Here is a 447686-nt window from a genome sequence, read left to right on the forward strand (position 1 = left end):
ACTCGGTCTGGAGGGCGAGAAGGTCAGGAACTTCGAGGGGCTCCTGGATACGCGCGAAAGAGACGCGACGGGGACCAGCGGGTACGGCGGAGGCGGCGGGAACACTACGCGAGGCTGCCAACAGTTGTCCTTCCGGAGGGCACGGACGGGATCGAACTGCGCGCACGCCAAACGCCCGGATCGAAATCCGGGGCGTCGAAAGGCAGCGCGAGGAAGCAGCATAACCCAACTGAGAAACGAGTGTCCACACTTACTATGAGTGTCAACCTCGGTGCCGCCTTCAGCGTTTCACAGCAGGGTCGGCTCGTCAACTCCCCGAGCCGGATTCCCGCCTGAGACGTCCGATCGGCGCCGGCGACCCACGGTGGACGCGCGGGATGCTCGCCACATGAACATGACGAGGACGTCCGACGCGTGGCCGGTCATGGAGAGGTTCTACGCGGCCGAGGCGGCGTACGTGGCCGCGGGCGGTCACGGCAGGGCGGACTACGCACCCGTCGCCGGCCCTGCTGGACCCGGCGACTGACGGGCGAGCGGGGTGCGGGCCCGCGCGGTCGGCGCGGGCCCGGAGGCGCGGTCAGCGTTCGCTGGAGGCCGCGCGGTAGTGCAGGTCCTGCACGTACGGCGTCGCGGTGATCGGGTACGGCGAGACCACCTTGGCCGCCGTCGCCGACTCCCTGGTGACGGTCGCCGACGCGGTCCCCGCCTTGAGCGGGAACGTCCTGGCCGACACACCGGCGGGCGCGTCGTAGCTCTGCGTCGTGCCGCCGACGGTCACCGACACCTTGCCCGGCGCCGTCAGCATGGTGAGCACCTCGACCGTGTCACGCGCGGCGGTGCTGCCGCCGCGCAGCTTCATCAGCTTGGTCTGCGCGAAGGACGGCTGGGCCGCCACCGGCTGGACCCGGTGGGTCAGGTACGCCGCGTCGTTCGTGATCTTCGGGCAGCCGAGCTTGTGGCAGGTCAGGTAGTAGGCGTTGATGTCCAGGTACGTCCAGCCCGCGTTCCTGGACGGCGCGAACTGCGTGTTCTCCGAGTAGTCGTTCCAGGTCGTGAGCTGGACCCAGTCGGCCTTGCCGTCGATCGCGCCCTTCCACGTCGCCCGCAGGTTCTCGGTGTTGCCCGCCTCGTCGAAGACGCCCTGGTTGGGGCGTTCATCCTGGACCGACACCGGCTGCATCCAGATCTTGCCCATGCCGTGGGCGCGGTCGATGTTGCCGCCCAGGGCGGCGTTGGCGGCGGGGTTGCGGTTGCCCCAGTTGGAGAAGCCGTAGCTGATCGAGGCGAACGCGTCCCGGTACTTGCCGAAGTCGAGGAAGCAGGGCACCAGGGCCACCTTGACGCCGTGCTCGGTCTCCATCGTCTTCATCCAGGCCGCCCACCAGGCGGGGGTACGCCCCTCGGCCTTGAACGGCGCCACCACCAGCCGGTCGTCGGCGAGCCGGTAGACCGACTTCGAGGCGGCCAGCTTGGCCATCGCCGTGGCGAACGCGGCGCTGTCCACCGAGGCCAGGCCGTTCGTGTCCGGCATCAGCACGATCTTGAACCCGGGGTCCACGGCCTCGGCCGCCTTGATCAGGTTCTGCACCCGCGTCCAGTGGGCGCTGGTGATCGACAGGATGTCGACGGTGAACCCGTCCAGGCCGGCCGCGACGGCCTGCTTGACCTCGGTCTTGAAGTCGGCCACCGCGTAGTCGCCGCTGATCGGGTCGCGTCCGAGCGGGCGGTCGCGCAGCAGTCCGCCGTAGGCGGCGTGCTTGCCGCTCTCGCCGTCCGGCTTGAGGTAGTTCCTGGCGTAGTAGTCACTCGCCGGGGCCTGGTTGTCCAGCGACACCGGGTACGGGGTGAAGTAGTGCGCGAACACCTTCTTGGCCGAGCCGCGCAGGGCCGCCGTCCCCGGCAGGACGAACGGCAGCGGCCCGTCGGTCTGCCGGCCGCTTCCCTCGGTGTAGGTGACCGTGAGCTTGGGGCCGCGGTTCCCGGTCTCGCGCGAGGACATCAGCACGGTCGCGGTGGAGTCGGTGCCGGTGAGCGCGAAGGCGTACGTGCCGTCGCCCTTGACCGCGGCGGAGACGTCCAGCTTGGCCGTCGTCCCGGCGGTGAAGCCGGTGTGCGAGGCCACGGCCGCGGCGCCGAACTCGGGACGGGTGTTCCAGGTCGTGGCGGCCTCGGTCCAGGAGCCCGTGACGGGGCGGGCCGACACGGTGGTGTCCGTCGTCCTGGCGGAGACGACGTCCAGCGTGACCTTGACGTCCTCGGCGTCCTCCGGGATGCCGGTGACCTTGAAGCGGGCCAGGCCGACCCGCTGGCCCGCGGCGGCGCTGCCGCACGCGGCGCCGCAGACGCTCACCCAGGTCGCGGTCGCGAAGTTCTTCGCCGGCTCGGCCTGGCTGATGAACACGTCCTCCGTGGCGGCGAACGTCACGGTGAGGGGTGCGACGGCGGACGCCTGCGCGGGCGCGGCGACGGCCGCGCCCGCCAGCGCGGCGAGCATCGCCACCGCGGCCGGCAGGGCCCGATATCGGTTGAGCATGGAACTCCCTTGGCTCTCGGTGCGCCTCCGCCGCAGCGGAGCCGCGTTGCATCGCCAACGATGGAGCACGCTCGGGCAACCGGACCGGGTTTTCGGATAAATCCCCCATTTGGAACGTTGCCAATTTTCGGGTCCCTCGCCCCGGGATTAAGGCCGATGGCCGGTTCCGGGGCACTTCCCCGGCCGGGCATGGCGCGGAAGCCGCGACTCGGGCAGGATGGACCGGCCCTGTCTGTCTCCGCTCGGCCTGCACGCACGACCGGGTCGGTGTCATCATGGGCACACGGCGTGTGTTCTCGGGTAGGAGCGACCGATGTCCGAGCCTTCCCCCGATGCTGCGGCGAGCTGGCCGATCAGCCGCGATCTCGCGGAGTTGCGCGAGCTCGTCCGCCTTCACGCGCTCCAGGCCGGGCTCGCCTCCCAGTGCGGCGAAGACCTCGCGCTCGCCGTCAACGAGGCCGTCACCAACGTCCTCGACCACGCGGGCGGGGCCGGGTGGGTGCGCATCTGGACCGACGACGATTTCCTCACCGTCGACGTCGACGACCAGGCGGGCCGCCTCCGGCCCGACGCCTGCCCCGACGTCCGTCCCCAGGTGGGGCCGGGCGGTTACGGCCTGTGGGTGATGCGCCGGCTCTGCGACGAGTTCCTCATCACCCAGACGCGCGCCTCCTCCCAGGTCCGCCTGCGCATGAAGCGCGCCCGCGTCACCGGCCGGGCCCCCACGCCCTGACCGCGTCAGGACTCCCGGCGGGCCCGTCCGAGGGCGTGGACCAGCTCGCCGAGCGTGCGCTCGTCCGCGCCGAACGTGATGCGGACGTGGGTGTCGGGGGCGTGCATGTCGGCGCCGCGCACCGTCGCGACGCCGTTGCGCAGGAGCACGCGGTCGATGGCCGCCGGGCTGTCGCCCAGGCGCGAGCAGTCGGTGAGCAGGAAGGCGCCGCCCGTGGGCCGTACGGGCCGGGGCAGGCCGCTGGCGGCGATGCCGTCGCAGACGAGGTCGCGCTTGGCCTGGTAGGTGGAGAGCGCCTCGTCGAGCCAGTCGCGCGGGCCGGTGAGGGCGGCCACCGCGGCCCGCTGCGGAACCACTCCGCAACAGACCGCCTCCCACTCGAAGCGGCGGTTGAGCGCGTCGACGATCCGCGGCGGCGCCAGGACGTAGCCGAGCCGCCAGCTCGCCAGCGCGTAGTACTTGCTGAGGCTGGTGACGGTCACCAGATGCGGCCAGCGGTCGGCGAACGCCTCCACCGGGTGGTACCGGCGGCCGTCGTAGGCGAAGTGCTGCCACGAGTCGTCGGAGACGACCAGGAGCCCGTGGCGCGCGGCCAGGTCGACCACGGCCGCCAGGGTCGCGGCGTCGGGGAGGTAGCCCGTCGGGTTGGTCGGGTTGCACAGCAGCACGGCCCGGCTGCGGCTGGTGACGGCGGCCTCCAGCCCGGCCAGGTCGAGCGCCCAGCCGTCGCTCTCCCGGGACGGGACGCGGACGGGGGTCGCGCCGGCCTCGCGGACCGCGCCGTCGAAGAAGTAGGTGGGGGTCGGCACGATCACCTCGTCGCCGGGGGCGAGCACCGTGCGCAGCACGAGGGAGAGCCCCTGCATCGCCCCGTGGGTGATCAGCAGGCGACGCTCGGGATCGACGCGCAGGCCGTGCTCGCGCTCCAGTTCGGCGGCGATCGCGGCGCGCAGTTCCGGCAGGCCGCGGGTGTCGCGCGGGTCGGGCCGGTCCATCGCTCCGGCGACCGCACGCCGTACGTGCTCGGGCATGGGCAGGATCGGGGCGCCTGCGAGCGGGAGCATCCGCACGCCGTCGCGGGCGCGCCGGTCCGCGCGGGCGCGCGTGCTCATCGCACCCAACGCCGGGAAGTCGCTCGTGGCGGGAAGGACCCAGGGATTCGAGCTGCGTCGCTGCATGGACAAAGCATGACATATTGAGATATCAGCAACAAGAATTAATATCTCTTCTCATGACATGTCGGACGAGCTGCTGTATCAACACTCCGAGTTGATATCCTGACGTGATGTCCGACATCCATGGCGTGGTCAGCGGAACGCCGCACATCCCCGCGCTGCTGCTGGTCGGCAGGGACGAGACCGGCCTCGACCGCACAGGCCAGGCCTATCGGGCGATCAGACGCCAGATCATCGACCTGACGCTCCCGCCTGGCAGCAGCTTCACCGAGACGTCGCTCGCCGAGCAGTGGCGCATCAGCAAGACCCCGGTGCGCGAGGCACTCGCCCGGTTGAGGCGCGACGGGCTCGTGACCGCGCTCCCGCGCGCGGGCTACGTCGTCAGCCCGATCACGCTCCAGGACACCGACGCCCTGTGCGCCCTGCGCACGCTGCTGTCCGGCGAGGCGGCCGCCTCCGCGGCGCGTCTCGGCGTCACGGCGCCCGCGCTCGAACGGCTCGAGGCGCTGTCGCAGGTGCCCATGGCGCTCGCGGCGGGCGAGGTGGAGCAGGAGGAGTCGCTCCAGGCCGGCATCGAGTTCGAGGGCATCATCGCCAACTTCAGCGGCAACCCCCGTCTCGGCAAGTCGATCGTCGACGTGCTCGACGAGCTGGAACGGGTGCTGCGGATGGCCGCGTTGATCGATCCCGGCATCGCCAGCCCGCCCGGAGAGCTGGCGGCCGTCTTCGAGGGGCTGCGCGCGCGCGACGCGGACACCGCCCGTGAGGCGATGCGCGCCCGGTGCGAACGCGTGCGCCGGGACCTGCTCCAGGTTCTGGCGAAGAGCACGTCCGTGAGCAGGGCGCACATCGAGCTGCCCGCCGCGCGCCCACCGGCCTAGCCCGTACGGGCCCCCGGGCTGGTCGGGGGCCCGTATCGCCAGGTCAGACCGCCGTGGGGAAGGAGAGGTCGCCGCGGGTGCGCGGGCCGTCCTCCCTGTCCTCCGGCCAGCGGGTGGTGACGGCCTTGGCCCGCGTGTAGAACGCGACGCCCTCCGGGCCGTGCATGTGGTGGGCGCCGAACAGCGACTGCTTCCAGCCGCCGAACGAGTGGAACGCCATGGGCACCGGGATCGGCACGTTGACGCCGATCATCCCGACCTGCACGGATCGCTGGAACAGGCGGGCCGCGTGGCCGCTCGTGGTGAAGATCGCCGTGCCGTTGGCCAGGTTGCCGGTGTTGATCAGGTCGATCGCCTCCGCGAGCGAGCCGACGCGCACGACGACGAGCACGGGGCCGAAGATCTCGTCGCGGTAGACGTCCATGTCGGGTGTGACGTGGTCGAACAGCGTCGGGCCGACGAAGAAGCCGTCGCCGCCGATGTCGAGCGCGCGCCCGTCGAGCACTAGGTCGGCGCCCGCGGCGACGCCGGAGCCGATGTAGCCCCTGATCCGTTCGAGCGCCTCCGCCGACACGACCGGGCCCATCTCGGACCCGGCGTCCAGTCCCGGCCCCACCTTGATCGCCTGCGCCTTCTCGCGCAGCAGCTCGACGAGCGGCTCGGCCACGTCGCCCACCGCGACGGCGACCGAGACGGCCATGCAGCGCTGGCCCGCCGAGCCGTACGCGGCCGCGACCAGATGGTCGGCGGCGTGGTCGAGGTCGGCGTCCGGCAGCACGACGGCGTGGTTCTTGGCGCCGCCGAGCGCCTGCACGCGCTTGCCGCCGGCGGTCGCGCGCTCGTGGACGTACCGCGCGACCGGCGTCGAGCCGACGAACGACACCGCGGCGACGTCCGGGTGGTCGAGGATCGCGTCGACCGCCACCTTGTCGCCGTGGACGACGTTGAAGACCCCGTCGGGCAGACCGGCCTCGGCGTAGAGGGCGGCGACGAGGTTGGCGGTCGACGGGTCGCGTTCGGAGGGCTTGAGCACGAACGTGTTGCCGGTCGCGATCGCGATCGGATGCATCCACAGCGGGACCATCGCGGGGAAGTTGAACGGCGTGATCCCGGCGCAGACGCCGAGCGGCTGCCGGAACGAGAAGAGGTCGACGTCGGTCGAGACCTGGTCGGAGTACTCCCCCTTGAGCAGCTGCGGGATCCCGCAGGCGAAGTCGATCACCTCCAGGCCGCGGACGAGCTCGCCCCTGGCGTCGTCGAGGACCTTGCCGTGCTCGGCCGAGACCAGCCGCGCGAGGTCGTCGAGGTGCTTCTCGACCAGGTTGCGGAAGGCGAACATCAACCGCGACCGCCGCATGACGGAGGTGTCGGCCCAGCCCGGCAGGGCGGCCCGCGCCGCCCGCACCGCGGCATCGACGTCGGCGGGCTCGGCCAGCAGCACGTCGGCCTGACGCTCGCCGGTCGCGGGGTTCCACACCGGGGCGGTGCGGACCGACTCTCCGGCGGTCTCTCGGCCGCCGATCCGGTGCTGGATCATCCTGACTGTCCCTGTGCTCACAGAAAGTTCACCTTCTCGTGGAAGTGCGGGTTGCGGGTGGTCGGCGGCGCCGCGTCAGACGATCAGGTCGCCGCCGTTGATGTCGATGGCCGCCCCGGTGATGTACGCCGCGCGGTCCGAGGCGAGGAACGCGACGAGCTCGGCGACCTCCCAGGGCTGCCCGACGCGGGGCACCGGGAAGGACCGGGTGGCCTGTTCGAGCGCCCCTTCGGGCAGCAGGGCGCGTGCCATCGGGGTGTCGATGAGCCCGGGGCAGACGGCGTTCACGGTGATCCCGTCTCCGCCGTAGTCCTTCGCCAGGTGCCGGGTGAGCCCGAGGACGCCGTGCTTGGCCGTCGTGTAGTGCGCGCCGCCCGCGGTGCTCACGGTCTTGCCGGCGGTGGAGGAGAAGGTGACGATCCGGCCCCAGCCTCGGCCCCGCATCGCGGGCAGCGCCTGCCGGCAGCACAGGAACGTCCCGAGCACGTTGACCGCGAGCACCCGTTCCCACTCGGCCGGGGTGATGTCCTCGAACGCGGTCGCCGGCGCGACGCCCGCGGCGTTGACCAGGATGTCCAGCCGCGACCGCTCCGCCAGCAGCGCGGCGAACGCACGCCGGACCTGGTCGTCGTCCGTGACGTCCACGGCGGCCGACCGGACGCGGTCGGCCGGCACCTCCAGCGTCGACGCCAGCTCGCCGGGGGCGGGCGCGGCGAGGTCGAACACCGCGACGGTCGCGCCGCGGCGGGCCAGCGCGTGCGCCGCCGCGAGGCCCATGCCGCTCGCCCCGCCGGTCACGACCGCGACCCGGCCCGCCAGTTCGCGGCCGTCGGCGCTGGTCGGCGCCCGCAACCCCGCGGCGCTCATGACCCCGCCAGGACGGCACGCGCGCGGCCGAACGCGGCGGCCGCCCGTTCGAGCTGGCCGGCCGTGTGCGAGGCCGACACCTGCACCCGGATGCGCTCCTCGCCCGCCGGGACGACCGGATGGGAGAGCGCGAAGACCAGGACGCCGTCGCGGCGCAGCGCCGCCGCCACGTCGGCGGCGAGCGTGCCGCCGCGCAGCATCACGGGGATGATGGCGTGCTCCCCCGGCGGCACCTCGTAGCCGAGATCGCGCAACGTCCCGCGCAGCCAGGCGGTGTTGGCGGCCAGGCGTGCCCGCAGGTCGGGACGCCTTCGTGCGACGCGGATCGCCGTCAGCGCGGCCACGGCCAGCGCGGGGGCCATGGCATTGGTGAAGATGTAGGGCCGCGAGAGCTGGCGCAACGTCTCGACCACCGCGCGGTCGCCGGCGACGAAGCCTCCCGCCCCGCCGCCCAGCGCCTTGCCGAGCGTCCCCGTCACCACGTCGACGCGGCCCCGCAGGCCGAAGTGCTCGGCGGTGCCGGCGCCGGTCGCGCCCAGGACGCCCGTGGCGTGCGAGTCGTCGACCACGAGCACCGCGTCGTGGCGCTCGGCCAGTTCGGCGAGCCGGGGCAGCGCGGCGAGGTCGCCGTCCATGCTGAAGACGCCGTCGGTGACGATGAGCCGGTGGCGCGCGTCGGCGGACGCGGTGAGGAGGCGTTCGAGTTCGTCGAGGTCGGCGTGGGGGTAGACGTGCCGGCGGGCGCGGGTGAGGCGGATGCCGTCGATCAGACTGGCGTGGTTGAGCGCGTCGCTGAGGACGACGTCCTGCGGGCCGACCAGGGCGTCGAAGAGGCCGAGGTTCGCGTCGAAGCACGAGTGGTGGAGCACGGCGTCCTCGGCGCCGACCAGCTCGGCGATGCGCGCCTCCAGCTCGCCGTGGACCGCCCGGGTGCCGCAGAGCACCCGTCCCGCCGCCACCCCGAGGCCCGTCTCGCGCAGCGCCTGCCGGGCCGCGTCGAGGACCTCCGGGTCGCCGGCGAGGCCGAGGTAGTCGTTGGAGGCGAGGTTCACCAGCCGCTCGCCGCCCACGTCGAGCGTCGGGCCCTGGGCGCCGGAGACCACGAGGTCGCGGCGCAGCCCGGTGGTCACCCGGCGTTCGTCCAGCTCGGTCCGGAGGCGCTCCAGCAGCGCGGCGTTCACGACAGGCCCCCGTCCAGCCGCTCCATCCGGCGTCCCACGGTGAGCAGGACGGCCAGCCCGGCGGCCATGATGATCGCGATGGCCAGCAGCGCGTACGTGAAGCTGCCCGTCGCCGACGCGATGGACCCGGTGAAGTAGGGACCGACGAATCCGCTGACGTTGCTGACCGAGTTGATCAGCGCGATGCCGGAGGCGGCGGCCGCCTCGGTCAGGCCGATCGCCGGGATGCGCCAGAACTGCGGCATCGCGGTGATGATCCCGGCGACGCTCAGGCAGACGGCGAGCACGAACAGCGTGCCGCTGCTGGTGAAGGTCGCCAGGACCAGCCCCACCGCGCCGAGGGCCATCGGCACGGCCGTGGCCGTCACCGCCGTCAGGCGGGCGGCGACGCGGGCCCAGACGAGGAGGGCGAGCGCGGCCACCACGTAGGGGATCGCGGACAGCAGCACGCTGCTGACGTCGGCGGACTGACCGACGCTCCGCGTGATGGACTTGATCATCGTGGGCAGGAAGAACTGCAGCGGATAGAGCCCGAACGCGATCGCGAACCACGTCACGGCCATCGCCCAGACCCGGCCGCTGGTCAGCGCCTGGCGCAGCCCGGTGAGCGCTCCGTGGGCACGCTGTTCGGCGGCCTCGGCGGCCAGGATGTGGCCGATGGCGGCCTTCTCCTCGTCGTCGAGCCAGCGCGCGTCGGCCGGCCGGTCGGGCAGGAAGACGAAGATCAGCACGCTGACGACGACCGTCAGGACGCCCTCGACGAGGAACAGCGCCCGCCAGCCCGCGATGCCGAACACGCCCTGCCCCCACTCCAGCAGCGCGGCGGCCAGCGGAGAGCCGATGATCGAGGACAGCGGGATCATCAGGATGAACGTCGACAACGCCCAGGAACGCTGGCGGCGCGGGAACCAGAACGTCAGGTAGAGCAGGATCCCGGCGGCCAGGCCCGCTTCGGCGAACCCGAGCAGGAGCCGCGCGACGAACAGCGCGGCCGGGGAGCTCACGGCCGAGGTCGCCGCCGTGACCAGACCCCACGTGATCATGATCCGGGCGATCCATTTCCGCGCGCCGAACCGGCTGAGCATCATGTTGCTCGGCACCTCGAACAGCACGTAGCCGATGAAGAACAGCCCGGCGGCGAGGCCGATCTGGCTGCTGTCGAGGCCCATGTCGCGGGACATGGGGGCGGCGATGTAGCCGACGTTGGCGCGGTCGATGTAGCTCGCCACGTAGGCGAGGCCGACCAGCGGCATGATCCGGATGCCCACCTTGCGCCAGGTGCCGGGTGGGACGGTGCTCGCAGGGGGTGCGACGTTCGTGCTCATGGGGGGTTCCAATCGATCCGGGGGGTGGGGAGGCGGCCTTCAGCGCGCGTGGCGTCGCAGGCCGGCTGTGGCGTCCGCGTCGATCACGCCGTCCGCGGAGATCACGACGCCGTAGTCGCGTTCGGCTCCCTCGCGGGTGACCTTGCCGTCGAGGACGTCTTCGAGGACCAGGTCCGGGAGGCGTTCGAAGGGGTGGCCGTGCCCGCCGCCGCCGGCGGTCACGTGCCGGTGGCGGGTTCCGGCGGTCATCACGAAGTGCGGCTTGGACTCCAGCAGGCGTTCCTCGGGCCCGCCGGGGTCGAGCACGTTCAGCGAGGGGGTGCCCTGCGCGCCGCCGGCCAGCCCGTACGGCAGGAACGTGCGCCGGTCGGACCTGATCTGCACCCTGGCCTCGGGCGCCAGGAGCGTCATGTCGCGGAAGGTCGCCAGGCCGCCGCGCCAGCGGCCCGCGCCGCCGCTGTCGGGCAGGTAGCCGTAACCGTCGATGCGGATGTGGCCGGAGCGTTCCAGCTCCTCGACCGGCGTGTTGGTCAGGTTCGCGCCCAGGGAGCTGATGCCGTCCACGCCGTCGCGGTCGGGACGGGCGCCCCACGCCCCGGCCAGGGGGTCCCACAGCACCATGGACTCCCCGTCCGGGCCGACGAGGCCGATCGCGATCCCGTCCGGCCCGCCTTCCCCGGCGGCCGGAACCCGGGCGGGGAACACCGGGGCGAGCGCCCCGAGCACCGCGTCGATGATCCGGAAGCCGACCAGCCCGCGGGCGCCGCGCGCGGACGGCCGCTGCCCATCGAGGATGGAGGCCCGCGGGATGACGAAGGTGAACGGCCGGTAGAAGCCGCTGTTGGCCGGGATGTCGGAGGCGAGCACCCCCTGCAGGGCGGCGTAGGCGGCGGAACGGGTGAAGGAGGCCGTCGCGTTGAGCGCGGAGCCGACCTGCGGCGAGGAGCCGGTGAAGTCGAGCTCGATCCCGACCCCGGACAGCGTGACCTTCACGCGGATCGGGATCGGCCCGGAGCCGAGGCCGTCGTCGTCGATGTGGTCGAGGAACTCGTAGGCGCCGGGGACGGCCTCGGCGAGCGCGGCGCGCAGCAGGGTCTCGGAGTAGTCGAGCAGCTCGTCGACGAGGGTGGCGAGCCGTTCGACGCCGTGCCGCGCCGCGAGGGCGCGCAGCCCTTCGGCCCCCGTGTGGCAGGCCGCGAGCTGGGATTCCAGGTCGCCGCGCAGCAGCTCGGGTTCGCGGACGTTGCGCAGGATCAGCCGTAGGAACGTCTCGTTCACGGTCCCGGCCTCGACCAGGCAGGACGGCGGGATCTGCACCCCTTCGGCGAAGATGCTCGTCGACTGCACGGCCATCGACCCGGCCGCCCAGCCGCCGACGTCGGTGTGGTTGACGACCGTGACCGCGAAGCCCAGGAGGGTGTCCCCGGTGAACACCGGGGCGACCGCGAAGATGTCGGGCAGGTGCATGCCGCCCAGGGACGGGTCGTTGAGCAGGTAGACGTCTCCCGGGCGGATCCGGTCGCCGAACTCGTCGAGGATCGCCTCCATCGCGTCCGGGATGGAGCCCAGGTGCACCGGCAGGGTGTTGGCCTGGGCGATCACCCGGCCGCGGGCGTCGCACAGAGCGGCGGAGAAGTCCATGCTGGACGCGACGAGCTGCGAGTGCGCGGTGCGCAGGATCGTGATCGCCATCTCGTCGGCGATCCCGGTGACGGCGTTGCGGAAGACCTCGAAGGTCACGGCGTCGCGGATCATGAGGCGCTCCAGGTGATGACGATGTTGTTGAGCCGGTCGCGGTGCACCAGCGCGCCCGGCGGGACGAGGGTGGTGGCGTCCATGTCCTCGATGACCATCGGTCCCTCGACCGGGTCGGGGCCGAGGTCGGACCGTCCCACGACGAGCGTCGTCACGGTCTCGGCGAACCGGCACTCGCGGGTGGTGGGCTCGTCTGCGGCGGCGAGCGGGAGGCTCAGCACGTCGGCGATGGACACCGGAGTGGGGAGCCGGCCGCGTACCCGGAGGTTGACCAGCTCCACCAGCTCGTCCGTGCCGGCCCGGCCGTAGGTGCGCCGGTGCTCGGCGTGGAAGCGGGCCCGCGTCTCGGCGAGCAGGTCCTCGGTGAACTCGCCGTCGGGCACCCGGATGCGCAGCTCGAACCGCTGGCCGCGGTAGCGCATGTCCAGGAGCCGGTCCACGACGGCGTCCGCGCCCAGCTCCGCGCGCACCTGGGCGGACAGCCGGGCGAACTCGTCGGCGAGCGCGCCCACGTCTGCGAACCCGGGCCGGTACGGGGTGAGCTCCTGGCGTTCGGTGTCGGCCACGAGCAGGCCCAGACTGCTGAACAGGCCCGGATGCACGGGCACGATGACGGTCGAGATGCCCAGCTCGCGGGCCAGGGCGGCGGCGTAGAGCGGGCCCGCGCCGCCGAAGGCGACCATGGTGGCCTCGCGCGGGTCACGGCCCCGTTCGCTGGTCACCGCCTTGACCGCGGTCGTCATGCTCGACACCGCCACCTGGTACGCGCCGCGCGCGGCGCCCGCCACGTCGTCGCCGAGCCGCTCGGCCACCGGCGACAGGGCCTTCACGGCGAGCTGCGGGTGGATCGCCACGCGGCCGCCGGCGAGCGCGTCCGGGCTGAGGTAGCCGAGCGTCACGTTGGCGTCGGTCAGGGTCGGCAGCTCGCCGCCCTGGCCGTAGCAGGCGGGGCCGGGACGCGAGCCCGCGCTGACGGGCCCCACGTGGAGCGCGCCCGCCGCGTCGACGGAGATGATGCTGCCGCCCCCGGAGCCGACCTCGGCGATGTCGATCGACGGCGCCCGCACCGGGTACCCGGCGCCGGAGCTGAGGCCGCGGGCGACGTTCATGCCGCCGCCGACCTCGTAGTCGGCCGAGACGAACGGTTCGCCGTGCTCGATCAGGGACGCCTTCGCCGTGGTCCCTCCCATGTCGAACGCCACCACCGTGGACAGGCCGATCAGCTGGGCGAGCTTCTGCACGGCGGTGACGCCGGCCGCGGGGCCGGACTCGATGATCTGCACCGGCCGCCGCGCGACGGAGGCCGCGTCGAGCAGCCCGCCGCTGGACTGCATGACCAGCAGGGGCGCGCTCACCTGCTCGGCCTGCAACCCCGCCTCCAGGCGGGTGAGGTAGCCGTGCACGGTGGGGCCGACGTAGGCGTTGACCGTCGCGGTGCTCATGCGCTCGAACTCGTGCGGCTGCGGCGAGACGTCGACCGAGGCCGTGACGTACACGCCGGGCAGTTCGGCCCGCAGTAGGTCGGCGACCCGCCGCTCCTCGTCGGGACGGACGTAGGAGTTGAGCAGGCACACGGCCACCGCTTCGATCCCGTCGGCGCGCAGGCGTGCGGCCAGCGTGCGGACCTCGTCCTCGGCGGCGGGCGGGTCGAGGCGTGCGTCGGCGGTGATCCGCTGGCCGAGTTCGTACCGGTGCCGGCGTCGGGCCAGGGGCTGGGGCTTGGACCAGGACAGGTCGTAGAGCACCGGCCGGCGCAGCCGCCCGATCTCCAGCACGTCGCGGAAGCCGCGGGTGGTGACCACCGCCGTGCGGACGCCGCTCATCGACAGGATCGCGTTGGTGGCCACGGTCGTGCCGTGCAGCATGGCGACCACGTCCGCCGGGCGGGCCCCGGCCAGGGAGAGCACGCCGGTGGTCGCCGCCACCACGCCGGCGCCGTAGTCGGGCGGGGTGGAGAGGACCTTCATCGGTACGACCTCGCCGCCCGGGCCCAGCGCGATGACATCGGTGAAGGTGCCACCGATGTCGGCGCCGACTCGCCAGCCGGCCGGTCGAGGATCGTGACTGGGGGGCACTGGATCTCCTTCGTTCAACGAGCGACTGGGATCACAGTACGAGCGAGCTAAGATATCAGCAATGGTCCGTTGTCATTTTTATCAAGTCAGGTGATATGACTACGCCTCGTGCACCCGCTCGGACGGCTCGCGCAGCCACAGTCCGTCCCGATCTGGACGCCTTCGAGCTCATACGCGGCGTGCGCAACCTGTGCATCGAGGCCGAGGCCGACCCCCGCTACGACGCCCGCCGCCTGGTCGGGCTGCTCGTCGCGGGCCTGCGCTCGTGAGCCCCCGAGAAGCACATCGTCGCTGGAGATCTTCGGGGGCGACGCCAACCGGTTGATGACCGGAGTTCCACCATTGTGTGATGGTTTGATGACGACCACACTGACCAGGAGTTTTCCGCTGGTTGGGTGAAGTCATGCACAACAACAGCCTTCCTGCGCGACGCCGTCCGATCAAGAGAACCGCACTGGCCCTGACCGCGGTAAGCCTGAGCGCCACCCTCGCCGCCTGCGGCGACGGTGTCGGCGGCGGCAACGATGCCAGGACCACGGCGGCGACCTCCGGCACGTCCGAATCGACCGGGAAGAAGGTTCTGTGGCTCGGCGACTCCATCGCCGGAGCCGAGGCCCCTGCGCTGGGCGCGGCGTTGAAGGCCGGCGGCGTGGCGTTCAAGAACGCTACCTCCAGCGGTGGCGGCAACGTCGTCGCCGGTGAGCACCCGGTGACGAAGATGGGCGCCAAGGACACCTGGCAGCAACTGGGCAAGAACCTCGCCGAGTTCAAGCCCGACGTCGTCGCCTACCAGATCACCACCTACGACTGGGGAACCCGGCAGCAGCAACTCGCCGCCTACCGGAAACTCGCGGCCACCGTCCAGAAGGCGGGTGGGGAGCTGGTGATCGTCTCGGCGCCGCCGTTCAAGCTGGACGACTTCTACAAGCAGTACGCCTCGGCGATCAAGAGCGCCCCCGAGACCGCCCGGCAGGCCGCCCAGGACGGCAAAGCGCAGTTCCTGGACGCCTCCGAGCTGTGGGGCACCGACGCGTCGGCGTCCAAGGCGCAGCGCTCCAAGGACGGCATCCACTCCTGCCAGCAGGGCTCGGCCGCGTTCGCCAAATGGTTCACCGGCAAGCTGGGCGAGCAGCTCGGCTTCACCCCTGCCGCGCCCGAGGCGTGGGCCAACGGCTCGTGGGTCGGCGACGAGCGCTTCTCCAAGCTGGGCTGCGCCTGATCCCCACCCGGACGGGAGTCGTTGACATGCTTTCTTTCGCCGGGACCCATCGGCGGCAGAGCCCGGGGCGTGCGCACATCGGGCCGCTGGACGGGCTGCGCGGCCTGGCCGTCGCGGCAGTACTGCTGTTCCACGCCGGATACCTGTCCGGCGGGTTCCTCGGTGTGGACCTGTTCTTCGTGCTGTCCGGCTTCCTGATTACCGGGCTGCTGCTGGCCGAGCTCGACCGGAGCGGCCGCCTGGACCTGCCCGGTTTCTGGGCGCGCCGGGCGCGGCGGCTGCTGCCCGCCCTGGCCTTCGTGGGCGTGGCGACGCTGCTGCTGGCCTGGGCGTTCGCCACGCCACCGATGCTGCGGGCGGTGTTGCAGGACGCGCCGTGGTCGGCGGCCCAGGCCGCCAACTGGCACTACATCGCCGAGCAGATCGGCTACTGGAACGCCGCCGGTACCCGCCTGTTCGCGCACCTGTGGAGCATCGGCGTCGAGTGGCAGTTCTACCTGCTCTGGCCGCTGGTCGTGCTGGCCGTGGGGCGCGGGGGCGCCGGCGGGCATCGGCGGGTCGCCGCCGTCGCAGCGGTCGGGGCGCTGGTCTCGCTCGTCCTGATGGTCAGGTACGGCGACGCCGTGGACACCACCCGCGCCTACGAGGGCACCGACACACGTGCGTTCTCGCTGCTGCTGGGCGCGGTCGCGGCGACCGCACCCGCACGGGACCTGGCCGGACGCGTGCCCAGGGCGGCTGCGGACGCGGTGTGCGCGGTCCTGCTGGGCGGCCTGGTGCTCTCCTGGACGCTGACCGCGGGCGAGAAGGCCCCCGGCCTGTTCCAGGGCGGGATGTTCGCGCATTCGCTGGCCTCGGCCGTGCTGATCGCGCTGCTGGCCGCCGTGCCCGGCGGGCTCGTGGGGCGGGCCGTCGGCGCCGTCCTGCCGCGCCGGCTGGGCGAGGTCTCCTACAGCCTGTACCTGTGGCATTGGCCGATATTTCTGCTGTTGCCCCAGAAGGTGCTCGGGGTGGGGGGTTGGGGGCGCGACGCTCTGGCGATCGGGCTGTCGCTGCTGGCTGCGATACTGTCGAAGCTGCTGGTGGAGGACCCGGTACGGTCGCGGGCCCGATGGGCGACCGGCCGCCCGGGGCTGGCCGCGCTGGCCGTCGCGATCACCGTGGCCGTGGGCACCTGGGTGGCGATTCCTCAGCCGAGTCCGGGAGCGGGCACCGTCGACGTGAGCCGGCTGGGCTCACCATGACGACACGCGCGGGCAGGAGGAGAGTGGGAGGCACGCAGCTGATCCGGCTGGTCGCGATGCTGGCTGCCGTCCTGGCGGTCGCGGCCTGCGGGACCGAGGTGAGGGCGACCGGGCCGATGGCGGCCGGTGCGCCCGCCACGGGCGGTCTGACCACCGACCGGTCACGTCAGCTGCGGGTGTACTTCCGCACGCCGTACGGCTCCTGGCCGGCCGCCCGTCCGGCCAGGCCCGGCGCCGGGCCGCAGCAGGCGCTGGACGCGCTGCTGGCCGGGCCCACCGCCGCCGAACGGACGCGCGGCCTGACCACCGCCCTTCCGGGCGGGTCGCGGCAGGTCCGGGCGCGGGCCGCGCGCGGCGCGGTGGACCTGTACCTGCCGTGGGTGGTGTCCGAGCTCGACCACACGGCGGTGAGCCAGCTGGTGTGCACCGCCGCCGCGGCGCCGGGCGTGCCGGGCGGACGCGCGCAGGCCGATGTGGTCGTGCGGGTCTTCGAGTCGGGGATCGCGGGCCCGGCCTGGCCGGTCACCTGCGACGAGACCGGCTCGGCCGTTCCGCTCGACGTTGCCACCCCGTCCCGGTGACGGGGACGGTCGATGGAGGGATCATGACGCGGATTCTGTTGATCGAGGACGACGAGGCCGTTCGCCGGGGTGTCTCGCTGGGGCTGCGCAGGCGCGGGCACGAGACCGTGGCGGTCGGCACCGGCGAGCAGGGGCTGGCGGAGGTCTCGGCGTCGCTTCCCGACCTGGTGCTGCTGGACCTGATGTTGCCGGGCATGAGCGGGCTGGAGGTCTGCCGCCGGATCCGCGCGTTCAGCCAGGTCCTCCCGATCGTGATCCTGTCGGCGCGCGGCGACGACGTGGACGTCGTGGTGGGCCTGGAGTCGGGCGCCGACGACTACGTCGTCAAGCCGGCCAGCGCCGAGGTCATCGAGGCCCGGATGCGCGCGGTGCTGCGCCGCGTCGCGCTCGCGCAGCCGGAGGCCGCCGACGACCGCGCCTCCTTCGGCGACCTGGAGATCGACCGGACGGCGCTGCGCGTGCTCAAGCACGGCACGGAGGTCGCCCTCGCACCCTCGGAACGCAAGCTGCTGCTGTTCCTGTCGGCCTCCCCCGAACGCACCTACAGCCGTCAGCAGCTCCTGGAGCAGGTGTGGGAGCACACCTTCCACGGTGACTACCGGCTGGTCGACGCCGGGGTGATGCGGCTGCGGGCCAAGATCGAGGACGATCCGCGCCGTCCCCGCTACGTTCAGACCGTACGCGGCTTCGGCTACCGGTTCGGACCGCTGTGAGAGTGCCGCGGGTGAAAGTGCCGCGCGGGCTGCGTACCCGCCTGGTGGTCGGGTTCGTGCTGGTCACCGCGCTCGGCGCGCTCACCACCGCCGCGCTGACCTTCCACCAGGCCCGCTCGGCGATCCTGGAACGCGTCCAGAGCGGCGCGGTGCACGACCTGCGCACGCAGATCGACTCGCTGGCACCGGACCTGCCGTCCGATCCGGCCCCTGCCGACCTGCGCGCCCTGACCCTCCAGTTGGACCGCGCGGGCGGCTCCCGCGACTGGCGCACCGCCGCGTCGTTCCAGGACGGGCCGCTGGTCGTCGCCGCCTCGACCGCTCCAGCGCTGCCCTCTCAGCTGAAGAGCGCGGCGGCCGCGGCGACGACGTCCCTGGTCCAGCGCTTCCAACGGGACGGCCGCCCCTGGCTGGCGATCGCCGTCCCGGTGCAGGACGCCGCGCGGCCCGCGGCCCGGCCGCCACTGGTGGTGTTCGCCTCCTTCTCGCTGGCCGCCCAGCAACGTGACGTGGACTCGCTGGTCACCGCCGCGCGCGCCGGAGCGCTGCCGGTCGTCCTGGCCGCGATCCTGCCCGCGCTGCTGGCGGCGGGCAGCGTGCTGCGCCCGGTGCGGCGGCTGCGCTCGGCCACCGAGAGCATGGCGGCGGGCGAACTGGACACCCGGATCACCGTCACCGGCGACGACGAACTGGCCGATCTCGGCCGCACCTTCAACACCATGGCCGCGACCCTGCAACGCGACACGGCCGTCCTGCGCGACATGGAGTCCCGTGCCCGCCGGTTCGCCGCCGACGTCTCCCACGAGCTGCGCACGCCGCTGGCCGCGATGACCGCCGTGACCGGCCTGCTGGACGAGGACGTCGCGGCGGGCCGGATGCCGCCCGAGACCGCCGAGGCCGTGGGGCTGGTCGCCGACGAGACGCGCAGGCTCGCCCGGCTCGTGGACGACCTGATGGAGGTGTCGCGGTTCGACGCCGGGGCCGCCGTCCTCACCCTCGACGAGGTCGACCTGGCCCAGCTGGTGCGCAAGACGCTCGCGCTGCGGCACTGGCAGGCCCGCGTCCCCGTGGACGTCCCGGAGGGGCTGCGCGTGCGGCTCGACCCCCGCCGCATGGACGTGATCCTGGCCAACCTCGTCGGCAACGCGCTGCGCCACGGCGGACCTGCGGCCACGGTACGGCTGCGGGCCCGGGCGGTCCCCGGCGGCGTCGCCCTCACCGTGACCGACGACGGACCGGGCATCGCCGCCGGCCTGCTGCCCTACGTCTTCGACCGGTTCACCAAGGGCGACGCCGCTCGTACCCGCAGCGAGGGCAGCGGTCTCGGCCTGGCCATCGCCTACGAGAACGCCCGCCTGCACGGCGGCACGCTGAGCGCCGCCAACGCCCCGGACGGCGGAGCGGTCTTCACCCTCACCCTGCCCTGGAACGGGCCGTGAGCCGCCTCCTGGCACCGGTTCTGCTGGCAGTGACGCTGACGGCGGCCTGCGCGATCATCGACACCGGTCCGACGCCCGCCGGTCCCGCGGCCACCGCGCTGGAGGGCGCGACCAGCCGGTCTGCCACCGTGCACGTGTACTTCTCCTCCGCGCTCGGACTGGAACGGGTGTCACGCCTCCACCGGGGCACCGACACGCTGCACGCCGCGCTCGAAGCGCTGGTGCAGGGCCCGGACGCCGCCGAACGCGCGCGTGGCCTGGTGAGCTTCGTCCCACCGGGCGCTCCGCTCCCGCCCGTCCGCATCGGCCCGCGCGGGCCGGTGGACGTCCGGCTGTCCTTCGGCTGGGGCATCGACCGTACCGCCGAACGGCAACTGGTGTGCACGGTGGCCGACACGGTCAGCACGACGACGCGCGCCGCCCTGGGCTCCGTCCGGGTCAAGATCCATCGGGTCGACGGCTCGACCGGCACCCGCACCTGCACGCCATGACCGCATCTCGGAGATGTGCACGGTGTCGCGCGGCCGCGCGTAGGTGAGCAGTTCGCGGAACATCGGCGATTTCGGCGAGGTCTTTCGTAGGCGTGGCAACTCACGATGTCGGTGATGCGATGCCGTGGCCGGTTGCGGTTCTGGTGAATCGGCGGGCCAGGTGTTCGAAGGCGTCGGTGAGTTCGTCGGGGCCGATGACGTCGATGTCGGCGTCGAAGCGGGCGATGGCGGCGGCGAGGCTGGGCCAGGACCAGGATCCGAGGGTGAGCCGGCAGCGGTGGGGGCCGGTCTCCTCGACGATTCCCTCGCGGGTGTAGAGGGCCACGGTGGCGGCGGGCAGGTCGAGGATCACCGTGCCTTGGCAGGGCCAGTTGCCCGAGGCGTCGCCAGAGCCGCGGAACGTGCTGGTGACGAAGGTGGCGGCGTCTCCTCCGGGCAGTACGCGTGGAGTGAACCGGGGCCCGTTGGGGGTGCGCGGAGTGATCCGGTCGGCGCGGAAGGTGCGCCAGTCGTCGCGGTCGAGGTCCCAGGCGATGAGGTACCAGCGCCCGTCCCAAGTGATGACGTGGTGGGGTTCGACGCGGCGCGGGGGTTTGTCCGTGACCTCGGCGCCATAGTCGAAGCGCAAGATCTCGTGGGCGTGGACGGCGGCGCTGATGGTCAGGAGCACGTCGCCGTCGACCGGGGTGGCCGGCCGGGTGACAGGTCGTTCAACGGCGGTGACGCGCAGCGCGTCGATGCGGTGCCGGAGTCGGGAGGGCATGATCTGCCGGATGGTGTTCAGTGCCCGTTCGGCGGGTTCGGCGAGGCCGTTGCCGGGGTTGGTGGCGACGATCTGCAAGGCGATGGTGAGGGCGACGGCCTGTTCGTCGTCGAACAGCAGCGGGGGTAGTTCGGTGCCGGCGCTGAGCCGGTAGCCGCCGTCAGGGCCTTTGACGGCTGCGATGGGGTAGCCGAGCTCGCGGAGCCGGTCGACATCGCGGCGCACAGTGCGCAGGCTGATGTCCAGGCGATCGGCCAGCACCGTGCCGGGCCAGTCCCGGCGGGTCTGCAGCAGCGACAGCAGAGCCAGCAGGCGGGCAGAAGTTTTCTGCATGAACCTCATTCTGCCGGGAGTAGGTGCCACATCCTGTCACCTACCCCTGCGAACCTTCGTATCGAGCCGGTCAGCCCCGCGCCCCGGACGGCCCCCTTCAACAGCCCCGGGGGGACTCGCCTATTCGGCCGCCCGACGCTGACGAGACTTACCAGCCCATATCGGGCGTACCGCGCCCGGAGAATCAACAAGGAGTCACCGGCATGGCCATCTCCACCACCACCCACCTGAACTTCCGCGGCGACGCTCGCGCAGCGCTGGAGTTCTACCAGACCGTGTTCGGCGGCCACCTCACCACCATCGCGTACGGCGACTTCGGCATGCCGAAGGAACTGCCAGACGCCGACAAGATCGTCTTCGGCCAGGTCACGGCCGACAACGGCTTCAGCATCATGGCCTACGACGTGCCCGGCCAGGCACCGGCCGCCGCCGCGCCCGCCGCCACCACTCGCGAGCACGGCATGACGCTGACCGGCGAGCGGTTCTTCGTGTCCGTCCGCGGCGAAACCACCGAGGAAGTCGGGGCGCTGTGGGACAAGCTCACCGACGGCGCCGACATCATCGAGAAGTACGGCCCGTCGCAGTGGGCCCCGGGCTTCGGGATGCTGACCGACCGCTTCGGCGTCACCTGGATCCTCGACGTCGCCGCCCCGTACACCGGCTGACCACCGACGCACTCATCCGGTCCGAGGCGGCCGCCCCGGCCGCCTCGGACCACCCGGCCCGCCGCCTTTGGAAGGAACAGATCATGCGCACTCGCCCGCTGGGCCGTACCGGCATCCAGGTCAGTCCCTACTGCCTCGGCACCATGATGTTCGGCCCGTTCGGCAACCCCGACCCCGACGACTGCGTCGCCATCATCCACCGGGCCCTCGACGCCGGCATCAACTTCATCGACACCGCCGACGTCTACGGCGGTGACGGCGAAACCGAACGGATCGTGGGCAGGGCGCTGCGCGGCCGACGCGACGACGTGGTGCTCGCTACCAAGGTCAACGGCGCCATGGGCACCGACCCCAACCATCGCGGCAGCTCCCGCCGCTGGATCGTCACCGCGGTCGAGAACTCGCTGCGGCGTCTCGGCGTCGACCACATCGACCTCTACCAGGTCCACCACCCCGAGCCCGGCACCGATATCGAGGAAGCCCTCGCCGCCCTGACCGACCTGATGCAGGCGGGCAAGGTACGCGCGATCGGCCATTCCAGCCTGCCGGCCGCGGAGATCGTCGAGGCCCAATGGGTTTCCGAACGGCGCAGACTGGCCCGCTTCCGCACCGAACAGCCGCCGTACTCGATCCTGAACCGCGGTATCGAGCGCGACGTCCTCCCGGTCTGCGAGCGTTACGGGCTGGGCACGCTGGTCTGGAGCCCTCTGGCCTCGGGTCTGCTCACCGGCCGCTACCGCAAGGGCGGCAACGAACAAGTCTCGAGCGCCCGCATGCACTGGGTGCCCAAGCACATGACCGACAAGCGCAACCACGATGCCGTCGAAGAACTCGTCCCGATCGCCGAGCAGGCCGGTCTGTCGCTCACCCATCTGGCCCTGGCCTTCGTCATCAGCCATCCCGCGGTCACCTCGGCGATCATCGGCCCCCGCACCATGGCGCAGCTCGGCGACCTGCTCGCCGGCGCCGGCACCACCCTCGACGACGACACCCTCGACCAGATCGACAAGGTGGTCCCGCCCGGGGTGAACCCGGGCACGCTCGACATCGCCTACGTACCACCCGCACTCGAGCAAGCCGACCTGCGCCGCCGCCGCACCGGCGACCGCGCCGCCGCCTGACGTACCTGTCCACGACCACTGGTAGGCCCAGTGCTCCCGAATCCACGGCGAGGGGCAAAGTAACTCGCCGGGCAACTCAGGGGCTCCGGCTCCCCCTTCACGCCTTCGCCTTCAGAAGACCTTCTTGGGCTCGGCCGATGACGACCGGGGAGCAGGCGTGCTCGCGCCCGCCGACCGGCGGGAAGGGTGGTCAGCGGGACGGAGGGTCAGCGGGGGCGGCTGAGGGCGGCCTCGGCCAGGTCCGTCCACTGCTCGGCCGAGGAGTGGGGCACGACGACCCAGTCCTTGACCACTCTGCCCTGTCCTGAGGGGTCGAACAGGCACGCGCCGGGCAGCTCAAGCGCGGACGCGTGCTCGGGGGTGTCCCTGACCAGCCGGAACACCATCGCGCCGTCACGCTGCAGGCTCGCGAACACCTTGCCCGCCTGGTCCTTGAGGGCGGGCCTGCCCATCATCCTGGAGATCAGCACGCCCAGGTCGGCCAGCTCGGCGCCGACCTGCTTGAAGTCCTCTTCCGCGCTCATCCTCAGTCGCCCCCCGACTCCATGGCGGCGTGGGTCGAGCGGCTCACGGCGGCCGGGGTTCCTCCCAGGCCACACGCTCGTCCCGGCCCCGCCTTCCGGCCCGAACGGCGATCAGGGTAGCAGGACCGCCCCGATCCGAAGAACTCCCCCAGTCCGGCCACGAACCAGGGGTCCGTGGCCGAGGAGCCGCGGGGGTGCCGGAGTCGGTGGGGGTGGGTGTTGCTGGTTATTCTGTGGCACGTCGAGCCGGGTACGGCTCCCCGCCACGAGCCCCCACCGGAAGGCGACGACCGTGACAGCCTCCCCGCGCCGGAGCACGTGGCCGGCGACGACGGTGGCGGCGCACGCGGTCCTGGCCCTGCTGACGGTGCTCGTCCTGGCGGCTGTGCGGCACCTCGGGGCGGATCTGTGGCAGGTCGCCGCCGCGGCGGGCGCGGTCGTCCTGCTCCACGCGGGAGCGGCGGTGGTCCGTCGACGGCCGTGGCCGGGGTACATGATCGGCGCGCTGGCGATGCTCGTCCTGGTGCTGACGCCCGCCCTGAGCTGGTCGCCGAGCCTGCTGCCCTCGGCCGTCTGCTTCCCCTTCGCGTTGTGGCGGCTGACCGGCCTGGTCCCGGTCAGGTCGTCGGTGGTCGCGCTGGCCGTCGCCGTGCTCGGGATCGTCCTCACGGAGGTGGTGGCGTGGGCCCGGCTGCCGCCTGACACCCCTGTGTGGACCCGCCTGGTCGAAGGCGGGCTGCTGATGCTCGTGGTCGGTGGGGTGTGGCTCGCCGCCCTGCTGGTACGTCGCAGGCACGAGGCCGACCGGCGAGCCGAGGGCGAACGGCTGGCCGCGGCGGTCGCGACCGAACGGGCCGGCATCCGCCGCGACCTGCACGACGTGATCGCCCACACGGTCACCGTCATGGTGGCCCGGATCGAGGCAGCGGCGGTGACGACGGCGGATCCGGCGACCCGCCGCGAACTCGGCGACATCGCCGAGGCCGGCCGGGACGCCCACCAAGGTCTGCGCGCGATGCTGGCCACCCTGGGCCCGGCCACCGCGGCGCCGCGCGCCGCCTCCCGGCCCGCGGCGGTCCCGATCTCGCTCGACGCCCTCCCCGGCCTCGTGGCGTCGGCGGCGAGCCCGCTCCACGCGGTGACGTACGCCGAGGTGGGCGAGCGGCGGCCGCTGAGCCTGAGCGCCGAGGTCGCGGTGGTCCGGACCGTGCAGGAGGGCATCACCAACGCGCTGCGCCACCTCGAACCCCCCGTCGAGGTGGCCGCCCGCCTGTGCTGGAGCCCGTCCGAGGTGGTCGTGGAGGTGCGCGACGACGGCGGCAAGGCGCCGCGCGACGCCGGCAGCACGGGAACCGGCCTGATGGGGATCGAGGAACGGGTGCGTACGGCGGGCGGCACCCTGTCGATCGACGACAGGGACGACGGATGGGTGCTGCGGGCGCGGCTCCCCACGAAGGAGGGCGCGTGACCGGCATCCACGTCATGCTCGTCGACGATCAGGAGCTGCTGCGGGCCTCGCTCCGCACGGTGTTGTCGGCCGACGAGCGCATCGAGGTCACCCACGACGTCGGCGACGGCGGCGACGCCGTCGAGGTCGTCCGGCGGCACCGCCTCGACGTGGTGCTGATGGACATCCGCATGCCGCGCATGGACGGGGTCGCCGCCACGGCGGAGATCGTCCGGATCGCGCCGGCGACCCGGGTGCTCATGCTGACGACGTTCGACGACGACGAACTGGTCGTGGCCGCCATCCGGGCGGGTGCGAGCGGCTACCTGACCAAGGACGTCCGGCCCGCCGCGCTGGCCCAGGCCGTGTGCGACGTCGCCGCCGGCACGTCGGCGCTGGCTCCGGGCGTGGCCGCGACGATCCTCGATCTCGTCCGTCAGGTGCCGACGCGGCGGACGGCGGCCCTGGACGGCCTCACCCCGCGCGAGGTCGAGGTCTTCGGCCTGCTCGCCCGCGGCAGGTCCAACGCCGAGATCCGCGCGGAGCTGGTGCTGAGCGAGAACACGGTGAAGTCGCACGTCCGGGCCATCCTGCAGAAGCTGGGCCTGCGCGACCGCGTGCACGTGGTGATCCACGCCTACGAGAACGGGCTCGTGGCGCGCGACGACCTGGCCGGCCGGATTCCATCCCATCGAGTGGCGCCGCCTCACCCTTTGGTGTGATGTCGCCCGAGGACGCCCGGCCTAGGTTCGACGTCGTGCTTTTTCCACGTCTGCCGCGCCTGTCCCGGGTGGCCTCCCTCCTCGTTCTCACCGCCGTCCTGCTCGGCTGGACGGCACCGGCGCACGCCGCCGGCGATCGGCTCGTCGACGACTACCGTTCCGTCTACGGCACGCCGGGCGTCGCGGCGGCCGTGATCGACGGGTCGTCGGTCGAGACGATCGTCCGCGGCCGGGACGGGGACGGCGAGGCGGTGACGTCGCGGACCCGGTTCCGGATCGCGTCGATGAGCAAGTCGATGACGGCGGCGGCGGTCATGCTGCTGGTCGACCGTGGCCGCCTCTCCCTGGACGACCCGGTCGTCAAGGTCCTGCCCGGCTTCAGGATGGCCGACCCGCGCTTCACCCGGATCACCGTGCGCCAGGTCCTCAGCCACACCTCGGGCCTGTCGAACAGCACCGACAGCGAGTACGTGTTCCCGCCCGCGCGCGACGCGCGGGAGATCGTGGCCGGGCTGGCCGGCAAGGTCCTGGCCGCCGATCCGGGCACCCGCTGGGAGTACCACAACACCAACTACTCGATCGCGGCGAGGATCGTCGAACTGCTGTCGGGGACGTCCTTCGACGCCTTCCTCCGCGCCGAGCTGTTCACGCCGCTGGGCATGACCGCCACCAGCTCGACGCCGGGCTGTTCCGATCGCGCCGAGGGCCTGCCGTCCGGGTACGAGGTCGTTCTCGGGGTCGCCGTCGCGGCGCCGGAGATGCCGGGGATGTGCTTCGGCAACGGCGGGGTGGTCTCGACGCTGGACGACATGGTGCGGTGGCTGCGGTTCAACCAGGGGACCTTCGGGGCGGGCCTGCTGAGTGCCGGCTCGCTGGCCGAGCTGCACACCGGCCGGCCGAAGGCCGGCGGCTACGCCCTGGGCTGGCGGTCCCGTCCCGTCACGGCGGGCGGTCCGCCGTCGCTGGTCGGCCACGGCGGGACGCTGGCGACGTGGACCGGGGACATGGTCTTCTCGCCCGGGACCGGCGTGGCCGCGCTCGTCCTGACCAACAGCGGCGGCGACCCCGGCCTGCTCTCGGCCAACCTCCTCGCCGAGCGGCTCGGGGCGCCGGCGACGCCGATGAGCAACCCGCTCACCGTCGTGAACGCGGTCCTGCTCGGGCTCACTGTGGGGATGACCGCGCTGCTGGTCACCGCGACCGTCCGGGCGCGCCGCTGGGCCGCGCGACGCCGTGCGGCGCGCCGGCCGCGGCTGGTTCCGCGGCTGCTGCCCCTCGCCGTGGTGACGGTGCTGGGCGCGCTGTTGCCGGCGCTGGTCTGGGGGCCGTTCGACATCCAGTACTGGATCGTCACCGTCTGGCTGCTGCCGCTGCTGGCGATCTTCTCCCTCGTCTGCTGCGCGCTCGGGGCGGTCGCGTTCGGCCGTCGGCTGCGGTGCTTGCGCCGCATGGCGAAGGAGTCTGCCTGAACGCGTCTCACAGGCCGTCCAGGAACTCGCGGACGACCTCGGCGAACCCCACGGGATCGTCGTCGTGCACCCAGTGACCGCAACCCGCGAACTCGCGCAGCACGGTGCCGGGCCGACGCGCGGCCATCCGCCTGGCCAGGGCCGTGGGCAGGACGAAGCTGTCCAGTCCGTGGACGAACAGCGCCGGGCAGTCCGAGCCGAGCCAGTCGGCCCACCAGTCGCCCACCAGCGCCCGCTGCGAGGCCATCATGTCGTCGTGGTCGAACAGCAGCTCCCACCCGTCGCCGCGCTCGACGGCGCTGTCCAGGAAGTAGCCGGCGTCGGGAATGCCGCGCGCCTCGATGGCGCGGCGCAGCTCGTCCAGGGTGGCGGCGCGGCGGGGCCACCCGCTCACGTCCAGCACGGGATGCGGCACCTCCGGCGGACGGTTGTCCGCCCCGCCCTCCTCCACGACCAGCGCCCGGACCAGCTCCGGGTGCCGGGCGGCCAGCCGGAACGCGACCACGCCGCCCATGGAGTGGCCCAGCACGACCACCGGCCCCAGGCCGAGACCGCGCAGGAACGCGGCGGCGTCGGCCACGTACGCGTCCGGCTCGAAATCGCCGTCGCCGCGGGCGGAGTGCCCGTGCCCGCGCTGTTCCAGGGCGATCACGCGGTAGCGCGGGGCCAGCGCGCCGGCCAGGGACGCGAACATGCGCGCCCGCCCGAAATGCCCGTGCAGCGCCAGCACCACCCCGTCCCCCGAGGGCCGCCCCTCACCCGCGTCCAGCCAGGCCAGACGCAGCCCGCGGACGGTCGCGTACCTCTGCGTCGTGAACGCCATCGACCCGCTCCTCCCCCGGACGGGCCCGACCCGTCCAAAAGATGATCATGGCAGACCGCGGACAGCGCTCCGCCCGCAGGATGACGGCTGATCATCCATCCGGCGGACGACGCCCCGGACGCCGCCTCCCTACCGTGTTCCACGCGATGGGGCGCATTCGGCTCCCCATGCAGACAAAAGGGCGGGAATGATCATGGGGAAGACGCGTACCAGCATCGACGACATCGCCGCGTACGGCGCTGAGCTCGACGAGGGCCAGCTGCTCCAGGTGAGCGGCGGCGCCAAGAGCCAGGTCATCGTGATCCACGGCGGCCACTCGCACACCTCCGGCGACAGCAACTAGTACGCCGCGGGGGCGCGGCCCGGGTCGCGCCCCCGACCGGAACCACGCTGATGATCCTCGTACTGACCTGCGACGGAGACGAGCACGCCGAGCGCGTCGTGGGCACGCTCGCCGCGGCGGACGTCACCGTCTTCGACCCCGCGCGCTTCCCCGCCGACGCCACCTTGCAGATCGGCCATCCGGGAGACGGCTCGACCGTCCGCGCCCTCGTCCAGGACGGACGACGTCTCGTCCTCGACGAGCTGACCGCGATCTGGTACCGCCGCCCGGGCAACCCGGTGGCCCATCCTCGGACCGTCGCCGGCGACCACGTCGAGGAGGAGTGCCGCGTCCTGGCCGAGAGCCTGTGGGACGGCCTGGGGTGCCTCAAGGTCCCGGCCTCCAGGCCGGTCATCGACCGTGCGGGGCGCAAGCCGTACCAGCTGGAGGTGGCCAGGCGGCTGGGCTTCGACCTGCCCGCGACGCTGATCACCAACGATCCCGACTGCTTCCTCGACTTCTACGACCGGCACGAGGGCCGGGTGATCACCAAGCCCGTGCACGGCAATCAGCCGGAGGCGGGCGGTGAGCGGTTCGGGCGGTTCGCGGCGCCCGTGACCCCGGCCGACCTCGGTCACGCCGACGCCCTGCGCCTGTGCCCGGTCATCGTCCAGGCGTACGTTCCCAAGCGGGTCGAGGTGCGGGTGACGGTGGTGGGCGGCGAGCTCTTCGCCGCGGAGATCCACTCCCAGGTCAGCAACCACACCCGCTACGACTGGCGGCACTACGACCCCGGGGCCACCCCCGTCCTGCCGCACGACCTGCCCGGCGACGTCGCCGGACGCTGCCTGGAGCTGGTCGAGCGGCTCGGGCTGACGTACGGCGCGATCGACCTGATCCTCACGCCGGACGGCCGCCACGTCTTCCTGGAGATCAACCCGAACGGCCAGTTCCTGTGGATCGAGGACGCGACCGGGCTGCCGATCAGCACGGCGATCGGCGAACTGCTCAAGAACGGAGTGCGGCGATGACGTACGGGCCGATGCTCGCCGACGCGGTGGGCCTGCTCAGCTCGGGCGCGCCCGAGGGCGGCCTGGAGGGGTTCCGCGCGGCGTACCCGCACACCCGGACGCGACTGGTCGCCCAGCGCGAGGAGTTCGACGGGTCACTGCACCACGCCCTGCTCATCAAGGACGGCGACGGCGCCACGATCTCGCTGTCCTGGTGCTCCGACCGGGCCCTGCCGTGGCCGTTGCGCGGCGTGCACCGCGCGGGCGAGCACCTGCTGCTCCGGGTCAACGGCATCGAGACCCCCGTGGCCAGGGCGATCGCCTGCCTGGACTTCATCTGGGACGAGTCCACGCTGGCCGACCGGCTCATCGCCGACAGCCTCGTACGCGAGAAGCTGGCGGAGGCGCGGGAACCGCTGAGCGACGCCGCGCTGCAGCAGGCGATGGACGCCTTCCGCCGCGCACGCGGCCTGCTGACCGGGGCGGCGACCCGGGCCTGGATGGACCGCAACCGCATCTCCCACCGGGAGCTGGAGGAGCTGGTCGCGGTCGAGGCCGCCGTCGCCGCGCTGCGCTCGCGGGTGGCCGCGGGACGGGTGGAGGACTGGTTCGCCGAACACGGCGGGGAGTTCGACGTCGTCCGGGTCGCGCGCGTGGTGTTCGCCGACGTACCGGCCGTGCCCGACGCGGCCGCGTTCCTTCAGATGGTCGAGCGGGCCTTCGCCGACGGCAGCGCCCGGCCGGGCGAGGTGTTCGCCACCCTCCGTCGGGGCGACCTCGACGCGGAGACGGCCGAGCGGATCTTCGGGGCGCCTCCCGGGACGGTCGCCGGGCCGTTCCCCGTGGAGGGCGGGCACCTGCTGGTCAAGGTCCTGGCGGTGGAGCCGGCCGTGCTCGACGGGACGGTCCGCGACCTCGTCGAGCGCCGGATCTTCGGCGAATGGATCGAGGAGCGCAGGCACGCGGCCAAGATCGAGTGGTTCTGGGGGGTCGCGGAACGGACGTCGGGCAGGTGACGCCGCTTCCGTACCAGGGAAAGGCGGTTCGTCCCCATCGGGGTGCCCCGGCGGCCGCCCTCGCCCTGGCCACCACCGCCGCCGGCCTGGCCCTGCTGACGGCCGCCCCCGCCGTCGCCGCCCCCGCCGCGCGTATCCAGGCCGGCACGGCTCAGGCGAGCACAGCGCGAGAGGATCGCCAAGTCCGGCACGTGGCCCTGTAACGGCAAGTACGGCATCGTCCGCCAGGGTCGGCAGCGGTCAGCCCGGCACGTCGGTGGGGAAACGTTCGTAGCCCAGCACCGCGAGGAGTTCCAGCTTCTCGCGGGCCTCGGTGCGCGGCGGAGCGGTGAGCACCAGGAGCGCCTGTGACTGATCCTCGGTGAACAGTGCCTGGCAGTCGAGCTCGATCGGCCCGAGCCGGGGATGGACGATGATCTTGTGGTCCGCGAAGCGGGCGGCGACCTCGTGCCGGTCCCACAGCGCGACGAACTCCGTGCTCGCCTTGCACAGCGTCCGCACGAGCTCGCCGGCCCGCGAGCGCGGCCCCATCGTGCCGTACGCGGCCCGCAGGTTCGCGACCAGGGCCCGGCTCTGCCGGTCGCGGTCGTCCTCGGGGTAGACGAGCCGCTCGCCGGGGTCGGTGAACCAGCGGTAGATGTCGCTCCTGGCAAGCCCGGTGTGGGCGGACCTGTCGCCGAACAGCGCCTCGGCCATGCGGTTCTGCACGAGCGTCTCGCACAGGTTGGACATGATGAGCGCGGGGGTGTCGCTGAGCCGGTCGAGGACGCGCAGCAGCGCGGGGGCGACGTGCGTGGCCGCCGTGACGGCGGCCGGGGCGTTCTGGCCCGCCACCCGGAACAGGTAGTCGCGCTCGTCGGTGGTCAGCCGCAGCGCGCGGGCCAGCGCGGCGAGCATCTGGAGGCTGGGCTGCGGGCCGCGCCGCTGTTCGAGCCGGGTGTAGTAGTCGGTCGACATCATGGCGAGGGCGGCGACCTCCTCGCGCCGCAGCCCCGGGGCGCGGCGGCGGGCACCCGTGGGCAGTCCGACGTCCTCGGGCTGCAGCGACTCGCGGCGGCGTCGGAGGAAGTCGGCGAGCGATGCGCGGTCCATGCCTCCCAGTATCGTGCCGCCTCACCAGGGCTGATGACCGTCAGCCAGGGATCGCCGATCCCCCGATGAGCGCTCTCTGCACCCGCTGCGCCCGGAGGGGGAACCTGGACGGCATGAACATCTCAGGCAACACCGTCTTCATCCCCGGTTCCACGAGCGGGATCGGGCTCGCCCTCGCCCTCGCGCTGCATGCCAGGGGGAACACCGTCATCGTCGGCGGGCGGCGCGCCGACCTGCTGGAGCGGATCGCGGCCGAGCACCCGGGCCTCGACACCGTGCGGATCGACACCGCGGACGCCGCGAGCGTCGAGTCGGCCGCGAAGGAGGTCCTGGCCAGGCACCCCGATCTCAACGTGCTGGTCACGATGGCGGGGATCATGCGCGTCGAGGACTGGCACGACCCCGCGACGTTCCTCGCCACGGCCGAGGAGACCGTGACGACCAACGTGCTGGGCCCGATCCGGCTCATCGCCGCGTTCATCGAGCACCTGCGGTCCCGGCCGGACGCGACGATCGTCACCGTCTCCTCGGGGCTGGCGTTCGCGCCGCTGAGGATCACGCCGAGCTACAACGCCTCGAAGGCGGCCGTCCACATGCTCAGCGAGTCGATCCGGCTGCAACTGGCCGACACGTCGGTGAAGATCGTGGAGCTCGAACCGCCGGCCGTGCGCACCGCGCTGCTGCCCGGCGAGGAGTTCGTCGAGCACGCGATGCCTCTGGAGGAGTTCGTGGCAGAGGTCATGGAGCTGCTGGAGACCCGGCCGGACGCGAAGGAGATCCAGGTCGAGCGGGTGAAGTTCCTGCGGTACGGCGAGGCGCGCGGCGACTACGACCAGGTCGTGGCCACCCTGAACGCCTAGCGCGACGTCCCCTGCCTCGCCGGACGCGAGCTCCTCTGGCAGGGTTCGGCCATGCACGATCACGAACTGGACGACGGGGTGGTACGGCTCCGCGCGTGGACCGACGAGGACGCCGGCTGGTACGCCGAGAGCGTGCGCGACCCGCTCATCCAGCGGTTCACGACCGACTCGCCGACCCTGGACGCCGCGCAGGTGCTGGCCGCGATCGTCCGGCTGCGCGAGTCAGAGGCCGACGAGGGCTTCCTCGTCTGCGACTCGGTCACCGGGCGGCGGCTGGGCAACATCGCGCTGCGGCATGACGGCCGGTTCGGTGAGATCTCCTACTGGGTGGCCGCCGAGGCGCGCGGGCGCGGGGCGGCGACCAGGGCCGTGGCCCTGTTCAGCGCCTGGGCCTTCCGGAACGTCGGCCTGGGCGAGCTGTGGCTGCGTGCTCATCGCGACAACGTCGCCTCGCGGCTGGTGGCATCGCGCACGGGGTTCCGTCGTGATCCACGGCGGGACGAGACGCAGGAGGTCAAGGGCGAGGTGTGGCCGATGCTCGGTTATACGCTCGCCCGGCCCGCGTCCTGACCGGGGACGGCGTACTGCGCCATTCCAGGCCGGCGGCAGTCTCCATTCGAGTATGCGGGTCTGCGCCATTCTCAAGTTCAGGCCGGCGACATTCTTGCTGTGCGACCATGGGCGGGTGTCCCCCGTTTCCGGTGCCGTCACGTGGACCGCCGTTGCCGCCGCGCTCATCCAGGCGGTCGCAACAATGCATGACGTTCGTCACGGCCGGAATTCCGATTCACCCATGGCCGCGGCGAACACCCTGGTGATCAGGATGTGCCTGGTCGCCACGGTGTTCGCGGCCGTGTGGGTGGCAATGGTGAGCTACGCGCAGGAACGCCGGCAGTTCGCCACACTTTCCTACATCGCGATCCGCGACGACCTGGACACCCCGTTCATCCAATTGGCGCTCTTCGTCGGCGACGTGGTCGCCGAGATGCTCTTTCCCATTCTGGCGGCGGGGATACTCGGCGCGGCCATCAACATTCTGCTCACCGAACGCCCGAGCAGGCCCGAGACGTTTGTCCATGTCGCGACGCTGGTCACGATCACGGCAGCCGGCGTGTCGGTCATCGCCACCAAGTTCAGCATTTCCCATGACTTTCACATTCCCTGGCTGATCATCGTCATCGCCACCGTCAACAACCTTCTGGCGACCGCCATCGGCCCCCTCAGACGACCACGTGACGACGGCGGCCACATTGACGGCCGGGCCGTTCAAAGCCCCGCCCGAGGACGGGTGTTGACCGTTCTGGGATGGACACTGGGCGCCCTGGCATTGTTGGTGCCCCTCGTCGGCAGCTCGCTGTACAAGGAGCTGGTGTCCAACGCGGATCTTCCCTTGTGGGCGCCGCCGCTGATCGCGGTCGCGATCGTGGTGCCTCCGATGCTGCTCTACGGTGTCAGCGCCGATCTCCTGAAACGGGGAAGGCGGCACCGCCACCGGATCATCCCGTCGTTCGAGGAGCTCGCCGGGAAGCGGTATCTGCTCTATCTGCGCCCCTTCGCCGTCGACCCCGCGATGGCCCTGCCCCCGGACCAGGCTCCGGGCTGGACCACCCGTTCGCCCTTCGAGCTGCCCGGGACGCAGGAGGAGTTCCTGGTGCGTCAGTTCCGCGGGCTGGGTCGCGTCGTCGCGATCGGGCAACCCGGCGAACGCCTGCCGGAGCTGGGGGCCGAACGCGGATATCTGCCGGTCGACGACTGGCAGCGCACGGTGAGCGGGCTGATCCGGGGCGCGCACGCGGTGATCATGACAGCGGCCCCCGGTCCCGGGACGATGTGGGAGTTCACCGAGGCGCTCCGCACCACCACGCCCGCCCGGCTGCTGCTGCTCGTCTATGACGACGAGATCTACCACGCCTTCCGGGAGAGCGCCGCCCAGGAGTACGCGACGAGGTCGTCCGCCGAGCCGGACGTCGACTGGCCGCCCCTACCGCTGCTGCCGGACATCCCGCCGCCCGACCCGCACGCCAAGGGCCTCCGCTGGGACTTCCCGCTCCAGGGAATCCTGTCCTTCGACCACGCGTGGCGTCCGCGGTTCACCCCGTTCCCGCCGACCGTGCCGCGACTGAGGCATGTGTGGACCATCCGCCGGCTGGTGCGGCGCAAACTGAGGCCCGTACTGCACCCGGTGTCCCAGTTGCCCCCGGCGCCGCCCCGGTGATGAGTACGGACACGCGGCTGGACGGGGTCGACGAGCTCACGTTCTCGGGGATGGCGGAGCGGCACCGGCGGGAGCTGCACGTGCACTGCTACCGCATGCTCGGGTCGTTCGAGGACGCCGAGGACACCGTCCAGGAGACGTTCCTGCGTGCCCGACGGCGAGGTGCTGTGGTTGCAGCCCTACCCGGACCGGCTGCTCGACGAGCTGCCCGCGGGCGACGCGGACGAGCCCGAGACCGTCGCGGTCGCGCGGAGACGATCGAGCTGGCCTACCTGGTCGCGGTCCAGCACCTCGCGCCGCGCCCGCGGGCTCACCGCGCTGCTGCGGGACGACGTCCGCTGCTCGATGCCGCCCACGCCGGGTATGTGCGTCGGCCGCGACATGGTGGTGAGCGACTGGGTCGAGAGCGGTTTCGTGGACCTGAGGGGCCTGCGCGCCGTCCCCACGGCCGTGAACCGGCAACCCGCCGTCGCCTTCCACCTCTGGCGGCAGGCGGAGGGCGCGTACCTGCCGCTGACGATCGACGTCCTGCGCGTCACCGGCGGAGCGATCACCGAGGTCGTCATCTTCCACGACGACCAGTTCCCGCGGCTCGGCCTGCCGGAGCGCCTGCCCGCGGACGGCACGTCATCGAACGACGGAGGAACGCCATGAACACCGGGAACGACACCGAAGGCGTCGCAGGCCGGGTGGTTCCGGTGGACGGCGGGGTCGCTGACCGCGATCTCGCTGGTCCCCTCCTGTCCGGGGCGGACACCGCCACCGTCACCGCCCTCCTCGGGCTCCACCTGTCCCGGCGACGGTGGTGATCCCCGTCCTGGCGCGCAGCCTGCGCGCCAGGACCGGCTGACGGTCCCGCTACGGGTGTCCGTCGTGCTCGCCGGCGAAGGCCGGGGGCCGGTCAGGCGGTCTCGCCGACGATGCGCTGGTGCCATTCCGCCAGCTCGACGAGCAGCCCGTCGGCCGCGCCGCCGAACATCGCCGTCAGTTCCTCCGCGTCGTCCACCACCACCACGTGATCCAGCAGGTCCGCGCGCAGCCGGGCCGCCCTCGGGTCGCCGGCGCCGTCCGGGTCGAAGGCGGTGGCGGCCAGGAACAGGCCGCCGACCCCGGCCAGCGCCGCGGTCTGCCGGGCCTGCGTGCCGAGCACGGTCGCCGCGTCCGCCGGTACGACCGGCAGCGCCGGCCGCCCGTCGCGGAGCAGCAGCGTCAGCGGGCGAGCGGGCACCTGCTCCCCCGCCTCGCCCGCCGGCACGTGGGTGCTCCCGTCGGCGTGCCGGGCGGTGTGCCGGGGACGCCCCCACGGCACACCGTCCGCCTGGTCCTGCGCACTCGCGCGCGTGAACAGGCCGCCGTCGGCGTCGACGACGAGATCCCCGGGCTGCCACTGCTCGCCATCAAGCGGAATGTGCGCATTCGTCATGCCTGAACGCTACGCCCTGGTTGCGACAAATCTTCGTGGCGTGCGGACGCCTGTGGTGGGCATCTGTCAGGACATGGTGGAGGCGCACGGTTGGGGCAGGCCGCGGGTGGCGGTGTCGAGCTGCCTGCTCGGCGAGCCCGTACGGCACAACGGCGGGCACAGCCGCGCCCGATTCTTGACGCAGGAGCTGGCGCCGTTCGTGGACTGGGTGCCGATCTGCCCCGAGATGGAGATCGGCCTCGGCGCGCCCCGCGAGACGCTGCGTCTGGAACGTTCCCCCGCCGGCCCCCGCCTGATGACCCGGCAGAGCCGCCGCGACCTCACCGCCGCCATGGACGACCTGGCCGCCGAACGCTCCCCGCGCCTGGCGGCCGACGGTTACGTGTTCAAGGCCAAGAGCCCGAGCTGCGGCATCCACGGCATCCCGCTCTACGCCGGGGACAACGCGGTGACCAGGAACAACCGGGGCCTGTTCGCCGACGCGGTGATCGAGGGCCACCCGCTGCTGCCCGTCGAGGACGAGGGCCGGCTCAACGACGCGGTCCTGCGAGAGGCGTTCGTCGAGCGCATCTTCGCCCACGCGCGGCTGCGCGAGCTGCTGGAGGGCGACTGGCGGCCGCGCGACCTGGTCGCCTTCCAGGCCCGGCACAAGATGCAACTGCTGGCCCACTCCCCCGACGGCTACCGCGAGACCGGCCGCCTGGTGGCCGCCGCGGGCGTCCGGCCGCGCGAGGAGCTCGCCGAGGAGTACGGCAGGGCGTTCCGGGAGGCGATGGCGGTCAAGGCGTCGATCGGGCGCAACGTCAACGTGCTGCAACACTGCCTCGGCATGGTCGGGGACGAGCTGGACCCGGTGCGCCGCGCCGACCTCGTCGAGGTCATCGGCTCGTACGCGGCGCACCGGGTGGCGCTGAGCGTGCCGCTCACGTTGCTGCGCCACCATGCCCGGGGCGAGGCGGCCACGTACGTCCAGGACCAGACGTACTTCTCGCCCTATCCGGAGGAGCTGGGCCTGCGCAACCACGTCGTGTGACCCCGCCGCGCCGGGCGGACCGGCGCGGCGGGCACGCGCCTACAGGGGGGTGGGCTCGGTCGGCAGCTGGCCGCCGGACTCCGGGGTTTCGGGGGTGCGCGGCGGCACGTGGTGCACCCGCGCCGAACCGATCTCGAAGTACAGGCCGACCAGCGTCAGCTGCCCCGCTCTGACCTGCTCGTCGACCTTGCGGTAGGTCCGCAGGTTCTCCAGCTGCTGCTGGATGTTGAGCCGGCACAGCGCGTCGAGCGAGGCGTCCTCGGCGGAGGTGTCGTGGCCGTCCTCGCCGAGCCGGTCGATGCTGGGACGGCCGTGCCGGAGCCAGCGGCTGAGCTGCGGCAGGCCCTCGATGGTCGCCGGGCCCTTCAGCAGCGCCGCCATCGCGCCGCAGCCGGAGTGCCCGCAGACGGTGATGGTGTGCACGTTCAGGACGCCGGTGGCGTACTCGATGGCGGCGGCCACCGAGTCGTCGTGCGGCTCGGAGCCGGCGCACGGCACCAGGTTGCCGATGTTGCGGACCGTGAACAGGTCGCCGGGCCCGCTGGAGGTGATCAGGCTGGGCACGACCCGGGAGTCGGCGCAGGTGATGAACAGGTGGGAGGGACGCTGCTGGGTGGCGAGCTGGGTGAAGATGGGCCGCAGCAGCGGGGCCGTGCGCTTGTGGAACTCGTCCGCGCCCTGGGCGAGCCGGCACTCGATCGCCGCCGTGGCCGACAGCGGACGGCCGCGGTGGGTCCACGGCAGCCACCAGCGGCCGGGCGCCTTGGGCGGGCTCTTGGCCGGGAACATTCGCCCGCCGCTGGCCGCCATCGTGTACCACTCGTCGTGCAGCTCGTCGATGGTGACCGTACCGCCCAGGCGTTCGTGGTCGAGCCGCCAGGAGTGGATCGCGTCGAAGGCGGCGTTGTCCATGAAGTCGATGTTCAGGTCGAGGTCGACGGCGACGCCGGGCGGGATGGCGCGCAGCTCCTGGGTCAGCCGGGGCACGCCCAGGAAGGTGAGCGAGCCGGAGACCGTCGCGTGCATGACCCCGCCGGGTTCCTGCCGCTTGTCCACCGTCACCCGGGTCAGCCGCCGCAACGCCAGCAGCGCGGCCAGCGCCAGCCCGGCCAGGACGCCCTCGGCGAGCCCGACCAGGATCACGCCCGACATGGTCATGACGTAGACGGGCACCTCGTTGTGGCCGTGGACCTTCCTGAGGTGGCCGAGGCTGATGGTCTTGATGCCGATGAAGACCAGCAGCGCGGCCAGCGCCTCCATCGGGATCAGCTTGATCGTCCAGCCCAGGCAGAGGGCGAACAGCAGGACCCAGACGCCGTGCAGGATCGCCGCCCAGCGGGTGCGGGCGCCCGCCTGGATGTTGGTGGTGCTGCGCACGATCACGCCGGCGACCGGGAGCCCGCCGAGGAAGCCGCTCACCATGTTGGCCACACCCTGGCCGGTCAGCTCGCGGTCGAGGTCGGAGCGGGGGCCGGTGTGCATGCTGTCGGTGGCCACGCAGCACAGCAGCGACTCCGCCCCGGCCACCAGCGCCACCAGCAGCACGCCCATGGCGATGTGCTGCCAGTCGCCGACCGGCAGCACCGGAGGCGCCCACGCGGTGATCGCGCCGGACAGGTCGATGCGGGTGACGTTCCAGCCGAACACCGCGGCGGTGACGGCGGCGGCGAGCAGCGCGGCCAGCGGCGCGGGGATCGCCCGGACGGGCTTGGGCATCCGGCTCCAGGCCAGCAGGACCGTGATGGTGAGGATGCCGACCATCACCTTGTGGCCGTGCAGGTCCATGATCTGGCTGGGCAGCTCGGCCAGGTTGGCCCACGGCGACTGCTCGGGGCTGCCGCCGAGGACGACGTGCAGCTGGGCGAGCGCGATGATGATGCCGACCCCGGCGAGCATGCCGTGCACGACCGCGGGCGAGACCGCGAGCGCGGCCCGGGCCGCCTTGAACGCGCCGAGCAGCACCTGAAGGGCGCCGGCCACGATCGTGATCAGGCAGGTGGCGCGCCAGCCGTAGGTCTGCACCAGACCGGCGATCACCACCGTCAGGCTCGCGGTCGGGCCGCTGACCTGCACCACCGAGCCGCCCAGGCGCCCGGCGACGATGCCGCCCACGGCGGCGGCGACGAGCCCGGCGGCCAGCGGCGCCCCCGCGGCCAGGGCCACGCCGAGCGAGAGGGGCACCGCGACGAGGAACACCACCAGCGATGCCGGCACATCGTGTCTGAGAGTACGCATGACGCTACTCTCCGTAGTTATATTCATGCGGCACACCTTAGTGCCAGATCAACCCCACGTCGGACGACGGTAAAACGCGCCGGACTTGTCCGGTTGCCCGGCGCGCCGCGCCCACCGTGACGCCCTACAGGGCGGCGTCCTCGCAACTCACCGTGACCAGGGCGGAGAACACGTGCGTACGCGCGTCCTGGGAGGTCACCGACTCGAACACCTGGCACGTCGTGAACCCGTGACGCAGCGCGTTCGAGCGGGCGTCGGACTCGGCGTCGGCGAGCGCGACGTTCTCGGCGAGGTTCCGGCCGAAGCCGTCGAACAGCGTGCCCGTCCGCGCGGCGGCGGGCGTCGCGACGACCGCCGCGAGGGCGGCGCCGGCCAGTACCGCCGCCGGCACCTTTCTCCTCAGGTACGTCATGGTCTCCTCCTGGATCGGGATGGATCGGCCTGCACCTGTTGGGGCGTTCCAAGCCGTTCCATCCCGCGCCGCGCCTAGGAGGAGGCGCTGGGGATCTTCAGGGGGTCGCGGGGGGCCTCGGCCTTCGCCTTGTCCATCTCCTCACCCAGCTCCCGCAGGCGGTTGCGGCCCATGGACTCGCGCACCTGCGGGAACCACTCCTTCTCCTCCTCCTCGACGTGATGGCGGACGTTCTCCATGAGCACCGTCATCTTGGCGTCGTAGCGCTCGTCGGCCGGGTCGAGGTCCTTCAGCTCCGCCAGCATCCAGACGACGACGTGGTGTTCCTCGACGCTCTCCAGGATGTGGTCGGTGGTGTCCGGGGTGTCCGCGCGGGCGGCCGGGTAGAAGATCGTCTCCTCGATGTAGGTGTGCGCGGTCAGCTCCTCGATGACCTGCGCGACGATCTTCTGCTTGGTCTTGTGGGCGCCGGAGCCCGCCTTCTCGAACTCCTTGAACAGCTTCTCCACTGTCTTGTGGTCCTCTTTGAGCAGCACGATCGCGTCCATGGACGGCCTCCCTGGGGTCGGGGCGCCCGGCGGGGGACGAAGATTGCCGGGCGTCGGGTCCGGCCCAGGTACCCCGAGGTCAGGCGCTCACACCCGCGTCCTCAGTGACGTTCCTGACGGGGCAGCACCACGTGGTTGACGATCACCTGGACGGCGGCGGCGACCGGGATGGCCAGCAGGGCCCCCACCACGCCGAGCAGGGCGCCGCCGATGAGGGCGGCCACGATGGTGGCGGCGGCCGGCACGTCCACGGACGACTTCATCACCTTGGGCGCGATCAGGTAGTTCTCGATCTGCTGGTAGACGATGAAGAAGATGAGCGTGGCGATGGCCACCGGGAGCGAGGCGAACAGCGCGACCAGCGTGGCGATGCCCGCGCCGATGAACGCGCCGATGAGCGGGATGAGGTCGGTGAGGGCCACGATGATCGCCAGCGCGAGCGCGTACGGCACGCCCGCGATCGACAGGAAGACGAACGTGGTGACGCCCGCGATCAGGGAGATGATCAGGTTGCCGGCCACGTAGCCGCCGACCCGGGCGAGGATCTCGTCGCCGAGCAGCCGGGCCCGGTCCCTGCGGCTGCGCGGGATCAGCCGGTAGCCGGTGCGCGTGATCGAGCGCAGCGCGCCCAGGAAGTACAGGGTGAGGATGAGCACGGTCAGCGTGGAGAACACGGCGCTGACCACGATCGAGGCGATGCCGAGCAGCCCGCCGAACACCTGCCGGCCGAGGTCGCCGCTGGTCAGGTACGCCTGCAGCCGTTCCAGGAGCTGGTAGCGCTGGTCCAGGTCGCGGATCTGGGGGTTGTTCTGCAACTGCTGGATGTAGGTGGGCAACTGGTCGGCGAACTGGCCCGCCTGCTCCGACAGCGCCGGGATGACCGCCATGGCGAACCCGGCGAACAGCACGATCACCGCCGCGAACACCGCGGTGATCGCGGCCCAGCGGGGCAGGCCGTGCTCCTCCAGCCACCGCACGGCGGGGTCCAGGCCGACGGCCAGGAACAACGACACGACGATCAGCATGAGCATCGAGGCGCTGGCGGTGAGCGCCTGGACCAGCAGCCAGGCGGTCAGCACACCGAGCGCGGCGGTGAACCCGAAGACGAAGGGCGTGCTGCCGAACGGCCGTCCGGGCCTGCCGAAGGGCAGGCCCGGCGCGTCCGGTCGCGGGCCGGACGCGTGGCCGTCCCGGCCGGCCGTGCCGGGTTCGCCCGGCGGGGCGGAGGGCGTGAACTGATCACCAGACATGGGGGCTCCTGAACCTGAGAAACCCCCTTCTCTGCCCGGCCGGGACGCGGTCTATCGTCACCGCCGCCGCCGGTGATCCGCCCGGTGGCCGAGGCGGGGACGCCGTGCCGCGCCCGCCGCACGATCAGGGCTCTGACCTGCGCCGTTTCGCCGGACCGGGCAGGGGGTAGGCCGCTCATCCCGGGGTGGGCGGGGAGCGGGCAGGACACGAGCCAAGGAAGAACGGCATGGGGGAACCGCAGCAGGTGCAGGTCGAGATCCTCGACCAGGTCGCCATCGAGGACCTGATCGGGAAAGTGGAGGACGTCGCCCGGCAGCCCGGCGCGGCCGACCGGGTGGCCAGCTGGCGTGCCGAGCACGGCTCCGAGCACGCCACGCCCCAGGCCCGTTCGTTCGTCGTCGTGGGGCCGACGCTGATGTTCCTGCACCCGTGCCCGGACGGCGTCGTCCTGCCGTTCGCCGCGTACCCGGACGGGACGGTGAAGGTCTACACCGATCCCGAGCACGCCGGGCTGAGCTTCTACCGCGACTCCGGCGGGTAGGCGCGTCCGGCATGGTGCCCGGTCAAGGGGGTACATCGTGGTTGCGGTCAACCCCCCGCAGGCGGCGCTCGTGCGAGCGGGCCCGCGCTGTGGCCTCGTCACCGGCCTCACACCACACGAAGGCACGAACATGAGGACATCACCACGGGGCCCGCGAGCGCTGCTGCCCTTCCTGTCGGCCCTCTGCGTGCTGGCGCTCCTGCCGGCCTGCAACCCGGGGCAGCGGGAGTCGCCCCTCCCCCAGGGCACGTCCAGGGAGGGGCTGGTCGACGGGCAGGTGGGCGCGATGCGGCTGCTGCACGTGCACATCCTGGCCCCGCCCATGGACCGGCAGAAGGCGGGCGACGACCTGGGCCTCTACCTGACGCTGGTCAACGAGAGCGACCAGCCCCAGAAGCTCGACGGCGTCACCACCGTGCACGCCAGGAAGGTCGTCTACCGCGCGGGGCCGGGCGCGCCGCAGCAGGACGTCAACGTGACGGTGCCGGCTCGCTCGACCGTCTCGCTCCAGGAGGGGCAGAACCGTCCGCACCTGGAGGTCCTGGACATCGACCGTCCGCTCGGCGCCACGCCGATCGACGTCACCTTCCGCCTGACCACCGGCACGACCACCCTGCGCATCCCGGTGCTGCCGCTGGAACCGGGGAGCACGCCCGCCCCGGGCCACAGCTGACCCGGTCGCGAGGCTTCTGCCATTCTGTGGAGCCATGTATCCCGGGTCCGCGCTTGGTGAGTTCCTTCGTTCCCGTCGTGCCCGGCTCAGCCCCGAGGAGCTGGGGCTGAGCCACGGCGTCCGCCACCGCCGGGTGGCGGGGCTGCGCAGGGAGGAGGTGGCCCCGCTGGCCGGGGTCAGCGTCGGCTACTACACGCGTCTGGAGCAGGGGCAGAGCCCGAACGTCTCCGACGACGTGCTGGACGCGCTCGCCCGCGTGCTGCGCCTGGACGAGGACGAGGTCAAGCACCTGCACCGGCTGGCCAGGGTCGCGCGGGCCAGGGAACGGGTCCGGCCCGAGCGGCTGCGTCCCGGCATCAGGCTCATGGTCGACTCCTTCGCCGGGGCGCCGGCGATCGCGGTGGGCCGGCGGGGCGACATCCTGGCCTGGAACCGGCCTGCGCACGCCCTGCTGGCCCCCCACTGGGCCTTCGACGCCGAGGAGCGACCCAACTTCATCCTCATGGACTTCCTGGAGCTGGACTTCGCCCGCCGCCTGTACGTGGACTGGCCGGGCAAGGCCCGGGACGACATCGCGTACCTGCAGGGGTCGCTGTCCAGGTTCCCCGGCGACGAGGGCGTGACCGGCCTGGTCGAGGAGCTGCTGGTGCGCAGCCCGGAGTTCCGGGAGATGTGGTCGGAGCATCCGGTCAGCAACTGCGCCTCCATCTCCCGCGACTACCGGCATCCGGAGGTGGGCGTCATGACCCTCACCGCCGAGCTGCTGCGCACGCCCGACGACGAGGGCCAGGGGGTGACGGTGTTCCAGGCCGAGCCCGGATCGCCGTCGGCGGAGCGACTGGGCCGCCTGATCGAACTCGTCGCCGCCCGACCCGTCCCGTCGCACCGGCTCGCCGGCGCCTGACCGGTCGCGTCGCCCGTCAGGCGGCGAGGCGGCGGGCGGCGGGGGCGCGGCGCGGGAGCAGCGCGGCGGCCGCCGCGCCGAGCAGGGCGACCGCCCCCGCCACGACGAAGGCGGCGTGCAGCCCGCCCAGCGTCGCCAGCACGCGGGTGGTGACCGGGACGAGGGCCTCGGTGCGCGCGGCCACGACGGCGGTCAGCCCCGCCACGCCCACGGCTCCGACGAACGTGGGCAGCTGCGCGAGGCTGCCGGCCACGCCCTGGTCGGCCTCGTCCAGGCCGGAGGTGATCGTGGTGATGGCGGCCACCACGGTCAGCACGTGCCCGAAGCCCATGGCCGCCGAGGTGGCCAGCAGCACCGGCAGCCCGCCCTGGGCCGGCAGCAGCACCATCGCCGCCGTGCCGGCGGCCTGCACGACCAGGCCGAGCACGATGGTCGCGGCGGTGCCCCTGGCGCCGATCAGCCGGGCCGCGACGGTGCCGGCGAGCAGCGCGGCGACGCCCTCGCCCAGGAAGCCGAGCCCCGTCCGCAACGGCGACCAGCCGAGCACGTCCTGCATGTAGATGCTGAGCAGCAGCGTCGCCCCGCCGCACATGCCGAACGTCACCAGCCCGATCGTCATCCCCCACGTGACGGTCCGGCGGCGCAGCAGGCGCAGGGGCACCAGGGGGGCGGGGTGCCGGGACTCGACGACGAGGAACGCGCCCAGCAGGGCCGCCGCGGCGAGCAGGATCACCGGCGTCACGAAGCCGTCCCCGTCGCCGGCGGAGATGCCGTAGACCAGGGCGAACAGGCCGGCGGCGGCCAGCAGTGCGCCCGGCACGTCCAGCCGGGTCCGCTGCCTGGCGGCGCTCTCGCGGACCACGGCGAACGCGCCCGCCACCACGAGGACGCCGATGCCGAACAGGATGAGCATCGTCCAGCGCCAGTTCAGTCCGCTGGTGATGAGCCCGCCACCGATCGTGCCGATGACGAACCCCAGCGAGAGCAGGGCGCCGTTGACGCCCAGCGCCCGCGTCCGCCGCGGCCCTTCGGGGAAGGCGGCGGTCATCAGGGCCAGCGCGGTCGGGCCGATCATGGCCGCCGCCACGCCCTGCCCGGCCCGCGCCGCGACCAGCAGGCCGGGGGTCGGCGCGAGGCCCGCCAGCAGCGAGAACGCCGCGAACGTCAGCACTCCGGCGATGAACAGGCGGCGCCGGCCCAGCGTGTCGGAGGCCCGCCCGAACAGGGGCATCAACGCGGCCGTGGGCAGCAGGCAGGCGGTGGCCACCCACTGCAGGCCGGAAGCGCTGGCGAAGCCCAGGTCCCGGCCGATCTCCGGCAACGCCACCGTGATGATCGAATAGTCGAGGCCGGTCATGAACGTCGCACCGCACAAGGTGATCAGGATGAGCCGGCCGCGCAGCCCCAGCCGCGCGTCGCTCCGCAAGGTCTCTGTCATGCCGGCAAGCCTGCGGCTCCGCCAGGAGTCCAGCCAGCGCCCTGTTGAAGGTACCTCTGCCAGATGCAGGCTGAGCGGCGGCCGGACGGCGGTCAGGAACGGAGAAGCGCCGCCGGGCGGGGCGCGGCTAGCGTGACCGGCATGGACATCACCATCCACTCCAGCTACCTCCCCCACGACGACCCGGACGCCTCCCTGGCCTTCTACCGCGACGCGCTCGGCTTCGAGGTGCGCGGCGACGTCGGCTACGACGGGATGCGCTGGATCACCGTCGGCCCCGCAGGCCAGCCCGGCACGTCGATCGTGCTGCAGCCGCCGGTCCCCGACGGCTGCGGGATCACCGAGGACGAGCGCCGCACCATCGTCGAGATGATGGCCAAGGGCACCTTCGCCGGCATCAACCTGTCCACGGACGACCTCGACGCCGTCTTCGACCGGCTGGCGGCCAACGGCGCGGAGATCGTCCAGGAGCCGGCCGAGCAGCCGTACGGGGTGCGCGACTGCGCCGTACGCGACCCGGCGGGCAACCTGATCCGCATCAACCAGCGGCTCTGAGGCGGCGAGGTCAGGGGCGGGCCGCGTCGAGGAACCGTCGCGCGCCGCGCAGCTCGGTCCGCAGCGCCCGCCGGGTGGCGGCGCAGTCGAGGCGCACGTCCAGCGGGCCGGGCACGCCCGACCCAGCGCGCAGGCCCGCCGGGATCCGGTCCGGGTCGAGGCCGTCGCGGCGGGCGACGAGCAGGCCCAGTTCGTACCGGCTCAGCGCGTCGGCCCCGGCGACGTGGTGGACGCCGGACCGGCCGGAGGCGGCCAGTTCCAGGAGGGCCGCCGCGAGGTCGGCGACGTGCACCGGGCATCGCACGTCGTCGGTGAACAGCGCGCCCTTCGTCCGGCCGGTGGCCAGGGCGTGCACCAGCGCCTCGTGCGGCGAGCCGGCGCCGACGATCAGCGACGTCCTGGCGATCACCGCGTCCGGCGCGACCGCGGCCACGGCCGTCTCGGCGGCCGCCTTGGCCGCGCCGTACGGGCTGATCGGGTCGGGGAGGCACGTCTCGTCGTAGCGGGTCGCGGCCCCGGAGAAGACGGCGTCGCTGGAGACGTGGACCAGGTGACCGCCCGCCGCGGCGGCGGCCAGGGCGACGTTCGCCGCCCCGGTGGCCATGGTCGCCCAGTCGTGCTGCCGGGAGGTGGCGTTGACGACCGCGTCCGGCCGGACCTCGGCGACCAGCGCCTCGACGTCGGCGCGCCGGCGCACGTCGAGCGGCGACCACGCGACGCCGGACGCCTCCCCGGGACGGGTGTGGCAGGTCGCGGCCACCTCGTGCCCGGCCGCCACGCCCTGCCGGACGAGTTCGCCGCCCAGGAAGCCGCTGCCGCCGACGACGAGCAGCCTCACGGGTTCGTGGCCCCGACGTAGGCCGCCAGGTGCTCGCCGGTCAGCGTGGAACGGGCGGCGACGAGGTCGGCGGGGGTGCCCTCGAAGACGACCCGGCCGCCGTCGTGGCCGGCTCCGGGGCCGAGGTCGATGATCCAGTCGGCGTGCGCCATGACCGCCTGGTGGTGCTCGATGACGATCACCGACTTGCCGCCGTCGACGAGCCGGTCGAGCAGGCCGAGAAGCTGCTCGACGTCGGCGAGGTGCAGGCCGGTGGTGGGCTCGTCGAGCACGTAGACGCTGCCGCTCTTGTCGGCCATCTGGGTGGCCAGCTTGAGCCGCTGCCGCTCGCCGCCGGACAGCGTGGTGAGCGGCTGGCCGAGGCTCAGGTAGCCGAGCCCGACGTCGGCGAGCCGGCCGAGGATGGCGTGCGCGGCCGGGGTGCGCGCCTCGCCCGCGCCGAAGAATGCCTCGGCCTCGGTCACCGGCATCGCCAGCACCTCGCTGATGTCCCGGCCGCCGAAGCGGTACTCCAGCACCTCGGCCTGGAAGCGCCTGCCCTCGCACTCGTCGCACACGGTGGCGACGCCGGCCATCACGCCCAGGTCGGTGTAGATGACGCCGGCGCCGTTGCAGTTGGGGCAGGCGCCCTCGGAGTTGGCGCTGAACAGGGCCGGCTTGACGCCGTTGGCCTTGGCGAACGCCTTGCGGATCGGGTCGAGCAGGCCGGTATAGGTGGCCGGGTTGCTGCGCCGCGAGCCGCGGATCGGGCTCTGGTCGATCGACACCACGCCCGCGCCCGCCGGGACGGACCCGTGCACGAGCGAGCTCTTGCCGGAACCGGCCACGCCGGTGACGACGACCAGCACCCCGAGCGGGATGTCGACGTCGACGTCGCGCAGGTTGTGCTTGTCCGCGCCGCGGATCTCCAGCGCCCCGGCGGGCTTGCGCACCTCCTCCTTCAGGCGGGCGCGGTCGTCGAGGTGGCGGCCGGTGACCGTGCCGCTGGCCCGCAGCCCCTCGACGGTGCCCTCGAAGCAGACGGTGCCGCCCTCGGTGCCGGCGCCGGGGCCGAGGTCGACGACGTGGTCGGCGACGGCGATGGCCTCCGGCTTGTGCTCGACGACGAGCACGGTGTTGCCCTTGTCGCGCAGCCTGGCCAGCAGGCCGTTCATCCGCTGGATGTCGTGGGGGTGCAGGCCGATGGTGGGCTCGTCGAAGACGTACGTGGTGTCGGTGAGGGAGGAGCCGAGATGCCGGATCATCTTGACGCGCTGGGCCTCGCCGCCCGACAGCGTGCCGGCCGGCCGGTCGAGGGACAGGTAGCCGAGCCCGATCTCGACGAAGGAGTCGAGCGTACGGCCCAGGGTGGCCAGCAGCGGCGCCACGGACGGCCGATCGAGGCCGCGGATCCACGCGGCCAGGTCGGTGATCTGCATCCGGCAGGCGTCGGCGATGCTGACGCCGTCGATCTTCGAGGACCGGGCCTCGGCGCTGAGCCGGGTGCCGTCGCACTCGGGGCAGGTGGTGAAGGTGACCGCCCGTTCGACGAAGGCGCGGATGTGCGGCTGCATGCCCTCCTTGTCCTTGGACAGGAACGTCTTCTGGATCTTCGGGATGAGCCCTTCGTAGGTGAGGTTGACGCCCTCGACCTTGACCTTGGTCGGCTCCCGGTAGAGGAAGTCCTGCATCTCCCGCTTGGTGAAGTCGCGGATCGGCTTGTCGGGGTCGAGCAGCCCCGACTCGGCGTAGACGCGTACGGTCCAGAAGCTGTCGGACTTCCAGCCCGGGATGGTGAAGGCGCCGCCGGCCAGCGACTTGGAGTCGTCGTAGAGCTGGGTGAGGTCGATGTCGGAGACCGTGCCGCGGCCTTCGCAACGGGGGCACATGCCGCCCAGGCGGGTGAAGCTCTGCCGGACCGTCTTGCTGGAGCCGCGCTCGACAGTGATCGCGCCGGTCGCGCGGACCGAGGGCACGTTGAAGGAGTAGGCGTTGGGCGAGCCGATGTGCGGCTGCCCGAGCCGGCTGAACAGGATGCGCAGCATCGCGTTGGCGTCGGTGGCGGTGCCGACGGTGGAGCGGGGGTCGGCGCCCATGCGCTGCTGGTCGACGATGATCGCGGTGGTCAGCCCTTCGAGCACGTCCACCTCGGGCCGGGCCAGCGTCGGCATGAAGCCCTGGACGAACGTGCTGTAGGTCTCGTTGATCAGCCGCTGCGACTCGGCGGCGATCGTGGCGAACACCAGGGAGCTCTTGCCCGAGCCGGACACGCCGGTGAACACCGTGAGCCGGCGCTTGGGGATCTCGACGCTGATGTCCTTGAGGTTGTTCTCGCGCGCGCCGTGGACCCGGATCAGATCGTGGCTGTCGGCGACCTGCCGCTCGGGCGGCGTGTGCGTGCTCATCGTTTCTCCATCTCTCGCGCGGGGCCCCCGCCTGCGTCGCCTGGGCGGATCCGACCAGCTACGAGGGTATGACCTCACGGTAGCGGGGGTTCGGGGACGGGTGCTTCTCCGTTCCTGACCGGTGCGCCCGCCCTCCCGCGGAGACGGCGTTCAGCGGCCGGTGCCGGCGATGAAGTCGAGCACGTCCTGGTTGAGCCGGTCGGCGTGGGTGATGAAGATGCCGTGCCCGGCCCCGGCGTACTCGTGGTAGACGTTGCCCGGCACCAGTTTCGCCAGCCGCCGCCCGCACAGCCAGACGGGGGCCGAGGCGTCGGCGTCGCCGTGGATGATCAGGGTCGGCACGCGGACGGCGGCGCTCTCCTCGCGCAGGTCGGTGCAGACGCCGGTCCTGACGACCTCGTGGGCGGCTCTGGCCGAGCAGTCGAGGCAGCGCTGCACGGTCCACTCGACGAGCTCGGAGGAGATCTTGTTGCCCAGGTGCGTGGCGAAGAACGCCTGGGCGTTCTTCGCCAGCCACCTCGGGCGGTCCTTGGCGCGGTCGGCCGCGACGGCGTCGAAGCGGGCCTGGTCGACGCCGTCGGGGTTGTCGGGCGTCCTGACGGCCAGGGGCGCGGTGGGCGAGATCAGCACGATCCGGCTCACCCGGTCGTCCCCGTGGCGGGACAGATAGCGGATCACCTCGCCGCAGCCCATCGAGTGCGCCACCAGCGTCACGCCGCGCAGGTCGAGGTGGTCCAGCAGCGCCGCCAGGTCGTCGGCGAGGTTGTCGTAGTCGTATCCGTGGCCGGGCCAGTCGGAGCGGCCGTGGCCGCGCTTGTCGAAGGCGACGCAGCGCAGGCCGCTCTCCGACATCGGCATCATCTGGAACTCCCATGAGCTGCTGCTGAGCCAGGCCCCGGCCACGAACACGACAGGCTCGCCCTGCCCCCAGTCGGTGTAGAACAGGCTGGTCCCGTCGTGGCTGTCGAAGTACGGCATGTGATCCTCCCGCAAAGTCCTCGCGCTTACGGAAGAACTCTCGCGCGGGGCAGGTCATGCCGTCGATTACGTGCCAGGTAATGCCGTCGCCTACGTACCGGCCAGCCCCCGTTCCAGCACCTCGAACGCCAGGTCCACGGCGGCGACGTGGTCGGCGAGCACGCCGGCGGCCCTCTCCCCGGCCAGCTGGCGGGCCGCGGCGGTCAGGTAGGCCGAGCGGAACGCGCCGACGAGCATGGCCGCGGTCAACCGGCCGGGCAGCCCCTCGCCGGACTCGTCGATCAGGGCCGCGAGCACGGCCTCCAGCTCGTCGGCGATCTCCCTGGCGCGGGCCCGCAACGCCGCGGAGCCGATCACCACCCGGAAGAAGTGCACGAACCGGTCGTCGATCCCGCCGAGCGGGTGGCCCTCGCGCGCGTGCCGGACGAGCATGTCCCGCAGCGCGGACAGCACCGGCTCGCCCGGCCGGCGGCCCCGGACGGTCTCGGTGACCAGGTCGACCAGCTCGGGGATGCGGTCGAAGAAGATGTCCTCCTTGCGGGGGAAGTAGTTGAACACCGTCACCTTGGAGACGTCCGCCGCCTCGGCGATCTCGCCGATGGTCACCTCGTCGAAGCCGCGTTCGTAGAAGAGCATCGAGCCGTGGTCGGAGATGCGCTTGCGGGTCTCGGCCTTCTTGCGTTCGCGGAGCGATGGGGTCTCTTTCACAGAAAAAGTGTATCGCACTCAAAATTTAGTCGGGTATAGTTTTCGCCATGGACTACGACGTGATCATTTCCGGTGGCGGTCCCGTGGGGCTGATGCTCGCCTGTGAGCTGCGGTTGCACGGCGTCCGCGTGGCGGTGCTGGAGCGGCTGACCGACATCGACCAGACGGTCAAGGCGGGCTCGGTCAACACGCCCACGGCGGAGGCGTTCTACCGGCGCGGGCTGTTCCCCGTGCTGGAGGAGGCGCAGGCCGAGACCATGAAGGCGATCCAGGCGTTCATGGCGCAGCGGGGCGGGGCGGCGGCGGCCGAGCAGCCCAAGGTGTCCTCCTTCGCCGGGCACTTCGCCGGGCTGTGGCTGCTCAGCGAGCTGGTGGACGAGAGCGACCCCGACTTCGCCGACCGCGGGCCGGCCACCCGCCTCACCGGCATCCGGCAGCAGGACATCGAGCGGGTGCTCGGCGAACGGGCCGCCGAACTCGGCGTGGACGTGCTGCGCGGCGTGGAGCTGACCGGCTTCGAGGCCGCCGCCGACGGCGTCGTCGTGCGGGCGGGCGAGCGGGAGTTCCGCTGCGGGTGGCTGGTGGGCTGCGACGGCGGCCGCAGCACGGTGCGCCGCCTGGCCGGCTTCGACTTCCCCGGCACGCCCCCGCTGATCACCGGCCACCAGGCCGTCGTGACGATGGAGGGCGCCGAAGGGCTGGCCGCGGGCTGGAACCACACCGACACCGGCACCTACGCCAACGGGCCGACCCCCGGCCGCATCCTCACCGTCGAGTTCGACGGACCGCCCGAGGACCGCACCACGCCGGTCACCGCCGAGGAGCTCCAGGCCAGCCTGCGGGCCGTCTCCGGCGTGGACGTCACCGTCACCGGCGTCAGGACGGCCACCCGCTTCACCGACAACGCCCGCCAGGCCACCACCTACCGGCTCGGCCGGGTCCTGCTGGCCGGCGACGCGGCGCACGTCCACTCGCCCTTCGGCGGTCAGGGGCTCAACCTGGGCATCGGCGACGCCGTCAACCTCGGATGGAAGCTCGCCGCCGTGGTCCGGGGCCGCTCGCCCGAGGCGCTGCTCGACACCTACACCGCCGAACGCCACCCCATCGGCGCGTGGGTGCTCGACTGGACCCGCGCCCAGGTGCAGCTCATGCGGCCCGAGGCCGGTCCCCGGGCGCTGCGGGCCGTCGTGTCCGACCTGATCGGCACGACCGAGGGCACCACGTACTTCGTCAAGCGGCTCTCGGGCGTCTGGCAGCGCTACGAGCTGCCCGGCGACCATCCGCTGGTCGGCCGGAGCGTCCCCGACCTGGAGCTGGCCGACGGCAGCCGGGTCGGCGACCATCTCCACGACGGGCGGGGGCTGCTGCTGGACCTCGGGGCCGGCCTGGCCGCCGACCCGCGCGTGCCGCTGCTGGCGGCCAAGCCGGTGGACGTCCGCGACTTCGCCGGCCTGCTGGTCCGGCCCGACGGCGTCGTCGCCTGGGCGGGCGACGCACCGGACGCGGCGCTGGAGGAGGCCCTGGCCACCTGGTTCTGACCGCGCTGTTCTGACCGCGCTCCGGGCGGCGCTCAGCCCTGGACGCGGCGGGCGGCGCGCGGATCCGGCACGAACCCGAACGCCGGACGGACCTCCTGCAGCACGGTCAGCGCCGTCCGCCGGGCCGTCGAACGCGGCCTCCCCGGTACGTCCTGGGACATGCGGGCCCTCCTTCCCAGCCGCCGGCGGCCTACTGGGCGACGGCCCAGTCCTGGTACGTGGTCCGCCCCAGGACGGCGTCGTCGCCGGGCACCAGCGAGCGCTCGCTCAGCTCGCTGCCGAAGTAGCGGGCGTGTACGTCCCTGACCACCTCGCGCGGGTCACCGAGACCGGCCAGGGCGTTGCGGAAGAACTCGTCCATGCGGTACTGCTCGGGGCCGGCGATCTCGATCCGGCCGTTCAGCGGCGTCCCGGTCGCGACCCGGCCGACGGCCGCCGCGACGTCGTCGCCCGCGATCGGCCGGAACAGCACGGGCGCGATGTGCACCTCGCCGTCCACGGTGGACGCGCCGGCGATGGCGCGCACGAACTCGAAGAACTGCGTCGCGTGCACCAGCGAGTACGGGATCCCCGACTTCTCGATCAGCCGCTCCTGGGCGATCTTCGCGGCGAAGTAGCCGTTGTCGGGCATGCGCTCGGCGCCCACGACCGACAGCGCGACGTGGTGGCCGACGCCCGCCGCGGCCTCGGCCGCCATCAGGTTGCCCGTGGAGCTCTCGAAGAACTCCAGGGCCGCCGCGCGCTCGAACGACGGCGAGTTGGAGACGTCCACGACGACCGACGCGTCCTCCAGGACCTCGGCCAGCCCCTCCCCCGTGACGGCGTCGACGCCCGTCCTCGGGGACGCGGCGACCGCCTCGTGCCCCTCCCCGGCCAGCTTGTTCACGAGCTTCGACCCGATCAGACCGGTCCCGCCGATCACGACGATCTTCATGACGACCTTCCTTTCGCCCGGGGCACCCCCTCTGGTGACATGTCCAGTCCGCGGCCCGGCGGCACCGGCCATGACGCGTCCATTACCCGTCGATGTCCTGTCCGGACGACCCGGGAGATGATCGGGACGAGAGATCCCCGCCCTGGAAGGACCCCCGCCTTGAGCGACGCGTACGCGACCCGGAGCCGGCTCAGCCCGAGCGCCTTGGCCCGGCCCTCCGCGATCCACGGCACCGGCCTGTTCGCCGTCCGCCCGATCACCCGGTGCGTTTCGGCAACCACTCCTGCGACCCCACCCTGTGGCACCTCGACGCGACCACGGTGGCCGCGCGCCGCGACCTCGATCCCGGCGAGGAGCTGACGATCGACTACGCCACCCACAGCGGGGTCGGGACGTGGGCGATGCCCTGCCGGTGCGGCACGTCCCTGTGCCGCGGACGCGTGACCGGCGGCGACTGGCGGCTGCCCCGGCTGCGGGCCGCATACGGCGACCATTGGACCCCGCCCCTGCTCGCCCGCATCGCGGCCGACCGCGCGGAAGGTTAGCCCGCGCCGCGGTCAGTCGCGCGCGGGGGCAGGAGTGCGGCGACCAGGGCGCGGAGGGCGGCCAGGGCCTCGGCGTGGTCGACGCGTTCCGGGGCGAGCAGCCACTGCTGGTGGACGCCGATGCCGGCGCCGACGAGCGCGACGGCCAGGGCCTCCGCCGGCAGGCCAGGCGGCAGCGGGAGGCGTTCGAGCCAGCGCCGGCAGTGGTCGCGCAGCGCCTCGTGGATCTCGACGTAGCGGTCGCGGACGGGCGAGCCGGGCTCCAGCGCCTCGACCAGCAGGGTGACGAAGAGCTTGGTGGTCGGAAGGGCGAACAGCGCGCCGACCCCCTGGTCGAACGGCTCGAACCCCGGATCGCCGGTCTCGGGGACGGCGGCCAGGCCGTCGCGCACCCTGGCCACCGAACGTTCGAGCACGGCCAGCAGCAGGCCCTCCTTGCCGCCGAAGTGCCATGGGATGGAGCCGCGGCTGATGCCCGAGCGCCGGGCCACGTCGTGGAACGTGGTCTGCCGGTAGCCCTTCTCGGCGAACAGCTCGGCCGCCGCGTTGAGGATCAGCTCGCGGCTCTCGTTGCTGGTCTGTTCCCGTCGCGTTGTCATGCCACCTCCTCTGTGCTAACAATCATATTCTATGTTGACCAACACAGAGGAGAATTCCATGAACGTCGCGATGATCGCCAAGCACTACCCGCAGGCCGCGTACCGGGAGGAGTTCGTCGGGCGGGTGCGCAAGGTGGCCGAGGCGTTCCGGGGCATGCCCGGCTGCCTGTCGGCCGAGTGCTGGCTGTCGGAGGACGCGGTGGTCTCCATCGTGCGCTGGGAGTCCGACGAGGCGTTCGCCGCGTCGCTGGCCGCGCTCGGGACCGCCGGCGTCGACGTGGCCTTCGACGAGCGCGAGGCCCGGCCGCGCGAGATCGTCCGGCTGGTCGCCGCCTGAGGCTAGTAGCCCGAGGGGCGGACGAGCCCCGTCTCGTACGCGAAGACCGCCGCCTGCGTACGGTCACGCAGCCCGAGCTTGACCAGGATCCGGCTCACATGGGTCTTGACCGTCTGCTCGGCGACCACCAGGCGCTCGGCGATCTCGGCGTTCGACAGGCCCTGCGCGATCAGCGACAGCACCTCGGTCTCGCGCTCGGTCAGGTCGCCCACGCGCTCCTTCAGCGGCGCGCGCCGCGCGCCGCTGACCCGGGTGAACTCGGCGATCAGGCGCTTGGTGAGGTTCGGGGCCAGCAGCGCGTCGCCGGCCGCCACCACCCGCACCGCGTGGGCCAGCTCGGCCGCCGAGGCGTCCTTGAGCAGGAAACCGGACGCCCCGGCGCGCAGGGCCTCATAGACGTAGTCGTCGAGGTCGAACGTGGTCAGGACCAGCACCTTCGCCGACGCGTCCGGACGGGCGGCGATCCGGCGGGTGGCCTCGATGCCGCCGAGCTCGGGCATGCGCACGTCCATGAGGACGACGTCGGGGTCCAGCTCGGCGACCTGGGCGACGGCGTCGAGCCCGTTGACGGCCTGACCCACGACCTCGATCCCGGGCTCGGCGTTGAGCAGCACGGTGAAGCCCTGACGGACCATGACCTGGTCGTCGGCGATGACCACGCGGATGCTCGTCATGAGGTGGCCTGGATGCCTTTCTCCTGGTCGACCGGCAGGAACACGCTGACCTCGTAACCGCCCGCAGGCGTGGGCCCGGCGACCAGGTCGCCGCCCAGCATGGCGGCGCGCTCGCGCATGCCGAGCAGCCCGTGCCCGGCGCCGGGCGAGGGCCGCGCCGGCCTGCCGGGCGGACCGTTGACGACCCTGATCGCGAGCGAGCCCGGCCGGTACTCCAGCCGGACCGTCACCGCCGCGCCGGGCGCGTGCCGCATGGCGTTGCTGAGCGCCTCCTGCACGATCCGGTACGCCGACAGCTCCACGCCCGGCGACAGCGGACGCGCCCGCCCGGCGATCTCGGCGGTGAGCGTGACGCCCGCGCCGCGCACGTTCCCCAGCAGCTCGTCCAGCCGGTCGAGCGTGGGCTGCGGCGCGTCGCCCGGCTGGTCCTGCGCGCGCAGCACGCCCAGGACCCGGCGCAGCTCGGTCAGCGCCTCGACGGCGTTCTGGCGGATGCCCGCCAGGTTCTCCCTCAGCTCCTGCGGCGGGTCGTTCACCAGGTGCGGCGCGACCTGCGCCTGGATGGAGATCACCGACATGTGGTGGGCGACCACGTCGTGCAGTTCGCGGGCGATCCTGCTGCGCTCCTCCAGCAGCGTGCGGCGGGCCCGTTCCTCGGCGGTCAGCCCCTCCTGGGCCTCCAGCCGGGTACGGGTCGTCCTGAGCTGGCGCACCCCGGCCCCGACGGCGACCGCGACCGCGTCGGCCATCAGGGCCGTCACCCCCAGCCCGCCCCCGTTGGCCTCCGGCATGAGCGCCACGATCGCCACCCCGGTCAGCGCGGTGATCGCCAGCGCCTTGACGGCGACGCGGGGGCGTACCCGCAGCGCCAGCAGGAACAGCACGCCGGCCTGCAGGGCGACGCCGGAGCCCGTCCACGGGAAGGCGAGCGGTCTGGCCTGCGAGAAGGGCAGCCCCTCGTACGCGTCGGGATGCACCGTCCAGGGGAAGCTCAGATCATTCGCCACGTAGACCATGCCCGACCGCGCCCCGGCGACCATGAGCACGATCGTCGCCCACCAGGCGGGCACCGGCCGCCACATCGCCAGCACCATGGCCGCCGCCATGGCCATGGCCAGCAGCGGGACGGTCGGGTCGATGCCCTCTCCGCCGGGGTACAGGCCCATGGCCGTCGCGTACAGGACGACGACGGCGTGCGGCAGCCGGGACAGGGCGCGCGGGCCGCCCATGCGGGGCAGGGGGTCAAGGGCCGTCGTCCACAGATCCGCGCGCAGGGTCGCGAGGGCCTTCCGCAGCCTGCTCATCCGCACTCGCCCATGTTCCTTACGTCCCGGCTTGCACCCTTGGTCCAGCTTATTGGTGAGCCGGTCACGATCCGCGCGAGGTTCGCCGGCGCCACCCCCGACACGCACGCCGCCGGGCCCGCCACCAGCGCGGCGACGGACGTGGCGAGCAGAATGCGGCGGCCACGGGTGCCCATGGGATCCTTCCGGTGCGGGGGGCGGTCCCCCTCGACGCTACGGATCCCCCGGCTCGCGGGCCTCCCGCTGCGGAGCTCACTTCCCGCGTAGCTCTCGGGTACTACGGGATGTACCTCAGCCGTCCACGGGCAGGCGCAGGCGGCGGCCCCGCCAGCGGTCGCGCAACCAGCGGTCGTGGCTCGCCACCACGACCGCGCCCGGACCGTCCTCGGCCATGGCCGCCTCCAGCTCGTCGGCGAGGCCGGGTGACAGGTGGTTGGTGGGCTCGTCGAGCAGCAGGACGTCGGGCGGATCGGCGATCAGCAGCGCCAGCGCGAGGCGGCGGCGCTGGCCGACCGACAGCTCGCCCACGCGCAGGCCGTGGTCGCGCGGGCGGATCAGGCCGAGCGAGCGCAGCGGCACGGCCTCGGCCCGCTCCGGCCCCAGGGCTCGTTCGTACGTCTCCCGGACCGTGCGGGCGGGGTGCTCGAACGTCGTGTCCTGGGGCAGCAGGCCGACGGTCAGCCCCGGCCGCCGCCGTACCCGCCCGGCCGGTTCCAGGTCGCCGGCCAGGATCGCGAGGAGGGTGGACTTGCCCGCGCCGTTCGGGCCGGTCACCAGCAACCGGTCCCCCGGGCTCAGGTCGAGCCGGTCGAGCGAGAGCCGCCCCGCCACCTCGACGCCCCGCACCGACAGCAGCGGCTCGCCGCCACGGCCCTCCCAAGGAGCAACCGGGTCTTCCCGGGTGGCGACGAGGTCTTCCCGGGTGGCGACGGGCTCTTCCCGGGTGGCGAGGGAGGCTTCCCGGGTGGCGAGGGGGGCTTCCCGGGGAGCGGCGGGGTCCTTCTTCGGGGGGAGGAGGGGGGCGGTGAGGCGGAGTGGGGGTGGCGGGGCGGGGACCTGATCGCGTTCCAGCTCGGCGAGCCGGCGGGCGGCCTCGCGCACCCGCCGGGAGATCTGCTGCTGCACGCGTCCGGCGCGGTGGCCGTAGCCCATCTTCTCGTTGTCGCGGCGCAGCCCGTCCTGGGCCACCCGCCGCGCGGTCACGGCGACGGCGCGGCGCAGTTCGTCCAGTTCCTCCTGCTCGGCCGCGTGACGCCGCTCCCAGCGTTCGCGCTCGGCGCGTCTCCCCGTCAGGTACGCGCTGTAGCCGCCGCCGTACCGGACGGGGCCGTCCACGGCGGGGTCGAGGTCGAGCAGGTCCGTGCAGACGGCGTCGAGGAAGGCCCGGTCGTGGCTGGCCACGACCACCACGCCGGTCATGCCGCGCAGCTCCTCCTCCACGAAGACGGCGGCGTCGTCGTCGAGGTGGTTGGTGGGCTCGTCCAGCAGGAGCGCGGCGGGCCGCCTGATCAGCAGCGCCGCCAGCGCGAGGCGACCGCGCTGCCCGCCGGACAACGACCCGAGCGCGCGCGGACGCGGCACGCCGCCCAGCCCCAGCCGGTCGAGGACGATCTCCGCGCGCCGGTCGGCGTCCCAGGACTCGCGCTGCTGAGCCTGGTCGAGCCGGGCCCCGTACGCTTCGAGCAGCGCGACGTCGTCCGGCGACCCCGCCAGCTCGCGGGTGAGCCGGTCGAGCTCGGCCAGGTCCGTCCGCGCCTCCCGCAGGGCGTCGTCGAGCACGTCGGCGAGCGTGTCACCGGCCGCGAACGGCAGCTCCTGGTGCAGGAAGCCCAGGTCGGCGGGGCGTACGACGGTGCCGGAGTCGGGCTCGTCCGCACCGGCCAGCAGCCGCAGCAGGGTGGACTTGCCCGCGCCGTTCTCGCCGATGAGCCCGATCCGGCGGCCGGGGGCGGCGGTGAGGGACAGGCCGTCGAGCACGCGCCGCGTGCCGAGCGTCCGGACGAGATCGTGGGCCAGCAGCGCGTCACTGACCGGCGGGAAGGGGTGGGAGACCATGTGAACCTCGGAGGAGGACGCGGGCGCGCCGAAGCCGCCCGGTGAGAAGGACAGGGATTCGGGGACGACGAAACAGGGCCTCGCCGGCGGCGCTCACGCGCTCACGCCGGGGCCGATCAACCTCCGGTGTCACCCGGAGATGTCGTCGTCACCTGCCATGTCCGGTCTCCTGTTCGTGGATCACAAGCGTTTCCCGACGTAGCCTACGCGGCCCCGGCAGGCGACGCACCCGTGGGGACGGCGGGCGGCCTGCCGTACCGCCCGTCGCCCGATCTAGGGCCGGAGCACGATCTTGCCGTGGGCGTGGCGGCGTTCCAGCTCGCCGAAGGCGTCCCGCACCCGCTCCAGCGGGTACACGCGGGCGATCGGCACCTCCAGCTCACCCCGCGCGGCGAGCCGGGCCAGCTCCCCCACCACGACGGCGCAGGCGGCCGCCCCCTCCCCGTACGTCCGCGCGCCGACCCTGGCCGCGCCCGCCCAGTCGCAGATGGTGTCGATGCGCTCGGGCCGCACGCCCAGCTCGACCGCGAGCTCCACGTAGCCGTCCCCGTAGGTGTCGATGAAGGCGTCCGCGTTCCCGCCGGAGGCCGCCCGGATCCGCTCGGCCACGCACTCCCCGTACGCCACCGGCACGACGCCGTGCCCCTTCAGCCAGGCGTGGTTCGCCTCGCTCGCCAGCCCGATCACCCTCGCCCCCCGGCGCCGCGCGAGCTGCACGGCGATGGACCCGACACCGCCCGCCGCCCCGGACACCACCACCGTCTCCCCCGGCCCGGGATCGACCGCGAACACCGTGGCGTACGCCGTCGTGCCGGCCACGTACAACGACCCGGCGACCTCCCACGGCAGTCCCGCCGGGCGCAGGGTCAGCGCCACGTCGTCCACCACCGCCGGGCTGGATCCCGGCCGCGCGCACCTCGACCAGCACCTGACCCGGTCCCGGCACCGGACGCCCGACCTCCTCCACCCGCAGGACGTCGATCCCGCCGTACTCGTGGAACCGCACAGCCTTCATCGCCTGATCACCGCTCTTCCTCCTCAGGGCCGGTCCTCGGATCGGCCGCGCCCCACCATGCCCGCACCCGGCCGCCGGAGTAACGGAGCGCTCTTCCCAGGACCGGCGATCCCAGGGAGGGCCACTTGACTTCAAGTGGACTTGAAGCCGCAGGATCCCGCACATGACCAAGAACCAGACGACAGGCCGTACCGGCGAAGAGACCGACGCGCTCATCGCCCTGCTGGACATGGCGGACAACATGCCCGGGGCGGGCGAGCTGCGTGCGCGCTCCTACGAGTTGCTCGACCTCGTCCCGGAGGCGGCGGTGGCCGACGTCGGCTGCGGATCGGGCCGCGCGGTGGCGGAGATGGCCGAGCGGGGCGCGCGGGCGATCGGCGTCGACCCCGACGAGCGGATGATCAGCGTGGCGGGCGGGCGCTGGCCGGCCGGTGAGTTCCGGGTGGCGCAGGCGTACGAGCTGCCCTTCGCCGACGGCGAGCTGCGCGGCTACCGGGCCGAGAAGGTGTTCCACGTCCTGGACGATCCCGCCCGTGCCGTCGCCGAGGCGCGGCGCGTGCTCGCCCCCGGCGGACGGATCGTGCTGCTCGGACAGGACTGGGACACCTTCGTCATCGACTCCGGCGACGCCGCGCTCACCCGCCGGATCGTGCACGCCCGCGCCGACCTCGTCAGGGCCCCGCGCGTGGTCCGCCGCAGCCGCAACCTCCTGCTGGACGCGGGCTTCACCGACGTCACCGTCGAGGTGCGCACCACGGTGTGCACCGACGCGACGATGGTGCCCGCGCTGGCCGATCTGGCCGGGAAGGCACGCGCGGCCGGGGCCGTCACCGACGAGCAGGCCGAGACCTGGCTCGCCGAGCAGCGCGAGCGCGGCCGGACCGGGCGGTTGTTCCTCGCCCTGCCGATGTTCGTGACCGCGGCGACACGCTAGCCCGCCGGCGCCCGGGTCAACGGCGGGGCGGGGCGAGGTCGGCGAGGTCGGCGAGCTCGCCGCTCTGGTGCCGTTCGAGCAGAGCCTCGGCGCCGTGCTCAAGGGCCCGGGCCGCCTCCGCCGCGCGCGGGAGCATGGTCGTCTCGTACGCGGCCACGGCCTCGGCCACCGTGGCGGAGCCGGCCAGCGCGAGGGCGAGCTCGCAGGCGTCGAGCATGGCCAGGTTGGCGCCGGCGCCGAGCGGCGGCATCAGGTGGGCGGCGTCGCCGAGCAGGGTCACGGACGGCGACCGCTCCCACGCGTGCGGGACGGGCAGCGCGAACAGCGGACGGTCGACGTACGGCCCGTCGTTGCCGCTGATCATCCGCAGCAGCGACGGCGACCAGCCGGAGAAGGCGTCGAGCAGCCAGGAGCGGATTCCGGCGGTGTCGCCGGCGTTCAGGCCGTTCGCGGCGATCCAGTCGGCGGGCAGGCGCTGGATGACGTAGACGCGGATGTGGTCGCCGCCGTTGCGCTGGGCGAACAGGGCGCGGTCGCCGTCGGCCGCGGTGGCGCCGCCCTGGCCGACGAGCTCGGCGAGGTCGGGGTGCGCGTTCCCGACGTCCTGGAACCACGCCTCCAGGAAGGTGACCCCGGTGTAGCGCGGCACGGCGGCCGACACCGCCGGCCGCACGCGGGAGAACGCGCCGTCGGCCCCGACGACGAGGTCCGCCTCGACGGACGTGCCGTCGGTGAAACGCACCCGCCGCGGGCCGCCGGCCGGGCCGGTGACCTGCTCGACGGCCTGGCCCCACCGCACGGTCCCCGGTTCCAGCGAGCCGAGCAGCAGGTCGCGCAGCGCGCCCCGGTCGATCTCCGGCTTGAACAGCTCGTCCTCGGCCGGGACGTGGTGGTCCAGCAGCCGTCCGGCCGGGTCGAGCAGGCGCATCTCCTGCCCTTCCGGGCGGGCCAGCCGGAAGAAGCCGTCGAGCAGGCCGGCCTCGCGCAGGGCGACCTGGCCGTCGTCGGCGTGCAGGTCGAGCGTGCCGCCCTGGTCGCGCGCCCGCGGGTGAGGGTCGCGTTCGTGCACGGTCACGGGGATGCCGTGCCGCTGCAGGACGCGGGCGCAGGTGAGCCCGCCGGGGCCTGCCCCGATGACGTGGATCCGCGCGGCGGCGGGTGCGGGTGAGCGCATGGCTGAACCTCTCGTTCAGGGGTCCGGGTGGGTACGGTCCCAGAGAAGCAGAACGAGTACAAAAGTGCAACCGGTCCACTTATTGTCTCATGCCACCTTTTGCTAGGGTGGGCGGCATGGACACGCCACCCGTCACCGGCCGCCGCGAACGCAAGAAGGCCGCCACCCGCAAGGCCATCGCCGACGCCGCCCTGCGGCTGTTCCTGGAGCGCGGCTACGACCGGGTGAGCGTCCGGGACGTCGCCGAGGCGGCCGACGTGTCGACCACCACGCTGTTCAAGCACTTCCCGAGCAAGGAGGCGCTGGTCTTCGACGAGGAGGAGGACCGGGAGGCGGAGCTGGTCGCGGCGGTGCGCGGGCGCCCCGAGGGGCAGAGCGTCGTCGAGGCGCTGCGCGGGCACGTACTGGCGTCCTGGCCACCGCTCGCCGCCCATCCGCTGCGGGCCGAGTTCACCGCGCTGGTGGAGTCCACGCCGGCGCTGCTGGAGTACTACGAACGGATGTGGACCCGGCACACCGCCGCCCTCGGCGCGGCCGTCGCCGAGGACGCGGGCGTGGCGCCCGACGACGTCGCCTGCCACGCGCTGGCCCGGTTCGTCCTGGAGACGCCGGCGCTCACCCGGGGGCGGAAGGATCTTCGCGGGGCCGTCGAGCAGGTCTTCGACCTCCTCGCGCACGGCTGGCGTCCGCCGAGCTGACGGCCGGACGCCGGCCCGCGCCCCTCAGACGATCCGCGACGACCGCCCTCCGTCGATCCCCCACGAGACGATCCTGGTGGGCGTGATCGTGATGACCTCCCGCGAGAAGTACGGCACCGGCGGCTCATGGTCGGTCGAGGCCACCGCCGTGCCCCGGATCTCGATGCCGCGCACCACCCACGGGTCGACCGAGGCCAGGTCGTCCACGACGAGGGCGACCGTGCTGCCCCGCTGGACGTTCCTGAACTTCTTGGAGGCGCCCATCGCGTGCCCGCCGATGGTGATCGTGCCCGAGGCGGCGTCCACGAAGAAGCCCACGGGGTTGTTCTGCACGTCTCCGGAGGGGGAGACGGTGGCCAGGCGGCCGAGGTGCTGTCCGGCCAGGTAGTCGAGCTCTGGCTGCGTGAAAATCATGCGGGAAGTATGCAACGTTGACACCGGCGTCATCCCAAATCACCTCATGTGGCGCGGATCACTGTCACAGGCGCCCGGTGGCCGGCATCTCCTGTGCGACCGGCCACGACGGCGGCGGACGACGACCGTCCGGCGCCGGCGGCCGGCCACGACCAGCCGTCCACGAGTGAGGACCACGATCATGGAACCCCGTTTCGACCTGATGAGCAACGCGCTCGGCGCCAAGATCGCGGCCGCCGCCGGGGAGAGCGCGGTGCGGGTCAACCTGGTGGCCGCCTGGCGCGAGTCCACGGTGTACACCGACGCCGAACGCGCCGCGCTGGCCCTGGCCGAGGAGGGCACCCGGCTCGCCGACAGCCACCACGGCGTGTCCGACGAGACCTGGGCCCGGGTTCGCGAGCACTACGACGACGACCAGGTCGTCGCGCTGGTCTCCCTGATCGCCGTGATCAACGCCAACAACCGGCTCAACGTGATCGTCCGCAACCCGGGCGGCTCCTACGAGCCCGGCATGTTCACCGGCCTGGCGAACTGACGCCGGCACGTCGCCCCGGACGGGGGCCGGGCGATGTGTCAGCATGCGGCCATGAGCGACGACGATCTGATCGAGTTACGCCGCGAGATCCACCGCCACCCCGAACCGGCCGGCCAGGAGCGGTGCACCGCGGCCCTGGTCGCGGACGCGCTGCGGGCGGCGGGCCTGGAGGTTCGGACGGGCGTGGGCGGCCACGGCGTGGTGGCCGTCCTGGACGCGGGCGACCGTCACGGCGTCGAGCCCTGACGGCCCGCGGGGGCTCCGACCCAGTTCTCAGTGATCCCCAAGGGGTCGCTCGCACGCTGAGGCCATGAGAGGCATCCGGTTACTCATCGCCCTGACAGCCTGCTCGGTCCTGCTGCCGGCCGTACCCCCGCCCAGGCGGCCGCCGCGGCGCGCTTCCGGCCCGGTCAGTGGCGGGACACCCGCAGCGGGAAGGTGCCAGCGCCGACGCCGCCGAGGGTGGTGGTGTAGGCCGCGAGGTACCGGTCCAGGTACGGCGAGCGGTCGCCCTGGGTGGCCACGTCGGACCGCGCCGACAGCAGGTCGAGGCCGAGCCGCGCGCCGGAGACCCTGATCGTGTTGCCCGAGGGCACGTCCAGCCAGCCGTCGGACTCGATGGTGCCGATCTGGACGCCCAGCCGGTGCCCCCGCTCGAACGTCCAGTCGGGCGACTTCAGGTCGAACGCGACCGGGCCGGCGCGCTCCAGCAGGGCGACGTTCTCGTCGAACATGGTGGCCCGGCCGTCGGGGGCGACGTCCCACAGGCGGACCATCACGTTCCCGCTCGTGCTCGCGTCGAGCCTGATCCTCGGCGTGCCGGTGAGCCTGAGCTTCTCGGCGGCGGGCGTGGACCAGGTCCAGAAGCTGCTCGAAGGGGCCGCGCTCTGCCTGGCCGAGTTCTTCTCGGCGGTGGTGAGCGGTTCGAGGGGCGGCGCGTGCTCCATGTCCCAGCGGCCCGAGGGGGTCGAGGTCGCCGTCGCGGCGCCGCCGCCGTCGTCCAGGTACGCGCCGGCCGACAGCCGGGCCTCGTACGACGTCGTGGCCACCGGCCAGGTCGGCTGGGCGCGCCACAGGCCGAGGCTGTCCTCGATCGCGTACGCCGGGTCGGCCACCGAGGGCCGCACGCCGCGCAGGTACTGGTCGTAGAACCGCATCACCTCGTCGAACCAGCCCGCGCGCCCTTGCAGCAGCCGTCCCTGGGCGTCGGTGTCGTTGCCGCGCACGTGCTCCCACTGGCCGAGCCAGCCGCGTTCGCGGCCCCGGTGGTTGGCGAGGTAGACCTCCATGTCCTCGGGCTTGGTGTTGGGCTCGATGAAGCCCTGGGTGACCAGCAGCGGCGTGCTGGTGCCGGCCGCCCGGTCGGCCAGGTTGCGCGCCCGCCAGTAGGCCGAGCGCAGGTCGGGATTGTTGTTGTTGGTGACGTTGTCGGTCAGGCAGGCGGGATGGGCGGTCTCGTACTGGGCGTTCGCCTTGTACCGGTCGCTGTCGTCGGCCATCGGCGGCATCGTCGCGATCGAGTTGTACGCCTCCGGCGTGCCCGTGACGTTGGGCCGCGGGACCTTGTTGCTGAACAGGTAGTTGTACATGTTCCAGACCGGCTCCTGGGCGACGACCGCCTTCAGGCTCGGCAGCCTGAGATTGTTGCCGACCAGGCCGGTGACCGCGTCGTAGGACTTGCCGTACATGCCGACCTTGCCGGACGACCAGGGCTGGGCCGCCGACCACTCGACGGCGGCCCGCACGTCGGCCTGCTCACCGGGGCCGACCCAGTCCAGGCAGCCGGTGCTGCCGCCGAAGCCGCGCAGGTCGACCATCACGAAGGTGTAGCCGCGGGCCATCAGCCCGGCGCCGTCGACGAAGTCCTGGAAGCGCGCCGACGGGCCGACCCGGTCCCAGCCTTCGGGGCCGGTCTGCCCGGCGTGGGCGAAGTAGGGGCCGACCGAGACGATCACCGGCGTCCGCGCGGCGGCCGGCAGGTGCGCCGGGCGCAGCACGTCGGCGTGGAGCTCGACGCCGCTGCCATCGGAGGAGGGGAAATACGCCTCGGTCCAGGCGGCGCCCACGGGGACCCGGGGGTTCTCCTCGTGCGTCACCCCCGGGGCGGCGGTCCGGGCCGAGGCGGGCGGGCCGCCGGCGGTGAGGGCGGTGAGGGTGACCAGGGCGCCGGCCGCCACAGTGGCCGTCGCCTTTCCGCGGATGTTCATCGACTCTCCCGTGCATGGGCGGCGTCCGAACGAGCGTGCATCACTCATATGCCAGCGCGCACGCCGAGGCAAGCCCCGCCACACCCGTCCGGCACGTCAGCGGGGGCGGCGGCCGGTCAGGCGCATGCGGATGTCGTGCTCGGCCCAGAGCACGAAGCGTTCGACGGGCGTCACCGGATGGTCCTCGACCGGCTCGAAGGCGAACCTCCTGAGCAGCACGGCGAGCACCAGCTCGGCCTCGACCATGGCCAGGCTCGCGCCCTCGCAGCCGCGCGGCCCGAGGCCGAAGGGGAGGTAGGCGTAGCGGTGGCGGGCGGCCTGCGCCTCGGGGGTGAACCTGTCGGGTCTGAACGCGTGCGGGTCCGGCCAGTGGCGCGGATCGAGGTGGACGGCCCAGAAGGGGTAGAAGATCGTGGTGCCCGCCGGGACGTGGTGGCCGCCCAGGGTGAGGTCCTCGGTGGTCTCGCGGGCGCCGTACGGGCCGGGCGGGTAGAGGCGCATCGACTCCTTGAGCGCCATCTCCAGGTACGGCAGCCGTCGCAGGTCGCCGTAGTCGGGGGCGGCGCGCTCGCCCAGCACGTCGTCCAGCTCGGCGGTCACCAGCGCGGCCGGTCCGGGGTTGCGCGCGAGCAGGTGCAGGGTCCAGGAGACGGCCACGCCGGTGGTGTGGTGGGCCGCGAGCATGATCATGAGCACCGTGTCCCTGATCCGGGCGGGCGACATGTCCGCCTTCGCCAGGGCGGTCACCAGTTCGCTGCCGCCGCGGGCCAGGACCCCGTCCACGACCTCGCGCAGGTACGCCAGCGCCCGCTCGCCGCGCGCCCGGTCGTCATCGCGCTCGTACAGGCGGCCCAGGTGCACGGTCAGCACGGTCTCGAACGCGCTCACCACCCGGGCCGGGTCGGCGAGGCCGCCGCCCAGGGCGTACTGGGCGATCATGCGCAGGGACAGCTCGCTCAGGTCCTGCTGGAGCGCCACCGGGCCGTCGGCGGCGCGGCGTTCCCAGCGGTCGGCCAGCTCGGTGGCCAGGGTGACGAAGCCGGCGAAGTGCGCCTCGTGCGACCGGCGGCCGGCGAGGACCGAGAGCAGGACCCGGCGGAAGGGGCCGTGCTCGTCGGCGGGCAGCGTCTGCAGGTTGCCGGCCTCGCACAGGGGGGCCAGGAACTCGAAGAGCTCGTCGGGGCGCTCGTCGATCGCGGCCGTCGCCTCCAGCAGCACCGGGTCGGCCACCGAGATCGCCGCCGGCGCGCCGGGAAGCTGGAAGCGCACCAGCGGGCCGTACCGCTCGTGCAGCCGGAGCTGGTAGGTGTGCAGGCCGCCGGCGGCCGCGACGGCACTCAGCCCGCCGTCCGGCGCGGGAGGGGGACCGGGGATGTCAGGCACCTGGCCACCGTCTCGCGTACGCGCCCGCCCGGCAAGTACGCCACCCGGACCGAGAATTGACGGAGGTCGTCCCGTGCTGGACGATCGGTTGGAAGATCTCCGGCCTACCTTCGGTGCGCGGGCCGGCCGAGGCGCTGGAGGCCGTCCTGCCCATGCCGGTGCTGCCGGAGAACGACGTCGACCTGGCCGCGGTCGCCGAGCCGCACGAGCCTCCACCTACGAAGGGTTCCCTGATGACGCTCGCCTCCCGGCTCGGCCACGCCCCCGACGACCGGCTGCTCATCGTCAACGCCGACGACTACGGCATGAGCCGGTCGGCCAACCTCGGCATCACCTCCCTGTTGCGGGCCGGGGCGATCAGCTCGGCCACGGTGATGACGCCCTGCCCGTGGGCGCCGCAGGCCGTCGCCGAGGCCGCGGGCTTCGACGTCGGGGTGCACCTGACGCTGACCAGCGAGTGGGAGGGCTACCGCTGGGGCCCGGTCACCCGCGACCGGCCCGTCCCCACGCTGGTGGACGAGACCGGCTACTTCTTCCGCGACTGCGCCTCCTTCGAGCGGTCCGCCGACCCCGACGAGGTCCGCGTCGAGATCGTCAACCAGATCCGCAAGGCCGTCGCGCTCGGCCTGGACCCCTCGCACGCCGACAACCACATGGGCAGCCTGTACGGCCTGGCCACCGGCCGCCACTTCCTCGACGTCGTCCTGTCGGTGTGCGCCGAGTTCGGCCTGCCCTTCCGCCTGCCGCGCTCGCTGGAGGGCACCGGCGCGCCGGAGGAGCTGGAGCCCGTGGCGCAGGCCCTGGCCGCGATGGCCGACGAGGCCGGGGTGGTCATCCTCGACCGCCTGTGGTCGCTGCCCTTCCAGCAGGCCGACGGCGAGGACTACGAGTCGCTCAAGAAGGACATGATCGGCCTGCTGCGCTCGTTGCGGCCGGGCGTGACGGAGATCTACATCCACCCCTTCGAGGACACCGACGAGCTGCGCGCGATCATGCCGGGCGCGGCCAAGCGCGGCTGGGAGCTGGCCCTGTTCACCGACCCCGACGTCCGGGAGGTCCTGGACGGCGAGGACGTCAAGCTGATCGGCTGGCTCGACCTGCGGGCCGCGCAGCGCGGAGAACGCCCCTGACCTCGGGCGTGGCGGCGGCGTACGAGGGCCGGGCTGCAGGTTGAGTGGCGGCGGGCCGCGTGGGGGACACGCCGGGAGCCGGGCGGTGCCGTTGTTGTCCCGGTACACGCCATCGCACGATGGCCGGCCGTCCTCGTCATCGCCGCCGCCATCCTGGCGGGAACGGGCGCATCAACCGCGGACGTTGGTGGCGCCGAAGCCCTCCTGCCCGGTCGACCAGCCGCTGTCGTCGAAGTTCGGCTCGTAGAAGAACGGAGCGTTGGCCGCGGGCGGCACCTGGAGGTATTTCCAGTCGGTGCTGTCGTGGCCGAGTACGGTGACGACCTTCTGCCGCCTCCTGGCCCGTGTGGCCTTCGTCGGCTACATGCTGCTGCTCGGCCTGATGTCCGCCGATCCGCCCCTCCCCCGCCGGACGGCGGCGGCCCTTCTCCTGTGGACCGTCGTGGCGGCCGCGGCTGCGCTCGCCCACCGGATCACGTCCAGGGGGCACTGGCCGTTCAGACGCGGGCCCGGCGTCTGGATCAGCGCCTTCCTCGCCTCCTGTACAGCGCTCCTTATGATCCTTTAACATCGGGGGACTCTAAAGTGCTAGCAGGCTAGATAAATGGAGAAGCCGGTGATCGAGTTCCACCTGGACAGCAGGTCGGGTGTTTCGCCGTACCTGCAGCTGGTCCAGCAGGTACGGCAGGCGCTGCGGCTCGGCGTGCTGCGCGAGGGCGACCAGATGCCGACCGTCAAGGAGGTCGTGGCCCATCTGGCGATCAACGCCAACACCGTCCTGAAGGCCTACCGCGAACTGGAGCACGAGGGCCTGGTCGCCGCCCGGCCGGGAGTGGGGACGTTCGTGACGGCGACGCTCACCAACGCCTCGCTGGCCGCGCACGGCCCGCTCCGGCTGGAACTGCGGCGCTGGCTGGCCAAGGCCCGCCGGGCCGGCCTCGACGACGAGAGCATCGAGGCCCTCTTCATGACCACCTTTCGGACCACCTCTCAGGAGGACATAGCGTGAACGCGGTCCTGCAGGCCCAGGGACTGGGCAGGAAGTACGGCAAGCGCTGGGCGCTGCGCGAGTGCACCATCGACGTCCCGGCAGGGCACGTCGTGGGGCTGGTGGGGCCCAACGGAGCCGGCAAGACGACGCTGCTGAAGCTGGCCAGTGGCCAGTTGGAGCCGTCGGCGGGCGGCATCACCGTGCTGGACGGCCGGCCCGCGGGCGGTCCGGCGCAGCTGGCCAAGGTCGGCTTCGTGGCCCAGGACACCCCCGTCTACGCCGGGCTGAGCGTCGCCGATCATCTGCGGCTGGGCGCGCGGCTCAACCCCCGCTGGGACGCCGCCATGGCGCGCGAACGAATCGCGCGGCTCGGTCTCGATCCCGCCCACCGGGCGGGCAGGCTGTCGGGCGGCCAGCGCGCCCAGCTCGCCCTCACTGTGGGCCTGGCCAAGCGGCCCGAGCTGCTGATCCTGGACGAGCCGGTCGCCTCGCTCGACCCGCTGGCCCGCCGCGAGTTCCTGCAGGGCCTGATGGAGGCCACGGTCGAGCACGAGTTCAGCGTGGTGCTCTCCTCCCACCTGGTCTCCGACCTGGAACGCGTGTGCGACTTCCTGATCGTGCTCGTCGACTCCCGCGTCCAGGTGTCCGGGGAGGTCGAGCACCTGCTGGCCACCCATCACCGGCTCACCGGCCCGCGCCGCGATCCCGACCGGCTCCCTGCCGACCAGCACGTGATCTCCGCCAGCCACACCGACCGGCAGAGCACGTACGTGATCCGCACCGAGGCCCCCATCCACGACCCCGCCTGGACGGTCACCCCACTGGGCCTGGAAGACCTCGTCCTGGCCTACCTGGACAAGCACAGCGCGGACCGGCGAGTCGCCCTGGAGGTGCGCCGATGATCTGGCTGACCTGGCGCCAGTTCCGCGGCTCGGCCGCGGCGACGGCCGCCCTGCTCGTCGTCCTCGCCGTCGTCCTGGCCCTGACCGGCCCCGGTTTGGCCTCCGACTACTCCGCCGGGATCGCGGCCTGCGTCCAGGACGACACCTGCGACCGCTTCTACAACCGTTTCTTCGGCGGGCACGAGACCTCGTTCATGGGCCTGACCCTCGTCGTGCTGCTCCTGCCCGCCCTCGCCGGGGTCTTCTGGGGAGCACCGTTGATCACCCGCGAGCTGGAGGCGGGCACGCACCTGATGGTGTGGAACCAGAGCATCACCCGCGGCCGCTGGCTGGCGGTCAAGCTCGGGCTCATGGGCCTGACCGCCGTGGCCGTCGCCGGTCTGTGCGGTCTCATGGTGACCTGGTGGTCCAGCCCTCTGGACAGGTCAGCCTCCGAGAGCCTGGCCCTGATGGCTCCTCTGGTGTTCGGCGCGCGCGGCCTCGCCCCGCTGGGGTACGCGGCCTTCACCTTCGTCCTTGGCGTGACCGTGGGCATGCTGGTACGCCGCACGCTGCCCGCCATGGCGCTGACGCTGGCCGTCTTCGCCGCCTTCCAGTTCGCCATGCCGCTGCTGGTCCGGCCGCACCTGATGCCCCCGATCACCGCGACCTTCGAACTCGGCAAGGCGAACGTGGACGGCATCGGCATCGACCGGGAGCGAGGCGGATATGTGGAGATCCGTCTGAGGTCGGCGGTTCCCGGTGACGCGGGAGCCTGGGTGCTGTCCACGGACCTGCTCGATCCGTCCGGGCGCGTGCTCGGCGGCGAGGGCGGCGACGGCGGCTACGGCACCGCCCGGGTGTCCACCACGTCGGGGCCCTGCTCGCCGTCGGCGGGGGCCGGGGACGGCTGCATGGTCGAGATCAACCGGCTCGGCTATCGGCAGCGGGCCACCTACCAGCCCCTTGAGCGCTTCTGGCCCTTCCAGTGGATCGAGACCGGGATCTACGCCGTGCTCGCCCTCGGCCTGTCATGGTTCTGCTTCTGGTGGATCCGCAGGCGCCTGTCATGACCATCACCAGGATCGCATCCGCCGGGCTCGTCCTCCTCCTGGCGGCGGCCTGCACGGCCCCGACGCCGCCGCGTGGCCAGGCGAGCACGGCAGCCCGCCGCCCCAGGGAGCTCCCGGCCCGAGACGGCCACCACGATCGACGTCATCGAACAGGCCTACTTTGCATCCTCGGCACCTACTACAGCGGTGCCACACTGGACGCCCGCGCGCTGCTGAGCGCCGGATTCGCCGCCCTGATCCGGGAGCTCAACCGCAACGGACGCGACCTGCCCGAGGCCACCATGCCGGCGCTGACCGGCGACCGCAGGACCGACTGGGCCGCCTTCGAGGCCGCCTACCGCAGGATCACCGATCAGGTCCCCGACCTTCGCGACAAGCTGGCCGTCGTCACCCTTGAGACCATCGTGGCCGGCCTCGGCGACGACCACGCCCGCTGGGCGCACGACATCAAGCAGCCCCCCGACCACTACGACGTCGCCTACGTACGGCTGCGCGGGTTCGCCCCCGACTCCGCGGACCGGGTACTGAAGGCGATCGCCGGAATGCGCACCGGCCGTCCCCTGTCCGGCGTCGTGCTGGATCTGCGCGGCAACGGCGGCGGCAGTCCTGTGGAGGCGACCCGGCTGGTCAGCGGGTTCGGCCACGGCAAGGTCACCGCCTACCAGTGCACCGTGGACGGCAGGTGCGAGACCTCGCGCACCGACGACACCACTCTGAGCCTTCCCGTCAGGCACCACCTCGGGCCCGATCGCGAGGTGATCGACCGGATCGGCGTGCCGCCCGACCACCACGTGCCGCCGACCCCGCGGGACGCGGCCGCCGGGCGCGACCCCGCGCTGGCCAAGGCCCTCACCTTGCTGGAGGAGTGAATGGACCTCTCGGTGAGACGGCTCCCGGCGGTCGCCGCGGGACTGGTCGTCCTGGCCGCGTCCGCCTGTTCCGCGCCCATGCCGCCCCGGTCCGCCGCGCTGTCGGCCGCGCCGGCCGGGCCCGCCACGCTGCCCGCCCCCACCGGCGCCCATCCGGTCGGCACCACCGCCCTCTACCTGAAGGACGCCTCCCGCCCCGACCCCTGGAACCTCGACGTCGACGCCAGGGAGCTCAAGGTCACCCTGTGGTATCCGGCCGAGCGGCGAGACGGGCGGCGGGCGGCGTACATGACACCGCAGGAGGCGGAGCTCGGCCTGCGGCGCCTGGGGGTCGGGGGCGTGCCGGACGGCACGCTCAGCGGGACGCGCACCAACGCCGTCGCCGACGCCGAACCCGCGGGCCGGAACCTGCCGCTGGTGGTGTTGTCCCCCGGCTTCACCAATCCGATGAACACGCTCACGTCCCTGGCCGAGGACCTGGCCAGCCGCGGGTACGTGGTGGCCGGGATCGACCACACCTACGAGAGCTACGCCACGACCTTCCCCGGCAGGCGGGTCGCCGAATGCCTGGCCTGCGACAGCGACACCGACCCGGGCTTCGGCACGGGGGTGGTCGCGGGACGGGCGGCCGACGTCTCCTTCGTGCTCGACCAGCTTCCGGCGAAATGGCGTGGGTCCGACCTGATCGACCGATCCACGATCGCGATGGTCGGCCAGTCGATCGGCGGGGCGAGCGCCATGGCGACCATGGTGCGGGACTCCCGCGTGCGCGCCGGGCGTCGACATGGACGGCACCACCTACGCCCGCATCCCCAAGAACGGGTTCTCCCGGCCGTTCCTGTTCCTGGGGTCGCCGCAGCACGTCCCCGGCGGTCGCGACACCTCGTGGGAGCGTGACTGGAAGCTGCTGACCGGGTGGAAGCGCTGGCTCGTGTTGTCGGGGGCGGAACATCAGTCCTTCACCGACGGGCCGCTGATGGCCGGCGCCCTCGGGATCAGGCCCGCCTCCGGCGTCCTGCCCGCGGCGCGCGCGGCCGAGCTCACCCGCACGTACGTGGCCGCCTTCCTCGACCTGCACCTGAAGTCGAAGCGGCAGCCCCTCCTGGACGAGCCGTCCTCGCGCTACCCCGAGGTCAGATTCTGCCCCGCGGCGTGCGGGCCGCGGTGACGTCGAGCTCCAGCACCACCTTCCGGCCGACCAGGACGGCGGTGACGGCGGCGGCCGGCCTGACGATCCTGGAGCGCACGGTCAACGGCCGGCCCGGCCTGGTGGCCCAGCAGGACGGTGTGACCGTGGCGGTGATGGCCTTCAAGGTGGCGAACGACCGGATCAGCCACTGCTGGGCCGTACGCAACCCCGACAAGCTCCGCGCCTGGACGGCGGGCTGCCCCCCGGTCAGGGGGCGGACATCGCCTCGACCGGCCTGACCCGCAGCGCCCCCGCGGCCGTGGGGATCGAGGCCGCCAGCACGAGCAGCAGCGCGCCCCCGGCGACGGCCGCGTACGTCCAGCCGGGCCCGGCCGCCATCGGCGAGCCGGTCCTGACCAGGTTGTACGGCACGGTGGTCGCCGCGGCGGCGACCGTGCCGAGCACGACGGCCAGGAGCGCGGTCACCACGCCCTCGGCCACGACCGTCACCATCACCTGCCCTCGGGTGGCGGCCGACAGCCGCAGCAGCCCGAACTCGCGGCTCCGGCGGCGGGTGGCGGCGATCAGCGTGTTGACCACGACGATCGCCGTGAACGTGATGATCATGGTGACGACCAGGTAGTTCACCGGGGCGAGCCGCGCGCTGACGTCGGCGGCGCCCCGGTGGAGGCCGTCCTCGGTGCTCTGCATGGACAGCGTGCCGCCGGCGATGCCGACCAGGAGGATCAGCGGCCCGGCCACGCTGCCGGTGTGCTGGGCACGGGCGTGCAGGTTGCGGACGGCCAGCCGCCCGGACGCGCCCAGCCTGGCCTCGGCCAGCCGGCCGACGGGCCGTACGGCGACCGGGCTGAGCAGGGCCAGGCCGACCGCGACGGCGACGCCCGCCGGGCCCGCGGTGCTGGACAGCAGGGGGCCGTCGTCCATGAACAGGGTCGTCACCGACAGGCTCAGGCCCAGTGCCAGCAGCAGCGCGCCGACGACGACGCGGCCCCGGCCGAGTGACCGGCCGGGCGCGGCGGCGGCGAGCGCCCGCACCGGCGGGATGGACGCGGCGCGCCGGCTGGAGATCATCGCGGCGGCCAGGGCGGCGGCCAGGGACGTGCCCGCGCCGATCGCGACGCTCGGCCAGCCCGCCACCGGCTCGACGCCCGCCTCGACGAGGCCGCCGTCCGCCAGCCGGGCCAGCACGACCGCCCCGAGCCCGGCGCCCGGCGGCAGCCCGGCGGCGATCGCGGGGACGGCCACGAGGAGCGTCTCCAGCACGACGTTCTGCCGGATCTGGCGCGGGGTGGCCGCGATGGAGCGCAGCAGGGCCAGCTCGCGCTCGCGGTGCCCGATGGTCAGCGACACGGTGGACACGACGCCGAAGGCCACGATCGCCAGGGTCCAGCCGCCCAGGATGGCCGGCAGCATGACGAGGAAGCCCTGGTCGCGGCCCGTGGCCAGGCCGGTCTCCAGCAGGCTCGCGAACGCCGTGAGCAGCGCGGTGCCGGCCGCCATGACGGCGGCCGAGGCCAGGTAGGACGCCCGGTGGGCGCCGATCGTGCCGAAAGCCAGCCGCCACCTCATCGCACGCCTCCCGCGTGGACGGGCGCCGACAGGCGGGCCATGCGGGCCGCGACCGTGGCGGCGTCGGGGCGTGTCAGGTGGTCCACGACGCGGCCGTCGGCGAAGAACACCACGGCGTCGGCGTACGAGGCGGCCACCGGGTCGTGGGTCACCATCACGATCGTCCGTCCCTCCTGGGCGGCGGCCTGGCGCAGGAGGCCCAGCACCTCGCGGGCGGCCTGCGTGTCGAGCGCGCCGGTCGGCTCGTCGGCGAACACGACGGCCGGTTCGCCGAGCATCGCGCGGGCGATGGCCACCCGCTGCTGCTGGCCGCCGGACAGCTCGCCGGGCCGGTGTCCCGTCCGCTCCCCCAGGCCGAGCCGGGTGAGCAGCGCCCGTACCCGCCGCCCGTCGGCGCGGCGGCCGGCGAACTCCATGGGCAGCGTCACGTTCTGCGCCACCGTCAGTGTGGGCACCAGGTTGAAGGACTGGAAGACGAACCCCATCCGCTCGCGCCGCAACCGGGTCAGCGCCGCCTCGTCGAGGCCGTCCAGGCGGTGGCCGTCGAGGACGACCGATCCGGAGTCGGGCCGGTCCAGGCCCGCCGCGCAGTGCAGCAGCGTGCTCTTGCCCGAGCCCGACGGGCCCATCACGGCGGTGAAGGTGCCGTGCGGGATCGCCAGGGACACGTCGTCGAGCGCGGTCACGGCGGTGGCGCCGCCACCGTGACGTTTCGTCACATGGTGGAGTTCAAGAGCCATTTTCGTCACAGAATTGGCGTACGGTGCACGAGTCATAAATACACCGTACATCAATTGCCGATTAATGCGACTTTAAAGGGATGAAGTATAATTTCGTCACAGAATTCGGTGGTGACGAAAAGGGGCGCTACGTGGCGGTGTGCGAGGTGTGCGGGCGGGAGCTCCGGACGGCGGAGCGGGGGCGGCCCCGGCGCTACTGCTCGCGCGCCTGCCGGACGAGGGCCTACCGGGCGCGGCTCGCCGAGCCCCCGCCCGCCGAGGAGCCCGCGGCCCCGGCCGGACGGGCCGGGGCCGAGGCGGCGCTCGACCAGGGCCGGGTCGTACGGGCCGCCGTCGCGCTCGCCGACCGGGAGGGGGTCGCCGCGGTGTCGATGCGCCGGATCGCGACGGACCTGGGCGTCGGCGTGATGTCCCTCTACCGGTACGTCCCGAGCCGGGAGGAGCTCAACGACCTCATGGTGGACGCCGTCTTCGCCGCCCGCCCGCTGCCCGAGCCGGGGCCGGACGGCTGGCGGGCCAGGCTGGAGCTGTCCGCGCGGCTGGAGTGGGAGCTCTACCGGCGGCACCCGTGGATGTCGCACCTGGTCGCGGTCACCACCCGGCCGCCGGTCGCGCCCGCGCTGATGGCCTACACCGACTGGCGCATGCGCGCGCTCGACGGCCACGGGCTCGACTTCGCCACGCTCGTCCAGGTCGCCATCCTGATCGGCACGTACGTGCAGAGCGCCGCCGTGCCGCTCGCCCACGAGGCGCAGGCCGCACGTACCAGCCGGCACTCGCGGCGGGAGTGGGCGCGGGCCCGCAAGGAGGCGTTCGCGCGCAGTATCGGGGCGGAGCGGCTGCCGATGGTGTCGGAGTTCGGGGACGAGGCGTTCGAGGCGTCGGAGCCGGAGAACATCTTCGAGTTCGGCATCCACCGCCTGCTCGACGGCATCGAGCTGCTGCTGCGGCGCGGGTGAGCGGCTATTCGGGGCCGGTGGGCACCCGGTAGCGGCGTTTGCGCTCGGTGAGGTCGAGGAGCCGGCCGCCGTTGGCCTCGATGACCCGCCGGGAGGCGGTGTTCGTCCGGTCGCACAGGACCAGGGCGTGGGCGATGCCCAGCCGTCGCGCGATCGGCAGCGCCGCGGCGAGCATCGCCGTCGCGTGCCCCAGCCGCCGGGCGCCGGGGCGCACGTCGTAGCCGATGTGGCCGCCGAGCCTCTCCAGCTCAGGGGTGAGCCGGTGGCGGACGGCCAGCCTGCCGAGGAAGCGGTCGCCGTCGGCCCACCACAGCGTGGTCATCGGCACGAAACCCGCGCGCGTGCCCGCCTCGGTGCGTTCGCCGAGCAGCCGGTCGGCGTACGCGGCGAAGGCCGCCGGGCCGGTCAGGGCCTCGGGATCGACGTCCTGGACGAACCACGGGACCGGGAAGTCCCGGTCGGCGCGGAACTCGGCCACCGCCTCCAGGAAGGACGTCCGCAGCCCGGCCGTGGGGTCGATGAGATCCGGCATGCCGGCCATCATGCCCGACGGCCGGTCAGGACGGGCGGGGTGTTCCGGCGGTGGCGCGGTCGAAGAGGTCGACGAGCTCGTCCGCGCAGTGGCCGGGGTCGAGGCCGCCGGCGACGCGGTCGGCCACGGCGTCGATGCAGGCGCGCAGGGACGTGGCCATCAGCACGCTGTCGAACGCCCGGAACGCGCCGGTGCTCTGGCCGTCCTCGAACAGGGCGGCCAGCCTGGCGACGGCGGCGTCCTGCTCGCCGTCCCCCACGTGCGCGCGGCCGAACGCGATCTGCTGGACCGCGCGCACGTGGGCGGGGTGGGCGGCGATGAAGGCGATGTTCGCCCTGATGAACGCCTCAAGCCGGGCACGGGCTCCGGACGCGGCCTCGATCGCCGGCCGCATGAAGGCGGCCGCGTCGGTGACGACCTGCCGGACGACGGCCTCGAAGAGCTGCTCCTTGGTGGAGAAGTGGTAGGAGATCAGCCGTTTGCTGCTCAGCCCGGCATGACCGCAGATGGCCTCGAACGTGGTCTCCGCGTAACCCCGTTCGGCCAGCACGGCGATCGCGGCGGAGGCGATCTGGGCCTTGCGGGCCTCGGTGGCCGCCTGACGGGTTCCGGAGCTCTCCATGTCAGCCCAGCTTGCCACGCTTCGGGAACGCGGCGCGCACGGCACGGCGGTTGACGACGACCGCGACGGCGGCGACCAGGACGCCGACCACGGCCTGCTCGGCCTTCATCCACGCCGGGTAGCCGCTGTCCGGCGCGAGGAGGATGACGACGACGCCGATCGGCGCGGCGAAGGAGACGAAGCGGATGCGCACGTAGGCGGCCCGCCTGCCCTGGGCGGCCTGCCCGGCCAGGGAGACGAGCCAGGCGGAGGCCGCGGCGACGGCGGCGGCGCGCAGCCACACCACCCAGTTGCCGCCGACGACGGCGGCCACGCCCAGCGTGGCGATCGAGAGGACGAGCACGACGGCGAAGAGGATCCGGACGAGCCGCCAGACCTGAGAGTTATCCATAGGGATAAATTTACACGCCCGGATAAAGAAGTGCGCAGTCCTTCGCGGTGGAGTGATAATCCGTTGCCGCCCGCGCGGCCGTACGGTCACGATCGACGATGACCGTGACACGAGAGGTGCTGGCCTACTACGCACAGGGCCTGGAGCACGACCGGCTGCGCCAGGGGCGCGGCCGCCTGGAGTTCTGGCGCACCCAGGACGTGCTGCGCCGCACGCTGCCGCCGCCCCCGGCCCGGGTCCTCGACGTGGGCGGCGGCACCGGCGTGCACGCCGAATGGCTGCTGGCCGACGGATACGAGGTGGAGCTGCTGGACCCCGTGCCGCTGCACGTGGAGCGGGCGGCGCTGGTGCCGGGGCTACGCGCCGCGACGGGCGACGCGCGGCGGCTGCCCGTTCCCGACGGCGGCGTGGACGCCGTCCTCCTGCTGGGCCCGCTCTACCACCTGTCCGAGCGGGCCGACCGGGTGCGGGCGCTGAGCGAGGCCCGGCGTGCCGTCCGGCCCGGCGGCGTGGTGGCCGCGGCCACCATCAACCGGTACGCGGCCGTGCTCGACACCGTGAACCTGGGCACCTACCTGGAGGAACGGCAGCGGGAGGCGGCCCACGCCGCCGCAGCGCACGGCGTGATGCTCTCACCCCGGCGCGGCTTCCCGGCCTACTTCCACCACCCGGACGAGGTTCCCGCCGAGTTCGCCGACGCCGCTCTGCCCGAGGCCGCCCGGTACGGCCTGGAGGGCACGTTCTGGCTGCACGGCGACGTGAACGACTGGCTCGACGACCCCGGACGCCGGGCCCTGCTCCTGGACGCCCAGCGCTCGATGGAGTCGGAGCCCTCGCTGCTGGGCGTCAGCGGACACCTGCTGACCGTCGCCCACCGGCCCGGCTGAGCCCGGACCGCTCCTGGACGACCGGGCCGCCACGCGTCCCTGGCGCCGGGGCGCCCGCGGTCAGGTGAGGCGGTCGAGCAGGTCGTCGAGCGTCTCGGCGAGGGCCTCGGACCTGGCCGGGGTGAACCAGGTGGTGCGGACGCGTTCGTTGCTGCCGTTCGGGGTCTCGTGGTCGGCCGCGAGCCGGGCCAGGGAACGGCTCTCGTCGCCCAGCGCCCGCCCCAGCTCCTGGAAGAGTCCGCGGACGTAGCCCTCGGCTACCTCGGGCGGGACGCCGTGGCCGGTGGCCCACGTGCTGAGCGTGGCCAGGTAGGACAGCTGGGTGGTGAGCGTGGCCGTCAGCGCGGAGAAGACGTTGAAGGCCGCCTCGTCCTCGGCCGCGAGCACGCCGCCCAGCCGTCCGAAGAGGGCGTCGGTCGCCGGGTGCGCCGGCCAGGTCACCGTGACGGAGTCGCGTTCGCGGACGGCGGGCAGAGGGATGGCGCGCACCAGGGGGGCGCCGGTGTCCAGGATCTTGCGCAGCTCCTCGACGGACACGCCGGCCATCACGTTGACCACGATCGTGTCGTCGTCCACGCGCAGGCCGGCCAGCGCCTCGTGCCGGTCAGGGGGGCGCACGGCGATGACGACCAGTTCGGAGCGGTCCACGACCTCCTGGTTGGAGGCGCACACGTGCACGTCCTCGTAGCGCTTCGACAGCTCCGCCGCCGCGCGCGCTCCCCGTGGCGAGAGGTACACCTCGGGACGCTCGCCGGGGCCCTCGCACAGGCCCGTCACGATGGCCCGGCCGATCTCGCCCACCCCGATGACGCCGATCCGCTTCACAGTGTCTTCCTCCGAGATGCATGGTCTTGTGCCTGACGTACTACAGCAGTCTGTACCGTCCTTTCGGTTGCTGGCGGGATTCATCGCGGCGGCCGATGTCCGTAGCGTCGTCTTCATGAGCGATCCGTACAGAATTGACACATATGACCGTTCGGAGCGCCGCCCTCGGACCCGGACTCGGCGACCGGTGTCGCGTGCCCTGCTGTGGGTGCTGGCGGTATGCGGAGCCTCGGTGAACGTGGTGGCCAACATCGTCACTCGGGGCGATCTGAACCCCGTCGGGCTGGTGGCGGGCGTGGTGGGCGTGGGCGCCATCGCCGGGCTCATCGTCCTGCACCTCGCCGGGCGCCGATCATGAGCGCGGGCACGGGCACGGGCATGGGCGCGGTCGTCATGCTGGAGCGGGTCAGCAAGACCTACGGGGACGTGGTCGCCCTCGACGACGTCTCGCTGGCCTTCCCGCGCGGCCGGTTCGTGGCCGTGATGGGGCCGTCCGGCTCGGGCAAGAGCACCTTGTTGCAGGCCGCCGCCGCCCTGGAGCCGCCGACCTCCGGCGAGATCACCATCTGCGGCGTCGAGGTCACCCGCATGTCGGAGACCCGCCGCACGGAGTGGCGCAGGAAGCACCTCGGTTACGTGTTCCAGTCCTACAACCTGCTGCCGACCGTCACCGTCGAGGACAACATCACGTTGCCGCTGCGGATGGCCGGCGTGCGCCCGGACCGGGCCTGGCTCGGCGAGCTGATCGACCGGATGGGCCTGCGCGACCGGCTGCGTCACCGGCCCACGGAGTTGTCGGGCGGGCAGCAGCAGCGCGCGGCGATCGTCCGGGCCCTGGCCGCGCGCCCGGACGTGGTGTTCGCCGACGAGCCCACCGGGGCGCTGGACCTGCGCAGCGCCGCCCACGTGCTGGACCTCCTGCGCGAGCTGGTCGACGACCTGGGCCAGACCGTCGTCATGGTCACCCACGACCCGGCCGCCGCGGCCCGCGCGCACGACACCGTGGTCATGGCCGACGGGCGGGTCCTCGACGTCCTGCCCGCCCCGAGCGCCGAGGACCTGGCCGTCCGGCTGGCCCGGCTGAGCGCGGAGCGGGTCGCGTGATCAGGCTCGCGCTGGCGCTCGCCAAGGCGGGCGGCCTGGTCGTGGTGTTCGCGGCGGTGCTGGGCGGGATGGCGCTGGTGACGGCGACCGGCGTGCTGGTGGACTCGGCCTTCCGCGCTCAGCCGCCCCTGCGGCTGTCGGGCGCGGACGTGGTGGTCTCGGCGCGGCAGTCGATCCCCCTCAAGGAGGAGCCGGACATCGCGCTGCCCGAACGCGCCCGGCTCCCCCGCTCGCTGGTCGCCTCGGCCGCCGGGGTGCCGGGGGCGGCGGCCGTGGCCGGCGACGTCGGCTTCCCCGCCGCCGTCGTCGGGACAACGGAACACCCGGCCGGTGACGCCGGGCGTACCGCCGATCCCGCGACCGCCGGGCACGGATGGTCGTCGCTCGCGCTGAGCGGCCGGGTCACGGCGGGTCGCGCGCCGCGCGCCGCCGACGAGATCGCCGTGAGCGGCGGCCGGGTCGGGGACCGGCTGCGGGTGACGGCGGCCGGCACGCCCGCCACCTACCGGGTGACGGCCGTGGTGGACACCCCGGGCGTGTACTTCCCCGACGACGTGGCCGCCACGCTGGCCGCCCGGACGGCAGGCAGGCCGGGGACGGTGGACCTCGTCGCGGTCCGGGCGACGCCCGGCGTCTCCCCCGAGACGCTGGCCGCCCGGCTGAAGACCCGGCTGGGCGACGGCTACGAGTACGCCACGGGCCGCGACCGGGCCGACGCGGAGTCGCCGGGCGCGGCGGCGGGCCGCGGGCTCCTGCTGGTCCTGCCCTCCTCGATCGGCGGCATCAGCCTGCTGGTGGTCGGGTTCGTGGTGGGTGGCGGCCTGGCGCTCTCGGTCAACCGGCAGCGCCGCGACCTCGCCCTGCTGCGCGCGGCCGGCGCCACCCCGCGCCAGGTGCGCCGGCTGGTGGCCGTCCAGGCCGTGGCGGCGGCGCTGCCGGCCGTGCCGCCCGGGGCCGCGCTCGGCTACTTCCTGGCCGCCCGCTTCGGCGAGCTGCTGGCCGGGATCGGGCTGGTGCGCGCGGACCAGCCGCTGGTCCACGGGCCGCTGCCGGCCGTGGCGGCGACCCTGCTGCTGCTCGGCGTCACGCGGGTGGCGGCCTGGGCGGGCTCGCTGCGGGTCTCGCGCATGCCGGTCGTCTCCGGGCTGCCCGAGCCGCGCACGCCGTCGCCGGCGCGGACCCGCGCGGGGCTGCTGCTCATGCTCGCCGCCCTGGTGCTGTCCGCGATGCCGCTGGTCGTGCGGAGCGAGGCGGCCGTGATCGGCCCGAGCACCGCCGCGATCGTGGCGGTGATCGGCCTGGCCCTGGCCGGGCCGCGGCTGGTGCAGGGGGCGGCGCGGGCGGTGTCCGGCTCGCGGCTCATGACGCGGCTGCCCGGCCCGCTCTGGCTGGCGGTGCACAACTGCCACGGGTACGCGCTGCGCACCGCCGGAGCCGTGGCCGCCCTCGGCATGGTCGTCACGCTCGGCCTCAGCGTGGTGCTCACCCAGACCACGATGGCCAGGGCGCAGTCCGACGAGGCCGCCCTGGGCCTGCGCGGGCTCGTCACGATCAGCGCTCCCGGCCTCGGCGGCGTCCCGCGCGACCTGCTGGCCGACGTGCGTTCGCGGACGAAGGCGGCGGGCATGGCGATGACGACCGTGGTGACCGGGCCGCTCCTGGCCGGTGACAGCCCCGCCCTGATGGCCAGACCGGCCATGGCGCTCGGCCCGGACGCCGAGGGCCTGGTCGACCTCGACCTCGCGGACGGCCGGCTGTCCGGGCTCAAGGGCGAGACCGTCGCGGTGGACGAGCACCTGGGCCGGGTCGGCCAGACCATGGACGTGATCATGGGCGACGGCGCGCGGGTGCGGGCGCGGGTGGCCGCCACCTACTGTCGGGCCCTCGGGTTCGGCCCGATCGTGGTCTCCCGCGACCTGGCCACCGCGCACACGACGACCGGCCTGGACAGCGCCGTGCTGGCCCGTCCCGCCGACTTCGGCGACCTCGCGCGCCGCGCCGAGCTGCGCTTCGACAGCCGCGCCGCGGGACCGCAGGCCGCCATGGCCTCGGCGCAGACGCTGGTGAACGTCGCCGTGCTCGCCGTGCTGCTGGCCTACGTGCTGGTGGCGGTCGCCAACCGGCTGGTGGCGACGACGACCGCGCGCCGCGAGGAGTTCGCCGGTCTGCGCGCGATCGGCCTGACCCCGCGTCAGCTCAGGCGCGTGGTGCGCTGGGAGGCGCTGCTCGTGGGAGCCGGGGCGTCGGCGTCGGGGCTGGTGCTGGCCGCCGTGCCGCTGGTGCTGCTGAGCGTGGGCTTCCTGGCCCGTCCGCTGCCGGCGGGGCCGTTGTGGCTGGTACCGGCCTCTATTCTGGGGGCGATGACGATTGTGTCCCTGGCCATGGAGCTACCCGCCCGGAAGATCATGAATTGATGTGAAGAATCTGTGGCGGTTTGTTCGCTATCACCTGATCGTGTTCGCGTCGGCCCTGGCGGCCATGGTCGCGCTGGCGGTGCTCGTCGCGGGCGTCCTGCTCGTCCCGGTGGGCGGGGTGGGGCTCGTCCTGGTGCCGCGCATGATGGCGGTGCTGCACAGGTGGACCGAATGGCAGCGCGTGCAGGCCGGCGCGGTGCTGGAGGTCGACGTCCCGCCGCGCCCGGCCCCGCCCGCCGCGGCCGGGGTGCGTGACCGGTGGCGGCAGCTCCTCCTGGGCACGCGGTCCCGGCGCGACCTGCGCTGGACGGCGCTGCACGTCGCCGTGGGCCTGCCCGTCGCGCTGGTCGCGCTCGGGGTGGCCGGGCTGCTGGTGAACCCCGTCCTGGAGGCCCCGCTGTGGTGGCTGTTCCCGGCCGACGAGCCGCTGCGGCTGCTGCTGGCCTTCCCGGTGACCGGGTGGGAGCGGGCGATCGGCATGGGCGTCGCGCAGGTCGTCCTGGCCGCGCCGCTGGCCTGGTGGGCGCTGCCGAGGCTGGCCCGTCTGCACGCCCGCGCCTGCCTGGCCGCGCTCGCCCCGTCGGAGGCCGACCGGCTGGCCGAGCGCGTCGGGGAGCTGACCGAGAGCAGGTCGAACGTCCTCGACGCGCACGCCGCCGAGCTGCGCCGCATCGAGCGCGACCTGCACGACGGCACGCAGGCGCGGCTGGTCGCCATCGCGATGCGGCTGGCGATGGCCCGCGAGGCGCTCGACGACGACGGCGGGCCCGTCGGCCGGCTGCTGAAGGACGCGCATGAGGGAACCGAGGAGGCGATGACCGAGTTGCGCCAGGTGATCCGCACGATGTATCCGCCGATCCTGGCCGACAGGGGGCTGGCCGGCGCGGTGTCCGCCGTGACGGCGCAGGCCGGCCTGCCCGTCGAGACGGACGTGAGCGGCCTCGGTGCCGTGCCCGCCGCGGTCGAGACGGCGGCCTACTTCATCGTCGCCGAGGCGGTCACGAACGCCACCAAGCACAGCGGCGCCGCCCGCGTCGCCGTACGGCTGGCGTCGGGACGCGTGCTACGCATCGAGATCAGCGACGACGGCAAGGGCGGCGTGGACGAGAGCCGCGGCACCGGCGTCACCGGCATCCGCAGAAGGGCCGCCGCGCTCGACGGTACGGTGAGCATCGACAGCCCCTCCGGAGGGCCCACCCGTCTCGTCGTGGAGTTGCCGTGCGCGTCGTGATCGCCGAGGACAACGTCCTGCTCTCCACCGGGCTGGAACTGCTCCTGACCAGCAAGGACATCGAGGTGGCCGCGGTCGTGCCGGACGCCGACGGCCTGCTGGACGCCGTCACCGAGCACCGCCCCGACCTGGTGATCGCCGACGTGCGGCTGCCGCCGTCGTTCCGCGACGAGGGCATCAGGGCCGCCGTCGCCCTCCGGCGCGCCGACCCCACTCTGCCCATCCTGGTCCTGTCCCAGTACGTCGAGCGCGTCTATGCCCGCGAGCTGCTGGCGCACGGCTCCGGCGGCGTCGGCTACCTGCTGAAGGACCGGGTCAGCCGGGTGGGCCAGTTCGTCGAGGACGTCCGCCGGGTCGCCGCGGGCGGCACGGTCATGGACCCCGAGGTCATCGCCCAGCTCATGGTCGGACGCGGCGACGGCCTGGACAGCCTCACGGGCCGGGAACGCGAGGTGTTGTCGTGGATGGCCCAGGGCCTGAGCAACACCGAGATCGGCGAACGGCTGACGATCACCGACAACGCGGTGCACAAGCACATCGGCAGCATCTTCGCCAAGCTCGGCCTGGCCGTCTCCGACGGCGGCCACCGCCGCGTCCTGGCCGTGCTGACCTTCCTCGACGACCGCTGACGGGCCCCGGCTGGACGTCCGCCTACGCGTGCGGGTTGGGCCGTACTGTGGCCTCGGGCACGTGTCGCCGCGCCAGTTCGGCGTGGACCGGGCAGGCCGGTCGCCCCGCCGGGCCGCCGGGCAGGTCGACCAGCAGGCCGTGCAGGTTCGCCGGGTCGCACGGCTGACCGTCCTCGATCTTCCCGGCCCAGGCGTCGTCGTGGTCCGCGCCGCGGACGAGTTCGCACACGTTGCCGAAGCGGGTGGCCTCGTTCACCGCGGCGCGCGCCGCCTTCAGGGCTTCGACGGCCGAGGCCAGGTGGCGGCGCGCCGCCGGGTGCAGGAGGCGGTCGCGGTCGGCGGCCACGCCGTCGGTCTCGTCCCGCAGGTTCTCGACCGCTTCCAGCACTTCCATCAGGTACAGGGTCGCGTCGCCGTCGCGCTCGATGCGCTCGTAGGCGTCGTCGCGGCGCAGGCAGGGGTCGGCGGCGCGGGCCGTGGGCCCCAACCGGCCGGGCGTGGCGAGCTTGCGCGACTGCAGGACGAGCACGGGCGTGAACAGCAACGGGCGGTTGCCGTCGGCGTCGGCCTCTCCGGTGGCGATCGGCTCGCCCGGCGCGGCGAGGCCGCCGCGCTCGCCGACCGGCAGCAGCTCGGCTCTGGCCACGACCGCCCATCCCGCCGAGTTGCCCGGCTCGTGGCCCGGCTCGATCTCCTCGGCGTCGATCTGGACGGGAGTCCCCGTGGGGAACCTCCCGGCGAGGTCGGCGAGGTCGTCGGTGGTGCCTACGATGCGCACCCGCTCCTGTTCCATAGTCATTTCTCCTTGCCCGGCGAGGAAACCCGTACGCGCCGGCCCCGGTTCACGTCGCGTCCTGATCGTCGGCGACCACTCGCCTGAGCAGGTCGAGCATCATCTTCGATTCCGCCGGGGAGAGGGCGCGCAGCAGTTCGTCTTGGGCGTCGGCGATCAGGGCGCCGAGCCGCTCCAGATGTTCCTTCCCCTCGGGGGTGAGCGTGACGATGTTGCGCCGGCCGTCGGCCGCGTCGGGACGCTGCCGCAGGAATCCCCGCTCGACCATCGTGGTGACGCCCGTCACCACGTCGCTGCGGTCGATCCCGGTGCATCTGCCCAGATCGGCCTGGCTGGACGGGCCGTACTCGTCGAGGGCCGACAGGATCGCGAACTGGCGCCGGGAACTCGTGCCGGCCAGCGCGCGGTCGGTCAGCCGGTTGGCGGCCGTCGCCGTCTGGTTGATCACCCAGCTCGGCAGGGCGCGCAGCCGGGCGGGGGTCGGGTGCGGGGCGCGGTTCACGTCGCCAGGCTAGTCGATTGTTGGTGGGGCCATCAAATGTGTGTATTGTTGGCGCCACCATCATTGGTGACACCAACAGAAGGTGCCGCCGGTCACGAAGGAGACCCCCATGACCGTGAACCCCGGACCGCGTCCCAGCCTCGGCCGCGCGCTCGGCGAGACCGCACGCCTGATCGGCAGGCTGCACCGTCGCGCCCTCGCGGACTTCGACGCGGACTTCCCCACCTGGATGCTGCTGACCCTGCTCAAGGAGGCGGCCGCCCCCCTGCCCGCGGACGAGGTGGTGAGGGAACTCGACCGCCGTCTCGACCTGGCCGGGCCGGACGCCGTACGGGTGCTCGAACGCGCCGCGGCGGCGGGGCATGTCGCGTACCGGCCGGGGAACGCCCCCGCCACGGCAGAGCTGACCGAGGCGGGCGCGGCCTACTTCGCGGCCCTGTACGTGCATGCGCGCGAGATCACGGACGCCGCCTTCGAGGGCATCGATCCGGCCGAGCTGGACACCGCCCTCACGGTGGTGCTCACGGCCGGAGAACGCGCCGCCGCACTGTGACGCCCCCGGCCCACGCGCAGAAATCAGGCGCTTGACTTAAGGCGGCCCGCGTTGGTTGTCTGGATCTGACAAAGGAGAGTGCTGGTGCGTCACGCCGGAAGTCGATGAGCGCCGAGCGGGCCCACCCCACCCGCGCGCCCTGGCCGGCCCTGACGGCCCCCGCCACCACCGGCCCGGCCGGCCGGACCCATCGAGCGGAAGGAACACCGTCATGACGGCACTCCCGGACCAGGACACCTCCGGCACGTTGCCCGAGTTCCCCGGCGTCAGGGCGGCGGCGTGCCCGTTCGACCCGCCGCCCGCCTTGCAGGCGCTCCAGCGGGACACGCCGCTGACCCGGGTACGGCTGCGCGACGGCGGCACCGTATGGCTGGTCACCGGGTACGCCGAGCAGAAGGCGGTGCTGAGCCATCCGCAGGTCAGCTCCGACATCACCCGGCCCGGCTACCCGCTGCCGACGCTGTTCCCCAGACGCCCCGACAGCTCGATCAGCTTCATCCTCATGGACGACCCCGAGCACCACCGGTTGCGCCGCATGGTGCAAGGGGCGTTCACCGTCAAACGGGTCGAGACCATGCGCCCGGCCGTCCAGCGCATCGTCGACGACCTCATCGACGACCTGCTGGCCGGGCCGAAGCCGGTCGACCTGGTGGAGGCGTTCGCGCTGCCGGTGCCGTCGCTGGTGATCTGCGAGCTGCTCGGCGTCCCGTACGCCGACCACGGCTTCTTCCAGGACAACAGCAAGATCATCGTCAAGCGGGACGTGTCGGTCGAGGACAGGGCCGCCGCGGGCGGGCGGCTGAGGCAGTATTTGGACGGGCTCGTCGGCGACAAGCTCGACCACCCGGGCGACGACCTGCTGTCGCAGGTGGCCGCCCGGGTCACGGCGGGCGAGCTGACCAGGCAGGAGGCGGCCCAGATGGGCGTGCTGCTGCTCGTGGCCGGCCACGAGACCACCGCGAACATGATCGCGCTCGGCACCCTCGCGCTGCTCCGCCACCCCGGGCAGCTCGCCCGGCTGCGCGAGGGCGACGACCCCGCGCTGATCGCGGGCGCGGTGGAGGAGCTGCTGCGTTACCTGAATATCACCCACGGCGGACGCCGCCGGGTGGCCAAGGAGGACATCGAGGTCGGCGGCCAGGTCATCCGCGCGGGCGAGGGCATCATCGTGGCCAACGACATCGGCAACCGCGACCCCGAGGTCTTCCCCGCGCCGGACGAGCTGGACGTGCGCCGCGACGCCCGCCGGCACGTGGCCTTCGGCTTCGGCGTCCACCAGTGCCTCGGCCAGCCCCTGGCCCGGATGGAGTTGCAGGTCGCCTACGGCACCCTCTACAAGCGCGTCCCCACCCTCGCCCTGGCCACCGACTTCGAGAAGATCCCCTTCAAGCACGACGGCCAGGTGTACGGGGTGTACGAACTGCCCGTGACCTGGTGACGACGACGCCGGCCCGGGTGTCGAGCCGGCCGCCGGAGCCCCCCTGGCGTCTCAGCTCAGGAACGCGGGCCGGAGCAGGGTGAAGATCCGGTCCGCCAGGGCTTGCCGGTCGGCGGAGCCGTCCGCGCGCAGCCATTCGCGGGCCACCGCGTCGAGTGCCGCACCGGCGGCCGTCGCGGCCAGGTCCGCCTCCAGCGTGGACAACCCGCGCTCGGCCAGCGCCTGGATGATCCGGGTGCGGGCGTGGTCGCGTTTCTGCAGGAGCCTGGCGCGCAGCGCGGGGGTGGACTCGATGAGCCGCATCACCTCGACCTGACTGTTGATCCGCGTTTCCCAGTCGCGCAGCACCGCGTGCAGGCACTCCCAGGGCCCTTCCCCCGGCGGCCGGGCCGAGATCTCCTCGGCGACCTGCTCCGCCATCGTCTCGACCTCGCCGAAGACGACGTCCTCCTTGCTCGGGAAGTAGCGGAAGAAGCTGCGCTTCGAGATGCCGGCTGCCTGGGCGATGTCGTCGACGGTCGTCTCGTCGAACCCGCGCTCGGCGAACAGCTCCAGCGCCCGGGTGGCCAGTTCGACGCGTACGGCGCGCCTCGTGCGATCCCGCAGACCTTCCATGGACGGCTACTCTACACCCATTGCCGTATGTGGCACTCGATGTCATATTGAGTGCAACGCTCTAACAGGAGGGTCTCATGCGAGGAAAGACCGCGCTGATCACCGGCAGCACCGGGGGCATCGGCAAGGAGACGGCGCGCGGGCTGGCCGCGCTCGGCGCCCGGGTGATCCTGGTGGGCCGCGACCCCGAACGCGTCCGACAGGCGGTGGACGAACTGCGCGCGTCCGGCGGCCAGGCCGAGGGCGTCGCGGCGGACGTGACCCGCCGCCGTGACGTGGCCGCGCTCGCCGCCCAGGTGGCCGAGCGCTGCGACCGGCTGGACGTGCTGGTCAACAACGTCGGCGCGAGCCCGCCCCGCCGTGCGCTGACCGAGGACGGCGTGGAGGTCACCTTCGCCGCCCACGTGCTGGCGCCGTTCACGCTCACCCGCCTGCTGCTGCCGCTGCTCGGCGGCCGGGTCGTCAACATCACCGGCGGCATCCCCGGCGGGCCGATCGAACCGGACAACCTGCAGGCCGAACGGCGCTATCTGGGGTGGACGTTCAGCCAGTACAACCACACCAAGACGATGCTGATGGCGATGAGCCTGCGCTTCGCCGAGAAGGTCGCCGGCACCGGCGTCACGGTCAACGTGGCCTACCCGGGGCACGGGCACACGCCGATGAACCGGTCGATGACGGCTGCCGGGTTCCCCTACCTGTACCGGCCGGTCGTCCCGCTGCTGCGGGTGGCCGCGCCGCGGCTCTTCGGCGACCTGAGCAAGCCGGCCCGCTCCAGCATCCACCTGGCCTCCAGCGCCGAGGTGGAGGGGGTGAACGGCGCCTACTTCAGCATGAAGTGCCGCCGCGTGGAGTGGCCGGCCAGTGTCCTGGATCGGGGCAACCAGGACAGGGTGTGGGCGTTGTGCGAGAGCCTGATGCGAGAGACGGTCTGAGACCCGGCGGGAAGCGACCGCCTCCCGGCCCCTTCACCCACCTGCCGTGCCCGCCTGAGTGAGGCCGGCGGCGACGATGTCGATGAGCAGGTCGAGGATCTTGGGGTGGTGGGCGGGGTCGCCGAGCCGTTCGCCGAACATCGGCACCAGGAGCACGCACTGCAGGACGCCGATGATGACGGCGGGTTCGACGGCGACCAGTTCGCCCTCGGCCCGGTGGGCGGCGACGTACTCCACCAGGGCGGTGGCGGGGCTGTCGGACATGGCGGCGATCCGCTCGGGCTCCAGCTTGCGGGCCACGGCCTGCATCTCCTCCGGATGGGTCATCAGGCGGCGCCACAGCGGGTTGACGGCCAGCTCGTCGATGGTGGCGTGCAGGAAGCGGCGCAGCCCCTCGCGGGGGTCGTCGGTGCTCAGCAGCGCGCCGTCGATGACCCGGCGTCTGACCTCGCCCGCCTGCTGGAGCATCAGCTCCAGATACAGTGCCTCCTTGGAGTCGAAGAACACGTAGAAGCTGCTCTTGGCCACTCCGGTGGGGGCCATCAGCTCCTCCAGGGACGTCTTGCGCAGCCCCTGGCTGGTGAACAGCTTCCGGCCGGTCGCCAGCAGCAGGGCGCTGATGCGGGTCTTCTCCTCGGCGGTGAACGCGGGCGGCATCGAAGACGGTCCTTCCTCCAGGCGAACAGATCGTTCATATGGTTTCACGGGCGCCATGGCTGGTCTCTCATCTTCTTTCGGGCGCGGCCTTCCGGTCAGGGGCGGGGAGTCACTCGGCGGCGCCGCGCCGCAGTCCTTCTTCGTAGATGGCGACGAAGCGGTCGATCTGCCACAGCTGGGAGACGAAGATCAGCGCCCAGCCGAAGACGGCCGGCCAGGCCTCGACGCGGACCAGGCCGTACACCATGATCGCGGCGCCGACGGCGGCCATGGCGATCAGCCACCGGATGGCCGGCCGGTGCGCCTCCGCCGCCAGGGAGTGGTCGGCGGCGTACATCTTCTCGCCGTAGATGCCCTTCGACGCCCAGCTGCGCGGCTCGTGGACCGGCTTGAACGCGTGCGGGTTGAGCCACATCCAGATCACGCCCACCGCGACCGGGGCCAGGGCCCACCAACCGAGCTCGTCGCGGAAGTAGATCGGCAGCAGGATCGGCGCCAGGCCGGCCATCCGGGTCCACACGCTCCAGGCGTTGGCGTGCCGCTTCCAGGAGTCGTCGTCGAGACCGAACGTCGCCGCGGCGGCCTGGGTGAGCTTCATGGTTGCTCCTTCAGAGGGGGTTCGCCGGGAACCTCCCGGCCATGCATCCATAAAACCAGTTGGGCGATTTGTTTTCAACTCGCCCTGTGACCTCAGGTTTCGGCGGGAGCCGGCGACTTCTCGACGGCTTCGAGGAACCGGGTGCCCCAGTCCCTCAGGTGAGCGACGAACTCCGGCGGCTGGAGCACCTCGAACGCGGCGCCGACGTTGCCCAGCGCCTGCGTGGGCCAGTCCAGGCTGGTGGAGATCATCGTGAGCCGGCATCGATCCCGGCCGACCGGTTCGATCTCACCCCATTGGCCGACCATCCGGCGTACGTGCTCGGCGGGTGCGTGAACCAGCGCGACGACCGTGCGGGCGGCCGGAACCTGGGCCGCGGTGCGTACGAACGCGGCGGCGTCCCCGCCGGGCAGCGGCCGCGGCAGGAAGGGGGCGCCGGTGTTGCGCGGCTCCGCCAGCCGGTCGAGGCGGAAGCTGCGCCAGTCGTGCCTGGTCAGGTCGTAGGCCACCAGGTACCAGCGGCCCCCGAGCGCGACGAGGCGATGGGGTTCCACCTCACGTTCGGTCTGCGCGCCGCCGCGTATGGTGTAGCGGAAGCCCAGCCGTTCCTGGTCCCGGCACGCCTGGGCGATCAGCGTCAGCACCTCCGCCGGGATCACCGGCCCGGCGGACGCCGCCGAGACGGTCATCGCGCGCAGCGCGTTCACCCTGGCCCGCAGGCGAGGCGGCAGGACCTGCACGACCTTGGTCAACGCGCGCACCGCAGCCTCGTCCAGCCCCGCGATCCCGCTCTGCGCCGCGTCTCCCATGCCGACCGCCAGCGCGACCCCCTCCTCGTCGTCGAGCAGCAACGGCGGCAACACGGCCCCGGGCTCCAGTTGGTAGCCGCCGTCGGTGCCCCGGGAGGCGCGTACCGGATATCCCAGCTCACGCAGGCGATCGACGTCCCGGCGCAGCGTGCGTTCCGACACCCCCAGCCGATCGGCGAGGTCCGCCCCCGGCCAGTGGCGGTGCGTCTGGAGCAAGGACAGGAGCGTGAGCGTGCGGGAGCTGGTGTTGGCCATAGGTCCATTGTCCGGGCACTTCCGGTCAAAAACTGACCGGAAGCCTCTCTACGGTGGACACCATGATGAACCACGAGATCCAGTTGACCGCCCAGATCGCCGGCGTCCCCGGCCCCGAGCACTTCACCGTCGCCCGGACGGAGATCGAGAGCGACGTCGTGGTCCGCACCGACCACCTGGGGCTGGCCGCCACCTACCTCGAACTCATGCGGGCCGACTGCCACCTGCCGATCCCGGCCTGGCAGCCCGGCCGGCGGGTGGGCGTGACGGCGATCGGCACCGTGCTGAGCTCGGCCGACCCCGCACTGAAGGAGGGCGATCTGGTCCAGTCGATGAGCGGCTGGAGCACGTACTCGGCGGGACCGGCGGCCTCGTACGTCAAGCTGGACCCGGCCGCCTATCCCGACCCGAGCTACCACCTGGGCCAGGGCCCCACCGCCTACCACGGCATCGCGGACGTGGCCGAGGTCGGCGAGGACGACGTCGTGTTCGTCTCCGGCGCGGCCGGCGGCGTCGGCTCGCTGGCCGGGCAGATCGCCCGCAACCTGGGCGCCAGGAAGGTGATCGGCAGCGCGGGCAGCCAGGCCAAGGCCGACTACCTCGTGGACGAGCTCGGTTTCGACGCCGCCTTCGACTACCACCACGACCCGGCCGCCGCCCTCAGGGAACTGGCCCCGGAGGGCGTCACCGTCTTCTTCGACACCGTGGGCGGCGCGCTGTACGACGCCGCGCTGGAGACCGCCGCGCCGGGCGCCAGGTTCGCCCTCTGCGGATCGTTGTCCACGCAGCTCGGCGCCGCGACCGACCGCTTCCCCGAGCCCGACCGCGACGCCGCCCTGGCCAGAGGGGTCGAGCTGCTGCCGTTCTCCTGCCATCACACGCCCGACCAGGTCGCCGCCTGGCACCGCCACTTCCGCGCGGCGCTCGACCAGGGCCGTTTCGTCTACCCGCGGACCGTGGTCGAGACCGGCATCGACGGCGTGCCCGGCGCGTTCCTGGCCATGCTGCGCGGCGAGTACCGGGGCAACGTGTCGGTACGGCTGGCATGACCGCCCTGTCCCGCCGGGCGCTCAACCGGGCCCTGCTCCAGCGGCAGTTCCTGCTGGAGCGGTCCGGCCTGCCGGCCCTGGAGGTGATCGGCACCTGGTCGCCATGCAGGCGCAGGAGCCGAACTGGCCCTATGTCGGCCTGTGGACCCGGCTCCGCCGCTTCACCCACGCCGACCTCACCACGCTGCTCACCGAGGGGCGGGTGGTGCGTTCCGGCTTCCTGCGCAGCACGATGCACCTCACCGCGGCCGACGACTTCCGCCGGCTGCGGCCGGTGTTGCAGCCCGTCCTGAACCGGACCGCCGGCTCGGCGCACTTCCGGCGCAACAACGCCGGGCTCGACGCCGGCACGCTGGTGGCCGACGGACGCGCCCTGCTGCGGACCGGGCCGCTGCCCAGAAAGGAGCTGGCCAGGCGCCTCGCGGCGCTCCACCCGGGCCGCGACAGCCGGGTCCTGGCCGGTGAGATCGAGCTGCGGACACCGCTCGTCCACGATCCGGCCACCGCGTCGTGGGGCGGCTGGGGCACCCGTTCGTCGGTCACGGTCGGCGCCGCCCCGGTCGACGCCGTCCGCCCCGCCGCCGTCCGCGACCTGATCCGCCGCTACCTGGCCGCCTTCGGCCCGGCCACCGTGGCGGACGTCCAGGCGTGGTCCGGGTTGACCCGGCTGGAGCAGATCGTCGCGGAGATGGGCCCGGAGCTGCGCCGTCACACCGGCCCCGACGGCCGGCGACTGCTCGACCTGCCCGACGCGCCGCTCCCCGCCCCCGACACCCCTGCCCCGGTGCGGCTGCTGCCCGCCTACGACAACGCCCTCCTGGGCCACGCCGACCGCGGCCGCATCGTCGCCGACGCCGACCGCAGGCACGTCGCCCCCGGCCAGGCCAGGGTGCTGCCCACGGTGCTCGTCGACGGCTTCGTCCGCGGCACCTGGTCCTGGACCGCGGGCGAGGTACGGGTGACGCCGTTCCGTCCCCTCTCGCCGGAGGAGCGGCAGGCGGTCGACGACGAGGTCGGCCGGCTGCTGCCGTTCCTGTCACAGCGCTGAACCCGGCGTTGAGGTGCGGATGTCCTTCGGCGGGAAGGGAGTGCGCCGAGTGATCCGGGTGATGCCGTCGGACGGCCGGCGAACCTGCGGCGCGGGATCGCCGCCGAGGTGGCGGGGTTCACGCTCAAGGACGCGGCCCCGGACGAGCTCGCGTCGGCCACCGTCAGCCGAGCGAACTGACCCGCAGGCTCCCTCCTCGCCGGGCGGGCGGTGGCCGACGTTGGCGACCCGCAGCCGCACCCGTCCGTCCCGGACGTGCGCCTCCACGTGGCAGGTACGCGCCGCGAAGTGGCGTACGACGTTGGTGGCGGCCTGGCGCAGGACGGTGGCGCCGTCGACCGGTGGATCCGCGACGGCGGCGAGTACGACGCCGTGGTCGACTTCGAGCGGGTGCTCGCCGATCCGCGTGACCCCGACCGGAGCTGCGCCCCGGGTACAACACCCGCGACGGGCAGGAGGGCGACTGGCTGCACCCCCAATGACGCCGGACTCGACGCCATGGCCGGGGCGGTCGACCTCGGCACGCCCCGAATCAGCAAAACTTCCAGTTGCTGGAAGTTTCTAGCGAGAGTATATTTACCCGCATGCAGGAGTCGCGGCGGGAGCGGAAGAAACGGGAGACCCGGCAGCGCATCGTGTCGGCGGCCATCGCCCTGTTCGAGGAGCAGGGCTACGAGCAGACCACCGTGACGCAGATCGCCGCGGCGGCCGACGTCGACCCCAAGACCTTCTTCAACTACTTCCGCACCAAGGACGAAGTGCTCTTCGTCGACCTGGAACGCGACTTCGACGTGCTGGCCGGGGCCATCGCGGACCGCCGCCCGGCGGAGGGCCCCGGCGAGGTGCTGGCCAGGGCGGTCGAGCTGTACGCCGCCCACCGCCGGCCCAAGGTCCCCGTCAAGGAGGCCGAGGAGCTGGCCGGCGTGACCCGGCTGGCCCTGACCACGCCGGCGCTCCAGGCCAAGGGGCTCTACCTGCTGCTCGACCTTCAGCAGCGCGTCACGGACGAGCTGCTGAAGGCGTTCCCCGGCCTCGACCCGGTCACCGCGGCCGCGATGACCGGGGCCCTGATGGGCGCCATTCAGCAGGCGGGCCTGGCCAGCGTCCGGCTCGGCCGGTCGCAGGAGGAGTTGTGGGCGGCCGCCAGGCACGGCGTCGAGGTCGCCATGCGCGGCCTGCTCTCGGTGCCGTCGCCCACCCCTGGCCCTTGACGCATCACCGGAGACAGGAGCGACGATCATGGGGGAAAGCGTCCGGCGGCTCGCCCGCGACATGCGGCGCGCCGTACGGGAAGGCCCTGAGGCGATCGCGCGGCGGCGGCGGGCCCGGCTGGCCGAGTTGGTGGCCCACGCCCGCGCCCACTCGCCCTTCTACCGCGAGCTCTACCACGACCTGCCGCCGGGGGTCGACGATCCGGAACTGCTCCCGGTCACCGGCAAGAAGACGCTGATGGCCCGCTTCGACGACTGGGCCACCGACCGTGAGGTGACCCGTGAGCGGGTCGAGGCGTTCGTGGCCGACCCCGATCTCGTGGGCCACCGGTTCCTCGGCCGTTACCTGGTCACCACGACCACCGGCACCAGCGGGCAGCGCGGCCTGTTCGTGCAGGACGACCACTGCCTGGCCGTCCACACCGCCACCGGGCTGCGCACCGGCGCCGGGTTGTCGGCCCACGACGTGCTGCGCACCCTCGCCCGCGCCGGCCGTACCGCCGTCGTCACGGCTCCGCGGGGCCACTTCGCCACCCTCGCCGGGCCGGCACGGGCGGCCCTGGACCGGCCGTGGCTCGGCCGGTTGATGCGGGTCGTCCCGACCGACCAGTCGATGGAGAGCATGGTCGACGAGCTCAACCGGTTCGATCCGGCGAGCGTCGCGGGGTTCGTGGGGCTGCTCACGCTGCTGGCGGGGGAACAGGAGGCCGGGCGGTTGCGCATCCGTCCGGCGCTCGTCATCCCCGGCGGCGAGACGCTGAGCCCGCAGGCCCGGGAACGCCTGGCCACCGCGTTCGGCGCGCAGGTCCGCGCAGCCTATGCCTGCGGCGAGTGCGGTTTCCTCACGTCCGGCTGCCGGGAGGGCTGGTACCACGTCAACAGCGACTGGGTCGTCCTGGAGCCGGTCGACGCCGACCACCGGCCGGTGCCGCCCGGGCAGCTCTCGCACACCGTCCTGATCAGCAACCTCGCCAACCGGGTCCAGCCGATCCTGCGCTACGACCTCGGCGACAGCGTCCTGATGCGGCCGGACCCCTGCCCGTGCGGCAACCCGCTGCCGGCCGTACAGGTGCAGGGGCGCGCGGCCGATCTGCTCACCTTCCCCGCCGAGGACGGCGAGCGGGTCGGCATCTCGCCCATGTCCTTCAGCACCGCGCTGGCCGTGCCCGGCATGGACCAGTTCCAGCTCGTCCAGACCGCGCCCACCGTCCTGCGGGTACGCCTGCGGGCCGCCGGCGGCGCCGACGCGGACCGGGTGTGGCAGGCCGCCCGTGACCGGGTCGTCCACCTGCTCACCGAGCACAGAGCCGGTCACGTCACGATCGAGCGCGCCGGGGAGCCGCCGGAGCAGTCGGCCGGCGGGAAGTACCGCAAGATCATCCCGCTGCCGGGTCCCTGACGGCGTCCGGGGGCCTCTCAGGCTTTGTCCGTGGCCTGCCAGATGCGGCTGCGCAGGTCCATGCCCCGGATGACCTGGACGCGCCAGGTGTCCAGGCGCAGCACGTGCAGCTTCGGATCGGCGGGCGAGCGCCAGAAGTCGCCCAGGTCGTAGCCGGCCCCGGGCGGGCTGGTCCGCCGGTAGAGGTCCCACACGTGACGTTTGACGTCCAGGTCGTCCACCCACTCGGCCACGGTGTCGACGGCGACGGAGTCGTTGCCGGGCATCCAGTACGAGAAGTTCGTGTGCGGGTTCCCGGCGATGTGCGCCGCCTTGACCGGGGTCCTGTACGTGGCGAGCCAGCCGAGCGGCCGGCCGTCGACGTTCTCCCAGACGGGGATCAGCACCCTGGTCCTCGGCCGTCCCTTGGCGTCCACCGTGACCATGGTGGCGTACCCGATCCGGCCGATGGAGGCGTTGAACTCGTTCTCGATCTCGGCGAACGATCGTACCCGCACGGTCATGAACGGCTCCCGAGGTCGGCGGCCGGCCGGGTGCGGCGCAGCCCGAAGGCGGTGACCAGCACGCCCAGCGCGGCGGCGGTGATCGGCACGTACAGCGCGGTGTGGAAGCCGTCGAGCATCCCCTGCGGCGAGGTACGGCCGGCGGTCGCGGCCGTGGCGACGGCGGTGACCACCGCGAGCCCCAGACCCGCGCCGAACTGGAAGGACGTGTTGAGCAGGCCGCCCGCCAGGCCCTGCTCCTCCTCGGCGATCCCGTCGGTGGCGGCGATCGTCAGCGGCCCGTAGACCAGCGCGAACGCCAGCCCGAGCAGGATCATGGTCGGGAACATGGCGGCGTACGTCCAGTCCAGGGCGATCGGCTGGAACAGCGCGTAGGCCGCCGCGGCCAGCAGCAACCCCCCGAAGATCACCCGGACGTTGCCGAAGCGGTTGACCAGCCAGGGAGTGAGCGTCGGCGCCAGGACGGCGTCCACGCCGATGGCGAGCAGGGCCAGCCCGGTCTCCAACGGCGACCAGCCGCGCAACTGCTGCAGGTAGAGCACCGCGATGAACTGGAAGGCGAAGAACGAGCCGGAGAACAGGACGGCGCCCAGGTTCGCGCGGACGAGCGGGCCGGACCGGAAGATGCCCAGCCGCACGAGCGGAGAACGTGACCTGCGCTCGATGAGCACGAACGCGGCCAGCGACGCCAGGCTCGCGGCCAGCAGGAGCGCCGTCGTGACCCATCCGGTGTGCGCGGCCCGTTCGACGGCGAGGACGAGCAGCAACACCGAGGCGGTGACGCTGATCGCGCCCGCGAGGTCGAACCCGGACCGGGAACGGGCCGAACGGTCGTCCTTCGGCACCAGGACGAACGCCCCGGCGAGGATCGCGGCGGTCAGCAGGACCGGCGCGAAGAACACCCAGCGCCAGCTGATCGCGGTCAGCAGGCCGCCGACGACCAGGCCGAGGGAGAACCCGGCGGCGGCCGTGCCCGCGTAGACGAGCAGCGCCTTGTTGCGCAGCCGGCCCTCGGGGAAGCCGGTGGTGATGACGGACAGGCCGGCGGGGGTGAGGAAGGCCGCGGCGATGCCCTTGACCAGGCGGGACAGGATCAGCGCCCAGCCCTCGGTGGCGAACCCGCCCACCCCGGAGAAGACGAGGAAGACCGCCAGCCAGAACAGGAACATGCGACGGCGGCCGAGCAGGTCGGCGGCGCGGCCGCCCATGAGCATGAAACCGCCGTAGCCGAGCACGTACGCGCTGACCACCCACTGCAGTTCGCCGGTGGTCATGCCCAGCTCGGCCTGGATCGACGGCAGGGCGACGCCCATCATCGAGACGTCCACGCCTTCGAGGAAGATGGCGCCGCACAGGACGAGCAACATCGCCCAGGCTCGCCCGCTCATTCGGTCGGGCACGGTGTGGGCGCCCGGTCGTTGCAACAACATGACTTGCTCCTTGATCGGTCGATTGGTGCGGCCGGGGTTATGCCGGGTCCGGGGCCGGCCCGGTGAGGGCGGGGATGATCCCGAGGTCGCTCTGGAAGACGAGGTTGTGCAGGTCTGCGGAGGCGATGGCCCGCAGTGTGGGCAGTTCCGCCGCGGCGTCGTCCTCGGTCGTGACGTTCAGCGGCCACTGGCCGACGGTGCCGCCCTGCAGGTGCGGGAGGTGGAATCCGGCGCCGTGGAAGGCGTGCAGGCGGACGGGGTTCACGCCGGCGGCCCGCTGCGCCGGCCAGGACAGCTCCCACAGGGCGTCCAGGCCGCGTTCGAGGGTCCGGCGCACGCCGGTGGCGCTGGTCAGCCCGGTTTCGAGGAGCAGGTGGGTGTTCAGCTCCTCCAGGGCCCGGCGGGCGTGCGGATCGATGAGCGGCACCGCTCGCAGGAACAGCAGATCCTGGTCCTGCCGGGTCCGGGCCGGGCGGCCCGGTGGCCGGTCATGGAGGTGGTCGCGCAGGTCGGCGAAATGCCGTCGCAGCGCGGTCAGATGGGGAGGAGATGTGACGGAGAGGGTCATACGATTCCTGTCCGGTGGCAGTGCTCCGCGAGGGACGCACGCGAAAGGGGATCGGGCCGGACGTGTCGACGTCGTTCCGGCATATCCACAATCGAAGATTCCGCTGTCCGGAACAAGGACGATCTGCGGCAGAATCGGTGATGCAAACTTATCGATCGAGGTAAAGGCGATGGAACGGCAAGAGATCGAGGCATTCCTGACGCTGGCCGAGGAGCTGCACTTCGGGCGTACGGCCGAACGGCTCGGGCTGGCCCAGGGCCGCATCAGCCAGATCATCAAGAAGGTGGAGCGGACCATCGGCGCCCCGCTGTTCGAACGCACCAGCCGCCGCGTCACGCTCACCCCGATCGGCCGGCAACTGCGCGACGGACTGCTCCCCGGCCACCGGCAGATCCAGCGGGCCGTCGCCGAGGCCCGCGTCGCCGCGCGCGGCCTGACCGGCACGCTCCGCACCGGCTACTCCGCCCCCTGGTGCGCCGAGATCCTCATCGCCGCCGCCGACCTGCTCCACGTCCGCAACCCGGCCGCCCAGGTGCAGGTCACCGAGGTCCAGCTCTACGATCCCCTCGGCCCGCTGCGCGCCGGCGCCCTCGATCTCCAGCTCACCGAGCTCCCGATCGACGAACCCGACGTCACGGTCGGCCCCGTCGTCTTCAGCGCGCCCCGCGCGCTCATCGTCCCGGTCGGGCACCCCTTCGCCGAGCGTGCCTCGGTCTCGTTGGAGGACTACGCGGCCGAGCCGATGATCACCGTGGGCGGCGGCGCCGTCCCGGCCTACTGGCACGAGCACCACTACCCGTCCGCGACCCCGTCCGGCCGGGCCGTACCGAGGGGGCCCGTCGCCACCTACTGGCACGAGATCCTGCCGCTGGTCAGCAGCGGCAAGGGCGTCTCACCCACCTGCCTGTGGGCCGCCCCCTACTTCGCCCACCCGGGCATCGTCCACGTCCCCCTCGACGACGCCCCGCCGATCGAGTACGGCATCCTTTGGCCGACCGCCCGCGACACACCCGCCGTCCGCGCCTTCGCCGACCTCATCCGCCAGGCCGCCGCCCGACGCACGGACCACTCGACCGGCCAGTAGGCCGCAAGCGGGTCGTACGGAGGCGGGCGAGTGGGGCGGGCGCGGTGGGCCGGGCGGTCCGAGGGCCGCCCGGCCCACCGGTTCAGCCTCCGACCACCGGCAGGCTCTCGGGTACGGGCTCCGTCGCCGGGGCCGGTTCGAGGGTCGCGAGAAGCGTCACCAGGTGGTCCGCGATCGCGGAGATGGTGGGCTGCTGCCACAGCAGCGTCGCGGGGAGACGGCAGCCGAAGCGCTTCTCCAGACGCCGCCGGACCATGACGGTCATCACCGAGTCCAGCCCCTGCTCGACCAGGGGACGACGGATCGCCAGGTCCTCGGCGGACAGCCGCATCACGGCCGCGATCTCCGCGCGGACCTCGGGCAGGACGCGGTCGCGCAGAACCTCCGGCGCCAGGCCGGCGAACGACTCCCCGGCCCCCCGGAGATCCTCCTCGGCCGGGACGGGCGCGTCGATCACCGGGTAGCGCAGCCCCCTGAGGTGCCCCACCACCCGGCCGTCCACGTCGGCCAGCAGCGCCCGGACGGTGTCCTCGGCGGCCGGGTCCATCTCCGCGTCGATGACCACCGTCGAGGGCGGCGCGCCGGTCAGCACCACCTCGTCGATGTGCACGACCATGCGCAGCACCGGATCGCCGGGGAACACGCAGGGCGCCACGGACATCGCGGCGTCCAGCGCGGCGGCCCAGCTCTCCGTCTCGCCGGTGCGGACCGTCGCCCGCAGCGCGCCGTGCGCGGCCAGCAGCCTCCCGATCGTCCAGTCGAAGCCCGTCGAGGGCACGCCGACGGCGGCCAGCCGCTGCTGCACGAACCCGGGGTCGACCGGGGCGAGCGCGCCGGCGTCCGGCAGTACGTCGGGCTTGACCTGGCCGGGGGCGGCCACGTCCGCGGTGACGTGCACCAGCCAGGCCGGTTCGGGCTCGTCGGGGTCGGCCGGCGTGCGGGCCGCGAGCCGTACCGCCGGGGGTTCGTGCACGACCTGGATCTGCCGGCGTTCCGCGGTCATCAGCGGATGCGTCATCTCCACGTCGGTGAGCGTGACGTCCTCGTCCTCGACCGCGTGCAGGAACGTGTTGACCAGCACGGCGGCGGGCACGATCTCGACGCCGTTGAGGGTGTGGCTGCCCGGGTAGGGCCGGTTGGCGTCCTCCAGGCTGGTCCGCCACACGCGGGTCCGGCTGCCCGCGAGGCCGGTCCCGGCGCCGAGCAGGGTGTGGGAGTGCACGTCGTGCCCTCGGTTGTCGTCGTCGCCGGAGGCCTCGCGCCAGTGGCGGCGGTGCTGCCAGGCGTACGGCGGCAGGTCGGCCAGGCCGCCGTCCGGTTGCAGCCGGTGCCAGTCCACCTCGACGCCGTGACAGTGCGCCGTGCCCACCGCGACGAGGAAGGCCGTCTGCTCCGGCTGGTTCCGGCGCAGCGAGATGCCGACGTACACGTCCTCGAAGCCGTTCTCCGAGAGCGTCTCGGTGACGGAGTGCGCGACCACGGGGTGCGGGGAGATCTCCAGGAAGACGCGGTGGCCGTCCTGGGCGGCGGCCGTCGTCGCGGCGGTCAGCCGTACGGGCTCCCTGAGGTTCGCCGCCCAGTACGCGCCGTCCAGGACGGGTGTCGCCCGGGGGTCGGCCAGCGCGGTCGTGTACATGGGGATGCGGGGCGCGCCGAACGACAGGTCGGCGGTGGCGGCGGCCAGTTCGACGGCCAGCGGGTCCATGTGCGGGCTGTGGAAGGCGACGTCCGAGGCCACCCGACGCACCACGATGCCCTCGGCCGGCCACTCGTTCACCACCTCCTCGACCGCGGCGACGTCGCCGGACAGCACGGTGGAGCCGGGCGCCGACGAGATCGCGGCCACCAGGTCGGCCCGGCCGGCCAGCCGCTCGGCCGCCTCCTCGAAGGACAGGTCGACCATCACCATGGCGCCCTTGCCCTCGGCCTGCCGCAGCAGCCGGGAGCGGCGGCAGATCAGGCGGGCGCCGTCGGCGACGCTCATCGCGCCGGCCGTCACCGCCGCCGCGATCTCGCCGACGGAGTGGCCGATGACGGCCTTGGGCGCGACCCCGTACGCCTTCCAGAGCCTGGCCAGGCCCAGCTGCATCACGAAGATCATGGTCTGCACGCGGTCGATCGTGTCGAGGTCGCCGTCGGCCAGGACCTGCCGGGGCGAGAAGCCGATCTCCGCGGCGAAGATCGGCTCCACCTCGTCCACGACGGACGCGAACTCCGGCACGGCCAGCAGTTCCCGGCCCATCCCGCGCCACTGGCAGCCCTGCCCGGAGAAGATCCAGACCGGCCCGGGGCCGAGGTCGGGCAGCACGTCCCCGGTGAGGACCGCCTCGGCCGGCGCGTCGTCGGCGAGCCGGCGCAGGTGGGCCGCCAGTTCGTCCTGGTCCGTCCCGATCACGACGGCGCGACGGGCCAGGTGGGTGCGCCGGAGCGCCAGCGTGTGCCCGGCCGACGCCAGGTCGGGCCCGTCGCCGAGGTGGTCGGCGAGCCTGCCCGCGTACTGCCGCAGAGCCTGCTCCGAGGCGGCCGACAGCGGGAACAGCCGCTCCGACCGGGCGGGCGCACCCTCGGCCTTGGGAGCGGGCGGGGCCTGCTCAAGCAGGATGTGCGCGACCGTGCCGCCGTACCCGAAGCTGGAGACGCCCGCCCGGCGGGGGTGGTGACGCTCCGGCCAGGCCGATCGTTCGGTCACCACGCGCAGGCCCGAGGTTTCCCACGCGACGGCCGGGTTCAGGGTGTCCAGCACGCTCGGCGGGATCTCGCCGCGGTGGAGGGCGAGCACCGCCTTGATGACGCCGGCGATGCCGGCGGCGCCTTCGAGATGGCCGATGTTGGACTTGACCGAGCCGATGAGACACGGGTCGCCGGGCGGCCGCCCGGCGCCGTACACCGCGGAGAGCGCGCCCGCCTCCAGCGGGTCGCCCAGCCGGGTACCGGTGCCGTGCGCCTCGACGTAGTCGACGGTGGACGGCGCGACGCCCGCCTGCTTGCAGGCCCGGGCCATCACATGTTCCTGGGCCTCCCCGCACGGCGCCATGATGCCGTTGGTGTGCCCGTCCTGGTTCACGGCGCTGCCGGCGACGAGCGCGAGGATCCGGTCACCGTCGCGCTGCGCGTCCGACAGCCGCTTGAGCACGACCACGCCGCAGCCCTCGCCGCGGCCGTAGCCGTCGGCCGAGGCGTCGAACGACTTGGACCGCCCGTCGGGGGCCAGCGCTCCGGCGGTGCCGAGCGTGAGGGTCTGGCCGGGGGTGACCAGCAGGTTGACGCCGCCGGCCAGGGCGACGTCGCTCTCCCCGAGCCGCAGGCTCTGCGCGGCCAGGTGCAGCGCGACCAGCGACGCCGAGCAGGCGGTGTCGATCGCCATGCTGGGGCCGCGCAGGTCGAGGGAGTAGGAGACGCGGTTGGCGACGGCGCAGGTGGCGGCGCCGATCCCGGTCCACGCCTCGATCTGGGGCAGATCCTCCAGCAGCCGGCCGCCGTAGTCGGCCGTGCAGACGCCGACGAACACCCCGGCGTCGGTCCCGGCCAGCTCGTGCGGCGGCAGGCCGGCGTGCTCAAGGGCCTCCCACGCGGTCTCCATCAGGATGCGCTGCTGCGGGTCCATCAGCTCGGCCTCGCGGGGCGACAGGCCGAAGAACTCCGCGTCGAAGCCCTCGATGTCGCTCAGGAAGCTGCCGTGCCGTACGGCGTCGCGCAGCGCGGCGGCGTGTTCGGGGCTCCGGGTCTCGTAGCGGCGCCAGCGTTCGGCGGGCAGCGGCCGGGTCGTGTTCCGTCCGGCGCAGAGCAGGTCCCAGAACTCGTCCGGCGAGTGGACGTCGCCGGGAAGACGGCATCCGATCCCGACCACCGCGACTGGTTCCACCCGGGCTCCGCGCGGAGTGTCGACCATCTGTGTTCGTTTCCCTTCGATGTCAGATCCACTGGGGAGTGTCGATGATGTTGATCACGGCGCCGGAGACGGTCACTCCCGGCCCGGTGCCGAGCATCAGCAGGTGGTCGCCCGGGCCCAGCTGCCCGGTCGTGAGCAGGTGGTCGAGGGAGAGGACCTGGTCGCTGGCCCCGCAGTGGCCGATGGTGCGGCCGTAGTGCCAGGTCGAGCGGGACATGGGCAGGTCGAGCAGGGCCATGCACCGCTGTTCGACGATCTCCTCGGAGTAGTTCATGAACGCCACGCGGGTGAGGTCGCGGGCCTCGATCCCGCTCTCGTCCAGCACGCGCTCGACGATCTCCATGAGCGCCCGCTGGATGTTGAACAGCGCGGCGGTGGCCTCGCCCTTGGGCATGACCTGCTGCCGGAACTGCTCGTTGCGGGCCGCGAAGCTCATCCGGCGCCCGACCGTGACCCCCGGGGGGAACAGGGGCTCGCTGCCCCGGTGCAGTTCCTCGGCCTCGGCCACCGTCGTCGTGCACACCGACTTCAGACGCGCGAAGCCGCCGTCCTTGGAGAGCACGAGCGCGCTGCCGGCGTCCCCGCCGATGTATCCGGGGCCCATCCGCCACCGGTCCATCAGCGGAGTGCCGTAGTTGTCGGCGGCGACCAGCAGGGCCGCCTGCCGGCCGGGGGCGGCGTCCAGGTGGCCGGCCGCGAGCTCCAGGGCGATGAACATGCCGTTGCAGCCCTGCCGGATCTCGGTGGCCAGGACGTCCCCGCCGACGAGGTGCCGTTGCAGGTAGGAGTGCGGGGGCCAGCCGTCCGGTCCCTGGTGCCAGGTCGAGGCGTACAGCAGGAGGTCCAGGTCGGCGGGGGCCCGGCCGCTGCGCTTGATCGCGCTGCGCGCCGCGTGCAGGGCCATCTCCGGCGCCGGCACGTCCCCGGCCACCACCGTCCCCGCCAGGTTGTGCAGCTCGGCCTCTTCGGCCGGGTACCAGCCCTTGGCGACGGCCTTCTCGACGCTGACGGCGGTCCGGGGAAGGTAGGCTCCCACGCCGCTGATGTACGTGTCCGCGTACCGCATGACTTCGTCCTCGTCCCGGTTATGCGGATCGGAGTTCTCTGACCATCGTCACGATGGTCGCGACGTCCCTGAAGTTCTCGGGGTCGAGCCTGGCCGCGCTGATCGTGACGCCGAGGTCCTTGCGGAGGAAGTTCAGCAGGCGCGCCGTGCGCAGGGAGTCCAGGAGACCGGACACGAGGAGCGGGGTCGTCTCGTCGACCTTGACGTCGTCGCCGTCCAGGACGAGGTGCTCCTGGATGAAGTCGACCAGCCTCTGCGTGATGTCGCTCATGCGCGCGCTCCTCGCGTGACGGGAGAGGTGGACAGGACCCTGAACGCGGCCGCGGCGACCGACGTCCCCGAGCCGAACCCGACCATGAGCAGGTGGTCGCCCGCGACGAGCCCGCCGGTCGCGAGCAGGTGCTCGAAGGCGATGAACTGGTCCACCGCGCCGCAGTGGCCGACGCGCCGCCCGTAGTCCCAGGTCGTCTGGTCCTCGTCGATGCCCAGCCAGGACATCTGCCCGTCCAGGTCCTCGCGGCGGCCGTGCGGGAAGGCCACCTTCGTGATGTCGGAGAGCCCGATCCCGGCCTCCTCCAGGGTCTGCTCGACCTGCTGCATCATCGTCTTCTGGATCGTCAGGTGGATCCCGGTCCCCTGCGCCTTGAGCAGCCGCTGGCGGAACTCCTCGTGCCGGTCGCCGAAGCTCAGCCCGATGCCGACGGTGGCGTCCGGGGGGAACAGGGGGTAGGCGCCGTCGTTGACCGCGTCGGCCTCCGGGATCACCGTCACGTTCACCGACAGGAGCTCGGCCATGCCGTAGTCCTTGCCGAGCACCATCGCCGCCGCGGCGTCGCCGATCAGCGCCCCGGGGGTCATCCGCCAGCGGTCCACCAGCGGTGTGCCGTGATTGTCGGAGGAGACGACCACGGCCGTGTCCCGGCCCGCGTCGGCCTGGAGGTAGCTCGCCGCCAGTTCGAGCGAGCTGATCATCCCTACGCAGCCGCTCCGGATCTCGTGCGCCGGCACGCCTCCGCCGAGCAGGTGCATCTGCAGGTAGTGCTGAGGCTGCCAGCCGTTCGGTCCCTGGTGCCAGACCGACGGGTAGAGCAGCAGGTCCAGATCGCGCGGGGACGACTCGCCCCAGCGGTCGTACGCGTCCAGGACCGCGAGCCGCGCCATCTCCGGCGCCGGCATGTCCCCGGCCACCGCCGCGCCGATCTGCCGGAATTCCTCGGCCTCCGCGGCCGGGTACCAGCCCTCGCGAACCGCCTGCTCGACGCTCACGCTGTCAGGCACATAAACGCCTAAGCTCCTGACGAACATGTTGGATGTACGCACACGTCCCCTTACTCATCGACGAATCCCGGGCAACGGCCTCCGGCAGGGGAAGGCGGCTTATCCGATTCAATTCGGCTCCGGGAATCACACGGCCACGGCCGGACAGGGAAAACAACTGAAATGGGCCGGCGGGCCGTCCGGGGTAAGGATAGGGGCGGCCCGTCGGATAAAGCAATAACTTGGTCCGCGACCTTCCGTGACCGCGGATCGACGGAACGTGGCGCATTCAGGAAATGCGCATTTCCGCTTCACTCCATGGATTCTCGAATGCAATTCCGGAATCCGCGCCCTCAGGAGAGGGCGCGTCGGGCCGTCGTCATTCGGCTCCGCCCCGGCGCGCGTCGTCTCAGGGCACCCGCGTGCAGGGGATGTCGTTGAGTTTGAACTGGGCGGGAATGGCGTTCGTCCCGGTGACAGTCGCCGAGAAGCCGAGGCTCTGACTGGAGCCGGGGCCGATGTAGGTGTTGCTGCCGTCGTCGCGGGCGGTCACCTGCGTGCCGGTCTGGGTCGTCGTGGAGTTCCAGGCGTACGTGATCTGCTGGTTGCCCGCCCAGGTCCAGTTCAGGGTCCAGCCGCTGATGGGGGTCGTGCCGGTGTTCTTGACGACCACAGTGCCGTTGAAGGCGCCGTTCCAGACCTCGGTGAGGTAGGTGACCTCGCAGGAGGTGCCCATCTTGAGCCCGCCGCGCAGGAAGGTCGCGAAGTTGGCCCAGGTGGGGTTCAGCGTGCCGGTGCCGACGGTCTCGGCGCAGTTCTTGGTGGTGGAGACGGTCTGCGAGCCGAAATGAGCGGGGTCCATGATCTGGGGGACCATGTGGTCCGCGCCGGGCACCGAGATGAACGTGGCGTCACCGCACTGGGCCTTGATCCTGTTGTAGAGCAGGACGCTCTGCCCGTGCGGCACCAGGAAGTCGGCCTGGCCGTGCATGAACATCAACGGCGGGTCGTTGCTGTCGACGTACGTCATCGGATTGGCCTGGGCCACGGTGGCCGGGCAGGTCTGGATCGGGCAGCCGACCAGGAGGGACTCCGGGGAGGCGGGCGAGTCGTGGTCGAGCCCGCCGGTCGGCAGGTTCTGGGAGTTCATCTGCAGGAAGTTGGTCGGGCTGAAGAACGCGACCCCCACCTGCACCGCACTGGAGACGCCGGTCGTGCCGACGGTGCCCTCCAGCGCCGACACGCCGCCGGACAGGGTGGCCATCTCCGTCAGCCAGCCGCCCGAGGAGTCGCCCATGATCGCGAAGCGGTTGGGGTCGAGCTGGTACGTGGCGGCGTTCGCGCGCAGCCAGCGGATGGCCGCCTTGATGTCGTGGACCTGGGCCGGGAAGATCCCTTGGGAGCTGGACCGGACGCTGACGCCGGCCACGGCGAAGCCCAGCGGGTTGTAGATCGCCGCGATGGCGTCCGCGCCGGCCTTGCCGTCGTCGCTGCTCCACGCCGAGCCGGTGTGCCAGATCAGCAGCGGCCGGGGGGTGAGGCCGGCGGACGGCAGGTAGAGGTCCAGAAGGTGCCCCTTGCTGCCGGCCGGTTGTGCGGGCGCGTACGCGATGTTGGTGATCGTCTGCGCGGCTTGAGCCGGCGGCGCGAAGGCCGCCGGCACACCGACGGCGGCCAGCACGGTCATCATCAGGCCGACGAGCCAGGCCGTGCGGATGCGAGCTTGCATGGTGCGACTCCGGTTGGTCGGATGGTCGCCGCTTCCCGGTGGCCGTGCGCGTCTCGTCCGGGGCAGCCGTGATCAGCACGCCGACGGTGGTGCCTGCGAGAACAACGTCGTGCTCGAGTGTCGCGGCTCACATCGATATGGGCGGGGAGACGATATGACACGTCCGCGACGATGGTCAAAGTTTTCTTGGTTTCGTTTCCCTTCAAACGAAAAAGCGGCATAAATCGTACTTTGGGGGCGTAAGGCGCGGAGACGGCCCCAGAGCATCCATGCCACGCCCAGGCGGCCCGATACGCACCGACGAGGCCTTTCACGGCCGTCCGGCTCCGCAATTGACAGCAGCCCCAACTCTGTGCGTCGTTCCATGGCAACGCCGATGAAAGTTTCATGGCCGCCCTCGGCCGATTCCGTCGGGACAATCCCTCCGGCGCGGTGGGTGATAATGTCCTGCGTCATGATCTCCCCAGCCGCAGGAGGACGAATGCGAAAGGCACGCGCTGTTCTCGTCTCAGCCGTCATGGCCCTTGGAGTGACGCTGACGATCGGGGCCGCCCCGGCGCACGCCGAAAGACTGGCCGGCGTCTTCAGGGAGCACGCGGAGTGCGAGCGGACCGGAACCTACGGCGTCACCCAGGAATGGTGGGACGACTATTCATGCCAGTGGGAGGACCGGTACCTGTACTACTTCCTCTACGCCTGATCCCGTGAGACGCACGCGCCCCCGGCCCTGAGGGTCGGACCGGGGGCGCGTGCGTCATCGGCATGTCCGGGGGCATTCCCGCGCCCGCCGTCGACGCCCCCGCGCCCCCGAGGAAAACTCCCGCCCGGCGATGCAACATCTTGATCCCTTCGGCCGTCTGGGATGTGACTACCGAAGGGACTGCACGTGGATGACGAACCCGGCTTCGACGACTTCGTGGCGGAGCAGACGGACGCGCTGCTCCGCTACGGGTACGTCCTGACCGGAAACCCTCATGACGCGGCCGACCTGGTCCAGGAGGCTCTGGTACGGCTGTGCGGCGCCTGGCCGAGGGTGAGACGCAAGGACAGCCCGCACAGCTACGTCCGGACCACGATGGCGCGGCTGCACATCAGCGTCTGGCGGCGGCACAGGCGGGAGCAGCTCATCGGAGAGCCGCCGGAACGGGGGCACCACGATCTCCTCCCTCCCGACGAGGACCAGGGCCTCTGGGAAGAGCTGGCCGGGCTGCCCCGCAGACAGCGCGCCGTGCTGGTGTTGCGCTACTACGAACAGCTCGCCGACAGCGAGATCGCCAAGGTGCTCGGCATCTCCCCCGGAACCGTGCGCAGCCAGGCCTTCCGCGGCCTGGACAAGCTGCGTTCCGCCCTCTCCCCCGCGCCGGCGTCCCACAGGAGCATGCGATGACCGATCTGGAAGACCAGCTGAACCGCGTCCTGTCCGGGGCGGCGCAGCGTGCCCCGCAGGCGCCGGCCGGGCTGCTCGCGACGGTCAAGACGCGCCATCGCCGACGGCGGGCGCGATCCGCCGCCATGCACGCGGCCGCGGCCGTGGTCCTGGTGGCGGGCGGGGTGGGCGTGGCGGTGAGCGCCATGGGCGCGTCGGCCGAGCCGGCGCCCGCAGTCGGCGCGACCGGCACGGCCAGCCGCCCCGCCGACCGGATTCCGCCGCCCGTCGAGAAGGTGTGGCCGCAGGCGGTGCACAAGATCCCGGTCAGATTGCCCGACGGGCGCGCGTACTACCCGCAGTTGCTCCTCGACGATCGGACGCTGCTGGTCATGACGGGCGTCAGCGATGGGAGGCGTCAGTTCCTGTGGGCCTTCGACCTGGGCACCGGCCGGGCCAGGCGGATCGCCGAGATCCCCCCGACGAAGGGATCGGCGATCTTCGCCGACGGCGTCGCCGCGGGTGGCGGCGACATCGTCTGGTGGGCGTCCTACAAGGAGGCGGGCGGCCCGCGGGTCGCCCGGATCTGGACGGTCCCCGCCACCGGCGGCCGGCCCCGGCCGGTGACCGACGTCCCTCTCGGAGACGTCATGAAGCAGGGGCACATCAACGGGCTGGCAGTGACGGGCTCGGACGTGGTCTTCGCCTACGAGAAGGGCGGGGTCTACCGGGTGCCCCTGAGCGGTGGCTCGCCGCAGCGGGTGGAGGGCACCGAGGGGTATCACGTCCTGCGATGGCCGTGGGTGGGCCGCCACCAGGGGAAGGCGGTCTTCCGCGACCTGCTCAACGTCGAGACCGGTGAGCGGCGCGACGCCGTCGTCAAGGCCGACGAGGAGGTCAGGTGCGGCGTCGAGCGGTGCGCGGGCGTGGCCGTGCGCTACGAGACCGTCAAGGTCGAACGCCCCCGCGACCGCTCCGGCAAGGAGATCAGGTGCGGTGCTCGCCGGTGCCCGGACACGACGCGGGTGCAGACGATCCTGCGCAGGTTCGTCCGCGACCGGGACGGCTCCCACGAGCGTGAGCTGCCGCGCAACTTCCAGCAGGGCGACGACGCGCCCCTGGAGCGCTTCTTCAAGGTCGACCTGATGGCACCGGGGAACCAGTCCGTCCTGACGCTGTACGACGCCGACACCGGCACCTCCGCCGACCTCGGCGTGCGGCCGGACGCGCAAGGAGGCATGGCCTACCCCGACGGCGGCCTCGACCGGCTGATGACCTACCCGATCAAGAACGAGATGTACGTCCTGGACCTGGCCGCGATCAAGTAGTGGCACGCCCCGGGCGGCGGCGGGCCGGGAGGTCGGGGCCGCCCTTGTTCAGCCGGGCGTTGATCTGGCCGGCCTCCACCTCCGTGATCACGCCGTGCGGCAGCTCCACGCCCAGCGCCGTGGCCAGTTCGCGCTGGCGGACGTCCACCAGGCTCTCCACCAGGGTCGCGTACGCGTGGGCGTGGCGTCGCGCCGCCGACCGGCCGGCGGTCAGCAGGCCGGCCGCCACCACCGCCCCCGGCCACCACAGGCAGCCCAGGAGCGCGTACAGCAGCCCCCAACCGGCGGTGAGCGCGGCGGTGTCGAGTGCCGCGCGGGCCTCCCGTACGGGCACCCGCTGGTGGTCCTCCAGCAGCGCCCACAACCGGGGCCACACCAGGGACACCCGCAGTCCGTGGTACTCCGCCCGCACCCGCTCCTCCAGCAGCGCGAGCCGCCGCCCCGGCCAGGTGAGCCTGCGCCCGCGCCGTTCCAGCAGCCACAACCGCTCCACCGCCCCGACCGCGAGCCGGGCCAGCCCCGCGGCCGCGACGGCGGCCGCCACGGCGAGCACGCCCACGGTCACCAGCGCCACCGGGTCGACGCCGATCCGGGTCAGGCCGTCGCGGGTGCGGCGGACGAGCAGGCCCAGGTCCAGCGCGTGGGCGTGGCCGAGGGTGATCGCGCACCAGGAGGCCGCCGCGAAGCACAGGCCGAGCGGCCAGGCCGGGGACAGCCAGCGTTCGGTGGCCTTCTTGCCCACCTCGGTGAGCAGCCCGTCGAGCACGGCGGTCACGACTCCGTGAAGCGCATGGGCCGGCGGCGCAGGCCGCAGACGGGGGGCCGGTTCCTGGCGTCGCGGCCGGCCCGGCGGCCGCACCAGCCGTCGGGGCAGACGTACACGCCGTGCAGCTCGGGCCCGGCGGCGCCGAACAGCAGGTACGGCTGGAGGTCACCGCGCACCTCCTCGTCGGCGTCGTCCGCCGGGGCGGGATCGAGCAGGGCCAGCACGTCGAGGGCGGTGCCGCCCTCGTCGAGCACGGTCAGCGCATCGGCCAGGGCCGCCGTCCAGCCGCCGGCGGCGGCCTCCTGGCGCAGGGAGGGAAGTTCGGCGCACAGGAACGCCCGCGCCTCGTCCTCGGTCATGCCCCACATCGTCCACGACGACGGGCGTCCCCGGTATCCCTTGACGGCCCCGCCCGCTCTGGGAGGACATGGACTCCGACGCGGCCGAGCTGCTGGCCCGCTACGAGCGCGAGGACGACCGGGACGCCCTCGACCGGGCCGTCGATCTGTACGCCGGTGAAGGCGGCGCGGCGTACGCCAGGGCGCTGCTGATGCGCCACTCCCGCACCGGCGCGCGGGAGGACCTGGACCGGGCCGTCGCCGTGTGCGGGGCGGCGCTGGAGAACCCCTCCGCGGTCCCCCGGGAACGCCTCAAGGAGCTGGTCGTCGCGGCCGACGCGCTGGTCGCGACCTGGGACGTCACCGGCGCCCCGGCCGACGTGGACGCCGCGATCGCCTGGTACCGCCAGGCGGTGGAGCTCGAACCCGGCTCGGCCGTGGCGCTGTCGAAGCTGGGGCTGGCCGTCGCCAGACGCCGTCTGATGGGCGGAGGAGGGCCCGGGGACCTGGCCGAGGCGCTGGAGCTGTGCCGCCGGGCCGTCACCCTGGGCCGCCCGGACGGTGACACCGACCTGGACCGGGCGGCCGATCTGAGCAGGCTGTCCCTGGCGATGAGCGGGCGGGCGACGGAGGCCGAGGACCCCGCGCTCGCCGAGGCGGCGGTGGAGACGATGGACGACGCGCTCGCGCTGCTCCCGGCGACCGGCCCGCAGCGCTGGGGGTACGAGATCGGGCGGTTGACGGTCATCGGCAACCGGTACGCCCTGCTGGAACGCCCCGAGGACCTCGACACGCTGCTCACCGGCCTGCCCGCCCTGGCCGGCACGCTGCCCGAGGACCTGCCCGGCCGCCGTATCGTCCTGCTCCAACACGGTCTGATGCTGTACGCCCGGTTCAGCCGTACCAAGCTGCCCGGCCACCGGGACGACGCGATCAGCGTCCTGCTCCGGACGCTCGGCGACCCGCGGCCGGGCCTGTCGGCGATCGAAGGGCTCGCCGACCGGGTTCTCCGCAACCTGCTGTGGAACCGCATCGCCCGGGGGCCGCGGCTGGAGGACGTCGACGAGCTCATCGCCCGCGTCCGCGCCCTCCTCCAGGACCGGCCGGGCGACCAGGAGCTGCGCGAGGAGCTGCACTCGGCGGCCACCGCCCGTTTCTCGGTCACCGGCGACCAGGCCGACCTGCCGACGGGCGAGGACCTGCGGGACGAGGTGAGCCGGACCGAGGCCAGGATGATGCGGGCCATCGCCGCGGGCCGGGAGGAGCTGGACGCGGCCATCGCCCAGGCCGACCGGGTCCTGGCCGCGCCCGGCCACGACGAGGACCGGCTCCTCCCCCTGCGCTTCACCCTCACCGGAGCCCTGTACGCCCGTTACGCGGTCCGCGGCGACCGCGACGACCTCGACCGCGCCACCGACATCCTCACCGACCAGCTCGGAAGCGACGGCCCGATCACCGGCCACGTGCACGTGCAGCTCGCCCTCACCCGGTGCGCCCTCCACGACGTGACCGGCGAACCGGCCGTCCTCGACGAGGCCCTGGCGCACGTCGCCGACGCCGGCCGGCTCATCCCGCCCGGCCACTCCGACCGCAGGCTCGTCGAGCACGTCCGCGGCATGGCCTTCACCCGCCTCCACCGGCGGGACGGCGACCCGGCCCACCTGGACACGGCCGCCGACGCCTACCGGGCGGCGCTCGCCACCATGCCCGCGAACCACCCCCACCGCGCCCTGTTCGAGTCGGAGCTCAGCCTGGTCCTGCAGGAGCGCGCCGCGCAGTCGGGTGGCGTCGGTGCCGGCGTCGATGCCGCCCTCGACCTGGCCCGCCGGGCCGGGCGCGCGGCCCTGCCCGGCGAGCAGCGCTTCACCGCGTACTTCGCGCTCGGCCAGGCCCTGTCCCAGCGCTTCCGGCTGACCGGCGACACCCGCGCGGTCGGCGAGGCGATCACCGCCTTCCGGCGCGCCCTGCCGGAGTTGCCGGACGGCCACCCGAACCGGGCCTTCGTCCTGAGCGGGCTGTCGCACGCCCTGGCGGCGCACGCCGAGTGGACCGGGTCCCCGGCCGCCCTGGACGAGGCGATCGCGGCGGGGCAGGAGACACTGCGGCTGCCGGTGCACGGAGCCGTGCGGGTGAACGCCGTGCTCGGCCTGGCCGAGGCGCTGCGGCTGCGCGGCCAGCGCACCGGCGGGCGGGCCGACGTCGAGGCCGCCGTCACGACCGTCACCGCGGCGCTCGCCGACCTCCCCGAAAGCCATCCGCAACGGCCGGCCTGCCAGGTGCAGCTCGCCGTCGCGCTGTCGCAGCGCTACACGATGAGCGGCGACGTCGGCGACCTCGACCGGTGCGTCGACGTCGCCCGCTCCGCGCTGGGCGCGCTGCCGCCGCACTCCCCGCTGCGGGGGCCCGCGCTCCACGCACTCAGCGGCGGCCTGTGGAAGCGCGCCGACCATCGCGGCGACCTGGAGGACCTTGACGAGGCGGTCGAGACGATCGAGCAGGCCCTGGCCGCTCCCACCGGCGACCACCGGCATCGGGCGCCGATGCTCTACCACAAGGCGGGCGTGCTGCGCCGCCGCGCCGACGCGCGCGGGCGGCCCGGCGACCTCGACGCCGCGATCGAGGCCGGCCGCGAGGCCCTGGAGGCGCTCCCGCCGGGCCACTCCTACCGGCCGGTCCTCACGAAGGGCCTGTCGCTGCTGTACGTCAGCCGCTACGACGACGACAACCCCGGCGACCTGGAGGAGATCGTCCGCCTGGGGCGCGAGGGGCTCGCCGCCACGCCTGAGGACGACCCGTCGTGGGCCAGCCAGCAGCACGTGGTGGGCCACGGCAGCCTGCTGCGCTTCTGGCGTACGGACCGGATGCGCGACCTGCGCGCCGCGATCCGCCACCTTGAGCTGTCCGTGGCCGCCACCGCACCCGACGACCCCCTCCTGGCCGCCCGCGCCGCCCAGCTCGGCCTGGCCGTGAACATCAGGTACGAACGCCGCCACCGCCGTCGCGACCGCGACCGCGCCATGGCCGCGCTCAGGCTCTCGGCCGGCGTCACCTCGGGCGACGTCCTGTCCCGCCTGGCGAACACCCGCATCTACGCCGGCTACAACCTGCACCACGACCGCCCGGCCGAGGCGCTGGAGCAGTACCGGGTGTGCGTGCAGGAGCTGCTGCCGCTCGCTGCCTGGCGCGGCCTCGACCGCGGCTCCCAGGAGAACCAGCTCAGGCAGGCGACCGGGCTCGCCACGGAGGCGGCCGCCGCCGCGCTGGTGGCCGGCTCGCCGAGGTCCGCCGTCCAGCTGCTCGAACAGGGCCGCAGCGTGTTGTGGGCCCAGCTCCTGCAGACCAGGAGCGACCGCAGCGAGCTGCGTGCCCGCCATCCCGGGCCGGCCGCCGAGTTCGACGAGGTGAGCGCCGTCCTGGACAGGCCGCCGGCCGGCGAGCCGCTCCAGCCGGACGAGCTGGGCTCGGCCGGACGTCCCGCCCGGCGGGCCGAGGCCGACCTGCGGCGCGAGGCCACGGCCCGTTTCGCCGAGCTGTGCGATCAGATCAGGCAGTTGCCCGGTTTCGCGTCGTTCCTGCGGCCCCCCGACTTCGCGGCCCTGAGCGCGGCGGCCGACCGCGGGCCGGTCGTCATGGTCAACGTGGACCGGCGGCGCTGCGACGCGTTGCTCCTCACCTCCGGCGGGCTGCGCGTGCTGCCGCTGCCGCGGCTGAGCCACCAGGAGGCCGCCGGGCGGGCCGAGGGGGTGCGCCGCACGCTCGGCGCGGCGCACGGCGGCAGGGCGGCGCGCATCTCCGCGAACCAGACCGTGCTGGCCACCCTCGAATGGCTGTGGGAGGCCGTCACCCGCCCGGTGCTCCACGAGCTCGGCCTGCTCGCGGCCCCGGGCGGCGACCCGCCCAGGCTGTGGTGGTGCCCGACCGGCCCGCTGGCGGCCCTGCCGCTGCACGCCGCCGGACGCCACCGTGACGGCGGGCCCTGGGTGGGCGACCACGTCGTGTCCTCCTACACGCCCACCCTCCAGGCCCTGCTGCGGGCCAGGTCCACACCGGCCGCGCCGCCGTCCGCGCCGGTGCTGGTGGCCGCGCTGGCCGCGACCGCGCGCCCCGGCGGGGGGTACGCGGACCTGCCGCAGGTCCCCGCGGAGGTGCGTGCCGTCCGCGACGCCCTGGGACCGCGGGCCGTCGTGTTCGAGGGTCCGGCCGCCACCCGCCGCGCCGTCCTGGACGCCATCCCGGCCTACCCGTGGGTCCACTTCGCCTGCCACGGCGACCAGGACGACGCCGAACCGTCCGCCAGCCGCCTCGTGCTGCACGACGCCGACCTGACCGTGCTCGACCTGACCAGCGTCGGCGTGGACGGCGGCGACCTCGCCTTCCTGTCGGCCTGCGAGACCGCTCAGGGCGACACCGCGCTCACCGACGAGGCCATCCACCTGGCGGCGGCGTTCCAGCTCGCCGGCTACCGCAACGTGATCGGCACCCTCTGGTCGATGTACGACGCCTCGGCCGCCGAGGTGGCCGCGGACGTGTACGCCGTCCTCGCCGCGGGCGCGGCCGATCCCGCGGTGGCGCTGCACCGGGCCGTCACCCGGCTGCGCGGGACACCCCGTTTCGGCAGCCCGCTGTTCTGGGCGCCCTACGTCCACCTCGGCGTGTGATCGCGGGCGGCTCGACGGCGTCGAAAACGCGTCTGGCCACGGCCGTCGAGGCCGACGTGAAAGGTAGGGCGTACGGGGTTCGCCCGGAGCCCGGCCACTATGGCGGCGCTCACATTTGTCCAAGTTCTGGCGTAATGTCCACCGGCGCGGCCTTCGCCTGTTAGATTCCGTACTGATGATCAAGGAAAGGCGCGACGGCGGCCCCGCCATGGGCCGCTGAGGCGTGAAGGGGTGCTTCACGGTCCGGGGACCTTCGACGGGGGTCTGATCCTGTCCCCGCGCGGCCGTCCGGTACGGCGAGCCCAGGACCCGATCGTGTGCCGTGCGAGCAGCCCTGCCGATCAACGTGCCGATCGACGATAGGAGCAATGTGCTGAGAAGAACTCCCCTGCTCGCCGCCGCCCTCATGATGGTGACGACGCTGTTAACCGTCCCGATGGCGGGGACGGCCGGCGCGGTGGTGACCGGGCAGGACGTCACGGATGCCGTCGGCAAGCGCGGCATCACCTGGGGGCCGTGCGAGGAGGAACCAACCGTCGAGTGCGGCACGCTGGCCGTGCCCATCGACTGGTCCAGGCCCGACGGCCCCACCGTCGACCTGGCCCTGGCCCGCCGCAAGGCCACCGACCCGGCCGCCCGGATCGGTTCCCTGCTGAGCAACCCCGGCGGGCCCGGCAACTCCGGCGTGAACGACATCCTTCGCCCCTCCGGCTTCAGCCAGGAGATCCAGCGACGGTTCGACATCGTCGGCTACGACCCCCGCGGCGTCGCCCGCAGCGGCTCGGTGACCTGCTCGGCCTCGGTGTACAACCAGATGCCGAACCCGGTCATGACCAGCCAGGCCGACTACCTCAAGTGGGTCGCCTACGACGCGAGGCTTCGCGCCGACTGCCGCAAGCTCACCGGCCCGCTGTACGACCGCCTCGACTCGGCCAACGTGGCCCGCGACATGGACGCCATCCGTGCCGCGCTCGGCGACGACAAGCTGACCTCCTACGGCGTCTCCTACGGCACGCTCGCCCAGCAGATGTACGCCGAGCTGTTCCCCGGCCGCATCCGCGCCATGGTGCTGGACAGCAACATGGACCACAGCCTGGACGTCAAGGCGTTCCAGGTCACCGAGGCGGCCGCCGTCCAGGACAGCTTCCAGGAGTTCATCGCCTGGTGCGAACGCGACAGCGAGTGCGTCCTGAACGGTCGCGACATCCGGGCGCTGTGGAAGGGCCTGCTGGAGAAGGCGGACCGGGGCGAGCTGCTGTGGCCGGGCGACGGCCGTCCGGTGAGCGCGCACAACCTGATGTGGCTGGGCGTCGTGCTCAACGAGGCGCCCTCCTGGCGGCAGGAGGCCGCGGTGCTGCGCGCGCTGGACGGCGGTCCGGTGCCGGACGACATGCCCGGCCCTCCCGGCAACTGGCCCGTGAACGGCCAGTACGCCGAGCTGCCCACAGCGATCCTGTGCCAGGACTGGAACCTGTCCCTGCGGGGCTACGACCAGTACGCCGAGGTGATGCGCGCCTCCAACGCGGTCGCCCCGGACATGCGGTACAACCCGATGCCGATGGGCGACATGCCGATCTGCCAGGGCCACCCGGTCAACAACCCCCAGCACCCGCTGCGGTACCGGGGCACCACGCAGCTGCTGGTGGCCAACACCAGGCACGACCCGGAGACGCCGTACGAGTGGTCGGCCAACGTGGCCCGGCAGCTCGGCTCCAAGGCCACCCTGCTCACCTACGAGGGCTGGGGCCACGGCGTCTATGGCATGACCGAGTGCACCACGGTCGCCATGGACAACTACCTGATCTCGCCGACCGTACCCGTCAAGGGCAACCGCTGCCCGGCGGAAGAGCCCCAGGGCTAGGCGGAACAGCAGTGTGAAGGTGCCGGGCCGACACGATTCGGCCCGGCACCCAGGCATCCTTGACGAACTGCCGCTGGGGTGGCGTGCGCACCACGATCCCGTATGGTGTACGGTACGTCGTACGATACGAGTGGAGGGGCAGCATGCACCAGCCGAGCGCCGAGGAACTGAAGAGCGTCGAGAACTGGTTCGCCGACTACGACGCACGCGCCGAGCAGGGCGAGATCGAGAAGTTGGCCGACCTGGCGGTCTTCCCCATGAACGTGGCCACCGACGTGCCGGACGGCCACGCCAGCGTCCGCCAATGGACCCGGGACGAGTACGTCGAGGCGATGAAGGAGTCGATGGGGGGCGGCACCGCCGGGCTCGGCCTGCGCTCGACGCGCACCCCGCGCTTCCTCAGCCCCAACCTGGTCGTCGTGGAGACCGAGGCGACGATGACGATCGAGGGGCAGGAGCACCACATGCACTACGCCGACCTGCTGGTGCGCACCGAGGAAGGCTGGGCGTTCCAGACCATGGTCCAGGGTGGCTGGGGCCACGGCTGGCCGTCCGCCAAGCGCGGCTGACCTCGCCGCCCCGGCCAGGACATGCCCGGGTGAGGAGCCGGCAGGCAGGCGGCCGGCTCGTCACCGTCCGAACGTCCCCTACTCCGGGCCGAGGCGGTCGAGTACGGCGGCGTGCACGTCCGGGGGGAGGGGGCCCTTGCGGGCGGCGGTGATGTTGGCCCGCAGGTGTTCCGGGCGGGCCGAGCCGACGATCACCGAGTGCAGGTCCGGATGCCCGAGGATGAACCGGAGCAGGATCTCGGTCACCGGCGCGCCGTCCGCCAGTTCGTCCAGGCGGGCGGCGGCGAGCCGGGCGTGGCGCTCGGCCAACGGCCGGCGCACCGGCTCGGGCACGGCCTCGGGCGGCGGCGCGAGCGAGCGGGCCACCGAGCCGCGGGCCACCGTCCCGGCCCCGGTCGCCGCGGCGGCCCCGACCAGCCGCTCGTGGGAACGGTCGAGTGCCGAGTACGGCAGCAGGAACACGTCGAACGCCCCCGTCGCGATGTGGTCGGGAAGGTGGGGCAACTCCCCCGACATGCCGGTGAAGCGGATCTTGCCCTCGTCCTGGAGCGCCCGCATCTCGGCGACGGTGTCCTCGGCCTCCATCACGGCGACGCTCGGGCTGAGGTGCACCATCAGGATGTCGAGACGGTCGGTGCGCATCCGGCGCAGGCTCCGCTCGACCCCCGCGCGGACGTTCGCCCTCGTGTAGACGTGCGCCGGGTCGCCGCCCGGAGGCGGGCAACCGCACTTGCTCGCCAGGACGAACTCGTCGCGGCGATGCGCGATCCAGCGGCCGATCTGCTCCTCGGCGTCGCCGTAGTCGGGTGAGGTGTCGATGAGGTCGACCCCGGAGTCGAGGGCCTCGTTCAGCACGGTACGGGCGGCGTCGTCGGTCACCTGCGGGCCCCAGGCGCCGGGGCCGCGCAGTTCCATGGCTCCGTAGCCGAGGCGGCTCACGCGCAGGCCGGTGCGGCCGAGGATCGCGGTCGGGAGGGTCACGTCACCGTCCTCAAGATCGATGGGTGGTGCATCTGCCAAGCCTTTCCACGGGGTGATCGAACCGGAAGGTGAGGTCAGTGTTCGCCGTAGTGGCCCGCGACGGCGGCGAAGACGGCCTTGGGGTCCCAGGGCAGGCCGGGGTAGGCGGTCCCGAGGCGGTCCTCGTACACCTTGACGATGCCGTAGGAGGCCAGGTCCAGGTCGTCACGCGGGTCGCCGTCGGGGCGGTGCGGGTGGTCGCGCAGCGCGAAGGTGAACACGAAGGCGCCGTCCACGCCGGCGGCGTCGAAGATCTCCAGGAGCTCGCGCACGTACGCGGCCTGGCCGTCCTCGTCCCGGACGTGTTCGCCGGTCAGCCGGAGGGGTGCGCGGGTGCCCTTCTCGTACTCGACGATCTCCAGGCCGAGCGCGCCCCGGTCACCCGCGCCCCGGTACGTCGCCGAGCCGAACTCGGTGATCGCGACCGGCCTGCCCTGCGCGACGAGGGTGTGCACGCCCTGCTCGAACACGCCGGCGATCTCGGCCGACCGGTAGAGGTCCACGGAGACGAGGTCGAAGGGCGTCCAGTCGACGGCTTCGAGCGGCACGGAGGCGTAGGTCACCCGGCCGCCGAACCGCTCGCGCACCACGGCCACGGCCCGGCCGAGGAAGTCGTTGACCCGCGCGCCGACCCCGCCGACCAGCTCGCGCACCCGTTCCGGACGGCTCAGCAGGGCGACCCGTTCGTCGATGTCGTCGCCGGGCAGGAAGTCCTTGTTCATCAGGCACAGCTCGGCCCCGGTGACGAAGACGACCTCGGCGCCGCGCCGCCTGATCCGTTCCGCACGTTCGGCGCAGTCGGCGAACAGCGCCAGCATCTCCTCCTCGGTCAGCTCCAGCGGGTAGGGCGAGAACCAGACCTCCAGGCCGAGGTCGGCGGCATGGCCGGCGGCGATCTCCAGGCGTTCGGGGTCACCGCCCATGACGCGGACGGCCGTGCAGTGCAGGTCGTCCCGGATGACGCGCATCTCGCGCGCCACCACGTCGGGGTCGAACCCGGGGTGGCCGATCGATCCGTTGACGACGAAGCCGGTGTCGTAGCTGATGCCTTTGGCTCGCATGATCGCGTCCTCTCCATTTACGGTACTGAACGTACCTTAACCGACTTGCGGTACGGTCAGTACCCTCAGGCCGAGGAGGGCGGGCGATGACCGAGGCGAGCGGGCGGACGCGGCGGCGCGGCGCCGCACTGGAGGAGGCGATCCTCGGCGCGGCGGCCGACGAGCTGACCGCGTCCGGGTACGCCGGGCTGACCATGGACAAGGTCGCCGCCCGCGCCGGTACCAACAAGAACGCCATCTACCGCCGCTGGCCCAACCGCCTGGCCCTCGGCGTCGCCGCCTACAAACGGCTGGCCACGACGGTCTCGCCGCCCGACACCGGGGAGCTGCGCGGCGACGTCCTGGAGCTGCTGCGCCGGGCCAACCGCTACTGGAGCTCGCCCCTCGGCGCGATCCTGCGCGACCTGATCGCCGCCGCCGGCGGCGCCGCCGAGCTCCTGGCCCAGCTTCAGGAGCAGTCGGACGACGCGATGGCCGCGCCCTGGCTGGCCGTCCTCGAACGGGCGGTGGCCCGCGGCGAGGCCGCCCCCGAGGCGCTGCGCCCGCGGGTCGCCACGGTGGCCATCGTGCTGCTGCGCAACGAGTTCGTGGTGCGGGGAGCGCCCAGCGCGCCGGACGACGTGCTCGTGGAGATCGTGGACCAGGTCTTCCTGCCGCTGGTCCGGCGGCGTCAGGGCGCGTGAGGAAGGCTCACCAGAGCCGGTCGATCTCTCCCGGGTGGAGGCCGATGCGCGCGTGGTGGAACGACAGCCGGCGCGCCCGCCCCTCGGACGAGAGGAAGTCGCCCATGGTGACCTTGTCGAACCCGGGCTGGTCGCTGGGGAACGGCGCCTGCGGGGTGCCGCCGACCAGGACCGCGCCGGGGATCATCGACCAGCCGGCGCTCTCGTAGAAGCCCTGGAGCGGGCGGTCGCAGGTGAACAGGGCCAGGTCGAAGCCCGCGTCGGCGATGGCCTCGTGCGCGGCGGTCACCAGGTGGCGGCCGTGTCCCCGGCCGCGGGCCGCCTTCCTGGTCACCACGGTGCTCAGACCGGCGGCGCGGAACCGGTGGCCGGCGTGGGTGAGGGGTTTGGACAGGATGTCCAGGGCGGCCACGACCGTGTCCCCGTCGAGAAGGATCATGGACCGGGGGGCGAGGGCCGGGTCGTGGGAGGGGCCCCCGCCGTCGGGCGCGGGGAAGGAGTGGCCGGGCCAGGCCTCCCGTTGCAGGTCGCGCACCTGGGCCAGCAGCTCCAGGGGGATGTCGGGCTCGGGGAACGACCTGATGACCATGGCTCCCGAGTGTGCCGGGCGACGGACGCGCGAGGCAAACCGATTCCCGGAGGACGGCGGTGGTCAGAGGTTGGGTGGGGGTGTGGCAGGAGGCTTGCCGGGGGTGTCCGCCAGGACGGAGGTCAGGATCGCCAGGATGCGTTCGGCGTCGGTGAGCAGGCTGCCGCTCAGGGCCCAGCCCGCCGGATGGACGACCTCGCCCTTCTGGATCTCCGTCGTCATCTGCTCGTGGATGCGGCCCGCCTGCGCCTCCGCCCGGCCGAGCAGGGTGCGCGCCCTGGACGGGTCCGGGTCCCGGCGTACGGTGGCGGTCAGGGCGTCGCCCAGCAGATCGAGCAGGTCGGCGTAGTCGCGGGCGTAGTCGGGGCTGACGTCGGTCGAGGGCCCGTCGTGGTGTTCGAGGTGGGACAGCGCGTGCACGATCGTGTGCGCGTGCGCGGCCAGCGTGGTCAACCGGCGCAGGATATGGTCGTGGTCCTGCGCGGCGGCGGCCGGATGAAGGCTGTGGCGCAGGTTGTAGCGGCGGCTCTCGGCGCCGTCGGCCACGGCGGCGGCCGCGTCGGCCAGGCGCTCGTCCAGCCGGACGGCCTGGCGTTCCCAGTCGGGCAGCGCCGAGAGGTTCCATTCGTCCCGTAACCCCTCGGCGACGGAGGTCAGCAGGGCGGCCGTCTCGCGGGCCAGGCGGCGGACGGCGGCGCCGGGCCGGTCGCGGTACAGCGGCGGCCACAACACACTGTTGACCAACGCCCCGCTCAGCGCCCCGATGGCCGTGGCCAGCACGTACGCCAGCAGGTAGCGCTCCTGGGAGGCGGCGGCGAAGGAGAGCAGCAGCACGGCCGTGGTGGCGACGTCCGAGCCGTGGTTGCCCATGCGGTGCCAGCGGGCGGCGACCAGGGCGGGCGGCACGACCAGGACCAGGCTGAGCACGCCCAGGCCGAGCAGGTGCCCGATGCCGCCGGCCAGGATGACCCCGGCGCCGACCGCGGCCACGCGGCGCAGGCCGTTGGTGAGGGTGCGGTACACGGTGGCGTGGACCATGATCACCGCGGTGGCCGGGGCGATCCAGGTGGCGCCGAGCGCCAGCAGCCTGCTGGCCGTCAGCCAGGCCAGCACCGCCGCCAGCGTCGCCTTGGCGATCTGGAGCGCCTGCAGCCGCTGGTACGACCCGGGCTTGGCCAGCCCGGCGGCCTGCCCCCGGACGTACGACACCTCACGCCTGACAGCCGCGGACATCCGGTCACCCCAGCCACCCCACATGACGTGACATTTACTCACATTTAGGACGAGCCGCAAGCACTCCCCCGCGCGAGTCCGGGCACGCGGCGACATGAGAGGATCACGGGCCATGGAGATCATCGACAGCGGCCGGTTCGCGCCCGCCCCGGACGGTTCCGCCCACTTCGCCGAACACCTGAGCGTGCCCGCGCTCAGCTTCGGCACCTACTCCATCCCGGCCGGCGCGACCGACGGCCAGTCGCCGCACGCCGAGGACGAGATCTACGTCGTCACCGGCGGGCGCGCCTCCTTCACCTCGGGCGGCGTCACGGTCGAGGTCGGCCCCGGCACCACGCTGTTCGTCCCGGCCCGCGAGGAGCACCGCTTCCACGACGTCACCGAGGACCTGGTGACGCTGGTGTTCTTCGGCCCCGCCTACAGCGGCGTCCCGGAGTCCTAGCCCCCGCGGGCGACGGACGGAGAGGACGGTCCGTCCCCGGAGGCGCGAACTCGTGGGCCGCGACCGCGCCACGCGGGCGGAAGGCTGACGAGACTGGAGGACGGGAGCGGCGCGAGCGGCCGTCCCCGTGCGTGTAACCGTTGCCGCCCGGCCCTGACGAGATGAGAGCCCTCATGACTGTCACCCCCGCCCAGCTGCGCGACCTCGCGCGCCGCGCCCAGGACCTCGCCGCCGAGGTCCGCTCCCTGTGTGACGCCGAGCCCGCCGGATCTCCCGAGGGGGACCAGCTCAGGGCGGCGCGGCACGCCGCCGACTGGCTGGACCGGGGCGGGGAGGACCTGCAACGGTCGGCGGGCGACCTGGCCAGGCTCCGTGCCCAGCGCGAGCAGGTCTGCGGCATGCCGTGGGGCGTCTGCCCCGAACACGGCAACACCCTGTCCTACCGGGCGAACATCACCGAGTGCCGCGTCTGCCACCGCACCTGGCCGCAGGACCGGCTCGGCAGGCCCTGCCAGGAGCTGGTCCGGTGGAAGGTGACCGACCAGGCCGGGACGGTGACCAGGATGTGCGACGGGCACGTGCTCGGCGCCCGCGCCGTCCTTCAGGGCGCCACGTTCACCCGGCTTGATGCCGAGGGCGCCCAGGCCTGAACCGGCCCGACAGCACCGTCGCGGTGTTGATCACCGACACGTGGCTGAAGGCCTGCGGGAAGTTGCCGACCTGCCGGTCGTTGACGGTGTCGTACTCCTCCGACAGCAGGCCGACGTCGTTGCGCAGGCTGAGCAGCCGTTCGAACAGCTCGACGGCGTGGCGCCGGCGGCCGGTCGCGGCCAGGGCGTCGGCCAGCCAGAACGAGCAGGCCAGGAAGGTGCCCTCGCCGCCGGGCAGGCCGTCGACGTCCCCGGCCGCGGACCGGTAGCGCAGGACCAGCCCGTCGTGCACGAGCTCTCGGGCGACCGCGTCCACGGTGCCGACGACGCGCGGGTCGTCCGGGGGCAGGAAGCCGAGGCGCGGGATGAGGAGCAGGGCGGCGTCCAGGGCGGTCGAGCCGTAGTACTGGGTGAAGGTGTTGCGTTCGGCGTCGTAGCCGTGGGCGCAGACGTCGTGGTGGATGCGTTCGCGCAGGTCGCGCCAGCGCCCGGCGGGGCCGTCGCGGCCGAACGCCTCGACGGCCTGGATCATGCGGTCGGCCGCGACCCAGGCCAGCACCTTGGAGTGCACGAACTGGCGGCGCGGCCCCCGGGTCTCCCACAGCCCGTTGTCGGGCTGGTCCCAGATGCCTTCGAGGTAGTTCATCAGGGTGGTCTGGAGGTCCCAGGCCTGGTCGTCGATCGCCAGGCCGGACCGGCGGGCCAGGTGCAGGCAGTCGAGGGTCTCGCCGTAGACGTCGAGCTGGAGCTGGCCGGAGGCGGCGTTGCCGACGCGTACGGGCTCGGACCCCTCGTAGCCCGACAGCCAGTCCGCGGTCCACTCGGGGATGCGCCTGCCGCCCTCGACGGTGTACATGATCTGCAGGTCGGCGGGGTGCCCGGCCACGGCCCGCAGCAGCCATTCGCGCCAGGCGCGCGCCTCGGCGTCGTAGCCCGCGGTCATCATGGCCTGGAGGGTGAAGCTGGCGTCGCGCAACCAGCAGTAGCGGTAGTCCCAGTTGCGCGGGCCGCCCAGTTGTTCGGGCAGCGAGGTGGTGGCGGCGGCGACGAGCCCGCCGGTGGGGGCGTAGGTGAGGGCCTTGAGGGTGAGCAGGCTCGTGCGGACGGCCTCGTCGTAGTCGCCGCGGTAGCCGCAGCGGCGGGCCCACTCACGCCACAGCCGCTCGGTGTCGGCCAGGGCCTCGGGCGGGTCGACCGGCTCGGGGCGCGGCAGCCACGACTGCTGCCAGGTCAGCGCGAACGGCACCCGCTGCCCCTCCCCGACGGTGAACGAGGCGGTGGTGCGGTGCTCGTCGTCGTCCGGGCACAGCTCGACGGGGGTGCGCAGCCAGGTGGCGTCGCCGCCGGCGACCGCGGCCAGGACGCCGGGCTCGTACCGCAGCCAGGGGATGTCGTTGCCGTAGTCGAAGCGCAGCACCAGTTCCATGGTCATCTCGACGCTGCCGCGCACACCCTCGACGATCCGCACGACGTCGGGGGCCTCGCCCCGGGGCGGCATGAAGTCCACCACCCGGACGCTGCCGTCGGGGCCGTCCCAGGTGGTCTCCAGGATGAGGGTGCCCTGGCGGTAGCCGCGCGAGGTGGCCCGGCCGCCGCCGGCGGGGGCCAGCAGCCAGCGTCCGGCGCGCGGGCCGTCGAGCAGCGCGGCGAAGCAGGCGGGCGAGTCGAAGCGGGGCAGGCACAGCCAGTCGATCGAGCCGTCGCGGCCGACGAGCGCGGCGGTGTGCATGTCGCCGATCAGGGCGTAGTCCTCGATCCGCATCGGCGCCCGCTCCTTCCGTCAGGCCACGCGGTGGGGTTCGGCGGCGGCGGCGCGCAGTTCGAGGCCGTGGCCGGGGGCGTCGGGCCGGGGGCGGGCCAGGCCGCCGGAGGGGTCGGCGGCGCCGTCGAACAGCTCGGACTCGATGCGCTGGTGGTCGTGGAACCATTCGACGTGGCGCAGGTTGGCGGTGCTCGCGGCGGCCGGGAGGTGCAGGTTGGGCGCGCAGTGGGCGGACACCTGGAGGTTGTGGCCGGCGGCGATCGCGGCGGCGGCGAACCAGCCGGTGTAGCCGCCGCAGCGGGTGGCGTCGATCTGCAGGCAGTCGACGGCCTGGGCCTGGCACATGCGGGTGAAGTAGGCGGGGTCGCAGCCGTACTCGCCGGCGGTGACGTCGGGGACGGCCCGCTCGCGTACGAGGCGCAGGCCCGGCAGGTCGTCGGAGGAGACGGGCTCCTCGAACCAGGTCACGTCGTGCTCGCGCATGCGGCCGGCCAGGCGGATCGCCTGTTTGGCGGTGTAGCCGCCGTTGGCGTCGACGTACAGCTCGGCCCGGTCGCCGATGACGCGGCGGGCCAGGGCCACGCGGTGCAGGTCGCGGTCGGGGCGGGTGCCGGACGACTCGCCGATCTTGATCTTGACGCGGCCGATGCCCTGCTCGTGGACCCAGTGCGCGAGCTGGGCCGTGGTGGCCTCGTCGTCGTAGGTGGTGAAGCCGCCCGAGCCGTACAGGGGGACCTCGGGCCCGGCGGCGCCGAACAGGCGGGTCAGCGGCAGGCCGAGCAGCCGCGCCTTGAGGTCCCACAGCGCCACGTCGGCGGCCGAGACGGCGTAGCCGGCGACGCCGGGACGGCCCGCGTTGCGCACCTGCCGGACCATCTCGCCGTGCAGGGCGGGGATGTCGGCGGCGTCCGCGCCGGTCAGGACGCCGGCCAGGATCTCGGTGACGACCGCGACCGCGGCGGCGGGGGCGTACGTCCAGCCGGTGCCGGTGAGGCCCGCCGCCGTCAGGGTGACGACGACCATGGTGGTGGACCGCCAGGCCAGCGTCCCGTCGGCCTCGGGCCGGTCGGTGGGGACGCGGTAGGCGGCGGCCCCCACGTTCTCGATCGTGCTCATGACACCCCTGGCCCTACCCGGTGGATCCCGCATGACGCCTCGCCCCCTTTAGGCAACCTGGATTGCCTGATCCCGCGACGGACGCCTAGGGTGGCTGGAATGTCAGTCAAGGAGCCCGCGGACGCGCTCGCGGCCGTGGTCGCGCTGCGCCGCCTGGCCGACCAGCTGGAGGACGCCGCCGTCGAGCAGGCGATGCGGGCGGGCTGGAGCTGGCCGCAGGTGGCCGAGGCGCTGGGCATCACCCGCCAGGCGGTCCACAAGAAGCACGCCAAGCGGCTCATCGCGGCCGGGGTCGAGCTGAGGAGGCGGGCGTGAGCGGCGCGTTCGACACCTACCTGCACGAGGTGCTGATGCGGGGGCAGGCCGAGGCGCGGGCGGAGAGCTCGGCCACGATCGAGGCCCACCACCTGCTGCTGGCCATGGCGGCGCCGGAGGACACCGGGGCGCGGGCGATCCTGGCCGCCGCCGGGCTCGACCAGGCGGGGGTGCGGGCGGCGCTGCGCCGGGAGTTCGAGCACAGCCTCGCGGCGGCGGGGGTGTCGGCGGCCGCCTTCGACCTGCGTTCGACGCCCGATCCCGAACGCCGTCCGCAGGTGGGGGCGTCGGTCAAGCTGGCGCTTGAGCGGCTGGCCTCCACGCATCGCAAGAAGGACCTGCGGCCGATTCACGTACTGCTCGGCGTCCTTCAGGCCGAGGTGGGCACGGTGCCGCGGGCGCTGGCCCTGGCGGGCGTCGACCGCGCCGCGCTGGCCGACCGCGCCCGCGAACTTCTGTGACCCGGTGATGTCGATCCGGCCCCCCGCCGTTCGTGTAGGGGGCAAAGGAGGCATGACGACATGATCGAGACGAAGACACTGGTGACCGGACTGTGCGTGGCCGAGTCGCCGCGCTGGCACGAGGGCAGGCTGTGGTTCTCCCACTGGGGAGAGCAGGAGATCCTCGCCGTCACCCCGGACGGCGACCGCGAGGTGATCGCCCGCGGCCCGAAACCTGCCGGTTTCTGCCTCGCCTGGCTGCCCGACGGCCGCCTGCTGGTGACCGGCGAGCGCGAGCTGCTGCGCCTGGACCCCGACGGGACGACGGCCGTCCACGCCGACCTGGGCAAGCTGCCGGCCGGGCCGAACGAGGTCGTCGTGGACGGCCGCGGCCGCGTCTACGTGAACTGCGTCGGCTTCGCCTTCGGCCGGGAGGACTTCGCGCCCGGCGTGATCGCCCTGGTCGGCCCGGACGGCGAGACCCGGGTGGTCGCCGAGGACCTGCACTTCCCCAACGGGATGGCGGTGACCCCGGACGGCTCCACGCTGGTCGTCGCCGAGTCCTGGACGCGGCGGCTGACGGCGTTCGACATCGGCGCGGACGGCGGCCTGTCCGGCCGCCGGGTGTGGGCCCCCGTCGGCGGCGACGGCATCTGCGTGGACGCCGAGGGCGCGATCTGGACCCAGGTGGACGACGAGGACGGGGCCGCCTGCGTACGGGTGCGCGAGGGCGGCGAGGTGACCGACCGGATCGACCTCGACCGGGCCTGCTTCGCCGGCGCCCTCGGCGGCCCGGACGGCCGGACGCTGTTCATGACGGTCGCGGTGTTCCCGGGCGTCGAGCGGATGGCGGAGATGTTCGCCGGCCGCACGGGCGAGGTCCGGACCGCCTCGGTGACCGTCCCGGGGCTCGTCTGAGCCGGTTCCCCGGCGGGGCCGCGCCGGCCGGTCAATGGAACTCGGCCTGGAACAGGTCGGCGCAGGTCCCCAGGAAGTCGCCCCAGTCGCCGTTCACGTTGGCGGTCAGCGTGTGCGTGCCCCGGCGGTCGCCCATCGCGTACGTCATCGACCCCTGGATGAACCCGCCGCCGCCCCAGAGCGTGACCCCTGACGGAAAGCGCTGGGAGTAGACGCCGAGCCCGTAGCGGGCGTCGGGCACCCAGCCGGCGCCTTCGGTGGACACGGTGGTGAACATCTCCTCCTGCTGCGCCGGCGGGAGGAGGTGCCCGCCCAGCAGGGCGGACAGGAAGCGGTGCAGGTCGGCCGTGGTCGAGACCATGCCGCCGGCGGCCCAGGCCCAGGACAGGTCGGCGTCGGTCACGTCGTGGCGGCCGACGTCCTGGCCCGTCTCGTCCTGGCCGGAGTAGTGGCGGGCGTGCGGGTCGCGCAGCCCCTCGCCGGCTCCGGGCAGGTACGTCCCGGTCAGCCCCAGCGGGCCGGCGACGCGGCGGTCGATCTCCGCGGCGAGCGTCGAACCGGACACCGCCTCGACGATCATCCCGGCGAGGTTGTAGTTGACCTTGGAGTAGACGAACCGCCCGCCGGGCTCCTCCGCGGGCGGGGTCTCCTGGCCGGGGATCGCGTCCGGCAGGCCGCTGGTGTGGTTGAGCAGCAGCCGCGGGGTGATGCGGCCGGCGTCGGCGTCGGGGAAGTACTGCTCGACGACGCCGGGCAGCCAGGTGGTCACCGGGGCGTCCAGGTCCAGTTCGCCGTCGGCCGCCAGGCCGAGCACGACCGTCCCGACGAACGCCTTGGTGAAGCTGCCGATGCGGAAGTGCTCCCCGGGCCTGCGGGGGCGGCCGGTCTCCAGGTCGGCCACGCCCGCGGCGCTCGACCACGGCGGCTCGTGGCCGTTCCGGACCTCGACCACGATGCCGGGGCCGCGGTCGTCGGCCACCAGCCGGTCGATCACCCGCCGCAGCCTCGGACGATCGGCGTGAATCATGGACACGTTGCCTCCAGCGACAGGAAGGGGATCGGCGAACGCGAGCAACCGTAGTTGACTATTCGGCAGACAGTCAACCACGGTTGCTTGTCGCGGGCACGGAAGGCCCTGGAGGCCGCAGAGGGTCAGGCGTCGCGGCGGCGGAGGCGATCAGCCGCATCAGCGCGGCGTGCAGGTCCTGGAGCTCGTCGAGGTCCATGCCGAGCCGGGCGACGATGGCCGGCGGGATCTTCTCCGCCTCGGCCCTGAGCTGCCGGCCGGCGGGCGTCAGGGTGACGGCCAGGGCGCGCTCGTCCTTGCTGTTGCGCTCGCGGTGGACGTAGCCCAGCGCCTCCAGCCGCTTGAGCAGCGGGGACAGCGTGCCGGGGTCGAGCTGCAGCAGCTCGCCCAGCTCCTTGACCGACAGCGGCTCGTGCTGCCAGAGCGCCAGCATCACCAGGTACTGCGGATGGGTGAGCCCGAAGGGCTGCAGGAGCGGCCGGTAGAGTCCGATCACGCTGCGCGAGGCGATGCTGAGCGCGAAGCACACCTGCCGGTCGAGCGCCAGCAGGTCTGTCGCCTCTGTCACAGGCTCCATGCGTGTCCGCCTCCGATGCCGTCTGGTAACTTACTTTGTGTACAAACTAATAGCCTGCAAATCGATGCCACACAAATCGTACCCGTGGCCGGGCCGCCGAAAGAGGGACGCCTCATGTTTCACCGCAAGCCCCTGGAGGAGCGCATCGCCGAGCGCCAGGCCAAGCTGCCTCCGTTGAAGGAGGGCAAGCACTTCGAGCACGGCCCGGCCAAGTTCGTGTTCGTCACGCTGCTCGTCGTGGTGGTGGTCACGCACCTCGTCGGCCTGGCCATCGTCATGCACTTCGCCTGATCTGCCGGGAACATCCCGGAAGCGGGTGCCGTTACATCCATCGTGGCCGGTGTGCCCAGTGTCCCCGGGCCTCACCTATCGCCTTCGCGGACTACCGTTCGGCTGGAGCCGCGTTGTGCCCTTCGCCGAGAGGCGACACGCACACCGGTACGCACGCGTTGAGGGCCCCCGCCCGTCCCGGCGGGGGCCCTCGCGCGTCCCGGGCCCCGGCGGGGCGACCGGGTCAGGAACGGGGCCAGGGGCGGCCGGCCAGGCGTTCGATGTCGGTGTTGAAGCGCCGGAGGTAGTCGGCGAAGGCGGTGACGTCCTCCGGCGACCAGTCGGCCATCACCTTCTCCAGCCCGCGCACGTTCTTCGCCCGCTCCTCGACAAGGCTCTGCTCGCCCTCCGGCGTGAGCCGGAACTTGCGGGCGATGCCGCCCTCGGGGTCGGGGATGCGTTCGACCAGGCCGGCGCGCAGGAGGGCGGAGGTGTGCCGGTTGAGGGTGGAGGCGTCCAGGCCGAAGGCCTCGCTGAGCTGCCCGATGGACATCGGGCCCGAGCTGTGCAGCCGCCTGAGCAGGAGGTGGGCACTGCGGTCGTAGTGCCGGTGCCGGCCGAGCAGCATCGTCTCGAACTCGATGAGATGTGTGGGCTTTTCCATCCCAATCCCCCCTTTCGCGAGGTATGTGCACCTTACATGAATTGTGTACGTAACACATGATGTGTAGCGTGCACATCCTTCGACGACGGGAGAACAACGTGGGGGGCTCCACATCCACCGCCCGCCCCGGCGGCATCGTCAGCGTGATGGCGGTGGCCGGCATCGTCGCCTCGCTCATGCAGACCCTGGTCGTGCCGCTGGTCGGCGAGCTGCCGCGGCTGCTGCACAGCACCGCCTCCGACGCCTCCTGGGTGATCACCGCCACCCTGCTGGCCGGCGCCGTCACCACGCCGGTCACCGGACGCCTCGGCGACCTGTACGGCAAGCGCCGCATGATGCTCGTCTGCACGGCGCCGCTGATCGCGGGGTCGGTGATCTGCTCGCTGGCCGGGTCGCTCACGCCGATGATCGTCGGCCGCGGGTTACAGGGCATGGGCATGGGCCTGATCCCGCTCGGCATCAGCGCGCTGCGCGATCTGCTGCCGCCCGACCGGCTCGGCCCCTCGATCGCGTTGATGAGCTCGTCCATGGGCATCGGCGGGGCGCTGGGCCTGCCGGTCTCGGCCGCGGTCGCCGAGTACGCGAGCTGGCGGGTGCTGTTCTGGGGCTCGGCCGTGCTGAGCGTGCTGATCGCCGTGCTGATCCGGCTGCTGGTCCCGCCCACTCCCCCGCTGCCCCGCGAGGGCGCGGCCGGGCGGCTCGACGTGCCGGGCGCGCTCGGCCTGGGCGCGGGGCTGGTGTGCCTGCTGCTGGGGGTGTCCAAGGGCGCCGACTGGGGCTGGGCCGGTGGCACCACGCTCGGGCTGCTCGGCGCGGCCGTGCTGGTCCTGCTGGTGTGGGGCCGGTGGGAGCTGCGGGTCCGGGAACCGCTGGTGGACCTGCGGGTGACCGCCCGGCGTCAGGTGCTGCTGACCAACCTGGCCTCGATCGTGGTCGGCTTCTCGATGTACGCCCAGGCGCTGATCGTCATGCAGATCCTCCAGCTCCCGGCGGCCACCGGCTACGGGCTGGGCCAGTCGATGCTGGCCGCCGGGCTGTGGATGGCCCCCTCCGGCCTGATGATGATGGCGGTCTCGCCGCTCGGCGCGCGGCTGTCGGCCGCCCGCGGCCCCAAGGTCACCCTGATCGCCGGAAGCCTGGTCATGGCGCTCGGGTACGGCTCCTCGATGGCCCTGCTGGGCTCGGCCTGGGGCATGCTGGTCGTCACCTGCGTGTGCAGCCTCGGCGTCGGCCTGGCCTACGGGGCGATGCCCGCCCTGATCATGGGCGCGGTGCCCCGGTCGGAGACCGCCGCGGCCAACAGCTTCAACACGCTGATGCGCTCGATCGGGACGACGGTCTCGGCCGCGGTCGTCGGCGTGATCCTGTCACAGATGACGATCCGGCTGGGCGCGCACACGCTGCCGTCGGAGGCCGGGTTCCGCGTCGGGATGCTGGTCGGCTGCGGGGCGGCGCTGGCCGCGGCGGCCGTCACCATGGCACTGCCCGCCCGTCCCGGCGACCACGCGGCCGGGGACGAGGCCGCCGCACCCGTCTCGCCCGCCCGCCGCTGACGGCGGGACGGGCCGGTCGCCGCGGCCGGCTGTCGGGGCCGCGGCGGTTCGGACGGCTCAGCCGGTGAGGTCGCTCTTGTAGAAGACGGTCGCCCGGAACTCGTCGGGACTGCCGCTGATCTTGCTGGAGAAGCCGAACGCCAGACGCGGCCCGTCCGACGATCGCCAGATCGCCATTCCCTGAGGCTCACGACCGGGCAGGGACTCGCCCGCCCTCGTCCGGTAGACCTCCTCCACCGAAGCCCCGGCCTTGTTCATGTCGAGACGGACCAGATAGGAGGGCTTGGCAGGGTCCGAGGGCTTGGCGGGCGGGCCGCCGTAGGAGAGGTACACGTACTGGCCGTACGAGGTCACGCCCTGGAAGTGGTCGGATTCGGAGAGGCCGAGCTCGGCGTTGGTCGGGAGAGCGCGCTTGGCGAGGACGGGAGTGGTGTCGCCGATGCCCTTGCCGATGACGGCGGGAAGGTCGAACAGCGCCAGGCGCCACGGGCTCGTCGTCCCCATGTACCGAACGAGCAACCGGTTGGTGTAGGGATCGATCGAGGGCCTCGGACAGTCCCGGAAGTCGGAGAGGCCGATCGGGAAGTTCCGAACCCCCGCGTCCTTGTAGCCGAGCGCGCCCCCGTCCCTGTACTTGACGCGGCAGATCGTGTGGCTGTTCGGGGCCGTGCCGGCGGACAGGCTCCTCCAGTCGCCCGCGAGCCAGATGTAGGGGGATTCGGCGGTGTCCGGCTGGATCGCCATCGACGAGCCGTGATCGAACCCGTGCAGCGCCATGGCGCCCAGCACCTTGCCGTGCAGGTCGGTCCTGGTCACCCAGAGGTCGCCGTTCGTGCTGCCGACCTTGGTCTGCACGAAGTAGATGTGCCCGTGGACGTGGTCGAAGGCGAAGGACTGCATCGCCCAGTAGGGCTGGTGGAGTGTGGCCCGTACGACGGGGTCGCCGCCGGCCCCCTCGAAGACGAAACGCTGCGACGCCGGGACGGTCGCGTACGCCGGTTCGGCCGCGAAGAGCGCCAGGCCGCCGCCCGCGGCGGCGGCCGCCATCCCCGCCCCGGTCCTGAGGAGCGCGCGACGGCTCACGGCAGATGTTCCGCTGATGTGTGGATTTTCACGCAAGTGCATCACCCTGCTGGTCGTTCGGCCGTTGTGGTGGATCATGATCAACCTAGCGGTCGGGCCGAGGGCGTCGAAGACGGAGACGGCAATCGGACGAGCGGAGCGGCTCCGACCTCTTGAATTTCCGACACTGTTGGTAGGAAAGTTAGGCAATAGCGGTTCTCGTCACTGGGAGGAAAACGGTGCCCTTGCCTGATTTCCTGATCGCGGGAGTGCCCAAAGCGGGGACGACGGCGCTGCACACCGCGCTGCACCCGCACCCCGACCTGTTCCTGTCGCCCATCAAGGAGCCGAAGTTCTTCCTCACCGACGGGCCACCGCCCGGCCGGGGCGGACCGGGCGACGCCGAGACCTACCGGGAACACGTCTGGCGGCGCGCGGACTACGAAGCGCTGTTCGCCACCGCTCCCCCCGGCACGCTCGCCGGCGAGTCCACCCCCTTCTACCTGTACGACCTGGACGCCCAGCGGCGCATCCGCGAGACGATCCCGCACGTCCGGCTCATCGTGAGCCTGCGCGACCCGGTCGAGCGCGCCCACTCCAACTGGACCCACCTGTGGTCGGCCGGCCTGGAGCCGATCGGCGACCTGGTCCGCGCCTGCGAGGCCGAGCCGGACCGGGTCGCGGCCGGATGGGCGCACTTCTGGCACTACACCGGCCTCGGCCGGTACGGCGGGCAGCTCGCCCACCTGTTCACCCTGTTCCCGCGCGACCAGGTGCTGATCTTCCGCTACCGGGACATCGTGGACCGGCCGGCCGAGACCCTGGACCGCATCTGCGGCTTCCTCGGCGTACGGCAGGGCCTGCTCGACGGCGTCCCCAGGGAGAACGTGACCGCGCACCCGGCCCCCGGCGCGCGGCACGCGCTGCTGTCCATCCTGCGCCGCACCCTCCCCGCGCCCCTGTCCGGGCCGCTGGAGCGGCTGCTCCAGCGCAGCGGCCGGGCCCGCCGGCCGCTGGAGTGGGAGCAGCGGCAGCGGCTGATCCGCTACTTCGCCGCGGACGTCGAGCTGCTCCAGCAGGTCACCGGCGAGGACTTCAGCGACTGGCTGCGGCCCCGGGAACGTTCGGGCGGCCTGGTCGGCAGCCGGCCACCCGGCCAGCGCCAGGCCAGAAACGGCCGCGCCCACTGACCGGGTGCCGGGGGCCGGGGCCAGAGGGTCGGGGTCGGCGGACTCCGGCCCGGCCCGAGGCCGGGGCCGGGCGGGTCGCGGTCAGGGGGCCGGGCGTAGTTCCGTGCGCAGGTCGTGGGCGCCGTCGGCGCGGGTGTACTCGTAGTAGAGGCGCAGGCGGCCGTCGGGCAGGTCGACGAAGTGGAGGTAGCGCAGGCCCCCGCCGTGGTGCGGCGACATCGCGGCGGGCCGGTCGCCCAGGGCGGTCAGCGCGTCGGGGTCGGCGCCCACGGCGACGCCGGTGCGCTCCTCGTAGTTCTCCTCGGCGCTGGCCCGGCCGTCGTAGAAGGCCACGACCCGGTCGCCGTCGAAGCGCACCGCGCTGATCCGGACGCCGCGCGCGTCCCACAGGCCGGGGCGGCCGGTCAGGGCGGTGCCGTGCCAGGTCCAGTCCAGGCCGTCGGCGCTGGTGGCGTAGTCGGTCACCATCTGGTCGGCCTCGTCGGGGTCGGCCAGCGGGTGGCAGGAGGCCCACAGGTGCCACACGTCGCCGCGCCGCACGATCACGGTGTCCTTGACCCCGGTCTTGGGGTCGCCGGGCAGCACGGTCGTCCGGGTGCGCGGGTCGAACGCGGCGGGGTCGCCGGCCTCCACGACCTCCACCCGCCAGTGCTTGGTGCCCGGCGTGGCACAGCTCAGGTACAGCCGCCAGCGCCCCTCGGGGGTGCGGACCAGGGCGGGCCGTTCCAGCGACTCGGCGTGCATCTCCTCGCGGGTGATCGTCGTCAGCGGCTCGAAACGTTCGCCGTCGGCGGAGCGGGCGACCACGACCGCGTACCCGCGGCCCTCGCCGACCGGACGGCGCAGGCGGTAGGCGAGGTAGATCAGGCCGTCGGCGGCGACGGCGCTCGGCGCCCCGGCCCAATGGCCGTGCGCCGGGACCGGCGGCTCGACCGCCACGACGGCGCGGCCGGGATCGGGCAGCAGGGCGTTCTCGTCGATCGGCATGGAACCGAGGCTAGGCCAGGACGTGGAGCCGGACATGGCTGCTTACCTCTCCTTGGGATTATCCTTATTACCTATAGACTTTATGGGGTTATGGCGTCCCGCCGCATGCCCGGCACGCCGGAAGGCCCCGGCTTCTCAGCCCTCCCGCCCGCCACCGGGGTCTCCTCGGGGGCCGGGCTCGGGTGATCAATGACGAATATGCTGGGCGGATGCCAACCCCTGAGTTCGTCCTCGCGTTGCGCGAGAAGATCGGCACCGAGCCGCTGTGGTTGTCCGGGGTGACCGCGGTCGTGCTGCGCGAGGACCAGGTGCTGCTGGTCCGCCGTGCCGACACCGGCGCCTGGACCCCAGTCACCGGCATCATCGACCCGGGCGAGCAGCCGGCCGACGCCGCGTTGCGCGAGGTCGCCGAGGAGACCGGCGTACGGGCCGTCGCGGAACGGCTGGCCCTGGTGGACGTCACGCGCGAGGTCACCTACCCCAACGGCGACCGGGCCCGCTACCTCGACCTGGTGTTCCGCTGCGCCTGGCGGTCGGGCGACCCGTACCCGGCGGACGGCGAGAACAGCGAGGCCCGCTGGTTCCCGTTGCGAGCCCTGCCGGACCTGACCGCCGAGATGCGCGCCCGCCTCGACGCCGCCCTCACCGACGAGCCGGCCGCCCGCTTCCGCACCACCGGTCCATGACCCCGCGCCGGACGGATCCCTTCGGCGACGCACCGGGCGGTGGCGTGGCGGGGGCGCCGTCGAGCGATCTATGGTGGTGGGCGGATGCGGAAGGATCGGGCCCATGGCGGGAAAGACCATCATCCTGACCGGCGCGAGCGACGGCATCGGCCGCGCCGCGGCACGCGCCCTGCGGGAGCGGGGCGACGAGGTCGTCGTCGTCGGCCGCTCGGCAGGCAAGACCGAGGCGCTGGCCAAGGAGCTGGAGGCCGACCACCACGTGGCCGACTTCGCGCGCCTGTCGCAGGTACGCGCCCTGGCGGCCACCCTGCTCGACCGCCATCCGGCCATCGACGTGCTGGTCAACAACGCCGGGGCCATCATGGGCTCACGCACCACGACGCCCGACGGCCACGAGGCGACCTTCCAGGTCAACCATCTGGCGCCGTTCCTGCTGACCACGTCGCTGCTGCCCCGCTTGCTGGCCTCCGGCGGCACGGTCATCACGACCTCCAGCCTGGTCAACACCCGTGCCCGTCTCGACCTCGACGACCTCGACGCCGTCCGCCGCTACTCGGGCAGCCGGGCCTACGCCAACTCCAAGCTGGCCAACATCCTGTTCACCCGGGAGCTGCAGCGCCGCCACGGCGCGGACGGCCTGGCCGCGGCCTCCTTCCACCCCGGCGTGGTGGCCACCAACTTCTCCGGCGGCGGCGACAGCACGGCGCGCCTGCTCTACCACACGCCCCTGAAGCGGCTCCTGCTCACGCCCGAGCAGGGCGCCGACACCCTGGTCTGGCTGGCCACCGCGCGGCCGGGCGCCGACTGGACCCCCGGCGGTCACTACGAGAAGCGCCGCCCCTCGGCCGTTCACCGCCTGGCGGACGACGCCGACCTGGCACGCCGCCTCTGGGACCGCAGCCAGGCCCTCGTCGAGACCGCCTGACCACTCCTCGCTCCTCTTCGTCGGCGCCAAGAGCTGAACTTCCTGCCCCGTCATGCCGGTGTTAGGTCAGGCACGGCATCCTGGAGGCCCCGGAAGGAGAGAGATGCCGCCACGTCCCAGGTTGCCCGCCCGCACGGCACGGCTGCGCTTCACCGTCCTGTACGGCGGGCTGTTCCTGGCCTCCGGCGCGGCCCTGCTGGTCCTGGTCAACCTCGTCGGCCTGCCGATGTCGCGGACCGAGCCCGCGCCGGGTCCCTCCGGCGGCGGGACGGCCCTCGACCAGGCCCAGGAGCACGTCGCCCTGCTCCAGGCCCAGCTCGCCGACGTGCACGCGACCCAGTCGCGGCAGCTGCTGGCCGGGTCGGTGCTCGCGCTGGCCGTCATGGCCGTGGTGTCGATCGTGCTCGGCCGGGTGGTGGCGGGCCGGGTGCTGCGGCCGCTGCGGACGATCACCGCCGCCACCCGCCGCATCTCCGCCGACAACCTGCACGAGCGCCTGGCCGTGCCGGGCCCGGCCGACGAGGTCAAGGATCTCGCCGACACCATCGACGGGCTGCTCGCCCGGCTGGAGGGCGCCTTCGCCGCGCAACGCCGGTTCGTCGCCGACGCCTCGCACGAACTGCGCACGCCGCTGGCCACGATGCGGGCCCGGCTGGACGTGGCCGTGGCCAAGCCGGAGCCCGTACCGGCGCAGACGTTGACGCTGGCCGACCGGCTGCGCACCGACCTCGACCAGGTCGACCGGCTCCTGGAGGGCCTGCTCGCGCTGGCCCGCGCCCAGCACGGCAGCCTGCCCGACGCCGCCGCGATCGCGCTCGGCGACCTGGTGACGCGGACCCTCGACGCCCGCGCCGCCGACCTCGCGGCCCGGCGGCTCGTCGTGGACGACGAGGGCGTCCAGGACGGGGTCCGGACGGTGGGAAGCGTGGCGCTGGTCACCCGCCTGGTGCACAACCTCATCGACAACGCGATCGTGCACAACCGGGACGGCGGCTGGATCAGGGTCGCGGCCGCGGCCGACGGCCGGTGGGCGCGGCTGGTCGTGGAGTCCGGCGGCGACCTGCTGGACCCGGCGCAGGTGGCCCGGCTGGGGCGGCCGTTCCAGCGGCTCGGCGCGGACCGTACCGGATCGGGGGACGGCTCGGGGCTCGGCCTGTCGATCGTCGCGGCCGTCGCGCAGGCGCACGGCGGCGGCCTCGACCTGGCCGCCCGCCCCGAGGGCGGGCTGCGCGCCACCGTGCGGCTGCCGGCATGAGGGTGCTGGTGGTGGAGGACGCGCGGCCGCTGGCCGCCGTGCTCGCCGAGGGCCTGCGCGACCAGGGCATGGCCGTGGACGTCGCCCACGACGGGCTGGAGGCGGCGGCCAAGCTCGACCTCAACCCCTACGACGTGGTGCTGCTCGACCGCGACCTGCCGGGCATCCACGGCGACACGCTCTGCCAGATGCTGACCGACCAGGACGAACGTCCCATGGTCCTGATGCTGACCGCGGCCGGCTCGCCCGGCGACCGGGTGAGCGGCCTGACCCTGGGCGCCGACGACTATCTGGCCAAGCCCTTCCACTTCCCCGAGCTGGTCCTGCGGGTACGGGCGCTGGCACGCCGCCGTCCCGCCGCCCGGCCGCGTACGCTGCGCGCGGCCGGGATCGAGCTCGACCCGCTGCGGCACACCGTCACCCGGGACGGCCGCCTGCTGGAGCTGTCGGTCAAGGAGTTCGCCGTGCTGGCGGCGCTGCTGCGCGTCTCGCCCGGCTTCCTGAGCACCGAGTCCCTGCTCGAACAGGTCTGGGACGAGCACGCCGACCCGTTCACCAACACCGTGACCGTCACCGTCGGCCGTCTGCGCCGCAAACTGGGCGATCCACCGGTGATCGCCACCAGGCCGGGCGTCGGTTACCGGATCGGCTGACGGGGTCGTGCGGCGCGTCCCGGATGCTCCGGCTCGACGTCAGACCACGGGCTGATGCGCGGCGGCGTCCCGTCTGCGATCGTGAGGGCGTGAGATCGGCCGGCGATCGCCCTGTCAGGGGGCCGGAGGAGACGCCATGATCAGATTCGGCTACGCCGACACCCCGCTCGGCCAGATCCACCACGCCTCGTGCGGCACGGGCGACCCGGTGCTCCTGCTGCACCAGACCCCCCGCTCGTGGGACGAGTACCGCGAGGTGCTCCCCCTGCTCGGCCGCACCCGGCGGGCCGTCGCCATGGACACGCTCGGCTTCGGCAACTCCGCCCGCCCGCCCGAGCACTCGATCGAGACCTACGCCGACGGGGTGCTGGCCCTGATGGACGCCCTCGACCTGCCACGAGCCGCCCTGGCCGGGCACCACACGGGCGGCGTCATCGCGGTCGAGACGGCGGCGCGCGCCCCAGAACGCGTCACCGCCCTGGTGTTGTCGTCCACGCCGATGATCGACCCCGAGGGGCGGCAGCGTCGTGCGGGCCGTCCCTCCATCGACGCCGTGCGCGAACAGGCCGACGGCTCCCATCTGGGCGAGCTGTGGAGCCGGCGGGCCCCCTACTATCCGTGGCCGCTGCTGACCCGGTTCGTGCGCGACGCGCTGACCGTGCTGCCGGAGGTGGAGAGCGGGCACGAGGCGGTGGCCGCGTACCGGATGGAGGACCGGGTCGGGCTGGTGCGCTGCCCCGTGCTGGTCGTGGGCGCCACCGACGACCCCTTCGCCTTCCCCGAGCTGGAACGGCTGGCCGCCGCCCTTCCGCACAGCACCAGGGCCGTGGTGAAGGGCGGCGTGATCCCGCTGGAGCACCAGGCGGCGGAGTTCGCGGCGCTCGTCCAGGAGTTTCTCGACGGCCAGGCCGCAGAGGCCGGCTGACGGGGGCTCGGGCCGGGCCGTCCGACGTCAGTGAGGGAGGTGGGAGGGGGCCAGGGGCGGGCCGGGCGGGGTCTGCCAGGTCGCCAGGAAGTCCTCGGCCAGCGCGCACGCCCCGGCGTACGGGCCTTGCGGATGGTCCAGAGCGGTGGCGGTGAGCTCGGCGACGCGGCGCTCGACCAGGGCACGGGCGGCGTCCGCGTCGGCGACCGTCCCGGCCCGCTCGGCGAGGTAACCGATCGTGGCGCCCGCGCCGCAGACGAAGTCCGCCAGCGTCACCACGCCCCGCTCCCCCAGCGTCCGCAGCCCCTCCCCGGTGTAGGGCACGTTCGCGGCGGGCGCGACCAGGCCGGCCCGCACCGCCGCCGCCCGCCGCGCCGACAGGGCGCCCGTGCGCGCCCCGGGCACCAGCACGTCGGCGGCCACCTCGTACAACGCCTCCGGCGGCAGCACGGGCAGGCCGAGCCGGGTCACGCACGCGTCCCCGTGCCCGGCGCGCAGCTCCTCCAGGGCGTCGACGTCCAGCCCGGCCGGGTCGCGCACGCACCCGTGCAGCGTGGACAGGGCCACCAGGCGGGCACCGCGCCGCGCGGCCTCCCGCACCACGGCGCTGCCCACCTTGCCGAAGCCCTCCACCGCCACCGTCCGCCCGGCCAGCCCGCCGAGCGCCGTCTCGGCGGCGACGACCACGCCCAGCCCCGTCACGACGGTGTCCACCAGCTCGCCGCCGACCTGCCCGTGCATGATCGAGTCGGTCCGGTACCCGGGCAGCGGCGCGAAGTCCTGCGTCCGCGTGCCCAGGTCCGAGGAGGTGAGGAAGGCGCCCTTCTCCACCAGCGGCGCGATCTCCCGGCAGAAACGGGCCACGGTGCCCGCCCGGTCGCCGGACGAGGCCCGCAACACCGCCTTGGCCCCGCCGATCCGCTCGCCGAGCACGGCCAGCTTGTACGTCATCGCCCGCGCCAGCAGCCCCGCCTCCTCGCGGGTGACGTCCGGCGCCAGCCGGGTGCCACCCGCGCTGACCTGGCAGTCCAGGTCGAAGGCGATGCAGCCGTCCACCGAGACGAGCTCCATGATCCTCATCCACGCTCCCCGCGTCCGTGCGAACCGGGCCCGCCGCCCGGACTCGACGCCGCCCGGCCGCCGGTCCGGCCGGGCCTACCGTCCAATCTCGACGCGGCCCGGCCGGCTGTCCATGGGTCAGGGAGCGTTGTAGCCCAAGGTGTACGAACCAGACCCGGAGTAGGAGTGCACCCGATAGCGGTAGTACCCGGCCGCGCCGGTGTAGGTGAGCGTCTCGTCGGCTCCCGCCCCGGTGCTCTGGGCGACCGTGGCCCATGACGACCCGTTCCAGCGCTGCAGGTACAGGTCGTAGTCGGCGCCGGACGGCCCGTCCAGGCACGCCTGGTGCGGGCCGGTGACGGTGGTCTGGAGATACCCGCCGTCAGGCTGGTACTGCTCCGCCCCGGAGGCCAGCGTCCCCGTCTTGGTGGTCTCGTAGCCCGAGCAGCCGCCGGCGACGGCCACGGAGAGAACGAAGGCGACCGTGTGGGTGGCCGAGCCGGTCGCGGTCACCGTGATCGTGTACACGCCCCCGGGCGTCTGCGCGGAGGTGGAGACCGTCATGACGGACGTGCCGCCCGACGGGACGGAGGGCGGCGCGAACGTCGCGGCGGCTCCCGCCGGCAGCCCGGAGGCCGCGAACTGCATCTGCTGGGGCCCGCCGCGCGTGACGGCGGTGCTGATGGTGCTCGTGGTCGACCCGCCCGGCGTGACGCCGCCGCTCGTGGGCGAGAGCGAGATCGCGAAGTCGTCGTCGCCGCCGTTCGGCGGGGTGTTGTCGATCATGCCGGAGATCTCGTTGTACACCTCGGTGATCCGCGTCCCCCAGTTGGGGCAGCCGCCGAGGTGGTGCAGCGCGATCACCTTGTGGCTGGAGGCGGCGATCACCGGGGAGCCGGAGCTGCCGCCCGAGGTGTCGCAGCGGTAGCCGGTGTTGACGCCCGACGACACCACGTCGATCTTGCAGGCCGCGCCGCCCTGCGTGTCCTCGTACAGGGACAGGCGTTTGGGCAGGGTGTCGCCGTGGCCGGGGATGTAGATGCGCTCGCCCGCCACGGGGGTGCGCGGATCGAGGTACAGGGTGCCGAACGCCTGGATCGCGGCGAAGTCGGCGACGCTGAAGAGCGTGTAGTCGAGCGCTTCGAGTGCGCTGGTCTTCAGGAACTGCCCGCCGCCGACCTTCGTCCCCGCGCCCGGGTTGTCGCCGCCGCAGGTCGCGCAGTCGTAGTCGAACTGGAACTCGCTGGCGCTCAGGTCGGCGGCGCTCTCCATGCAGTGGTTGTTGGTCAGCATGCGGTTGGTGTTGCCGACCCGCCACGCGGTGCAGTAGCCGAGGCCGTTGAGGAGCTGGCGGGCCACGGCGCGGCTGCGGGCGTACTCGGTGGGGTTGCTGTCCTTGTAGCAGACGACGTCCCGGCGGGCGTCGGTGCCGCACACGCTGAACGTCCTGGGCGTCAGGGCCGCGGCCTCCTGGGTGGTGTAGCCACGGAAGTACCGGTCGACGCGTACGCCGAAGCCCTGCCTGGCCAGCCGGACGGCGTTGCGCGGCCCGGAGGCGTGCAGGGTGACCACCGCCGTGTCGCCGTCCACGGAGAGCGCGGCGAAGCCGGGCACGCCGTGCAGCGTGTAGCCGGAGTTGGCGGGGTAGCGCCCGCGGGTGGGGTCGCCGTAGTAGGTGTGGATCTCGCGGCCGTCCGGCGCGGCGACGGTGACGTAGTCGCCCGGGACGAGGGTGAGCGCGGCGAAGTGCACCTTGACGTAGCGGGAGCCGGGCCGGGTGACGCGCGTGCTCCAGCTCCGTCCGGCGCCGCCGTAGGGCAGGGACAAGTCGGCGAGAACCTCCTCGCCGGCCGGGGAGACCCGGCTGTCGATCTGCGCCTTCAGGGGTACGGCGGCGGGGGCCTGAGCGAGGGCGGAGGCCGGGGTCGCCGGCGCGACGACGGCCAGTGCGGCGATCAACGCCGTGGCCGCCGCTCTCCATCGGGAAGGACTCATGCGGGGGACACCTCCACGTGAGGGGTGACCGAAGCAGGCCGCCGGTCGCCGGGTGCCGGGCCCGGTCCGGGCGTGTAGGCCGCGCCGGCGGAGGGCCGGCGATTCCGGCGAACAGGCGGCCCGCCGTGGTGGGGGGTGGCCAGAGGGTAACTCCGTCCCCCATCCGTACCGTTATCGGTAGCGATACCGATATTTCGCGTTATCGACCCAAATCACCGACACTTCGCTCCCCCATCGCGGCGATGTCCAAAATACTTGACATCATGTCGGCCTTCTTTTACGTTCGTCATGTCTACTTTCTTTGACATGGAGACCTGTCTTGAAGGCCATCACCCGGCACGTCTACGGCCCCCCGGCCCTCACCGACCTCGACCGTCCCGCCCCGGGCCCCGGCGAAGCGCTCCTGCGCGTGCACGCCGCCTGCCTCGACCACGGCGTCTGGCATCTCGGCGCCGGGCTGCCCTACCCCGTCCGCCTCGCCACCGGGCTGCGCCGCCCCCGTTCCCCCCTCCTCGGCCGCGACGTCGCCGGGTCCGTCGAGGCCGTCGGCCCCGGCGTCACCGGCCTCGCGGTCGGCGACGAGGTCTTCGGCGTCTGCGACGGCGCGCTGGCCGAGCACGCGGTCGCGCGCGAGGACCGCCTCGTCCGCAAACCGGCCGGTCTGTCGTTCGAGGCCGCCGCCGCCGTCCCGACCAGCGGCCTGACCGCGCTCCAGGCGCTGCGCGACCACGCCCGCGTCCGGCCGGGACAGCGCGTCCTGGTCATCGGCGCGGGCGGCGGGGTGGGGACGTTCGCCGTCCAGCTCGCCAAGGCGTACGGCGCGCACGTCACCGGCGTCTGCGGCCCCGGCAAGGGCGACCTCGTCCGCTCACTCGGCGCTGACGAGGTCCTCGACTACACCCGCCAGGACCCGACCACCGGGCCCGGCCGCTACGACGTCGTCCTGGACACCGCGGGCAACCGTTCCCTGCCGGGCCTGCGGCGCGTGCTCACCCGCCGGGGCACCCTCGTGATCGTCGGCGGCGAGAACGCCTCCGGCCGCTGGCTGTACGGCACCGGCCGCCAGCTCAGAGCGACGGCGATGTCCCCGTTCGTCCGGCACACCCTGCGCGCCCCGATCGCCAGGACCGACCCGCGGGACCTGCGCCACCTGGCCGGCCTCGCCGCGTCCGGCGAGCTCACCCCCGTCGTCGGCAGGGCCTTCCCACTCGCCGGCTTCCCCGACGCGATGGCCCACCTCCGGTCGGGGCACGTGACGGGCAAGATCATCATGGTCATGCCCGTCACGGAGTAGATCACCAGTCGCCGGCGGGCACGCGGGTGTTGCGCAGCGGTTCGCCCGCGCCCTCGGCGGGCGCCGCCCACACCACCGCGTTGGCCAGGATCCGCCGCACGCCCGGCTGGTGGAAGACCGGGTAGTTCTGGTCGCCGGGGCTGAAGTAGAAGACGCGGCCCTTGCCGCGCCGGTAGCAGCAGCCGCTGCGGAACACCTCGCCCCCGGAGAAGGAGCTGACGAACACCAGCTCGTCGGGCGCCGGGACGCCGAACGGCTCGCCGTAGGTCTCCTGCTCGGGGATGACCAGCGGCTGGGGCACGCCCGCGGCGATCGGATGGGCCGGCTCCACCGTCCAGACCAGCTCGCGGTCGGCGGTGTCGCGCCAGTTGACCGTGCAGGTGGTGCCCATGAGGGCGCGGAAGACCTTGGAGTAGTGGCCCGAGTGCAGCACCAGCAGGCCCATCCCGGCCCAGACGCGCTCGCACACCCGCGCCACGACCTCGTCGCCGACCTCCTCGTGCGCCGCGTGCCCCCACCAGGTGAGCACGTCGGTGCCGGACAACGTCGCGGCGTCGAGGCCGTGCTCGGGGTCCTGCAGGGTCGCGGTGCGCACGCGCACCCGCTCCCCCAGGTGCTCGCGCAGGCCGTCGGCGACCGCGCCGTGCATGCCGCCGGGGTAGCGGCGGCGCACCTCCTCCTCCCGCTGCTCGTGTACGTTCTCGCCCCAGACGGTCACGTTGATGCTCACGCGCGATGCTCTCCCTCCGGACCTGCCGCACCTACCGTCCGGTCCTTACCCGCCAGGCACTCGGGTCACAGCCCCGCGCCGCCGACGGGCGAGGCCGGCGGACGGGCGGAAAATGTCTCGCGGAAGGCAGGAGCGTTTGGGTAGGTTCGCCAGTGACCATGGAAGTCATGCCACGCCCCGCGCAGGCCGCCCTCGTACCGGACGGCCGTCCTGTCGAGATCGCCTGCGACGAGTCCGGCGCGGAGGGCGAGAAGCTCGTCGGCGGCAACACCGACGTGTTCGCCCATGCCGGCGTCTCCCTCGACGCGGCCGCCGCGGCCGACTGCGTACGGGAGCTGCGGCTGCGGGCGCCCTCGCCGGTCACCGAGTACAAGGCCGAGCACGTGCTGCGCGAGAAGAACCGGGCCACCCTGGTCTGGCTGCTCGGCCCGTCGGGCCCGATCCTCGGCCATGCGCGCGTGCACCTGACCGACAAGGCGTACTTCGCCGTGAGCAAGGTGACCGACCTGCTGACCGGCCACCATTCCGTCCTCGGTGGCCTCGACCAGGACGAACGGTCGGCGGCCATGGCGGTCACCCTCTACCAGGAGGGCCGCCGCGCCTTCGGCCCCGCACGCTGGACGGCCTTCCTCGACGCCTTCAACCACCTGCTCAGAGCCAGGAACGGCCGGGGCCCCGAGATCTCCGCCGACTCGGTCTTCGAGCTGGTCGCCGACCTGCGCACGACGCCCGGCCCGGCCGGCGAGATCATGGACGAGCTGTGGGCCGCCAGGCCGCTCGTGGACGCCTTCACCGCGCGCCTGCTCGACGACCCGCACCTCTTCCCCGCGCTCGACCCGCTGATCCCGGGCATCGCGCACGCGGTCGCCCACTGGGGCGCGGGCGGCCGGCCCGTCTCCGTCGTGCACGACCGGCAGACGACGCTGACCGAGGAGCGCATCGAACGGCTCCGGCTGCTGCTGGCCCGCCCGGACGCACCCGGAGGCCCGCTGGTGCTGACGAGCCTGACGCTGGTCGCCTCCCACCTGGACCCCCGCGTCCAGGTGGCCGACATCGTGGCGGGGGTGGCGCGCAAGATCGCGTCCAAGGAGCTCAACGGCCGCGGCGACCCGGAGCTGACCGGCCTGCTGCGCCCGTACGTGGACGTGTCCTCGGTCTGGCCGGACGAGCGCAGCCGGGCCGCGCTGATCCCGGCTCAGCCGAGCCAGGCGCGGGCCTCGGCGGCGGCCTCCGGACCGAGCACCGGCTGGGAGTAGACCTCGACCAGCGTGCGCATCAGCAGGCGCTCGCCCTCCGGCGTGGACAGGTCGGCGTCCATGCCGCGGCAGACGTGCGGGTACAGGACCGTGACCGACAGCGCCATCGCGGCCATCACGGCCGCCCGCGCCCGCGGCGGCACGTCCGGCGGGTCGGCCCGGTCCCGGTCGGCCGCGGCCAGCCAGCGTTCCCCGATCCGGGTCATCTCGTCGAACAGCGGCGCCGCCCAGCCCTCGGTCAGGGCCCGCGCCAGGTAGGCGCGGTAGGGGCCGAGGGCGGCCACCGGGTTGAACCCGGCCGGCGGGCTGCCGGCGGCCTCGGCGTTGAGGCGGCGCACCGTCTTCATCAGGTGCTCGTCGCACGCCTCGCGCAGTGCCTGCTTGGAGCCGAAGTGGTGGCGTACCAGGCCGAGTGAGACCCCCGCCGACTCGGCGATGTCGCGGATCGTGGCCCGCTCGAACCCGTGCTCGCCGATGTGCCGGATCGCGGCGTCGCGGATGCGGGCCCGCGCGGTGAGGTCCTCCGGGTCCTGGACGGTTGTCATCGCACCACCGATTCGTACAGCGAACTGTTCACGAAAAAAGCATCCTATACCGGCGTACAGCACCGACCGGCCCGAACCACGCGGGACCGGCCGCTCGGGACCGGCCGCGTACGTGCAGCACCGAGCGGCCCCGACCATGCGGGACCGGCCGCGGGCGGGCGGTGTCGTTCGGCCCCGGGCGCGCAAGGCCGGCCGTCGGCGACTACGCTCCTGCCCTGTGCCGACGTTCGAACTGCCCCTGCGCCTGGACACCACGATCCGCCCCTACGACTGGGGTTCCGTCACCGCCATGCCCGAGCTGTTCGGCACCGAGCCGACCGGCCGCCCGCAGGCCGAGCTCTGGATGGGCGCCCATCCCGCCGACCCGTCGATCGCCGGCGGGGTGCCCCTCGACCGGCTCATCGCGGGCGACCCCGTCGCCGCCCTCGGCTCCCCGGCCGTCGAGAGGTTCGGGCCCGCGCTGCCGTACCTGCTGAAGGTGCTCGCGGTCGCCCGGCCGCTGTCGCTCCAGGTCCACCCCACGATCGCGCAGGCCGAGGCCGGGTTCGCCGCCGAGGAGGCGCGCGGCGTCCCGATCGGCGACCCGGCCCGCACCTACAAGGACCGCTCGCACAAGCCCGAGATGGTCTGCGCGATCACGCCCTTCCACGGGCTGTGCGGCTTCCGCTCCCCCGTCGTCACCGCCGGGCTGCTCGCCCGGCTAGGCCTGCCCGCCCTCCAGCCGTGGATCGACGTGCTCGCCGTCCGGCCCGCCGGCGAGGCCCTGCGCACGGTCTTCGCGCAGATGCTCGACGACGCCGCCGCGCCGCTGCGCGCCGAGGTCGAACGCGCCCTCGCCGGCGGCTCCGACCCCGACCTGGCGCCGTACGCCGAGATCGCCGCGGCCTGCCCCGGCGACCCCGGAGTGGTGGCCGCCCTCCTGCTCAACCACGTCGACCTGCTGCCCGGCCAGGCCCTCTACCTCGGCGCCGGCGTGCCGCACGCCTACCTGGGCGGCGTCGGCGTGGAGATCATGGCCAGCTCCGACAACGTCCTGCGCTGCGGGCTGACCATCAAGCACGTCGACGCGCCCGAGCTGATGCAGGTGGTCGACTTCACACCCGCCGAGCCGCACCTGGTCGAGCCCGAGCGTCCCGCCCGCGGCGAGCGGCGCTACGTGCCTCCGGCCCCCGAGTTCGCCCTCACGCGGTACGACCTGACCGGGGCCGACGCCTTCGAGCTGCCCGCCGGGCCGCCCAGGATCGTGTTGTGCCTGGAGGGCGAGGCCCGGCTCGGCGAGCTGACGCTGCGGCCGGGCGAGTCGGCGTTCGTCCCGGCCGTGGCGGGTACGGGCCTGTCGGGCAAGGGCGTGGCGTACGTGGCCGAGCCGGGCGCCTTTACGGTGTAGATCAGCACAACAGCGACATTTCGGCCGCCGGTTGAACGTCGCCTTCCTAGGCTCCCCCCATGAACACGGCAACCCTCGGCCACGTCGCCATCGAACCCAGCATCCTCTACTTCGGCACCCCGGTCGTGCTGCTGACCACGGAGAACCCGGACGGCTCGACCAACCTGGCCCCGATGTCGTCGGCCTGGGCGCTCGGCCGCACCGTCGTGCTCGGCCTCGGCTCCGAGGGGCAGACCGCGCGCAACCTGGCCGAGCGGCCCGACCTGGTGATCAACCTGCCGGCCCCGCACCTGTGGCCGCAGGTGGAACGCCTGGCGCCGCTCACCGGACGCGACCCGGTGCCCGCCACCAAGGCGGCCGGCTGCCGGTTCGAGCCCGACAAGTTCGGCGCGGCGGGCCTGCGGCCGGAGCCGTCGGAGACCGTACGTCCGCCGCGCGTGGCCGAGTGCCCCCTCCAGTTCGAGGCCGTGGCCGCGCAGATCCGGCCGAACGAGTCCGACGACTTCGTCATCATCGAGGCCGTCGTGCGCAAGGTGCACGCCGACCCGCGCATCGTCGTCCCCGGCACCCAGCACGTGGACCCGTCCGCGTGGAGCCCGCTGCTGTACAACTTCCGCCACTACTTCGGCCTCGGCCCGGAGCTCGGCCACTCCTACCGCTCGCAGACGCCGCACCCGGCCTGACGACCCGCGCCGGATCAGCCGGCCGACGAGGCGCATCCGGCGTAAGCCGACCGTACCGCCGCCTGAACGGGAGACTGGGCCGCCGACAGCGCCGACGGCTCCTCCAGCCCGCGCGGCGGCGGCGTGGGACGGTCGGCCGCCACGGTCAGCACGAGATGGCCGAACCGGCGCCACCACCCGTGCGTCACCCCGCGCCCGCCCGCCCGAACGGTCACCCTGCTCCATCCGTCGGAGGGCCGGCCGCAGCCGAGGGAGACCTCCAGCGCCCGGCTGTCGGCGCGGCGCAGCACCTTCGCCGCGCTCTCCTTGGCCGACCACAGCAGGCTGCCCAGCAGCGGATCGTTGCCGATGATCCGCTGCTCCTGGCGGGTGAACCGGTCGGCGACGAACCCCGGGCCGCGCGGCTCGACCACCTGCAGGTCGCAGCCGACGGTCCCGGGCTCCAGTCCGAGCAGGCACACCGCCCATCCGTCGCGGCTGGTGAGCGAGATGCCCACCGGCAGCGGGCGGCCGTCCCGCCACGCCTCGGCCGCGCCGTCGGGACGCCGCCGCAGCTCCGGGTCGCCGGCGGGGCCGGGACAGACCAGGTGCAGCGCCTGACTGACGGTCCAGCGGGTGAGCGGGTGCTCGGCGGGCCGCCCGTCGCCCGCCCGGCCCTCTCCCGCCGGGAGTTGCCCCTCCCCGCGAGCCAGCCACCTCATCGAGCCTCCATTCCGCGCTCCAGCGCTAGGGATGACCTCCGGCCGCGGCACGGCGGCCGGGATCGCGTGATCGACCGACCCGGCCGCCACGCCCGGGCGGCCGTCTCGCGCAGCTTCCCCGCCCGCACCTCCTCGAACGCCTCGAACGCCTTGTACGGCGGCGGTCGCGCCCGGCGCCGCCCCGCGTGCGTGCTTCCCCGTACGTGCCCGCGCTCCGCCGCCGGACACCCGCGGGACCTCTCGACTAATGTGATCTTGTGACCGGAATTTTCACAGTGTTCCCAGCCTCGCCGGGCGACGGTGAGACGCTGGGAGAGATCCACGCCGAATCCTGGAAGGCCGCCTACGCCGGCCTCTTCGCCACGGAGTTCTTCGACCAGGCCGTCAGCCACCGGCGCGGCAAATGGCACGACGTGCTCGCCGAGACGCCGGGCGGCCTGGTGCTCGCCGCGCTCGACGGACGCCGGCTGGCCTTCTGCTCCTTCGGGCCCTCGCCGTCCCGGGCGGGCGCGGCGGAGATCTTCGGCTTCTACGGCCATCCCGACGGCTGGGGCACCGGCGTGGCCGCCGCCCTCATGACCGACACCCTGCGCCGCATCCGCGACGAGGGCTTCACCCGGGTGCACCTGTGGACGCCGCGCGACACGCCGCAGTCACGCCGTTTCTACGCCAAGAGCGGCTTCACCGAGTCGGGCGCCACCCGCGCGTACGACTACGGCGACGGCAACCCGGTCGAGCAGGTGGAGTACGAGCTGTCCTTCCCCTGACCCGCCGGCCCTCCTCCCACGCGCGCCGACTTGACAGAGTTCCCCGGCGTATTTCGCGGTGCACAGCCCGGCGCGGGCTCTTTCGTTGACCGTCCCCATGGCCCATGACAACCATTCTTGAGTATGGCCAAGCGGACACGAGAAACGGTCGAGTGATCGCGTGAGAGGAATGGCATGAGCGCGAATGCTTTGTACGCCGGTCGAGACTGGAAACTCGACCACGACAAGCGAGTCAAGGTCAGCAACGCGGAACTTCGTTACACGGTCGTGGGCCGCGGCGAGCCGGTCCTGTGCATTCACTGCACCTCCATTTCGGACGGCCTCATCACGCCGCTCCTGAAGTACAACCCGGAGCTGCTGGACAAGTACCAGTTCATCAGCTATTACCGTGCCGGTTACAACGGCAGCACGCTGGAGAAGGACAGCCTCAGCATCGAGGAGGGCGCCGAGCACGCCAAGCAGCTCCTCGACCACCTCGGCATCGACAAGGCGCACGTCATGTCGTACTCCTTCGGCGGGGTGATCGGCTTCCAGTTCATGCTCTCCTACCCCGAGCGCACGCACTCGGCGGTGCTGCTGGAGCCGTACCTGCCGCGTGAGGGCGCCGAGGCCGAGAAGGCCAACAACGACGCCGTGATGACGGCCATCGAGCTGGTGCACAAGGGCGACAAGCTCACCGCCGCCTGCGACTTCATGGCCGCCGTCTGCGGCCCGAGCTACCTCGGCTCCGTCGACATGAGCTGCCCCCTCGACGTGTGGGAGCGGGTCGAGGAGTGCGCGGACGTCACGTTCAAGGTGGACTTCCCGGCGCTGGGCGGCTGGGGCTTCCGCATGTCCAAGGCCGACCAGCTCGTGCCGGACAAGCCGCAGATGCCGGTGCTGGCCGTGATGGGCCTGGACAGCGAGGCGGCCATGCCCGGTTTCCGCGAGGCGCAGCACTTCCTCATGAACTGGCTGCCCCAGGCCGAGCGCTGCGGCATCGTCGGCGCCACCCACGGCCTGCAGATCATGAACCCGAGAGCGGTCGGCGAAGGCGTCTCGGCCTTCCTCGCCAAGCACCCGATGCAGTAGCACCCGACGCAGTGAGAGGAGAGCGATGTCGGATCTGACGGCTGAGCGACTGGCGGCGGCACACCAGGCGTTGCGCTCCGGCGACCGCGAGCGCGCGCTGGAGTACTGGCACCCCGACGTGCGGTTCCAGTCCCCCGGCAACCACCCGTACGCCGGATGGCACGACGGCCTCGACGCCTTCATGGGCTTCATCAAGACCTGGCAGCGGCTGGCCGGCGGCACCCTGCGCATGGAGCAGATCGCCTGCCTGGTCAACCCGGTGGACGGCTACACCATCGACGTCAACCGGTGCACCGCCGTGCGCAAGCGCACCGGCTCGGACGGCACCTCCTTCTACGAGCACCTGCAGATGGAGGGGGTGGACCTGATGCGGTGGGAGAACGGCCGCGTCGTGGAGGGCCGCGGCGGCATCTTCGGCGACGGGACCGCCAACTTCAGCTCCTTCTTCGGCCCGATCGGCCCCGACGGGCGCAGATCCGACGACTGAGCGGGCAATCCGGGCGGGCCGGTGACGACCGGCCCGCTTTCTCATGCCCGCGGTCGGCCCTCGCCGCCTTTGTGCCCTTTTCCACAGGAACGCGCCCACAGGAGAAGACATGACCCGTTTCCGTGGCGTCCTCCGCGCCTCCGCCGCCGCCCTGGCCGTCACCGCCGCGCTGGCGGCGGCCGCACCGGCCCAGGCCCTCCTGGCCCCCGCCGTCCGGGCGGTGGACCCGCCCGGCGACCCCACCACCCTCTGGAACGTGGACGTGCTGGACGCCACCCACGCCTACGCCGTCGGCTGGCGCGGCTACGACGGCTCGCCGGACACCTCCGTGCTGCGCTGGGACGGCTCGGCCTGGAGCAGGCTGCCGCTCACCGCCGGGTACGACGTGCCCAGCCCGTGCTGCGTCGCGGCCGTCGCGCCGGACCAGGTGTACGTGACCGGCAGCCGGAGCATCGCCGACGTCTCCTGGCCGCGCTCGGCGTACTGGAACGGCTCGGCCTGGTCGGAGATCCCGCCGCCGCCCGGCTGGACGCCCCCGCTGCCCGGCGACGAGTGGACCGGCCCGATCGCCGCCACCAGGGACGGCTCGCTCTGGTCGATCAGGTTCAGGAACACCGGCGGCACCGACATCCTGCGCCTGCGCCAGGGCGTCTGGACCGTCTACCCGCGCACCGAGAACCTGGGCCTGCTGCGCGCCGTCGACGGCGGCGACCAGATCGTCTTCGCCGCCGAGAACGGCGTCGTCCTGTGGGACGGCACGGCCCTGCGCTCCCTGGGCAGGCCGGGCCTCAGCCCCAGAGGCGTGTACGTCGAGGGCCCCGGCCGGATCTGGGTCAGCGGCTACCAGCCCCGCCCCAACCGGCCCGCCACCCCCGCGATCGCCCGCTACGACGGGGCCCGCTGGACCGTCTCGGCGCTGCCCGGCGACCCCGGCAACGGCTCGGCGAGCATCAGCGGCGACGGCGAGGGCCACCTCGTCGTCCCCACCGGCGGCGGCACCACCGCCCCCGCCTACCTGTACTTCGACGGCACCTCGTGGACCCGGGTCAGCGGCCCGGCCCGCCCGTCGGCCGGGTACGCGGGCGCGTACGCGGTGGACCGCGTCCCCGGCACGTCCACGATCCTGTCGGTGGGCGGCGCCAACGTGACCAACCTGACCGGGTTCGCGATCAGTGAGCTGATCAGCCCCCACTGAGCGGGCCGGCGCAGACCCCCGGGCGGGGAGGGGCGGCAGGCCCCTCCCCGCTCACGCGCGCCCTGACGCCGCCGGGGTACGGCCCGCGCGGACCGCCGCGAGCAGCGTGCCGGCCAGCAGCAGCGCCGAGGCGGCCGTCAGGACGACGCCCAGCCGGTGCAGGCCCTCGTCGGTGGCGCGCTCACCGTAGGTCACGCTGATGAGCAGCGCCGAGCAGATGGCCCCGGCGTACTGCGAGGTGCGCAGCAGGCCGGCGGCCATGCCGATCTGGCCCGGCGGCGCCTGGGCGTACATGGCGGCCTGGTTGCCCACGATGTTCAGCCCGTTCTGCACCCCGAAGACCATGCTGAGCAGGCACAACGACAGGACGGACGCCTCGCCGTCGAGCGCCGGCAGCCAGGCGCAACCCGCCAGCAGGAACGCCGCGCCGGCCGGCAGCATCCAGCGCGCCCGGCCCGAGGCGCCGTCGGCCCGCGCGGCCAGCCCCGAGACCACCGCGCCCACGGCCGAGGTGGGCATGAGCAGCAGCCCGGCGACCGCCGCCGTCAGCCCCCTGCCCTGCTCCAGCCACTGCGTCCAGCCGTACAGGAAGCCGTAGGTGGCCATGAACGTCACCGCGTTGCGCAGGTAGGTCACCAGCAGCGGCCGGTTGCGGGCCAGGTCGCGCAGGCTGCCGCCGCCGCCCGTACGGGCGCGCTCGTACGGCTCGTCGCGCGGCAGCCACACCAGCGCCGAGACCACCCCGGCCGCGGCCATCGGCAGGTTGACCAGGAAGATCCAGCGCCAGCCGCCGAGCGCGTCGAGCAGCCCGCCCAGCGGCGGCCCGAGCACCATGCTGACCTGCCCGGCCATGGCCAGCGCGCCCATCACCGAGGCGGGCGCGGCCCCGCCGGACCGCTCGGACCTGCGGCGGACCATGCTCATGGCGGCCGGATAGGCGGCCGAGGTGCCGAGGCCGATCACCACGCGGGCGGCCACGAGCAGGCCGAGGGTCGGCGCCCAGTAGCCGAGCAGCCCGCCGGCCGCGACCGTGACCAGCCCGGCCAGGTAGACGCGGCGCGGGCCGAGCCGGTCGGCCAGCCGGCCCAGCACCGGCTGGCCGATCGCGGTGGCCAGGTACAGGCCCGACACCAGCCAGGACGTGGCGTCCGCGCCCACGCCGAAGTGGTGGGCGATGGGCCCGAGCGCGATGGCGATGATCGAGGAGTTGATCGGGTTCAGCAGCGAGCCGACCGAGACCGCCGTGACGAAGCGGGGGCCGAAGGGTGCCTGGCCGGGCTCGCTGTCCGGCCGGGGCGGCGCGGTCACAGCTGGTACTTCTCCTCAAGCTTCTCGTAGATCTCGATCTTGTAGTCGATGGCGGCCAGGTCGTCCTTGAGCTGGGAGATGCGCTTGGCCACCTCCTCGCGGTGGGTGAGCAGGATCTGCTTGCGCTCGGCCGCGGTGCTCTCGCCCGCGCGGACGAGTTCGGCGTAGCGGCGGACGTCGGCGATGGACATCCCGGTGCCCCGCAGCCTGGTCAGGAACCGGATCCAGGCCAGATCACGTTCGGTGTAGCGGCGGTGCCCGTTCCCGCCGCGCGGCGGCGTCTCCCGCATCAGGCCGGCCTTCTCGTAATAGCGCAGCGCGTGGGCGCTGAGGCCGGTCTCGGCTGCGACTTCCGCGATCGTCAGGCTCTGACTCATACCGATCATTGTCGCCCTTCGAGCGCGATCCAAGTCAAGTGCATTCGGCCGAATTCCGGTGAATGCGAGCCCGGACTTGACGGAATGGGATCGGCTACCTCCATACCGCCCGGTCACCGCCGGGCGGCGCGTTGACGCGTTTTCCGGCGGCTGGACATGATTTCCCCGTAGCGCCGGACGAAATGGTGGTGCCAATGGCGAAGAGCGAATTCGTGAGATTCCTCGGCGACCTCCGGGAGAATCCGCAAAGACGCGCTGAGTATAGCGCGAGAAATCTCAGTCAATTGTTGTTCCACGCCTCCGACGAGGGCTTCCGGTTCACCGCCGAGGAGCTGGTGTCGGTGGTCGGGGCCCTGGAGATCGAGGTCATCGTCGCCAAGGACGGCGAGCCCGTCGACGGCGGCAGCACGCTCTGGCGGCACATGTGGGGCAGGCGGTACCTGGACTACCTCCTCGATCACGTGGTGGCCAGGTTCGGCGAGGAGGAGCTGCGCGGGTTCGCGGCCGACGAGAGGCGGCCGGTGGCATGAGCGGGACGAACCTGATCGCGTTCCTGCGCCTGGCGGGCTCGCGTCCCGACGTGCTGGAGTCGCTGAAGGCCAAGAGCAAGGCGGAGGTCGTCGCGGCCGCGGCCGGGCACGGGCTGCCGTTCACCGAGGCCGACTTCGACGGCGTGGTGTGGGAGCTGGAGGAGCGCCTGGCCGACCTGCGCGGGGAGCCCTTCGACGCCACTTTCCCGCTCTGGCGGACGATGTGGGGCCGGCACTACCTGGAGTTCCTGGTCGGCGACCTGCTGCCCGCCCTGGAGCGGGCCCGGCTGCTGGAGTCGTCGTGAGCGCCTATGACTACATCGTGGTGGGCGCGGGCAGCGCCGGCTGCGTCCTGGCCAGGCGGCTGCTGGACGCGCTGGGCTGCCGGGTGCTGCTGCTGGAGGCCGGCGGCCCGGACGTCGCCGAGTCCGTGCACCGTACCGACGTGCCGTCGATGACCTCGATGTGGGGCTCGCCGGAGTTCGTGTGGGACTACGCGACCACCCCGCAGCCGGAGCTGGGCGGCCGGGTCGTGCCGATCCCGCAGGGCCGCGTGGTGGGCGGCGGCAGCTCGGTCAACGCCATGATGTACGTGCGGGGCAACCGCCGCGACTTCGACGGCTGGGCCGCGCTGGGCAACGACGGCTGGTCCTACGACGAGGTGCTGCCCTACTTCAGGCGTTCGGAGGACTACCCGGGCGGTTCGCCGGAGTACCGGGGCAGTGGCGGGCCGCTGAAGGTCGTCGACTACGGCTCGCCGTCGGACGCCTCGCGGGCCTTCGTCCGGGCGGCGATCGCCCGCGGCCGCGCCGACGGCACCGGCGACTACAACGGCCCCCGGCAGGAGGGCCTGGCCTTCTTCTACCAGTCCACCCGGGACAAGGACGACCGCCGGTCCAGCACGTCGGAGGCGTTCCTGGCGCCGGTGCTGGGCGAGCCCGGTCTGACGCTGGAGACCGGCGCCGTGGTCACCCGCCTCACCGTCGAGGGTGGCCGGGCCGGCGGCGTGGAGTACGTCAAGGACGGGCGTACGCACCGGGCCACCGCCGGGCAGGAGGTCATCGTGTCCTGCGGCGCGCTGGGCTCGCCCGCGCTGCTGCTGCGCTCGGGCCTCGGCCCGGCCGCCCACCTGCGCGAGCACGGCGTCGAGGTGGTCGCCGACCTGCCGGGCGTGGGCCGCAACCTGCAGGACCACGTGCTGTTCGGCATCGGCTACGAGAGCCTGCGCGAGCTGCCCTTCCCCGAGCTGCTGGCCGAGGCGGGGCTGTTCACCAACGTCCTGGGCGGCGACGGGCCGGACCTGCAGTTCTTCTTCGGCCCGGTGCAGTTCATCGACGACCGGTACAGGACGGACGGCCCGGGGTTCACCTTCGCGCCGATCCTGCTGCAGCCCGACAGCAGGGGCGAGGTGCGGCTGCGCCCCGGCGACCCGCTGCGTCCCCTCGTCGACCCGCACTACCTGGAGGCCGCCGCCGACCTGCGGCTGCTGACCGAGGCCGTCGTCCTGGCCAGGGAGCTGGTCTCGGACGCGGCCTTCGACTCCCTGCGCGGCCGGGAGCTGGCCCCGGGGCCCGGCGTGACGAGCCCGGCGGCCCTGGCCGCGTACGTGCGGGCCAGCGCCTCGACCGTGTGGCACCCGGCCGGCACCTGCCGGATGGGCCGCGACGGCGAGGCGGTCGTCGAGCCCGACCTGCGGGTGCGCGGCGTGGACGGGCTGCGCGTGGCCGACGCCTCGGTCATGCCGGTCATCACCCGGGGCAACACCAACGCGGCCACGATCATGATCGCCGAGAAGGCCGCCGATCTGGTCGCCGCATCGGCACGGAGGTGAGCTGAGATGACACAGACCTTCGACTTCATCGTCGTCGGCGGCGGCACGGCCGGATCGGTCGTCGCCGCCCGGCTGAGCGAGCTGCCCGGGGCCCGCGTGCTGGTCCTGGAGGCGGGCGACACGAAGATCACCGACGCGGTCGAGGACCCCGCCCGGTGGAACGAGGTGCTGCTGACCGAGCTGGACTGGGCGTACATGAGCGAGCCTCAGCCGGGGCTCGGCGGGCGCCAGGTCTATTCGGCGGCGGGCCGCGGCCTGGGCGGGACCTCGAACGTCTACCACATGATCCACACGCGCGGCCGTCCGGCGGACTTCGACGCCTGGGCCTACGACGGCTGCCCCGGCTGGTCCTTCGCCGACGTCCTGCCCTACTTCCAGCGCCTGGAGGGACAGCGGGACGCCACCAACCCCACGGCCGGCCACGAGGGCCCGATCAGGATCGTCAACGCCCGGGACATGGGCAACCCGGTCTCCCGGACGTTCGTCGAGGCCTGCGTGGAGCTGGGTTACCCGCAGGTCGAGGACTTCAACGCCGACAGCTTCGGCGTGAGCTGGCACCACGTCGACATCGACGTCGAGACGGGCACCCGCTGCGGCGTGCGCGCCGCCTACCTGGAGCCCGCGCTGGAGCGGCTCAGCGTCGAGGTGGGCGCACTGGCCACCCGGCTGCTGTTCGACGGCGAGCGCTGCGTGGGCGTGGAGTACCTCAAGGACGGCGAGCTGCGGACCGTCAGGGCCGAGCACGAGGTGATCGTCACCGCGGGCGCGATCCAGTCGCCCAAGCTGTTGCAGCTGTCCGGCATCGGCCAGGCCGGGGAGCTGGCCGCGCTCGGCATCCCGGTGGTCGCCGACCTGCCCGGCGTGGGCGCCAACTTCCACGACCACCCGCTGGTCATCGGCCCGATCGGGTACATGGACAAGGCGGCGCCCGACCCGCGCGGCCAGGTGACCGAGGTCGGGCTGTTCTGGGGGTCGGAGCCGGGGCTGCCGGTGCCCGACATGGAGATCTGCCTGGTGCACCGGGCGCCGTTCGGCGACCAGTTCTTCGCCAACGTCATCAAGCGGGTGGAGACCGGGCAGCCGCTCACGCCGGTGCGCGAGCTGGTCGACCCGAAGATCGTGCTCACCCTGCCGGGGCTGGTCCGGCCGCTGTCGCGGGGCAGCGTACGGCTGGCCGGCACCGACCCGACGGCCTACCCGAGGGTCAGCGCGAACTACTTCGGCGAGCGCTCGGACCTGGAGCGCACGGTGACGATGGTGGAGATCGCCCGCGAGATCTACGCCAGCTCCGCCTTCCGGCGCGACTGGGGGCTGACCGAGGTCGCGCCCGGCCCGGACGTGCGCACCCGCGAGCAGCTCAGCGCGTGGGTGACGGAGAACGTCGGCTCGTACTACCACTTCGCCGGCTCCTGCAAGATGGGCTCCGACAGCCTCGCGGTGGTGGACACCCGGCTGCGGGTCCGCGGCGTCGAGGGGCTCCGCGTCGCCGACGCCTCGATCATGCCGACGATCGTCTCGGCCAACCCCCACACGACCACCGTGATGATCGGCGAGCGCGCCGCCGAGTTCGTCGCGGCGGACTTCCGCCCGGCCCGACAGGAGGCTACGCGATGATCCACCAGTTCATCTTCGGCGCTCCCAAGCCCGGCTTCACCGCCCAGCAGTTCCAGGACTACTGGGTCAACGTGCACGCGGTGAAGTTCGCCGGCAAGATCAAGCAGATCAGGCAGTACCTGGTCGACACCCGCATCCCCTTCGACGGCGACGTCGGCCGGCCGGCGCTGCCGCACCAGGGCATCGCCGAGATCTGGCTGCGGAACGCCGAGGAGCAGCTCGCCTCGCTGCAGAGCGAGGAGTTCCTCCAGGGCGCCCGGCTGGACGAGCCCAACTGGGCGGCGTTCTGGTCCACGATCGTGGTCGACACCGTCGCCCACGAGCTGGTGCCCGGCCCCAAGCCCCGGCCGGAGAGCTGGGTGAAGGTCACCACGCTGATCAAGCGGCGGCCCGGCCTGCCGCTGGACACCTACCGCAAGCAGTCCCTGGAGTCCTACGCCGCCGCGGTGGCCGGGCTGCCGGGCCTGCGCAGGCACCTGCACTGCCACACCGTGGACGGCGCGTACACCTTCGGCGAGGCCGGCTTCGACGCCGTGGACCAGCTCTGGTTCGACGACGTGGACGCGCTGCGCGCCGCACTGGCCTCGGCCCACCACGCCCGCCGGGTCAAGCCGGAGCTGGAGGCGATCGCCGACCCGGCCCACCTGTTCTCCATGACCTGCAAGGAAAACTGGATCATCCCCGGGGAGTCGGCATGACCAAGCGCGTTCTCGTGATCCTCTCGGAGTTCGGCTACTGGGGGGAGGAGCTCGTCGGCCCGCTGTCGGCCTTCGACGAGCGCGGCTACGACGTCGTGTTCGCCACGCCGACCGGCAAGCAGCCGCACGCCCTGCCGCCCAGCATGGACAGCGACTACGTCGACCCGCCGCTCGGCCGCTCGGTCACCACGCCCGAGGTGGCCAAGCTGACCCGCGACCTGGACGAGTCCGGCCGCCTGGCCAACCCGCTCAACCTGTCGGCGTGGGCGCCCGAGCGTCCCTACACCAGCAGCCCCGACTACCTGCGCCGGCTGGAGGCCTACCACCGGGCGGTGGCCAAGCTGGAGGCCGAGCTGGTGCCCTACGACGCGGTGCTGATCGTCGGCGGCAGCGGGCCGATCGTGGACCTGGCCAACAACGAGCGGGTGCACGAGATCGTGCTCGCGTTCGTCCGGGCGGGCAAGCCGGTGGCCGCCGAGTGCTACGGCGTGGCCTGCCTGGCCTTCGCCCGCGACTGGGAGGACCGCAAGAGCATCATCTGGGGCAAGCGCGTCACCGGTCACTGCAAGGAGTACGACTACAAGGACGGCACCGGGTTCCTCGGCGTGCCCGACTTCAACATGGGGCCGCCGCCGTACCCGCTGGAGTACATCCTGCGGGACGCCACCGGGCCCGAGGGGCGCTACGTCGGCAACTTCGGCCGGGAGACCTCGGTCATCGTGGACTTCCCGTTCGTCACCGGCCGGTCCACGCCCGACTCGTTCCTGACCGGGCAGAAGATCGTCGAAGTGCTAGAGGGCGGCCTGCGCCGCTTCGGCTGGTGATGGCGGGCCATGGCCAGGGACGGCAACACCGCGATCATCGAGCAGTTCCTCAGCGACGGCATCACGTACATGTTCGGCAACCCGGGGACGGTCGAGCAGGGCTTCCTCGACGCGCTGGAGGGCTTCGAGGACTTCCACTACATCCTCACCCTCCAGGAGACGGTGGCGGCCGGCATCGCCGACGGCTACGCCCGTGCCACGGGCGGTCCGGCGCTCCTGCAGCTCCACAGCGGCGTGGGGCTGGGCAACGCGATCGGCATGCTGTACCAGGCCAAGCGGGGGCACTCCCCGCTGGTGGTCGTCGCGGGTGAGGCCGGTGTCGGCTACGACGCGATGGACGCCCAGATGGCCGCCGACCTCGTGGCCATGGCCCGGCCCGTCACCAAGCACGCGATGCGCGTGATCGACCCGGGCTCGGTGCTGCGGGTGCTGCGGCGGGCGGTGAAGATGGCGATGACGCCGCCGCGCGGCCCGGTCTTCGTGGCGCTCCCGCTCGACGTGCTGGACCAGCCCAACCACGAGCCGGTCGAGCCGTCGGTGCTGCCGCACTCGGCCGTGCTGCCCGCCCCCGAGCTGGTACGCCGGGCCGCCGGGCTGCTGTCCGGCGCCCGGTCCCCGATCATCCTGGCCGGCGACGGCGTGTCGGTCTCCGGCGCGCAGGCGGAGCTGACCCGGGTGGCCGAGCAGCTCGGCGCGGACGTGTGGGGCGTGGAGTTCTCCGAGGCGAACATGGACGGCCGCCACCCGCTCTTCCGGGGCCAGCTCGGCCACATGTTCGGCCAGGTCAGCGCGGACGCGGTCAAGGACGCCGACGCCGTGCTGGTGGTGGGCACGTACCTGTTCCCCGAGGTGTTCCCCTCGCTGAGCAGCCCGTTCGGCAAGGACGCGCGGATCGTGCACATCGATCTGGACTCGTACGAGATCGCCAAGAACCACCCGGTCACGCTGGGCCTGGTGGCCGACCCGCGGCTCACGCTGGCGGCGCTGTCGGCGGAGCTAGAGGGCGCGCTGAGCGGAGCCGACCGGCAGGCGGCGGCGGCGCGGCTGGCCCGGCGGACGGCCGCGCCGCGCCCGGCGCCGGCCGAGGACTCCATCCTCAACGCGTTCATGCGCGAGCTGGCCGCGCGGGCCCCCGAGGACGTGATCGTCTTCGACGAGGGGCTGACGGCCTCCGGCGTGATCGGCTCCTACTTCCCGCCGCGCGGGCCGGGGAGCTGGTTCCTGACCCGCGGGGGCTCGCTGGGCGTGGGCATCCCGGGCGCGATCGGGGCCAAGCTCGCCCACCCGGACCGCACGGTGATCGGCTTCACCGGCGACGGCGGCAGCATGTACACCTTCCAGGCCCTGGCCACCGCCGTCCGGTACGACGTCGCCGCCAAGTTCGTGATCTGCAACAACCACAGCTACCGGCTGCTGGACAACAACATCGAGGAGTACTGGCGCGGCCGGGGCATCCCCGGTCACCGTTTCCCTCGCTCCTTCGACCTCTCCTATCCCGATCTCCAGTTCACCGACCTGGCCAGGGGCTGCGGCGTGGACGGGCTGCGGGTGGAGAAGGCCGACCAGATCGAGGAGGCCGTCGAGCGGCTGCTCGGCCACGACGGCCCCTTCCTCATCGACCTCGTCACCGAACCGGGGAGGCCATTGTGAGCGGCATCGAGCCACGGGCCGGCGCGGCGCTGAACGGCCGCAAGGTCGCCGTCCTGATGGAGAGCGACTATGTCGAGCCGGAGATCTTCTACTACGAGCGGCGCTTCGCCGAGGCCGGCGCCGAGGTGCACTTCATGACGCGCCTGTGGGGGCAGCCGTCGATCACCTTCACCGGCCACGAGTGGCGGGTGCCGTTCACCGTGGACCGCGGGTTCGAGAACCTCACGGACCGGGAGCTGCGCTCCTACGCCGCGGTGATCGTCCCCTCCGGCATCGTCTCGGACCGGCTGCGCTTCACCGACGACGTCAACCGGCTGGCGCCGGCCACCGCGTTCGTGCGGCGGGCGCTGGAGGAGCCGTCGATCATCACCGGCGTGATCTGCCACGGCCTGTGGCTGATGGCGGCCGCCCCCGAGACGATGCGCGGGCGCAAGGTCGTCGCGCACAACAACCTCGTGGGCGACGTGCGCAACATGGGCGCCGAGTACGTGGACCAGGACGTGGTCATCGACGGGAACCTGATCACCGGGCGCAGCGTGTACCACTGCCATCTGTTCGCCCACACCATCATCGGCCAGCTCGCCGAGACGCTGTAGGAGCAACGATGAACTTCACCTTCATGGACACCGTGGCCGGGCGGGTCGAACGGTTCGACGCCGGCTCCGGCTCCTTCCGGCTGGCGACCATCGACGGCCGCGTGGTCGAGGTGCGCCTGGACGGCGAGGTCTCGGCCGAGGTGCTGCGCAACCTGGGCGAGCCGTACGTGGACGCGGGCGACCACGTACGCGACATGCTGACGCCGGGCCGGCACCTGTTCGTCTACGGGATCTTCTACCCCGAAGGCGATGAGCCGGTCTTCTCGGCCAAGCGGCTGATCTTCCTGGGCCGCGGCCCGGGCGAGTACCGGTTCGAGCAGCCGGACTGGTGGATCAACCAGCTCGACGAGATCGCCGCGTTCTACCGCCGCGCCCAGTTCGGGCAGGGGCCGGTCGACTTCCGCGACTACCGGACGATCCTGCGCCTGGGCGGCGACAAGACCGCCAGCCACGTGCAGGAGACCGACACGATCTCGCGGCTGGTGTACGGCATGGCCTCGGCGTACCTGCTGACCGGCGACGACGCCTACCTGGAGGTGGCCGAGCGCGGCACCCGCTACCTGCGCGAGCACATGCGCTTCGTGGACCCCGAGAACGACGTCGTGTACTGGTACCACGGCATCAAGGTGGACGGCGAGCACGAGAAGAAGCTGTTCACCTCGGAGTTCGGCGACGACTACGACGCCATCCCGATGTACGAGCAGATCTACGCCCTGGCCGGCCCGACGCAGACCTACCGGGTGACCGGCGACAAGCGCATCGCCTCCGACGTCGACGCGACGCTGCGGCTGTTCGAGAAGTTCTTCCGCGACCACCGGCACGGCGGCTACTACTCGCACGTCGACCCGATCCTGCTCAACCCGCACCACGAGTCGCTCGGGCCGAACCAGTCGCGCAAGAACTGGAACTCCATCGGCGACCACGCCCCGGCCTACCTGATCAACTACTACCTGGCCACCGGCGACGAGCGTCACCTGGAGATGCTGGAGCGCACCTTCGACACCATCGTCGAGCACTTCCCCGAGCCGTCGAGCCCGTTCGTCAACGAGCGCTTCCACGACGACTGGAGCCACGACCTGACCCACAGCTGGCAGCAGGACCGCGCGGTCGTCGGGCACAACCTGAAGATCGCCTGGAACCTCCTGCGCATGAACGGCGCCCGCCCCAAGGACGCCTACCGGGACCTGGCCGAGCACCTGGCCCGCACGATGCCGGCGGTCGGCAGCGACCAGCAGCGCGGCGGCTGGTACGACGTCGTCGAGCGGCACCGGGCCGAGGGCCAGCGGTGGCACCGCTTCGCCTGGCACGACCGCAAGGCGTGGTGGCAGCAGGAGCAGGCGATCCTGGCCTACCTGATCGTCGCCGGCGAGCTGGGCGGCGACGACCACCTGGAGCAGGCCCGCCAGGCGGCGGGCTTCTACAACGCCTTCTTCCTCGACCACGACGAGGGCGCGGTCTACTTCAACGTGCTGGCCAACGGCCTGCCGTACCTGCTCGGGACCGAGCGGTTCAAGGGCAGCCACTCGATGAGCATGTACCACTCCTCCGAGCTGTGCTATCTGGCGACCGTCTACACGCGGCTGCTGGTCAACCGGCAGCCGCTCACGCTGCACTTCAAGCCGGGCCCGGACGCCGAGCGCATCCTGCGCGTCGCGCCCGACCTGCTGCCGGCCGGGCGGGTGCTGCTCACCGAGGCCGAGGTGGACGGCAAGCCGTACGAGGTGCTGGACCCGGTGGCGATGACCGTGGAGCTGCCGGACTCCACCGAGGCCCTGCGCGTCAAGGTGACGCTGACCCCGGTGCAGGAGTGAGCGTGCCGACCATGGAGATCACGACGGACACGATCGGCCCGGTCACCGTGATCGGGCTCACCGGCCAGCTCGACAGCAGGTCGGCGCCGGCCGCACAGGAGCGCATCCTGTCGCTGCTGCCGGCCGGCCGCCCGGTGCTGCTGGACCTGACCGGCGTCGGCTACCTGTCCAGCGCGGGCCTGCGCACGATGCTGCTGGTCTACCGGCGGGCGCGGACCGTGGACAGCTTCATCGCCCTGGTGGGCCTGTCGGCCGAGCTGCGCGGGGTGATGGCGGCGACCGGGTTCCTGCGCTTCTTCGTCGTCGCCGACTGCGTGGCGGACGCGCTGGAGATCGTCCGGGCCGCCGAGCCGCGGGAGGAGGCCACATGAGCGTCGAGGCGCAGGGCGTGCCCGGCAGGATCGACTCCTTCCCGACGGCCGAGCTGGCCGGGTTCGGGGTGCGGGCGGGCCATCCGATGCCGTTCGGCGCCACGCTGGTGCCCGGCGGGGTGAACTTCTCGGTCTACTCCAGCGGCGCGAGCGCGGTCTCGCTGGTGCTGTTCCGGCACGGCGAGCGGGAGCCGTTCGCCGAGCTGCCCTTCCCCGGCGAGTACCGGATCGGCGGCGTGTGGGCCATGACGGTGTTCGGCCTCGACCACGAAGGCGTCGAGTACGGCTACCGCGTCACCGGCCCGGACACCCCGTCGCCGGGCGACCGGTTCGACCCGGCCAAAATTCTGGCCGACCCGTACGCCAGGACCATGTCGGGCCGGGACGTGTGGGGCGCCGAGGTGGACTGGGACGACCCCTACCCCTACCGGTCGGTGCTGGCCTCCGACGACTTCGACTGGGAGGACGACCGGCCGCTGCGCGTCGCTCCGGAGGACCTGGTCGTCTACGAGCTGCACGTGCGCGGCTTCACGGCGGACCCGTCCTCGGGGGTGTCGGCGCCGGGCACGTACGCGGGGCTGATCGAGAAGATCCCCTACCTCAAGGCGCTCGGCGTCAACTGCGTGGAGCTCATGCCGGTCTTCGAGTTCGACGAGTTCGACATGAGCCGGGTCAACCCGGTCACCGGCGAGCGCCTGTACAACTACTGGGGCTACTCGACGCTGGGCTTCTTCGCGCCCAAGGCGGGCTTCGCGGCCACCGGCAGGTACGGGATGCAGGCCGACGAGTTCAAGAACCTGGTCAAGGAGCTGCACCGGGCCGGGATCGCGGTGGTGCTGGACGTGGTCTTCAACCACACGGCCGAGGGCAACGAGAACGGCCCGACCATCCACTTCCGCGGCCTGGACAACGGCACGTACTACATGCTCACCCCGGAGGGTTACTACTACAACTTCAGCGGCACCGGGAACACCTTCAACTGCAACCACCCGGTGGTGCGCGACTACGTGCTCGACTGCCTGCGCTACTGGGCCGGCGAGTACCACATCGACGGCTTCCGCTTCGACCTGGCCGCGATCCTCGACCGCGGCCAGGACGGCGCGCCGCTGGCCGACCCGCCGCTGATCGAGACGCTGGCCCACGACCCGCTGCTGCGCGACTGCCTGCTGATCGCCGAGGCGTGGGACGCCGGCGGCCTGTACCAGGTGGGCTCCTTCCCCGGCTACCAGCGCTGGTCGGAGTGGAACGGCCGCTACCGCGACGCGCTGCGCCGCTTCCTGAAGGCCGATCCCGGCTCGGCCGGCGAGCTGGCCACCCGGCTGGTCGGCTCGCCCGACCTGTACGCCTCCCGCGGCACGCTCGCCTCGGTCAACTTCGTCACCTGCCACGACGGGTTCACGCTGGCGGACCTGTTCGCGTACGACGGCAAGCACAACGAGGCCAACGGCGAGGACAACCGCGACGGCAACGACGACAACCTGAGCTGGAACTGCGGCGCCGAGGGCCCGACGCGGGACCCGGAGGTGCTGGCGCTGCGCGGGCGGCAGGCCAAGAACGCGATGCTGCTGCTCCTGCTCAGCCAGGGCATCCCGATGATCCTGGCCGGCGACGAGGTCGGCCGCACCCAGCACGGCAACAACAACGCCTACTGCCACGACGGGCCGCTGTCGTGGTTCGACTGGGGCCTGGCCGAGCGCAACGGCGAGCTGCTGCGGTTCGTCCGCGAGTGCGTGGCCTTCCGCGCCGCGCACCCGATGGTGCGCGACCGCCGTCACCCGTGCGGCGACGAGGGCGCCGGCGGGCTGCCGCAGGTGTCCTGGCACGGCGAGCGGGCCGGCGAGCCCGACTGGTCGGAGGGCAGCGCGCTGGTGGCGATGCTGCGCAGCGGCACGGCGGCCGGCGGCGGCGGCGAGCACCTCTACCTGGCCGCCAACGCCCACTGGGAGGCGCGGGAGCTGGAGCTGCCCGCCCTGCCGGACGGCGCGGTGTGGCACCTGTTCGCCGACACCGGCGCGGCCGCCCCCGAGGACGTCCACACACCGGGCCAGGAGCCGCCGCTGGCCGACCAGCGGCGGATCGTCGTCGGCCCGCGGGCCGCGGTCGCGTTGGTCGGCCGCGCCCATCACTGAGATCCATGGAGGAGATCCCATGTCGTTCAACGCGATCCTGACCCACGACGGCAGCACCGCACTGATCACGCTGGAGGGCGAGCTGGACGCCCTGACCGCCGAGACCTTCAGGAGGGAGGTGGAGCGCGCGGCCGAGGCCGCCGCCGAGCTGCTGGTGCTGGAGATGTCGCAGCTCAGCTACATGTCCTCGGCGGGGCTGCGCGGGCTGGTGTTCGCCCGGCAGAAGCTGGCCGACGACGTGCGCATCGTGCTGGTCGGCGCCAACGACGCCATCGAGCAGACCATCCGGCTGGTCGGCTTCCATCACAGCGTGGACTTCAGCGATGCGATCCCAGAGTAGGCAGGCGATGGAGCGGCTCAGGCTCCCCGCCGAGCCCGAGTCGCTGGACGAGCTGATGGCCTACGTGCAGACGTTGAGCGCGCTCGGCGGGCTGACCCGCACGCGCGCCCACTGGCTGCGGCTGGCCGCCGAGGAGCTCATCGTCAACATCATCACCCACGGCCACCGCGACCGGCCGGGCGAGCTGGAGCTGACCGGCGGGGTCGAGCCGCGCCGGGTGTGGCTGCGCCTGTCCGACGCGGCGCCGCCGTTCGACCCGACCGCCTATGAGGCCGTTCCCGACCTGGAGCGGCCGCTGGGCGAGCGCCGGCCGGGCGGGCTGGGCGTCTACCTGGCCCGTACGGTCGCCGACGAGGTCCGCTACGAGTACAGCTCGGGTCGTAACGAGACGACCATCATCATGAACCGCGTCTAGGAGGTGCCGATGGATGCGGAGGCGACCCTCGTCGTCAGCGGCCCCTCACCAGCCGCGGAAGAGCTGTGCCTGCTGCTGGCCGCGGACGGCGCCCCGGTGGCCCGGCGCACTCCCGAGCAACTGCTGGCCGAGGCGCCTCCGCCCGCCGACCTGCTGCTGGTGAACGCGAGCCTCGACGTGGAGGTGGTGCGGGAGGTGACGCGGGTCGTCCAGGCGGGCGCGCGGCCTCCGGTCGTGGTCGCGTTCTCCGACGGCGACCTGCGCCAGCTCGCGCCGCATGTGTTGGCCGGGCTGGACTACGTCGTCCCGCCCTTCGTGCCGGAGCTGCTGCATCGCAGGCTGCGGGCGGGACAGGTGTTCGGCCGCCACCCCGGCGCCGAGGAGGAGGCGCTGCTGAAGTACGAGCGCGAGCTGCAGATCGGACGGGAGATCCAGGCGGGCTTCCTGCCCGACGCGCTGCCGGCCCGCGCCGGTTGGCAGCTCACCGTCCGGTTCCAGCCGGCCAGGGAGGTCGCGGGGGACTTCTACGACGCCCTGGAGCTGCTGGGCGGGGCGCGGATCGGGCTGGTGGTGGCCGACGTGTGCGACAAGGGCGTCGGCGCCGCCCTGTTCATGGCCCTGATCAGGACCCTGCTGCGGCACACCGCCGCCCATGTGGAGACCGGCGAGGCCGAGCCCGTCCAGGACGACGTCACGCCGCTGCTGCGCGCGGTGATCGCGACCAACGACTACCTGACCGCCAACCACCTGCGCCAGGGCTACTTCGCCACGCTGTTCTTCGGCGTGCTCGACCCGGTCACCGGCGCGCTCGTCTACATCAACTGCGGGCACAACCCGCCCATCATCCGCCACGCGGGCGGCGGCCACACCCTGCTGCGTCCCACCGGACCGGCGCTGGGGCTGGTGCCCGACTCCGTCTTCGAGGTCGGCAGGGCCCACCTGGACCAGGGGGACCTGCTGTTCGCCTACACCGACGGCGTGCCCGAGGCCAGGGACGAGTCCGGCCGCTTCTTCAGCGAGGAGCTCATGCTGACCCTCGTCTCGCAGCCCGCCACCGGGGCGGACGACCTGCTGGACAGGCTCGAACGGGAGATCAGCGCGCACATCGGGTCCGCCGAGCAGTTCGACGACATCACCATGATCGCTCTACGTAGGACACCCACGGGGAAGTACGGACAATGAACGAGATCGCCGGAATCGCACTGGCGGGCGGACAGGGCCTCCGGGCCCGGCCGCTCACCCTGGAGGCCCCCGGCCACCTGCGGAGCAAGGCCACGGTCTGCTTCGCCGGACGGCCGGTCATCGAATGGCAGATCATGGCCCTGCGCGACCAGGGGGTCAGCGACTTCTACTTGATCGCCAACGGCCGGGAGAACCGCTACCAGGCCAAGGACGTGCTCGGACACGGCGAGGGGCTGGGCGTGCGGGTGCGCTACTCGCGGCCCCGGATGGACTGGACCAACACCGGTTCCGGCGAGGCGACGCTGAGCAGTCTGGACTACTGGGAGCTCGACGGGCTGGCGCTGGTCTTCCCGACCGACTCGCTGTTCGAGTTCGACCTGGCCGAGCTGGTACGCCGCCACCGCGACAGCGACGCGGTGGTCACCGTGGCCGTGGTCGAGCGCCCGGCCGAGGAGGTGGCGGGCAAGTACGGGACGATGGTCACCGACGCCTCCGGGCGTATCCGCCGTTTCGTGGAGAAACCGCCGCTGGCCGAGGTGCACGCCCTGGCCGCCGACCCGGCCCGGGTGCCCGTCAACGCCGGGCTCTACCTGGTCGACTGCGGGCGGCTGCGGAAGCTGGCCGGGGAGCCGGCGCTGGCCGAGCTGGCCCGCGACCGGCTCGACTGGGGGCACGACCTGCTCCCGTGGCTGGTGGGCGCCGGGCACCGGGTCGGCATCGCGCCCATCGCCAAGCTGGGCGACCTGGGCAACCTGCGCGACTACCTCGACACGCTGACCGACGCGCTGAGCGGCGGCTACCCGCACGTGCTCAAGGGCATGCTGCGGGCCTACCCGGGCAACGTGCGCATCCACGAGTCCTCCCTGCGCCAGCGGGACGCGACGTCGGGCATGACGCTGGCCGAGAAGATGAGCGCGGGGCTGGTCAGGATCGGCCCGAACGTGCACATCGGCCGGGACGTCGAGATCGGCCCCGGCGTGGTCGTCTCCGACTCCGCGATCGGCGACGGCGTGGACCTGCACACCGGGTGCCGGCTGCAACGGGTGGCCTGCCTGGACGGCGCGATCATCGGGCCGTGGGCCCGGCTCACCGACACCCACGTGGGGACGATGGCCACGGTGGAGTCGTTCGTGGACTGCGTGACCGTGCTGAGCGGCTACAGCGCGCTGGGCAACGGGGTGACGGTCCAGGCCGGCGTGCGGCTGTCCGGGGTGACGGTGTACCCGGGGCTGACCGTGCCGGCGCACTGCGAGGCCGCCGCCGGCACCTCGATCGAGACGCTCGCCGACCTCCAGGACGCGTGACACATGACTGAGACGCTGGTGCTGACCGAGATCTCCGAGATCGTCGCGGGCCGCGTGCCCGTCGTGGGGGTCCGTCCCGTCGTGGCGGGCGGGTGCCGGCCCGCGCGCGCGGTGCCGGGCGAGCCGTTCGAGGTGTCGGCGACGCTGTTCAGGGAGGGGCACGGCGTGGTGGGCGCGAACGTCGTGCTCACCGACCCCGACGGCAAGCAGGCCGCCTGGATCCCGATGGCGGCCCTGTCCCAGGGCTCCGACCGGTACGCGGCCGAGGTGGCGGCGCACCGGGAGGGCGAGTGGACGTTCCGGGTGGAGGCGTGGAGCGACCCGGTCGCGACCTGGCTGCACGTGGCCGAGGTGAAGATCCCCGCCGCGATCGACGTGGCCGTGACGATGGAGGCCGGCGCCCGGCTGCTGACCAGGGCCGCCGCCCAGCCCGAGGTGCCGCCCGCCGACGCCCGGCTGCTGCGCGTGGCCGCCGCGACGCTGCGCGACGGCGAGCTGGACCCCGAGGCGCGGCTGGCGATCGCGCTGGCCGAGCCGGTGCTGCGGACGCTGGCCCGCCGGCCGCTGCGCGACCACGTGACCGCCGGGGAGGAGCTGCCGCTGCTGGTGGAGCGCGAGCGGGCGCTGTTCGGGGCCTGGTACGAGTTCTTCCCCCGCTCCGAGGGCGCCGTGGTCGACCCCACGGGGTGTCACCCGCCGCGCTCGGGCACCTTCCGGACCGCGGCCGCGCGGCTGCCCGCCGTCGCGGCGATGGGCTTCGACGTCGTCTACCTGCCGCCGATCCACCCGATCGGCCTGACCAACCGCAAGGGGCCGGGCAACTCGCCGATCGCCGGGCCGCACGACCCCGGCTCGCCGTGGGCGATCGGCTCGGCCGCAGGCGGGCACGACGCCGTCCACCCCGACCTGGGGACGATCGACGACTTCGACTTCTTCGTCGCCAGGGCCGGCGAGCTGGGCCTTGAGGTGGCGCTGGACTTCGCGTTGCAGTGCTCGCCCGACCACCCGTGGGTACGGGAGCACCCGCGGTGGTTCGAGCACCGGCCCGACGGCAGCATCGCCTACGCCGAGAACCCGCCCAAGAAGTACCAGGACATCTACCCCGTCTCCTTCGACGCCGACCCCGGCGGCATCCTGGCCGAGTCGCTGCGGGTGCTGCGGCACTGGATGGGCCACGGAGTGCGGATCTTCCGGGTGGACAACCCGCACACCAAGCCGGTGTTCTTCTGGGAACGCCTGATCGCCGAGGTCAACCGCACCGACCCGGACGTGCTCTTCCTGGCCGAGGCGTTCACCCGCCCGGCGATCATGCACACGCTGGCCGCCGTCGGCTTCCAGCAGTCCTACACCTACTTCACCTGGCGCAACGCCAAGCCGGAGCTGGAGAGCTACCTGGGCGAGCTGGCCGGGGAGGCGGCGGCGTACATGCGGCCGAACCTGTTCGTCAACACGCCCGACATCCTGCACGCCTACCTCCAGGAGGGCGGGCCGGCCGCGTTCCGGGTGCGGGCCGCGCTGGCCGCGACGGCCTCCCCCACCTGGGGCGTGTACGCCGGGTTCGAGCTGTGCGAGCGCGAGCCGGCCGCGCCGGGCAGCGAGGAGTACAAGGACTCGGAGAAGTACCAGTACCGGCCGCGCGACTGGTCGGCGGACGGCACGCTGGCGCCCTTCCTGACCGCGCTGAACCGGGTCCGGCGCCGCCATCCGGCCCTGCGCCTGCTGCGCAACCTGCGTTTCCAGCACGCCGACGACGACGCCGTGCTGTGCTTCGCCAAGCAGGCCGGGGAGGACACCGTGATCGTGGTGGTCAACCTCGACCCGCACCACGTGCGGCAGGCCACGGTGACGCTGGACCTGCCCGACCTCGGGCCCTCCTTCCGGGTGCGCGACGAGCTGACCGGCGAGGTCTACCAGTGGGGGGCGCGCAACTACGTGCGGCTGGACCCGTCCCGGCAGCCCGCCCACATCCTGACGGTGGAGAGGTGATGGACGTGCTGACCGGCGGGGGCCCGTCCGTGCTGGGCGAGCTGGACCTGCACCTCATCGGCGAGGGCAGGCACGAGGAGCTGTGGCGGGCGCTGGGCGGGCGCGTCCGCACCGTGGGCGGCGTGGCGGGCGTGTCGTTCGCCGTGTGGGCGCCGGGCGCGCGCGAGGTGCGCCTCGTGGGCGACCTGAACGGCTGGGACGGCGCCGGGCACGCGCTGCGCCGGGCGCCCGGCGGCGGCCTGTGGGAGCTGTTCGTGCCGGGGGCCGGCGACGGCTGCCGGTACATGTACGAGATCACCGGCGCGGACGGCCGTACCCGGCGCAAGGCCGACCCGCTGGCCCTGGCGGCCGAGCACCCGCCGCGCACCGCGTCGGTGGTGTTCACCTCCCGGCACCGCTGGCGCGACGGCGCGTGGCTGGCGGCCCGCGGCGACGGCCCGGCCCGCGAGGCGCCCATGAGCGTGTACGAGCTGCACCTCGGCTCCTGGCGGCGCGGCCTGACCTACCGCGACCTGGCCGAGCAGCTCCCCGGGTACGTGCGCGGCATGGGTTTCACGCACGTGGAGCTCATGCCGGTGGCCGAGCACCCGTTCGGCGGCTCGTGGGGCTACCAGATCTCCTCCTACTACGCGCCGAGCTCCCGCTACGGCACCCCGGACGACTTCCGCGCCCTGGTCGAGGCGCTGCACCTGGCCGGGATCGGGGTGATACTCGACTGGGTGCCCGCGCACTTCCCCCGCGACGACTGGGCGCTGGCCCGCTTCGACGGCGGCCCGCTGTACGAGCACCCCGACCCGCTGCGCGGCGAGCACCCCGACTGGGGCACGCTCACCTTCGACCTCGGCCGCCCGGAGGTGCGCAACTTCCTCATCGCCAACGCCCTGTACTGGTGCGCGGAGTTCCACGTCGACGCCCTGCGCGTGGACGCCGTCGCCTCGATGTTGTACCTGGACTACTCCCGCCCGGACGGCGCCTGGCGGCCCAACGCCCACGGTGGCAGGGAGCATCTGGAGGCGATCGCGTTCCTGCGGGAGCTGAACGACACCGTCCACCGGCTCTGCCCCGGCGTGCTGACGATCGCCGAGGAGTCCACGGCGTGGGAGGGGGTGACCCGGCCGACGTCCGCCGGCGGGCTGGGGTTCGACTTCAAGTGGAACATGGGCTGGATGCACGACACGCTCGGCTACATGCGGCGTGACCCGGTGCACCGGCCGTACCACCATCACGCGCTGACGTTCGGGTTGACGTACGCGTACGCGGAGGACTTCCTGCTGCCGCTCAGCCATGACGAGCTGGTGCACGGCAAGGGGTCGCTGGCCGGGAAGATGCCGGGCGACGAGTGGCAGCGGCTGGCGAACCTGCGCGCGTACCTGGCCTTCATGTGGGCGCATCCGGGCAAGAAGCTGCTGTTCATGGGCCAGGAGTTCGCGCAGCACAGCGAGTGGTCCCACGATCGCGAGCTGGACTGGGCGCTGCTGCGCGACCCCCGGCACAAGGGCGTGCGCGACCTGGTCAGGGACCTGAACCGGCACTACGCCGCCACCCCCGCGCTGTGGCGGCAGGACTGCTCCCCCGACGGGTTCACCTGGATCGACGCCGACGACGCCGGTTCCAGCGTCTACTCCTTCGTCCGCTGGGACCGGCAGGGGGCGCCGCTGGTGTGTGTGAGCAACCTGTCGCCGGTGCCGCGGCACGGGCACCGGCTGGCGCTGCCGTCCGGCGGGCGCTGGCACGAGGTGCTCAACACCGACGCCGCCTGTTACGGCGGGGGGAACCTCGGCAACCTGGGCTCGGTCACGTGCACGGAGGGGGGTGCGGTCGCCGAGGTGCTGCTGCCGCCGCTGGCGACGCTCTGGCTGGCCCCCGGAAAGGAGGCGTCAGAGCGTCAGCAGTGAGGCGGCCATGGCCTTGTTCACCGCGTCGAGGCGGGAGGTGGCGTCGAGCTTGGTGAAGATGTTGCGCAGGTGACGCTTGACCGTGCCTTCGGCGATCATCAGCCGGGTGCCGATCTGGGCGTTGCTGAGGCCCTGGGCGGCCAGGGACAGCACGCTCAGCTCCCGCTCGGAGAGCTTGCCGGCGCGCGGCCGGCGGGACATCATCAGGCTCTCCCGCGACACCGACAGGACCACGCGCTCGGCGTCCGCGCAGACGCCGCGGATGGCCTGCACCAGTTCCTCCCGGCCGACGCTCTTGAGCAGGTAGCCGCGCACGCCGTGGGCGATGAGCTCCTGCACGAGCACCGGGTCGTCGTACATGCTCAGCACGATGACGCGGGACCGGGGCGAGACCCGGTGGATGTGCGTGGTGGTGCGCACGACGCCGTCCCCCGGCATCTCCACGTCGAGCACCACGACGTCCGGCCGCAGCGCCTCGGCCGACTTCACCGCCGCGCGCGCGTCCCCCACCGTGGCGACGACACGAAGGTCGGGTTCGAGCTCCAGCGTCTGCTTGAGCGTCTCCCGCAGGATCGTGTGGTCGTCGGCGATGAGGACGTCAATGCTGCCTTCTCTTTGCATCCGATGTTTCCTTCGGCCGCTCGTCCCGGACAGCCCGGACAGGGGCACGGAAGACGACCTCGGTGCCCTTCCCGGGGGTGCTCTCTATCGTCACCAGGCCGCCCAGAGCGACCCCGCGCTCGCGCATGGAGGTCAGGCCGTTCCCATGTTTCGCGCGCCAGCCCGAGAACCCCCGGCCGTTGTCACGCACAATTGCTGTGATCCGGTCGTGCGCAATCTTGACGCACACTTCGAGCAGGTCGGCGCCCGCGTGGGAGATGCTGTTGGTAATGGCTTCGCGTAATATGAGGAATAACTCGTCCCGAATGTGCGGAGGCAGGCCGTCGACATCGCCGATAAGGGTGATCCGATGCTCCAGCCGAGGGTCCACGACAGTTGTCATGAGCCGCACAAGCGCTTGCTCCATTCCCGGCCAATGGGCATGAACGCGCAGGTCGGATAAGACGTCGCGGATTTCCTGGTGAGCCCGGAGCAGCGCCGCCTTCGCTTCTCTCACATGCACCGGGAAACTTCCCCTGCCACGTGCGTGCCCGATTTCGGCGAGCTCCAGCTGCCGGCTCGCCACGCTGATCTCGTGGCCCACCCGGTCGTGCAGGTCGCGGGAAATTCGCCGCCATTCCCGCGCGTCTGCGCGGCCGCCGTCCATTAGCGCGGTCAAGGCCCCGCCGGAAGGCTCCGTAGCGGCCTTGAGCCGGGCCACGATCAGGTCGAGGAGCTCTTCCGCCAACTCCGTGAACTCGTCCGGAGCGGCGCCGGAAGTTGATTCTTCAATTTCGCCGCACAGCTGTGCCAAGATCTCAGCCTTATGAGCTTCGATCCGTTCGGCTATCACAACCGTGGGCTGGATGTTGCATTGCACTGGTCATCCCCCGTAGTGTGTGTCGCCTTACCCAGTCACCGGCGCAGATCCCCGCATCATATGATCACATGATTCCGGCGGATGCAAGAGTGCACTCCAGACTCATCGGGCCTCCGATCCATTACCCGCACGCCTGACTGAGGCCGCGTGTGACGTAATACCGGGTTATCGAAGAGCACTCCGGAGATGTCTCTCGGAGTACTCCCTTTAATACGCCTGGACAGCTCCGCTGCCACCTTGGTGTTACTCTCTTGTGCGCACTCGAACTTAACTGCGATCCTGACCGCGTTCGCCATTACGGATCTTCTCTAATGCAGGTGAGGGGCGGTCATGAGAGAACTCGCGGTGAACGAACGCGAAGAGTTCGCGGAATTCTTCGTCACGATATTCGGCTCGCTGCCGCGCTCCGACCAGCGTAGCGCGGCGGAGTCCTACGTGCTCGGCCTGCTGCACGCGGGCGGACGCAAGTCCATCCAGCGCATCGCCGACGAGGTGGGCGGCCCGCACAACGGCCAGTCGCTGCAGCAGTTCGTCAACCAGAGCCGCTGGGACCCGCGGCCGGTCCGCCGTACCGTCGCCGACGTGCTGTCGGCCGGCGCGCCCCCGGCCGCGTGGCTGGTGGAGGAGGTGGCCTTCGCCAAGCACGGCCGCTGGTCGGCGGGCGTGGAGCGCCAGTACGTGCGCGGCCTCGGCCGTACGGTCAACTGCCAGGTGGGGGCGGCGGTGCTGATGAACTCCGGCGAGGCGTCCGTGCCGGTCAACTGGCGGCTGTGCCTGCCGCAGTCGTGGGAGGCCGACCACGACCGGCGGGCCAAGGCGCACGTGCCCGACCAGGAGCGCCACCGGCCCTTCGGCGAGCACGTGATCGACCTGGTCGACGACCTGACGCTCGACTGGGGCACGCCCGTCGCGCCGCTGGTGGCCGACTTCACCCACGTCCGGGGCGCCGCCGACCTGGTGCGCGGCCTGGAGGACCGGGGCCTGGACTACGTGGTCGAGATCGACGCCCGCCACCGGGTCAGGGCCTCGATGAGCGTGGTGCGCGGGGGCGGCCCGCGGGCCCGCGTCACGCTGGCCGAGGCGGCGCAGGCCGCGGCCGGGCTGGAGCGGCGCACGGTGGCCTGGTGGGAGGGGCCGCGGGGGCGGTCGCTGCGCTCGCAGTTCGTCCTCCTGCCGGTCTCCGACGAGCAGGCGCGCTCACGCCGGCTGCTGATCGAGTGGCCGCTCGGCCGCCCCCGGCCGCGCACGTTCTGGCTGACGAACATGTCCCCGCCGGCGCAGGAGCTGGTCGCGCTGGCCAAGTCCCGCTGGCGGGCCGCCCACGCCATCGCCGAGCTGGCCGACGGCTTCGGGCTGTTCGACTACGAGGGCCGTTCCTTCCACGGCTGGCACCACCACGTCACGCTGGCCTCGGCCGCCTACGCCTTCGACGTGCGCTGGCGGCTGGCGGCCGGCGCCGAGCCCGCGCTGCTGCCCGCGTGAGCACCCGTACGACGCACGAGGAGTCACACCGCTCGATGAAGCCGAAAGCAGACAAGCAAGTCACCTGGGTCGAGCTCTTCTTCGACCTGGTGTTCGTGTTCGCCGTCACCCAGCTGTCCGACCTGCTCCACCGCGGCCACGGCTGGGGCAGCGTCGGGCAGGCCGTCGTCGTGCTGGTGCCGACGTACTGGGCCTGGGTGGGCATGGCGGTGCACGCCAACACCCGCGACGTCAACAACACCCCCGACCGGCTGGGCATCCTGGCGCTCAGCCTGTGCGGCCTGTTCATGGCGCTGGCCACTCCCCTGGCCTACGAGGAGCGCGGCCTGATGTTCGGCGCCGCCTACTTCGCCCAGCGCTCGCTGCTGGCCGTCCTGTACTTCCGCGGGCGGCCGTTCGAGCTGGTCAACCCCTTCACGCTCTCGGTGTGCGTGACCGGGCCGCTGCTGCTGGCCGGGGGCCTGCTCGACAGCGGCACCCGGGTGTGGGTCTGGGCCGCGGCCGCCGCCATCGACCTGGCCGCGCCGGTGCTGACCCGCAGCCACCTGGTACGCGTCACCTTCCACCCCCATCACTTACCCGAGCGGTTCGGCCTGTTGCTGATCATCGCGATGGGCGAGCCGATCCTGGCCATCGGCGCGCAGGCGTCGGCGGCGCGCCCGCTCGCCGTCGGCTCGATCACCGCGGTCGCCGCGACGTTCGTGCTGGCCTGCGCCCTGTGGTGGGTGTACTTCATCTTCGCCGCCGAGTCGCTGCCCAAGGCCCTGGACGAGGCCGTGATCCGCACCGACCTGATCCGGCGCGTCTTCTCCTACGGCCACCTGTCCTTCATCGGGTCGATCATGGCGATGGCGGTGGGCATGGCCGAGGTCGTCTCCCATCCCGGCCAGGTCTTCACCGCCCCCGTGACCGCGCTGCTGTTCGGCGGCTGCGCCCTGTACTTCGCGACGTTCTGCTACGCCCGCTGGCACATCTTCGGCAGATGGTCGGGACCGCAACTGGCCATGCCGGTGGCCATCCTGGCCGTCATCCCGATCGCGTTGCAGGCGCCGGCGCTGCTGTCCGTGGTCGTGCTGGCGCTCGTGGTGATGACGTTCAACTTCCTGGAACATTCGCGGGCCAGATCCGAGAGCGACGCCTTGACTTAGCGCGCGCTCTAACCGGCAGGGTATGGGCGGCGGCGCCCGTCGTACGGGCGCCCGCAGGACCGGAGCCGAGGTGGAGAACTGAGGAGCGTCATGAAGAATCCCGCTGTTCGAGTCGCGGTCGCCTACCTGGTGTCCGCGGTCGTCGGCGCCGTGATCATCGGCTCGTTCGTCGGCGCGCTGCACCACCCGGTTCCGCACGGGGTGCCGCTCGCCGTGGTGGGCCCCGACGCCGCCCGGCTGGAGCAGGCCGCGGGCGGGGCCGTCGACACGCGCCCGTACGCCGACGCGGCGGCCGCGCGGACGGCGGTGCTCCGGCGCGAGGTCGAGGCCGCCTACCTGGGCGGCGAGGGCCGCCTGCTGGTCGCGAGCGCCGGCGGCGACACCGCGGCCCCGCACTTCACCGCCCTGATGCAGCGCGCCGCTGGACGGCAGCTCGCCGTCGAGGACGTGCGCCCGCTGGCCGAGGGCGACTCCTCCGGCGTGTCCGGCATGTTCTACGTGCTGGGCCTGCTGCTGACGGCGCTGGCCACGACCGTGCTCACCATGCGCATGCAGCCGATGCTCAACCGGGGGCTGCGCCTGGCGGTGCTCGCGCTCGGCGCGGTGACCGGCGGCCTGGCGCTCACCTGGGTCGTGAACGGCCTGCTCGGCGCGCTCACCGGCGCCCCGCTCGGGCTCCTGGCCGTCTCCGGCGCGGTGATCTTCCTGGTCTCGGTCGCGGTGAACGGGCTGATGCGCCGCTTCGGGCCGCGCGGCGTGATCGCGGCGGCGGTGCTGTTCATCCCCATCGGCCTGCCGGCCAGCGGCGGCCCGTTCGGCGCCGCGTTCATCGAGCCCTGGTACGCCGCCCTCGGGTACGTGCTGCCCACCCGGTCGGCGCTCGAACTGGTGCGCAGCGTGGTCTACTTCGACGGCGCCGCCCTGGCCGTCCCGCTGACGGTGCTCGGTGTGTGGGCGGTGCTCGGCCTGGTCCTGATGGCTCTGCCGCCACGGCCGATGCCCCGCCCGGCCGCGCCCGCCGCGCCGGCGGTGCCCGCCGCCGGGGCCGCGCCCGCAGCCCACTGACCGGCGTCTCCTGGACCGGCGCGGCTGCGGGTGCGGGAGTCCGCGTCCGTGGTCGCGCCCTCATCGGGGTGTCAGCTGGCCGCCGGAAGCGCGAGGACCAGCCGTACACCGGGCCGCAGCGGCTCGGCGCGGACCGATCCGGCGTGCGCCTCGGCGATCTGCCGGACGATGGCCAGGCCGAGCCCCGAACCCGGCAGGGAACGGGCCGACTCGGCGCGGTAGAACCGGTCGAACACGAACGGCAGGTCGTCGGGCGCGATGCCGGGCCCCTGGTCGGCCACCGACAACACGCCCGCCGCGTCCACCCGGACGAGCACCACGCCCCCGGGCGGGCTCCACTTGATCGCGTTGTCCACCAGGTTGGAGACCGCCCGCTCGATCGCGTCGGCGTCGGCCGTCACCAGGCACTCGGCCAGCTCGGCGCGCAGCCGTACGTGCGGGGCGCGGGCCGCGGCCCTGGCCAGCACGCGATCGGCCACCAGGTCGAGCCGCACGTCCTCCAGGTGCAGTTCGGCGTCGCCGTGCCTGGCCAGCTCGACCAGGTCGTTGACCAGCACCCGCAGCTCCTCGGCCTGCACGCGGGCCTCGTGCACCAGGGCCGGGGCCTGCGGGTCGGCCGTGCCGCGTCCCTCCTCCAGCAGTTCCAGGTTCGTGGTGAGGCTGGTCAGCGGCGTGCGCAGCTCGTGGGAGGCGTCGGCGACCAGGCGGCGCTGGGCCAGCACCGACTCGCGCAGCGCGTGCGTCATCGTGGTGAACGAGCCGGCCAGGCGGGCCACCTCGTCCCGTCCCGCGCCCATGCCGTCCAGGCCGTCGGCGGTGAGGGTGCCGGTGGCGGTGACCCGCTCGACCACCGCCGTCAGCCGGGCGACGGGCCGCAACGCCCGGCCGGCGAGCCAGCGCGCGCCCGCCGCCGCCACCAGCGCGCCGCCCAGGGTCAGCGCCGCCAGCAGCAGCTTCAGCCCGTTCAGGGTCTGCTCGTCCAGGTTCAGCGGGAACGCCGTCCGCACCAGGACGCCCTTGCCCAGGTTGAGCGGCGCGGTGTAGAGCCGGTAGCGCATGCCCTCGTACGTCACGTCCCGGAAATAGGGGGGCAGCTTGCCGTACGCGACCGCCGCGTCCTGCTCGTCCAGCGGCACGAAGCCCTTGGTCGGGCCGGTCAGCAGCGGGTCGGGGCAGAACTGCAGCAGCGTGTTGCCCAGCGGGAGCGGCGTGGCCGGCAGCGGCGAGTCGGCGGTCTTCAGGGACTCCAGCAGCCGCGGCGCCTGCCCGGCCGCCAGCACCAGCTCGCCGTCGTGCTGCCCGGCCAGCCCCGCCGCGGTCGCCGGGTAGACCACCAGCGAGACCGCCACCAGCGCCGCGGCCACCACGGCGGCGACCGTCAGCGCGACCCTGGTACGCAGCCTCACGGCTCCTCCCGCAGCACGTACCCCAGGCCGCGGACGGTCTGGATCAGCCGCGGCTCTCCTCCGGCCTCCAGCTTGGCCCGCAGATAGCTGATGTAGACCCACAACGCGTTCGAGGACGGCCCGAAGTCGTACCCCCAGACCGAGTTGAAGATGACCTCGCGGCTGAGCACCCGGCCGGGGTTGCGCAGGAACACCTTCAGCAGCGTGTACTCGGTCCTGGTCAGGTCGAGCGGGCGGCCGCCGCGCGTGGCCCGGCAGGCGGCCGGGTCCAGCTCCAGGTCGGCGTGGCGGAGCAGCCCCTGCGCGGGCGCGCTGCGACGCAGCAGCGCGCGCAGCCGGGCCCGCAGTTCCTCCAGCGCGAACGGCTTGACCAGGTAGTCGTCGGCACCCGCGTCCAGCCCCGCGACCCGGTCGCCGACCAGGTCGCGGGCGGTGAGCATCAGGATCGGGGTGCGATCGCCGACGGCCCGCAGGCGGCGGCACACCTCCAGGCCGTCCAGGCCGGGCATCATGATGTCCAGCACGACCGCGTCCTGGCGGCCGCCGGTCGCCGCCTCCAGCGCGCGCAGGCCGTCGGCGGCGACGCTGACGTCGTAGCCCTCGCGGGTGAGCGCGTGGGTCAGGGAGCGGCGGACCGCCTCGTCGTCATCGGCAACAAGGACGTGCATGGTGCCACTCTCCCCTCCGCACCCCCGGCTGAGGAAGATCGATGGCGGTCTCTATGCGGGCCCGGACTTGGCCAGCGAGCGCTTGACGTTCCGCAGCGCCCGCTCCAGCCGGTCCGGCGTGACGCCGAGGTGCTCGGCCACCGCGCGGAACCCGGCCGAGCCCGGGTCCACCCGGCCCTTCTCCGACAGCGCGTCCAGTTCCTTGACGGCTCGCAGGGCGCGGTCGTGGGCGACGCCCAGCTCGGCCGCGAGAGCCTTGGCGATCGCCTCCTGGGAGATGCCGCGGTCCTTCTTGTCCCCCTTTCCCGGCTTACCCGACTTGTCGGGCTTTCCGGGCTTGTCCGGGCCGCAGCCGGGCTTGCCGTCCCGGTGGCGGTCCTCGCGGCCGGGCTTGCCGTCGCCGGGGTCCTTCCGCACGTCTCCGGACTTCTCGTCCGCGGGGTCCTTCCGCACGTCCACGACCTTCTCGCCCGCGTGGGCCTCGGCCACGTCGGCGGGCGAGCAGGTCGCCGAGACCTGGGCACACGGGCCGGCCGCCGCGGCCGGCAGCGCTCCGGAACCGGTCAGCGTCAGCGCCGCCGCCGTCCCGAGGGCCAGCGCGGTCTTTCGTGCGTTCATGTCGGTCGCCCTTCTGGCGGCCGGTCCCCAGTGGCCCGGCCCGCTGCGGGCAACTCAACCGCGACGACCTTCACCCCACCGTCGGGGAACCTTAGAAACGCCATAGAAGCGTCGCGGCTCCACCACGAACGCCCCCGGCGGCGGGGAATTGTGCCGGGCCCCTGGGGAAGAGACCCATCCGCCCAGCGGAAGGGAAGGCGAGGACCCGTGAGACTTCTGGTGATCTGCAACCGGCAGGCCGGCGGCGTCGGCGAGGACGGCACCCGGGAGGTGCTGCGGCTGCTGCGGACGGAGGCCGACGTGCGGGTCTGCGACGGCGGCGCGGAGGAGGCCGCGCGCTCGCACGACGACCGGGTCCCGGTGGTGATGGGCGGCGACGGGAGCGTGCACGCGCTGGTCGCCGCGCTGCTGGAGCACGGTCGCCTGGACGCCGGCCCGATCGGCCTGATCCCCATGGGCACCGGCAACGACCTGGCCCGCACCCTGGGCATCCCGCTCGACCCGGCCGAGGCGGCCCGCGTCGTGCTGGCGGGGCACGAGCGGCCCGTCGACCTGCTGATCGACGACGACGGCGGGATCGTGGTCAACGCGGCCCACCTCGGCGTGGGCGCGCACGCCGCCGAGCGGGCCGCGCCGCTCAAACCGCTGCTGAGCCGGGCCGCGTACGCGGTGGGCGCGGTGCTGGCGGGCGCGGGGACGGGCGGCTGGCGGCTGCGGATCAGGGTGGACGGCGCCCAGGTGTGCACCGGCCGCCGCCGCGTGCTCATGGCCGGCGTCGGGAACGGCGCCACGATCGGCGGCGGCACCCCGCTGGCCCCGGCGGCCCGGCCCGACGACGGACTCGCCGACGTGGTGGTGTCCTACGCCACCGGACCGCTGGCGCGGCTGGCCTTCGCCACCGGCCTGCGCCGCGGCAAGCACCCCGACCGGCCCGACGTGCGCACCTACCGGGGCAGGCGGATCACCGTCGCGGGCGGTCCCGTCCCGGCCAGCGTGGACGGCGAGCTGGAGCAGGTGGCGGACCGGCGTACCTGGATCGTGCGGCCGGCCGCCTGGCGGGTCCTGGCGCCGCCCGCGGCCTGACCCGGTCAGTGCTCGGGGTGCAGGGACTGGCCCAGGTACATGGCGGTGAGCATGGTGAACAGGTACGCCTGCAGGAACATGACGAAGATCTCGAACGCGGTCAGCAGGCACGTCATGAACACGCCCAGCACGCCCACCGCCACGCCGCCCACGGTCGGCCGCTCCACCAGGAACCAGTAGCCGACCGCGCTGAAGAAGGCCAGCAGCGTGTGCCCGGCGAACATGTTCGCGAACAGCCGCACGGCGTGGGTGAACGGCGCGGTGACGAAGATGTAGAACAGTTCGAGCGGCGCGTACAGGGTGATCGCCAGGGCCTTGGGCAGGCCCTCGGGGAACATGGCGTTCCTGAGGTAGCCGGCCAGGCCCTGGTGCCGGAAGCCCAGGTAGAGCTTGAGCACGTAGACCGCGCCGGCCAGCACCCAGGGGAAGGCGACGTGCGCGGTGACCGGGAACTGGAGCAGCGGGATCACCCCCATCACGTTCCAGAGCAGGATCAGCAGGAAGAGCGTGAGCAGCAACGGCATCCAGCGGTCGGCGTCCGCGCCCAGCGAGGGGCGGGCGATCTGGTCGCGGACGAACAGGTAGGCGTACTCGCCGGCGTTCTGCAGGCCGCGCGGCACCAGCCTGGGACGGGAGAAGGCGCCCCAGGCCAGCGCGCACACCACGAGCACGCCGGCGACGGCCAGCAGCACCGGCTTGGTGAGCCAGAGCGGCGCGCCGTCCCACAGCGCGGGGTAGTCGAACAACTCCGGTCCGGGCGGGCGGAAGTCGTCGGAGGGCATGGCGAAGCTCCTCTGAGAGGTTGCGGGATCGTTCGGGGGTTTCCCGAGGGGTGCGGATTCAGAGCCAGCCGCGGGACTCGGCCACGCGGACGGCCTCGGCTCGGTTGCGGGCGCCGGTCTTGGTGATCGCCGAGGACAGGTAGTTGCGGACGGTGCCCTCGGTGAGGAACAGCGTCCGGGCGATGTCGGCCACGGTGGCGCCACCGGAGGCGGTCCGCAGCACCTCGGCCTCGCGCTGGGTCAGCGGGCTCGGCCCGACGGTCAGGGCGGACACCGCCAGCTTGGGGTCGATCACCGTCTCCCCCGCCATCACCCGGCGCACGGCCGCGGTCAGCTCGGCCACCGGCGCGTCCTTGACGACGAACCCGGACACGCCCGCGTCGAGGGCGCGGCTGAGATAGCCGGGCCTGCCGAACGTGGTGACGATGACCACCCGATGGCCGCGCAGCCGTTCGGCGACCTCCAGGCCGGACATGCCGGGCATCTCGATGTCGAGCAGGACCACGTCGGGGCGGTGCTCGGCCACCGCTCGCTCGACCAGGTCGCCCCGGCCGACCTCGGCCACCACCTCGATGCCGTCCTCCAGGGCGAGCAACGCGGCCAGGCCGCCCCGGACGAGGTCCTGGTCGTCGGCGATGAGGACGCGGATCACGGACCCTCCAAGGGAACTCGGGCGAGCAGACGGTATCCGCCGCCGGGCAGCGGCCCGGCCTCCAACCGACCACCGACGGCGGCGATCCGCTCGGCGAGCCCGGTCAGCCCATTGCCTCCGACGGCCCCCGCAAGCCCGGCACTGCCGGCCCCGGCAGCCTCAGCCCTGGTGGCTTCGGGGGCGGGGGTGGTGGCTGTGCCGTCGTCGCGGATCTCGACGGTGGCGGTGTGGCCGTCCACGCCGAGGTCGATGTGGCAGCGGTGGGCGCGGCTGTGGCGCACGACGTTCGTGGCGGCCTCCCTTACGGTCCAGGCGAGCAGCGTCTCGGCGGCCGCCGGGACGGGGCCGCCCGCGGGCGAGATCTCCAGCCGGATCCCGGCCAGGTTCAGGCTGTGGGCGGCCGCGCGCAGTTCGCCCGACAAGGAGGGGACACGACAGCCCGCCACGGCGTGGCGCACCTCGTCGAGCGCCTGGCGGGCGGCGCGTTCCACGTCGGCCATCTCGCGGGCGGCCCGTTCCGGGTCGGTACGGGCCAGCCGGGCGGCGAGCTGGCTCCTGATGGTGATCGAGGTCAGCGTGTGGCCGAGCGTGTCGTGCAGGTCGCGGGCGAAGCGCAGGCGTTCGTTGTCCACGGCGAGCCGGGCGACGTGGGCGCGGGCCGCGTCGAGCCGGGCGACCAACTCGCCCAGGTGCTTGATGCTCGCCACCGTCACCGCCTCGACCACGATCGCCAGGGGCACCCACCAGACCTGCCCGAACGGCCGGCCGTACGCCGTCAGCGAGACCACCACGACGACGATCGTCACCGCCGCCGACGCGGCGAAGGCGGCCCGCCCGAGGTAGGCCGACAGGGCGCTGACCACGAACACGAACGCGACGTAGGCCCACGGCGCCCGCAGCACCGGCAGCAGCGCCAGCGCCGCGGCCACCAGCCCCACCACCGGCCGGGTCAGCGTCGCCGCCCCCAGGGGGCTGAACACCCGCCACATGACCCGCAGCCAGCACGCCGCGAAGACCGCGACGCCGGCGACCACCCACACCGCCGCGAGCACGCCGGGACGCGAGGAGAGGAACGACCACAGCGGCCACCCCAACAGCAGCAGCCACACGCACGACCCGGCGCGCGCCGCCACCCGTCCCCGGACGAACTCCAGCTCCCGCACCGCAGCGTCACCCGTCACAGGGCCCGACGGTAACGCCCGGCGGCCGGCGCGGCGACTGTCGGGGGCCGCCGTCCTTGATTCTCAGCATGGGAACAGCCTGCTGGGAGGGGCCGGGCCGGGTGTAGTGCCAGGCGTCAGAGACACCGACATGACAAACGTCATGGAACGCAAGGGGGGCTCGGTGGTGGTGACGGAAAGGCGGAGTCAGGTGGACGTGCGGCGGGTCAGGACGAGCAGGCCCGCGGTGACGAGCCCGGCGGCGTGCAGGCACAACGCCGGGACGATGCCCACGACCTCCCCCAGCACCCCGGCCGCCGCCATGCCGAGCAGCGAGGTCACGGCCTGGGCACTGCCGAGCAGCCCGATGACGCCGCCCCGGCGATCGTCGGTGGTGGCCGTCTGGGCCAGCGTCGTGAACCCGGCCATCGCGGCCGCCGCGGGCAGCCCGGCCAGCGCGATCAGCAGCAGGGCGGGCCACAACGCGTCCAGCGCGAGGGGGTAGGCGAACAGCGCGAGGTCCAGCAGCCCGAACGCGACCGTCCCCCAGCCGAGGAGCGTGCGCGGCGCCGGGTCGCGCCGGGGTAAGGCCACGGCCAGCGCGCCGGCCAGGCCGCCGACCGCCTGCACCGACAGGAACAGACCGTACGCGTCGCCCTGGCCGCCCAGGACGTCCGCCACGAAGGGGGCGGCGAGCGTGGCGAAGATCCCTTCACCCAGCCCCGTGATCACCATGTACGCGACCAGCAGCCGGATGCCGGCGTTCCCCATGGCCAGCCGCAGCCCGGAGGCCCACCGGGCGCGGACGGACGGCGCCCGCGTGCCGGACGGCGGCCGGGCCGGGACACGCAGGGTCGCCTGCAGTGCCGCGGAGATCATGAAGCTGGCCGCGTCGAGCAGGACGATCGCGGGCAGCCCACCCGCCGTGACGGCTACGCCGCCCAGCATCGCGCCGAGCAGGCGGGCGAGCTGGCCGCTCTGGCCGTGCAGGGCGTTGGCCCGGACGAGCCCGGAGGCGGGCACGAGCTGCGGGACGAGCGCCCGTTGCGCAGGGGCGAGCAGGGTGCCGAGCACGCCGGTCCACAGGGCGACCGCGTAGACGATCCAGACCTGGGCCGGGTCGCGTACCGCCAGCAGGGGCAGCAGCCCCAGCCCGAGCAGCACGTCGGTGACGACCAGCAACCGGCGGCGGTCCCAGCGGTCGGCCAGCACCCCGGCGACGGACCCGAGCAGGACGTGGGGCATCCGGGAGACCAGCAGCATGATCGCGGTGGACAAGGTGGAGCCCGTCAGGCGGTAGACGTGGAACGCCAGCCCGGTGCTGATCACCCAGTCGCCCGTCTGGGACACGACGGACGCGACCAGCAACCGCCCGAACCCGCGCCCTCCACCCACCAGCGCCCGCACCCCACCATCCGGCCCCGACGGCTCCGCGACGGGCCGCCCACCGGCACGGTCGGCGAGCGATTCCACGGCCGGCCGCTCACCGGCGCGGTCGGCAAGCGGCTCCGGGCCGGGTCTTTCGCCCGCTTGACCGGCCGCCCCGGTGAGGCTGCGGCGCTCAGTCACCGGAGGCCGTCGGAGCGAGGGGGATCAGCAGTTGGGTCATCAGCACGGGCCGGGCTCCTTCGGGGCGGGCCGCCGTGTCGTCCACGCGGGCCATCAACGGCCGCAGCAGGTCCGCGACGGCGTCGCTGAGCGCCGTGACCTCCGCCGGGGTGACGTAGAGGTAGCTGTTGCCGATGCCGCCGACGCCCCGCCAGGGCTCCTCCTCGTCGCGCCGCGCCTGCTGCCATTCCACCAGCCGCGACAACGCCCGCTCGGCCATGACCTGCTCCAGCAGGCTCCGGGCGGCCGACTGCTCCGCCCCCGCCACGTCGTCGTCCCACACCTGGACGCTGACGGTGACCTTCCAGGGCCGCTCCCGCTCGTCGCGCGCCTCGGCCTGCTCCACCAGGCCGTACTTGGCCAGTTGCCGCAGGTGGTAGGAGGCCAGCGCCTGGCTGATGCCGACCTCGCGGGCGGCGTCGGCGGCGGTGGTGGCCCCCGCCCGCAACAACAGCTCGTGCAACGCCAGCCGGACCGGATGGGCGAACGCCCGCATCGCGGCCGGATCGTTGAGCACCAGCCGCCGCCCCGAGGATTCCAAAGACATGCTTGGAATGTTCCGCCACCCAGGCGACCGATGTCAAGGATTCCTTTGGAATCCGCCTGGCAGGCGCGGGAGCCACATCCGGTCGTGTACGGATCGCATTAGCTGCGGAGTGATCGACGGCATACAGGCGCGCCGAAAGACTGGGGGCATGACGACGGACACACGGGACATCGTGGAAGAGTTGCTGCGGCGGGTCGGCGCGGGCGATCCCGGGCGGACGCGGGATTGTTCGCCGAGCCGGTCGACTGGCAGCTCAGCCGGCCCGACGAGGGGCATCCGGCGGTGCCGTGGATCCGGCCCCGGTCCGGCCGGGACGAGGTGGCCGATCACTACCGGGCGCTGGGCACGCATCACGTGCCGGAGCTGAACGCCACCACGGTGCGGCAGATTCTGGTGGACGGGCCGGACGCCGTGGTGCTGGGACGGATCGTGCAGACCGTGCGCGCCCACGGGGTTTCCTACACGTCGCCGTTCGCGCTGCATCTGACCGTCGAGGACGGGCTGATCACCCGTTGCCACATCTACGAGGACAGCCTGACGGTCGCGGAGGCCGTGAGCGCCAAGGGGTGAGCGGGCGGCGCGCCACCGGCGGGACCGGTGGCGCGCCGGGTCAGCGCTGGATCAGCGGTGGATCAGTGGTGGTAGGCGTGGACGACGGCGTGGCCCTTGCCGCGTCCGATGATCCACTTGTTGATCGGGGTCGTGACGAGGAACGCCACCACCAGCGAGATCGCCAGGGCCGCCCAGAACAGGACGGACGCGAGCCCGGCGTCCATCGCGCCCGGGATGATCAGCATGACGCCGTTGTCGACGATCTCCATGACGAGGATGGACAGCGTGTCGGCGGCCAGGGCGAGGCGCAGCGCGTTGCGCCAGTCCACGCCGGCCCTGAACAGCCCGCGCAGGGTGAGCGCGTAACCGAAGAAGAACGCCAGGACGATGGCCAGGACGACGCTGGGCAGGTTGTGCCAGCCCAGAGCGGTGGCGATCACCATGCCGAGCACCTCGCCGATGGCACACCCGGTGAGGCAGTGCAGCGTCGCGGAGGCGGCCACCCCCCAGGTCGCCTGCATCGTGTGCCCGTGGCCTCCGCCGTCATGCTGCGCGTGGTCGCCGTGGGCGGATTCCTGGTGGTGGGCGTGTGGGGCGTGGTGGGCGTGGTCGCCGCGGGCGGAGTCCTGACCGTGGTGGGCGTGCGCGCCGGGGGCGGCGGTGTGGGGGTGGGGGTGGGGGTCGGGGGCAGCGTCCTGGTCGTGGGGGTGGGGGTCGTGGTGACCGGAGTCGCGCCGACCGTGCCTCATAGATTCCGACATTTGCTACCTTCTACCTCGAACAGCCACATCTCAACCCGCGCAAACCTATACCCCCCATCTGTATTCGGCAATGTTCGGTACCGTTTTGCCCCTCGACCAGGTCAGAGACCCCCGCCGCCCCACCCGGCCCGGGTTACGGTGATCACCACAGTCCGTACGGTCGGAGGGATGGGATGGACGGCCGTGCCCCGCTCCGGCTGCGCGTCAACGGGCAGCCGCACGAGCCGCCGGCGGACCCGCGCGTGTCACTGCTCGACTTCCTGCGCGACCACCTCCGCCTGACCGGCACGAAGAAGGGCTGCGACCAGGGAGCCTGCGGCACGTGCACCGTCCTGGCCGACGGCCTGCGGGTCTACGCGTGCCTGCTGCTCGCCGTCCAGTGCGTGGGGATGGAGATCGTCACCGTCGAGGGCCTGGCCGACGACGAGCTGGGGGCGCGGGTGCAGGAGGCGTTCGTCCGGCACGACGCGCTGCAGTGCGGATACTGCACACCCGGCCAGGTCTGCTCGGCCGTCGGCCTGCTGGCCGAGCTCCGGGACGGCGTGCCCAGCGCCGCGACGCCCGACCTGACCGCTCCCCCGGGCGAGCTGACCGACGCCGAGCTCGGCGAGCGCATGGCGGGCAACGTGTGCCGGTGCGGGACGTACCACCACATCGCCGCCGCCATCAGGGAGGTGGCCGCGACGTGAGGGAGTTCGTCTACCTGCGGGCGGCGAGCGTGGCGGAGGCCGTCACGATGGCCTCGGACGACGGCCCGGCCCGCTACCTGGCCGGCGGGACGAACCTGGTCGACCTCCTGCGGGAGGAGGTCGAGCGTCCGGCCCGGGTCGTGGACATCTCGGGCCTGCCGCTGTCGGCCGTCGAGGACCTGCCCGGCGGCGGCCTGCGGCTCGGCGCGCTGGCCGGCAACACCCAGGTGGCGGCCGACGCGCGGGTGCGGCGGCGGTATCCGGTGCTCGCCCGCGCCATCCTGGCGGGCGCCTCGCCGCAGCTGCGCAACCGGGCGACCGTCGGCGGCAACCTGCTGCAACGTACGCGCTGCCGCTACTTCTACGACACCGGCGCCGCCTGCAACAAGCGCGCGCCCGGCGCGGGCTGCGACGCGCTGGAGGGCTTCAACCGCGCGCACGCCGTCCTGGGGGCGAGCCCGAGCTGCGTGGCCGTCCACCCGTCGGACATGTGCGTGGCGCTGGCCGTCCTCGACGCGACCGTCAACCTGACGGGGCCCGAAGGGGAGCGGAGCGTCCCGTTCACCGGCTTCCACGTCCTGCCCGGCCTGACGCCGCAGGTGGAGACCGTGCTGCGGGACGGCGAACTGGTCACCAGCGTGGACCTGCCGCCCGCGCCGCCGGGACACGGGACGTACGCCAAGGTCAGGGACCGGGCCGGGTTCGCGTTCGCGCTGGTGAGCACGGCGCTGCTGCTGCACGTCGAGGACGGCCGGATCGTGTTCGCCCGGGTCGCGCTCGGCGGGGTGGCGCACAAGCCGTGGCGCGCCCGCGCGGCCGAGGACCTGCTGGAAGGAGCGACGGCGGACGCGGCCTCCTTCGAGCGGGCCGCGAGCCTGGCCCTGGCCGACGCCCGCCCGCTGCGGCACAACGGCTTCAAGCCGATCCTGGCCGCCCGCCTGGTCCGCCGCACCCTCACCGAACTCGCCGCCATCACGCCGTAGATCCGCCGCGCGCCCGGCGTCCCGGGCGAGTAGGTCTGGTAGCCATGACGCTGATGACGTTCTACCCGCCCGTCGAGCCCTACGAGAGCGGCCTGCTCGACGTCGGCGACGGCGCCGAGATCTACTGGGAGACCTGCGGCAACCCCGACGGCAAGCCGGTCGTCGTCCTCCACGGCGGCCCCGGCGGCGGCCTGCTGCCGGTTCAGCGCCGCTTCTTCGACCCGGCCGCCTACCGGATCGTCCTGTTCGACCAGCGCAACTGCGGACGCAGCCGCCCGCACGCGGGCGACCCCGGCGTGTCGCTGGCGGCCAACACGACCTGGCACCTGGTCGCGGACATGGAGCTGCTCAGACGGCGGCTCGGGATCGACCGCTGGCAGGTGTTCGGCGGCTCGTGGGGGACGACCCTGGCCCTGGCGTACGCGCGCCGGCACCCCGGCCGGGTGACCGAGCTGGTGCTGCGCGGCGTCTACCTGGCGAGCGCGGCCGACGAGGAGTGGGCGTTCACCGGCTCGGGGGCGGCCCGGCTGTTCCCCGCGGAGTGGACGGCCTTCCGCGACGCGATCCCGGAGCCCGAGCGGGACGACCTGCTCGCCGCCTACCACCGCCGCCTGTTCGACCCGGACCCGGAGGTGCACCTGCCGGCGGCGCGGGCGTGGGCGGCGTGGGAGCTGGCGGCCAACACGCTGCTGCCCGTCCCTCCCCCGCCCCTGGAGGACCGGGAGGTGCTGGGCTTCGCCCGGATCGAGGCGCACTACTTCACCCGGCGCTGCTTCCTGGAGGAGGGCGAGCTGCTCGACGTGGCGGCGATCCGGCACGTCCCCTGCGTCATCGTCAACGGCCGCTACGACATGAAGACGCCGCCCGACGCCGCCTGGGAGCTGCACCGCGCCTGGCCGGAGGCCGAGCTGCGGATCGTCGAGGACGCCGGCCACGGCGGCGCCGAACCGGGCACCCTGCACGAGCTCGTCAGGGCCACCGACGGCTACCGCCGGAAGGCCCGTGCACCACACGATTCGTGATCTACACTACGAATTTGTAGTGGTTTTGCGGGACTTGCTGGTTCCGTGCACCTCTGCTCACCGTTGTTGACATGTCACCACGTTCGCAGCCTGCCGCGGAGCAAGACGTGATCCGGATCGCCGTGATCGACGACCACGAGCTGATCCGCCATGGGCTGGAGTACCTCCTTCACCGGCACGAGGACCTGAAGGTGGTGCTGCGGGGCTCGTCCGTCGGGGACCTGCGCGGCTTCGACGCCGGGTACGACGTGCTGATCCTCGACCTCTACCTGGCCGAGGACCGGCCGTGCCTGGCCGCGGTCAAGGAGCTGGCCGCCGTCACGCGGGTCCTCATCGTGTCGGCCTCGGGACGGCCCGCCGACGTACTGGCGGCGATCCGCGGCGGAGCCAACGGCTACGTCACCAAGGACGCCCCCTCCGAGCTCATCGTCGCCGCCGTGCGCACGGTGGCCACGGGCGGCTTCTACCTGTCGGCGGGCCTGGCCGACATCCTGCAGAGCGAGCTGGACGACACCACCCGTCCGCCCGTCGGGGACGGTGGCGGCGAGGACGCCGAGGCGAGGCCCCGGCTGTCGGCCCGGGAGGAGGAGACCCTGTCCTACATCGCCCAGGGCTTCACCCACGCCCAGGTGGGCCGCCGGATGGGTGTCAGCAAGGCCACGGTCGACACCTACGTCGAGCGCATCAGGGCCAAGCTCCAGGTCGGCAACAAGGCCGAGCTCACGCGCGCGGCGCTCAACCGGCTCGAACGCCGCGACCGGCCGTGAGCCCCCCGCGCCCGCCGGGGACGGCGGTCGCCGGCATCGAGCGCAGCCGGGCCATCACCATGGTGGTCGTCCGGGTGGGCGCGCTGGTGCTGTGCGGGTCGCTGGAGGTCCTGGGCGACGGGCGGTGGCTGACGCTTGGGCCGCTGCCGTACCTGCTGGGCGTGATGGGGGCCGTCAGCCTGCTGGTGTGCGTGGTCACGACCGTCCGCGCCGCGCTCGCGCCGCGCGCGCTGCTCGCCGCGGACCTGGGCCTGGTGACCGTGGCGGTGCTGGCCGCCGGTCACTACGCGGGCTCGCGGGTGACCGACGGCTGGCCGGGCACGGTCCTGCCGTACGTGCTGCTCGTCGGCATCATGGCCGGGATCTCCTTCCGCACGTTCCCGGTCGTGCTGGCGTGGACGGCGGCGCTGGGCGGCGCGCTGGTCCTCGGTTACGTCCAGGCGGATCTGGCGTGGTGGGCCGGCCTGCCGCACGTCGCCGGGCTGACGACGAACGCCACGATGGCCGCGTACGTCATGCGCATCCTGTTCAGGACCGCCCGCGACCTGGACGAGGCCAGGGCCGGAGAGCTGCGCCGCTCGGCGCAGCTGTCGCAGGAGCGCGAGCGCGGCCGGACGGCCCGCGTGCTGCACGACCGGATCCTGCAGACCATGGAGGCGCTGACCCGCGACGGCTGGATCGCCGACGCCTCGGTCAGGGCGCGGGTGGCGGAGGAGTCGCAGTGGCTGCGCGCCTTCCTGCGCGGCGACGACGGTGACCCGGCCGAGGACGTCGTGGCCGCTCTGGAGGAGGTGGTGCGGCAGGCCGTCGGCAGCGGGTTGCGGGTGGAGTTCAACGCGGGACGGCTGCGTTCCGCGCCGGAACGCGAGGGCATGCCCGCCGAGGTCGTCGAGGCGCTGAGCGGCATCCTGCGCGAGGCGCTGACGAACGTGCGCAAGCACGCGGGCGTGCGGCACGCCGTGGTGCGGGCGGAGTGCCGGTCCGGGACGCTGGCGCTGAGCGTGCTCGACCACGGCAGCGGCTTCGACCCGGACGCGCCCACGACCGGCCTCGGCATCGCCCGGTCCATCCGGGAGAGCGCCCGCGCGGTGGGCGGCAGCGCCGACGTCGAGGCCGCGCCCGGCGAGGGGACGCTGGTGTCGGTGCGCATCCCGCTGCCGTCCGGCGAATGACGTCCTGTCAACGCACCACGAGCCGCACGACAGATCCGGACCCGCCGCCCGGTCCCCGATCGTGCCGACGAACCCGAACTCTCCCTGGAGGTGGCCGAAGCTGCTCCGGACCGGCCTTCGACGCCTGCCTCGAACTGCGGCGGGCGGCGACGGCACGCGGGGGGTCAGCCGAAGCCCTGGGGGCACAGGAAGCTCTTGATCGAGGCGGGGGCGTTCGCCAGCAACGCCGGGCGGTCCTGCTGGGAGCAGAAGTTGCTGCCGATGTCGGCGTCGAGGAACCGTGTGGCGTTCCGCCGGGCGATGAGGTCGATGCCGCCGACGCTCGGCGAGCTGAGCTCCGCGGCGACCCAGGAGCCGACGCAGCGTTTGCGGGCGACCACGGCGTCCTGGGGAAGGCTGCCGCCGTTCAGCGCGGCGGCCTCGCGCAGGATCGAGCCCGAGGACGCGCACGGCAGCGCGCGGGGCCTGTGCGTGGTGGGCGTGTCCTCGGGCGTGTCCTCGGGCGTCTTCTCGGGGGTCTCCTCCGGGGTGCCGGTCTCGGTCGGGGTGTCCTCCGGGGTGTGCGTCTCCTCGGGGGTCTCGCTCTCCTCGGGGGTGTCCGTCGGGTCCGGGTCGGCGGAGGTGGCGGGCGGGTCGGTGTAGGCGGAGGTGGTGGGGCCGTCGTCCGGGGACTGCAGCGCCTCCGGCGTCCCGGCCGCGTTCAGCGCGAACGCCGCGCCGACCCCCACGACCGCGACGACCGCCACGGCGGCGACCGCCACCGGCCACAGCGGCGCCCGCCTCCCGGACGGGGACGGCGCCGGCGGCCCCTGCCCGCCAGACGGGGGCGGCGGCGTCAGGGAGAGCGTGCCGGGTGAAGGTGGCGGCGGCGTCAGACTGAGCGTGCCGGACGGCGGCCGCGGCAGAAGCACGGTGCCCGACCCCGAGCGGAGTGCGGCGAGCAGGTCGCCGGACCCCGGACGCGCCGCCCGGTCCTTGGCGAGCGCCCCCCGGACCAGGTCGCGCACGCCCTCGGGCACCTCGGACAGGTCGGGATCGACGCTCATGACCCGGTAGGCGAGCACGTCCGGCGCCCCGATCCCGAACGGCGGCCGCCCGGTCGCGGCGTAGACCATCAGCGCGCCCCAGGCGAAGACGTCGGCGGCGGCGTCGGCCTGGTCACCCCGGTACTGCTCGGGGCTGATCCAGCCGGGCGAGCCGATGAGCGCGCCGGTGCCGGTCAGCCCGCTCTCGTCGAGGGCCCGCGCGATGCCGAAGTCCAGCACCTTCGCCCCGGACGCGGCCACGATCACGTTGCCCGGCTTGAGGTCGCGGTGGACGATCCCGGCCCGGTGGATGTCGGTGAGCGCCTCGGCGATGTCCACCCCGAACGCGCCCAGCTCGTCCGGCGGCAGCGGCCCGTGGTCGCGTACGTGATCGGTCAGCGTCTGGCCGGGCACGAACTCGGTGGCCAGCCACGGCGGCGAGGCGGCGGTGTCGGCGGACAGGACCGCGACCGTGCATCGCCCGCGCACCCGCGACAGCACCTCCACCTCGCGGACGAACCGGTCGTGGAAGTGCGGGTCGGCCGCCAGCCCCGGATGGATGACCTTGACCGCGACCCGGGCCCCGTCGGGCGCGACCCCGGCGTAGACGACGCCCATGCCGCCCGCGCCCATCCGGCCCACGATCCGGTAGGGACCGATCCGCTCGTGCTCGTCCATCTCCAGGGGGCCGAAACCGCCGGGGTCGCTCATCGTGCTCCCGATCGCCGGATCTTCGCAACAGCGACGATCTTATTGACCATCGGTGTAAAGCGCGCCCCCCTCAGGCGGTTGCTTCGTCGAGGAGCTCCAGGAGATGCCGGTAGGTCTGGCCGGTGGCGCGGGTCAGGCCCAGCTCGCAGGTGCGGTTGACCGAGGCGTGGGCGGCGCAGCCCGCCTCGGCCACGGAGGCGGCCTCGGCGCGGGTGGCCGAGGCGGTCAGCTCGGGGTGCAGCAGGCCGCGGTCGCCGGCGAAGGCGCAGCACTGCCAGCCGTCCGGGATCACCACCTGCTCGGCGACCGCCTCGGCGACGCGGGCGACGGCGGCGTCCAGGCCGAGGCGGGTGGAGGAGCAGGTCGGGTGGAGCGCCAGCGACGGCAGGCGGCGCGCCTCGGGCAGGCGGGGCAGGATGTGCTCGGCGGTGAAGGCGACCGCGTCGACCACCTGGAGGCCGGGCACCAGGTGGGCGTAGCCCTCGGTGCAGGAGGCGGCGTCGCTGACCACGGGCAGGCGGCCGCCGTCGGTGGCCCGCGCGAGCACGTCGCCGACGCGCTCGCCCATGGCCTCCTGGCCTCCGGCGAAGCCCTTGGACGACCACGGGGTGCCGCAGCACAGGCTGGCGATCTTCTCGGGGACGTGCAGCGTCACCCCCGCGCGGGCGGCCAGGCGCTGGAAGGCGGTCATCACGCCGGGGCCGCCGTCGGCGGGGGCGAACAGGGTGTTCAGGCAGGACGGCAGGTAGACGGCGTCGGCGCCCCCGGCCGGGGACGGGCGGCGCCTGGTCCCGCCGCGCGGCAGGTCGCGGCTCCAGCTCGGGACGTCGTCCGCGCCGGCCAGGGCGCGGGCGGCGCGGGAGGCGGCCTCCGGGAGCGCGGGCGGGACGGCGGCGGCGGCGTCGAGGGCCAGGTTCATGGCGCGGGTGACGCCGTCCCAGTGGCGGGCGGCGCTCGTCCAGGCCCGGCGGGCGGACCGGCCGTGGCGCTCGGCGCGCAGGCGTTTGGTCAGGTCGCCGGTGTTGATGAGGACGGGGCAGGCGGTGGCGCACATGCCGTCCACGGCGCAGGTGTCCACGGCGTCGTAGGCGTAGGCGTCCTCCAGCTCGCGGGCCAGGGCGTCGTCGCCGGCCGCCCGGGCCGCGGCCAGCTCGCGGCGCAGCACGATGCGCTGGCGCGGGGTGGTGGTCAGGTCGCGGCTGGGGCAGACCGGCTCGCAGTAGCCGCACTCGACGCAGCGGTCGACCTCGGGTTCGACGGTCACGACGGTCTTGAGGTCGCGCAGGTGGGCCTCGGGGTCGTCGGTGAGGACGACGCCGGGGTTGAGCGTTCCGGCCGGGTCGCACAGGCGTTTGACCTCGCGCATCACCTCGTACAGCTCGTCGCCGTACTGGCGGCGCACGAACGGGGCCATGACGCGGCCGGTGCCGTGCTCGGCCTTCAGCGTGCCGCCCCTGGCCAGGACGGCCTCGACCATGTCCTCGGTGAACTCGGCGTAGCGGTCGAGGTCGGTGGCGAAGCGCTCGTTGAGCATGAAGTGCAGGTTGCCGTCCTTGGCGTGGCCGAAGACGACGCTGCGCTCGTAGCGGTGCTCGGCGAACAGGCGGGTCAGGTCGTCGCACAGGTCGGCCAGGGCGGGCACGGGGACGGCGACGTCCTCCAGCAGGGCGGTCGTGCCGCTGGGGCGGGCGCCGGCGACGGTGGCGTACAGGCCCTTGCGGATGTGCCACAGCGCGGCCCGGCCGCCGGCCTCCCTGCTCAGCCGGGCGGGGGCGGCCAGGCGCAGCCCGGCGAAGAGCCGCTCGGCGGCCTGTTCGCGCTCGGTGAGCAGCTCGGCGTCGGTCTCCTGCCATTCGATCAGCAGCGCAGCGTGCTCGGCGACGGCCAGCGCGCGCAGCGCGTCGTCGGCCTTGGGGTCGGTCTGCGCGACGCGCAGCGACTCGGCGTCCAGCAGCTCGACGGCGGCGGGCCCGGCGGCCACCAGCTCCGGCATCGTGGCCATCGCCGCCCGCAGCGTCGGGAAGACGAGCAGGCCGGTGGCGGCCAGCCGATGGGCGGGGACGGTGCGGAAGACGGCCTCGGCGACGAAGCCGAGGGTGCCCTCGCTGCCGATGACCAGGTGGGCGAGGATCTGCGCCGGGCCGTCGTGGTCGAGGAAGCTGTTCAGGCCGTAGCCCATGGTGTTCTTCAGCGAGAACTGGGCCTGGACGCGGCGCACCGAGTCGGGGTTGCCGCGCACGCGGTCGCGCAGCCGTTCGAGGCCGGCCGCGAGGTCGGGCTCCAGGGCGCGCAGCCGCTCGTCGGCGTCGGGGGCGCCGGTGTCGACGACGGTGCCGCTCGGCAGCACCAGCGTCATCGACTCCAGCGTCTGGTAGGTGTTGGCGTGCGTGCCGCAGGTCATGCCGCTGGAGTTGTTGGCCACGACGCCGCCGATCGTGCAGGCCGACTCGCTGGCCGGGTCGGGGCCCAGCTTGCGCCCGTACGGGGCCAGGCGGGCGTTGACCTGCCGCAGCACCGCGCCGGGCTGGACCCGTACCCGGGCGCCGCCGTCGAGGACCTCGATCGAGCGGAAGTGCCGGCGGGTGTCCACGAGCAGGTGCTCGCTGACGCCCTGGCCGCTCAGGCTGGTGCCCCCGGAGCGGAACGTCAGCGGCAGGCCGGTGCGCAGCAGCGCGGCGACCTGGCCGGCGCTCTCGGCCACCAGCACGGCCTGCGGGGTCAGCAGGTAGTGGGAGGCGTCGTGGGCCATGCCGAGCCGGTCGCTCGCGCGGGCGCGGGTGATCCCCGGGACGGCCGTCTCGACCGCCGCCAGGACGGCGGCGTCCGGCGCGTTCAGCCGTCGCGGTTCACGGTGGGTCATGCTCGTGCTCACTTCCGAGTTCATTGCCGGGGGTCGATGTGGATCTTGGGCCCCGGGCCGGCGCCGGACGGTCGCCGTCCGGCCAGGACGCCGGCCGTGTCCGCCAGCCCGACCGTGGCGGCCACCAGCGGACGGGCGTCCACCGAGCCGCCGGCGTAGGCGTCGATGGCCCCGGCCAGCCCCGCCGAGCCACCCAGGACGCCGACCGCGGTGACGTCCTTGAGCACCAGGTCGCGGGTGTCGAGCGTGGACGGCGTGCCGGCCAGGCCGATGTAGACGACGCGGCGGGCGGGTTCGGCCAGGCCGAGGGCGAACGCGGGCAGCTCGGCGGCGTTGGTGGCGTCGAGGACGGCGTGCCAGGGCAGGCCGGGCAGGGTCGCCCGCGTCCAGGCGTGCCGGAAGCCGAGGTCGGCGGCCAGGCGCAGGTCGGCCTCGGCGCGGCCCATGAGGTGCACGTCGGCGCCGCCGGCGCGCGCGAACAGCGCGGCCAGCAGGCCGATCGTGCCCGTGCCCAGAACCAGCAACCGCTCCCCCGCCTCCAGCCCCGCCGCGCGGACGGCGCGTAAGGCGTTGCCACCGGGCTCGACCAGCGCGCCCAAGGTCTCGTCCACCGTATCGGGCAGCGCGTGGAGCGCCGCGACCGGGACGGCCAGCCGCTCGGCCAGCGCCCCCGCGGCGCCCCGGCTGATGCCGAGCTCGGCCAGGTCGGGGCACACGTGGTGGCGGCCCTGGCGGCAGCGGTCGCAGCGTCCGCAGCCGAGCATGGTGTCGCCGACGACCCGCCGCCCCAGCCACGACGGGTCCACGCCCTCGCCCACCTCGGCGACGCGCCCGCACCACTCGTGGCCGGGGCGCAGCGGGTAGCGGGAGCGGCCGGTGCGCAGGTAGCTCATCTCGCCGCTGAACAGCTCCATGTCGGTGCCGCACACACCGGCGCGCTCGACGTCCACGACGACCTGGCCGGGCCCGGCGGACGGGGGCTCGACCTCCTGGACCTCGGCCGCGCCCGGCCCGGTCAGGACGAGCGCCCGCACTACCGGGGCTCCACGACCCGCTGGCGCTGGCTGCCGAGCCCGTCGATGCCGAGCTCCATCACGTCGCCGGGCCGCAGCCAGATCTGCGGGTCGTGGCCCATGCCGACGCCGGGCGGGGTGCCGGTGTTGATCAGGTCGCCGGGCTCCAGCACCATGAACTGGCTCAGGTGGTGGACGATGACGTACGGGTCGAAGATCATCGTTTTGGTGTTGCCGGTCTGGCGGCGTACGCCGTTGACGTCCAGCCACATGCCCAGGTCGCGGACGTCGCCGAGCTCGTCGGGGGTGACCAGCCAGGGGCCGGCCGGGTTGAACGTCTCGGCCGACTTGCCCTTGCTCCACTGGCCGCCGCGTTCCATCTGGAAGGCGCGCTCGCTGACGTCGTTGACCACGCAGTAGCCGGCGATCGCGGCCGCGGCCTCCGCCGGTGAGTCGAGGTAGGAGGTGCGCCTGCCGATCACGATGCCGAGCTCCACCTCCCAGTCGGTCTTGGTGGCGCCGCGCGGGATGCGCACGTCGTCGTCCGGGCCGACCAGGGTGTTGGGCGACTTGGTGAACAGGATCGGCTCGGCGGGGACGGCCTGACCGGTCTCGGCGGCGTGGTCGCTGTAGTTGAGGCCGATGCACAGGATCTGGTGCGGGCGGGCGATCGGCGCGCCGATCCGCTCGCCGGCGAACGCCTGCCGGGGGCCGTCGGCGACCCGTCCGGCGAGCAGGGCGGGGCCGCCCGCGGCGAAGAAGCGCTCGTCGAAGTCGGGGGTGAGGTCGGAGACGTCGACGTAGTGGTCGTCGTCCACGCGGACGACCGGCTTCTCGGCGCCGGGCGCGCCGATGCGCATGAGGTACAAGGGAATCTCTCCAGTTCTGCGGGGGTCAGGGAAGGTCTTGTCCGGCGGCGAGCGCGCGGATGGCCGGCACATCCTCCACGAGCGCCCGCAGGGGCGTGCGGTAGGCCAGGCCGCTGATGCTGATCGCGCCGCTCGGCACGGTGGGCGAGGTCAGGTACGCCGGGACCGCCACGCAGTTGACGCCCGGCTCGTTCTCCTGGTCGTCGGCCGCGTAGCCCTGCTCGCGGACGCGCACCAGCTCGGCGTGCAGCTCCTCGGCGGTGCCGATCGAGCGTTCGGTGGGCCGTTCCAGCCGCCGGCCCCCCACCCAGGCGCGCACGGCGGCCTCGTCGCGCAGCGTCTCGGCCAGCAGCACCTTGCCGACACCGGTGCAGTGGGCCGGGTTGCGCCCGCCGACGACCGAGGTCAGCCGCACCGCGCCGGACGGCGGGTCGAGCTTGGACCGGTAGACCACCGACGCGCCCTCCAGCACCGCGTAGTGGACGGTCTCGCCGTAGCGGTCGCACAGCGCCTGGAGGATCGGGGTGACGCGGACGTGGTCGGGCCGGGCCTCGTGATGGGCGAAGGCCATGCGCAGGAACTCGTCGCCGAGCACGTAACGGCCGTGGCCGTTGCGGACGGCGAACCCGGCGCGGCGCAGCGCGGCCAGGGCGCGGTGGGCGGTCGGCTTCGGGCTGGACACCGCGCGGGCCATCTCCTCCAGCCCGATGCCGTCGGGATGCCGGGCTAGCTCGGCCAGCACGGCCAGCACGCGGTCGGCTCCCACGAGCTTGGCGTCGCTGTCGGACATGTTCCGAAGGTTAGACCACCGTTCCGGAAAACGGAAGTTCGCCCCCTCCGCGTCCTCCGTTGACGCAACCGAATGGTTGCCATAATGTGGCAACCGTTCGGTTGCTACTAGTTGGAGGCCGCAATGAGTGTTCCTGTCGCGACCGTTGAGGCCGCCCCGCCGCGCCTCGACGGCAGACAACGATTGATCGCGTTCGTCCTGCTCGGCGCCGGTTTCATGCTGGCGGTCGACTTCTCGATCCTGAACGTCGCCCTTCCCCAGGCCGGCGCGGGCGTCGGGCTGAGCCCGGCCCAGTGGCCCTGGATCACCTCGGCGTACGCGCTGCCGGCGGCCGGGTTCACCCTCGTGTTCGGCCGGACGGCGGACCTGTTCGGCCGCCGCAAGCTGTTCCTGGCCGGCATGGTCGTCCTGGCCGGGGCCTCCCTCCTCGGCGGCTTCGCCGACGGGCCCGGGACGCTGCTGACCGCCCGCGTGCTGCAGGGCCTGGCCACGGCGATGACGATCCCCGCCGCGCTGTCGCTGCTCACCACCACCTTCAAGGAGGGCCCGCTGCGCGCCCGCGTCCTCGGGCTGAACGGCGCCCTGCTGTCGGGCGGGTTCACCGTCGGCGCGCTGCTCGGCGGCGCCCTGGTCAGCCTGCTGAGCTGGCGGGCGGCGTTCCTGTTCAACGTGCCGGTCGCGGTGGCGATCGTGGTGCTGACGCCGTTCCTGATCCGCGAGAGCGTGCTGCCGGGGCGGGTGCGGCTGGACCTGCCCGGCGCGGTCACCGTGACCGGCGGCCTGCTGGCCGTGATCTACGCGGCCGTCGAGACCGACCTGGTGGCGGCCGTCGTCGGCGTGGTGCTGCTGGGCGCGTTCTGGCGGATCGAGCTGCGCGCGCCGGCGCCGCTCGCGCCGGTGCGCATCCTGCGGCGGCCCACGGTGAAGTGGGGCAACTTCGCCGGCTTCGTGATCTTCACGATGGAGCCCGCCATGATCTTCCTGGTGACGCTGTACCTGCAACGCGTCCTGGGGCTGTCACCGCTGGCCACGGGCCTGGTGTTCGGGATACCCGGGCTGGCGTCGGTGGTCGCCGGCGTGATCGCGGGGCGGTTCGTCGGGCGCTACGGCAGCCGTCTGGTGCTGGTCGTGGGCATGACGGTCCAGGCCCTGGCGACCCTGCCCACCGTCCTGCTCGGGACCGGCTGGACGGCGCTCGCGGTGCTGGTCCCCGCGTTGTTCGTCGGCTTCTTCGGGCATGTCACCGCGATCGTCGCCTACACCGTCACCGGGACCTCGGGCCTGCCGGACGAGGAACAGGGGCTGGCGACCGGGCTGACGTCCATGACGCAGCAGGTGGCGATCACCGTCGGCGTCCCGCTCCTCGGCGCCGTCGCCGCCACGCGCGGCGGGGAGCTGGCCGGCATCCGCCTGGCCCTGCTGGTGGACGTCGCGATGACGCTCGCCGCCGTCGCCCTCATCTCCTACGGCCTGCGCCGGCACCCACGGCCGGAGCAGTGACCGTCCACCGGTCGCCACAAGATGTGGCAACCTTTTCCCTGCTGCATATGGAGGTCGTCATGGGATTCCCCGATCGAGTCGAGCGCACCGTCGAGCTGGCGCACCCGCCCGGCAAGGTGTGGGCCGCGCTCACCACCCCCGAGGGGCTGGCCGCCTGGTTCGGCCAGGAGGCGGCGATCGAGCTGCGTCCCGGCGGGCCGGCGCGGATGAGCTGGAGCCACGGGCACACGGTCGACATGCGCGTGGAGCGCGTGGAGGAGCCGTCGGTGTTCGGCTTCACCTGGCCGGTCTTCGGCATGCCGGAGGACGACCTGCGCCGCACGTACGTCGAGTTCACCCTCGAACCGGCCGGCACGGGCACGCGGCTGACCGTCGTCGAGACCGGCTTCGCCCAGCTCCCCGACGACCACCACCGCAAGGCGTACGACGCCCACACCGAGGGGTGGGCGAGCGAGCTGGGCGAGCTGGTCGAGCACCTTGACGCCGCCTGACATCGAGGCGGTGGCCGAGCAGGTCTTCGTCGCCCTGGCCGACCCGAGCCGGCGCGCCATCCTGGCCGAGCTGGCCTCCCGGGGCCCGGCCACGGCGACCGACCTGGCCGCCCGCCTGCCGATCACCCGGCAGGCGATCGCCAAGCACCTGACACTGCTGGCCGAGGCCGGGCTGGTGACGGCCGAGCCGGGCGAGCGCCGCCGCGTCCGCTACCGGCTGCGCTCGGCCCCGATGCGGGTGGCCCAGCAGTTCCTGGCGGCGCTGGCGAGCGACTGGGACGGCCGCCTCGACGCGCTGAGGAACCACCTCGACGGCTGACCGCCCGTCCCCGCCCCGCTCACGCGGCCCGGCGGGGACGGGCGAGCCAGGAGAAGGACCCGGCCATCAGCAGCGCGACCAGCCCGCCGGCGACCATCACGGCCGACACCGAGTAGGCGTCGACGATCACGCCGCCCAGCAGCGCGCCGAGGGCGAAGGTCGCCTGGAACGAAGAGGTGAAGATGACGGTCGCCGCCTCCGGCGTGCCGGGCGCGGCCCGCAGGAACCACGCCTGGGAGCAGACCGGCACTCCCCCGTAGGCCAGCCCCCACAGCACCAGCAGCACGACGGCCCCGGCCTGGGACGTGCCGGCCAGGGGCAGCAGCGCGGTGGCGGCCGCGATCAGGCCGCCGCAGACGACGAACGTCGCGCGCGGCGCGGTGGCCACGGCCCGGCCAGCCAGGAAGTTGCCCGCGATCCCCGCCACGCCGTACGCCAGCAGGACGGCGCTGACGGCGGCCGGGGACAGCCGGGTGACGTGCTCCAGGAACGGGGTGACGTAGGTGTAGGTGCCGAAGTGCGCCAGCACGACGAGGAACGTGGCCAGCAGCGCGATTCTGGTGCCGTGCAGGCGCAGCAGGTCCAGCAGCACGCGCGAGCCGGTGGCCTGACGGGCGGGCAGCGGCGGCAGCAGGGTCAGCAGCGCGAGCAGCACGAGCACGGCCAGCCCGGCCAGCACCAGGAACGCCGTCCGCCAGCCCGCCAGGTGGCCGATGAGGGTTCCGGCCGGCACCCCGAGCACCGAGCCCAGCGGCACGGCCGAGAAGATCAGGGCCGTGGCGGCGCCCACGGCGGACGGCGGCACCAGCCGGGAGGCCAGCCCCGCCGCGATCGACCAGAAGCCGCCGATGGTGAGGCCGACGAGCACCCGCGAGACCAGCACGACCCAGTAGGCCCCGGCCACGGCCGCCAGGACGTCGGCGGCGGCCAGCACGGCCATCATGACGCAGAGCATCACGCGGCGGTCCAGGCGGCCGGTGGCCACGGTCAGGACGGGGGCCGCGACGGCGGCGACGAACCCGGGCAGCGTCATGGTGAGCCCGGCGGTGCCGTCGGTGACGCGGAAGTCGGCGCCGATGGTGGTCAGCAGGCCGATGGGCAGGATCTCGCTGGTGACGATGGCGAAGATGCCCAGGGTGATCGAGGTGACCGCGAGCCAGGAGATCAGCGGCGGGCGCGGCGGGGCGAGGGTGGTGGTGGTTGCCATGGTTCCGTTCCGGACAAGGAATGATCTACGGCGAACCAGCCAACCAGCCACGACGTCCCTGACACCGGCCGATTTCGGACCACACCATCACCCGCCTCCCGCTCCCCGGGAGGCGCTGTCAGTCGGCGTGGAGCGCGGTCCGGAGTCCGGCGAGCAGGTCGGGCGCGGCGGCGCCCGGCGTCCGGAGCCGGACCGACAGCAGCCGCCCGTTCCACCGGGCCGGGACGCGGTAGCGGTCGGAGACGGGCAGGCCGAGGTCGTGGCCGAGCCGCAACCCGGCCCCGCCGTGCTGGAGCGCGACCGGCAGCAGGCCGTCGAACGCCAGGGCGCCCACCACGACGTCCTCCTGCGTCAGGTGAAACGCCGATCCTCCGGGACCCGTCGTGTGGACGACGCCCACGGACCGGCGGCCGGCGGGAAGTGGACGGTCGGCGGTGAGCTCCAGCAGTTCCCCGGCCCGCGAGAAGGTGAAGGCCAGGCGGCCTTCCGTGACGTACAGGGCGAAGCCGCCGTTCCAGTCGCCCAGCGCGAACAGCACCCCTTCGGGCTCCGCCGCCGCCTCGATCTCGGCCGTCCAGCGGAAGCCGCCGAACAGCAGCGGCAGCGACTCGTCGCACACGGGCGAGGCCCCCGGCCGGAACGTGCGGTCGTCGCCGGGCGGCCAGGCCGGGCCGATGAGGGCGCCGAAGCGCGCCACGAGGTTGTCGAACAGCGGCAGGACGTTGTTGCGCCCGGCCTCCCGCTCCCACAGCCGCCGCAGCCCGGCGACCACCTCCGGATGGTCGGCGGACACGTCGGCGGCCTCGGAGAAGTCGGCCGCCAGGTCGAACAGCGCCCAGTGGTCGCCGTCGAGGTCCCGGCTGCCGGTCAGGAGCTCCTCCTCGTCCAGGACGCCCGTGGACACGTGGTCGGTGGTGACCTTCCAGCGTCCGTGGATGAGGGAACGTGAGCCCAGCATCTCGAAGTACTGGGTCTCGCGCGGCGCGGGCGCGGCGGCGTCGCCGAACGTGGCCAGGAAGCTGGCTCCGTCGACCGGCTGCTGCTCGATCCCGTCCACGACGGCCGGCGGCTCGATGCCGACGGCGTCCAGGAGCGTCGGGAACAGGTCGTTGACGTGCACGATCTGGTCGCGCACCGCGCCTCCGCCGGTGATCCCGGCCGGCCAGTGCACGATGAGCGGCGTACGGGTGCCGCCGAGCCAGGTGTAGCGCTTCCACAGCCGGAACGGCGTGTTCCCGGCCCACGCCCAGCCCCACGCGTAGTGGTTGTAGGTGCGCGGGCCGCCCCAGTCGTCGTGGTGGGCGAGGTTGTCCTCCAGGGACTCGCGGATGCCGGCGGAGAAGCGGTGCTCGTTGACGCTGCCGTCCACGCCGCCCTCGGCGCTGGCGCCGTTGTCGGAGAAGAGCACGACGATGGTGTCGTCGAGCCGCCCGGTCTCCTCCAGGTGGGCGAGCAGGCGGCCGAGCTGGGCGTCGGCGTGGGTCAGGAAGCCCGCGAAGACCTCCTGCTGGCGGGCGTACAGGCGGCGCCGGTCGGCGGTGAGGTCGTCCCAGGCGGGCACCCAGTCCGGGCGCGGGGTGAGCACGGTGCCGGGCGGGACGACGCCGGTCTCCACCTGGCGCCGGAAGATCTCCTCCCGCCAGGCGTCCCATCCCCGGTCGAAGCGGCCGCGGTAGGGCTCGCTCCACTCGGGCCCGACGTGGTGCGGCGAGTGCGTGGCGCCGAGGCCGAGATAGAGGAGGAAGGGCTTGCCGGGGGCGGCGTGGCGCTGGTCGTCGAGGTAACGGACGGCCTGGTCGACGAGGTCTTCGGTGAGGTGGTAGCCCTCCTCGGGGGTGGCGGGCGGGTCCACGTGGTGGTTGTCCCGGACGAGGTTGGGCGCGTAGTGGTTGGTGTCGCCCTGCAGGAAGCCGTAGTGGCGCTCGAAGCCCAGGCCGAGCGGCCAGTGGCCGAACGGGCCCGCGGCCGAGCGCTCGTAGCGCGGCGTGAGGTGCCACTTGCCGACGGCCAGGGTGGAGTAGCCGTGGTCGCGCAGGATCCGCGGCAGGGTCGCGGCCGAGCGCGGGATGCGGGCGGTGTAGCCGGGGTGGTCGAGCGGGAGGTCGGCGAGGAAGCCCATGCCGACCGCGTGGTGGTTGCGCCCGGTGAGGAAGCAGGCGCGCGACGGCGAGCACAGGGCCGTGACGTGGAACCGGTTGTAGCGCAGGCCGCCCGCCGCGAGCCGGTCGATGTGCGGGGTGGCGATGTCGGAGCCGAAGCAGCCGAGCTGGGCGAAGCCGGTGTCGTCCAGGACGACGGCGAGCACGTTCGGGGCACGGTCCGGGGCACCGTTGGAGGCACGGGGGGTCGGTTCTGCGGTCACGGCGAGGCTCCTGCGAGGAGAGGCGTACGGTCTTGGACAGCAGACGGCAGCAGAGTAAGACAGGGTGTCTTAATCCGCGACGATACCTCGGCGATCCGGAAAAGGTGGGAATGCAGGCCAAAGAGAAGATCCTCCTGGCGGCCGAACGGCTCTACGCCGAGCGCGGTCTCGACGTCTCGCTCCGGGAGATCGCCCTCGCGGCCGGGCAGGGCAACCATTCGGCGGTCCAGTACCACTTCGACGGCAAGGCCGGCCTGATCGACGCCCTGTACGCCCACCGCATGACCCCCCTCAACCACCGCCGCCGCGAGCTGATCGACGACCTGCGCGCCCACGGCCTGGAGCAGGACCTTCCCGCCCTGGTCGAGGCCTACCTCGCCCCGCTGGCCGAGCACGTGCTCACCCACCGGGGCGCGAGCTGGTACCTGCGCTTCACCAGCCGGTACGTGCTGTCCGGCGCCTACCGGTCCTGGCCCTGCTCCAGCGACCACCACCCCGGCGTCGGCGAGCTGGCGGGCCTGCTGCGGCGGCGGCTGCCCGGCCTGACGCAGGAGCGCCTGCGAGTGCTCAACCTGCACGTCGTCGTGGTGCTGGCCGACCTGGAGCAGCGATTGGGCGACCCGGCCTTCGACGCCGCGCGGGCGGCGGCGGCCGTGGCCGACCTGCGCGTCACCGCCCACGCCCTGCTCACCGCCTAGCGTCCGGGCGCGAGGGCCACCGACGGCGTGCGGGCCAGGCGGGGCAGCACGTACTCGCCGACCCGGTAGGCCTCCTCCAGGTGCGGCCAGCCCGACAGGACGAACTCCGCCACCCCCGTGGCGGCGTACTCGCGCAGCAGCGCGGCGACCTCGTCGTACGAGCCGACCAGGGCGGTGCCCGCGCCCTCGCGCACCAGCCCGACCCCGGCCCACAGCCCCGGATGGATCTCCAGGTCGTGGGTGCCGCCGGCGTGCAGGTCCACCATGCGCCGCTGGCCGACGGAGTCGTAGCGGGCGAAGCGGCGCTGGGCGGCGGCCACGCGGACGGGGTCCATGCCCGCCAGCAGCCGGTCGGCCTCGGCCCAGGCGGCGGCCGAGGTGTCGCGGGCGATGACGTGCACGCGCAGGCCGTACCGGAGCTCGCGGCCCAGCGGCTCGGCCAGGGCGCGCAGCCGGGCGACGCGCTCGGCGACGGCCGCCGGCGGCTCGCCCCACATGAGCACCACGTCGGCGTGGCGGGCGGCGACCCGCTCGGCCGCCGGGGAGGCGCCGCCGAAGTAGAGCGGCGGGCGCGGGTCGAGCGGCGCGGCCAGCCCGCCGCCCTCCACGCGGTAGTGCTCGCCGTGGTGGTCGAACGGCACGCCGTCCCAGGCGCGGCGGAGCACGTGCAGGAACTCGGCGGTCCTGGCGTAGCGGGCGTCGTGGTCGAGGAAGTCGCCGTAGGCGCGCTGCTCGACGGGGTCGCCGCCGGTGACGACGTTGAGCAGCAGCCTTCCTCCGGAGATCTCCTGGAAGGACTGGGCCTGCTGGGCGAGCAGGGTGGGCAGCGCGTAGCCGGTGCGGAAGGCGACCAGCGTCCTGAGCCGGTCGGTGTGCTGGGCCAGGGCCGCGCACACGATCCACGGGTCGGGGCAGCCCGCGCCGACCGGGGTGAGCGCGCCCTCGAACCCGGCCTGCTCGGCGGCCCTGGCGACCTGTGTCAGGTAGCCGAGCGTGGCGGGGCGGGCGGCCGGGCGGAAGGCGTCGGTGGTGGTGATGGCCGAGCGCACGTCGTGGCCGTCGCCGGTCGTGGGCAGGAACCAGTGAAAGCGCATCAGGGCTCCTCGGGACACCGGGTCATTGTCCTACAAAAACGACTCGTTTAGTATGACCTCCGTCGCCGCGCAAGCCTCCGGGCACGCGGAACGCCCGGGGCAACCGCCCCGGGCGTTCCGGTCACGCTCAGGCCAGGTCGAACCGGTCGAGGTTCATGACCTTGTCCCACGCCGCGACGAAGTCACGGACGAACTTCTCCTTCGCGTCGTCGCTCGCGTAGACCTCCGCGACCGCGCGCAGCTCGGAGTTCGCGCCGAAGACGAGGTCGGCGCGGGTGCCGGTCCAGCGAACCTCGCCCGTGACGGCGTCGCGGCCCTCGAAGACGTTGGCGTCCTCGGTCGAGTGCCACGTCGTGCCCAGGTCGAGCAGGTTGGCGAAGAAGTCGTTGGTCAGCGTCCCCGGGGTCGTGGTGAGGACGCCGAGCGTCGACTGCCGGTGGTTGGCGCCCAGCACGCGCAGGCCGCCCACCAGGACGGTCATCTCCGGCGCGCTCAGCGTCAGCAGGTTGGCCCGGTCGAGCAGCAGGTACTCGGCCGGCAGGCGGTTGCCCTTGCCGAGGTAGTTGCGGAACCCGTCGGCGGTCGGCTCCAGCGCGGCGAACGACTCCACGTCCGTCTGCTCCTGCGTCGCGTCGGCCCGTCCCGGCGTGAAGGGCACCTGGACGTCGTAGCCGGCCTCCTTGGCGGCCCGCTCGACACCCGCGCACCCGGCGAGCACGATCAGGTCGGCCAGCGAGACCTGCTTGCCGCCGGTCTGAGCGCCGTTGAACGTCTTCTGGACGCCCTCCAGGGTGCCCAGCACGGTCGCCAGGCGGTCGGGGTCGTTGACCTCCCACGCGCTCTGCGGCTGCAGGCGGATGCGCCCGCCGTCGGCGCCGCCGCGCTTGTCGCTGCCGCGGAAGGAGGAGGCCGAGGCCCACGCGGTGGACACCAGCTCCGCCACCGACAGCCCCGAGGCGAGGATCTGCTCCTTGAGGGCGGCGACGTCGGCCGCGTCGACGAGCTCGTGCGTCACCGCGGGCAGCGGGTCCTGCCACAGCAGCGTCTCGGACGGGACCTCCGGGCCGAGGTAGCGGGCGACCGGGCCCATGTCGCGGTGGGTCAGCTTGAACCACGCGCGGGCGAAGGCGTCGGCGAGCTCGTCGGGGTGCTCCAGCCAGCGGCGGGTGATCTGCTCGTAGACCGGGTCCACGCGCAGCGACAGGTCCGTCGTCAGCATCGTCGGGGCGTGCCGCCTGGCCGGGTCGTGGGCGTCGGGGACGGTGCCGGCCCCGGCGCCGTCCTTCGGCCGCCACTGGTTGGCGCCCGCGGGGCTCTGGAACAGCTCCCACTCGTAGCCGTACAGGATCTCCAGGAAGCTGTTGTCCCAGGTCGTGGGGGTGTTCGTCCAGATGCCCTCAAGGCCGCTGGTGATCGCGTCGGCGCCCTTGCCGGTGCCGTGGCTGTTGCGCCAGCCGAGGCCCATCTGCTCGATCGGGGCGGCCTCGGGGTCGGGGCCGACGCTGTCGGCCGGGCCCGCGCCGTGGGTCTTGCCGAAGGTGTGACCGCCCACGATCAGGGCGGCGGTCTCCTCGTCGTTCATCGCCATGCGGCGGAAGGTCTCGCGGATGTCGCGGGCCGCGGCGAGCGGGTCGGGGTTGCCGTTGGGGCCCTCGGGGTTGACGTAGATGAGGCCCATCTGGACCGCGGCCAGCGGGTTCTCCAGCTCGCGGTCGCCGGTGTAGCGCTGGTCGCCGAGCCAGATGGACTCGGGGCCCCAGTAGACGTCCTCGTCGGGCTCCCAGGCGTCCTCGCGGCCGCCGGCGTAGCCGAAGGTCGTGAAGCCCATCGACTCCAGGGCCACGTTGCCGGTGAGGATCAGCAGGTCGGCCCAGGAGATCTTGCGGCCGTACTTCTTCTTGACCGGCCACAGCAGGCGGCGGGCCTTGTCGAGGTTGCCGTTGTCCGGCCAGCTGTTGAGCGGCGCGAAGCGCTGCTGCCCGGCCCCGGCGCCGCCACGTCCGTCACTGATCCGGTACGTGCCCGCGCTGTGCCAGGCCATCCGGATCATGAACGGGCCGTAGTGGCCGAAGTCGGCCGGCCACCAGTCCTGCGAGGTCGTCAGCACCTCGGCGATGTCCCGCTTGACGGCCGCGAGATCGAGGGTCTTGAACTCGGCGGCGTAGTCGAAGTCCGCGCCGAACGGGTTCGCCACGGCCGGGTTCTTGGCCAGGATCTTCAGGTTGAGCCGCTCCGGCCACCACTGGCGGTTGCCGCCGCCCTGGGTCGGGTGAGGGGCGCGCTCGTGCGCGACCGGGCAGCCGCCGCCGTCCTCCGGCTTGGCGTCTGTGACGATCGCATCATGGTTCTCAGACATGGGAATCCTTCCGGACTAGGCGGATCGGGTGCTCAGGCACTGCTGCCGGTGGAACAGGCGGGACACAGGCCCCAATAGATGACCTCGGCCTCGTCGACGGCGAAGCCGCGGTCGTCGGAGGCGGTCAGGCAGGGCGCGTGGCCGACGGCGCAGTCGACGTCGGCCACGGCGCCGCACGACCGGCACACGAGATGGTGGTGGTTGTCCCCGACGCGGCCCTCGTACAGGGCCGAGCTGCCGGGAGGGTCGATGCGGCGGACGAGCCCCGCGGCGGCGAGCGCGTGGAGGGCGTCGTACACGGCCTGCAACGAGATATGACCCACGCGCTCGCGCACCCCGGAGGCGATCGCCTCGACCCCGAGATGGTCGCCGTCCCGGACGGTTTCGAGCAGCGCGACCCGGGCGGCGGTCACCCGCAGCCCGGCGCCACGCAGCTCCTCGGCGGTCGTCGGAGCGTTCGATGCGGTCATAGCCGCCAAACCTACCCACATAAACCTGAATGACACAAGAGAACGAATCATCCAAGTTTAGTAAGATGTCCGGAAATGTTCCCCCAGAAGGGGCATCACGCCGGGGCCGGACCCCCTTCCAGCAGCCGCCCGCCGGACAGCTCCAGCCTGCGGTCCACCCCGATCTCCGCCAGGAACCTCTCGTCGTGACTGACCACCACGAACGCCCCCTCGTACGCGCCGAGCGCGCTCTCCAACTGGCCCACGCTGACCAGGTCGAGGTTGTTGGTCGGCTCGTCCAGCAGCAGCAGCTGGGGCGCCGGCTCGGCGCACAACACGCAGGCCAGCGTGGCGCGCAGCCGTTCGCCGCCCGACAGCACGGCGACCCGCAGGTGGGCCCGCGCGCCCCGGAACAGGAAGCGGGCCAGTAGGTTCATCCGCTCGGCGGCCGGCATCGCGGGGGCGAAGGCGGCCAGGTTCTCGGCGACGGTGAGCTCGTCGTCGAGCAGGTCGAGCCGCTGCGACAGGTAGGCCACCCGGCCGTCGACCCGCCTGGTCGTGCCGCTGTCGGGTTCGAGCTCGCCGGTGATCAGGCGCAGCAGCGTGGACTTGCCGACGCCGTTGGAACCGGTCAGCGCGATCCGCTCGGGCCCGCGGACGACCAGGTCGAGGCCCGGCTCGGCGAACAGCCCGCGGGCCATGAGGTGCTCGCCCTGGAAGACCGTGCGCCCGGCGGGCACGTTGGTGCCGGGCAGTTGCAGGGAGATCCGCTGGTCGTCGCGCAGGGCGCGGCCCGCCTCGTCCAGCCGGGCCTTGGCGTCGCTGACGCGGGCGGCGTGCGTCTGGCTCGCCCGGCCGGCCGACTCCTGGGCGCCGCGCTTCATGTTCCCGGCGAAGATGCGCGGCAGGCCGGCGTTCTTGAGGTTGCGGGCGGCGTTGCCGGCCCTGCGCTCGGCGCGCTCGCGAGCCTGCTGCATCTCCCGCTTCTCGCGCTTGAGCTCCTGTTCGGCCGTGCGCACGTTGCGCTCGGCGGCCTCCTGCTCGGTGCGTACGGCCTCCTCGTAGGCGGTGAAGTCACCGCCGTAGAAGCGCACCTCGCCCCGATCCAGCTCGGCGATGCGGTCCATGCGGTCGAGCAGGGCGCGGTCGTGGCTCACCACGAGCAGGCAGCCCTTCCAATCGCCGAGCACGGTGTGCAGCCGGTCGCGGGCGTCGAGGTCGAGGTTGTTGGTGGGCTCGTCGAGCAGCAGGACGTCGGGCCGCCTGAGCAGCTGCGCGGCCAGGCCGAGCGAGACGATCTGCCCGCCGCTCAGCGTGCGCAGCGTGCGGCCGAAGTCGAGGTGGCCGAGGCCGAGCCGGTCGAGCTGGGCGCGGGTGCGCTCCTCGATGTCCCAGTCGTTGCCGATGGTGGTGAAGTGCTCCTCGGCGGTGTCGCCCGCCTCGATGGCGTTGAGCGCGGCGATCACCGGGGCGATGCCCAGGACCTCGGCCACGCTCAGGTCGCCGGCCAGCGGCAGGCTCTGCGGCAGGTAGCCGAGCACGCCGGCGACGGACACGCTGCCGGCGCGCGGCCGGTACTCCCCGGCGATGAGCTTGAGCAGCGTGCTCTTGCCCGCGCCGTTGGGGGCGACCAGGCCCGTACGGCCGCCGGGCACGCTGAAGGACAGGTCGCTGAAGACCGGGGTGTCGTCAGGCCAGGAGAAGGACAGGTTGGAGCAGACGATGAACGCGTCGGACATGTGAAGAAGACCTCAACGGAGAACGCGGGCATGCCGAAGCCGCCCGGTGAAAGGACAGGGATTCGGGAAACGACGAAGCCACACCGGCGGCGCACACGCGCTCACGCCGGGGCCGATCAACCTCCGGTATCACCCGGAGATGTCGTCGTCACCTGCCATGTCTGGTCTCCTAGCTGAGAATCACAAGCATTTCACACCTTAGCAGGCGGCCCGTCGTGCTCCGGCCGCCTGCTTCCCGGGTGAGGTGTCAGTGGGCTCCGGCGGCGCGGAGCAGGGCGGCCACCTGCCTCTGGCCCTTGGCCACGGCGTGCGCGAGCGGGGTGACGCCGTCGCGGTCGGCCAGGTCGACGTCGGCGCCCGCGGCGATCAGCAGCCGGACGATCTCCTGGTGACGCTCACCGCCGTCGCCCAGGATGACCGCCTCCAGCAGGCCCGTCCAGCCCAGGTCGTTGACGTGGTCGACGTCGATGCCGGTCTTCAGCACCTCGCGGACGTACTCGACGTGCCCGCGTTCGCAGGCGGGGATGAGGGAGACGCCGCCGTAGCGGTTGCGCTTGGTCAGGTCGGGCCCGGCGGGCAGCAGCGCCCTGAGCATCGCGACGCTTCCGGTGACGCCGGTGACCAGCCAGGGGGTGTCCTTCCTGAAGTCCTGGGCGTCGGGGTCGGCGCCCGCCGCGACCAGCAGCCTGGCCACCTCGACGTGGTCGGCCGCCGCCGCGAGCAGCAGGGCCGTACGGCGTTGCGCGTCGCGGGCCTCGACGTCGGCCCCCGCCCCGAGCGCGTCCCGGACGGCGGCGGCGTCACCGCGCGCGGCCCCCGCCAGCAGTTCCTCGTCGGCCATTCCCGCTCCTTTCACCTCGCGCCCGCCGCAGGCCGCGAGCATCAGACCGAGCCCCCAGGTCAGGACGGCTCGGCGCTTCATCCCTTCATCCTTCCGCCTTCCCGCCCCCGGCCGCGCGCCGGGGGCCGGGCACGGCCGGTCAGCGCAGCTGCCCGGCGACCGCCTTGAGGCCCGCCTGGGCGATGGACTCGTCGATGTCGCCGCTGGGGGCGCCGCCGACGCCGATGCCCGCGACGGGGGCGCCGCCCGAGGCGACGGGCACGCCGCCGCCGAGGAAGAGGGTGCCCGGGATGTCGGCGATGGACGGTCCGCCGCCGGTGATGCCCTTGCCGAGCTCGCTGGTCGTCCGGCCGAAGGAGACCGCGGTGAACGCCTTGCGCCTGGCCGACTCCTCGGTCTGCGGGCCCGCGCCGTCGCCCTTGAGCACCAGGCGGGTCGCGCCGGACCGGTCGACGATCACGACGGAGACGCGCTGCTTCTGCTTGACGGCCTCCTTCAGCACGGCGTCGGCGATCTTCAGGGCGGCGTCGGCGGAGAGCGTCCCGGTCTGCACGACGGGCTCGGCGGCGGCCACGCGGGCACTGTGGGCGCTGCGGGCGCTGTGGGCGGCGTCGGCGGCCTGGGCGGGCGAGGTGGCGGCGACGGCGCCGGCCAGCACGGCCAGCCCCGACAGCGAGCCGGCGACCAGGCGAGTACGGATGTTCATGGTTTCTCCAGTTCGGCAGGGCGAAGTCGGACACCTCAAGGTTTCCCGGCGGACCGCGCCGGGCCATCGGGAGCACGGGCGATCCCCGCGCGCCGGCCGGTCGAGCGCCGGGTCAACCGATCGGTTGATGCGCTCCCGTGCTGGTGGGGGCCACCATCGGGCAGGGGATAGTGTCGGAGGGCATGGCGACGGGGAGGGCGATGAGGGAGCGCACCTGGCTCAACTGGGCCATGCACGTGGGGTTCTACCTGCTGCTCGCCGCCTCGGCCCTGCGGCTGGTGTCCCGGCACGGCATGGTCCCGCAGACGGTGACGTCGCTGGCCGTCTGCGCCCTGCTCGCGCTCGCGTACGCGGCCGGGATCGTGGGGTGGAACCGGCTGGGGCGGCGGGGGCGGCTCGTCTGGCTGGGCGGCGTGGCGGCGGTGTGGCTGGCGCTGGTGATGCTGGCGCCGTCGTTCAGCTGGTGCGCGGTGCCCCTGCTCTTCCTGTGCCTGCGGCTGCTCGACGCCCGCGGTTTCGCGGTGGCCGCCGCGGCGCTGACCCTGGTGGTGATCGTGGCCCAGCTGGAGATCGCCCGGGAGCTCGACGTCAGCCTGATCCTCGCGCCGGTCGGCATCGCGGCCATGACGGCGGTCATCTTCGGGGAGCTGCAACGCGAGAGCGCCGCCCGGCAACTGCTCATCGACGACCTGATCAGCACCCGCGGCACGCTGGCCGACTCCCGCCACCGCACGGGCGTGCTGGAGGAGCGCGAGCGGCTGGCCAGGGAGATCCACGACACGCTCGCCCAGGGCCTGACCAGCATGGGCATCCTGCTCCAGGCCGCCGACCGCATGTGGGCCACCGACCCCACCCAGGCCCGCGCCCACGTACGGCGGGCCGCCGCGGCCGCCGCCGACAACCTCGACGAGGCGCGCCGGTTCGTCCGCGACCTCCAGCCGCCCGGCCTGGTGGACGTCTCGCTGCCCGAGGCGCTGGCCCGGCTCTGCGCCGACGCCGACGGCACCGGGCCACGGGTGCGCTTCCGGCTGGCGGGCGAGGAGTACCCGCTGGCTCCGGAGGTGCAGGCGGCGCTGCTGCGGGTGGCGCAGGCGGCGCTGGCCAACGTACGCGACCACGCCGGACCGGCGGCGGGCACAGCGGCGGGCACAGCGGCGGGCACAGCGGCAGGAACAGCGGCAGGGACAGCGGCGGCCACGGTGACGGCCACGGTGACGCTGTCCTACCTCGACGGCGAGGTCACGCTCGACGTGTTCGACGACGGCGTGGGCTTCGCCTCGCCCGCCCCCGCTCCCGGCCGCGGCTACGGGCTGCGGGCGATGCGCGACCGGCTGGCGGAGGTGCACGGCGTCCTGGTGGTCGAGAGCGCGCCGGGCGAGGGCACGGCGGTCGCGGCCCGGGTACCCGCCGCATGGCCCCCGCGCGTCCTGGACGGCGGTGGCCCGGCATGAGGCTGTTCCTGGTCGACGACCATCCGGTGGTCCGGGCGGGGCTGGTGGCCCTGCTCGGCGGCGAGGACGACATGGAGGTCGTCGGCGAGGCCGCCGACGGGGCCGAGGCGCTGCGCGGCATCGCCGCCCGCTCCCCCGACGTCGTGCTCATGGACCTGCAGCTCGGCGACGGCATCGACGGCGTGGAGGTCACCCGGCGGGTCCGCGAGCTGCCCGCGCCGCCGCAGGTGCTGGTGCTGACGACGTACGAGAGCGATGCCGACATCATGCGGGCCGTCGACGCCGGGGCCATCGGCTACCTGCTCAAGGCGTGCCCGCCGGAGGAGCTGTTCCAGGGCATCCGGGCCGCGGCCAGGGGCGAGAGCGTGCTGTCGGCCAAGGTGGCGACCCGGATGATGCGGCGCATGCGCGAGCCCGGCCCGGCGCTGAGCGCCCGCGAGGTCGAGCTGCTGGAGCTGCTGGCCAGCGGGGCGAGCAACCGGGAGATCGCCCGGCGGCTCTTCATCACCGAGGCGACGGTCAAGACCCACCTGGTGCACATCTACGACAAGCTCGGCGTGGACACGCGCACGGCCGCCGTCACGGCCGCCGTCGAGCGCCGCCTCATCCGGCTCCCCTGAACACCGGCCGACCGTCAGAGGTCGCTCGGCCGGCGTCAGCGGATGGCGGCGGGGGAGGTCGCGTCGGGGATGAGCCGGTGCGGCGGGCCGCCGGTGACGTCGGCCGCCCACACGTCGCCGTCCTTGGCGTACATGACCGTGCGGTCGTCCAGCCAGGCGGCCTGGTCGTCGATGCTGGCCCGCTCCCCCAGCGGGCTCTCCCGCATCGTGGCCAGGTCCAGCAGGTGCAGCCGCCACGGGCCGGGTGAGACGCGTTTCTTGAACACCAGCCGGGTCCCGTCGGGCGACAGGGACGGGCACTCGGCGTTCTCCCTGAGCACGCGGGCCCGCCAGGCCCCGAAGTCGCCTTCCACCAGGTACGTCCGGCCCTTGGTCCCGACGGTCGCGTAGAAGCGGTTGTCGTCGGCGGCGAACGTGACCCCCCAGTAGTTGACGTCGGCGGAGTGGTAGCGGCGGCCGTCGAGGTAGAGCGGGATGTCCTCCATGTTCGTGATGAGGTAGCCGGTCCGGGTGTCGAGGATGCCGGTCCAGGTGGAGAAGCCGCCGGTGCTGTAGGAGTCGCCGGTGACGAACACCGTCCAGGAGGCCATCCGGCCGCTGGCGGACACGCGGGCCCGGCTCGGCACCCCGGCCAGGTTGACCCGGCGGGTCTCCTTCAGCGACCGGTCCAGGACGAGCGCCTCGGTCTTCGGCAGCGGGCCGGGGCGGGTGGCCAGGCACAGGGTGGTGCCGTTCGCCGTGTAGAAGCGGTCGCAGGCCCGGGAGCTGACCCGCGGCGGCGCGCCCGGGTCGGCGAGGGGCACGGACGCGACGCGTCCGCCGCTGCGCACCAGCACCCGGCCGGGCTCGGCGGCGTCGAACCCCGCGACGGCGGGCGCGACCTGGCGCGAGGACGCCGCCCAGGTGGCGTACGCGGTCGCGCCGCCGGCCAGCAGCACCACCGCGGCCAGGAGTACGAGCACCCGTCTCATTGACGACCTCCTTGTCATCGCAGCGTCCGCCAGGCGATCACGGACGCCGTCACCAGCCCCGCGGCCATCACCGCCAGCGCCGGCCCCTCCCCCGTCCCCGCCCACAACAGGCCGAACAGGATGGACGACACCATCCGGGCCGTGGCCTGCCCGGTCTGGAGCAGCGCCAGGCCGCCGGTCCGCGCGCTCTCGGGCAACATCGGCCCGGTCAGCGCCATGAGCACGCCGTCGGTGGCGGCGTAGAACAGGCCGTGCAGCAGCAGCGCGGGCACCAGCCAGGCCGGGCCCAGCAGCACCAGGTACACCGCGAGCAGCGCCACGTGCCCGGCGACGAACACCGCCGCGCGCCCGAACCGGTCCGACAGCCTGCCGAGCGGCACCGCCAGCAGCAGGTACGCGCCCGCCGTGCCGAGCGGCAGCAGCGGGAACAGCTCGGGCGCGATCGCCAGCCGCCGTTGCAGCACCAGGTAGACGAACGAGTCGCTGACCGTCACCAGGCCGAGCGCCACCGCCACCAGGCAGGCCCGGCGGAACCCGGGCTCCCGCGTCACCGCCGCCCGCAGCCGTACGCGGACGGTCAGGGGGCCGCGCCGGTCCCGTACGTACAGAACGAGCAGGAGCACGCCCAGGGCGGCCACGCAGAAGCTCGTCACGAACACCGCGTCGTAGGCGCCCGCCGTCGCCGTCAGCACCGCGAACGCGGCCAGCGGCCCGAGGAAGGCGCCCACGGTGTCCATCGCCCGGTGCACCCCGAACGCGCCGCCCAGCCGTTCGGGCGGGGCGCTCAGCGTGATGAGCGCGTCCCTGGGCGCGGTGCGCAGCCCCTTGCCGGTGCGGTCGGCGGCCACCACCAGGCCGAGCGCCGCGGCCGACCCGCCGGCCGCGAGCAGGCCCAGCTTGCAGACGGCCGAGAGCCCGTACCCGAGCCCGGCGACCAGCTTGCGGCGGCTCCACCGGTCGGCGGCGTGCCCGCCGGCCAGCCTGACCAGCGCGGTGACGCCGAAGTACAGGCCGTCCAGCAGCCCGAACTGCACGAGGCTGAGCCCGAGCGCGCCCACCAGGTACAGCGGCAGCACCGCGGTGACCATCTCCGACGAGATGTCCGTGACCAGGCTGACCAGGCCGAGCGCCACCACGTTGGCGGGCACCGCCCTGGTCAGCCGGGTGCCGAGAAGCGAGATGTACATCTAGTGGCAGGAGTAGGTCGGGCTGCTGTCCTTGACCGAGCCGTCGGTCCCGACCAGCTGCCAGCCGAACGTGCTCCCGGCGAACGTCAGCTTCAGCACGCCGAAGGTGTCGGTCAGCCGCTTCTGGCTGTTCGGCTGCACGTTCTCGATCTGGTACGGCGATGCGCCGCCCATCCCGCCGAGCACCTCGACGATGCCCTTCGCGGTGTCGGCCTGGGCGCTGGGGTTCTGCGGCCCGAACCGCTCGTAGTGGTGGTCGTGCCCGTTGAGCACCAGCTCGGCGCCGGCCGCGTACAGCGCCTGCCAGACGGGCTTGGAGACGGGGTCGTTGCCGTGCTCGCCGGAGCTGAACAGCGGGTGGTGCCAGTACGCGGCCACGCACGGCTTGGTGGTGGCGGCGAGGTCGTTCTTGAGCCAGGTGAGCTGGGCCGACTGGTCGAAGTGGTTGGAGTCGAGCGCGACGAAGTGCCAGTTGCCGCGGTCGTAGCTGTAGTAGCTCTTGCCCTGTGGGAAGGCGATGGCGCCGAAGTAGGACTTGTACCCGGCCTCGGACCCGGCCGGGTCGTAGGTCTCGTGGTTGCCGGGGACCGGGCGGGTCTTGGCCTTGAACCTGCCCCACGTCTTGTCGTAGTAGTTGCGGAAGTCGGACAGGAGGGCGTCGTCGTACTGGTTGTCGCCCATGGTGATGACGAACTCCGGGTTCATCGACTCGACCAGGGCGGCCGTCTTGGGGTGCACGCAGGAGGAGGAGCTCGCGGTGCACTGCTCGGCGATGTCACCGGCGGCGGCCACCACGAACGTGTCGCCCGGCGGGTCGGTGGGCGGGTCGGTCGGCTGGGTGCCGCCGCCGTAGACCTGCATCTCCCACAGGGAGTAGCCGTAGGAGGTGCCGCGCGCGGTCCCGTACATGCGGACGTAGCGGCCGGTGGCGGTCAGGGCGAGGTCGTCCACGCCGCCGTCGCCGGTGGTGGTGGAGTAGACGTCGGTCCAGGCGCTGCCGTCGGCGGAGGTCTGGATCTTGTACGACTTGCCGTAGGCGTCCTCCCAGGTCAGCTTGACCCGGCTGATCTGCTGGGAGGCGCCGAGGTCCACCCGCAGCCATTCGGGGTCGTGGCCTTCGGCCGAGGCCCACCGGGTGGCGGCGAGGTCGCCGTCGAAGGCCTTCGCGGCGGCGTAGGAGGAGGCTTCCTTGGAGGAGGAGGTGGCGGGTCTGCCCTGCGAGAGGAGCGTCTCGGCGGTGCCGGCCGAGGCGGTGGCGGCCACGAGCAGGCCGGCCACCAGGCCGATCACGGCCATGACGGCCAGGCGGACTCTGGACATGGCGATTCTCCTGGGGGTGAGAGATCGGAGCACGGTCCGGTGGGCGGCCGGGGCAGGAGTCTTTCGCTGAGCGCGTCACCTCCTCGTGGGAGGCCGCGCCGAGCCGCTTACCGGGATCGTGGCCCAGCGCGCGGAGGGCTGTCAATAAAGTTAGGAAGCTTTCTTAACCCTGTTGGGCGGGGTTCACCCGGCCGCCGCGCGGCACGCCGAGGCCGCCGCCCGGAGACCGGGCGGCGGGTCCGCGCCGCCGGTCAGCCCGGGGTCACCGGGACGTTCGTCAGGCCCCGGGTCGCGCCCGTGACGGTGTTGGAGGAGTGCACGACGTTCGGGTCGGCCACGCACTTCGAGGTCGAGGTGATCTTGATGGCGTACGCGCCGACGCCGCCGAGGTCGGAGCGGTTGCCGCGCCAGACGTTCCCGCAGCCGTTGAGGAAGGACGGCGTCGTGGCCGGATTGTGCGTCTCGTAGCCGTTGGCGAAGGTGCCGGGCGGGGCGAACGTGCCCGTGTTGTTCTCGATCGTGTAGCGGGAGCCCTTGACGTCCACCCAGGAGTCGGCGGAGTTCTGGCCGCTGACGCCGGTGCCGTCGAAGGTGTTGCCGCTGATCAGGCCGCCGCTCGTGCCCTCCTTGACGTCGATGTGCTCGGCGGCGACGTACGGGCCGATCGTGTTGCCGGTGACCTGGACGCGGTCCGACCGGTCCACGCCGCCGGTGTTGCCGTGGCAGCCCCAGTTCGAGCCGGCTGAGCCGAGGTAGACGCCCTCGCCGTAGCCGGGCTGGACGAGGCCCGTGTAGGCGACGCGGGAGTTCCTCAGGACGCCGTCGGAGGAACTGCGCCGGAAGTGCACGCCCTCGTCCTCGACGTGGTGGACGTACACGCCGTCGATCACCACGTGGGCGGAGGCGTCCAGGACGATGCCCTTCTTGGAGTCCTTGACGGTGAACCCGGTGAGCCGCCAGTAGGGAGCCGCGTACAGCCAGAGCCCGTAACCGGAGTCCCAGCCGCCGCCGGGCGCGGGACAGGACGGCGCGACGCCCGAGGGACCGTCGTTGACCAGGACGGCGTTCGCCGGGCCGGTCAGCGTGATGGGCGCGGCGGCCGTACCGGGGCGCTGGGCGACGAAGACGCCGTGGTACTCGCCGGGCGCGAGCCTGATGGTCTGCCCGGGAACCGCCCCGGCCAGCGCGCTCACGAGCTGAGCCGCCGTGGACACGTCGACCACCTCACCCACCTCACCCACAGCGGCGCCGGGCGGAGAGGTGAGCAGGAAGGGCAGCAGGCCGGCCAGCAGGGTCCGTCTCATGGGGGTTCCTCCCTTCGGTGGGCCGTGCCCGCGAACGCCGTCCGCGGGCACGGCCGAGGGTTCCGCCGCCGGTCAGGGCACCCAGTGGTTGCCGGTCACCGTGATCATGACCTGGAGCTGGATGCTGGCCGAGTAGTAGCTGCTCGCGTCGATCGGCGTGCCGAGCATCTTGTTCCACAGCGCGTCCAGCCACGCCTGGCTGCCGGAGTCCGTCATCGCCGCCACCGCGAACGGCGCGAAGAAGGCGGCCTCGCTGCCGCTGGAGATCTGCGTGCCGTTCAGCTTGTAGCCGATCGCGATCTTGCTCGGGTCGCCGCCGGTCTTGCCCTTGATCCAGGAGTTGAGCTTCCTGGCCGAGGCGAGCGACTTGGCGTCCCCGCTCGTCACGGCGTCGTCGCCGATGCGCCACGGGGTACGGCAGGCGTTCCACCAGTACTGGCCGTCGTTCGGGTCCTCCAGGACCTGGCCGGGGGCCGGCTTGGCGGTGGTGTTGGTGTTGACCACGAAGTCCGGCAGCAGGCCGGTGGCGGAGGCGTAGGTGGCCTGGAGCGTGGTGATCAGGTTCTGGTGGGCGGTCCTGATCGTGTCCCAGGCGCTGTTCCCGGTCGCCTTCCTGAAGGCCCTGAAGTGGTCGATCATCCAGTCCGAGGTACGGGTGATGTAGTAGTACTGGTCGCCCGAGCTGCTCCAGTCGCCCAGCTTGAGCAGGTTCGTGGACGGGTTGATCTCGTCCTTCTTGATGGCGTTGATGTGCTTGACCGCCAGGTCGAGGTAGTTGTACGTGCCGGAGCTGCCCCACTGCCGGTGGGCCAGGAGCAGGCCGTAGGCGACGTCCATGTCGCCGTCGGTGGCGCCGTCGCTCCCGTCGACGCTCTTGCAGGCGGTGTCCTGCTCGGCGGCCAGCAGGTCGGGGTTGATGGACGACGGGTGGTCGATCATCCACTTGACCATGCCGTCGAAGATCTTCTTGGCGTCGGGGTCGGCCCCGGCCATGGTCGCGACGATCGCCATGCCGTATCCCTGGGCCTCGGCCACGTACGGGTGGTCGGCGTCGGGCGAGATCACCTCGTACCAGCCGTTCCCGCAGTTCTGCCGGACGAAGGCGGCCTTCCACCGCTTGTAGTAGTCGACCACCCGCGCGTCCAGCGTGGCCTGGTCGCCCGTGGGACGCAGCATGCCCGCGGCGTACGGGATGGTGTGGCTGCCGAAGGGCACCGCGGGACCGCTGCCGCCGGGCTGCGTGGTCGCCGTGACGCCGCCACTGGCCGCCGACTGGTTGCCCGCGGCGTCGCGCGCCTTGACGGTGTAGCCGTAGGCGGTGGCCGGGGTCAGGCCGGTGTCGGTGTACGTGGTGCCCGCCACGGTGGTCACCAGGGTCGAGCCCCGGTAGACGAGGTAGCCGGTGACGCCCACGTCGTCGGTGGCGGCGTCCCAGGCCAGGGACACGCTGGTGGAGGTGGTGCCGGTCGCGCGCAGGTTGCCCGGGACGGATGGCGGGGTGGTGTCGGTGCCTCCGCCGCCGCCGCTGCCGTAGACCTCCAGCTCGTACAGCGAGTAGCCGTACGTCGTGCCGCGGGCGGTGCCGTACATGCGCACGTACCGGCCGCTGCCGCTGACCGTCAGGTCGTCGGTCGCGCCGTTGCCGGAGGTGGTGGAGTAGACGTCGGTCCAGGTGCCGCCGTCGGGAGAGGTCTGGATCTTGTACGACTTGCCGTACGCCGCCTCCCAGGTCAGCTTCACCCTGGAGACGGTGTACGTGTCGCCGAGGTCGACCCGGATCCATTCGGGATCGTGGCCTTCGACGCTGGCCCAGCGGGTGGAGGCGTTGCCGTCCACCGCCTTGGCCGCCTCGAAGCCGCTGCCCTCGACCGAGGACGAGGTGACCGGCCTGCCACGGGACAGCAGCGTGTCGGCGCTGACGGAACCGGCCGCGGCCGTGGCCGGTGGCGCCAAGGGCGTCGCCGCCATCAGCGCCGCGACCAGGGCCGTGACGAGAAGCGACGACCGCCGGGGGCGCCGCTCAGGACGTCTGATCATGCGTTGATCCTTCGGATAGGGGGTGCCATGGGGCCATCCGCAGGTGGACCGTGATCGAAATGCGGGCGTTAGGAAACTTTCCTAACCCTCACAGCGGACGCTAAACAAGAACACCCTCTTCCGCAACCCTTCCCCCCAAACCAACCGCCCCCGTTCACCTCCCCGCCACCCCACCCCCTCCCCAAACCACCCCAAACCCACCCGAGCCCACCCGACAGCGGGCACCCCCAACGGCGCCAGGAGATGGGACGTGACGGCGGGTCGCCCTCAGTGACGTCAGGAGGCAGGGTGTGACGGCGGGTCGATCTCGCCGGGCGGTGCCGTGACGTACCGGTCGCGGCGCCTGCGGGGGGCGCGTTCGCGCCTGATGAGCGCCTGCCGTTCCCGCTCTCACGGCGGCGGCCATGGCGGCGATCGTCGTCACCGCCAGGCGCGCCACCCCAGAACCGGGCGGCCGCCCCGAGCCCCTGGCCCGGCACGGCCGCCCCTGACCCTGCCCTCGCCGAGCAGGGGGCACGTCTACCCCGGCCAGGGGGCCGGTGCCGCCGGGAACGTCCCGGCGGCAGGTGGGATCAGAGGCGTTCGAGGAGCTTGCGGAGCTGGGCCACCTCGGCCTGCTGCGCGCTCTCGATGCCCTTGGCCAGCTCCTTGGCCCGCGGGTCGGCCCCGCTCGCCTGCTCGGTACGCGCCATCTCGATCGCGCCCTCATGGTGGGCGATCATCTGCTCCGCGAACAGCTTGTCGAAGGCGGTCCCCTTGGAGCCTTCGAGCTTCTTCATGTCCTCGGCGGACATGATCCCGGGCATGTCGTGCCCCATCCCGCCGGACGGGACGGGCTTGCCCCACTCGGCCAGCCAGCCCTTCATGGTCTGGATCTCCGGGTCCTGGGCGGCCTTGATCTTGGCGGCGAGCTCCTTGATCTCCGGGTCCTTCGCCCGCTGCGGGGCCAGCTCGGCCATCTCGACCGCCTGCTGGTGGTGCGGGATCATCATCTGGGCGAACATGACGTCCGCGTCGTTGAACGACGCCTGCGACGGCTGGGCACCAGCGGTGGTGGCGGCCGCGTCGGGCGTGGCCGTGGAGGCGGTGTCGGTGCCGCCGCACGCGGTGAGCAGGGCGAGCGCCCCTGCGGCGACGACGACGGCGATCTTACGGTTGCTGGACATGCTGAGGTGATCTCTCGATTCGCTGGGACGGTCGGCAGGTTCTCGCGGATCGCCGTGGAGGGCGTCCGCGCCGGCCGCCGGCCTATATGCGCAGGATCGAGAGGTGGGCCAGCCGTAGGGACGTGGGCCGTGGCGGCGGCCTGGCGACCGGCCGGAGAGACGACCCAGCGCCGGTGCCACCGAAGGCACGCCGCCGCGCGCCGACCCAGAAGGCCAGCAGCGCCACGACGAGCAGCGAGCTCAGCACGGCCAGGCAGACCCCGGCCGGATCGAGCCCCGGCATCTCGTGGCCCGATTGGAGCCCCGCGTGGCCGGACTGAAGCCCCGCATGGGCGGCGGGGGCCTCGTGGGCGAGCGCCATGTCGTGCCGGGCGTTCACGTGCCCGAGAGTGTGCATCCCGCACACGCCGAGAGCGAGGACGACGAGCAGGAGGGCACGCGCACCCCGCCGCAGGATCCCCACCGGCCCTCCCCCGTAGCTCCGGCTCTGACGAACGAGCACGATACGGGAGCCGCCCACCTTGAGCAACCTGGACCCGGTACGGGTATATGAGACCTGAATCACGATGGTGACCCGGAGCCTTCCTCCTACATTCCCGGTTTGACCAGCGCGCCGCTCTCCCCGATTCTCGGCAGGCAGGCGGAGATCTCCCCTTCGTCGACGAGATCCCGTATCACCTCGACCATCCCGGCGACGCCCGCCTCCCGCACGAGAACCAGGTCGGGGGTGCAACAGTACCGACCGCCCAGGCTCTCCCCGGACCGGGCGTGCCGGTCCATGATGCGCCCCGCCTCCTCCAGGGTGAGCATGAGAGCGCTGTATCGCTCGCCGGACGGCAACGTGACGATCGCGTCGCCCGCCTCCAGCCGCGAGGGGTCGGCCTCGCCGTCGAGCAGGATGTCCAGGGTGAAGCCGTCTTCGGCCCAGGTGAAGTAAGGGCTGTCGTCCAAGGGAGTCGCTCCGAGGGCGGCGGGGTCGTGGGACGCCTGAGTGTGTCAGAAGAACTGGGCGAGGCGGAACGGACGCACCACCAGCGGGACCTCCGAACGGCTGAGGACCTTGACCTTCCTGAAGCCGGTCCGCCAGTCCGCCGTCACCTTGACGCACTTCAGTCGCACCTCGTGCTCCCCCGGCGGCGCGAACCGCGAGATGACGACGCCCTTCTTGCCGAACCCCATCCCGCCCAGCCCGATGCCCACCTCGCGGAACATCCGCCACGACCCCTTGACGGGGAACGCGGTGGACCCGACGACGGCGTGGTTGGCCTGGGTGGGGCAGTGGATGAGCAGCCGGATGGCGTCGTTCTGGTGCGGCGCCGCCGGCGAGACGCGGAAGGACGTGAGCTTCTTCCAGGACGTGTCCCCGTCCTGGCCGGAGGCCACCTCGGCGAGGACGGCGGGCCCCACGGGGACGCCCGCGAGGGCGACCGCCGCCAGCACAGTGATCGACAGCATCTTTCCCCTCACGCATTGTGACCAGATGGTTCCATTCTGGCCACTTCGCCCCGGCGAAGGACGACGCCACGCCGGACCAGCCGCGCGGATGAGGCCGCACGTCCCCCCGGGGCGAGGGGACGTGCGCGGTCAGGAACCCTGGTGCAGCCGGGCGATGCCGCGTTCGACGGCCTCGATGATCCGCGGACGCAGCTCGGCGGCGCTGACGATCGCGTCGACCGAGCCGACCTCGACCGCGCGCTGGATGTTGTGCACCCGGTCGAACTCCGCGGCCACCTCGCCGAGCTTCTCCGCCCGTACGGCCGGCTGGACCTCGGCCAGGCGGGCGTTGAGCGCGGCCCGTTCGGCGCCGCTCGCCGCCGCGACCTGCCGTTGCAGCTCGCTCACGCGCGGGTCGGTCGCGGTGCGGTTGTTCACCTCGCCGGAGAAGACCACCGCCGCCGCCGGGGCGCCGCCGAGCACCGAGGCGAACGAGCCCTCCAGCGCCAGCACGGTCATGTTCGGGTTGAGTGCCTTGGAGAACACCACGAACGCGCCACCGTGGTAGCGGGAGATGACGCAGAACACGATCGGGCCCTCGAAGTTGACGATCGCCCGGCCGATCTCCGCGCCGTACTCCAGCTGGAGCTTGCGCATCGACTCGGGTGAGCCGTCGAAGCCGGACAGGTTCGCCAGCACCACCAGCGGCCGGTTGCCGGAGGCCGCGTTGATCGCCCGCGCGGTCTTCTTCGACGAGCGCGGGAACAACGTGCCGGCCGTGTACGCGTCGGGCCCGTCGGCGGGCGGGAAGCCGCGCCGCGGCACCGGCCGGGACTCGATGCCGATCAGGCAGACCGGCCGGCCGCCGATGTGCACGTCCTGGACGGCCGAGGTGTCGGCGTCGGCCATGCCCGCCCAGCGTTCCAGCACCGGGTGGTCCTGGTCGGACAGGGCGCGCATCACCGTGCGGATGTCGAAGGGCTTCTTGCGGTCGGGGTTGTGCTCGGCGGAGAAGATCTGGCCGACGGTGGTGAAGTCGCTGCCCGCCACGGTGTGCGGGTAGTCGCGGACGTCCCGGTCGGCCGGGTCGGCGGTGGGGGCCTGCCGGGGGCCGCTCTCGCCGGGCACGACGTAGGTGTGGTCGTAGTGGGCCATCAGCACGTCGCGGGCGGCCGGCAGGTTGGGCGCCCAGTACTGGGCCTGGCCGTTGGGGCCCATCACGCGGTCGTAGCCGCCGATGCCGAAGTTGTCCTCGGCCGACACGCCGCCGGAGAAGTCGAGCGACTGCTTGCCGGTGAGCACCATCGCCGAGTCGGGGGTCATGACCAGGATGCCCTTGGTGTGCATGAGCATCGTCGCCTCGGCGTTCCAGTACGGCTGCGCCCCCACGGTGATGCCCGCGACCACGATGTTGATCTCGCCGCCGGCCTGGGTGAAGGTGACGATGCGCTTGAGCGCCGCCGCCACCCAGTCCATGTTCTCGGTGCCCGAGGTCATCGAGATCCGGGCGCCGGCCGACAGCGCGAACCACTCCAGGGGCACGCGCATGCGCTCGGCCAGGTCGAGCGCCGCGATCACCCGCGAGCACTCCGGCTCCGACAGCGCGCCCAGTGCCTTGGTCGGGTCGCCGAGCAGCACCACCCGGGTGACGCCTTCGGGATGGCGGGCGGTCGGCGTGGTGACCACGCCGGCCACGATCGCCGCGGAGTTGTTGCCCTTGGGCCGCTCGACCGGGACGAGCACGCCGTCGGCGTCGAGGTCGTGCTCGACGAAGCCGCCCTGCGGGCCGGTGAGCAGGCCGGTCAGCTCGTAGGGGTAGGCGTTGCCGCGCCGGGCGGCGCGCAGCACCTTCTGGCGGTAGTCGTCGAGTGGCTGGACCGGCTCGTCCGACGGCTTGCCGACCTGGAGGCTGGCGCCGTGGCCGGGGTCGAGGGTGATGCGCACGGCGACCTCGCTCAGCTCGCCCGAGGGGGTGCGCTGGCGGGCCACGAACTGGACCTCCTCCAGCCCGGCGCCCGCCGTGGTCGGCAGGATGCGCTGGACCAGCATGTTGAGCTCGTCGGTGGTCAGCTCGGTCGAGGGCCAGACGTACATCATGATGCGGTTGGTGTCGAACCGCTTGTTCTGGGGGCGCTGGGCCTGGATGTTGCGGATCGCGTCGAGGCCGGCGTTGAGGGCGTCCTCGACGGCGGGCAGCGCGACCAGGCGGCCGTCGGCCTCGCGCAGCGGCGTCAGGTCGCGGACCTGGCCCATGGCGATGAGCCGCTCGTCGGCCGGGTTGCTCTTGGCGACGGCCTTGAACAGGTAGAGCTCCTCGTCGACCGAGGGCAGCCGGGTGAGGTCGAACTCCTGGAGCCGGTGCAGTTGCAGGCGCTGGGCGATCTGCGGGTGCAGGCCGCGGATCAGGCGGTCCTCGGCGAAGCCGGCGCCGTCGGGGCGGAAGGTGAAGTGGTGGTGCATCACCGCGCCGCTGGTGCCCACGACGGTGGTGGTGATCCGCCGGATGCCCGCGGGCTGCGGGCGCTCGGCCAGGACCCGCCCGAGCCGTACGGCCATCTCCTCGGCGTCGGGCTGGTCGTCCCAGGTGAGGTAGAGGTCGGCGACGAGCCCGCGCCCGCCGACCCCGTCGGCCAGCGCGCCGACGGCGTCGATGACGTCGGGCAGGGCGGCGATGTCGGCGGCGGTGGTGACCAGGCGGGTCACGCCGCGCGGGCCGGTGTGCTCGGCGGTGACGAACCGGCAGCCCGCGCTGTCGCTGGTGGCGACCTGCGACAACCCGCGGTTGCCGTAGTAGCGGCGGGTCAGGACCTCCAGCAGGGGGGCGAGGTCGCGTTCGGGCCGGCCGATGCGCTGGCCGAGCAGCCGGACGAGCGGCTCGGAGCTGGCCACCATGGCCTGGATGCGCTCGGCGCGGTCGGGCGCGTCGGGGTCGCGGTCGAGGTGCCGCAGCTCGTCGCGGACGGCGGCGTAGACCTTGGCGCGGTTGCGGCGCAGCAGCGGCTGGGCGAACCAGCGGAACACCACGCCGCGGGCCAGGTCGGCGACCACCGGGAAGCGCACCTGCGTGGCCTCGACCAGGTGTTCCAGGGCGAGCCCGGCCCGCTCGCCGAGCGGCTCGCGCGGGGGCGAGCCGGCCAGCCAGGCGCGCAGCAGCTCCGACATGACGGTGACGCCGGTGGTCATCTGCTGCTGGGCCAGGAAGATCCGGAAGACCGCGGCCTCCAGCTCCGGCGTACGGTCGAGCTCCTCGACGCCGTAGTGCCTGAGCATGCGGCGCAGCTTGGCCTGAAACGCCTCGGGCAGGCCGGCCCGTTCGACGTCGAGGCTCTGCAGGTAGCTGTGGAAGTACTCGCGCGGGCTGTGCACCGGGCTGCCCGGCTCGACGTCGAGCTCGCCGCCCGGCTTGTTGCGGCTCAGCTCCGACAGGTCGGCGAAGACGGTGAGCAGGTCGAGCTCGCCCTCGACGACGCGGTCGTCGAGCTCGGCCCGCGCGGCCAGGTAGTGCGACACCATGCGGCGGCGGTCGTGGGGGGCGGCGTCGAAGCCGAGCAGCAGGTCGCGCAGGTCCTGCACGCCGCGCTCGGCCTGCTCGGCGGCCGACGCCCGCGGCGGGGCGGCGGGCAGGTCGATCTCGGGGGCGGTCGTCGCGGCGGCGGCCGGTTCGTCCTCGGCGCCCGCGAGGGGTTCCAGGCGCATCAGCGGCGCGCCCGCCTCGACCTGGCTGCCGACCGAGACGGCGCACTCGCGGACGCGGGCGCGGAACGGCGCGCGCAGCACCGTCTCCATCTTCATGCTCTCCAGCACCAGGATGGGCGCGCCCGCCTCGACCTCGTCGCCGGCCGACAGGGGCGTCGCCACGACCAGCGCGGGCGCGGGCGAGCGGACGACGCCGCCCTCGTCGCGGCTGATGCGGTGGGTGACGCCGTCGACCTCGACCAGGTGGATCGGGCCGTGGGTGGCCGACATCAGGCGGAAGCGGCGGCCGTTGACCGTGATGCGGCCGCTGTGCTCGTCGAAGCGGTCGATCTCGACGTCGAGCGGGTGGGAGCGGTCGCCGTCGGAGATGCCGACGCGGAAGCGCCGCTGCCCGGCCCTGGCCACCGTGAGCCGGTATCCGGCGCCGCGGAGCTTGAGGGTCAGCGGGCGGCCGGTCTCGTGCTGCACCTGCGGGCGCCCGCCGTGGGCGGTGGCCAGCAGCCGGTTGCGGCTGACCTCCTCCTCGTCCTGGTATGCCTCGATCGCGGCGGCGGCCAGGGCGACCGCGGAGTGGCGGTGACTGACCAGGCGGCCCTCGGCGCGTACGCGGTCGATCCAGCCGGTGTCGGCGACGGCGTCGACGACCTCGGGCTGGTCGAGCAGGTCGAGCACGAAGCTCTTGTTGGTGGCGCCGCCCTCGATGATCACCGTGGTGGCGGACATCGCGCGGCGCAGGCGGGCCAGGGCCTGCTCGCGGTCGCGGCCGTAGGCGATGATCTTGGCGATCATCGAGTCGAAGTCGGCCGGGATGGTGTCGCCCTCGCTGACGCCGGTGTCGACGCGGATGCCGGGCCCGGCGGGCAGCACCAGGCGGGCGATGCGGCCCGGCGCGGGGGCGAAGTCGCGGTCGGGGTCCTCGGCGTTGAGCCGGGCCTCCACGGCGTGGCCGCTCTCGCGCGGCTGGGGGCCTTCCAGGCGGCCGCCGGCGGCGACGTGCAGCTGCAGCCGGACCAGGTCGGTGTCGGTGGTCAGCTCGGTGATCGGGTGCTCGACCTGGAGCCGGGTGTTGACCTCCAGGAAGGCGAACAGCTTGTCGCCGGGGTGGTAGAGGAACTCGACGGTGCACGCGCCGCGGTAGCCGACGGCCACGGCGAGCCGTGCGGCCGACGCCTTCAGCTCGGCGGTCTGGTCGTCGCTCAGGACCGGGGAGGCGGACTCCTCGATGATCTTCTGGTTGCGCCGCTGCACCGAGCAGTCGCGGACGCCCAGCGCCCACGCCGTGCCCTGACCGTCGGCGATGACCTGCACCTCGACGTGGCGGGCGCCGGTGACCAGGCGCTCCAGGAAGACCACGCCCGAGCCGAACGCGCGCTCGGCCTCCTGGCTGGTGCGCTCGTAGGCGTCGGCCAGCTCGTCGGCCGAGGCGACCATGCGGATGCCCCGCCCGCCGCCGCCCGCGGTCGCCTTGAGCATCAGCGGGTAGCCGATCGCGTCGCCGGCGCGCAGGGCGTCCTCGAGCGTGGCCACCTCGCCGCGGCTCCACGGCGCGACGGGGACGCCGACCTCCTCGGCGATGAGCTTGGCGCCGATCTTGTCACCGAGCCGGCGCATCGCCTCCGCGCTCGGCCCGACGAAGGTGACGCCGATCTTCTCGCACAGCTCGGCGAAGGCCGGGTCCTCGGCGACGAACCCCCACCCGACCCACGCGGCGTCGGCCCCGGTCTCGACCAGCGCCCGCTCCAGCACGGCGTGGTCGAGGTACGGGCGCGCCGAGGCGGGCCCCAGCGAGTGGGCGACGTCCGCCTCGCGGACGAAGGTCGCGTCGCGGTCGGCGTCGGTGTAGAGCGCGATCGTCTCGATCCGCTTGCCGGTCTCCGCCGAAAGATCCCGGACGGCGTGGATGAGCCGCATCGCGGCCTCTCCGCGGTTGACGATGGCGACACGATTGAACACCGGTTGAGCCTCCCACGTACCCCGTACAAGTAGGCGAGTCCGGGGTGGTCCCCCGGAGCCTCGCCCGTCACTGTCTCTACCGTGCTCGATCACCGCCGCGTGTACCAATGTCCGCATAGTGCACGCCGGGGCTCCTGCTTTGTGCGGTTTCCACAAAAAGTGACCCCGCCACAGGGTTCGAGCGCCGGTTCCCGTGGCACCCTGCCACAAGCCGCCACGGTACTGACGACTGTACCGGCGACCTGCCCCGCGCCCGCGCAGCGCTCGCCCTCGCGGCCGCTCTCCTGGGACGGAACGTCCGTGAATGTGGCAGAGTGCGGTGAACCTCAAGATCGAAAGGTGCGTGCCTTGGCAGTCCCCCTCGCCGGCCCCTTCGCCGCCTTGACGCTGGCCTCACTCCTCACCTCTCCGTCCGCCGCGCTGCCCGCCTGCCCGCAGATCTTCGGGCACGGCGGCTACCCGACCGGCGCCAACGCCTGGGAGCGGGACCAGGTGCGCCAGCCCAACAACCCCACCGCCGTACGGCGTTACAAGGGCTGGGGCGCCTCCGGCGTCGAGGCCGACCTCCAGCTCACCAAGGACGGCACCAAGGCCGTCATGTGGCACAACACCTCGACGTGGGGCCTGTCGGGCACCAAGAAGAACATCACCGAGATCTGGTGGGCGGCGGGCGACACCGCGCTCAAGGGCCGGACGATCGTGCGCGGCCTGTTCAAGGGCGAGACCGTATACACCTTCCGCGAGTGGCTGGCCGCGATGCGCTCGTCCGGCATGGTCGGGCTGGTCGAGATCAAGACCGAGGCCCGCCAGTCGCTGCTCAGCTCCAACGCCACGATCAAGGCGCAGGGGTGGAAGGAGGTGCTCGACCCGGTCAAGGAGAACTACCGGTCGCAGGAGATCATCCTGTACTCGCACGACAGCGCGATCGCCGCCGAACTCAAGAGCCGCGTGACCGCCGCGGGGCTGAGCCAGGTGCTGACCGGCGGTCCGATCTGGCCGGAGGTGACCAAGTGGGAGGAGCCGCCCCCCTCCTGGACCCTGAACGAGAACGCGTGGAAGTCGGCGCTCGCGAGCGGGGCCAAGCGGGTGGCCACCGACTACACGCCGGAGTTCAGCGCGTGGCTGAAGGGCAAGTGCCAGTGACCACGTCCTGAGGGACGCGCTCGGCCGGGCCCGCCGCCCGGCCGCCGCGACCGGGGAAGGCGGCCCGCCGGGTCCGCGACCGGGCTCAGGGCGGCGGGGCGTCCGGGCCGGGGGCGGGCAGCGGGAGGCGCAGGACGAACCGGGGGCCGTCGGGGAAGTCCTCGATGTCCAGGTCGCCCTGGTGGGCGCGGGCGATGGCACGGGAGATGGCCAGGCCGAGGCCGCTGCCCTCGGGGTCGCGCCGGCGTCCCTCGGACAGGCGCACGAAGGGCTGGAAGACCCGCTCGCGGTCCTCGGGCACGACGCCGGCGCCGTCGTCGCGGACCGAGACCACCGCCTGGCCGTCGCGGCGCTCCACCCGGACCTCGACCACCGTACGGGCGTGCCGCTGGGCGTTGACCAGCAGGTTCGTCAGCACCTCCCCGAGCTGCACGCGGTTGCCGAGCACCTGGAGATCCTCGGCGACGTCCACCCGGATCAGCAGCCCGGCCCGCCGGGCGGCGACCTCCTCCCGGACCAGCTCGCTCAGCCGCACCGGCTCCCGGTCGCGCGGGGAGGCCGTGCGGACGCGGGCCAGCAGCAACATCTCCTCGATGATCGCCTGGAACCGGTCGGCGGTGGACAACGCGTCGCGCAGGGCGGCGCGGGGGTCGACGTCGGGGTAGGTCAGCGCCTCCTCCAGCCGGGCGCGCAGGCCGGTCAGCGGCGTGCGCAGCTCGTGGGAGACCATGGAGGAGAAGTTGCGCTGCTGCTCGACGGCCTCCTCCAGGCGCGCCAGCGTCCTGTTGGCGGTGCGGGCAAGCTGGGCGACGGCGTCGCCGCCGGGCGGCTCGGGCACCCGCATGCTGAGGTCGGTGACGGTGATCTCGGCCATCCTGGCCCGCATCCCCTCGACCGGCCGCAACGTACGCCCAATCAGGAACGCGGCGATCCAGGTGAGCAACGCGCTGACGGCCAGGCCGCCGGCGGTGATGATCAGCTCCAGGTGGTGGGTGGCCAGGAGGGGCGGCTCGGCCCGCGCGGCGTAGACGACGTGGGACGCCCCGCCCCACAGGAACTGCTCCTCCTGCGGCGAGGGCCTGGTGGCGGTGAACATCACGCACTCGCCGCGCGCGCAGGCCACGCCGTGCCGGATGCGGTTGCCGGAGGCGGGCCACAGCGTGCTGACGGGCGGCCTGCCGGAGGCGGCGCGGCTGGCCGCGACCACGTGGCCGTGGGCGTCCACGAGCTGGAGCAGGTCGACGGAGGACGTGGTGACCGGGGGCGGGAAGGCGGTGCCCATCGAGCCGATCCACTCGGTGGTGGCGCGCTGGGTGTCGGCGAAGACGTCCTGCCGGATGCGCTCGCGGATCAGCACGTCTAGGGCGACGCCGATCGCCGCGCAGACGATGAGCGACAGCACGGCGGTGGCCAGGATGAGACGCGCCTGGACCGAGAGCCGAAGCGGCCGCAGGGCCCCCACCCCCTCACCGGTCTCGCCGGGTCCTGCCGCCCAATGATCTCAACCCGGGTCTCATCGCACGTCCAAGGAGCGGCAATGACTCCGTGGCGGCACGGACGTCGAGAATTGATCCCACAAAGGCCAGAAATATAGGCGTATTACCGATTTACCGTCACTTATACCGACGGTCAGGCCATTCGGATAAATGCCCGCTTTGTTTCATGGCGGCGGTCACGACTCCTGCTGTACGATCGCCATTCGTGGCAGCGGGGGTTCCGGTGGTGCCGAATGCGTCGGGGGGCTCGTTCGATTCGGGCCCGCGCTTGTCCGGGCGCGCGCCGCGATTCTCGCATTGCCCGGCCAGGAAACGCGCCGGCAGTCAGGAGAGAGCATCGTGAAGATCGCACACGCCGCCGCCGCGCTGGCCCTCGTCGCGGGCCTCGCGGCCTGCGGCGGCGGCGCGGCCCCCAACTCCACCAGCGGTTCAGGCGGGCTGGAGAAGACCCAGCTCCTCGTCGGCGTGGTGCCGGTGCCGTCGGCGGCGCCGCTGTTCATCGCCGAGAAACGCGGCTTCTTCAAGGCCGAGGGCCTGACCGTCAAAACGGAGATCATCCAGGCCCCTCAGGCGGTCATGCCGAAAATACTCAACGGCAGCATGGACGCGTTCCTGACCTCCTATGTCTCGCTGCTGTCCATCAACGATTCCGGCGCGGCCAGGCTCAAGCTGTTCCAGCACAGCCAGGAGTCCGCGCCCGGCATCGCGGGCGTCGTCGTGCCCAAGGGCTCGCCGGTCAGGTCCGCCACCGACCTCAAGGGCCGCACGGTCGCGGTCAACGTGCTCAAGGCGCTGGGCCAGACGGTCACCAACGCCCACCTCCAGCAGGCCGGCCTCGCGCCCGGCGACGTCAAGTACGTGGCGATGCCGTTCAACGAGCAGCTCGGCGCGCTGGCCTCGGGCAAGGTCGACGCCGCCTGGCTGGTCGAGCCGTTCCTGACGGCGGCCAAGAAGGCGGGCGGCACCGAGGTGATCGACACCATGTCGGGCCCGACCGCGGGCATCCCGATCGACGGCTGGGGCGTGTCGCAGGACTGGCTGACCAGGAACCCCCGCACCGCCGCCGCCTTCCACCGCGCGCTGGCCAAGGCCCAGCGGATCGCCGCCGCCGACCGCTCGGCGATCGACGAGGTCATCCCGACGTACACGCAGATCGACGCGGCGAGCGCGGCCGCCATGAAGCTCGGCGTCTTCTCGATGGAGCCGCCTCAGGCGGGCTTCCAGAAGCTGGCCGACCTGCTCGTCGGCTACGGCTACCTGAAGAGCAGGCCGGTCGTCGCCCAGCAGATCGCGACCGGCCTGGGATGATCACGCGGGGCAGGCGGCTGCTGCTCGGGGTCGCGGGGGTGGCCGGGGTGCTCCTCCTGACCGAGATCGCGGGGCGGGCGGGGCTGGTCGACCCGGGCGTGCTGCCGTACACCTCCGACGTCCTGGCCGCCGCGGCCGGGCTGGCGGCCGACGCCGGGTTCCACGCCCAGGTGCTGGCCACGCTGGGCGCGTGCGCGGCGGGCCTGCTGATCGCCATCGCGCTGGCGGTGCCGGCCGGGCTGCTGCTCGGCACGGTGCCGGTGGTGGAGCGCTCGGCGCGGCCGCTGGTGGAGTTCCTGCGGCCGATCCCGTCGGTGTCGCTGATCCCGCTGGCCATGTTCCTGTTCCCCGACAGCGCCGACGCCAAGACCTCGCTGATCGTCTACACCTGCTGCTGGCCGCTGCTCGTCAACACCATGTACGGCCTGGCCGACGTCGACCCGCAGGCCAAGGAGACGCTGCGCAGCTTCGGCTTCGGCCCGCTGGCGGTCGTGCTGCGGGTCTCGCTGCCGAGCGCCGCGCCATTCGTCGCCACCGGCGTGCGGATCTCCGTCGGGGTCACCCTCATCGTCGCCGTCAGCGTGGAGCTCATCGCGGGCGGCGACGGCATCGGTACGTTCCTGCTCCAGGCCGGCACCGCCAACCACGTCGACCGGGTGCTGGCCGGCACGCTGTGGGCGGGCCTGCTCGGGCTGGCGGCCAACCTGCTGGTCACGTCGGCCGAGCGGCGCCTGTTCCGCTGGCACCACGCCCGCGCGGAGGTCGCGGCGTGACCCGGTCCGGGCCTGGCGGGCCTGCGGCGAACACCTGGCGGTGGGCGCGCCGCCACTGGCTGCTGCCCGTGGTGGCGGTGCTGTGGGAGCTGGTCGCCCGGCGGGCGGAGGCCGTCTACTTCCCGCCGCCCAGCACGATCCTGACCCGGCTGCGCGAGATGTGGTTCTCCGGCTCGCCGGGCCGGCTGTTCCTGACCGACGAGGCGGTCGCCGACCTGCTGCCCAGCCTGGGGCGGCTGGTGGCGGGGTGGGCGCTGGCGGCGGTGGCGGGGGTGGCGCTCGGCGTGGCCCTGGGCCGGCTGGCCTGGCTGGCGGCGCTGGCCGAGCCGCTGCTGCACCTCGGCCGTTCGGTGCCGCCCGCGGCGCTGCTGCCGGTGTTCCTGCTGCTGTTCAAGATCGGCACCCCGATGCAGCTCGCCTCGATCGTGTACGGGGTCGTGTGGCCCGTACTGATCAACTCGATGGACGGGGGCCGCCACGTCGACCGCGGCTACCTCGACACCGGCCAGGTCTTCCGCCTGTCGGCGGCCACCCGCCTGTTCCACGTCATCCTGCCCGCCGCCGCGCCGAAGATCCTGGCGGGCCTGCGGCTCAGCGTCTCGCTGGCGCTGATCATGATGGTGATCTCCGAGCTGTACGGCAGCAGCGAGGGCATCGGCCACCGCCTGCTGGAGGCGCAGAGCCAGTTCGACATCCCGGCCATGTGGGCCGGGATCGTGCTGCTGGGCGTGCTGGGCGTGGCGCTCAACTCGATCTTCCTGGCGGCCGAGCGGGGGCTGCTGCGCCGCTACGCCCGCGCCTGACGTTCACTCCCGGCCGTACAGCCGTTCGATGACCTCGCGCTGCCGGGCGGCGTAGAAGGCGCAGTCCGGGGCGTCGGTCAGCTCGCCGGGCCGTTCGACGTCGTGCGCGGCGTACGCCTGGGCCCACAGCCGCGTCTTGACCCGGCTGGGCAGGTTCGCCATGCCGGGCCCGCGGCGGGCGCGGCGCAGCGCGGCCAGGTCCAGCTCGGCGGCGGCGACCAGTGTCTCCCCCGGCCCGGCCTGGGCCAGCGCGCGGCCCTCGGGACCGATCACCTCCGAGCCGCCGTTGACCGAGTCGCCCGGGATCGCGATGCCGGACAGCCCGGCGGTGTTGGCCGAGACGACGAAGGCCAGGTTCTCCACGGCGCGGGCGCGCCGGGCGACGGCCTTGGGGGTCAGGGCCGGCGAGTACGCCTCGGAGGTCGGGTTGCAGAACACCTCCGCGCCACGCAGGGCCAGCGCCCTGGCCAGCTCGGGCACCAGGATCTCCTCCGAGGCGAGCGCCGCCAGGTTCCCGATCTCGGTACGCGCGACCGGCAGCACGCCGTCGAGGCCGTAGCGGTCGAGGTAGCGCTCCCACACGTCGTACGGCGTGGGCGTGAACATCGAGTGCAGCCGCCGGTAGCGCAGCACCGCCTCCCCCGCCGGGGAGAGGATCACGCACGCCTGGAAGTACAGGCCGGGGAAGTGCTCGTCGCGCTCGTAGGCGTTCACGCAGAGGAACACGTCGTTCGCGGCGGCGATCGCGCCCAGCGCCCGGTACTCGGGCCCGTCCACGTCGAGGGCGGCCTTCTCGCGCCACTCGGCCGGGCCCTGCCGGGCGGGGAAGCCGGTCAGGACGTACTCCGGCAGCACCACCAGCCGCAGGGCCGGGCCGAGCCACGCCTTGCTGCCGCCGACGCGCTCTGCGACGCGCTCGACGGCGCGGGCCAGGTCGGCGCGGCCGGTGAGGGCCCTGGCCTCAATCTGGAGCGCCAGGGCGGCGTAGGCGGTCATGTCAGGCCGTCCGGCGCTCGTCGATCAGGGTGCGCCGGACGCATTCGCCGTTCCTGATCCACTGCCAGGTGCGGCTGCGGGAGTCGCCGTCCGCGCTCAGCACGATCAGCTCGAACAGCCGCAGGTCGTCGCCTTCGGCTTTGAAGCGCCAGGTCAGGTAGATGGTGCTGTCGTCGAGCTCCCAGAACTGGCCGGTCAGCCGTTCGGTGTCGAAGCCGCACCGGCCGCCGCCCAGGTACGTGCCGGGGAACTCGTGCACCTCGGTGCGGCCGTCGTCCCAGCGGTAGCGGTTGGTCTGGTGGTAGTGGGCGTCGCCGACGATCGCGCAGGTCATCTCGACGTGGTGCCGGTCGATCACGGCGCCGTCCTTGTCGACGTGCACGTACTCGCCGGCCCACTCGCCCTCGTGGCGGGCCAGCAGCGGCATCTCGGCACGCAGTCCCATGCTCTATCCCTTCCTCGGGTGCCACCACGGATCGGCGGCCCCGGACCGGTTGACCAGGTACGCCCTGCGGCGCAGGAACCGGCCGATCGAGGCGGCGCCCATGCGCGAGCCGCCGAGCCCCGACAGGCCGAAGGAGTTCTTCTCACCCTCGTGGACGAGCGCGGTCAGCGCGGCGTCGTTGACGCTGACCGCGCCGGCGTTCAGCCGGGCCGCGACGGCCAGCGCCTCCCGCTCGGTGGCGGCGAACACGGCGGCCGACAGGCCGTACACGCTGTCGTTGGCCAGCGCCACCGCCTCCTCCGCCCCGGACACGGCCATGACCGGCAGCACCGGCCCGAACGTCTCCTCCGTCATGACGAGCATGTCGTGCCGCACCCCCGACAGCACGGTGGGACGGCACCACAGGCCGCCGCCGTGCCGCTCGATCGCGCCGCCCGTGTGGGTCAGGGCGCCCTTGGCGGCGGCGTCGGCCAGGTGAGCCGCGATCACGTCGGCCTGCGCGGGGTCGATGATCGGCCCGATGGGACCGCCCTCGCAGGTCAGCCGGGTCGCCGCGGCCCGGTCGGCCAGCAGGCCGAGGAAGGCGTCGTACGCGCCGCGCTCGACGTAGACGCGTTCGACGGACTGGCAGGACTGCCCGGCGTTGGCCGTGCCGCCCCACAACACGGCCTCGGCCGCCCGTTCCAGGTCGGCGCCCGCGAGGACGATCGCCGGGTCCTTACCGCCCAGCTCCAGGTGGGCGGGGACGAACGCGCGCGCCGCGGCCTCGGCCACCCGGCGGCCCGTCGGCACGCTGCCGGTGAACACGACGGTGTCCACCAGGCCGACGAGCCGTTCGCCGGTCTCGGCCGCGCCCTCGACCAGCCGCAGCGGCAGCTCGTCAGGGATCAGCCGCGTCAGCGGCTCGATGAAGCGCGGCGTCACCTCGCTCGGTTTGACCAGCACCGCGCAGCCGGCCGCCAGCGCGGGCACCGCGTCGATCAGGCCAAGCAGCAGCGGGAAGTTCCAGGGGCTGATCACCCCGGCCAGCTCGTACGGCACCGCGTCGCCGCCCACCGCGATCCCCGGCAGCGCGGCCGGTCGTTCGGGTGGGGGCGCGAGCAGGGCGGGGGCCTGGCGTGCCCATCGTTCGACGAGGCCGGCCGTGAGCTGCCGTTCCAGCCTGGACTCGGCCTCCCGGCCGGTGTCGGCCACCAGCGCGGCCAGCAGTTCGTCGTCGGCCGCCAGCGCCCTGCCGAACGCGGCCAGCACCTCCATCCGTTCGGAGATGCGGCCGGGGGCCCGCCAGGCGGGGGCCGTCGCACGCAGCCCGGCCGCGATCTCCGCCAGCCGCTCGGGGCCGACGGGCGCGAGCGGCCGCTCGACCCGCCCGGTGAGCGGGTCCCTGACGACGTGCCCGGTCGAAGGCGTCACGAGGCCCATTCTGAACACGTTGACCGTCGCGGTGTCCAGCCGTACGCTACCCCGAATGATCTTCGATGCCGGGGAGCTGCTGCGGGTACGCGCGGCGCTGCGCGCGGCCGGCTGCGCGGTGTGGATCGCCGGCGGCTGGGGCGTCGATGCCCTCGTCGGCCGGGCCACCCGCGACCACCACGACCTCGACCTGCTGCACCGGGCCGAACAGGAGCCGCGCGTGATCGGGGCGCTGGAGGCGCTCGGCTACACCGAGCGGGACGGCGCGGTGCCCGGCCGTCCGGCCCGTTTCGTCATGGCCGACGACCTCGGCCGCGAGCTCGACCTGCATCCGCTCCGCTTCGCCGCGGACGGCTCGGCCGTGCAGGACCTCGACGACAGGGGCGGCGCGCTCTTCTACCCGGCGGCCGCCTTCACCTCGGGCACGGTCGCCGGGCGGCGCGTGCCGTGCCTGTCGGCGGCCCAGCAGCTCGCCTTCCACCAGGGGTACGAGCCGAGGGAACGCGACCTGCACGACCTGGCGCTTCTGCGGTCGCTGCCCGAGGCCACCGGCGGCTGAGCCGGTCAGCCGGGCCGGTCAGCCGGGCCGGTCAGCCCTGGAGCAGCGCCGCGATCGTCGCCAGCAGCGCGATCGGCCCCATGACGGCCACCGTCACCACGGTCGCGCTGCGGCCGGGCAGAAGGCGGGCCAGCCACGCCGAGGCCCTGCGCCGCACCGGCGCCGCGCCGGGCAGCACGAACAGCCCCAGCGTGAACCCGCCCGCGGCCAGGGCCTCGGCGTGGCTGGTGCTCGATCCGGCCGCCTCCAGCAGGCCGGCCACGCCCAGGCCGCAGGCCAGCGACAGGAGCAGGTTGCCCATGGCCACGAGCGCGGCGCGGGACGCCGTCGGCCGCTCCTCGGTGAGGAAGTGGTCGGCGGCGCGCAGCGCCAGCGAGAGCGCCACCGCCAGCAGGCCGCCGACGACCGGCGTGACGACGGTCGAGGCCGACAGCGTCACCAGCGCCAGCACCCCGACGAACCCGCTGCTGGTCACGAACCGCCGCAGGTCGAAGGGCTCGGCGGGCGCCGGGGGCGCCGCGGGCTCGGCGGGACGCCGCGAGCGTTCCTCCGGCCGGCCCGCGTGGACCGTGGGGGCGGGGGGCGGCCGGTGCTCGTGGCCGCGCGGCGCGTACTCGACCGGCGGGAGCAGGGCGGAGACGACGTCCATGGTCAGCGTGCTCGCGGCGGGCGGTTCGGCCCTGATCGGGCGGCCGACCGGGTCGAGCGCCCCGGCCTGCCGCAGCAGCTCCCGGGCGCCGGGCCGGGCCGCCGGGTCGACCCGCAGCGCGCCGGCCAGCCAGCCGCGCAGCCATTCGGGCGCCTGGTCGAGCCGGGCCCGTCCCTCCATGGTGTTGAAGCAGACGGCCTCGAACGACCCGGTGCCGAACGGCGGCAGCCCCGTGGCGGCGAAGAACACCGTCGAGGCCAGCGCGTGCACGTCGGCCGCCGGGGTGACCTGCGAGGCCCGGATGATCTCCGGAGCGAGGTAGCCGGGGGTGCCGACGAACATGCCGGACTGCGTCAGCCGGGCGGCGTCGACCAGGTGGGCGATGCCGAAGTCGATGACCAGCGGCTCGCCGCCGACCAGCATGACGTTGGCCGGTTTGAGGTCGCGGTGGATCACGCCCGCCGCGTGGATGTCGACCAGCGCCTGGCACAGCCCCTGCGCGAGCCTGACGACCGCGCGGGCCTCCAGCGGGCCGTCGGTCAGGACGGTCTGCTCAAGCGTGCGGCCGTCGGCGAAGCGCGTCACGACGTAGGGCCGGTCCGCGTCGAACTCGGCGTCGACGACCTCGGCGACGAACCGGCTGCGCACCCGGCGCATGGTCTCCACCTCGCGCACCAGGCGATCGCGCGCCTTGAGGTCGGAGGCGACGTGCGGATGCAGCACCTTGATCGCGACCTGGCGCCCCGCGCCGTCGAGACCGAGGTGGGCGACCCCCATGCCACCCTCGCCGATCTTCCTGATCACCCGGTAAGGGCCGAGATGCTCCTGCGTCTGAGCACTCATCCTCGACGTCATCCTCCGTGATTCCCCCGTGAGCCGTGCACCGGTGCGCGGCGAGGACATTCTCCCGCAGCGCACCTCCCCAAATGCACAGTAAGCGAAGATCTACCGAAGTGCGGCGAGATGGGATCAGAGCCAGCCGCGGGCGGCCGCCTCCGCGCCCGCCTGAAAACGGCTGGTCACGCCGAGGCTCTCCACCACGGCGGCGATCTTGCGGGTGGCCGTCCTGGCGCTGACGCCGAGGTGGCGGCCGATGGCCTCGTCCTTGAGCCCGGCGTTGAGCAGGCGCAGCACCAGCAGGTCCGCCTCCGCCGGGCGTTCCTGCGCCGCCTGCGGCAGCCCGGCCAGTGGCCGGCCGCGCTCCCAGTAGACGTCGAACAGCTCGACCAGCGCGTCCAGCAGCCGCGAGGGGTGCAGCAGCGCGATGTTGTCGTAGACGCCGTCCACCAGCGGGAACAGGCCGATCCTGCGGTCGGCGATGCGCAGCTTGAACGGCAGGTGGGCGACGAACCGGGAGCGCTCGCCCTCCTCGGCCAGCCGGATCAGCGTCTCCAGGCGGCCGGGCCGGTCCAGCGACTCGGCGCAGTAGACCACGCGGATGTCCACGCCGCGCGCCAGCAGCTGCCGGGTGCCGTCCAGCTCCGACTCGTTGGTGTCGTGGGAGTCGTCGGGGCGTCCCACGTACGGGGGGCGGTCGAAGCCGAGCAGCTCCACGCCGACCGTGCGCTGGAGCTCGGTGATCACCCGCTTGACGGCCTCCTCCCCGGCCAGCACCTCCACGATCCCGGCGGGCCCGGAGCCCATCCGGCCGGAGTGGTAGAGCTGGGTGAAGTCCGACACGACCGTCCTGACCGCCGCGAGCCGTGCCTCGGTCTCCAGCCTCCGGCGGTCCAGCAGCCACTCGATCGCGGCCTCCGGGGGCACGGCGTCGTACCGGCCGGGTCCGGTGCGGCGCAGCAGCCCGGCGTCGGCCAGACGGGCCAGCGCGGGGCGCACCCGGGCGGCGCCGACCTCCAGCGCGGCCGCGGCCTCGGCCGTGCGCAGGCCGGGCCGGCGCAGCAGCAGCCGGTACAGCCGCTCGTCGAAGTCCGACAGGCCCACCGCGCCGAGCACCGACCCGTCCCCCAAGAAGCACCTTCCAAAATGTCGTTTTTGGTCATGTGGCCGAAAATGTCAGCACTATATCTCGACATCGATCTCCACTGGCCGCTTGACTCCATGACGGCCCTCCGGTGATCCTCCCCGGACGGGTGACCAGGCTCGCCCCCCCCTTGAGGAGCAATGTCCCGCAACACCCGCGTTCACCGCGTCCTGGCGCTGGCCGCCGCGCTGGCGGTCACCGCCGCCGTCCCGGCAGTGGCCCGCCCCGCGGCGGCCTCCACGCCGCCCGCCGCCCCCTCCCCCGGCCCGTCCCCCTACGTCGTCACCCTGACCGAGTCGCCCCTGGCCACCTATGACGGCGGCGTGACCGGCATCGCGCCCACCAAGGGCGGCAAGGGCAGGAAGGTCGACACCACCAGCGCCCACGCCAAGCGCTACCGCGACCGCCTGACCGGGCGGCAGGACGAGGTGGCCCGCAGTGTCGGCGCGTCCGCCACCTCCCACCACGTGGTGGCCTCCAACAGCTTCACCGCCGACCTCACCCCCGCCCAGGCCCTGCGGCTGCACGCCGCCCAGGGCGTGCTGTCGGTCACCCCGGACGTCCTGCACAAGGCCCTGGACGACCGGAACTCCGCCGACTTCCTGCGCCTGTCCGGCGACCGCGGCCTGTGGGCCGCGCTCGGCGGCACGGCCAAGGCGGGCAAGGGCGTGGTCGTCGGCGTCGTCGACACCGGCATCTGGCCGGAGAACCCGTCCTTCGCCGGCCCGGCCCTCGGCACGGAACCGCCCGCCGGCGCCGACCCGTACCGGCCCTACCTCAAGGACGGGGCCACGGTCATGAACAAGGCCGACGGCTCCACGTTCACCGGCGTGTGCCAGACCGGCGAGCGCTTCACCGCCGACCTGTGCAACGGCAAGCTGATCAGCGCCCGCTACTTCGGCGAGCAGTGGCTGCGGTACAACCCGCCGGAGCAGCGCGACGACTTCGCCTCCCCGCGCGACGCCCAGGGGCACGGCTCGCACACCGCCGGGACCGCGGCGGGGAACAACGGCGTCCCGGCCGCCGCGGGCGGCATCGACTTCGGCACGGTCTCCGGCGTCGCGCCGGGCGCGGCGATCGCCGTCTACAAGGCCCTGTGGCAGGGCAAGAACGGCGGCACGACCGGCGGTTACAGCTCCGACCTCATCGCGGCCATCGACCAGGCGGTGGCCGACGGCGTGGACGTGATCAACTACTCGATCGGCAGCGAGATGTCGGAGTCGGCCGCGGACGACCCGATCCAGCTCGCCTTCCTCGCCGCCGCCCAGGCCGGCGTCTTCGTCTCGACCGCGGGCGGCAACTCCGGCCCCGACGCCTCCACGCTGGACAACACCGCGCCCTGGACGACGACCGTCGCCGCCGGCACGATCGCGCCCCGCCGGGGCGAGGTCCGGCTCGGCGACGGCTCCGCCTACCGCGGCATCAGCACCTCCGTCGTCGCGCCGGTCGGTCCCAAGCCGCTGGTCACCGCCGTGTCGGTGAAGGCCGGCCCGGCCGCCGACGCCGACGCCGAGGTGTGCGCGGCCGGCTCGCTCGACCCGGCCAGGGCCGCCGGGAAGATCGTCTACTGCGCGCGCGGGACGACCCCCCGCGTGGAGAAGTCGGCCGAGGTCAGGCGGGCCGGCGGCGTGGGCATGGTGCTCGGCAACCCGACCGTCCAGTCCACCGACGCCGACCTGCACGCCGTGCCGACCGTGCACGTGGACGCGCCCGACGCCGGGAAGATCGCGGCGTACGCGGCCACGCCGGGCGCGACCGCCACCCTGCTCCCGGCCCCCGCCGACGGCGTGGCCTACCCCGAGGTCACCAGCTTCTCCTCGCGCGGCCCCGCCCTCTCCGCCAAGGGTGACCTGCTCAAGCCGGACATCACCGCCCCCGGCTCGGCGATCCTGGCCGCCGTGGCGCCTCCGGGCAACGACGGCAAGGACTTCGACTTCTACTCCGGCACCTCGATGGCCACCCCGCACATCGCCGGCCTGGCCGCCCTCTACCTCGGCCGGAATCCGCGGATGTCGCCGATGGCGATCAAGTCGGCCATGATGACCACCGCGTACGACACCAGGACCCCGGACGTCTTCGCCCAGGGCGCCGGCCACGTGGACCCGTCCCGCATGTTCACCCCCGGCCTGGTCTACGACGCCGGGGCCGAGGACTGGTACGGCTTCCTGGAGGGCCTCGGGGTCGCCACCGGCACCGGCGTCAAGCCGCTGGCCGCCTCCGACCTGAACTACCCGACGATCTCGGTGGGCGAGCTGTTCGGCTCCCGCACGGTCACCCGCCGGGTGACGGCGCTGACGCCGGGCGTCTACCACGCCTCGATCGAGCTGCCCGGGTTCAAGGCCAAGGTCAAGCCGTCCACGCTGGTGTTCAAGGAGGCCGGTCAGGCCAAGGAGTTCACCGTCACGCTGGAGACGCTGCCCGAGGCCACCGGGGACACCGTGAGCGGGCACCTCACCTGGACCGGCGCGGGCACCAGCGTGCGCAGCGCGGTCGTGGCCACGCCGCTGAGCGCCAAGGCGCCCGCAGAGGTGCGGGGCACGGGCGCGGCCGGTTCGCTGTCGTTCGAGGTGACGCCGGGGCTGCGGAAGTTCCAGGTCACCCCGTACGGGCCGGTCTCGGGCGAGGAGCGGCCGGGCACGGTCAGCCAGGACGAGATCATGGGCCGCGAGATCCCGGTCACGGTGCCCGAGGGCGCCAAGGCCGTCGCGTTCCGCATCAAGGCGGTCGACCCGGAGGCGCAGGTCGGCGGCCTGCTTCTCTACGAGGGCAAGGGCGGGCGCGAGTTCGAGTCGTGGGTGTCCGCCCCGGACGGCGACCACCGCGCGGTGCTGTCCCGCCCCCGGCCCGGCCGGCACACCCTGCTCGTGCTCTCCCTCGGGGACCTGCCGGGGACCACGTCCACGGCGTTCACCACGCAGGTCGACATCGTGGAGCCGGGTCACGAGCGCGGCGCGCTCACCGTCACGCCGGCCAGGCCGAAGACGAGCGCCGGCACGCCGTTCACGCTGACCGCGTCCTGGACGGGGGCGACGCCGCGGGTCAACACCGGCTACGTCGAGTACCCCAACGGCAGCGGGACGATCGTCACGATCAACTAGCCGCCCGCCGCCCCGGCCGCCACGGGAGAACCTGTCCGAACCGGACGAGTTCCCCGTAGTGGCCGGGGTCCACCGGGCCGAGGGCCAGATCGAGCAGGGGGACGGCGGCCCGCTCCGGCGAAGGGGCGCCGCTGACGTCCCACCAGAGGCCGGACGTCGGCGTGTTGATCATCCCCGGGCAGACGGCGGCCAGCAGGATCCCGCGGCTCGCGTCCTCGTCCCGCCGCTGCCCGGCCAGGGCCCGCACCGCGGCCACCTGTGCGATCTTCGACGGGATGTTGACGAATCCCGGCCAGGCCTGGGCGCGGGCGCTGCCGTCCTTGACCGCGTCACGCCAGGCGGCCACCTGCGCGTCCACCTCCTCCAGGCTCTCCAGCCCGTCGAAGCGATCGTGCAGGACGGGCGCCAAATGGTTCAGCGTGCCCAGCGAGCTGACGACGACGAGGAGGCGGCCGCCGTCCCGCAGCAGCGGCGCGAAGGCGCGCAGCAGCCGGGTGGTGCCGAAGTTGTTCACCTCGGTGTAGGCGTCGATGAGCCGGCGCATGTCGTCGTCCGGGCCGACGCGCATGACCGCGTTGCCGATCACGACGTCCACACCGCCGTGCCGCTCGCTCAGCAGGCCGGCCAGCTGGGCGGCGGCCTCGGGGTCGGCCACGTCGAGCAGTTCGCCGCGTACGCGGGCGCCGGTGGCGGGCATCGCCGCCGCGGCCTCGGCCACGCGGCCGGGGTCGCGGCCGGTGAGGTAGACGGTGTCGGACGGCGTCATCCGGCGGGCCAGCCCTTCGACCAGGGCCAGCCCGAGCCCCTGCGTCGCGCCGGTCACCAGGGCGACCTTCGGGGTGGTACTCATTGTCTGCTCCTTCGGGAATCGTTCCGCGGGCCGGTGCGCGCTCCCGGCATCGGCCAGATTAGGAGCGCCGGAGACATTCGGGTAGCGAAAGTCCGTCAAGTCCGGTATGCGTGATCGTCATGGCCTTCACCGACGCCTCGCTCACCGCCCTGCGGGTCTTCCGCGAGGTCGCCGAGCGCGGCACGCTCACCGCGGCGGCCACCGCCCTCGGCTACACCCAGTCCGCCGTCTCCCGGCAGGTCGCCGCGCTCGAACGCGCGGCCGGCGCCCGGCTGCTGGAGCGGCGTCACGACGGCGTGCGCCTGACCGCCGCCGGACGGCTCGTGCTGCGCCGCGCCGCCACCGTCGTGGACGAGGTCGACGCCGCGGCCCGCGAGCTGGCCGGGCTGCCCGCCGAGCCGGCGACCGTGCGGTTCGGCTGGTTCGCCAGCGCGGGGGCCGTCCTGGTGCCGCGCGCGCTGGCCGAGCTGCGGCGCACGCGTCCGTCCATCGCCGTCACCGGCCGCGAGGACGGCAGCTCGGCACTGGTCCGCGCGCTGCGAGCCGGCACACTGGACGTGGCCCTGCTCAGTTCGGCGCCGCCCTTCCGCGCCCCGGACGCCGAGACGCCGGCGCTGGAGATCGAGATCCTGGCCGAGCGCGGCCTGCGTGTCGCCGTCCCCGCCGGGCACCCGCTGGCCCGGGGGGAGTACGTGGACGTCGCCGACCTGCACGGCCGTCCCTGGATCGCCGGCCCGGCCGCCGCGGCGGGCGAGAGCCCCACCCTGGGCGTGTGGCCGGGCCTGGACGAGCGTCCCGAGACGGTGTTCGTCGCCCGCGACTGGCTGGCCAAGCTCGCCCTCGTCGCCGCCGGCTGCGGCCTGACCACGGTGCCGGCGTCGATGGGCCCGGCCGTGCCGGAGGGCGTACGGGTGCTGCCGGTGCGGGGCGGGCCGCGCGAGCAGCGCCGGCTGCTGCTGGCCCGTCTTCCCGGCCCCGTCCCCGGCCCGGTCGCGCACCTCGCGGGCGCGTTGCGCGCCGCCGCCGTCGGCTCCTGACGCGGCCGCCGGTTATGGTGTGGCCTGTGATCCGTTCCGTGGTGGTTGATGTCGACGACACGTTGTGCCTCACCGAGGCCGCGTGCTTCGAGCTGGAGAACGAGGTCCTGGCGCGCCTCGGCCGAGGGCCCATGTCCAGGGCGGTGCACGTGGCGACGTGGGGCCGGCCGCTGCACGAGGCGATGCCGCTGCGCTCGCCCGGCCTCGACCTGGCCGCCTACCTCCCCCTGCACCACGCCGTGCTGCGCGAGTACGTGGCGGCCGGGCTGGTCGACGTCGTCCCTGGCGAGAACCTGCGCGTGATCGACGAGCTCAACGCGGCCGGGCGCGCGGTCATGCTGCTGACCTCCCGCACCGAGGCCGAGATGGAGCACCTGATGGCGCCCGGCCACGTGCTCGACGGCCGGATCGCGGCCGTCTACCACGCCGACAACACCCGTTTCGGCAAGCCCGACCCGCGCGCCTTCGACGAGCTGCTGGCCGTCACCGGCCTGGCCCCCGGCGAATGCCTCTACGTGGGCGACTCACCCACCGACGCCCAGGCGGCCACCGGCGCCGGGCTGCGGTTCGTGGCCTGCATGCAGAGCGGGCTGCGCGAGCCCGCCGACTTCGCCCCGCACCCCGTCGACGCCTTCATCGACGCCTTCCCCGACCTGGCCGTCACCGTCGCCCTGCTGGAGGAGGCCGCGCGCGGCCCGCTGACGACGGCCCTCGACTAAGGGCGCGGGTCGCAATATCCCAATTGACCCGCTTTTGTGTTTATATCCGATAAGTCATATGCGTAACGCTTATCCGCCCCGGGGATGACCAGGCCAGCTAATCGCCACTCATTCACCATGAGTCCGATCGGGGGGATATTTCAATGCAGGCAATCAGGGCTTATCAGTTTATCGGGGGCGTCTTTCTCTCGGCCGCCGCATTCGCGGCCGGAACACCCGCGGCCAGTGCGACGGTCGCCGTCGTACCGTGCGCCGGGCCCGCGCTGATCAACGCGATCAACGGCGCCGCGCCCGGCGCCACGCTTTTCCTGACACCCGGCTGCACCTATGTCCTGAACAACTCGACCGGCCCCCTCCCGCCGATCAACAAGCCGCTCACCATCCATGGCCAGAACGCCACGATACAGCGCGACCCGGCGGCGGCCCGGTTCCGTCTGTTCACCGTCAACAGCAACTTCAACCTCGACCGGGTCAGGCTGACGGGAGGCGACGCGACGACCTCCACAGGAGGGTTCGGCGGGGCCGTCGCGGTCAACAGCGGTACCACGAACCTCGATCGGGTGCTCATCCAGTACAACACCGGCACCCTCTCCGGCGGCCTCGGCGGCATCGGGGGAACCGTCGTCAACGTGTCGAACAGCAATATTCTGAATAACTCCGCGCACAGGAACGGCGGAGGCGCGGCCACCGACGGAAGAATGACCTTCACCAACAGCCTTCTCACCGACAACCGCGCCGGAGAAAGGGGTGGCGGAATCGCCGGCGACGGAATTCTCACCATAATCCGGAGCACCATCAACGACAATTCGGCCGGCATCGCCGGTGGCGGTGTGGCGAACATCGGTCCCGGCATCGCGACGATCAGCCGCAGCGTGATCGACAACAACCGCGCGGGCGGCGCGCCCGGAGGGATCGACAACGAGGGCGCCCCCGGCTCGGTGACGCTGACGGCCTCGGTGGTGCGCGGCAACACCCCGACCAACTGCTCGCCCACACCCGTTCCCGGCTGCGTCAACTAGCCGTGTCCCGGTGATGGCCGCACGAGGAGGTCTGCGGTAGCCGGTTCGCCGGAGACCTCCTCGTCTCGCGCGTCCGGCGTCCGCATCGGTCAGCGGCGCCGGATCCTCAGCACGTTGTCGGTGCGGACGGCCTGCCCGCCGCCCGGGGCGGCCTGGACGCGCGCGAACTCCTCGGCCCGCAGCACCTCCCACTCCCCCTCGGCGAGTTCCAGCGCGTCGAGCACCTGCTCCGGGGTCGGCAGGTGGACGCCGGGGTGGGCGTCCGGGTCCCACGGCGGCGGGCCGGCGTGCCCGATCACCAGGAGCTGGCCGCCGGGCGCGACGGCCGCGGCGGCGGCGCGCAGGACCTTCTCGCGCGACAGCTCGGCGGGCGAGTGCAGGTAGCTCGCGGTGACCAGGTCGTACTCGCCCTCGGGGAAGGACTCGGCCAGGTCGTGGCGCTGCCAGTCGATGAGCTCGGCCACGCCCTCGTCCGCGGCGTGGGCGGCGGCGCGGGCCAGGGCCACGCCGGAGACGTCGGCGGCGGTGACCCGCCAGCCGCGGCGGGCGAGCCACACGGCGTCCGCGCCTTCGCCGCAGCCCAGCTCCAGCGCGGTGCCGGGCGTCATGTCCGCGATCTCCTCGACCAGGCGCGCGTTGGGGTCGCCGCTCCAGATCCGTTCGGACTGCCCGTAGCGGTCGTCCCAGAACCGCTCGCCGGAGACGGGCGCGCCGGTGTGGGCCGCCAGGGCGCGGCAGGTCTCCTCCTCGATCAGGTCGGCGTTGATCGCCGCCGCCGCCCTGACGCCCGCCGCCGCGGCCCCGATGACGTTCTCGCCCAGGTTGGCCACGTTCCCGGCCACCCACACGCCGGGGACGCCGGTCGCGCCGGTCGGGTCGGCGGGCACGTGGGCGCCCATGACGTGCCCGTTCATGAGCTGCTCGGCCGTCTCGACGCCGAGCCCGGCCAGCAGACCCGAACGGGCGACGAAGCGCGGGGCGACGACGAAGGCCCGGCACGGGACGACGTCGCCGTTCTCCAGGGTGACGCCGGTGAGCGGGCCGGAGTCCGGCGACAGGCCGGCGATCGGCCCCTCGACGACGGTGACGCCACGCGCGGCCAGCCTGGCCAGGTCCTCCTCGCCGGGCGGCGGGGCCATGTGCGTGAAGAGGGTCACGTCGGCGCTCCACTGCCGCCACAGCAGCGCCTGGTGCGCGGCGATCGAGCCGGCGGCCAGCACGCCGATCGGCTGGTCGCGCACCTCCCACCCGTGGCAGTACGGGCAGTGCAGCACCTCCCGCCCCCACCGTTCGGCCACGCCGGGCAGGTCGGGCAGTTCGTCCACCAGGCCCGTGGTGACCAGCAGCCGGTCCGCGACGACCGACGACCCGTCGGCGAGCCGTACGCGGAAACCGCCGGCGTCCAGGCGTTCGGCCGACACGGCGGCGCCGGTGACGATCTCGCCGCCGTACCCGGTCACCTCGTCGCGGCCGGCGGCCAGCAGATCGAGCGGCGGGACGCCCTCCCGGCCCAGGTAGGTGTGCACGCCGTCGGCCGGGGCGTTGCGCGGCCGGCCCTCGTCGATCACCAGCACCCTGCGGCGGGCCCGGCCCAGGGTCAGGGCCCCGCTCAGCCCGGCGGCCCCGCCGCCGACGACCACCACGTCGTACTTCTCGTCCATCGCGTTCCTCCAGTACGTGCCGAAGGCACACTGTGCGTCGCACGCGACGAGGTTGACAAATGCCGTTGCCGAAATGGCAACCGGCCGCCCCACCGCCGGGGTGGGCCGGTGATCAGGAGGTGCCGAAGCCGTCCAGCTTCTCCCGCTCCTCCGAGGTGGCGAGCTCCTGGAAGACGGTGATGTGCAGCCCGGCGGGCGCGTCGAGGCGGGAGTTGAGCGACTGCCAGGGCGTGAGGGTGGGCGGGGCCACCTCGGCCGCGCCGGCCGACACCAGGCGGGCGGTGGTCTCACGGGAGTCGTCCACCTCGAACGCGACCCGGAGCTTGGGCGCGACCTGCCGCCCCACCTCGACGTCGTCGATCATCTTCTTCTGGGCCGGGTTCGCGATCTCCAGCGTGGCCCGGCCCGCGTCGAGGATGGCCACGCGGGCGCCGTCGCCGGAGGAGTAGGCGGCCTCCTCGGGCAGGCCGAGCACGTCGCGGTAGAAGGTCAGCGCCGCCTCGTAGTCCTCCGCCTCGACGACCAGCCGGAGCTGTCGGACGGCCGGGACGTCGGGCTGGTCGTTCATGGGTTCTCCTCATCAGGTACGGACGATCACCCGGCCCAACCCGCGCACGCGCCCGGAAATTCCGCCACAGGTCTCCGTCGTGTCCAGGGGCCGGGCGGACGACCGGTCAGCCGGCGGCGAGGGCCTTGACCAGGTTCGTCGAGGACGACGCCGGCGGCCGGCGGGGCGCCGCGGGTGCTCCAGACCGAGCCGTTCACCGACACCACGCGCCCGGCCTCGACCGCCTTCAGCTCCTTGACCGCGGGCGTCTGCCTGACCTCGTCGAACGTCTTCTCGCCGTCGGCGGTCAGCGTGGAGGCGAACAGCCCTTCGCCGTCGATGTCCGACAGCGCCTCCAGGCTGAGCGGCATGGAGTGGGCGGCCGCCGTCCAGCTCGGCCGGGGCCCTGCGCACCGCGGCGGCGTAGGCGGCCGGCTCGGGCCCCCGCCTGCTCCACCAGGGAGCGCCGGAGGATGGAAATCGGCGATGTCACCGCAGGTCAGGGGCGGGAAACGAAGAAGGCGGCGCGGTCGCGGCCCGAAGGCACGCGGCGACGCCGCCGGTCGTGCGCGCAGGAGGCACGCTGAGGTCGGATCATCAGGTCAGGGCGGGGACGCGCAGCGCCGGGTAGTCGGTGTAGCCGGTGTGGTCGCCGCCGTACCAGTGCTCGGCGCGGACGGGGTTGAGCGGGGCGCCGGCGGCGAACCGTCCGGGCAGGTCGGGGTTGGCCAGGAAGGCCCGCCCCAGCGAGACCAGGTCGGCCCCGGCGTCGAGCAGCCGTTCCGCCTCGCGCAGGCCGCCGTCGGCGGGCAGCGGGCCCGGCCACGGCTGGGCCGGGTTGGCGATCAGGGCGCCCGGCCACGCGCCGCGCAGCCGCCGGTACAGGGGCTGGTCGGGCTTGGCCCACACCAGGTGCAGGTAGGCCAGCCCGGCGCCGGACAGCTCCTCGACGAGCGCCGGATAGAGCAGGTCCGTGTCGCTCTCGCTCATCCCCGCCCCGGGGAACCCGGGCGACAGCCGCAGCCCCACCCGTTCCGGCCCGACGGCGGCGGCGACCGCGCGCACCACCTCGACGGCGAAGCGCATGCGGCCCGCGGGCGACCCGCCGTAGGCGTCGGTGCGGTGGTTGGTGCCGTCGGCCAGGAACTGGTGGATGAGGTAGCCGTTGGCGCCGTGCACCTCGACCCCGGCGAACCCGGCGTCCACGGCCCGGCGCGCGGCGGCGGCGAAGTCGGCCACGGTGGACTCGATCTCGTCGAGGCCCATCTCCCTCGGCACGACGGCCGGGCGGTTCCCGCCGGGGGTGGCGACCGGCTCGGGCAGGGGCAGCGGGGAGGGCGCGACGGGCGTCAGGCCGCTGGTGGCGGGGTGGCCGATCCGGCCGCCGTGCTGGAGTTGCACGAACATCCGTCCGCCCGCCTCGGCCACGGCCCCGGTGACCCGCCGCCAGCCGGCCACGTGCCTGGGCAGGTGCAGGGCGGGGATGTTCGGGTAGGTCTGGCCGACGGCGTTGGGCGTGGTGGCCTCGGCGATGATCAGCCCGGCGGCGGCCCGCTGGGCGTAGTACTCGGCCATGAGGGCGGTGGGCGTGCCGTCGGCGGCGGCGCGGTTGCGCGTCATCGGCGCCATCACCAGGCGGTTGGGCAGGCTCAGCGGGCCGAGCATCGTGGGCTGGAACAGGGGTGACGTGCCGGACATGGTGGCGCTCCGATCTGTGCGGGGTGGATCTCCGTGACTCGTGACCGACTCTGCACCCGGGCGCTGCGGGAATCCTGACGGTCCGCTGACGGTCCTCCTCCGGCGCGTGTGTACGGTTCTCGCATGCGGTTCGCAGTGCTCGGCCCGCTCGCCGTGTGGGACGACGAGGGGAGGCCCGTCAAGATCGTCGAGAGCAAGGTCAGGGCTCTGCTCGCCGACCTGCTCGTGCACGAGGGGCGGCCGGTGTCGGCCGACCGGCTCATCGACGACCTGTGGGGCGCCGAGCCTCCGGAGCGGGCGGGCAACGCGTTGCAGGCCAAGGTGTCACGGCTGCGCGCGGCTCTGGGGCGTGACCGGGTGCCGTACCAGGCGGCGGGGTACCGGCTGCGGCTGGAGCCGTCCGACGAGGTGGACGCGGCGCGCTTCCGCTCCCTGGTCGCGCCGGCCGGTCCGGCCGCCGGTCCGCGGGAGCGGGCCGCGCTGCTCACCGAGGCGCTGGGGTTGTGGCGGGGACCGGCGTTCGCGGACGTCGCCGACGAGGAGTTCGCGCGGGGCGCGGCGCGGCGGCTGGAGGAGCAGCGCCTGTCCGTGCTGGAGGAGCAGGCCGAGGCGCGACTGGCGGCGGGCGACCACCTCCTGCTGGCCGGCGAGCTGGCCGGGCTGGTGGCCCGCCATCCGCTGCGGGAGCGCCTGCGCGCCGTCCAGCTCCGGGCCCTGTACGTGGCCGGGCGCCAGAGCGAGGCCATCGCCTCGTACGCGGACCTGCGCGACCGGCTCGCCGACGAGCTGGGCGTCGATCCCGGCCCCGCCCTCACCACCCTCTTCGAGGCCATCCTCCGGCAGGACCCCGCCCTCCTCGCCGGGACTCCCGCCCCCGCCGAAAGCGGTACGGCCCCCGACGGGGAGGCGCGGACGAACCTGCCGGCGCCGCTCGGCGACCTCGTGGGACGGGACGCGGCCACGGCCGAGGTGCGACGGCTGCTGAGAGCCGGACGACTGGTGACGCTGACCGGTCCCGGCGGTGTCGGCAAGACCCGGCTGGCGTTGGAGGCCGCCCGTGGAGCCGCCGCCTCGCCCGAGGAGGGGCCGGCCGAGGAGTTCGGTGACGGGGTGTGGCTGGTGGAGCTGGCCGGGTGGCGTGGTGGCGCCGACGACCTGGCCCAGCACGTCGCCGCCGTACTCGGCCTCCGCGACGACGCCACCCCGGCGTCCGGCACGGACGCGGCGCCCGTCTCCGGCGGGGACGCGGCGGGAGGAGCGGCGGGGGCGCGGGTGGCCGGTGCGCTGCGGCGGCGCGAGCTGCTGCTGGTACTGGACAACTGTGAACACGTCGTCGAGGCCGCCGCGAGCCTGGCCGGTGGCCTGCTGGCCGCCGCGCCCCGGCTGCGCGTCCTGGCCACCGGCCGCGAGCCGCTGGACCTGGCCGGCGAGCGGGTGTTCGTGGTCGAGCCGCTGCCGGAGGCCGACGCGGTCAGGCTGTTCGTCGAGCGCGCCGCCGCGTCCGCGCCCGGCTTCTCCCCCGCCGACGACGAGACCCGGGAGCTGGTGGCCGCCGTCTGCCGCCGCCTCGACGGCCTGCCGCTCGCGCTCGAACTGGCCGCGACCCGCGTCCGGGGGCTCGGCGTACGGGAGCTGGCGGCGCGGCTGGAGGACCGGTTCGCGGTGCTCACGCGGGGGCGTCGCGGCGCGCCGGAGCGGCAGCGCACGCTGCGCGCGGTGATCGACTGGAGCTGGGAGCTGCTGAGCACGCCCGAACGCGTCGTGCTGCGCCGCCTGGCCGTCCACCGCGACGGCTGCACGCTGGAGGCCGCCGAGGAGGTGTGCCCGGGTGACGGCGTCGCCGCCGACGAGGTGCTCGACCTGGTGACCCGGCTGGTCGACCGTTCGCTCGCCGTCATGACCGACGGCCCGGCGGGTCCCCGTTACGGGTTGCTGGAGTCGGTGGCCGCGTACGCGCGGGAACGCCTGCGCGAGGCGGACGACCTCGACGAGACGCGCGAGCGGCACCTGCGGTACTACACGGCCCTGGCCGAACGCGCCGAGCCCGCCCTGCGCGGCGCCGGGCAGCGGGAGTGGCTGGCCCGGCTCGACGCCGAGTCCGCGAACCTGCGCGCGGCGCTGGAGGAGGCGGCCGGGCGCGGGGACGCCGTCCTGGCCGACCGTCTGGGGTGCGCCCTGTCGTGGTGGTGGTTGTTGCGCGGCCGATTGCACGAGGGCCGCCACAGCCTGGCACGGGTGTGCGCGCTCGCCCCCGGGTCGGCCGGCGCGCGGGTGGCGCACGCCGCGTTCACGCTGCTGACCGGGGGCCGTCCCGAGCCGGTGCCGCTCGGCGACCTCTCGTCCAGCGGCGCGGCCGTGCCGGGGCGGGTGGTCTGGTTGTACGCCTACGCCCTGTTCAACGCCGGCGACCTCGACACCGGCGCGCTCGACCTGGCGGCCGCGTCCGAGGACCCCTGGACCACCGCCGCCACGCTCAGCCTGCGCGCCATGCACGCGCTGCTCGACGGCGACCTGGCCGCGGCCGCCCGGCACGCCCGGCGTGGCGCGGAGCTCTTCCGCGAGCTCGGCGACCGCTGGGGCGAGCTGCAGACGGTGCCGCCGCTGTCGGCGGTCGCCGAGATCCGGGGCGACTACGCCGAGGCCGCCCGGCTGCAGGAGGACGGGCTGCGCATCGCCGAGGACCTGGGCCTGGCGAACGAGCTGTCGGCCCGCCGATCGGGCCTCGGCCGTCTGGCGCTGCTCGCCCACGACTGGGAGCGCGCCCGCGACCTGCACGAACGCGCCAGAGACCAGGCCGCCCGGCACGGCCACGTCTACGGGGAGGTGCACGCGGTGATGGGCCTGGCGCTGGGCGCCCGGCGTTCGGGCGACCTCGACGCCGCCGAGTCCCACCTCGTCCGCCTGCGCGACGTCCACCCCTCCTCTCCGGCGGGCGAGCACCTGGTCCACGCCGAGCTGGGGTTCGTGGCCGAGCTGCGCGGAGACCACGGTTCGGCCGCCGACCGCCACCGCCGGGGCCTGGAGCTGGCCCGCTCGGCCGGGGAGCCGCGGGCCGTCGCGCTCTCGCTGGAGGGGCTGGCCGGCGCGGCGGCGCTGGCCGGGGACGCGGGGCGGGCCGCGCTGCTGCTCGGCGCGGCCGACGGGCTGCGCGGGAGCGTGGGCGCTCCACTGCCGGCGGCCGAGCGCGGCGACGTCGAGAGGATCACCGCGTCCGCCGTCGCGACGCTGGGTCAGGACGCGTTCGCCGCGACGTTCCTACAGGGCGTAAACAACTTTGTTGACATCGCCGAAAATACCGAAACGAACTTTTCATGAGTCCTGCTCGGGCCGGTGCGATCTCATTTTCCGGGGCGTCAGGCCAGGTCAGTGACCTGCCGGGGGTGGTGACGCTCCTTCCCTGACCTCTTACTGACGGTCAAAAAATCAGTATGACAGCCTCTTGCCCTCCCTAGGGATTTTGTTCATATTTGCGGGCAAGTCACCCCACCCTCAGGAGGCTCCAGTGAGCATCCATGGCTTACGGATCCGGCGCGCCGCACTGATCGTCGCCACCGCCGGACTCCTCACCGGCGCGGTCACGGGCGTACCCGCCCAGGCATCGCCCGCGCCGGCCCAGCCCGCCGCCGACCCGGCCGCCGCCGCGGCCAGGCTGGAGGGGCAGCTCGGCGCCCGCACCGCCGGCTCCTACTTCGACCAGGCACAGGGCAAGATGGTGGTCACCACCACCGATCCCGCCGACGCGCAGGCCATCGCCGCCTCCGGCGCCGTGCCTCGTGTCGTGTCCCGCAGCGGCCCCTCGCTAGAGGCCATCATGTCCTTCCTCGACCGCACGGCCGCCGTCCCCGGCACCGCGTGGGCCGTCGACCCGGCCTCCAACCAGGTCGTCGTCTGGGTGGACAGCACCGTCGCGAGCACCGCTCGCACCAAGGTCCAGATCGCGGTCCAGCAGGCCAACACCCAGGCGGCCGCCGCGCAGGGGCAGAGCGCCGAAGCGGCCACGCCCGCCGTGCGCGTGGAGAACGAGCCCGGCACGTTCAGCCTCTTCATCCAGGGCGGCGACGCGATCTACGGCGGGCAGTACCGGTGCTCGCTGGGCTTCAACGTGGTCAGCGGTTCGACCTACTACTTCCTGACCGCCGGCCACTGCGGCAACATCGCCTCCACGTGGTACTCCAACTCCGCGAAGACCACGACCCTGGGCAACACGACGGGCTCCAGCTTCCCGGGCAACGACTACGCGATCGTCCGCTACACCAACACCAGCATCGCCCACCCGGGCGGCGTGGACCTCTACAGCGGCTCGCGTGACATCACCAGCGCGGGCAACGCCTACGTCGGCCAGTCCGTGCAGCGCAGCGGCAGCACGACCCACGTGCACAGCGGGTCGGTGACGGCGCTCAACGCCACCGTGAACTACGCCGAGGGCACCGTACGCCAGATGATCAAGACGAACGTCTGTGCCGAGGGCGGCGACAGCGGCGGCGCCCTGTTCTCCGGCGGCATCGCGCTCGGCCTGACCTCCGGCGGCAGCGGCAACTGCACCAGCGGCGGGACGACCTTCTTCCAGCCGGTCACCGAGGCGCTGAGCGCCTACGGGGTGAACATCTTCTGATCGCCCGGCCCGTGACACGGGTAGGACGATCTCACGTGCGGGCCGCGTCCAGGCACGGCCCGCACGTTCACGTTAAAGAACCTGTACAAACCAGACAAAACACCCTAATGTTGGCATCGCCCCAGTCGGAAACGACTGGGGCGCCAAACTTCTCCCGCCGGCGCGCGCGACGACCGCCCACGGCCCCTTCCCCCGGACATCCCTCCCCTCCGGGCGTCGTACGACCCCCTCAATTACGCGTCGTAACGGCTGTGTTACTGTCCGCGTTATGAACAAATCGGCCACTGAGCGGCAGATCGAAATCCTCTGGCCCACCATCGGCGTATCGGTCACAGCAGACCTCGACGGACGCAACCGCGACCTAGCCGACGCGTTGTGGCAGACCCTGCCCTATCGCAGCCTGCAAGGCCACGCCCTCGTGGCGGGCCACCACCTCTACCACCTGGCCCCGATGCCCGAGTTGCTGCACGTCCCGGGCGTCCACAAGATCGACCGGAGGATCGCGCCGGACGGCTCGGTGTTCTGCTCCCGCCTCCAGCACCTCGGCATCAAGTACGGCCCGCTGAGCGAGCCGATGCCCGCCACGCCCATCGGCACCGTCCGCGAGGAGGACCTCGACGCGCTCGCCGAGGCCGGGCAGGCGGTGTGGCAGTCGGTGTACTCCGGTGGCGAGCCCGTGATCGTCGAGGTCCGCAGGGCCGGCGACGGCGGCGGCCACCAGCTGCGCCGCCCTACGGCCCGGCACGCCGAGGCCGACCAGCTCCTCGCCGAGTTGCACGACGAGATCGAGCGCATCTGGCTCGACCCGCCCCAGGAGCTGGTCGACCTGCACGAGGGCCGGATCGCCTCGGGCGCGGGCAGCTTCGGCACCACCCTGACCACGATGCTGTTCGTCAACGGCGAGACCCGCCCGCTCGGCTACTGCTGCTACTCCGGCCTGGTCAGGGCCGCCCAGCAGCAGCAGCTCCCGCTGGAGTTCCTGCAGCAGATGGCGCGCATCATGGCCGCCACCCCGGCCGAGTTCCTCGGCTACTGCGGGCTCAACAAGCTGCACCAGTTCACCGAGCGCGCGCTGGAGATCACCGACCAGCTCCAGGACCGCGAGGACTTCGTCGCGCTCATGAGCCACATGGCCCTGTACGTCAACTGCCTGGGCGCCTGGAACCTCCAGCTCTTCCCCTGGCAGGTGGACGAGCACCTGCGCGCGGACGGTTCGGTGGCCCCGGTCACCGGCCCGATGCTGACTCCGTTCAAGGGCGGGACGGTGGCCCCGGCATGAGCCAGGCCGACCAGGCCGAGGTGGTGGTCATCGGCGGCGGGGTGATCGGGCTGTCGATCGCGGCCCACCTGGCCGAGGCCGGGATCGAGACCATCGTGCTGGAGCGCGACGACCTGGCCTCCGGCGCCTCGCGGGCCACCGCGGACGTGCTGCGCGCCTACTTCTCCGGCGACCCGGTCAGCTCGGCGATGGCGGTGCGCAGCCTGTCGGCCTATCACTCGTTCCCGAGCTGGCCCGGCACCGAGCTGCCGATGCGGCAGGTGGGCTACCTCGTGCTGTTCACCGAACGGGAGCAGGTGAACAGGTTCGAGGCCGAGCTGCCGGCGCAGCGGGCCGCGGGCGTGGACGTGTCGCTGATCGGCGCGGAGGAGGCCCGGCGGCTCAACCCGCTGGTCGAGGAGCCGTCGCTGCTGGCGGCCGCGTGGTCGCCGCAGGCGTTCGTGAGCGACACGGCCGCCATCGTGCAGGCGTACGCGGAGGGGGCGGCGCGGGCGGGGGCCTCGCTGCGCACCGGCTGCGCCGTCACCGCCGTCGACCCGGCCACCGGGCGCGTCGAGACCGCGGACGGCACGTTCACCGCGCAGGCGATCGTGTGCGCGGCAGGGGCCTGGTCGGGCTGGATCGCGTCGGCGGCGGGCGTTGACCTGCCGCTGACCGGTCCGGCGGTGCAGGAGCTGCTCACCACCGGCCCGCTGCCCGAGGTGCCCGACATGCCGGTCACCCTGCACGCCGCCAGCGGGCTGCTGATCCGCCGGCGCGGCGACCGGATCCTGATCGGCATGGGCAACCCCGGCACCGACCGGGACGCCTGGTTCGTCAGGGCCAGGGAACAGCTCGCCACCACCTACCCCGGCCTGGACCTGTCCGGGCTGGAGACGGCGGTGCGCGGCCCGCGGGACGCCAGCCCCGACCGGTCGGCCTTCATCGGCCGGCTGCCCGGATCGCCGGCGTTCCTGTACGCGACCGGGTTCTCCGGCCACGGGCTGTGCAACGCCCCGGCGGCCGGGGAGCTGGTCCGCGACCTGTATCTGGGCAACGACCCGGCGGACGCGTTCGGCTTCGACCCGGCCGCGCTGTCGGCCGGCGCGCGGCGGCTCTCACGCTGAACCGCGCTGGGGGGAGACAACGATGACCACGAATCCGTACGCCACTTCGCCCTTCGGCTACGCGGCCGAACCGACGGCCGCGCCGTACTCGATCGTCGAGCTCATGCCCGGCGCCCGCAACCTGGTGCACTACCTGCGGGTGGCGCCGGGCGAGCGGGTGCTGGTGCTGGCCGAGCACACCGTCGATCCGGTCGTCGTCCAGGCCATCGCGGCCGCGGCCGCCTACCGGGACGCCGACGTGCACATCCTGTCGGTGGCGCCGTTCAGCCCCGGCGGATGGGACAGCGGGGCCGGGCACCACGTCGAGCGGGCCGCCGTCGGGGCGTCGGACGTGGTCATCGCCTGCACCTGGTGGGGCGAGGTGCACACCGCGCCGCTGTTCTTCGACGAGATCGCGGCCCTGCCCGTCAGGTTCGCGTCCCTGCACATGAGTGCCACGGCGGGCGCGCTGCTCACCGGCGCCCGCCTGCCCAACGAGGTCTTCTACGCCCTGGCGCACCGCACGCTGGAGAAGCTGGGCGCGGCCGCGAGGATCCGGGTCACCTCGACGGCCGGCACCGACCTCACGCTGTCCGGGCTGACCCTCATGCCGGACGCCGAGCCGCCGGGCCCCGGCCAGTGGCGGCCCTTCCCGTACGGGGGCGTCAACTTCTGGCCCGCCGACACCGAGGGCGTGCTCGTCGTCGAGGACTCCACGGTCACCGGCGTGCCCGAGGAGCCGCTGAGCGTCATCCTGGCCGGCAACGTGGTGCAGAAGATCGAGGGCGGGACGTCCGCCGACCGGCTGCGCCGCTTCTCGCCCGGCGGCTACTACCTGCGGCACGCGCTGATCGGACTGAACCCGAAGGTGCGGGTGGCCGGCGGCACCCAGTTCGAGCGGGAGAAGCACGCCGGCGCGTTCTACTGCGGGCTCGACGCGCTCACCGACGGCGTGGCCGTCACCACCGCGCCCGGCCACGCCCACTGCGACTGCCAGGTCGACCGGCCCACCCTGTACGCCGACGACGAGCCGCTCGTCCTCGACGGCCGGCTCCTGCTGCTCGACGACCCGGAGATCCGCCGGGTGGCCGAGCGCTTCGGGCCGCCGGACGTGATCCTCGACGACAACCCGGTCATGGTCCTGCCCCGCCGCTTCAGCGGGGCGGCGTCGAGCCGATGACCGCCGAACGTACAAGACAGACAGGATGACCATGGATCCCGAGTTCGTTCTCGACCCGGCCACCCTTGACCTGCACGCGAGCGACGAGCGGCTGCGCCGGGCCGGGCCGCTCGTCCCCGTACTGGTCGAGGGGGTGCGGGCCTGGGCCGCCGTCAGCCACTCGACGCTGGAGGCGGTGCTGTCGCACCCGGCGATGACGCGCGACATCCGCTACTGGGACCCCGAGGCCCGCGCCGCGGCGCCGGAGGGCACGTCGCTGATGCGGCTGGTCACCGACGCGTCCATGCTCAACGCCGACGGCGAGGAGCACCGGCGGCTGCGCGGCCCGCTGGTCAAGCTGTTCAGCGCGCGCCAGGTGCAGCGGATGGAGCCGTGGATCACCTCCATCGTCGGCGACCTGCTGGAGGACCTGGCGGCCCGGCCGCCGGGCGAGCCGGTCGACCTGCGGGCCGAGTACGCCTACCCGCTGCCGTTGCGCGTCATCGTCGAGATGCTGGGCGTCCCCGACGGCCTCCGGGAGCGCCTGCGCGAGCTGACCGACCAGGTGGTGCAGCTCGACCGGTGCCCGCCGGACGGCCCGCAGGGACGCAGGGCGCTGTTCGACCTGGTCGCCGAGATCATCGAGCTGCGGCGCGGCACGCCCGGCGAGGACCTGACCACCGAGCTGATCGCGCTGCACGGGCAGGGACGGCTGGACGACGCCGAATTGCAGGACACCGTGCAGGTGCTGCTGATCGCCGGCCACGTGACGACCATCAACCTCATCGCGCACGCCGTCCGCGCCCTGCTGGGCCGGCCCGAGCAGCTTGAGCTGCTGCGCTCGGGGGCCGTGCCGTGGAGCGCGGCCGTGGAGGAGGCGCTGCGCTGGGAGTCGCCCAACGCCTACTTCCCGATGCGCTACGCCATGGAGGACCTGGAGATCGAGGGCGTCCGGCTGCGGGCTGGCGAGGCGGTGCTCGCCTGTTTCTCCGCCGCCGGGCGCGACCCCGAGCGGTTCGGCGAGAACGCCGCCGACTTCGACGTGACCAGGCCGTCCGTGCCGCATCTCGCGTTCGGGCACGGGCCGCACTTCTGCCTGGGCGCGCCGCTGGCCCGGTTGCAGGCCGAGGTCGCGCTGCCGGCCCTGTTCGCGACGTTCCCCGGCATGCGGGCCGCCGGGCCGCTGGACGACCTGCCGCGGCTCACCTCGCTGCTGGACAACGGCGTGCGCGCCCTGCCGGTGCTGCTCGGGCCGCGCGCCTGAGCCGCATCCCGTCCGGTTTATCCGAGATTGCGCATCTTCGAGGGGCGCCTTCTCAGAGAGTGCCGCATCCGGACGGGTCCGTTGCGGCGGCTGCGCCGGGTGTTTTTAGCTGAATGTCCAGGCTCGGGAACCGGATCGACCCCAGGGGATATTCATGCAGACGCCCATTGCCCCCATAGGCGCGCACAGCATGCTCGTGTTTCTGCTTCAGATCGCAGTGATGCTCGCGCTCGCCCTGGGACTCGGGTCGCTGGCGGCCCGGTTCCGGCTGCCCGCCGTGGTGGGCGAGCTGTTCGCCGGCGTGCTGCTCGGGCCGTCGATCCTGGCGCACGTCGCGCCGGACCTCCAGCGCTGGCTCTTCCCCGCCGACCCCGGCCAGTTCCACCTCCTGGACGCCGTCGGGCAGATCGGCGTGCTGCTGCTGGTCGGGCTGACCGGCATCCACATGGACCTGAACCTGGTTCGCCGGCGGGCGGCCACCGCGGCCGGGATCAGCGCGGGCGGCCTGATCATCCCGCTCGGGCTCGGCATCGCCACCGGGTTCCTGCTGCCCAGGGCCATCGTCCCCAACGGCACCGACATGACGGTGTTCGCGCTGTTCATGGGCGTGGCGATGTGCGTGAGCGCGATCCCCGTGCTGGCCAAGACGCTGATCGACATGCGGCTGCTGCACCGCAACATCGGCCAGCTCACCCTCACCGCCGGAATGATCGACGACGCGTTCGGCTGGTTCATGCTCTCGATCGTCAGCGCCATGGCCGTCAACGCGGTCACCACGGGCACCGTGCTCACCTCGCTGGCCTACCTCGTGGCCATCGTCGTGCTGGCCCTGACCGTCGGGCGTCCGCTGGTGCGCGGCGCGATGCGGCTGGCGGCCAGGTCGCCGGAGGCGGGCCCGACGGTCGGGACGGCGATCGTGCTCGTCGTCCTGGCCTCGGCCGGGACGCACGCGCTCGGCCTGGAGTCGGTCTTCGGCGCGTTCGTGATGGGCATGCTGATCGGCAGCGCGGGCCGGGTGGACCCGGCCCGGCTGGCGCCGCTGCGCACGGTGACGCTGTACGGCGTCGCCCCCGTCTTCTTCGCCACCGCCGGGCTGCGGATGGACCTGACCGCGCTGACCCGCCTGCCGGTGCTGCTGGCCGGGCTCGCGGTGCTGGCCGTCGCGATCGTCGGCAAGTTCGTCGGCGCGTACGCCGGCGCCCGGCTGAGCCGGCTCAACCGCTGGGAGGCCCTGGCCCTGGGCGCCGGGCTCAACGCGCGCGGCGTGATCGAGGTCGTGGTCGCCATGGTCGGCCTGCGGCTGGGCATCCTGAGCGTGGAGGCGTACACGCTGGTGGTGCTGGTCGCGATCGTCACCTCGCTGATGACCCCGCCCATCCTGCGCGCGGCGATGTCCCGGGTGGAGCAGACCGCCGACGAGGAGATCCGCGAGACGGCCCACCGGGCCTGGACCACCACGGGCAGCAGCACCTCCGCCTGACCGGCCGGGATCTCCCCCACAGCCCCTAGTGTTGACCGCATGTCCGAAATGCCATCGCGGGTCGAACTGCGCCCGCTCACCCTCTCCGACCAGGACGAATTCTGCTCGCTCGTCCGGGCCAGCGCCGCGCTGCATCTGCCATGGATGCAGCTGCCCTCGACCGCGGAGGGGTTCCGTGCCTGGATGCACCGCTTCGACGACGGCCTCAACCTGGGCTTCCTGATCCGCGTCCGGGAGACCGGAGCCGTCGCGGGAACGGTGAACATCAACTCGATCATCCGGGGCCGCTACCAGGGCGCGTCCGTCGGCTACGCGGCCTTCGCGCCGTCCGCGGGGCGGGGGTACATGACGGAAGGGCTCACCCTCACCCTTCGGCACGCCTTCACCGACCTGCGGCTCCACCGCCTGGAGGCCAACATCCAGCCGGGGAACGAGGCGTCCCTGGCGCTGGCCCGGCGGCTGGGCTTCCGCTACGAAGGGCTGTCGGCCGCCTACCTCTACATCGACGGCGCCTGGCGCGACCACGAACGCTGGTCCATCACCGCCCCCGCCCCCTGGACGCCCGACCCGTCCCTGCCGGAGGCATGAGCCTCCCTACGTGATCCTCGGCGTTGACATTGCTAGTTGTTTCAGTCAGAGTTGAAACAACTGGCAACACGGACCGGAGGGGCCCATGAGCGCCGAGGAACAGCAGGACCGGCTGCTCCGATGGGTGGAGCGGGTGACCGCCTTCTGCGTCGAGGAGTGGGGGTTGCCCCCCATCACCGGGCGCATCCTCGGCTGGCTCATGATCTGCGACCCCGCCGAGCAGTCCGCCGGCCAGATCGCCGAGGCGATCCGGGCCAGCCGCGCCTCGCTCACCTCGAACATGCGCTTCCTCACCGCCATCGGCCTGGTTGCGAAGGTCCGCAGGCCCGCCGACCGCACCTCCTACTACCGCATCGAGGACGACGCCTGGCAGAAGGTCGTCCAGCGCAAGCTCGACAGCCTGAGCGCCTTCGGCGAGATCGCCGGCGAAGGGATCGGCCTCGTCGGCGGCGAGGGTCACCGCGCCGAGCGCATCAGGGCCGCCCACGACTCCCTGACGTGGCTGCAGGATCTCGCAGCCCGCCATCCGCCACGCCGTTAGGAACTCCCGTGCACCTCCTGCGCCCCGAACTCGGGCTGATCCAGGAAACGCTGCTGCTCACCCTCCACGCCAGAGCCCTGGACGCCGGGTCGCCCGGCGCGATCCTGGGCGACCGGCTCTCGGCCGAGCTGGCCGCCCGCATCGACTACGACTTCGGCAGGCTGAAGGTCAAGCCCGACCTGGTCGCCACCACCGCGCTGCGCGCGAAGAAGCTCGACGACGCCGTCCGCGCCTTCGTCGCCGCCCGTCCCGGTTGCGTGGTGATCGACCTGGGCTGCGGCCTGGACACCAGGATGTGGCGGTGCGATCCCCCGCCGGGCGTCGACTGGTACGACGTCGACTTCCCCGAGGTGGTGGCCCTGCGAGCCGAGTGCCTGCCGGGCGGTTCGCACCTGGTGGGAGCCGATCTCACCTCGTCCGGCCGGCTCGCGGACGTCCCCGGCGACCGGCCGGCGATGATCGTCGCCGAGGGGCTGCTGCCGTTCATGCCCGGCGACTCCTTCGCGGCGATGGCCCGCGACCTGACCCGTCATTTCCCCTCGGGCGAGCTCGCGATCAACGGCTACACCCGCTTCGCCGCCTGGGCCATGAAGTACCACCCGAGCATCAAGGCGCTCGGCGTCAAGGCGGCCCAGGGCTTCGACGACCCCCGCGAGCCGGAGTCCTGGGGAGCCGGTCTCGAACTGGCCGAGGAGCAGCTCCTCGTCCGCGCGCCGGAGGTCGCCGGGTTCCCGCAGCCGCTTCGCGCGCTCACCCGGCTCACCGCCCTCAGCACGGCCCTGTCGCGGCAGGGCGCGCGCGTCCTGCGCTACCGGTTCTGACCGGCGGCCTCCCCCGGCCGCGTCCTGACGACCCGGGTGGCCGTCACGAGGTCGTGCAGGGCGGCCCGGTCGCGGCGGGCCAGCACCAGCACGATCGTGGCCCCGGCCAGCGCGTACGCCGCGACCAGCAGAGGCATGGCGACGGCCGACTCCTGGTCACGGGCCAGCCGGGACACCGCCATGTGGGCGCACTGCCACGGCAGCAGCTTGACCAGGCCGCGCGCCACGATCCGCGCCGCACCGGGCCGCCCGCCACCGGCCAGGACCACGACGAGCCCCGCCCGCCGCTTGCCCCACGTCGCCTGCCGCCGCCCCGCCTCCCCCAGGGTCAGGTACGTCAGCACAGGCAGCACGGACAGGGCGGTGATCAGCACATCGGTGCCCACCACGCCGAGCCCGTCGAACACCGCCGCCCCCGCCAGGCGCAGCGGGACGAACACCACGGCCAGCAGGACCAGCCAGGCGACGATCACCAGATAGTCCCAGCCCGCCGCCACCAGCCTCGGCCGTAACCCCACCCGGCCACCCCGCGTCCGCTCCCGCTCGTTCAGCACGCGTCGCCTCCACTCACCATGACCTTCACAGAACGGAGCCCGATCCTCGCACGGCCGCCCCGACAGGGGGTACGCCCCCTGCCGGGACGTCCGGATCAGCCGGACATGGTGGTGATGGCACCGGTCCAGCGGTTGGCCGCGTCCCGGTAGACCTGGAACAGGGCGCTGTCGAAGTACGGGGAGACGCCGGTGTCGTACCGTTCGTCACCGTCGGTGTCGGCGACGCCGATCGTGAGGCCGGTCAGGTAGCCCGCGCGGGTCTCCTCGTCGTACCCGCTCACCCACGCCGACCCCAGCGAGCCGTCGCCCGTGAACGGCGAGTCCACCCCGATGGGCCGGTCCATGCGCGGCGGCCTGGTGGTCCGCACGGCGAACGTCGGCCCGGTCGAACGTTCGAGGGTCCCGCCCGTGTACGGGCCGGTGCCGTCGGGATGGACCCCGGCGGGGTAGCCGAAGACGTCGGCGACGGGCGGGAGCGGCTGGTTGACCGCCAGCCCCATGCCGCCGACCCGGTCGCCCAGGCGTCCGACGTGGGTCAGCACGTCCGGGGCGGACAGGACGACGCCGCTGTGGACGGTGGCGAAGGCGTAGTCCCGGTCGAAGTCGCGGATGTCGTCGAAGTCGTAGTGGGAGATGCCCTGCTTGCCGACGTACAGGCCGAACGGGGTCGCGCCGTCGGAGTACGCCGGGACGAAGACCCACTTGCCGAGCGCGCCCATCGGTGCCTCGACGTCGAACACGCAGTGGCCCGCGGTGGCGACGAGATTGCGGTAGTTCGACTGCACCGAAGTGCCGGTGCACCAGTGGGGCTGGTTGTCGCTGCCGATGAAGAACACCTTGCCGGACGTCACGGCTCCGTCCCCTGGCGGGTCCTCCGGCCCGATCGGGGAGATGCTGACCGGCGGCCCGTCGGGAACGACCCCGGTGGACAGGCGTTCACCGGCGGCCACGGTCAGAACGGTGTACGGCGTGGCGTTCCGCAGGTTGGCGGCCCCGTCGGCGAGCCAGAACCGGGCCACCTCCCTGGCCTGCTCCACGACCGGGGCCAGCGGGACCGTCGCGACGGTGGCCGCCCGCGCGGGGCCCGCCACGACAACGGAACCCAGCAGGCTCAACCCGGCGACTGACGCGATCATCGCACGCCTCAAGGACATCTCTCCCGTCCGGTGGAGCCGGCCGCTCCGCACGGCCGGCGATCACCGAGATCGTAAGCACGACCGACGGCGGAAGCCCACGGTTTTTAGATCACATGTTCGAAACGGGTTCGAAAGCGCGCGGATCAGGACTGCTTGCGGCCCACCGCGCACAGGTGGTAGTCGCCGTGGATCGGGGACGGGTCCGTGTCCGGGTCGGGACGCCACTCGCGGGTGTTGACGATGCCCGGCTCCAGGAGGTCGAAGCCGTCCAGGAGGGAGGCGAACACCGACCGCCTGCGGGCCGTGAACGGCGAGGTCGCGTTCCGGTAGACGGCGCTGACGTCGTCGGCCTTGCTCGGCATGGTGTCCGGGGCGACGTGCGTCAGCACGATGTGGCTGCCCGCCGGCAGCAGGTCGCGGTAACGGTGGACGATGCCGACCGGGTCCTCGTCGTCGGTGACGAAGTGCAGCAGCGAGACCACGAGCAGCGCGATCGGCCGGGAGAAGTCCAGCACCTCGGCCGCCCGCTCCATGACGGCCTCCGGCCGCCGCAGGTCGCCCTCCTGGACGGTGACGTCCGGCGAACGGCCGAGCAGGGCACGGGAGTGGGTCAGCACGACCGAGTCGTTGTCCACGTAGACGATCTTCGCGCCCTCGACCACCTCGTGCACGTGGCCGGCGGTCGGCAGCCCCGACCCGATGTCGAGGAACTGGTCGACGCCCTCCTGCCGCAGGTGGCGCACGGCGCGCTGCAGGAAGGCCCGGCTGTTGCGCGCGTCGCCCCTGATCTCGGGGATGATCGACAGCACCTTCTCCGCGGCGTCCCGGTCGGACGCGAAGTTGTCCTTCCCGCCGAGGTAGTAGTCGTACATCCGCGCCACGTTGGGCACCGCGGCGCTGACGCCCGGCGGGACTCGGTCACTCATCATGCCCCAAACCTAGACGATCTAGGGCTGACGTTGGGATGATCTCTGCCATGTTAGGTCTCGACGCCTCGACGGGCATCAGCAGGACCAACCTCTGGGCATGCATGGGGCTCGGGCTCCTCGGCACGGCGGTCATCACGTTCCTGCCGGCCGCCCAGCCGTACCTGCTCACCGACGCGCTGGGGCTGTCCGGCGACGAGCTCGGCCGCACCACCGGCTACCTGCAGATCGCCGCCGAGGCGGCGCTCATCCTGAGCCTGGTCTGGTACGGCGCGCTCGCCGACCGCATCGGCCGGCGGCCCGTCGCCGTGGCGGGGCTGCTGCTGTGCGCGGTCGGCGCGGCGCTCTACCCGTTCGCGGGCAACGTCGTCGTCCTGGTCGCGCTGCGGGTCGTCTTCGCCCTCGGGATCGCCGCCCTGAACGTCACCATGTCCGCGATCACCGCCGACTACGTGCGCGACCACGCGCGCGGCAAGGCCTACGGCTGGCTCGGCCTGTTCAGCGGCATCGGCGCGGTGATCGCGGTGCTGGTGCTGGTACGCCTGCCGAACATGCTGGAGAACGGCGGCATGGAAGCGGCCACGGCGGCACGGGTGGGCTTCCTGGTGGTCGCCGGCCTGGTGCTGCTGGGCGCGCTGGCCCTGCGCGGCACGCTCGCGGCCGGCCCGGCCGCGCCCGTCGAGCAGCGCGTCGGGCTGGCGCGGCTGGTCGGCGAGGGCGTGCGGCTGGCCCGCGATCCCGGCGTGGCGCTGTCGTACGCGGCGTCCTTCGTGGCCAGGGCCGACCTGGCGCTGGTGGCGAGCTTCCTGTCGTTGTGGATCGTCGACTACGCCAAGGCCGTGCGCGGCATGTCCGCCACCGAGGCCCTGGCCAAGAGCGGCGCGATCGTGGGCATCGCGTACATGGTGATCGTGGTGGGCGCGCCGCTGTTCGGCTGGCTCGGCGACCGGATGCGCCGGCAGGACGTGGTGATCCTGGCCCAGACGCTGGCCGCGGCCGCGTACCTGTCGACGCTGCTGGTCAGCGACCCGCTCGGGCCGGGCATGATGCTGGTGGCGGCCGCCATCGGCCTGGGCGAGATCGGCGTCATCACCACGGCGGGCCCGCTGCTGGCCCAGCAGGTGCCGGCCCGCTACCGGGGGTCCAGCTTCGGCGTCCAGACGCTCTGCGGCGCGATCGGCATCTTCGTCATCTCCGGCGTCGGCGGCTGGCTCTACGACCTGTGGCGTCCCGCGGCGCCCTTCGCGCTGTCGGGCGCGTGCGGCCTGCTGGTCGCCCTGTTCGGCCTGGCCGTCCGCCGCCGCGTCACCGCCCACCCGGAGGTCGCTCCGGACCCCACCCCGGACCGTACGGCCTGACCGCTGACCCGGGCGAACCTTCGGAAGGGCGTCCGTCCCGCTGAGCCCGCTGTGGTGGAGCGCGAGCGCGGCGTTCGTCGGCGCATGGGGTCGTCAGCGCATGGAGCAGACGGACAGGACGCCGGAGGCGTCGCCGCCGTAGCGTGTCCAGTCCGCGTCTCCCGCGAACCTCGTCCACTCCTCCCTGGTGAGAGGGTCCCCGCCACCGGCCTGCGAACACATCGCTCCCAGGGGATCCGCCATGACGCGGTCCAGGTCGTGGAGGTCCCAGAGGAAGATCCCGCGGTAGGGGTCGGCCATGAGGGCGACCCGGCTGTCCGCGCTGAGCGCGACGGCGTTGACGTCCTCCGTGTTCCCCTTCAGCGCGGCGAGCCGGACGGGCCGCGCCGGGCGGGAGAGGTCCCACAGGAACCCGTCGCCGAGGCTGGTGCCGAGGAGGGCTCTCCGCCCGTCGGGCGTCAGGGCGATCTGGGTGACGTCCGGAACATCCATGCCACCGGTCTCTCCAGGATCGGCGGGATTGTGCAGATACCACGCTCTCACCCGTTCGGCGCCGGCGACCAGAGCGATCCGGCCGTCCCCGCTCATCCCCAGCGCCTCCGTGAGACTGCCGGGAAAGGCAGGGTCGGCTGACCTGACGGGATGCTTGGGGTCCGCCAGATTCCAGACGACCGTCGAACCCCGTTCCCCGACGGTGACGGCCGTGCGGCCGTCACCGCTCAACGCCAGATCCTGGACGCCGTCATGGCCGGCCTCGATGACCGAGGACCGGACCGGGCGGGATCGATCGGCCAGATTCCACACGAGCAGGTCGCCGTCATCGTCGGCGACCAGCGCGGTGCGACCGTCACCGGACAGCGCGATCTTACGTGCCGCCCCGCCCTTCGCCCTGCCCTCGAGGGTGGTCCCGCGGACGGGACGGGCCGGGTCGGTGAGATCCCAGACGATCGCGGAGCCGTCATCACCGCCGATCAGCGCCGTCCGCCCGTCGGCCGACAACGCCACCGCGGTCACCTCCTCAAGCCCTTTCAGCACGGCGAGCCGATCCGCCTTCTCGGTGATGTCCAGATCCAGCCAGGTGCGAAGGTCGAACACGCTCACGCCGTCCGTGCCCTTTGTGAGAGCGATCCGCCCGTCGGTGCTCAGGGCCATGGCCTGAACACCGGTGGGGGTGGGCTCCGCCAGATGTGCGCGCCGCCACATGAGCAGGGTGTCCGTCAGCCCGGCACGGGTCTGCTCGTCGGCATGGAGTGCGACGGCGGCCGCCCCGAGTTTCCGTGCCTTGACCGGATCCGTGTCGCGCAGTTCAGCGGCATGGAGCGCGAGCAGGCGGGCCACGGCCAGACGTTCCTGGCTCGACGCCTTGTCATGCTCGCGCTTCCAGGCGAATCCGCCGGCCCCCACGCCGAGAACCAGGCAGAGAGCAAGCACCATGGCGAGACGACGGCCGGAGCGGGGTGAACTGCGCCTGGCCTCGGCCGGATCATCCGTCATCTGCTCTCCGTCAACTTCGTCGTTCCGGCTCACAGCGGCGCATATTTGGTGTCTATGATGTGCGCGTACTCAGGCTTGCACACGGTCGCGTATTTGCTGAACTTACAGTTGCTCGTCTTGGTGATGACGGCGATACCGGAGCCCTCGCCGTGCGACCTGCTCCCGCTGCTGGCAGCGGCGATCGCATTGTCCTGCATATCTTTGAGCACTCCGTTGATGATGTCGATCACCGCCTTCACCACCCCGCAGCCCGCGGCGACGAGCGGCTGTTCGACGCCCATGACGGCCGCGCAGATGTCGAGCCCGGAGCTGATGATGACCATCGGCAGCTCTCCGCCCTTCTCCAGGGTCCCCTTGTCGTCGTCGCTCAGGTAGGTGACACACACGCCGCCGCCCTTGCCGTTCTCGCAGATGGCGTAGGAGACGTCCTGCCAGCTTTCTCCTTGCGTGCAGTTACTGCCTCTGAGCCCCTTGAGATCCTTGCAGTCCTCAAGGAACGAGTTATAGGTCTTGCCGCAGATCCCCTTTTCGGAGAGGACCTTCTGGTTCACGCTGTCCCGGCAGTGGAACAGCACGTTCACTCCGAAAGCGCATTCGTTCGCCGACATCCCGCGGCCACGCTTGTAACAAGACAGGAACTTGTCGTCAACATCGTCACACTTGACGTTGGTGTGCTTCTTGCAGCGGAAGACGACCTCCGACATGGTGCTGCATCCTGGATCGTCGCCTCTCTTGTCGGCACGGCACGAGTAATAGTCGAAACGCACGTTCTCGCAACCGCCGACCCCCTGGCCGTATCCGGGACGCGAACCGTTCTCGGCTCCGAACATGCAGCGGCGAACCTCACGTCCCGCCCCGGAGCAGACGTCGTCACTCTTGCGCGACTCGTAGTCGCTGCCCTTCCGGCAGGTGACATATTCGTCGGCGAAGGACCCGCAGATCTTGGCGCTTCCCTTGTAGTTTCCGGCACGGCGCTCGTTGCGGCAGTCGACGTAGTCGTCCTTCATGTCCTGGCAGATGTTCTTAGCGGTCTTGCCCTTATTCTCCTTGGTGCAGCTCGTGTATTCCTTCGCCGCGTCCTTGCAGATGGGATCCTTGCTCTTCTTGCCGCCCTGGGGGCAGCTCAGCGCCTTCATCGTGGCGCCGCCCGCCGACGTGGCGATGCTCAGGCCTCCGGACTTGTTCCACAACATGTTCTTGACCATGCTGGCGAGCTTGCCCATGACCTTGCTCAGAGCCTTGTGGCCGTCAGGGTCGATGTTGGTGAGGGGGTTGTCGTTGGCGTAGGCGTAACGGTTGAGCTGGACGCTGGGGTCCGCGTTCTGACTCAGCGTGTCACCCGAGACGAAGCTGCCCGTACTGGGTTGGTACCAGCGAGCGGCCATGTTGATCTTGCCGGAGTCCGGGTCGGTGTAGGCGCCTTGGTAGCCGAGGGCGTGGGCGTTGCCGGTTCGGGTGATGACCTCACCGAAGGGGTCGTAGGCGACCGAATCGATAAGGGAGGTGCCGTCCGCCTTGAACGCCCCGACGAGGTCGCCGCGCAGGTCGGAGAAGGCGAGCTGGGCGCCCGCGCCGTCGCTGATGCCCAGCGTGCGGCCCAGCGCGTCCCGGCCGAAGGCCGCTCGCACGACATTGGCGGCATCCGTCACGCACACGAGGTTGTCGGACAGGCCGTCGTAGACGTGGCGAGTGGTCTGCTGCCCTTGAGTGCGGGTTTCGACCCGATCCAGGCCGTCGTAGTGGTACGTGACGCCGTCGTCCTGCACAAGCCGGTCGAAGGCGTCGAACTTGGTCAAGCGCACGATTCCGGCTGAGTCCTCGGCCAGGGTGCCGCGCGCCGTGTAGGTGTAGGAGTGGCCGTCTCCCGACGTCAGGCGGTTTCGCTCGTCGTAGGTGTAGGTCTTGTCGCCGGCCTTGGTCCGGTTGCCGGCCGCGTCCCAGCCGTAGTCGGTCTTCTTGCCGTCCGGGGCGGTCCACGAGGTGAGCCGGTTGGCCCAGTCGTAGGTGTAGGTGTTGGTCCCGGCTCCCGCCGTACCGCTGGTGGTCTTGGCGACGAGGTTGTCGTCCAGGTCGTAGCCGTACTCGATCGAGGCGATGGCGCCACCCGACGAAGTCGTGAGCTCGTCCTTGGTCAGCCGGTTCAGACCGTCGTAGGCGTAGGAGCGGCGGGCCCCCGAGGCGCCGTAGGCCATCGACGTCAGGCGCGAGGCCTTGTCGTAGACGTAATCGATGGAGGAGGCGCTGACGGGGTCCACCGTCTGGGTCAGCCGATCGGCGTCGTCCCAGGTGAAGCTGGTGGTTCCGGTGACGTCGACGCGCTGGGCGAGCCTGTTGTCGGCGTCGTAGGCAAAGGCGTTCAGGTCGCCGCCCGTTCCCGCCGCCTTGAGCAGCAGGCCGCGATCGTTGAGCGTGAAGCTCAGACCGTTCGCCGCCACCATCCTGCCGGCCTGATCGTAGCCGAACGTCTTGTCCTCGGTGGCGACCTCGGCGCCGGTGCCGGACTGCTTGGTCAGCCTGTTGAGCTCGTCGAACACGCGGTCTACGCGCACTCCGCCGGGAACGAGGCTGGTCACGGGGTTGCCGGCCGCGTCGTAGGCGGTGGTCCAGGTGCGGTCGGACACGTCAGGATGGGCCGCGGTGCTGGGCTCGATGACCGCTTCCGCCAGGCCAAGGCTGTTGTAGGTGGTGAAGGTGGCGTTGCCTCGGCCGTCGGTGGAGCGCGTCGGACGACCAACGGCGTCGTAGCCGAAGCTCGTGGTGATCTTCTCGGTGGCCGAGATCGGCTCCTGACGCTCGATCAGCCGGTTCGCGCCGTCGAACACCTGGGTGGCGGTATGGCCTTCGGCAGAGGTCTGACTGATCGGATTGCCGGCCAGGTCGTAGTCGGCTCTCCTGGTCCGCAGCACGCTGCCGTCGGCGTCCACCTCTTGGATCTGGGTCTTCCTGCCCGCCAGGTCGTAACTGGCAGTGCTTGAGCGGCCCAGCGGGTCGGTGGTCCTGGTGGTGCGCCCGGCCAGGTCGTACGCGAACGTGGTGGTGTTGCCCAGCGCGTCGGTTTCGCTGACGAGGGCGCCGGTCGCGTCATAGGCACGAGTGCTCGCGTCGCCCGTCGGCCGTGTCGTCCTGGTCACACGGTCGGCGTCGTCGTACTCCATCCTCGTGACGTATACCGCCTGCGACGGCTTGCGCTCGATCGTGGTCAAGGTGATCTGCCGGCCCAGGTCATCGTAGGTCGACTCGGACCGGGCCCCGGTGGGATCGACCGTCCAGAGTGCCTCCCCCAGCAGGTCGAAGCCGTAGGTCCACACGCCGGCCGGGGCCGTACCCGCCTTGGGCGCGGTGACCTGCACCTTGCGGCCGAGCCCGTCGTACACCGCCGTGGTCGTCTGGCCGCGGCGATCCGTCGAGGTGATCAACTGACCCGCGGCGTCGTACGCGGCACTCTCCTTGGGGGTGAGCGGCTGGCCCCCTGGCGGGGTGTAAGCGGGGAACACCTGCTCGACGACGCGTCCGGCCCGGTCGAACGCCGAGGTTGTGGCGCGGCCTTCCGCGTCGACCTGGTGCGTCTTGTCGCCGAAGGTGTTGTAACCCATCTTGGCCGACGGCCTCATGGTGGCCGTGGGGGCGCCGGCGCGTTCGATCGTGATGGACGGCAGCTGAACCTGTGCGACCTGACCCGCCTCATCGTAGGAAAGGGTGGTCGTGAAGGCTGCGGGGTCAGCGCCGGGCGCGTTGCCGCGCGGATCGGTCGTCGAGGTGACCAGGCCGCGGTCGTCCACGGTGAAGCTGGTCACGAGATCTTGACCGCCGTTGTGGACGACCTGCCGGATCGGCCGGTTCGCCTCGTTGTAGGCGTACTCGCTGACCTCCGTGCGGCCGCTGCCTGCGGCGGTCATGCTGATCTTGGTCACGTTGTCGTTGGCGTCGTAGGTCATGGCGGTGACCCGGTTCAGCCGCGCCGGATCGACCGTCTGGGAGACGAGCCGTCCGGCCGCGTCGAAGGTCGCGTCGACCTGTAGCGTTCCCCCGTCGCTGGTCTGGCTCGTCAGGTTGCCGGCGGCGTCGTAGGTTCTGGACTCCAGCACGACGTCACGAGGGGCTGTGGAGCCGTTCAGCCTGACATTCTTGGCGATCTTCTCCGCGGGCATGTTGTCGTCGTAGTAGGTGTAGGCGGTGGTGCGGCCCAACGCGTCGGTCTGCGACGCCATCCGCCCGGCCGGGTCGTAGGCGTTGGAGGTCATGACCAGGTCTGCCGCCTGTTGAGGGGTGACCGGGCTACCGGTCCAGCCCTTGAGGGTGGTCGTGGCCCATTCTCCGCGCGGCGTGTATCCGTAGGCGAAGGTCGTGCCGCGCTCGTCGGTGAAGCTGATTTTCTGGCCCTTGTGGTCGTAGGCGAAGCGCTGGACCCCGCCCTCCGGGCCGGTCGCGGTCTCCACGCGGCCGTAGACGTCGTAGGTGTAGGCAGTGGCGCGAGTGCGGTCGCCGCCGGTGACGTCCGCCAGCGACTCGGTCAAAGGCAGGCCGTCCGCGTCGTACGTTCCGGTCCACAGCGAGGTGTGCGTCACTCCGGTGACGACGTTCTTCACCCCGGTGCCGGTACGGGAGGTGACCCTGCCCAGCGCATCGTAGACGACGTTCGTCTTGACCCCGTCGGGGAACGCCTGCGAAATCTCGCTCACCGTGACCGCGCGGCCCAGCGCGTCGTGCTCGTACTTCTTGGCCAGTCCTCCGGGGCTGGTCTGGACCGCCAGGTCGCCCGCCGCGGTGTAGGTGTAAGTGGTCTCGTTGCCCTTGTGGTCCTTGGCCGACTTCAGCAGGCCCGCCGGGGTGAGCCCGCCTCCTTCGGCGGGCTCGGTCCCGTCGCTGTAGGTCTTCACCGTCGTACGCCCCTGCGGGAAGTCCGAGGTGGCAGGGATCATCTGCTTGATCTGCTCGCCGAAGGAGTTGAAGACCCACGAGGTCTGGTACGTCTCGTCCGCCGGCGCGGACGACCGCGCGTCCCGACGGGCGTTCTCAAGGTCGTTGCGCGGGTCGAAGGGGTTGTCGATGTTCAGGTAGTAGCCGTGGTACTCAGTGGCACAGTTGGTGGCGGTCCGGCACGTCTTCTTCGACAGCAGGTTCCCGCGGCTGTCGAACGCCGTCTCCACGACGTTCCCGTTGGGGTCGAAGATCTTCGCCGGATAGCCGCCGACGTCGTAGGTGAACCGGCTGGTCTGGCCGAGCTGGTCGGCCTTGGAGATCGGCCGGTTGCCGCGCAGGGCGTCGTCCACGAAGGTCAGCGTCTTGTCGTGCGGGTCCGTCACCGTGGTGGTGGCGAAGACGAGGACGTTGGTCTCCCTGCTGTAGACCGGGGCCGACAGCTTCCAGGTTCCGCCGTTGGCGTCGGTGTGCTGCGTCAGCCGCCCGCCGTCGGCCGCGTAGACGTTCTCCGCCTCCGTACGGCCCGCCGCGGTGACCGACTTGACGAGCTGCGGCTGCGGCGAGCGCGCCGCGTAGTGGGTCTTGACGACCTGGGCACCCAGCGGCTTGCCGTAGACGGCGACCTCGTCGATGTCACCGGCGAACGGGAAGACCGCGGTGGTTCCCGTGGTGGCGGGCCAGGCGGAGGAGCCGTAGCCGGAGCCGATGCGGGTCTCGTACTGGTTGTAGTGCTCGATCTCACCGGCGAGGGTGCCGACGGCCTGGCCGTCCAGGAAGAGGGTCTGTGTGTCTTCCGCGCCGGACAGGACCACGTGGTGCCAGTTGCCGTCCTTGACCGAGACGGCGGAGGTGATCGGCGTGGCGGCCTTCGTGTAGAACTGGCCGCGGAGCTTGCCGTCCGTGCCGACGTACAGCACGGGGGTGAAGGCGCTGGGGGTGTCGGTGGAGTTCTGGTAGCCGAGGATCGTCCCGGACCCCGTGGTCCTGAACCACGCCTCGACGGCCACGTTGCCGCCTTGGCCGTTGACGGCGGACTGGGGCAGGGCCACGTACGACGAGGTCGCGGTGCCCTTGAAGCGCATGGCGGTGTCGGGCGAGCCGGTGAGGGCGCCTGGCACGGCCGCGACCACGTCGGGCGTCGTGCCGGTGAGCTTGGCCTCCTCGCCCGGCTCCGGCTGCCAGGGCGTCGCGCTGTCGATCTTCGTGCCGTTGGCGGTTCCGGTCTCGTTCAGCCGCCAGTAGCCCTCGGGGCCGGTGTCGAGCACGGCGCTGCGGTAGCGGGAGGCGTCACCGTAGCTGTAGACGGAGCACGCCGTCGTCGTGCTCGGCGGGCAGACCTTGACGAGCTTGTCGCCGTCGTAGGCGTAGGTCCAGGTGAGCGGCGCGCCGCCGACCGGATCGGTGGAGACGGCGGTGACATGGGCGCCGGTCCAGGTGAAGGTGAGCGACCTGCCGCCGGTGGCGGTGGCCTTGGCGAGCTTGCCGTCGGCTCCGTAGGTCAGCTCCTGGGTGTGGTTCCGGTTGTCGGTGACCTTGGTGAGCCGCCCGGCCGCGTCGAACCAGTAGGAGGTGGCCGACTTGTCCATCAGCCGCCAGCCGCCCCCGGTCACGTCGGCGAGGGTCGCGAACACCCCGGGCGGCGACGCGTAGGTGGCCTCCGCGGGAGTGCGCGGGGTTTCGCCCTTCCGGACGGCGAAGCGGTGCTGCTCCCCGCCGGGATAGGTGATCAGCACGGTCGAGGTCTTCGGCTCGGGCTCGACCCGCATGTCCCAGCGGGTGGACCAGCCGACGCCGAAGGCGGAATCGGGCCGGAGGTCCAGACTGTTGTACGTGCGCGCCACCGACAGTGGCGGCCCCACCACGGTTACCGATGCGTCGATCGCCGCAGTGGTGTAGTTGCCGGTCGAGTGGTCGAAGGCGAGCCCGTCGCTCCCCTCCCCCAGGGACGCGTTGATGCTCCCCTGCTCAGGAACGGGGACGAAGGCCCGCCAGGAGGACGTCACGGTGGTACCGCCGCCCATCGCCTTGGCCTGCCACCAATACGTCTGTCCCCACTTCAATTTGTCGCCTGGCACCGTCCAGGCGCCCGACTTGCCCCAGTCCGGCGATGTCTCGCACCAGGACCAGGTCGGTTGCTTGCCCGCGCAGACCTGGAACCAGTACGTCACCTCCGTCGCCGGGTCGGCCGGACGCGCATGAGCCGACAGGGTGGGAGTGAGCGTGCCGACACGGGTGTTGTTGGCCGGCGAGAAGGTCTCGAACGGCAGCGCGTTGATCTTCGCGGACTGCCATTCCGACCACGGCCCGCCGACTCCGGACGTGGTGACCGCGCGCACCCGCCAGCGGACCAGCCAGCCGTCCCGCAGCTTGTCCGACGGCACGCTCAACCAGGCCTCCCTGCCGGAGGCGGCCGGAGTGGTACCGGTTGCCGCATAGATGGAGCCCTTGCCCTGCTCAGGCACGGCGGGGTCGTGCTCGATCTCGACGCCCAGGTTCATCGCGCGGTTCTCGGCGTCGGTGACCTTGGCGTACACGGACGGGGTCAGGGACTGCGTGGTCCAGGAGGCGGTGCCGCGGGTGGCGGGGTCCAGGCCGGGCGCCTCGGCAGACGGCTTGGTCAGGTCGACCCGCGCCGTCTGCCACTCGATCCAGGGGCCGGCGACGCCCGTGGTGGTCTCGCCGCGCACCCGCCAGCGCACCCGCCATCCGTCGCGCAGCTTGCCGGCGGGCACCTGGAGCCACGCGGTACGGCCGGACGCCGAGGACGCGCTTCCCCTGCCGCTGTAGATCAGCCCGGAGCCCTGCGCCGGAGCCGAGGGATCATGCTCGATCTCCACGCCCAGGAAGGACGCGCGGCTCTCGGGGTCGGTGACGGTCGCGTACACCGACGGAGTCAGTGAGGGCAGTGTCCACTGACCGGCGCCGGACGTGCCCGGCGTCATGCCCGGGGCGGCGGCCGACGGCTTCTTCAGGTCCACGCTCGCGTACTGCCAGGCCGACCAGGCGCCGGCCGTCCCGGACGTGGGGACGCCGCGCACCCGCCAGCGCACCCGCCATCCGTCGCGCAGCTTGCCGGCGGGCACCTGGAGCCAGGCGTTGGAGCCGGACGGGTAGGACGTCGTGTCCTTGCCGGCGTAGATCAGCCCGGTGCCCTGCGCGGGGACGGCCGGATCGTGCTCGATCTCCGTCCCCAAGGAGGAGGCGGCGCCGTTCGAGGTGGTGACCTTCATGTAGAGCCAGGGGGTGAGCGAGGACAGCGTCCAGGTGCCCGTGCCCTGGGTGGCGGGCATCGCGCCGAGGCCCGCCCCGGCGGGCCTGCCCACCTCGATCATGCCGAACTGCCATTCGGACCAGGGGCCGGTGATCGGCGTGGTGCCCGGGATCACCGCCCGCACCCGCATCCGGACGAACCAGCCGTCCTGCAGTTTCCCGGCCGGCACGGTGACCGCCGAGTACGCGGACGAGGACGACGTCACCGGCCCGGTGCCGGACCAGATCAGCCCGCTGCCCTGGGCGGAGACCGACGGGTCGTGCTCGACCTCGACCGCCAGCGCGCCGTACCGATCCGACGGATCCGTGATCCGGCCCTCGAAGGTGGGTGTGGCCGACGAGAAGGACCACAGGGTGCTCTCGGACGCGGGGGAGCCCCACCAGCTCTCGACGATCGGCTTGGTGGTGTCGACCCTGCCCAGCCGCCATTCGGACCAGGGGCCGGTGATCGGCGTGGTGCCCGGGATCACCGCCCGCACCCGCATGCGGACGAGCCAGCCGTCACGTAGCTTCCCGGCCGGGACGGTCGCCGTCGAGTACGCCGACGTGGCCGACGTCACCGATCCGGTCGCCGCCCAGATCTGCCCGCTGCCCTGGGCGGGAACCGACGGGTCGTGCTCGACCTCGACCGCGAGCGCGCCGTACCGGCCCGACGGATCCGTGACCCGGCCCTCGAACTGCGGCGTCAGGGAGGAGAAGGTCCAGGTCGACGCCTCGCCCTCCATGAGCGGCCCGGCCCACCACGACTCCACCACCGGCTTGGTGGTGTCGACCCGCCCGGTCCGCCAGGCCGACCATGGTCCTGTGACGGGAGAGCTGCCCGAGGTCACCGCGCGCACCCGCATCCGGACGTGCCAGCCGTCCTGCAGCTTCCCCGCCGGCACGGTGACCGACGAGTACGGGGACGAGGACGACGTCACCGTGCCCGTGCCGGACCAGATCTGTCCGCTGCCCTGGGCGGGGACCGACGGGTCGTGCTCGACCTCCACCACCAGCGAGCCGTTGCGGCCCTCGGCGTCCGTGATGCGGCCCTCGAACCGCGGCGTCAGGGAGGAGAAGGCCCAGGTCGACGCCTCGCCCTCCATGAGCGGCCCGGCCCACCACGACTCCACCAGCGGCTTGTGGGTGTCCACCTTTCCGGCCTGCCATCCCGACCACGGCCCTGTCACCGGCGTGGCACCCGGGATCACCGCCCGCACCCGCATCCGGACGTGCCAGCCGTCCTTCAGCTTCCCCGCCGGAACGGTGACCGACGAGTACGCGGACGTGGCCGACGTCACCGTGCCCGTGCCGGACCAGATCAACCCGCTGCCCTGCCCGGCGGCGGACGGATCGTGCTCGACCTCCACCACCAGCGAGCCGTAGCGGCTCTCGGCGTCCGTGATCCGGCCCTCGAACTGCGGCGTGAGGTTGGAGAACGTCCAGTCGGACGACTCTCCCTCCATGAGCGGCCCGGCCCACCACGACTCCACCAGCGGCTTGTGGGTGTCCACCTTTCCGGCCTGCCAGGCCGACCACGCTCCCGTGACGGGTGTGGCGCCCGGGATGACGGCCCGCACCCGTATCCGGACGCGCCAACCGTCCCGCATCTTCCCGGCCGGCATCGAGACCGCCGAGTACGACGACGTGGCCGACGTCACCGGTCCCGTGCCCGACCAGATCAGCCCGCTGCCCTGGGCGGGGACCGACGGATCGTGCTCGACCTCCACCACCAGCGAGCCGTAGCGACCCGCAGGATCCGCGATCCGGCCCTCGAAGGTGGGGGTCACACTGGAGAACGTCCAGTCGGACGACTCACCCTCCATGAGCGGCCCGGCCCACCACGACTCCACGAACGGCTTGTGGGTCTCCACCTTTCCGGCCTGCCAGCCCGACCACGGACCGGCCACGGGCGAGCCTCCCGTGGTGACCGCGCGTACCCGCATCCGGACGAGCCAGCCGTCCTGCACCTTCCCGGCAGGCATGGCGACCGACGAGAACGAGGTCGAGGCCGACGTGGGCGTCCCCGTGGCCGACCAGATCAGCCCGCTGCCCTGGGCGGGAACCGACGGGTCGTGCTCGACCTCCACCACCAGCGAGCCGTACCGGCCCGCAGGATCGTTGATCTGCCCCTCGAAGGTGGGGGTCACGGTCGGGAAGGTCCAGGTCGACGACTCGCTCTCCATGACGGGATATGCCCACCAGGAATCCACGACCGGCTCGGCCGCCGCCCGTGCGGCCGCCGTCCTGCCCGCACCCCGCGTGATGGTCGCGGCCCTGCCGAAGGCCGGGCCCTGCGGCCCCGCCGATCCCCCCGCCGCGTCCTCGCCCTTCCCCGCCGGATTCCCTGGAGGTGGCGGAGGCGTCTTCAGCCCCGCGACGTCCGGCTGCTTCATCGTGTGCGGGACGTCTACCGGCAGCGCCCCCGGGACACGCCCGTCATCGCCCGCGCCCCCGCGACCGGCCTTGGCTCTTGCCCTCGTCGCAGCAGTGTCGACCAGGTGCGGCAGATCCTTGGCCGTACCCGTCTGCTGCACGGGCGCGTGGGTCGAGGCCCCGTCCGAAGGCGACGCGGGAAGAGGCAGGCGCACCGGCGACACCTCCGCGAGCGCGGGCATCGTCGAATATCCCAGGAAGGCCGGCAACATGACCACGAGCAGAATGAGAGCGAGGCGGGCGAGCCGCCGTTCTCGCGGCAGGGACGCGATTCCCGGAAGGCCGCGCTCCGTTCGATTTCGAGCAGCATGCATCCCCACGGCGACCACTCCAAGCTGAGGGAAGGGCACGCTCGTGGCAGGCCCTGGAGGCAAATAAGGCGAAAGTAAATAACGACCAACGCCTATTTAGACCGAGCCGATGCGTTTATGGAAGATGATCAATCGGGAAATCGAGGCTGCCCATTCCGGAGGTACGGCTCCGGCGCCATCGGCGCTGATCAAGGACGACGACCGGACGCCGTGTGATGCAGATCACTCTCCAGCGCGGTGCCGACACGGGACGGGGCGCCTCCGTACCCGGAGGCGCCCCGCTTCGTGGTGGGATCAGGCGACGAGACGGCGGTCGGCCGCGTGGACGGTTTCCCGGACGACGCGGCAGATGCCGGCGATGTGGTCCGCGTCCACCGTGGGCCCCGTCGGCAGGGACAGGACGCGGGCGGCCAGGCCCTCGGCGCGGGGCAGCGGCAGCGGGAAGTGCCGGGCCGGGTCCGACCGGTACGGTTCCACCTGGTGGCAGATGGGCGAGAAGTACCGGCGCGCGTGCACGTTCTCCACGAGCAGCGCCTCCAGCACCACGTCCCGGGAGACGCCGGCGACGGCCTCGTCCACCTCGATGACCAGGTACTGGAAGTTGGCCCGCTCGCCGGGCGCCTGGCCGCGCACCACGACGCCCGGCAGCCCGGCGAGCAGTTCCTCGTAGACCCGCTGGTTGCGCCGGTTGGCCTCGACGATGGTGTCGATGGCCTCCAGCGAGGTCAGCCCCATGGCCGCGTGGAACTCGCTCATCCGGGCCACCGTGCCGGCCCCGGAGATGTGCCCGGAGGCGTCGATGCCCTGGTTGCGCAGCTCCCTGACCCGCGCGGCCAGCTCGTCGTCGTCGGTGACGATCGCGCCGCCCTCGACGCTGTTGACGAACTTGGTGGCGTGGAAGCTGAAGATCTCCGCGTCCCCGGACGTGCCGATGGGTCTGCCCCGGTAGGTGCAGCCGAGCGCGTGCGCCGCGTCGAACATCAGGACGAGCCCGTGCTCGCGGGCCAGGCGGGTCAGCGCGTCGACGTCGCACGGGTAGCCGAAGACGTGCACGCCCAGGATGCCGCGGGTCCTCGGGCCGATCAGGCGTTCGACGTGGTCGGGGTCGGCGTTGCCGGTGATCTCGTCGGAGTCGCAGAAGACCGGGACGATGCCGATCCACTCCAGCGCGTGGGCGGTGGCCACCCACGTGAAGGACGGGACGATCACCTCGTCGCCCGGCCGCAGCCCGGCGGCCCTGGCCGCGATCTGGATGCCGGTGGTGGCGTTGCAGGTGGCCACGGCGTGCCGGGCGCCGGTCAGGTCGGCCAGTCGCGCCTCGAACTCGCGCACCAGCGGCCCGTTGTTGGTCAGCCAGAGCCGGTCGAGCACACCGCCGAGCCGTTCCAGCAGGCGCGCCCGCTCCCCCGCGTTCGGCCGGCCGACGACGAGCGGCTCACGAGAGGCCATCGCCAGCCTCCTCGCGCACGCCGACGAACAGCCCGGGGCTGTTGGGCCGGCCGTCGGCCAGCTTGAACGCGGGCCGGAACTCGGCCCGGCAGCCCGCCTTGGCGAACGCCTCCAGGTACTGGTCGCAGGTGAACAGGCTGGAGTAGAGGACCTCGGCGAACTCCTTGAACCCCGAGGCGTCGGCGACCCTGAACCGCACCTCCAGCCGGCTCTTGCCGCCCTCCCGGCGCGAGTGCGTCATGCGGGAGATGACGAGCCCCTCCTCCACCAGCGTGTGGCCGCCGACGTGCCCGTCGAGGAAGTTCTCCGGGAAGTACCAGGGCTCGACGACCAGGACGCCGCCGGGCGCCAGGTGGGCCGCCATGCGGCCGACGGCCTCCACCAGCTCCTCGAAGGAGCCCAGCTCGCCGACGGCGTTGCCCATGCAGGTGACGGCGTCGAAGGTGCGTCCGAGGTCGAAGTCGCGCATGTCGCCGGCGCGCAGCGGCACGCCGGGCAGCCGCCGGGCGGCCACCTCGCGCATGTCCGGCGACAGCTCGACGCCTTCGACGTGGTCGAAGATCTTGACGAACGTCTCCAGGTGGGCGCCGGTGCCGCAGGCCACGTCCAGCAGCGAGGACGCCTGCGGCGACCGGCTCTGGACGATGTCGGCCAGCTCCCGGGCCTCGCCCTCGAAGCTCTTGCCACGGCTGCGGAAGACGCGGTCGTAGTACTCGGCGTGGTCGGATCCGTATTCCATGCAGATCTCCTTCAGGCCACCGCCGGGACGGGCTCGGCCGTCACGACCCTCGGGTGGGGGATGGGGATGATGAACTTGCCGCCGCGGCTCAGGAAGTCCCGCTCCTTGCCGATGATCTCGTCGGCGTAGTTCCAGGCGAGCAGCAGGTAGTAGTCGGGCTGCTGGTCGCGGGCCTGCTCGGGCGAGCGGCACGGGATGCGGGTGCCGGGCAGCAGCCTGCCGTGCTTGAGGCTGGTGGTGTCGCTGCAGAAGCGCACCTCGGCGGGGCCGAGCCGGCAGAACTGCAGCAGGGTGGTGCCCTTGGACGGCGCGCCGTACCCGGCGACGGTCAGGCCGCGGCCGGCCAGGTCGCGCACGAGGTCGCCGATCTCCTGGATGACCTGGTGGGCGCGGGCGCCGAACTCCAGATAGGCGTCGTCGGTGTCGAGGCCGCTCTGCCGCTCCAGCGACAGCAGCCGGTTCACCGACGGCCGGGCGGGGTGGGCCGACTCCTCCCTGGCGGCGAAGACGACGATCGAGCCCCCGTGCACGGCCGCCCGCTCGACGTCCACGATGCGCAGGCCGTGCCGCCGGAACAGGTGGCCGAGCGTGGTGACCGAGTAGTACGACAGGTGCTCGTGGTAGATCGTGTCGAACTGGTTCTCCTCCAGCAGGTCCAGCAGGTACGGGACCTCGATCGCGACCAGCCCGTCGGGGGCCAGCACGGCGGTGGCGCCGTCCAGGACGTTGTGCACGTCGTCGATGTGGGCGAAGCACTGGCGGCCGAGCACCAACTTGGCCTCGCCCTGCTCGGCGTGGATGCGGCGGCCCTGGTCGGCGCCGAAGAACTCGGGCAGCGTGCGCACGCCGCGGGCGTTGGCGATCTCGGCCAGGTTCTCGGCCGGGTCGACGCCGACGACGCGCTGCCCCTGCTCCTGGAAGAGCGCGAGCTGCAGGCCGACGTTGCTGCCCAGCTCGACGACCAGCTCGCCCGGCGCGAGCCCGGCCCGGCGGGTGCACCAGCCGACGATGCGCCGCATGTGGCCGGTCATCTGGTCGGACTCGGAGGTGACGTAGACATAGTGGCGGAACAGCACGTCGGGCCGGATCACGTGCCGGATGGCCATCAGCCGGCAGTTGCGGCACACGATCACGTCCACGGGGTAGGCGGGCTCCTCGACCGGCAGGTCGGCGGGGTCGAGGAAGCCGTTGGCCAGGGGCACCGACCCGAAGGAGGTGACCTCCAGCCAGTCGTCGCGCCCGCAGACCCGGCACGTGTCAAGACGTCGGACAATGTCCTGCATGGCTTCTCCTCATGATCTTCAGTGGGCGGCCACGGCGAGCTCGCGGTGCTTGAGCGGTTCCCACCAGGACCGGTTGTCCCGGTACCACGCGACGGTCGCGGCCAGCCCGGTCTCGAAGTCGACCGACGGCGCGTAGCCCAGCTCCCGCTCGATCTTGGTGATGTCGAGGGAGTAACGCAGGTCGTGCCCCGGCCGGTCGGGGACGTGCTCGACCAGGTCCCAGCCCGCCCCGCACGCCTCCAGCAGGCGGGCGGTCAGCTCCAGGTTGCTCAGCTCGCTGCCGCCGCCGATGTGGTAGACCTCGCCGGCCCGGCCGCGGTCGAGGACCATGCGGATGGCCCGGCAGTGGTCGGAGACGTGCAGCCAGTCGCGCCGGTTGCCGCCGTCGCCGTACAGGGGGACCCGGCGGCCTTCGAGCAGGTTGGTGACGAACAGCGGGATGACCTTCTCGGGGAACTGGTAGTGGCCGTAGTTGTTGGTGCAGCGGGTGATCACGACGTCCAGGCCGAGCGTGCGGTGGAAGGCCAGCGCGAGCAGGTCCGAGCCGGCCTTGGACGCCGCGTACGGCACGTTCGGCGCGAGCGGCGTGTCCTCGGTCCACGAGCCCTCGGCGATGGAGCCGTACACCTCGTCGGTGGAGACGTGCACGAAGCGGCCGACGCCGTGCCGCAGGGCCGCCTCCAGCAGGGTCTGGGTGCCCAGCACGTTGGAGCGCACGAAGCCGGTGGCGCTGACGATCGAACGGTCGACGTGCGTCTCGGCGGCGAAGTGCACGATCGCGTCCTGCCCGGCCACCACCTCGTCGGCCACGAGCGGGTCGGCGGTGTCGCCCTGCACGAAGCGCAGCCCCGGGTGGCCGGCCACCGGGTCGAGGTTCTCCAGGTTGCCGGAGTAGGTGAGCTTGTCCAGGACGGTGACCCGCGTGCCCGGCGAGTCGCGCAACGTGGCTCTGACGAACTCCGAGCCGATGAAACCGGCGCCGCCGGTGACCAGGATCCGCAACTGTCCGCCTCCTGTCTGAGGGGTCGACGGCTACCGGGCGGCGGCGGTCAGCCGCTCCAGCTCCGCGACGATGTCGGTCGGGCTCGGCGTGGCCAGCCACTCCTCGTGAATGGAGGCCGCGCCCTTGGTGAACGAGGGGTCCTTCAGCACGCGCAGCAGCTCGTCGCGGATGTCGGCCGCGGACTGCGTCTGGTGGTTGATCCGCACGCCGGCGCCGCGCGTGGTGACGTACCGGGAGGTGCGGGTCGAGGTGAGCTGCTTCTGGCACTGGAGCCGCCAGTCGATGCCGTCCTCGACGGGGGTGCCGACGAGGCGGTTGTGCTCGTCGGTGTCGCAGACGATCTGCGGGACGTTCATGGCCGAGGCGGCCGCGAACGTGCCGATCGAGCCGTGGTGGATGATCGCCGAGCAGGTCGGCAGGAGCTGGTCGAGCGGCACGTAGTCGAACACGCGCACGTTGGGCGGGAGGGGGCGGTCCAGGTCGAGGAGCTGGTTGGCGTCCAGGGTGGCGACGACCTCGGCGTCCAGGCCGTCCACGGCCTCCATCAGCTTGGCGGTGCGGCCCCAGTCGCCCTTGAAGAACGTGCGCATCGACACGCCCAGCGAGATCGCCACCCGCGGCCGCTCCGGCGGTCGCCGCAGCCACTCGGGCACGACGCTCGCCCCGGTGTAGGGGACGTACCGGACGGGCAGGCGGCGCACGCCGGTGGGCAGGCTCATCCCGGCCGGGAACGGGTCCACCGTCCAGTCGCCGAGCAGCAGGTTGTCGTCGACCGTGACGCAGTACCGGTCGGCCAGCGGGCCGATCACCCCGGTCATGGGGTTCTCCTCGCCGCTGCCGGCGAACTTCTCCACGGCCCAGGCGGTGTAGTCGGGGGCCAGCAGCGTACGGGCGTGGGCCGCGCCGCAGGCACGGGCCGCCACCGCGCCGCACGGGAACCACGGGTCCCACAGGACGAGGTCGGGCTGCCACTGCCGGGCGAACTCCACGACGGCCTGGACGTCCTGGCGGGGCGCCGGCGGATGGTAGTTGCGCATGGTGAGCAGCGCGAAGTGGTAGAAGACATCCCAGGGCGGACGTTCGGCCTCGGTGATGCCGAGCGCGGCGACCAGGCGCTCCGACTCCTCGATCGTGGGGATCAGCTCGGCGAACCCGGGGTAGCCGCGGTCGTGCACGGACAGCGGCTCGGGCGCGCCGCAGGAGACCGCGGTCAGCCCGGCCGCGTTCACCGACCGGTGGAAGTCGGGCACCGAGACCCCGGTGTCGACGCCCGGCGGGGCCGCCACCACCACCTGGTGCCCGGCCGCCTGCAACGCCCAGGCGTAGGGCACGATCGGCAGGAAGTGCGCCGTCGCGGGGAAGACGGTGAACATCACGCGCATGGCGGTCACTCCAGGGGGGAGTCGGGGGCGGCCAGGCCGGCGCGCAGGATCTCGCCGAAGTCGGCCACCATCGTCGCGATCGTGCTCTCCAGGAACAGGTTGCTGTTGTAGGCGAAGTTGCCGAAGATCTCGCCGGAAGGGGCGATGTCGAAGGTGAGCAGCGCGCCGTCGGGGATGTCGGTGCCGTTGGGCTGGTCCAGCAGACGCTCGCGCACCTCGGCGATCTCCAGGTCGCCGATGCGCTCGCCGTCCATGCCGGTGGCGAACTGCCAGACCTGCAGGGCGCACAGCGCCTTGCTCTCCAGCGCGGCGTCGGCCATCAGCTCCGGCGCCTCGGCGACGATCTGCAGGAACGGGATCTCGTTGGCGTAGGAGTCCATGCAGGTCCTGCGGGAGCGCTCGACGACCTGCCGGAAGGTGGTGCAGCCGTCGAGGCCGGTGCGCAGCGGCAGGAAGTTGAAGAACGGCCCGACGGTCTCCTGGAACTCCGGCTGCCCGCGTCCGGAGCTGATCACCGGGACGACCAGGTCGGTGGCCCCGGTGATCCGGCTGAGCAGCACGTTGTACGCGGCCAGCAGCACCATGAACGGCGAGCTGCGCATCGTCCTGGCGTAGCCGATCACCCGCGTGGAGACGTCCTTGGGCAGGGAGAAGCGGTGGACCGGGCAGACCTTGGCCAGCCCGGCCGACCGGGCGTGGTCGGTGGGGACGGCCAGCATGCGCGCGCCGCGCAGCCGCTCGCCCCAGAAGTCGCGGGCGGCCTGGGTCTCGGCGCTGCCGGCCTGCTCCTGCTGCCGTCCGGCGTACTCGTGGTACGGCCGGGGCTCCGGCAGCGGCGGCACGGTGTGGCCGCGGCGCTCGGCGTAGCGGGTGACGAGGTCGCGGATGAGGAGCTGCATCGACCAGCCGTCGCCCGCGGTGTGGTGCACGATCAGCGCGAGCACCGCGTCCTCGTCGTCGAAGCGGCCGAGGATGGCGCGCAGGTGCGGCAGCTCCTGGAGGCTGTAGGAGCCGGCCTCGACCTCGGTCAGCAGCTCCTCGGCCCGCAGCGCGCGCTCCTCGGGGCCGGCGGCCGGCAGGTCGACCACGAGCAGCCGGGCGGGCGCGGACGGCTGCCGCACCTGGTACGCCTCCCCCTCCCCCCGGGTGATCGTCATGTTCAGGGCGTCGTGCCGGTCGGCCACGTCCTCCATGGCGAGCCGGAGGGTGTCGAGGTCGATGCGGCCGCGCACGCGCCAGCCGACGACGATGTTGTAGCGGGCGCTGAAGGGCCCCTGGGCGTCGCCCTGGTCGAACAGGCGAAGGAAGTGCTGGGTGTAGGACAGGGGGTACCGGATCGCCGGCGGGGAAATGGTCATGCTGCCGCCTCCGTGCGGGCATCGCGTTGGCCGCTGCGCTGGAGCTCCACGGCCCGGTAGAGGGCGCTGATGTTGCCGCTGCCGAAGGAGCGGGCGCCCAGTCGTTCGATGAGTTCGAAGAAGAAGGTGTCGCGGGGGTGGGTCGAGCGGGCGAAGATCTGGTAGAGCTGCCCGTCGTGGTCCTCGTCGACGAGGATGTCGAGCCGGGCCAGGTCCTCCAGCCGGTACTTCACCGGCCGGACCCGTTCGGCGAGCAGGGTGTAGTAGGCGTCGGGGGCGGTCAGGAACTCCACCCCGCGATCCGCGGTGGCCTGCACGGCGGCCACGATGTCGTCGGCGGCCAGTGCCAGGTGCTGCACGCCCGCGCCGCCGTGGTCGCGCAGGAACTCGTCGATGTGGCCGGGCGTCCTGGTCACGTCCGGCTCGATCAGCGTGAACGTCACCTCGCCGCCGTGGCTGCGGACGACCTTGGTGGTCATGGCCTGCGAGCCGACGGCGATGCGCTCGGCGAAGGTGAACTCGAAGCCGAGCACCCGCCGGTACCACTCGACGGTCGCGTCGAGCTCCCCGGCCGGGACGCACACGGCCAGGTGGTCCACCGCCAGCAGCCCGAGGCCGGCGCCGGACGTGCGCGGCGCGGTGCTCCGGAGGCCCGGCAGAACACGTTCGCCGGCCCCGGCCGGCAGAGCATGTTCGCCGGCCCCGGCCGGCCGTTGCACGAACGTGTGCACCACGTCGCCGAAGCCGTGAATGGCGGCCGTGACCAGGCCGTCGCGCCCGGCGGGGGCCGAGACGGGACGGGCGCCGCGCCGCACCGCCTCGTGGTAGGCGGCCGCGGCGTCGGGCACGCCCAGCGCGACGTCGCACACGCCGTCGCCGTGCCGGTCGAGGTATCCGGCGCCGGGATGGTCGGCGGTGAGCGGCTGGGTGAGCACGAAGCTGATCCGGTTCGCGCCCACTGCGGCCGAGCGGGCCCGGCCGTCCTCGGCCGCGGCGTACGCCGTCAGGCCCAGGGTGTCGCTGAGCCGGGCGGTCTCGGCCTCCAGGTCGCCGACGTAGAAGCCGATGTGGTCCAGGCGCAGGTCGTCGAAGATCGTCGTGTCGGTCATGGGCTATCCGGCGTCCGTCCGGACGGCGAGGCCGCGCGGGCGCAGGTCCGTCCAATGGGTGGTGACGTACTCGGTGCAGGCGTCGCGGACGGCGGGGCCGAAGGCGACCTCCCAGCCCGCGGGCACGTCGGCGAAGGCGGGCCACAGGCTGTGCCGGCCCTCCTGGTTCACCAGCACGCGGAAGGCCGCGTCCCGGTCGTCGAATGGGTTGCTCATCTCGTCCCTCTCACTGGGTGCGCGCGCCGGCCTCTAGCCATTCGTCCAGGCCGGCCACGGTCGCCGCGTCGAACAGGTCGCCGATGGACAGGTTCACGCCCAGCGCCGCGCGGATGCGGCTGACCAGCCGCATGGCCAGCAGCGACTGGACGTCCAGGTCGAAGATGCTGTCGTCCACGCCGACCCGCTCGACGCCGAACACCTCGGCGAACACCGTGCAGAGAATCTCCTGGCGGGGGTTCTGCGGCGCGCGGTAGGCCGAGCCGGGCTCGGTGTCGGGGTCGGGCAGGGCGGCGCGGTCCACCTTGCCGTTGGCGGTCAGGGGCAGCGCGTCCAGCACGACGAACGCCGTGGGCACCATGTAGTCCGGCAGCGACGTCTTGACGTGGGCGCGCAGCGCGGCCGGGTCGGGGGCGTCGGCGGCGGGCACGACGTAGGCGACCAGGCGCTTGTCGCCCTGCCGCGACTGCCCGGCCACGACGGCGACGTGCGCCAGCCCCGGATAGGCGGCCAGTACGGCCTCCACCTCGGCCAGTTCCACCCGGAAGCCCAGGATCTTGACCTGGTCGCCGGCCCGCCCGATGAACTCGATCTGGCCGTCGTCGTTGCGCCGGACCAGGTCGCCGGTGCGGTACATGTGCTCGCCGGGCCCGCCGAACGGGTCGGCGACGAACCGCTCGGCGGTCAGGTCGGGACGCCCGAAGTAGCCCCGCGCCACTCCCCTGCCCGCGATGTACAGCTCGCCCTCCAGGTCGCCGGGGACCGGGCTGAGGCGGTCGTCGAGCACGTAGAGCCGCACGTCCCGCATCGGGCCGCCGACCGGCACGCTGGTGCCCAGCTCGGTCCCGGCGGTCAGGGGCGCGTGGGTGGAGAACAGGGTCACCTCGGTGGCGCCGTACATGGCCCGCACGGTCGTGCCGGGGCAGGCGGCCAGCACCTGGCGGACGGCGGCGGGGACGATCACGTCGCCGCCGGTGAGCACCTCGCGGACCCCGGCGAGGGCGTCGGCCCCCTCCTCGGCCACGACCCGGAACAGCCCGGCGGTCAGGTGCAGGCCGGTGATCTCCTCCTCGCGGATCAGCCGGCGCAGGGTGTCGAGGTCCGGCTCGCCGGGCGGCGCCACCACGATCGTGCCGCCGTGCAGCAGCGGCACCCACAGCTCGTACGTCGAGACGTTGAACGCGTACGGCGCGACCATCAGGACGCGTTCGTGGGCGCCGGTGTCCCAGCAGGGGTCGAGGGCCAGGCCGAGCACGTCCCAGTGGGTGACCGCCACGCCCTTGGGGTGGCCGGTCGAGCCCGAGGTGTAGATGACGTAGGCCAGGTCGTCCGGGCCGGTGGCGGCCTCGGGCTCTGTGGCCGGCTCTGCGGAGGTGGCGGGGTCGTCGTCGGCGATCAGGACCGCCGGGGCCGTCGGCAGGCCCTCGGCGGCCTTGGCCCGGTCGGCGACCAGGACGGGCGTCCCGGAGGAGTCGACGATCCACTGCCGGCGGTCGGCCGGGTAGGCGCTGTGGACGGGCAGGTAGCAGCCGCCCGTCTTGAGGATCGCGAGGAGCGTGACGACCAGCCCGGCCGAGCGCTCCATCAGCACCGCGACCGGCGTCTCGGGGCCGGCGCCGAGCCCGCGCAGGCGGTGGGCGAGGCGGTTGGCCCGCTCGTCGAGCTCCCGGTAGGTCAGCCGCACCGGGCCCGCCGACACCGCGACCGCGTCGGGCGTCCGCCTGGCCTGCTCGGCGACGTGTCCGTGCACAGTTGTAGGCGACATCAGCGAAGTCCTCAGTCGTCGTGGAAGATGGCGTGGATGCCGGAGACGCCCGAGAGCATCGTGGCGAAGTCGATCTTGCGGGGGCGGAGCTTGCTGGGGTCGAGGGTCTTCTGCGCCCTGTCCCAGTACTCCTCCTTGTGCTTGGTGCGGTCGTAGAAGAAGCGCACGAAGTCCAGCAGGGAGTCCAGGAACTCGCGGTAGTCCTTCTCGTAGCGCGCCAGGACGGCCTCCTCCGAGGCCGGGTCGTCGAGGATCTCGTCCACCGCGCCGGCCAGCCCGTGGGCGCCGCGCAGCGCCAGGCCGACGCCCGTGGACAGCAGCGGGTCGATGAAGGCCGCCGCGTCGCCGACCAGGGCCCAGCCGGGGCCGTGGAAGCTGGTGCAGGTGTAGGACCAGTCGCGGATGCTGCGGAAGCCGCTGACCCGGGTGGCGCCCTCGGTCAGGGCCCTGACCTCCTCGGCGGCGGCCAGCTCGGAGGCGTACAGGTCCTCCAGGCTCTTGCCGGACTTCTTGTACTCCTCGATGGGGGTGACGTAGCCGACGCTCACCGTGCCGTCGTGCAGGGGGATGAACCAGAACCAGCCCGCGGGGCGGTTCTCGGTGACGGTGTCGCCGAAGCGCGTGCCGCCGTAACGCTTGCAGCCCTGCCAGTACGACCAGACCGCGATGTTGCGCAGGTCGTCGTGGTACTCGATGAGGTCGAAGCGGCGGGCCAGCAGGTGCTGCTGCCCGGTGGCGTCGATCAGCAGGCGGCAGCGGGCGGTGCGCTGCTCGGCGTCGCCCTTCACCGTGTACGTCACGCCGGTGACGCGCTCGCCCTCGAACACCAGGTCCTTGACCGTGGCCTCCTCGAACACCGTCGCGCCCAGCTCCCTGGCCCTGGCCAGCAGGAGGGAGTCGAAGTCGGCCCGGCGCACCTGGTAGGCGTGCTCGTAGTTGGACGCCTCGGCGAAGCGGAAGTCCCAGGTGCCCTGGTTCTTGCCCCACAGCAGGGTGCCGCCGTACTTCTTGACGAACCCCATCTGGTCGAGCCTGTCCTTCAGTCCCAGCTCCTCCAGCGTGGGCATGGATCCCGTGATCAGCGACTCACCGATGTGGTAGCGCGGGAACTTCTCGCGCTCCAGCACCAGAACCCGGTGCCCGCGCTGGGCCAGCAGTCCCGCCGTACCCGAGCCGCCAGGGCCTCCGCCGATCACGACAACGTCGAACTCGTCATGAGTGTTGATCACCGTGCTCCTCCGTTTCGCCGCACTGCGACTCGCAGTCAGGGTCACATTCACGTCGAGGGGCCCACATCCTTTGAATTGCTGTCTGAGCTGACGAAACACCGCATTTAGCAAGATGTGTGGCGGGGTGGCCGCGTTCATCATGAGGCGAATGAGAACGGTCATCAGCGTCTGGATCGCCGAGCATCCCCTGCCGGACTACCTGGGCCCGATCAGGAGGATGGCCGCCGACTTCGAGGCCGCGCACCCGGACCTCCGGATCGAGATCACCGGGCACGGCTTCCGCGAGCTGCCCGCCGAGGTGGCCGCCGCGGCCGGCCGCGGCGAGCCGCCGGACCTGGCGGAGTACTACGCCACGGCCACCCGGCTGGCGCTCGACACCCGGTCGCGCACCGGCGCGCCGCTGTTCACGCCGATCGAGCGCGCCGTCGCCGGCCGCGCGGAGATCCTCGGCGAGCCGGTCGTGCTCGCCGACCTCGAACCGGCCGTACGCGGCCACTACACCTACCGCGGCGAGCTCGTCGCCGCGCCCGCGACGGCGACCACGGCGGTGCTGCTCACCAACGCCACCCTGCTCCGCGCGGCCGGGATCGACGCGCCCCCGCGCACCTGGGAGGAGCTGGAGCGCGCCTGCGCCGCGGTGCGGGCGCTGCCCGGCGGCCCGCCGCACGGCGTCTCCTGGGCCAACCACGGCTGGCTGTTCCAGCAGGCCGTCGCCGGGCAGGGCGGCCTGCTGGCCGACCGGGACAACGGCCGCTCCGGCCGGGCCGGACGGGTGGACCTCGCCTCCAAGGAACTGCTGGCCTACGCCACCTGGTGGCGGCGCCTGCACGAGGAGGGCCACTACCTGCGCGCGGGCGAGCCCGGTGACTGGGGTCCGGCGCTGGGGGCGTTCCTGGAGGGGCGGGTGGCGTTCACGATCGCGTCCTCCGTGGTGGCCGGCATGATCGCCGAGCGGGGGCGGGAGGCCGGGTTCGAGGTGACGGCGAGCCCGCTGCCGCACAACGAGAGCCTGCCGCGCGCCGGGCACCTGGTCTCCGGCCAGGCGCTCTGGCTGACCGACGGGCTGCCGCCGGAGCGGCGGGACGGCGCGCTGGCGTTCGTCCAGCACCTGCTGAGCGCGGGCAACGCGGCGCAGTGGCATCGGGCGGCCGGCTTCCTGCCGGTCACCCGGGCCGCCGCCGGCCTGCTGGAGGAGGAGGGCTGGTTCGACCGGCACCCGGTGCACCGGGCCGCGACCGCCCAGCTCCGCGCGGCCGACGGCTCCCCCGCGGCGCTCGGCGCGGTGCTCGGGGACTTCGCCGGGATCCAGGACCTGATGACCGGGGCCATGGCCCGCGTGCTGGACGGCGCGGATCCCGACGACTGCTTCGGCGAGGCGTCGGAGCGGGCCCAGGCCCTGCTCGACGCCCACAACGCCGACTGCCTGGACGGGCGCACCCCGCGGCGCCTGTCCGTGGGCTGAACCACCGCCGCCCTCCGGGCGGTGGCACCGCTCCCACGGCATCCGCCCGTGAAGTGAGCACTTCAGAAGAAGACCGTGCCGGCGGGCGATGCCACGCTCGGACATGGCGATGGGAGTTCCCGTATGTTAAGCCGACGGCGCTTGATCGTTCTCGGTGGCCTGGCAGGAGGCGCCGCGCTGACCCCGGTGGCCCGCGGGCTGCTCGGCGAGCCGGAGCAGCAGGCGCGGCAACAGCAGATGATGAAGATGCACGACCACGGGGGCCGGGTCCCCGCGGTCCGCACCGGCGCCACCGCGCCGCCCTTCAGCGTCGCCATGCCGGTGCCCCCGGTGCTGGCCCCCGTGGCCACCCTGCCGGGCATCGACTTCTACCGGCTGTCGATCCAGCAGGCGACCACCGAGATCCTGCCCGGCGTCAGCACGCCCGTGATGACGTACGGCGGCCAGTTCACCGCCCCCACCATCCGCGTCCGGCAGGGCCGCCGGGCGCTGGTCACCTTCGACAACAAGCTCGGCCACGAGGCGAACGTGCACCTGCACGGCGGCCGCGTGCCGGCCGCCAGCGACGGCTACCCGATGGACCTGATCGCCGACGGCAAGTCGAAGACCTACGACTACCCGAACGCCCAGGCCGGCGCCACGCTGTGGTACCACGACCACACCCACCACATGGAGGCCGAGCACGTCTACCGCGGCATGCACGGCTTCTACCTGGTCGAGGGCGCCGACGAGCAGCAGCTCGGCCTGCCGTCCGGGGCCTACGACGTGCCCATCCTGCTGCGCGACGCGCTCTTCGACGACCAGGGCGGGCTCGTCTTCGACCCGGCCGACCCCTACAACCGGCCGACGCTGATCGCCAACGGCAAGGCCCAGCCGTACTTCAAGGTCGCGGCCCGCAAGTACCGGCTGCGGCTGCTCAACGGCTCCACGCACCGGATCTTCGAGCTGTCCCTGAGCAACGGCGCCCAGATGACGCAGATCGCCACGGACTGCGGGCTGCTGCCGGCGCCGGTGCCGACGTCCAAGCTGGTGCTCTCCTCGGGCGAGCGGGCCGAGGTCGTGATCGACTTCGGCGCGTTCCCGCTGGGCACGCAGGTGACGCTGGAGGACGTGAGCGGGTCCGTGCTCCGCTTCGACGTCGTACGGCGGGCCGTCGACCGCAGCCGCGTGCCCAGCCAGTTGCGCGCGATGGTCCCGCTGGCCGCGGCCACGCAGACCCGGCAGCTCACCCTCAGCCTGGACCCGGTCAACATCCAGGCCCTGATCAACAATCAGGCGTTCGACGCCAATCGGGTGGACATGCAGGTCAGGCGGGGATCCAGCGAGATCTGGGAGGTCACCAACTCCGACACCAACGTCGGCGGGTCGGGCTTCGGCGTCCCGCACAACTTCCACACCCACCTCGCCCAGTTCCGGATCCTGGACCGCGACGGCACGCCGCCGCAACCGGGCGAGGCGGGCTGGAAGGACACGGTGCTCATCCAGCCGGGCGAGACCGTGCGCTTCCAGGCCAGCTTCGCCGACTACCTGGGGCGATACGTCTACCACTGTCACATGTTGGAGCATTCGGCCATCGGGATGATGGGCCAGATGGAGATCGTCAACTAGTTCCTCAAGGAGGACTGCATGAGCACCACGAACAGCACGACCGCCGTCGGCCGGTCCACCGGTCGCGGCGTCAACATCGCCCTCTGGGTCGCCCAGGTCCTTCTGGCGTTCCAGGTCGGCCTGGGCGGCGTGCTCAAGCTCGCCGGCGACCCGACCATGGTCACCATGTTCGAGGACATCGGCGCCGGCCAGTGGTTCCGCTACGTGGTCGGCGTGCTGGAGATCGCCGGCGCGATCGGGCTGCTGATCCCGCGGCTGACCGGCGTGGCCGCGCTCGCGCTGATCGGCCTGATCGTCGGCGCGGCCGGCACCAACCTGATCGTCCTGGGCGGCGTCCCCGTGATCGAGGGTGTCCTGCTGGTCGTCCTGGCCCTGGTGGTCTGGGGCCGCTGGTCCCGGGTCAAGGCGTTCTTCGGCGCCAAGTGAGCTCACCCCCGCCCGGTACGCGATCGGCGTACCGGGCGTCGACCTGTCCCGTGGAGGGAACATGACAGAGACAGCGAACCCGCAGAACCAGCTCCCCACCCCCGACGCCTCGCTCCAGACCCTGCAACCGCTGGTCGGGACGTGGGAGATGACGGGCAAGGACTTCGGCACCGGCGAGGCGACCGGCGGCCGGCTCGTCTTCGAGTGGATGGACGGCGGCTTCTTCCTGATCCAGCGCGTCGAGATGAGCCACGGCGGCGGCACGATGACCGGCGTGGAGTACATCGGCCACGACCCCGAGAGCGGCGCGCTGCGGTCGCACTACTTCGACAGCACCGGCAACAACTTCGTCTACGTGTGGAAGCTGGACGGGCGCGAGCTCAACATCTGGTTCGGCGCGGAGGGCTCGCCGGCCGGGTTCAGCGGCGCGTTCAGCGAGGACGGCCGGACCATCAGCGGCCGCTGGGAGTGGCCGGGCGGCGGCTACGAGGCCACCATGACCCGGGCGGGGTAGCGCGGCATCCCGAGGTCGTGGCGTCCTGGCCGGCCCGGCTACCTCGCCGCGCTGTCGCGTTCCGCCTCGGGTCGCCTGCCGAAGGCCAGGCGGTAGTCGCGCGGCGGCAGGCCGACGTGGCGGGTGAAGTGGTGGCGCAGGGTCAGCGGAGTGCTGAAACCGCAGCGGTGAGCGATGGCGGCGATGGGCAGCTCGCTGACCTCCAGCAGGTGCTGGGCGGCCAGGACGCGCTGGGTCAGCAGCCATTGCAGGGGCGTGTCGCCGGTGGACTGGACGAACCGGCGGGCGAAGCTGCGCTCGGACATGCGGGCCAGGTTCGCCAGCTCCGGGACGGTCCACGGGTGGGCCAGGTCGTCGAGCATGCGTTCGCGCAGGCCGGTCAGGCTGTCGGACGGCCCACCCCCGGCGGGGACGGGGCGGGTGATGAACTGCGCCTGGCCGCCTGACCGGAACGGCGCGGTGACCATGGTGCGGGCGATCTCGGCCGCGGCGGCGGCGCCGTGGTCGCGGCGGACCAGGTGCAGGCACAGGTCGATGCCCGCGGCCACGCCCGCCGAGGTCCACACGGTGCCGTCCCCGACGAACAGCACGCCGGGGTCGACGCTCACCTCGGGGTGGCGCTGCGCGAGCTGCTCGGCGTCGAGCCAGTGGGCGGTGGCCCTGCGGCCGTCCAGCAGGCCCGCGGCGGCCAGCACGAACGCCCCCGAGCACAGGGACGCGACGGTCGCGCCACGGTCGTGCGCGGCGCGGAGCGCGGTGACCACGTCCGGGTGGACGGGCCCGGCCAGGTTCTGGACGCCGGGCACGATGACCAGGTCGCACTCGTCCAGGCCGTCCAGGCCGTGGTCGGGAACGCAGGTCACGCCCGTGCTCATGGTCAGCGCGTGACCGCGCGGCCCGCACGTGCGCAGGTCGAACGCCGGGACGCCGCGATCGGTCCGGTCGAGGCCCCAGACCTCGGTGGCCACGGCGTAGTCGAAGACCCGGACGTGCTCGGTCACCACGATCCCCACACAGCGCATGGCGGAAATCTATCCCACGTTTGCGTTTCTGCCACTCACGGATCGACCGGCTCGGCCGCCAGGCTCGGAGGCGATCGTCCCGATGAGTCGAGGAGCGCATTGCCATGCCGCTGGCCCTCTTGGCCTTGGCCGTCACAGGTTTCGCCGTCGGAACCTCCGAGTTCGCCATCATGGGCCTGCTGCCGCAGGTCGCCACGGGGGTCGGGGTGTCGATCCCGGCCGCCGGCGTGCTGATCAGCGGGTACGCCGTAGGCGTGATCGTGGGAGCGCCGCTGCTGACCGCGGTCTCGGCACGCCTGTTGCGCCGCACGACGCTGCTGATCGTCGCGGCGCTGCTGACGGCGGGCAGCGTCCTGTCGGCGGTCGCGTCCGGCTACGGCCTGCTGATGGCGGCCAGGGTGGTCGCGGGCATCCCGCAGGGCGCGCTGTTCGGGGTCGGGTCGGTGGTGGCGGCCGAGCTCGTCCCGCCGGAACGCCGCGGATGGGCGATGTCGATCATGTTCGGCGGATTCACCCTGGCGAACGTGGCCGGGGTACCACTGGTGACCTGGCTGGGGCAGGCCGCCGGCTGGCGGGCCACGTTCTGGGCGATCGCCGCGCTCGGCGTGTTGTCCCTCGCGGGCATCGCGGCGCTGGTGCCGGGCCGGCTGCGTCCCGGGGGCGAGGCCGGGCTGCGCTCGGAGTTGTCGACCCTGCGCCGGCCGCAGGTCTGGCTCGCGATGGCGGTGACGACGGCCGGTTTCGGCGGCGTCTTCGCCTCCTTCACCTACGTCGCCCCGATGATGACCCAGGTCGCGGGTTTCAGCGGCGGCAGCATGACGGCGTTGCTGGTCGTCTTCGGCCTGGGCATGGCCGCGGGCAACCTGCTGTCGGGCCCCTTCGCCGGACGCCGGCTCATGCCCAGCCTGTACGTGTTCCTCGCCGGGCTCACCGTCGTGCTGGGCCTGTTCCTGGTGACCGCGCACAGCAGGATCCTCGCCGCCTGCACCCTGTTCCTGCTGGGCCTGTTCGGCTTCGCGACCGTCCCCGCCCTGCAGATGCGCATCCTGGACAAGGCCACCGGCGCCCCCACCCTCGCCTCCGCGCTGAACCTGTCGGCGTTCAACGTGGCCAACGCGCTCGGCGCGTTCCTCGGCGGACTGGTGATCAGCGCCGGGTTCGGCTACACCAGCCCCAACGCCGTCGGCGCCGTGCTGGCCGCCGCCGGGCTCGCCCTCGCGCTCTGTTCGGGAGCGATCGACGCACGCGCCGAGGAGGCGGTCGGCCGATGACTCCCGACGTCGAGCGCTACACGCCCGGTCATGACTCCTTCGCCGTCGACTTCATGGCCGCCAGGCGCGCCGCGACGCACGCGGACTTCTTCCTGCCGCATCTCGCGCCGGGAACGTCGCTGCTGGACCTGGGGTGCGGGCCCGGCACCATCACCAACGACCTCGCCGCCGCCGTCGCACCGGGCCACGTGCTGGGCCTCGACCAGCAGGCGGCCCAGTTCACGGGCGCGCGTGCGTCGGCCCGGCGACGGGGCCTGACGAACGTCCGCTTCCAGGAGGGGTCCTGCTACGACATCCCGCTGGCGGACCGCTCGGTGGACCGCGTCTTCTCGCACGCCCTGATGGAACACCTGGCCCATCCTGCGCGCGCGCTGGCGGAGATCCGCCGGGTCCTGCGGCCCGGCGGCACGGTCGGTCTGTGCAGCCCCGACTGGGGCGGCTTCCTGCTCAGCCCTCCCCTGGACGACGCCGTCGCCGCCTACATCAACCTGCAGCGGGCCAACGGCGGCGACCCGCACGTCGGCCGCAAACTCGGCCCGTACCTGCGCGAGGCGGGATTCACCGACGTCTGGCTGGACGTGCACCACGAGCGCCACGCCGACCCGTCCCGCATCGCCGGCTACCTCGCGCGCCAGCTCGACCTGGCGGAGCAGCCCGCCCACGCCGACCGGCTGCGCGCGTGGGCCGCCGACCCGGGCGCGATGTTCGCCCAGGCATGGGTCAGCGCCACCGCCACCCGCCCGAACTGACCCCGGGCGCTCACTCCAGGTCGCCGTCCGGGCCGGGGGCGGGGCGGGTGAGGCGGACCATGGCCCGGTACAGGGCGGTGGGCGCGGGGGCCGGCTCCAGCGGCGGCAGGTCGGTGCCGGGCGTGGCGTAGGCGCGCAACATCTGCCCGACGAGACGGCGCCAGGTGTCCGGAGCCGCGTCCCCGGTGGCGGCGATGACACCGGCGTTGGCCATCAGCAGGATGACCATGTCCCGGTCGCTGAAGTCCGCACGCAGCCGGCCGGTGGCCTTGGCGCGCTCGATGAGGTCGAGGAAGCCGTGATAGGCCGCGGCCCGGCGCTTCTCCAGCGCCTTGGCGGCGGGGAAGGTCATGGCCAGCACCTCGGCGAAGCCGCGGTCGGCGGCCTGCATGGCGCACACGGCCTCGACGTAGCCCACGAAGCCGTGCCAGGCGTCGGGGTCGGCCAGCGCCTCGGCGACGGCGGCGGCGTAGGCGTCCATGCGGTCGGCGAAGACGGCGTTGAGCAGTTCTTCGCGGGTGGCGAAGCGGCGCGACAAGGTGGCCTTGCCGACGCCGGCGGCGCGGGCGATGCAGGCCATGGAGACGCCGAGGCCGTGGCTGGCGAACAGGCCGCGGGCGGCGGCCAGGATGCGTTCGCGGTTGCGTTCGGCGTCGGCGCGCAGGCCCGGTCCGGGCTGCTCGCCTGAAGGGTCGGTGGCGTCGGCGGGAAGGTCCATGCCGCCCATCCTACCCAAGTGGAACGACCTACCCACTTTTGTTGCTACGCTGGCCGGAAGAAACGGGTAGCCCGTTCCACTTATTGAGAGGTGCCGCTCATGCGTGCCGTCATGCTGAACTCCGTCCCCGCCACCCCGGCCCTGGCCGACCTGCCCGTCCCGCGGCCCGAGGCCGGCGAGGTGCTGGTGAAGGTGGCCGCCTCCTCGGTCAACGGCTTCGACCTGGCGGTCGCCGCCGGCTACTTGCAGCAGATGATGGACCACCGCTTCCCGCTGGTGGTGGGCAAGGACTTCGCCGGCACCGTGGAGGCGCTCGGCGAAGGCGTCGAAGGCTTCATCGTCGGGCAGCCGGTCTTCGGCGTGGTGATGAAGCCGTTCCTGGGCCCCGGCTCGATGGCCGAGTACGTGACCGTGTCCGCCGGTTACGGCATCGCCCCCCTGCCCGAGGGGCTGAGCCTGGCGGAGGCGGGCGCGCTGGGCCTGGCCGGCACCGCGGCGGTCGACAGCCTCGACGCCGTGGCCCCGGCCGAGGGCGAGACCGTGCTGGTCTCCGGCGCCACCGGCGGCGTGGGCGCGCTGGCCGTGCAGCTGGCCGCCGCGCGCGGCGTCCGGGTGATCGCCACCGCCCGTCCCGGCGTCGAGGCCGACTTCGTCACCGGCCTCACCGGCGCCAAGGTCGAGCTCGTCGACCACGGCGGCGACGTGCCCGCCCAGGTCCGCGCGCTCGCCCCGGCGGGCGTGGACGCCGTGCTGCACCTGGCGGGCGACGGCGCCGAGCTGGCGGGGCTGCTGCGCACGGGCGGCCGGCTCGCCTCCACCCTCGGCCTGACCCAGGACGCCGTCCAGGGCGCCGGGGTGACCGTGCACACCGTCATGGCCGACCCGAACCCGCGCACCCTGACCGAGCTGGCGGCCCGGGCCGCGGCCGGTGCGCTGCGCGTCCCGGTCACCGCCACCTACCCGCTGGAGCGGGCCCCCGAGGCGTTCGCCGCGTTCGGCGCGGGAACGCTGGGCAAGATCGCCGTCGCCTGCTCCTGACCCGGCGGGGCGTCCCGGTCGCCGAGGCCGTCCGGCTCCGGATGCGATCCGGCACGGGATCCGGCACGGGATCCGGCACGGCTCTCAGACCGGGACCTTCGGGCTCTCGGCGGCCTGGCTCGGCTCGGCCTGGGCGCGCCGGGCCACCAGGCGCTCGCGCAGCCGCATCGCGGGCAGTTCCACCAGGTAGTAGCTGACCGTCGCGACGGCCACCGTGCCGACGAGCACGACCGCCAGCAGTTCCCAGAAGCCGGACTTGCCCATCACCATCGGCATCGGCACCGGCGGCGCGCCGAAGACGCTGCCGTTCTGGAGCCAGAGGTACTGCAGGATGAAGTGCCACAGGTAGACGCCGTAGGAGATGCGGCCGAAGAAGCGCATCGGGCGGTTGGTGAGCACGGCGTCGATGACCTTCGAGTGCACGCCGGGCACCACCACCGGGGCGATGACCAGCAGCGCGAAGATCAGGAACAGCACCATCTCGGCCATCGCCTCGGGAACCGTGGCGTAGTCGGCCATGCCGGGCTTGCCGAACGGCCGGATGCAGTTGATCACGTAGACGACGGCCGCGCCCAGCCAGAACAGCAGCGGCCGGCGGGCCACCAGGCGGTAGAAGGCGGGCGTGGTGCCCTTGGCCTCCGCGTACGCCGACAGGATGGCCAGGCCCATGCCGATGGCCAGGAAGCCGGTGAAGCCGATCACCCAGAAGTACTCGTACGGGAAGGGGCCCATCGACTCCAGGTGCGTGTACGCGGTCCAGGCCAGGCCGACGAGCACGAAGACGCCCAGCGGGACCAGCAGGCGGCGGGCCTTGGCGCCGGGGTCGGTCGCCTTCCTGGCGTACCGGTCGAAGATCCAGGCCAGGATCGGCAGCGCCAGGTAGAAGGTGACCTCGGCGGGCACGGTCCAGGTGGGCTCCAGCCCGGCGTAGCCCGCCTCGGGGCCCGTCACGTAGTAGTGCATGAGCAGCAGGGGGCTGAGCACGTACCAGAGGCCGTCCACGCTCTTGAGGTTGAGCAGCAGCAGCGCCGCCACGGCCACCAGCCAGTACGCGGGCAGGATCCGCAGCATGCGCTTGATCAGGTAGCTCTTGATCTCCGGGCGCGGCGTGCCGAGGATCGTCGCCCTGGCGAACGGCCGGTACAGCAGCAGGCCGGACATCACGAAGAAGGGCGGCAGCAGCACGTTGAGACCCTGGATCAGCACGGGCCAGATGCCGACGGACGGTTTGTCGTAGAAGCCGATGACGCCGGCGGCGAAGGCGACGTGCACGACGATCACGCCCAGTGCCAGATATCCGCGCAGCCCGTCGAGCCGAGGGGCCCGTTTGCCGGGCCCGCCCCTCTTGATGATCTCCGGTGAGGTCATGGCATGTTCCTCGCAGTTCGCTCGCTGATGGGGCTCGGCGCCCCCTCGGCGCCATCGTCACGCGAGGTCGCGGGCGGCCGCATCTCGTGTCGTGCTGAATTCGCGCGTGCCCCCGGACGGCCTTTTCCACATCTTCCGGAATGCGTTTCCGGTGAATTGCAGGAAGCGGTCCCGGCGGGGCAGGTAGCTGCCCGGGAATCACCTGGTCCCCTTTCCCGCGGGCGCCCATCGTTGAGGCCATGAGAGAAGACACAGTCCTGACGTACTCGTCCTACCTGGCGCTGGAGGAGATCCTCACGGCGCAGCGGCCGGTTTCCGAGAGCCACGACGAGACCCTGTTCATCATCGTCCACCAGGTGTACGAGCTGTGGTTCAAACAATTGCTGCACGAATTCGCCGAGCTGCAGCTCGAACTCGCCGGCGGATTCACCGCGCACGCCATGCGGACTTTGCACCGGTCGTTGAAGCTGATGAGACTAGCGGTGTCCCAGATGGACGTCATGGAGACGATGACGCCGTTCCAGTTCGCCGCCTTCCGCGGCAAGCTGGGCACCAGCAGCGGCTTCCAGTCGGCGCAGTTCCGCGAGATCGAGGCGGTGCTGGGCCGGCGCGACGAGCGCATGCTGCTCGGCCAGGCCGAGGGCACCCCGGCCCGCGCCCGCATCGAGGACGCGATGGGCAGGCCCACGCTGTACGACTCGCTGCTCACCTACCTGTACCTGCGCGGCTACGAGGTGCCGCAGGACCGGCTGCACCGTGACGTGCGGCTGCCGCTGGAGCCGTCGGAGCCGGTGCAGGACCTGCTGCTGCGGGTCTACCGGGACGACACCGGCGCGGCCCAGCTCTGCGAGCGGCTGGTGGACCTGGACGAATGCCTCCAGGAGTGGCGGTACCGGCACCTGAAGATGGTCGAGCGCACCATCGGCGCCCGTCCGGGCACCGGCGGCTCCAGCGGCGGCGCGTACCTGCGCGCGTCCCTGACGCCGGCGTTCCCCGACCTGTGGGCGGTCAGGAGCCGGGCATGAACGACATCTCCGGGCGACTGGCGCCGCACTACTCGGCCTTCCGGGCGCCGGACCGGCTGCTGCTCACCGGCCACTCCCACCAGGCGTGGCCGGACGTGGCCCTGGCCGGGCAGATCGAGGCGTTCGACGACGCCGCCAGGGACGTGGACGACAAATGGGCCGCCGCCTTCAAGAAGGCCGACCGGGTCAGGGAGGGCTTCCGCCTCTTCCTCGGCGACCCGTACGCCGAGCTGGCCCTCGGGTCCAGCACGCACGAGCTGGTGCTGCGCTTCCTGTCGGCCCTGGACCTGCGTCGCCGGCCCCGGCTGGTCACCTCCGGCGGTGAGTTCCACACGCTGCGGCGGCAACTCGCCCGGCTGGGCGAGGAGGGGGTGGAGGTGGTCGTCGTCCCGCCGGAGCCGGCGGGCACGCTGGCCGCGCGGCTGGCGGAGGCGGCCGACGACCGCACGGCCGCGGTCCTGGTCTCGGCGGTGCTGTTCGAGACGTCCAGGATCGTGCCGGGGCTGGACGGGCTCGCCGCCGCCTGCCGCGGCCTGGGCTGTGAGCTGCTGGTGGACGCCTACCACGCGCTGGGCGTGGTGCCGTTCTCGACCGCGGGGCTCGACCCGGCCTGGGTGGTGGCGGGCGGGTACAAGTACCTCCAGCTCGGCGAGGGCAACTGCGTGCTGCGGCTGCCGGGGCACGCCGACCTGCTGCGGCCGGTGGTGACGGGCTGGTACTCCGAGTTCGCCGAGCTGGCGGAGGACCCGCGGGCGGGCGGGCGGGTCGGCTACCCGACGGGGGCGGCCCGGTTCGCCGGGGCGACCTACGACCCGGTGAGCCACTACCGGGCGGCCCGGGTGTTCGACTTCTTCGCCGGGCAGGGGCTGACGCCGGAGGTGCTGCGGGCGGTGTCGCTGCGGCAGCGCGGGCTGCTGGCGGCGCGTTTCGACGAGCTCGGCGCGCCCGCGCGGGTGATCAGCCGGGACGTGGACGCCGCTCCGGAGGAGTTCGGCGGGTTCCTGGCGCTGCGCTCGCCGTACGCGGGGCGGCTGCGGGCGGGGCTGGCGGCCCGGGGGGTGCAGGCCGACAGCCGGGGCGAGTACCTGCGGCTGGGGCCGGCGCCGTACCTGTCGGACGCGCAGCTCCACGCGGCCATGGACGGCCTCGCCGCCGAGGTCCGCACCCTGACCGGGGCGCGGCGGGCGGCGTGAACGGAGGCGGGGGCGTGGGCGGGCAGAGGTCAGGGGCGGAAGAGCGCCGGGTCCATGGGGACGAGCGACGGCGAGAGGCGGACCGGGAAGCCGATCTGGTCGAGCACGTCGCGCCGCAGGTCCACACCGGGTGCGAGCTCCACGAGCTCCAGCCCGCCGGGGACGACGTCGAAGACCGCGCGCTCGGTGACCAGGCGGGCCCACTGCCCGCGCCGCACGCCCTCCCCCAGCCGGTACGTCACGTGACCGGCCCGCGCCACCAGCTTGCGCACCCGCCCTTCGGCCAGGACCCGCAGCTCGCCGTCGGTGCAGCTCACCCGGAGGCCGTCGGTGGTCAGCGTGCCGGCGAAGACCAGCCGCCTGGCGTTGTGCGCGATGTCCACGAACCCGCCGGCGCCCGGGTTGGCGGCGCCGAACCGGCTGACGTTCACGTTGCCCTCGGCGTCGATCTGGGCGAAGGCGAGGGCGGCGAACGGGCAGCCGCCGCCGTCGATGAAGTCGAACTGCGAGGGCCCGTCGAGCAGCGCCCGCGGCGAGTAGTTCGCCGAGAACTGCCAGCCGCTCATCACGATGCCGCCGAAGGAGCCGTGCTCGGTGGTGAACAGGTGCTCGGCCAGGCGGCCGTCGTCCAGCAGGCCGTCCTCGGCCATGGCCAGGACGGCGTCGGAGGACGCGCCGAAACCGAAGATCGCGGTCTCCCCCGGCCGGACCTCTCTGGCGACCCGGCGGGCGATCACCTTGTCCGGGCCGGACGGCAACCGCGGCACCCGCGCGACGACGTCGGGGACATGCCGGAGATAGCCGGGATCGTGCCGTACGCCGGTGGTCATGGGCGCGTCGGGGACGACGACGACCCGGTCGACGAGCGCCCCGGGCACGCGCATCTCCCGCGCGGGCAAGGACCCGGCGGGCACGATCCGCGACACCTGCGCGATCACGGTGCCGCCGCACGCCTTCACCGCCAGGGCGATGGCCAGCGCGCTGGAGAACAGCGGCTGGTCCTCGAAGGACAGGTTGCCGTCGGGGTCGGCGGCGCTCGCCCGCACCAGCCCGGCGTGCAGCGGCCAGGACGGGTAGAACAGGTACTCCTCGCCGCCGAGCTCGACCAGCTCCACCAGGTCGTCCTGGGCCAGGCGGGTGAACTTGCCGCCGCCGTGCCGGGGGTCGGCGTACGTGCCGAGGCCGACGCGCGTCAGGTAGCCGGGGCCGCGCCGGGCCACCTCGCGCAGCCAGTGCATGGCGGCGCCCATCGGCCAGCTGTACGCCTCGACGAGGTCGTTCTGGATCAGCTCGGTGAGGGCGGGGCGGGCGCCGGTCACGGGGTGACGGGGGTTGACGAAGGAGGCCGACACGATGCGGCGCATCAGGCCCTTCCTGGCCACGTGGTCCATGCCGCCGATGCCGACGGCGTCCCCGGTGGCGCAGGGGAAGTAGAAGGTCAGGTCGCGCGGGGCGCCGGTGGTGGCGAAACGCTCGCCGAGCCCGGCCAGCAGGGCGTCGGGGGTGAGCCAGCCGATGACGCCGGTGCTGGCGACGGCCTGACCGTCCTGGATGAGCGCGACGGCCTCGGCCACCCCGCACACCTTGCCCGCCCGGCCGACCCGACCCGCCCGGCCGACCCGGCCCTCCTGGCCTGCCCGGGCCCCCTGGCCTTCCCGGCCTTCCCGGCCCGCCGCGGTCGCGTCGCGGGCCTCGTCCGGGCCGGTCATGGGCGGGCTCCGAAGCGGGACAGGCTCTCGCGGGCCGCGGCCGAGGCGCAGTCGGCGCCGAACATCCAGGCCGTCCGCGCGTCGAGCGTCTCGGCGGGCCCGCTCACCGTGTCGGCCAGCGCCCGTTTGGCGGAGGCGACCGCGTGCGGCGGCAGGGCGGCGAGCCCCGCCGCCACCTCCAGCGCGCAGGCCAGCGCCTCCCCCGGCGCGGTCAGCTCGTCCGCGCCGCCGAGCCCGTGCAGCTCGCGGCCGGTCAGCGGGCGGTCGCCCCAGACCAGCCGGCGCGCGACGACGGGCCCGACCCGGGCGACCAGGGACTGGATGCCCCACGGCGGCACCCAGCCGAGCCGCACCTCCGGCAGGTGCCAGCGGGCGTCCTCGGCGGTGACCACCACGTCGCAGCCGGTGGCCAGCAGGAAGCCGCCGCCGAGCGCGAAGCCCTCGACGGCGGCCACCACGGGGATGCCGAGATGCTGGACGCCCCTGGCCACGCGCCCGGTGTCGGCCTCGTGCCGTACCATGCCCTCACGCGTCATCCCGGACAGCTCCTTCAGGTCCGAGCCCGCGCAGAACCCCGGAGGCGCGCCCGTCAGCACGGCGGCGCGCACCCCGGGGTCGTCGTCCAGCGCGGCCAGCGCGGAGCCGAGCGCCGCGACCAGCCCGGACCCGAGCGCGTTGCGCACGCGGGGCCGGTCGAGCCGCAGGACGGCCACCGCGCCGCGGCGCTCGCACGCCAGTCCCCCGTCCGACGGGCGGTCCATCAGAACGAGGTGGGCCAGGGGGCCAGCCAGGCGACGTCCACGACGCCGGGACGCAGGTGCGGCCAGGAGGCCACCTCGCGCCAGCCGTGCGCCGTCATGTGCTCGGCGATGCTGTCGAGGGTCGAGCCGCCGCTGTAGCGGGCGGTCACGCTGCCCTCGACGACGGCCAGCCGCAGCCGGCTCAGGTCGGTCCCGGCCAGCACCTCCAGCTCGGCGCCCTGGGCGTCCACCACCAGCACGTTGCAGCCGTGCTGCACCTCGCTGACGGGGATCACCGGGACGACGTCCTGCCGGACGACGGCCATGGGCAGCAGCGGGGGCAGCATGCTGGACTGCTTGTCGTAGGGGGTGACGTTGAGCGTGGCCTGACCGCGTTCCCGGCCGGCGCACGCCGCCACGACCTCGCGGGCCGGGTGGCCGTGCTCGGGCTCGGGCAGCCCGGCGGACAGGTGGTGCAGCCGGAGCTGCTCGCGCAGCGCGGGCAGGTGGTCGCCGTTGGGCTCCATCATGACCAGGCGACGGAACCCGCACCTGGTGAGGGCCTCCACCTCCTGGCCCCGGTGCGCGCCCACCTGGATCACCCCTTCTGCCGGCAACCCCAGCTTGTCCAGCAGGTCGGGCAGGTGATCCTCCCATCGGGCGCTCACCCGCTCCGGTGCGACAGTCTGGTTGCGCATCTGGTCGTCTCCTCCCGGTGAAACGCTCAGGGCAGCGTCATCATGGTCATCGTCGGTCGCGGCCGGACGCCGCCGCATCTCGTGGATTGCGCGGTCCGCCGCCCGGGGAGCGGTCCGGGGAGCAATCCGCGAGATGCGGGCCGGCCGCGCGGCGGACCACGATGGACACGGCGACCGAAGGGAGGGCCCATGCGGCGAACACGCGACCGTGACCTGAACGCCTACCTCGACCGGCTGGAGATCGGCGACCCCGGCGAGCCGTCGCTCCCGGCGCTGCGCGCGCTGCATCGCGCGCACGTGGAGCGGGTGCCGTACGAGACGCTGGAGGTCCAGCTCGGACGGCCGACCACCGTGGACCCGCGCGAGTCGGTCGAGCGGGTGCTGCGCGGGCGCGGCGGCTACTGCGTGCAGCTCAACGGGGCGTTCGCCACGCTGCTGACCGCGCTCGGCTACGACGTCACCTGGCATCGGGCCGGGGTGCAGGCCGCCGTACGGGCGCCCGCCTCGCCGGCGTCGTTCGCGCCGCACCTGGCCCTCACCGTCGCGCTCGACGGGCAGGACTGGCTGGTGGACATCGGCCTCGGGGACGGGCTGCACGAGCCGCTGCCGCTGCGGGCGGGGACGTACCGCCAGGGGCCGTTCGAGTTCCGGCTGTCCGCCTCGGACGTGGAGCCGGGCGGGTGGCGGTTCGACCACGACGCCCGCGGATCGATCGCCGGGCTGGACGTCGAACGGGCGCCCGCCGCACCCGGGGACTTCGTGGAGTGGCATCCGTACCTGTGCACGTCGCCCGAGTCCCGCCTGGTGCGGGCCGCGGTCGTGCTGCGGCGCGACGCGACCGGGGCCGACTGCCTGGTGGGCTGCATGCTGCGCCGGATCGGCGCGGACGGCAGGACCGAGCAGGAGCTGTCCACGCGGCGGGAGTGGTACGGCGCGCTGGAGGAGGTGTTCGGGCTGCGTCTCGACGACGTCGGCGGCACCGAACGCGAGGCCCTGTGGACCAAGGTCCGCGGCGCCCACCTCGTCTGGCAGTCCCGCCGCCGCACCCCCGTCGCCTGACCCGCCGCCTGACCCGCCACCCGACCCCGCCGGTCAGCGGGCGGACCTGGCCGCGGCGGCGGCGGTGACCGGGGTGAAGAAGTTGACGAGATTGCCGTCGGGGTCGCGGAACAGCAGCGACCGGTTGCCCCAGGGCATCGTGGTGGGCTCGTTGACGAAGTCGCTGACGAAGCCGGTGAGGTTTCCGTACACGCGGTCCACGTCGTCCACCAGGAACTCGACGATCACGCTGTGGTTGTCGGCCGGGCGGGAGGATCCCGGGGCGAACAGCGGGACGGTGCGGGTGCTCGCGATCGCCAGCGTGGCGGTGCCGGTCCTGATCTCGGCGAAGTCCTCGGTGGACCAGGCCGCCGGCGTCCCGGTGGCCTTCTCGTAGAACCCGGCGAGGCGGGCGACGTCACCGGTGATGATGCGGATCGAGACGAAATCCATGGCGTTCCTCCTGCTTTTTCTCTTGGCACCCCGCACGTTACGGCTGATACTGGACAGATTCGGTCCACTATTCGCCATAAGCTCGAACTCATGTCGCCACCCACCGGTCGTGTGCTCACGCTCCTGGAGTTGCTTCAGTCGGGCGGCGTACGGACGATGGCCGAACTGGCCGACCGGCTCGGCGTCGACGGCCGTACCGTGCGGCGGTACGTCGGTCAGCTCATCGATCTCGGGCTGCCGGTCGAGTCGGTGCGCGGCCGCTACGGCGGCTATCGCCTCGCCCGCGGCTACCGCCTGCCGCCGCTCATGCTCGACGACGACGAGGCGATAGCCGTGCTGCTCGGCCTGATCGCCAACCGGCGTACGTCCGGCGACGCGGGTGACACGGCGAGCGAGACGGCGGCCGCGAAGATCCGCCGGGTGCTGCCCGAACGGCTCGCCCGCAGGCTCGACGCGCTCCTGGAATCCCTCGCCTTCACCGGCCCGCCCGGCGGGCCCGCCGCCCCGGACGCCGCCACCCTGCTCACGATCGCCGACGCCGTACGCCACCGCCGGCCCGTCTCGATCCGCTACGCCGACCGCGCCGGCCGGCGTGGTGACCGCACGCTGCACCCGTACGGGATCGTCAGCCACGCGGGCCGCTGGTACGTCACCGGCGAGGACCCCGGCCTCGGCGAGAACCGGACCTTCCGCCTCGACCGCGTCGCGGACGCCCGGGCCCTGCCCGGCTCGTTCGAGGCGCCGGCCGGACCGGACCCGGCGCAGCGCGTCCTGTCGGGGTTCGTCACGGCGTCCTACCGGCACGAGGTGACCCTGCGGGTCCACGCGACGCCCGAGCAGATCCGCGCCCGCCTGCCCGCCGCCGTCGCCACCGTGGAGGAGATCGCCGACGAGCCCGCCGGCGAGGCGGGCCCGGCGGGCGAGCGCTGGTTGCGCGTCGAGCTACGGGCCGAGCGGCTCGACTGGCTGCCCGCCGTGCTCGCCGCGCTCGACCGGCCGTTCGTCATCGAGCGCCCCGGCGAGCTGCGCGACCTCGTCCTCGCCGTCGCCGACCGTCTCGCGTCCCGCGCCCGAGCCTGATCCCCCGGCGTCACACGCCGACGAAGCTCACCGTCTCCGTCAGGTCCGCACGACCGGTGCGCAGCGGTGGCACGTCCTCCTTCTCGAAGCCCACCGCGACGCCACAGAGCAGGACAAGTCCGTCATGGGCTCCGGCGATCTGGCTGACGGTCTCGCGGTACATCGTCCACATCACCTGGGGGCAGCTGTGCACCCCTTCGGCCCTCAGCAGCAGCATGACCGTCTGCAGGTACATGCCCGCGTCCGCCCACTGCCCGGGGCCCATCGTCCGGTCCAGGTAGCAGAACAGGACGACCGGCGCCCCGAACGCCGCCGAGTTCAGGGCGGCGATCCTCCTGGGCCGGTCGGGGGCGTCGCGCTTGATCCCCAGCGCCCTGTACCGCTGGTCGGCCGCGGCGGCGAAGCGGTCCAGGTACGGCGAGGCCAGCTCGGCCGGGTACATCGGGTACTCCCGCTCGTCCCCCGGGTCCCCCGCCAGCGCCCTGGCCGTCGCCCGCCGTTTCAGCTCGGCCAGCGGCTGGCCGGCCACGACGTACAGCCGCCACGGCTGGAGGTTCCCGCTCGACGGAGCCCGGGTCGCGGCGGCCAGCACGCGTTCGAGCACCTCCTTGGGGACCGGCTCGTCGCTGAACGCCCGCACCGCCCGGCGGCTGTCCACGGCTTCGTACACGTCCATGCCTGCTCGTCCTCTCACTCAACTGCCCTTGCGGGCCGCGGCGTAGAGCCGTGCGGCCGTCACCGCCGTGCCCGCGACCGCGGCCGTCACCAACCAGATCATGAACGTCGGATAGAGATAGACCACCTGGATCCACATGATGTCGCCGCCCCGGAGAAGCACCCTCATGATCGGGACGACCGTGACGCACAGCGCGAGCGGGACCAGATACGGCAGCAGCCGCCACCGCCGCCACCCGCCGTGCACGACGGCCCAGCGCCGGGAGCGGGCCACGCCCCGGACGGCCAGCCCGGCGGTCGCGAGGGCCAGCAGGACGAACAGGATGTCGGTGACGAGGTAGGGCGGCGACGAGGGGATCTCGGGGGTGCCTCCCTCGATCAGGGCGATCAGGCCGTCCATGAGGGCGTCGGCGTCGCCGAAGGCCGTTCCGGTGTTCGCCATGACCGCGACGCCGTACCCCGACTCCGGCATCAGCAACTGGGCGGCCGTGGAGGTGAAGAGGTCGCCGTCGTGCCGGACGACGGGAGTGCCGCGGGCGGTCTTGCCGATCATCCAGCCGAGGGCGTACTCCCCGTCCTGCTCGGACGGCGTGCGCATCTCCTTGACGCTCTGGGGAGACAGGATGCCGTTGTTCTGCGCGATCAGCCACCGGGCCATGTCGTCGGCGGTGCTGAGGATCCCGCCCGAGCCGTTGCCGAACCCGGACGGCTCGGGCACGGCGACGGCCCGGCCGAGGACGACCAGATGGCCGCGGGCGCTGCCGGGCAGATCGCGATCGGTGTCGACGGTCCTGCTGCCGCGCATGCCGAGAGGCGTGAAGACGTGCGCGTCCAGGTACGCCGCGAACGGCTGCCCGCTCACCACCTCGACCAGCCGCGCGGCGACCTGGTAGTTGGTGTTGTGGTAGCTGAAGGCGGTCCCCGGCTCCGCGGCGAGCTTCGCCGTCCTGAGCCGTGCCACGGCGCCTTGGAGCGTGTCGGGCTGGGGCAGGCTCTTCTCGCGGAAGGCCGAGTCGGCCATGCCGGACGTCTGGTTGAGCAGCTGCCGCACGGTGATCCGCGCGGCCCTGGGATCCGCCATGGTGAACTCGGGCAGGTAACCGCGCACCGGCTTGTCCAGCTCGACCTGCCCTTTCTCCACCAGTTGCAGGACGGCGAGCGAGGTGAAGGACTTGCTGACCGACGCCACGGCCATGGGCGTGCCGGCCGTCACCGGCTCGCCGGAGGCGGTCTCGCCGTACCCGGCGGCGTGGACGATCTGCCGGCCCTTGGTGATCGCGACCGCGGCCCCGGGGAGGCCGGTCGCCTCGCGGTACTTCGTGACGAAGGCGTCCACCGACGAAGGGTCGAGGTCGTGCGGCGGAGCCGGGCCGGACGCGAGCGGCAGGGCGAGACAGAGCACGGCGAGGAGGTTTCTGAGCACCCGCCCAACGCTATGAACCACCCTCATTCTGCGACCATTGCGATATCCCTCCGCTTTTCCTACGGAAAACCGCTATCCCTCACGGAAGCCGCGCAGGGCCGTCATCCCACCGCGCGGCGGGACGACGGCCCGGGTGCGGCGGTCAGGAGCCGGCGGCGATCTGCTGGAACTTGGTCAGGACCGCGCGCGGGTCGCTGCCCGGCGCCAGCGCGGCCCCCAGCTCGGCGGCCAGCGTGCCGCGCAGCTCCGCCCAGACCGGCTCCGAGGTCGGGTCGAAGCGGGCCTTGGCCACCATGTCCACGACGGGGGTCACCTTCGGGTCCTGGCGCATGAGCGCCGAGGCGGACGCGGTCGTCGGCAGCAGGCCCTCGACCTTGAGGTACTTGGTGTAGTTGTCGGCCTGGTAGAAGTAGTCGAGGAACTCGCGGACCAGCTGCTGGTTGCCGTCCTTCTTGAAGGCCATCAGGTAGTCCTGGATGCCGTGCGTGGCCGGTTCGGCGCCGTTGTTGGTGGGGAACGGCGCGGTGCCGTAGTCGATGCCCGCCTTGTCCACCGGGTCGAGGAAGGCCCGCGTGCCGAAGGACGCGTACACCATGGCCGCCTTGCCCTGCGCGAACAGCGGCCAGGTGCCGTCGGCGCGGTTGGTCTGGCCGGGGTTCGGCTGGGTGTAGCCGTCCTTGGTCAGCGACTTGAGGAAGTCCAGCGTCTCGACGGCGCGATCGCCGTTGACGGCCCACTTGCCGTCGGCGCGCCAGTCGCCGCCGTCGGCCCGCAGCCAGGTGCCGAACTCGTAGCCGCCGGCCTCGGCGCCGAGGGCCAGCGCGTACGGCACGTACCCGCCGGGCAGCGCCTTGATCGCCTTGGCCGCCGCGCGGAGCTCGTCCCAGGTGGCCGGCGGCTTGTCGAGCCCGGCCTCCTTGAGGATCTTCTTGTTGTAGTACATGCCGTTGACGGTGGCGACGAACGGCAGGCCGTACTGGCCGCCGTCGTAGGAAGCGTTCTCGGCGAAGGACGGCAGGAAGTCCGACAGCACCTCCTTCGAGACCACCTCCTCGGCCCGGTACAGCAGCCCGGCCTCGGCGTAGTCGGCGAAGACGTTGCCGTTGAGCACGTCGGGGAACTGCTTGGTCTGGACCATGGTGTTGACCTGGCTCTGCAGGTTCCCCCAGTCGATCACCTGCAGCTCGACGTTCTTGCCGGGGTGCTTGGCCTCGAAGGAGGCGATCAGCTCGTCCCAGTAGGGCCGGGTGCCCTCGGTGTACTGGGCCACGACCAGTTTGATGGAGTTCTGGCCGTCGCCGCCCGAGCCGTCCGAGCCGCCGCCGCACGCGGTCAGCGCGAGCACGAGACCGGTGAACGCGGCCAGGCCGCCGAGCCGTCGTCGTCTTGTGGGGGTCATCTCACACCGATCCTTGTCGTTGTCACTTGGTGCTGCCCGCGGTGAGGCCGCTCACCAGGTGCTTCTCGATGAGCGCGAACAGGATCACCGCGGGCACGATCGCCATCAGCGCCGCGGCGAACAGGTACTGGTAGTTGGTCTCGTACAGGCCGACGAACTGCTGGACGCCGACCGTGAGCGGCACGCGGCCGCTCGCCGGGTCGTTGAAGAGCGTCAGCGCGATGACGAACTCGTTCCACACCTGGATGAAGGTGAAGATCATCACGGTGACGAGGCCGGGCGCGGCCAGCGGGAGGATCATCCGCAGCATGATCCGGAACTTGCCGAGGCCGTCCATCATGGCGGCCTCGTCGATCTCCACCGGGATCGCGCCGAAGTGGGCGTGCAGGATCCACACGGCGAAGGCGAGGTTGAAGGCCGAGTTGATGGCGATGATGACGAAGTAGCTGTTCACGCCGTCCACGAACACCGCCTGCCGGTACAGGCCGATGAGCAGCGCGACGGCGGGGAACATCTGCGTCACGAGGATCACGCTGAGGAACGCCGAGCGTCCCTTGAACCTGGAGCGCGCCAGCACGTACGCGGCGGGCGCGGCGACGACCAGCACCAGCGCCGTCGAGGCCAGCGCGACGGTCAGGCTGACCCGGAAGTAGTCGGCCAGCGGGATGCGCCGCCACACGTCGGCGTAGTTGGACCACGCCCAGCTCTTGGGCAGGTAGTCGGCCGGGACGGCGAACAGTTCGGCGTCCGTCTTGAGCGATCCCAGCAACATCGCGACGTACGGGGCCAGGAAGAACAGCGCCACCGCGAACCCGATGACCGGGAGCACGACGGGACGGACCCGCGCCCATCCGCGGCCGGCCCGCACCAGCACCGGCCTGCTCCGCCTGCCGGGAACCGGCCCGGCGGGACGCTCACCGGCAGGCTGCTCCTCGGCGGGAGGTTCTCCGTCCGGCACGGGCGTCCTGTCGCTCGCCGCCGGGTTGCGGTGAGGACGCAGGACCAGCACGAAGGCCAGGATGAGCAGCAGCAGGAAGGCCACGTTGAGCACGCCGAGCGCGGCCGCCTCGCCCGAGTCGAGCTGCGCCGTGAACGCGATCTTGTACAGCCACGTCACCGTCGTGTCGGCGTGGTTGCCCGCCGTCTTGCCCATGATCACCCAGATGACGGTGAACGCGTTGAAGACGTGCAGCATGTTGAGCACGAGCGCGATCATGAGCGACGGCCGCAGGATCGGCAGCGTCACCCGCCGCCAGGTCGCCCACGCGCTCGCGCCGTCCATGCGGGCGGCCTCCAGCACGTCGTGCGGCACGGTCTGCAGGCCGGACAGCAGCACGTAGGTGGTGAACGGCATCGAGGTGACGATCCCGACCGCCATGATCGAATACAGCGCGGTGGCCGGGTCCTTGTACCAGTCGACGGGCGCGGAGATGATCGACAGGTCCATCAGCAGGCGGTTGAGCAGGCCGTTGCCGCCCTCGTAGATGAAGCGCCACACGGTCGCGGTCATCACCAGCGAGGTCGCCCACGGCACCACCAGCGCGAGCCGGACGAACTTGCGGCCGAAGAACGGCTTGGACAGGAACTGCGCCAGCGCCAGCGAGAGCAGCATGGTCAGGCCGACGACGATCACCAGCCACAGCAGCGTGTTGCCGACCACCGGGCCGAGCGCGTCCTCCTTCAGGAGCCTGGCGTAGTTGTCCAGCCCGGCCATGCCCTTGACCAGCCCGATCCTGCTGATGTCGAGGAAGGACATCCAGACCATGTACAGGGCGGGGAAGCCGACGACGGCGGCGATGAGCAGCGTGCTCGGCGTCAGCCAGCGCCAGGGCACCGTCCGCTGCCACAGGTCGGCGAGCCGGGCCGCCGCGGGCGTCCTCACGGCGCGTCCCTGAGGTTGGCGGTCCAGGAGTCGAGCGTCGCCAGCCACTCGTCGCGCTCGGCCGGCATGCCGGGCACCCCCGGGCGTCTCTGCCAGGGCAGCGGGCCGGACTCGCGCCGGTACTCCACGCCGATCGCGTCGAGGCGGGCCAGGTGGGCGGCCAGGCGGCGGCGGAAGTCGGCCAGGTCCCGCTCGGGGCCCGACCAGACGGTCTCCGCGAACGCCGCCAGCCGGGGGAAGGCCATGTAGTCGACGTGCCGGGTGGAGTCGATCAGCTCCGTCCAGATCCCGCACTGGGCTCCCAGGACCCGTTCCGCGGCCGGGTCGCCGCGCAGCTCCGGCGGGACGGGCTCGAAGGCGTAGACGTCCTCGACGGTGAGCACGGTCCTGAACGGCAGCGGCTCGTCGTCGCGTTCGCTCTGCCGGTAGTCCAGGTAGACGGCGGTGTTGGAGCAGTTGATGACGTCGTGCCCGGCGCGGGCGGCGGCCACCGCGCCCAGGTCGGCCCGCCAGGAGGCCACCACCGCGCCGGGGGCGAGGCCGCCCTCCAGGATCTCGTCCCAGCCGACCAGGCGGCGCCCGCGTCCGGCCAGGTAGTCGTCGAACTGGCGGATGAACCAGCTCTGCAGCTCCTCCTCGTCGCGCAGGCCCAGCTCGGCGATGCGGCGGCGGGCCGCCGGGCTGTCGCGCCACTGCTCCTTGGGGCACTCGTCCCCGCCCACGCACACGTACGGGCTGGGGAAGAGGTCGAGCACCTCGTCGAGGACGTTCTTGAAGAAGTCGATCGTGGCGTCCTCGACGTTGAGCACGTTGTGCCCGACGCCCCAGGTGGTGCGCACGCCGAGCGGGGTGTCGAGGTTGCCCAGCTCGGGGTAGGCGGCGATGGCCGCCTGGGTGTGGCCGGGCAGGTCGATCTCGGGCACGACCGTGATGTGCCGGCGCGCGGCGTAGGCGACGATCTCGCGGAGGTCGTCCTGGGTGTAGAAGCCGCCGTGCGGCCGGCCGTCCATCTCGCCCAGCCAGCCGACCTGGCTCTCCTCGCGCCAGGAGCCGATCTCGGTGAGGCGCGGGTAGCGCTTGATCTCGATGCGCCAGCCCTGGTCGTCGGTCAGGTGCAGGTGCAGGACGTTCAGCTTGTGCAGGGCCATCAGGTCGATGAAGCGCAGCACGTCCGCCTTGGTCATGAAGTGCCGGGCCACGTCGAGGATCGCGCCCCGCCAGGCGAAGCGTGGGCGGTCCTCCACGTGCACGGCGGGCAGTTCCAGCGGCACGCCCGCGCCCGCGCGGCGGAAGGCGTCGGGCGGCAGGAGCTGGCGCAGCGTCTGCGCCCCGTAGAAGGCGCCGGCCGCCGATCCGGCGTCGAGCGTGACCTCGCCGGGCGTGACGGTCAGCCGGTAGGCGTCGGGGGGCAGGTCGGCGAGGCCGAGCCTGATCGTCGCCGGTCCCGGGCCGCCGGGCAGCAGCTCGCCGCCGGTGACCGGGCTGAGCTCGCCGCGCAACCAGGCGGCGACCTCGCCGAGCGCGGGATCGGCGGTGAGCGCGGTGCTCCGGTCGATGACGAAGCGGCCCGGTCTGGCCTCGTGGTGCAGGGGCTTGGGGACGATCATGGACGGCCTCTCGGAGCTGATGAAGGAGACTCTTCGCCGCGGGCGCGTTCCCGGGCGTGACCGACGGCGCCGTACGGGGCCCGGCCTCCTTTACGAAGGAGCACTTCATTAGTAGCACCGGCCCAGAGCGAGGGTCAATGCTCATTTGTGCTCGTATCAGCCCTTCTTGCTCAGCTTCGGACCCCGGGCTGGCATAATGAGTTCCGCCCTTATCGAGGAGACCTGCGTTAGGACGGCTCTTGGCCCCCACACTTCGCGGCGGCGACCTGTCACGACTCAGACAGCTCAACGTCCTGACCGCGATCGCGGCACTGCGCGCCGCCGGCCCGTTGACCCTGTCGGCCCTGGCCGAGCGGACCGGGTTGTCGCGCCCCTCCACGAAGGAGGTCGTGGACGAGCTGATGACGCTCGGCTGGGTGGAGGAGACCCCGCCCGCCCAGGGCACGGTCGGCCGGCCGGCCCGCCGCTACCGGTTCCGCGCCGGCAGCGGCTACCTGGTGGGGCTCGACATAGGGGGTCACAACATCCGGGCCGCCCTGGCGGACCTGAACGGCGTGATCCTCTCCGAGACCCGCCAGCCCGTGGAACCGGACACCCCCCTGGACGAGCGGCTGGCCGCGATCGAGCGGACGGTCGCGAGCTGCCTGGCGCTGGGCGGCAAGACCATCGAGGACGTCTGGGTCCTCGCCGCGGGCACGATCGGCGTGATCACCCCCGAGGGACGCATCCTCTACTGCGCCGCCATCCCCGCCTGGACCGGGTTCGACCTGGCCGGGCACCTGCGAAGGCTGTTCCCCTGCGACGTGCTCGTCGAGAACGACAGCCGCCTGGCCGCCCGGGCCGAGGCCGTGCGCGGCGCCGCCCGCGACGTCGACGACGTGGTGTTCCTGCACGTCGGCCGCCGGATGGGCGCCGCGGTCATCATCGACGGCAAGGTGCACCGCGGGTTCGGCACGGCGGCCGGCGAGATCGCCATGCTGCCGCAGGCGCGGTTGTTCGACGCGTCGCGACACCTCCAGAGCTGCGCGATCATCCCCGAGGGCACCCCGCCCGCGGACGCCGCCGGCTACACCCTGGCCGCCGCCCGCGCGGGCGACCCGGTGGCGCTGGCCGCGGTCGAGCGGTACGTCGACGACCTGGCCGTCGGCACCAGCGCGATGGTGCTGCTGCTCGACCCGCAGGTCGTCGTGCTGGGCGGCGGGTTCTCCCGGTCGGCCGACGTGCTGCTGCCGCCGCTGCGCGCCCGCCTGGAACGTGCCTGCATCCGGCTGCCCGACCTGCGCGCCTCGACGCTGGGCGACGAGTGCGTGGTCACCGGCGCCATCGACTATGCCGTCGCACACGTGGACGCCCAGCACTTCACCCCGGACGCGCCCCTGCCGACCGCACGCTGATCCCCCGAGACGCTTCCGGGGGCGGTACGTCCTTTTTCGCCCGGAATGAAACCACTGATGCACGGGTGTCGCCGATGGCTAGCGTGGCGGAGTGCAAACAGTGATCACCCGAGACGGCCGCACCCTCGCCGTTGAGCAGTACGGCATGCCCGACGGGACACCCGTCTTCTATCTGCACGGCACCCCCATGGGACGCCTGGCCCGCCATCCCGACGACTCCTTGTTCACCGGGCTCGGCATCCGGCTGATCACCTTCGACCGTCCCGGGTTCGGCGGCTCGACGCCCCTGCCCGGACGGCGGGTGGTGGACGGCGCGGACGACGTCGTCGCCGTGGCCGACGCGCTCGGCCTCGACCGCTTCGCCGTCTACGGGGTCTCCGGCGGCGGGCCGCACGCGCTGGCGTCGGCCGCCCGCCACCCCGACCGGATCGTCCGGGTCGCCTCGCTGGCGGCGCTCGCCCCGCGCGACGCCGAAGGGCTGGACTGGACGGCCGGGATGATGGAGGGCAACCAGCGCAGCGCCGCCGTCGCCCTGCGGGACCGGGACGCCATGATCGCCCACCTGGAGACGGACTCGTCCGAACCGCCGCGGTTGCCCCCGGCCGAGGCCGCCGTCCTGGCCCGTCCCGAGATCGGCGCCATGCTCTCGGCCGCGTACGCCGAGGCGGTCCGCCCCGGCGTCGGCGGCTGGGCCGACGACGTCATCGCCCTCTTCGGCCGCCCGTGGGGCGTGGACCTCGCCTCCGTCACCGTTCCGGTCCGGCTCTGGCACGGCGAGCTGGACGGCGTGGTGCCGGTCGCGCACGCCCGCTGGCTCGCCGCCCACCTCCCCACCGCCACGCTCACCGTTCAGCCCGACGGCGGACACGCCGGACACTTCGCCGCCACCCCGGCCACGCTGGAATGGCTGCTGCGCGGCGACGAACCCCACACCGAGCAAGGCAAGGCGAGCGAGACCGTGTCACCCGTCTAGGCGGGCAGCCGCGCGGCTAGTGCGGGATGGCGTCGATCAGTTCCCGGGCGCCCTGGCGGAGCAGCGCGACCGCGACGGAGGTGCCGAGGGTCGCCGGGTCCAGCGGGCCGGCCCACTCGTGGGCGTCCAGCACCTGCTTGCCGTCCGGGGAGAAGACCCGGGCGCGCAACGACAGCCGGCCGTCGCGCTCGGCACGGGCGTGACCGGCGATGGGCGAGTTGCAGTGGCCCTGGAGCACGTGCAGCAGCATGCGCTCGGCCGTGACCTCCCGCCACGTGTCGGGGTGCCCCAGTCCGGCGACCGCGTCGGCGGTCGCCGGGTCGTCCTCGCGGCACTGCAGGGCGAGCACGCCGGCTCCGACTGGCGGGCACATCGTCTCCGGCGACAGCACCTCGGTGATCCGGTCCGGCAGGCCGATGCGCTCCAGCCCGGCCACCGCCAGCAGCAGCGCGTCGGCCTCGCCCGTGTCCAGCTTCTCCAGCCGCCGGTTGGCGTTGCCTCGCATCGGCACACAGCGCAGCTGCGGATGCGACGCGGCGAGCTGGGCGACGCGCCGCACCGACGACGTGCCGATCCGGGTGCCGTCGGGCAGCGCGTCCAGCGTGAGGCCGCCGGGGTGCACGAGCGCGTCGCGCACGTCGTCACGCTTGAGGAAGGCCGCGAACACGGTCCCGGCCGGGAGCGGACGGTCGGCGGGCACGTCCTTGACGCAGTGCACCGCCAGGTCGGCCCGGCCCGCCAGGAGGGCCTCGTCGACCTCCTTGGTGAACGCGCCCTTGCCGCCCAGCGCCGACAGCGAGCCCTGCCACCGGTCTCCGGACGTGGTGACCGGCACGACCTCGGTGCGGATGCCGGGGTGCCTGTCGGCGAGTTCGCGCCGTACGCGTTCGACCTGGGCGAGCGCCATGGGAGAGGAGCGCGTCACGATGCGGATCAGCTCGGGGACGGTCATCGTCCGATCGTAGGGCGTCGCCTGCCCGCCGCGCGGAGCAATCGCCCGCTGTCCGTGACGTTCCCGGGCCGTCCGCCCCACGAATCCGCCTATGGCGGCCTAAGGTACGGATCATCACCATTCACGGGGAAGAGAACGGGGACGTACATGATGGCGAACGACCCGGCGCGGCCGACGTTGATGACGCGGGTGATCGCGGCCTACAGGGGCGAGGTGAGCACGGACGAGCTGGAGGCGTACCGGCGTGCGGGCGGCCTGGTCTACACCGAGCTGGAGCACGCCGAGGAGCTGCGCTTACGCCTCGTCCAGGACGGCGTCAACCTCTGGCACGGCTCGCAGGCCGCCTCCGGCCAGCTGCTGTGCACCTGGAACGCGTTCGTGCTGCAGACCATCGGTGAACAGCTGCTCGACGCCGACTACACCGCCGACCCGCGCACCGCGGGCTACGTGCCGCCGGTCACCAGCCGGCAGGTGGCCGCCTGCTTCGGCCAGGTGGAAGGCTGGGTGTCGCGCGCCCGGCAGGCGGCGGGCAACAGCCGCTACCTGGTCGAGACAGAGCTCCAGCTGCCCGCCGACCTGCCCGAATGGGCCGAGGCGGACCCCTGCCCGCTGCCCCACCTGCACGGCATGCTGGCCGCCGCCCGGGCGATCCGCCGGCACGCCGAGGTGGCCTTCGGCGTGTTCGAGCAGACCGTCCCGGACGCCCACGACCACCAGGCCGACCTGCAACGGCTGCGCCAGCTCGTGGCCGAGGCCGCCACCGCCGCCGACTACGCCGAGGGGCTGCTCAAGGCCGACCCCCGGCCGAGCCTGCACGAGGCGATCGAGCAGCGGCTCCAGCGCTCCCTGGAGCTCTACTACCACGTGGGCCAGCTCATCGCCATGCCCCGGCACATCGCCGGCTACCGCAGCACCCCCACCCGGCCCGCCGCGACGTACGAGTCCCTCGACGTCGACGCCCGCGACTTCGACGCCTGGTGCCTGACCGACCCGCAACGGCGGGATTTCTGGCAGGCCGACCCCAAGGCCAGGCAGGCCGTCAAGGAGATGTGGGAGTACGACCCCGACCCGGCCGCCACCCTGCGCATCCAGGCGCAGATCAACGCCGCCTTCCGGGACGGCGCCATCGCCTACGCCGTCGACGCCGCGGGCGAGCCGCTCGGGAGCTACTACTGCTGCCCGTTCCCCGCCATCTACTCGGTGCGCAGGCCGGTGGTCATCGGCGGCAGACGGCTGCGCCCCATGCAGCAATTCACCTACGAGGCGTCCGCCGAGGAGATGGAGCGCGGCGGGCCGTTCAAGCGCGAGATCATCGTGGCCGACTTCAGGCCGACGAACGACATCGACTACTGCGACCCCGACGGGCTCCACGGCGACTAGGACTCGCCCGGCCGTCTCGGGGGCGGCCGCTGAGCGAGCGGTGCCGTGGTGGCGCGGGCGGCTGGCATGATGATCGGATGGACGTTCCCACCCCCGTCGACCTCGACGCATGGCCCCGCCGGCAACACTTCGAGCACTACCGCCGCGTCCCGTGCACGTACTCGATCACGGTGGAGGTCGACGTCACCGCGTTCGCCGCGGCGCTGCGTCAGTCGCGGCGCAAGTCCTACATCGCGCAGATCTGGGCGCTCGCCACCGTCGTCAACCGGCACGACGAGTTCAGGATGTGCCTCACCACGTCGGGCGAGCCGGCCGTGTGGCCCGTCGCGCACCCGGCGTTCACGGTCTTCAACGCCGAACGCGAGACGTTCTCGTGCGTGTGGGCGCCCTACGATCCCGACTTCGGCGCCTTCCACGACGTCGCCGCGCCCTTGCTCGCCGAGCACAGCCGGGCCGCCGACTTCTTCCCGCAGGGGGCGCCCCTGGCCAACACGTTCGACGTGTCGAGCCTGCCGTGGGCGTCCTTCACCGGGTTCAACCTCAACATCGGCGACAACTGGGACCATCTCGCGCCGATCTTCACGCTCGGCCGCTACACCGAGCGGGACGGCCGCGTCCTGCTCCCCCTCGCCGTGCAGGCCCACCACGCCGTCGTGGACGGGTTCCACTCGGCCCGCCTCGTCAACGAGTTGCAGGAGCTGGTGGCCGACCCGGCCTGGCTGGAGACCTGACCCACCCGTTCACAGGGACTCCAGGATCTCGACCGCGCGGCCGTTCCCTTCCTCGGCCCGGACGCGCCGGCCGAGTTCGGCGGCGGTGTCCGCCATCCGGGCGTCGGTGGCGGCCAGGCGGAGGGCGGCGGCCAGGCCGTCCGGGGTCAGTCGCCGCTGCGGCTGGGGCGGCCCGGCCACGCCGACGGCGTGCGCGCGGGCCGCCCAGAACGGCTGGTCGGCGACGAACGGGCAGATCACCTGCGGCCGTCCGGCCAGCAGGGCCGCGGCGGTGGTGCCGCTGCCGCCGTGATGCACGATCGCGGCCATGCGCGGCAGCAGCCAGTCGTGCGGCGCCTGGTCGAGCAGGTGCACGCCGTCAGGCAGGTCGGTGGCCTGGATGCCGCCCCAGCCGGTGGCCAGCACGGCACGCACCCCCGCCCGCCGTACGGCCTCGGCGACGACCCGGCCGAGCCGCGACGGATCGGTGCCGGCCATGCTGCCGAACCCGACGTACACCGGCGGCGGCCCGTCGGCCAGGAAGGCGGCCAGCTCGGGCGAGGGCGTCCAGTCGGGCGGGGCGGGCAGGTACCAGAAGCCGGTGGTGTGCACCCATGCCGGATAGTCCAGGCCGCCCGGTGTGTCGTGGGGCAGCAGGTGGCGGCTGAAGGCGTGCAGGACCGTCGCCGGGCCTCCGTCCGGACGGCGCAGGATGTCGTGCCGACCGCGCCGCCGGGGCAGGTCCAGGCGCGAGCGCAGGTCGTCGGCGATGCCGGCGAAGGAGTGCAGCATCAGCTTGATCGACAGGTAGGAGGCCCGGTTCAGCGCCTTGGGCAGCGGCAGCGGCAACATCGGGTTGCGGAAGGCGGCGGTGGGCACCCACACGGGCTGGAGCGCGGCGGGCACCGCGGGCACGCCGAGCCGTTCGGCGACATGGGCGCCCGGCATGCCGGGCGCGTGCACCACCAGGTCGGCGCCCTTGCCGGGCCCGTCCAGCACCACGTCCGCCAGGTCGGTGAAGACCTCGGCCATGAGGGGCTTGCTGCGGCGCATCACCTGCAGGGCGACCTTCTTGCCGCGCAGGCCGCGGTAGTTGGTCTCGACCGCCTGACGGATCCCGGGGTCGTCGATGAGCGTGTTCGGGCCGTCGTGCAGCGGCGCGAAGGCGATGCCGTGCGGACGGGCCAGGCCGGCCATGGCGGCGGGGGCCGCCAGCACGGCCTCGTGCCCGGCCCGCTTCAGGGCGAGAGCCAGGGCGGCGTACGGCTGCACGTCGCCACGGGTGCCGTGGGTGAGGATGAGGACCTTCATCGGCGCTCCTTGCTCGAAAGGACTGTTGCACTCGCCGACCAGGCTTCCCGGCACACCAACGGCCTGTCTGAAGGGCCGAACAACAGCACAATATACCGAAATTTCAGAAATTCCTGAAGTTTGGGTCATTCGGTTATGATCCCTGTCAGGAGGTGACGCGGTGAGCGACCAGGAACGATGGCAGGCCGCCGAGCGGCTGGCCCTGGTGCTGACCGAGGGCGGCCTGCAACGCATGTCGGCGCGCGTCCTGGCGTTCTTCCTGTTCACCGACGCCGAGACGGTCACCATGGGCGACATCGCCGACCGGCTCGACGTCAGCGCGGGGTCGGTGTCCGGCGCGGTCAAGGCCCTGCTGACGACCGGGCTCATCGAGCGCCTGCCCGCGCCCGGCAGCCGCCGCGAGCACTACCGGCTGCGCGACGACGCCTGGCCCACCTTGTTCTCCACCCAGAACACCATGGTCCACGTCCTGCTGCGGGCCGCCGAGACCGGCATAGCCACCACCGCCTCCGGCGACCCGGCCCACACCCGGCTGGCCCGGATGCGCGACTTCTACCAGTTCCTGCTGAGCGAGCTGCCCGGCCTGCTGCAGCGCTGGGAACAGACCCACGCACCCCGCTGAGCGAGCCGCGCCACCATAGTCGGCCGCCGCACGTCGATCCGAAGGGACATCAGATGACCACCCGTGACCTCCCTGCGAACGACGACGTCCGGGACCCCTTCGGCACGTTGCGCCGCGCCTTGTGGATCGGCGGTGGCCAGTGGGCCGGAAAGTCGACCGTGGCCCGGCTCCTGGCCGTCCAGTACGGCATCACCGTCTATCACTACGACTACCACGACGCACGGGGGCACAACGATCGCCGGATCGCCCGCCGGGTCAGCCTCGGCGAGCCCGCCGCCGATCCCGATCCGGACCAGGTGTGGGTCCGTTCCACCCCGGAAGAGATGGCCGCCGAGACCCTGACCGGCTTCCCCGTCCGGTTCGAGTGGGCCCTGGACGACCTGCGCGCGCTCGTCTCGGGCCTTCCGATCATGGCCGAGGGTTGGGGGCTCCGCCCCGAACTCGTCGCACCCATCATCGACTCACCGCGCCGGATGGTCGTCATGGTGCCCACGCCGGAGTTCCGCCGACACCAGCTCCACCACCTCCCCCGGGCCTCCGCATTCGGGCACGAGGTCAGCGATCCGGCCCGAGCACAGGCCAACCGCGTGGCCCGGGACGCCCTCGTCGCGGAGGACGCCGTCCGCACCGCCCGCCGGCTCGGCATCCGCGTGGTCGAGGTCGACGGTTCCCGCGACGCCGCCGCGATCGCGGAGATCGTCGCCGACCATTTCAGCCCCTACCTCCCGGGGCGAGATCGCAGAGCTTGACGCCCGGCGACCGCACCTGGCCGGAGCGCACCGGCCATCACGGGAGCCGCACGAGTGTGCAGGTGATGCCCTGCTTGGGAAGTCCGGCGTGCCCGCACTTGTTCGCGACGGGGATGTTCGAGGGGTTCTCCGGTCCGAGCCGGGCGCTTATGCCGACCCACTTCCCGCTTCCGTGCCTCGGGAGCTCGATGAAGAAGGTGTACCGCAGGTCTCCGAGGCCGTCCGGTCCGGCGTGGGTGCGGAATCTGGTGTCCACGAACGTCGGGTCCGTCTCCTTGTCCAGCAGTTCGGCGGTGATCTCGTAGCGGTCCCAGGTGGACAGGCCGGCTGCGGTGACGGTCGCGGAGAGGGAGACGGTCGTGTCGTCGACCGTCTTGGTGGTCGTGGTGATGATCGGCCTCGCGGTCGTCCGCAGAACGGTGGCGGCCAGGACGAGGAGGCCCAGCACCGCCGCGCCGAACACGTACAGGGCCCCCACGGTCAGCACGGGGCCCGCCGGCCAGTGAAGGTGGCGGGCCACGACGACGGCCAGGAGAACCGTGGCCGCGGCGATCCCGCCCAGGAAGGCCGCCCAGCCCACCGCGTTCTGGCTGGAACTGCTCGCGTTGCCGATGTACGACCAGGCGATGATCACCCACATCACGACGAGGAGGACGCTGACCACGGCCAGCCCGGCGACGGCGGCTCGTCGCCGGTGGGCGAGGGTGACGTCCTTCGGCACGAAGACGGAGACGATGCCGGCCAGGACGGCGGCGGCGGCCATGACGGTGGCGGTGAGCGCCGCCTCGGTGACGTTGCGCAGCAGCGCGGTGGCGACACCCGCCGTGACGCCGGACACGTTCTCGTCACATCCGCTCGATCGAGCGACGCCCGGGCCGCGTTACGGGACTCCCCGGCGGGAACTCAGCCACCTCGTGACACTTCTGTTAACAGAAGGTAAACGATACGGTTATCCGTAATCCTGTAAAAAATGGTGACGTATGATGCCTTCCGATATTAGACGGGCGAAAGGTGTTTTTGTGGCGGATGCGTTCGAGGCGGAGGTCAGCGCGCTCGCGGACGAGATCAACCAGCAGGTGGCCCGCGTACGCGAAGCATTCGGAGAGCTCTCCGCCCTGGAGCACACGGCACGGTCGGCGGACGGAATGGTGAGCGTGACCGTCGGCCGCCACGGTCAGTTGCGCGGCGTCGAGCTGAGCCCCCGGGCATATCGCAGCCTGTCCCCCACCCAACTGGCCGACGCCATCATGCAGCAGGCCGACGCGGCCACCGCCGCGGTCTCCGAGCAGAGCCGGCAGCTGCTGAACCCCCTCATGCCGTACGGCATGCCGTACGAGGAGGTCTTCGGGGAGCGGGCCACGCTCGACGCGTTCTTCCCCGGCCCCGTGGAGCCGGCCCCGTGAGCGGCTTCAACGTACGGCGGGAGGCGCTGTACCGGGAAGCCAGGACGTACGAGCTGTTCGCGGGGAACGTGGAGCAGGTGCGCGCCGACCTCCGCGCCGCCTTCAACCGGGACAGGAACACGCTCGGCGACGACGAGTACGGCGCGGAGCTGGCCAAGAAGCTGCCCGAGATGGAGCGCGGCATCTTCGACGCCCTGACGACGTTCATCGACGAACTCGAAGACGTCGCCTTGGGGCTGAACGCGAGCGCCCGCAACTACAAGGCGGCGGAGCACCCTCCCCCCGTCACCCGAGACTGATCGTCCATGGGGTTCGACGGGTTCCTCGTGCCCGAGTTCGCCAAGCCGTACATCGGCTGGGTGGTCGGCATGGACTGGCCGGAGGGGGACGAGACCGGCTGCTTCCGGCTGGCCGACGCCTGCGTGATCGCCGCGCACCGGCTCGTCGAGGGCACGGGCGCCGACCTGCCGGGCAGCGCGCGCAGGATCGGCAAGGACTGGGACGGGGAAGCCCATCTGGCCTTCGCCGCCCACGTCGGCAAGGTGGCGGGCGGTCAGGTCGCCCTCGCGGTCAAGCGGCTCGTGGACGCCGCGGTGGCGCTCAACGGCGTGGGCGTGCAGATCCAGTACGCCAAGTACATGATCGAGGTCACCGTCTGGCTGCTGATCGTGCAACTGGGATATCTGCTGGCCGCGGCCCTGGCCACCGGCGGGGCGAGTCTGGCGCTCATTCCGCCGCGGCTGCAGCTCGCCCGGCTGACGGTCGGGCAGATCGCCAGGCAGTGCCGGCGCAACATGCTGCTCTTCGCCGGGATCGTGACCGGGATGGACCTGGGCATCCAGGGCACGCAGCTGCTGCAGGGCCGCAGGGACGACATCGATCTCCGTCAGCTCGCGATCTCGGCGGTGAGCGGCGCCGCCATGGGCGGGCTCATGGGACTGGCCTCGGGCGGGCTGAGCAGCCTGGCCACCCCCACGCTGCGGGCCGGTCTGACCAGGGCCGAGATGTCCACGGCCGAGAAGCTGCTGGCGGCGGCCCACTCCTCGTTGTACGGCCAGGCCGGGCAGTTCGCCCTGGCCGGCGGGATCACGACGGCCGGCACCATGATGGTCCAGGGCAACTTCAGCTGGGACCTGCTGGCCAAGGGCATCACGTCCAGCGCGCTCGGCGCGGACGGCCAGCACCTGGCCTCACCCCTGCCTTCCGGCCCGGACGGACGCCCCGGGCCCAGGACCGGCGCGGACGCGGTCCAGGAGGCGGTGAACCACAACCAGCAGACCATCGCATCGCCCGCCTGGCACCGCCCCGACCTGGCGTCCGACGTGCTCCAGGGTCTGACGTCCCAGCTCGCGTCCGCCGACGCGGGGGTTCCGAAGCCCGAGATCCATCCGCCTCGCGTCGTCGAGATCGGCGCCCTGGGCGAGACCGCCGTGCACGACGTCAGGGTGCCGGTGGACCCGAGGGCGGCGGCGCAGGCCATGACCGCCGGCATCACGGGCATCGTCCCGCGGGAACGGGCCGTGATCCGCCTCTGGCTGACGGAGGCGCTCTCCAGCGGCGACCGCGACGTGTGGACCAACCACCTGCAAAGAGGGGTGGCGCTCGGCGTCGGGGACAAGGTGATCTACCTCAAGCTCAGGCCGAGCGAGTTCACGCACGTGGAGCAGCCGGGTCTGGCCCCGGAGAAGCCGGTCGCCTTCGGCGGGGACGGCGTGGAGGGCAAGTCCTCGCGGGGCACCTCACTGGATCGCACCGCGGGGCTGATGAAGGGGCTCTACCAGTCGCCGGACGAGGCCGAGGCGAACGCCCTGCCCCGGTCGGGCGTCAGCAGCACGGCACGGACGACCCACACGAACGGCGTCGAGGTCATCAGCGGGCACAAGGCCATCTCCCCCGCCCATGACTACTTCGCCACGGACATCTCCCTCGACATCTACCGTGACGGCGAGAAGGTCACCCAGACCGCGGCGGTCCCCGACCTCTCGCTGACCATCCCCTTCCCCAAGCAGTTCACCCGGGAAGGGCCGCTGCTGAGCGCCGACCACCCCGCGCCGCTCCCCCGCCACGAGGTGCCGGAAGGAGCTGGGCACAGGTTCCGTGACCACGGGATCGCCATCACCGGCCTGGACGTCACGCCTCTCGTGCTGGAGGTGCAGCGCCGGGGGCTGGCGGCGGGGCTGCCCGCGGGCGAGGTGGTCAGGATCACCGACCATCTCACCTCCAGCCTGCTCAGCGAGCAGGGGATGAAGAACCGCAGCCAGTCGATGTTGTCGAGCGGGGTCTCGTCCGAGGCGATCCGGTACAAGACGTCCCTGCTGCGGTCGGCGGAGGACTCCGTCCGGATCACCGGCGAGATCACGCGGGTCGAGCCGATCGACGGGAGCGGGCGCTCGCCGGTCGAGACGATGTTCCGGGACGACCTGGGGCGGCGCGAGAGCGAGGGCACGTCGTACCGGCAGGGCGCGAGCGTCGGCGTCCACGCGGGCGGCAAGATCGGGTTGCCGCTGGGTGACCGCGCGGAGGTCGTCGCGAGGGCCGTCGGCGGGGTCGGCTACGGGACGGACCATGTCACGTCCACCAACAGGGCGCACGGCAACCACACCGTCCTGACCAGGCTCGGCGACGTCACCATGTACGACGCCCGCATGCGGCTGCAGGTCGAGACCGACAAGCTCGGCACCTTCGAGGTGGAGGTGCCCGCCGAGCTGATCGTCCCGACCCGCGACGCGTCCCGGATGGAGCAGGACGTCTTCGGGCACGATCTGCGCCCGCTGGGAGAGTTCAACGACATCCAGCGCAAGCTCGCCGACCTCCACCGGGAGATGGACGACGTGCGGGCGGGGTTCTCACTGGACGAACCGGTCGGCGAGTACCCGGCCAGGGGCGAGCACCCGAACCGCGGCTACGACCCGCACGTCCTGGAGCCGGAGACGCTCGCGGCCGGTCGGGGGACAGGGCTCGGCAGCGGCGTCCGGGTCCATGGGGAGACGCTGCTCAGCGCGGAGATCCACCAGGCCGTCGCCCGGGCGCTGCCCGACCTCCCGCCGGAGATCGCACGGCAGATCATGCGGGACGTCGAGAGCCGCTTCGGCGCCGCGGCGCTGGAGGCCGACCTGACGCACGCCCTCCACGGCATCAGGTACGACGGGTCGATCGGCGGCTACACCGTCGAGATCCTGGCCGAGGGCACGCTGGGCCGGCGGCACGAGGTCGGCGCGTCCGACCTGACCGTCAACGAGCGCCGGATCACCTCGCGCACCGACACCAGCCAGCGGGAGAGCTCCCGCACGGGCCGTGCGGAGGTGCGTGGTGTCGCGCGCCTCGACGTGAACGAACGGCTCAAGATCGACCCGGTGAACCTGTCCCTCACCGGGAGCGGCACCAAGTCCGGCAGCACCGGCTTCTCCTCGGGCCACACGAGGTACGACCGTACGGAGACCAGCGGCGGCTTCACCATCACGCGGGATCTCTCCTTCGACGTCAGGATGAGGATCTCGCGGGACGGCACGGAGACGCTGAACACCTCGTGGGAGGTGCACGGCAGCAGGGCGGAGGTCCTCGTGCCGAACGTCCACCTGCCGCAGAAGCCGGTGCTCGCACAGGACGTCGCGCATCTCGGACGGGTCGAGTCGTCGTCCGAGCGGCCGCCCGACCTGTGGCGGCCCGGGGCCGACGAATTGTCGGCCATCGTCCGGATGGGGGCCATGCCCGACCTTCCCTCGACGCTGGCCGAGGTCTACCACCGATGGGCGGAACTGCCGGCGCCCGCGGAGCGGCTGGACGTGCCGCCGGTGTTCGAGACCGCCACCGACGTGATCAACCTGGAAACCATGATCACGTCTCATCCCGACGGCCTGCACTACACCGTGTCGGACCGTTCGGGGTCGCGGCACGACGTGCACGTGAAGGCTCACGTGGCCGGGGTGAGGCACGTCAAGTCGGAGACCGGGGTGGAGCACGAGAGCTACTCCAGCAGCAATTCCAGGGCGCTGGACGCCGAACGCGGCAGGCGTACGGTCGGCGGGCACGCCAGGACCGGCCTGCGCGTCACGCTCAGCGACGGCGAGGCCGCCGGGTCCTCGCACGGAACCGGGGAAGCCGGCGGGACCGAGCGCAAGGTCGTGGCGCGAGCCGGGGTGCACGGCGCCGCGAAACGCAGTGCCGTGGAGAGCTCCTACCTGGGCAGCAGCGACGTGTCCCGGGTCACCTACTCCGACGGCAGCACCTCCCACTGGTACCGCGCGGACCTGGTCCTGGAGGTCACCCCCACCAGGACCAGCGGCGGAACGGTCGAACAGGGCCCGACCACATACGTCCGGGTGGAAGAGATCATGGACCTCGTGCTTCCCGACGAGGTGGCACGCCGTCACGGGCTCGACGGCCCGGAGGCCGTGGACCCCACTGGTCAGGCAGGGCACACGACGCGCGCCTACGCGGCGCCCGAGGCGGCGTTGAACACCGCCTTCGTCCTGTACCTCGACGCGCAGGCCGTGCTGCCGGAGATCCTCGGGCTGCTCCGCCGCGACGGCCTCCTCCCTGACGGCCAGGAGCTCACGAACCATCCGGTGGCCGAACACCTGCGCGGTAACTACAGCCAGGGCGCACTCGGCACGAAGCTGGGCGAACTCCGCGGGAACGGCGTGTCCTCCTGGTTGTTCGTCACGGACGAGAACGACCGGGTCACCGAACGCGTGGGCATCCGGGTCACGGCCGAGGTGGACGACGGCGTCCACGTCGGTGAGCGTCCTGACGCCGGCCTCATGCTGCGCAACGAGCGCCTGAGCGGCGACCTGAGCGTGCGCGAGGCGGGAACGGACCACGGCGCGGAGGCGATCACGCGTTACATGAAGTCCTCGGACGGCGAGCTCAGGGGCGCCGAGGCGGGGTTCGCGAACAACCGCGACTCCCACACCGTCGACGGGCGGGGCACGATCGCGAAGGAGATCAACCGCTACCAGACGCGCGAGGCCCCGCAGGAGTTCAAGCACCCGGTCAGGTTCGAGATCACGCTCGAACACGTCCCGGTCCGCCCGCTCCTGGAGCCCGTGCAGAACGTGGCCCGCAACGTGCTGCTCAAGGTGGGCGAGGTGACCGGGCACGACGGCGCCGGGAGAATGTTCGACCGGCACGCCGGGGTCACCTCGACGTCCCGGGCGGTCGCGGACGGCGAGGTCGGCGTCCTGGTGCCGGGACACCTCACCACGGAGGTGCCGCAGGGCACGCCGGTCGCGGGACGCACGCCGGTCGTCGCCGCGGATCCGCGCTGGGCGGACCCGGCGGGCCCCAACCCCATGTCCGCCACCCTGGGCGACGGCGTCCCCAAGGGGGACGTCAGCCAGGTCGCGTTCCCGGCCGCCACGCTCGTCGAGCAATGGGCGCCGATGAGCGCGGTGCCGCCGAGACTCCGGGGCGAAGTCCCGTCCCTGGCCGACCGGCCCGACGGATTCGAGCTCTCCCGCCCGGCCGGCATGTCACTCGCCGAGGCCACCAAGGAACGGACCATGCGCGCCCATCTGGAGCAGTTGCTCGCGCACGAGTACGTGATCCCGGGGATCGGCAGGGTCGGCATCGACGTCACCGGAGCGCGCGAGATCACCACCGCGCTGGTCAAGCAGCGTGTCTACGCCCAGACCATGAGCACGGTCGGGCACGGCCAGGAGCAGGGCCGGGGCGTGGCGGCCCGAGCGGGCGGGTCCGCCGGCTCGCAGGACGGGGGCCTCGGCTTCGGCGGCGTCGGCGGCAACCTGAAGACGGCGGACGAGGCCGCGTCGCGGAACGCCAACATCGTCGAGCGCAACTTCCTGGAGGAGCAGCACGACAACACCTATCTTGAGCTGGACGTCTCCCTGGTGTTCCACGGCAGGGACAAACCCCTGACCGTGGACGTCGCCGGCGGCCTTCATCTCAGACTCACCGCCAAGGGGCTCGCCGACTTCGAGACCGCACACCCCGGCGTGATCACCCGCTGAGGACGGCCCCCCTGTACCGTCGGACCGTGCACATCGGCTCACCGGACACGGTCCTGATCGTCATCCGGGGCAACTCCGGATCCGGCAAGTCCACCGTGGCCCGCACCGTGCGGGAGACGTACGCCCAACGCGGCATGGCCCTCATCGGCCAGGACGTCGTACGCCGGGAGATCCTCCGCGAACGCGACAAGCCGGACGGCGTGAACATCGGGCTGCTCGACGTCATGTGCCGCCACGCCCTGAACGCCGGCTACCACGTCATCCTGGAAGGCATCCTCGCCCGGAGCCGCTACGGAGAGATGCTGCAGGCGCTGTTCCACGACCATCGAGGCACGAGCCACGGCTACTACCTGGACGTCTCCTTGGAGGAGACGCTCCACAGGCACCAGACGCGGCCTCAGCGCACCCAGTTCTGCTCCGACGACATGCGGCAGTGGTACCTCGAACGGGACGTCCTGCCCGGCACCGCAGAGACGATCATCGGCGAGAGCAGCACACTGGCCCAGACCGTCGGACTGATTCTCCAGAGCGCGGGTCTCGTGACAGGCGAAGCGACACGCCCGTGAGCAGCCGGGCGGGCGACGGCGGGCCCGCACCGAAGGGATGGCGTCGTTTTCGTCCAAGACGGTCGCGATGACCGGTTCGTAGCATGGGCGCAGGCGTTCCGCCACCGCGTCGGCCTGACGCTGCGGCCCGCTTGACGATCCATCTGGCGACCTCGTCGCCGGACCATGAGGAGAACAGCACATGCGTGATCTGATCTATACCGGATTCATGTCGCTTGACGGCGTTGTGGACTCCCCGGGCGGCGGGCCGGGCGAGGAGCACCGCAGCGGCGGCTGGGTGGCCAAGGACATCGAGTTCCTGCCCGAGGCCTTCTCGCTGAAGGGCGAGGAGCTGGAGGACACGACGGCGCTGATGTTCGGCCGCCGGAGCTACGAGGCGTTCGCGCCGATCTGGCGCGACTCGGAGGACCACGCCGCCTACAAGGACCTGCCCAAGTACGTGGTCTCGACCACGCTGTCCGACGACGACCTCGTCGAGGGGTGGGGGCCGACGACGATCCTGCGCTCGGCCGACGACGTCGTCGAGCTCAAGAAGAGCGAAGGTGGCGCGATCTTCATCCATGGCAGCGCGGAACTCGCCCGGCGGCTGTCGGAGGCGGGCCTGATCGACCGGTACAACCTTCTCGTCTTCCCCGTGCTGCTCGGCGCCGGGAAGAGCCTGTTCAGCGAGGCGGACAAGGACAAGCAGGTGCTGAGCCTCCGCGCGTCCGCCGCCTACCCCAACGGCATCGTGAAACTGATCTACGACGTCGTCAGCTGACCCAGGTCCAGGGCGATGGCGCCGCCGGTGCCCTCCCGGAGTTGCCGCGCCGTACGCCCGACGTAGCGGCGCAGCGCGCGGGCCAGGTGTGGCTCGTCGAAATACCCGAGCCCCGAGACGACGTCGGCGACCGAGACGCCGGTGGCCAGGAGCACCGAGGCCTTGCGGGCCCGTTCGATCTGCCGGACGGCGCCCTGGGTCAACCCGGTCGCCGCCCGGAACCGGCGTTCGAGGGTGCGCCCCGAGACCGCTGGACGGCGGCCTCGGCGAACGTCGGTGACGAGCGGGTCACGGACCAGGGCTCCGACGCGGACCAGACGGTCGACCAGGGCCTCGGCGTCGTCGGGGGCGGGAGACTCCCAGCGGACGCCGTCCAGCACGAAGGTCCTGCGCATGGTGTCGGGGAGCTCGACGCCCCCGTCGACCAGAGTCGGCGGAGGGACGGCGCGCAGCGACGTGCCCACGGCGAACTCGATGCCGACGAAGGTCGCGCCCTCCGGCACCTGCGCGGTGCCGCTTCTGGTCTCGGGACCGGAGATGCCCGCGTACGCCCTGCCCTCGCGCTCCCAGAAGACCAGGCCCCAGCACACCGCCGCGACGGACGTCATCTCCGCGACGTGCTCGCTCGTACAGCTCCACACGGCGTCGACCCACGGTGAGTCGGACGCGCGTGTCTCAAACCGCAGTGCCACGAGAGCAGGATACGCGCGCAGCCGGCCGAGGGTCGGCCCCGGTCCGGCCGAGGTACGGGGACCATCCGGGAGGCCGTGAACTACACGGGGTCGGGACCGAGGTCGAGTGCCGGTTCGAGTCCGGGGAAGTCCCGGACGGCGGTGGCGAACTCCTGGAACAACAACCACTGGTCCTTGGTGATGATCCAGTCCTTGGTGATGCTGCCCGTGACCGTGCCCATCGCGCGGACCTGGGCGTCGCCGCCGGTCAGCTCGAAGACCGGCCCTCCGCTGTCGCCGTGTCGGGAGCTGTCGACCCGCTGCTTGGCCGAGACCAGGTTGCTGTAGCACTCCTGGTTGCCGTAGATGTCCTTGCCGCAGACCTCGCTGTACTTGTAGTCCACGGTTCGGCCGCACGAGGCTCCGGAGGTCGCGCCGGACATGCACAGCGACTGGTTCTTGTAGGTGAATCCCCATCCGACGACCGGCTTGGTGTAGTCGTTGACACCGGGGGTGCCGTCCCACATCCTGCCGTTGCCCTTGCCCGTGCCGACGAGCCCGGTGATGCGGATGAGCAGAAGGTCGTGGGCGACGTTCTCCCGCTCGGCGACGCCGATGACCTGGCCCGTGCCGTCGGTGAACACGTCGCCGGGAGCGCCGCAGTGCCCGGCCGTCAGCAGGTAGCGGGTCGGGCCGATGTACACGGGGAAGCCGCCGGTGCAGTTGTAGCCCAGGACGGGGCTCCCGCCGCAGCCGGCGGCGCCGCCGAAGGTGTCGTTGGCGATCGCCACGCCGCCGTACCAGGGGATGTCGTCGTCACAGCGGGACGTGAGCTGCAGCGGCTCCTGCGCGACCACCTGGACCGGGACCCCGACGTCCGGCAGCGCCTGCCGGACGAGGTCCGTGTCCTTCTCCTGGACGGCCGCGGTGAGGCCGCTGCCGTCGAAGGGCATCTGCACGGCGTGGACGCGGCCGCCCTTCTCGGCGCCCGAGGCGGCCCAGAGCCGGTCGGAGGCCGCACTCAGTTCGCTCTCCGAGTACGCGGCCGGGCGTACCTCCACCGGGGCGATCTTCTCGGCCCGGCGGATCGCGGCCCGGATCGGGCCGGGGACCTTGCCCTTCCACCACAGGATCACCCGGTCCTGGCCGAGTTCGATGCCCGCGTACCCGCCGCCGTCCACCACTTTCCTGATCTGGTCGGCGGATGCCGTCAAAGTGCTCTGCGGGGTGTTCCGGGTGGTCGCCGCACGGACGGGGGTGGCGGCGGAGGTCATCGCCAGAGCCGCCATGAGGATGCCCGCGATCTTCGTCCTTGACTGCACGCTGCTCGTCTCCTTCAGGGGTGCCTTCAGCAGACGAAGCTAGAAGCGCGATCTTGTGACCGGGTTGGATCGGTCTTGCGAAACCCGACAGGGTCCGATGGCGAGCCCCAAGCCCCGTCCGTGCAGGTCAAGCCCATACACGTCACGGCGGGTCCGCCTCAGCGGCGCCCTCACCGCCGCCGTGGGAGCGCCGCTGATCGATGACCTCACTGATGCTCTGATCGCCGGCGGCTTGATACACCCGGCCCTGCCCTGAGGCCTCGGCCCGCCCGGGGCGTACCTCGATCTCGCCGCCCGCGATGGCTCGCAGCGACTCCACCCGCTCGGCGTGCGGTTCGACCTCCAGCCAGCCAGCCCGCGATCCGGGTGAGCGCGTCGTCCAGGTCGCGGCGCGGCATCTGCAGCAGCGGGAAGAAGGCGCACACCGGGCCGCCCGTGCCGCAGCCGATGTCCAGCACCCTGGCCCCGCGGCGGAGCCGGGCGATGAGGTGGTCGATGGCGGTGTGCTGTTCGGGCAGGTGACCCTAGGCGTAATCCGGGGAGCTGATCCCTCAGCCGATGCCGGCAGCCGAGCTGGAGGAGGTCGCCGATCCCGTCATCCCCGTCACCCTAGGACGGGTCCTCGCCCGGAAGGCGCAGGGTGAAGGTGGTGCGCACGCCCGGGGTGCTGGTGGCGGTGGCGGTGCCGCCGTGCGCCTCGGCCAGGTCGCGGACGATGGCGAGGCCGAGGCCGCTGCCCCCGGTGCGGCGGTTGCGGGACTTCTCCGCCCGCCAGAACCGGTCGAAGACGTGCGGAAGGTGCTCGGCGCGGATGCCGATCCCCGTGTCGGTCACCTCGATGATCACGTGGTCGCCGTCCTGGCGGGCGGTCAGCGTGATGTGCCCGCCGGCCCGCGTGTAGCGCAGGGAGTTGGTGACGAGGTTGCCGACGGCCTGGCGGAGTCGTACGGGGTCGGCGGTCAGGGCGGGAGTGCCGGTGATGCCGGTGGTCAGGGTGAGCCCGGCGGCTTCGGCGCGGCCTCGGTGGGCGGTGGCCACCTGGTCAAGGAGGTCGCCGAGGTGGACGGGTTCGAGATGCAGGCGGAGCTTGCCCGCGTCGGCGAGGGCGAGGTCCTGGAGGTCGTCCACGATGTGCTGCAACAGCAGGAGCTCCTCGACCAGGGACGCGATCAGCGCGGGGTCCAGCTCGGCGACGCCGTCCTGTGCCGCCTCCAGCCAGCCTCTGAGGTTGCTCAGCGGGGTGCGCAACTCGTGGGACACGTCGCTGACCATGGCCTTGCGCTGCTCCTCCATGCGCTGGAGATGCTCGGACATCTCGTTGAACGCCGTGGCGAGCTCGCTGATCTCGCCGGTCGTCCTGACCTGGACGCGGGCGGAGCTGTCCCCGTCGCGCATCCGCCGGGCGGCGTGGGTGAGCGCGTTGACCGGGCCGACCAGGCGTCTGGCCGCCATGACGCTGACGCCGACGGTCAGCACGAGCACGAGGAGGGCGGCGCCGGCGATCGAGGGCAGCGGGATGCGCGGGCCGGTGGCCTCGGCGGGGGATCCGATGTACAGGTAGGCGGCCGGAGCGACGTAGGGATCGAGCTGTTCCTTGCGGGCGGTGACGATGCAGGAGGAGATCGACTGGCCGGGTTCGGCGGCCGACGACGCCGGCCGCCTCTCCTTGGAGATCCAGGTGAAGTCGAGGCCGACCGAGCCGCGTTCCGCGTTCTTGCCCTTCAGGCATCTGCCGACCAGGAGGTTGAGCTGCTTCAACGCGGTCTTCTCGGTGGGCGTCGGCGCGTTGAAGGTGACGGCGTCGCAGGGGGCCGTCACCGCCGGGACCGGGCTCGGCTGGCTCGGCTCCCGCGGGACACCCTCGCCGGTCGTCGTCACGGAGGGCCTGCCGGTGTGGGAGACCGTCGTCCGTACGGCCTGCCCGGTACGTCTCATGCAGACGGCGTAGGCGTCGGCGGCCTTCCCCAGCCGGGCACGGTCACGGTCGGGCAGCAGGAAGGGGCCCACCGCGCGCGGATCGATGCGGTCCTCGGCCGCCCCCGGCACCAGGGTCACGTCCACGGCCAGCGGATCGACGACGGCCGACACCCGGGCGGGCAGCGCAGTCCCGGCGGACGCCGAGTCCGCGATGAGGGCGCCCTTCTCGGTGGTCAGCGCGATGCGGCGGCTGTTGGCGGCGGCGAGGTCGCGTACGGTGGCGGCGACGCCGGACCAGTCGGGATGGCGGGAGGCGTAGCCGAGCAGGCTGTTGTTGATCTGGGCGTCGCTGGCCAGCGTCTGGCCCTGCTCGCGCTGGATCGCGCCGGAGGTGCTGTTGGCGGCCAGCCACGCCGTCGCCGTGATCGAGCAGACCGCCACGACGGCCGAGCTCGTGAGCAGCCTGACGAACAGCGACCTCATGCCTGGGTCAGCTTGTAGCCGACGCCGTACACGGTCAACAGCCGGGACGGCCGGCGCGGGTCGGGCTCGATCTTCTTGCGCAGGTTCATCACGTGCACGTCGACCGTGCGTTCGGTGATGAACCGGTCGAACCCGTGGACGCGCTCCAGCAGTTGCTTCCTGCTGAACACCCGTTCCGGCTCGGCGGCCAGCGTCTCGATGATCCGGAACTCCGCGAGCGTGCAGTCCACCGGCGTGCCCGCCACGGTGACGGTGTGCCTGACCGGGTCGACGACGAGGTCGCCCGCCCGGAACAGCCGGCCGGCCTCCGGCGACCTGCCCGTACGGCGCAGCAGCGTCCGCACGCGGGCCATCAGCTCGCGCGGGCTGTACGGCTTGGTGACGTAGTCGTCGGCGCCGAGGTCGAGCCCGAGCAGCAGGTCGTCCTCGGTGGACCTGGCCGTCAGCATCAGGATCGGCAGGTCGGACTCACCGCGCAGCACCCGGCAGACGTCCAGCCCGTCGACCTTCGGCATCATCACGTCGAGCAGCACGAGGCCGGGGTCTCCCTGCCGGGCCTCGTCGATCGCCGAACGTCCGTCGTGCACGACGCGGACCTCGTGGCCCTCCCGCTCCAGGTAGCGCCTGAGCAGTTCGGCCTGCTTGGGGTCGTCCTCGGCGACCAGTACGTACGCGCACATGGCCCGAGGTTATGCGTACTCCGAGAGTGCATACGGGATTCGCACGACAGGCAAACAGGTTCCACACATTCTGTCGCCAGGCTGCGCCGGGTGAGAACCAACCTGCTTCGTACGGCCGCGGCGACGGCACTCGCCTTCCTGCTGGCGGGCTGCGCGGGCAGCGCCGGCAGCACGGACCGTGCGGCCGGTACGGACAGCGCCGGCAGTGCCGTCAGTGCCGTACGCCCCGGCTCGGCGAGCACCCCGGCGGGCGGCGCCAGATCGAAGATCGCGAGCGCCAAGAGGGCCCGGATCACGATTTATCGGGACAATCAGGGCGCGGTCCAGAGGACGATCACCAGTCCCAACGACTACGGCGCGACGCGCGTCTTCCTGGTGGAACGCGACGAGGGCGACTGGCTCCAGGTGCTGCTGCCGATCCGGCCGAACGGCAGCAAGGGCTGGATCAAGGCCGCCGACGTGACGCTCGCGGAGACCTCCCACCGTGTGGAGATCGATCGCGGGGCGTTCCGCTTCACGGTCTACGACGGCGACCGGGCCGTCAGGACGGGCAGGGTCGCGACCGGCGAGGCGGGGACGCCGACGCCTCCGGGCCGCTACTTCTTCACCGAGCTGGTGAAGCCCACCGGTGACGGCGGGGCCTACGGCGCCTACGCCTTCGGACTGAGCGGCTTCTCGCCGGTGCTGAAGAGCTTCGCCGGCGGCCCTGGCCAGCTGGCGATCCACGGGACGAACAGACCTTCCGCCATCGGCACGCGGGCCAGCCATGGCTGCGTCCGGGTCAGCAACGACGACATCACCTGGATGGCGAAGAACCTGGCGATCGGCACTCCGGTCGTCGTCAAGGGCTGAGGCCCTGTTCGAAGGATGAGAGGAACCCTATGAAGATCAGAAACATCCTCGTCGGCGCCTGCGCGGCGCTGGCCCTCGCGGCGGGTGTCGCCGGGTTGTCGGGGACGGCCTCGGCCGAGCCCAGGAAGCCCGCCGCGGTGCCCTCCGCCGCCCCCTCCGCGGCGCCTTCCCCGGCGCCCGCCGACAGCCGGCCCAGGGTCGAGCGGACGGCGGGGCCGAGGGAGCCGGTCGCCGTCAAGCCGCGCTACACCGGCTGATCACGACACGTCGCCGCCGCGTGACGTCCCGCCTCTCCTGCCCGTCGGCCGCGTCAGCGGTCCGGCCATCGCGGGCAGGAGCAGGCCCCGGACGCCGCGGCGGCGCGTACGGGCGGCGAAGGGGACTGCGCGGCCTGCTGTCAGCGTCCGCATGGAGAGCGGCTGCCCCGGATCTCCCCGTGCGATGCGACGCAACGTGGAGTTCCCGTAGTACTGGCCGGTGGGCAGCATCCTTTCAGAGGAGCCTGCCCGACCTGCGCAGTCGGCGTTCCCTCAGTGCGAGGAGCGGGGGCAGGGCAAGCTGTGTCGCCACATACGCCGTCACGGCGAGCGCCTCCCAGAACGCGGCCGAACCTGTCGCGCCGGCGCTCAGCCGTACCAGGCCCCACTGAGCGAGGGCGAGCAGCAGCGGCAGGGCCACGAGCACGAACATGCCGGCCATGACCACGACCCCCGCCATGTACAGCAGGGCGAACCAGCGCGCCACGTGCCGATCACGCTCGCCCGCCGAGGCCAGCTCGGCCGCCTCGGCGGGAGGCAGCCGGAAGAGCTTGGCCTTGGCGGTCAGCCACGTGACCCGGTACAGGTTGTGGCAGCGCAACGCGTTGGCCAGTACGGCGTAGCCGTCACTGCGCATGGGCACCGCGGCCCACTGCCAGACGATCCCGACGAGCCGATACAACACCACCGCGCCCAGAAGCCCGCTCAGCGTCTCAGGCAGTGTGAGCATCCCGGCCCTGTCGAGCAGCCGCAGCCCCAATGCCGTCGCCACGACCACGATGTCGATGGCCATGCCCGCCAGGTAGGCCCCGTACCTGCGGCGGCGCGGCACGTTCACGATCTGGGTCAGGTCGGTCTCGAAGACGATGTAGAGGCCCCGATAGCTGACCCTGAACGTGGCGGGGACTCCGAGCGCCCTGCCCGCGACCCAGTGCCACGCCTCGTGCAGGGCGCTGAAGGCGATGTCGACCAGCAGGTAGGTGAGCATCGACAGTGCGGCGCTCGGGAGAAACCAGGCGTCCTCCCATGAAGGACGCAAGTCGGGCGCGAACGCCAAGACGGTTACGACGAAGACCGCTGCCGCCGCGTAGCACGTCCAGGCGGTCCTGCCGAAGAATCTGGCCGCCGTGTCCTGGCCGAGTCCCTCGATCCAGCCGCTGGGGGCTCGCTCCTCGGGAGGCGCGGGCGGGTCGAGCAGGCCGGCGCCGGTGAGACCGTCGAGGAAGTCGGCCCCGTCGACCTCCTCGCCCGCCACCTCGCTCGCCCGCCCCGCGGCCTCGGCGGCCGAGCCGCCCTCCTGCAGTGTGGTGACGAACACCGCGCCCGGCTCCGGCACCGCGACGAAGATTCCGAGGTCGGGACGGCCCAGGATCCAGGCGTCACCGTCGAAGGCGACGGTGAGCCGGGCGGCCCGTTCGCGCAGGTCCCGGTCGGCGATGGCGGACATCCGTCCTCCTGGAGCTCGCGGAGCGACAAGGGAGGGCGCACCCCTGCCTCGGCCGGGGTGCGCCCTCGATGGTCAGGAGTCGGGCGTGTTCAGCCCGGTCAGGCGGGTGTTCTCGATCCGCACGATCTCGATCTTCATGGTGGTCAACTCCTTCCGCAGGTCACACAGTCGGGATTGCGGGACCACTCGGCCTGACTCATGGCGCAGGCGCCGGCGAAGTCGATGGTGAGTGGCCGACCGGCGTACGCCGGTGGCTCGAAACCGGTCAGGTAGCGCAGCACCTCGAAGGCGTGGAGCGCGCCGAGCAGGCCGGCGACGGGCCCGATGCCCCTGTTGGGCTGCGGCCTGCTGTAGAACAGGCGGGCCGCGGCGATCTCGGCGCTCAGCGCGGGCTCGTCGGGATCGGCGTGGCCGTCGGGCCTGGTCGGATCGGCGGGGACGCAGGCCCTGCAGGCGCTCTCCCCCGGCGCGACCGACCAGACGATCCCCTTGGTGACCGTGATGCCGCCGCGTACGAACGGCACGCCGTGCCCCACGCAGGCCGCGTTGACCCAGAGGTCGACCTCCTTGGGCTGGTCGATCCCCGAGGCGACCACGTCGGGGCGCGTCTCGTCGAGGAGCTCGGCCAGTTGCCCGGCGCTCTCGACGCCCGTGTCGATCGCCTGGACCTTGATGGCCGGATCGAAGGCGCGCACCCACTCCGCCGCCCGCTCGACCTTCCTGGCGCCGAGGTCCTCCCAGCGGTAGAGGTACTGCCTGGCGAAGTTGCGCACGTCGACGGTGTCCCTGTCGACCAGCGTCATCCTGCCGACGCCCAGCCCGCTGAGATGCGGGATCGTGTTGGAGTTGAGGCCGCCGGTGCCGAGGACGAGCACGTGCGACTCGCGCAGCCGGCGTTGCAGGTCCTCGCGGCTGCGCGACAACGTGCCGAACGACTCGAAGAAGGCCAGGTTGCTGAAGTGGCGCTCGGCTTCGGCGGCGTCGAGGACGCCCAGGCGATCGCCGTCCTCCAGCAGTCGCTCGGCGTCGAGGGCCTCGATCGCGCCGAGCACGTCCTGGACGGGGAGCTCCAGCTCGCCGGCAAGCTGGCCGACGGTGCGCCCGCCCTCGCGCAGCAGGGCGAGGAGCTTCTCCACCTGGCCACCGGGGTCGGTCACGATCAACTGGTCACGCAGGTCGTACACGAGGCGGAGCTCCTCGCCCATCCGTTCCCAGGCGACGTTCTTGAGTCGTGGCCGCATACGTCCTCCGATGTGTGGTCCCGGCCGTGACGACCACGGCCGCTGCGTCGAACGTGTGGTGGAGAACCCCGTTCGCGGTCCGACGTGGGCAGCATAGGCACGGCGGATCATGGAAGTCGTTGGCGGAGCGCGCACTGTTCCTTGGCGACGACGGCACGGACACCGGCTCGCACCCCGGTCCGGCCGGCCGACGCGGCCTCGGGATGGCGGATGATGTGGTCGGCGGGGGGCGCCGCGATCGTCGCATCGGCTGGGCTTCTCGTCACATCGAGTACGTCTCGGAAGCTCGAGATCACGGCGTGAGAGGTGAAATTGGGAATCGTCACCCTGCACAGCACGGACCTGCCGCCCGACCAGCGATTCGACTGGTGGTGCGACCTGATCAGCCGCGACGTGGCGCCCATCCGGGTCACCAGCGACCATGCCGCCGACTTCCGGGCTTCGGCGGGCGCGATCGACCTGGACACCGTACAGGTGACGACCATGTCGTTCCCGGCGCTCAGCTCGGTGCGCACGCCCGCGCTGATCCGCCGCTCCGACCCCGAGAGGTACGAGCTCGCCCTGATCGTCGGGAGCACGATGTGGATCTCCCAGGGCGGCAACGACACCCGGATGGGAGCCGGCGACCTGGTGATGTGGGACACCTCCCACCCCTACGAGGGCGGTGCGTTCGACGGGCCGGGGCCGGCGCGGGCGATCATCGTGCATCTGCCCAAATCCGAGCTTCCCCTGCCGTCCAGCAAGGTCGACGCGCTCCTGGCCCACGCGGTGCCCGCGGGCGGCGGCTTCGGCGCGATCCTCGCCGGCTACCTCAGGACGCTGGTGCGCGAGGCGCAGTCCATGTCCTTACCTGACGTGAAGCGCCTCGGCGCCGCCACCCTGGACCTGGCCCTGGCCTTCCTCGCCCATCTGCTGAACGCGCAGGACCGCCTGTCGCCCGAGACCCGGCAGCTTGCCCTGATGGCGCGCATCCGGGCGTTCGTCGAGCACAACCTCGCCGACGCCGACCTGACGCCCCGCGCGATCGCCCAGCGGCACCACATCTCCGTGCGCTACCTGCAACTGCTGTTCCAGCGTCAGGGCACGACGCTGACAGCCTGGATCCGGCGCCGCCGCCTGGAGCACTGCCGTGCCGACCTGGCCGATCCGAGCCTGGCCGCGCAGCCCATCCATGTCATCGCCGCCCGCTGGGGATTCGTCCGCGCCGCCGACCTCAGCAAGTCCTTTCGCGCCAGGTACGGCCTGCCGCCCAAGGACTACCGGCACGAGGCCCTGACCCGCGCCACGTCGGCCGCGGACGACGGCCACACACGCCGATGATGCCGGGGCGTCCCGACGTCCGCCTTCCCGGCTCGGCACCTCAACGTCCGGCTGGCTACCATCGGCTGGATGGGAGATCGTCTCAAGGGCGTCTACGCACCCCTGTACCTGCTCGCGGGGGCGCCTGGCGCGGGCAAGACGACTTTGCTGCCGCACCTCCTCCAGGCGGCGGACGGGTTGGTCGTGATGGACATGGACGAGCTGCTCGAGGACGGCGAGCTGATCGGTGTGCCCATCGCGGTACCCGAGGCGGCGCCGATCTGGCCGGCCTACGACCGGATGTGGCGACGCATCGTGACCATGGTGCGCCGGGCCGGTCATCCCGTGCTGCTGATGTGTCCGATCCCCGACGCCGGCGAGGTGCCCGCGTTCGTGCGATGGGACGGGCCGGTCCATTGGGCTCTGCTGGACTGCCCTGATGACGAGCGGAAACGCCGGCTGCGTGAGCGTGATGCGCCGCAGGAGTGGATCGACGACGCCCTGGCGGACGCGGCACAGGGCCGAGAGCTGATCACGACCGTGTTCCACGCCGTCGGCGCCAACCATGCCGAGCTGACGACACAGGTGCTCGCGTGGGTTGCGTCCCGGAGCATCAGCGTGCCGACCAGCCAGAACGTTGACAGTTCACCATGAATCGGAGACCCGGCGTCTTGACCCAAAAAGATCACCATTGGGGCGCCTGATCGAGCTCGTCGGCGAGGTCGTCGGGTTGGAGAAGGTCAGGTCGCGCTTCCTGGCGGGCCCAGGGTCGAGTGTGGCGCCACCTCACCTCCCCTCTTCGCCCAGGATTCGTTCTTCCCTGCCCGCGGCTTCCGGGGCCCCTCTGGGTGCTCTGTCGCGAAGCTCACCTCGCTGCGGTCGTGAGCAAGAATCAGTGCGTCGAGGGCCAACGACATGGCGTCCTGATCATACGAAGATCGTCTCAGTCGACGATCGGAGAGTGTTTTGATCACGTGGAAGCGCGCTGTCGGTGTCGCGTGCACGACCCTGGCCCTCGCTGCCCCCGCTGTCCTGGCCTCCTCGCCGGCCGGGGCGTCCTCGTCCATGGCTGATTGGCAGATCGCGGGGTACTACCCGTCCAGCTCGGAGGGCTACAACGCGTGCCACAGGGACGGTGTGCGATGGGGACGCGGCTACAAGTGCCCATGGTTCCCGAGCAGTTGGGAGAACGGGCAGCCGCACTACGAACTGTGGATTCTCTACTGAGCGCCTCGGAACAGCACGGCGAGCGCCGCGTCTGTCCGGCCCGCGGATCGGACCGTGGCGCCGCCCGGCCTCAACCGCCGAGTCGCATGACGATGCGCGGCACTCCGGCGGCCGTCGACCCGGTGTCGGCGATCTTGACGAAGCCGGCGGACTCGAACAGGGAGCGGGTACCGACGAACGCCAGCATGGTGTCGATCTTCTTGCCGTCGTTGTCGACCGGGTAGCCCTCGACGGCCGCGGCGCCGTGCTCGCGTGCGAACCGGACCGCGCCGTCGATCAGCGCCCTCGCCACCCCCCGGCCGCGATGGCCGGCACGGACTTTCAGGCACCAGATCGACCAGATCGCGAGGTCGTCGCCGATCTTGGGGATCCTGCTGTTGCAGGCGACGGAATACACCTCGACGCGGGGCGCGACACCGGCCCAGCCGACGACCTCATCGACGTCATAGGCCAGGACACCCGGTGCGACCGGTTGTCGGCACAGGCGTCGCATGTAGCCCGGCCGCTGGTCGGGACCGAGTTCGCGGTTGACCGCGGGATCGATGCGATGGCTCAGGCACCAGCAGGCGGTCGTGCCCGGCCTTCTGGGGGCGAGCATGGTCGAGACGTCGTCGAAGCGGTCCGCCGACGCGGGCTCGATCCTGAACGCCGGAGCGCTCATCGGCCGAGAGGGGTCAGCGGGGGCACCGTGTCGATGAGGTGACAGAGGTGGCGTTCGGTGGCGCTGCCCTCATGGTGCCGGGTGACGTCGGCCCAGGCGCTGTGCGCCGTCTCGGCGAGCAGGGCGCGGGCGTATCGGTCGAGGAACTCGCGCACGACGGTGTTCTCCCTCATGGGATGTCACCTTAGCTACGAACCTGGACAAGCCTGTGTCATGGTTACGATCCTTCGACATGAAGTCGTCCGCAAAGTCCGCTGCCTCGCGCGAGAACCACCTGACGGTGCGCCGTGTCGAGCGCCAGCAACACCTCATCGAACGGCTCCACGCCGCCGCCGATCGCATCACCGTCGGCACCCTCGCCCGCGACTTCGGCGTCTCCGCACGCACCATCGCCCGTGACGTCGAACGCCTCCGGCAGTCCGGCGTCCCCATCGACGTCACCACCGGCCGCGGCGGAGGAGTCGCCCTCGGCCGGCACGGCCGTATCCCCGCCATCGCCTTCGACCTGCGCGAGATCGCCGCCCTGATGGCCAGCCTCACCGCGCTCGGCCCCACCGCGAGCCCGTCCGCGACGTCCGCCATGGACAAGCTCGCCACCGCGCTCACAGGTGGCAGCATGACGTGAGGCACACCGCGCCACGAGGCGCCCCATCGTTGGCCTCCCCGCGTGGCACTCCGCGAACGCGGTGCCCTGGACGCCGAAGAGGCAACCGAAATACGGCGGCGGCCGGCCGGCATCGACAAGGCCGGCCGCCGCGGCCCCTGGACCGACGATCTGCTGCGCCTCATCCACGAACTGCCCGCGACCGCCGCCGCCGAGCTCGCCCAGCGCCTCGGGCATGACACCCAGGCCCTCAAACGGGACGTCCGCGACCACGGCGCCGATCGCGTCCAAGAGGGCGAAGGCCCGTCACGGACGGGCCCGCTGATGCGCGGTCGAGCGCCGGGTCATCCGGTGGTCGCCTGCCGCCACGGGGTCCGTTCGGCGACGTGGCGGCGGAGCTCGCGTGCCTGCCGGGGCAGGTTCCAGGTCATGGCGCCGATGACGTGGCCGTCCCTGCCGTACAGGCCGGCGAACCTGCCGGTGACGGGGTCCCCGGCGACGACCTGGAACCGGGCGTCGCCGCCGGTGACACCGTGGACCTGGATCTTCACGTCGTACTGGTCGGTCCAGAAGTAGGGCACGGGTGCGAAGGGGGCCTGCCCGCCGAGGAGCGTCCTGGCTGCGGCCGTGCCCTGCTCGGTGGCGTTCAGCCGGTGTTCGACGCGCAGGCGGCCGAAGCGGGGGTGCCGCCAGGAGGCGACGTCGCCGGCGGCGACCACGCCGGGCGCGGCCCGGCACCGGTGGTCGCATTTGACGCCGTCTTCCACGTCCAGGCCGCTGCCGGTCAGCCAGCCGGTCGCCGGGGCCGAGCCGACGGCCACGAGCACCAGGTCGGCCGGGACGTGCGCGCCGCCGTCCAGGTCGACACCGTCCACCTGGCCGTCGTGGCCGGTCAGGCCGGTGACCAGGGTGCCGGGGCGCAGGCGGACGCCGTGCCCGGCGTGCAGGCCGGCCAGCAGTCGCGCCACCCGGTCGCCGAGCCGGTCGGTCAACGGCGCGGGGAGCGGATCGACCAGGGTGACGTCCAGGCCGAGCCGCCGGGCGACGGCGGCGACCTCCGTTCCGAGGAAGCCCGCGCCGACGACGACCACCGACCGGGCGGCGAGCAGCCCCTCCCGCAGGGCGAGGGCGTCGCCGAGGGTGCGCAGCACGTGCACGCCGCCGAGTTCGTGTCCTGACGGCAGCCGGCGCGGGACGACGCCGGTGGCGATCACCAGCCCGTCGTAGGGCAGGACGCCGCCGTCGGAGAGGGCGAGTTCGCGCGCGCCGGTGTCGAGGCCGGTGGCGGCGACGCCGAGCCGCCAGTCGGCGCCCAGCGCGGCGCGGGACTCGTGGCGGCCCAGCGTCACGCGATCGGGCGTCCACCTGCCGAGCAGGATCTGCTTGGACAGCGGGGGCCGGTCGTAGGGCTCCCGCCGCTCCGCGCCGACCAGGGTCAGCGAGCCGGTGAATCCGTCGCGGCGCAGGGCCTCGGCGGCGGTCAGGCCCGCCGCCGAGGCGCCCACGACCACGATCCGGGAGGGCCGGCTCACGACCCGCTCAGCGTGATCGCGCGGGCCGGGCAGAGCCGGGCGGCCTCGCCGACGCCCTCACGCAGCCCCGGTTCCGGGCTGTCCCGCAGCAGGACGACGATGCCGTCCTCCTCGCGCTGGTCGAACACGTCGGGACAGACGAGGACACACTGCCCCGAGCCGGTGCAGGCGTCCTGATCCACGGTGACCTTCATGTGCTTGACTCCTTCGTTCGATCACCAGGTGACGGGCAGTTCGCGGACGCCGTAGAAGACGGCCTGCTGTTTGAACTCCAGCTCCTCCAGCGGCACGGCCGCCGCCAGCGTGGGGACGCGCCGGTAGAGCGTGCCGTAGACGACCTGGAGCTCCACGCGGGCCAGCGACTGCCCCAGGCACTGGTGGACGCCGTACCCGAAGGCGACGTGGTGGCGCGCCTTGCGGCGGACGTCGAGGACGCCGGGGTTCGGGAAGGCCGACGGGTCCCGGTTGGCGGTGCTCTTCACGACGACGATGCCCTCGCCCGCCCGGATCACCGTGCCGCCGACCTCCAGGTCCTCGCGGGCGACGCGGCGGGCCTCGGTGTGGGTGATGGACAGATAGCGCAGCAGCTCCTCGACGGCGTCGGCCACCAGCGCCGGGTCGCCGTCACGCACCGCCGCGAGCCGGCCCGGGTGGGCCAGCAGCGCGGCCGTGCCGAGCGCGATCATGTTGGCGGTGGTGTCGTGCCCGGCCACCAGCAGGAGCTGGCCCATCGTGGAGATGTCGTTCAGGGTCATCGCCCCCGTCCTGTACTGCTCCACGGCCAGTCTGCTGAGGATGTCGTCGCCCGGCTTGTCGCTCTTGGCCTGCACCAGCGCCTCCAGGTAGGCGTTCAGCTCCTCGGCGGCGGCCAGGGCCCGCGCGGGGTCGCCCTCGTCCATGACGAGTTCGCCGGCCACGCGCTGGAAGAAGGCCCGGTCCGCATAGGGCACGCCGAGCAGTTCGCAGATCACCAGCGAAGGGACCGGCAGCGCGACCGCCTCCACCAGGTCGGCCGGGTTGGGGCCGGCGAGCAGGTCGTCGATGAGGTCGTCGACGATCCGCTGGATCCTGGGCCGCAGCGCCTCCATCTTCCTGATCGTGAAGTCGGCGGTCAGCAGGCGCCGATGGGCGGTGTGCTCGGGGGCGTCCATCTGCATCAGCGTCTTCATCCGCGCGTCGCGTGCCTTGCTCACCGCGTTGGTGTGCGGGAAGCCGGGCTGCGACACGTCGACGCTGACGCGCGGATCGGCCAGCACCGCGCGGACGTCGTCGTAGCGGGTGACCAGCCAGGGGGTGGTGCCGTCCCAGAGGCGGACGCGTGAGACGGGCAATTCCTCGCTGCGGCGGGTCAGCTCGGGCGCCGGGTCGAACGGACAGGCCGCCGCACGGGGCATCGGGAAGGTCACCGGATCCGGCAGGGCATCAGTCATGATCTCTCCTCATCTCGGTCGTGGTCCGCGCAGGGCCGATGACGGCCGCCTTCGTGAGCGGGACGGGCACGACGGCCGCCACGCTCACGGCCCCGGCGGCGGCCGTCATCGGCAACGCGTGGGCCAGGTTCGGCCCCTGAACGCCGCAGGACCCGAACGGCACCGGGTTCCCGGCCCTTCCAGCGCTCATACGTCAAGGCTGTCGTTGAACCAGCCCCGGAGACTTCCGCCGGGGAGCGCTGGAAGGGCGGGCGGGAAAGCCTCAACCGCCGGTGGAACCCCGGCAGACGGTTTCGCCGCCGCCACCGCCCTCGCAGTCGCCATGGGCGTCCCAGCGGAAACCGTCTCGCGCGCCTATCCGGCGGGGAGGCGCGTTTCCGAGGCCCTGTGGCACAAGGAGGACAAGTACGTCCTGACACGGATGGACGGCACCCCACTCCCCGAGTGGGTGGTGCGCGACCCGTACACCTGCATCACCGACGCCTACGCCCGCGGGTGGCTCCGCCCCGGATCGTCAGTCCGCCGGGCGGCGTGGCGGGGAGGCGGCGAGGATCGAGGCCAGCAGCCCGGGGAAGCGGCGTTCCCAGCCAGATCTTCGCCCCGCCGCCCCCGACGGCTCCACGCTGGCGGTCCTGCTGCTGGTCTTCGGCCTGGCCGGCACGGCGGGCAACCTCACCGCCGGCCGTCTGGCCGACCGGTACGGGCCCCGGCGCGTGGTCGTGACCGTGATCCTCTCCCTGGCCGTCGCGCTCGTCCTCACCCCGCTGGGCCGCGACGCGCTCGCTGCGGCCGTGGCGGCCGTCGTGGTGATCGGCTTCCTGTCGTTCTCCGTCACCGCGCCGCAGCAGCATCTGGTGATCACCATGGCGGGGCCGGGCGCCGGAACCGTCACCGCGCTCCACCAGTCGGCGCTCTACCTCGCCGTGTCGCTCTCGGGCGCCGCCGGGGCGCTCGGCCTCGAATGGCAGGGCCCGGCCCGCCTGCCGTGGCTGGCCGCACCGCTGGCGGCGGCCGCCGCGGCGCTCACGGCCGTCGCGACGCGCAGGCTTCCCAGGTGACCCCGGACGACTGACATCCGTCATACGGGCCCGGCTGACGTACGGCACTACCTCCGTCACCACCCCGGCGACCAGGCTGGCCGCATGGGAGACGCACTGGAGATGGAGGCCGTGAGCAAGCACTACGGCCGGATCGCCGCGCTCGGCGGCGTGGATCTGCACGTGGGTGAGGGAGAGACGGTGGCGGTGCTCGGCCCCAACGGCGCGGGCAAGAGCACGCTGCTGTCCATCGCGCTCGGGCTGCTGGCCCCCGGCACGGGCTCGGCCCGGGTGCTCGGCCGCACACCGCTGGAGGCGCTGCGCACAGGACGGGTCGGAGTGCTGCCGCAGGAGTCGGGGCTGCTGGAGGACGTGCGGGTGGCGGAGCTGGTGAGGGCGGTGGCGGGGATGTACCCGCGGGCGATGGCGCCTGAGCGGGCGATGCGGGCGGCGGGCGTCGAGGAGTTCGCCGGGCAGCGCGTCGGCCGGTTGTCGGGCGGGCAGCGGCAGCGCGTCAGGTTCGCGTTGTGCGTGGTCGGCGATCCCGAGCTGCTGGTGCTGGACGAGCCGACGGTCGGCCTGGACGTGGAGAGCCGCCGCGCCCTGTGGCAGGAGGTACGGTCCAGGACCGCCGCGGGCCGTACCGCCGTGTTCGCCACGCACTACCTGACCGAGGCCGACGACCACGCCGACCGGATCGTGCTGCTCGCGCAGGGCAAGGTCGTCGCCGACGGCCCGGTCGCCGCGGTCAAGTCGCTGGTCGGCGGCCTGGAGGTGCGCTGCGCCTTGGACGGCGCGGACCCGGCCCTGCTCGGAGCGCTGCCCGGCGTGCTGCACACCGTGATCGAGGGCCACGCCGTCACCCTGCGCACGAACGACTCCGACGCCACACTGCGGGCCCTGTTCGCCACGTACGAGCAGGTCCGCCACGTACGGGTGGAGAGCACGGACCTGGAGAGCGCGTTCCTGAGCCTGACCGGAGGAGGACGGGACTGATGGGTGCCTACGTGCGGCTGGAGCTGCGGCGCGGCTTCCGCAGTCCGGTGAACCTGGTCATGCTGACGGCGTTCCCGGTGGCGCTGTACCTGCTGTGGACCAAGGTGCTGAACCTGGCCCCGCAAGGGAGGCAGGGGGACCTCGCCGCGTACACGATGGTGTCGATGGCCACGTACGGCGCGATGGCGGGCGCGCTGTTCATCGGGAACACCATCGCGCTGGAGCGCGGCAAGGGCTGGCTGCGGCAGCTCGCGGTGACGCCGCTGCCCGCGCACGGCTACGTGACGGCCAAGCTGCTGAGCGGGGCAGCCGGGGCGCTGCCGGGCATCGTGGCCGTGCTGGCGGCCGGGGCGTTGCTGTCGGACGTGCGCCTGTCCGTCGGCACCTGGCCCGCGCTGGTGGCGCTGATCTGGGTGGGCGTGCTGCCGTTCGCGGCGCTGGGCATCGCCTTCGGGTACACGTTGCGGGGGCCGGCCGCGACCTTGGCCATGACCGCCGTCTACTTCGGGCTGTCGGTGCTGGGCGGGCTGTGGCTGCCGGTCGAGATGATGCCGGAAGGGATGCGGGTGCTGGCCGAGTACAGCCCGGCCTACCAGGCGGGGTCACTGGGGTGGCGGGCGCTGGACGGCCTGCCGCCGACCTGGTCGGGGCTGGGCGTGCTGACGGCGTGGACGCTGGGCTTCGGCGCCCTGGGGCTGTGGTGCTACCGTCGATCGTCGTGACGGTCCCTGTGAGGTCGCCGGCACGGGAGCCCGCCGTCCGGCGGGGCCGCACGCTGGCCCGTGCTACCTGCTTCGTCTGGTTGCTGCTGGTGGTCTGGCCGTTGCGGGTGTTCCTGGCCGCCGGTCCTGAGCCCGTGGCCGTGGTGGGGGCGCTGGCGCTGGTGGCCGGGTTCGCCGCCTGCTGGCTGGCGATCATGTGGCGGGTGCTGGGCGGGCGGGCACTGAGGCGGCGGCCGTGGGCGTTGGCGGGCATGACCGGGTCGGCGCTGGCACTGCTGCCGTTGTTCGGAGCGCCGTGGGCGTACACGTCGTTCGTGTTCGTGATCAGCGCGTTCGCGGCCTCGCTGGGCGATCGGGCGTTCGCGGCGGCGGCGGCCGCGACCGCCGTCGTGGAGGTGCTGGTCCTGGTGGCCGCCGAGGTGCCGTTCGGGCAGCTGTGGTGGGTGCCGCTCGTCATCGCGGTGCAGGCGGCGACCTGCTACGGCATGAAGCACATGGGGTTGCTGCTGGTCCGGCTCCAGGCGGCGTACGCCGAGGTGGAGCGGTTGGCCGTGGAGAACGAGCGGCTGCGCTTCGCCAGGGACCTGCACGACACGCTCGGCCACACGCTCACCTCGATCACCATCAGGAGCCAGCTCGCCGCCCGGCTGGCGACCACCGACGCCGCGCGGGCGGCGCGGGAGATGAGTGAGGTGGAAGGGGCCGCGCGGCAGGCGCTCGACGAGGTGCGGCTCGCCATCGCGGGCTATCGCACGCCGTCGTTGTCAGCGGAGCTGGAGACCGCCACCCGGAATCTCGAGGTGGCCGGGGTGGAGGTGCGGGTCTCGCCGGCCGACGGGCCCATCCCGGCCGCCGCCGAGGTGCTGCTGGCCTGGGCGGTACGCGAGGCCGTCACGAACGTCCTGCGCCACAGCCGGGCCCGGCGGTGCTGGATCGAGCTGGGGGTGAGTGAGACGGCGGCCAGCCTGGAGGTCCGCGACGACGGCCGCCCGACCGGCCCCATGGACGACGGGGACGCCCGCGCTCCGGGGAACGGGCTCGCCGGGCTGGCCGAGCGGGTCGGGAACGCCGGCGGCCGGCTGGAAGTGGGGACGCTGCCGGGCGGCGGCTACCGGCTCCGCGCGCGGGTTCCGCTGGAGGTGCCGTGATCCGGGTGCTGATCGACGCTCCAGGCGGGGCCGGGCGCGGCCGGCAGGTCCAAGGAACAGCTCTTGTGCTAGGCCGTTGTGTTGCGGTAGCCGTAGGTCAGGCGCCGTAGGAGGACCTCCATCGGGCCTCGGTGGCCTGTGCGGTCCAGCCAGGTCGCGAGGACGATCGAGACGGCGCCGACCGCGAGGGCGGTTCCGAAGGCGGCGGCGAAGCCCAGGTCGTCGGACAGGCCCAGCGTGAACGGGTAGAACAGGGCGAGGAACACCGCTGACTGGAACAGGTAGAAGGTCAGCGAGCGCCGGCCGAGGGCGGCGAGTGCGGCGGTGAGGGGGCCGAGACGGGGGCGTGTCGCGATGAGCCCCATGAGGGCGGCCAGGCCGATGCCGCCGGCATAGCCGGTGAGGGTGTGCGCGAGGACGGCTGCCCACGGCGCGGGGGGCGTCCACACGCCGGACAGCAGCAGGGCTCCCGGGAGCCGGCCGGCGAGTGCGACGCCGAGGCAGATCACGGTGACGCGGCGCAGCAGGGGCCGGTGCCGCTCGGGGTCGTCCAGGAGGCGGCGGCGAGCCGCCCAGATGCCCAGCATCATGCCCGGCACGATGTCGATCGTGCCCAGGACCGTCTTCACCGGCCACATCTGGAGGCCGGACAGCAGATGGGAGCCGAGGTCGGCCGGCATGATCCCTGCCCCGGCGACGTCCACGGCGCCGGCCAAGGCCAGCAGGACCGGTCCGGAGGTCACGAGCACCGCCGGGAGGAGGGCCAGGGCGGCCGTCCGGCACAACACCGAGTCCCGGGCCCGTACGAGCGGGACGAGCATCAGCAACGTCAGCCCGTACACCGCGATGATGTCCAGCGGCACGAGCACTCCGTGCACGAAGCCGATGACGATCAGCCATCGGCTCCGGCGTCGCAGGAGCTTCTTGAGCGAGTCCCAGTCCCCGCCCTTCACCTGATGCCGGTACGCGAACTGGCCCAGCGCGTAGCCGAACATCACCACGAACATCGGCCGGGCCTGGTTGTGGGCGAGCAGATGATCGAGGAACGCGGCCACGCCGTCGAGCACCCCGAAGGACGTGCCCGTGACGAACACCGGCGCGTGCGCCACCGCGATCGCCAGCAACATCACGCCCCGGGCCAGGTCCGGCGCCAGGGATCGGCCGGTCACCGTCGTGACGGTCACGGCGGTCACCCGACCCGCCGCAGGGCACGCTCACGGCGTGCCGCCACCGTCGAGCCGGACTCCCCGCGTGCCATCCGCCGCAGCACGATCGGCGCCACGAGCAGGCCGAGCACCGCCCAGGCGCCCAGCACTCCCGCGGTCTCCAGGTGCCGCCAGGACTCGCCGATCTCGACGGCGAGCGCCGAGTCCGGCAGCAGGGCCGAGCGCATGCCGAGTCCCATCCAGTAGACGGGGAAGATCTGGGCGAGCCACTGCAGCCACTCGGGCAGTGCGGTGATCGGGTAGAAGATGCCGGAGATGCCGATCAGGGCGAGGAACGGCAGCTGGACCAGCCCCTGGGCGCGTGCGGTGGTGAACACCGAGCCCAGGACCGCGCCGATGGGCAGGGTCGCGACCAGTCCGAGCGCCAGCACCCAGGCCAGGCCGGGCCAGGAGCCCGGGCCGATCCGCAGGCCCTCGACGAGGAGCGCGGCCGGCACGAGGAAGATCACCAGGTCGGCCAGCAGGCCGCCGGACACCGAGATCAGCTTGCCCATCAGGTAGGCGGGCATCCCGTGCGGGGTCGCCTTGGCGCGCAGCAGCGTGCCGTCCTCGCGGTCGGCGGTGAGCTGCTGGCTCATGCCGATCACGCCGGTCGCGGCGTTCATGCCGAGGATGCCGGGCAAGGCCAGGGCGCCGAGCATGAGCGTGCCGACCGGCAGGTCCCGGATGAAGAACAGCGTGCCCACCATCAGGGCGGGCCACAGGAAGTGGGAGAACAGCTCGGCGCCGTTGGTGAACGACTGCCGCAGCTCGATCAGGCCCCGGGACCAGCCCGCGCGCAGGACGGTCGCGTTCATCGGGCCTCCCTCTCGGCCTCGCGCACCAGCGCCAGGTACGTCTGTTCCAGCGAGGCCCGGTGGACCTCCAGTTCCTGGACGTCGTCGCCGTGGCGGGCGAACAGCTCGCGGGCGAACGTGGTCGAGTCGGGCGTCCTTTCGACGTACCGCCGCCCGTCGCGCGTCCAGCGCACCTCGTCCTCGCCGGCGATCCGCCGTGCCAGCTCGGCGGAGGTGCCGTCGGCGACGATCCGGCCGCCGTTCAGCACGAGGATGCGGTCGGCCAGCTTCTCGGCCTCGTCCAGGTCGTGGGTGGTGAGCAGGACGGTGGTCTCGCGGGCTTCGGCCAGGTCGCGTACGAGATCGTGGAAGTCGGACCTGGCCTGCGGGTCGAAGCCGGTGGTCGGCTCGTCGAGGAACAACATCTCGGGGCGCCCGACGAGGCCGACCGCCACGTCGAGCCTGCGCCGCTGGCCGCCCGACAGCGTCTTGAGCTTCTTGCCGGCGTGCTCGGTCAGACCGACCCTCTCGATCAGCTCGTCAGGGTCCCAGGGCCGCGGGATCCCGGGGGCGGCGTAGGGGGCGTAGTAGGCGCCGAGGTGGGCGAGGAACTCGCGTACCCGCCATTTGCCGTGGTCGCGCCAGGACTGCAGCACGATCCCGAGCCTGGCCCGCCACAGCTCGTCGCCGTGCGCGGGATCGGCGCCGAGTACCGAGACCCGGCCCTGCGACCGGGCGCGGAAACCCTCCAGGATCTCGATCGTGGTGGTCTTGCCTGCGCCGTTCGGCCCGAGCAGGGCCAGAACCTCGCCGTGGCGGGCCTGGAACGTGACGTCGTGCAGGACGTCGAGCGGGCCGTAGCGCATGCGCAGCCCGTCGACGTCGAGCACGACACCGTTGCTCTTCGTCATGAGATGACCTCTTCTCGTGATCGGATGCCCTCGTGCCGGCGAAGCCCGGCGCGAGGGCATGGCGCATCGCGGCCCGAACCGGGGCCGGTGCGCGGGGGCGGGGGTGCTGGTCACCAGCTTTCGCGCGTGAGCGTCTCCTTGACGCGATCCATCAGTCCGGCCCGGTCGACGCCCGCCAGCGCGAGCGCACGGGGAACGATGCCGACGTCGGCACTCAGGACGCCGAGCAGCAGGTGCGCGGGACGCAGGTCCTTCTTGCCTTTGGCGGCGGCAAAACCGCGTTCGAGCGCGAGCCGGGCGGAGGCGCCGGGCTTCGGTTGATCCTTGGGGTCGCGGAAGGTCTTCGGGAGGTCATGGGAGGCGAGGGACACCCCGACCGCTTCGAGGCTGTGCTCGAACTCCCGGTGCAGCGCGTCCCTGACGGCCTGCCGCCCGAGCCCCGCCGCCGTCAGCACGCGGTGCGCGGCGGTGCCCTCGACGGCGGCGATGGCCAGCAGGAGGTGGTGGGCCTCGGTGGCGGCAGAGCCTTCCTCCCGCGCCTCGGCCGCTCCCCGCAGGACGATGTCGTTGATGTAGTGGTCGATCGTGCTCACTGTCGTCTCCTCAGCGTCACGCCGGCGGCGATGAGCCGCTTGGCGTGCTTCTTGTGGACCGCCTGCCGGGTGACGTCGAGCGCCTCGGCGACCTCCGGCCAGCTCCACCCGGCGCGCATGGCCTGCTCCACGGCGGCGTCCTCGAGGTGGTCGGCCAGGCGCCGCAGCGCCGCGACCACCGCGAGCGCGTCGGCAGGGTCCTGGGGTGTGGTTTCCGACGGCATGCAAGCAACCTTAGTTGACTAGTTCGGCTGTAGTCAACTGAGGTTGCTTAGCTTCTCGATGCCCGGGTGAGCGCCGTCGTGGGTGAGGACGGCGCACGCCGGGACTTGTCGGCGCTGAGGGTCGAGTCGTGGAAGCAACGGGGGTGACCCCACGCCGGGTTGTCAGTGACGTCTGCGACCGTGTGCCGCATGGGTGAGCCGATCGAGCGGGTGGACGAGCAGGACCGGGTGCTGGAAGTCGTGGAGCGTGCAGAGGCGGTGCGCCGGAGGTGGATGCATCGGATCGCGACGACGATCTGCCGCGACCCGACGGGGCGGATCCTCGTGCTGCGCCGGGCCGAGGGGCATGTTCGTCTTCCCGGCCACTATGACGTGATGGTCGGCGGCGCCGCGGGCGTGGGCGAATCGTACGAGGACGCGGCGGCCCGCGAACTGGCCGAGGAACTGGGCGCCGTCGTCCCGGTCCGCTTCTTGTTCAAGTTCCTGTGCCAGGACGGGATCAGCCCCGTCTGGTTCGGGGTGCACGAGGCCGTGATCGCCGGGCCGTTGGCCGCAGATCCGTCCGAGATCGGGTGGCATGCCTGGCTCACCGAGGCCGAACTGCGGAAGGTGGTCGATCGAGGGCCCTTCGTTCCGGGTGGGCGCGAAGCCCTGCGCCGATATCTCGGCCGCTCGGCTCGGTGACGGACAGCCGCCGGTCATCCTTTGACGTTCGCGCATTTTTCCCGACACGTTGGGACATTTATTGATCACCTGTTCACCGCCGCCTTGGAGTGTCGGATCCCATGCGCCGTCTCGCCCTCATCGCCGCCACCGCCGTCACCGCGCTCGCGGCCGTCCCCGCTGCCGACGCCGCCACCAACGGCCACGGCACCCTGCGGATCAACCACGTCCAGACCATCGCGACCCACAACAGTTACCACCGCGAGCTGACCGACGCCGAGAAGGACGTGCAGCGCAGGACCGACGCCAACTGGTGGAACCTGCAGTACTCGCACACCGCGCTGCCCAACCAGTTCGGCGCCCAGCACGTGCGCGGCATCGAGCTGGACGTCTTCCCCGACCCTCGGGGTGGCCTCTACAGCAACCCGCTGGTGCGCCGCGACGCCGGCCTGCCCGCGCTCGACGACCCCGCCCTCGCCCGGCCCGGCTTCAAGGTGCTGCACTGGGCCGACCACGACTACGGCACCAACTGCTCCGCACTCCTCACCTGCCTGCGTCAGGTACGCGAGTGGTCCGACACGAACCCCGGCCACGTTCCGCTGACGATCCTGACCGAGTTCAAGAGCACCGACCCGGCCAAGGAGGCCATGGGCGGAGCCAGGAGCCCGGCCTGGGACCCGGCGCTCATGGACGCCCTGGACGCCGAGATCCGCTCGGTCTTCCCCGCCGACCGGCTCATCACCCCCGACGACGTCCGCAGGCCGGGGCTCACCCTCGAACAGTCGGTGCTCAGGTACGGCTGGCCGGAGCTGAAGGCGTCCCGTGGCAAGGTCATGTTCTTCATGGACAACCAGGCGAGCGCCATCCAGGAGCCTTACCTGGCGGGCCGGCCGAGCCTTGAAGGGCGGGTGCTGTTCACGAATTCCCGGCCCGGCCGGCCTGACGCCGCCTTCGTCGGCTGGAACGAGCCGGAGGGCGCCAACACCGCGCAGATCCAGGACCTCGTACGCAAGGGCTACTACGTGCGGACCCGGTCCGACGTGCCGTTCACCGAGGCCAGGTCGGGCAGCACCGGCCGCCTGAAGGCGGCACTCGACAGCGGCGCGCAGATGGTCAGCACCGACTTCCCGGCGATCGGCCTGTCGGCCAGGCACGGCAGCGACTACACGGCCGAGCTGCCGAGCGGGGCACCGGTCCGCTGCAACCCGGTGAGCGCGCCCGCCGGCTGCCGGGACGACTCCCTGGAGCGGATCAGGACCAGGTGACCCGCAGGGCGGGCGGTGATCGACGCCGTCATGGGGTCATCGCTTCTGCGGGATCGAGTCGAGGGACCTGCTCAGCGTCTCGTTCAACTCGGCCGGTCGTTCGAGGTCGGGCAGGTGTGCGGTGTCCTCGATGACGACGGGCTCGGAGCCCGGGATGATCTCGTGCATGAGCCGGGCGTCACCGATCGGGGTGGACTCGTCATCGCCATCCGCCTCGACATCAGCCTGGTCCCGCTCGCCATGGACGGCTGCGGAGTGCTCCCGGAACCGGAGGCGATCGGCGACCGGGTGGCCTCGGCGCTGCGCCGGCGACCCTCGCCGCACTGGCCAGGAGCGTCCCCGAGGACACCGAGGTCGGGTAACCCGGAAACCGGTCAGTGATGCGTGGTGGCGACAGTGGCGACGACAGTGGCGACGCTGCCTCCCGTGACGCGGAGAAGGTCGAGCTTTCCGTCCTCGGCGCTTCCGGACGCCGCCGTGTAGGTGACCAGGCGCAGGTCGGCGCCGGGAACGATGAGGACGTCGCAGTCGAGCAGGATGTCGCCGACCTGAGGGTGCCGGATGGTCTTCGCGTCGGTCGTGTGCAGGGCGGCGGTCGTCCGCGCGGCCCAGTGATGGGCGAAGGCGCCGGATGTCTCGCGGAGTTCTCGTACGAGACGATCGAGCCGGGCGTCGGCGGGATAGCGGGAGACGGCGTCCTTGAGGTCGGCGACGATCGAGGCGGCGAACGCGTCCGGTCCGCGTTCGGACCGGACGGGGAGCATCAGGGCGCTCGCGGCGCCGTCGCCGAAGAGCGCGCGGGCGAGGTTGCGCTCGGCGGCCGGGAGGGCGGCGGGGTCGCCGTGCAGGGCGCTCCACATGGTGTTCCACCACACCAGGGTCCAGTCCGCGGTGAACACGCCGATCGGGACGTCGCCGAGGCGCGAGACGAGCCGTTGGATGCCTGGGGGCACGTGGGTGTCGACGGTCCCGTCCTGCGGCGGCAGGAGCCCGGCGCTGCGGTAGAGCTGGTCGCGCTCGGCGCGGGCGAGCTGAAGGGCGCGCGCGAGAGCGCCGACGACCTGCGCCGAGGGGTTCTTGGCGCGGCCCTGTTCCAGGCGCAGAACGTAGTCGGCGGACAGCCCCGCCAGCTGGGCCAGCTCCTCGCGGCGCAGTCCCGGCGCGCGACGGCCGCCGGTCGCCGTGAAGCCGGCGTCGGCCGGGGAGAGGCGGTCACGCCAGGCGCGCAGGAGCGCGGCGAAATCGGAGCGGGAGGCAGCCATGGACCCATTCTCGCGGCACGGCGACGGCTGAGCCTGGGTACTGCCGGTCCTGGTGACGGATGGTGCCCTGGCCGGCGGCGGCGCTTGGGACGACCGTGGACCTGCGCCCGGAGCGGGCGCCACCGGTGCGACAGCGAAGGAACCCGGCATGAAGCACACCCTGGTGATGACGGGCGCGAGCCGCGGAATCGGCCGCGTCGCCGCCCGGCACATCCTGCGCCGGTCGCCGGAGACGCACCTCGTCGTCGTCGCCCGCCCGTCCTCCGGCGCGCGGCTCGCCGCGGAGCTCTCCTCGGGCGGGCGCCCGGTCTCGCACGTCCAGGCGGACCTCGGCTCGCTGGACAGCGTCCGGGCGGCCGCCGTCGAGATCCGCGACCGGCTCGACCGCGGTGACCTGCCGCCACTGCGCGGCTTCGTGGGGAACGCCGGCATTCAGTACAGCAACGCGCTGACCGAGGGGCCGGAGGGGCTGGAGTCCACCTTCACGGTCAACGTGCTCGCCAACCATCTGTTCGTACGCCTGCTCCAGGAGCGTTTCGCCACCCCTGCCCGGATCGTGATCACGTCAAGTGACACCCACTTCGGCGACCTCAGGCACAACCTGGGCATGGCGCCGGGGCCGGTCTGGAAGTCCCCGGACGCTCTCGCCCGTACGGGCGCCTGCGCCGAGCCGCACACCGCGGCCGGTGGGCGCACCGCGTACTCGACGAGCAAGCTGGCCGCGATCTACCTGGTTCACGAGTACGCGCGCCGCCTGCCGTCCGGGATCGACGTCGTGGCCTACAACCCGGGGTTCGTCCCCGGCACCGGCCTGGCCCGCGACGCCGATCCCTTCTCCCGGTTCGCGATGCGGCGCGTCATGCCCCTGATGGTCCTCACCCCCTTCGCCACGAGCCCCGGCGCCGCCGGCCGCCACCTCGCCGACGTCGTCCTCGGCACGCTCCGGGCGCCGACCGGTTCCTACGTCGACCGCAACCGTGTGGGCCGCTCCTCGGACGAGTCCTACGACCCGCAGCGCGAAGCCGACCTCTGGAAGGCCGTCGAACGGTTGACCGCGGTCGCGCCGGAGTCGTAGCCGGAGCCTTTGGCGTAGAGGCCGCGTTGAGCAGGGTTCAGCCGGCCGCGGACCGCACGATGTCGTCGACGAGGGCGGCCAGACGGTCCGGCTGGGACAGGAACGGGGAGTGGCCGGTGGACAGCCTGCGGATCTCGGCGGCTCGGGCTGCCATCCGCTCTTGCAGGGCGGGCGGGAGAGCCTGGTCCCGCTCGGCGATGATGTAGGTGGAGGGGATGTCGTGCCAGGCGGCCGTGTCGGCCTTCTCCGTGAAGGACCGCCTGGTCTGGTTGACCAGGCGGCTCATCGCCTGCTCGGCCTCGGCGTCCGGAAGGTCGCCGTAGAGCGAGGTGCGCGGCTGGTCGACGAGGGGGAACAGGCCGCTCGTGTCGGCGGTGTCCGGCAGGCCGTGGAGGGTGTACAACGACTGTCCCCGGTCCGGCATGTACGCACTGAGGTAGATCAGCCGCTCGACGTTGCCCGCCCCGGTGGCGGCCTCGGTCGCCGGGATTCCCCCGTAGGAGTGGGCGAGCAGCACGATCGGGCCTTCGACCGCGGCCAGTTCCCCGGCCAGTACGGCGGCGTCGTCGTGCATGCCCGCGGTGGGACGTTCACCGGCGCTCGGAAGCGCGGGCGTGCGCGTGGCGTAATCGAGTGCGTGCAGTTCGGGCTCCAGCCTCGCCCAGGTGCTCGGACGGTGCCAGGCGCCGTGGACCAGCATGACGGTGGTCATGGAAGGGACTCCTAGGCTCCTATGTGATCGGTGGTGACATAGGTGGATGTGTCCTTCGGCTGTGGTCGACGTGCGGCCGTCGGCGACGCGGCGGAGGTGGGTCAGCCCGGCGCAGATGGCCACGGCCGTATTTTCCGGCGTGCGCGCGCCGAGGTCGAGCCCGATGGGGTGGGCGCAGTTCGGCGACTGCTCTGGACATGCCTCACCGCCGGGGCACGTCTCGCCGTGACGTCGTCGAGAGACGCGCTCCGGTTCACGACCCTCTCTACAGGCAGGGCGGCGAGGCCGTCAGAGGGTCGCGGTGGCGGACCGTAGCCACGCGATCTTGTCGGCCGTGTCGGTGCGGGGAAGCGGGTTGTACAGCACCATGGTCAGGTCGGGTCTGGCGGGCAGTCTCAGCTGGCTGCTCTCGAACGTCAGCGTGCCCACGACGGGATGGTCGACCTCGTTGATCCAGATTCCGGCCGCCTGTACGTCCTGTCGTGCCCACAACCGGGCGAACTCGGGGCTGGTCGCGGCCAGTGCCCCGGCCACGTCATGGATGTCGTGATCGGGGGGCTGCTCGGCCGCCGCGGCGCGGAAGGCCGCCACCACGGTCGGCGCCAGGTCCTGCCAGGCCCGCTCCCGGCGGCGGAACCGCGGGTCGTGGAAGAAGCCCACCAGGCAGTTGCGCTCGGCCTGCGCCATGTTCAGCGCGAGCCTGGCCGACTCGTTCCAGGCCACGTGGTTCCAGGAGGCGTCCAGCATGGTCGCCGGTTTGGGATCCCAGGCCTCGATCAGTCGTTGCAGGCCGTCGCAGTAGGCGTGCGGGTGCCCGGTCGGCGGCGGTGGATTGAGCCCGGCCAGCGTGTACAGGTGCCGCCGTTCGACCTCGTCCAGTCGCAGCACCCGCGCCACCGCGTCCAGCACCTGCGCGGAGACGTTGATCTCGCGTCCCTGCTCCAGCCACTGGTACCAACCCGGGCTCACCCCGGCCAGCACCGCGACCTCCTCACGGCGCAGCCCGGGCGTGCGCCGGCGCCCACCGGCCGGGAGGCCGGCCGAGGCCGGGCTGATGCGGGCACGTCTGCTCACCAGGAAGTCACGCAGGTCCCGGCGACGTCCTTCTCCCGGCGTCATCGCGCACCGCCTCGGCTGGTGGTGCCACCACCAGTGTCACCGCGCTCTCCCCACGGCGTCCCGTCATGGCCGAGCGTGGACGCCATGACGATCGACCCCTTGCCGAGGGACGCCGCTGCCGGGACCTCCTCCGGGGAGCACGACGCCCGGTTCACGACGCGTGCGAAACTCATCCTTGCCATCCTGTGTGCCGCGCAATTCATCATTTCTCTGGATTTTTCGATCTTAAATGTGGCCTTGCCTGATCTCGGCCGGGAGCTGGGGATGGAACAGGCCGACCTGCAGTGGGCCGTCACCGCCTTCGCGCTGCCGTCGGGAGGATGCCTGCTGCTGTTCGGCCGCATGGCGGACCTGCACGGCCGGCGCAGGCTCTTCCTGGGCGGCGTCCTGCTGTTCACCGCGGCCTCCGTGCTGGCCACCTTCGCGTGGAGTCCGGGGGTGTTCGTCGCGGGGCGTGCCCTGCAGGGGCTGGGGGCCGCCGCTGTCGTACCCACCGGCATGTCGCTGCTGACGACGACCTTCCCCGAGGGGCCGCGGCGCAACCGGGCGCTCGGCGTCAGCGGGTCGGTGCTCTCGCTCGGATTCACTGTCGGCATGCTGGTCGGCGGCGCCATGACCGACACGCTGGGCTGGCGGTCGACGATGGCGTCACTGGCCGTCGCGGGCGTCGTCCTGGCCGTGGTGGCGCCCGGCCTGCTGACCGAGAGCCGGGGTGCCCGATCCTCCCGGCTGGATCTGCCCGGCGCGGCCACCGTCAGCGCGGGGCTGGTCTGTCTCATCTACGCCCTGTCGGCCACAGGAGCGGTGAGGGTGGTGGCCTTGGCGGCGGCCGTGCTGTCGCTGGGCGTGTTCGTGATCATCGAGTCGCGGGCCGCGCAACCGCTGGTTCCGCTGACGATGTTGCGCCGGCCCACGGTCGCCTTCGGCAGCCTGGGCGGCCTGATCACCTTCTCCATGATGAGCGCGTTCATCTTCCTGCTGACTCTCTACCTGCAGGAGGTCGTGGCACTGTCCCCCTTGTGGACAGGTCTGTTCTTCGGCGGTCAGGGCGTCGTCCTGGCCGTGACGGGCATGGTCTCCTCCCGGGTGATCCGCGTGCTGGGCGCGGGGCGGACGCTGGCGGCGGGGCTGGCCCTGCAGGGCGTCTGCACCGCCGCGATGACCGTGACCGAGGGTGCCTGGCCGGTCCTGGCTGTGGTGTGCCTGGCCTCCGTGGGCCACATGTCGGCTGTGGTCTCCTACGGCGTCACCGTGACCTCCGGGCTCCCCGACACGGTTCAAGGGCTGGCGACCGGGTTGGTGACGAGCGCCCAGCAGATCGGCATCACCGTGGGCATCCCGATCCTCAGCGCCGTCTGCGTGACCCGCGCGTCCGCGCTCCGATCCGCGGGCCAGGCCCCGGCCGCGGCCCTGCTGAGCGGTGTCCGGCTGGCCGCCGTCGTGGACGCGGCCGCGCTGCTGGTGGTCTCGCTCCTGGTCGGGTACGTCCTCCTCCGCACCACCGTTCGCCGATCTCTGAGGACGTACGCATGAACGACTCGCACCTGGCCGGTCAGGTCGCCCTGGTCACCGGCGGCTCGTCCGGCCTCGGGCTGGCCATCGCGCAGGCGCTGTCCGGCGCCGGCGCCCACGTCGTGGTGTCCGGCAGGCGCCGCGAGGCGTGTGAGGAGGCGGCCGCGGGAATCACCCGGGCGACCCGCCGCCCCGCGTCGGGGCTGGCCTGCGACGTGACCGACGAGGACGCCACCCGGCGGCTCGTGGCGGAGATCCTGTCCCGTCACGGACGCCTGGACGTGCTGGTGACCAGCGCCGGCGTCCAGGCCCGCGGCGAGATCACGGACCTGGACGTGTCCGTCCTGCGACGCTGTCTGGAGACGAACGTCGTCGGCACCTTCCTGGCCTGCCAGGCGGTCGTGCCGGCGATGCGGGCCGCGGGGTACGGGCGCATCGTGACCCTCGCCAGCGCCCTCGGGCTCGTCGGCGCGGCCGCTCGGTCCGCCTACGCGGCGAGCAAGGGGGCGGTCGTCCAGCTCACCCGAAGCCTGGCCGTGGAGCTCGCCCCGTACGGGATCAACGTCAACGCCCTCGCCCCCGGCCCCTTCCGCACGCCGCTCAACACGAACGCCGACGACGACCCGCAGGTGCGGCAGTTCCTGCACCATGAGGTGCCCCTCCGACGCTGGGCCGAACCGGGCGAACTCACCTCCGCGGCCTTGTTGCTGGCCGGCCCGGCCGCGTCCTACCTGACGGGCGCGATCCTGCCGGTGGACGGCGGCTGGAGCGCCCACTGATCCTGCCGGGCAGCCACGCCGGGCAGGAGGCCGGTACACGCGTCACGACCTCCGCCGCTGCGGGACTGGAGCGGGAACTGCGCGAGGCCCGCGGCCGAGTGTCGAGGCCGCACCCGTCACGGGCGCGCGGGAACGGGTGAGGTGGTGGTGATGAGGAAGCGGTGGAGGCCGCGGCCCACCCAGCGGTCGCGGTGGTCCGGGGGCTCGGCGGCGGACAGGGCCGGGAAGCGCCGCAGGAGCAGCGGCAGCGCGATGCGGGCCTCCATGCGCGACAGCGGCGCCCCCAGGCAGAAGTGCGGCCCGGCGCCGAAGCTGAGCGGCTGGACGTCCGGCCGGTCCGGGTCGAAGCGCGCCGGGTCGGGGAAGCGGCGCGGGTCCCGGTTGCCGGCGGCGAGCATGAGGACGACCTTCGTCCCGCCGGGCACGGGGATGCCCGAGATGTCCGTCGCGGTCTCGGCCCACCGGCTGGTCGCCTGGACGGGCGCCTCGAACCGCAGGACCTCCTCCACGTACGCGGCGGCGAACTCCGGCTCCTCGCGCAGCCGCGCGGCCAGGCCAGGATGCTCGAACGCCAGCCGCAGCCCGTGCCCGAGCAGGAAGCTCGTCGTCTCGAACCCGGCGGTCAGCAGCAGCATCAGGTTGCCGACCAGCTCGTCGTGGCTGAGCCGGGTGCCGTCGTCGTGGGCCCGTACGAGGGCGGTCAGCATGTCGTCGGCCGGGTGGCGGCGGCGGTCGTCGATGAGGTCGCCGAAGTAGCCGGCCAGCTCGTCCATGGCCTTGTCGGCGATGGACAGCCTGGAGACGTTGGTGATGCCCTCCAGGGCGATCGTCAGGTCCGAGGCGACCTGGCGGAACCATTTCTGGTCGTCCTCGGGCACGCCGATGAGCGCGCTGATGACGGCGATCGGCAGCCGGGAGGCGAACTCGGCGACGTAGTCGACGGGCGTGCCGCCGGCGCCCAGGTCGGCCAGCCGGTCCAGCAGCCGGTGGACCATCCGCTCGACCGACTCCTGCATCCCGGCCACGCGGGCGGGGGTGAAGCCGCTGCTGACCAGGCGGCGCGTCTGGGTGTGGCCGGGCGGGTTGCGGTACAGCATGGAGTCGGTGTAGCCGCGCAGCGAGGAGTGCGAGCGCCAGTCGGGATAGATGTGGTCGTACCCGGCGGCGTCCTGGACGCGGAGGCGGTTGTCGCGCAGCGCGCGGTTGATCTCGGCGTAGCCGACGGCGACGGTCAGGCCGGGGCGTACCGGCACGACCGGCCCGTGGGCGCGCAGCAGCTCGTACAGGGGGTAGGGGTCGCGGCGGCCTTCGGGGGCGACCAGGGCCGCGACGATCTCGGCGGGGGTCACGGGCGGGCCACCAGCCGGACGATCCGCAGCGCGCCCGCCGGATGCACCGAGGCGACCTCCAGGCCGCAGCGCCCGGCCAGGGCCCGCAGGTCGGCGACGGCGCGCTCGCGGCCGCCGTAGTAGACGAGCATGCGCAGGTCCATGCCGGTGCGCGGCGACTCGCCGTCGGGGCCGAAGTCCTCCACCACGAAGACGGAGCCGTCCGGCCCGGCCGCCGCGGCGCAGCGGCCCAGGATGACGGCGGCGTCGTCGTCGCCCCAGTCGTGCAGGATCCACGACAGCAGGTAGCCGTCGGCGCCCGGGGGCAGCGGGTCGAAGAAGCTGCCGCCGACGGCGTCGCCGCGGCCGGACAGTCCGGCGGCCTCCAGCGCCGCGGCGGCGGCCCGGGCGGTGGCGGGCTGGTCGACGACCGTGCCGCGCAGCCCGGGGTGGGCGGTGAGCAGCGCGATGAGCAGAGAGCCGTCGCCGCCGCCGACGTCCACGACGTGGCCGAGGCTGCCCCAGTCGTAGCCGGCCACGATGGCGGGGGCCCGCCCGGGGACCTCGGCGGCCATGCGCGCGTCGAACGCGGCGGCGCGGGCCGGGTCGGCGGCCAGGTCCTCCCAGAAGGAGCGGCCGAACTGCCGGGGGAAGGCCGCCTCACCGGTGCGCACGCTGTGCAGCAGATGGGCGAAGGCCAGCTCGGCCCGTCCTTCCCAGCTCTCGATGTCCAGCATGGCGCGCATCCCGGCCGGGTGGTCGTCGCGCAGCTCCTCGCCGAGCGCGGTCAGCGTGTACCTGCCGTCGTCGTCCCGGCCGAGCACTCCCCTGGCGGCCAGGTAGCGCATGAGGCGTTCCAGGGTGCCGGGGTCGGCGCCCACGGCGGGGGCGAGTTCGGCGCCGGTGGCCGGCGCCTTGGCGAGCCGGTCGGCGATCCTCAGCGTCGCGGCCACCCGGATGGCCATCGGGGTTCCCAGGTGGGCCAGCGCCCACAGGCGATGCTCCGTCACGCGGCCATCGTCACACCGTGGCGCGCGCAGGGGCACCTTCCAGAGTGCCGCCCGCGTCCGCGCCCGCGAAACAGCGCACATCGCGAGATGGCCGCCGCGTCCCCGGGTGCCACGCTGAGGGTGCACCGTGCCGCCTGCCCTTGGGAGATGTCCGATGCCCGATGCCGCGCCGAAGACCCGTCCGCTCACGGGCGGCGAGTACGTCGAGAGCCTGCGTGACGATCGTGAGATCTACCTCTACGGTGAGCGCGTCAAGGACGTCACCGAGCACCCGGCGTTCCACAACCCGGTGCGGATGACCGCCAGGCTCTACGACGCCCTGCACGCCGACGGCACCCGTGAGCTGCTGACCTGCCCCACCGACAGCGGCGGCGAGGGCTACACGCACCGCTTCTTCACCACCCCGCGCACGGTCGAGGACCTGGTCGCCGACCAGCGCGCCATCGCGACGTGGGCCAGGATGAGCTACGGCTGGATGGGCCGCAGCCCCGACTACAAGGCCTCCTTCCTCGGCACCCTGGGCGCCAACGCCGGCTTCTACGCCCCCTTCGACGGCAACGCCCGCCGCTGGTACCGCGAGTCGCAGGAGAAGGTGCTGTTCTGGAACCACGCGATCGTGCACCCGCCGGTCGACCGCAACCGCCCGCCGGACGAGGTCAACGACGTCTATGTGCACGTCGAGCGGGAGACCGACGCGGGGCTCGTGGTCAGCGGGGCGAAGGTGGTCGCGACCGGCTCGGCGCTGACGCACTACAACTTCATCGCCCACTACGGCCTGCCGGTCAAGAAGCGCGAGTTCGCGCTGGTGGCCACCGTCCCGATGGACGCGCAGGGGCTGAAGCTGATCTGCCGCCCGTCCTACGGCATGGCCGCCGCGCTGACCGGCGGCCCGTTCGACTACCCGCTCTCCTCCCGCCTGGACGAGAACGACAGCATCCTCGTCCTGGACAAGGTGCTCATCCCCTGGGAGAACGTGTTCATCTACGGCGACCTCGGCAAGGCGCAGTTGTTCACCGGCCAGTCGGGCTTCACCGAGCGTTTCACCTTCCACGGCTGCACCCGGCTGGCGGTCAAGCTGGAGTTCATCGCCGGGCTGCTGGTCAGGGCGCTGGAGATCACCGGCACCAAGGACTTCCGCGGCGTGCAGACCCGGATCGGCGAGGTGCTGGCCTGGCGGAACCTGTTCTGGGCGCTGTCGGACGCCGCCGCCCGCAACCCGGTGGAGTGGCGCAACGGCGCCCTGCTGCCCAACCCCCAGTACGGCCTGGCCTACCGCTGGTTCATGCAGATCGGCTACCCGCGGATCAAGGAGATCATCCTGCAGGACGTGGCCAGCGGGCTCATCTACGTCAACTCCGGCGCGGCCGACTTCAAGAACCCGGATATCCGCCCGTACCTGGACAAATACCTGCGCGGCTCGGACGGCACCGACGCCGAGGGCCGCGTCAAGGTGATGAAGCTGCTGTGGGACGCGATCGGCTCGGAGTTCGGCGGCCGCCACGAGCTCTACGAGCGCAACTACGGCGGCAACCACGAGAACACCCGGGTCGAGCTGCTGTTCTCGCAGATGGCCGGCGGCCAGCTCGACGAGTACGCGGCCTTCGTCGACCGGTGTCTCGGCGAGTACGACCTGGACGGCTGGACGGTGCCCGACCTGTCCTCCTTCGAGGAGCTGCGGCGCACCGGCACCGGCTGACCTGCTCGACCCAACCCTGAGGAGAGAAGGGCGGACACTCATGCGTCCATTCCGCATCGACATCCCCGACGCCGACCTGCTGGACCTGCACCGCAGGCTCGACGCCACCCGCTGGCCGGACGAGCTGCCCGGCACCGGCTGGGAGCGCGGCGTGCCGCTGGGCTACCTCAAGGAGCTGGCCGACCACTGGCGGCACGGCTTCGACTGGCGGGCGGCCGAGGCCGAGCTGAACCGGCACCCGCAGTTCGTCGACGAGATCGACGGCGCGGACGTGCACTTCCTGCACGTGCGCTCGCCGGAGCCGGACGCCGTGCCGCTGCTGCTGACGCACGGCTGGCCGGGCTCGGTCGCCGAGTTCCTGGACGTGATCGGGCCGCTCACCGACCCGCGCGCGCACGGCGGCAACCCGGCCGACGCCTTCCACCTGGTCATCCCGTCGATCCCGGGGTTCGGGTTCTCGGGGCATACCAGGGAGGCGGGCTGGCACCCGTACCGGGTGGCGCTGGCGTGGGCCGAGCTGATGCGCCGGCTGGGCTACGACCGCTACCTGGCGCAGGGCGGCGACGCGGGCGCGGTGATCTCGCTGGAGCTGGCCAGGCTGGCTCCCGAGCACGTGATCGGCGCGCACGTCAACATGCTGATGGCGTTCCCGTCCGGCGACCCGGCCGAGCTGGCCGGGCTGTCGCCCGCCGAGCAGGGCCGGCTGGCCGGGCTGGCGCGGTTCGACGAGGAGCTGTCGGGCTACATGAAGCTCCAGTCCACCCGCCCGCAGACGCTGGCGTACGCGCTCACCGACTCGCCCGTGGGGCAGCTGGCCTGGATCGTGGAGAAGTTCCACGACTGGACGGACTCCGACAAGGCGCCCGAGGACGCCGTCGACCGGGACCGGATGCTGGCCAACGTGTCGATCTACTGGCTGACCGCGACCGCCGGGTCGTCGGCGCGCTTCTACTACGAGGGCGCGGCGGGGCTGAAGATGGCCGCCGAGGGGCACCGGCCGCCGCCCATCACCGTGCCCGTGGGCGTGGCGGTCTTCCCCAGGGACATCTTCGTGCCGGTGCGCAGGCTGGCCGACCGGGACGTCCCGACGATCAGCCACTGGACCGAGTTCGAGCGGGGCGGCCACTTCGCCGCCATGGAGCAGCCTGAGCTGCTGGTGGGCGACGTGCGCGCGTTCGCCAGGTCGCTGAGGTAGCCGTACGACGCGAAAAGGACGCCGGCGGAGATTCCGCCGGCGTCCTTCCTCGTGCGGACGGGGTCAGGACCTGAGCAGCGGGACCTGCGGCTGCTGCCCGGGGGCGGCGGCAGGAGCCGCGCCGCCGCCGCTCTGGCACAGGACCCGCAGCATGAGCGCGGGCCGCATGAGCGTCTGCGGCGGGTCCACGAGCCCGGCCACCCGCATGAACGCGGCCGTGACCGCGCCGTCGCGGGCCGCCGCGGCGTGCAGACGCGCCATGTAGGCGTTGCCGATCCGCACCTTGGCGGTACGCCGCCCCTCCACGCCGGGGAAGGCGAGGTCGGCGCCGGCGGAGATGTCCCACGGGACGTCGATGACCCGCGAGATGTCCCTGAAGAAGGCCCGCCAGGACGGGACCGCCCCCGCCTGGAGGTGCCCGCGCAGGATCATCGCCTCCATGGCGGCGACGGTCATGCCCTGGCCGTAGACGGGGTTGAAGCTGCACACGCCGTCGCCCAGCACCAGCAGGCCGTCGGGGAAGGCGGGCAGGCGCTCGTAGCGGCGCCGCACGCTGGCCGGGAAGGTGAAGGTGACGCCCTCGTCGAGGGGTTCGGCGTCGCGGATCGCCTCGTAGACGTCCGGTACGGGCAGGGACTTGGCGAAGGCCAGGAAGCCGTCGAGGTCGGCCGGCGGGTGGTCGCCCAGGATGCCGGTGAGGGAGAGCATGCTCATGTCGCCGGGCAGCTTGGGGAAGAACGCGCCGCGCGGGTTCGCGGGCGAGGCGACCGGATTGATCGACAGGTCCTCGCCGTACGGGTCGCGGCGCAGGCGGAAGTGGCGGGTGGTGTAGGCCAGGCCGATCTTGACGCGGTCCTCCTCCGGCCGGGGGAAGCCGAGCTCCTGGAGCCAGGCGGGGGTGCGCGAGCCGCGGCCCGTCGCGTCCACCAGCAGGTCGCAGGCCAGGTGCTCCTCGACGCCGTCGGCATCGCGCACGCGCACGCCGGTGACCCGGTCGCGGGCCGGCGTCGCGGTCGGGCCGAGGATGTCGGTGCGCTCCAGGAAGCGCACGTTGGGCAGGGCCGAGACGCGGTTCCTGACCTGCTCCTCCAGGACGGGCCTGGTGGCCGAGACGCTGATCAGGCCGGTGGGGGCCGGGCGCAGCCGGCGGCCGTTGAAGTACCAGCGCAGGCTGGTGGCGAGGTCTCCGGCGGGCACCCCGTCGTCGATCATCTGCTGGGTGAGGCCGGGGAACAGCTCGTCCAGGATCTGCTGGCCGCGGGCCAGCAGGGCGTGGGCGTGGCAGCCGTGCGGCACGCCCCGGCGCGGGCCCTCCGCGCCGGTCAGCGTGTCCCGGTCCACCAGCAGGACCTCGGCGCAGTGCTCGGCGAGCACGCGCGCGGCCAGCAGCCCCGCCATGCCTCCGCCGAGCACCACCGCGCGCTGTGCGACGTGAGCGGTCATCTCAGTCACGCGGGCTGTTCTGGTAGGCGGCCAGCTTCCACTGCCCGTCGCGCCGGACGGCCAGCCAGGAGGCGCGGACCGCGCGCTCGGGGGCGACCTCGCTCTCGCCGGCCGCCAGCACGCCGCCCTCGGTGGTCAGCAGGCAGACGTCCTCGCCGAGGAAACGCAGGTCGATGGGCTGCCCGGTGACCTGGGTGCCCTGGTACGGCCCGGCGAAGGCGTGGCCCATGAAGGCGCGGATCTCGGCCTGGCCCTTGCGGTACACGCCGGGCAGGATCATGGAGCCGTCCTCGGTGAAGACGGCGGCGAACGCCTCGGCGTCGTGGGCGGCCCAGGCGGCGATGATCTGCTGCGGCAGGGCGGCGACGGCGAGGGTCTGGTCGGGGGCCGACACGGTGGTCATGGGGATCTCCTTCAGATGTAGAGGGTGTCGGGTTCGAGGCCGCACAGAATCCGCCCGTACAGCTCGGCGTTGGTGTTGGGGTGCATGAGGGCGTGCTGGTTGACCGCGTGCACGTCGCGGGCGATGCGCTGGATGGGCACGTCGCTGTAGATCGAGGAGCCGCCGCTGGCGGTGGCCAGGATGTCGACGGCCTCCTTGCCCAGGCGGCAGACGGCGCCCATGTCGGCGCGGGCGCGTACGCGCTCCTCGATGGTCCACTGGGCGGAGGCGGTGTCCTTGGCGTCCACGGTCGAGGCCAGGCGGTGGGCGTGGAACTCGGCCTGGTCGAGCTTGAAGGTGGCCTCGGCGACCTGGAGGTGGGTCAGCGGGGCGGCGCTCTGGCTGGCGTACCCGGTGTAGGTGATCTTGCGGTCGGGCAGCCGCTCGAAGAAGACCTCGCGGGCGGCCTTGGCCAGGCCGAGCACGGTCCCGACCGAGGAGGCGGCGGCCACGGGCAGCAGCGGCGAGCGGTAGATCGGGGAGCCGGCGTTGACGTCGTCGGCGTGCTGTCCCTGGAGGATCGCGCCCAGCGGCATGACCCGCTCGGCGGGGACGAACAGGTCCTGGGCCACGGTGCTGACGCTGCCGGTGCCGCGCAGGCCGGAGGTGTGCCAGTCGTCGATGACGACCAGGTCGCTCATGGGGACCAGCGCCATGACGGGCTCGGGCTCGCTGTCCGGGCCCACGACGACGGCCACGATCTCCTGCCAGTGGCTGTGGTGCGCGCCGCTGACGAAGCCCCACTTGCCGTTGACCACGATGCCGCCCTCGGCGCGCACGGCCATCGCGGTGGGGCTGAGCGTGCCGCAGATCCGCACGTCGGGGGTGGCGAACACCTCGTCCTGGACGGCCTCGGGGAAGTGGGCGGCCATCCAGGTCGGGATCCAGTAGACCGAGGCCGTCCACGCCGCGGCGCCGTCGGCGCGGCCCAGCTCGGCGGCGACCTCGACCAGGGTGCGCGTGTCCGCCTCGGCGCCGCCGTAGCGGCGCGGGGTCCGCAGCCTGAAGACGCCGGCCTCGGCCAGCGCCTCGATCGTCTCCTCGTGCAGCCTGCGGTTCTCCTCCGCCCAGGCCGCGTTCCTGCGCAGGACAGGGCCTGCCTCCGTCGCGCGGCGGACGAGGTCTTCCCGCGCCGGAGCACCTGTCATCAACACCATGTCCTCCCGGGACGTCAGTCGGGACACTGCTCCCTGAACGTCCCATTCGCCGGTTGCGCGGCGCATCTTCCGGCGTGCGGGGTTGCCGGGCACGCACGGAGATGCGAAGGTCACCGGGGCCGGGCGAGTCTTGGGGGAAAACCCGAGACGAAGGGTTCGCGCAGCATGACAGCCGTCACCCACGCCCCCGTGGCTCCGCCCGAGCCCGGACTCACCCCCGACGAGATCGTCGCCAGGGCCGAGGCCATGGTGCCCGCCCTGGTCGAGCGCCAGGCCGAGACGGAACGGCGCACCTACTACGCACCCGACACCCACGAGGCGTTCGCCAGGGCGGGCTTCTACCGCATCCTGGTCCCCCGCCGCTTCGGCGGCTACGAGTTCGGCGTGGAGACCTTCATGCGGGTGTCGATGACGCTCGCGCGGGGATGTCCGTCCACCGGCTGGATGTACTCCTTCGGCTCGGCGCACACGCTGGCGGTCGCCACGCTGTTCGGCGAGCGGGCCCAGAGCGAGCTGTTCGCCTGCGGGGACTTCATCTGCCCGGCCACGGTCGCGCCCGGCGGCTCCGCCCGTCCCGACGGCGAGGGCGGGTGGCTGCTCGACGGCACCTGGAGCTACTGCTCGGGTGCCCCGTACGCGACCCACTTCATGGGTCACGTCGTCGTGGACGGGCAGCCCATGTTGTTCACCGCGCCGCGCGACCAGTGGCGCCGGCTGGACGACTGGGGCGGCCAGCTCGGCCTGAAGGGCAGCGGCTCGCACAGCATCGTCATGGACGGCGGCCGCGTCCCCGGCCATCTCACGCTGCCGCTGCACCTCAGCCAGGCCGTCGTCACCGGCGGCACCCCCGGCCGCGAGCTGCACGGCAACCCCGAGTACGGCGGCGGCCCGCTCAGCGTCATGCTGCTCGGCAGCGCGGCCGTCGTGCTGGGCATGGCCCAGGGCGCCCTGGACGCCTACGAGGAGCTGATGCGGACCAGGACGACCATCTTCCCGCCGTTCACCACCCGCGCCGAGGACCCCGACTACCAGTCCTGGTACGGCGAGGCCGCCGGCATGCTCGCCGCCGCCGAGGCGGCCCTGACGAACGCCGTCCAGCAGTGGAGCCGGACCTGCGCGGCGGGCCCGGAGGCGTTCACCAGGGAGCGGGACGTGCGCCTGGCCACCATCAGCCGCGAGGTCGCCCGCCTGGCCTGGCGGGCCGTCGAGGGCTGCCTGTTCCCGACGGCCGGTTCGAGCGCGGTCCGGGACGGGCAGCGCATCGAGCGCATCTGGCGGGACATGTCCACCACGCACAGCCACGCCGGGTTCGCGATCTACCTGGGGGCCCTGGCCAACCGGGAGCTGTCCCGCGCCCGCTTCGGCCTGGACTGACCCTTCGCAGGACCAAGGCGGGCCCGGTTCCCCGGGCCCGCCTTCGTGTGCGCTCAGTCCTTGGTGTGCGCTCAGTCCACCAGGACGGGTTCCTGGTCCGGCTGGTGGTGGCCGTCGTGCACGCCGGCGAAGGGCGCCACGCCGCGCAGCCGGACCAGCGCGAGCACGGCCAGCACGGCGCACAGGGCGGCGCTCGCCCACGCGACCGCGTGCAGCCCGGCGGTGAACGCCTCGCGGGCCGCGCCGAGCAGCGCCGCGCCCTGGTCGGCGGGCAGGTCCCGGGCCACGGCGACCGCGCCGGTGATGCCGTCCTGGGCGAGCGCCGGGGTGCCGGTGGGCGGGGTGAACGCGCCCCGGTAGACCACGGTGCCGAGGCTGCCCAGGGTCGCGACGCCGAGCGCGACGCCGAACTCGCCGCCGGTGGCCACCAGCGAGGCGGCCGAGCCGGCCTTCTCCGGCGGGCTGGTGCTCATCGCCACCTGGTTGATCATGCCGCCGACCGGGCCGACGCCGAAGTAGCACACGCCCAGGAAGACGATCAGCGCGGTCACCGCGCCCACCACGACCTGGGTGAGCAGGAGCTGCCCGACCACCGCGATCACCATGCCGCCGCCCAGCAGGTACGCGGGCCGTACCCGGCTCGCCAGCCGCGGCGTGAGGTTGATCGAGACGATCAGCGCGACGGCCGGCCCCAGCAGCCACAGCCCGGCCTCCAGCGGCGACATGCCCTCGACCGTCTGCAGGAACAGCGCGACCTCCATCCCGGTCCCGGTCTGCAGCGCCCCGCACAGCAGCCCGATCAGCACGGCGGCGGTGAACGCGCGGTGGCGGAACAGCCGCACGTCCAGCAGCGGGTGGGTCAGCGCGCGCTGCCGGTGCACGAACACCGCGGCCATGAGCAGCCCGGCGGTGACCGCGACGGCGGGACCGGCGCCCCAGCCGTCGCGGGCGACCGCCTTGAGCCCGTAGATCAGCGGCAGGATGGCGCCCAGCGACAGCACGACGCTGACCAGGTCGATCCGCCCGCCGGCGGGGTCGCGGAACTCCGGCAGCAGCGGGGCCGCCGCGAGCAGCAGCAGCATGACCGGCACGCCCATCAGGAAGACCGATCCCCACCAGAAGCGCTCCAGCAGCGCGCCGCCGACCACCGGGCCGAGCGCGATGCCGAGCATGAAGGCCGTGCCCCAGGCGGCCATGGCCAGGCCGAACTGCCGGGGGTCGCGGAACATGACGCCGATCAGGGACAGCGTCGAGGGCAGCAGCGTGGCCCCGGCGACGCCGAGCAGGGCGCGGGCCAGGATCAGCATCTCGGGGCTGGTGGAGAAGGCGGCCAGCAGCGACAGCAGGCCGAAGGCCGCGCCGCCGGCCAGCAGCAGCCGCCGGCGGCCGATCCGGTCGCCGAGCGAGCCCATGGTGACCAGGAACCCGGCGGTCATGAAGCCGTAGATGTCGGTGATCCACAGCTGCTGGGTGGCGTCCGCGCCCAGGTCGGAGCTGAGGTGCGGCAACGCGAGGAACAGCACGCTGATGTCCAGGGCCACGAGCATGGTGGGCAGGAACAGCGCCACCAGCCCGAGCCACTCTTTCCGCCCCGCGCGCGGGGCGCCGTCGTCGGTCACGTCCTCACTCCTTGTTCCCTGGGTTCATGTGGTCAGCTCGATCCGCGTGTGGTCGCCGACCACGAGACGGTGGTCGCTGCGGCCGGGAGCGACGGTGGTGTAGCGCCCGATGAGCGAGCCGCGCAGGCCGCTGGCGGCCACGATCGAGGCGCCGTCGAGCACGATGGAGTCGGACAGGCGGGTGGAGCGCACCACGCAGTCGCGTCCGATGGAGGTGCCGGGCCCGATGTGGCTGTCCACGATCAGGGTGTCCGGGCCGATGATCGCCGGTCCCTCGACGACGGAGGCGACCACCCGCGCGCCGGGGCCGAGCACGACGTCGCCGCGTACCAGGCTGGCGGCGTCCACGTGGCCGGCGATGTCGCGGGAGAGCCGGGCCAGCAGCCGCCGGTTGCACTCCAGGACGTCGTCGACGCGGCCGGCGTCGCTCCAGTAGCCGCGGTAGAGGCTGGCCCTGACCTCCTGGCCGGAGGTCAGCAGCCACTGGACGGCGTCGGTGATCTCCAGCTCGCCCCGGCGTCCGGGGACGATCCGGTCCACCGCCTCGTGGACGGCCGGGGTGAAGAAGTAGACGCCGGTCATGACCAGGTCGCTGCGCGGCCGTTCCGGCTTCTCCACCACCCGCAGCACCGCGCCGGTCTCGTCGGTCTCGACGACGCCGAACGGCCGGGGGTCGGCCACCCGGTGCACCACGATCTGGGCGGCCGGGCGCAACGCGTGGAACTCCTCGGCGATCGGCCCGATCCCGTCTGCCAGGACGCAGTCGCCCAGGTACATGACGAAGTCGTCGCCGCCGAGGAAGGGTCGCGCCAGCTTGACGCAGTGGGCCAGCCCCAGCGGGCGGAGCTGGCGGATGTAGGTGACGCGCGTCCCGAACCGTGAGCCGTCGCCGACGACCTCGGCGATCTGCGCCTCCCTGTCGCCGACCACGAGGCCGATCTCGGTCACGCCGAGCGCGCGCAGGCTCTCCAGCACGTGTTCCAGGACCGGTTTGTTGGCGATCGGGATGAGCTGCTTCGGCATGGAGTGGCTCAAGGGACGCATGCGGGTGCCGGACCCGCCGGACAGCACCAGAGCCTTCATGCTCGCCAGAATCCCAACGGCGGACCCCCGCGGGCATCTCTGACAGTGCGGGATGACGCCGGAGGGCCGCGGGCTACCCGATGCCCTCCACGAGCCCGGCGGCCGAGGACAGGTTGTCGCGCAGCCGCTGACCAGCCCGTTCGTCGACCGCGTCGGCCAGTTCGTGCACCCGTGACAGCGCCCGTTCCGCCGCGCTGGCGTCGCCGAGGGCGACCAGCACCTCGCTCAGCATCGTGAGCGTCTGCGCCTCGAACAGCGGCGCGCGCATCTGGCGGAACAGCGTGACCGCCTTGCGCAGGCGGCCGATCGCGTCGCCGGGCTCGTTCGCGGTGACGGCCAGCTCGCCCAGCCCGGCCAGGGCGTGCGCCTCGGCCAGGCGGTGGCGGGCGGTCTCGGCCACGGCCAGCGCCCGGCGCAGCAGGTCGGCGGCCTCGCGCAGCCGTCCCCTGCGCAGGTGGGCGATGCCGAGGCCGTGCAGGGCGAAGGACTCGCCGACGGTGTCGCCGATCTCCTCCACCAGCGTGAGCGCCTCCTCGAACGCGCCCGCCGCCAGCGCGAACTCCTCGGCCTGCAGGTGCACCCGGCCCATCCGGTGCAGGATCTGGGAGATGATGCGCCGGCTGCCGCCGCTCTTGCCGCGGACCAGCGCCTCGGCGAGCATGATCTTGGCGTCGTCGATGTCGCCGCACTCCGACCTGATGGCGGCCAGGTTGTCCAGCGTGTGCGCGGCCGAGATCTGGTCGCCGATGTCGGTGAAGATGGCCAGCGCCTGTTCCAGGTGCGTCGCGGCGGCCTCCAGCTGGCCGTTCATGCGTTCCAGGAACGCCAGGTTCCGCCGGGACCGGGCGATCTGCACGACGTTGCCGATCTTCTCGAACAGCGTCAGGGCGGCCTCGAAGTCGCGCCGGGCCTCGCCGAAGTGCTGCTCGGTCTGCGCCAGCGTGCCGCGGACGCACAACATCTCGGCCTGGCCGCGCTCGTCGCCCGCCCGGCGGGCGGCCTCCAGGGCGATCTCCTGGATCTCGCGCCAGTCGTCGAGGTAGACGTGCAGCTCGAAGAACGGTTCGGCGTTCATGGCGGTACGCCAGCACAGCTCCACGAACCCGGCCTGGGCGGCCTGGCGGATGCCGGCGAGCAGCACGTGGCGCTCGCGCTCGAACCAGCCGATCGGGTCGGCGATCAGCCGCTCGACCAGCTCGGCCGGGAGCGGCGAGTCGGGGGCGGGGCTCAGGTGGGGGCCGGCGGGCGGGCCGTACTCGCGGGTCCTGGCGGTCTCGGTGAGCCGGTGCAGCGCGCCGAGCACGCGGGCCAGCGCCGCGGTGCGCTCGGGGGGCGGCTCCTCGGCGGCCAGGCGTTCGTGGGCGTAGACGCGGACGAGGTCGTGGAAGCGGTACTGGACGTTGACGTTCCTGCCGGCGCCCGCGACCTCGATGAGCTGGGCGTCGACCAGGTCGTCGAAGAGGTCCTGGGCGTCGGCCAGCGGCCGGTCGAGCAGGGCGGCGCCGGTCCAGGCGGAGAAGATGTGCGAGTGCAGGATGGCCAGGCGGCGGAACAGGCGGCGGGCCTGCTCGCTGAGCGCGTCGTAGGTGAGCGACAGGCTGGCCCTGATGCCCATGTCGCCGTGCTTGAGCTCGTCCAGGCGGCGGGCCTCGTCGCCGAGCCGGTCCACGAGCTGCTCGACGGCCCAGTGGGGGCGTGAGGCCAGGCGGGCGCCGGCGATGCGCAGCGCGAGGGGCAGGAAGCAGCACAGCTCGGCCAGGGCGGCGGCCGACTCCGGCTCGGCCCGTACGCGTTCGGCCCCGGCGATGCGCGACAGCAGCTCGACGGACTGGGCGGCGTCGAAGAGGTCGACGTCCACGTGGGTGGCGCCGGCCAGGCCGCCGAGCCGGGTCCGGCTGGTGGTGATGACGGCCGAGGTCGGGCTGCCCGGTAACAGCGGCAGCACCTGGCTCTCGGCGGCGGCGTCGTCGAGCACGATCAGCATCCTGCGGTCGGCCAGCAGCATGCGGTACAGCTCGGCGCGCTCGCCGAGGGTGTCGGGCAGCGCCGTCCCCTGCACGCCGCAGGCCCGCAGGAACCGGTCGAGCACCTGCATGGGGTGCACCGGGCGGGAGACGCCGCCGTGCAGGTCGGCGAAGAGCTGGCCGTCGGGGAAGTGCGCGGCGACGCTGTGCGCGGCGTGCACGGCGATCGTGGTCTTGCCGATCCCGGCCCGTCCGGCGACGGCGATGATGGGCACGGCGAAGCGGCCGTCCCCGGCCAGGGGGACGGTCACCCGCTGCCTGATGACGTCGAGCTGCGCCTGCCGCCCGATGAAGTCGGCGATGTCGGAGGGGAGCATGCCCGGCACCGCGGGCGGACGGGCGGGCGGCTCGGGCGGGGCCACCGCGGCGGGCGGCTGGGCCTCCAGGCTCTCGTCGGAGGTGAGGATGGCCGATTCGAGCTGCTGAAGGCGTTCGTTGGGCTCGATGCCCAGTTCCTCGACGATCACCCGGCGGGCGTCGCGGTAGACCTGCAGCGCCTCGGCCTGGCGTCCGGAGCGGTAGAGGGCGACCATGAGCTGGGCGGCCAGCCCCTCCCTGAGCGGGTGTTCCTGCACGAGCGCGGCCAGCTCGCCGACCAGTTCGTGGTGGCGGCCGAGGTCCAGTTCGAGCTGGACGCAGTCCTCGTTGGCGGTGACGCGCTGTTCGGCGATGCCGCTGGCCAGCGCCTGCACGGCCCTGCTGTCGATGCCGTCGAAAGCCGGGCCGCGCCATAACGCCAGCGCCTCGCGGTAGTGCTGGATGGCCTCGGGGAAGGAACGGCCGTCCCTGGCCTTGCGGGCCCGGCTCACAAGGCTCTCGAAACGGCGTGCGTCGATCGCGTCGGCGGGGGCGCGCAACATGTAGCCCTGCCGGGTGGTGACGATCATCTCGGGATGGCCGTGGGCGCTGAACAGGCGCCTGAGCGCGGAGATGCAGATCTGCACCTGTGCGCGCGACGTGGCCGGCGGGTCCTCGTCGTAGATCGCCTCGACGAGGCGGTCCAGAGTGACCGAGTGATTGGCGTTCAGGATCAGGACGGCGAGGACGATCTGCTGCCGCGCCCCGCCCAGATCGAGCTGTCTCTCGCTCGCAGTGACCTCGAGCGCACCCAACACGCGAAACTCCACCCGCATCCCCTCAAACAAATCACCGCCCTCGGTCGGAGATCTTTCCCGACGCGACCGGAATCCGGGCGTGTTTGCCATGATGAGCGGCGTAATTGGTGCTTACCCCTCAAAAGTTTCTGCCATGGTTGGGTGGATGGTACAACGCCCTTGGGTATGTGGCCAGTTTTGGATCGTTTCAGGGTGATACGGGTTCCCTGTCGCCGTCAGTCCTGGAAGACACCCTCGATCAGACCCCAGGGCCAGTCCATGGTGCCGTTGACGCCGTCGTGCTGGACGGCGGACGGGACGGCGTGCGCGGGGGCGGGGGCGGCGGCGATGGCCGCGAAGCCGGCGAGCGCGGCGAGCACGAGGGCGAGGGCGAGGCGGACGCGGGCGGTGATGGCGGTGGTCGCGGTCATTTCGATCTACCTCCGTGTGATTACCGCGGTCTTGTTCGCGGCTTCGGAATGGACGCTCACACGGTCCGCAATTCACGCTTTATCCATCTCCTTTTCACCGGCCATCAGCGCACGTTGGACGCTGTGCACACCGATCCCGGCCCCCGCCGGCGATAGCCGGGATAGCGCAAAATAAGAAGAACGCCTCATCTGCGATCGCACGGCGATCGGACGGCGATAGCGCGGCGATAGCGGCCGGAGGTCCGGCGAATAGCAGGCGACGCCAGCCTGGGCGCGAGCCCGGGCGGCGCGACGCTGTCGCCGTCCGGGTGGCCACGTGCGCGGAGGGCCCGCGCGGACCACTCGGAGAGGTTCGATGGGAATAGCGGTGCAAGCCCAGGACGCCGTCTACGGCCGGGGGGCGGCTGATCTGCACGTACGCCTCGACCATGACGCCGACGGGCAGTGGGTGCTCGAAGCCGAGACCCGTACGGATCAGGACGGATCGGTCAGCGCATGGGCCGACCGCCTGCTCGACCGCGGCCTTTACCGCATCGTGTTCGCCACCGACCCGTACTTCGTCGGGCTCGGGCTGCGGCCGGCCTATCCGGAGATCGTCGTCACCTTCCGCATGGTGGACGAGACGGCCGTGAACAACATCGTGGTCCTGATCTCGCCGTATTTCTCGACCGTCTATTTCGGATCGCTCAGCTGAAGGACAGTGAGGCCGGACATGAAGATCAGCCGCTATCGCCCCTTCCCGCGGATGCCGCTCGGCGACCGCGCGTGGCCGGACGCCGTGCTCACCGCGCCGCCGCGCTGGCTGTCCACCGACCTGCGGGACGGCAACCAGGCGCTGCCCAGGCCCATGGACCCCGAACGCAAGCTGGTGCTGTTCGACCTGCTGGTGGGCATGGGCTACAAGGAGATCGAGGTCGGCTTCCCGGCGGCCAGCCAGGACGACCACGACTTCGTCCGGCTCCTGGTCGAGCGTGACCGCATCCCGGACGACGTGTGCGTGACCGTGCTGACCCAGGCGCGCGACGAACTGATCGAACGCACGATGGAGAGCGTGATCGGGGCGCCCAGGGCGACGATCCACCTCTACAACGCGACCTCGCCGGTGGCGCGGCGGCTGGTGTTCGGGATGAACCGGGACGAGTGCAAGGATCTGGCAGTCCAAGGCACCCGACTGGTCATGAAATATGCCGATAAATTGCTTGAAGAGGGCGATGTCCGGTTCCAGTATTCGCCTGAGCACTTCCACGACACCGAGCCGGACTTCGCGCTGGAGGTCTGCGCGGCCGTCATGGACGTCTGGCAGCCGGGCCCCGACCGGCCGATCATCCTGAACTTCCCCACCACGGTCGAGCGCTCGACCCCCAACGTGTTCGCCGACCAGATCGAGTGGCTGCACCGCAACCTGCCGCACCGCGAGCACGTCTGCCTGTCGGTGCACACGCACAACGACCGCGGCACCGGGGTCGCGGCGGCGGAGCTGGCGCTGATGGCCGGCGCCGAGCGCGTCGAGGGCTGCCTGTTCGGCAACGGCGAGCGGGCGGGCAACGTCTGCCTGGTCACGCTGGGCCTGAACCTGGCCACCCAGGGCGTCGACCCCGGCGTCGACTTCTCCGGCCTCGACCGGGTGCGGCGCGTCGTCGAGGAGTGCACCGGGCTCGCGGTGCCGCCGCGGCACCCGTACGGGGGCGACCTGGTGTTCACCGCGTTCTCCGGCGGGCACCAGGACGCGATCAAGAAGGCGTTCGACGCGATGGACCGGGAGGCGGCCCGTACCGGGCGGGATCCGGCGGAGCTGCCGTGGGAGGTGCCGTACCTGCCGGTGGACCCGCGGGACCTGGGACGCACCTACGAGGCGGTGGTCCGGGTGACCAGCCAGTCGGGCAAGGCGGGCCCGGCGTACCTGCTGAACGCCCGGTACGGGATCACGCTGCCGCGCGGGCTGCAGATCGAGCTGGCGCGGGCCGTCCAGGCGATGGCCGAGGCCGGGCAGGGCGAGGTCGAGCCGGAGCGGATCAGGCGGCTGTTCGAGGAGGAGTACAGGGCGGCGCCCGTCGGTGACCCGGCCGGGGCGGTGGCCACGCTGTACGTCGACGACGGCACGTACGGGCAGGCCCGTTCGGCCACGGTGGCGGCGCTGCGCGCGGCGCTGGAGGCCGCCGGCGTCCGGGTCCGCGCCGTGCACCACCTCGACGGCGCGACCGGCGCGACCGGCGGCGAGGTGGCCGTCTACGCCCGGTGCGGGCTGGACGGCGGCACGGCGTGGGGCGCCGGCGCCGGGCCCGAGGCCGGGGCCGCGGCCCTGGCCGCCGTGGGCGCGGCCCTGGCCCGCGCCCGCCGCGAGGGCCGGCCGCCCGCCGCCCCCGCCTCCGGCCTGCCCCTTCCCGAGGCGGGACGCCGGCGCCCGGCCAGGAACCGGCGCCAGATGGCGGGACGATAGAGATCGAATACCGCCCCGGCCTAGCGTGAGCGCAACACGACATGTGGGGAGACGGCCATGACTCTCATCGAACGGCAGGAGGAGATGTCCTGCCTGGAGTCGCTCGTCGCCAACGCCATCCTCGGCCGTGGACGGGTCGCGCTGGTCGGCGGGCCCGCCGGGACGGGCAAGAGCGCGCTGCTGCGCACGCTGTCCGAACAGGCCATAGAGCTGGGCGCGCTCGCGGTGACGGCGACAGGATCGCGCATGGAGCAGGACCTGCAGCTCGGCCTGCTCCGCCAGCTCATCCAGGACGCCCCCTTGGTCGAGGAGGAGCGCGAGCGCTCGGAGAAGCTGCTGGCGGAGGGCGTGCGGACCGCGACCGCGGCGCACGCCGACGCCGAGCGGCTGCTCGACCCGCAGGTCGTGCACGCGCTGGTCACGGTGCTGCTCGACCTGTCCGAACGTTGCCCGCTGGTGGTCGTCGTGGACGACGTGCACCACGCCGACCGCACCTCCCTGCTCTGCCTGGCCTACCTGGCGCGGCGGGTGCGGAACGCGCGGATCGTGGCGGTGTTCGCGCTCAACGACCGCCAGGGCACGGACGGGCCGTTGGAGACCGACCTGCTGCGGCTGCCGCACTGCCTGCGCCTGCAGCTCGCCCCGCTGTCGCGCAGGGGCGTGGCCGCGCTGGTGGCGGGCCAGGTGGGGCTCAGCGCGACCGAGCGGTTCGCCGACGAGTGGCACACGATCAGCGGCGGCAACCCGCTGCTGGCCGGTGAGCTGGCCGCCGATTACCGCCAGCACCTGCGGGCCGTGGAGGCGCCGCCGCGCGAGCTGGTCGTCGGCGACCGGTTCGTCCGGGCGGTCGAGACGTGCCTGCGGCGCAGCCACCCGCGTACGGTCCGGGTGGCGCAGGGCCTGGCCATCCTCGGCGAGGCCGACGGGCTGGCCGAGATGCTCGAACTGCCCGCCGTGGACGTGAGCAGGGAGCTGCTCACGATCGGCGCGACCGGCCTGCTGCGCGGCGGCGGCTACCGTCACGAGGCGGTGCGCTCGGCGGTGCTGGCCGGCATGGACCTGTCCGAGCGCAAGGAGCTGTACCGCCGCGCCGCCGAGCTGGCCTACACGCGGGGCGTGCGCCCCGGCGTGGTCGCCGACCGCCTGCTCCAGGCCGCCAGGGTCGAGGCGCCGTGGGTGGTGCCCACGCTGGAGGAGGCCGCGCTGGCCGCGCTGCGCAAGGGCGAGGTGGAGTCGGCGGTGGCCTACCTGAAGCTGGCCTGGCGCGAGTGCACCGACGAGCTCCAGCGCTCCAAGCTGATGACCATGCTCGTACGCGCGGAGTGGCGGATCAACCCGGCCGCCCCCGCCGGGCACCTGGACCAGCTCGCCGAGGCTTTGCAGAAGGGCAGCCTGCACGGCAGCGACGCCGTCGTGCTGGCCCGCGCGCTGCTGTGGCACGGCCGCTTCGAGGACGCCCGCGACGTGCTGGAGCAGCTCAACCAGGAGGCGTCGGCCTCCGACCACGCGACGCTGGCCGAGCTGGTCGTGGCGCAGCTCTGGCTGCGCGTGACGTGCCCGCCGCTGGCCGCCTACGTGGCCAACCCGCCCCGCGAGCACATCCTGGCCGGCATGGTGTCGGTCGCCGTCAACCGGCGGCTGGAGTCCACGCTCGCCCTGGCCGAAGTGCTGACCCACGGCCCGCGCGAGCACAACCTCGACGCCGTCGAGCGCATCCTGGAGGGCGAGCGGCTGGACGAGATGTCCCTGGACGTCGTGGAGAACTCCCTGCTCGCCCTCACCTACGCCGGGCGCTGCGAGCGCGCCGCGCCGCTGTGCGACCTGTTCGGCGACGAGGCGGCGGCCCGGCAGGCGCCCAGCCGCCGGGCCCGGCTGGCGGCCATCCGGGCCGAGATCGCGATCCGCCAGGGCGACATGCCGGCCGCCGAGCGGCACGCCCGCATCGCGCTGGACACGATCCCCATGAGCAGCTGGGGCGTGGCCATCGGCGGCCCGCTGGCCAGCCTGGTCATCGCGCTGACCGCGATGGGCCGGCACGAGGCCGTGCGCGACCCGCTGGACCGGCCGGTCGCCGAGGCCATGTTCCAGACCCGCTACGGCCTGCACTACCTGTACGCCCGCGGCCGCTACAACCTGGCCGGCGAGTCCTTCGTCCCGGCTCTGCACGACTTCCTGCGCTGCGGCGAGCTGGTGACGGCCTGGGGGCTGAACAACCCGGCGCTGATCCCCTGGCAGGCCGACGCCGCCGAGGCGTGCCTGCGGATGGGCCAGACGGAGGAGGCCAGGGAGCTGATCAAGGCCCACCTGGACGGCTGCGGCCCCGGCGCCTACCGGGGGCGCGGCATCGGGATGCGGCTCAAGGCGGCCGTCTCCGAGCCGGCCCGCCGTCCGGCGCTGCTGCGCCAGGCGGTGGAGTACCTCCAGCTCGCCGGCGACCGGTACGAGCTGGCCAGGGCGCTGTTCGACCTGGTGGAGGCGTACGAGGCGCTGGGCGAGTACCGGCGGGCCCGCACGGTGGCCGGACGGGCGCAGGCGGCGGCGCTGGAGTGCGGGGCCGAGCCGATGATCAGCGCGCTCAGCCGGGCCGCGGACGCGGACGGCGCGTCCTCCCCCCTGCCGGGGGATCTGATCGGCGTGCTGAGCGTCGGCGAGCGCCGGGTCGCGGCGCTGGCGGCGGCCGGCTACAGCAACCGCGAGATCGCGGCCAAGCTCTACATCACGATCAGCACCGTCGAGCAGCACCTGACCCGCACCTACCGCAAGCTGAACATCCGCCGCCGGGCCGACCTCCCGCTCGTGGTGGAGTTCGACGACCAGGCGCGACCCTGACCACCCAACCCTGACCACCCGCATCCCGGCCCCCGCCCTTCCTGCCCCCTGAGCAGAGGCAGGGCAGGGGGCACGGGGCCGGGGGTAGGGGGCGGGGGGGCAGGGGCGGGGGTGCGGGACGGGGGCACGGGGCGGGCCTTCGTCGCCGGACCGGGCTCGGGCGTGTGCACCGGGCATGCAGGAAGTTGCGGGCGTGTGGGCCCGCGGGCGAGCGTCGAAGGCATGGAACTCACCGTGGTGCGGGGGCAGGCGACCCCCGAAGAACTCGAAGCGGTCGTCGCGGCGGTCTTCCGCCGCCTGGCCGAGGCGGCCGAGCGCGAGGCGTCGGCCTGGTCGGACCCGTCCGTCCTGGTGCGCAGGCCGCTGCCCGGCGGAGGCGGCGACTGGCGGCTGGCGGCCTGGGCGAGCTGACCCCCGTGCGCCGATCGCGCACTTTGCGACATGCCCGTGGCGCCGGTCCGGCCGCATCCTGAAGCGGACCCGTCGTCCGCCAGGGCGGGACGTGCCCCCAACTCCCCCGCCGGGGACGGCCGTCCCCGGGCCCGCGCATGGGCCGTTCGCAGGCGGGGTCTTCACGTTCCTGGAGGAGGAGCACACCATGTCGTCTCTGCTCGGTTCGCTGCGCCGGCTCGTGCTGGCGCCATCCCTGGCCGACGTGACCTTCGGCGCACGCGGCTTCCCCGTCGTCCCCTCGGCGCTCACCGACCGCCTGGAGGCCATCCCGCAGGCCGTCGTGTGCGGCTTCGAGTGGGGCATCGACGTCCGCGACCAGTGGGAGATCGAGCGCCGGCTGTCCCTGGTGGACGTCGAGCAGCGCGGCTTCGCCTACGAGGGCGCGACGATGGCCTTCACCGTGCTCGACGCCATGGGCGGCGGGCGCGGACGGCGTACCCGGGACCTGCTGACGGGCCCCGGGCAGCCGCACATCTTCCTGGCCTACATCGGCATCGGCTTCGCCATGGCCCGGCTGCCGCGGGTGTTGTGGAAGAAGGTGCTGCCGGACCTGAGCGACACCCCGTACCACCCGACGATGAGCTGGCTGGCCGTGGACGGGTACGGCTTCGACCTGGCCTACTTCCACACCCGCCGCCACGTGGACGGGCAGCAGGTGCCCGACCCCTACCCCTGGCAGGGCGACGCGGCCTACTTCCCGCGCGCCGTGGACCAGGGCGTCGGCCGGGCGTTGTGGTTCATCCACGGCGGCAGGCCGGGCGAGGTGGCCGCGGCGGTGCGCGCGTTCGCCCCGGGCCGGCAGGCGGACCTGTGGAGCGGGGTCGGGCTGGCGGCCACGTTCGCCGGGTGCGAGGCGGGCGCGGCGGCGGTGCTGCGCGAGGAGGCCGGGCAGCACCGGGGCGAGCTCGCCCAGGGGTCGGTGTTCGCGACCAAGGCCCGGGACTACTCGGGGTTCGTCCCGGAGCATTCGGCTGCCACGGGCGCGGTGCTGACCGGGCTCGACGTTTCCGGCGCGGTCGCGCTCGCCGACGACAGCGAAGTCGCCGCGGGCACGTCGGAACGCGTCCCGGATTACGAGCTGTGGCGCGGAAGGGTGCGCGCGCATTTCGCGGCCGAGGCCGAAGTACCGTCCCGCTGACCGGCGTCCCCGAATAAGCACGTCATTCGCTTTCGCACGCCCAAAAATGACCCTCCGAGCTGAGCAAACCCGAAGTTGTCCGGCCACCGGGCGGCATGTGTCAATGAAATTGAATTGTTCGGGCTATAAGCGGCGGAGGCTCAATTGGCAAGCGCATTGCGGTCGCTCAGACGCAAAATTCTGGTGCCGGACGTCAGCGAGACGAAAATCGAGACGCGCGGCTTCTGGGTGAAGAACGCGGCATCCACCGAAATACTGGAGACGGTCGGCGAATACTTTCTCGCCGGTTACGCCTACGCCGTGGAGTCGCGCACCGTCGCCGAGGCCGAGGACCGGCTCGAAGAGGTGCCCGCCCGCTTCCGCGGCTTCGCCTACGAGGGCGCGGGCATGGGCTTCGCCATCCTGGACTGCATGACCTTCGGCAATCTGCGCCGGGTCAACGCCTTCCTCCAGGGACGCGGCCACCACCACAACTACATGGTCTACGTGGGGATCGGCTGGGCCATGGCCCGGCTCCCCCGCTTCCTGTGGCCGAAGCCCGGCCTGCTGGACCCGCTGCTGCTGTGGCTGGTCCACGACGGGTACGGCTTCCACCAGGCCTACTTCCACACCGACCGGTACGTGCACCAGCAGGTGCGCGAAGCCCGCTTCTCCTGGCCGGCCGGCCAGGAGGAGTACGCGGCCCACGCCCTCGACCAGGGCATCGGCCGCGCCCTGTGGTTCGTCGCCGGCACCAGCGCCGAGCGGGCGGTCACGCTGCTCGAACGGTTCCCCGAGTCCCGCCACGCCGACCTCTACGCCGGCATCGGCCTGGCCGCCACCTACGCGGGCGGCGCCGACGACGCCGAGCTGCGGTGGCTGCGCGAGCGCGCCGGACCGCACCAGGGGCCGCTGGCCCAGGGCAGCGTGTTCGCCGCCGAGGCCAGGATCCGGGCCGGGCTGCTCTTCCCGCACACCGAGTCGGCCGTGGGCGTTCTCTGCGGCACCACGGCGGAGCAGGCGGCCGAGGTGAGCCGCGCGACCCGTCCCACCGCGACATCGCATGACAAGCCGCCCGCCTATGAGGGGTGGCGCCGGCGCATCGCCGAGACGTTCGTCTTCCATGGAGGTGTTCCCTCGTGACCTCGGTAGCCGCGTGGTTGCGCAAGCAGGCGGCGGGCGTCGCCGCACTCGCGCTGATGATCGCCGTCTTCGCGATCGGCCACCCCACCTTCGCCTCCGACGCGACCAAGGCCGGGATGGCCGGCGCGTACGGCTTCAAGCCCCTGAGCATCGCGATGCCGGGCGGCGGCCCGGCCAAGACCGTCCGCAAGGTGAACCAGGCCTACAAGCACATCGACGCCTGGATCTCCTCCGTGGGGGCCGCGATCGCGCTCAACGACCTCGACGGCAACGGCAGGGACGACGACCTGGTGATCGTGGACCCGCGTACCGACCAGGTGGTCGTCACGCCGGCGCCGGTCGAGGGCGGCAGCGAGCGGTACCGGCCGTTCGCGCTGTCGCTCGGCTCGCTGCCGGTCACCGACGCGATGGCGCCCATGGGCGCGGTCCCCGCCGACTACAACGACGACGGCCGCACCGACCTGCTGGTCTACTGGTGGGGCCGGACGCCCACGCTGCACCTGCAACGGCCCACGGCGTCCCGGTTCGAGGCCGCCGCCTTCGACGCGGCCGAGCTGGTGCCCAACTCCGGCGGCGCGAAGTACACCGGCGAGCTGTGGAACAGCAACGTCGCGACCGTCGCCGACTTCGACGGTGACGGCAAGCAGGACATCTTCGTCGGCAACTACTTCCCCGACGGCAGCCCGATCCTCGACAGCCGCGTGGACGGCGGCGTGCAGATGAACCACTCGCTGTCCAAGGCCCTCAACGGCGGCCGGGACTACTTCTTCCGCGGCACCGGCAACGGCGGCTTCACCCGCCTGGACGGCGTGCTGCCCTCCGACGTCTCCACCGGCTGGGAGCTGGGCGCCACCAGCGCCGACCTCGACGGCGACGGCCTGCCCGAGCTGCTGCTGAACAACGACTTCGGGCCCGACCACCTGCTCTACAACGTCTCCACCCCCGGCACGATCAAGTTCTCCCCCACCATCGGGACGCACGAGATCGGCGTGCCCAAGTCGAAGGTGCTCGGCGAGGACTCCTTCAAGGGCATGGGCTCGGACGCCGGCGACCTCAACCGCGACGGCGTGCTCGACTTCTTCGTCAGCAACATCACCACCCCGTACGGCATCCAGGAGAGCAACTTCACGTTCCTGTCCACCGTCAAGACCCAGGCCGAGCTGCGCGAGAAGCTGCGGCAGGGCGAGGCGCCGTGGAAGGACCTCAGCGCCGAGCTGCGCACCGCCTGGTCCGGCTGGGGCTGGGACCCGAAGATCGAGGACTTCGACAACGACGGCGAGAACGAGATCGTCCAGGCGACCGGGTTCATCAAGGGCGACGTCAACCGCTGGCCGCCGCTGCAGGAGCTGGCCGCCGCCAACGACGGCGTGACCAGCAACCCCAAGTCGTGGCCGAACGTCACCGAGGGCGCCGACATCGCCGGCGCGCAGACGCTGGCCTTCTTCGCCAAGGGCCCCGACGGCCGCTACGCCAACCTGTCGGAGCAGCTCGGCCTGGCCGTGCCCGTGCCGACGCGCGGCATCGCGACCGGGGACGTCAACGGCGACGGCCTGATCGACTTCGCGGTGGCCCGCCAGTGGGAGGCCCCCGCCTTCTACCTGAACACCAGCCGCTCGGCGAACGCGTTCCTCGGGCTGCGCCTGCAGTACGACAGCCCCTCCGCGGCCGGCCCGCTGCCCGCCGCCGGCTCGCCGGTGATCGGCGCGACGGTGACCGCCACCACGCCCGACGGCCGCTCCTTCATGGGCCGCGTGGACGGCGGCAGCGGCCACTCCGGCAAGCGCGCGCACGCGGTGCACATCGGCCTCGGCGCGAACGTCACCGGCCCCGTGCGGGTGAAGCTGAACTGGCGCGACCGCGCCGGGCAGCGGCACCAGCAGGAGCTCACGCTCACCCCCGGCTGGCACACCCTCCAGCTCGGCTCGCAAGCGAAGGAGAAGTGACGGCATGGCCGACAAGACGATCACCCCGCCACGTCACGATCCCAAAGTGATCACGGCGCTGCGCCGGTTCGCGATCTCGATCACGATCTTCAACATCCTCGGCTACACCGTGCTGGGGTTCGAGCAGCCGTGGTCGTGGCCGTTCGTGGCGCTGGCCACCGGCTACACCGTGGAGATCATCCTTGAGGTGATCGGCGCCCGCCAGGAGGGCCGCGCGCCGCGCTTCCTCGGCAACGGGCCGCGCGGGCTGATGGAGTTCCTGTATCCCGCGCACATCACCTCCATCGCGCTCAACATGCTGATCTACGTCAACGACCAGGTGCTGGTCATGATGTTCGGCGTCACCGTCGCCGTGGGCGCCAAGTGGGTGCTCAAGGCGCCGGTGCGCGGGCGGATGCGGCACTTCATGAACCCGTCCAACTTCGGCATCGCGATCATCCTGCTGCTGCTGCCGTGGGCCAGCATCGCGCCGCCGTACCACTTCACCGAGAAGGTCGACAACCCGATCGACTGGATCATCCCGGGGATCATCATCATCGGCGGCACGATGATCAACGGCAAGCTGACCGGCCGCATGTGGCTGATCGGCGGGTGGGTGGGCGTCTTCGCCCTCCAGGCCGTGGTGCGCGGGCTGATCATCGACGACATCTCCATCCTCGGCGGGCTGTCGATGATGACCGGGGTGGCGTTCATCCTGTTCACCAACTACATGATCACCGACCCGGGCACGAGCCCGTCCAGACCGCTGTCCCAGGTCGCCTTCGGCGGCGGCGTCGCCGTGGTGTACGGCCTGCTCATGGGCATGAACATCCCGTACGGGATCTTCTTCGCCACGGCGGCGGTCTGCCTGATCCGCGGCGGCTTCCTGTGGGCGCTGCACATCGTGAACAAGGCGCGCGAGCTCGACGCCGCCAGGGTCAGCGCAGCCGCCGCCCAGGCGCTGCAGCACGCGCGGGAAGAGGTCGCGAAGGCATGACGAGGATCGCGATCGTCGGCATGGCCTGCCGGTACCCGGACGCCGCCTCGCCCAGGGAGCTGTGGGAGAACGCGGTGGCCGGCCGCCGCGCCTTCCGCCGGCTCCCGGACGAGCGCATGCGGCTGGAGGACTACTGGGACCCCGATCCCGCAGCGCCGGACCGCTTCTACGCCAAGACCGCCGCGGTCATCGAGGGCTACGCCTTCGACCGGGTGGCACACAAGATCGCCGGCAGCACGTACCGGTCGACCGACCTGGCCCACTGGCTGGCCCTCGACATGGCCGGCCGGGCCCTGGCCGACGCCGGGTTCGCCGACGGCGAGGGGCTGCCGCGCGAGCGCACCGGCGTCGTCGTGGGCAACACGCTCACCGGCGAGTTCACCCGGGCCAACGTGCTGCGGCTGCGCTGGCCGTACGTGCGGCGCACCCTCGCCGCGGCCCTGAAGGACCAGGGCTGGGACGACGAGCGCCTGGCCGCGTTCCTGGCCGACTACGAGGAGTCCTACAAGAGCCCCTTCCCGCCGGTGGACGAGGACACCCTGGCCGGCGGCCTGTCCAACACGATCGCCGGGCGCATCTGCAACCACTTCGACCTCAACGGCGGCGGCTACACCGTGGACGGGGCCTGCTCCTCGTCCCTGCTGTCGGTGGTGACGGCCGGCAAGGCACTGACCGACCGCGACGTGGACGTGGCCCTCGCGGGCGGCGTGGACCTGTCCATCGACCCGTTCGAGGTGATCGGGTTCGCCAAGACCGGCGCGCTGGCCAAGAGCGACTTCCGCCTGTACGACCGGCACTCCAACGGGTTCTGGCCCGGCGAGGGCTGCGGCATCGTCGTGCTGATGCGCGAGGAGGACGCGCTGGCCGCCGGGCGGCGGATCTACGCCACGATCGCCGGCTGGGGCGTCTCCTCCGACGGCAAGGGCGGGATCACCCGCCCGGAGGTGAGCGGTTACCTGCTGGCGATGCGCCGCGCCTACGACAAGGCCGGGTTCGGCCCCGAGACCGTCGAGCTGTTCGAGGGCCACGGGACGGGCACGGCGCTCGGCGACGCGACCGAGCTGACCGCGCTGTCGCGGGCCAGGGAGTCGGCCGCGCGGCCGGCCGCGGTCGGCTCGATCAAGGGCATGATCGGCCACGCCAAGGCGGCCGCGGGCGTGGCGGGCCTGATCAAGGCGGCCATGGCCGTGCACGAGCAGGTGCTGCCGCCGACCATCGGCTGCGTCGACCCGCACCAGGTGCTCACCGACGAGGGCGCCACGCTGCGGGTGCTGCGCACGGCCGAGCCGTGGCCGCAGGGCGCGCCGCTGCGTGCCGCGGTGACCGCCATGGGCTTCGGCGGCATCAACACGCACGTGGTGCTGGAGAACACCGGCCCGCGGCGGCGGGCGTCCAGCCGCGTCAAGGCGCTGGCCGCCGCCGCGCAGGACGCCGAGCTGTTCCTGCTGGACGGCGGCTCCTGGGACGAGCTGCGCGGCCTGGTGTCGGAGCTGCTCGCCTTCGTGCCCAAGGTGTCCTACGGCCAGCTCGCCGACCTGGCCGCCACGCTGCGCGGGCGGCTGCGCGGTCTGCCGTGCCGGGCGGCCGTCGTGGTCTCCTCGCCCGACGACGCCGTACGGCAGCTCACCCGCGTGCTGACGGTGCTGGAGTCCGGCGAGAACACCCTGTCCACCCCCGACGGCAAGGCGTTCGCGGGCCGCGCCTCGGCCCGGCCGAGGATCGGCTTCCTCTTCCCCGGGCAGGGCTCGGGCCGCGGCACCGACGGCGGCGCGCTGGCCAGGCGCTTCCCCGACGTAGCCGAGGTGTACGCCACCGCCGCCCTTCCCGCCGACGGCGACATGGCGGCCACCGAGATCGCCCAGCCGCGCATCGTCACCGGCTCGATGGCGGGCCTGCGGGCGCTGTCGCTGCTCGGCATCGAGGCGGACGCGGCCGTCGGGCACAGCCTGGGCGAGCTGTCGGCCCTGCACTGGGCGGGCGCGATGGACGAGGACGCGCTGCTGCGCGTGGCGACCAAGCGCGGCAGGGCGATGCGGGAGCGCGGCGAGCCGGGCACGATGGCCGGCGTGCGGGCCGCGCCGGAGAGCGTGCCGGCGCTGGTGGGCGACCTGCCGGTGGTGATCGCCGGGTACAACGGGCCGCTCCAGACCGTCGTCGCCGGACCGGTGGCGGCGGTGGAGGAGGCCGGCCGCCTGGCCGAGCGCGCCGGGTTCACCTGGACCAGGCTGAACGTCTCGCACGCCTTCCACTCGCCCCTGGTCGCCCCGGCGGCCGAGGCGCTGGCCGGTTACCTGGCGGAGGAGCGGTTCGGGCCGGTCGCCCGCCGCGTCGTCTCCACCGTCACCGGCGGCGACCTGGCTCCCGGCACCGACGTCCCGGAGCTGCTGCACCGGCAGATCACCGCCCCCGTACGGTTCGCCCAGGCGCTGGGCTCGCTGGCCGCGGACGTGGACCTGCTGGTCGAGGTGGGCCCCGGCCGGGTGCTCAGCAGGCTGGCGGCCGAGCTGACCGATGTGCCGGCCGTCGCGCTGGACACCGACGGCGAGTCGCTGGCCGGGCTGCTCGGCGTGGCCGGCGCCGCGCACGTGGCGGGCGTGCCCGTCGCCTGCGAGGAGCTGTTCCACGGGCGGCTGGTCAAGCCGCTGGAGATCGGCGCGGTGTTCTCGTTCTTCACCAGCCCGGCCGAGCAGGCGCCGCAGGTGCGCGTCAAGGCCGCCGCCCCGCAGCCGGCGGAGCGGGCGGCCGAGCAGGGCGGCGGGACGGCGGCCAAGCCGGGCGAGTCGACGGTCGAGCTGCTGCGGCGGCTGGCCGCCGAACGCGCCGAGCTGCCGCTGGAGATGGTGACCGAGGACAGCAAGCCGCTGGACGAGCTGCACCTCAGCTCGGTCACCGTCATGCACATCATCGACCAGGCCACCCAGCATCTGGGCGTGCCCGCGGGCATGGCGCCGGCCAACGTCGCCACCGCGACGCTCCAGGAGCTGGGCGAGGCCCTGGACCGGCTGGCCGCGCAGCCGCGCGCCCAGTCGGCGCGGGGCGTGACGGGCGCGGCGCCGTGGGTGCGCCCGTTCGCCGTGGACCTGGACGAGCAGCCGCGGCCCCGGCGTACGGCCGAGGAGCGCGCGGGGTCGTGGCAGGTGTTCGCGCCCGCCGGTGCGCCCCTGGCGGGGCCGCTGCGCGAGGCACTCGAAGGGGAGAAGATCGGTTCCGGTGTCCTGGTGTGCCTACCCGCGCGGTGCGCGGCCGACGACCTGGAGCAGGCGCTGCTCGGCGCCAAGGCGGCCCTGGCCGGCGGGCCGGGCGCCCGGTTCGTCGTGGTCCAGCACGGCCGGGGCGCGGCGGGGCTGGCCAAGACGCTCCATCTGGAGAGCGGCGTGCCCACCACGGTCGTGCACCTGCCGCACGACGCGCCGCAGGCCGCCGCCTGGGTAGCCGCCGAGGCGGCCGCCACGGCGGCGTTCTGCGAGGTGCACTACGACGCCGACGGCACGCGGCGGGTGCCGACACTGCGCGCGCTGCCGTACCGGCAGGAGCGGACGGAGGAGCCGCTGACCGGCTCCGACGTGCTCCTGGTGACCGGCGGCGGCAAGGGCATCACCGCCGAGTGCGCCATGGCCATGGCGAGTGGGGCGGCCGGTGGGGCCAAGGTGGCCGTGCTCGGCCGCTCCGACCCCGCCCAGGACGAGGAGCTGGCCGCGAACCTGCGGCGCATGGCCGGGACCGGGCTCACCGTCCACTACGCCAGGGCCGACGTCACCGACGCCGCCCAGGTGCGGCGGGCCGTGGCCGAGGCCGAGCAGGCGCTCGGGCCGGTCACCGCCGTGCTGCACGGCGCCGGGCGCAACGAGCCCGAGGGCGTCGCCGGGCTGGACATGGACGCCTTCCGCCGCACGTTCGCCCCCAAGGTGGACGGTCTGCGCAACGTGCTGGAGGCGGTCGAGCCGGGACGGCTGCGGCTGCTGGTGACGTTCGGCAGCATCATCGGCCGGGCGGGCCTGCACGGCGAGGGCCACTACGCGACCGCCAACGAGTGGCTGGCCGACCTGACCCGCGAGGCGGGCGAGCGGCACCCCGGCTGCCGGGCGATCTGCATGGAGTGGTCGGTCTGGTCCGAGGTCGGCATGGGCGAGCGGCTGTCGGTCGTGGACCGGCTGGTCGAGCAGGGCATCACGCCGATCCCGGTGGACCGGGGCGTGGAGATCATGCGCCGCCTGGTGAGCGATCCCGACGCGCCCGGCGTGGTGGTGATCAGCGGGCGGACCGAGGGCATCCACACCGTGCGCCGCGAGGAGCCGGAGCTGCCGCTGCTGCGCTTCGTCGGCGCGCCGCTGGTCCGCTACCACGGCGTGGAGCTGGTCAGCGAGGTCGAGGTGAACGCCGGGACCGACCTGTACCTGGCCGATCACCTGCTGGACGGCAACCTGCTGTTCCCGGCGGTGTTCGGCCTGGAGGCCATGGCCCAGGTGGCGTACGCGGCCACCGGCCGTCCCGGGGCGCCCGTCGTCGAGCAGGCGGAGTTCGTCCGGCCGATCATCGTGCCGCCCGACGGGAGCACCACGCTCCGGGTGGCGGCGGCGGTCACCGGGCACGACACGGTCGCCGTGGCCATCCGCAGCCAGGAGACCGGCTTCGACGTCGACCACTTCACGGCCGTGCTGCGCCTGGACGCCGGGGCCGCGCCCGCGGGCCCGCCCGAGCAGGCCGGCGACGAGCTGCCGCCGGTCGCGCTGGACCCCGACACCCAGCTCTACGGCGAGGTGCTCTTCCAGGGCAGGCGCTTCCAGCGGCTGCGCCGCTACCACCGGGCCGCGGCCCGCGAGGTGGACGCCGACCTCCAGGTGGCGCAGGAGTGCGACTGGTTCGCCGGGTTCCTGCCCCCGGACCTGCTCCTGGGCGACCCCGGCATGCGGGACGCGCTGATGCACGGCAACCAGGTGTGCGTGCCCGACGCCACCCTGCTGCCGACCGGCATCGAACGCGTCCACCCGGCCGGGGCCGCGCTGTCCGGCGCGGACGAGGTGCGCTACTGCGCCTCCGAGCGGTCCAGGGACGGCGACGCCTACGTCTACGACGTCGCGGTGCGGACGAAGGACGGCGAGGTCGTCGAGCGCTGGGAGGGGCTGCGGCTGCAGGCCGTGCGGAAGAAGGGCGGGGCCGGTCCGTGGGCCGCGCCGCTGCTCGGCCCGTACCTGGAGCGCACGCTGGAGGACCTGACGGGCGCGCGGGTGGCGGTCGCCGTGGAGCCGGGCGAGGGCGCCGGCGACCTGGCCGCGGCCCGGCTGGCCGTACCCGGTGCGGCGGGCGGTGTGGCCGGAAGTGCGGTGGAGGCTGTGCGGACGGTGTCGGCCGGTGTGCCGGGCCTGGCGGTGTGCGTGGCGGCCCCCGGGCCGGTGTCCTGCGCCGTCGAGACCGTCACCCCCACTGACCCTGGTGACGATCGGGACGGCGGCCGGGACACGCTCGCCGGTGAGATCGCCGCGGCCTGCGGGGACGACGCGGGCACCGCCCGCGCCCGCATCCGCGCCGCGCTCACCTGCCTGCGGACCACCGCACCCGCCGGAACGGCGGCGGGGACGGCGGACGGGACGGACGTGCCGCTCGCGGTGGACAGGGCCGGGTCCGACGGCTGGGTGGTCCTGACCGGCGGCGGCGTGACCGTGGCCACGCTCGCCACCCGGGTGAACGGCCTGCCCGCCCCCGTCGTCGTCGCGATCCTCACCGAAGGGCGGTCCTAGCCCATGGGTACCTACTACGAGTACCTGCACACGGTCGGCTTCGAGGAGACCAACCTCGTCGGCAACGTCTACTACGTCAACTACCTGCGCTGGCAGGGACGCTGCCGCGAGATGTTCCTCATGGAACGGGCCCGCGACGTGCTCGACGACCTGCAGGACGACCTCAAGCTGTTCACGCTCAAGGTCGACTGCGAGTTCTTCGCGGAGATCACGGCCTTCGACCAGCTGTCCATCAGGATGCGCCTGATCGAGCTGGCGCAGACGCAGATCGAGTTCGGCTTCGACTACGTCCGGGTCACCCCGGGCGCGCCCGAGGTCCTCGTCGCCCGCGGCAGGCAGCGGGTGGCCTGCATGCGGGGGCCGAACACCAAGACCGCGCCGGCGAGGGTGCCCGAGCCCCTGGTCAGGGCGCTCGAACCGTACCTGGCCTAGAACCCGGACCCAGGAGGTCACCGTGCAACTCCACTCATCGGCCCCGGCGCCGCGGATCGCGGACGTCAAGGCGCTGCGCGACGCGTTCGGGGCGTTCGCCACCGGCGTCACCGTGATCACCACGGGCGGCGAGGTCCCCCACGCCATGACCGCCAACTCCTTCACCTCGGTCTCGCTCGACCCGCCGCTGTTGCTGGTGTGCGTCGGCAAGGGCGCCGTGATGCACCAGTGCATCTCCGCGGCGACGTCGTTCGGGGTGTCGGTGCTGGCCGGGCACCAGGAGGCCGAGGCGCGGCACTTCGCCGACCGCTACCGGCCGCTCGGCCTGGCCCAGTTCGCCGACGTCGAGGTGACGCCGGGCGAGGTCACCGGGGTGCCGCTCATCGCGGGCGCGGCGGCCCGCTTCGAGTGCCGGGTCTGGCGCGCCTACGACGGCGGCGATCACACGATCATCGTCGGCGAGGTGCTGTCCGTGGGCCGGCGGGACGACTGCGACGGCCTGCTGGTCCACCGGGGCCGCTTCGGGGAGACCTCCCCGGCCCCGCTGAAGGTGTCGGCGTGACCGCGCTGGGCACCCGCCCGGTGGCGCCGGGCGGCGTGCCGCCCGGCCCGCCGCCCTGGGCGGCGCCCGTGCTGTACCGGCGGCTGGTCACCGACCGTCTCGCGCTGCTGTCCAAGGCGACCGCCCGGTACGGCGACGCGGTGCGCATGACGATCGGCCCGAAGGCCATCTACCTGTTCAACCATCCCGACCACGCCAAGCACGTCCTGGCCGACAACAGCGGCAACTACCGCAAGGGCATCGGCCTGGACGAGGCCCGGCGGGTGATCGGCGACGGCCTGCTGACCAGCGACGGCGATCGCTGGCGGCAGCAGCGCAGGACCATCCAGCCGCTGTTCCAGAACAAGCGGCTGGCCCAGCAGGACACCGTGCTGGCCGAGGAGGCCGGCCGCCTGGTCGAGCGGCTGCGGGCCCGGGTGGGCGGCGGGCCCGTGGACGTGGCCGGGGAGATGACCGGCCTGGCGCTCGGCGTGCTCGGCCGCACCCTGCTGGAGGCCGACCTCGGCGCGCACGACTCCATCGGGCACGCGTTCGAGGGCGTCCAGGACCAGGCCATGTTCGAGATGGTCACGCTGGCCATGGTGCCGTTGTGGCTGCCGCTGCCGCTGCACCTGCGCTTCCGGCGGTCCCGGCGGGAGCTGTACCGGGTCGTGGACCTGCTGGTGGCCGAGCGGCTGGCGAACCCGACCGGCGGCGGCGATCTGCTGTCGCTGCTGATCGGGTCCACCCGGCTGCGGGAGGACCCGGCCGGCCGGCAGCGGCTGCGGGAGGAGCTGGTCACGGTGCTGCTGGCCGGGCACGAGACCACCGCCAGCACGCTGTCGTGGGCCTTCCACCTGCTGGACCGGCATCCGGAGGTGCGCGAGCGGGTGCGGGCGGAGGCCGTCTCGGTGCTGGGCGACCGGCCGCCGACCTACGAGGACCTGCGCAGGCTCACGTACACGGCGGCGGTGCTGGAGGAGGTCATGCGGCTGTACCCGCCGGTGTGGGCGCTGACGCGGGTGGCGCGGGAGGCCGACGAGGTCGGCGGCTACCGGGTCCCGGCCGGGGCGGACGTGCTCATCAGCCCGTACACGCTGCACCGGCATCCGGCGTACTGGCGGGATCCGGACGCGTTCCGCCCCGAGCGGTTCGAGCCGGGCGCGCCCGCCGACCGGCCGCGGTACGCCTACATCCCCTTCGGCGCGGGCCCGCGCTTCTGCGTGGGCAACCACCTGGGGATGATGGAGGCCACGTTCGTGCTGGCCATGGTCACCCGCGAGCTGCGGCTGACCGGGCTGCCCGGACGGCGGGCGGTCCCGGAGGCCATGCTGTCGCTGCGGGTGCGCGGCGGGCTGCCGATGACAGTGAGCCCGGCCTAGGGAACGAGCCGGAGAACACGAACGAGCCGGAGAACACGGAGGGGCCCGCGGACCATCGTCCGCGGGCCCTTCCGGGTGTGCCGTCCCTTCTGTCAGGTGTGGGTGTCGGTCCAGGCCAGCAGGTCGCGCAGGGCGAGCAGGACGGGCGGGTCGAGCACGCTCATGGGACGCAACCGCAGGTCGGCGCGCTCGGCCCCGCCGCCCCCCACCTCGATCGGCCCGATCCGGGCGATGCACGTCGCGGCGTCACCCTGGGGCGGGTGGTGCACGGCGTCCTCGCGGGACTCCGCCACGGACTGGGCGATCAGGTACCAGGTGCCCTTGGGCACGTTCTCCAGCACGTACGGGCCGGGCCGGCCGATCAGGGTGAAGCTCGCCGGCCTGCCCTCCAGGATCTGGCCGGGGAACACGCCGGCGAACACCGGCCGGTCGGCCAGGGGCGAGGTCACGACGCCGTGCAGGGTCGCCGCCGGGCCGCCGAACGCGCGGTCACCGCCGGTCAGGTCCTCCGCCGTGACGCTCATGACCTGCCGGTACCTGCTCGGCGACAGGCCCACGCTGTGGGTGAAGCGCGAGCTGAAGGTGCCCACGCTGGAGTAGCCGACCTGGTGGCTGATGTGCGTGATGCTGAGCGAGGTGGACACGAGCAGGCGTTTGGCCTCGCGCAGCCGCACCGCGGACAGGAACCGTCCAGGGGACAGCCCGGTCACGCGCTGGAAGACGCGCGAGAAGTGGAACTTGCTGAACATCGCGGTGCGCGCCATGTCGTCAATGGTGAGCTGCTCGCCGTGGTTCTCCTGCATGCTCTCGATGACCCGCAGGACCGCTCGTTCGATGACGTCGTCCATATGGTCTCCCGGAACCCGGAAGCCGTCGGGGGCGCGTCCCCTGTCGATTCTCCGGGTGGAGAATTCCCGGGGGGCGCGATTCCTCGGCGCTCCGGATGCATTGCCTTTCGGTTGCCACCTGGTACACGCTCCCGGGCGGGCAGTACGCTGCATGACAAATCGCCCTTTTTTGGGAAATTTTCGGAAATCTCGGCAATTTATCTGAGAATGCGGTTTATCTGGCCCATTCGCGGCGGGGTGCCGGCAGCAGTTGCCGCAGCAGCCGTCCGTCGCGGTGGTGCGGGCGCCGCTCGTGCGGGTAGCCGAGCGAGACCTCCTCGAAGCGCACCCCGTCATGCCAGCTCGTGCCCGGGATGTGCAGGTGGCCGTAGACGACCGCGGCGGCGCGGAAGCGCAGGTGCCAGTCGGCCGTCTGCTCGGTGCCGCACCACTGCGCCAGCGCCTGGTGCCGCAGGACGCGGGTGGGGGCGCGCAGCAGCGGGAAGTGGTTGACCAGGACCGTGGGCAGGCCGGGGTCGAGCGACTCCAGCCGCAGCTCGCTCTCGCGCACCCGGGCCCGGCACCACGCCTGCCTGCTGGGGTAGGGCTCGGGATGCAGCAGGAACTCGTCCCTGCACACCACCCCCTGTTCGCGGGCCAGGCCGAGCGCCTGTTCCCGGGTGGTGCCGGGCGCGCGGAAGCTGTAGTCGTACAGCAGGAACAGGGGGACGACGGCCACCGGGCCGCCCTCCCCCGTCCAGACCGCGTACGGGTCCTCGGGCGTGAGCACGCCGAGGCGCCGGCAGACCTGCACCAGGCGCCGGTAGCGCTCCTCGCCGCGCGGGCCGGGGTCGCCGGGCGGGGTCCACAGCTCGTGGTTGCCCGGCGCCCACACCACCCTGGCGAAGCGCTCGCGCAGCAGGCCGAGCGTCTCCTCGAACGCGTCCAGCCGCTCGGCGACGTCCCCCGCCACCAGCAGCCAGTCGTCCGCGGTGCGCGGGCGCAGCTCCTCGACGGCCGCCCTGTTCTCGGGAAACCCGACATGGAGGTCGCTGATCGCCAGCAATGCCGCACCGGAGGCGCTCACGCCGCGAGCGTATGTGCGCGGGAACGGGCCGGGAGCGCCGCAAGAAGAAAACAGGGGTCACCGGCGGTCGAATAGGGGGTGGCCGCGACGCCTTTGTGGATAAGGGCGCGAGGACGTCCGCTAGGGGTTGTTGCGGCGGACCGCGCATTCAATTCTGAGCATGCCGAAGAAAGCGGGAATTGCACGGCCGTGTTCCGGGGGTGAAGGTGATGGCCGAGGTACGGGGGCAGGAATTCGCCAATTTCGCGCGGGAGGCCAGGCCGATGTTGCGCCGGGTCGCCTTCCGGCTTTCCGATGACTGGCACGAGGCCGACGACCTCGTCCAGCGCACACTGCTGGCACTGCACCGGCACTGGGACGACCTCGACCGGCGCGACCGGGCCGAGGCGTACGCGCGGCAGATCATGCGGCGGCTGCTCATCAGCGACCGCAGGGCGCTGCGCTGGTCGCGGGAGGTGCTCAGCGGGGCGCCGCCCGACGCGGCCGCCGCCCTGGACCCCTACGACCTGGTGGGCGAGCGCATCGTGCTGATGGACGCGCTGTCCAGGCTGGGGCCGCGGCAGCGGGCGACGATCTTCTTCCGGTTCTGGGAGGGCCGCAGCGCGGAGGACACGGCCCAGGTCATGGGCAACGAGTCCTCCACGGTCCGCAGCCAGACCGTCAGGGCGCTGAGCACGCTGCGGGCCGCGCTGGCGCGCACCGACACCACCGACCGTACCGACCGAAAGCCGACCTGAACGAGGGAGTACCCATGGGTCCACTGCTCTACGAGACGAGGGTGGAGACGCTGGAGGCGCTCGCGGACACCATCGTGCCCGGGGCCAAGCGCGGTCCGGACGACCGGGCGGTGGCCGGCCTGAGCCCGACGGGCGGCGCGGTCGCGGCCGGCGCCGTCGAGCTGCTGGAATGGGACGCCACCGGCGTCTCAGGAAGCCTGGACGACTACGCCCGCTCGCTGAACGAGCACGCCCGCGCCCACGCCGACCAGCACGGCATCGTGCTGGAGGAGGGCGTCCCGGAGTTCGTGGCCCTGCCGTTCGAGGAGCGCGGCGCGCTGGTGCGCACGCTGACCGCGCCCGGCCACCCGGAGAAGGCGCTGTGGGTGCTGCTGGTGCTGTTCTGCTACATGGCCTACGACTCCGCCGCCCACCTGCACACCGTCGACGCCCTCCGGGCCGGGCATCCCGGCCTGACCGCCATGGGCATCGCCCCGCCGGACGCGGACGGGCTGTGGCGCTTCCCCGCCTACTCCTACGGCCGTCCCCTCGCCGACCTCCACCCGGACACGACAGCTTCAGGGAGCCCCGCATGAACGGCGTCGAACGCACCGACGTGCTGGTGATCGGCAGCGGCTTCGGCGGCGCGATCCCCGCCTACCACCTGGCCGCGGGCGGCGCCGACGTGGTCATGCTGGAGCGCGGGCCGTGGCTGGAGTCCGCCGAGTACGAGCACGACTTCAAGCTGGGCTCCTCCTACACCCGCATCTTCGACTTCACCGTCGGCGACGGCATGAGCGTGCTGGGCGGCAACTGCGTGGGCGGCGGCAGCGTGGTCTACTTCGCGGCCATGCCGCGCGCGCCTCGCTTCGTCTTCGAGCGCCGCGGCAGCATCAACCGCCGCATGTGGCCGGCCGCGATCAGCCGCGACACCCTCGACCCCTGGTACGACCGGGTCGCCGAGTCCATCTCCATCACCCAGCAGGGCTGGGAGGACGTGTCCTACTCCGGCGGCCTGTGGGCGGCCGCCTGCCGGCACGCGGGCCGCACCGCCAACCCCGTGCCCGCCGCCGTGGACACCGCGGCCTGCGTCAACTGCAACTGGATGATGGCCGGCTGCCGGTTCGACGCCAAGCAGTCGCTGCTGGCCAACTACCTGCCGGCGGCGCTCGCGCACGGCGCCAGGATCAGGCCGCTGCACGAGGTGCAGAGCATCGAGCGGACGTCCGACGGCTCCTACCGGGTGCACTACAAGATCGTCCATGGCGAGGACTACCGCCTGACCGAGGGCGAGGGCACGATCGAGGCCAAGGTGGTGGTCGTGGCCGCCGGGGCCGCGGCCACGCCGGTCATCCTCCAGCGCAGCGAGGCCGCGCTCGGCGCGATGCCGCACGCCGTGGGCCGCTACTTCTCCGGCAACGGCGAGCGGCTCAACACCGCCGTGCTGAACGAGGAGCGCGTGCGCGAGGTGCTGGGGCTGGAGCGGGGCGACGGCCTGGCGTACGCGGCCAACCAGATCGGCAAGGGCCCGACGGTGGCCAACTGGGACCGGCTGGACGGCTCGCTGCCCGAGTACACCCGCTACTCGCTGGAGCAGCTCTACTTCCCGCCCGGCCTCGGGACCATCCTCGCGCTGGCCGGCGGGACGGACCCGACGTGGTTCGGGCTGCGCAAGAAGGAGATGCTGGAGCGCTGGCGGTCCTGGCTGATCATCTTCCAGATGATCGAGGACGACAACGAGGGCGTCTTCGGGCCGCCGCCCGCGCGCGGCAACTCCGACCGGGTCTCCCAGCAGATGCTGGGCGTGGGGCGGCTGTCGTACAAGCCGACCGCGAACACCTCGGCGGCCTGGGCGATGGCCGACGCCGAGTGCAAGGAGATCCTGGAGCGCGACGGGCTGGCCACGGTGACGCCGTGGACGAACGACCTCGTGGGCGCGTACACGGTGCATCCGTTGGCCTCGTGCCGGATCGGCGACGACCCGTACACCTCGGCGCTGGACGACGGGCACGAGCTGCGCGGCCACCCGGGGATCTTCGTCACGGACGGCTCGGCCGTGCCGGGCGCGCTGACCGTCAACCCGGCGATGACCATCTCGGCGCTGGCCGAGCGGGCGGTGCCGGGGATCGTCAGGGCGGCGCGGGAGCGGGGCGTGGAGGTCTCCTACGGCGCGCCCGCGCCGGACGGCTCCACCGCCGGCCGCCGCGGCACCGCGTCGCTGGCCGCCGCCGCGCTGCGCGGGTAGGGCGCCCGCGATGGGCCGGCTGCTCAGCCGGATGACGGCGCCCGGCGCGCTCGCCCAGGTGCGGTACGTCCGCCCGGTGCGCCCCGGAGCCGCCCGCGGCCTGGTGGCCCGGGTGTACGAGCAGGTCGAGCGGGACTTCGGCATGCTCGCGCCGCCCGTGGCCGTGCACTCCCCCGCGCCGCGCGCCCTGGCGGCGTGCTGGCTGATGCTGCGCGAGTCGCTGCTCGCCGCCGGCGTGGCCGGCCGGGTGGCCGGGGAGCTGGTGGCGAGGGAGGTCTCGGCGGGGAACGCGTGCCCGTACTGCGTGGACGTGCACGGCGCGACCCTGCGCGCGCTGGCCCCCGCCGATCCCCGGCTGCGGCCGCTGGCCGCCTGGGCCAGGGCGAGCGCCTCCCCCGGCGCCGGCGGCCCGCCGGTCACCGGGGAGGCCGCCGTGGAGCTCGTCGCGGTCGCGGTGACGTTCCAGTACCTCAACCGCGTGGTCAACGTGTTCCTGGGCGACTCGCCGCTGCCGCCGGAGCTGCCGGCCGGGGCGCGCGGGCCCGCGCTGCGCGTGTTCGGCGCGCTCATGCGGCCGGCCGCGCGGCGGGCCGCGACGCCCGGCGGCTCGCTCGGCCTGCTGCCCGCCGCGCCGCTGCCGGACGACCTGGCCTGGGCGGGCGGCGTCCCGCGGCTTGGCGAGGCGTTCGCCAGGGCCGCGGCGGCGATCGAGGAGGGCGGCGCGCGGCGGCTGCCCGTCCCGGTCCGCGAGCTGGTCGCCGAGCGGGTGTCCGGCTGGGACGGCGTCCCGCCGGGCCCCGGCAACGGCTGGGCCGCGGAGGCCGCCGCCGCGCTGCCGCCCGCGCAGCGCCCGGCCGCCCGGCTCGCGCTGCTGACCGCGCTGGCCTCCCACCAGGTGGACCGGCGGGTGGTCGACGAGTTCCGGGCCGCGCCGTCGGACTCGGCCGCGCCCGCCGAGACCGCGCCCGCCGAGACCCTGCCCGCCGAGGCCGCGCCCGTCGAGACCCTGCCCGCCGAGGCCGCGCTCGTCGAGGTCGTCTCCTGGGCGGCCATGACCGCCGCCCGCCGGACCGGCGCCTGGTGCGCCCCGCCCGCCGCCCGGCCCGGCACCCCGCTTCCGACCGTATCGACAGCCGACTGAAAGGAACGAGGACGTGACCGAGCTAGAGGTAGTGCTCGACGACCTGGCGGCCGACGGCGACCAGCTCGACGCGCTGGTGTCGGGCCTGGACGCCCAGCAGTGGAAGCTGCCCACCCCCGCGCCCGGCTGGACGATCTCCGACCAGATCGCCCACCTGGCCTTCATCTTCCGGCTGGCCACCGCCGCCGCCACCGACGCCGAGGCGTTCAAGGCCATGACGGCCGGCGCCGAGAAGAACTTCGACGGCGCGGTGAACGCCGCGCTCAAGGCGTTCGAGAACGACTCGCCGGACACGCTGCTGGCCAAGTGGCGGGCCGGACGGTCCGAGGTGCACGCGGGTCTGGCCGCCGTGCCCGCGGGCCAGGTCGTGCCGTGGCTGGTCAACCCGCTGCCGCCGATCGTGCTGGCGTGCGCGGGCATCATGGAGACCTTCGCGCACGGGCAGGACGTCGCCGACGCGCTCGGCGTCCGGCTGGAGCGCACCGACCGGCTCCGGCACCTGGTCGTCTTCGCCGTGCTCACCCGGGACTTCGGCTACCTGTCGCGCGGGCTGACCCCGCCGGCCGAGGAGTTCCGCTTCGAGATCACCGGCCCCTCCGGCGAGGTGTGGGCCTACGGCCCCGAGGACGCCGCCCAGCGGGTCAGCGGCCCGGCCGAAGACTTCTGCCTGCTGGTGACCAGGCGGCGGCACCGCGCCGACCTGGCGGTCACGGCGACCGGCGCCGAGGCCGACCGCTGGCTGGACCTCGCGCAGGCCTACCGCGGGCCGGCGGGCGCCGGCCGGCGTCCCGGCCAGTTCGCCCGCGCCGGCGTCTGAGCAGGGCTTCCCGAACCGCGGGCGCGCCCGTCCGGAACTCCCCCAGTCCCGGGCGCGCCCGCTTCTCACGCCCCGACCTCCAGCGCGCGGCGGTCCACCTTGCCCGAGGCCGTCTGCGGCAGGCGCTCCACGAACGTGATCTTCCGGGGGAACTTCTGGGCCGCCAGCCGGGCCCGGACGAACGCCTTCAGCTCGGCCGCCTCCACCTCCGCCGACGCCACCACGTACGCGTGCGGCCGGGTCAGCCCGCGCAGCCGGTACCCGACGACCGCGCACTCGACCACGGCCGGGTGCTCGCGCAGGCAGTTCTCGATCTCGGCGGGCGCGACCCAGGACCCGCCGACCTTCAGCAGGTCGTCGGCCCGTCCCTGGTAGCGGAAGTAGCCGTCGGCGTCCCTGGTGACCAGGTCGCCCGAGCGCACGGTCCGGCCGCCCACGAACGTGCGGGCGGTCCGCTCCGGGTCCTGCCAGTACTCCAGCGCGACGGCGTCGCCGCTGACCTCCAGCCGTCCGGTGCGGCCGTCGGGGACCTCCCGCCCGTCGGGGTCCACGACGCGGGCGCGGTAGCCGGGGACGACCTGGCCGAGCGTGCCGGGCCGCACCCGTCCCGGGCGGTTGGACAGGAAGATGTGGTACGCCTCGGAGGAGCCGAGCCCGTCCACGACCTCCACGCCGAAGGTGTCGCTCCAGCGGCGGTGCAGTTCGGGCGGCAGTGCCTCGCCCGCCGACGTGCACAGCCGCAGGCTGCTCAGGTCCTGCCGGGCGGCGTCGGGGTGGGCCAGCATGGCGCTCATCATCGTGGGCACGTTCACCAGGACCGTGGGCCGGTGCTCGGCGATCAGCTCGAAGATCGTCTCGACCCGGCTGCGCTCGGGGAAGATCACGCCGGTCGCGCCGACGCCGAAGGGGAACAGGGCGGTCAGGTCGCGGGCGTAGCCGAAGAACAACTTGGGCACGGGCAGGACCACGTCGTCCGGGCGCAGGTCCAGCACGCCGCGGGCGTAGGAGTCGAAGCTGACGTGCGGGCTCCTGGCGGGCAGCACGCAGGCGCGCGGCGCGCCGGTGCTGCCGGTGGTGAACTTCCACAGCGCCACGTCCTCGGCGGCGACCGGCACCGCGTCCAGCCGGGCCTCCTGCGCGGCGACCAGGGTGTCGAAGTGGTGCTCGCCGGGGCGCAGCAGGTGGCGTGGCACGCCGGTGACGAGCAGGCCGGTCAGCCCCGCCGCGCGCAGGCTCTCCAGCGCGGACGGCCCCGCCACCACCAGCCGCGGACGGGCGTAGCCGGCGAAGTAGCGGTAGTCCTTGGGCCGCAGGAACGTGTAGACCTCGGCGGTGACCGCGCCGATCTTCTGGGCGCCGTACCAGGTGGCGACCGACTCCATGCTGTCGTCGGCGGCGATGAGCACCCGGTCGCCCCGGCGTACGCCGAGCTCGCGCAGCGCGTTGCCGGCGCGGTCGGCCAGGGCGCGCAGCGTGGCGTAGTCCACGCGGCCCTGGCGGGTGACGAGCGCGGTCCTGGCGCCGTCGGCGCGGTCGAGGAATCGTGCGGCGATGTTGAAAGAGTCCATGACAGGCCTTCTCGCTGCTCTGCTCGCGGGCTGGTTGCGTCTTCCACGGTGCCGGGTGAGCGAGGCGCGCAGGGGGTCCGGCGGCGTCAGCAAGCTGGCAGACGTGGCAGCTTGCTGACGGTTTCTCCCGGATTGCGGGATGGCTGCCGGAGCGTTGACGGGCTCGTCCGGCCACGCGTGTACTGATGGTGCGGCGGCCGCCACGGCCGTCGCGCTGCGGAGGAGAAGCGATGGCATCCACGCCCGCGGGCTCGTGGCCGGTGACGGAGACGACCGGTGAGGCGACCGGTGAGACGGCCGTTCCGATGGCCGACTCCCTAGGTGGCACCGTCCATCTGGCCTGCGCCGAATCGCCGCGGGACGAGCTGGCCGTCATCGTCGCCGGCTTCTCCGGCTACGAGGCCCAGAGCAGGGCGCGGGCCCTGGCGCGGCTCGCCGCCCTGCGCCGCCTGCGCCGGCTGCCCGGTGACGGGCGCCAGGCCGCGTGGACGGGGACGGAGCTGCGCCTGTCGGACTTCGTCGCCGACCCGCCCGCGAGCCTCAGGCTGCACGTGCCCGGCACCGGCCTGCTCAGCGGGCGGCGCTACCGGCTGCCCGTCGAGGTCGTGTGGACGGGCGGGCACGAATGCCTGGTCGAGCCGGCCACGAGCGGCGTGGTGGACAGCGGCGTGCCGGAGGCGATCGCCGAGGTGGTCGCCCACGACGTGGTGGCACGCTGGTGGGCCGCGCCGCGCGAGCCGCTGCTGCGGGTCTCCGGCGCGCTGGAGCGCCTGCTGCCGCCCGGCGTGACGGCCGCGGCCGCGGGGCTGGGGCTGCGGATGTCGGCGTTCGTGTTGTCGGTGCCCGATCTCCGGGTCGCCCTGGTGACCGTCGGCGGCGAGGGCGCGACGCTGGCCGCGGCGGCCGGCCGTACGGTGAAGTCGGCCGTGTGCGAGGCGTTCCTGCGCGCGATGGCGGCCAAGGCGCAGCCGTGGAGCACGCTGGAGCTGCCCGACTGCCTGCGCCGGTTCGCCGTGTGGGAGCGGGAGGCCGACTATGCCGCCCATCTGGAGCGGCTGGCCGTCGACGCCGATCCCCGGCTGGTCGACGAGGTGAGCGGGCTGCGTCCGTCCGGCTGGCCGGAGATCGCCGCGCGCCGGTTCGGGCACGAGCCCGTCGCCGTGCGGGCGGACGGCGACCGCGGCGAGGTGATCAAGGTGCTCTGCCCGGGGGCTCTGTGCTACCGGGCGGCGTCCGGGGCCACCGTGCTGCCCTGTCCCGTGCCCTGACCTCCGCCGGGAAAGCGCAACCTGCGAGGAGTGCCGGCCGCCTGGATTCCGATAATGGAACTGAAGCTCCGGCCGCCGACCCCCGGGAGGTGGGGCGTGGATCTGTCCGTCATTGGAGTCACCCCCGAAGCGGAGGCGGTCTACCGCTACTTCCTGCGCCATCGGGGCGAGAGCGTCGGCTCGGTGCCCGAGGCGCTCGACCTCGATCCCGAGACGGTGGAGTCGGCGGTGGAGACGCTCGACCGGCTCGCCATGCTCGACCTGAACGACCGCCACCGGGTCACCGCGACCGAGCCGCGGGTCGCCATCGAGCGCCTGGTCGAGCAGCGTCTGGAGGAGCTGAACGCGGAGATCCGTCGGGTGTTCGGCGCCCGCGACGCCATCTCCAGCTTCCTGGAGGACAAGCGGGAGGGCGACCGCTCCAATGCGGTGCTGGACATCGAGCGGGTCGAGAGCGGCGCGCGGGTCCGCCAGCGCCTGGACGACCTGGCCTTCTTCTCCTACAAGGAGACGCTCTGCCTGCACCCGGGCGGCCCGTTCAACGAGGTGATGATCGAGTCGGCGCTGCCGCTGGACACGCGGTCGCTGCGGCGCGGCCTGGCCCTGCGCGAGATCTTCCATCCCAAGGCGCTGGAGGACCAGCGCATGGTGTCCTACCTGCGCGAGCTGGCGCACCTGGGCGCCGAGATCCGCGTCACCGACCAGCCGATGGACCGCATGCTCATGTACGACCGCAGCGTGGCCGTCGTCCCGATCGACCCCAAGGCGCACTCCACGGGCGCGCTGCTGGTCCGCGAGCCCGGCCTGATCTCCCAGCTCGTCATCTACTTCGAGGGCCTGTGGAAGGCGGCCGTGCCGCTGGCCGACCACCTCGACCCGCCCGGCGAGGAGCCGACGCTGTCGAAGATGGAGCAGCGGGTGCTGGCGGTCATGGCCACGGCCGACAAGGACGAGATCGCCGCCCGCGAGCTGGACATCTCGGTGCGCACGTACCGGCGTTACGTCGCCGACCTCATGGCCAGGCTCGGCGCGGTCAACCGCTTCCAGGCCGCGCTGCGCGCCAAGGAGGAGAACTGGATCTGATCCCGTTCTCCCCGTCGCTTCCGGCGACCTCGCCCCTCGGCAGGTGGCATCGTGTCCCGGATGATCAAGATACCGGAGGCGTTCGCGCGGGCCACCGTCGAGCGTGAGGGAGAGCCCGGAGCGGCGTGGCTGGCCGAACTGCCCGGCATCGCCGGCGAGCTGCTGGACCGCTGGGGATGCGTGCCGGACGGCGAGGTCCTGCACGGAGGGGTCGGGATCGTCGTCCCGGTGCGACGGCGGGCCGAGGAGGCCGCCGTGCTGAAGGTGTCGTTCCCGCATCCCGGCAACGTCCACGAACCGGACGCGTTCGCGGCGTGGGGCGGGCGCGGCGCCGTTCTGCTGCACGAGCGCGACGACGCACGTTTCGCCATGCTGCTCGAACGGGTCCGGACGTGCACACTGGCGGAGGTCCAGGACGGCGACGAGGTCGTGGCGGTCGCCGGGCGGCTCGGTCGCCGGCTGGCCGTCCCCGCGCCGCCCGGTCTGCCCCGGCTGCGGGACCGGGCCGACGCCTGGGAGGAGGGGCTGCGCAGGGATGCCGAGGAGTTCACGCACGCACCGCCGCGTCACGCGGTGGACGCCGCCGTGGCGACCGTCCGCGAGCTGGGCCGCGTCCAGCCGGACCTTCTCGTCCACGGCGACCTGCACGCCAGGAACGTGCTGCGGGCCGATCGTGAGCCCTGGCTGGCCGTCGACCCCAAGGGGTACGCGGGAGACCCCGCCTACGACGGCGGCACGCTGCTCAAGTCCCGCGCGCTCACGCTCCTCGAAGCGGACGACCTGGGCAAGGCGGTCCACCGCGTCCTGGACGTCTTCGCCGAGGCCGCGGAGGTCGATCGCGAGCGGGCCCGGCGCTGGGCCCAGTTCCACGCCGTCCAGGCCGCGTTCTGGGGGCGCCGCCACGGCTTCCGCATCGCCCGGGGCGGCGCCCGCCTGGACCGGCTGACCGAGTTCGCGGACCATCTGGCGGAGCTGCTCACGGAACGCCGGTGACATCCGGCCTCCGCCGGTCCGGGTCGGCGTCCGGCCGGTGGCGTGGGCCCGCGAGAACGACGAGAACCCCCGCGTCCCGGTCGCGGGGGTTCTCGTCGTTTACCCGGTCTTTTTCCTTCGGCAGACCTCCTCGGAGAAATGTACGGTCAATTCCTTTCCGGTGTCGGGGCTCTTTACGGCCAGGTGTTGCCCTGCGGGGAGGGAAGCGGCCAGGTGTTGCCGTCGGGGCCGGCCGGCGCAGGCCAGGTGTTGCCCTCGGCCTGCACCGCGACCGTGTCAGCGGCGGCGGTGGCGGCCTGCGCGGCGGTGGCGCCCACGGCCCAGACGAGCATCCCGGAGACAATCGCGATAATCCACTGGGAAATCCTCTTGGCAACAATGTCGTTCGTCATTTCACTGCCTTTCTCTGCGGTCCGTCTCACTCTGTTTCCCTTGCACTTCCCACTTTGCGCGGCGGCGAGGCCGTGAACCAGGCTTCGGCGAGGCAGCAAGCTGCAGGGCGTTTCCGCTTCCTGCCACGTCCGGCGCGGTCAAGCACTGCAGGAGGTGACATGAACCGGTCATCGATCTTTAACTGGACGTACCGGAAGAGTCCGAGGAGGAAGCGATGACCATCTCCCCCGAGGTCCTCCAGGAAGCGCCGCCCTCGCCCATGGACCGCCTGCGCGAAGAACTCGCCGACGCGCGCGCGGAGGTCGCGCGCGGCCGCCCGCAGGCCGTGGAGCGGCAGCACTCGCTCGGCAAGCGCACCGCGCGCGAACGGCTCGACCTGCTGCTGGACGAGGGCTCGTTCCTGGAGATCGAGATGTTCCGGCGGCACCGGGCCCAGGGGCTCGGCATGGAGGCCCAGCGGCCGCACACCGACGGCGTCGTGGCAGGATCCGGCACCATCGACGGCCGCCGCGTCTTCGTCTACGCCCAGGACTTCACCGTCTTCGGCGGCTCGCTCGGCGAGGCGCACGCGCAGAAGATCCACAAGGTGATGGACCTGGCGTTGTCCAGCGGGTCGCCGTTCATCGGGCTCAACGACAGCGGCGGGGCCCGCATCCAGGAGGGCGTGCTGTCGCTCAACGGCTACGGCGGCATCTTCCAGCGCAACGTGCAGGCGTCGGGCGTCATCCCGCAGATCGCCGTCGTGCTCGGGCCGTGCGCGGGCGGGGCGGCCTACTCGACGGCGCTGGCCGACTTCACGTTCATGGTGCGCGACACCGCCCAGCTCTACCTGACCGGCCCGGACGTGGTGGAGGCGGTCACCGGCGAGCGCATCACGCACGCCGAGCTGGGCGGCGCGCAGGTGCACGCCACCCGGTCGGGGCTGGCCACGTTCGTGCACGACGACGAGGAGAGCTGCCTGGCCGCGGTGCGCGACCTGGTCTCCATGCTGCCGGGCAACAACCTGAGCCGCCCGCCCGCGCTGCCCGCGCGCGGCGCGGCCGGCGACGCCCGGCCCCGGCTGGCCGAGATCGTGCCGGTGGAGCCGAACAAGCCCTACGACATGCGGCTGGTCGTCGCCGAGGTGGTGGACGACGGCGACTACCTCGAACTGCACCAGAGCTGGGCGCCCAACGTGATCTGCGCGCTGGCCCGGATCGACGGCCAGGTCGTCGGCGTGGTGGGCAACCAGCCGACGGTCCTGGCCGGCGTCCTGGACGTGTCGGCCGCGGAGAAGGCGGCCAGGTTCGTCAGGTTCTGCGACGCCTTCTCCATCCCCCTGGTCACGCTCGTGGACGTGCCAGGCTTCCTGCCGGGCAAGGAGCAGGAGCACGCGGGCGTCATCCGGCACGGCGCCAAGCTGCTGTACGCCTACTGCGAGGCGACCGTGCCGCGCGTCCAGGTCATTCTCAGGAAGGCGTACGGCGGGGCGTACATCGTGATGGACTCCCGCTCGATCGGCACCGACCTGTCACTGGCCTGGCCGACCAACGAGATCGCGGTGATGGGCGCCGAGGGCGCGGTCAACATCATCCACCGCAAGGAGCTGGCCGCGGCGGCCGACCCCGCCGCCCGGCGGGCCGAGCTGCTGGAGCAGTACACCCGCGAGCTGGTGCATCCGGCGTACACGGCCGAGCGCGGCCTGGTCGACGCCGTGATCGACCCGGTGGAGACGAGGTCGGCGGTGGCGCGCGGCCTGGCCATGCTGCGCGACAAGCGCAAGCACGTGGCGCCCCGCAAACACGGCAACCTTCCCTTGTAGGGCTTCCCGTCAGTTCCCCTGGTCGGAGCAGGGGACGGGCGCGGCCGTCCGGGTGCGCGGGCCGGGAAGCCTGAGGGCGGCCAGGACGCCCGTCAGCATGACGGCGCCCAGGACGAGGACCGCCGCGCGCATCCCCTGGGCGGAGGCGTCGCGCAGGGCCTGCCCCGCGAGCCCTTCGATGCCGTGGTTGGCGACGGCCACCAGGACCGCCAGGCCCGCCGCGGTGCCCACCTGCAGCGCGGTGGAGGCCACCCCGGAGGCCAGGCCCTGTTCGTCCGCCGGGACGCCGGTGCCGGCCGCGATCCACATGGCCTCGTACGTGATGCCCATGCCCAGTCCGATGACGACGACCCCGGGCAGGACGGTGAGGAGCGAGCCGTCCCCCTGCATGCCGGGGGCCAGGAGCACGGCGCCCACGGCGTTGGCGACGATGCCGGCGATCAGCGTGCCGCGGGTGCCGAGCCCGTGGACCAGCCGCTCGCTGAGGAAGTTGCCGGCCGTGATCGACAGGGTCGGGCCGAGGAACGCGAGGCCGGTCTCCAGGGCGTTGAAGCCGAGGACGTCCTGGAGGTACAGGGTCAGGAAGTACGGCACGGCCTGCATCGTCAGGCCGAAGACGAGGATGACCACGACCGCGCCGCTGAGCGCGCGGTTGCGGAACAGCCGCAGCGGCATCAGCGGCGTCCGGCCGCGGGCCTGGACGCGCAGGAACACCGCCACCAGGGCCACCGCGAGCACGGCCGCCGCGACCGTCTCGGCCCGCGCCCAGCCCGCTTCCGAGCCGTGCGCGACCGCGAAGATCAGCAGCGTGATGCCGGCGGTGCCGGTGAGCGTTCCGGGCACGTCCACGCCGCCCCGGGTGGCGCGGCCGTCGGGGGGCAGCAGGGCGAAGGCGCCGACGACGCCCACGGCGGTCAGCGGGACGTTGACGTAGAACACGGCCTGCCAGCCCAGGGCCTGGGTGAGCACCCCGCCGGCCAGCGCGCCCGCGGTGAGCCCGCCCGCGCCCGCCATGGCCCAGACCGTCAGCGCGCGGTTGCGCTCCCTGCCCTCGGCGAAGGCGGTGTTGACCAGGGCCAGCACCGCCGGGAACAGCACCGCGCCGGCCAGGCCCTGCAGGGCGCGCCCGGCGAGCAGCGCCGCCGGCGCCGTGGCCAGGCCGCCCAGCACGGAGGCCACGCCGTACAGCACCATGCCGAGCACGAACATCCGCCGGCGTCCGGCCAGGTCGGACAGGCGCCCGCCGAACAGCAGGAAACCTCCGTAGAGGACGGCGTACGCGGTGACCACCCATTGCAGGGTGTGCGGCGTGAAGCCGACATCGGAGGCGATGTCCGGCAGGGCCACATAGATGATGGTGAAGTCGAGACTGATGATCAGATGCCCCAGCGCGAGCAGCGCGAGGCTCCACCCCGGCCGCCGGATGCGGGCCGGGGAGCGGGTGATGGACATGGATGTGCCTTTCGTCCGTACGGGGTCCGGTGGCCTGTCATGGCTGCACCGGAACCGGCGGACACTTGTTGGCACACCCCCTGAGGGCACTGGGGTGGGCGGCGCCCGGGCTCGGGCCGTCCGGTCCGGTCATCGCCCCTCCCCCAGGTGTTCCGCGCCGTCTCCCGGACGACTATGCCGCCCGCCGCGGTCCGCGGGATCGGCCGTCCGGTCACCGTGGCCCGGGACCTTGGACCTAGGACCAGGGGCGGGCCCGGTGACAGCATGCGGCGCCGGCCTGCAGCTTCCTGACGTCTCCCGCCCTGGATCGCGCCCCTGTCGGATCCCACAGTGGAGGTACGAGAGACAGACCTCAGGCAGACGAGACGGAGATGAGACCCCATGTTCGCCCCTTCACGCCGCACGGCGACGAGGAAGCCATGCTGATCCAGGTGACGATGCGCCAGGTCCGCGGGCTGCCGATCCTCGGCTCCCCGATCGACGGGATCCGCATCATGGCGCTCCTGCCGGGCCGCTGGCACAAGGACCTCACCCAGGCCGGCGGGGACATCGTCATCCGGATGCGCGTGGACGAGCCCCTGACGAGCGCGCAGGTGCGCGCCGAGGTGACCCGGACCCTCGCCAACCCCGAGGTGGACCGGTGGGAGCTGGTGGCCTGCCGCGTCCTGTCCCACAGCAGCACAGCCGCAAGGGAGGAAGACCAGTGATCGCATCTGTGGTGGCGCCGGGAGAGTGCCAGGTCTGGTGGGCCGGCCCGCGCGACCATCCGGAGGGGACCCTGCTGTCGGTGCTCAGCGAGCCCGAGCTGGAACGGGCCGCGCGCTTCCGCCGCGAGCCCGACCGCAGGCGGTTCCTGACCGGCTCGTGGCTGCTGCGCACCGCGAGCGCCGTGCAGCTCGGGATCCGTCCCGAGGACGTCGTGGTGAACCGGTCGTGCCCCGACTGCACCAGGTACCACGGCAAGCCGCAGGTCAGGGCGCCCGGATTCCCGCTGCACGTGTCGGTCTCGCACTCCGAGGACCGGGTCGCGGTGGCCGTGACGACCGAGGGGCCGCTGGGGGTGGACGTGGAGGCCGTGCCCGCCGACCCGGTGGACGACCTGGCCCGCTGCGCGCTCACCGAGGCCGAGCTGGCCGTCCTGGAGGCCTTCCCCCAGGAGGACAGGTACGAGGCGTTCGCGAAGGTCTGGGTGCGCAAGGAGGCGGCGCTCAAGGCCACCGGGCACGGCCTGCGGGTGCCTCCGACGGAGGTGGCGGTGAGCGGTCCGGCCGACGACCCGGCCCTGCTGAGCTGGCCGCTGGACATCCCGCCGGAGAACCTGCGGTTCCGCGTCCTGTCGCCCGGCCGCGGCTACGTCGCCGCGGTCGCGGTGATCACCAGCCGTCCGGTCGAGGCGGTGGAGTTCCACCTGCCCGCCGCGCGGGCAGACTTCGCACGTGGCCCCCTGCCGGGGCCGCTGGCCGGCGTCGCGTGACGAGGAGGACGATCCAGATGAGAAGGACCTTCCTCCTCCTGCCGGGCTCCTGGTCGGGCGCGTGGATCTGGGAGCCCGTCGTCCGGCGGCTGCGCCTGCTCGGGCACGACGCCCGCGCCGTCACCCTGCGCGGCCTGTCCGGGCCGCGCGGCGACGTCGCGGGCGTCGGCCTGCAGACGCACGTGGACGAGGTGCTGACCCTGCTGAAGAACGAGGGCCTGCGCGACGTCGTGCTCGTCGGGCACAGCTACTCGGGGCTGGTGGCCGGCCAGGTCGCCGACCGGGCGCCGGGCCGCGTCGCGCACACCGTGTACGTCGAGGCGTCCCTGCCGCACGACGGCCGTTCGATGCTGCACGCCTTCCCCGACCGGCAACGGGAGCAGGAGCTGCGCCTGATCGAGGCCGGCGGGGGCCGCTGGCCCGCCCCCGACCACACGTTGCTGGCCGAGGGACAGGGCCTCACGGCGGCGCAGGCGCGCTGGCTGGCCGCCCGCTTCGTCGGCCACCCCGGCCGCACCGTGGCCGAGGCGGCCGTGCTCAGCACGCCGCTGGAGCGGCAGCGGGCCAGCTACGTCGTGTGCGCCCTGGACCACTTCCAGGGCAGTCTGTCCCCCGATGTGTCCGCGCTGCGCGCGGCACCGTCCTGGGACTTCCACACGCTGGACACCGGCTGCTGGCCGATGGTCTCAGCGCCCGGCCCGCTCGCCGCTGTGCTGTCCGACGCCGTCGCCGGCCGCCTCTGAGCGGGCGGCGTCCTCGGGACCCGGTGCTAGCCCGGGCCGCGAGGAGCCGGGCAGCAGCCGCCGCAGCGACCCGGCGTGCAGGAACCACAGCAGGCCCAGCGCCACGGCCAGGAGCAGGGCGCTGAAGACCCACTCGTTCGACCCGCCCGGCCCGTAGACGCGGCCGCCGGAGCCGATGTCCACCGCGCGGACCGGCTGCCCGGCCTGGTGGGTGTAGCGGTCGCTGCCGTAGATCTCGACGTCCGAGCGGCGGACGGCGCCGTCGTCAGAGCGGAAGTCCCCCGTCCAGACGCAGGACTCGTGCCCCGGATGCGTGATGCAGGCCAGCGTGCGCGGCACGAACACCCCGGGCGCGCCGTCGGCGCGGGCAGCGCGGACGACCGTGCCGAGGTTCGGCACGGTCAGGAACAGCAGGAAACCCGCCATCAGGCTGAGCACGAACGAGAAGGCTGGGGAGACCCCGCGGCGCCCGGAGCGCGCCATCACGCGGGCGAGACCGCGCAGGAGCAGCGCATGGCCGCCCGCTCGGCCGGGCGGGGGCCGCGGTGCAGGAGCATGGCCACCACCATGGGCACGAAGACCAGCCCGTTGTAGAACAGGTGCAGCTCCATGCGCGGGACGAGGAACTGGATGATGCTCGTCGGCACCGGACGGCCCATCAGGTTGTTCCCGGTGAGCGCCTGGAGGAGCAGCAGCAGGTGCTCCAGGTGGTGCCAGATCTGGATGCCCAGGGAGATGTTCCACCACGTACGGGACCTGCCGGTGAAACCGGACCGCAGCATGAGCAGGCCGATGAGCATCAGCAGCGCGTAGCCGTAGTGCATCCACTCGGAGCTGACCAGCCAGGGGAAGGGCATGCCGAGGACGCCGCGCGCCTCCTTCAGCGGCCAGCCCAGCACGTAGACCTGGATGGCCTGGGCGACGTGCTCGGCCCAGTGGGCCAGCACCACGACGAGGTAGAGGGTGAGGGCGGGCTTGTGGTACCGGGTGTTGAGCGCGGTCAACAGGCCGGCGGACTGCGACACCGTGTGGGTGGCCATGCGGAACCTCGGCTTCCGGGATCGTCGGTCGCGCGTCGTCCCGGCCTGGCGAGGTCGCCGGTGGATGGTCTTCGGTCCCCTTCGGGTGTGCCTGCTCCGGGAGATCGCGAGTTCAGTGTCCGTTGCGATCCCGCGCCTGACAACTCACAAATTGCGCGGCAGGCCGGCGAGCAGTTGCTTGGTCGTCAGGGTGACGCCGCAGCGGCCCGCGACGTAGCCGAGCGTCCGCCGGTGGTCGGCGGCGGTGAGGTCGGCGACGGCGTCGGCCACCACGTACGGCTGGATGTCGTGGGTGAAGGCGTCGAGCGCGGTGGTCAGGACGCCGATGTGGGCGTAGACCCCGGCGATGAGGAGCTGGTCGCGTCCCGACTCGCGCAGCCACCACAGCAGGCTCGTCTCGTGGAAGGCGCTGTAGCGCCGCCGGGTGAAGATCCAGTCGCCCGGCCCCGGCGCCATCGGCTCGGGGAAGCCGCGCCGGGCGGGTTCCAGCCGGTCGCTGCGCCGCCAGAAGTCCTTGGCCAGCCCCTGCTGCTCGCCGGTCAGCAGTCCCGGCTGGGCCGCGTAGGCCACGGGGACGCCGAGGCGCGCGCACAGCTCGCGCAGCGCCGTCACGTTGCGCACCAGGTCGGTCAGCGGCGCCTCGCCGGACGGGAAGAGGTCGAGGCAGGCGTGCTGCAGGTCCACCAGCAGCAGGACGGCCCGGCGGCGGTCGGGCGTCCAGGTGACCGCGGCGGGCGGCAGCTCGGCGGCGTCCGGCATCGGATAGGGCTCGATTTCTGAAACGACCGGCACGGCGACCTCCGAATTTCTCTCAGCTTTTTGAGGCTGTCTCCATGATGTGCCGCATACGGCGGCCCCGGAAATGCGGAACGGCGGCAGGAAGCTGACTTCCCGCCGCCGTTTCCAGCCATTTTCCTTTTTCCCGGACGCCTGCCGGGTCCACGGTCAGAGCCCGGCCGCGGCGCGCAGTTCCTCCGTCCGGTTCACCCGCTCCCACGTGAACTCGTCGCGGCCGAAGTGCCCGTAGGCGGAGGTCTCCGCGTAGACGGGACGCAGCAGGTCCAGGTCCCGGATGATCGCGGCCGGCCGCAGGTCGAACACTTCGCGCACGGCGTCGTGCACCCGCTCCCTGGGCACCCGCTCGGTGCCGAAGCACTCCACGAACAGGCCCACCGGCCGCGCCTTGCCGATCGCGTACGCCACCTGGACCTCGCACCGCCCGGCCAGCCCGGCGGCGACCACGTTCTTGGCCACCCAGCGCATGGCGTAGGCGCCCGACCGGTCCACCTTGGAGGGGTCCTTGCCGGAGAACGCGCCGCCGCCGTGCCGGGCCATGCCGCCGTACGTGTCGATGATGATCTTGCGTCCGGTCAGGCCCGCGTCGCCCATCGGGCCGCCGACCTCGAACCGGCCCGTGGGGTTGACCAGCAGCCGGTAGCCGGTCGTGTCGATCCCCGCCGCGGCCAGCACCGGCTCGACGACCTCGCGCGTGACGTCGGGGGCCAGCATGTCGGTCAGCCCGACGTGGGCGGCGTGCTGGGTGGACAGCACGACGGTGTCCAGGCGGACCGGCCGGTCGCCCTCGTACTCGACGGTGACCTGGGTCTTGCCGTCCGGCCTCAGGTACGGCACCGTCCCGGCCCTGCGGACCTCCGCCAGCCGCCGGGCCAGCCGGTGGGCCAGCATGATCGGCAGCGGCATCAGCTCGGGCGTCTCCTCGCACGCGTAGCCGAACATCAGGCCCTGGTCGCCGGCGCCCTGCCGGTCCAGCTCGTCGGCGGCGTCCTCGTCGCGGTGCTCGCAGGCGTCGTCCACGCCGCGGGCGATGTCGGGCGACTGGGTGCCGATCGACACCGACACGCCGCAGGAGGCCCCGTCGAAGCCCTTCTGGGAGGCGTCGTAGCCGATCTTCAGGATCGTCTCCCTGACCAGGCCGGGGATGTCCACGTACGTCTGCGTGGTGACCTCGCCCGCGACGTGCACCATGCCCGTGGTGATCAGCGTCTCGACCGCGACGCGGCTGCCGGGGTCCTTGGCCAGCAGGGCGTCCAGGATGCTGTCGCTGATCCTGTCGGCGATCTTGTCGGGGTGGCCTTCGGTGACCGATTCGGAGGTGAACAAACGACGTGACACCGACGCCTCCTAGTAGGGCAGCCGGCGCCCCGAAGGGGTGCGCAGGTCGAGTGCGGTCACGGGCGGACGCGGTTTCTTCGGCCGCGGCACGCGAATCACTTTGGGCATGGGACGGCTCCACATCTTGGCGGCGGGAAAACTCGAATTTCCCGGACACAGATCATCCAAGATTCGCGTCGAGCATTCTTCTCCGATGACCTGCGCGGCGAATGTTCGTTCCGAGAATAACCACGGCCGGGCGTGCCGGGTTCTTTCCCTGTGCGCCATCGGGGCCGGTCGGGCAATTCAGGAGATGCCTCGTACGCTCCGGCGGAGCCACGATGCTCCTGATGCCCGGATCGCCCTTCTGTCGGGCGGATCACCCACGCCGGGTCCCGGCCGCCCCGGCGACGAAAGGCTGATCATGAACGGAATCAGCGCGGAGATCGGGATCATCGGCGGGAGCGGGTTCTCCTCGGTCGCCGACGGCGTCCGGGAGGTCGCGCTCACCACCCCGTACGGCGAGCCGTCGGCCCCGCTCTCGCTCGCCCGGGTAGGCGGCCGCACGGTCGCCTTCCTGCCCCGCCACGGACGCGACCACCGCCGGCCGCCGCACCGCATCAACTACCGGGCCAACCTGTGGGCGCTGCACTCGGTGGGCGTGCGCCAGGTCCTCGCGCCGTGCGCGGTCGGCTCGCTCCGGCCCGAGCTGGGACCCGGCGTGCTGGCGGTGCCCGACCAGCTCGTGGACCGGACCTCCGGACGGGCGCAGACGTACTTCGACGACGCGGCGGTGCACGTGCCGTTCGCGGACCCGTACTGCCCGGTGGGCCGGGAGACGGTGCTCGACGCCGCGGCGGCGACCGGCCAGGACTGCGTGGACGGCGGGACGATGGTGGTGATCGAGGGCCCGCGCCTGTCCAGCCGGGCCGAGTCGCAGTGGTACGCCGCGCAGGGCTGGTCGCTGGTGGACATGACCGGCTGCCCGGAGGCGGCGCTCGCCCGCGAGCTGGCCCTGTGCTACGTGCCGGTCGCGCTGGTGACGGACCTGGACGCCGGGCTCGGCGTGGGCTCGGGCGCACGCCGGGACGAGCTCTTCACGATCTTCCACGAGGGCCTGGACCGGCTGCGGGCGCTGGTGGTGGCGACCGTGGCCCGGCTGCCGCGCACCCGTACGTGCGACTGCGCGCGAGCCCTGGACGACGCCGCCCTCCCCGCCGAGGCGGACCACCTCGGCCCCCTCCCGGCCTGACCTTCCGGGAATCCCGGAGCATGCGGAAACCCGGGTCCCCGCCGCCCCGCGGGAACCCGGGTGAGATCGCGGCGCCTACACCGCCATCGGCACGTGCGCGTCCAGGGCGACGCGTTCGACCAGCGCCTCCAGGTTGGGATCCGCGTCGAAGACGTCGCCGACGTCGATGGAGACGCCCAGCTCCTCCTTGATCCGCCCGACCATCCGCGCCGCGGCCGCGAACTCCCCTTCGAGGTCGGAGAACGTCGCCGCCTCCAGCCCCTCGGGCACGTCGAGCACCTCGTACCAGATGTCGCCGACCTTCTCCCGGAGCTCGGAGAGGCTGAGTTCGCCGGTCATGGGCCGTCCCTTCTCAAGGTCTGCACGTGATTGTCGCAACGGCCCCCGGGCGGCTACATCTCCGAGAGTGCCCTGGCCCTGACCTGGCCGAGCAGCGCGTCCAGCGTCCCGTCGCGCAGCAGCGCGGCCAGTTCGACGGCCACGTCGAGCCGGTCCTGGATCTGGGCGGCCATCCGCAGCGCCGCGAGCGCCGTGCCGCCGAGCTCGCCGAAGGTGGCGTCGGCCTCGTCCGCGCCGACGTCGAGCACCGTGTTCCAGATGTCGGTGACGTGCCTGTCGACGTCCGCCGGATCCACGTCGCCCACCCTCCCCTGAGGCTCCCTTGGGGGGACCATAAGGCGCGGGGGCGGCGGGCGCTTGTCCCCACGTGCGCACCTGCGTCGCCGTCCGAGGTCAGGACGCGGCCCGTTGCGGTTCCCGCGTCCGCGACAACGCGCGGACGATGCGCGCGTGCCCCTCGTTCCCTCTGGCCAGCACGTCGGCCACCGGGCCGTCGTCGGCGGCGCGCAGGGCGGCGGCGACGCGGTGCAGGTCGCGGCCCATCGCGTCCAGCAGGTCGGCCACCGGGGCCGCGTTGTGCGCCAGGATGTCCCGCCACATGCCGGCGGGGCTGCCGGCCACCCGCGTCACGTCCCGCAACGCCCCGGCGGCCAGCGCCAACCCGTCCCCGCCCGGGGCCGCATCGGCGAGCCCATCCACGTCACCGCCCATCGCCGCACCGGCGAGCCCGTCCACGTCGCCGCCCGGGATCGGGTCGGCGGGCCCGTCCAGGTCGCCGGTCGCGAAGCGGGCGGCGAGCGCGGCCGACAGGACCAGCGGCACGTGCGACACCGCCGCGACGGCCCGGTCGTGGGCGTCCGGCGCGAGCAGCGTCACCTCGGCCCCGCACGCGGTCGCCAGCGCCGCCGCCGTGCGCAGCGCGCGCGGCGACAGCGCCGGATGGGGGCACAGCGCCCACGTCCTGCCCTCGAACAGGCCCGCCCGCGCCGCTCCGGGCCCGGACACCTCCCGCCCGGCCATCGGATGGCCGGGCACGTAGCGGGCCAGGTCGCAGCCGTTCCGCTCGGCCTCGGCGAGGATCCGCGTCTTGGCGCTGGCCACGTCCGTGTAGACCGTCCCCAGCTCGCGGTCCTGCGCCTCACGCAGGACGGCGGCCACCGACGAGGGCGGCGTGGCGATCACGACGACGTCGGCCGGGCCCGCACCGGTCCGCAGCGCCGTGCCCGCGCCCATCCGCGCGGCCTGCGCCAGCGCCCACGGGTCGTGGTCGGCCAGCTCGACCCGCACGCCCGCCCGCCGCAGCGCGCACGCCACGGACGTGCCGATCAACCCACAGCCGATCACCACGACACGGCGGATTGGGGACATGGCCGGAACCTCGCTTCCCTGGGACGTCACTCCCCCATGGTCGCGGCGCGAGGCGCCCGGCGGCGGTACGCGGACCGTCTTCTTGCTGCCGCCCCACGGCACGTTCCTGCCAGCGCACCCCCAGGTCAAGCCCCTGGACGCGCTCCTACGATCACGACATGTCCTACTACGACCTGCTGTCCCGGCCGGTACGCCCGCCCGACCGCGTGCTCCGCTACGGCGACCGCCACCCCGACCAGGTGATCGACGTCTACGAGGGCACCGGCCGCCCGCCCCTCGTTCTGCTGCACGGCGGCTACTGGCTGGCCGAGTACGACAGGAGCCACACCCGTCCCATGGCCGCCGCCCTGGCCGCGCTCGGTCACACCGTCTGGCTGCCCGAGTACCGCAGGGTGGGCCAGGAGGGCGGCGGCCACCCGGGCACGTTCGACGACGTGGCCGCCGCGCTGGACCTCGTACGGGCGGAGTGCCCGTCCGGGGTGCTGCTGGTGGGCCACTCCGCGGGCGGTCACCTCGCGCTCTGGTCGGCGCTGCGGCACCGTCTGCCGCCCGGCTCCCGCTGGCACGCCGAACCGGCGGTCAACGGCGTGGTGGGCCTGGCCGCCGTCTGCGACCTGGGCGAGGCGTTCACGGCGGGGCTCGGCGGCGGCGCGGCCCGCGCCCTGCTCCACGACCGCGCCGACCTGCTGGACGAGGTGGACCCGATGCGCCTGCTGCCCCACGACCGGGGACCGCTGGTGCTGGTGCACGGCGTCAGGGACCGCGTGCTGCCGGTGTCGATGAGCCGCCGCATGGCGGCGGGCGAGACGTCGGCCGTCCTGGTCGAACCGGCGGACGCCGGCCATTTCAGCCTGATCGACCCCCTGTCGAGCACCTGGCCCCTGATCGTCGCGGCGGTGGAGGCCGCGGCGGCGTATGAGCCGGGGCCCGCCGAACCGGGAGGCCGGGAGGCGGCGGGTCAGGAGAGTTCGACCGCGCGTTCCGGGCAGTTGGCCGCGGCCAGGCGGGCCGCCTGCTCCTCGCCCGGCGGTACGGCGCCGTCGCCCAGCACCTCCCCGTAACCCTCGGCGTCCTCGCCGAACAGGGTGGGCGCGAGGTCGTAGCAGCGACCGTGCCCCTGGCAGCGCCCAGGGTCGATGCGCACGTTCATGACGGTGCTCCGTTCGGGGTGGGGGCGGTTCGGGAGGAGGTCGTGAGCGCGCCGACGACGCGGGCGAGCAGGGCCGCCCACTCGTCGTCGTCAACGGCGTGCAGGTCGGAGGTGACCAGGGCGCTGCCCATGGACAACAACAGGCAGAAGTGGGCCAGCGCGGCGGGCGACAGCGCCGGGTCCAGCTCCCCCCGGTCCTGGGCGAGGCGGGCCAGCGCGGCCATCGAACCGGCGCTCTCGCCGACGTAGTCGCGCATGGGCCTGGCGACGTCCTCGTCCCGGCGGGCGGCGACGAGGGCCTCGACGATGAGGTAGCCGGGGGCGTCACGACGCTGCGGCAGCCACCGTCCGATCTCCAGGAGCAGATCGGGGACGGGCCGGTCGGGGTCGGCGGCGAACAGGTCGGCCAGCCGCCGCCGCCCGTGCGCGCGCAGCGCCGCCACCAGCAGCTCGGCCTTGGAGCCGAAGTGCGCGTACAGCGCGCCGTTGCTCACCCCGGCGGCGGCGGCGATGTCGGCGACGCGGGTGCCGTCGTACCCGCGCTCGGCGAACGCCTCCGCGGCGGCGCGCAACAACCGTTGACGAGTCTCGGCGGCGGTGACGCCGGCGATTCGGCCCATGGCAGCATTAAACAGCCCGCCCACCCGGAACGTGACCATCAACCGGCCCCCTCGCCCCCACGCGCCGGCCCCCCGACGAGCAAGCGGCAGGTGTCCTCGCCCGGCTGATCCGGCTCCGCTAGTCGAGCCAGCCCAGCCGGGTGGCGCGGACGCCTGCCTGAAACCGGCTGGTGGCGCCGAGCAGCGCGCTCACTTCACCCACCACGCGCGTGACCGTCCGGGTGGAGATCCCCAGCGTGCGGGCGATCGCCGAATCCTTGGCGCCGACGGCCAGCAGACGCAGGATGGCGCGCTGCTGCTCGGTGAGCGCCCCGGCGTCCGAGGAGCCGGGGACGTCCTTCGGCTCCGACGCCGTCATCCAGCAGTTGTCGTACAGCGCTGCCAGGGACCTCACCACTCCCCTGCCGCGGATCACCAGTGCGCCGGCGTCCAGGTGGGCGGGGTCGGCCTGGACGACGGCGGTGTGCCGGTCGTAGACGAGCATCCGGGTGGGCACGACGGGCGCGGCCCGCACCTCGCGGCCCTGCCGCGTCCACCGATCCACGAACCCACGCAGTACCGGCTGGGAGAAAGAGCTCTGCGCGTGCAGCGCGCGCACCCGCACCCCTCTGGCGAGCGCGCGCTCCGATCTCTCCAGGCCCTCTGCCAGCGACGCGGGCGTCCAGTCGGCGACCGGATGCATGCTGAGGATCTCGTGCCCGGCCTGTTCGCTCAGTTCCGTGATGCGCCGGGCCAGCCGCGTCGCCATCTCGTCCCGCGTGAAGAAGTCGACGTCCATGTCACGCTCGGCGCGGCCAGGCAGGTTCAGGTAGCTCCTGGCGACCGCGGCGACCGCGACGTGCTGCTCCACCAGGCGGTCCAGGAGGCGGTGGCTCTCCTCAAGACTCCGCCTGAGCATCGCCGCGGCGTCCACCGGCGCCTCGGCGTCCGGGTCGAGCAGGCGCAGCCGGGTGAGATGCTCCTGGACGCGGGCGATCTGCGCGGTGGTGACCCCCATCGCCGCCGCCGCGTCGGTGAGCGACTCGGCGCGTTCCAGCATGCGCGCGTAGATCGCCTTGCTGACCTGGTCGTCGTCTTCGTACGGCACGCCGGCCGCTCCTTCCTTCTTGTCTTCGACTTCGACGAGGCCGGCTGTGGGGTCACGGGCGAGCAGGCGCTCAGCGCGGTTGCGCATGGATCACTACTATGCCTGATGGTAGATGCTCTCTTCGGGGCCAGCGTGGCCGGTGAGGTCAAGGGTCGCAGTGCTCGACATGTGCGGGGCGATCGGGCCCCGGAGCTGGATGACGGTGACCGCTGTGGTCCAACGATACTCCTTAGTAGTTTTGGAGAGGTACCGCCTCGTTTGGAGCCGGGTCGCCCGGGGCTCACATCCGGGGTGCGTGCGCGGCCAGGTCCTCGGTCACGGGCAGGCACTGGGCCTCCAGGACGGCGGCTATCCGCTGGACCTCCAGCGGTACGTTCTGGATCACGGCCAGCTCGTGCGCGCGACGCAGGCAGGCGGCCGCCTCGGCCGGGCGTCGTAGCGGATGACCCGCCGTCGCGCCTTGGCCCAAGTGGTGAAGACGAAGTGATGCAGCCACTCGTTCTTGAGCGCACTGAAGAACGACTCGGCCAGCGTTGTCCCAGCAGTCCCCGGTACGTCCACCGAGCGGCACATGTCCAGGCCCATCAGGGAGGAGCCGAACTCATCTGAGGTGTGGTTCGAGCCGCGGTCGGTATGGAATGCGGCGCCGGGCTGGAGCAGGCCGGCGCCGGCAGCCATCCATCCGGATCGCGTCCTTGACCAGGTCGGCGCGGTTGGGGCAGCGACAGGAAACACTGGCTCCATGACGTATCCGGACCTGCCCTTCTCCCACGTCAAGATCCGTGTCGCCGGCCTGGTGTTCTGCGGGCGCGAGCTGGCACTCATCCGCCGTGACCGGCCGTCGGGGGCGCTGTACACGCCACCCGGCGGCAACGTGCACCCCGGAGAGGACCTTGTGGACGCCTTGAGCCGGGAACTCGCCGAGGAACTGCGACTCGACCCCGGCGATGCGACCGTGCCGCAGCTGTGCTGGATCCAAGATCAGATGATCACCAGGCCCGGCCCGACCCCGCCCCCGCGCAAGCTCCACCTGATCTTCCGTCTGCACATCACCCCGGAGGTGCGCGCGAAGCTCGCCACGGTCGAGTACGACGAACTCCCGGACGGCACCAGCGAGCCGGGGATCATCGAGTGGGTGGACCACCGGCAGGCCGCGCGGCTGAACCTGTTCCCCCTCATCGGCGTGGCGGTGAGCACGCTGGCCGACCCCACCGCGCCTCCCGCGAATCCGTACCTGACGCCGATGACCGACGCCACCTACACCTGGAGGTAGGCATGGTCTCGGGCGACGTGCCGGAGTCGCGCATCGCCCCTGCGAGGGGTTCTTCTGATCGCCGTGATCGCTCATGTACGTGATGACAAACCGTTGTCGCATACATGAGCGATCAAGCCCGGCCGCTGCCGTCTCGTTCGGTCAACCCGGTTTGCGGTGTCGCGTCGGGCCCCGTCCCACCCGAGTGATCCGGCCCGGCAGGCCCGGCCCCGACGTCAGAGCCGGGTCATGGTGGATTCGTATCCGCCTCCGCCGGGGTAGACCCATGCGCCGGTGACGGTGGTGCCGTCAGCGCTGACCGTGCCTTCGTAGTAGGCAGGGCCGCCCTTCACGCCGCCCCAGATGGTCAAGGTGTCGCCGGACAGCTCGTACACGTAGTCAAGCGTGTTGCCGGTCGAGTCGTAGAAGCGGGACACGACGTCCGCCCCGGCCGGCTCGCCGAACGGGCGCAGATTGCCGATCACTTCCAGACCGGTGACGGGCTGGCCGAACTGGGCGAGGTCGACGTGCTGGAGCAGGAAGAAGCCGCCGGGCATCCACTCGTACCGTACGGTTCCCTCGGCGCCGCCGGTGATCGCCCAGGTGCCGACCAGGCGGTCCAGGGCCTTCAGTGCGGCGCTCGGCTCGTAGGTCTCCGACATCTCGGACATCTCATCCTCCTTGAGGTTTGGTCAGTGCTCGCCGGTACCTCGGAGGCCGCCCACGGGCCTCGACACGTCCGAGTGGTGATTCAGATCACATCGCCGCCGGTGTCGAGAAGCCGGATCCCGCCACGAGGTAGCGGCAAGACCCCATCAAGGAGGAAGTCATGGCCGCCACAGCCGCCACCACCCGCCCGTCCGGCCGCCTGCTGCTCGCCGCCGCCCTGGCCGGGCCGGTCTTCTTCACCTCGGCCGTCGTCCAGATGCTCACCCGCGAAGGCTTCGACCTCACCCGCCATCCGATCAGTCAGCTCTCCACCGGCAACCTCGGCTGGATCCAGATCCTCACGTTCGTGCTGGCCGGCGTGGGCGGCCTGGCGCTGGCCGCCGGTGTGGGGCGCACCCTCACCGAGGGGATCGGCCGCCGGGCGCTGCCCGTCCTGGTCGGGATCTTCGGGGTCGGGATGATCGCGGCCGGCGCGTTCACCATGGACCCGGAGAACGGCTTCCCCGCCGGAACCCCCGACCGGCCGGTGGCGCAGATGTCCTGGCACGGCGTGGCGCACTCGACCGCGGCCGCCCTCTCCTTCACGGCGCTGGCCATCGCCGCCATCGTGCTGGCCGTCCGCTGCGCCCGCCGCCGCGCCGTACCGGCCGCGGCCGGCAACGGCGCCGCCGCGCTCGTCCTGCTGCTGCCCATGTCGCCGGAGCACATGAGCGTCCAGATCGCCGTCAACGGCCTGGTCGCCTTCACCTGGACGACCGTCCTGGCCCTGTCCCTGCGCCGCTCCGCCTGACCTCACATACCCTGTACCGACGTTCGACAAGAGGATCCGCCATGAAGTATCTGCTGCTCGGCTACACCCCCGCGGCCGCCTGGGACGCCGCGACCGCCGACGCCCCGTCCGAGGAAGCCCTGGCGGCGTTCGCCGCCTACCAGAGGTTCGAGCAGGAACTGATCGCCACCGGCGAGTTCGTCGGCAGCGAGGGGCTCGGCCATCCGGCGGTCAGCACCACGGTCAGGAGGTCCGGCGACGGCGTGGTGGCGACCGACGGACCGTTCGCCGAGCTGAAGGAGGTCCTGGCCAGCTTCGCCGTGATCGACGTGGCGAGCCAGGAGCGAGCCGTGGAGATCGCCTCCCGGATCGTCGAGGTGCTGGGTGAGCCGATCGAGATCCGGCCGATCATGGGCGAGGACTTCACCGGGTGACCCCCGGGCCGGGCGGCGCCGGGCACGAGCGGACGGCCGTCACCACAGCGGGAAGGGCACACGCAGCGTGAACGCCGACATCGAACACCTCCTGCGCGTCGAGGCGCCCCAGGTGCTCGGCGCGCTGGTACGCCGCTTCGGCCGGTTCGACGTCGCCGAGGACGCGGTGCAGGAAGCGCTCCTGGCCGCGAGCCGCGCCTGGCCGGCCGAGGGCGTACCGGACAATCCGCGCAGTTGGCTGATCCGCGTCGGCTACCGGCGGATGGTCGACGCGCTCCGCGCCGACCAGGCCAGGCGCCGGCGCGAGCAGGAGGCCGGCGTCGCCGAACTGGCCCTGCAGGAACCGGCCCGCCGGCCCGGCCCGGCGCGGGAGACCGACGACAGCCTCGCCCTGTTGCTGCTGTGCTGCCATCCCACGCTGAGCGCCACCTCCCAGGTCGCGCTCACGCTGCGGGCCGTGGGCGGCCTGACCACCGCCGAGATCGCGCACGCGTACGGAACAACCGAGAACACCATGGGCACCCGGATCAGCCGCGCCAAGCAGCAACTGGCCCGCGCCGGCGCCCGCTTCACCCCGCCGGCCGACCTGAGGCGCGACGGCAGGATGGCCGCCGTCATGCAGGCGCTCTACCTGATCTTCAACGAGGGCTACACCGCCTCCACCGGCGACCGGCTCGCCCGCGTCGACCTGACCGGCGAGGCCATCCGGCTGACCCGCATGCTCCACGCCTCCGTGCCCGACGACGCGGAGGTGACCGGCCTGCTCGCGCTGATGCTGCTCACCGAGGCCCGCCGTCCCGCGCGCACCGGTGGTCACGACGAGCTGGTGCCCCTGGACGAGCAGGACCGGACGCGCTGGGACACCGGCCTCATCGGCGAGGGCACCCAACTGATCGACGGCGTCTGGACCCGCCGCGAGGTCGGCCCCTACCAGCTCCAGGCGGCGATCGCGGCCGTCCACGCCGCGGCCGCGTCGCCGGAGCGGACGGACTGGCCGCAGATCGCGGCGCTCTACCTGTGGCTCGAACGGCTCACCCCCACCGCGCCGGTACGGCTGAGCCGGGTGGTGGCCGTGACCAAGGCGTACGGGCCGGCCCGGGGACTGGCCCTGCTCGACGATCTCAACCACCGCTTCCAGCTCGACCGGGACCCGCTGGTCCGGCGACGCGAACACGCCGTGCGCGCCCACCTGCTCTCGATGACCGGCGACGCGACCGGCGCGGCCCGGCTGTATCGCGAGGCGGCCTCCCTGACCGGCAACCAGATCGAGCAGCGATACCTCCTCGACCGCGCCGACCACCTCGCCTGAGGCGCCCGGCCTTCCCGCAGATCGGGCAAGCCCCGGCTGCACTTGGTCATGAACGTGGCGTCAGCCGGCCGCCGAGGGCCGAGGTGGACAGCGTCACCTCCGGTAGGTATCTTCTCCGGGTCCCGCCCGACCTGTCCGCAGCCGGAACCGGCGCAATCCCACCTCCGAGAGCGGCGCCTCAGGCCGAGTGACCGCGCCTCTCATCCAAGGAAGACGCCTCGTGACCGACATCGTCCCGCTGCGGAAGAACGTGCGTTTTCAACTGCTGTGGGTCGGCAGCGCGGTCTCCGAGCTGGGGTCGGAGCTCACCAGGCTCGCCATGCCACTGCTGGTGCTGGCGCTCACCGGCTCGCCTGGGTTGGCGGGCATCGTCGCCGGAGCCCGTACTGTCGCCTTCCTCGCGGTCCAGATGCCGGCCGGCGTCTGGGTGGACCGGTGGGACCGCCGCCGCACGCTCATCACGGCCCAGGGCCTCCAGGCGGTTGTCTCCGCAGTGCTGACGGCGCTCGTCATCACCGGTCATGTTCAGGTCTGGCAGTTCATCACACTGGCTGTGCTGGACGGGCTGTGCGTCGCGTTCGTCGGCCCCGTCCAAGAGACGGCGATCCGCGGCATCGTCCCCTCGGGCCAACTGCACAGTGCATATGCACAGGAGGAGGCTCGTACACACGCGGCTGGTCTGATCGGCCCTCCGCTCGGCGGCCTGCTGTACGGCCTGGGCCGGGCGGTGCCCTTCGTCGTCGACACCATCACCTTCCTTGCCGCCACGCTCTTCTACGCCCTTGCGAAGGTGCCGCGCCGCCCGGCGGACGAGCCGCCGACCTCTGCCCGAGACGACGGCGAGGAGCAACGGCCGATCCGGCGTAGCATGCGCCGGGAGGCGGCCGAGGCCATCGCCTGGCTGTGGCGCCGCCACGGCCTGCGGGAGGTCACCGCGGCGGTGATGATCCTCAACCTGCTGGGCGGAGCGTTCCTCATCCCGCTGATCGTGCTCGTCGGCGAACGCGGCGGTGACGCGCGCGTCACCGGCACGGTCCTGGCCGGCCTCGGAATCGGCGGACTCACCGGTGCGCTGCTGTCGGGCCGCATCAGCAGGCTCCTGCCGCCCGGCAGACTCCTGCTGGCCGTCGTGACGATCTTCGGCGCCGCGCTGGCGGCCACGGCACTGCCCTGGGGGGCGTGGTGGCCGATGATCCCGCTGGTGTTCATCACCCTGTCGACGCCCTCGCTGAACGTCGTGATGAACGTCGTGGTCGCACGAATGGTGCCGGAAGCGATGCTCGGCCGGATGGGCGCGATCCTGAGCATGGGCGCGATGGCGCTCAAGCCCATCGGGCCCGTACTCGGCGGGACACTGGCCGCGTCACTGGGCGGCGCGGCGGCGCTCGTCGTGCTGGGCGGACTACTCGCCCTGACCGCCGCTGTGGCCGCGCTCAGCCCGGAGCTGCGCCGCTTCACCGGAGAAACCTCCACGACCGAAGACGACACTTCAACCGGTGACAAGGCTCCGCGCGCTCCCGCCTAGTGCCGGCTTGACGACGGTCGCAGCCCTGGGACGGAGCCCGAGCCCCTTGTCCGCGGCCGAGTACGGTGGGCGTGTCGGACGGTTCGGGCCCCGTCGTGCCGGCCAAGCCGTACGACGACACCAGCCAGGTGTGGGTGCTCGGCCATGACCCGATCACCATCCAGAGCTTCACGTACGACTACCGGCCAGAAGCGGTCCCAGCCGTCGCCCTCCGGCTGGGACGGGGTGTCGGTTCAGGAGTCGATGGCCTGGTAGAGCGTCGTCCAGAAGTCGTGGATGAGATGGATCGAGTCGAAGGTGGACATCCCGACCTGGGTGAGCAGGATGCCGGTGAGCCCCTCGGCCGGGTCGGCGTAGGCGGTGGTGCCGGTTCCGCCGTCCCAGCCGAACTGGCCGACGGAGGCGTGGTCGCCGCGGTGGGTGCGCACCGCCATCCCGAAGCCCCATCCGCCGTGCAGCCCCTGGCCGGACGACAGGTGGACGAAGTCCCTGTACATGGCGTCCCGGGCGGCCTGCTGGCCGGGGGTGAGGCGGTTGGTGGTCATGAGCTCGACGGCGGGCCGGGACAGGATCCGTTCGCCGCCGTGCACGCCGTGGTTCAGCAGCATCCGGAAGTAGGCGTGGTAGTCGTCCACGGTGGAGACCAGCCCGCCGCCACCGCCCTGGAAGGCCGGGGGCCGGCTGGTCCTGCCGCCCGCCGCCTCGTCCCAGACCAGGAACTCCCCGGTCCGCGGGTCGGGCCCGTACAGGGGCGGCAGCCGGTCGATCTTGTCGGCGGGCACGTGGAAGGCGGTGTCCTTCATGCCCAGCGGATCGAGGACGCGTTCGCGCAGGAACGCCTCCAGGGACCGGCCCGCGACCCTGGAGACGAGCACGCCGACCACCTCGTTGCTGAGGTCGTACTGCCACCGCTCCCCCGGCTGGTACGACAGCGGCAGCTCGCCGAGCCGGCGCATCCACTCGTCCGGGTGGGGCGCCGGCCCGGACGCCACGCCGTAGTCGGTGCGCTCGAAGATCGCGGCCCTGATCGGGGCGTCCAGCAGCGCGAAGTCCACGCCGAGGCCGAACGTGGAGGTCAGCAGGTCCCGTACGGTGATCGGCCGCCGCGCCGGCACGGTGTCGTCCAGCGGGCCGTCGGGCCGCCTGAGCACCCGCCGGTCGGCCAGTTCGGGCAGCCAGGGGTCCACCGGGTCGTCCAGCCGCAGCCGGCACTCGTCCAGCAGGACCATCGCCGCCGCCATCGTCACCGGCTTGGACACGGAGGCCATCCGGAAGATCGTGTCCCGGCTCATCGGCGGGCCACCGTCGTGCCGCATCGTCCCGATCGCCTCCACGTGCGTCTCCTCGCCCCGGCTGACCAGGGCCACCAGCCCGGGGATGCGCTTGGACTCGACGTGCCGCGCCAGCACCTCGCGCAGCCGGCGGAGCCCCGCCGAGGAGAAGCCGGTGTCGTTCCCAGTCGTCATGATCGGTCGTCCTTCGTCTCGTGATGGTCGTCGTCCGGCACGGCTCGAAGGCGCGATGGCGGGCCATCGGGGGCCATCGGGGGCCTTCGGGACGGCCGTGCGACGAGCCTGGACCCTGACCCAAGGTCAAGGTCAACTCCTGCCGCCGGCGACCTGGCGGACGAGACGTAGGTGATGAATCGCCGCAGACGCGCGCTACTCTCACCTCTGTGAATGCGTACGTCCCGCCCGAGGAGCGCTGAGCCGATGGCGGACGGGCTCACGATCGGTCAGGCGGCGGCGTTCGTCGGCGTCACCGTCAAGACCGTGCGGCACTACCACCGGCTCGGCCTGGTCCCCGAGCCCGACCGGGACGGCTCCGGCTACCGGCGTTACCGGTCGGCCGACCTGCTCCGGCTGGTCCAGGTCCGGACCGTCGCCGCGGCCGGTGTGCCACTGGCCGAGATCGGCGACCTGCTCGACGCCGATCCCGAGCGCTTCGCCGCCGCCCTGGACGACGTCCGTCGCAGGCTGACCGAACGCATCGACGACCTGGTCGCCCGCCGCGACACGCTGCACCGGCTCGCCCACGGCGACCGGGTCCTGCTGCCCGACCGGGCCTGCGCGGTCCTGGACCGGCTGGCCGCCCTCGGCTTCGACGCCGAATACGTGGCCACCCAGCGGGAGGCCCTGGTGCTGGCCAGGGCGCTGATCCCGGCGATCTTCGACAGCTTCCTGACCCGGCTCGAACATTCGCTGGACGACCCCGAGCTCGTCGAGCTGACCAAGCGCGGCCTGGAGGCCAGGGCCTGGGACCCGGACGACCCCCGGATCGAGCACCTGGCCGCTGCCCTGGCCGCCAAGCTGCTGGCCGGACGGACGGCGCACGACATGCCGGAGGGGTTCGGCAGGCAGCCGGACGCCGCCGCCCGCTACGGGCTGGTCAACCACCACGGAGAAGGCCGGGAGCCGTCCATCGCCCGCCTGAACGCCCTGGTCGAAGCGGAACTGCGCGCGGCCGGCGTCGACCTGCCCCACCAGTGACGGCACGGCGCCGCTCGGCTCTATCCCAGGAACTCGCGCAGCGAACGCGGCGGGCGGCCCAGGATGTCGGCCACCGTCGTGGTCGTGGTCGCCCAGCGCCCGTCCCCGAGCTGCGACATCAGGGTGGCCAGGTCGCGGGCGGCGGGAGCGGGCATGCCGCGCCGCTCCAGGTGCGCGGCGGCCTCCTCGACGGGCAGGTCCACGTACCGCACGTCCCGGCCGAACGCCCGGGTGAGCTCGGCGGCGATCTCGTCATGGGTGAGCGCCGCCGGCCCGGTCAACTCGTGGACGGCGTCCGCCCCGACAGGACGGGTGAGCAGCGCCGCCGCGACCGCCGCGATGTCACGCGCGTCGATGTACCCCACCCTGCCGCCGCCGTACGAGCCGAAGATCCGCCCCTCCTCGTCGACGTCGCCCGCGAGGTTCTGCATGAAGCCGACAGGCGCCAGGATCGACCACGGCACCCCGGACGCCTTGAGATGCTCGTCGACCTGTCCGTGCAGCCCGAACCCGAGCAGGCTGCCCGGCGTGACGCCGCGCACGGAGACCGTCACCACCTGGGCCGCCCCCGAGGCCGCCGCGTGGTCGATGACCGCCCGGTGGGCGCGCACGAAGCCGGGCCACTGCGCGCTGTTGAGGAAGAGCCGGTCACCCGGCTCGACCGGGATGCTCTCCGGCCTCTCCAGGTCGCCGACCACGTAGTCGCAGCCCAGCTCCACGCCCTGTTCCGCGCGCCGCACCACGGCCCGCACCGCGCCGCCCAGCTCCTGCGTCAGCGCACGCCCGATCGTGCCCGTCGCGCCCGTCACCACGATCATCACGTACCCCCTGAACGAATGCCGGCTCCCAGTTCTACACTAACCGGAAGGCCATCGTCCACTTAGAGTCAGCCGATGCGCAGCGGCAGGGTTCGGGGACCGCGTACCTGACCGGGCGCCCAGGTGACGGCGTCGGGGTCGGCGAGGGTGAAGGTGGGGATGCGTTGGAGCCAGACGTCGAGTGCGGTGCGGAGTTCCATGCGGGCCAGGTGGGAGCCGACGCAGCGGTGGATGCCGAGTCCGAAGGCGGCGTGGCGGTTGATCTCGCGGTCGATGCGGATGTCGGTGGGGTGGTCGAAGTGGGCGGGGTCGCGGTTGGCGGCGGGGAAGGAGAGCAGGATCCAGTCGTCGGCTTTCATGTCGACGCCGTTCCAGTGCATGTCGTGTTTGACGAGCCGGGCCATGGTGACGGGGGCGTAGGCGCGCAGGAACTCTTCCATGGCGGTGGGGAGCAGGGTGGGTTCGGCGACCAGGCGTTCGCGGTCTGTGGGGGTTTTGGCCAGGTGCCACAGGGAGGCGCCGATGGCGCTCCAGGTGGTGTCGATGCCCGCGATCAGCAGCAGGGCGATCGTCCCGACGACGTGGACGGGGTCCAGCTTCGCGCCGTTGAGCTCGGCGTCGAGCAGGTACGAGGTGAGGTCGTCACGCGGGTCGGCCAGGTGGTCGTGGATCTGCTCCACGAGATAGGCCGACAGTTCGGCGAAGCGTTCCAGCCGCACTTCGGTCGGTTCGTTCACGCTCTCCAGGGCGTTCTCCACGAACCGCCTGAACCGGTCGGCGTCCTCGGGTGGGAAGCCCAGCATGTCGGCGATCACCCGCATCGGGATGTACTGGGCGTACTCGCGGGCCGCGTCCACGACCTCGCGCCCCTCCAGGCCGTCGATCAGCTCGTGGCACAGCGCCCGCGTCGACTCCTCCCGCCTGGCGACCGCCGTCTTGGTGAAGGCGGGCAGCAGCAGCTTGCGGGCGTCGTGGTGGAAGGGCGGGTCGGACGAGATCGGCGGCACCCCGCCCACCGGCGCGAGCTCCCTGGGCGGCTTGACGTTGCCGACGACGACCGCCCGCGAGGAGAACCGCTCGGTGTCGTAGGCGACGGCCGCGACGTCCTCGTAGCGGGTGGGCAGCCAGACCCCGCCGAACCGGTCGGTGTGCGCGATCGGGCAACGTTGCCGCAGGTCGTCCTGGATCGGGTACGGGTCGGCGGCCCACTGGGGGTCGACGTGGGAGAAGTCGGTGGCCCAGTCCGAGACCGGATCGGTGACGATCTCGCTGACGGTGCCGCGCAGCCGGGCCCTGCGCGTCTCTTCCAGCTCCGGGCCGAAACGGTCGTCCACGGTCATCTCGCAGCTCCATCCCTGACGTCGATGAACCGGTCGGAGTCGATCTGAGGCGAATCACGCCCTCAATCGAATTAAAAAAGCATTCATTTGATACGTCAAGACACCCCCAAGGACACCACCGCTTGTGTCTGGCGTCCTCCAACCTGAGAGTTCGGCGCGGTTCCTGACAGTTGACCTGATAGCGAGACCTCAATATGACACGCGCCCCCACCACCTGCACTCAGCCGAAACCGCCGAAGACCTCGATCTGCCCGAGGCGGCGCTGCTCCTGGCCGGCGAAGGCATGCGGCCCTGGCAACCAGCGCAGCCGTCCGGGCATCCCTGCAGCGAGTACGGGACTGACAGTTGATCTTCAGCTCCGCACCGCCACCACCACGGTTTCAAGATCCAGTAGATGTCTTGAGCATCTTCAGCTGCTGGACTTACCGTCGTGGCCATGCGGCAGATCGACGACATGGACGTGCTCAAGGTCATGACCAGCCGGTTCCGGATGAAGCTCTTCAGCCTCCTGTTCCGGATCGGCCCGGTCACGGTGAGCGAGCTCGCCAGGCGGATGGAGGCCGACCCCGGCCAGGTGAGCTATCACCTGCGGCAGATGCAGCCACATGGGTTGATCGAGGACGTGCCGGAGCTCGCCCGGGACAGCCGGGAACGCTGGGTGCGGGCAGCATTGAGCGGGTGGGCCTTGGTGAGGGACTTCGAAGCCCCGGAGGCCAGAGCCGCGCTGCAGGCGTGGACTTCACAGTGGGTGATCGACCAGTTCGAGCGGCTGCGTGACTTCGAACGCACTCATATGACGCTTCCCGAGGACTGGCGCCACGCGTCCTTCGGAAGCAGCCGCCACTTACGGCTCACCAAGGATGAGCTCACGCAGCTCGCCGACCAGCTCAATGCCGTGTTGAAGCCGTGGCGCGAACTGACCCAGGCGCGCGTCGAGTCGAGTGAGCCTCCGCCGGATACCCGCCCGATCTTCATCTTCTACCACGCATTCCCCGAAGAACCCTGAGGGCCTTTCGTGCATCACTTGCAGGAAGAACTCGTCCGCGCGGACTTGGCTGAGCGGCGAGCCGAGGCCGCACACCGGAGATGATCCCGCCGTGCTCGCGCCGGCGTGTTCTTCTACGCCTCCGCGGGCGGTTCGCGGTCACTCTCCGCCGCCTCGCTGATCACCTCGAACCGGCCCCAGGGTGCCGAGGTCGCCAGCCGACCCGCTGACGCCGCGGTGCTCCGGCATGACCAGCCCGAGACAACGACCGTCGTATGCTCCCTGTGCAGGCCGAGGTGAGCGATCTTCGGCCGGATACTGTCAACTTCGATGACGTGAGCGGCGATGCGTCGACGTCCATCGAAGCGACAGTGCCCAGGTCGGGAGCGGGTCTCACTGTCATCTTCGCTGCTTCCAGGCACGCCCGGTGTCCGAGAAGTTCGCCTCCTGGATCGATCGGATGGCAGCGCGCATGCCGACCTTGCGCCGCCGATCGCCTCGGCGGCTGAACACGTTCACAGATGGGCTCGTGCCTAGGAGCCCTGGTCGCCGACCAGGACCGCGAATCCGTCCAGATGGCGGGCCAGGGCGTACTCGAACAAGACGTCCAGATCGGGCGCCGCATCGCCCGAGATCGTCGCCAGGAGGGGGAATCTTCCGTCGGCGAAAAGCTCCTGCCGGCGCGAGCGCTCGGCTTCCGACCAGCGCTGCAAGGTCATGCCCGTGTTCCGCTCGGCCTCGGCCTCGGCTGCCTTGGACAGCCCGACGGTGACGACGAGCGCGTGCAGGGTGAGTGTCTCCTGGAACCGGATGTCCATGGGGAGATGGAGCTCCTCGAGCGCCCGCAGGGTCCACTCGGTGTGGGCCATCATGTTGGGGGCCAGAACGGGCCGGGTGAACGAGACGACCTGGGGCAGCCACACGTGCCGCCGGCAGAGCCGCCATTGCTGACGGGCGACCAGTTCGAGCTTGGCGCGCCACCCCCGCGGTCCGCGCTCGGGCAGATCGAGGTCGCCGAACACGATGTCGGCCATCTCGACCAGCAGTTCCTCCTTCCCGGTGACATACCGGTACAGGGACATCGGCCCGAGCTCCAGCTTGGCCGCGAGCCGGCGCATCGACAGCGCGTGCAGCCCCTCGGTGTCGGCGAGGTCGACGGCGGCGCGGAGGATGCGCGTCCGGAGCATCTCCTGGTCGGCCGATTCGGCCTGTCGCGCGGCCGTGGCGTCGCGGTGCTGCGGGCGAGCGGTCCGCCGGCCGGCCTGGGGGCTGACCACTGTGCCCGAACCGCCCTTCGTCTCGACGAGGCCCTCCTCGCGCAGAGCGGCCGTCACCTTGGTCGCGGTGGCGATCGCGACGCCCCACCGCTGCGCGATGGCCCGGATGGACGGCACTCGGTCGCCGGGGCGGAGATCGCCGCCGTCGATCCAGGAGCGGATCTCCGCGACGATCGCCCGGTAGGGCGGCTCCGGGCGCTGCGTCGATGGCACGTGATCCTCCGGTCCGACGGGGACATGACAGGCCTAGCGTACTAGTTCACTTTGTCGCTTGCACTAGTTCACTTCTGCTCGCAAACGTGTTTCCACGCCCTCGCCGTACCCATACGGTGTACGCATAACGCGAAGATACGCCGTAGTCACGAACGTGGGGGAAGGACGAATGAAGAACAGGGACATCCTCGTGTCAGGGGGCGGCATCGCCGGCGCGGCTCTGGCGTACTGGCTGCGCCGGTACGGATTCCGGCCGACGGTGGTGGAGCGCGCGCCGGCGCCTCGCACGGGCGGTCACGCCATCGACATCCGGGGCACCGCGCGGCAGGTGATCGAACGCATGGGCCTCGTTCCGCAGATCCGCCACGCTCGCATCGGAGCCCGCGGCATGGCCTTCATCGACGAAAGCGGCAAGCGGGTGGCGAGCCTGGGCACCGACGTGTTCGGGCCGTCCGGCGGGCCGGTCGCCGAGTGGGCGCTCCTGCGCACCGACCTGGCCCGGATCCTCCACGACACGATCCGCGACGACGTCGAGTACGTCTTCGACGACGCGATCACCGACGTGCTGCAGGACGAGGACGGCATCACCGTGGCATTCGAGAAGGGGGCCTCCAGGCGGTTCGACCTGCTCGTCGGCGCGGACGGCGTCCGTTCCAGCGTGCGCCGGCTGACGTTCGGCCCCGACGACCGTTACGTCCGCGATCTCGGCTCCTTCATCGCGCTCTTCTCCGTCACGTCCGAGGTGGATCTGGACGGCTGGCAACTCATGTACACCATGCCCGGTGGTGACGGCCGTGCCGGCAGAACAGCGGGCCTGCGTCCGCTGACCGAGCCGGGCAGGGCCCTCGCGGGGTTCTTCTTCCGTGTCCCCGGGCTCGAGTTCGACCGGCGAGACGTCGCCGCGCAGAAGCAAGTCGTCGCGCGCACCTTCGAGCACGCGGGATGGGAGGTCCCCGCCTTCCTGCCGCAGATCTGGGACGCGTCCGACTTCTACTTCGACCGGGTCGAGCAGGTGCAGGTCCGCACCTGGTCGACCCGCCGGACCGTGCTGGTGGGGGACTCCGCCTTCTGCGCCTCTCCCATGTCCGGGATCGGCACCAGCCTCGCCCTGGTCGGCGCCTACGTGCTCGCCGGTGAACTGTTCAAGGCCGGGGGCGACCAGCGGGTGGCCTATGCCGCGTACGAGAGGGGCATGCGCGAGTTCGTCGACCGGGCCCAGCACTTCGCCCGGACCGCCGGCGACGGTGGCCTGATGCCGGACACGCGGGCACAGATGTGGCTGCGGAACCAGTCCGTACGACTCGTGCGCTACCTGCCCAAACGCCTGGTCAGCCGAGGTCTGGAGTCGGTGGCCGACACCGTCGTGCTCGACGACTACGCCGATCCGGCACCCCACCGGTCCAGCAAGCACTGAAGGAGAGCACCATGCGCGTCAGCACCTTCCTGTGGTTCGACGGCCAAGCCGAAGCCGCGGCCACCTCCTACAGCGCACTGTTCGCCGATTCCGGGATCATCGACATCGAGCGCACCGCGGACGGTCGCGTCATGACCGTCGTCTTCCACATGGCCGGTCAGCGTTACATCGCTCACAACGGTGGGTCCCGGTATCCCTTCACCAGGGGCTTGTCGATGTACGTGGAGTGCGACGGCCAGGAGGAGGTGGACACCCTCTGGGCGGGCCTCACCGATGGCGGCGAAGAGGGGCCGGGTGGCTCCCTGGTCGATCGTTTCGGGGTGACCTGGCAGGTCATGCCCACGGCCCTGCGGGAGCTCCTCCAAGGCGCCGAACCGGAGGCCGCCGAACGCGTCCTCACCGCCCTGCACGCCATGACCAAGATCGACATTCAGGCACTGGCCGACGCCCGTGATCGGTGATCAGCGCGTACGGGCAGAGCAAGCGATGCGCACGGACATCCGGCCGGGCCGCTCCCGGCCCGGCCGCGGCCGGGAGCGTGCCGCGTGGACCTTGGCGCTGCTGACGACGCTCTGCGCGCAGCTGACGTTCTCAGCGGTCGCCGTCCCGTTCATCTGGCTGCTCCTGCCGCTGTTGCTGGTGATGTACGGCGCCGGTGTCCTGCTCGTCCGCGAGGCGGTCGCGCGGGCCGGCGGCGGATGGACCAGCCTGGTGGTGCTCGGCCTGGCCTATCAGGTAGCCGAGGACGGACTCGGTCTGCAGGCCCTGACCAGCCCGCACATGTACGGCGCCGCCGACTGGGGCCTGCGCGCCCTCGGCATCAACTGGACCTATTGGGAGTCACAGATCGGCGTCCACGTCGTGCTCAGCGTGCTCCTGCCCGTCGCGATCACCAACCTGCTCTTCCCGCGCCTGCGCGATCAGAGCTATCTGCGCACCGGCGGGTTCATCGTCACCGGCGCCTTGGCCGTAGCCGGTGTGCTCGGGCTGAGAGTCGTCATCTCGGCCACCGAGGACCCCGGCAATCAGACCCCGTGGGGATGGACCGTCGCCTACCTGCTGATGATCGCGCTGCTGGCCTGGCCGGCCCTGCGCGTGCTGCCCCGGCGCCGGTCGCCGGACCGGGTCCGGAGCGACCGGCGGGCCCCACGGCCCGTCGTGGTCGGCATCGTCGCGGGGTATCTGACGATGGCCTTCCTGACCACGCTGCTGCCGCTCGGTCTCGGACAGGACCTGCTGTTCGGCGACATGATGTCGCCGCCACTTCGACTGTTCGCCGGGGCGATGACCGCGATCCCGTTCGGCTGGCTGGTCCTGCGCTGGCGGCGGTCGGGCGACTGGGCCGACCGCCATCGCCTCTGGCTGATCGGAGGCATCCTCGTCTCCCACACGGCGTTCATGATGCCCGCCTCGGCCACCAGTGCCGTCATCGGGCTGATCACCATCTGCCTGGAGGTCGTTCTGCTGTCGGTTCTCGGACGGCATATCCGGCGACCGCAGCCCCGGCGGAAGATCGTCGGGTCGGCGCCACCACGACCGCTGAATGGTAGCTGAGGACGAAAGCCCGCTCTATCTCGGTGCTCCTTGCCTTACTCCTGACCTTTTTTCTCTCCCACCCCCCGGCGCACGCGGCCGAACCCGCGACCGCCAAGTCCGCCGGCCGCAAGTACGCACTCCTGTCGGAGGTCACGGGCAAAGCAGTTGATCTTCGGCTCCATACTGTCAACTTCGATGCCATAGACGCGGGTATTCCGATATCCATCTAACTGACAGTGCCCAGGTCAAACGCAGGCCCTACTGTCATCTTCGCTGCTTCCAGACACCCGCAACGCCCGCTGGTGGGCAGAACGCCTGACCGACTCCAGCCACCTGGCCGGTCCCGAACAGATCACCTCCCGCATCGCATGGTCCGAACGCGAACACGGCTACACCAGTGCCAACCGCCTTGTCTTCGCGACGGCACTGCGCTGACACCGAGCATGCTCCTGATCGCATGGGCCGTGAACGATAGTGGGCGGAATAAGAGTTTCGGCGTTTGAGTGATCCTGCTGGTGGGGGCGGAGGTGAACCGTGGCCCCCACCCTTGACGGGGCCACAGCGGCGCGATCGTGGTCAAGCCTTGATGGGTGCGGCCGCCGCGGCGGCCAGTTCGATCTTCGCGCAGTAGGCCGCACGGGCTTCCGCGTCGATCTGCTTCTCGTGTTCGGGGCGCACCCCGGTCCGGCCGTCGAGGCCCTCGCGCAGGATATCGGCGTGCCCGGCATGCCGGTTGGACTCGCCGAGTACATGGACCAGGACGGCGAACAGGTTCGTGTTGGGACAAGGCTCCGGCCACCACGGCACGTGGCCGGGGGCGTCGAGGGGAAGCTCGTTGATCGTCGCGTCCGAGTGTTCCCACGTGCGCCGGTAGAACCCGACGATCTGATCGCGGGTCTCGTCCTCGGTCGCCCACAGATCGCTGCCGTCGGAGTCCTGCCAGCGGGGCAGCGGTTCCGGGGAAGGGCGGTCGAAGACCTCGCCGAAGTACCTGGCCTCGACGGTGGCCACGTGTTTGACCAGACCGAGGAGGTTGGTCCCGGTCGCTGTCAGAGGTCGGCGGGCGTCGTATTCGGACAAGCCGTCGAGTTTCCAGAGCAGCGCCTTGCGGTCCCGCCGCAGTCTCCCGTGCAGATTGTCCTTCGCGAATGCGTCGATCATGGGTCACGATTCTGTCAGGCTGCGCCGGTGGGCTCAGGTTGCGAGCT

Annotated in this window: 416 protein-coding genes and 1 pseudogene; 214 read left to right on the forward strand and 203 right to left on the reverse strand. The window is 72.7% G+C overall.

The window, feature by feature from the left end; translation table 11 throughout:
• The first annotated feature begins 388 nt into the window (after positions 1 to 388).
• Positions 389 to 526 (forward strand): hypothetical protein, encoded by a 138-nt coding sequence (locus ACIA8R_RS17955; RefSeq protein WP_397039256.1) that lies wholly within the window; start codon positions 389 to 391, stop codon positions 524 to 526.
• A gap of 51 nt (positions 527 to 577) precedes the next feature.
• Here the strand turns inward: ACIA8R_RS17955 and ACIA8R_RS17960 are convergent, their stop codons facing one another.
• The gene (locus ACIA8R_RS17960) at positions 578 to 2533 is read right to left on the reverse strand and encodes an endo-1,3-alpha-glucanase family glycosylhydrolase (protein WP_397039257.1); all 1956 of its coding nucleotides are present in this window, start codon (positions 2531 to 2533) and stop codon (positions 578 to 580) included.
• Positions 2534 to 2846: 313 nt separating this feature from the next.
• Between ACIA8R_RS17960 and ACIA8R_RS17965 the strand changes: the two genes are divergently transcribed.
• Complete coding sequence (locus ACIA8R_RS17965) at positions 2847 to 3266, forward strand: ATP-binding protein (protein WP_397039259.1); 420 nt, start codon at positions 2847 to 2849, stop codon at positions 3264 to 3266.
• Positions 3267 to 3271: 5 nt separating this feature from the next.
• On the opposite strand, the gene ACIA8R_RS17970 is transcribed toward ACIA8R_RS17965, so the two are convergent.
• The gene (locus ACIA8R_RS17970) at positions 3272 to 4444 is read right to left on the reverse strand and encodes a pyridoxal phosphate-dependent aminotransferase (RefSeq protein WP_397039260.1); all 1173 of its coding nucleotides are present in this window, start codon (positions 4442 to 4444) and stop codon (positions 3272 to 3274) included.
• A gap of 107 nt (positions 4445 to 4551) precedes the next feature.
• Here ACIA8R_RS17970 and ACIA8R_RS17975 point away from each other — a divergent pair, with 107 nt between their 5' ends.
• On the forward strand, positions 4552 to 5322 hold the full coding sequence (locus tag ACIA8R_RS17975; protein ID WP_364103016.1) for a GntR family transcriptional regulator: 771 nt from the start codon (positions 4552 to 4554) through the stop codon (positions 5320 to 5322).
• Positions 5323 to 5365: 43 nt separating this feature from the next.
• Here the strand turns inward: ACIA8R_RS17975 and ACIA8R_RS17980 are convergent, their stop codons facing one another.
• The 6 genes from ACIA8R_RS17980 to ACIA8R_RS18005 form a co-directional block, all read right to left on the reverse strand.
• Entirely contained in the window at positions 5366 to 6859 is a 1494-nt protein-coding gene (locus ACIA8R_RS17980; RefSeq protein ID WP_397039821.1) for a CoA-acylating methylmalonate-semialdehyde dehydrogenase, read from the reverse strand.
• Positions 6860 to 6934: 75 nt separating this feature from the next.
• Positions 6935 to 7726, reverse strand: coding sequence for an SDR family NAD(P)-dependent oxidoreductase (locus ACIA8R_RS17985; RefSeq protein ID WP_364103019.1), 792 nt, complete (start codon positions 7724 to 7726; stop codon positions 6935 to 6937).
• Positions 7723 to 8907 (reverse strand): glycine C-acetyltransferase, encoded by a 1185-nt coding sequence (locus tag ACIA8R_RS17990; protein ID WP_397039262.1) that lies wholly within the window; start codon positions 8905 to 8907, stop codon positions 7723 to 7725. The genes ACIA8R_RS17985 and ACIA8R_RS17990 overlap by 4 nt, the downstream gene beginning before the upstream one ends.
• Positions 8904 to 10232, reverse strand: coding sequence for an MFS transporter (locus ACIA8R_RS17995; RefSeq protein WP_397039264.1), 1329 nt, complete (start codon positions 10230 to 10232; stop codon positions 8904 to 8906). Before ACIA8R_RS17995 ends, ACIA8R_RS17990 begins: the two co-directional genes overlap by 4 nt.
• Before the next feature lie 39 nt (positions 10233 to 10271).
• Positions 10272 to 11987 (reverse strand): hydantoinase B/oxoprolinase family protein, encoded by a 1716-nt coding sequence (locus ACIA8R_RS18000; RefSeq protein ID WP_397039265.1) that lies wholly within the window; start codon positions 11985 to 11987, stop codon positions 10272 to 10274.
• Positions 11984 to 14062: a hydantoinase/oxoprolinase family protein gene (locus ACIA8R_RS18005; RefSeq protein ID WP_397039267.1), complete on the reverse strand. Its 2079-nt coding sequence runs from the start codon at positions 14060 to 14062 to the stop codon at positions 11984 to 11986. The genes ACIA8R_RS18000 and ACIA8R_RS18005 overlap by 4 nt, the downstream gene beginning before the upstream one ends.
• Before the next feature lie 403 nt (positions 14063 to 14465).
• Here ACIA8R_RS18005 and ACIA8R_RS18010 point away from each other — a divergent pair, with 403 nt between their 5' ends.
• Genes ACIA8R_RS18010 through ACIA8R_RS18035 form a run of 6 tightly spaced genes read left to right on the forward strand, consistent with a single transcriptional unit; the run spans position 14466 to position 19749 of the window.
• Positions 14466 to 15281 carry an SGNH/GDSL hydrolase family protein gene (locus tag ACIA8R_RS18010; RefSeq protein WP_397039268.1) on the forward strand — a complete coding sequence of 272 codons (816 nt, stop codon included), beginning with the start codon at positions 14466 to 14468 and terminating at the stop codon, positions 15279 to 15281.
• Positions 15282 to 15307: 26 nt separating this feature from the next.
• Positions 15308 to 16525: an acyltransferase family protein gene (locus ACIA8R_RS18015; protein WP_397039270.1), complete on the forward strand. Its 1218-nt coding sequence runs from the start codon at positions 15308 to 15310 to the stop codon at positions 16523 to 16525.
• 23 nt (positions 16526 to 16548) lie between these two features.
• A complete protein-coding gene (locus ACIA8R_RS18020; protein WP_397039271.1) occupies positions 16549 to 17106 on the forward strand; it encodes a hypothetical protein in 558 nt (185 codons plus the stop codon).
• Between the two features lie 23 nt (positions 17107 to 17129).
• The gene (locus ACIA8R_RS18025; protein ID WP_397039273.1) at positions 17130 to 17819 is read left to right on the forward strand and encodes a response regulator; all 690 of its coding nucleotides are present in this window, start codon (positions 17130 to 17132) and stop codon (positions 17817 to 17819) included.
• Between the two features lie 11 nt (positions 17820 to 17830).
• Positions 17831 to 19258: a sensor histidine kinase gene (locus ACIA8R_RS18030; RefSeq protein WP_397039274.1), complete on the forward strand. Its 1428-nt coding sequence runs from the start codon at positions 17831 to 17833 to the stop codon at positions 19256 to 19258.
• Positions 19255 to 19749, forward strand: coding sequence for a hypothetical protein (locus ACIA8R_RS18035; protein ID WP_397039275.1), 495 nt, complete (start codon positions 19255 to 19257; stop codon positions 19747 to 19749). The genes ACIA8R_RS18030 and ACIA8R_RS18035 overlap by 4 nt, the downstream gene beginning before the upstream one ends.
• A 100-nt stretch (positions 19750 to 19849) precedes the next feature.
• Here the strand turns inward: ACIA8R_RS18035 and ACIA8R_RS18040 are convergent, their stop codons facing one another.
• The gene (locus ACIA8R_RS18040; RefSeq protein ID WP_397039277.1) at positions 19850 to 20845 is read right to left on the reverse strand and encodes a helix-turn-helix transcriptional regulator; all 996 of its coding nucleotides are present in this window, start codon (positions 20843 to 20845) and stop codon (positions 19850 to 19852) included.
• A 203-nt stretch (positions 20846 to 21048) separates the two neighbouring features.
• Here ACIA8R_RS18040 and ACIA8R_RS18045 point away from each other — a divergent pair, with 203 nt between their 5' ends.
• Positions 21049 to 21510 carry a VOC family protein gene (locus ACIA8R_RS18045; RefSeq protein ID WP_397039278.1) on the forward strand — a complete coding sequence of 154 codons (462 nt, stop codon included), beginning with the start codon at positions 21049 to 21051 and terminating at the stop codon, positions 21508 to 21510.
• A gap of 83 nt (positions 21511 to 21593) precedes the next feature.
• Positions 21594 to 22631 (forward strand): aldo/keto reductase, encoded by a 1038-nt coding sequence (locus tag ACIA8R_RS18050; protein ID WP_397039280.1) that lies wholly within the window; start codon positions 21594 to 21596, stop codon positions 22629 to 22631.
• Between the two features lie 206 nt (positions 22632 to 22837).
• Here ACIA8R_RS18050 and ACIA8R_RS18055 read toward each other — a convergent pair whose 3' ends face one another.
• On the reverse strand, positions 22838 to 23155 hold the full coding sequence (locus tag ACIA8R_RS18055) for a hypothetical protein (protein ID WP_357707899.1): 318 nt from the start codon (positions 23153 to 23155) through the stop codon (positions 22838 to 22840).
• A 292-nt stretch (positions 23156 to 23447) separates the two neighbouring features.
• Between ACIA8R_RS18055 and ACIA8R_RS18060 the strand changes: the two genes are divergently transcribed.
• The 3 genes from ACIA8R_RS18060 to ACIA8R_RS18070 are packed head-to-tail and all read left to right on the forward strand — an operon-like array spanning position 23448 to position 26793.
• Complete coding sequence (locus ACIA8R_RS18060) at positions 23448 to 24623, forward strand: sensor histidine kinase (protein ID WP_397039281.1); 1176 nt, start codon at positions 23448 to 23450, stop codon at positions 24621 to 24623.
• Positions 24620 to 25324, forward strand: a complete 705-nt coding sequence (locus tag ACIA8R_RS18065) for a response regulator transcription factor (protein WP_364103061.1) — start codon at positions 24620 to 24622, stop codon at positions 25322 to 25324. Before ACIA8R_RS18060 ends, ACIA8R_RS18065 begins: the two co-directional genes overlap by 4 nt.
• A 35-nt stretch (positions 25325 to 25359) precedes the next feature.
• On the forward strand, positions 25360 to 26793 hold the full coding sequence (locus tag ACIA8R_RS18070; protein ID WP_397039283.1) for a serine hydrolase domain-containing protein: 1434 nt from the start codon (positions 25360 to 25362) through the stop codon (positions 26791 to 26793).
• A 7-nt stretch (positions 26794 to 26800) separates the two neighbouring features.
• Here ACIA8R_RS18070 and ACIA8R_RS18075 read toward each other — a convergent pair whose 3' ends face one another.
• Positions 26801 to 27616: an alpha/beta fold hydrolase gene (locus ACIA8R_RS18075; protein ID WP_397039285.1), complete on the reverse strand. Its 816-nt coding sequence runs from the start codon at positions 27614 to 27616 to the stop codon at positions 26801 to 26803.
• Between the two features lie 193 nt (positions 27617 to 27809).
• On the opposite strand from ACIA8R_RS18075, the gene ACIA8R_RS18080 reads away from it, so the two are divergent.
• From ACIA8R_RS18080 to ACIA8R_RS18090, 3 genes are read left to right on the forward strand one after another with little or no spacing between them, the layout of a single operon-like run.
• Positions 27810 to 27959 (forward strand): hypothetical protein, encoded by a 150-nt coding sequence (locus tag ACIA8R_RS18080; RefSeq protein WP_357707891.1) that lies wholly within the window; start codon positions 27810 to 27812, stop codon positions 27957 to 27959.
• Positions 27960 to 28009: 50 nt separating this feature from the next.
• On the forward strand, positions 28010 to 28969 hold the full coding sequence (locus ACIA8R_RS18085) for an ATP-dependent carboxylate-amine ligase (protein WP_397039286.1): 960 nt from the start codon (positions 28010 to 28012) through the stop codon (positions 28967 to 28969).
• Positions 28966 to 29964, forward strand: a complete 999-nt coding sequence (locus ACIA8R_RS18090; RefSeq protein ID WP_397039288.1) for a TIGR04500 family putative peptide maturation system protein — start codon at positions 28966 to 28968, stop codon at positions 29962 to 29964. The genes ACIA8R_RS18085 and ACIA8R_RS18090 overlap by 4 nt, the downstream gene beginning before the upstream one ends.
• Before the next feature lie 240 nt (positions 29965 to 30204).
• Here ACIA8R_RS18090 and ACIA8R_RS18095 read toward each other — a convergent pair whose 3' ends face one another.
• A complete protein-coding gene (locus ACIA8R_RS18095; RefSeq protein WP_364103076.1) occupies positions 30205 to 31056 on the reverse strand; it encodes a helix-turn-helix transcriptional regulator in 852 nt (283 codons plus the stop codon).
• Positions 31057 to 31169: 113 nt separating this feature from the next.
• Between ACIA8R_RS18095 and ACIA8R_RS18100 the strand changes: the two genes are divergently transcribed.
• The 5 genes from ACIA8R_RS18100 to ACIA8R_RS18120 all read left to right on the forward strand — a co-directional run bounded on the left by ACIA8R_RS18100 (position 31170) and on the right by ACIA8R_RS18120 (position 34940).
• On the forward strand, positions 31170 to 31916 hold the full coding sequence (locus ACIA8R_RS18100; RefSeq protein WP_364103079.1) for an SDR family NAD(P)-dependent oxidoreductase: 747 nt from the start codon (positions 31170 to 31172) through the stop codon (positions 31914 to 31916).
• Positions 31917 to 31967: 51 nt separating this feature from the next.
• A complete protein-coding gene (locus ACIA8R_RS18105; RefSeq protein WP_397039290.1) occupies positions 31968 to 32486 on the forward strand; it encodes a GNAT family N-acetyltransferase in 519 nt (172 codons plus the stop codon).
• 115 nt (positions 32487 to 32601) lie between these two features.
• Positions 32602 to 34131, forward strand: a complete 1530-nt coding sequence (locus ACIA8R_RS18110; RefSeq protein ID WP_397039291.1) for a hypothetical protein — start codon at positions 32602 to 32604, stop codon at positions 34129 to 34131.
• Positions 34132 to 34278: 147 nt separating this feature from the next.
• Positions 34279 to 34785, forward strand: a complete 507-nt coding sequence (locus ACIA8R_RS18115) for a hypothetical protein (RefSeq protein ID WP_397039831.1) — start codon at positions 34279 to 34281, stop codon at positions 34783 to 34785.
• On the forward strand, positions 34782 to 34940 hold the full coding sequence (locus tag ACIA8R_RS18120; protein ID WP_397039832.1) for a hypothetical protein: 159 nt from the start codon (positions 34782 to 34784) through the stop codon (positions 34938 to 34940). The genes ACIA8R_RS18115 and ACIA8R_RS18120 overlap by 4 nt, the downstream gene beginning before the upstream one ends.
• Positions 34941 to 35032: 92 nt before the next feature.
• Here the strand turns inward: ACIA8R_RS18120 and ACIA8R_RS18125 are convergent, their stop codons facing one another.
• Positions 35033 to 35554: a hypothetical protein gene (locus tag ACIA8R_RS18125; protein WP_357707884.1), complete on the reverse strand. Its 522-nt coding sequence runs from the start codon at positions 35552 to 35554 to the stop codon at positions 35033 to 35035.
• 73 nt (positions 35555 to 35627) lie between these two features.
• On the opposite strand from ACIA8R_RS18125, the gene ACIA8R_RS18130 reads away from it, so the two are divergent.
• Entirely contained in the window at positions 35628 to 36587 is a 960-nt protein-coding gene (locus ACIA8R_RS18130) for a DUF523 and DUF1722 domain-containing protein (RefSeq protein WP_364103101.1), read from the forward strand.
• A 39-nt stretch (positions 36588 to 36626) separates the two neighbouring features.
• On the opposite strand, the gene ACIA8R_RS18135 is transcribed toward ACIA8R_RS18130, so the two are convergent.
• The 4 genes from ACIA8R_RS18135 to ACIA8R_RS18150 all read right to left on the reverse strand — a co-directional run bounded on the left by ACIA8R_RS18135 (position 36627) and on the right by ACIA8R_RS18150 (position 41032).
• Entirely contained in the window at positions 36627 to 38822 is a 2196-nt protein-coding gene (locus ACIA8R_RS18135) for a SulP family inorganic anion transporter (RefSeq protein WP_397039293.1), read from the reverse strand.
• Between the two features lie 124 nt (positions 38823 to 38946).
• Positions 38947 to 39234 (reverse strand): hypothetical protein, encoded by a 288-nt coding sequence (locus tag ACIA8R_RS18140; protein WP_357707882.1) that lies wholly within the window; start codon positions 39232 to 39234, stop codon positions 38947 to 38949.
• A gap of 74 nt (positions 39235 to 39308) precedes the next feature.
• Entirely contained in the window at positions 39309 to 39782 is a 474-nt protein-coding gene (locus tag ACIA8R_RS18145; RefSeq protein WP_357707881.1) for a hemerythrin domain-containing protein, read from the reverse strand.
• A gap of 101 nt (positions 39783 to 39883) precedes the next feature.
• Positions 39884 to 41032, reverse strand: coding sequence for an AI-2E family transporter (locus ACIA8R_RS18150; RefSeq protein ID WP_397039295.1), 1149 nt, complete (start codon positions 41030 to 41032; stop codon positions 39884 to 39886).
• 227 nt (positions 41033 to 41259) lie between these two features.
• Between ACIA8R_RS18150 and ACIA8R_RS18155 the strand changes: the two genes are divergently transcribed.
• The 3 genes from ACIA8R_RS18155 (at position 41260) to ACIA8R_RS18165 (ending at position 43151) form a co-directional block, all read left to right on the forward strand.
• Positions 41260 to 41574, forward strand: a complete 315-nt coding sequence (locus tag ACIA8R_RS18155) for a hypothetical protein (protein ID WP_357707879.1) — start codon at positions 41260 to 41262, stop codon at positions 41572 to 41574.
• A 130-nt stretch (positions 41575 to 41704) separates the two neighbouring features.
• Entirely contained in the window at positions 41705 to 42247 is a 543-nt protein-coding gene (locus ACIA8R_RS18160; protein WP_397039296.1) for a hypothetical protein, read from the forward strand.
• A 34-nt stretch (positions 42248 to 42281) separates the two neighbouring features.
• The gene (locus ACIA8R_RS18165) at positions 42282 to 43151 is read left to right on the forward strand and encodes a helix-turn-helix transcriptional regulator (RefSeq protein ID WP_397039298.1); all 870 of its coding nucleotides are present in this window, start codon (positions 42282 to 42284) and stop codon (positions 43149 to 43151) included.
• 16 nt (positions 43152 to 43167) lie between these two features.
• Here ACIA8R_RS18165 and ACIA8R_RS18170 read toward each other — a convergent pair whose 3' ends face one another.
• Entirely contained in the window at positions 43168 to 44589 is a 1422-nt protein-coding gene (locus tag ACIA8R_RS18170) for an MFS transporter (protein ID WP_397039299.1), read from the reverse strand.
• Between the two features lie 141 nt (positions 44590 to 44730).
• Here ACIA8R_RS18170 and ACIA8R_RS18175 point away from each other — a divergent pair, with 141 nt between their 5' ends.
• On the forward strand, positions 44731 to 45144 hold the full coding sequence (locus ACIA8R_RS18175; RefSeq protein ID WP_357707873.1) for a VOC family protein: 414 nt from the start codon (positions 44731 to 44733) through the stop codon (positions 45142 to 45144).
• A 10-nt stretch (positions 45145 to 45154) separates the two neighbouring features.
• On the opposite strand, the gene ACIA8R_RS18180 is transcribed toward ACIA8R_RS18175, so the two are convergent.
• From ACIA8R_RS18180 to ACIA8R_RS18195, 4 genes are all read right to left on the reverse strand, one after another.
• Complete coding sequence (locus ACIA8R_RS18180; RefSeq protein WP_397039301.1) at positions 45155 to 45982, reverse strand: sugar nucleotide-binding protein; 828 nt, start codon at positions 45980 to 45982, stop codon at positions 45155 to 45157.
• The gene (locus ACIA8R_RS18185; protein ID WP_397039303.1) at positions 45979 to 48366 is read right to left on the reverse strand and encodes an ATP-binding cassette domain-containing protein; all 2388 of its coding nucleotides are present in this window, start codon (positions 48364 to 48366) and stop codon (positions 45979 to 45981) included. The genes ACIA8R_RS18180 and ACIA8R_RS18185 overlap by 4 nt, the downstream gene beginning before the upstream one ends.
• 150 nt (positions 48367 to 48516) lie before the next feature.
• A complete protein-coding gene (locus tag ACIA8R_RS18190) occupies positions 48517 to 49344 on the reverse strand; it encodes an alpha/beta fold hydrolase (protein ID WP_397039304.1) in 828 nt (275 codons plus the stop codon).
• A 90-nt stretch (positions 49345 to 49434) separates the two neighbouring features.
• Positions 49435 to 50052: a TetR family transcriptional regulator gene (locus ACIA8R_RS18195; RefSeq protein ID WP_357707867.1), complete on the reverse strand. Its 618-nt coding sequence runs from the start codon at positions 50050 to 50052 to the stop codon at positions 49435 to 49437.
• Between the two features lie 47 nt (positions 50053 to 50099).
• On the opposite strand from ACIA8R_RS18195, the gene ACIA8R_RS18200 reads away from it, so the two are divergent.
• On the forward strand, positions 50100 to 51590 hold the full coding sequence (locus tag ACIA8R_RS18200) for an FAD-dependent oxidoreductase (RefSeq protein ID WP_364087407.1): 1491 nt from the start codon (positions 50100 to 50102) through the stop codon (positions 51588 to 51590).
• Between the two features lie 32 nt (positions 51591 to 51622).
• Here the strand turns inward: ACIA8R_RS18200 and ACIA8R_RS18205 are convergent, their stop codons facing one another.
• Both ACIA8R_RS18205 and ACIA8R_RS18210 read right to left on the reverse strand, forming a co-directional pair.
• Positions 51623 to 51751 (reverse strand): hypothetical protein, encoded by a 129-nt coding sequence (locus tag ACIA8R_RS18205; RefSeq protein ID WP_397039306.1) that lies wholly within the window; start codon positions 51749 to 51751, stop codon positions 51623 to 51625.
• A gap of 29 nt (positions 51752 to 51780) precedes the next feature.
• Positions 51781 to 52524, reverse strand: a complete 744-nt coding sequence (locus tag ACIA8R_RS18210) for an SDR family oxidoreductase (protein WP_397039308.1) — start codon at positions 52522 to 52524, stop codon at positions 51781 to 51783.
• A 263-nt stretch (positions 52525 to 52787) separates the two neighbouring features.
• Between ACIA8R_RS18210 and ACIA8R_RS18215 the strand changes: the two genes are divergently transcribed.
• Positions 52788 to 53069, forward strand: a complete 282-nt coding sequence (locus ACIA8R_RS18215; protein ID WP_397039309.1) for an SET domain-containing protein-lysine N-methyltransferase — start codon at positions 52788 to 52790, stop codon at positions 53067 to 53069.
• Here the strand turns inward: ACIA8R_RS18215 and ACIA8R_RS18220 are convergent.
• Positions 53066 to 53668, reverse strand: coding sequence for a TetR/AcrR family transcriptional regulator (locus tag ACIA8R_RS18220; protein ID WP_397039311.1), 603 nt, complete (start codon positions 53666 to 53668; stop codon positions 53066 to 53068). The two genes, ACIA8R_RS18215 and ACIA8R_RS18220, sit on opposite strands and share 4 nt — an antisense overlap.
• A 58-nt stretch (positions 53669 to 53726) precedes the next feature.
• Between ACIA8R_RS18220 and ACIA8R_RS18225 the strand changes: the two genes are divergently transcribed.
• Positions 53727 to 54005, forward strand: coding sequence for an antibiotic biosynthesis monooxygenase family protein (locus ACIA8R_RS18225; RefSeq protein WP_397039313.1), 279 nt, complete (start codon positions 53727 to 53729; stop codon positions 54003 to 54005).
• A gap of 2 nt (positions 54006 to 54007) precedes the next feature.
• On the opposite strand, the gene ACIA8R_RS18230 is transcribed toward ACIA8R_RS18225, so the two are convergent.
• From ACIA8R_RS18230 to ACIA8R_RS18250, 5 genes are all read right to left on the reverse strand, one after another.
• Positions 54008 to 54679 carry a response regulator gene (locus ACIA8R_RS18230; RefSeq protein ID WP_397039314.1) on the reverse strand — a complete coding sequence of 224 codons (672 nt, stop codon included), beginning with the start codon at positions 54677 to 54679 and terminating at the stop codon, positions 54008 to 54010.
• The gene (locus tag ACIA8R_RS18235) at positions 54676 to 55983 is read right to left on the reverse strand and encodes a sensor histidine kinase (protein ID WP_397039316.1); all 1308 of its coding nucleotides are present in this window, start codon (positions 55981 to 55983) and stop codon (positions 54676 to 54678) included. Before ACIA8R_RS18235 ends, ACIA8R_RS18230 begins: the two co-directional genes overlap by 4 nt.
• Positions 55980 to 56159, reverse strand: coding sequence for a hypothetical protein (locus ACIA8R_RS18240; RefSeq protein ID WP_397039317.1), 180 nt, complete (start codon positions 56157 to 56159; stop codon positions 55980 to 55982). Before ACIA8R_RS18240 ends, ACIA8R_RS18235 begins: the two co-directional genes overlap by 4 nt.
• Positions 56160 to 56274: 115 nt before the next feature.
• Entirely contained in the window at positions 56275 to 58038 is a 1764-nt protein-coding gene (locus ACIA8R_RS18245; RefSeq protein WP_397039319.1) for an ABC-F family ATP-binding cassette domain-containing protein, read from the reverse strand.
• Between the two features lie 273 nt (positions 58039 to 58311).
• The gene (locus ACIA8R_RS18250) at positions 58312 to 58926 is read right to left on the reverse strand and encodes a zinc-binding dehydrogenase (RefSeq protein ID WP_397039320.1); all 615 of its coding nucleotides are present in this window, start codon (positions 58924 to 58926) and stop codon (positions 58312 to 58314) included.
• A 290-nt stretch (positions 58927 to 59216) separates the two neighbouring features.
• On the opposite strand from ACIA8R_RS18250, the gene ACIA8R_RS18255 reads away from it, so the two are divergent.
• Positions 59217 to 59987: a methyltransferase domain-containing protein gene (locus ACIA8R_RS18255; protein WP_357707848.1), complete on the forward strand. Its 771-nt coding sequence runs from the start codon at positions 59217 to 59219 to the stop codon at positions 59985 to 59987.
• A 16-nt stretch (positions 59988 to 60003) separates the two neighbouring features.
• Here the strand turns inward: ACIA8R_RS18255 and ACIA8R_RS18260 are convergent, their stop codons facing one another.
• Complete coding sequence (locus ACIA8R_RS18260; RefSeq protein WP_397039322.1) at positions 60004 to 61161, reverse strand: FAD-dependent oxidoreductase; 1158 nt, start codon at positions 61159 to 61161, stop codon at positions 60004 to 60006.
• A 116-nt stretch (positions 61162 to 61277) separates the two neighbouring features.
• Here ACIA8R_RS18260 and ACIA8R_RS18265 point away from each other — a divergent pair, with 116 nt between their 5' ends.
• Positions 61278 to 61859, forward strand: coding sequence for a TetR/AcrR family transcriptional regulator (locus ACIA8R_RS18265; RefSeq protein WP_364087433.1), 582 nt, complete (start codon positions 61278 to 61280; stop codon positions 61857 to 61859).
• Positions 61860 to 61883: 24 nt separating this feature from the next.
• On the opposite strand, the gene ACIA8R_RS18270 is transcribed toward ACIA8R_RS18265, so the two are convergent.
• Positions 61884 to 62273 (reverse strand): PPOX class F420-dependent oxidoreductase, encoded by a 390-nt coding sequence (locus ACIA8R_RS18270; RefSeq protein WP_357707843.1) that lies wholly within the window; start codon positions 62271 to 62273, stop codon positions 61884 to 61886.
• Positions 62274 to 62454: 181 nt separating this feature from the next.
• Here ACIA8R_RS18270 and ACIA8R_RS18275 point away from each other — a divergent pair, with 181 nt between their 5' ends.
• Positions 62455 to 62808, forward strand: coding sequence for a carboxymuconolactone decarboxylase family protein (locus ACIA8R_RS18275; RefSeq protein WP_397039324.1), 354 nt, complete (start codon positions 62455 to 62457; stop codon positions 62806 to 62808).
• Between the two features lie 51 nt (positions 62809 to 62859).
• The gene (locus ACIA8R_RS18280; protein WP_397039325.1) at positions 62860 to 63054 is read left to right on the forward strand and encodes a hypothetical protein; all 195 of its coding nucleotides are present in this window, start codon (positions 62860 to 62862) and stop codon (positions 63052 to 63054) included.
• 164 nt (positions 63055 to 63218) lie between these two features.
• Here ACIA8R_RS18280 and ACIA8R_RS18285 read toward each other — a convergent pair whose 3' ends face one another.
• A complete protein-coding gene (locus ACIA8R_RS18285) occupies positions 63219 to 65015 on the reverse strand; it encodes a CocE/NonD family hydrolase (RefSeq protein ID WP_397039327.1) in 1797 nt (598 codons plus the stop codon).
• Positions 65016 to 65111: 96 nt separating this feature from the next.
• On the reverse strand, positions 65112 to 66398 hold the full coding sequence (locus ACIA8R_RS18290) for a cytochrome P450 (protein ID WP_397039328.1): 1287 nt from the start codon (positions 66396 to 66398) through the stop codon (positions 65112 to 65114).
• Between the two features lie 56 nt (positions 66399 to 66454).
• Between ACIA8R_RS18290 and ACIA8R_RS18295 the strand changes: the two genes are divergently transcribed.
• The 9 genes from ACIA8R_RS18295 (at position 66455) to ACIA8R_RS18335 (ending at position 72770) form a co-directional block, all read left to right on the forward strand.
• Positions 66455 to 67528, forward strand: coding sequence for a polysaccharide deacetylase family protein (locus ACIA8R_RS18295; protein ID WP_397039330.1), 1074 nt, complete (start codon positions 66455 to 66457; stop codon positions 67526 to 67528).
• A 295-nt stretch (positions 67529 to 67823) separates the two neighbouring features.
• Complete coding sequence (locus ACIA8R_RS18300) at positions 67824 to 68096, forward strand: hypothetical protein (RefSeq protein ID WP_397039332.1); 273 nt, start codon at positions 67824 to 67826, stop codon at positions 68094 to 68096.
• Between the two features lie 36 nt (positions 68097 to 68132).
• Positions 68133 to 68537 carry a GntR family transcriptional regulator gene (locus tag ACIA8R_RS18305; protein ID WP_397039333.1) on the forward strand — a complete coding sequence of 135 codons (405 nt, stop codon included), beginning with the start codon at positions 68133 to 68135 and terminating at the stop codon, positions 68535 to 68537.
• On the forward strand, positions 68534 to 69421 hold the full coding sequence (locus ACIA8R_RS18310; protein WP_397039335.1) for an ABC transporter ATP-binding protein: 888 nt from the start codon (positions 68534 to 68536) through the stop codon (positions 69419 to 69421). Before ACIA8R_RS18305 ends, ACIA8R_RS18310 begins: the two co-directional genes overlap by 4 nt.
• On the forward strand, positions 69418 to 70473 hold the full coding sequence (locus ACIA8R_RS18315) for an ABC transporter permease (RefSeq protein WP_397039336.1): 1056 nt from the start codon (positions 69418 to 69420) through the stop codon (positions 70471 to 70473). Before ACIA8R_RS18310 ends, ACIA8R_RS18315 begins: the two co-directional genes overlap by 4 nt.
• Positions 70470 to 71342 (forward strand): S41 family peptidase, encoded by an 873-nt coding sequence (locus tag ACIA8R_RS18320; protein ID WP_397039337.1) that lies wholly within the window; start codon positions 70470 to 70472, stop codon positions 71340 to 71342. The genes ACIA8R_RS18315 and ACIA8R_RS18320 overlap by 4 nt, the downstream gene beginning before the upstream one ends.
• A 12-nt stretch (positions 71343 to 71354) precedes the next feature.
• Positions 71355 to 72239 (forward strand): alpha/beta hydrolase family protein, encoded by an 885-nt coding sequence (locus ACIA8R_RS18325; protein WP_397039339.1) that lies wholly within the window; start codon positions 71355 to 71357, stop codon positions 72237 to 72239.
• Complete coding sequence (locus ACIA8R_RS18330) at positions 72127 to 72510, forward strand: hypothetical protein (protein WP_397039341.1); 384 nt, start codon at positions 72127 to 72129, stop codon at positions 72508 to 72510. The genes ACIA8R_RS18325 and ACIA8R_RS18330 overlap by 113 nt, the downstream gene beginning before the upstream one ends.
• On the forward strand, positions 72495 to 72770 hold the full coding sequence (locus ACIA8R_RS18335) for a hypothetical protein (RefSeq protein WP_397039342.1): 276 nt from the start codon (positions 72495 to 72497) through the stop codon (positions 72768 to 72770). The genes ACIA8R_RS18330 and ACIA8R_RS18335 overlap by 16 nt, the downstream gene beginning before the upstream one ends.
• Here the strand turns inward: ACIA8R_RS18335 and ACIA8R_RS18340 are convergent.
• Together ACIA8R_RS18340 and ACIA8R_RS18345 are read right to left on the reverse strand one after the other, a co-directional pair.
• The gene (locus ACIA8R_RS18340) at positions 72739 to 74061 is read right to left on the reverse strand and encodes an FtsX-like permease family protein (protein ID WP_397039344.1); all 1323 of its coding nucleotides are present in this window, start codon (positions 74059 to 74061) and stop codon (positions 72739 to 72741) included. The genes ACIA8R_RS18335 and ACIA8R_RS18340 overlap by 32 nt on opposite strands.
• On the reverse strand, positions 74058 to 74801 hold the full coding sequence (locus ACIA8R_RS18345; RefSeq protein WP_364087466.1) for an ABC transporter ATP-binding protein: 744 nt from the start codon (positions 74799 to 74801) through the stop codon (positions 74058 to 74060). The genes ACIA8R_RS18340 and ACIA8R_RS18345 overlap by 4 nt, the downstream gene beginning before the upstream one ends.
• A 131-nt stretch (positions 74802 to 74932) precedes the next feature.
• Between ACIA8R_RS18345 and ACIA8R_RS18350 the strand changes: the two genes are divergently transcribed.
• The gene (locus tag ACIA8R_RS18350) at positions 74933 to 75760 is read left to right on the forward strand and encodes a TetR/AcrR family transcriptional regulator (protein WP_364087468.1); all 828 of its coding nucleotides are present in this window, start codon (positions 74933 to 74935) and stop codon (positions 75758 to 75760) included.
• A 4-nt stretch (positions 75761 to 75764) separates the two neighbouring features.
• On the opposite strand, the gene ACIA8R_RS18355 is transcribed toward ACIA8R_RS18350, so the two are convergent.
• From ACIA8R_RS18355 to ACIA8R_RS18365, 3 genes are read right to left on the reverse strand one after another with little or no spacing between them, the layout of a single operon-like run.
• Positions 75765 to 76292 (reverse strand): GNAT family N-acetyltransferase, encoded by a 528-nt coding sequence (locus ACIA8R_RS18355; protein WP_397039346.1) that lies wholly within the window; start codon positions 76290 to 76292, stop codon positions 75765 to 75767.
• Between the two features lie 25 nt (positions 76293 to 76317).
• Positions 76318 to 76914, reverse strand: coding sequence for a TetR family transcriptional regulator (locus ACIA8R_RS18360; protein WP_364087473.1), 597 nt, complete (start codon positions 76912 to 76914; stop codon positions 76318 to 76320).
• A 1-nt stretch (position 76915) separates the two neighbouring features.
• The gene (locus tag ACIA8R_RS18365; protein ID WP_397039347.1) at positions 76916 to 77305 is read right to left on the reverse strand and encodes a hypothetical protein; all 390 of its coding nucleotides are present in this window, start codon (positions 77303 to 77305) and stop codon (positions 76916 to 76918) included.
• A gap of 98 nt (positions 77306 to 77403) precedes the next feature.
• On the opposite strand from ACIA8R_RS18365, the gene ACIA8R_RS18370 reads away from it, so the two are divergent.
• On the forward strand, positions 77404 to 78192 hold the full coding sequence (locus tag ACIA8R_RS18370) for a class I SAM-dependent methyltransferase (RefSeq protein ID WP_357707815.1): 789 nt from the start codon (positions 77404 to 77406) through the stop codon (positions 78190 to 78192).
• A gap of 60 nt (positions 78193 to 78252) precedes the next feature.
• Here the strand turns inward: ACIA8R_RS18370 and ACIA8R_RS18375 are convergent, their stop codons facing one another.
• Entirely contained in the window at positions 78253 to 79017 is a 765-nt protein-coding gene (locus tag ACIA8R_RS18375) for an NAD(P)-binding domain-containing protein (RefSeq protein WP_397039349.1), read from the reverse strand.
• Between the two features lie 187 nt (positions 79018 to 79204).
• Between ACIA8R_RS18375 and ACIA8R_RS18380 the strand changes: the two genes are divergently transcribed.
• From ACIA8R_RS18380 to ACIA8R_RS18400, 5 genes are read left to right on the forward strand one after another with little or no spacing between them, the layout of a single operon-like run.
• Positions 79205 to 79375 (forward strand): hypothetical protein, encoded by a 171-nt coding sequence (locus ACIA8R_RS18380; RefSeq protein WP_364087479.1) that lies wholly within the window; start codon positions 79205 to 79207, stop codon positions 79373 to 79375.
• A complete protein-coding gene (locus ACIA8R_RS18385; protein ID WP_397039351.1) occupies positions 79372 to 80121 on the forward strand; it encodes an ABC transporter ATP-binding protein in 750 nt (249 codons plus the stop codon). The genes ACIA8R_RS18380 and ACIA8R_RS18385 overlap by 4 nt, the downstream gene beginning before the upstream one ends.
• Complete coding sequence (locus tag ACIA8R_RS18390) at positions 80118 to 82535, forward strand: FtsX-like permease family protein (RefSeq protein WP_397039352.1); 2418 nt, start codon at positions 80118 to 80120, stop codon at positions 82533 to 82535. The genes ACIA8R_RS18385 and ACIA8R_RS18390 overlap by 4 nt, the downstream gene beginning before the upstream one ends.
• A 1-nt stretch (position 82536) precedes the next feature.
• Entirely contained in the window at positions 82537 to 83766 is a 1230-nt protein-coding gene (locus tag ACIA8R_RS18395) for a sensor domain-containing protein (protein ID WP_397039354.1), read from the forward strand.
• Positions 83754 to 84395 carry a response regulator transcription factor gene (locus ACIA8R_RS18400; protein ID WP_364087486.1) on the forward strand — a complete coding sequence of 214 codons (642 nt, stop codon included), beginning with the start codon at positions 83754 to 83756 and terminating at the stop codon, positions 84393 to 84395. The genes ACIA8R_RS18395 and ACIA8R_RS18400 overlap by 13 nt, the downstream gene beginning before the upstream one ends.
• A gap of 22 nt (positions 84396 to 84417) precedes the next feature.
• On the opposite strand, the gene ACIA8R_RS18405 is transcribed toward ACIA8R_RS18400, so the two are convergent.
• Both ACIA8R_RS18405 and ACIA8R_RS18410 read right to left on the reverse strand, forming a co-directional pair.
• Entirely contained in the window at positions 84418 to 85194 is a 777-nt protein-coding gene (locus tag ACIA8R_RS18405; protein ID WP_397039356.1) for a hypothetical protein, read from the reverse strand.
• A gap of 43 nt (positions 85195 to 85237) precedes the next feature.
• Entirely contained in the window at positions 85238 to 85690 is a 453-nt protein-coding gene (locus tag ACIA8R_RS18410; protein WP_364087491.1) for a MarR family winged helix-turn-helix transcriptional regulator, read from the reverse strand.
• Positions 85691 to 85799: 109 nt separating this feature from the next.
• Here ACIA8R_RS18410 and ACIA8R_RS18415 point away from each other — a divergent pair, with 109 nt between their 5' ends.
• Positions 85800 to 86243 (forward strand): hypothetical protein, encoded by a 444-nt coding sequence (locus ACIA8R_RS18415; RefSeq protein WP_397039357.1) that lies wholly within the window; start codon positions 85800 to 85802, stop codon positions 86241 to 86243.
• Between the two features lie 211 nt (positions 86244 to 86454).
• Positions 86455 to 87681: a cytochrome P450 gene (locus ACIA8R_RS18420; RefSeq protein WP_397039359.1), complete on the forward strand. Its 1227-nt coding sequence runs from the start codon at positions 86455 to 86457 to the stop codon at positions 87679 to 87681.
• Positions 87682 to 87732: 51 nt separating this feature from the next.
• On the opposite strand, the gene ACIA8R_RS18425 is transcribed toward ACIA8R_RS18420, so the two are convergent.
• Complete coding sequence (locus ACIA8R_RS18425) at positions 87733 to 88296, reverse strand: TetR family transcriptional regulator (protein ID WP_357697213.1); 564 nt, start codon at positions 88294 to 88296, stop codon at positions 87733 to 87735.
• A gap of 77 nt (positions 88297 to 88373) precedes the next feature.
• Between ACIA8R_RS18425 and ACIA8R_RS18430 the strand changes: the two genes are divergently transcribed.
• On the forward strand, positions 88374 to 89231 hold the full coding sequence (locus ACIA8R_RS18430) for an SDR family NAD(P)-dependent oxidoreductase (RefSeq protein ID WP_397039360.1): 858 nt from the start codon (positions 88374 to 88376) through the stop codon (positions 89229 to 89231).
• 33 nt (positions 89232 to 89264) lie between these two features.
• Here the strand turns inward: ACIA8R_RS18430 and ACIA8R_RS18435 are convergent, their stop codons facing one another.
• From ACIA8R_RS18435 to ACIA8R_RS18445, 3 genes are all read right to left on the reverse strand, one after another.
• A complete protein-coding gene (locus ACIA8R_RS18435; RefSeq protein ID WP_357697209.1) occupies positions 89265 to 89888 on the reverse strand; it encodes a TetR/AcrR family transcriptional regulator in 624 nt (207 codons plus the stop codon).
• A 109-nt stretch (positions 89889 to 89997) separates the two neighbouring features.
• Complete coding sequence (locus ACIA8R_RS18440) at positions 89998 to 90486, reverse strand: DUF6653 family protein (RefSeq protein WP_357697206.1); 489 nt, start codon at positions 90484 to 90486, stop codon at positions 89998 to 90000.
• Positions 90487 to 90578: 92 nt separating this feature from the next.
• A complete protein-coding gene (locus tag ACIA8R_RS18445) occupies positions 90579 to 91550 on the reverse strand; it encodes a helix-turn-helix transcriptional regulator (RefSeq protein WP_397039362.1) in 972 nt (323 codons plus the stop codon).
• A 62-nt stretch (positions 91551 to 91612) separates the two neighbouring features.
• Between ACIA8R_RS18445 and ACIA8R_RS18450 the strand changes: the two genes are divergently transcribed.
• The 4 genes from ACIA8R_RS18450 to ACIA8R_RS18465 all read left to right on the forward strand — a co-directional run bounded on the left by ACIA8R_RS18450 (position 91613) and on the right by ACIA8R_RS18465 (position 96257).
• Positions 91613 to 92599 (forward strand): zinc-binding dehydrogenase, encoded by a 987-nt coding sequence (locus tag ACIA8R_RS18450; protein WP_397039364.1) that lies wholly within the window; start codon positions 91613 to 91615, stop codon positions 92597 to 92599.
• 103 nt (positions 92600 to 92702) lie between these two features.
• Positions 92703 to 93647 (forward strand): winged helix DNA-binding domain-containing protein, encoded by a 945-nt coding sequence (locus tag ACIA8R_RS18455; protein ID WP_397039365.1) that lies wholly within the window; start codon positions 92703 to 92705, stop codon positions 93645 to 93647.
• 584 nt (positions 93648 to 94231) lie between these two features.
• Positions 94232 to 94858, forward strand: a complete 627-nt coding sequence (locus ACIA8R_RS18460) for a TetR/AcrR family transcriptional regulator (RefSeq protein ID WP_397039366.1) — start codon at positions 94232 to 94234, stop codon at positions 94856 to 94858.
• A 28-nt stretch (positions 94859 to 94886) separates the two neighbouring features.
• Positions 94887 to 96257: a hypothetical protein gene (locus tag ACIA8R_RS18465; RefSeq protein ID WP_397039368.1), complete on the forward strand. Its 1371-nt coding sequence runs from the start codon at positions 94887 to 94889 to the stop codon at positions 96255 to 96257.
• 17 nt (positions 96258 to 96274) lie between these two features.
• On the opposite strand, the gene ACIA8R_RS18470 is transcribed toward ACIA8R_RS18465, so the two are convergent.
• The 3 genes from ACIA8R_RS18470 to ACIA8R_RS18480 are packed head-to-tail and all read right to left on the reverse strand — an operon-like array spanning position 96275 to position 98758.
• Positions 96275 to 96760, reverse strand: a complete 486-nt coding sequence (locus ACIA8R_RS18470; RefSeq protein ID WP_357697193.1) for a pyridoxamine 5'-phosphate oxidase family protein — start codon at positions 96758 to 96760, stop codon at positions 96275 to 96277.
• A complete protein-coding gene (locus ACIA8R_RS18475; protein ID WP_397039369.1) occupies positions 96757 to 98190 on the reverse strand; it encodes an MFS transporter in 1434 nt (477 codons plus the stop codon). The genes ACIA8R_RS18470 and ACIA8R_RS18475 overlap by 4 nt, the downstream gene beginning before the upstream one ends.
• Before the next feature lie 37 nt (positions 98191 to 98227).
• A complete protein-coding gene (locus ACIA8R_RS18480; protein WP_364087527.1) occupies positions 98228 to 98758 on the reverse strand; it encodes a hypothetical protein in 531 nt (176 codons plus the stop codon).
• 169 nt (positions 98759 to 98927) lie between these two features.
• On the opposite strand from ACIA8R_RS18480, the gene ACIA8R_RS18485 reads away from it, so the two are divergent.
• Positions 98928 to 99842, forward strand: coding sequence for a LysR family transcriptional regulator (locus tag ACIA8R_RS18485; RefSeq protein WP_397039370.1), 915 nt, complete (start codon positions 98928 to 98930; stop codon positions 99840 to 99842).
• A gap of 82 nt (positions 99843 to 99924) precedes the next feature.
• Here the strand turns inward: ACIA8R_RS18485 and ACIA8R_RS18490 are convergent, their stop codons facing one another.
• The 5 genes from ACIA8R_RS18490 to ACIA8R_RS18510 form a co-directional block, all read right to left on the reverse strand.
• Positions 99925 to 103704, reverse strand: a complete 3780-nt coding sequence (locus ACIA8R_RS18490; RefSeq protein ID WP_397039371.1) for a type I polyketide synthase — start codon at positions 103702 to 103704, stop codon at positions 99925 to 99927.
• 49 nt (positions 103705 to 103753) lie between these two features.
• On the reverse strand, positions 103754 to 104797 hold the full coding sequence (locus ACIA8R_RS18495; protein ID WP_357697182.1) for a ketoacyl-ACP synthase III family protein: 1044 nt from the start codon (positions 104795 to 104797) through the stop codon (positions 103754 to 103756).
• A 19-nt stretch (positions 104798 to 104816) separates the two neighbouring features.
• Complete coding sequence (locus ACIA8R_RS18500) at positions 104817 to 105068, reverse strand: phosphopantetheine-binding protein (RefSeq protein WP_357697180.1); 252 nt, start codon at positions 105066 to 105068, stop codon at positions 104817 to 104819.
• Positions 105065 to 106075, reverse strand: coding sequence for a ketoacyl-ACP synthase III family protein (locus ACIA8R_RS18505; protein WP_357697178.1), 1011 nt, complete (start codon positions 106073 to 106075; stop codon positions 105065 to 105067). Before ACIA8R_RS18505 ends, ACIA8R_RS18500 begins: the two co-directional genes overlap by 4 nt.
• A 388-nt stretch (positions 106076 to 106463) precedes the next feature.
• Complete coding sequence (locus ACIA8R_RS18510; RefSeq protein WP_397039373.1) at positions 106464 to 107783, reverse strand: cellulose binding domain-containing protein; 1320 nt, start codon at positions 107781 to 107783, stop codon at positions 106464 to 106466.
• A gap of 481 nt (positions 107784 to 108264) precedes the next feature.
• Between ACIA8R_RS18510 and ACIA8R_RS18515 the strand changes: the two genes are divergently transcribed.
• The 3 genes from ACIA8R_RS18515 (at position 108265) to ACIA8R_RS18525 (ending at position 110477) form a co-directional block, all read left to right on the forward strand.
• Complete coding sequence (locus tag ACIA8R_RS18515) at positions 108265 to 108483, forward strand: hypothetical protein (protein WP_364087540.1); 219 nt, start codon at positions 108265 to 108267, stop codon at positions 108481 to 108483.
• 186 nt (positions 108484 to 108669) lie between these two features.
• Entirely contained in the window at positions 108670 to 109170 is a 501-nt protein-coding gene (locus tag ACIA8R_RS18520; RefSeq protein WP_357697172.1) for a SigE family RNA polymerase sigma factor, read from the forward strand.
• Positions 109167 to 110477, forward strand: coding sequence for a TolB family protein (locus ACIA8R_RS18525; RefSeq protein WP_397039375.1), 1311 nt, complete (start codon positions 109167 to 109169; stop codon positions 110475 to 110477). Before ACIA8R_RS18520 ends, ACIA8R_RS18525 begins: the two co-directional genes overlap by 4 nt.
• Here the strand turns inward: ACIA8R_RS18525 and ACIA8R_RS18530 are convergent.
• Entirely contained in the window at positions 110470 to 111252 is a 783-nt protein-coding gene (locus ACIA8R_RS18530) for a hypothetical protein (protein ID WP_357697168.1), read from the reverse strand. The two genes, ACIA8R_RS18525 and ACIA8R_RS18530, sit on opposite strands and share 8 nt — an antisense overlap.
• Entirely contained in the window at positions 111249 to 111602 is a 354-nt protein-coding gene (locus ACIA8R_RS18535; protein ID WP_397039377.1) for a hypothetical protein, read from the reverse strand. Before ACIA8R_RS18535 ends, ACIA8R_RS18530 begins: the two co-directional genes overlap by 4 nt.
• Positions 111603 to 111670: 68 nt before the next feature.
• On the opposite strand from ACIA8R_RS18535, the gene ACIA8R_RS18540 reads away from it, so the two are divergent.
• The 3 genes from ACIA8R_RS18540 to ACIA8R_RS18550 all read left to right on the forward strand — a co-directional run bounded on the left by ACIA8R_RS18540 (position 111671) and on the right by ACIA8R_RS18550 (position 118669).
• Positions 111671 to 116239: a CHAT domain-containing protein gene (locus ACIA8R_RS18540; RefSeq protein ID WP_397039378.1), complete on the forward strand. Its 4569-nt coding sequence runs from the start codon at positions 111671 to 111673 to the stop codon at positions 116237 to 116239.
• 370 nt (positions 116240 to 116609) lie between these two features.
• Positions 116610 to 118100, forward strand: a complete 1491-nt coding sequence (locus tag ACIA8R_RS18545) for an alpha/beta fold hydrolase (protein ID WP_364087547.1) — start codon at positions 116610 to 116612, stop codon at positions 118098 to 118100.
• A 143-nt stretch (positions 118101 to 118243) separates the two neighbouring features.
• On the forward strand, positions 118244 to 118669 hold the full coding sequence (locus ACIA8R_RS18550; RefSeq protein ID WP_357697160.1) for a nuclear transport factor 2 family protein: 426 nt from the start codon (positions 118244 to 118246) through the stop codon (positions 118667 to 118669).
• A gap of 78 nt (positions 118670 to 118747) precedes the next feature.
• On the opposite strand, the gene ACIA8R_RS18555 is transcribed toward ACIA8R_RS18550, so the two are convergent.
• On the reverse strand, positions 118748 to 119650 hold the full coding sequence (locus tag ACIA8R_RS18555; protein ID WP_397039380.1) for an aldo/keto reductase: 903 nt from the start codon (positions 119648 to 119650) through the stop codon (positions 118748 to 118750).
• Positions 119651 to 119724: 74 nt separating this feature from the next.
• Positions 119725 to 120750 carry a hypothetical protein gene (locus ACIA8R_RS18560; protein WP_397039381.1) on the reverse strand — a complete coding sequence of 342 codons (1026 nt, stop codon included), beginning with the start codon at positions 120748 to 120750 and terminating at the stop codon, positions 119725 to 119727.
• Positions 120751 to 120836: 86 nt separating this feature from the next.
• Here ACIA8R_RS18560 and ACIA8R_RS18565 point away from each other — a divergent pair, with 86 nt between their 5' ends.
• Positions 120837 to 121433, forward strand: coding sequence for a TetR/AcrR family transcriptional regulator (locus tag ACIA8R_RS18565; RefSeq protein ID WP_397039383.1), 597 nt, complete (start codon positions 120837 to 120839; stop codon positions 121431 to 121433).
• A 7-nt stretch (positions 121434 to 121440) separates the two neighbouring features.
• Here the strand turns inward: ACIA8R_RS18565 and ACIA8R_RS18570 are convergent, their stop codons facing one another.
• Together ACIA8R_RS18570 and ACIA8R_RS18575 are read right to left on the reverse strand one after the other, a co-directional pair.
• On the reverse strand, positions 121441 to 122022 hold the full coding sequence (locus tag ACIA8R_RS18570) for a GNAT family N-acetyltransferase (RefSeq protein WP_397039385.1): 582 nt from the start codon (positions 122020 to 122022) through the stop codon (positions 121441 to 121443).
• A gap of 63 nt (positions 122023 to 122085) precedes the next feature.
• Positions 122086 to 123255 (reverse strand): aromatic acid exporter family protein, encoded by a 1170-nt coding sequence (locus ACIA8R_RS18575; RefSeq protein ID WP_397039386.1) that lies wholly within the window; start codon positions 123253 to 123255, stop codon positions 122086 to 122088.
• A gap of 112 nt (positions 123256 to 123367) precedes the next feature.
• Between ACIA8R_RS18575 and ACIA8R_RS18580 the strand changes: the two genes are divergently transcribed.
• Both ACIA8R_RS18580 and ACIA8R_RS18585 read left to right on the forward strand, forming a co-directional pair.
• Entirely contained in the window at positions 123368 to 123697 is a 330-nt protein-coding gene (locus ACIA8R_RS18580; RefSeq protein ID WP_364087563.1) for a cupin domain-containing protein, read from the forward strand.
• A 173-nt stretch (positions 123698 to 123870) separates the two neighbouring features.
• Positions 123871 to 124347 carry a hypothetical protein gene (locus ACIA8R_RS18585; RefSeq protein ID WP_357697146.1) on the forward strand — a complete coding sequence of 159 codons (477 nt, stop codon included), beginning with the start codon at positions 123871 to 123873 and terminating at the stop codon, positions 124345 to 124347.
• On the opposite strand, the gene ACIA8R_RS18590 is transcribed toward ACIA8R_RS18585, so the two are convergent.
• Both ACIA8R_RS18590 and ACIA8R_RS18595 read right to left on the reverse strand, forming a co-directional pair.
• Entirely contained in the window at positions 124313 to 126109 is a 1797-nt protein-coding gene (locus ACIA8R_RS18590) for a glycoside hydrolase family 15 protein (RefSeq protein ID WP_397039388.1), read from the reverse strand. The genes ACIA8R_RS18585 and ACIA8R_RS18590 overlap by 35 nt on opposite strands.
• A gap of 18 nt (positions 126110 to 126127) precedes the next feature.
• Complete coding sequence (locus ACIA8R_RS18595) at positions 126128 to 127225, reverse strand: enolase C-terminal domain-like protein (protein WP_397039390.1); 1098 nt, start codon at positions 127223 to 127225, stop codon at positions 126128 to 126130.
• A gap of 99 nt (positions 127226 to 127324) precedes the next feature.
• On the opposite strand from ACIA8R_RS18595, the gene ACIA8R_RS18600 reads away from it, so the two are divergent.
• Genes ACIA8R_RS18600 through ACIA8R_RS18610 form a run of 3 tightly spaced genes read left to right on the forward strand, consistent with a single transcriptional unit; the run spans position 127325 to position 128898 of the window.
• Positions 127325 to 127540 carry a hypothetical protein gene (locus ACIA8R_RS18600; RefSeq protein ID WP_357697141.1) on the forward strand — a complete coding sequence of 72 codons (216 nt, stop codon included), beginning with the start codon at positions 127325 to 127327 and terminating at the stop codon, positions 127538 to 127540.
• On the forward strand, positions 127537 to 128001 hold the full coding sequence (locus tag ACIA8R_RS18605) for a Clp protease N-terminal domain-containing protein (protein ID WP_397039391.1): 465 nt from the start codon (positions 127537 to 127539) through the stop codon (positions 127999 to 128001). Before ACIA8R_RS18600 ends, ACIA8R_RS18605 begins: the two co-directional genes overlap by 4 nt.
• A 60-nt stretch (positions 128002 to 128061) precedes the next feature.
• Entirely contained in the window at positions 128062 to 128898 is an 837-nt protein-coding gene (locus tag ACIA8R_RS18610; protein WP_357697136.1) for an SMP-30/gluconolactonase/LRE family protein, read from the forward strand.
• A gap of 31 nt (positions 128899 to 128929) precedes the next feature.
• Here the strand turns inward: ACIA8R_RS18610 and ACIA8R_RS18615 are convergent, their stop codons facing one another.
• Complete coding sequence (locus ACIA8R_RS18615; RefSeq protein WP_364088063.1) at positions 128930 to 129925, reverse strand: serine hydrolase domain-containing protein; 996 nt, start codon at positions 129923 to 129925, stop codon at positions 128930 to 128932.
• 73 nt (positions 129926 to 129998) lie between these two features.
• Positions 129999 to 130502 carry a MarR family winged helix-turn-helix transcriptional regulator gene (locus tag ACIA8R_RS18620; RefSeq protein WP_397039393.1) on the reverse strand — a complete coding sequence of 168 codons (504 nt, stop codon included), beginning with the start codon at positions 130500 to 130502 and terminating at the stop codon, positions 129999 to 130001.
• A gap of 114 nt (positions 130503 to 130616) precedes the next feature.
• Here ACIA8R_RS18620 and ACIA8R_RS18625 point away from each other — a divergent pair, with 114 nt between their 5' ends.
• On the forward strand, positions 130617 to 130793 hold the full coding sequence (locus ACIA8R_RS18625; protein WP_189650423.1) for a hypothetical protein: 177 nt from the start codon (positions 130617 to 130619) through the stop codon (positions 130791 to 130793).
• 223 nt (positions 130794 to 131016) lie between these two features.
• Here ACIA8R_RS18625 and ACIA8R_RS18630 read toward each other — a convergent pair whose 3' ends face one another.
• Positions 131017 to 131436, reverse strand: coding sequence for a MarR family transcriptional regulator (locus ACIA8R_RS18630; protein WP_364087574.1), 420 nt, complete (start codon positions 131434 to 131436; stop codon positions 131017 to 131019).
• A 98-nt stretch (positions 131437 to 131534) separates the two neighbouring features.
• On the opposite strand from ACIA8R_RS18630, the gene ACIA8R_RS18635 reads away from it, so the two are divergent.
• The gene (locus ACIA8R_RS18635; protein ID WP_397039395.1) at positions 131535 to 132989 is read left to right on the forward strand and encodes an MFS transporter; all 1455 of its coding nucleotides are present in this window, start codon (positions 131535 to 131537) and stop codon (positions 132987 to 132989) included.
• Between the two features lie 57 nt (positions 132990 to 133046).
• Here ACIA8R_RS18635 and ACIA8R_RS18640 read toward each other — a convergent pair whose 3' ends face one another.
• The gene (locus ACIA8R_RS18640; protein ID WP_397039396.1) at positions 133047 to 134072 is read right to left on the reverse strand and encodes a hypothetical protein; all 1026 of its coding nucleotides are present in this window, start codon (positions 134070 to 134072) and stop codon (positions 133047 to 133049) included.
• A 218-nt stretch (positions 134073 to 134290) separates the two neighbouring features.
• On the opposite strand from ACIA8R_RS18640, the gene ACIA8R_RS18645 reads away from it, so the two are divergent.
• Entirely contained in the window at positions 134291 to 135241 is a 951-nt protein-coding gene (locus tag ACIA8R_RS18645) for a sulfotransferase family protein (protein ID WP_397039398.1), read from the forward strand.
• A gap of 81 nt (positions 135242 to 135322) precedes the next feature.
• On the opposite strand, the gene ACIA8R_RS18650 is transcribed toward ACIA8R_RS18645, so the two are convergent.
• On the reverse strand, positions 135323 to 136228 hold the full coding sequence (locus ACIA8R_RS18650; RefSeq protein ID WP_397039400.1) for a hypothetical protein: 906 nt from the start codon (positions 136226 to 136228) through the stop codon (positions 135323 to 135325).
• Between the two features lie 209 nt (positions 136229 to 136437).
• Here ACIA8R_RS18650 and ACIA8R_RS18655 point away from each other — a divergent pair, with 209 nt between their 5' ends.
• The 5 genes from ACIA8R_RS18655 to ACIA8R_RS18675 all read left to right on the forward strand — a co-directional run bounded on the left by ACIA8R_RS18655 (position 136438) and on the right by ACIA8R_RS18675 (position 140672).
• Entirely contained in the window at positions 136438 to 136914 is a 477-nt protein-coding gene (locus ACIA8R_RS18655) for an NUDIX hydrolase (RefSeq protein WP_397039402.1), read from the forward strand.
• A gap of 103 nt (positions 136915 to 137017) precedes the next feature.
• On the forward strand, positions 137018 to 137839 hold the full coding sequence (locus tag ACIA8R_RS18660) for an SDR family NAD(P)-dependent oxidoreductase (protein ID WP_364087586.1): 822 nt from the start codon (positions 137018 to 137020) through the stop codon (positions 137837 to 137839).
• A 103-nt stretch (positions 137840 to 137942) separates the two neighbouring features.
• Positions 137943 to 139094: an ATP-binding protein gene (locus tag ACIA8R_RS18665; RefSeq protein ID WP_364087588.1), complete on the forward strand. Its 1152-nt coding sequence runs from the start codon at positions 137943 to 137945 to the stop codon at positions 139092 to 139094.
• A complete protein-coding gene (locus tag ACIA8R_RS18670; protein ID WP_397039404.1) occupies positions 139091 to 139747 on the forward strand; it encodes a response regulator transcription factor in 657 nt (218 codons plus the stop codon). Before ACIA8R_RS18665 ends, ACIA8R_RS18670 begins: the two co-directional genes overlap by 4 nt.
• 136 nt (positions 139748 to 139883) lie before the next feature.
• Entirely contained in the window at positions 139884 to 140672 is a 789-nt protein-coding gene (locus tag ACIA8R_RS18675) for an alpha/beta fold hydrolase (RefSeq protein ID WP_397039406.1), read from the forward strand.
• Between the two features lie 27 nt (positions 140673 to 140699).
• Here ACIA8R_RS18675 and ACIA8R_RS18680 read toward each other — a convergent pair whose 3' ends face one another.
• Together ACIA8R_RS18680 and ACIA8R_RS18685 are read right to left on the reverse strand one after the other, a co-directional pair.
• Positions 140700 to 141752 (reverse strand): Glu/Leu/Phe/Val dehydrogenase dimerization domain-containing protein, encoded by a 1053-nt coding sequence (locus ACIA8R_RS18680; protein ID WP_357697111.1) that lies wholly within the window; start codon positions 141750 to 141752, stop codon positions 140700 to 140702.
• Positions 141753 to 141869: 117 nt separating this feature from the next.
• Entirely contained in the window at positions 141870 to 143726 is a 1857-nt protein-coding gene (locus ACIA8R_RS18685) for a trypsin-like peptidase domain-containing protein (protein WP_364087593.1), read from the reverse strand.
• A 319-nt stretch (positions 143727 to 144045) separates the two neighbouring features.
• Here ACIA8R_RS18685 and ACIA8R_RS18690 point away from each other — a divergent pair, with 319 nt between their 5' ends.
• Entirely contained in the window at positions 144046 to 145020 is a 975-nt protein-coding gene (locus tag ACIA8R_RS18690) for an NAD(P)-dependent alcohol dehydrogenase (protein WP_397039409.1), read from the forward strand.
• A 1-nt stretch (position 145021) separates the two neighbouring features.
• On the opposite strand, the gene ACIA8R_RS18695 is transcribed toward ACIA8R_RS18690, so the two are convergent.
• Positions 145022 to 145750, reverse strand: coding sequence for a ThuA domain-containing protein (locus tag ACIA8R_RS18695; protein WP_397039411.1), 729 nt, complete (start codon positions 145748 to 145750; stop codon positions 145022 to 145024).
• 167 nt (positions 145751 to 145917) lie between these two features.
• Here ACIA8R_RS18695 and ACIA8R_RS18700 point away from each other — a divergent pair, with 167 nt between their 5' ends.
• A complete protein-coding gene (locus ACIA8R_RS18700) occupies positions 145918 to 147006 on the forward strand; it encodes a hypothetical protein (protein WP_364087599.1) in 1089 nt (362 codons plus the stop codon).
• Here the strand turns inward: ACIA8R_RS18700 and ACIA8R_RS18705 are convergent.
• Positions 146946 to 147551, reverse strand: coding sequence for a helix-turn-helix domain-containing protein (locus ACIA8R_RS18705; RefSeq protein ID WP_357697101.1), 606 nt, complete (start codon positions 147549 to 147551; stop codon positions 146946 to 146948). The two genes, ACIA8R_RS18700 and ACIA8R_RS18705, sit on opposite strands and share 61 nt — an antisense overlap.
• A 217-nt stretch (positions 147552 to 147768) precedes the next feature.
• Between ACIA8R_RS18705 and manA the strand changes: the two genes are divergently transcribed.
• Positions 147769 to 148938: a mannose-6-phosphate isomerase, class I gene (gene manA, locus ACIA8R_RS18710; RefSeq protein WP_397039413.1), complete on the forward strand. Its 1170-nt coding sequence runs from the start codon at positions 147769 to 147771 to the stop codon at positions 148936 to 148938.
• Positions 148939 to 148997: 59 nt separating this feature from the next.
• The gene (locus ACIA8R_RS18715; protein WP_364087604.1) at positions 148998 to 149621 is read left to right on the forward strand and encodes a flavin reductase family protein; all 624 of its coding nucleotides are present in this window, start codon (positions 148998 to 149000) and stop codon (positions 149619 to 149621) included.
• A 14-nt stretch (positions 149622 to 149635) separates the two neighbouring features.
• Here ACIA8R_RS18715 and ACIA8R_RS18720 read toward each other — a convergent pair whose 3' ends face one another.
• Positions 149636 to 150322 (reverse strand): hypothetical protein, encoded by a 687-nt coding sequence (locus ACIA8R_RS18720; protein WP_357697095.1) that lies wholly within the window; start codon positions 150320 to 150322, stop codon positions 149636 to 149638.
• A gap of 275 nt (positions 150323 to 150597) precedes the next feature.
• Between ACIA8R_RS18720 and ACIA8R_RS18725 the strand changes: the two genes are divergently transcribed.
• From ACIA8R_RS18725 to ACIA8R_RS18740, 4 genes are all read left to right on the forward strand, one after another.
• Positions 150598 to 151089 (forward strand): GNAT family N-acetyltransferase, encoded by a 492-nt coding sequence (locus ACIA8R_RS18725; protein ID WP_364087607.1) that lies wholly within the window; start codon positions 150598 to 150600, stop codon positions 151087 to 151089.
• Between the two features lie 174 nt (positions 151090 to 151263).
• Entirely contained in the window at positions 151264 to 152160 is an 897-nt protein-coding gene (locus tag ACIA8R_RS18730) for an alpha/beta fold hydrolase (protein WP_397039417.1), read from the forward strand.
• A gap of 25 nt (positions 152161 to 152185) precedes the next feature.
• Complete coding sequence (locus ACIA8R_RS18735) at positions 152186 to 152647, forward strand: nuclear transport factor 2 family protein (RefSeq protein ID WP_357697088.1); 462 nt, start codon at positions 152186 to 152188, stop codon at positions 152645 to 152647.
• A gap of 109 nt (positions 152648 to 152756) precedes the next feature.
• Entirely contained in the window at positions 152757 to 153842 is a 1086-nt protein-coding gene (locus tag ACIA8R_RS18740) for a hypothetical protein (RefSeq protein WP_397039419.1), read from the forward strand.
• Positions 153843 to 153893: 51 nt separating this feature from the next.
• Here the strand turns inward: ACIA8R_RS18740 and ACIA8R_RS18745 are convergent, their stop codons facing one another.
• Entirely contained in the window at positions 153894 to 155150 is a 1257-nt protein-coding gene (locus tag ACIA8R_RS18745) for an MFS transporter (protein WP_397039421.1), read from the reverse strand.
• Positions 155147 to 155527, reverse strand: coding sequence for a MerR family transcriptional regulator (locus ACIA8R_RS18750; RefSeq protein ID WP_357697082.1), 381 nt, complete (start codon positions 155525 to 155527; stop codon positions 155147 to 155149). Before ACIA8R_RS18750 ends, ACIA8R_RS18745 begins: the two co-directional genes overlap by 4 nt.
• A gap of 284 nt (positions 155528 to 155811) precedes the next feature.
• On the opposite strand from ACIA8R_RS18750, the gene ACIA8R_RS18755 reads away from it, so the two are divergent.
• Genes ACIA8R_RS18755 through glgB form a run of 17 tightly spaced genes read left to right on the forward strand, consistent with a single transcriptional unit; the run spans position 155812 to position 174703 of the window.
• On the forward strand, positions 155812 to 156057 hold the full coding sequence (locus ACIA8R_RS18755) for a hypothetical protein (RefSeq protein WP_364087616.1): 246 nt from the start codon (positions 155812 to 155814) through the stop codon (positions 156055 to 156057).
• The gene (locus ACIA8R_RS18760) at positions 156054 to 156362 is read left to right on the forward strand and encodes a Nif11-like leader peptide family natural product precursor (protein ID WP_357697077.1); all 309 of its coding nucleotides are present in this window, start codon (positions 156054 to 156056) and stop codon (positions 156360 to 156362) included. The genes ACIA8R_RS18755 and ACIA8R_RS18760 overlap by 4 nt, the downstream gene beginning before the upstream one ends.
• Positions 156359 to 157888: a GMC family oxidoreductase gene (locus tag ACIA8R_RS18765; protein WP_397039424.1), complete on the forward strand. Its 1530-nt coding sequence runs from the start codon at positions 156359 to 156361 to the stop codon at positions 157886 to 157888. The genes ACIA8R_RS18760 and ACIA8R_RS18765 overlap by 4 nt, the downstream gene beginning before the upstream one ends.
• A 6-nt stretch (positions 157889 to 157894) precedes the next feature.
• A complete protein-coding gene (locus tag ACIA8R_RS18770; protein WP_397039426.1) occupies positions 157895 to 159502 on the forward strand; it encodes a GMC family oxidoreductase in 1608 nt (535 codons plus the stop codon).
• Positions 159499 to 160200, forward strand: a complete 702-nt coding sequence (locus tag ACIA8R_RS18775) for an EthD domain-containing protein (protein ID WP_397039428.1) — start codon at positions 159499 to 159501, stop codon at positions 160198 to 160200. The genes ACIA8R_RS18770 and ACIA8R_RS18775 overlap by 4 nt, the downstream gene beginning before the upstream one ends.
• Positions 160197 to 161024 (forward strand): type 1 glutamine amidotransferase domain-containing protein, encoded by an 828-nt coding sequence (locus ACIA8R_RS18780; protein WP_357697067.1) that lies wholly within the window; start codon positions 160197 to 160199, stop codon positions 161022 to 161024. Before ACIA8R_RS18775 ends, ACIA8R_RS18780 begins: the two co-directional genes overlap by 4 nt.
• Positions 161025 to 161033: 9 nt before the next feature.
• Positions 161034 to 162674 carry a thiamine pyrophosphate-binding protein gene (locus tag ACIA8R_RS18785; RefSeq protein WP_397039430.1) on the forward strand — a complete coding sequence of 547 codons (1641 nt, stop codon included), beginning with the start codon at positions 161034 to 161036 and terminating at the stop codon, positions 162672 to 162674.
• Positions 162671 to 163270, forward strand: a complete 600-nt coding sequence (locus tag ACIA8R_RS18790) for a DJ-1/PfpI family protein (protein ID WP_357697063.1) — start codon at positions 162671 to 162673, stop codon at positions 163268 to 163270. Before ACIA8R_RS18785 ends, ACIA8R_RS18790 begins: the two co-directional genes overlap by 4 nt.
• An 8-nt stretch (positions 163271 to 163278) precedes the next feature.
• Complete coding sequence (locus tag ACIA8R_RS18795; protein WP_397039433.1) at positions 163279 to 165081, forward strand: AGE family epimerase/isomerase; 1803 nt, start codon at positions 163279 to 163281, stop codon at positions 165079 to 165081.
• Positions 165082 to 165092: 11 nt separating this feature from the next.
• Positions 165093 to 165452, forward strand: a complete 360-nt coding sequence (locus ACIA8R_RS18800) for an STAS domain-containing protein (RefSeq protein WP_357697059.1) — start codon at positions 165093 to 165095, stop codon at positions 165450 to 165452.
• Positions 165449 to 167581: a glycogen debranching protein GlgX gene (gene glgX, locus ACIA8R_RS18805; RefSeq protein WP_397039434.1), complete on the forward strand. Its 2133-nt coding sequence runs from the start codon at positions 165449 to 165451 to the stop codon at positions 167579 to 167581. The genes ACIA8R_RS18800 and glgX overlap by 4 nt, the downstream gene beginning before the upstream one ends.
• A gap of 19 nt (positions 167582 to 167600) precedes the next feature.
• Positions 167601 to 167921 (forward strand): anti-sigma factor antagonist, encoded by a 321-nt coding sequence (locus ACIA8R_RS18810; protein ID WP_352329001.1) that lies wholly within the window; start codon positions 167601 to 167603, stop codon positions 167919 to 167921.
• Positions 167905 to 168336: an ATP-binding protein gene (locus ACIA8R_RS18815; protein ID WP_357697055.1), complete on the forward strand. Its 432-nt coding sequence runs from the start codon at positions 167905 to 167907 to the stop codon at positions 168334 to 168336. The genes ACIA8R_RS18810 and ACIA8R_RS18815 overlap by 17 nt, the downstream gene beginning before the upstream one ends.
• 9 nt (positions 168337 to 168345) lie before the next feature.
• Entirely contained in the window at positions 168346 to 169518 is a 1173-nt protein-coding gene (locus ACIA8R_RS18820) for a PP2C family protein-serine/threonine phosphatase (RefSeq protein WP_364087632.1), read from the forward strand.
• Positions 169515 to 170822: an NDP-sugar synthase gene (locus tag ACIA8R_RS18825; protein ID WP_364087634.1), complete on the forward strand. Its 1308-nt coding sequence runs from the start codon at positions 169515 to 169517 to the stop codon at positions 170820 to 170822. The genes ACIA8R_RS18820 and ACIA8R_RS18825 overlap by 4 nt, the downstream gene beginning before the upstream one ends.
• Before the next feature lie 3 nt (positions 170823 to 170825).
• Positions 170826 to 172808 carry an alpha-1,4-glucan--maltose-1-phosphate maltosyltransferase gene (locus tag ACIA8R_RS18830; RefSeq protein WP_397039437.1) on the forward strand — a complete coding sequence of 661 codons (1983 nt, stop codon included), beginning with the start codon at positions 170826 to 170828 and terminating at the stop codon, positions 172806 to 172808.
• Positions 172808 to 174703, forward strand: a complete 1896-nt coding sequence (gene glgB / locus ACIA8R_RS18835) for a 1,4-alpha-glucan branching protein GlgB (RefSeq protein ID WP_397039438.1) — start codon at positions 172808 to 172810, stop codon at positions 174701 to 174703. Before ACIA8R_RS18830 ends, glgB begins: the two co-directional genes overlap by 1 nt.
• Here the strand turns inward: glgB and ACIA8R_RS18840 are convergent.
• Together ACIA8R_RS18840 and ACIA8R_RS18845 are read right to left on the reverse strand one after the other, a co-directional pair.
• The gene (locus tag ACIA8R_RS18840; protein ID WP_397039440.1) at positions 174686 to 175324 is read right to left on the reverse strand and encodes a response regulator; all 639 of its coding nucleotides are present in this window, start codon (positions 175322 to 175324) and stop codon (positions 174686 to 174688) included. The two genes, glgB and ACIA8R_RS18840, sit on opposite strands and share 18 nt — an antisense overlap.
• Positions 175302 to 176183 carry an ATP-binding protein gene (locus ACIA8R_RS18845; protein ID WP_364087642.1) on the reverse strand — a complete coding sequence of 294 codons (882 nt, stop codon included), beginning with the start codon at positions 176181 to 176183 and terminating at the stop codon, positions 175302 to 175304. Before ACIA8R_RS18845 ends, ACIA8R_RS18840 begins: the two co-directional genes overlap by 23 nt.
• A gap of 330 nt (positions 176184 to 176513) precedes the next feature.
• On the opposite strand from ACIA8R_RS18845, the gene ACIA8R_RS18850 reads away from it, so the two are divergent.
• The 3 genes from ACIA8R_RS18850 to ACIA8R_RS18860 all read left to right on the forward strand — a co-directional run bounded on the left by ACIA8R_RS18850 (position 176514) and on the right by ACIA8R_RS18860 (position 179878).
• The gene (locus ACIA8R_RS18850; protein WP_397039442.1) at positions 176514 to 177665 is read left to right on the forward strand and encodes an IS701 family transposase; all 1152 of its coding nucleotides are present in this window, start codon (positions 176514 to 176516) and stop codon (positions 177663 to 177665) included.
• 35 nt (positions 177666 to 177700) lie between these two features.
• Positions 177701 to 178813 (forward strand): low temperature requirement protein A, encoded by a 1113-nt coding sequence (locus ACIA8R_RS18855; RefSeq protein ID WP_364087646.1) that lies wholly within the window; start codon positions 177701 to 177703, stop codon positions 178811 to 178813.
• Between the two features lie 90 nt (positions 178814 to 178903).
• Positions 178904 to 179878, forward strand: coding sequence for a hypothetical protein (locus tag ACIA8R_RS18860; protein WP_397039443.1), 975 nt, complete (start codon positions 178904 to 178906; stop codon positions 179876 to 179878).
• A gap of 71 nt (positions 179879 to 179949) precedes the next feature.
• On the opposite strand, the gene ACIA8R_RS18865 is transcribed toward ACIA8R_RS18860, so the two are convergent.
• The 3 genes from ACIA8R_RS18865 to ACIA8R_RS18875 are packed head-to-tail and all read right to left on the reverse strand — an operon-like array spanning position 179950 to position 182570.
• The gene (locus ACIA8R_RS18865; protein WP_397039445.1) at positions 179950 to 181284 is read right to left on the reverse strand and encodes a sensor histidine kinase; all 1335 of its coding nucleotides are present in this window, start codon (positions 181282 to 181284) and stop codon (positions 179950 to 179952) included.
• Complete coding sequence (locus tag ACIA8R_RS18870) at positions 181281 to 181952, reverse strand: response regulator transcription factor (RefSeq protein ID WP_364087651.1); 672 nt, start codon at positions 181950 to 181952, stop codon at positions 181281 to 181283. The genes ACIA8R_RS18865 and ACIA8R_RS18870 overlap by 4 nt, the downstream gene beginning before the upstream one ends.
• A gap of 51 nt (positions 181953 to 182003) precedes the next feature.
• Entirely contained in the window at positions 182004 to 182570 is a 567-nt protein-coding gene (locus ACIA8R_RS18875; protein ID WP_364087653.1) for a hypothetical protein, read from the reverse strand.
• Between the two features lie 207 nt (positions 182571 to 182777).
• Between ACIA8R_RS18875 and ACIA8R_RS18880 the strand changes: the two genes are divergently transcribed.
• Complete coding sequence (locus tag ACIA8R_RS18880; RefSeq protein WP_357697027.1) at positions 182778 to 183653, forward strand: diacylglycerol kinase family protein; 876 nt, start codon at positions 182778 to 182780, stop codon at positions 183651 to 183653.
• Positions 183654 to 183658: 5 nt separating this feature from the next.
• Here the strand turns inward: ACIA8R_RS18880 and atpB are convergent, their stop codons facing one another.
• The 5 genes from atpB to ACIA8R_RS18905 all read right to left on the reverse strand — a co-directional run bounded on the left by atpB (position 183659) and on the right by ACIA8R_RS18905 (position 188402).
• Positions 183659 to 184435, reverse strand: a complete 777-nt coding sequence (gene atpB / locus ACIA8R_RS18885) for a F0F1 ATP synthase subunit A (protein WP_357697025.1) — start codon at positions 184433 to 184435, stop codon at positions 183659 to 183661.
• A 58-nt stretch (positions 184436 to 184493) separates the two neighbouring features.
• Positions 184494 to 185087 carry a response regulator transcription factor gene (locus tag ACIA8R_RS18890; RefSeq protein ID WP_364087658.1) on the reverse strand — a complete coding sequence of 198 codons (594 nt, stop codon included), beginning with the start codon at positions 185085 to 185087 and terminating at the stop codon, positions 184494 to 184496.
• Positions 185084 to 186268 carry a sensor histidine kinase gene (locus tag ACIA8R_RS18895; protein WP_397039447.1) on the reverse strand — a complete coding sequence of 395 codons (1185 nt, stop codon included), beginning with the start codon at positions 186266 to 186268 and terminating at the stop codon, positions 185084 to 185086. The genes ACIA8R_RS18890 and ACIA8R_RS18895 overlap by 4 nt, the downstream gene beginning before the upstream one ends.
• Positions 186269 to 186454: 186 nt before the next feature.
• Positions 186455 to 187720: an MFS transporter gene (locus ACIA8R_RS18900; protein WP_397039448.1), complete on the reverse strand. Its 1266-nt coding sequence runs from the start codon at positions 187718 to 187720 to the stop codon at positions 186455 to 186457.
• 88 nt (positions 187721 to 187808) lie between these two features.
• Positions 187809 to 188402, reverse strand: a complete 594-nt coding sequence (locus ACIA8R_RS18905) for a helix-turn-helix domain-containing protein (RefSeq protein WP_357697018.1) — start codon at positions 188400 to 188402, stop codon at positions 187809 to 187811.
• Between the two features lie 225 nt (positions 188403 to 188627).
• On the opposite strand from ACIA8R_RS18905, the gene ACIA8R_RS18910 reads away from it, so the two are divergent.
• Entirely contained in the window at positions 188628 to 188972 is a 345-nt protein-coding gene (locus tag ACIA8R_RS18910) for a nuclear transport factor 2 family protein (protein WP_397039450.1), read from the forward strand.
• Positions 188973 to 189034: 62 nt separating this feature from the next.
• Here ACIA8R_RS18910 and ACIA8R_RS18915 read toward each other — a convergent pair whose 3' ends face one another.
• Positions 189035 to 189703 carry a DUF4396 domain-containing protein gene (locus ACIA8R_RS18915; protein WP_397039452.1) on the reverse strand — a complete coding sequence of 223 codons (669 nt, stop codon included), beginning with the start codon at positions 189701 to 189703 and terminating at the stop codon, positions 189035 to 189037.
• Between the two features lie 185 nt (positions 189704 to 189888).
• Here ACIA8R_RS18915 and ACIA8R_RS18920 point away from each other — a divergent pair, with 185 nt between their 5' ends.
• The 5 genes from ACIA8R_RS18920 (at position 189889) to ACIA8R_RS18940 (ending at position 194348) form a co-directional block, all read left to right on the forward strand.
• Positions 189889 to 190404, forward strand: a complete 516-nt coding sequence (locus ACIA8R_RS18920) for a 2Fe-2S iron-sulfur cluster-binding protein (protein WP_364087676.1) — start codon at positions 189889 to 189891, stop codon at positions 190402 to 190404.
• On the forward strand, positions 190401 to 191387 hold the full coding sequence (locus tag ACIA8R_RS18925; RefSeq protein ID WP_397039454.1) for an FAD binding domain-containing protein: 987 nt from the start codon (positions 190401 to 190403) through the stop codon (positions 191385 to 191387). The genes ACIA8R_RS18920 and ACIA8R_RS18925 overlap by 4 nt, the downstream gene beginning before the upstream one ends.
• Positions 191388 to 191437: 50 nt before the next feature.
• Entirely contained in the window at positions 191438 to 192409 is a 972-nt protein-coding gene (pip, locus tag ACIA8R_RS18930; RefSeq protein WP_357697234.1) for a prolyl aminopeptidase, read from the forward strand.
• A gap of 107 nt (positions 192410 to 192516) precedes the next feature.
• Entirely contained in the window at positions 192517 to 193176 is a 660-nt protein-coding gene (locus ACIA8R_RS18935; protein ID WP_397039455.1) for a LuxR C-terminal-related transcriptional regulator, read from the forward strand.
• On the forward strand, positions 193173 to 194348 hold the full coding sequence (locus ACIA8R_RS18940; protein WP_364087682.1) for an ATP-binding protein: 1176 nt from the start codon (positions 193173 to 193175) through the stop codon (positions 194346 to 194348). Before ACIA8R_RS18935 ends, ACIA8R_RS18940 begins: the two co-directional genes overlap by 4 nt.
• Before the next feature lie 164 nt (positions 194349 to 194512).
• On the opposite strand, the gene ACIA8R_RS18945 is transcribed toward ACIA8R_RS18940, so the two are convergent.
• From ACIA8R_RS18945 to ACIA8R_RS18965, 5 genes are all read right to left on the reverse strand, one after another.
• Positions 194513 to 196084 carry a serine/threonine-protein kinase gene (locus ACIA8R_RS18945; RefSeq protein WP_397039457.1) on the reverse strand — a complete coding sequence of 524 codons (1572 nt, stop codon included), beginning with the start codon at positions 196082 to 196084 and terminating at the stop codon, positions 194513 to 194515.
• A 70-nt stretch (positions 196085 to 196154) separates the two neighbouring features.
• Positions 196155 to 198944, reverse strand: coding sequence for an FAD-binding and (Fe-S)-binding domain-containing protein (locus ACIA8R_RS18950; protein ID WP_397039459.1), 2790 nt, complete (start codon positions 198942 to 198944; stop codon positions 196155 to 196157).
• A 20-nt stretch (positions 198945 to 198964) separates the two neighbouring features.
• Positions 198965 to 199978, reverse strand: a complete 1014-nt coding sequence (locus tag ACIA8R_RS18955; RefSeq protein ID WP_397039460.1) for a zinc-binding dehydrogenase — start codon at positions 199976 to 199978, stop codon at positions 198965 to 198967.
• On the reverse strand, positions 199978 to 200826 hold the full coding sequence (locus ACIA8R_RS18960) for a fumarylacetoacetate hydrolase family protein (protein WP_357697000.1): 849 nt from the start codon (positions 200824 to 200826) through the stop codon (positions 199978 to 199980). The genes ACIA8R_RS18955 and ACIA8R_RS18960 overlap by 1 nt, the downstream gene beginning before the upstream one ends.
• A 25-nt stretch (positions 200827 to 200851) precedes the next feature.
• A complete protein-coding gene (locus ACIA8R_RS18965; RefSeq protein ID WP_364087691.1) occupies positions 200852 to 201616 on the reverse strand; it encodes an IclR family transcriptional regulator in 765 nt (254 codons plus the stop codon).
• Between the two features lie 123 nt (positions 201617 to 201739).
• Between ACIA8R_RS18965 and ACIA8R_RS18970 the strand changes: the two genes are divergently transcribed.
• The 3 genes from ACIA8R_RS18970 to ACIA8R_RS18980 are packed head-to-tail and all read left to right on the forward strand — an operon-like array spanning position 201740 to position 203926.
• The gene (locus ACIA8R_RS18970; RefSeq protein WP_397039462.1) at positions 201740 to 203116 is read left to right on the forward strand and encodes an MFS transporter; all 1377 of its coding nucleotides are present in this window, start codon (positions 201740 to 201742) and stop codon (positions 203114 to 203116) included.
• A gap of 59 nt (positions 203117 to 203175) precedes the next feature.
• A complete protein-coding gene (locus ACIA8R_RS18975; RefSeq protein ID WP_357696994.1) occupies positions 203176 to 203607 on the forward strand; it encodes an SRPBCC domain-containing protein in 432 nt (143 codons plus the stop codon).
• Positions 203594 to 203926 (forward strand): metalloregulator ArsR/SmtB family transcription factor, encoded by a 333-nt coding sequence (locus tag ACIA8R_RS18980; RefSeq protein ID WP_364087700.1) that lies wholly within the window; start codon positions 203594 to 203596, stop codon positions 203924 to 203926. Before ACIA8R_RS18975 ends, ACIA8R_RS18980 begins: the two co-directional genes overlap by 14 nt.
• Positions 203927 to 203945: 19 nt before the next feature.
• Here the strand turns inward: ACIA8R_RS18980 and ACIA8R_RS18985 are convergent, their stop codons facing one another.
• Positions 203946 to 205133 carry an MFS transporter gene (locus tag ACIA8R_RS18985; RefSeq protein ID WP_397039464.1) on the reverse strand — a complete coding sequence of 396 codons (1188 nt, stop codon included), beginning with the start codon at positions 205131 to 205133 and terminating at the stop codon, positions 203946 to 203948.
• 118 nt (positions 205134 to 205251) lie between these two features.
• Entirely contained in the window at positions 205252 to 207495 is a 2244-nt protein-coding gene (locus ACIA8R_RS18990) for an arylsulfatase (protein ID WP_397039466.1), read from the reverse strand.
• A gap of 110 nt (positions 207496 to 207605) precedes the next feature.
• Between ACIA8R_RS18990 and ACIA8R_RS18995 the strand changes: the two genes are divergently transcribed.
• The gene (locus ACIA8R_RS18995) at positions 207606 to 208193 is read left to right on the forward strand and encodes a TetR/AcrR family transcriptional regulator (protein ID WP_397039468.1); all 588 of its coding nucleotides are present in this window, start codon (positions 207606 to 207608) and stop codon (positions 208191 to 208193) included.
• On the opposite strand, the gene ACIA8R_RS19000 is transcribed toward ACIA8R_RS18995, so the two are convergent.
• The 6 genes from ACIA8R_RS19000 to ACIA8R_RS19025 form a co-directional block, all read right to left on the reverse strand.
• On the reverse strand, positions 208190 to 209287 hold the full coding sequence (locus ACIA8R_RS19000; protein ID WP_397039470.1) for an LLM class flavin-dependent oxidoreductase: 1098 nt from the start codon (positions 209285 to 209287) through the stop codon (positions 208190 to 208192). The two genes, ACIA8R_RS18995 and ACIA8R_RS19000, sit on opposite strands and share 4 nt — an antisense overlap.
• Before the next feature lie 127 nt (positions 209288 to 209414).
• Complete coding sequence (gene katG, locus ACIA8R_RS19005; RefSeq protein WP_397039472.1) at positions 209415 to 211643, reverse strand: catalase/peroxidase HPI; 2229 nt, start codon at positions 211641 to 211643, stop codon at positions 209415 to 209417.
• Positions 211644 to 211675: 32 nt separating this feature from the next.
• A complete protein-coding gene (locus ACIA8R_RS19010) occupies positions 211676 to 212113 on the reverse strand; it encodes a Fur family transcriptional regulator (RefSeq protein WP_364087714.1) in 438 nt (145 codons plus the stop codon).
• A gap of 95 nt (positions 212114 to 212208) precedes the next feature.
• Positions 212209 to 213831: an ABC-F family ATP-binding cassette domain-containing protein gene (locus ACIA8R_RS19015; RefSeq protein WP_397039474.1), complete on the reverse strand. Its 1623-nt coding sequence runs from the start codon at positions 213829 to 213831 to the stop codon at positions 212209 to 212211.
• Positions 213832 to 214078: 247 nt separating this feature from the next.
• A complete protein-coding gene (locus tag ACIA8R_RS19020) occupies positions 214079 to 214753 on the reverse strand; it encodes an ankyrin repeat domain-containing protein (RefSeq protein ID WP_397039476.1) in 675 nt (224 codons plus the stop codon).
• A 58-nt stretch (positions 214754 to 214811) separates the two neighbouring features.
• Positions 214812 to 215378 (reverse strand): heme-binding protein, encoded by a 567-nt coding sequence (locus ACIA8R_RS19025; protein WP_397039477.1) that lies wholly within the window; start codon positions 215376 to 215378, stop codon positions 214812 to 214814.
• A 200-nt stretch (positions 215379 to 215578) separates the two neighbouring features.
• Here ACIA8R_RS19025 and ACIA8R_RS19030 point away from each other — a divergent pair, with 200 nt between their 5' ends.
• Complete coding sequence (locus tag ACIA8R_RS19030) at positions 215579 to 216829, forward strand: sensor histidine kinase (protein ID WP_397039479.1); 1251 nt, start codon at positions 215579 to 215581, stop codon at positions 216827 to 216829.
• Positions 216826 to 217449: a response regulator transcription factor gene (locus tag ACIA8R_RS19035; RefSeq protein ID WP_364087723.1), complete on the forward strand. Its 624-nt coding sequence runs from the start codon at positions 216826 to 216828 to the stop codon at positions 217447 to 217449. The genes ACIA8R_RS19030 and ACIA8R_RS19035 overlap by 4 nt, the downstream gene beginning before the upstream one ends.
• A gap of 35 nt (positions 217450 to 217484) precedes the next feature.
• On the opposite strand, the gene ACIA8R_RS19040 is transcribed toward ACIA8R_RS19035, so the two are convergent.
• The 10 genes from ACIA8R_RS19040 to ACIA8R_RS19085 form a co-directional block, all read right to left on the reverse strand.
• Positions 217485 to 218420, reverse strand: coding sequence for a TolB family protein (locus ACIA8R_RS19040; protein WP_397039481.1), 936 nt, complete (start codon positions 218418 to 218420; stop codon positions 217485 to 217487).
• A 14-nt stretch (positions 218421 to 218434) separates the two neighbouring features.
• Positions 218435 to 219607 carry an MFS transporter gene (locus ACIA8R_RS19045; RefSeq protein WP_397039482.1) on the reverse strand — a complete coding sequence of 391 codons (1173 nt, stop codon included), beginning with the start codon at positions 219605 to 219607 and terminating at the stop codon, positions 218435 to 218437.
• The gene (locus tag ACIA8R_RS19050) at positions 219608 to 220927 is read right to left on the reverse strand and encodes a discoidin domain-containing protein (protein WP_357696965.1); all 1320 of its coding nucleotides are present in this window, start codon (positions 220925 to 220927) and stop codon (positions 219608 to 219610) included.
• 251 nt (positions 220928 to 221178) lie between these two features.
• Positions 221179 to 222231, reverse strand: a complete 1053-nt coding sequence (locus ACIA8R_RS19055) for a right-handed parallel beta-helix repeat-containing protein (RefSeq protein WP_397039484.1) — start codon at positions 222229 to 222231, stop codon at positions 221179 to 221181.
• 72 nt (positions 222232 to 222303) lie between these two features.
• Positions 222304 to 224268, reverse strand: coding sequence for a glycosyl hydrolase family 8 (locus ACIA8R_RS19060; protein WP_397039485.1), 1965 nt, complete (start codon positions 224266 to 224268; stop codon positions 222304 to 222306).
• Between the two features lie 572 nt (positions 224269 to 224840).
• A complete protein-coding gene (locus ACIA8R_RS19065; protein WP_357696960.1) occupies positions 224841 to 225434 on the reverse strand; it encodes a DUF305 domain-containing protein in 594 nt (197 codons plus the stop codon).
• Between the two features lie 82 nt (positions 225435 to 225516).
• Positions 225517 to 225897, reverse strand: a complete 381-nt coding sequence (locus ACIA8R_RS19070) for a hypothetical protein (RefSeq protein ID WP_397039487.1) — start codon at positions 225895 to 225897, stop codon at positions 225517 to 225519.
• A gap of 125 nt (positions 225898 to 226022) precedes the next feature.
• Positions 226023 to 226385, reverse strand: a complete 363-nt coding sequence (locus ACIA8R_RS19075; RefSeq protein WP_397039489.1) for a hypothetical protein — start codon at positions 226383 to 226385, stop codon at positions 226023 to 226025.
• A gap of 45 nt (positions 226386 to 226430) precedes the next feature.
• A complete protein-coding gene (locus ACIA8R_RS19080) occupies positions 226431 to 226889 on the reverse strand; it encodes a hypothetical protein (protein WP_364087738.1) in 459 nt (152 codons plus the stop codon).
• Between the two features lie 129 nt (positions 226890 to 227018).
• Positions 227019 to 232517: a carboxyl transferase domain-containing protein gene (locus tag ACIA8R_RS19085; protein WP_397039491.1), complete on the reverse strand. Its 5499-nt coding sequence runs from the start codon at positions 232515 to 232517 to the stop codon at positions 227019 to 227021.
• A 348-nt stretch (positions 232518 to 232865) separates the two neighbouring features.
• Between ACIA8R_RS19085 and ACIA8R_RS19090 the strand changes: the two genes are divergently transcribed.
• Positions 232866 to 233660, forward strand: coding sequence for a hypothetical protein (locus ACIA8R_RS19090; RefSeq protein WP_397039493.1), 795 nt, complete (start codon positions 232866 to 232868; stop codon positions 233658 to 233660).
• An 85-nt stretch (positions 233661 to 233745) separates the two neighbouring features.
• Here ACIA8R_RS19090 and ACIA8R_RS19095 read toward each other — a convergent pair whose 3' ends face one another.
• Positions 233746 to 235122, reverse strand: a complete 1377-nt coding sequence (locus ACIA8R_RS19095) for a sensor histidine kinase (RefSeq protein ID WP_397039495.1) — start codon at positions 235120 to 235122, stop codon at positions 233746 to 233748.
• A gap of 373 nt (positions 235123 to 235495) precedes the next feature.
• Here ACIA8R_RS19095 and ACIA8R_RS19100 point away from each other — a divergent pair, with 373 nt between their 5' ends.
• From ACIA8R_RS19100 to ACIA8R_RS19110, 3 genes are read left to right on the forward strand one after another with little or no spacing between them, the layout of a single operon-like run.
• On the forward strand, positions 235496 to 236464 hold the full coding sequence (locus ACIA8R_RS19100; protein WP_397039496.1) for an ABC transporter substrate-binding protein: 969 nt from the start codon (positions 235496 to 235498) through the stop codon (positions 236462 to 236464).
• Positions 236461 to 237237, forward strand: a complete 777-nt coding sequence (locus ACIA8R_RS19105; protein ID WP_397039498.1) for an ABC transporter permease — start codon at positions 236461 to 236463, stop codon at positions 237235 to 237237. The genes ACIA8R_RS19100 and ACIA8R_RS19105 overlap by 4 nt, the downstream gene beginning before the upstream one ends.
• Complete coding sequence (locus tag ACIA8R_RS19110) at positions 237234 to 238040, forward strand: ABC transporter permease (protein ID WP_357696943.1); 807 nt, start codon at positions 237234 to 237236, stop codon at positions 238038 to 238040. Before ACIA8R_RS19105 ends, ACIA8R_RS19110 begins: the two co-directional genes overlap by 4 nt.
• A 3-nt stretch (positions 238041 to 238043) precedes the next feature.
• Here ACIA8R_RS19110 and ACIA8R_RS19115 read toward each other — a convergent pair whose 3' ends face one another.
• The 3 genes from ACIA8R_RS19115 to ACIA8R_RS19125 are packed head-to-tail and all read right to left on the reverse strand — an operon-like array spanning position 238044 to position 240894.
• Complete coding sequence (locus tag ACIA8R_RS19115; RefSeq protein WP_397039500.1) at positions 238044 to 239036, reverse strand: nitrilase-related carbon-nitrogen hydrolase; 993 nt, start codon at positions 239034 to 239036, stop codon at positions 238044 to 238046.
• 1 nt (position 239037) lies between these two features.
• Entirely contained in the window at positions 239038 to 239481 is a 444-nt protein-coding gene (locus tag ACIA8R_RS19120) for a hypothetical protein (protein WP_364087755.1), read from the reverse strand.
• 3 nt (positions 239482 to 239484) lie between these two features.
• A complete protein-coding gene (locus tag ACIA8R_RS19125; protein ID WP_397039502.1) occupies positions 239485 to 240894 on the reverse strand; it encodes an aldehyde dehydrogenase family protein in 1410 nt (469 codons plus the stop codon).
• A gap of 55 nt (positions 240895 to 240949) precedes the next feature.
• Here ACIA8R_RS19125 and ACIA8R_RS19130 point away from each other — a divergent pair, with 55 nt between their 5' ends.
• A complete protein-coding gene (locus tag ACIA8R_RS19130) occupies positions 240950 to 241453 on the forward strand; it encodes a nucleotidyltransferase domain-containing protein (protein WP_387673286.1) in 504 nt (167 codons plus the stop codon).
• A 31-nt stretch (positions 241454 to 241484) separates the two neighbouring features.
• Here ACIA8R_RS19130 and ACIA8R_RS19135 read toward each other — a convergent pair whose 3' ends face one another.
• Positions 241485 to 242945: a serine/threonine-protein kinase gene (locus ACIA8R_RS19135; protein WP_397039504.1), complete on the reverse strand. Its 1461-nt coding sequence runs from the start codon at positions 242943 to 242945 to the stop codon at positions 241485 to 241487.
• A gap of 126 nt (positions 242946 to 243071) precedes the next feature.
• The gene (locus ACIA8R_RS19140; protein WP_357696933.1) at positions 243072 to 244070 is read right to left on the reverse strand and encodes a helix-turn-helix domain-containing protein; all 999 of its coding nucleotides are present in this window, start codon (positions 244068 to 244070) and stop codon (positions 243072 to 243074) included.
• A 153-nt stretch (positions 244071 to 244223) separates the two neighbouring features.
• Here ACIA8R_RS19140 and ACIA8R_RS19145 point away from each other — a divergent pair, with 153 nt between their 5' ends.
• A complete protein-coding gene (locus tag ACIA8R_RS19145; RefSeq protein WP_397039505.1) occupies positions 244224 to 247181 on the forward strand; it encodes a S8 family serine peptidase in 2958 nt (985 codons plus the stop codon).
• Here the strand turns inward: ACIA8R_RS19145 and ACIA8R_RS19150 are convergent.
• On the reverse strand, positions 247174 to 248031 hold the full coding sequence (locus ACIA8R_RS19150) for an SDR family NAD(P)-dependent oxidoreductase (RefSeq protein ID WP_397039507.1): 858 nt from the start codon (positions 248029 to 248031) through the stop codon (positions 247174 to 247176). The two genes, ACIA8R_RS19145 and ACIA8R_RS19150, sit on opposite strands and share 8 nt — an antisense overlap.
• Before the next feature lie 119 nt (positions 248032 to 248150).
• Here ACIA8R_RS19150 and ACIA8R_RS19155 point away from each other — a divergent pair, with 119 nt between their 5' ends.
• From ACIA8R_RS19155 to ACIA8R_RS19165, 3 genes are all read left to right on the forward strand, one after another.
• Positions 248151 to 249068, forward strand: a complete 918-nt coding sequence (locus ACIA8R_RS19155) for a LysR family transcriptional regulator (protein WP_357696927.1) — start codon at positions 248151 to 248153, stop codon at positions 249066 to 249068.
• A gap of 26 nt (positions 249069 to 249094) precedes the next feature.
• Positions 249095 to 249787 (forward strand): HAD-IA family hydrolase, encoded by a 693-nt coding sequence (locus ACIA8R_RS19160; RefSeq protein WP_357696925.1) that lies wholly within the window; start codon positions 249095 to 249097, stop codon positions 249785 to 249787.
• A 143-nt stretch (positions 249788 to 249930) separates the two neighbouring features.
• Entirely contained in the window at positions 249931 to 250806 is an 876-nt protein-coding gene (locus ACIA8R_RS19165) for a hypothetical protein (protein WP_397039510.1), read from the forward strand.
• Between the two features lie 89 nt (positions 250807 to 250895).
• Here the strand turns inward: ACIA8R_RS19165 and ACIA8R_RS19170 are convergent, their stop codons facing one another.
• From ACIA8R_RS19170 to ACIA8R_RS19185, 4 genes are all read right to left on the reverse strand, one after another.
• Positions 250896 to 252467, reverse strand: a complete 1572-nt coding sequence (locus tag ACIA8R_RS19170) for an FAD-dependent oxidoreductase (RefSeq protein ID WP_397039511.1) — start codon at positions 252465 to 252467, stop codon at positions 250896 to 250898.
• A 112-nt stretch (positions 252468 to 252579) separates the two neighbouring features.
• Positions 252580 to 253035, reverse strand: coding sequence for a VOC family protein (locus tag ACIA8R_RS19175; RefSeq protein WP_364087777.1), 456 nt, complete (start codon positions 253033 to 253035; stop codon positions 252580 to 252582).
• A 26-nt stretch (positions 253036 to 253061) separates the two neighbouring features.
• A complete protein-coding gene (locus ACIA8R_RS19180; RefSeq protein WP_397039513.1) occupies positions 253062 to 253385 on the reverse strand; it encodes a hypothetical protein in 324 nt (107 codons plus the stop codon).
• 226 nt (positions 253386 to 253611) lie between these two features.
• The gene (locus ACIA8R_RS19185) at positions 253612 to 254712 is read right to left on the reverse strand and encodes an alkene reductase (RefSeq protein ID WP_364087781.1); all 1101 of its coding nucleotides are present in this window, start codon (positions 254710 to 254712) and stop codon (positions 253612 to 253614) included.
• Between the two features lie 123 nt (positions 254713 to 254835).
• Here ACIA8R_RS19185 and ACIA8R_RS19190 point away from each other — a divergent pair, with 123 nt between their 5' ends.
• From ACIA8R_RS19190 to ACIA8R_RS19235, 10 genes are all read left to right on the forward strand, one after another.
• Complete coding sequence (locus tag ACIA8R_RS19190) at positions 254836 to 258027, forward strand: BTAD domain-containing putative transcriptional regulator (protein WP_397039514.1); 3192 nt, start codon at positions 254836 to 254838, stop codon at positions 258025 to 258027.
• A 187-nt stretch (positions 258028 to 258214) separates the two neighbouring features.
• Entirely contained in the window at positions 258215 to 259324 is a 1110-nt protein-coding gene (locus ACIA8R_RS19195) for a S1 family peptidase (protein ID WP_357696914.1), read from the forward strand.
• 268 nt (positions 259325 to 259592) lie between these two features.
• Positions 259593 to 260603, forward strand: coding sequence for a hypothetical protein (locus tag ACIA8R_RS19200; protein ID WP_357696912.1), 1011 nt, complete (start codon positions 259593 to 259595; stop codon positions 260601 to 260603).
• Positions 260600 to 261709, forward strand: coding sequence for an FAD-dependent oxidoreductase (locus ACIA8R_RS19205; RefSeq protein WP_364087788.1), 1110 nt, complete (start codon positions 260600 to 260602; stop codon positions 261707 to 261709). The genes ACIA8R_RS19200 and ACIA8R_RS19205 overlap by 4 nt, the downstream gene beginning before the upstream one ends.
• 22 nt (positions 261710 to 261731) lie before the next feature.
• Positions 261732 to 262868 (forward strand): hypothetical protein, encoded by a 1137-nt coding sequence (locus ACIA8R_RS19210; protein WP_357696908.1) that lies wholly within the window; start codon positions 261732 to 261734, stop codon positions 262866 to 262868.
• A gap of 31 nt (positions 262869 to 262899) precedes the next feature.
• The gene (locus ACIA8R_RS19215) at positions 262900 to 264111 is read left to right on the forward strand and encodes a cytochrome P450 (RefSeq protein ID WP_364087791.1); all 1212 of its coding nucleotides are present in this window, start codon (positions 262900 to 262902) and stop codon (positions 264109 to 264111) included.
• A 190-nt stretch (positions 264112 to 264301) separates the two neighbouring features.
• Complete coding sequence (locus ACIA8R_RS19220) at positions 264302 to 265591, forward strand: cation:proton antiporter (protein WP_397039517.1); 1290 nt, start codon at positions 264302 to 264304, stop codon at positions 265589 to 265591.
• A 39-nt stretch (positions 265592 to 265630) separates the two neighbouring features.
• Positions 265631 to 266179 (forward strand): GNAT family protein, encoded by a 549-nt coding sequence (locus ACIA8R_RS19225; protein WP_357696902.1) that lies wholly within the window; start codon positions 265631 to 265633, stop codon positions 266177 to 266179.
• A gap of 85 nt (positions 266180 to 266264) precedes the next feature.
• The gene (locus ACIA8R_RS19230) at positions 266265 to 266720 is read left to right on the forward strand and encodes a transcriptional regulator (protein ID WP_364087795.1); all 456 of its coding nucleotides are present in this window, start codon (positions 266265 to 266267) and stop codon (positions 266718 to 266720) included.
• Between the two features lie 8 nt (positions 266721 to 266728).
• Positions 266729 to 267541 (forward strand): class I SAM-dependent methyltransferase, encoded by an 813-nt coding sequence (locus ACIA8R_RS19235; RefSeq protein ID WP_397039519.1) that lies wholly within the window; start codon positions 266729 to 266731, stop codon positions 267539 to 267541.
• Here ACIA8R_RS19235 and ACIA8R_RS19240 read toward each other — a convergent pair.
• The 3 genes from ACIA8R_RS19240 to ACIA8R_RS19250 all read right to left on the reverse strand — a co-directional run bounded on the left by ACIA8R_RS19240 (position 267529) and on the right by ACIA8R_RS19250 (position 270160).
• Positions 267529 to 268095, reverse strand: a complete 567-nt coding sequence (locus ACIA8R_RS19240; protein ID WP_364087799.1) for an RDD family protein — start codon at positions 268093 to 268095, stop codon at positions 267529 to 267531. The two genes, ACIA8R_RS19235 and ACIA8R_RS19240, sit on opposite strands and share 13 nt — an antisense overlap.
• A gap of 95 nt (positions 268096 to 268190) precedes the next feature.
• A complete protein-coding gene (locus ACIA8R_RS19245) occupies positions 268191 to 269231 on the reverse strand; it encodes a trypsin-like serine peptidase (protein WP_397039521.1) in 1041 nt (346 codons plus the stop codon).
• Between the two features lie 143 nt (positions 269232 to 269374).
• Positions 269375 to 270160 (reverse strand): SAM-dependent methyltransferase, encoded by a 786-nt coding sequence (locus ACIA8R_RS19250; protein WP_357696892.1) that lies wholly within the window; start codon positions 270158 to 270160, stop codon positions 269375 to 269377.
• Positions 270161 to 270207: 47 nt separating this feature from the next.
• On the opposite strand from ACIA8R_RS19250, the gene ACIA8R_RS19255 reads away from it, so the two are divergent.
• Positions 270208 to 271515 carry an MFS transporter gene (locus tag ACIA8R_RS19255; RefSeq protein ID WP_364087804.1) on the forward strand — a complete coding sequence of 436 codons (1308 nt, stop codon included), beginning with the start codon at positions 270208 to 270210 and terminating at the stop codon, positions 271513 to 271515.
• Positions 271516 to 271608: 93 nt separating this feature from the next.
• Here ACIA8R_RS19255 and ACIA8R_RS19260 read toward each other — a convergent pair whose 3' ends face one another.
• The 12 genes from ACIA8R_RS19260 to ACIA8R_RS19315 form a co-directional block, all read right to left on the reverse strand.
• Positions 271609 to 273009: a WD40 repeat domain-containing protein gene (locus ACIA8R_RS19260; RefSeq protein WP_397039523.1), complete on the reverse strand. Its 1401-nt coding sequence runs from the start codon at positions 273007 to 273009 to the stop codon at positions 271609 to 271611.
• 29 nt (positions 273010 to 273038) lie between these two features.
• Positions 273039 to 283826: an RHS repeat-associated core domain-containing protein gene (locus tag ACIA8R_RS19265; RefSeq protein WP_397039824.1), complete on the reverse strand. Its 10788-nt coding sequence runs from the start codon at positions 283824 to 283826 to the stop codon at positions 273039 to 273041.
• A gap of 393 nt (positions 283827 to 284219) precedes the next feature.
• Positions 284220 to 285374, reverse strand: coding sequence for an aminotransferase class I/II-fold pyridoxal phosphate-dependent enzyme (locus ACIA8R_RS19270; RefSeq protein ID WP_364087810.1), 1155 nt, complete (start codon positions 285372 to 285374; stop codon positions 284220 to 284222).
• The gene (locus tag ACIA8R_RS19275; protein ID WP_397039524.1) at positions 285361 to 286113 is read right to left on the reverse strand and encodes a class I SAM-dependent methyltransferase; all 753 of its coding nucleotides are present in this window, start codon (positions 286111 to 286113) and stop codon (positions 285361 to 285363) included. The genes ACIA8R_RS19270 and ACIA8R_RS19275 overlap by 14 nt, the downstream gene beginning before the upstream one ends.
• A gap of 11 nt (positions 286114 to 286124) precedes the next feature.
• Positions 286125 to 287396 carry a class I SAM-dependent methyltransferase gene (locus ACIA8R_RS19280; RefSeq protein ID WP_364087814.1) on the reverse strand — a complete coding sequence of 424 codons (1272 nt, stop codon included), beginning with the start codon at positions 287394 to 287396 and terminating at the stop codon, positions 286125 to 286127.
• An 18-nt stretch (positions 287397 to 287414) separates the two neighbouring features.
• Positions 287415 to 288398 (reverse strand): dTDP-glucose 4,6-dehydratase, encoded by a 984-nt coding sequence (rfbB, locus tag ACIA8R_RS19285; protein WP_357696880.1) that lies wholly within the window; start codon positions 288396 to 288398, stop codon positions 287415 to 287417.
• Positions 288399 to 288428: 30 nt separating this feature from the next.
• Positions 288429 to 289781 (reverse strand): nucleotide disphospho-sugar-binding domain-containing protein, encoded by a 1353-nt coding sequence (locus ACIA8R_RS19290; protein WP_357696878.1) that lies wholly within the window; start codon positions 289779 to 289781, stop codon positions 288429 to 288431.
• A gap of 5 nt (positions 289782 to 289786) precedes the next feature.
• A complete protein-coding gene (locus tag ACIA8R_RS19295) occupies positions 289787 to 291139 on the reverse strand; it encodes a condensation domain-containing protein (RefSeq protein ID WP_397039526.1) in 1353 nt (450 codons plus the stop codon).
• On the reverse strand, positions 291136 to 292248 hold the full coding sequence (gene hppD, locus ACIA8R_RS19300; protein ID WP_397039528.1) for a 4-hydroxyphenylpyruvate dioxygenase: 1113 nt from the start codon (positions 292246 to 292248) through the stop codon (positions 291136 to 291138). The genes ACIA8R_RS19295 and hppD overlap by 4 nt, the downstream gene beginning before the upstream one ends.
• A 3-nt stretch (positions 292249 to 292251) precedes the next feature.
• Positions 292252 to 292464: an MbtH family protein gene (locus ACIA8R_RS19305; protein WP_364087823.1), complete on the reverse strand. Its 213-nt coding sequence runs from the start codon at positions 292462 to 292464 to the stop codon at positions 292252 to 292254.
• Between the two features lie 10 nt (positions 292465 to 292474).
• Positions 292475 to 294229 carry an amino acid adenylation domain-containing protein gene (locus ACIA8R_RS19310; RefSeq protein WP_397039530.1) on the reverse strand — a complete coding sequence of 585 codons (1755 nt, stop codon included), beginning with the start codon at positions 294227 to 294229 and terminating at the stop codon, positions 292475 to 292477.
• Positions 294230 to 294240: 11 nt separating this feature from the next.
• Positions 294241 to 295458 carry an NAD(P)/FAD-dependent oxidoreductase gene (locus ACIA8R_RS19315; protein WP_364087827.1) on the reverse strand — a complete coding sequence of 406 codons (1218 nt, stop codon included), beginning with the start codon at positions 295456 to 295458 and terminating at the stop codon, positions 294241 to 294243.
• A 148-nt stretch (positions 295459 to 295606) separates the two neighbouring features.
• Here ACIA8R_RS19315 and ACIA8R_RS19320 point away from each other — a divergent pair, with 148 nt between their 5' ends.
• The 4 genes from ACIA8R_RS19320 to ACIA8R_RS19335 all read left to right on the forward strand — a co-directional run bounded on the left by ACIA8R_RS19320 (position 295607) and on the right by ACIA8R_RS19335 (position 299468).
• Positions 295607 to 296920, forward strand: a complete 1314-nt coding sequence (locus ACIA8R_RS19320) for an extracellular solute-binding protein (protein ID WP_364087831.1) — start codon at positions 295607 to 295609, stop codon at positions 296918 to 296920.
• Positions 296921 to 297061: 141 nt separating this feature from the next.
• On the forward strand, positions 297062 to 298528 hold the full coding sequence (locus ACIA8R_RS19325; protein WP_364087834.1) for a multicopper oxidase domain-containing protein: 1467 nt from the start codon (positions 297062 to 297064) through the stop codon (positions 298526 to 298528).
• An 18-nt stretch (positions 298529 to 298546) separates the two neighbouring features.
• Positions 298547 to 298954, forward strand: coding sequence for a DoxX family protein (locus ACIA8R_RS19330; protein WP_357696862.1), 408 nt, complete (start codon positions 298547 to 298549; stop codon positions 298952 to 298954).
• A gap of 61 nt (positions 298955 to 299015) precedes the next feature.
• On the forward strand, positions 299016 to 299468 hold the full coding sequence (locus ACIA8R_RS19335; RefSeq protein WP_357696860.1) for a DUF1579 family protein: 453 nt from the start codon (positions 299016 to 299018) through the stop codon (positions 299466 to 299468).
• A 38-nt stretch (positions 299469 to 299506) separates the two neighbouring features.
• Here ACIA8R_RS19335 and ACIA8R_RS19340 read toward each other — a convergent pair whose 3' ends face one another.
• On the reverse strand, positions 299507 to 300490 hold the full coding sequence (locus tag ACIA8R_RS19340; protein ID WP_397039532.1) for a GlxA family transcriptional regulator: 984 nt from the start codon (positions 300488 to 300490) through the stop codon (positions 299507 to 299509).
• Positions 300491 to 300594: 104 nt separating this feature from the next.
• Between ACIA8R_RS19340 and ACIA8R_RS19345 the strand changes: the two genes are divergently transcribed.
• Together ACIA8R_RS19345 and ACIA8R_RS19350 are read left to right on the forward strand one after the other, a co-directional pair.
• Positions 300595 to 301761: an MFS transporter gene (locus ACIA8R_RS19345; RefSeq protein WP_397039534.1), complete on the forward strand. Its 1167-nt coding sequence runs from the start codon at positions 300595 to 300597 to the stop codon at positions 301759 to 301761.
• On the forward strand, positions 301758 to 302510 hold the full coding sequence (locus ACIA8R_RS19350; protein WP_364087840.1) for a methyltransferase domain-containing protein: 753 nt from the start codon (positions 301758 to 301760) through the stop codon (positions 302508 to 302510). Before ACIA8R_RS19345 ends, ACIA8R_RS19350 begins: the two co-directional genes overlap by 4 nt.
• Positions 302511 to 302520: 10 nt before the next feature.
• Here the strand turns inward: ACIA8R_RS19350 and ACIA8R_RS19355 are convergent, their stop codons facing one another.
• Positions 302521 to 303228, reverse strand: a complete 708-nt coding sequence (locus ACIA8R_RS19355) for a TetR/AcrR family transcriptional regulator (protein ID WP_397039536.1) — start codon at positions 303226 to 303228, stop codon at positions 302521 to 302523.
• Between the two features lie 99 nt (positions 303229 to 303327).
• Here ACIA8R_RS19355 and ACIA8R_RS19360 point away from each other — a divergent pair, with 99 nt between their 5' ends.
• Positions 303328 to 304266, forward strand: coding sequence for an NADP-dependent oxidoreductase (locus ACIA8R_RS19360; RefSeq protein ID WP_397039538.1), 939 nt, complete (start codon positions 303328 to 303330; stop codon positions 304264 to 304266).
• A gap of 84 nt (positions 304267 to 304350) precedes the next feature.
• On the opposite strand, the gene ACIA8R_RS19365 is transcribed toward ACIA8R_RS19360, so the two are convergent.
• On the reverse strand, positions 304351 to 305634 hold the full coding sequence (locus ACIA8R_RS19365; RefSeq protein ID WP_357696848.1) for an acyltransferase: 1284 nt from the start codon (positions 305632 to 305634) through the stop codon (positions 304351 to 304353).
• A 239-nt stretch (positions 305635 to 305873) separates the two neighbouring features.
• Between ACIA8R_RS19365 and ACIA8R_RS19370 the strand changes: the two genes are divergently transcribed.
• Both ACIA8R_RS19370 and ACIA8R_RS19375 read left to right on the forward strand, forming a co-directional pair.
• A complete protein-coding gene (locus tag ACIA8R_RS19370) occupies positions 305874 to 306659 on the forward strand; it encodes a tryptophan 2,3-dioxygenase family protein (RefSeq protein WP_357696846.1) in 786 nt (261 codons plus the stop codon).
• Entirely contained in the window at positions 306656 to 307852 is a 1197-nt protein-coding gene (locus ACIA8R_RS19375; protein ID WP_397039541.1) for a kynureninase, read from the forward strand. Before ACIA8R_RS19370 ends, ACIA8R_RS19375 begins: the two co-directional genes overlap by 4 nt.
• 29 nt (positions 307853 to 307881) lie before the next feature.
• Here the strand turns inward: ACIA8R_RS19375 and ACIA8R_RS19380 are convergent, their stop codons facing one another.
• The 3 genes from ACIA8R_RS19380 to ACIA8R_RS19390 are packed head-to-tail and all read right to left on the reverse strand — an operon-like array spanning position 307882 to position 310999.
• Positions 307882 to 309561, reverse strand: a complete 1680-nt coding sequence (locus ACIA8R_RS19380) for a CoA-transferase (RefSeq protein ID WP_397039543.1) — start codon at positions 309559 to 309561, stop codon at positions 307882 to 307884.
• The gene (locus ACIA8R_RS19385; protein ID WP_357696840.1) at positions 309558 to 310322 is read right to left on the reverse strand and encodes an enoyl-CoA hydratase/isomerase family protein; all 765 of its coding nucleotides are present in this window, start codon (positions 310320 to 310322) and stop codon (positions 309558 to 309560) included. Before ACIA8R_RS19385 ends, ACIA8R_RS19380 begins: the two co-directional genes overlap by 4 nt.
• Positions 310322 to 310999, reverse strand: coding sequence for an FkbM family methyltransferase (locus ACIA8R_RS19390; protein WP_357696838.1), 678 nt, complete (start codon positions 310997 to 310999; stop codon positions 310322 to 310324). The genes ACIA8R_RS19385 and ACIA8R_RS19390 overlap by 1 nt, the downstream gene beginning before the upstream one ends.
• A gap of 189 nt (positions 311000 to 311188) precedes the next feature.
• Here ACIA8R_RS19390 and ACIA8R_RS19395 point away from each other — a divergent pair, with 189 nt between their 5' ends.
• Positions 311189 to 312058 carry an arylamine N-acetyltransferase gene (locus ACIA8R_RS19395; protein ID WP_397039545.1) on the forward strand — a complete coding sequence of 290 codons (870 nt, stop codon included), beginning with the start codon at positions 311189 to 311191 and terminating at the stop codon, positions 312056 to 312058.
• Between the two features lie 33 nt (positions 312059 to 312091).
• Here the strand turns inward: ACIA8R_RS19395 and ACIA8R_RS19400 are convergent, their stop codons facing one another.
• Positions 312092 to 312490, reverse strand: coding sequence for a VOC family protein (locus ACIA8R_RS19400; protein WP_397039547.1), 399 nt, complete (start codon positions 312488 to 312490; stop codon positions 312092 to 312094).
• A gap of 90 nt (positions 312491 to 312580) precedes the next feature.
• On the opposite strand from ACIA8R_RS19400, the gene ACIA8R_RS19405 reads away from it, so the two are divergent.
• Complete coding sequence (locus ACIA8R_RS19405; RefSeq protein ID WP_397039549.1) at positions 312581 to 313570, forward strand: helix-turn-helix transcriptional regulator; 990 nt, start codon at positions 312581 to 312583, stop codon at positions 313568 to 313570.
• A 10-nt stretch (positions 313571 to 313580) separates the two neighbouring features.
• Here the strand turns inward: ACIA8R_RS19405 and ACIA8R_RS19410 are convergent, their stop codons facing one another.
• The 5 genes from ACIA8R_RS19410 to ACIA8R_RS19430 form a co-directional block, all read right to left on the reverse strand.
• Positions 313581 to 314246 (reverse strand): nitroreductase, encoded by a 666-nt coding sequence (locus ACIA8R_RS19410; RefSeq protein ID WP_364087859.1) that lies wholly within the window; start codon positions 314244 to 314246, stop codon positions 313581 to 313583.
• 18 nt (positions 314247 to 314264) lie between these two features.
• Positions 314265 to 315668, reverse strand: coding sequence for a serine hydrolase domain-containing protein (locus ACIA8R_RS19415; RefSeq protein WP_397039551.1), 1404 nt, complete (start codon positions 315666 to 315668; stop codon positions 314265 to 314267).
• A 142-nt stretch (positions 315669 to 315810) separates the two neighbouring features.
• The gene (locus ACIA8R_RS19420) at positions 315811 to 317067 is read right to left on the reverse strand and encodes an extracellular solute-binding protein (RefSeq protein WP_397039552.1); all 1257 of its coding nucleotides are present in this window, start codon (positions 317065 to 317067) and stop codon (positions 315811 to 315813) included.
• Positions 317068 to 317089: 22 nt separating this feature from the next.
• Complete coding sequence (locus tag ACIA8R_RS19425; RefSeq protein WP_397039554.1) at positions 317090 to 318949, reverse strand: ABC transporter permease subunit; 1860 nt, start codon at positions 318947 to 318949, stop codon at positions 317090 to 317092.
• Positions 318946 to 320556 carry a beta-N-acetylhexosaminidase gene (locus ACIA8R_RS19430; protein ID WP_357696822.1) on the reverse strand — a complete coding sequence of 537 codons (1611 nt, stop codon included), beginning with the start codon at positions 320554 to 320556 and terminating at the stop codon, positions 318946 to 318948. The genes ACIA8R_RS19425 and ACIA8R_RS19430 overlap by 4 nt, the downstream gene beginning before the upstream one ends.
• Positions 320557 to 320795: 239 nt before the next feature.
• Between ACIA8R_RS19430 and ACIA8R_RS19435 the strand changes: the two genes are divergently transcribed.
• Positions 320796 to 321950, forward strand: a complete 1155-nt coding sequence (locus tag ACIA8R_RS19435) for an ROK family transcriptional regulator (protein WP_364087868.1) — start codon at positions 320796 to 320798, stop codon at positions 321948 to 321950.
• A gap of 100 nt (positions 321951 to 322050) precedes the next feature.
• Entirely contained in the window at positions 322051 to 322923 is an 873-nt protein-coding gene (locus tag ACIA8R_RS19440) for an alpha/beta fold hydrolase (RefSeq protein WP_397039556.1), read from the forward strand.
• 16 nt (positions 322924 to 322939) lie between these two features.
• Here ACIA8R_RS19440 and hemC read toward each other — a convergent pair whose 3' ends face one another.
• Positions 322940 to 323875: a hydroxymethylbilane synthase gene (gene hemC / locus ACIA8R_RS19445; RefSeq protein ID WP_397039558.1), complete on the reverse strand. Its 936-nt coding sequence runs from the start codon at positions 323873 to 323875 to the stop codon at positions 322940 to 322942.
• A gap of 147 nt (positions 323876 to 324022) precedes the next feature.
• On the opposite strand from hemC, the gene ACIA8R_RS19450 reads away from it, so the two are divergent.
• A complete protein-coding gene (locus tag ACIA8R_RS19450) occupies positions 324023 to 325255 on the forward strand; it encodes a hypothetical protein (RefSeq protein ID WP_397039560.1) in 1233 nt (410 codons plus the stop codon).
• 77 nt (positions 325256 to 325332) lie between these two features.
• The gene (gene catA, locus ACIA8R_RS19455; RefSeq protein ID WP_397039561.1) at positions 325333 to 325986 is read left to right on the forward strand and encodes a type A chloramphenicol O-acetyltransferase; all 654 of its coding nucleotides are present in this window, start codon (positions 325333 to 325335) and stop codon (positions 325984 to 325986) included.
• A gap of 9 nt (positions 325987 to 325995) precedes the next feature.
• Here catA and ACIA8R_RS19460 read toward each other — a convergent pair whose 3' ends face one another.
• Positions 325996 to 327276 (reverse strand): glycosyltransferase, encoded by a 1281-nt coding sequence (locus tag ACIA8R_RS19460; protein WP_397039563.1) that lies wholly within the window; start codon positions 327274 to 327276, stop codon positions 325996 to 325998.
• Positions 327277 to 327436: 160 nt separating this feature from the next.
• Here ACIA8R_RS19460 and ACIA8R_RS19465 point away from each other — a divergent pair, with 160 nt between their 5' ends.
• Positions 327437 to 327898 (forward strand): helix-turn-helix domain-containing protein, encoded by a 462-nt coding sequence (locus tag ACIA8R_RS19465; RefSeq protein WP_364087880.1) that lies wholly within the window; start codon positions 327437 to 327439, stop codon positions 327896 to 327898.
• Between the two features lie 53 nt (positions 327899 to 327951).
• The gene (locus ACIA8R_RS19470; protein ID WP_397039564.1) at positions 327952 to 328647 is read left to right on the forward strand and encodes a hypothetical protein; all 696 of its coding nucleotides are present in this window, start codon (positions 327952 to 327954) and stop codon (positions 328645 to 328647) included.
• A 37-nt stretch (positions 328648 to 328684) separates the two neighbouring features.
• Here the strand turns inward: ACIA8R_RS19470 and ACIA8R_RS19475 are convergent, their stop codons facing one another.
• A complete protein-coding gene (locus tag ACIA8R_RS19475; RefSeq protein WP_397039566.1) occupies positions 328685 to 329485 on the reverse strand; it encodes a hypothetical protein in 801 nt (266 codons plus the stop codon).
• Between the two features lie 181 nt (positions 329486 to 329666).
• On the opposite strand from ACIA8R_RS19475, the gene ACIA8R_RS19480 reads away from it, so the two are divergent.
• The 5 genes from ACIA8R_RS19480 (at position 329667) to ACIA8R_RS19500 (ending at position 337345) form a co-directional block, all read left to right on the forward strand.
• On the forward strand, positions 329667 to 330050 hold the full coding sequence (locus ACIA8R_RS19480; protein WP_397039568.1) for a YbaB/EbfC family nucleoid-associated protein: 384 nt from the start codon (positions 329667 to 329669) through the stop codon (positions 330048 to 330050).
• On the forward strand, positions 330047 to 330349 hold the full coding sequence (locus ACIA8R_RS19485; protein ID WP_357696802.1) for a hypothetical protein: 303 nt from the start codon (positions 330047 to 330049) through the stop codon (positions 330347 to 330349). Before ACIA8R_RS19480 ends, ACIA8R_RS19485 begins: the two co-directional genes overlap by 4 nt.
• A 6-nt stretch (positions 330350 to 330355) precedes the next feature.
• Complete coding sequence (locus tag ACIA8R_RS19490; protein ID WP_397039569.1) at positions 330356 to 336019, forward strand: hypothetical protein; 5664 nt, start codon at positions 330356 to 330358, stop codon at positions 336017 to 336019.
• A 26-nt stretch (positions 336020 to 336045) separates the two neighbouring features.
• A complete protein-coding gene (locus tag ACIA8R_RS19495; RefSeq protein ID WP_364087890.1) occupies positions 336046 to 336585 on the forward strand; it encodes an AAA family ATPase in 540 nt (179 codons plus the stop codon).
• A gap of 181 nt (positions 336586 to 336766) precedes the next feature.
• Positions 336767 to 337345: a dihydrofolate reductase family protein gene (locus ACIA8R_RS19500; protein WP_397039571.1), complete on the forward strand. Its 579-nt coding sequence runs from the start codon at positions 336767 to 336769 to the stop codon at positions 337343 to 337345.
• On the opposite strand, the gene ACIA8R_RS19505 is transcribed toward ACIA8R_RS19500, so the two are convergent.
• From ACIA8R_RS19505 to ACIA8R_RS19520, 4 genes are all read right to left on the reverse strand, one after another.
• Entirely contained in the window at positions 337327 to 338037 is a 711-nt protein-coding gene (locus ACIA8R_RS19505; protein ID WP_364087894.1) for a helix-turn-helix domain-containing protein, read from the reverse strand. The two genes, ACIA8R_RS19500 and ACIA8R_RS19505, sit on opposite strands and share 19 nt — an antisense overlap.
• 80 nt (positions 338038 to 338117) lie before the next feature.
• A complete protein-coding gene (locus ACIA8R_RS19510; RefSeq protein WP_397039572.1) occupies positions 338118 to 339338 on the reverse strand; it encodes a hypothetical protein in 1221 nt (406 codons plus the stop codon).
• 609 nt (positions 339339 to 339947) lie between these two features.
• Complete coding sequence (locus tag ACIA8R_RS19515) at positions 339948 to 341738, reverse strand: sensor histidine kinase (RefSeq protein WP_397039574.1); 1791 nt, start codon at positions 341736 to 341738, stop codon at positions 339948 to 339950.
• The gene (locus ACIA8R_RS19520) at positions 341735 to 342418 is read right to left on the reverse strand and encodes a response regulator transcription factor (RefSeq protein ID WP_364087900.1); all 684 of its coding nucleotides are present in this window, start codon (positions 342416 to 342418) and stop codon (positions 341735 to 341737) included. Before ACIA8R_RS19520 ends, ACIA8R_RS19515 begins: the two co-directional genes overlap by 4 nt.
• 90 nt (positions 342419 to 342508) lie before the next feature.
• Between ACIA8R_RS19520 and ACIA8R_RS19525 the strand changes: the two genes are divergently transcribed.
• On the forward strand, positions 342509 to 343270 hold the full coding sequence (locus ACIA8R_RS19525) for a L,D-transpeptidase (protein ID WP_397039576.1): 762 nt from the start codon (positions 342509 to 342511) through the stop codon (positions 343268 to 343270).
• 29 nt (positions 343271 to 343299) lie between these two features.
• The gene (locus tag ACIA8R_RS19530; RefSeq protein ID WP_397039578.1) at positions 343300 to 343527 is read left to right on the forward strand and encodes a hypothetical protein; all 228 of its coding nucleotides are present in this window, start codon (positions 343300 to 343302) and stop codon (positions 343525 to 343527) included.
• Here ACIA8R_RS19530 and ACIA8R_RS19535 read toward each other — a convergent pair whose 3' ends face one another.
• The 3 genes from ACIA8R_RS19535 to ACIA8R_RS19545 form a co-directional block, all read right to left on the reverse strand.
• Positions 343528 to 343758, reverse strand: a complete 231-nt coding sequence (locus ACIA8R_RS19535) for a hypothetical protein (protein WP_364087908.1) — start codon at positions 343756 to 343758, stop codon at positions 343528 to 343530.
• A 4-nt stretch (positions 343759 to 343762) separates the two neighbouring features.
• The gene (locus ACIA8R_RS19540; protein ID WP_397039579.1) at positions 343763 to 344974 is read right to left on the reverse strand and encodes a hypothetical protein; all 1212 of its coding nucleotides are present in this window, start codon (positions 344972 to 344974) and stop codon (positions 343763 to 343765) included.
• Positions 344975 to 345117: 143 nt separating this feature from the next.
• Complete coding sequence (locus tag ACIA8R_RS19545; protein ID WP_397039581.1) at positions 345118 to 346215, reverse strand: HesA/MoeB/ThiF family protein; 1098 nt, start codon at positions 346213 to 346215, stop codon at positions 345118 to 345120.
• A gap of 306 nt (positions 346216 to 346521) precedes the next feature.
• Between ACIA8R_RS19545 and ACIA8R_RS19550 the strand changes: the two genes are divergently transcribed.
• Together ACIA8R_RS19550 and ACIA8R_RS19555 are read left to right on the forward strand one after the other, a co-directional pair.
• Complete coding sequence (locus ACIA8R_RS19550; RefSeq protein WP_397039582.1) at positions 346522 to 347535, forward strand: helix-turn-helix domain-containing protein; 1014 nt, start codon at positions 346522 to 346524, stop codon at positions 347533 to 347535.
• 69 nt (positions 347536 to 347604) lie between these two features.
• Positions 347605 to 348168, forward strand: a complete 564-nt coding sequence (locus tag ACIA8R_RS19555) for an AAA family ATPase (RefSeq protein WP_397039584.1) — start codon at positions 347605 to 347607, stop codon at positions 348166 to 348168.
• A gap of 643 nt (positions 348169 to 348811) precedes the next feature.
• Here the strand turns inward: ACIA8R_RS19555 and ACIA8R_RS19560 are convergent.
• Positions 348812 to 349402, reverse strand: a complete 591-nt coding sequence (locus ACIA8R_RS19560) for a GNAT family N-acetyltransferase (RefSeq protein WP_397039586.1) — start codon at positions 349400 to 349402, stop codon at positions 348812 to 348814.
• Entirely contained in the window at positions 349399 to 349575 is a 177-nt protein-coding gene (locus ACIA8R_RS19565) for a hypothetical protein (RefSeq protein ID WP_397039587.1), read from the reverse strand. Before ACIA8R_RS19565 ends, ACIA8R_RS19560 begins: the two co-directional genes overlap by 4 nt.
• A 59-nt stretch (positions 349576 to 349634) precedes the next feature.
• On the opposite strand from ACIA8R_RS19565, the gene ACIA8R_RS19570 reads away from it, so the two are divergent.
• Positions 349635 to 350027, forward strand: coding sequence for a helix-turn-helix transcriptional regulator (locus tag ACIA8R_RS19570; RefSeq protein WP_397039589.1), 393 nt, complete (start codon positions 349635 to 349637; stop codon positions 350025 to 350027).
• A gap of 323 nt (positions 350028 to 350350) precedes the next feature.
• On the opposite strand, the gene ACIA8R_RS19575 is transcribed toward ACIA8R_RS19570, so the two are convergent.
• From ACIA8R_RS19575 to ACIA8R_RS19595, 5 genes are all read right to left on the reverse strand, one after another.
• Positions 350351 to 351538 carry an NAD(P)/FAD-dependent oxidoreductase gene (locus ACIA8R_RS19575; RefSeq protein WP_397039590.1) on the reverse strand — a complete coding sequence of 396 codons (1188 nt, stop codon included), beginning with the start codon at positions 351536 to 351538 and terminating at the stop codon, positions 350351 to 350353.
• On the reverse strand, positions 351535 to 351732 hold the full coding sequence (locus ACIA8R_RS19580; RefSeq protein ID WP_364087934.1) for a ferredoxin: 198 nt from the start codon (positions 351730 to 351732) through the stop codon (positions 351535 to 351537). Before ACIA8R_RS19580 ends, ACIA8R_RS19575 begins: the two co-directional genes overlap by 4 nt.
• A 21-nt stretch (positions 351733 to 351753) precedes the next feature.
• Positions 351754 to 352968 carry a cytochrome P450 gene (locus ACIA8R_RS19585; RefSeq protein WP_397039592.1) on the reverse strand — a complete coding sequence of 405 codons (1215 nt, stop codon included), beginning with the start codon at positions 352966 to 352968 and terminating at the stop codon, positions 351754 to 351756.
• A complete protein-coding gene (locus ACIA8R_RS19590; RefSeq protein ID WP_364087938.1) occupies positions 352961 to 353158 on the reverse strand; it encodes a hypothetical protein in 198 nt (65 codons plus the stop codon). Before ACIA8R_RS19590 ends, ACIA8R_RS19585 begins: the two co-directional genes overlap by 8 nt.
• Before the next feature lie 324 nt (positions 353159 to 353482).
• Positions 353483 to 353644, reverse strand: a complete 162-nt coding sequence (locus tag ACIA8R_RS19595) for a hypothetical protein (protein WP_397039594.1) — start codon at positions 353642 to 353644, stop codon at positions 353483 to 353485.
• On the opposite strand from ACIA8R_RS19595, the gene ACIA8R_RS19600 reads away from it, so the two are divergent.
• From ACIA8R_RS19600 to ACIA8R_RS19615, 4 genes are all read left to right on the forward strand, one after another.
• Complete coding sequence (locus ACIA8R_RS19600; protein ID WP_397039826.1) at positions 353619 to 354026, forward strand: hypothetical protein; 408 nt, start codon at positions 353619 to 353621, stop codon at positions 354024 to 354026. The two genes, ACIA8R_RS19595 and ACIA8R_RS19600, sit on opposite strands and share 26 nt — an antisense overlap.
• Before the next feature lie 84 nt (positions 354027 to 354110).
• Positions 354111 to 355001: an ABC transporter ATP-binding protein gene (locus tag ACIA8R_RS19605; RefSeq protein WP_397039595.1), complete on the forward strand. Its 891-nt coding sequence runs from the start codon at positions 354111 to 354113 to the stop codon at positions 354999 to 355001.
• The gene (locus ACIA8R_RS19610; RefSeq protein ID WP_357696753.1) at positions 355001 to 355723 is read left to right on the forward strand and encodes an ABC transporter permease; all 723 of its coding nucleotides are present in this window, start codon (positions 355001 to 355003) and stop codon (positions 355721 to 355723) included. Before ACIA8R_RS19605 ends, ACIA8R_RS19610 begins: the two co-directional genes overlap by 1 nt.
• A complete protein-coding gene (locus ACIA8R_RS19615) occupies positions 355720 to 356871 on the forward strand; it encodes a sensor histidine kinase (RefSeq protein ID WP_397039597.1) in 1152 nt (383 codons plus the stop codon). Before ACIA8R_RS19610 ends, ACIA8R_RS19615 begins: the two co-directional genes overlap by 4 nt.
• 68 nt (positions 356872 to 356939) lie before the next feature.
• Here the strand turns inward: ACIA8R_RS19615 and ACIA8R_RS19620 are convergent, their stop codons facing one another.
• From ACIA8R_RS19620 to ACIA8R_RS19640, 5 genes are all read right to left on the reverse strand, one after another.
• The gene (locus ACIA8R_RS19620) at positions 356940 to 358055 is read right to left on the reverse strand and encodes a DUF418 domain-containing protein (protein ID WP_397039598.1); all 1116 of its coding nucleotides are present in this window, start codon (positions 358053 to 358055) and stop codon (positions 356940 to 356942) included.
• Positions 358056 to 358060: 5 nt separating this feature from the next.
• Entirely contained in the window at positions 358061 to 358894 is an 834-nt protein-coding gene (locus tag ACIA8R_RS19625; RefSeq protein ID WP_364087950.1) for an ABC transporter permease, read from the reverse strand.
• Positions 358891 to 359784, reverse strand: a complete 894-nt coding sequence (locus ACIA8R_RS19630; protein ID WP_357696745.1) for an ABC transporter ATP-binding protein — start codon at positions 359782 to 359784, stop codon at positions 358891 to 358893. The genes ACIA8R_RS19625 and ACIA8R_RS19630 overlap by 4 nt, the downstream gene beginning before the upstream one ends.
• 110 nt (positions 359785 to 359894) lie before the next feature.
• Complete coding sequence (locus ACIA8R_RS19635) at positions 359895 to 360377, reverse strand: Clp protease N-terminal domain-containing protein (RefSeq protein ID WP_397039600.1); 483 nt, start codon at positions 360375 to 360377, stop codon at positions 359895 to 359897.
• Complete coding sequence (locus ACIA8R_RS19640) at positions 360374 to 360601, reverse strand: RNA polymerase subunit sigma-70 (protein WP_397039602.1); 228 nt, start codon at positions 360599 to 360601, stop codon at positions 360374 to 360376. The genes ACIA8R_RS19635 and ACIA8R_RS19640 overlap by 4 nt, the downstream gene beginning before the upstream one ends.
• Before the next feature lie 189 nt (positions 360602 to 360790).
• Between ACIA8R_RS19640 and ACIA8R_RS19645 the strand changes: the two genes are divergently transcribed.
• Both ACIA8R_RS19645 and ACIA8R_RS19650 read left to right on the forward strand, forming a co-directional pair.
• Positions 360791 to 361285, forward strand: coding sequence for an NUDIX domain-containing protein (locus ACIA8R_RS19645; protein ID WP_364087954.1), 495 nt, complete (start codon positions 360791 to 360793; stop codon positions 361283 to 361285).
• A gap of 101 nt (positions 361286 to 361386) precedes the next feature.
• Entirely contained in the window at positions 361387 to 362529 is a 1143-nt protein-coding gene (locus ACIA8R_RS19650) for a phosphatidylinositol-specific phospholipase C1-like protein (RefSeq protein ID WP_397039603.1), read from the forward strand.
• A gap of 36 nt (positions 362530 to 362565) precedes the next feature.
• On the opposite strand, the gene ACIA8R_RS19655 is transcribed toward ACIA8R_RS19650, so the two are convergent.
• Both ACIA8R_RS19655 and ACIA8R_RS19660 read right to left on the reverse strand, forming a co-directional pair.
• Positions 362566 to 362697, reverse strand: a complete 132-nt coding sequence (locus ACIA8R_RS19655; protein ID WP_397039605.1) for an alpha/beta fold hydrolase — start codon at positions 362695 to 362697, stop codon at positions 362566 to 362568.
• 206 nt (positions 362698 to 362903) lie between these two features.
• Positions 362904 to 363791 carry a helix-turn-helix transcriptional regulator gene (locus ACIA8R_RS19660; protein ID WP_397039607.1) on the reverse strand — a complete coding sequence of 296 codons (888 nt, stop codon included), beginning with the start codon at positions 363789 to 363791 and terminating at the stop codon, positions 362904 to 362906.
• Between the two features lie 148 nt (positions 363792 to 363939).
• Here ACIA8R_RS19660 and ACIA8R_RS19665 point away from each other — a divergent pair, with 148 nt between their 5' ends.
• A complete protein-coding gene (locus ACIA8R_RS19665; protein WP_397039608.1) occupies positions 363940 to 364866 on the forward strand; it encodes an SDR family NAD(P)-dependent oxidoreductase in 927 nt (308 codons plus the stop codon).
• Positions 364867 to 364903: 37 nt separating this feature from the next.
• On the opposite strand, the gene ACIA8R_RS19670 is transcribed toward ACIA8R_RS19665, so the two are convergent.
• Together ACIA8R_RS19670 and ACIA8R_RS19675 are read right to left on the reverse strand one after the other, a co-directional pair.
• Positions 364904 to 365578, reverse strand: a complete 675-nt coding sequence (locus ACIA8R_RS19670) for an alpha/beta hydrolase (protein WP_397039610.1) — start codon at positions 365576 to 365578, stop codon at positions 364904 to 364906.
• Between the two features lie 288 nt (positions 365579 to 365866).
• Positions 365867 to 366697, reverse strand: coding sequence for a helix-turn-helix transcriptional regulator (locus tag ACIA8R_RS19675; protein WP_357696728.1), 831 nt, complete (start codon positions 366695 to 366697; stop codon positions 365867 to 365869).
• Between the two features lie 84 nt (positions 366698 to 366781).
• On the opposite strand from ACIA8R_RS19675, the gene ACIA8R_RS19680 reads away from it, so the two are divergent.
• On the forward strand, positions 366782 to 368230 hold the full coding sequence (locus ACIA8R_RS19680) for an MFS transporter (protein ID WP_364087967.1): 1449 nt from the start codon (positions 366782 to 366784) through the stop codon (positions 368228 to 368230).
• Positions 368227 to 368988 carry an SDR family oxidoreductase gene (locus ACIA8R_RS19685; protein ID WP_364087969.1) on the forward strand — a complete coding sequence of 254 codons (762 nt, stop codon included), beginning with the start codon at positions 368227 to 368229 and terminating at the stop codon, positions 368986 to 368988. The genes ACIA8R_RS19680 and ACIA8R_RS19685 overlap by 4 nt, the downstream gene beginning before the upstream one ends.
• A 116-nt stretch (positions 368989 to 369104) precedes the next feature.
• On the opposite strand, the gene ACIA8R_RS19690 is transcribed toward ACIA8R_RS19685, so the two are convergent.
• Positions 369105 to 370337: a cytochrome P450 gene (locus tag ACIA8R_RS19690; RefSeq protein ID WP_357696722.1), complete on the reverse strand. Its 1233-nt coding sequence runs from the start codon at positions 370335 to 370337 to the stop codon at positions 369105 to 369107.
• Positions 370334 to 371326 (reverse strand): methyltransferase, encoded by a 993-nt coding sequence (locus ACIA8R_RS19695; RefSeq protein WP_397039612.1) that lies wholly within the window; start codon positions 371324 to 371326, stop codon positions 370334 to 370336. Before ACIA8R_RS19695 ends, ACIA8R_RS19690 begins: the two co-directional genes overlap by 4 nt.
• 154 nt (positions 371327 to 371480) lie before the next feature.
• Between ACIA8R_RS19695 and ACIA8R_RS19700 the strand changes: the two genes are divergently transcribed.
• Both ACIA8R_RS19700 and ACIA8R_RS19705 read left to right on the forward strand, forming a co-directional pair.
• Positions 371481 to 373022 (forward strand): 4-hydroxyphenylacetate 3-hydroxylase N-terminal domain-containing protein, encoded by a 1542-nt coding sequence (locus tag ACIA8R_RS19700; protein ID WP_357696718.1) that lies wholly within the window; start codon positions 371481 to 371483, stop codon positions 373020 to 373022.
• Between the two features lie 40 nt (positions 373023 to 373062).
• Positions 373063 to 374217, forward strand: a complete 1155-nt coding sequence (locus ACIA8R_RS19705; protein ID WP_397039613.1) for an epoxide hydrolase family protein — start codon at positions 373063 to 373065, stop codon at positions 374215 to 374217.
• A gap of 63 nt (positions 374218 to 374280) precedes the next feature.
• Here ACIA8R_RS19705 and ACIA8R_RS19710 read toward each other — a convergent pair whose 3' ends face one another.
• The 3 genes from ACIA8R_RS19710 to ACIA8R_RS19720 are packed head-to-tail and all read right to left on the reverse strand — an operon-like array spanning position 374281 to position 377250.
• A complete protein-coding gene (locus ACIA8R_RS19710; protein ID WP_364088067.1) occupies positions 374281 to 375660 on the reverse strand; it encodes an FAD-dependent oxidoreductase in 1380 nt (459 codons plus the stop codon).
• 1 nt (position 375661) lies between these two features.
• A complete protein-coding gene (locus ACIA8R_RS19715; protein WP_357696714.1) occupies positions 375662 to 376063 on the reverse strand; it encodes an SgcJ/EcaC family oxidoreductase in 402 nt (133 codons plus the stop codon).
• Positions 376064 to 376074: 11 nt separating this feature from the next.
• Positions 376075 to 377250: an acyl-CoA dehydrogenase family protein gene (locus ACIA8R_RS19720; protein WP_364087980.1), complete on the reverse strand. Its 1176-nt coding sequence runs from the start codon at positions 377248 to 377250 to the stop codon at positions 376075 to 376077.
• Positions 377251 to 377424: 174 nt separating this feature from the next.
• Here ACIA8R_RS19720 and ACIA8R_RS19725 point away from each other — a divergent pair, with 174 nt between their 5' ends.
• Positions 377425 to 378633, forward strand: coding sequence for an acyl-CoA dehydrogenase family protein (locus ACIA8R_RS19725; protein WP_364087982.1), 1209 nt, complete (start codon positions 377425 to 377427; stop codon positions 378631 to 378633).
• A 71-nt stretch (positions 378634 to 378704) separates the two neighbouring features.
• Here ACIA8R_RS19725 and ACIA8R_RS19730 read toward each other — a convergent pair whose 3' ends face one another.
• The 4 genes from ACIA8R_RS19730 to ACIA8R_RS19745 all read right to left on the reverse strand — a co-directional run bounded on the left by ACIA8R_RS19730 (position 378705) and on the right by ACIA8R_RS19745 (position 384884).
• Positions 378705 to 380252: an MFS transporter gene (locus tag ACIA8R_RS19730; RefSeq protein ID WP_364087984.1), complete on the reverse strand. Its 1548-nt coding sequence runs from the start codon at positions 380250 to 380252 to the stop codon at positions 378705 to 378707.
• 24 nt (positions 380253 to 380276) lie between these two features.
• A complete protein-coding gene (locus tag ACIA8R_RS19735; RefSeq protein ID WP_357696706.1) occupies positions 380277 to 381335 on the reverse strand; it encodes a glucose-1-phosphate thymidylyltransferase in 1059 nt (352 codons plus the stop codon).
• Positions 381336 to 381408: 73 nt separating this feature from the next.
• Complete coding sequence (locus tag ACIA8R_RS19740) at positions 381409 to 384474, reverse strand: BTAD domain-containing putative transcriptional regulator (RefSeq protein ID WP_364087987.1); 3066 nt, start codon at positions 384472 to 384474, stop codon at positions 381409 to 381411.
• Between the two features lie 215 nt (positions 384475 to 384689).
• Complete coding sequence (locus ACIA8R_RS19745; protein ID WP_364087989.1) at positions 384690 to 384884, reverse strand: hypothetical protein; 195 nt, start codon at positions 384882 to 384884, stop codon at positions 384690 to 384692.
• Between the two features lie 367 nt (positions 384885 to 385251).
• Here ACIA8R_RS19745 and ACIA8R_RS19750 point away from each other — a divergent pair, with 367 nt between their 5' ends.
• From ACIA8R_RS19750 to ACIA8R_RS19805, 12 genes are all read left to right on the forward strand, one after another.
• Positions 385252 to 385578 (forward strand): hydroxyisourate hydrolase, encoded by a 327-nt coding sequence (locus ACIA8R_RS19750; RefSeq protein WP_357696699.1) that lies wholly within the window; start codon positions 385252 to 385254, stop codon positions 385576 to 385578.
• 18 nt (positions 385579 to 385596) lie between these two features.
• Positions 385597 to 387321 carry a 2-isopropylmalate synthase gene (locus ACIA8R_RS19755; RefSeq protein ID WP_364087992.1) on the forward strand — a complete coding sequence of 575 codons (1725 nt, stop codon included), beginning with the start codon at positions 385597 to 385599 and terminating at the stop codon, positions 387319 to 387321.
• Positions 387322 to 387378: 57 nt separating this feature from the next.
• Positions 387379 to 390150: an AAA family ATPase gene (locus tag ACIA8R_RS19760; protein ID WP_397039616.1), complete on the forward strand. Its 2772-nt coding sequence runs from the start codon at positions 387379 to 387381 to the stop codon at positions 390148 to 390150.
• 222 nt (positions 390151 to 390372) lie between these two features.
• The gene (locus ACIA8R_RS19765) at positions 390373 to 390561 is read left to right on the forward strand and encodes an acyl-CoA carboxylase epsilon subunit (RefSeq protein ID WP_357696693.1); all 189 of its coding nucleotides are present in this window, start codon (positions 390373 to 390375) and stop codon (positions 390559 to 390561) included.
• A 187-nt stretch (positions 390562 to 390748) separates the two neighbouring features.
• Positions 390749 to 391741: a DUF1702 family protein gene (locus ACIA8R_RS19770; protein WP_397039618.1), complete on the forward strand. Its 993-nt coding sequence runs from the start codon at positions 390749 to 390751 to the stop codon at positions 391739 to 391741.
• Positions 391742 to 391885: 144 nt separating this feature from the next.
• Entirely contained in the window at positions 391886 to 392863 is a 978-nt protein-coding gene (locus ACIA8R_RS19775) for a DUF1702 family protein (RefSeq protein WP_364087999.1), read from the forward strand.
• Complete coding sequence (locus tag ACIA8R_RS19780; RefSeq protein WP_397039620.1) at positions 392860 to 394806, forward strand: CRTAC1 family protein; 1947 nt, start codon at positions 392860 to 392862, stop codon at positions 394804 to 394806. The genes ACIA8R_RS19775 and ACIA8R_RS19780 overlap by 4 nt, the downstream gene beginning before the upstream one ends.
• A 4-nt stretch (positions 394807 to 394810) precedes the next feature.
• The gene (locus ACIA8R_RS19785; RefSeq protein ID WP_357696685.1) at positions 394811 to 395782 is read left to right on the forward strand and encodes an enediyne biosynthesis protein; all 972 of its coding nucleotides are present in this window, start codon (positions 394811 to 394813) and stop codon (positions 395780 to 395782) included.
• Entirely contained in the window at positions 395779 to 401517 is a 5739-nt protein-coding gene (locus tag ACIA8R_RS19790; RefSeq protein ID WP_397039621.1) for a type I polyketide synthase, read from the forward strand. Before ACIA8R_RS19785 ends, ACIA8R_RS19790 begins: the two co-directional genes overlap by 4 nt.
• 3 nt (positions 401518 to 401520) lie before the next feature.
• A complete protein-coding gene (locus ACIA8R_RS19795; protein WP_357696681.1) occupies positions 401521 to 401949 on the forward strand; it encodes an acyl-CoA thioesterase in 429 nt (142 codons plus the stop codon).
• A gap of 22 nt (positions 401950 to 401971) precedes the next feature.
• Positions 401972 to 402511, forward strand: a complete 540-nt coding sequence (locus ACIA8R_RS19800) for a flavin reductase family protein (RefSeq protein ID WP_357696679.1) — start codon at positions 401972 to 401974, stop codon at positions 402509 to 402511.
• The gene (locus ACIA8R_RS19805) at positions 402508 to 403872 is read left to right on the forward strand and encodes a cytochrome P450 (RefSeq protein WP_357696677.1); all 1365 of its coding nucleotides are present in this window, start codon (positions 402508 to 402510) and stop codon (positions 403870 to 403872) included. Before ACIA8R_RS19800 ends, ACIA8R_RS19805 begins: the two co-directional genes overlap by 4 nt.
• A 92-nt stretch (positions 403873 to 403964) precedes the next feature.
• On the opposite strand, the gene ACIA8R_RS19810 is transcribed toward ACIA8R_RS19805, so the two are convergent.
• Together ACIA8R_RS19810 and ACIA8R_RS19815 are read right to left on the reverse strand one after the other, a co-directional pair.
• Positions 403965 to 404720, reverse strand: a complete 756-nt coding sequence (locus tag ACIA8R_RS19810) for an AraC family transcriptional regulator (RefSeq protein WP_357711032.1) — start codon at positions 404718 to 404720, stop codon at positions 403965 to 403967.
• 214 nt (positions 404721 to 404934) lie between these two features.
• A complete protein-coding gene (locus ACIA8R_RS19815; protein WP_357711035.1) occupies positions 404935 to 405786 on the reverse strand; it encodes a metallophosphoesterase in 852 nt (283 codons plus the stop codon).
• Positions 405787 to 405995: 209 nt separating this feature from the next.
• Between ACIA8R_RS19815 and ACIA8R_RS19820 the strand changes: the two genes are divergently transcribed.
• From ACIA8R_RS19820 to ACIA8R_RS19840, 5 genes are read left to right on the forward strand one after another with little or no spacing between them, the layout of a single operon-like run.
• The gene (locus ACIA8R_RS19820; RefSeq protein WP_357711038.1) at positions 405996 to 406523 is read left to right on the forward strand and encodes a sigma-70 family RNA polymerase sigma factor; all 528 of its coding nucleotides are present in this window, start codon (positions 405996 to 405998) and stop codon (positions 406521 to 406523) included.
• Positions 406524 to 406537: 14 nt separating this feature from the next.
• Positions 406538 to 407098 (forward strand): DUF5987 family protein, encoded by a 561-nt coding sequence (locus tag ACIA8R_RS19825; RefSeq protein WP_364088008.1) that lies wholly within the window; start codon positions 406538 to 406540, stop codon positions 407096 to 407098.
• A complete protein-coding gene (locus ACIA8R_RS19830; protein WP_357711043.1) occupies positions 407095 to 408747 on the forward strand; it encodes an FAD-dependent oxidoreductase in 1653 nt (550 codons plus the stop codon). The genes ACIA8R_RS19825 and ACIA8R_RS19830 overlap by 4 nt, the downstream gene beginning before the upstream one ends.
• A 10-nt stretch (positions 408748 to 408757) precedes the next feature.
• Positions 408758 to 409888, forward strand: coding sequence for a carboxymuconolactone decarboxylase family protein (locus tag ACIA8R_RS19835; protein ID WP_397039624.1), 1131 nt, complete (start codon positions 408758 to 408760; stop codon positions 409886 to 409888).
• Between the two features lie 13 nt (positions 409889 to 409901).
• Positions 409902 to 410705 (forward strand): TIGR03084 family metal-binding protein, encoded by an 804-nt coding sequence (locus ACIA8R_RS19840; protein WP_357709406.1) that lies wholly within the window; start codon positions 409902 to 409904, stop codon positions 410703 to 410705.
• Positions 410706 to 410770: 65 nt separating this feature from the next.
• Here the strand turns inward: ACIA8R_RS19840 and ACIA8R_RS19845 are convergent, their stop codons facing one another.
• Positions 410771 to 412273, reverse strand: coding sequence for a benzoate-CoA ligase family protein (locus ACIA8R_RS19845; RefSeq protein ID WP_397039625.1), 1503 nt, complete (start codon positions 412271 to 412273; stop codon positions 410771 to 410773).
• Between the two features lie 230 nt (positions 412274 to 412503).
• On the opposite strand from ACIA8R_RS19845, the gene ACIA8R_RS19850 reads away from it, so the two are divergent.
• The 3 genes from ACIA8R_RS19850 to ACIA8R_RS19860 all read left to right on the forward strand — a co-directional run bounded on the left by ACIA8R_RS19850 (position 412504) and on the right by ACIA8R_RS19860 (position 415617).
• Positions 412504 to 413541, forward strand: a complete 1038-nt coding sequence (locus tag ACIA8R_RS19850; RefSeq protein WP_364088016.1) for a hypothetical protein — start codon at positions 412504 to 412506, stop codon at positions 413539 to 413541.
• A 96-nt stretch (positions 413542 to 413637) separates the two neighbouring features.
• The gene (locus ACIA8R_RS19855) at positions 413638 to 414624 is read left to right on the forward strand and encodes a helix-turn-helix transcriptional regulator (protein WP_357709415.1); all 987 of its coding nucleotides are present in this window, start codon (positions 413638 to 413640) and stop codon (positions 414622 to 414624) included.
• A 60-nt stretch (positions 414625 to 414684) separates the two neighbouring features.
• On the forward strand, positions 414685 to 415617 hold the full coding sequence (locus ACIA8R_RS19860; protein ID WP_397039627.1) for an aminoglycoside phosphotransferase family protein: 933 nt from the start codon (positions 414685 to 414687) through the stop codon (positions 415615 to 415617).
• Positions 415618 to 415790: 173 nt separating this feature from the next.
• Here ACIA8R_RS19860 and ACIA8R_RS19865 read toward each other — a convergent pair whose 3' ends face one another.
• The gene (locus ACIA8R_RS19865; protein WP_397039629.1) at positions 415791 to 415949 is read right to left on the reverse strand and encodes a hypothetical protein; all 159 of its coding nucleotides are present in this window, start codon (positions 415947 to 415949) and stop codon (positions 415791 to 415793) included.
• A 275-nt stretch (positions 415950 to 416224) separates the two neighbouring features.
• On the opposite strand from ACIA8R_RS19865, the gene ACIA8R_RS19870 reads away from it, so the two are divergent.
• On the forward strand, positions 416225 to 417811 hold the full coding sequence (locus ACIA8R_RS19870) for an acyl-CoA carboxylase subunit beta (RefSeq protein ID WP_397039630.1): 1587 nt from the start codon (positions 416225 to 416227) through the stop codon (positions 417809 to 417811).
• 9 nt (positions 417812 to 417820) lie between these two features.
• Here ACIA8R_RS19870 and ACIA8R_RS19875 read toward each other — a convergent pair whose 3' ends face one another.
• Entirely contained in the window at positions 417821 to 419263 is a 1443-nt protein-coding gene (locus tag ACIA8R_RS19875) for an MFS transporter (protein WP_397039632.1), read from the reverse strand.
• A gap of 371 nt (positions 419264 to 419634) precedes the next feature.
• Between ACIA8R_RS19875 and ACIA8R_RS19880 the strand changes: the two genes are divergently transcribed.
• Genes ACIA8R_RS19880 through ACIA8R_RS19890 form a run of 3 tightly spaced genes read left to right on the forward strand, consistent with a single transcriptional unit; the run spans position 419635 to position 421480 of the window.
• On the forward strand, positions 419635 to 419970 hold the full coding sequence (locus ACIA8R_RS19880; protein ID WP_357709427.1) for a hypothetical protein: 336 nt from the start codon (positions 419635 to 419637) through the stop codon (positions 419968 to 419970).
• Complete coding sequence (locus ACIA8R_RS19885; protein WP_357709429.1) at positions 419967 to 420737, forward strand: 4'-phosphopantetheinyl transferase superfamily protein; 771 nt, start codon at positions 419967 to 419969, stop codon at positions 420735 to 420737. The genes ACIA8R_RS19880 and ACIA8R_RS19885 overlap by 4 nt, the downstream gene beginning before the upstream one ends.
• Positions 420738 to 420754: 17 nt before the next feature.
• Complete coding sequence (locus ACIA8R_RS19890) at positions 420755 to 421480, forward strand: alpha/beta hydrolase (protein WP_357709432.1); 726 nt, start codon at positions 420755 to 420757, stop codon at positions 421478 to 421480.
• On the opposite strand, the gene ACIA8R_RS19895 is transcribed toward ACIA8R_RS19890, so the two are convergent.
• The 4 genes from ACIA8R_RS19895 to metK all read right to left on the reverse strand — a co-directional run bounded on the left by ACIA8R_RS19895 (position 421424) and on the right by metK (position 424653).
• Positions 421424 to 421918, reverse strand: coding sequence for a hypothetical protein (locus ACIA8R_RS19895; protein ID WP_397039634.1), 495 nt, complete (start codon positions 421916 to 421918; stop codon positions 421424 to 421426). The genes ACIA8R_RS19890 and ACIA8R_RS19895 overlap by 57 nt on opposite strands.
• A 44-nt stretch (positions 421919 to 421962) precedes the next feature.
• Complete coding sequence (locus ACIA8R_RS19900) at positions 421963 to 422520, reverse strand: hypothetical protein (protein WP_397039636.1); 558 nt, start codon at positions 422518 to 422520, stop codon at positions 421963 to 421965.
• 144 nt (positions 422521 to 422664) lie between these two features.
• Positions 422665 to 423312, reverse strand: coding sequence for an isochorismatase family protein (locus tag ACIA8R_RS19905; protein WP_357709441.1), 648 nt, complete (start codon positions 423310 to 423312; stop codon positions 422665 to 422667).
• A gap of 153 nt (positions 423313 to 423465) precedes the next feature.
• Positions 423466 to 424653, reverse strand: a complete 1188-nt coding sequence (gene metK, locus ACIA8R_RS19910) for a methionine adenosyltransferase (protein WP_397039638.1) — start codon at positions 424651 to 424653, stop codon at positions 423466 to 423468.
• A gap of 403 nt (positions 424654 to 425056) precedes the next feature.
• Here metK and ACIA8R_RS19915 point away from each other — a divergent pair, with 403 nt between their 5' ends.
• On the forward strand, positions 425057 to 425884 hold the full coding sequence (locus ACIA8R_RS19915) for an S-methyl-5'-thioadenosine phosphorylase (RefSeq protein ID WP_397039639.1): 828 nt from the start codon (positions 425057 to 425059) through the stop codon (positions 425882 to 425884).
• Between the two features lie 75 nt (positions 425885 to 425959).
• Here ACIA8R_RS19915 and ACIA8R_RS19920 read toward each other — a convergent pair whose 3' ends face one another.
• From ACIA8R_RS19920 to ACIA8R_RS19930, 3 genes are all read right to left on the reverse strand, one after another.
• Entirely contained in the window at positions 425960 to 426223 is a 264-nt protein-coding gene (locus tag ACIA8R_RS19920; protein ID WP_364088033.1) for a phosphopantetheine-binding protein, read from the reverse strand.
• A gap of 53 nt (positions 426224 to 426276) precedes the next feature.
• Positions 426277 to 426519, reverse strand: a complete 243-nt coding sequence (locus ACIA8R_RS19925) for a phosphopantetheine-binding protein (RefSeq protein WP_397039641.1) — start codon at positions 426517 to 426519, stop codon at positions 426277 to 426279.
• Positions 426520 to 426616: 97 nt separating this feature from the next.
• A complete protein-coding gene (locus tag ACIA8R_RS19930) occupies positions 426617 to 427591 on the reverse strand; it encodes a prephenate dehydrogenase/arogenate dehydrogenase family protein (protein WP_397039643.1) in 975 nt (324 codons plus the stop codon).
• 158 nt (positions 427592 to 427749) lie between these two features.
• On the opposite strand from ACIA8R_RS19930, the gene ACIA8R_RS19935 reads away from it, so the two are divergent.
• A complete protein-coding gene (locus tag ACIA8R_RS19935; protein WP_357709458.1) occupies positions 427750 to 428652 on the forward strand; it encodes an alpha/beta hydrolase in 903 nt (300 codons plus the stop codon).
• Here ACIA8R_RS19935 and ACIA8R_RS19940 read toward each other — a convergent pair.
• From ACIA8R_RS19940 to ACIA8R_RS19955, 4 genes and pseudogenes are all read right to left on the reverse strand, one after another.
• Positions 428619 to 428741: pseudogene (locus ACIA8R_RS19940) on the reverse strand (ferredoxin); the annotation flags it as partial. The gene ACIA8R_RS19935 and the pseudogene ACIA8R_RS19940 overlap by 34 nt on opposite strands.
• Positions 428738 to 429361: a TetR/AcrR family transcriptional regulator gene (locus tag ACIA8R_RS19945; RefSeq protein WP_357709461.1), complete on the reverse strand. Its 624-nt coding sequence runs from the start codon at positions 429359 to 429361 to the stop codon at positions 428738 to 428740. The pseudogene ACIA8R_RS19940 and the gene ACIA8R_RS19945, both read right to left, overlap by 4 nt.
• A gap of 118 nt (positions 429362 to 429479) precedes the next feature.
• Positions 429480 to 430535, reverse strand: coding sequence for a LuxR C-terminal-related transcriptional regulator (locus tag ACIA8R_RS19950; protein ID WP_397039645.1), 1056 nt, complete (start codon positions 430533 to 430535; stop codon positions 429480 to 429482).
• A 294-nt stretch (positions 430536 to 430829) separates the two neighbouring features.
• The gene (locus ACIA8R_RS19955; RefSeq protein ID WP_364088042.1) at positions 430830 to 431126 is read right to left on the reverse strand and encodes a hypothetical protein; all 297 of its coding nucleotides are present in this window, start codon (positions 431124 to 431126) and stop codon (positions 430830 to 430832) included.
• 64 nt (positions 431127 to 431190) lie between these two features.
• Here ACIA8R_RS19955 and ACIA8R_RS19960 point away from each other — a divergent pair, with 64 nt between their 5' ends.
• Positions 431191 to 431721: an NUDIX domain-containing protein gene (locus tag ACIA8R_RS19960; protein WP_397039646.1), complete on the forward strand. Its 531-nt coding sequence runs from the start codon at positions 431191 to 431193 to the stop codon at positions 431719 to 431721.
• A gap of 215 nt (positions 431722 to 431936) precedes the next feature.
• On the opposite strand, the gene ACIA8R_RS19965 is transcribed toward ACIA8R_RS19960, so the two are convergent.
• Complete coding sequence (locus ACIA8R_RS19965) at positions 431937 to 432371, reverse strand: hypothetical protein (RefSeq protein ID WP_397039648.1); 435 nt, start codon at positions 432369 to 432371, stop codon at positions 431937 to 431939.
• 158 nt (positions 432372 to 432529) lie between these two features.
• Here ACIA8R_RS19965 and ACIA8R_RS19970 point away from each other — a divergent pair, with 158 nt between their 5' ends.
• From ACIA8R_RS19970 to ACIA8R_RS19985, 4 genes are all read left to right on the forward strand, one after another.
• On the forward strand, positions 432530 to 433159 hold the full coding sequence (locus ACIA8R_RS19970) for a DUF998 domain-containing protein (RefSeq protein WP_364088047.1): 630 nt from the start codon (positions 432530 to 432532) through the stop codon (positions 433157 to 433159).
• Positions 433160 to 433200: 41 nt separating this feature from the next.
• Positions 433201 to 433572 carry a YciI family protein gene (locus ACIA8R_RS19975; RefSeq protein WP_125629542.1) on the forward strand — a complete coding sequence of 124 codons (372 nt, stop codon included), beginning with the start codon at positions 433201 to 433203 and terminating at the stop codon, positions 433570 to 433572.
• 67 nt (positions 433573 to 433639) lie between these two features.
• Positions 433640 to 434881: an RNA polymerase sigma factor gene (locus ACIA8R_RS19980; protein ID WP_397039649.1), complete on the forward strand. Its 1242-nt coding sequence runs from the start codon at positions 433640 to 433642 to the stop codon at positions 434879 to 434881.
• Positions 434882 to 435101: 220 nt separating this feature from the next.
• Complete coding sequence (locus ACIA8R_RS19985; RefSeq protein ID WP_397039651.1) at positions 435102 to 436406, forward strand: MFS transporter; 1305 nt, start codon at positions 435102 to 435104, stop codon at positions 436404 to 436406.
• 233 nt (positions 436407 to 436639) lie between these two features.
• Here the strand turns inward: ACIA8R_RS19985 and ACIA8R_RS19990 are convergent, their stop codons facing one another.
• Positions 436640 to 437872, reverse strand: coding sequence for a serine hydrolase domain-containing protein (locus ACIA8R_RS19990; RefSeq protein ID WP_364088056.1), 1233 nt, complete (start codon positions 437870 to 437872; stop codon positions 436640 to 436642).
• Positions 437873 to 438118: 246 nt separating this feature from the next.
• Between ACIA8R_RS19990 and ACIA8R_RS19995 the strand changes: the two genes are divergently transcribed.
• On the forward strand, positions 438119 to 438895 hold the full coding sequence (locus ACIA8R_RS19995) for a MerR family transcriptional regulator (protein WP_397039653.1): 777 nt from the start codon (positions 438119 to 438121) through the stop codon (positions 438893 to 438895).
• Between the two features lie 20 nt (positions 438896 to 438915).
• On the opposite strand, the gene ACIA8R_RS20000 is transcribed toward ACIA8R_RS19995, so the two are convergent.
• Together ACIA8R_RS20000 and ACIA8R_RS20005 are read right to left on the reverse strand one after the other, a co-directional pair.
• A complete protein-coding gene (locus tag ACIA8R_RS20000) occupies positions 438916 to 439713 on the reverse strand; it encodes an NAD(P)H-binding protein (RefSeq protein ID WP_397039654.1) in 798 nt (265 codons plus the stop codon).
• A 68-nt stretch (positions 439714 to 439781) separates the two neighbouring features.
• Positions 439782 to 441053, reverse strand: a complete 1272-nt coding sequence (locus tag ACIA8R_RS20005; protein ID WP_397039656.1) for a cytochrome P450 — start codon at positions 441051 to 441053, stop codon at positions 439782 to 439784.
• Between the two features lie 436 nt (positions 441054 to 441489).
• On the opposite strand from ACIA8R_RS20005, the gene ACIA8R_RS20010 reads away from it, so the two are divergent.
• A complete protein-coding gene (locus ACIA8R_RS20010; RefSeq protein WP_364103623.1) occupies positions 441490 to 442059 on the forward strand; it encodes a helix-turn-helix domain-containing protein in 570 nt (189 codons plus the stop codon).
• A gap of 512 nt (positions 442060 to 442571) precedes the next feature.
• Here the strand turns inward: ACIA8R_RS20010 and ACIA8R_RS20015 are convergent.
• Positions 442572 to 443528 (reverse strand): GntR family transcriptional regulator, encoded by a 957-nt coding sequence (locus ACIA8R_RS20015; protein ID WP_397039657.1) that lies wholly within the window; start codon positions 443526 to 443528, stop codon positions 442572 to 442574.
• Positions 443529 to 443697: 169 nt separating this feature from the next.
• On the opposite strand from ACIA8R_RS20015, the gene ACIA8R_RS20020 reads away from it, so the two are divergent.
• The 3 genes from ACIA8R_RS20020 to ACIA8R_RS20030 are packed head-to-tail and all read left to right on the forward strand — an operon-like array spanning position 443698 to position 446496.
• The gene (locus ACIA8R_RS20020) at positions 443698 to 444942 is read left to right on the forward strand and encodes an FAD-dependent monooxygenase (protein ID WP_397039659.1); all 1245 of its coding nucleotides are present in this window, start codon (positions 443698 to 443700) and stop codon (positions 444940 to 444942) included.
• Positions 444943 to 444953: 11 nt separating this feature from the next.
• Entirely contained in the window at positions 444954 to 445403 is a 450-nt protein-coding gene (locus ACIA8R_RS20025; protein WP_397039660.1) for a VOC family protein, read from the forward strand.
• 25 nt (positions 445404 to 445428) lie between these two features.
• Positions 445429 to 446496: a hypothetical protein gene (locus ACIA8R_RS20030; RefSeq protein ID WP_397039662.1), complete on the forward strand. Its 1068-nt coding sequence runs from the start codon at positions 445429 to 445431 to the stop codon at positions 446494 to 446496.
• A 558-nt stretch (positions 446497 to 447054) separates the two neighbouring features.
• Here ACIA8R_RS20030 and ACIA8R_RS20035 read toward each other — a convergent pair.
• A complete protein-coding gene (locus tag ACIA8R_RS20035) occupies positions 447055 to 447639 on the reverse strand; it encodes a DinB family protein (RefSeq protein ID WP_397039663.1) in 585 nt (194 codons plus the stop codon).
• Positions 447640 to 447686 lie beyond the last annotated feature (47 nt).

Source organism: Nonomuraea sp. NPDC051191 (assembly GCF_044455665.1).
GTDB lineage: Bacteria > Actinomycetota > Actinomycetes > Streptosporangiales > Streptosporangiaceae > Nonomuraea.

Coding starts and splice junctions, on each gene's coding strand:
- ACIA8R_RS17955 (WP_397039256.1), top strand. CDS start 389: ATGAACATGACGAGGACGTCCGACGCGTGGCCGGTCATGGAGAGGTTC.
- ACIA8R_RS17960 (WP_397039257.1), bottom strand. CDS start 2,533: ATGCTCAACCGATATCGGGCCCTGCCGGCCGCGGTGGCGATGCTCGCC.
- ACIA8R_RS17965 (WP_397039259.1), top strand. CDS start 2,847: ATGTCCGAGCCTTCCCCCGATGCTGCGGCGAGCTGGCCGATCAGCCGC.
- ACIA8R_RS17970 (WP_397039260.1), bottom strand. CDS start 4,444: ATGCAGCGACGCAGCTCGAATCCCTGGGTCCTTCCCGCCACGAGCGAC.
- ACIA8R_RS17975 (WP_364103016.1), top strand. CDS start 4,552: ATGTCCGACATCCATGGCGTGGTCAGCGGAACGCCGCACATCCCCGCG.
- ACIA8R_RS17980 (WP_397039821.1), bottom strand. CDS start 6,859: ATGATCCAGCACCGGATCGGCGGCCGAGAGACCGCCGGAGAGTCGGTC.
- ACIA8R_RS17985 (WP_364103019.1), bottom strand. CDS start 7,726: ATGAGCGCCGCGGGGTTGCGGGCGCCGACCAGCGCCGACGGCCGCGAA.
- ACIA8R_RS17995 (WP_397039264.1), bottom strand. CDS start 10,232: ATGAGCACGAACGTCGCACCCCCTGCGAGCACCGTCCCACCCGGCACC.
- ACIA8R_RS18000 (WP_397039265.1), bottom strand. CDS start 11,987: ATGATCCGCGACGCCGTGACCTTCGAGGTCTTCCGCAACGCCGTCACC.
- ACIA8R_RS18010 (WP_397039268.1), top strand. CDS start 14,466: ATGCACAACAACAGCCTTCCTGCGCGACGCCGTCCGATCAAGAGAACC.
- ACIA8R_RS18015 (WP_397039270.1), top strand. CDS start 15,308: ATGCTTTCTTTCGCCGGGACCCATCGGCGGCAGAGCCCGGGGCGTGCG.
- ACIA8R_RS18025 (WP_397039273.1), top strand. CDS start 17,130: ATGACGCGGATTCTGTTGATCGAGGACGACGAGGCCGTTCGCCGGGGT.
- ACIA8R_RS18040 (WP_397039277.1), bottom strand. CDS start 20,845: ATGCAGAAAACTTCTGCCCGCCTGCTGGCTCTGCTGTCGCTGCTGCAG.
- ACIA8R_RS18045 (WP_397039278.1), top strand. CDS start 21,049: ATGGCCATCTCCACCACCACCCACCTGAACTTCCGCGGCGACGCTCGC.
- ACIA8R_RS18050 (WP_397039280.1), top strand. CDS start 21,594: ATGCGCACTCGCCCGCTGGGCCGTACCGGCATCCAGGTCAGTCCCTAC.
- ACIA8R_RS18055 (WP_357707899.1), bottom strand. CDS start 23,155: ATGAGCGCGGAAGAGGACTTCAAGCAGGTCGGCGCCGAGCTGGCCGAC.
- ACIA8R_RS18075 (WP_397039285.1), bottom strand. CDS start 27,616: ATGGCGTTCACGACGCAGAGGTACGCGACCGTCCGCGGGCTGCGTCTG.
- ACIA8R_RS18080 (WP_357707891.1), top strand. CDS start 27,810: ATGGGGAAGACGCGTACCAGCATCGACGACATCGCCGCGTACGGCGCT.
- ACIA8R_RS18085 (WP_397039286.1), top strand. CDS start 28,010: ATGATCCTCGTACTGACCTGCGACGGAGACGAGCACGCCGAGCGCGTC.
- ACIA8R_RS18090 (WP_397039288.1), top strand. CDS start 28,966: ATGACGTACGGGCCGATGCTCGCCGACGCGGTGGGCCTGCTCAGCTCG.
- ACIA8R_RS18095 (WP_364103076.1), bottom strand. CDS start 31,056: ATGGACCGCGCATCGCTCGCCGACTTCCTCCGACGCCGCCGCGAGTCG.
- ACIA8R_RS18100 (WP_364103079.1), top strand. CDS start 31,170: ATGAACATCTCAGGCAACACCGTCTTCATCCCCGGTTCCACGAGCGGG.
- ACIA8R_RS18105 (WP_397039290.1), top strand. CDS start 31,968: ATGCACGATCACGAACTGGACGACGGGGTGGTACGGCTCCGCGCGTGG.
- ACIA8R_RS18120 (WP_397039832.1), top strand. CDS start 34,782: ATGAACACCGGGAACGACACCGAAGGCGTCGCAGGCCGGGTGGTTCCG.
- ACIA8R_RS18125 (WP_357707884.1), bottom strand. CDS start 35,554: ATGACGAATGCGCACATTCCGCTTGATGGCGAGCAGTGGCAGCCCGGG.
- ACIA8R_RS18130 (WP_364103101.1), top strand. CDS start 35,628: ATGGTGGAGGCGCACGGTTGGGGCAGGCCGCGGGTGGCGGTGTCGAGC.
- ACIA8R_RS18135 (WP_397039293.1), bottom strand. CDS start 38,822: ATGCGTACTCTCAGACACGATGTGCCGGCATCGCTGGTGGTGTTCCTC.
- ACIA8R_RS18140 (WP_357707882.1), bottom strand. CDS start 39,234: ATGACGTACCTGAGGAGAAAGGTGCCGGCGGCGGTACTGGCCGGCGCC.
- ACIA8R_RS18145 (WP_357707881.1), bottom strand. CDS start 39,782: ATGGACGCGATCGTGCTGCTCAAAGAGGACCACAAGACAGTGGAGAAG.
- ACIA8R_RS18150 (WP_397039295.1), bottom strand. CDS start 41,032: ATGTCTGGTGATCAGTTCACGCCCTCCGCCCCGCCGGGCGAACCCGGC.
- ACIA8R_RS18155 (WP_357707879.1), top strand. CDS start 41,260: ATGGGGGAACCGCAGCAGGTGCAGGTCGAGATCCTCGACCAGGTCGCC.
- ACIA8R_RS18160 (WP_397039296.1), top strand. CDS start 41,705: ATGAGGACATCACCACGGGGCCCGCGAGCGCTGCTGCCCTTCCTGTCG.
- ACIA8R_RS18165 (WP_397039298.1), top strand. CDS start 42,282: ATGTATCCCGGGTCCGCGCTTGGTGAGTTCCTTCGTTCCCGTCGTGCC.
- ACIA8R_RS18170 (WP_397039299.1), bottom strand. CDS start 44,589: ATGACAGAGACCTTGCGGAGCGACGCGCGGCTGGGGCTGCGCGGCCGG.
- ACIA8R_RS18175 (WP_357707873.1), top strand. CDS start 44,731: ATGGACATCACCATCCACTCCAGCTACCTCCCCCACGACGACCCGGAC.
- ACIA8R_RS18185 (WP_397039303.1), bottom strand. CDS start 48,366: ATGAGCACGCACACGCCGCCCGAGCGGCAGGTCGCCGACAGCCACGAT.
- ACIA8R_RS18190 (WP_397039304.1), bottom strand. CDS start 49,344: ATGCCGTACTTCGACAGCCACGACGGGACCAGCCTGTTCTACACCGAC.
- ACIA8R_RS18200 (WP_364087407.1), top strand. CDS start 50,100: ATGGACTACGACGTGATCATTTCCGGTGGCGGTCCCGTGGGGCTGATG.
- ACIA8R_RS18205 (WP_397039306.1), bottom strand. CDS start 51,751: ATGTCCCAGGACGTACCGGGGAGGCCGCGTTCGACGGCCCGGCGGACG.
- ACIA8R_RS18210 (WP_397039308.1), bottom strand. CDS start 52,524: ATGAAGATCGTCGTGATCGGCGGGACCGGTCTGATCGGGTCGAAGCTC.
- ACIA8R_RS18220 (WP_397039311.1), bottom strand. CDS start 53,668: ATGACAACGCGACGGGAACAGACCAGCAACGAGAGCCGCGAGCTGATC.
- ACIA8R_RS18225 (WP_397039313.1), top strand. CDS start 53,727: ATGAACGTCGCGATGATCGCCAAGCACTACCCGCAGGCCGCGTACCGG.
- ACIA8R_RS18230 (WP_397039314.1), bottom strand. CDS start 54,679: ATGACGAGCATCCGCGTGGTCATCGCCGACGACCAGGTCATGGTCCGT.
- ACIA8R_RS18235 (WP_397039316.1), bottom strand. CDS start 55,983: ATGAGCAGGCTGCGGAAGGCCCTCGCGACCCTGCGCGCGGATCTGTGG.
- ACIA8R_RS18240 (WP_397039317.1), bottom strand. CDS start 56,159: ATGGGCACCCGTGGCCGCCGCATTCTGCTCGCCACGTCCGTCGCCGCG.
- ACIA8R_RS18245 (WP_397039319.1), bottom strand. CDS start 58,038: ATGGTCTCCCACCCCTTCCCGCCGGTCAGTGACGCGCTGCTGGCCCAC.
- ACIA8R_RS18255 (WP_357707848.1), top strand. CDS start 59,217: ATGACCAAGAACCAGACGACAGGCCGTACCGGCGAAGAGACCGACGCG.
- ACIA8R_RS18260 (WP_397039322.1), bottom strand. CDS start 61,161: ATGCGCTCACCCGCACCCGCCGCCGCGCGGATCCACGTCATCGGGGCA.
- ACIA8R_RS18265 (WP_364087433.1), top strand. CDS start 61,278: ATGGACACGCCACCCGTCACCGGCCGCCGCGAACGCAAGAAGGCCGCC.
- ACIA8R_RS18270 (WP_357707843.1), bottom strand. CDS start 62,273: ATGATTTTCACGCAGCCAGAGCTCGACTACCTGGCCGGACAGCACCTC.
- ACIA8R_RS18275 (WP_397039324.1), top strand. CDS start 62,455: ATGGAACCCCGTTTCGACCTGATGAGCAACGCGCTCGGCGCCAAGATC.
- ACIA8R_RS18280 (WP_397039325.1), top strand. CDS start 62,860: ATGAGCGACGACGATCTGATCGAGTTACGCCGCGAGATCCACCGCCAC.
- ACIA8R_RS18285 (WP_397039327.1), bottom strand. CDS start 65,015: ATGAACATCCGCGGAAAGGCGACGGCCACTGTGGCGGCCGGCGCCCTG.
- ACIA8R_RS18305 (WP_397039333.1), top strand. CDS start 68,133: ATGGAGAAGCCGGTGATCGAGTTCCACCTGGACAGCAGGTCGGGTGTT.
- ACIA8R_RS18315 (WP_397039336.1), top strand. CDS start 69,418: ATGATCTGGCTGACCTGGCGCCAGTTCCGCGGCTCGGCCGCGGCGACG.
- ACIA8R_RS18320 (WP_397039337.1), top strand. CDS start 70,470: ATGACCATCACCAGGATCGCATCCGCCGGGCTCGTCCTCCTCCTGGCG.
- ACIA8R_RS18330 (WP_397039341.1), top strand. CDS start 72,127: ATGGACGGCACCACCTACGCCCGCATCCCCAAGAACGGGTTCTCCCGG.
- ACIA8R_RS18340 (WP_397039344.1), bottom strand. CDS start 74,061: ATGAGGTGGCGGCTGGCTTTCGGCACGATCGGCGCCCACCGGGCGTCC.
- ACIA8R_RS18345 (WP_364087466.1), bottom strand. CDS start 74,801: ATGGCTCTTGAACTCCACCATGTGACGAAACGTCACGGTGGCGGCGCC.
- ACIA8R_RS18355 (WP_397039346.1), bottom strand. CDS start 76,292: ATGCCGGATCTCATCGACCCCACGGCCGGGCTGCGGACGTCCTTCCTG.
- ACIA8R_RS18360 (WP_364087473.1), bottom strand. CDS start 76,914: ATGGAGAGCTCCGGAACCCGTCAGGCGGCCACCGAGGCCCGCAAGGCC.
- ACIA8R_RS18365 (WP_397039347.1), bottom strand. CDS start 77,305: ATGGATAACTCTCAGGTCTGGCGGCTCGTCCGGATCCTCTTCGCCGTC.
- ACIA8R_RS18370 (WP_357707815.1), top strand. CDS start 77,404: ATGACCGTGACACGAGAGGTGCTGGCCTACTACGCACAGGGCCTGGAG.
- ACIA8R_RS18385 (WP_397039351.1), top strand. CDS start 79,372: ATGAGCGCGGGCACGGGCACGGGCATGGGCGCGGTCGTCATGCTGGAG.
- ACIA8R_RS18405 (WP_397039356.1), bottom strand. CDS start 85,194: ATGACTATGGAACAGGAGCGGGTGCGCATCGTAGGCACCACCGACGAC.
- ACIA8R_RS18415 (WP_397039357.1), top strand. CDS start 85,800: ATGACCGTGAACCCCGGACCGCGTCCCAGCCTCGGCCGCGCGCTCGGC.
- ACIA8R_RS18420 (WP_397039359.1), top strand. CDS start 86,455: ATGACGGCACTCCCGGACCAGGACACCTCCGGCACGTTGCCCGAGTTC.
- ACIA8R_RS18425 (WP_357697213.1), bottom strand. CDS start 88,296: ATGGAAGGTCTGCGGGATCGCACGAGGCGCGCCGTACGCGTCGAACTG.
- ACIA8R_RS18430 (WP_397039360.1), top strand. CDS start 88,374: ATGCGAGGAAAGACCGCGCTGATCACCGGCAGCACCGGGGGCATCGGC.
- ACIA8R_RS18435 (WP_357697209.1), bottom strand. CDS start 89,888: ATGCCGCCCGCGTTCACCGCCGAGGAGAAGACCCGCATCAGCGCCCTG.
- ACIA8R_RS18440 (WP_357697206.1), bottom strand. CDS start 90,486: ATGAAGCTCACCCAGGCCGCCGCGGCGACGTTCGGTCTCGACGACGAC.
- ACIA8R_RS18445 (WP_397039362.1), bottom strand. CDS start 91,550: ATGGCCAACACCAGCTCCCGCACGCTCACGCTCCTGTCCTTGCTCCAG.
- ACIA8R_RS18450 (WP_397039364.1), top strand. CDS start 91,613: ATGATGAACCACGAGATCCAGTTGACCGCCCAGATCGCCGGCGTCCCC.
- ACIA8R_RS18455 (WP_397039365.1), top strand. CDS start 92,703: ATGCAGGCGCAGGAGCCGAACTGGCCCTATGTCGGCCTGTGGACCCGG.
- ACIA8R_RS18460 (WP_397039366.1), top strand. CDS start 94,232: ATGCAGGAGTCGCGGCGGGAGCGGAAGAAACGGGAGACCCGGCAGCGC.
- ACIA8R_RS18465 (WP_397039368.1), top strand. CDS start 94,887: ATGGGGGAAAGCGTCCGGCGGCTCGCCCGCGACATGCGGCGCGCCGTA.
- ACIA8R_RS18470 (WP_357697193.1), bottom strand. CDS start 96,760: ATGACCGTGCGGGTACGATCGTTCGCCGAGATCGAGAACGAGTTCAAC.
- ACIA8R_RS18475 (WP_397039369.1), bottom strand. CDS start 98,190: ATGTTGTTGCAACGACCGGGCGCCCACACCGTGCCCGACCGAATGAGC.
- ACIA8R_RS18480 (WP_364087527.1), bottom strand. CDS start 98,758: ATGACCCTCTCCGTCACATCTCCTCCCCATCTGACCGCGCTGCGACGG.
- ACIA8R_RS18485 (WP_397039370.1), top strand. CDS start 98,928: ATGGAACGGCAAGAGATCGAGGCATTCCTGACGCTGGCCGAGGAGCTG.
- ACIA8R_RS18495 (WP_357697182.1), bottom strand. CDS start 104,797: ATGCGGTACGCGGACACGTACATCAGCGGCGTGGGAGCCTACCTTCCC.
- ACIA8R_RS18500 (WP_357697180.1), bottom strand. CDS start 105,068: ATGAGCGACATCACGCAGAGGCTGGTCGACTTCATCCAGGAGCACCTC.
- ACIA8R_RS18510 (WP_397039373.1), bottom strand. CDS start 107,783: ATGCAAGCTCGCATCCGCACGGCCTGGCTCGTCGGCCTGATGATGACC.
- ACIA8R_RS18515 (WP_364087540.1), top strand. CDS start 108,265: ATGCGAAAGGCACGCGCTGTTCTCGTCTCAGCCGTCATGGCCCTTGGA.
- ACIA8R_RS18525 (WP_397039375.1), top strand. CDS start 109,167: ATGACCGATCTGGAAGACCAGCTGAACCGCGTCCTGTCCGGGGCGGCG.
- ACIA8R_RS18535 (WP_397039377.1), bottom strand. CDS start 111,602: ATGACCGAGGACGAGGCGCGGGCGTTCCTGTGCGCCGAACTTCCCTCC.
- ACIA8R_RS18540 (WP_397039378.1), top strand. CDS start 111,671: ATGGACTCCGACGCGGCCGAGCTGCTGGCCCGCTACGAGCGCGAGGAC.
- ACIA8R_RS18550 (WP_357697160.1), top strand. CDS start 118,244: ATGCACCAGCCGAGCGCCGAGGAACTGAAGAGCGTCGAGAACTGGTTC.
- ACIA8R_RS18560 (WP_397039381.1), bottom strand. CDS start 120,750: ATGCGAGCCAAAGGCATCAGCTACGACACCGGCTTCGTCGTCAACGGA.
- ACIA8R_RS18565 (WP_397039383.1), top strand. CDS start 120,837: ATGACCGAGGCGAGCGGGCGGACGCGGCGGCGCGGCGCCGCACTGGAG.
- ACIA8R_RS18570 (WP_397039385.1), bottom strand. CDS start 122,022: ATGGTCATCAGGTCGTTCCCCGAGCCCGACATCCCCCTGGAGCTGCTG.
- ACIA8R_RS18575 (WP_397039386.1), bottom strand. CDS start 123,255: ATGTCCGCGGCTGTCAGGCGTGAGGTGTCGTACGTCCGGGGGCAGGCC.
- ACIA8R_RS18580 (WP_364087563.1), top strand. CDS start 123,368: ATGGAGATCATCGACAGCGGCCGGTTCGCGCCCGCCCCGGACGGTTCC.
- ACIA8R_RS18585 (WP_357697146.1), top strand. CDS start 123,871: ATGACTGTCACCCCCGCCCAGCTGCGCGACCTCGCGCGCCGCGCCCAG.
- ACIA8R_RS18590 (WP_397039388.1), bottom strand. CDS start 126,109: ATGCGGATCGAGGACTACGCCCTGATCGGCGACATGCACACCGCCGCG.
- ACIA8R_RS18595 (WP_397039390.1), bottom strand. CDS start 127,225: ATGAGCACGATCGAGAACGTGGGGGCCGCCGCCTACCGCGTCCCCACC.
- ACIA8R_RS18600 (WP_357697141.1), top strand. CDS start 127,325: ATGTCAGTCAAGGAGCCCGCGGACGCGCTCGCGGCCGTGGTCGCGCTG.
- ACIA8R_RS18610 (WP_357697136.1), top strand. CDS start 128,062: ATGATCGAGACGAAGACACTGGTGACCGGACTGTGCGTGGCCGAGTCG.
- ACIA8R_RS18615 (WP_364088063.1), bottom strand. CDS start 129,925: ATGATTCACGCCGATCGTCCGAGGCTGCGGCGGGTGATCGACCGGCTG.
- ACIA8R_RS18620 (WP_397039393.1), bottom strand. CDS start 130,502: ATGGAGCCTGTGACAGAGGCGACAGACCTGCTGGCGCTCGACCGGCAG.
- ACIA8R_RS18625 (WP_189650423.1), top strand. CDS start 130,617: ATGTTTCACCGCAAGCCCCTGGAGGAGCGCATCGCCGAGCGCCAGGCC.
- ACIA8R_RS18630 (WP_364087574.1), bottom strand. CDS start 131,436: ATGGAAAAGCCCACACATCTCATCGAGTTCGAGACGATGCTGCTCGGC.
- ACIA8R_RS18650 (WP_397039400.1), bottom strand. CDS start 136,228: ATGCCGATCGACGAGAACGCCCTGCTGCCCGATCCCGGCCGCGCCGTC.
- ACIA8R_RS18655 (WP_397039402.1), top strand. CDS start 136,438: ATGCCAACCCCTGAGTTCGTCCTCGCGTTGCGCGAGAAGATCGGCACC.
- ACIA8R_RS18660 (WP_364087586.1), top strand. CDS start 137,018: ATGGCGGGAAAGACCATCATCCTGACCGGCGCGAGCGACGGCATCGGC.
- ACIA8R_RS18665 (WP_364087588.1), top strand. CDS start 137,943: ATGCCGCCACGTCCCAGGTTGCCCGCCCGCACGGCACGGCTGCGCTTC.
- ACIA8R_RS18670 (WP_397039404.1), top strand. CDS start 139,091: ATGAGGGTGCTGGTGGTGGAGGACGCGCGGCCGCTGGCCGCCGTGCTC.
- ACIA8R_RS18675 (WP_397039406.1), top strand. CDS start 139,884: ATGATCAGATTCGGCTACGCCGACACCCCGCTCGGCCAGATCCACCAC.
- ACIA8R_RS18680 (WP_357697111.1), bottom strand. CDS start 141,752: ATGAGGATCATGGAGCTCGTCTCGGTGGACGGCTGCATCGCCTTCGAC.
- ACIA8R_RS18685 (WP_364087593.1), bottom strand. CDS start 143,726: ATGAGTCCTTCCCGATGGAGAGCGGCGGCCACGGCGTTGATCGCCGCA.
- ACIA8R_RS18700 (WP_364087599.1), top strand. CDS start 145,918: ATGCCACGCCCCGCGCAGGCCGCCCTCGTACCGGACGGCCGTCCTGTC.
- ACIA8R_RS18705 (WP_357697101.1), bottom strand. CDS start 147,551: ATGACAACCGTCCAGGACCCGGAGGACCTCACCGCGCGGGCCCGCATC.
- ACIA8R_RS18715 (WP_364087604.1), top strand. CDS start 148,998: ATGAACACGGCAACCCTCGGCCACGTCGCCATCGAACCCAGCATCCTC.
- ACIA8R_RS18720 (WP_357697095.1), bottom strand. CDS start 150,322: ATGAGGTGGCTGGCTCGCGGGGAGGGGCAACTCCCGGCGGGAGAGGGC.
- ACIA8R_RS18730 (WP_397039417.1), top strand. CDS start 151,264: ATGAGCGCGAATGCTTTGTACGCCGGTCGAGACTGGAAACTCGACCAC.
- ACIA8R_RS18735 (WP_357697088.1), top strand. CDS start 152,186: ATGTCGGATCTGACGGCTGAGCGACTGGCGGCGGCACACCAGGCGTTG.
- ACIA8R_RS18740 (WP_397039419.1), top strand. CDS start 152,757: ATGACCCGTTTCCGTGGCGTCCTCCGCGCCTCCGCCGCCGCCCTGGCC.
- ACIA8R_RS18750 (WP_357697082.1), bottom strand. CDS start 155,527: ATGAGTCAGAGCCTGACGATCGCGGAAGTCGCAGCCGAGACCGGCCTC.
- ACIA8R_RS18760 (WP_357697077.1), top strand. CDS start 156,054: ATGAGCGGGACGAACCTGATCGCGTTCCTGCGCCTGGCGGGCTCGCGT.
- ACIA8R_RS18770 (WP_397039426.1), top strand. CDS start 157,895: ATGACACAGACCTTCGACTTCATCGTCGTCGGCGGCGGCACGGCCGGA.
- ACIA8R_RS18775 (WP_397039428.1), top strand. CDS start 159,499: ATGATCCACCAGTTCATCTTCGGCGCTCCCAAGCCCGGCTTCACCGCC.
- ACIA8R_RS18780 (WP_357697067.1), top strand. CDS start 160,197: ATGACCAAGCGCGTTCTCGTGATCCTCTCGGAGTTCGGCTACTGGGGG.
- ACIA8R_RS18785 (WP_397039430.1), top strand. CDS start 161,034: ATGGCCAGGGACGGCAACACCGCGATCATCGAGCAGTTCCTCAGCGAC.
- ACIA8R_RS18795 (WP_397039433.1), top strand. CDS start 163,279: ATGAACTTCACCTTCATGGACACCGTGGCCGGGCGGGTCGAACGGTTC.
- ACIA8R_RS18800 (WP_357697059.1), top strand. CDS start 165,093: ATGGAGATCACGACGGACACGATCGGCCCGGTCACCGTGATCGGGCTC.
- glgX (WP_397039434.1), top strand. CDS start 165,449: ATGAGCGTCGAGGCGCAGGGCGTGCCCGGCAGGATCGACTCCTTCCCG.
- ACIA8R_RS18810 (WP_352329001.1), top strand. CDS start 167,601: ATGTCGTTCAACGCGATCCTGACCCACGACGGCAGCACCGCACTGATC.
- ACIA8R_RS18815 (WP_357697055.1), top strand. CDS start 167,905: ATGCGATCCCAGAGTAGGCAGGCGATGGAGCGGCTCAGGCTCCCCGCC.
- ACIA8R_RS18820 (WP_364087632.1), top strand. CDS start 168,346: ATGGATGCGGAGGCGACCCTCGTCGTCAGCGGCCCCTCACCAGCCGCG.
- ACIA8R_RS18825 (WP_364087634.1), top strand. CDS start 169,515: ATGAACGAGATCGCCGGAATCGCACTGGCGGGCGGACAGGGCCTCCGG.
- ACIA8R_RS18830 (WP_397039437.1), top strand. CDS start 170,826: ATGACTGAGACGCTGGTGCTGACCGAGATCTCCGAGATCGTCGCGGGC.
- glgB (WP_397039438.1), top strand. CDS start 172,808: ATGGACGTGCTGACCGGCGGGGGCCCGTCCGTGCTGGGCGAGCTGGAC.
- ACIA8R_RS18840 (WP_397039440.1), bottom strand. CDS start 175,324: ATGCAAAGAGAAGGCAGCATTGACGTCCTCATCGCCGACGACCACACG.
- ACIA8R_RS18850 (WP_397039442.1), top strand. CDS start 176,514: ATGAGAGAACTCGCGGTGAACGAACGCGAAGAGTTCGCGGAATTCTTC.
- ACIA8R_RS18855 (WP_364087646.1), top strand. CDS start 177,701: ATGAAGCCGAAAGCAGACAAGCAAGTCACCTGGGTCGAGCTCTTCTTC.
- ACIA8R_RS18860 (WP_397039443.1), top strand. CDS start 178,904: ATGAAGAATCCCGCTGTTCGAGTCGCGGTCGCCTACCTGGTGTCCGCG.
- ACIA8R_RS18870 (WP_364087651.1), bottom strand. CDS start 181,952: ATGCACGTCCTTGTTGCCGATGACGACGAGGCGGTCCGCCGCTCCCTG.
- ACIA8R_RS18875 (WP_364087653.1), bottom strand. CDS start 182,570: ATGAACGCACGAAAGACCGCGCTGGCCCTCGGGACGGCGGCGGCGCTG.
- atpB (WP_357697025.1), bottom strand. CDS start 184,435: ATGCCCTCCGACGACTTCCGCCCGCCCGGACCGGAGTTGTTCGACTAC.
- ACIA8R_RS18905 (WP_357697018.1), bottom strand. CDS start 188,402: ATGTCTTTGGAATCCTCGGGGCGGCGGCTGGTGCTCAACGATCCGGCC.
- ACIA8R_RS18915 (WP_397039452.1), bottom strand. CDS start 189,703: ATGAGGCACGGTCGGCGCGACTCCGGTCACCACGACCCCCACCCCCAC.
- ACIA8R_RS18920 (WP_364087676.1), top strand. CDS start 189,889: ATGGACGGCCGTGCCCCGCTCCGGCTGCGCGTCAACGGGCAGCCGCAC.
- ACIA8R_RS18945 (WP_397039457.1), bottom strand. CDS start 196,084: ATGAGCGACCCCGGCGGTTTCGGCCCCCTGGAGATGGACGAGCACGAG.
- ACIA8R_RS18950 (WP_397039459.1), bottom strand. CDS start 198,944: ATGACCCACCGTGAACCGCGACGGCTGAACGCGCCGGACGCCGCCGTC.
- ACIA8R_RS18965 (WP_364087691.1), bottom strand. CDS start 201,616: ATGTCCGACAGCGACGCCAAGCTCGTGGGAGCCGACCGCGTGCTGGCC.
- ACIA8R_RS18970 (WP_397039462.1), top strand. CDS start 201,740: ATGAGTGTTCCTGTCGCGACCGTTGAGGCCGCCCCGCCGCGCCTCGAC.
- ACIA8R_RS18975 (WP_357696994.1), top strand. CDS start 203,176: ATGGGATTCCCCGATCGAGTCGAGCGCACCGTCGAGCTGGCGCACCCG.
- ACIA8R_RS18985 (WP_397039464.1), bottom strand. CDS start 205,133: ATGGCAACCACCACCACCCTCGCCCCGCCGCGCCCGCCGCTGATCTCC.
- ACIA8R_RS18995 (WP_397039468.1), top strand. CDS start 207,606: ATGCAGGCCAAAGAGAAGATCCTCCTGGCGGCCGAACGGCTCTACGCC.
- ACIA8R_RS19000 (WP_397039470.1), bottom strand. CDS start 209,287: ATGCGCTTTCACTGGTTCCTGCCCACGACCGGCGACGGCCACGACGTG.
- katG (WP_397039472.1), bottom strand. CDS start 211,643: ATGTCTGAGAACCATGATGCGATCGTCACAGACGCCAAGCCGGAGGAC.
- ACIA8R_RS19010 (WP_364087714.1), bottom strand. CDS start 212,113: ATGACCGCATCGAACGCTCCGACGACCGCCGAGGAGCTGCGTGGCGCC.
- ACIA8R_RS19015 (WP_397039474.1), bottom strand. CDS start 213,831: ATGTCCGACGCGTTCATCGTCTGCTCCAACCTGTCCTTCTCCTGGCCT.
- ACIA8R_RS19020 (WP_397039476.1), bottom strand. CDS start 214,753: ATGAAGCGCCGAGCCGTCCTGACCTGGGGGCTCGGTCTGATGCTCGCG.
- ACIA8R_RS19025 (WP_397039477.1), bottom strand. CDS start 215,378: ATGAACATCCGTACTCGCCTGGTCGCCGGCTCGCTGTCGGGGCTGGCC.
- ACIA8R_RS19030 (WP_397039479.1), top strand. CDS start 215,579: ATGAGGGAGCGCACCTGGCTCAACTGGGCCATGCACGTGGGGTTCTAC.
- ACIA8R_RS19035 (WP_364087723.1), top strand. CDS start 216,826: ATGAGGCTGTTCCTGGTCGACGACCATCCGGTGGTCCGGGCGGGGCTG.
- ACIA8R_RS19040 (WP_397039481.1), bottom strand. CDS start 218,420: ATGAGACGGGTGCTCGTACTCCTGGCCGCGGTGGTGCTGCTGGCCGGC.
- ACIA8R_RS19045 (WP_397039482.1), bottom strand. CDS start 219,607: ATGTACATCTCGCTTCTCGGCACCCGGCTGACCAGGGCGGTGCCCGCC.
- ACIA8R_RS19050 (WP_357696965.1), bottom strand. CDS start 220,927: ATGTCCAGAGTCCGCCTGGCCGTCATGGCCGTGATCGGCCTGGTGGCC.
- ACIA8R_RS19055 (WP_397039484.1), bottom strand. CDS start 222,231: ATGAGACGGACCCTGCTGGCCGGCCTGCTGCCCTTCCTGCTCACCTCT.
- ACIA8R_RS19060 (WP_397039485.1), bottom strand. CDS start 224,268: ATGATCAGACGTCCTGAGCGGCGCCCCCGGCGGTCGTCGCTTCTCGTC.
- ACIA8R_RS19065 (WP_357696960.1), bottom strand. CDS start 225,434: ATGTCCAGCAACCGTAAGATCGCCGTCGTCGTCGCCGCAGGGGCGCTC.
- ACIA8R_RS19080 (WP_364087738.1), bottom strand. CDS start 226,889: ATGCTGTCGATCACTGTGCTGGCGGCGGTCGCCCTCGCGGGCGTCCCC.
- ACIA8R_RS19105 (WP_397039498.1), top strand. CDS start 236,461: ATGATCACGCGGGGCAGGCGGCTGCTGCTCGGGGTCGCGGGGGTGGCC.
- ACIA8R_RS19115 (WP_397039500.1), bottom strand. CDS start 239,036: ATGACCGCCTACGCCGCCCTGGCGCTCCAGATTGAGGCCAGGGCCCTC.
- ACIA8R_RS19120 (WP_364087755.1), bottom strand. CDS start 239,481: ATGGGACTGCGTGCCGAGATGCCGCTGCTGGCCCGCCACGAGGGCGAG.
- ACIA8R_RS19130 (WP_387673286.1), top strand. CDS start 240,950: ATGATCTTCGATGCCGGGGAGCTGCTGCGGGTACGCGCGGCGCTGCGC.
- ACIA8R_RS19135 (WP_397039504.1), bottom strand. CDS start 242,945: ATGAGTGCTCAGACGCAGGAGCATCTCGGCCCTTACCGGGTGATCAGG.
- ACIA8R_RS19145 (WP_397039505.1), top strand. CDS start 244,224: ATGTCCCGCAACACCCGCGTTCACCGCGTCCTGGCGCTGGCCGCCGCG.
- ACIA8R_RS19150 (WP_397039507.1), bottom strand. CDS start 248,031: ATGAGTACCACCCCGAAGGTCGCCCTGGTGACCGGCGCGACGCAGGGG.
- ACIA8R_RS19155 (WP_357696927.1), top strand. CDS start 248,151: ATGGCCTTCACCGACGCCTCGCTCACCGCCCTGCGGGTCTTCCGCGAG.
- ACIA8R_RS19165 (WP_397039510.1), top strand. CDS start 249,931: ATGCAGGCAATCAGGGCTTATCAGTTTATCGGGGGCGTCTTTCTCTCG.
- ACIA8R_RS19170 (WP_397039511.1), bottom strand. CDS start 252,467: ATGGACGAGAAGTACGACGTGGTGGTCGTCGGCGGCGGGGCCGCCGGG.
- ACIA8R_RS19175 (WP_364087777.1), bottom strand. CDS start 253,035: ATGAACGACCAGCCCGACGTCCCGGCCGTCCGACAGCTCCGGCTGGTC.
- ACIA8R_RS19180 (WP_397039513.1), bottom strand. CDS start 253,385: ATGCCGCTCAGCCTGGAGGCGCTGTCGGACATCGACGGCGAAGGGCTG.
- ACIA8R_RS19185 (WP_364087781.1), bottom strand. CDS start 254,712: ATGTCCGGCACGTCACCCCTGTTCCAGCCCACGATGCTCGGCCCGCTG.
- ACIA8R_RS19190 (WP_397039514.1), top strand. CDS start 254,836: ATGCGGTTCGCAGTGCTCGGCCCGCTCGCCGTGTGGGACGACGAGGGG.
- ACIA8R_RS19200 (WP_357696912.1), top strand. CDS start 259,593: ATGAACAAATCGGCCACTGAGCGGCAGATCGAAATCCTCTGGCCCACC.
- ACIA8R_RS19205 (WP_364087788.1), top strand. CDS start 260,600: ATGAGCCAGGCCGACCAGGCCGAGGTGGTGGTCATCGGCGGCGGGGTG.
- ACIA8R_RS19210 (WP_357696908.1), top strand. CDS start 261,732: ATGACCACGAATCCGTACGCCACTTCGCCCTTCGGCTACGCGGCCGAA.
- ACIA8R_RS19215 (WP_364087791.1), top strand. CDS start 262,900: ATGGATCCCGAGTTCGTTCTCGACCCGGCCACCCTTGACCTGCACGCG.
- ACIA8R_RS19220 (WP_397039517.1), top strand. CDS start 264,302: ATGCTCGTGTTTCTGCTTCAGATCGCAGTGATGCTCGCGCTCGCCCTG.
- ACIA8R_RS19225 (WP_357696902.1), top strand. CDS start 265,631: ATGTCCGAAATGCCATCGCGGGTCGAACTGCGCCCGCTCACCCTCTCC.
- ACIA8R_RS19230 (WP_364087795.1), top strand. CDS start 266,265: ATGAGCGCCGAGGAACAGCAGGACCGGCTGCTCCGATGGGTGGAGCGG.
- ACIA8R_RS19245 (WP_397039521.1), bottom strand. CDS start 269,231: ATGATCGCGTCAGTCGCCGGGTTGAGCCTGCTGGGTTCCGTTGTCGTG.
- ACIA8R_RS19250 (WP_357696892.1), bottom strand. CDS start 270,160: ATGATGAGTGACCGAGTCCCGCCGGGCGTCAGCGCCGCGGTGCCCAAC.
- ACIA8R_RS19255 (WP_364087804.1), top strand. CDS start 270,208: ATGTTAGGTCTCGACGCCTCGACGGGCATCAGCAGGACCAACCTCTGG.
- ACIA8R_RS19260 (WP_397039523.1), bottom strand. CDS start 273,009: ATGACGGATGATCCGGCCGAGGCCAGGCGCAGTTCACCCCGCTCCGGC.
- ACIA8R_RS19265 (WP_397039824.1), bottom strand. CDS start 283,826: ATGTTGCCGGCCTTCCTGGGATATTCGACGATGCCCGCGCTCGCGGAG.
- ACIA8R_RS19270 (WP_364087810.1), bottom strand. CDS start 285,374: ATGGCCTCTCGTGAGCCGCTCGTCGTCGGCCGGCCGAACGCGGGGGAG.
- ACIA8R_RS19275 (WP_397039524.1), bottom strand. CDS start 286,113: ATGGAATACGGATCCGACCACGCCGAGTACTACGACCGCGTCTTCCGC.
- ACIA8R_RS19280 (WP_364087814.1), bottom strand. CDS start 287,396: ATGCAGGACATTGTCCGACGTCTTGACACGTGCCGGGTCTGCGGGCGC.
- ACIA8R_RS19290 (WP_357696878.1), bottom strand. CDS start 289,781: ATGCGCGTGATGTTCACCGTCTTCCCCGCGACGGCGCACTTCCTGCCG.
- ACIA8R_RS19295 (WP_397039526.1), bottom strand. CDS start 291,139: ATGACCATTTCCCCGCCGGCGATCCGGTACCCCCTGTCCTACACCCAG.
- hppD (WP_397039528.1), bottom strand. CDS start 292,248: ATGACCGACACGACGATCTTCGACGACCTGCGCCTGGACCACATCGGC.
- ACIA8R_RS19305 (WP_364087823.1), bottom strand. CDS start 292,464: ATGAGCAACCCATTCGACGACCGGGACGCGGCCTTCCGCGTGCTGGTG.
- ACIA8R_RS19310 (WP_397039530.1), bottom strand. CDS start 294,229: ATGTCGCCTACAACTGTGCACGGACACGTCGCCGAGCAGGCCAGGCGG.
- ACIA8R_RS19320 (WP_364087831.1), top strand. CDS start 295,607: ATGAGAACGGTCATCAGCGTCTGGATCGCCGAGCATCCCCTGCCGGAC.
- ACIA8R_RS19330 (WP_357696862.1), top strand. CDS start 298,547: ATGAGCACCACGAACAGCACGACCGCCGTCGGCCGGTCCACCGGTCGC.
- ACIA8R_RS19335 (WP_357696860.1), top strand. CDS start 299,016: ATGACAGAGACAGCGAACCCGCAGAACCAGCTCCCCACCCCCGACGCC.
- ACIA8R_RS19340 (WP_397039532.1), bottom strand. CDS start 300,490: ATGCGCTGTGTGGGGATCGTGGTGACCGAGCACGTCCGGGTCTTCGAC.
- ACIA8R_RS19345 (WP_397039534.1), top strand. CDS start 300,595: ATGCCGCTGGCCCTCTTGGCCTTGGCCGTCACAGGTTTCGCCGTCGGA.
- ACIA8R_RS19350 (WP_364087840.1), top strand. CDS start 301,758: ATGACTCCCGACGTCGAGCGCTACACGCCCGGTCATGACTCCTTCGCC.
- ACIA8R_RS19355 (WP_397039536.1), bottom strand. CDS start 303,228: ATGGACCTTCCCGCCGACGCCACCGACCCTTCAGGCGAGCAGCCCGGA.
- ACIA8R_RS19360 (WP_397039538.1), top strand. CDS start 303,328: ATGCGTGCCGTCATGCTGAACTCCGTCCCCGCCACCCCGGCCCTGGCC.
- ACIA8R_RS19365 (WP_357696848.1), bottom strand. CDS start 305,634: ATGACCTCACCGGAGATCATCAAGAGGGGCGGGCCCGGCAAACGGGCC.
- ACIA8R_RS19370 (WP_357696846.1), top strand. CDS start 305,874: ATGAGAGAAGACACAGTCCTGACGTACTCGTCCTACCTGGCGCTGGAG.
- ACIA8R_RS19375 (WP_397039541.1), top strand. CDS start 306,656: ATGAACGACATCTCCGGGCGACTGGCGCCGCACTACTCGGCCTTCCGG.
- ACIA8R_RS19380 (WP_397039543.1), bottom strand. CDS start 309,561: ATGACCGGCCCGGACGAGGCCCGCGACGCGACCGCGGCGGGCCGGGAA.
- ACIA8R_RS19385 (WP_357696840.1), bottom strand. CDS start 310,322: ATGGACCGCCCGTCGGACGGGGGACTGGCGTGCGAGCGCCGCGGCGCG.
- ACIA8R_RS19390 (WP_357696838.1), bottom strand. CDS start 310,999: ATGCGCAACCAGACTGTCGCACCGGAGCGGGTGAGCGCCCGATGGGAG.
- ACIA8R_RS19395 (WP_397039545.1), top strand. CDS start 311,189: ATGCGGCGAACACGCGACCGTGACCTGAACGCCTACCTCGACCGGCTG.
- ACIA8R_RS19400 (WP_397039547.1), bottom strand. CDS start 312,490: ATGGATTTCGTCTCGATCCGCATCATCACCGGTGACGTCGCCCGCCTC.
- ACIA8R_RS19405 (WP_397039549.1), top strand. CDS start 312,581: ATGTCGCCACCCACCGGTCGTGTGCTCACGCTCCTGGAGTTGCTTCAG.
- ACIA8R_RS19410 (WP_364087859.1), bottom strand. CDS start 314,246: ATGGACGTGTACGAAGCCGTGGACAGCCGCCGGGCGGTGCGGGCGTTC.
- ACIA8R_RS19420 (WP_397039552.1), bottom strand. CDS start 317,067: ATGACCCCCACAAGACGACGACGGCTCGGCGGCCTGGCCGCGTTCACC.
- ACIA8R_RS19430 (WP_357696822.1), bottom strand. CDS start 320,556: ATGATCGTCCCCAAGCCCCTGCACCACGAGGCCAGACCGGGCCGCTTC.
- hemC (WP_397039558.1), bottom strand. CDS start 323,875: ATGACCGTCCCCGAGCTGATCCGCATCGTGACGCGCTCCTCTCCCATG.
- ACIA8R_RS19450 (WP_397039560.1), top strand. CDS start 324,023: ATGATGGCGAACGACCCGGCGCGGCCGACGTTGATGACGCGGGTGATC.
- catA (WP_397039561.1), top strand. CDS start 325,333: ATGGACGTTCCCACCCCCGTCGACCTCGACGCATGGCCCCGCCGGCAA.
- ACIA8R_RS19460 (WP_397039563.1), bottom strand. CDS start 327,276: ATGAAGGTCCTCATCCTCACCCACGGCACCCGTGGCGACGTGCAGCCG.
- ACIA8R_RS19470 (WP_397039564.1), top strand. CDS start 327,952: ATGACCACCCGTGACCTCCCTGCGAACGACGACGTCCGGGACCCCTTC.
- ACIA8R_RS19490 (WP_397039569.1), top strand. CDS start 330,356: ATGGGGTTCGACGGGTTCCTCGTGCCCGAGTTCGCCAAGCCGTACATC.
- ACIA8R_RS19500 (WP_397039571.1), top strand. CDS start 336,767: ATGCGTGATCTGATCTATACCGGATTCATGTCGCTTGACGGCGTTGTG.
- ACIA8R_RS19515 (WP_397039574.1), bottom strand. CDS start 341,738: ATGAGGTCGCTGTTCGTCAGGCTGCTCACGAGCTCGGCCGTCGTGGCG.
- ACIA8R_RS19520 (WP_364087900.1), bottom strand. CDS start 342,418: ATGTGCGCGTACGTACTGGTCGCCGAGGACGACCCCAAGCAGGCCGAA.
- ACIA8R_RS19530 (WP_397039578.1), top strand. CDS start 343,300: ATGAAGATCAGAAACATCCTCGTCGGCGCCTGCGCGGCGCTGGCCCTC.
- ACIA8R_RS19535 (WP_364087908.1), bottom strand. CDS start 343,758: ATGCTGCCCACCGGCCAGTACTACGGGAACTCCACGTTGCGTCGCATC.
- ACIA8R_RS19540 (WP_397039579.1), bottom strand. CDS start 344,974: ATGTCCGCCATCGCCGACCGGGACCTGCGCGAACGGGCCGCCCGGCTC.
- ACIA8R_RS19545 (WP_397039581.1), bottom strand. CDS start 346,215: ATGCGGCCACGACTCAAGAACGTCGCCTGGGAACGGATGGGCGAGGAG.
- ACIA8R_RS19555 (WP_397039584.1), top strand. CDS start 347,605: ATGGGAGATCGTCTCAAGGGCGTCTACGCACCCCTGTACCTGCTCGCG.
- ACIA8R_RS19560 (WP_397039586.1), bottom strand. CDS start 349,402: ATGAGCGCTCCGGCGTTCAGGATCGAGCCCGCGTCGGCGGACCGCTTC.
- ACIA8R_RS19565 (WP_397039587.1), bottom strand. CDS start 349,575: ATGAGGGAGAACACCGTCGTGCGCGAGTTCCTCGACCGATACGCCCGC.
- ACIA8R_RS19570 (WP_397039589.1), top strand. CDS start 349,635: ATGAAGTCGTCCGCAAAGTCCGCTGCCTCGCGCGAGAACCACCTGACG.
- ACIA8R_RS19580 (WP_364087934.1), bottom strand. CDS start 351,732: ATGAAGGTCACCGTGGATCAGGACGCCTGCACCGGCTCGGGGCAGTGT.
- ACIA8R_RS19585 (WP_397039592.1), bottom strand. CDS start 352,968: ATGACTGATGCCCTGCCGGATCCGGTGACCTTCCCGATGCCCCGTGCG.
- ACIA8R_RS19590 (WP_364087938.1), bottom strand. CDS start 353,158: ATGAGCGCTGGAAGGGCCGGGAACCCGGTGCCGTTCGGGTCCTGCGGC.
- ACIA8R_RS19605 (WP_397039595.1), top strand. CDS start 354,111: ATGGGAGACGCACTGGAGATGGAGGCCGTGAGCAAGCACTACGGCCGG.
- ACIA8R_RS19610 (WP_357696753.1), top strand. CDS start 355,001: ATGGGTGCCTACGTGCGGCTGGAGCTGCGGCGCGGCTTCCGCAGTCCG.
- ACIA8R_RS19625 (WP_364087950.1), bottom strand. CDS start 358,894: ATGAACGCGACCGTCCTGCGCGCGGGCTGGTCCCGGGGCCTGATCGAG.
- ACIA8R_RS19630 (WP_357696745.1), bottom strand. CDS start 359,784: ATGACGAAGAGCAACGGTGTCGTGCTCGACGTCGACGGGCTGCGCATG.
- ACIA8R_RS19640 (WP_397039602.1), bottom strand. CDS start 360,601: ATGCCGTCGGAAACCACACCCCAGGACCCTGCCGACGCGCTCGCGGTG.
- ACIA8R_RS19645 (WP_364087954.1), top strand. CDS start 360,791: ATGGGTGAGCCGATCGAGCGGGTGGACGAGCAGGACCGGGTGCTGGAA.
- ACIA8R_RS19650 (WP_397039603.1), top strand. CDS start 361,387: ATGCGCCGTCTCGCCCTCATCGCCGCCACCGCCGTCACCGCGCTCGCG.
- ACIA8R_RS19655 (WP_397039605.1), bottom strand. CDS start 362,697: ATGCACGAGATCATCCCGGGCTCCGAGCCCGTCGTCATCGAGGACACC.
- ACIA8R_RS19660 (WP_397039607.1), bottom strand. CDS start 363,791: ATGGCTGCCTCCCGCTCCGATTTCGCCGCGCTCCTGCGCGCCTGGCGT.
- ACIA8R_RS19665 (WP_397039608.1), top strand. CDS start 363,940: ATGAAGCACACCCTGGTGATGACGGGCGCGAGCCGCGGAATCGGCCGC.
- ACIA8R_RS19670 (WP_397039610.1), bottom strand. CDS start 365,578: ATGACCACCGTCATGCTGGTCCACGGCGCCTGGCACCGTCCGAGCACC.
- ACIA8R_RS19675 (WP_357696728.1), bottom strand. CDS start 366,697: ATGACGCCGGGAGAAGGACGTCGCCGGGACCTGCGTGACTTCCTGGTG.
- ACIA8R_RS19680 (WP_364087967.1), top strand. CDS start 366,782: ATGACGATCGACCCCTTGCCGAGGGACGCCGCTGCCGGGACCTCCTCC.
- ACIA8R_RS19685 (WP_364087969.1), top strand. CDS start 368,227: ATGAACGACTCGCACCTGGCCGGTCAGGTCGCCCTGGTCACCGGCGGC.
- ACIA8R_RS19700 (WP_357696718.1), top strand. CDS start 371,481: ATGCCCGATGCCGCGCCGAAGACCCGTCCGCTCACGGGCGGCGAGTAC.
- ACIA8R_RS19705 (WP_397039613.1), top strand. CDS start 373,063: ATGCGTCCATTCCGCATCGACATCCCCGACGCCGACCTGCTGGACCTG.
- ACIA8R_RS19710 (WP_364088067.1), bottom strand. CDS start 375,660: ATGACCGCTCACGTCGCACAGCGCGCGGTGGTGCTCGGCGGAGGCATG.
- ACIA8R_RS19715 (WP_357696714.1), bottom strand. CDS start 376,063: ATGACCACCGTGTCGGCCCCCGACCAGACCCTCGCCGTCGCCGCCCTG.
- ACIA8R_RS19720 (WP_364087980.1), bottom strand. CDS start 377,250: ATGACAGGTGCTCCGGCGCGGGAAGACCTCGTCCGCCGCGCGACGGAG.
- ACIA8R_RS19725 (WP_364087982.1), top strand. CDS start 377,425: ATGACAGCCGTCACCCACGCCCCCGTGGCTCCGCCCGAGCCCGGACTC.
- ACIA8R_RS19735 (WP_357696706.1), bottom strand. CDS start 381,335: ATGAAGGCTCTGGTGCTGTCCGGCGGGTCCGGCACCCGCATGCGTCCC.
- ACIA8R_RS19745 (WP_364087989.1), bottom strand. CDS start 384,884: ATGACCGCGACCACCGCCATCACCGCCCGCGTCCGCCTCGCCCTCGCC.
- ACIA8R_RS19755 (WP_364087992.1), top strand. CDS start 385,597: ATGAAGATCAGCCGCTATCGCCCCTTCCCGCGGATGCCGCTCGGCGAC.
- ACIA8R_RS19760 (WP_397039616.1), top strand. CDS start 387,379: ATGACTCTCATCGAACGGCAGGAGGAGATGTCCTGCCTGGAGTCGCTC.
- ACIA8R_RS19765 (WP_357696693.1), top strand. CDS start 390,373: ATGGAACTCACCGTGGTGCGGGGGCAGGCGACCCCCGAAGAACTCGAA.
- ACIA8R_RS19770 (WP_397039618.1), top strand. CDS start 390,749: ATGTCGTCTCTGCTCGGTTCGCTGCGCCGGCTCGTGCTGGCGCCATCC.
- ACIA8R_RS19785 (WP_357696685.1), top strand. CDS start 394,811: ATGGCCGACAAGACGATCACCCCGCCACGTCACGATCCCAAAGTGATC.
- ACIA8R_RS19790 (WP_397039621.1), top strand. CDS start 395,779: ATGACGAGGATCGCGATCGTCGGCATGGCCTGCCGGTACCCGGACGCC.
- ACIA8R_RS19795 (WP_357696681.1), top strand. CDS start 401,521: ATGGGTACCTACTACGAGTACCTGCACACGGTCGGCTTCGAGGAGACC.
- ACIA8R_RS19810 (WP_357711032.1), bottom strand. CDS start 404,720: ATGGACGACGTCATCGAACGAGCGGTCCTGCGGGTCATCGAGAGCATG.
- ACIA8R_RS19820 (WP_357711038.1), top strand. CDS start 405,996: ATGGCCGAGGTACGGGGGCAGGAATTCGCCAATTTCGCGCGGGAGGCC.
- ACIA8R_RS19825 (WP_364088008.1), top strand. CDS start 406,538: ATGGGTCCACTGCTCTACGAGACGAGGGTGGAGACGCTGGAGGCGCTC.
- ACIA8R_RS19830 (WP_357711043.1), top strand. CDS start 407,095: ATGAACGGCGTCGAACGCACCGACGTGCTGGTGATCGGCAGCGGCTTC.
- ACIA8R_RS19835 (WP_397039624.1), top strand. CDS start 408,758: ATGGGCCGGCTGCTCAGCCGGATGACGGCGCCCGGCGCGCTCGCCCAG.
- ACIA8R_RS19845 (WP_397039625.1), bottom strand. CDS start 412,273: ATGGACTCTTTCAACATCGCCGCACGATTCCTCGACCGCGCCGACGGC.
- ACIA8R_RS19850 (WP_364088016.1), top strand. CDS start 412,504: ATGGCATCCACGCCCGCGGGCTCGTGGCCGGTGACGGAGACGACCGGT.
- ACIA8R_RS19860 (WP_397039627.1), top strand. CDS start 414,685: ATGATCAAGATACCGGAGGCGTTCGCGCGGGCCACCGTCGAGCGTGAG.
- ACIA8R_RS19865 (WP_397039629.1), bottom strand. CDS start 415,949: ATGCTCGTCTGGGCCGTGGGCGCCACCGCCGCGCAGGCCGCCACCGCC.
- ACIA8R_RS19870 (WP_397039630.1), top strand. CDS start 416,225: ATGACCATCTCCCCCGAGGTCCTCCAGGAAGCGCCGCCCTCGCCCATG.
- ACIA8R_RS19875 (WP_397039632.1), bottom strand. CDS start 419,263: ATGTCCATCACCCGCTCCCCGGCCCGCATCCGGCGGCCGGGGTGGAGC.
- ACIA8R_RS19880 (WP_357709427.1), top strand. CDS start 419,635: ATGAGACCCCATGTTCGCCCCTTCACGCCGCACGGCGACGAGGAAGCC.
- ACIA8R_RS19890 (WP_357709432.1), top strand. CDS start 420,755: ATGAGAAGGACCTTCCTCCTCCTGCCGGGCTCCTGGTCGGGCGCGTGG.
- ACIA8R_RS19900 (WP_397039636.1), bottom strand. CDS start 422,520: ATGGCCACCCACACGGTGTCGCAGTCCGCCGGCCTGTTGACCGCGCTC.
- ACIA8R_RS19915 (WP_397039639.1), top strand. CDS start 425,057: ATGAACGGAATCAGCGCGGAGATCGGGATCATCGGCGGGAGCGGGTTC.
- ACIA8R_RS19920 (WP_364088033.1), bottom strand. CDS start 426,223: ATGACCGGCGAACTCAGCCTCTCCGAGCTCCGGGAGAAGGTCGGCGAC.
- ACIA8R_RS19930 (WP_397039643.1), bottom strand. CDS start 427,591: ATGTCCCCAATCCGCCGTGTCGTGGTGATCGGCTGTGGGTTGATCGGC.
- ACIA8R_RS19935 (WP_357709458.1), top strand. CDS start 427,750: ATGTCCTACTACGACCTGCTGTCCCGGCCGGTACGCCCGCCCGACCGC.
- ACIA8R_RS19945 (WP_357709461.1), bottom strand. CDS start 429,361: ATGGGCCGAATCGCCGGCGTCACCGCCGCCGAGACTCGTCAACGGTTG.
- ACIA8R_RS19950 (WP_397039645.1), bottom strand. CDS start 430,535: ATGCGCAACCGCGCTGAGCGCCTGCTCGCCCGTGACCCCACAGCCGGC.
- ACIA8R_RS19955 (WP_364088042.1), bottom strand. CDS start 431,126: ATGGCTGCCGGCGCCGGCCTGCTCCAGCCCGGCGCCGCATTCCATACC.
- ACIA8R_RS19960 (WP_397039646.1), top strand. CDS start 431,191: ATGACGTATCCGGACCTGCCCTTCTCCCACGTCAAGATCCGTGTCGCC.
- ACIA8R_RS19965 (WP_397039648.1), bottom strand. CDS start 432,371: ATGTCCGAGATGTCGGAGACCTACGAGCCGAGCGCCGCACTGAAGGCC.
- ACIA8R_RS19970 (WP_364088047.1), top strand. CDS start 432,530: ATGGCCGCCACAGCCGCCACCACCCGCCCGTCCGGCCGCCTGCTGCTC.
- ACIA8R_RS19975 (WP_125629542.1), top strand. CDS start 433,201: ATGAAGTATCTGCTGCTCGGCTACACCCCCGCGGCCGCCTGGGACGCC.
- ACIA8R_RS19990 (WP_364088056.1), bottom strand. CDS start 437,872: ATGACGACTGGGAACGACACCGGCTTCTCCTCGGCGGGGCTCCGCCGG.
- ACIA8R_RS19995 (WP_397039653.1), top strand. CDS start 438,119: ATGGCGGACGGGCTCACGATCGGTCAGGCGGCGGCGTTCGTCGGCGTC.
- ACIA8R_RS20000 (WP_397039654.1), bottom strand. CDS start 439,713: ATGATCGTGGTGACGGGCGCGACGGGCACGATCGGGCGTGCGCTGACG.
- ACIA8R_RS20005 (WP_397039656.1), bottom strand. CDS start 441,053: ATGACCGTGGACGACCGTTTCGGCCCGGAGCTGGAAGAGACGCGCAGG.
- ACIA8R_RS20010 (WP_364103623.1), top strand. CDS start 441,490: ATGCGGCAGATCGACGACATGGACGTGCTCAAGGTCATGACCAGCCGG.
- ACIA8R_RS20020 (WP_397039659.1), top strand. CDS start 443,698: ATGAAGAACAGGGACATCCTCGTGTCAGGGGGCGGCATCGCCGGCGCG.
- ACIA8R_RS20025 (WP_397039660.1), top strand. CDS start 444,954: ATGCGCGTCAGCACCTTCCTGTGGTTCGACGGCCAAGCCGAAGCCGCG.
- ACIA8R_RS20030 (WP_397039662.1), top strand. CDS start 445,429: ATGCGCACGGACATCCGGCCGGGCCGCTCCCGGCCCGGCCGCGGCCGG.
- ACIA8R_RS20035 (WP_397039663.1), bottom strand. CDS start 447,639: ATGATCGACGCATTCGCGAAGGACAATCTGCACGGGAGACTGCGGCGG.